This is a genomic window from Microbacterium hanjuni (assembly GCF_043556395.1).
Classification (GTDB): Bacteria; Actinomycetota; Actinomycetes; order Actinomycetales; family Microbacteriaceae; genus Microbacterium.
The window spans coordinates 164,218-612,484 of sequence record NZ_JBIGIK010000001.1; the positions used below are offsets into that span (position 1 = coordinate 164,218).

Consider the following 448,267-nt stretch of genomic DNA (forward strand, 5'->3'; position numbering starts at 1 on the left):
GTCAGGCACCATCGGACTCGGGCAAGTGGCCGAGATGGGTGACCGTCACGACCTCATGATGGTGACCGGCGGCGTGATGGTCGGCGGCATCATCATCAACGACTCGCAAGTGACCCTCGACGACGTCGTACCGATCGCCCGCCTCGCCGACGACTTCAACGTGCTGGTCGTACCGGCCGACTCGCCCTTCCAGACCCTCGATGACTTCGCGACCGCGCTCGCGGCCGATCCCGGGGGCACCGCGATCGCGGGTGGATCCCTCGGCGGTATCGACCACCTGCTCGCGGGGCTGCTCGCCCAGGCGGTCGGGGCTGAGCCTTCCTCGGTCAACTACCTCGCCTACCCGGGCGGCGGCGAGGTCGTCACCTCCGTGCTCTCGCACACCGCGGCGGCGGGGCTCTCCGGGTACAACGAGTTCCGCGATCAGATCGAGTCGGGCAGCATGCGCGCGCTCGGCACCTCGGCTCCCGAGCCGGTCGAGGGCATCGAGCTGCCCACCTTCCGGGAGCAGGGGGTCGACGTGTCGATGTCCAACTGGCGCGGCTACATCGCCCCGCCCGGCATCGATGACGCGACGCGCGACGAACTCATCGCGATGGTCACCGAGCTGCGCGACACCGACGCCTGGGCCGAGGTGCTCGACCGCAACGGCTGGGTCGACAGCTTCATGACCGGAGATGAATTCGGCGCATTCATCACCGAGGAATCGCGCCGAACCGAGCTGATCGTGGAGGAGCTGGGACTATGACCATCAACGAACCGCCGCCCGTCACCACCGGGGCGCTGCGCGTGCAGAACATGCCGCGCTGGTACACCGGGCGCAGCGAGCTCATCGTGGTCGCCGGCGTCCTGGTGCTGGCCACCGTCATGCTCGTGGGCACGGTGACGATGCAGGTGCCCAGCGGCGCCGCCTTCCCCGGTCCGCAGTTCTTCCCCTCACTCGTCGTCGCCTTCCTCTACGCCGTCGGTTTCGCGCTCGCGATCGCGGTGTGGCGTTCGCCGCAGCGCCAGCACGTGGGCGATGACCCCACCGAGATCTCGGACGAGATGCTGCGCGACCTCGGCCGGCTCGACGAGACCAGCGAGATCCGTGTCGTCTCGCCCGAGGATTACGAGAGCCGGGGGTCGGATGCTGTCGAGGCGACAGCATCCGGATCCGACCGCAAGACGGTGCTCATCACGATCGCCGCCTTCGCCGGGTTCATCGTGATCCTGCCCTTCGTCGGCTGGCTGATCTCTGCCGCCGCACTGTTCTACGCGATCGCGTGGGCGTTCGGCAGCAAGCGGCCGCTGCTCGACATCGGGGTGGCCGTGATCATCTCCTCGGTCGTGCAGCTCGCGTTCGGCGCCGGCCTCGGCCTGTCGCTGCCGGCCGGATTCCTGGGAGGACTGTTCTGATGGATCAGCTCACACACCTGATGGAGGGGTTCGCGGTCGCGTTCACCCCGCAGAACCTGCTCTTCCTCGTCATCGGCGCGGTGCTCGGCACCGCGGTCGGTGTGCTCCCCGGACTCGGTTCGTCGATGGCCGTCGCGCTGCTGTTGCCGGTGACCTTCAGCCTCGACCCGACCGGCGCGTTCATCATGTTCGCGAGCATCTACTTCGGCGGGCTCTTCGGAGACTCCACCTCGGGCATCCTGTTGAACACGCCAGGTAATTCTTCGGCGATCGCCACGACCTTCGAGGGTCACCGCATGGCGAAGGACGGTCGAGCGGCCAAAGCGCTCGGCACCTCCGCCATCGGCGCGTTCATCGGCGGCACGATCGCCTGCGTGCTCGTCGTCTTCTTCGCCCCCGCGATCGTGCAGCTCGCGACGATCTTCGGTCCGGCCGAGTACTTCGCCCTCGCCGTGTTCGCGTTCGTCGCGATCTCGGCGGTCGTCGCCGACTCCATCGTGCGGGGCCTCGTGTCTCTCGGCCTCGGCTTCGCGCTCGCGCTGGTCGGCATCGACGGCATGACCGGCACCGAGCGTTTCACCGCCGGCAGCCCGGTGCTGTTCGACGGCATCTCGATCATCGTCATCACGGTCGGCTTGCTCGCGATCGGTGAAGTGCTGCACGTGGGTTCGTACATCCGCCGCTCCGGCGGTCCGGGCGCGATCGTGGCGCCCACGGGCTCACCGCTGCTCAGCGCGAAGGAATGGCGCCAGGCGCTGCCGGCGTTCCTGCGCGGCACCGCGTTCGGCGTGCCGTTCGGGGCGATCCCGGTCGGCGGCGCGGAGGTGCCCACCTTCCTCGCCTACGGCACCGAGAAGCGGCTCGCGAAGCGGCGTCACGACCCCGACTTCGGCACGCGCGGCGCCATCCAGGGCGTCGCAGGCCCGGAAGCCGCCAGCAACGCGACCGCGGGTTCCGCCATGGGCGCCCTGCTCGGACTCGGCATCCCCACCTCGGCGACCGCGGCGATGATGATCGCCGCGTTCCAGCAGTACGGGATGCAGCCGGGTCCGCTGCTGTTCGAGCGCAGCGGCGATCTCGTCTGGCCGCTGCTGGCGAGCCTCTTCCTCGGTCTCATCATCCTGCTCATCATCAACCTGCCGTTCGCGGCGGTGTGGGCGAAGCTCCTGCTGATCCCGCGCCACTACCTCTACGCCGGCATCTCGGTCGTCGCGATGCTCGGCATCTACGCGATCGCGTCGCGCACCGTCGATCTGTGGATGGCCCTCGGCATCGGCGTCGTCGGCCTGGTGATGCGACGGTTCGCCCTGCCGCTCGCGCCGGTGCTGATCGCCGCGATCCTCGGCCCGCTCGCCGAGACCCAGCTGCGCCGAGCGCTGGCCGTATCGGAGGGGGATCCCAGCATCCTGGTCTCCTCGCCCATCACGGTCGTGCTCTACCTCGCCCTGGCGGTCACGGTCGCCATCAGCGTGATGCAGCACGCCCGCCACACGGTGAAACGGCGCGCGGACAAGAAGGCCGACGTGCTCGTGCCCTGACGGGCGCTCAGCGGTGGGCCGGGTGGCCGGCTAGGCCGGGTAGGCGGGTCGGCCGACGAGGTGGGCGGCCGGGCCGACGTGGATCGAGGAGATATCGAAGTTCGAGGATGCTTTCGCCGGATTTCGTCCTCGATCCTCGGTATCTCCTCGAATTCCGACGCCCGGCCGGGTGCATCGACTCGGTACCGGCCGAAATGGGAGGATCGACCACTGTGACTGTTCGTCCCCTCTCTCTCCTCGCCCTCGCGGGAGCCATCACCCTCGGCCTCGCCGGGTGTGCGGGAGCACCGGGCGACAGCGACTCCGTGACGATCGACTTCGAGATCGACGGAGCTCAGCAGAGCGTGACGTTCACCCCGGGCAACCTCGTCTGTCACGACTTCGGAGTGCGGGGACTCAGCTACCCGGCTGAGCCCTTCAACAGCGTCGCGATCGTGCGGGGAAGTTCCGACGAGGTCTCGGCGTGGGTCTACGACGAGCAGCTGATCTACTTCGAGGGCGACGACGCCACGGTCACCGAGAACAGCACCGACGACGGCGCGACCGAGTACCTGGTGTCGGCAGCCTCGGGCCGGGTGGCAGTCACCTCCCTCGGTGAGGCGTCGGCAGACGCCGAGCCCGATGTCGCGGCGGCCATCGAGGACGCGGAGTGGGTCACGGGCGCGATCGATGTGCGTCTCCACTGCCCCGCCACGCCCTAGCCGCGGGACGAGGCCGGGCCGACGAAAATCGAGGAGATACCGAAGTTCGAGGATGCTTTCGCCGCAATTCGTCCTCAATCCTCGGCATCTCCTCGAATTCCGACGCGCCGCGCGGCGCCCCGACGAAGAACGAACCCGGCAGCGCAACGGCTGCCGGGTTCGTTCTTCGTTAGATCAGCGGAGGATCAGGCCCATTCCCACGTGGCGAAGACGGACTGCGCGATCTCGTCGCGGTCGGCCTCGCTCACCGTCTCGTTGAACGACAGCGTGACGACGTACGTCTGGCCGTCGTGGTTCGGGTAGTACTGGTCGATGCGGTAGGTGGCGCCCCCGGATTCGAGCAGCGCGGTGATCTGCGCGGTTTCGGCTCCGGCGATCTCGGTGCGCTCGCCGACCTCGACCTCGGTGGCGCCGCTGCCTTCGAGTTGCTGGGCAGCGGCGGTCTCGATGTCCTCCGGGCTGATGTCGCCCTCGGGATTGATCACGACGTTGATGTTGTCGGCGAAGCCGTCGGTGTCGTTCACGTCGGCGGCCGCGGTGTCGACGCCGGTCGGGATCTCGGTGCCTTCCGGGATGCCCCAGCCCTCGGGCACGTTGTAGCTGTAGCCATCGCCGTCGAGACGGTCGCCGGTGGCGGCGGGCACGGACGAGCTTGATCCGTCGTCAGTGGTGGATTCAGTCTGGGCGGGAGAGGAGCAGCCCGCGAGCACGAGTGCGAGGGCGACAGTGGCAAGGATCGGTGTACGGCGCATAGCTACACCATAGGTGCGGAAAGAGACGCGACGCGTCAAGGCCCCCGCCGGGTCCGTCAACCCTCGCCGGGCTGCTCCGATCGTCGCTAGCGTGGAGGTATGAGCGCACCTGTCGACCCCACGTCCACGTCCGCATGGGGCGAGCTGACCGCCGCCCGCGAGAACTTCACCCCCGACCTGCGTGGCTGGTTCGCCGAGGACGCTGATCGCGTCGACAAACTGACGCACACCGTCGGTGACCTGCACGTGGACCTGTCGAAGAACCTCGTGACCGACGAGATCGTCGCCTCGCTCGTGAAGCTCGCCCAGGAGAGCGGCGTCGCGGAGCGGTTCGCCGAGATGCTCGAGGGCGTTCACCTCAACACGAGCGAGAATCGTGCGGTGCTGCACACGGCGCTGCGTCGTCCGGGCGGCATCGTGCCCGAGCTGGTCGTGGACGGCCAGCACATCGACACCGACGTGCACGCGGTGCTCGACAACCTGTCGGAGTTCGCCGAGCGCGTGCGTTCGGGGGAGTGGCGCGGGGTCACCGGCAAGCAGGTCACCCACGTGGTGAACATCGGCATCGGCGGATCCGACCTCGGTCCGGTGATGGTCTACGAGGCGCTCAAGCCCTACGCCGACGCCGGCATCCACGCGATCTTTATCTCCAACATCGACCCCACCGACGTCGCTCAGAAGACGGCGGGACTCGACCCCGAGACCACCTTGTTCGTCGTCGCCTCCAAGACCTTCACGACGCTCGAGACGCTGACCAACGCGCGGCTCGCCCGTGACTGGCTCTGGGCGAACCTGAGCGCGTCGGGCGCGATCGACGATTCCGAAGCATCCAGGACGGATGCTGTCGCCCACCACTTCGTCGCGGTGTCGACCGCGCTCGACAAGGTCGCCGAGTTCGGCATCGACCCGGCGAACGCGTTCGGTTTCTGGGACTGGGTCGGCGGCCGCTACTCGGTCGACTCCGCGATCGGGCTGTCGCTGGCGATCGCCCTCGGCCCCGACACGTTCCGCGAGCTGCTCGCGGGTTTCCACACGGTCGACGTGCACATGGCCACCACGCCGCTCGAGCGCAACGTGCCGGTTCTGATGGGCCTGTTGAACGTCTGGTACACGAACTTCCTCGGCGCACAGTCGCACGCGGTGCTGCCCTACGCGCAGCAGCTGAACCGCTTCCCCGCCTACCTGCAGCAGCTGACGATGGAATCCAACGGAAAGTCCGTGCGGTGGGACGGCACCCCCGTGGTGACCGACACCGGCGAGATCTTCTGGGGTGAGCCGGGCACCAACGGGCAGCACGCTTTCTACCAGCTCATCCACCAGGGCACGCGCCTGATCCCGGCAGACTTCGTCGGCTTCGCCAACCCGGCCTACCCCCTCGAGGACGGCGGGCGCGACGTGCACGGGCTGTTCCTGGCGAACTTCCTCGCCCAGACGAAGGCGCTGGCCTTCGGCAAGACGGCGGCCGAGGTCGAGGCCGAGGGCACGACCGGCGCGCTCGTGGCGGCGCGCACCTTCCCGGGCAACCGGCCGACGACGTCGATCTTCGCTCCGGCGTTGACGCCCGCGGTGCTCGGTCAGCTCATCGCGCTTTACGAGCACATCACCTTCACGCAGGGCACGATCTGGGGCATCAACTCCTTCGACCAGTGGGGTGTCGAGCTCGGCAAGCAGCTGGCGCTGCAGATCGCTCCGGCGATCGAGGGTGATGAGGCCGCTCTCGAGGCTCAGGATGCTTCGACGAAGGCGCTGCTGGCGTACTACAACGCGCAGCGTCCCTGACCCGGCTCGGGCGTCGGCGGACGGGTCAGTCCGTGACGTTGGTGTAGGTCGCTCGCCAGAACAGGGCTTCGACGTCTTCGGCCGAAACCCGGAATTCACCGCCGCCGTCGGCGCTGTTTCCCGGCCCCCAGGGATTTCGCACCCATACGCTGCCGTCGTCTTCGATGCGCGTCACGGCATATGAGTGCGTGCTGACGATGTCGACCTCCCGCGTGGTGCCGTCGGCACCCTCCACGGTGATGGAGTGATCGCCCTCGCGGGGCGAGGACAGCACGACCTGCCCGCCGTCGGCGAGATTCTCCCGCAACGGGTCGAGCTGCTCGTTGCTGAGACCCGCGTGGGACTCGTTCTTCACCACCTGCACCTCTTCGCCGGTGATGATCTCCATCGCGTCGGCCGGCACTCCGCCATCGAGGAATCCGTAGCCGTACTCCTCCGCGATGGCGGCTTCGTAGAGCGCGGCGATCGAGGCTTTGTCGCCCGAGAGGATCAACCATTCCCAGTCGTCCTGCCGCGCTCCCTGGCCGTACACGTTGTCGACGAAGACGTCTTTCGCTTCCCCGTTGACATAGATCGTCACCACGTAACCGTTGCGCTCCGCGTCCCACGTGACGTGGTCGCGCAAGAACTCGTCACCCCCGTCGGTGCCGAGCAACGACACGATGCTGGACAGCATGAAGCAGTCCCCGATGGATCCCTGGGAGACATCGTCGGCGTCGAACGCGTCGTCGTCGAGGATCGATTCGGTGACCGGCTGGTCGGGTTCGCTCTCGTCGCCGGTGAACCACCCGAACGGATCCCACCACTCGTTGCCCTCGGTTTCGCTCGACACGGCTGCCTGCAGCTCCGCGGCAGCACGGGCCGCCGCGGCCTGGATCTCGCCGACGGCCGCGATCGCCTCGACGCGCGAGCCGATCGCGCTGACGTAGGCCCCGACGTCGAGCGGATCGGCCTCGACGCTGCGACGCGCGGTCTCGAAGGTCGCGGCAGCCGCTTCGTATCGGCCGCGCCCTGCGCGAAGCTCCACCGCGTATCGGGCGAGCGTCGCCTGCCCCAAACGATAGGCCTTCGCCAGCTCGTCGGCGGCGGTCTGCGTCTCGGTCTGAGCCGAGCGGAAGGCGTCGGCCGCCTCGCCTTCCCACTCGTCGAGATCGACGTCATGGATGCTGTCCGACACCCCCTCCAACGCCGTCGCCGCGGTACTCAGTCGCCCCGCCGCGGCCTCGACGGCGTTCGGATCTCCCGTCACACTCACCACAACCTCCCGCGCAGCGTCACGTCGGCCCCGCCCCCGTCGGCTTCGGCATCGGGGGCGCCCGACACCGCGACCACCTCCACGGCGCAGGCGGGGGAGATGCGCGTGCGGTCCCCGATGGCGAGCGTCGCAGCGCCGTCGCTCCAGGTGAGCCGCACGACCTCGCCGTCGGCGGCGGTGACCCCGACCCGCACCCCGCAGATGTTCGTTTCGGTGCCGGCGCGTGCGGTGGTCTCGAACCCGACGAAGCTCAAGTACGCGACGACCCCGAGCCCGACTACGACGATCGCGGCGACGACCACCCACAGGCGTCGGCGCGCGCGAGAGGTGGCCGGCGGCACCGCCGTCATGCTCCCGATCCCGCGGAGTCGGTGATCTCGAGCGATGCGGCGCTGCTCGTGCCGTCCGGCGAGATGGCGAGGGCGGCGAGGCGCAGCGATCCGCCGGTCGGCAGCTCGGCGGAGTCGCCTTCGGCGAGCCGCACGGAGGTGCGCCCGCCCGCGCCGCTGATGCCGATGCGCGCGGTCAGTCCACCGCCTTCCGCCTCGGGCCGCACGTCGAGGGAGACGAAGCCGAGGCTGTACCCCTTGCCGCGATGTTGTGTGCCCTGTTTCAAGATGAGGCGCTGCACGTCGCTCACGCGGCCGGCTCGCTCACGCGCAGCTCGTCGATGACACCCTGCTCGTAGGTTCCGACGTCGGAGCGGGCTCCCGAGACGCCCGCGCTCAGTTTGCGGGCACTCTCGGCGACTCCGCGGCGCAACCGTCCGGTGGATTGCTCGAACGCCGCCGCCGCGGTGGCGAGCACCTCGGCGCCGTACACACCGGCGCCGAGGTCGAGCGCTGTTTCGCCCTCGATCGCCCGCGCCGCAGCGTCTTGCAGGCGCGGCGCCGCAGCATCCATCTGATCGAACGACATCGCTATGCGCATGCACGGCCCCCTGGTCTCGGGGTCCAGTGTGGCACTGCTGAAGCCTGCCGCGCGAGACGAAATGCCGAGCCATCGGCCATTCCTATAAGCGCCGCGCTCACGGTTTTGCCAGCCTCTGCTGGGGTTTCGTCCAGAACGGCCGTGCACACTCTGGTCTCGCGTCCGACCCGAGGACGCACAGCGCCTCCCCCCGCGCTGATCTCACCCGAAGGAACGCACGTTCGTCATGCGATCAGAACAGAAGATCTCCCGCGCCCGAAAACGGCGCAACACCCGCACCCTCGTGGCCGTCGGCACCGCCGCGGGCCTCACCCTCGGCCTCTTCACCACCGCCGCGACGGCCTCCGCCGACCCGGTCGCCGCATCTGCCTCGACCTTCGCCGCCCTCGCGCCGTTCGCCACGCTCGCCTCCACGGGCCTCGCTGCTCCCGCCGTCGGATCGATCACGACCAGCACGGCCGACGCCGATGCCGCGCTGACCGACGCCCGCACCGTGCTGAACGACGCCTCGGCCCTGACCGTCGAGGTGTCGGAGTCGGGTCTCGACCTCGGCACCGACGGCGCCACGATCGACACCGCTGCGCTGCGCTCCGCGATCCTCGACCTCACCAAGGCCGATGTCGTTCCGGTGCTGCTGTTCCCCGATCTGGCCGACAACGCCTCCGAGCAGGCCGACGTGGTGCGCTCCGAGATCGGCGAGCAGCGTGCTGCCCTCGACGCAGCCGCGGCTGCGAAGGCGGCGGCGGATGCTGCGGCCCAGGCGCAGGCCGAAGCCGAGGCGGCTGCGGCCGCCCAGGCGCAGGCGGCTGCCGACGCTCTCGCCGCGGCGAACACGCCCGACGGCGCGCGCGCAACGGCACGGCAGATGGCCGCGGACCGTTACGGCTGGGGCGGGGACCAGTTCTCGTGCCTCGCGTCGCTGTGGCAGAAGGAATCGGGCTGGAACTACCGGGCGTACAACGCCTCGGGCGGTGCCACCGGCATTCCGCAGGCGCTTCCCGGCAGCAAGATGGCGAGCGCAGGATCCGACTGGCAGACCAACGCGGCGACCCAGATCTCGTGGGGGCTGGACTACATCTCGCGGGGGTACGGCACTCCCTGCAGCGCGTGGAGCCACTCGCAGGCCATGAACTGGTACTGACGAGCGGTCCCCGAAGGGGGCACTGGGGTTACCGGTATCGAGCCGTCCTCCCGGCTCACCCCCGTGGTGGAGTTGACTGATCGAACGGGCGGAGTCGGCCACCCGTCGATTTAAGGAAGCTGCAGATGTCTGAAGAGAACGTGTGCTTCGTCACGGGCGCCGGTCGAGGCCTCGGCATCGACATCGCCCGGGCGGCGCTGGCCGCCGGGCACTCGGTGGTCGCGACCGGTCGTGACCCTGAGCGCGTGAAGGCCGCCGTCGGAGAGCACGACAACCTGCTCGCCGTCGCTCTCGACGTGACCGACCCGGCAGCAGCCGAGGCCGCCGTGCAGATCGCGCTCGATCGGTTCGGCCGCATCGACGTGCTGGTCAACAACGCCGGCTCCTTCGTGGCGGGGTTCTTCGAGAACCTCAGCCCCGATCAGTTCCGCGCCCAGATGGAGACGAACTTCTTCGGTCCGCTCACCGTCACGCGTGCCGTGCTGCCGGTCATGCGCGGGCAGCGCTCCGGCCAGGTCATCACGATCACCTCGACGGCCGCGTTCGTCGGCGCGGAGTTCACCTCGGCCTACGCGGCGTCGAAGTTCGCGCTCGAGGGATGGATGGAATCGATCCGCGATGAGCTGAAGCCGTTCGGCATCAGCACCATGGCGGTCGAGCCCGGATTCTTCCGCACCGAGCTGCTCGTCGAGGGTGCGTCGACGACGTGGCCCGAACTCGACGTTGCCGACTATGCCGAGCGCACGGCCGCGACGATCGAGACGTGGCAGAAGATGAACGGCCAGCAGGGCGGCGACCCGCGCAAGCTCGCCGAGGCGATCGTCACCCTGTCGGATGCCGGGACCCTGCCGCTGCGTTTCATCGCGGGAGCGGATGCGATGCGGGCGGTCGAGCGGACGCTCGCCACCATCCAGGGTCAGATCGACGCGAACCGCGACCTGTCAGCATCCCTCTCGTACGACGACTGAGCGGCGTCGCCGGCGGGCTACGGCCAGAACGGCTGCGCCTGCTGCGCGAGCTCGCGGAACGACGTCGCGTCGAGGAACGCGTGGGTCTCGCCGATTCCCATCGCGGGCCACTGCAGCACCAGCTCGAGCGTGCCGGCTGGCGGGATCGGCCAGAGCCACAGTTGGTCGTTCGCGGCGTAGGAATGATTGTCGCCTCCGCCCCCGCCGCCGCGGCGGACCAGGGAGAAGTCGGCTGGCGGTGTGGTGGCGTCTCCGCCCGGGCCGAACGGTGGACCGTCGAGGATCTTCTCGGCGTTGCCGAGCACCACGCCGTACCGGAGCCGCGCCGCCGGGGACGCGCCGCTGTGCCAGTGCTCCATGAACGGACCGGCCAGCTTCTGCCATTCCTCGGCGTCGAGGTCGCCGCGGCGCAGGCGCCGTTCGATCTGCAGCTCGACGCCGTCCGAGTACACGGCGGCGCCGACGAGAGCGATTGAGACGTGCTCGGTGGAGGCGAGACGCTCGACGGCCGGGTAGAACGCCGGAATCTCATCGCTCGGCGGATTCCACCACGGGGTGCGATCCCGCGGGGACTCGTCGTACTGCGGCGGATCGGCATCGGGTGGGAAGAACGACATGGCCCCCAGCCGAGCACATCGCGGTGTCCCAGCGCAATGATTCGGGGGGTCCCTCCCGGGGTACGCCACAATCGAAGGGTGCCTCCGACGCCCCTCGCCCTGACCGAGATGCCCGACCCGCAGTTCATCATGAGCGGCGACGGGCTGCGGCTCGCGACCTACACGTGGGGCGAGCCCGATGCCCCGACCGTGCTCGCGGTGCACGGCTTCGGCTCGAGCGCGCGCGACAACTGGGTCAACACGGGCTGGGTGCGCGACCTGCAGAAGGCGGGGTTCCGCGTTCTCGCGGTCGATCAGCGCGGGCACGGGGCGAGCGAGAAGCCGCACGATTCCGGCGCGTACGCGATGGGCACCCTCGCGGCCGACCTCATCACGGTGCTCGACACCTACCTGCTCGACTCGGTGCGCTACCTCGGATACTCCCTCGGCGCGCGCGTCGGGTGGGAGCTCGCCGTCGCCCACCCCGAGTTCGTCGAGCGCGCGGTGCTCGGCGGCATCCCCGACGGCGCTCCGTTGCGGCGGCTCATCGTGCCGCAGGCTCGCGCCTTCATCGACGAGGGCGTTCCGGTCGAGGATGCGGCCACGCAACGCTACGTCGGACTCGCCCAGCGCGTGCCCGGCAACGACCTGCGCGCGCTGATTGCGATCGCCGAGGGGATGACCGCGAACGGCGGCGACCCCGACCCGGCGTCGCCGCCGGAGCAGCCCGTGCTGTTCGCCACGGGCAGCGAGGATCCGATCCTCGAACAGTCGCGCCAGCTCGCCGGCTACGCCCCGCAGGGGGAGTTCCTCGAGATCGAGGGCCGCAACCACGTCAACGCGCCCGGCGCGCGCGCCTTCCGCGCCGCCGGGGTCGAGTTCTTCGAGCGCCCCGCCTGACCGCGCCCGGTGTCAGGTCCGTCCTGGCGCGGTGCGGCGCCGCGTGTGCCGCCCGACCGTTGTCTTGCTCACCGGTGGTGTCGCCTGCTCTGCCGCCCACCCATGTACCGAACGCAGGAAGAACGGCGCCGGGCAGCGCAGGATCCCGGCGTGTCGGCCTTTCGTGCGCGCTTTTCCTGCGTTCGGCACGCGCGGCCGCGGGGACCGCGCCGAGGCCTCGGGGTTCGGTGCGGGAGCGCCCCCCGCGGGTGCCGCGCAGCCCGTGTACCGAACTCAGGAAGAACGGCGCCGGGCAGCCCAGCATCCCGGCGTGTCGGGGCTTCCGGGCGCGTTTTTCCTGAGTTCGGTACGCGCGGTGGTGGGCACGACGCCGAAGGGGACGGATGCCGGCGGGCGAACGCTCGTGGTGTCCGAAGCCCCGCGTACGGTGCCGTCATGGCGGAGCGGGTTGAGTTGTGGTGGGCGCGTCGGCAGTTCTCCCGGGGAGCCGACGTGCCCTATGCCGTCGGCACCTACCGCGAGACGTGGGCGCCGTTTCCGATGCTGATCCGCCAGTACCACCCCGAGCTCAACGCGGGCATCACGCTCTCGCAGATCCCGCCGGCCGCCGACGTGCTGCTGCTGTGGGAGTGCGACGCCGGGCACCGTTTCGTCGCCACGCCCGAGGAGCAGCGCTCCCGCCCCGGCCGCGAGCGCCGCCGTTCGGCGTGGTGCCCCGACTGCTCCGAACTGGCGAAGCCGACGCGCATCCGTACCGCCGACCAGCCGCGCATCCGACCCGCGCCGACGCGGCTGTGCACCAAGACGCCCGACCTGCCGGTGGGTCAGGCGTTCACGAGCGTCTGTGCTCCGAAACCCGCCTCGGCGGTGGAAGCGCGGCTGCGCGCCGACCTCGCCGCGGCGCTCACGGTCACCGAGGGCTACAACGCCGTGCGGGTGCAGCGGCCGTTCTTCGAGCACCTCGAGGTGTGGCCCGACATCCTGCTGCCCGAGCTGCGGGTCGCGATCGAATACGACAGCACCGGTCGCCACGGCCTCGAACACGTCGGCAAGCGCGAAGCCGTGGACCGGCGGAAAGATCGCGCGCTGCGTTCCGCCGGCTGGGAGGTCATCCGCATCCGCACCGGCAAGATGCTCCCGCTCGGACCGTTCGATCTGCAGCTGGCCTCCTGGACGCGCGCCAGAACGCCGTTGCTGTTGGGCGCGCTCGCGAGGATCCGCGGCGAGCTGCTCGTCGACTCCTACCGGCGCTGAGAGCCGGCGGATCGGGCGTCGCGGATCGCGAGCTGCGCGAAGGCCTCGGCCAGTTCGGGCGGCTCGACGACGTCGACGTCGGTGTCGAAGCGGCCCAGCGACGCGGCGAGCGCGATCCACGACCACGACCCGGTGTGCAGGCTGCACCGGCCCTCACCCAGGTCTTCGACCTCCCCGTCGCCGGCGAAGGGGAGCACCTCGGACGCCGATCGGTGCAGGATCACCGTGCCCGTGCACGGCCACCGGTTGCCGCGATTCGAGCCTTTGAAGCGCGCTGACACGAACTCGGTCACGTCGCCGCCCGGCACCGCGCGCGGCGCGAAGCGCGGGCCGGTCGGCGTGCGCGGGGTGATGCGGTCGGCGCGGAAGATGCGCCAGTCCTCGAGCGTGAGATCCCATGCCACGAGATACCAGCGGCCATTGGCGGTGACGAGGTGGTGGGGTTCGACCCGTCGCGGCGCCGGGGTCTCAGCATCCGTCCTCGACCGCGGGCTCGCGTAGTCGAAGCGCAGCACTTCCCGAGCGCGTACGGCCGCGGACAGCGCGAGGAGGACGTCGGAGGCCACCGCCGCGCTCCCGGACGGCATCGCGGTGAACTCCAGCGCGTCGAGACGGTGCCGGAGGCGCGACGGCATGACCTGGCGCACGGTCGTCAGGGCGCGCACCGCGGCCTCCTCGATGCCGGCGCCCGAGAGGGTGGCCGCGCGCAGCGCGACCGCGAGCGCGATGACCTGGTCGTCGTCGAAGAGCAGCGGCGGCAACTCGCTGCCGGCGTCGAGGCGGTAGCCGCCGTCAGGACCCATGGTCGAGTGGATGCTGTAGCCCATCTCGCGCAATCGATCCACATCGCGGCGCACCGTGCGGTGGCTGATCTCGAGTCGGTCGGCCAGCACCGCCCCCGGCCAGTCCCGTCGCGTCTGCAGGAGAGACAGCAGCGCGAGCAGTCGCGAGGTGGTCGTCGTCATTCCTCGAGACTATTCGAGGTCGAGGACCGACCCTGTCCTACTCGGCTGAGAGAGTCAGGGGTGTCCGGGAGAAGCCCGGGCGACGTTCACAGGAGCAGACATGAGCATCATCACGACGACCCACCTCAACTTCCGCGGCGACGCCCGGGCCGCGCTCGAGTTCTACCAGTTGGTCTTCGGCGGCCGACTCACGATCGCCACCTATGGGGACTTCGGCATGCCGCAGGACGCTCCCGGCGCCGACAAGGTGGTCTTCGGCCAGGTCGAGGCCGAAGACGGCTTCCGGGTGATGGGCTACGACATCCCGGGCGCCTCCGGCGGCGCTGCGGCGAGCACGACCCGTCGCGAGAACGGAGTGACCATCACCGATCAGCCGTTCTTCGTGTCGGTCCGCGGCGAGAACCTCGACGAGGTGCAGGCGTACTGGGACAAGCTCTCGGCCGGCTCCGCGGTCGTCGAGCCGCTCGCAGCATCCGCCTGGAGTGCCGGATTCGGCATGCTCACCGACCGTTTCGGGGTGACCTGGATCCTCGACGTCGCAAGCTGAGGGCGCCAGAGCCCGGGGATGCGCGACGTTTGCACGTCCGTTGGGGCGGGAGTCACCTGGTGGGGGCCCTGCGGGCCCGCCGGCCCGGTCGGTCGTGCAATCGTCGCGCCAGCCGGCAGGGGCCCGGACCCGACCCGCCCGTCGGGTCCGGGCTCAGGCCTCGTCGGCGCGGATCGGGCGCACGCGCCACTCCATGCGCACGAGCGCGGCGGCCAGCCGCTCGGCCTCGCGCTCCGCGGTTTCGAGGGAAGCATCCGAACACACGTCGATCGCGATCGGCGGTGGGTCGGCGAACCGCGGGATCTGCACCTCGGCCCAGGCGTTCGGGGCGAGGGGCACGCGCGGCCACGCGGTTCCGGCGTTCTCGACGGCTGCGTCGGCAGCGAAGGCGATGACGTCGAGGGCATCGATCTTCGTGACCGGCATGTCGACGACGAGCGTCACGACGAACGGTCCGCTCGCGGTATCGCGCATTGCCACCTCCGGGCGATCATCCTCGCACGCGGCCGCTCAGAGCGCGTACGACAGCACGAGCACCACGACCGAGAGCGCGAGCATTCCCAGGCAGTTGATCCAGAACGTCTGACCGGTGAAGCGCGCGCGGATGTGGGCCACGGCCGCACAGATGAAGTACGCGACGACCCCGACGTTCGCTGCGAAGCCGACGCCGGGCAGCCAGATGCCCGCGATGAGCCCCGCGACCGCGAGCAGCTTGATCACGATGAGGATCCACCACCACTCCCGAGGAAAGCGAACGCCGTCGAGGCAGTCCCGGATGAACTTCGGCGGGCGCAGCGACATGACCGCATCCGCGAACACCACGACGGCCAGCAGCACGGACGGCCACCACACGTCCGGTGTGAGCGTCATCAGAGGCCTCCTCGCGCCGGCGACGTCGATGCGGATGCTGAGGGCGACCGCCGTGCCAGTATGCCGCCGTCCGTGCCGCCGGGTAAAGGAGCCCGCGACCGCATTTGTCAACACCTCGCCGACGGAGCGCGACTGCGGTTGGCTGAGACCACACCCCGCTGGCAGGAAGGCCTTCTCATGACTGCTTCGACCACTGAACTGAAAAAGCTGAACGAGCTGCTCAAGAAGTTCCGTTTCGCGATGCTCACCACGCACACCACCGACGACAAGCTGACGGCCGTTCCGCTCACCGTTCAGGAGACCGAGTTCGACGGTGACCTCTGGTTCATCATCGGCAAGAACGCGCTGACGGTGCAGCACATCGCCGCCAACCCGAGCGTCGGCGTCTCGTTCAGCTCCAACGACTCGTGGTTGTCGCTCGCCGGCAACGCCCTCGTGGTCGAAGACCTGGCGAAGCTCAAGGAACTGTGGAACCCCGCCGTCGGCGCCTGGTTCCCCGAGGGTCCCGAAGACCCCAACGTCACCCTGCTCAAGGTCGACGCGATCAGCGGTGAGTACTGGGATAGCCCGGGCGGACGCGTCGCGACGCTGGTCTCGCTCGTGAAGAGCAAGGTCACCGGCGACGCCTTCGAGGCCGACAACGAGAAGTTCGACCTCTAAGCCGTGCCCACGATCGCACTCGTCGGCGCCGGCCGCGGCCTCGGTGCCGCGGTCGCGCGCCGCTTCGGCTCGGAGGGTTTCGACCTCGCCCTCATCTCCCGCAACCTCGAGCGGGTGACGAGCCTCGCGGCTGATCTCACGACCGAGGGGTACCCGGCTCGGGGCTACGCCGCGAACGTTCGCGACCCGCGGAGCCTCGCCGCGACGCTCGACCAGGTCACGCATGACATGGGGGCCATCGAGACGCTCGTCTACGCCCCGCTCCCGCAGAAGGAGTTCCTCCGTCCCGTCCTGGAAACGACCGTGCAGGATCTGCAGGGCGCGATCGAGTTCTCGGTGTTCGGACCGGTCGCGGCGGTGCACCAGGTGCTGCAGGGCATGCGCACGATCGGGCACGGCACGATCCTGTTCATCAACGGCGGCAGCGCCGTGCGCCCCACAGCTCTATTCGCGGGCACGTCGATCGCGTTCGCCGGAGAAAGTGCGTATGCGCGGATGCTGCACGACGCCCTCGCGCCTGAGCACATCTACGTCGGGCAACTCATCATCCCCGGCGCGATTTCGGAGGGGCACCCGGAGAAGGATCCCGGCACCCTCGCCGACAAGCTGTGGGGCATGCACGTCGAGCGCAAGCAGTTCCGCGTTTTCGCGGAGCCGATGGATCTCGACTAGCCCGCCAGCCCGACCAGCAGGTTGACGGTGGCAGCAACCACGATGCCGCCGAGCACGAACGACAGCACGGCGTGCCGCAGTGCCTCACGTCTCAGGGGAGCGCTCGTCAGGCTGGTATCGGAGACCTGGTACGTCATCCCGATGGTGAACGCGAGGTAGGCGAAGTCGCGGTACTCGGGCGGCGCCGTCTGGTTGAAGTCGATCCCGGTGCCGCCCGCGCCGTAGTACAGGCCCGCATAGCGCAAGGTGAACAGGATCTGCACCGTAGCCCACGACACGGCGACCGTCGCGAGCGCCGTCGCGGCGAGCCCGAATCGGGCGGCGCCTTCCACGCTCCCCGACTCGAGCAGCAGCAGCACCACGGCGCCGACGCTCGCGATGCTGGCCAGGATGAGCAAGCTCTGCGAGACCGGCTGGGTGGGGTCGTCACGCGTTGCGTGGCGGGCGGTGTCCTTGGGTCCGAGCGTGATGTCGGCCATCCAGATCCAGATGGAGAGAAATCCGGCGGCGACGATCCACCCCACCGCGGGGGCGAAGATCCAGGATCCGAGCAGTCCCGTCGTCAGGGCGACAACGACGAAGATGATGAAAGCCGTGCCGGAGCGCACGCCGGCGCGTCGCCAGTATCCGGAGAACGGCGGGGAGTCGTCCGCTCCGCGAGCCTTCCGGTGCGCCGTGGCCTTCGGCGAGTGCTTGTCCGAGCTTTCCGCATGGGGACTCATCAGATTCGACCTTCTGCAGCGGAGGCAAGCCTCGCGATTCACGAACCCCCAGAATATCGGGCCGGACTCCCGTCGCCGCCTGAATCGAGACTCCGCTCACGCCTCCGGGATCACCCGCGCGAACATCTCCGGGCGGGGCGCATCGGGGTCAGGGCCGCTGCGCACCCCCGTGTCGAGGTCGTCGATGCGTGCCATCTCCTCGCCCGTGAGCTCGAAGTCGAACACGGCGAAGTTCTCGGCGATGCGTGCGGGATTGGTCGATTTGGGGATGACCGACCGGCCCTCCTGGATGCCCCAGCGCAGCATCACCTGAGCCGGGCTCTTGTCGTGCGCGCGGGCGATCTCGGCGATCGTGGGGTCCTGCATGACGTTGCGTCGTTCCTCGCCCCAGGGCCCGGGGTAGAAGGTGATCCCGCCGATCGGCGACCAGGCCTGCGTGAGGACGCCGCGCTCGGCGTCCGCGCGCTGCACGTCGGGCTGCGAGAAGTAGGGGTGCAGCTCCACCTGGTTCACCGCGGGCACGACGGTGGCCTCCTGCATGAGCGAATCGAGGTGGTGCGGCAGGAAGTTGCTCACACCGATCGCGCGCACTTTGCCGTCGGCGAGCAGGGTCTCCAGAGCCCGGTACGACGCGATCGTGGCGTCGAAACGGGCGGGGGCGGGCGCGTGCAGGATCAGAAGATCGAGTGTGTCGACGCCGAGCTTGCCCGTCGCCTTCTCGAACGCGTGCAGGGTCTGGTCGTAGCCGTAGTCGCTGACCCACACCTTGGTCTCGATGAAGATCTCGCCACGGTCGATACCGGATCGTCGGATGCCTTCACCGACCTGCTTCTCGTTGAAGTACGCGGCGGCCGTGTCGATGTGGCGGTACCCGACCTGCAGAGCGGTCTCGACGGCGGCGGCGGTCTCTTCGGGTGAGCTCTGGAACACTCCGAGCCCGAGGGCGGGTATGGTCACGCCGTTGTTGAGGGTGAAGTCGATCATGGGGTCTTCTTTCCGGGTTGCCTGACGTCGTCAACGTTAGAACGGTTGTCGCGCCCGAGGGAGGTGCTGACAGAACCCCGGTGTGGATGCCCTGACACACCCGGGCGCGCCTGTCGAGCGGCTAGGTCCGGGGGGCGAGGAGGGCGAAGGTGGGGGAGTCGAAAGGATCCCGATGAGCGAGAACGACAGCACCCCCGACCGCGCAGCCCACGATGAGGGCCTGAGCCTCGAGGACCAGGAGCGCGTGATCGGGGGCGAGCTCGACGAGCTTCCCCCCGCGCCCGAGGGTGCACCCGACGAGCCGGGAGCCCCCGATCCCGAGGAGATCTTCGTGGCTCCCGAGACGACGGGCCCCTACGCCGATCGCGAGATCGTGCCCGACCGGCGGCTGACCTCCGACTGAGCTCTACCGTTCGGGGGCTTCGTCGCGCAGGTTGACGATCATGCTGCGCAGCGCGCGGCGCGCGCCCGCCTGCTCCGCCGGTGAGAGACCCGCCAGCATCCTGATCTCCACCGACCGCACGGCGGCGGTGGCTTCGGCGAGACTCCGGCGCCCGCGCGTGGTCAGTTCGGTCGGCAGCACCTTGCCGACGCGCGCCTCCGCGGGTCGAGCGACGTAGCCGTCGCGTTCCAGGGCCTGCAGCAGCACGTTCATCGACTGGCGGGTGACGAAGGCCCCGCGGGCGAGCTCGGAGTTGGACAGGCCGGGCCGTTGGGCGAGCAACTCGAGGCAGGAGTAGTGCGTGATGGTCATGCCGAGCGGGCGAAGGACAGCCTCCATCGCCGTGCGCAGAGCGCTCGACGCCTCTTTCAGCAGGTAGCCCAGGGAGGTCTCGAGGTCGATGCCGGCATCGTCTTGACTCATGTCAGTATTCTGACATACGCTTCAATGTGTCAGATAACTGACACTCCGAGCGAAAGAAGCATCCTCATGCCCGTCACCGGCCCCGACTTCATCTCCCTGCAGGTGCGCGATCTCGACGCGTCGCGGGCGTTCTACGAGCGCTACCTCGGTCTCGTCCGGTCGCCGGCGGGCCCGCCGCACGCCGTGGTCTTCGCAACGACCCCGATCGCCTTCGCATTGCGCGATGTGGTCGCCGGCACGGATCTGGCTTCCGTGTCGCAGCCCGGCATCGGCGCGGCGATCTGGCTGCACGGCACCGAGGTGCAGGCGATGCACGACGCTCTCGCCGCCGATGGCCACACGATCGTGGCGGCGCCGATCGACGGACCGTTCGGCCGCACGTTCACGTTCGCCGACCCCGACGGGTACCACCTCACCCTTCACGACCGCGCCTGAGGCTGCGTCTGACCCCGGCCGCGTTGCGACGGGTTCCGTCCGTGGGCCGTACTCAGGAAGAACGGGGGCTCAGGCGCCGGAAAGCCCGTTCCCGGCGTCCTCGGCACCGAGCGTCCTGAGTACGGTACGCCCGGCGGCGGGTGCCACCCGGGCGCCAGACCTGCAGCGCCCGGCCCACCGGCAGCCCGCCCCTCTCGGAGCGCGGCAGGATGGATGGGTGACCGACAACGCGAACTACGAATCCGAAGGCCGCATCGTTCTCGTGCGCCACGGCGAGACCGAGTGGAGCCGCACCGGTCGCCACACCGGCCTCACCGATATCCCGCTGACCGACACGGGTGCGTACAAGGCTGAACTCGCCGGCACGCTGCTCGCTGGTCGGCACTTCGATCTCGTGCTCACCAGTCCCTTGGAGCGGGCGACGGAGACCGCCCGGCTCGCGGGGTTCCCGAATGCTCAACACGATGCGCGACTCGTGGAGTGGGATTACGGCGCCTACGAAGGCCTGACCACGCCCGAGATCGTCGCGAACCTCGGGCACCGGTGGACGGTCTGGGACGACGGGGCACCGGCCGGGGAGACCCCGGGCGAGAGCGTCGCGCAGGTCACCGCTCGTGCGGAGTCACTGCTCGCCACCATCGGCCCGCGCGCTCTCGCGGGCGAGCAGGTGCTGCTGTTCTCCCACTCGCATTTCCTCCGGGCGATGGCGGGGGTGTGGATCGGTCTGACCGCGGCCGGCGGCCGCTACTTCGTGCTGGGCACCTCGGCGGTCAGCGAGCTGGGCTACGAGCACGGCACGCAGGTCATCGAGCAGTGGAACCACGTGCGCGGTCGTTGAGCGGCGTCAGTCGCTGAGGTGATCCTCGAGCACGACGCCCATCAGCACCGAGTCGTGGAACGCCCCCCGGTGGAAGGCCGCGGCCCGCCGCACGCCCTCGCGCACGAATCCGGCTTTCTCGTACGCCCGGATCGCCCGCGTGTTGTAAGCCCACGCTTCGAGCTCGACCTTGTGCACGCCGAGTTCCTCGAACGCGTACCGCAGCATGACCCGGGTGGCGTCCGTGCCGTAGCCGCGGCCGATGAAGTCGGGTCCGATCACGATGGCGAAGCGCGCGATCCGCGTCGGCAGGGCGGCGCCCCACAGGGTCGCGTGCCCGATGAAGGTGCCGTCTGCGTTGTCGATGCTCAGCCCGACGCCGGCCGGCGAATCATTGGTGCTCCACCGGGTGAACATCTCCCGGATGGCCGGGCGCGACTCGGGTCGCACCATGTTCTGCTGCAGCACGGCCCAGTCCGGAAGCATCCGCCAGTCCGTCAGCGTCTCGATGTCGCTGTCGGTCGTCGCGCGCAGGGCCACCTGCTCGCCCCGTAGAAGCGTCGCGCCGTAACGCAGGGCGGAATCGGGGGAGTCGAACACCGGTTCAGTCACACCGGAACGCTATCGAACGGGCTCGTTCTTCTCGTCGTAGCGGTCCCAGGATGCTGCGACCTGCCCGAAGTGCTCGATCGACCACTGTTCGAGTGCCTTGAGCGGTTCGCGCAGTGTCTCCCCGGCAGGGGTGAGGGCGTACTCGACGCGAGGAGGAACCTCCGCGTAGACGGTGCGGGTGACGAGGCCGTCGCGCTCGAGGCCGCGAACGGTCTGCGTGAGCATCTTCTGCGAGATGCCCTCGACCGAGCGCCGGATGTCGGAGAAACGCCGCGGCCCCTCGCTGAGGGTGCCGATGATGAGCACCGTCCAGCGGTCGCCGATCCGATCCAGCAGGCGCCGACTCGGGCACCCCTCGGCGTAGGGATTGAGTTCGAAATCGGCCGTCGTGGAGTCGGCAGCGGATGCATGAGTTACCAAAAAGTGCCTACTTCCCGAAAGTGACTATCGGACCTAGCGTAGCCAATGCACAACGAAACACCACCCCTGAAGGAGCACGTCATGACCCGAATCACCGTCATCGGAGGCACCGGCTACGCCGGCAGCAACATCGTCCGCGAGGCCGCCTCGCGCGGTAACGAGGTGACGGTCTACAGCCGCACCGAGCCCACCGGCGACGCCCGCATCGCCGGTGTCACCTACAAGGCCGGCTCGATGCTCGACGCCGCGGTCCGCGAACAGGCCGTCGCCGGTGCTGACGTCGTCGTGTCGACCCTCTCGCCCCGCGGTGAGCTCGACGGCAAGATCATCGAGGTCGACCGCGAACTCGCACGGCTCGCGGCGGCGAACGGCGCTCGTTTCGTGATCGTCGGCGGGTTCAGCTCGCTGCGCCCCGCCGAGGGTGCACCGCGCTTCGCCGAGGGCGACGACATCCCGCCGCAGTTCGCCAGCGAGGCGAAGCAGATGAACTCGATCCTGACTGAGCTGCTCGACGCGCCCGAGTCGCTCGATTGGGTGTTCTTCTCCCCGGCTCAGCAGTTCGGCTCGTACGTTCCCGGCGAGGCGCTCGGTCGTTACCGCCTCGGGGGAGACGTGGCGTTCTTCGACGAGAACGGTGTCTCCGCCGTCAGCGGCCCCGACTTCGCGCTCGCGATCGTCGACGAGATCGACCGTCAAGAGCACAAGCGCCAGCAGGTGAGCGTCGCCTACTGACCTTCGCTCCCGGGGCGCGGGCCGCCCGCCGGCCCCACCTCCCGCGGCGGCAAAACCTCCCGCGGCGGCGCCACTTCCCGCGGTGGCACAACTTCGGAGGTTTGGGACGACACGCCGGGTAGACCCCCGGTCGCGCCCGCGTGTCGCCCAGTTTCTCCGAAGTTGTGCGCCGCCGCGGCCAGCGCCTCCGGCGGTTCCTCCCACCGGCGAATGTGCCCGGGTTCGAACCGGGCCCCCACTAGCCTCGAAGGGTGGCGCATCGAGGCATCTTCGTGGGGATCGAGATCGACGCCCCTCTCGAGCAGGTCTGGGCACTGACCCAGGATGCTGAGGAGCACGGCCGGTGGGATCTGCGTTTCTCCACCATCGAGCCCGCCGGCGTCAGCGAGGACGGCGCGATGAGCTTCACCTACACCCGGCGCGTGCCCTTCCACACAGTGGCCGGCGTCGGGGTCAGCCTGGGGGAGCGGTCGCGGCCGGATGGCACCCGCACTTCGGCGCTGCGGTTCTCCACCTCCGACCCGCTGTCGCCGATCCGTGCCGGCCGCGGATACTGGCGGTATGCGCCCGTCGACAGCGGCGCCACGCGCTTCATCACGGGGTACGACTACACCCCGGGGTGGGGCCGCCTCCTCGACCGAATCGTCCGGCCGCTGCTGGGCTGGGCGACCGCGTGGAGTTTCGATCGCCTGCGCATTTGGATCGAACGCGGAGAGGAACCCGAGAGGTGGCCGCTGCAGAGCGTGCTGTGGTTCTGGAACCCGCATCGGCCCCGAGCATCCCGCTGTCTCCGCGCCCCGGCAGGCGGGTCCCGAGGCGACGACCATCTCCGCGACGCGCCCGCCACCCTCGCGACGCTCCGCGACCCGGCGGCGACCCGATGAGCTCCATCTTCGAGCGGGCCATGGGTGCCGATTTCGAGCGCCTGCACCCGATGCTGCAACGCCGTTTCGGTGTCGGACTGAAGAGCGGCGAGGCGTGCATCGGCCGCGGCGTCATGACCCAGATCCGACGCGGGCCGTGGTGGACGGTGCCCTTCTTGCAGATCGGGCGGCTGCGCAACATCCTGATCCCCGACACGGGAACCGACATCCCGTTCGTCGTGGAGAACTATCCCTACCGCGACCCGTCCGGCCGCGAGACCGTCACGTTCGTCCGGGAGTACACGATCGGCCGGCATTGCAGCCGCTTCGACGCCACCATGGTGCTCGCGAACGGACGCATCCTCGACTACCTCGGCACGCACCAACACCTCGCCGTCGACCTCGATCTGACGGTCGACGACACGGGGGCGCTCGTGCTCACCTCCAACGCGCAGCGCTTCTATGAGGGACCGATCGCGTTCCGGTTCCCCATGCTGTTCAGCGGCCGCGCGCGCCTCCGGGAATCGTTCGACGACGAAACCGGCACCTTCCACGTCGACCTTGAAGTGCACAACGACCGACTCGGATTCCTCTTCGGATACCGGGGGTCCTTCGTCTGCGACTGGGTCCCCGCGATGGACGCGCCCGACCGCTTGAAGCCGAAACGTCACGAGAACCGCATCTAGCCCGAGGCTCCGGGATGATGAGGGGATGCTTGCGTCGGTCTCTCTCCCTGTCGATCTGCCGGTCCGCGATGGGGTGGTCACCGTCCGGCATGCCGGTCCGCATCACCTCGACGACATCATGCGTCTGCTCTCCGACGACCCGATCAGCGCCGGACGAGGGGATGCTGGCGACCCGGCCGACCGAGGACTGTACGGTCGAGCCTTGGCCCGGATCATCGACAAACCGGCGAACGAGATCGTGGTCGCCGTCGATTCCGACGAACGCGTGGTCGGTACGCTGCAGCTCACGGTGATCCCGGGGATGGCGCGTCGCGGAAGCACGCGCGTGCTCGTCGAAGCGGTGCGGGTCGCCAGCGACGAGCGCTCGCGCGGAATCGGCGCTGCGATGATGCGCTGGGTCACCGAGAGTGCAGCGCCCGCCGTCGGCGCCGGCCTGGTGCAGCTCACCTCCGACGCGGCGCGCGTCGACGCACATCGGTTCTACCTACGACTGGGATTCACCGACTCGCACATCGGCTTCAAGTACGGCATCCCGGACTGACCTGCGCGCCCCGGCAGAGGAGCTGAAGCGTCAGCGACTCACTGGTCCGGGCCGGACGGTTCCGCCGGTTGCCGCCGGCCAAGACGGCTGCCGGCCAAGAACGACAGCACGAGAAGTCCGAGCGTGAACACCGCCACCCCGGCCGCCGTGGTGCGGGACAGGAAGAACGAGTCTCCACCCGCCGCGTAGGTCGTGTTCGACAGCGGCTGGTAGGCGAACCACCCGAAAGAGACGGGAGTCATCACGCCCACGATGATCGTGACGGCCCCGGCTAGAAGGAGTGCGCCAGCGATCACCCACCCCAGGATCCCGCGCGCGCTCGGTGCCAGCATCCTCTGACCCTATCCATCGCCCCGGCCGGCCCTTCCCGACCATCCCTGACTCGAGTCCATCCGCCGCACAACTTCGGAGATCCAGGCCGACACGCCCGGCCGGGGCTCCGCCCTCCCGGCGTGTCGCGCCAAGTCTCCGAAGTTGTGCGCCGCTGGCAGGTGATGAACTGCGGCGGACGGCCACACCACCGCCGGTCCTCGACCCGCGCTCCTCGACCGTCCCCGGTCCGCAACCCCGCCCGCCGCCGCACGACTTCGGAGATTCATCCCGACACGCCCGGCCGGGGCGCCGCCGCCTCGGCGTGTCGCCCAAAACTTCCGAAGTTGTGCGCCGCCGGGGGAGATGAGCGACCGCGGAAGGTGCGACCTCGCGCCCCTTTCCGCCCTCCAGGACCACCCCCGGTCCGCAACCCCGCCGCACAACTTCGGAGATTCAGCCCGACACGCCCGGCCGGGGCCCCGCCGCCTCGGCGCGTCGCCCAAAACCTCCGAAGTTGTGCGCCTCCCGGCGCCTGATGAACGGCGCCGCCGGGGCGAAAGGGACAGAGGCAGGAGGAACGCATGCGCGGCAACGGCCGTACCGTGGGCGGATGGACGAACTGACGTATACGGAGGTCGGTGCCACGGCGGGTGAGTTGCCGCCCGGCTATTACCACGTGCGCGCCCAGCGCATCGTCGGTCACGGCGAGGAGGACTTCGCGCGAGCGGCGGACGATCTCTTCGCCGGTCTCGTGCAACGTCGGGCGGGAGCGAGTATCCGGCTTTCGGAAGTGCCGCTTCGCACGGGCTCGCACGTCGAGATGCGGCTGCGTCTCGGGCCGTTCGCGTTCACGATCCCGTGCCTCGTCGTCTGGGCGGAGCGCACCGCCGAGTTCTGCGGCTTCGCCTACGGCACGCTGCCCGGTCACCCCGAACGGGGCGAAGAGCGGTTCGAGCTGCGACTCCTCGCCTCCGGCGACGTGCTCTTCTCGATCGTGGCCTTTTCTGCGCCCGGCCGCTGGTTCACCCGGCTCGGCGGGCCCATCGCGCGCAACGTCCAAGCGCGATGGACACGCCGTTATCTGGCCGCGCTCGGGCCCCGCCGTCCGTGACGTCGAGCGGTGTGCGCCTGGCCGCTAGCCGGCACTCCGCCGGACGGCTTGCATCGCGGCCGACGGATAAGGCTGGCCGACGTAGGCGGTGAGCAGCACCATGAGCTGCGTCAGCCCGTCATCGTCGAGCCCGTTGCGGCGGGCGAGACCGAGATAGACGTCGAGTCGTGAATCGCTGACATCGCTTGCCACCAGGGCGCTGATGACGGCGATGCTTCGGTCGCGATCGGTGAGCTCATCGCCGTGCCAGCCCGGCCCGCCTGCCGCTTCGTAAGCTTCCGCCGTGTAGTCGGCGCCGGCGCGTTCGGTCATGAGGCGCTCGGCGGTCTCCTCATCGACGTCGAAGTTGCGGGCGTAGACGGCTCGTCCTCTTTCCGCCCGTGGGGTGCGTACCGCGCCGCTCATGCGACGCTCGCTGCAGAGGTCGCGAGGAGGGGAATGCCGGCGTATCCGCGGGCATCGTGGGCGGGGACGACCTGAACACGGTCCTGGATCGAGATGATGCGACCCATGTCGCGACGGATCTGCTTCGAATCGCTATCGGCGAGGATGCGCATCATCAGCGGCTTCTCGAGCCGGCCGGTGATGCCGTCGAGCTGCCAGGTCAGGTCGCCGATGAACGCATAACGCTGTCCCAAGGGCAGGGTGACGAAGACGATGACCGATCCGGTCGTGTGACCGGCCGCGGGAACGATGACAACCGATCCGTCGCCGTAGACATCGAAGCTCGCCGGGAACCCGAGGTAGGCCGGTCCGTCGAAGGCGTATTCGTGAAACTCGTGGCCCTCGGACACGGCCTGAAAGACCCTGTCGCTCTGGGAGTCCGCGGCGTATTTCCTCTCCGCGGCCGTCACCCAGATCGGAACGTCGAGCGAGTCGAGCCCGCTGACGTGATCCCAGTGCGAGTGCGTGAGCAGCACTCCTCGCAGCTTCTTCTGGTCGTAGCCGATCGCGCGCAACTGCGCGTCTGCGGTCTCGGCGAGATCGTGCGGCGCGCGGCGGAACGAGGGCAGCGTATCGATGTGCGCGTCAGCGTTCGCTCCGAATCCGGCGTCGATGAGCAGGTCGCCGTGCGGATGCTGGATGAGAACGGCGGTGGATGCGAAGGGGCGCTGCTGGCTGAAGGAGCCGCCGGCGACGGCGAAGGCGGCTCGCGTGAGGTAGCTGCCGGTGGGGATCTGGAAGATCTTCATCTCGGCGGGTGGCGTCGCAGCCGGAAGCGGGCCGGTCATCCGCGGCGGTTCGGGCAGTTGCGAGGTGATGGGCGCGAGCCGCCAGCGCCCCCATGCCACGACACCCGCCGCGGCTGCCAGGACGAGATTGCCGACGATCTCGGACGCCTCACCGCGAAGCAGGTAGAAGACGACGGCGGAGAGCATCAGGAGAACGACGGAGATCGCCGCGACCACCGTCGTTCGCGGAGCGATGCGCGTGAGTGAGGGGAGAATCACGCCGATCCCGCCGAGCACATCGAGCACCGAGGTGATCGTGTACAGCAGGGGAGCGTCGGCGGCCCACGGGAACATCGCAACCGCCTGATCGAAGGGGAGTGAGAGCTTGAGCGCGCCCGCAGCGACGAGCGAGATCCCCAGCATCCATTGAATGACCCACAGCGTGTAGTGAACGCCCCGGTGTCGGGGAGTGGAGGGAGCGGACATGGCATCCTTTCGAGGGAGCAAGTGCTGGTCAGAATGACCAGTGTTGGACACAATGTACAACACTGGTGCAGCCGTCCAGAACACATACACTGGATCCGTGACAGGTGAAGCCTCAGATCCCCGCGTCGCTCGTACCCGGCGTGATGTCGTGGACGCGACTGCGACGCTTCTGCTCGAACGCGGGTGGGACGGCGTCACGCACGCCGAGGTGGCCCGACAGTCGGGCTACTCGAAGGCCACGATCTACACGCACTGGCCCGCGCGGTTGGACCTCATCCGTTCTGCGATCGAGCAGATCTGCGACACGGATCACCACCCCCGCTCGACGGGGGACCTGAAAGCAGACCTGCGAGCCTCGCTGCTCGACTTCGCGACCGACCTCACCGAAGGCCACCTCGACCGCCTCCTCGCGGGTGTCGTCGAGCGGGCCAATACCAGCGAGGTCGTGCGCGACCTCCGCGGCCGTCTCTACGACACCGGCACTCGGGGCATGCGGTCGATCCTCGAATCGCACCTCGACGCGGCGGACATCGAACCGACGCTCGCCCTCCTGACGGGCGCCGTGCTCGTGCGCGTCACCTTCGAGGGTCAGCCGGCCACCGAGAGCTTTATCGACGACCTCGTCACTCGGGTCTTGGGCTCCGTCGTGACGCAGGACGGCGGCTCCCGCGCTGACTGACCCCGCCCTCCGGTGGTAAGACGGTCGCATGACCGAACCCAACAGTCTCGACCTCATCGAACTCCCCGCCGGCGACGCCGCCGCCGTCGAGTCGGCCCGCGCCTTCTACTCCGCCGTCTTCGGATGGAGCTTCACCTCCTACGGACCCGGTTACGTCGACACGGCGGATGCTGGCACAGCACTCGCCGTCAACGGCACGGGCGGCGACCGCCAACAGCGAGCCCCGCTACCGGTGCTCTACGTCGCAGACCTGGATGCGGCGAAGGATGCCGTGCTCGCCGCCGGGGGAACCCTCGTCCACGACACCTACGACTTCCCCGGTGGCCGCAGGTTCCACTTCGTCGACCCGGCCGGCAACGAGCTCGCCGCCTGGTCGGAGTGACGCGCCGCCCCCTCTCCGCAGGGTAAGCCTCCCCGCCGGCTAAGCCTCCCCGCCGGGTAAGCCGCCCCGTCGGCTAAGCCGAGCAGCATCCGCTCGTCATCGTCCCTGTCTCTCGCGATACCGGCCCCGTCGCGCGCACAACTTCGGAGGTCTTGGGCGACACGCCGGGGATGGCCACCACGGCCAAGGCGTGTCGCGGAGAACCTCCGAAGTTGTGCGCCCGCGGGCGAGGGAGGCAGGCGCCCGCCCTCTCCCCGCTGGGTAAGCCGAGCAGCATCCGCTCGTCATCGTCCGTGTCCTCTCGCGATAGCGGCCCCGCCGCGCGCACAACTTCGGAGGTCTCAGGCGGCACGCCCAGGACGGCAGCCAGGCCACGGCATGTCGCGCACAACTTCGGAGATCTTGGGCGACGCGCCGAGGACGGCCACCACGGCAACGGCGTGTCGCGGAAAACCTCCGAAGTTGTGCGCCCGCGGGCGAGGGAGGCAGGCGCCCGCCGGCAAAGCCGGTGTGGATGCGCTCCGGCGAACCCGGCGCCCGTCGCGCGCACAACTTCGGAGGTCTTGGGCGACACGCCGGGGAGGGCCGCCGAGGCGACGGCGTGTCGCGAAGAACCTCCGAAGTTGTGCGCACGCCCGGCACACACTCCGGCGCGCCGGCCCGCTCACGCCGACGCGCCCATGCACCCGCCCCCGCCCCACACCCACCCGCCCCGCGGAACCCCGACCCGCCCCACCCGCCCACCCGCCCCGCGCCCGCCCGACCCGCACCCGCACGCCGCACCAGCCCGCCCACCCGCCAGGCCGAGGGTTCCGCATACGCTCTCGCAACACCCCAGCGCGTCGACTGATCCTGTCGGCCATTCCCGAGGCCGGCGGGAAGGCGCCCCATGCCGACGACCACCACCCGCAGCATCCGCATCCTGGCCGCCCTGATGGCGGCGGCCGCCGTCGCCGCGCTGACCCTCGCGCCGCGCCGGATCGTCGCGCCCGCCCGCGGCGGATTCATGCGGCTGATGGATGCTGTCGCCCAACCGCTCCTCGCCTGGATGCCCTCCGGTGAGGCCGAGCGCGTGCTCAACACCCTGATGTTCCTCCCGCTCGGCGCCACGATCGCCCTGCTGTTGAGCCGACGCCTATGGCCGCTCGCCGTCCTCGCCGGATTCGCCCTGTCGGCCACCGTCGAGTACGCCCAGGCCTCGATCCCCGGCCGCGTGCCCGACCCGAACGACGTCTTCTACAACACCGTCGGCGCCGCGATCGGCGTCGTCGTGGTCACCCTGGTCCGCTGGCTCGCGGTGGCCGTCCGCCGCACAACCCGTCAGATCCAGCCGCGCTCCTGAGCGACGACGGTCGCCTGCTGCCGGGTCGGCACCGCGAGTTTGCCGAGCGCCGACGAGACGTGGTTGCGCACGGTGCCGGGTGACAGGTGCAGGGTCGCGGCGATCTGCGCGATGGTCTCGCCCCGCCGGCCCGCGCGCAGCACGTCGAGCTCCCGGTCGGTGAGCGGGCTGCGCTCGTCGGCCAGCGCGTCGGCCGCGATCTCCGGGTCGACATAGCGTCGGCCCGAGGCGACGCGGCGGATGATCTCGGCGACCTCCTCGGCGCGGCGTGATTTCGGCACGAAGCCGTCGACGCCCGCCTGCAGCGCGCGTCGCAGCACCCCCGGTCGAGCGTGGCGGGTCACGACGATGCAGCGCGCGCTGCTGCGCCCGCGCAGCCGCTCGGCGACCTCGACCCCGTCGAGCCCGGGCATCTCGAGGTCGAGGAGACACACGTCGGGCGCGAGCAACAGCGCTTGCTCCACGGCTTCCGTGCCGGTGCGGCATTCGGCCACGACGTCGAGGTCGTCTTCGAGGCGCAGCAGTGATGCCAGAGCGGTGCGGATCATGTCTTCGTCGTCGGCGATCAGCACGCGGATCATGCGGGCACTCCCTCCGTCGGCAGCGACACGGTCAACGCGAACGAGGTGCCCTCGCGCAGCACGGTCACCTCGCCGCCGACAGCTTCCGCCCGCTCGGCCATCCCCTCGAGCCCCGAACCCCGCTCGATCTCGTCGCCGGCGGGGTCATCGTTCGCGATCCGGTACACCCACCGGTCGGCCACGCGTCCGAGAGAAAGGTCGACCCGCTTTCCGCCGCCGTGCTTCAACACGTTCGTGACGCTTTCGCGCACGATGGGCCCCAGCACGTCGACCGGCGCGTCGGCGATGCCCGGGTCGACCCGGGCGTGCACCTCGAGGCCGGCCGAGCGCAGCAGGTCGGCCGCGTTGTCGAGTTCATCGGGCAGCGGAACTCCGCGGAATCGGGTAGCCAGGTCGCGGGTGCCCTGACGGGCGTCATCGACAGCCGCGCGGGCGCGGGTGAGTTCGCGGGCCGCGCCCTCGGAGTCGTCGCGTTGCAACAGGCGCTCGGCGAGTTCGAGCTGCAGGGCGATCACCTGCAGATGGTGGCCCTGCAGGTCGTGCACGTCGTTGGCGAGGCGCAGCCGTTCGCGGGTGGCGCTCAGGGCGCTCTCGGCGTCCCTCGCCCGGTCGAGTTCGACGACGATGTCCCACCACCACAGCGACGAGGCGCACGTCAGCGGAAGCAGCACCGCGAACACCGCAGGAACGAGGACGACGTCGCGAGTGTCGGTGACGCCCGCCCACGCGGGAGCCTCGACGATCCACAGCGCGACGATGACCGCGGTGAGCGCGACGATGACGCGCCAGCGGATGCCGTGCGGCCACGCCCGCACGCTGAGGGCATACGACAGGATGCTGGCGGCCGCCAGCCAGGAAGAGGTGGCGACGCCCAGCAGCACCGCAGCCGCGATCATCGCGCCGAACCCCACCAGGTCGCCGGGTTGCCAGCGTCGAGGTTCTCCCTCGCGCGCCGCGAGGACGTTCGCCCGGTAGTCGCGCAGCAATGCCGCGACCCCGACCAGAGCGAGCACGACACCAGCCAGCCCGGCGGGCACACGCCAGGCGGTGCCTTCGCTGTCGGAGAAGCGGGCGAGCAGCCAGGCGATCCAGGGGAGGAACGACACCGCGCCGAAGACCACCACGCCCGAGAAGGTGTACCACCACGTGGCGGTCACGCCACGGGCGAGAGCCCGGTTGCCGACGCTCGCGCTCACGGCGTTCGCATCTGCGGCAGGCGGGGTCATGCCCCCACGCTAGGTCAGCGCACCGGCGGGCGCACCGTCGCGGGAGACGGTCGTGACATTCGTCATGGGTGGGCGATCGCATCCTCCCGTGAAGACGTGACACGGCAACACTGCCGCCGCCGGAGCGACTCGAGTGGGATGGAATCACCGCCGCATCCCGTGGCCCGATGCCGGAAAGGCTCACCATGAACCCCGTCGCCGACCTCATCCTCGGTTTTCAGAACCTCATCGCTCAACTGCCCGAATGGGTGCAACCCCTGATCGTGTTCCTCGCCGGCGCCGTGCCGTTCATCGAGGGGGAGGGTGCAGCGGTCATCGGCATCGTGGGCGGTATCAACCCGGTCGTATCCGCTGTAGCCGGTGCCCTCGGAAACTTCGCGGCGGTCGCCATCGTGATCTTCGCCGGGGCCGGCATCCGGGCCTTGATGACACGCTCCAAGCCCGTGAAGCCCCGCTCCGCGCGGATGGAGAAGTTTCAGCGGGCGTTCAACCGGTATGGCGTCGTCGGGGTGAGCCTGCTCGGCCCCCTGCTGCTCCCGACCCATTTCACGGCCGCCGCGCTCGTGGGTGTCGGCGTTCCCAAGGGCCGGGTGCTGCTCTGGCAGGGTGTCGCGATCGTGCTGTGGACGACCACCGTCACCCTGTTCCTCACGGGAGTGATCGCGGTCACGCTCTGACGGCGGCGAGCTGCTCGACGCGAGACTTGAGGCCCCGGTTGAACGCGGCGTAACCACCTTCGCTGTTACCGGAGAAGAGACGCTGGAACGGCACCACCGATGCGCCGGAGAACTCCTCGGAGTTCGTCACGCGGGTGGTGCCGTCGGGGTTCACGGTGAGGGTGAAGGTGTGCTGGCCGAGGAAGAACCGGTCGCTGAAGAGATGGGCCGACCACTGCAGCTGCTCGTTCGGCGTCACGACCGTGACCTTGGAGCGGAAGTTGAAGCCGGGCATGCGCATGGCGAGGGTGGTGCCCAACTCGGCGACGCCGTCGATCCGGGAGAAGTTGCTCCACTGGCCGTAGGCGGGAAAGTCGGTCAGCACCGCCCAGACCTCTTCGGGGGTGGCGTCGATGTCGATCGTGGTGGTGAGTAGAACGCTCATGGTGGGCTCCTCGGTAGCGGTGGACGATCTCGCTTCCGAGGCCGTGTAGCTATCGTCACTCTTCCGCTAGCTATTGTCAATAGCTGCATTGAGGGGTAGCGTTAGCTTCATGCACACCACCACCGCGGCACAACAGCCGACCGGCACGCCCCACGAACAGTCGACGCATGCCTAGGGCCGGCCTCACCCGCGATCGTGTCGGCGAGGAGGCGGCCGTGTTGGCCGACGAGGTGGGCCTCGGCAAGCTCACCCTCGCCGCGCTCGCCGCGCGCCTGGGTGTTCGCCAGCCCTCGCTGTACAAACACATCGACTCCCTCGCCGACCTCCACCGCGAGATCGCCGTCCACGCCAAGCGGGATCTCGGCGAGGTGCTCGCCCGCGCATCGGCCGGTCGGTCGGGAGCGGGGGCGATCTCGGCGATGTCGTTCGCTTATCGCGCGTGGGCTCTCGAGCATCCGGCCCGGTACGCAGCATCCAATCAGATGCCTGCCGCTGGCGACGTCGAAGACGAGGCCGTCTCGCTCGCGGCGATCCAGGTCATCGCCGACGTCCTGAGCGCCTACCACCTCGAGGGCGACGACGCGATCGACGCCATCCGCGCGTTCCGCTCGACCCTGCACGGATTCGTCTCGTACGAGACCGCTGGAGCCTTCGCCTGGAGCGCGGATGTCGACCGCAGTTTCGAACGCCTCGTGCAAGGCTTCATCGTCGCGCTCACCCAGTGGACCGACACGACCACTCCGAACGACCCCGCTCCGCACGCCGCACCCTGACCCACCCAACCTGAAGGAGAACACCATGACTGACACCACCACCCGTGAGGCCGCCGGCACGCTCGTCGACTCCTGGCTCCAGCTCTGGAACGGCGACTACGCCGTGGCCGAGGCGATCATCTCGGAAGACAACCGCGTGCACGTCGCGATGTTCGACGGCGGCGACGGAAGCGCCGTGAAGGGCGTCGCCGGGATGGTCGACTTCGTTCAGCAGATGCGATCGCTGATGTCCGACCTGGCTTTCACCGTGGAGGTCGGACCCCTCGTCGACGGCGACCACGTCGTCGTGCGCTGGTCGGCCACCGGACACTACGGCGGCGGTCTGCCGGGTGCCGGTGCTCCCGTGGGCACCGAGGTGACGTTCCACGGCACCGATATCCTGCGCATCGCCGACGGCAAGGTCGTCGAGTACTGGTTGAACGCCGACACGCTCGACCTCATGACCAAGCTGCAGGTCAGCGCCGGCTGACGCGCCGCACAACGCGAACGGCGCACCCAGGTTTTGCCCGGGTGCGCCGTTCGGTCGTTCAGACCGAAGCTTTACTTCTGGATGAAAGCGAGCAGGTCGGGGTTGATGACGTCGGCGTGGACCGTCAGCATGCCGTGGGGGTAGCCCGGGTAGATCTTCAGCTCGGAGTTGACCAGCAGCTCGTGCTGCTTGATCGACGCGTCCTTGTAGGGCACGATCTGGTCGTCGTCGCCCTGGGTGACGAGAACGGGAACCGTGATGGCCTTGAGGTCGTCGGTCTGGTCGGTCTCGGAGAACGCCGCGATGCCGGTGTAGTGGGCCTGGGCGCTGCCCATCATGCCCTGGCGCCACCAGTTGTTGACGACCGGCTCGGACACCGTCGCGTCGGGGCGGTTGAAGCCGTAGAACGGGCCCGAGGCGACAGCCTGGTAGAACTCGGCGCGGTTCGCGGCAAGAGCGGCGCGGAAGCCGTCGAAGACCGAGATGGGCGTGCCGTCGGGGTTGCCGGGGGTCTGCACCATCAGCGGGGGAACGGAGGAGACGAGGATGGCCTTGGCCACGCGGCCCTGGGGCTCGCCGAACTTGGCGACGTAGCGGGCGACCTGGCCGCCGCCGGTGGAGTGGCCGATGTGGACGGCGTTGCGCAGGTCGAGGAACTCGACGACAGCGTTCACGTCGCTGGCGTAGTGGTCCATGTCGTTGCCGACGCTCGTCTGCGTGGAGCGGCCGTGGCCGCGGCGGTCGCTCGCGATGACGCGGTAGCCCTTCGCGAGGAAGAAGAGCATCTGTGCGTCCCAGTCATCGGCCGACAGCGGCCAACCGTGGTGGAAGTAGATGGGCTGGGCGTCTTTGTCGCCCCAGTCCTTGAAGTAGATCTCGGTACCGTCTTCGGTGGTCACAAATGGCATGATCAACCTTCCAGTTTCACGTCGTGCCCCGCCGAACTCGGGCCGACTCAGGGGCGTTCCCAACCCTCGGTCAAGGGGGGAATGGCCTCACGGTACCGCGATGAGCGCCCCCGTTTCATGGGTCGAAGGAAGGTTCCGACACCTGTCTTACGGGCCTCCTACCGGGGGTCGGAATCAGCGCGAGTCGACGCCCGCATGAGCGATATCAGGGGTGCTCGCGCAGTGGCCGAAAGAAGTCTCGAAGGCTGCGCACGAGTCGATCAGGGTTCTCGAGACCCAGAAAATGGCCGCCGGGGCCAGTGCCTTCCCAGAGTCTGATGTCGGTGTAGGTGCGCGCGGCGAACTCGCGAGGATAGAGGCGGTCTTCCGGGGTCAGCAGAATGCCGGCGGGCACCGTGACCGGAGGCAGTGCCGGCGTGGCCGGATCGTCGCGGTAGGGGAGGAAGGACGTCGAAATCGTGTTCGTCGTCCAGTAGAGGGTGAGGATGCTGCGCAGAGCCTCTGAGTCGATGGTGCTCGCGAGATCGCCGTCCGCCCAGGCGTGGTACTTGTCGAGCAGCCAGGCTGCCAGCCCGGCGGGGGAATCCGCGAGTGCGGCCGCGAGGGTCGCCGGCCGGCCCGCCTGCACCTCGGCGTAGCTGCCGTCGGCTGCGCCGTCGGGGTGGGTTCTGCTCTCGAGGTAAGTTCGCTCGGGCGCCGACAGCGGCACGCCGGGGTGGATCTCGGGATGAAGCTCAGGATGGTGCGTGACGACCCCGATCACGTGCTCGGGGTATTCAGCGCCGAGGAAATTCGTGACGTGCGCACCGATATCGCCGCCGTAGGCTCCGAACCGCGTGTAGCCGAGCGCGTGCATCACCTCGACCCACAGCGCAGCGATCCGCGGCGGGGTTGTGGCGCCCGAAGTGAAAGTCGTCGAGTAGCCGAACCCCGGCAGGCTCGGAATCACGATGTCGAACGCATCGGCCGGATCACCTCCGACGGATGACGGGTCAGTCAACGCCGTCATGAGCGGGAGGAACTCGAAGAACGAGCTCGGCCACCCGTGGGTCAACACCAGGGGCAGCGGATCACCTGATCGGCCGCGGATGTGGAAGACGTGGACGTCCGCGTCCGCCAGGCGGACGAGCTTCTGGGGGAGGCGATTGAGCGCTTCGACGGTGGCCACCCAGTCGAAGTGCTCGGACCACGAGCGAACGAACGACGCCAGGTAGTCAGCATCCATCCCATCCGACCAGCCCTCGCCGAGCGGGCGCGCGGCGCGTGTGCCGCGGAGCCTCGACCGGAGATCCTCGAGCTCTGAGGGGTCCACCGGGATGGTGAACGAAGCTACGTCTGCCATGCACGGAGGCTATCCCTGGCCACCGACTCCGATCCCCGTCAGCGGGAGGGACGACCAGCACCCGCAGTCCGCTCTCGACCCGCGGGCTGAATGGAACGCTCAGCGAGGGTTCAGCGCGTGAACGTGACGTGAACGACGCCGCTCTCCGAGACTTCGGACGTCACGGCGCGCGTGAGCTCGTACCCTCGGAGCCCCTCCCACATGAGGTTCCCGCGGCCGAGCACGATAGGCGCGAGAGCGATGTGCAGGTCGTCGACGAGGTCCGCGCGGAGAAACTCGTGCGCCGTGCGGATTCCACCCCCGATGCGCACATCCAGACCGTTCGCAGCGGCGGTCGCCTCGCCGAGGACGTCCTCGATCGAGCCCGTGCGGAAATGAAAGGTGGTGCCGCCCGCCATCGTGATCGAGGGTCGCGGTGCGGAGTGCGTGAGCACGTAGACCGGGCACCCGAACGGCGGTTCCTCGCCCCACCACCCCTTCCAGTCGGGGTCATCCGGGTTCGCGTGCAGTCCGAACATGGCGGCGCCCATGATCTCGGCTCCGACACCCGTGAAGAACGCCGACGCGTAGGCGTCGTCCAGGCCGGTCGTCCCTGCCCCGGTGGTGTCGCCGAAGACCTTTTCGCGGAACGTGCGGGTGGCCGCATACGCCGCCGTGAGGGCCTCCCAGTCGTCGCCCATCGGGTTGTCCGAGCCGGCTTCGGGTGCCGCGGTGAAGCCGTCGAGCGAGGAGAAGAGGTCGGCACGAACGCGGCTCATCGCTCCATAGTGGCGCACCGCCACTCGCCTGTCAGCGGGGGAGTACGACCCGAACGCGCAGTCCGCCGTCGTCGCGGGCGGTGACGTCGAGCGCTCCGTCGTGCGCGCGCACGATCGATGCGACGATCGCGAGCCCGAGACCGGCGCCCTGATGGCCTCTGTCGCTGCGCGTACGCCCGGCGCCGCGCACGAACGGCTCGGTCAGGGTCGCGGCGAGGGCGCCGTCGATCACCGCTCCGCTGTTCTCCACCACCAGCGCCGTCCAGGCACCACCCGGGGTGACGGCGACGCGCACCCATCCGCCCACCTCGTTGTGCACGATCGCGTTGTGCAGCAGGTTGCCGGCCAGCTGTGCCAGCAGCGCCCGGTTGCCCGTCACCGAGGCGGGAACCAGCGACACCTGACCCCGGATGCTGCGGGCCGCAGCATCCGCCTGCACCTCCGCGAGCGCTGTCGAGACCAGCTCGGACAGGTCGAGCGACTCGGTCTGGACCCGGTCGCCGCGGCCCACGCGTGCGAGGGCGAGGAGGGCCTCGGTGGTCGCGATCGCGCGATCGTTCGTGGTGCCGATGCGCTGCAGCAGCACGTCGACGTCGCGCCCGTCGGGGTCGGCCTGGGCGACTTCGACCATCGTGCGGATGATCGCGTGCGGGGTGCGCAGCTCGTGGGAGGCGTTCGCGGCGAACCGGCGCTCTTCGGCGAGGGTGTGCTCGACCCGGTCGAGCATCGCGTCGAGGGTGTCGGCGAGGTCGGTGAGCTCGTCGCCGGCGCCGGGGAGGGCGACGCGCTGGCCGAGGTTTCCGTCGCGGGCGCGGGCGGCAGCATCCGTGATCCGACGCAGCGGTCGCAGGACGATGCCGGCGAGGATCCACCCGCCGACGAGGCCGAAGACGACGAAGCCGCCCAGTGTCCACCACGCGTACTTCACGAACACGTCGATCAGGTCGGCGCGGGTGGGGATCGGTGTGCCGTCCTCCAGCCAGAGGTTGCCCTCGGGGATGTAGCGCAGGAGGAAGAACCCGACGGCGAACAGCGCGATGCCCGCCAGCACGAGGAACCCCGCATAACTCAGCGCGAGGCGGGCGCGCACAGACAGCCCGCGCGGGCGGGGTCGCCGGGCCGTGACGTCAGGCATTCACGGGGTCGCTCTCGAACTCCTCGTCGGTGACGAGCCCGCGGATGAACGTGGCGAAATCGGGGGCGAGCACGACGACGCTGTAGTCGTCTTCCTGGTCGACGTAGACGACCCGGGGTTCGCCGTTCGGGCCGCACTCCCGGTAGTCGAGCATGACCTGCTCGTGGCCCGCGGTCGGGGTGTCGGCGATGCCGATGCCCCAGTCGGGATAACCCCACTCGTCGCGCATGAAGGTCGCGCCCAACTCGCCCGCAAGTGAGTACCGGCTCGTGCGACCGATGGCGTAGATCCCGGTGACCGCCACGTGGTCGTCGGCCCAGCCGGTGGGAACCGTGGTCGGGAAGACGCCGCGCGCCAGAAGACCGCCGTTGCGGTTGTGGGAAAGCTCGATGAAGGCGTCGGGCAGCCGAAACCCGATCTCGGCCTCGACCGACGCGATGAGCTGATCGGATGCTGCCGGCTCGCCGTAATTGTTGTCGTCCCGCGACGTGTTCCACAGGCCGTCGAGGTCGATGCCGTCGAACGCGCCCGTCGATCCGCGGCGGTAGGTACGGGCCTCGAAGGTCGCGCCCGAGCGCTTGCCGAAGTCGACGGACGACTGCGCGAGTGTCTCCGTGAGACCGCTCGCCAGCTGCGCGGGCAGGTTTGCACGCAGTCGCAGCAGCTCGGAACGCTCGTACGTCGGGAAGAGCGGCCAGTTCGAGAGGGAGATCAGTGTCTTGAGCGGCGACGGACCCAGATCGACGGCCCACACCGACCAGGAGAAGAGCGATTCGTCGAAGGGCGGTGGGCCTGGCAGGTCATCGACGCGTTCCAGCTGGGCGATGAACGCGGCGAGAGTCGGCGCGGCGGGTTGGGGCTCCCACCGGCCGCGCCCGTGCTCGTCCTGGAGCACCGGCACCTCGGGGGCCGAGATGTCGGCGATGAGGGGATCGGCGCTGAGGGAATCGAGCACGATCCAGCTCTCGCGCCACTCGCCCCGCTCGACGGTGTCGACCCACTTGTCGTTCTCGAAGACGAAGCGGTACCCGATGAGTGCGCGTCGAGCTGCCTCCGCGTCGACCACGCCGAGGTTGTCGAGCACGACGCCGTCGAAGACCAGCTCCGAGTCCGTCGGCAGCTCGGCGATCAGCGTGAACCACGCGTCGAGCGCCGCCGGGAGGGGAGGAAGAACGGAGGAGACCGGCAGATCTTCGTCGGGATACTGCGGCATCCGCTCATTCTTCCTGGTTCGCACTGTGGCCCGCGGTCATCCGGTAGCCGACGCCGGGCACCGTGTCGATGACCCACGGTTCGCCGAGGCGTTTGCGCAGCGTCGAGATCGTGATGCGGACGGCGTTGGTGAAGGGGTCGGCGTTCTCATCCCACGCGCGCTCGAGCAGATCCTCCGCGCTGACCACACCGCCGCCCGCGGTCATCAGCACGTCGAGCACGGCGAACTGCTTGCGCGTGAGGTTGATGTAGCGCCCGTCGCGGTACACCTCGCGACGGAAGCGGTCGAGCCGCACGCCCGACATCTCCACCACCGGGGGAGTGGATGCTGCGGGCCGGCGCCCGAGTGCCCGCAGCCGCAGCACCAGCTCGCGCAGGGCGAAGGGCTTGGTGAGGTAGTCGTCGGCTCCGCTTTCGAAGCCGCTGGCTTTGTCATCGAGGCGGTCGGCGGCGGTGAGCATGAGCACGCGGGGGGATGCCGGCGCCCCGGCCAACTGACGGGCGATCTCGTCGCCGTTGGGTCCGGGGATGTCACGGTCGAGCACGACCACGTCGTAGGTGTTGATCGCGAGTTGCTCGAGCGCGGTATCGCCGTCGCCGGCGATGTCGGCCGCGATCGCCTCGAGGCGCAGGCCGTCGCGGATCGCTTCGGCGAGATAGAGCTCGTCCTCGACGATCAGCACGCGCATGGCATCAGCCTAGGTCGGGGCATGTATCGCGGGCGTATGGTCACTCGCCCGGGGCGGACGCGCTGGAGCTGTAGACGAAGACATCGCCGCTGGCCCGGTCGAAGACGAACTCGAGCGCCGATCCTTCGGGGAATTCCTCGCGCAGCTCTCTCGGCAGCTCGACGGTGACGTTGAAGGCGACCCGGGCCGGGAAGGCGTCGGCCGCGCAGCCCGAGTAGATGTTGCCCGAGAAGTTGTCGACGGTAGCGGTGACAGCATCCGTTGCTTCGATCACCGACAGGCACTCGTCGACCTGTGACGACTCGCGGCGCTCGCCGTAGGTGCCGAGGATCACGCGCAGGCCGTAGAAGTCCTGGTACCCCTTCACGTTGAGCGAGCCGTCGGAGCCGAAGAACCGGGGCACGTCCCAGGTGACGTCTTCGCTCAGTCGCGTGACCGGCGTCGCCCCAGTCTCGGCGGGCGGGGGAGCGGGTGGAGTGACCGCTGCGGTGATGGTGATCGCGATGGCCGCCGTTGCGACGAGCGATCCCGCCCAGAGGGCCGGCACGAGCCACCGGCGTCGAGCTGCGCGGGGGGCCTCGGGGGAAGACACGGGCACGGCGACGTCCGTGGGCGGAGGCTCGGTCTCGCTGGCGATGACGCCCTGACCTTCGAGCTGCGACAACCGCTGGGCATCGGCGTCGGAGAGCAGGACGGCATCCGGCCCGTACGCCCGGGCACGCAGCATCCGCAGCTCGTCATCGCCGCGCGAGAACGCGGCGTCGCGAGTGCGGTCGTCGTCGCCCATGGGGCAAATCTACGGCCGGGCCAGCGGATCGGGGCCGTGGTGTCAGTGTGCGGATGCCCGCGCGTCCGTGCGCATGGATAGAGTGAGCGACGCGCGCCATGAAGCGGTGGACTCGCACGTCGGTGGAGAGCGAAGACGCTCCTCGATCGAACGCGTGGGGCTCATCGCAGCGACTCGGGTCGGTGGCCGTTGCAACAGGGGGGCCAGACCAATCGGGGTGGCTTGTATTCGAGGGGGGATATTCGTCATGACTACGTCCAATGGAAGCGGAAACACGCACGACGCCGGGTGGTATCCGGACGCCGGCAATCAGAGCGCCGAACGGTACTGGGACGGCGCGGCGTGGACCGATCAGACGCGGCCGCTCGCGGCTGCCGAGCCGGTCGCACCGACGGCGACGTACGCCGCTGCGTGGTACCCGGATGAGAAGAACCCCGGAACCGAGCGGTACTACGACGGTGCCGGCTGGACCCAGCAGACGCGGATCCTGCCGGCGGCAGCGCCCGTCGCTGAGCCGGCGGCGCCGGTCGCGGAGCCTGTGGCGCCGGTCGCGGCGCCGGTAACGGCACCTTTCGTCGAGGCGCAGCCCACGGAGGTGCTGGCATCGGGCTCGCACCCGGGGGGCTGGTATCCGGATGCGGCGGATGCCGGAGTCGAGCGCTACTTCGACGGGACGGCGTGGACGCAGCAGACCCGTCCGGTCGCCGCAGCTCCCGCCCAGGCGTCGAGCAAGAAGACGTGGATCATCGGCGGCTCCATTGCCGCAGCCGTCATCATCGTGGGCGCGGTCGGCGCCGCCGCGCTGACGGGTGGCGGCGGGGACCGACCGGCTGTGGCCGCTCCCTCCAACGCTGCGACGGCCGACGAAGAAGAGGCCGCCGTCGAAGAACCGGCCGAAGAGCCCGAACCGGCGATGGTCGCCGTCCCGTCGTCGCTCGTCGGGATGACGGCACTCGAGGCGGCCACCGAGCTGATCGTCCTCGGCCTGAATCCCGTCTACACGGGCCTTCCCGACGCGATCGTCACCGCGGTGTCTCCCGCGGGCGCGACCGAAGTGCCGGAAGGCAGCGATGTCACCCTCACCCTGGAGGAGAAGCCGGCCCAGTCGATGGGTCAGCAGAACGCCGTGAGCGATGGTGAGAACTACCTCGCTTACACGGGCTTTTCGCGCACCGGCCTGATCGCCCAGCTCGAGTTCGAGGGTTATTCGAACGAGGACGCCACGTTCGCGGTCGATTCCATCGCGCCCGACTGGAACCAGGAAGCCGCCGAGAAGGCGCAGTCGTACATCGACTACACCTCGTTCTCCCGGCAGGGGCTGATCGATCAGCTGCTGTTCGAGGGGTTCACCCAGGCCGAGGCCGAGTTCGGCGTCGCGGCCGTCGGGTACTGACGCACTGCGGCGGGGCGGGCTTCGACCCGCCTCGCCGCAGGCAGCACCGGACGGAGAGTCGGCAGAGGCAATGAACGGACGCACCAAGGAACCGAGGGAACCCGATGTGGGACACATTCTGGCCTGACGTGCTGGTCGCCGTCATCGGCGCGCTCGTGACTGTGCTGCTGGGGTTCTTGACCTACCTCGGGCGCGTGCGGCTCAACGAGAAGAGGTCCTTGCGCTCCCTTGTCGAGTCGGTGCATCGAAACCGGGCGTTCGCGGGAGAAGGCGTCGACATGTCGGGCGCCGGGGATCTCGACGATTACCGGTCGGCCGTCGCAAGCGTCGCCGCTCTGCGTGAGGACATCCTCCTGGCGAGGGAGCACTCGAGACAGCTGCCGAAGATCGAGCAGCCGCTGTCGGAGATGACCCGGGCATGTGACAGGTTCCTGGAGAACAGCGAAACGTCGCCTGACGATTACGCGGTAGACCTCGAGAGTCTCGAGGAGGAGCTCTCCCTTCAGTTACTCAAGATCGAGCGTGCGGTTCGGGGCGTCAAGGCGAAGGAGCCGGGTGGTGGGGCCTCCTGATCTCCGACGCTCCCCTCCATGGCCCCGGAATGAACGCGCCTACGATGTGAAGGTCGCCGACCGAAGGGTGCGCCATGTCTTCCTCCCACCACATCCCGGCTGCTGACGAGCCGAGCGTCCCCGAGCTTGAGGTCGACGAGAACGTCGCGCCGCGTCCGGAAGAAGAGATCGCCGACATCGCGCGGGCCGAGCCCGACGTCGACGACCACTCCGCCTAGATCGTCTCCGCCGGCCCGAGCCGGCTGAGAAGCTCGGCCAACGTCGCGCGCTCGCGCGCTGACAGAGGCGCGAGCACCTCTTCCTCCGTTGCGAGATGGTGGGGGAGTACCTCGTCGACGAGGCGGCGACCGGCGTCCGTCAGCCGGACGAACTTCCCGCGCTTGTCAGCGGGATTCGGCTCGCGGGCGACGAGCCCGAGGGCTTCGAGGCGGTTCAGGCGCTGCGCGACCGCGCTCGACGTGATCATGCTTTCGGCGGCGAGCGCAGCGGGAGTGGCTTGGTAGGGCGCGCCCTGACGAAGAAGAGTCGCGAGCACGTCGAAGGTCGCGGCGTCGATGCCGTGTTGAGAGAACGTCGCTGCGAGTCGCGCTTCGACCGCCGCCGCGGCGCGACTCAATCGGCCGATGACCGCCATGGGCGAGACATCGAGCTCCGGTCTCTCCGACTCCCACTGGCTCAGGATGCGATCGACGTGGTCCATGACCCCAGCATATTGCTAAGCACTGAGATACAATGACTAAGTGCTTAGCAATCGAATGGGGCTTGTCTTCGCGACCGCGCTCGCGCCGATGCTGTGGGGAACGACCTACTTCACGTCCACGGCGTTCCTCATCGGCGGTCATCCCTTGTTGACCGCGACCGTGCGCGCTCTGCCGGCGGGCATCATCTTGCTGCTCGTTGCTCGACGACGGCCGCGGGGAGAGTGGTGGTGGAAGGCCGCCGTTCTCGGCACGCTCAACATCGGCGCGTTCTTCGCCTTCCTCTTCATTGCGGCTGATCGCCTTCCCGGCGGCGTTGCGGCCGTCATCGGCGCGATCCAGCCGCTGCTCGTCGCCACGCTCGCGTCCCGGTTCCTGTCCGAGCGTCTCACCGGCGTCGTCATCGTTGCCGGTGGTGCGGGGCTCTTCGGCGTGGCCCTCATCGTGCTGCAGGCACCGAGCGCACTCGACCCGCTCGGAGTCACCGCGGCCGCCGCCGGCGCCGTGTCGATGGCGGTCGGGGTGGTGCTGACGAAGCGGTGGGCGGGCGGTCCGTCAGCACTTGCGCTCACCTCCTGGCAGCTCATCGCGGGCGGACTCTTCCTCGCCCTGCTGACCGCCATCATCGAACCGCTGCCCGCACAGGCACCCTCGCTCGTCAACCTCGTCGGGTACGCCTACCTCACGGTGGCGGGCACGGCCGTGGCCTACCTGCTGTGGTTCCGCGGCATCGCTCGCCTGCCCACGCGGGTTCCCGCGTTCTTGGGTCTGCTCAGCCCGCTCGTCGCCCTCAGCATCGGTGCCGTCGCCGCGGGCGAGTCACTCACGCTGGCGCAAGGGGCCGGCGTGGTCTCGTTCTGGCGTCGGTCCTCGCGGTGGTCGCCGGGTCGCGCCGACCGGCACGATGACAGCCGACGGAGCGGCTGGCTTCTGTCCGGAGATCAGCCGACCGTCAGGATGAGCTTGCCGCGGACGGCGCCGGACTCGCCGACCCGGTGCGCCTCGGCGACATCTTCCAGAGGAAACGTCTGCCCCACCGGGATGCGGAACGTTCCCTCGCCGACCCGCTGCATCGCCTCGGCGATCGCGTACTCCGCGCGTCCTTCGTTGCCGCGACTGAACCGCACGCCGTACTGCTTCGCGCCCGGGAAATCGGCGATCGTGACCACGTTGTCCGCGCTGCCGGCGAGGTCGATGAGTTCCGGCAGCACACCGCTGCCGGCGACGTCGAGAGCGAGGTCCACCCCGTCGGGGGCGAGTGCCCGCACTCGGGCGCTCATCCCTGCGCCGTAGGCGACGGGCTCCGCACCGAGGCTCCGCAGATAGTCGTGGGTCGCCGGGCTTCCGGTGCCGATGACACGAGCACCGCGCTCCACGGCGAACTGCACGGCGGCGCTGCCGATGCTCCCGGACGCGCCGTTGATCAGCACGGTGCTTCCGGCCGTGACGCCGAGTTGATCAAGGGCGCGGGCGGCGGTCTCGACCGTCGAGGGCAGTGCGGCCGCCTCGACGAAGTTCACTGACGCGGGAATGGGAGCCCACGTCGACAGGACGGCGAACTCCGCTTGCGCCGCCCCAACACCTCCGACGCCGACGACCCGGTCACCAAGACCCACCCCCGCGACGCCTGCACCGATCTCATCGACGACACCCGCGGCTTCGTAGCCCATCGTCTGCGGCAGCTCCTGATCCATCTCCCCGGAGCGCTTCTTCCAATCGCTCGCGTTGACTCCCGCCGCGTGTACCTGGATGCGCACCTCGCCAGGGCCCGCGTGCGGCTCGGGAAGATCGACGATCTCGAGAACCTCGGGACCGCCGAACCGACCGAACTGTGCTGCCTTCATCTCGCTGTTCCATCCCTCGGGAGGTCGGGCGTGGGCTCACGCCATGCCGATTCTGCCGCGCGTCGCCGAACGCGGTCGAGAAGATTCTCCGGCACCGGCGCCGACTGTGTCACGGTTCGCCCCGCAGGCGAGGCGGCGGCGGTGGTCGCCACCTCCCGCCCTTGCTCGGCGATGTATCGCCGCCATATCGAGATCCCCAAACGCCCCGGCAACACGCGCCCGCGTGAACTGGGCAGCATGTTCCACGTCGCAACCCCCGTCCCCGCCGTTCGCCCATCCATCCGCAAGCGTCGCGTCGCCTTCATCGTGGTCGGAGCGGTCGTCGCAGCTCTGCTCGCGATCGTCGTCACGCTGCTCGTGACCGGCACCTTCGCTGCGGCCGTGCGCCCGATCGCGCCGCTCGCGCCGCTTCTACCGTTCGAACCGACCGCCGACGACGGACTCATCTCCGGAGACACCGAGGTCACCCTCGCCGACCACGACCTGCCCGCGATCGCGCGACTCGACCCCGCCCTGGCGGACGCGATGAGAGAGGCCGAGACGGATGCTGCCGCCGACGGCATCGAGTTCGAGGTGACGAGCGGGTGGCGCGACGATGACTATCAGCGGTGGCTGTTCGACGACGCGGTCGACTTCTACGGGAGCGAAGAAACCGCTCGGCAGTACGTCGCGACCCCGGAACGCTCGAGCCACGTCACCGGCCACGCCGTCGACATCGGCCCGCTGGACGCGCAGCTCTGGCTCATCCAGTACGGCTCGGCGTACGGCATCTGCCAGACCTACGCGAACGAGCGCTGGCACTTCGAGCGCGCGACGGAGCCCGGGGGAGCGTGCCCCGAGATGAAGCTGGATGCTGAGGGGTAGCACGCCCCTGATCCGCCGCACCGTTCTGCGGGTGGGAGGGGCGGCACCCGTGATCCGGCGCGGGGGAGCGTGGGGTTGGATGCCTCCGCCGCACCGTCCTGCGGGAACGGGCCGAAGCATCCGCGAAACGGTGCGGGCGAGGCTCGACGCCATGCAGCTTGCCGCCGGTCAGCCGTCCCCGCCGTCCGTGGGGCCGAGCTCGTCGAGCTGCCACGCGGTGACCTTGACGGTCGAACCCTCGATGATGTCGAGCGAGACCGTAGAGCCGCTACGCGGGTCGCCGGGCACCTGGGCGGTGAGCACGGTGGAGGCGACGAGCGCACCCGCCGTCGCGTTCGCATCCCACCCGATGTAGGCAATGGCGTAACCACCCGCCGGAACCTCGATCGGCTGGGGTCCGAAATCCGACGTCATGAACGAGCTGCCACGCTCGACCGTCACGTTCAGCGCGTGGCCGTTCTGGTCGCCGAACGCCACGTCGGGGTAGCCCTCGACGACGCAGGGTGCGTCGGAGAAGTTCATGAGCCGGATGCTGAGGCCACGGTGACCAGTCGCGCCATCGTCGGTGCCGGGAAACACCGAGGCTTGCTCGGGCGTGCACCACGACGGGTCGCGGGGTACCGCGGTGGGCGCGGTGAGCAGCGTAGCGGTGCCGACGGCATCGGGGTTAGGGACCGCACCCATCCCGAGGTACTGGTCGGCGGCGGCCTGCGTCTCGGCGTCGGCCTGCGCCTGCGCCTCGACGGCGGCAGCCTGCGTGACGCTCGATCCGACTGTGCCCGTGACCGCGAAGGCGACGAGGGCGGCCACCGCGACCGCCCACGGCCAGCGCGGTGCGGTCGGCGCCGGGGCTGGGGTGGGGTTCGCGGACCGGCGGGAGGCGACGATCGCCGGGATCCAGCCTTGAATGAGGCCCCAGTATGCCCCCACGACGGCGTAGTCGACCGTTGTGTAGAGCACGGCACGCCAGCCCACGACCTCGACGGAGCCCAAGACGCCGATGCCGTCGATGAAGAGCCCGACGACTGCGCCCCCAGCGACCGAGGCGAACCACGCCGCCGCGAAGCCCGGTGCACCACGGCGCGAGACCCAGCCGAGCACGACGAAGACCACCGTGGCAACACAGGCCCCCGCCAGGAGCAGCGCGAGGAATGCCCACGGCTGCGCCCATGACCAGAACTGCGCATCGGTCGGCGTTGGCACCAGCACCTGCAGCGCCCGCGTGACGTAGACGTTCGACGCCGCTGCCACCTGCAGGTATCCGCTGAGGAGCCAAAGTGCCCCTGCCAAGGCAGCCGCGATCAAGATCCGTTTCGTGTTAGCCCCCATGCTTCGACCCTATGGCGAGGTCGCCGCGGTGCCGGGGAGGGGTGGCTCCTGGAGTGTCCGGCGGGGCCTCAGGGGACGAATGTGATGGGGGTTGGCCCGTTGAGGATGGGTGCCGCGGGGTGAGGACGCCTGCCAGCCCCCACCCCGGCTTGCTCACATATCGCGACAGTGCTTACACAAGGGCCAGCCGTTCGTCCCGGACCGCTTGTTGAACGACAGGATCTGCTGCCCGGACGGGCAGGTGCTCTGGTCGTGGTGGACGTCCGGGTCGCTCTGCTCGACCGAGAAATACGGCGATACCTTCATGTCGTCTCCTTTGACTCAAGCCAGCAAACGCTGGCGTCGATCAAGGTAACGGGAGACCCAGACATCGCCGTCGTGGTGCAAGCTGGCGGCGCTAGTCCCGACGCACCCGCAGAACCGAGTCGGTCAGCGTGACCGTCCCCTGATCGCGCCACTCGACCTCCCGCGCCACGAACGCGCTTGTCTCGACAACCCACCCTTCGGGCAGCTCGAGCGCGGCGAGCACCTCATCGGGTGAGGGCAGCGGAGGAGCGTCCTCTTGGTCGTGATGGCTGGCTCCGGGCGGGAACGCCCCGTGCCCGACGACGAGCAACCGCCCGCCGGGTGCCACTGCCGTCACCGCGCGCCTCAGGATCTCCTCGCGCGGCAGCTCGACGGGGGAGTGCAGGAACGCCGACGTCACGAGGTCGTACTCCGCCGACGGATGCCACGTCGCCAGATCCGCCTGCACCCACGTGATGCGGTCGGCGAGTCCGAGCTCGGCCGCCTTCGCCGCTCCGACCGCGAGCGCATTCGAGGAGATATCGACGGCGGTCACGGTCCAGCCCTGGGCGGCCAACCACAGGGCATCCCCGCCTTCGCCGCTGCCGAGCTCGAGCGCGGTGCCAGGAGTAAGACCCAAGACTTCGCGCTCGACCGCCGCGTTCACGTGCCCGGTCCACATCGACCCGTTCTCGCCCCGGTGGGTGAGGTAGCGGGCTTCCCAGAACTCCGCCGGGTCGGTGCGTGCGTCGTCGGGTGAGTGAGCCATGCCCTCAGTCTCCCGCCCGCTCGGCGACGCGCGCGGTCGCCGCAGCAACATCTTCGGCGACGAGTTCGCCGTTGATGGCGAGCGCCGCGGTCGCTCCCGACCCCATCGCGATCGGAACCAGCGCATTCGGACTCCCGGCGTTCCCTACCGCCCAGACGCCCTCGATGCTCGTCCGCCCGAACGGGTCGACGGCGGTCCACGGTCCGACGGGTGTCTCGGTCTGCTCCACGCCGAGCTGTCGCAACGGTTCGTCCAGCGCGACCGGAGTCGATTGCGCGAACACCACGTCCACCGCCGCGACGGTTCCATCGGCGAGACCAAGCCCCGTGAGCGCGCCGGCATCCGAGACCACGTGCGTGACGAAGCGATCCTCGATTCGGATGCCCCGCTCCTCGAGCACCCGCCGCTCGTCGTCGCCGATCGTTCCCGCGAGCCCGGTGAAGACGGTGATGTCGCTGGAGTACGCCCGCAGCATGTGCGCCACGTGCACTCCCATCGGTGACCCGAGCAACACCCCGATGGTGCGACCGGATGCTTCGTACCCGTCGCAGTACGGGCACGCCACGACCCCGCGCCCCCACTGCTCCACGAGACCCGGAATGTCGGGCAGCTGGTCCCGCGTCCCCGTCGCGACGATGAGCCGACGCCCCGTCGCACGGGCTCCGGTCTCGGTGACCACCTCGAACCCCTCTGCTATCGCGCGCGTCTCCACGACCCGCGCGTTCTCGATGACGCCGTCGACGGCCCGCACCTCGCGGTAGCCGTCGGCGACGAGGTCGAGCGGCGAGTACCCGTCGCGGCTCAGCACGCCGTGCATGTGGGGCGCGAACCTGTTGCGCGGCTCCTGCGCGTCGAGCACAAGCACGCGGCGCCGGGCGCGGGCGAGGATCAGCGCGGCGCTCAGCCCGGCAGCACCACCGCCGATTGTGATGACGTCCCAGAGCTCGCTCGAGATGTTCGAGGTCTGGGTGGGGGAGTGAGGGGCGGATGCTGCGGTCAACCGTTCGTCGTGCGTCATACCCCTCACGATGCGCGCCTGGTACGGTGTCAGCAACTATCGGTGCCGAATCGGCAAGATTGGATCGCGATGCCCGACGACTCTCTGGCTCTCATCGGGCCGCGCCTGAAGAGCTGGCGCGAGAAGCGCAGTATGACCCTCGCCGAGCTGTCCGAGACCACAGGCATTTCATCGAGCACGTTGTCGCGCCTTGAGGCCGGCAAGCGCGCGCCGAACCTGGAGCTGGTTGTTCCGATCGCACGAGCACTGCGCCTGGAGCTCGACGACATCGTGCCGCGTGCCGTGCCGGACCCGCGCGTCAAGCGCACGACGAAGAGCATCGGCGGCACGCAGTACGAGACGCTCTCACCCGAGTCGAGCCCGGTGCAGACGTACAAGGTAACGTTCCCCGCGAACCCGCCCGGGGTCGTCGCGGTTCCCGAGCCGAAGGTGCACGACGGGCAGGAGTGGCTGTACGTGCTGTCGGGCCACCTTCGGCTGGTGATCGGCGAGCAGGACGTGACGCTCGGCCCGGGCGAGGCGGCGGAGTTCGACACCCGCATCCCTCACTGGCTCGCGGCGACCGGGGCCGGTCCGGCCGAGGTGTTGTCGATCTTCAGCAAGGAAGGCAAGCGGATTCACTTGCGGGCACGCACAACGCGGGTGTAGAGCGTCACTGCGCGAGCTACGGATAAGGCTTCGACGTTGACGCTGTCCGGGGCCGAGGCTGTTCGGTCAAGCTCCACCGAAGCGCTCTACGCCCGCGTCGACTTTCAATGGGTGTCGAGTGCATCTTTGAATGGCTCTCCGCCGTTTTGATGTGCCGAGTAACCAACCGCGGTGCCATCGAGTACACGAGGATGGGCTCAAGGAAGTACATTCAGCGCGAGTCGCTGATGAGCTTCATCGCCATGAACACGCATCGCCGCTACCACGCGCGCTGACTGCTATCGGCCGCGGCTCAGACGTGGGCCGAGATCCACCAAGGCGTCGCCCTCACCCGGATATTCAGCCTCGGGGATCGCTTCCACGTACCCGCATGCGGGGCATGCGTAGCTATCAGGTGCATCACGCATCAGAACGCCGCACGTGAGGCACCGCGGCTGCGCGGCGTCGGCGAGACCGTCCCTGTCATCGTGCCTCCGCGTCTTCTCCACGCGGCGACCGTATGCCGAACCACGACAGGCCGCGCGGATTTATCCACAAGGCTCGCGCCCCGGTCGCGGTCTGGGGCAGCCGAGCGGGTGTCGAGCATTCAGTCGCCGATTGCCGTCTCACTCTCAACGACGGAGATTGCATCAGACACCGCGACCACCCCCACCCGTCCCACGGCGTGATCAACCATGGTCCGAACGATCGCGATCAAATCCGGCATCTCACCCGGCGTAATCGACAAGCTCCCGTCGCCGTATCGTGCCGCAGCGCGCTCCTCCCGAAGTCGCAGGAGCGTCGCGTAGAAACCTTCGGGGGCGTTCCCGAGCCGCTCATTGTCACGCAGCCACTTGTCGCGCACATTGTGAAACTTAGTTTCCTGGGATTGGGACAGCATCTGCGCCTGCACGCTGAGTTCCGCGGCGGAAAGGAGGTTATCCACTGCCGGTCGAAGGGCACGTTCGTATGTAGCCTCGACGGTATCAAGGTAGTCGTCGGCGAGGCCAAGAAGTTCGGCGTTGCGCTGCTTGTTGTACCGAAAGTCGAACGCGATGTATGCCTTAGTCCCGATCACGAGGTAGGCGAACCAGCCGCTATTGGCGTGAACGTCGACAGGCCAGAACGACTCGAGGCCGCTGATGTTCTCTGCTGTGACCGATTCGCCCTTCTTGATCGGGGTTGACGCGATCGCCCTAGCCTGCAGAGAGACCTCGTCGTTGATGCGCACGATTGGGGGTGCACCGAACGGGGGAAGCTCGATCACGGCTCTGAAGACGTCTTCGCGGACGAGCCGGTCCCCGCGCTGCTCAAGGTCGTCGTCAACCCATGTCGCGAACATCGTCTCGACAAGATTCTCCCCGAGGTTGTGGGCGGGTTCGGTAACGTCGCTCATCTCAACGAAGCACTGTCACTGGGATGTCGACCTGCTCATCGCGACCCTCGATGTGCGCGTAGGCCGCGATGGTGCCGATGGCTTGCAGGCCCGAGCTGGCATCGCCGAAGTGGACAACCACGCGGTCATCGGCGACTGTGGCGCTGCCTGGCCCGTAGTTCGCCTGAGTGGCGCTCGCGGTGTCGAACACCCACGCGCTGGTCGACTCGGTGAAGCGGGTACCACCGTTGCCGCTCGGGTTGTAGTAGTACAGCCCGTACCCGAAATATTCGGGGGCATCAGTTATAACGGGGTCGCCTGGTCCCCATGTCACCGTGACTGCCTGCGAGGCCTCTTCTACGAGCACTGAAGTCACGGCTCTGGGAAGGGTGACAGACATGCGTTCCCCTACCGCGTGACGTGATCAGAACGAAAACTGAAGCATCGTGACGGCCGTTCCCACGATCGTCGCGAGCCCGACGATCGCCCCGCCGATGACCCGGGCCCGCGTCCAAAAGCGCGGGGCGTCTTTCTCGAGGGGGGTGGTAACCGTGCTGCCGTCGCTAGCTTGGGCGATGCTCACCCGGTTGCCTCGCCCGTTGATCACGAGGTTGACCGCATTTGCTGCCTGGGCAGGAGTCGGCAGCGCCTGCCCGTGCGGCGTGCTAGACCGAAGCTCCGAGATGAGTTCCGCCAGCCGAGTGCGGATCTGGTCAAGTACACCTTCCAGCGCGATGATGCTGACGCTCCAGTACAGCGAAACAATGTGGCCATTCATCTCGCCCGTGTCATTGATATAGCCGACGAGGTCCGCGGCTCCTGGTGGCTGCAATTTCACCATGCGGTCGCTGCGGTGCTGGTCCACCATGCTGTGGATCTCGCTCACTCCCATGCGGAGGGGCACCAGTTCGTTGATCTCCTCTCGCGCGAAATCGGGGATGTCCATAGCTCCGATCGTCTGGTGCCGCACGATTCCGCCTGACACCGCGCCGTCGATCTGCAACGGCGCAGGGACCGTGCGGTACGTAGGTAACTCATCCTCTCGTGCGTAGCCGCGCAGTTCCAACGAAGCCCAGGCGCGGAGCTCGGGGGAGCCAGCATTCCCTCCGAGCAAAATGAGCTTGCGGAGGAGCGTGTCCAGCGGCTTCTCAGCGAGAAGATCCTGCTCGATCTGACCCATCAGGTCGGCGCGCTTCTTGATGCTCACAGGCACAGTATTACGGCGACCAGCGACATGCCGTGCTCGACGCACCGCCATCAACAAGGCAGAACAGAATGCGGGCGGCCAAATCAGACCACTTTCCGATACATGCCCTTCAATCCGAACAGGCCGACGGCCTGACGGACAGTCAGGCCTTCGTGGTCGGTCATGTAGCTCCGGATCAGTGCGGTTTCCGAATCGCCCTGATCCGGTTCGCCCACGTGAACGATAGGCGAGTCGAAGTCATCTGCCGTTACCACAGCGACATCGACCGTTGGCGCATCAACATCGAACGGGTCGCCGTCTAGCGCAATTACAAACTGAGCCATACCCCGATCATATGGGCGGAGTTGGACGTGCACCCAGGCGCAGGTGCGCCGTCTGAAGTGCTGACTTTCTGAGAATCAAACGCGCCAGTCGACGTCCTTCTCGCAGCCGATCAGCCTACGGCGCGCGGGCCGTAGGTGGGTGAGAGCGCGAAGTACACTCGAGAATTATGCATGTCACTCAGCAACGCGCCGCTCTGCAACGCCAGATCTGGCAGATCGCCAACGAGGTGCGCGGTGCGGTCGATGGCTGGGATTTCAAGCAGTATGTGCTCGGCACCCTGTTCTACCGCTTCATCAGCGAGAACTTCTCCAGTTACATCGAGGGTGGGGATGACAGCATCCGCTATTCGCGACTGTCCGACGATGCAATCCCCGATGACATCAGGGACGATGCCATCAAGACAAAGGGCTACTTCATCTACCCTAGCCAGTTGTTCGCCAACGTGACCGCCGCTTCCCCAGCCAACGAAGCCCTAAATACTGATCTGGCTAAGATTTTCACTGCCATCGAGGGTTCCGCCAGCGGCTACCCGTCCGAGCTGGACATCAAGGGCCTGTTCGCTGACTTTGACACCACTAGCAACCGCCTCGGCAACACCGTCAAAGAGAAGAATGCCCGCCTGGCTGCGGTGCTTAAAGGCGTTGCCGAGCTTGACTTCGGCGACTTCGAGGGCAACCACATCGACCTTTTCGGTGACGCCTACGAATTTCTCATCTCCAATTATGCCGCCAACGCCGGAAAATCTGGCGGCGAGTTCTTCACCCCGCAGCACGTTTCCAAACTCATCGCGCAACTGGCCATGCACGGGCAAGCCCAGGTCAACAAGATTTACGACCCAGCCTGCGGATCTGGATCTCTGCTACTGCAAGCCAAGAAGCACTTCGACTCCCACATCATCGAAGACGGATTCTTTGGCCAGGAAATCAACCACACCACGTACAACCTGGCGCGGATGAACATGTTCCTGCACAACATCAACTACGACAAATTCAACATTCAGCTCGGCGACACGCTGCGCACACCACACTTTGGCGACGAGAAGCCGTTCGATGCCATTGTCTCGAACCCCCCGTACTCAGTGAAGTGGATCGGCTCGGACGACCCCACTCTCATCAACGACGATCGCTTCGCGCCCGCAGGAGTACTGGCACCGAAATCTAAAGCGGACTTCGCTTTCGTGCTGCACGCCCTGCACTATCTCTCCGGCAAAGGGCGTGCCGCAATTGTCTGCTTCCCTGGCATATTCTATCGGGGCGGCGCGGAGCAGAAAATACGCCAATACCTCGTGGACAACAACTACGTAGAGTCCGTGATTGCGTTGGCGCCGAATCTATTTTTCGGCACTACCATAGCGGTCCACATTCTGGTGCTCTCTAAGCACAAGACCGATACTGCGATCCAGTTCATCGACGCGAGCGGGCTGTTCAAGAAGGCAGTGAATTACAACGTACTCACGGATAACGAGGAGCGAGAGAACCCCGGACACATCCAGCAGATCATGCAGGCATTTGGCGACAAAGCTAATGTCGCGCATTTCGCCATCTCGGTAGACGAAAAGACGATAGCTGATCGCGACTACAACTTGTCGGTGAGCCGATATGTGGAAGCCAAGGACACCCGTGAGGTTGTCGACGTTGCCGAGTTGAACGCGCGACTCGAGCGAATGGTTGCCCGGCAGGCTGAGTTGCGCACCTTGATCAATGAGATCGTTACTGACCTGGAGAGCTCCAGTTGAGCCGCATCGATCGATTGGTTGCCGAACACTGTCCCGACGGTGTTCCGTATCTGCCCTTTAGCGCCGTGGGCAGTTTCGCGCGCGGCGGCGGACCGCAGAAGAAGGATTTTCAGAGTTCCGGCGTGGGGTGTATCCATTACGGGCAGATCTACACCTATTACGGTACTGCAACAAAGGTCGCAAATGCGTTTGTCAGCGAAGCAGTGGCGGCCAGGTCTCGGCTGGCCAAGCCCGGCGACGTAATCATTGCGGTGACGGGTGAGAACGATGTCGATCTTGCGCGTGGGGTCGCTTGGCTGGGTTCAGATCCTGTCGCGGTGAGCAACCACACGTTGATCTTCACCTCGGATCTGGATCCGAAGTACGTCTCGTATTTTCTGCGTTCTTCGCAGTTCGACAAGGAAAAGCGTCGACACATTACTGGGACGAAAGTTCGATCCATGTCCATCGGCGCGTTCGACAAGATCCGTATTCCGGTTCCGCCGATTGAAGTGCAGCATGCGGTCGTAGAAATGCTTGATAATTTCACCGAGCTGGCATCAGAGCTGGCATCAGAGCTGGCATCAGAGCTGGAGGCTCGGCAAGAGCAGTATGCCTATTATCGCCGCGCGATTCTGGCGAGCGCAGACGCCCCGTTTGTGTCGCTGGCGAGCCTTGGCAAATGGCAGGGCGGCATAACCCCCTCAACGAATGACACTCGCTATTGGTCCGGAGGGACTATACCTTGGCTCGCGTCAATGGATATCAGCAACGAATCCACGAATGAGATTCGCGGGCGGGTTACGGTAACTGCCTTGCGAGAGACAGCGCTCAAGATTGTTCCTGCTCCGTCCGTTGCCGTCGTCATGCGATCGAATATCCTGCGCCGCCGTCTTCCGATCGGGCTAGTCACAGTGGACACCACGGTCAACCAGGACATTCGTTTGCTTTCACCGCGCGAGGATGTCGATGCTGAGTACGTATATCAGGCGCTTAGAGCTGGCAGTGAAGAGATCCGTAGCCGGTGCGTGCGTATGGATGGATCGATGGCGGCTGTGAATTCGCAGGACTTTTTCGCATGGAAAATTCCGCTGCCTTCGATAGAGGAACAGCGGTCCACCGCCGCCCAACTTCGGTCGTTCGAAGTTCTCGTCAACGACCTCCGTGCTAGCCTCCCCGCCGAGCTAGCTGCGCGGCGGACGCAGTACGAGTACCACCGTGACAGGTTGCTCGCCTTCAAGCAATCGGAGGAGGACGCGATCTGATATGGGCCAGACGCTCACAGAAATTGCTAGCCAACTAAGAGACACCGACAAAAAGGTGCAGTTGGTCTATGCCTTCAACGGCACCGGCAAGACGCGTCTTTCCCGTGAGTTCAAGCAGCTTGTTGCTCCTAAGGACTGGGGTAGCGAGGAACGATCCGCGGACAAGCCCGCCCCGCCCCGCACGAAGATTCTGTACTACAGTGCGTTCACCGAGGACCTGTTCTATTGGGACAATGACCTCGAGATGGACACCGCTCCGAAGCTGGTGATTCAGCCCAACTCGTTCACCGAGTGGTTACTCGCGCTACTCAGAGAGCTTGGGCAAGATGGAAACATCGTCAGATATTTTCAGCGCTACGCCAACGACAAATTGACCCCACATTTCAATCAGGACTTCACTGAAATTACCTTCTCGCTAGAGCGCGGCGACGATGAAAGCACTGGCAGCCTGAAGATTTCAAAGGGTGAAGAAAGCAACTTCATTTGGAGTGTCTTCTACACACTGTTGGACCAGGCCATAAGCACGCTCAATGTCGCCGAACCGGAAGATCGCGAGACCCGCCAGTTTGATCAGCTTGAGTATGTGTTCATTGACGACCCAGTGAGTTCGTTGGATGACAACCATCTGATCGAGCTGGCCGTCAATCTGGCGGGCTTGATCAAGGGAAGCCCCCCTGGCCTGAACTTTGTCATCACTACCCATAGCCCGTTGTTTCACAACGTACTGTTCAACGAACTCAACTCGAAGACGTGTTACTTACTCGAGCGTCTCGAGGATGGTACTTTCGCTCTCGAGACCAAGAACGGGGACTCGAACAGTAGCTTCTCCTACCATCTGCATCTCCGGAGAACGCTTGAGCAGGCGATTTCTTCGAATCAGATCGAGCGATATCACTTTACTCTCTTGCGCAACATCTATGAGAAGACGGCGAGCTTCCTGGGCCACCCGAAATGGTCGGAGCTTCTACCCGACGACAAGCAAGCCTACCTGAATCGCATCATCCAGTTCACGAGTCATAGCACTTTATCGAATGAAGCGGTTGCGGAACCAACACCTCAAGAGAAACAGACGGTCAAGTTCCTGCTGGAAAATCTGATTGACAACTACGGCTATTGGCAGGAGTAACAGAGTGGTTGAGCAGACCAAGCCCATCGCCGAATCCAGCAACTTCATCGTTCTTGACAGGTATGTCAAGGAGTGGGTGGCGGCGGAAAGCTACCAAAGTGAGTCTGATCTAGAGCGCGATTTGGTTCATGACCTTGTCGGCCTCGGGTACGAGTACTTGCCAGATCTCAGAACGCCACAATCGTTGCTGGTCAATGTCCGTGAGCAGCTTCAAGCACTGAACGGTGCGCGGTTTTCAGACAGCGAATGGACGCGTTTTGTAGAAGTTTGGCTGGATAAGCCGAGCGATGGAATCATCGAGAAGACTCGCAAGATTCACGATGACTACGTCCATGACTTTGTGTTCGACGATGGTCGCATCCAGAACATCTATCTGCTTGACAAGAAGAACATTGCCCGCAACAAGATCCAGGTGATCAAGCAGTTCCAACAAGCCGGCAGTCATGCTAACCGCTACGACGTGACCGTTTTGGTCAACGGACTCCCTCTTGTCCAGGTTGAGCTGAAGAAGCGGGGCGTGGCAATCCGCGAGGCCTTCAATCAAGTGCACCGCTACAGCAAGGAGAGCTTCAACCGCGAAAACTCCCTGTTCAGATATTTGCAGCTGTTTGTGATATCCAACGGTACTGACACGCGCTACTTCGCCAACACAACCCAGCGCGACAAGAACAGCTTCGACTTCACCATGAACTGGGCGAAGGCAGATAACGGCCCGATCAAGGACCTGAAGGATTTCACCGCCACCTTCTTTCAGAAGCACACCCTGCTTAACGTGCTACTGAACTTCTCGGTGTTCGACGTTGGCAACACGCTGCTAATCATGCGGCCGTACCAGATCGCCGCGACCGAGCGAATCTTGTGGAAGATCAAGAGTGCGTATCAGGCCAAACGCTGGAACAGCACCGAAGGCGGAGGCTACGTCTGGCACACGACTGGTTCGGGGAAGACACTGACCAGCTTCAAGGCCGCGCGTCTTGCGACTGAGCTTGACTTCATCGACAAGGTCTTCTTCGTCGTGGACCGCAAGGATCTGGACTACCAGACCATGAAGGAATACCAGCGGTTCTCGCCCGATAGTGTGAACGGTTCGGACAGCACGGCAGGGCTGAAGCGCAACCTGGACAAGGACGACAGCAAGATCATCGTCACAACCATCCAGAAGCTCAACAACCTGATGAAGAGCGAAATCGATCTGCCGATCTACGGACGGCAAGTGGTCTTCATCTTCGACGAATGCCATCGAAGTCAGTTCGGCGAGGCGCAGAGGAACCTGACCAAGAGGTTCAAGATGTTCTACCAGTTCGGTTTTACCGGTACACCAATCTTCCCGCAGAATGCTCAGGGCGCGGACACCACAGCAAGCGTATTCGGCCGAGAACTGCATTCGTACGTCATCACCGATGCCATTCGCGACGACAAGGTTCTGAAGTTCAAGGTGGACTACAGCGATGTTCGTCCGCAGTTCAAGGTCATCGAGAGCGAGCAGGACGAGAAGAAGCTCAGCGCCGCGGAGAATCGGCAGGCATTGCTGCACCCAGATCGCATCCGTGAAATTACTGAGTACATCCTCTCCAGCTTCCGCAAGAAGACTCACCGCCTCCAAGCGGGCGCGACCGGCTTCAATGCCATGTTTGCCGTGAGTAGTGTTGACGCGGCGAAGCTCTACTACGAAGCTTTCAGGACCTTGCAGAAGGACAGCGATAAGCCTCTGCGAGTTGCGACAATCTTCTCCTACGCTGCCAATGAGGAGCAGGATGCGTTAGGTGAGATCGCAGATGAAGGTTTCGAAGTGTCAGCCCTGGACACGAGCGCCAAAGAGTTCCTGAACGCGGTCGTTGCCAACTACAACGCACAGTTCAAGACCAGCTTCTCTGTGGACAGTAAAGGCTTCCAGAACTACTACCGGGACCTGGCAAAGCGCGTCAAAGACCGGGATGTGGACCTGCTTATCGTGGTAGGGATGTTCCTTACGGGCTTTGATGCGCCAACGCTGAACACCCTGTTCGTGGATAAGAACCTGCGGTACCACGGTTTGATTCAGGCCTACTCGCGCACCAACCGCATCTTCGACTCCACCAAGACCTTCGGCAATATCGTGACCTTCCGTGACTTGGAAGATGCAACCATCGACGCCATCACGCTGTTTGGCGACAAGAACACCCGCAATGTGGTGCTGGAGAAGAGCTTCACTGAGTACATGGAGGGCTTCACCGACGTAGCCACGGGCGAAGCCCGACGTGGATTCGTCGACGTAGTGAGCGAGCTTGAGCAGAGATTTCCCGAGCCCGCGGACATTGTGAAAGAATCCGACAAGAAGGCTTTTGCAAAGCTGTTCGGTGAGTACCTGCGGGTGGAGAACGTGCTGCAGAACTACGATGAATTCACCAGCCTCAAGGAGTTGAAAGGCGTCGACACAAGCGACCCGCAGACTCTCGAAAGCTTCAAGGCTACGCACTACCTGAGCGACGACGACCTAGCGGTACTGCAGAAGATCCGAGTTCCCGCCGATCGGACAATTCAGGATTACCGCTCCACCTACAATGACATCCGCGACTGGCTGCGCCGCGAGAAGGCCTCGGAGGAGAAAGTACATTCCAGCATCGACTGGGATGATGTGGTGTTCGAAGTGGATCTGCTTAGATCCCAGGAGATAAACCTTGACTACATCCTTGAGTTGATCTTTGAGAAGAACAAGAAGACCAAGGACAAGGTGTCTCTGGTCGAGGACGTGCGCCGCATGATTCGCGCTAGCCTCGGCAACAGGGCGAAGGAGAGCCTTGTGGTGGACTTCATCAATCAGACCGACTTGGACACACTGGCAGACAAGGCAAGCGCAATCGAAGCGTTCTTTATTTTTGCCCAGTCAGAACAGCAGCGCGAAGCTCGGGAGCTGATCGAGGATGAAGCGCTGAATGCTGAAGCGGCCAGACGGTATATCAGCGCTTCGCTAAGGCGTGAATTCGCCAGCGAGAACGGCACTGAACTCAACGCGATTCTTCCCAGAATGAGCCCACTCAATCCTGAGTATCTATCAAGAAAGCAGAGTGTGTTCCAGAAGCTGGCCGAGTTCGTCGAAAAGTTCAAAGGTGTTGGCGGCGAGATCTGAGCTGAGTTTCTTTCTGTCGCGAGAGCTTCACAAGCAGCTCGAATCAGTTCTTAGCATTCGGTATGGTCCGCCCCTAGGAGTCAAGTGATTGGCGTTCCGACGATCCGACCCGGCGCCCAGCAGAAGCCCACACGCCAGGAGAGGCGTGGCAATTCTAAGGTGGCATAGTGAAGTCGCCAGGCCAGCACATCGACGGTAGCGGAGTCGTCCATCAGCCGAGGCCCATATATGTGATCGTCTGCCACATTGATGGCAGTGTTGACGACACCTATGAGCCAGTCCTGCGGGATGTTTCTCCCGGGATCGATGATCCTGAGACCACGTTCGACCCTGACCTCGTGCCGATCCTCCCAGCGATCTGGTATGCGCTCCACCTTCCAGCGACACGCTTTGATGTCGTTGATCTACCGCTGGTAGGTATTCGGGAATCCCTTCAGGAGAAGCGACGACACCTGGTCCTCCCCGTGCCGGCCTACGCGCTTCAGCACCCGCTCATGCTTGCAGCGCTCGCTCAACTGGGCGAGCTCACGCTGATGATCAGCGACGACAAAAGCTTCGATGCCGCATCTTCAGCCTCCGAAAAAGCCCACTTCGTACTTCCCGCAACTCGCGTGAGTGATCTGAATGAAGGAACGCTCCAACGACATTGGAAGATGCTTAGCGAGAGCTGGAGCGCCAGTTGGCCGGCAGGCGTTGAAGTCGATCGACAGCCTCCACCTTGGTCTCCGATCATCGCGGCAAACGGCTCGGCTCTACCCCTCGGCCGTCTTCTCAAGAGCTTGGGTCGATCCGACGTGACTGTACGTACCGAAGACCAGGCTCCGCTTGATGGGGCCTTGAAGCTGCTGTGGTGGCGCTCGTTTCTAGACGCGCTGTCCGGTTTGGAGGAACGAGGTCTCACGACCACAGAGGCGGAACCTCTGTTGGATGCCGAGATCTCAAAGGCGGCGCGCCGACTCAAGGTGCCGCTGACGGTGTCGCTTCCAGGTGTTGCCCCTCGCTATCGGCGCCTCGTGAGCCAGCGGGCACGGGACGCGATGAAGCCGAGTCTCGACAGCATGAATTCGAGTGATGCCGCTTCGGCAGCACCGCCCACTAGCCGTAGAGGCGACCCGCCTGACGTGCTGCGCCTCATGGTCGCTCACAACGCGTCAGGCGACAATTCTGCGGGGTATGTGTCCGACGAGCCCGTCCCCGATGAAGCATTCGTCGCGCTGGCGAACCTCGAACGCTACTGGGTCGACAGCTCGCGGTCGGCCAAAGGCATCCAACCCGAGAAGGAGGCGCGCTTTCGAGCGCGCCTCGATGACGCGATGCAGCCGTTTTGGTCGGATCAGATGATCACTGCGATTCAGTCCGCCTCTCAAATCGATGCGTTCACGAACTTTCCAATCGGTCTACTCCGCATGCCAGGCCATTCAACTCCTCTGGCAGCCCTGCTCCCTATCGCTTACCGACCCCTTAACCCGCTTACGAGGGCTTTTCAGCTCGATTTTGCTCCGGACGGTGTGACGGATATCAGCGGAGGGATGCGCGTTCTTGTCATCGAGTGCATTCCCGAGACGGATCCTGTCGGCAAAATCTCGAGAAGCGCTTGGTCCTTCGCTGCCCGTGAACTCACACAACCCGACCGGTCTGTCTTTGTAGATCTCGTAGATGCCTCGGACGTAGGCGAGGTGTCGCAGGCTATTGCCACCCATCGACCTGACGTGCTGATTCTGAGTGCTCACGGTGTATATGACGCCGACTCGAACATGGCCGGGCTCGCCATCGGCGACGGAGTCAGCATGGGCGATGACCTTGGTCCGATGCCCCCAGTTGTCATTCTGAGCGCGTGTCATTCGGGGCCCCGCGGCGCAGGTCCGGTCGCTGTCGCAGACCTGCTAGTCCGAGCTGGAGCTCATGCTGTGCTGAGTACTTTGGTCCCGGTTGACGTACGCCACAATTCAACGTTCATGACGCGACTTCTCCTGTATATGAGCGAGTCAATCGGCGGCTCGGAGTCGCACACGACGCTCATGGATCTGTGGCATCGAGTACAGACCAATACCGTGATATTGGATGTCCTATACGGGAACGCCAAGCTTCTCGAATGGGGTCATTCGGAGGCCAAGGGAACCCCCCCAGTCGTGGAGTTCATGAGCAACCGGTCGGTCGGGCGGCTCCGAACGTCACATCTGTACGAAGACACAGAGGCGATACTCCTCGAGATCGCGGAAGATCGAGGGGAGAAGGATGCGGTACAACGGTGGCTTCGAACGCCGGGGTATGTCCCGGAGTCGATGATGTATACGGTCGTCGGGGATCCGTCCAGTATCCGGTTTAGGGCCTCTAGCCTCACATCTGGGCGTGGCGCAAAGATTGAGCCACGCCCACTCCCACCTTCGGCGCGGCGCGCCACCAAGCGACTCAATCCTGGCCGGAAGAAGCGGAAGTGACGGCAAGTATCTCTCGTGGATGGTCCGGGGCTCGCCCAATAGCCCTCGTCGCTCACGGGACGGCTGCACGACCTATTGAGGCCTTGACTACTTCGAGGGGAACGCTTCATCTGTGTCTTCAAGGAGGCGTTCGGCGAGATTCGAAGCACGCGCATCTGGACCGGAGGTCTGTTCAGGGGCACCTCTGGTATAGGTTTGGAATTTCGCACCGCGGCAACCGGCTCGTATGCCAGAGCGCAGCGTTCGCGGTCGGCAGCTAGTTGAACCAGACTGAGACGCGTCCCCCTGTGGGTCCGGAGCGCTCGGGACTGCACGGCACGAACCGCCTGTCAACAATTCGGGGCGGACCCTCGCTACGGACAGCTCGTCACACCGAGGGTCAGGTAGGTCTACGCCCAGCGGGGGTCTAGACAGAATCCGCGGCCTCCTAAGCTGAACGGATGCCCTCCACGACGCCGAGCCCCCTCGCGTCGTGGCACTTCACCGGCACCCTCCGCGACTACCAGGCCGACGTGCTCGACCGTGTCGACGTCGACAGCAGAGGCCCGCTCCACATCGTCGCGCCGCCCGGCTCGGGCAAGACCCTGCTCGGCCTGCTCCTGGTGCAGCGACGCGGCGGCCGAACGGTCGTGCTCGCGCCGACCACGACGATTCGCGCGCAGTGGGTGCGGCAGGCAGCATCCCTCGCACCCGACCCGAGCGCCTTTTCCGAAGACCCGGAGCATCCCGGCGACCTCACCGCGCTGACGTACCAAGTGCTGAGTGTGCTCGACACCGCCAACCCGTTCGCCGGGCTCGCGCGCACCCGGTGGCTCGGCGAGCTCGAGCACGACGGACGCTCGCCCGACTCCGCCGCGCAGTGGCTCGACGCGCTGAGCGAGAGCAACGCGGCCGCCTATAAGAGAGGTGTCGCGAGCCGCTCGCGCACCGCACGCCGCCAGCTGACCAAAGAAGACCCGGCGCTGCTTGCGACCGCGTTGCATCCGAACGCGCTCGCCCTGATCGACCGACTCGTCGCGCACGGGGTCGAGACGATCGTGCTCGACGAGTGTCACCACCTGCTCGATCACTGGGCGCTCGTCGTCGCGACGCTGGTCGCGCGCATCCGGGCGGCGGGGCGCGAGCCGCTGCTCATCGGACTCACCGCCACGCTGCCGAGCCCCGACGACGCCGACGAGTACGACAATTACACCTCGCTGCTCGGCGACGTCGACTACGAGGTGCCGGTGCCCGCGGTCGTGCGCGAAGGCAATCTCGCGCCCTACCGCGATCTCGTGCGCTTCGCCGAGCCCACCCGCGACGAGCTCGCCTTCCTCGCCGCACACGCCGAGGGGCTCGCGGTGCTGCTGCGCGCGACCTTCGCGCACGAGACCGGCATGCGGTTCCTGCTCGACAAGCTGCAGCCGGTGCCCGAGCCCGAAGAGAGGACCGAGCTCGAGCCGCCGAAGCCTCCCGAGGACGACGCAGACGTGCGCCTGGCTGCGGCGTTCGCCGACGACTTCGCCGGATCCGAAGCGGCCGCAGCGATGCTCGCGACGGTGGACCCGCAGCATCCACTCGTTTCGCTGCTGCCCGACGTCGCGCGCCGCCCGCCGACCACCGACGAGTCGCTGCGCCTGCTCGCCCGCTTCGCGTTGGATCGGCTTCTGCAGCGTCCGGAGGAAGAACCGCGGTGGCAGCGCATCCGCCGCACGCTCGCCGACTTCGGCTACGCGCTCACCGACCGGGGCGTGCGCCGCACCCGCGACCCCGTCGACACCATGCTCGCCTCGTCGCTCGCGAAGGACTACGCCGCCTGCGACATCCTGCGCCTCGAACGCGAAGCGCTGGGCGATGACCGCCTGCGCGCGCTCGTCGTCACCGACTTCGCCGAGCACGGCAACAAGCACGGCGGGCTCGTCGGCACGGCCGGCGCGCTGCGCACCTTCGGCATGATGGTGGCGGATCCTGCCACCGCGACCCTGCACCCGATGCTCGTCACCGGCAGCCACACCCGCATCGCCACCCGCGATGCCGCCGCGCTCGTGCCCGCGCTCGAGGAGGTGCTGGGGGTGCCGGTCGCGGCGGCTCCGCTGCTCGAGGCTCCGCAGGTGTCGGAGGTGCATGCCCCGGGTGTCGGATCTTCGGCGCTGGTGCGCGCAGCATCCATTCTGCTGACGCGCGGCACGGTGCAGGTCGTCGTCGGCACGCGGGGCCTGTTCGGCGAGGGCTGGGATTGCCCCGCCGTCAACACGCTCATCGACCTGACCGCGGTCGCGACGGCGTCGGCGACGCAGCAGCTGCGCGGACGCACCCTGCGCCTCGACCCGGCGTGGCCGGAGAAGGTCGCCCACAACTGGACGGTCACCACCCTGCTGCCGCCGGCGTTCCCGCTCGACGCGCAGCCCGACGCGGCGCGGCTGCGGCGCAAGCACGCGCGGCTGTGGGGACTTGACACCGACGAGCCCTCGCGCGTGGTGCGCGGGGTGTCGATCGCGTTGTCGTCGTCACAGCAGGCTGCGCTGCGCGCGGTGGTGACCAAGGATGCCGGCGCTTCGATCGACGGGCTGAACGACCTGCTCGCGCTGCCCGCGCGAGCTGTGACGCGGTCGGTGTGGCGCATTGGCTCGGATTATGTGGATCGCGAGGGTGTGAGCGCGCTGGTGCCGCGGCGTTCTCGGGCGCCCGTGTTCCGCACGAGCCGGCCGGCGTCGACGGCCCTCGGTCTGTCGCTGCTGGGCACCGCCGGCCTGGGTGGGCTGGGCCTCGCGCTGACCCCCGAGGTCGGTGTCGGCGTGACGGCGGTGGTGGTCGCCGTGGCTCTGTGGCTAGGGATTCCGCTCGGGCGGGAGTGGCGCCGGGCGCGCGCGCAGACCTCACGTGCGACCGACACCTACCGGCGGATCGGCACGGTCGTGTGGCAAAGCCTTGCCCGGGCGGGTCGCGTGGGTGCCGGGGGCGCGGTGGTGGTGACGACGCGCGGGGGTTCGACCGTGGGCATCGAGATGGCGGATGCTTCCGCCACCGACCAGCGCACCTTCGCCGACGCGCTGGCCGAGCTGTTCGGGCCCGTGCGCACACCGCGCTTCCTGCTGCAGACCGGGCGCGGCGGACGTTCCTGGGTCGTGCGTGCGGTGCTTCGTCTGGGCAGCGACGAGCACTACCTGCCGGTGCCGACGGCGATCGGGCGTCGGCGCGAGGACGCCGAGGCGTTCGCGGCGTTGTGGCAGCGCGAGGTGGGTGCGTGCGTGCTGCACGCGATGGACAATCCGGGCGCGCTCGCGCTGATGGCGCAGGCGCGACGCGGGCGCTCCGAGCTGCCGGCGCCGGTGGTTCGTGAGGAGTGGCGGTAGCGGCTCAGTGTGCCTGAAGCACGGCCCAGGCGATCAGGCTGTCGATGCGCCGCACGTCGGCGCCCTTCGCGAGCTTGATCTTGATGTGGCCGGCGCGGGTCCAGAGCTCCACCTCGGAGTTCCAATCGAGCGTGCCCGCGTTCTCCGACGACCACATGTTGATCGCGCTGTACGGCAGCGAGTAGATCTCCACCTTCTTGCCCGAGATCCCTTGAGCGTCGCGGACGATGAGTCGCTTCGTCGTGAAGGTCGCGGAGTCACGGAACGTCTTGAAGGACGCGACGGGTTGTTCCCCCTCCACGAGGAGCGGGTGAACATCGGCGGGAATGGGGATCTCGGTCTGGAGAGTCCAGGTCATGAGCAGCGCTGCTTCCATGCTCCCGACTCTGGCGTAGCGGGCGGCCGATCGGCTGTCGCGTCGGCGGCGGGTTGGCGATTTCCGCACATACGGGCTCTCGCTCGCGTGCACACTGGTGTCGTGGCCGGATTTCATCATGTCGAGGTGTGGGTGGCTGATCTCGGCGAGGCGGCGGCGCCGTGGGGGTGGCTGCTGACACGCGTCGGTTTCGACCTCGACGCGGAGTGGACCGGCGGGCAGTCGTGGGCTGCCGGCGGCGCGTACCTCACGCTCACGACCTCCCCGAACCTCACCGACGCCGTTCACGACCGCCGGCGTGCCGGGGTGAACCACCTCGCGTTCTCGGCGGGGTCGCCGTCAGCGATCGACGCGATCATGGCGGATGCTGCGGTCCACGGCTGGTCTCCGCTGTACCAGGATCGCTATCCGCACGCCGGCGGCGCAGCGCACTACGCCGGCTGGCTGGAGAACGCCGCGGGCTTCAAGGTGGAGCTTGTCGCTGACGAACGGGTGGCTCGCTCATGAAGATCGCTCGCCGTCTCTTCGCGCTCGGGCTGTGCGTGGTCGTCTTGGCCGGATGCGCCCCACAGGACAAGCTCTGCACCGAGATCGGCTTCACGAATACGGTCATCGTGAACGTGGTCGGGGACGCTCCGGTCGACGGCCTCACCTGGTGCGTCGCGGGGGAGTGCTCGGCCGAGACGACATTCGAGGCGCGCCCACTGGGCGACGGGGCATGGGTCGTCGAGACGCCGATGTCGACACCGCCGGTGATCACCGTCGCCGCGCTCGATGCCTCGGGTGCCGTCACCGCCACGGAAGACGTCTCGGTCGAGTGGGTTGGAACGGACGAGCCGAACGGACCCGGCTGCGACAACGTCTCCGAGGCCGAGCCGGTCACGGTGACCCTGCCCTGATACCGCGGTCCGTCGGGCGTCGGCGTCGGGGTCGGGGTCGTGCGTCGGAGTCGTGCTCAGGCTGAGAAACCACGTTTGGTCTGAGACGCAGCACCGGGCGTGATGTCTCAGCCGATCGCGACGTTTCGGCGTGCGGTCAGTGGTCTGCCGTATCCAGCCCCGGGGATACGGCGTCCTGAGCCGCCTTGTCCCAGGCAGCTCCGGCGGCGCTCACCTGCGCCATATTGCTCTCGGCCCAGTCGCGGAGGGCCGCGATCGGCTCGGTCAACGAAACGCCGAGCGCGGTGAGGCGGTAGTGCACCCGCGGCGGGGAGGTCGCTTCAACGCGTCGGGCAACGAGCGCGTCGCGCTCGAGATTGCGCAAGGTCTGCGCGAGCATTTTCGGCGAGACACCGGGCATCCGCCGCTTCAGCTCCGCGAAGCGCACCTCGCCGGGCTGTTCATCACCGAGCACTTTCACCGCCATCGATGTCCACTTCCCACCGATCCGATCCAGCAGTTGTCTGGTCGCGCAGCGCGGGTCGAACAGGTCACCGCGCCGATCCGCCTCGGGAGGGGTTACCTCCGGGTGACCTGGTGGCGCAAAAGTGCTGTCTTCCCCAACCAATCCGGGTCTCCTAGCGTGATGTGGTAACCGATAGTAACCGAGGGACATTGTGAAGACAGCAGAGATCACGCAGCAATCCATCACCACGAACGGCACCACCCTCAACGTCGCGATCAGCGGCGAAGGGCCGGCCGTTCTGCTCATGCACGGCTTTCCCCACACGTGGGAGGTGTGGAGCCAGGTCATCGATGATCTTGCAATGAATCACCGGGTCATCGCGCCCGACCTGCGCGGACTGGGCAAGAGCAGTCACGCGACCGATGGCTATGACGCCCGCAATCTCGCGGCAGACATGCTCGGTGTCCTCGATCACCTCGGCGAGCAGTCGGCGGTGGTGGTGGGCCTGGATGCGGGTGCTCCGCCGGCCTTTCTGCTCGCCCTGGAGCACGCCGACCGGGTTGACCGCCTGGTGCTGATCGAGTCGACCATCGGGCGCCTGCCCGGCGCCGAAGACTTCTTCCGCGCGGGTGCGCCATGGTGGTTCGGCTTCCACGCGGTACCGGGTCTCGCCGAGACGGTGCTCGAGGGAAACGCAGCGGCGTACATCGACTTCTTCCTCCGGAACGGCACCGCAGACGGGGCGGGGATCGACCGCCGCGTGCGCGACGCGTTCGTGGCGGCTTACGCGGCGCCGGGCGCTCTGCGCTGCGCGTTCGAGTACTACCGAGCCATGCCCCGCAATGCGCAACAGATCGACGAAGCCGTTATGCGCCGGCGCCTGACGGTTCCGACCCTCACGGTCGGCGGGCAGGTCGTCGGAGACGCCACCGCCCGTCAGCTGACCCCGATAACCGACGACCTGACCAGTCGTCTCATCCCCACGAGTGGACACATCGTGCCGCTCGACCGACCGGCGGAGCTGTCGAGCCTCATCCGCGACTTCCTGGGGGAGCTCGCCTGACGCGGTGAGGCCCGAGATGGATCCTCACGCACCGTGGCCTACGCGCTCTTGCCGCGAGCCCGGCGAGCCCCGGAAGTCGCTCAGCGCATGAAGCGTTCGACGGTTGCTTCGTAGGCGGTGATCGCCGCCTCGGGCGGCATCGCGCCGGCATCCACGGCCGCGGCGATCGCCATCATGTCGATCCGGTGCTGCGCGAACGCTCGGCTCGATGCGGGCAGAGCGGCCTCGAGCAGGCTCGCGGTTCTCAACCGCGCGCGCAGCGCATCCGCGGTCCATTTCGACGACATAACCCGAGTGTGCGTCACGCATCCGCGTCTGTGGATGGCCCTCTGAGGGCCCCGGACTCACCGGTGCGCGCGCGGCGCGCCTACTTGCCGTCGACGATCGACATGAAGCCGGCGAAGCCGAAGATCGCCGGGATCGCGTAGAGGAACACTAGGAACGCGAAGTAGCCGACCGCGGCGAGCGCCATGACCACGCGGTTGCGCTGGCGACGGTCGCGGATGTCGAGACGGCGCCCGTCGGCTCCGATGCGCGAGCGTGGCTCGACCCACGGCTTGCCGCCGCTTTCCAGACCGAAGCGCAGCGCGGTGATCACCCTCGGCTCCGCCTGACCGGGCACTCGTTCGTCGCGGTATTCGCGGGCGCGCCGGGCGATCCGTGGCGCGACGCCGGTGAGCACGGCGCCGACCTTCTCCCAATGCTCGGGTGCCGTGAAGTCCACCGTCGCGGCGGTGAAGAACACGAGCACGTCGTCGACGATCTCGACGTTGTACGCGCTCGCGTCATCGATGAGCGCGGCCATCACGTCGGGGGTCAGCACGGAGTAGGCATCGGTCCCGTAGGCGGCGGGGGAGTAGAGGTGGAACCACCGGTCGAAATCACCCTCGAGCGACAGCCGCTGTCCCCGTCCGACGCCGACCGGCAAGTCGCTGCGCACGCGATTGTTCGCGGTCGCGTCGAGAATCAGGTGCGGCAGCGGCGCGGGCAGCTTGACCGCGATGTACTGCCACGTGTCACCGCGTCGGCGACGCTCGGTCAGGGTGCCGAACTCGACGCCGGGCGCGGCGAAGCGGGGGTAGTGGAAGACGCCGCGCGGAGCGGCCGTGATCAGCGCGGCGAAGGTGGCGGTGCGGCTGGCCTCGGGTTCGAAACCGTTGGCGAGCGCCGTCAGCATCCGTCGCCACTCCTTCATGCGAGCACGCGGTGACGGGGGCAGCTTCGCCCACTTCTCCAGTCGCCAGGTGCCGACGATCCAGACGGCCAGGATCACCAGCACGATCGTGAACGCGGTGATGTCGCCCGGGGTGGCGACGCCGTCTTGCGTGCCGTCGATCTTGATGCCGATCGGGAGGCACGCGAGGCACAGGTACCAGAGGATCAGCGCGCGGTTGACGTGCACGAGCATCTCGCGCTTCGTCGGCACCCAGCGCGGTCGCGACTCGCGGCGCTGCGCTTCGACCGCCGCGGCGACCTCGCGATCGGGCGCGGTGAGCCAGTACAGGTTCATCCTGGTCGTCCCCCTCGGCTCCAGCTTTTCACGAGTCGACACGGATGCCCGCGATAGCCCCGCAGCGTGAACCCCCGCGCGCTCGATTCCTCCGCCGTCCTCCGTGCCGCTCAGCCGGGCGATGAAGCGGGGATCCTCGCCTGCATCCAAGCGCTCGCTGACTACGAGCGTGAACCGGATGCTGTCGACAACACCGCCGAAGCCCTCACCGCGACGCTTTTCGGGGCCGACCCGAAGGCCTTCGCCCACGTCGTCGAGCGTGACGGGGCGATCGTGGGGATCGCGATCTGGTTCCTCACCTACTCGACGTGGACCGGCCGGCACGGCATCTGGCTGGAAGACCTCTACGTCGACGACGCGCAGCGCGGGCGGGGCTACGGCAAGGCGTTGATCGCCTCGCTCGCCCAGGTGTGCGTGGAGCGCGACTTCTCGCGGTTGGAGTGGACCGTGCTCGACTGGAACGCCCCCGCGATCGCGTTCTACCGCTCGCTCGGCGCGGCGCCGATGGCGGAGTGGACGACCCAGCGCCTCGTGGGTGACGAGCTGGCCGCCCTCGCCGCGGTGCGATGAATGACACGCGGCTGCGCCTGCGCCGCGCCGACGAGACGCCGCCCGAGCGGCCCGCGACACGGGTTATTAGCCTGGGGCAATGATGCGATACCGCCGACCGGAGATTGCGCCCGTCTCGTTCGTCGACCGCTCCGGCACCGAGATCCCCTACGGATCTCGGTGGTCCGGCGAGAGCCCGCCTGAAGACACATATTCCGTCACGAGCAATCTCGAGCGATTCCGTCCGTTACAGACCATCGCCGACGCTCTCGTTGTCGGGCTGGTGAACTCGTACGACGTCGATGTGGACGAATCCCTGTCCTACGCCGGCGACCTGATGACCCAGCGCGACGACGTGGTGCGAGCTGTCCGGGTCACCCCACGATGCGACGAGGCAGCGGCAATCACCTTCGCGTACACCGCCTTCCCGTCGGTCATCGTGCACGCCGGCGCTCTGCACGACTTCCTGTTTCCAGTCTGCGGCTGCGATGCGTGCGACGAGAGTTGGCAGAGTGCCGCCGACGCCCTCGAGTGGACTGTGGCCACCATCGCCGGCGGCGGCTACTACGAGCGAATAGACCACAGGCGTGAGCTCGGAGTCGAGTTCTCACTGACGGAACCAGGTGTCGGATCGCGGTCGGGGACCAGTCGCGCTGTCGACTACTCGCCGGACCGGCTTGCGTCGTTACCCCGCGGGCCGTGGGAGGCATGGCCGGTACGCGTTGACGGCTGAGGACGGTTCTGATCGCGGGACGAACCGGCCGGTCGAATGTCGGAGGTATGTTCTAAAGTCGGGGTATGTTCACCGAGGACGGCGATCCGGCAGAGGGCGTTCACGAAGCCCCCGATCTGATCGATCGCGTGCTCGAAATCGCGGGCATGGAGTCGACGTTCGCGGCTCAGCGTTTCCAGCGCGTCGACGAAATGCGTCGCGAGGCCCTCGTGCAGACCACGACGTTCCGTGGTGCCATCCCCGAGATCATCGAGCGTTCGCTGCGACTCGAATTGGCAACGGCCCTGCGCATCACGGAGAGCGCCGCCGACCGCATGTTCCTCGAGGCCGACGCCCTTGTTCACCGCTACCCGGCCGTGCTCGATTCGCTGGCGAACGCGCGCACGACCGAGCGGCACGCGCAGGCGTTCGTCGAGCTGGTCGACCCGGTCGAGCCCGAACTGCTCGACCGCGTGGTGCCCAAGGGAGTACAGCTGGCCGAGACGCTGCCGCTGGGTTCGTTCCGCCGAGAGCTGCGCAAGCTGGTCGAGATTGTGCGGGTCGCCACCTTGGACGAGCGGTACCGCGAGGCGCTCAAGCTCCGACGCGTCGTCGTTGAGCCGTCGGTCGAGGGCATGGCGTGGGTCTCCATCTATATGCCGGCCATCGAGGCGCGCGCGTCGATGAACCGCCTCACCGCGCTGGCGAAAGCGGTGCGCGAGCGCGAGGGTGAAACCCGCACGCTCGACGAGCTGCGTGCCGACATCGTGGGCGACCTGCTCGTCGAGGGGCGAACCGACGGAGTTCCCGAGGCCGATCGCGGTATTCACGCGATCGTGACGGTGACCGTACCCGCCCTGTCGCTCCTGGAGAACGGTGCGGCTGCTTCGGGCGAGCCCGCGGTGGTCGAGGGCATCGGGCCGATCCCCATCTGGCGGGCTCGCGAGTTGTGCGGAGGCGATCCGGGGTGGATGCGAGTGCTCACGCACCCCGAATCCGGCACCGTCCTCTCGGTCGGACGCAAGAAGTACAAGCCACCGAAGTCGATGCAACGGTTCGTGCGCTGGCGAGCGGGCCGATGTATGGGGCCGGGATGTCCGGCCTCCTCCGAGAGATGCGAGATCGATCACACCGTGGCGTGGGAGGACGGCGGGCGCACCGAGGTGTCCAATCTGGGTCCGCTCTGCGTCGGTCACCACACGATCAAGCATCACGGCGGGTGGCAGGTGGCGCAGGTGGAGGGGAGCGGGGGAGCGATCGAGTGGACCTCACCCTCGGGCCGCCGCTACGTGGTGGAGCCGGAGCGGCGACTACCGGTGTTCATCGAAGAACCGTCGGCCGCCGATCGGGCGGAGCAGGAGTCGAGTCTGGAGACCGCCGAGATTGACCCGCCGGCGGAAGGTGTGGAGCTCGCCGAGATGGATGGGCCGGATGAGGATTGCCTGCCGTTCTGAGGGGCGCGGTGCCGCCGGCAAGAGCGATTGGGCGGGCGATGGTTCGCCCTGATGGAGGTGCGAACGGGGAACGAGACGAGCCAGACCGATGGGACCAGAGTCCGGCACGCCGACGTCCAACCAGCTCCACATGCCGGGGCCGGTATGTATTCCGGGCACGGGGAGGGAGGCGGGCGTAGCCTGGGCGGGTGCCGCACACTGTCGCTCCCCAGGATGCTCGAGCGCAGCTGGCCGCGCTCGTTCGCGAAGCGGCTCCCGGATACCGGTCGTCGAGGCCGCTCTCCGACTCCGGGTCGCGCGACCCGAAGGCACCCGACCTGGAGGCACCCGACCCGGAGGCGCCCGACCCGGAGGCACGCGACTCGAGGGCACCCGACCTGGACAAGCCGAACACGGAGGCGCCCGACCCGAGGTCACGCGACTCGAACGCGGCCAACCCGGAGGCACGCGACGCGGAGGCATCCGACCCGCAGACGCCCGGCGCCGACATCCGCCCCGCGGCGGTGCTCATCCTGTTCGGTGTGCTCGACGCTCTTCCGAGCGATCACGGAGCACGTTCCTCGGCGGTCTCGCGCGACCTCGACGTGCTGCTGCTCGCCCGCGCGACGACGCTGCGCTCGCACCCCGGGCAGGTCGCCTTCCCCGGTGGCCGCCTCGACCCGGGCGACACGGGAGCGGTCTCCGCCGCTCTCCGCGAAGCGCAGGAGGAAACCGGCCTCGATCCGGCCGGAGTCGACGTGCTCGGCACCCTCGACGCGATTCCGCTGCCCTACTCGAACCACCTGGTCACTCCGGTGCTCGGGTGGTGGCAGCATCCGTCCCCCGTCGACGTCGTCGATGAAGCGGAGTCCGCCGACGTGTTCCGCGCCCCGGTCGCCGACCTGCTCAACGCCGCGAACCGGGGCGTGACGGTCATCCGCCGCGGCGGGCGCGAGTGGCGCGGGCCGGGCTTCCTGATTCCCGCCGCCAACGGAGAGCACCTCGTCTGGGGGTTCACGGGGATGCTGCTGGACGGACTCTTCGAGCGCCTCGGCTGGACCGAGCCGTGGGATCGCGAACGCGAGCTCGAGCTTCCCCCGATGCCGACGTCCTGAGGAGCGCCCCCCAGGAAACAGCGAACCGCCGCCGACCGGAACGAATCCGATCGACGGCGGTGTGGATGCTGCGGGTCAGTACCAGCCGACCGACTGCGAGTGCGACCAAGCGACGCACGGGCTGCCGTAGCGGCTGGAGATGTATCCGAAGCCCCAAGCGATCTGGGTTCCGGCGTTCGTCGCCCAGTCGGCGCCGGCCGAAGCCATCTTGCTGCCGGGAAGGGCCTGGGGGATGCCGTAGGCACCGCTCGAACGGTTCGAGGCCTTGTAGTTCCAGCCCGACTCCTTCTGCCACAGCGATTGCAGGCATCCGAACTGGTCGTCGCCCCATCCGTAGCTGCCGAGCATGCCGCGAGCCGTGGCCTGCGCGCCACCGGGGCTGTTGTCTCCACTGCCGCCGCCGGTCGCGACAGGCGCGGGGGCGGGAGCAGGCGCGGAGGAGGTCGAGCGAGCCTGGGTGACCGGGGCGGGCGCCGCGGCGCGAGCCTTCTCGGCGGCGGCCTTGGCAGCAGCGGCTTCCTCGGCGGCGACGCGAGCCGCTTCAGCGGCAGCTTCCTGTTCCGCCTTGAGCGCGATCGCACCGTCGAGGCTGCCGCGCAGCTGGTTGACGCGCACGTCGACGGTCGAGGCCAGCTCAGTGACGTCGTCGGCGATGTCGGGAACGAGAGGCGCGGGAAGGGTGTCGGCAGCCTGCAGCTGCTCGACCGCGTCCTGCAGTTCGGCCGTGTCGACCGTGGGGTCGGGGTCGCCCACATCGAGACCGGAGGAGGCGATGTCGGAGGTGACCGATCCGGCCGAGGCGATGACGGCGGTAGCGGCGGCGACAGCCTGATCGGCTTCGGAGGCGACATCCTGCTTCGGGGCAGCTGCGACGATCGTGGCCGAGGTGAGCGGCGTCCTGTCGGAAGCGAGGGTGTAGGTCGGTGCGGCGACACTCGGCGCGGAGGCGACCGTGTCGGCCTGGGCCGCGGGAATCGCGGCGGTGAAAGCGGTGGCCGTGATGAGGCCGAAGGCCAGCCCGGAAGCGAGGATCGCGGGGCGGCGGCGAGTGCGGCGGTCGGCAGCGCGACGGTCACGGCGGGCAGAGAAATTGGACGTGTTCGAATGCATAAAACCGGTTCCGTCAGAGGAAGCTGCGTCGACGGGAACGACGCGAAGTGCGCGCGGGTACGGGCACAAAACGCCGAGTCTGCACGGGGTTTCTGGGTGGTTCCTGGACGCGCGGTGAAAAACATGGCCGGTTCGGCGGCAAAATCCCCCGCTGAGCATGCCCTGGGAACCGATGCGCTGAGCCCGTCAGCGATATATCGTTATATATCGCTGACTCACCTCGGGCCGGCACACAGGAGGTCATCATGAGCGGTTCATTCATGGGAGACGCATTCGGCGGACGCGGCCGTGGCGGCGCAGGACAGGGCTGGCCCACCGGCGGCATCTGGGACGCGATGGAGCAGTTGCGCACCACCTTCGAGCAGAAGGTCGGCAGCGGCGCTGGCACCACCAGCCCGAACACCCGCATGGGACGCGGCGACGTTCGCGCGGCCGTGCTCGCCCTGCTCGCCGAGACGCCGATGCACGGCTACCAGATCATTCAGCAGATCGAAGAGCGCAGCGGCGGCACCTGGAAGCCGAGCCCCGGCTCGGTGTACCCCACCCTGCAGCTCCTCGCGGACGAAGGCCTGATCCAGGCCGAAGAGTCCAACGGACGCAAGACCTACTCGCTCACCGAGGAAGGTCGCCAGGTCGCGAACGCCGAAACCGATCGCACCGCACCCTGGGAGAACTCGGGTCGCGAGAACCCCCGCGCCGGCGCTCTGCCCAAGGCCGGCATCGACCTCGCCCAGGCAGTCGCTCAGGTCGGTCGCTCCGGAAACCCCGAGCAGGTCAAGAAGGCGATCGACGTCCTCGACGAGGCACGCCGGAAGATCTTCGCCATCCTCGCCCAGGACTGACGCTGTCTTCGCAGGGCCCCGTGCCCGCGGCACGTCGGCGTCCCGGTGACGGGACGACCGACGCCGGCGTCATGCGCGCCCGATATCGCCGGATCACGCGCTTCGCCGCCCGCTATCTGATCCAGTCGTGGTGGTTCGAACTGTTCCTGCCCCGATGGGGGTTCGAACGGTTCTCGGCGCGCGGCCGCACCAAGCGGTTCCAGCGCATCGCGCAGAACTTCCACGTGCTCGCCGTCGACCTCGGCGGACTCATGATCAAGGTCGGGCAGTTCATGTCCTCGCGCCTCGACGTGCTGCCGCCCGAGATCACGAAAGAGCTCGAGGGACTGCAGGACGAGGTTCCGCCCGTCGCGTTCCCCGCGATCCGCGCTCTCGCCGAAGCCGAGCTCGGAGTCTCGCTCGAGCAGGCGTACGCGTACGTGGATCCGACGCCCCTCGCGGCAGCATCCCTCGGTCAAGCGCATCGAGCGCGGTTGTCGGAGATGGATGCTGCGCAGACCGGCATGACGGATGTCGTCATCAAGATCCAGCGACCCGGCATCGATGAGATCGTCGACGTCGACCTGCGAGCCCTCCGCCGCGTCGGCCAGTGGCTGAGTCGCGTGCGCATCGTGTCGGATCGCGTCGACATGCCCGCCCTCGTCGAGGAGTTCGCGAACACCAGCTTCGAGGAGATCGACTACCTCCACGAGGCCGAGAACTCCGAGCGGTTCGCCGCGGACTTCGACGGCGATGCGCGCGTCGGTGTGCCCGCGGTCGTGTGGGAACGCACCACCCGGCGCGTGCTCACCCTCGAAGACGTCACCGCGATCAAGATCACCGACGTCGCCGGCCTCCGCGCCGCCGGCATCGACCCGAACGAGGTCGCCGCGGTGTTCGCGGCGGTCATGTTCGACCAGCTGTTCGCGGACGGCTTCTTCCACGCCGACCCGCACCCGGGCAACATCTTCGTCACCCCGAACCCCGAAGCCACCGGTCGTCCGTGGAAGCTCACCTTCATCGACTTCGGGATGATGGGCGAAGTGCCCGAGGGGCTGCGACGCGGCCTCCGACGCCTGCTCATCGCGGCAGCATCCCGAGACGGTAAAGGCCTCGTCGACGGCATCCGTGACGTCGGCGTGCTGCTGCCCTCCGCCGATACGGCGGAGCTCGAACGCGCGATGACCCAGCTCTTCGCCCGCTTCGGCGGAATGGGCTTCGCCGAACTGCAGGAGGTCGACCCGCGCGAGTTCCGCGACTTCGCCGTCGAGTTCGGCGACGTGGTGCGGTCGCTGCCGTTCCAGTTGCCGGAGAACTTCCTCCTCATCATTCGCGCGATGTCGCTCGTGTCCGGCAACGCGAGCGCCCTCGATCCGGCGTTCAACATCTGGGACGCTGTCGAGCCCTACGCGAACCGACTGATCCGCGAAGAGAGCGGAAACGTCGTGCAGGGCTTCGCGAAGCAGGCGGTCTCCACCCTGGGGCTCGCCGCGCGCCTCCCGCAGCGCTTCGACGACCTCGCATCGCGCATCGAAGACGGACGCATCGTGGTGCAGACCCCGAAGGTCGACCGCCGCCTGCGTGACCTGGAACGGATGGGACGCCGCGTCCTGTCGGCCGTGCTCTTCATGGCGCTCTTCCTGGGCGGCATCCTGCTGCGCGCCGACGACGCGGTGTTCGCCACGGTGCTGATGATCGGATCCGTGCTGCCCCTGGCGTACGCCCTGTTCGCGGGTTTCGCCGCCCGACGCGGCCCCGGATGACCGACCTCTCTGGGAGAGTCTGAGCATGCCTGACAACGGAACGATCCTCGTCCTGCCCGGCGGCGGTTACCACCTGCACGCGGCGCATGAGGCCGAGCCGGTCGCCGAGTGGCTCGAGAGCCTCGGCTGGCGCGCGCGGGTCGTGCGCTACCCGGTGCTGGCACAGCATCCGATTCCCCTCGCCGCGGCGCGCGCCGAGATCCGGGCCGAGCGCGCGGCGGGAGCAGGCCTCGTCGGGCTGCTCGGCTTCTCAGCCGGCGGGCATCTCGCCGGTCACGCCGCCCTCGCCCCCGACTCGAGCCCGGAGGAGCGAGCCGATTTCGCAGTCCTCGGCTACCCGGTGACGAGCATGGTCGTCGATCCGCACCTCGGATCGCGAGCCGCCCTGCTCGGCCCGGAACATCGTCACGCGGATGCTGTCGCCGTCTCCCTCGAGACCCTCGTCACGCCGGCGTCGCCGCCCCTGTTCCTGTGGCACACCGCCGAGGATGCGTCGGTGCCGGTGTCGCACACCTACCGGCTGGGGGAGCGGCTCGCAGCATCCGGAGTGCCGCATGAGGTGCATGTCTTCGCCGGTGACGTGCACGGCATCGGCCTCGGCGAAGGCACCGCAGCATCCGCCTGGACGACCCTCTGCGCGAACTGGCTCGAACGCGTCCGGAACATCGCGGGGCCCCGGGGCGTTCTGGTACCGTAGAACGTCACTCGCGTGGCTCATTCTTCGCGCCTGTGCATCGCACCACAATCAATCCGCTCTGCTTCGCTTCGTCGAGGCCCGATACCCAACCCTTATAGGACAACCCACTACATGACTACCGCAACGACCGCCCCGGCCACCAAGCAGGTCGCGATCAACGACATCGGATCTGCTGAAGACTTCTTGGCCGCGGTCGAACTGACCCTGAAGTTCTTCAACGACGGCGACCTCATCGAGGGCACCGTGGTGAAGATCGACCGCGACGAGGTTCTCCTCGACGTCGGTTACAAGACCGAGGGTGTCATCCCCTCGCGCGAACTTTCCATCAAGCACGACGTCGACCCCAACGAGGTCGTCAAGGTCGGTGACCACGTCGAGGCTCTCGTTCTCCAGAAGGAGGACAAGGAAGGCCGCCTCATCCTGTCCAAGAAGCGCGCTCAGTACGAGCGTGCCTGGGGCGATGTGGAGAAGATCAAGGAGACCGACGGTGTTGTCACCGGTTCCGTGATCGAGGTCGTCAAGGGTGGACTCATCGTCGACATCGGCCTGCGCGGGTTCCTCCCGGCGTCGCTCATCGAGCTTCGTCGTGTGCGTGACCTGACGCCGTACCTCGGCCAGGAGATCGAGGCGAAGATCCTCGAGCTCGACAAGAACCGCAACAACGTCGTGCTGTCTCGCCGCGCCCTGCTCGAGCAGACGCAGTCCGAGTCGCGCACCACGTTCCTCAACAACCTGCACAAGGGCCAGGTGCGCAAGGGCACGGTCTCCTCGATCGTCAACTTCGGTGCGTTCGTCGACCTGGGTGGCGTGGACGGCCTCGTGCACGTCTCCGAGCTCTCGTGGAAGCACATCGAGCACGCGTCCGAGGTCGTCGAGGTCGGTCAGGAAGTCACCGTCGAGATCCTCGAGGTCGACCTCGACCGTGAGCGCGTGTCGCTCTCGCTCAAGGCGACGCAGGAAGACCCGTGGCAGGTGTTCGCGCGTACCCACGCGATCGGTCAGATCGCTCCGGGTAAGGTCACCAAGCTCGTTCCGTTCGGTGCGTTCGTTCGCGTCGCAGACGGCATCGAGGGCCTCGTGCACATCTCGGAGCTTTCCGGGAAGCACGTCGAGCTCGCCGAGCAGGTCGTCTCCGTCGGCGAAGAGGTGTTCGTCAAGGTCATCGACATCGACCTCGAGCGTCGCCGCATCTCGCTGTCGCTCAAGCAGGCCAACGAGTCCGTCGACCCGTTCGGCACCGAGTTCGACCCGGCCCTCTACGGCATGGTCACCGAGTACGACGAGAACGGGGAGTACAAGTACCCCGAGGGATTCGACTCGGAGTCGGGCGTCTGGAAGGACGGCTTCGACGAGCAGCGCGAGAAGTGGGAGCAGGAGTACGCCGCTGCCCAGGCTCGCTGGGAGTCGCACAAGGCTGCGGTCATCAAGGCCGCCGAGGCCGAGGCGAACGCTCCGGCCGTGGCACCCACGGACTTCGGCGCCGGCACCGGTTCGACGTTCTCGTCCGACTCGAGCTCGGCCGGAACCCTGGCCGACGACGAGGCCCTCGCCGCACTGCGCGAGCGTCTCTCGAGCCGCTGAGCTTGATTCGCTGAGCTAGCACGCTGAAGCGGGCCGGGACCTTCGGGTCTCGGCCCGCTTTCGCGTTTCCGGGTGGCGGGCGGATGCTGCGTGTTCGGGCGTGCGTTTGGGAGGAGATGTGCGTTAAGGAGGGCCGATTCGCCGAATTCGCCCTCCCGAGTGCACATCCCCTCCCGGGTGCACGAGGCGAGAGGCGGCCGGGCGCATTTGACCCCGGGCGCTCGGGCAGGAAGGGTGGAGGCATGACCTACCCGCGCCTTCCCGTCCTGATCAGCTTGATCGGAGCGGCGATCCTCTTCTTGACGACGGCCGCCGTCTTCGCCCTGGTGATCTACAGCATCGTCACGGGCAACGCGGTCAACTTCACCGACGGGCACGACATCGCCGACGCCGCTGCCCGCGCCCTTCCCTAGTTCTGGAAGAGCACCGCGTCGATCTTCTTGCGCATCTGCTGCGTGACCACCTGGTAGTCCGCGGCGGTGTACAGCGCGACAGCGCGGCGGTTGTGCGCGAACACGTTCAGCTCGAGCTCGGGGAGCCCGGCGCGGAACACCGCTCCCTCCACGGCCGTGAGGAAGTGCCGGCCGAGACCTCGCCCGCGATGCTCGGCCACGATCTCGAAGTCGAACAGGTAGGCGCAGTCCGGCGTCTTGCGCGGGTTGTCCAGAGCGACCCAGGCGCGGCCGACCGTTTCGCCCGACTCGTTCACTCCGGTTAGCAGCAGCATCCGTTCGGTCTGCAGCCCGTCGGGAAGGAGCTCGGCCTTCTCCCGCTCCGCGCGCTCCACCGCCCCCTCGGCGGCCCAGCGGCCCACCGCGACCTGCTCCTCGGCATACTCCCGGGACAGCGACGACTGCCAGTCGTCGTACTCGTCGTCGGTCATCGGGCGCACGGTGATGTCCATGCTCCTGATCGTGGCATGAGCGCCCGCCCGTTTCGAGGTCCTGTCCGTACCCCCACGTAGGCTCGCGCCGTGCCCCGCTGTCTCGTCGATGGATGCTGTCTCCCGGCTGAACCGGAAGCCCCGGTCGCGCTGTGCGACCGGCACGCGGCGGCGGCGTCGGACTGGTCGACCCGCGAGCACGGCGTCACCGACGTGCTCCCCTCGCCGTGCCGCGTGTGCGGCTCCCGCCTGGGCGCGCACTGGCCAAGCGGATGGCTCTGCGCGGTGTGCGAGTGGCGCCACGGCGAGCTCGTCGACGGCGAACTGCCGCCGCCCCGCATCGACGTCGTGTACTACCTGCGCTACGACGACCGCATCAAGATCGGCACCAGCGCGAATCCGCGCCAGCGCCTCGGCGCCATCCGCCACGACGAACTGCTCGCCTTCGAACGCGGCGACCGCGCACTCGAGCAGGTGCGGCACGCGCAGTTCGGCGCCGACCGATTCGCGCGCACCGAGTGGTTCCGCCTCACCGACGGGCTGCGCGCCCACGTCGACGTCGTGCGCGGGGGAGTCGACCCGTGGGCACGCTACCGGCGGTGGACCAGCGAAGCGCTCGCCTTGCGCGGCTGAGCGGTGCGCGAGGAGAGTGGATGCTGCGGCCTCAGCGCATTCCAAGGCCCCGTCGCTAGCGTGGCGACCCCCACGACCTCGGAGGGCATCATGGGCTTCTTCAATCGACTGTTCGGCGGCGGCGACGACGATCGCGCGGCCGCGAACGTTCCGCAGAACCCGGCATCAGGACAACGCGTCTCGGCCTCGGCCTATCGCACCGCCGACGGGCAATACACGCCCCCGGCCCCGGGGGACGCCCCCGCAGCGGCGGGCCAGGGTTCGTCGGAGGACCAGGCCGCGATCGAGCGCTACCGTTACCTGCTGCGCACCGCCCCGCCCGAGACGATCGAGCAGGTGCACGCCGAGGCGTTCTCGAAGCTCACCGACGCGCAGCGCCAGCAGGTGCTCGCCGATCTCTCGGCCACCCTGCCGCCGTCGGAGCGACCCCGCAGCGACGACCCGCAGGCGATGGCCCGCGCGGCCACCCGCGCCGAGTACAGCCAGCCCGGATTCATGGAGCGCACCTTCGGCAACCGGTCGTTCGCCGGCCAGGGACCGGGCTTCGGTTCGATGTTCGGGGCGTCCGTGCTCGGCACGATCGGCGGTTACGTGATCGGCTCGGCCCTCGTCAGCTCGTTCATGGGACCCGGCTTCTCCGGCGACGGCGGTAATGGCGAAGGCGGCGAAGCCTCGGCCGACGGCGGATCCGGCGACGGGTCCGACGGCTCGGGCGACTTCGGCGGCGAAGCCGCGAGCGGCGAGGACAGCGGCGACGGGGGCAGCTACGCGGACGGCGGCGGCTTCGGTGATTTCGGCGACGGCGACTTCGGAGGCGGCGACTTCGGCGGGTTCTGAAACCCGCCGCCCGCACGCCCCGCCCGACCCACCCGCCTGAGGTGTCCGCGGTGAGGCTCCGCAGACCGATACCCTCGGGCTCATGGCTTGGCTGTCCGAGAATGAGCGTCGCGCGCGAGCCGAGGACGTCACCCGTGATCGCGCGGTCCTGCTGAACCAGACGTTGCTGACGGCCGTCGCCCTCATCGCGATGGCGCTCGCTCTCGCCTTCAACCAGGTGCGCGTCGCCACCCCGTTCATCACCGGCGCGACGATCCTCTTCACCGCCACCGGTCTGGCCGTGTTGGTGCCGTGGAAGCGGCTGCCGTTCTGGGCCGTCGGCGTGCTGCCGCTCGCCGACATCGCGGCGATCACCGAGCTGCGCGCCGCCGCCCCCGACGCCGGCCTCGGACTGCTGTGGTCGTTCCCGGCGATGTGGGTCGGGGCCCTGTTCGGTATGGCGGGAGTCATCGGAGCCACCGCCCTCGTCGCGGGCTCGTACTGGTTCCTCCTCGCGATGGACCCTGATCAGACGGTGTCGACCTCCACCGTGCTGCTGCCCCTGGTGGTGGCGGCCCTCGCGACCATCTCCTACCTCGGCGCCCGCCGCGCGCACGCGCAGCGCGATCTGCTCGAGAATCAGTCGCGTCACCTGCAGCACTCCGTCGACCGCGCCCGCCGCCAGGAAGACCTCGTGACCGAGGTGCTGGATGCTGTCGACTTCGGCGTCATCCGCATCACGACCGAGGGTGACCTCGTCGTCACGAACGAGGCGCACGCGCAACTGCAGGGCACGGTCGAAGGGGCGGGTGTCGATCTCCCCGCCTACGCCGCGGACGGCACCACGCTGCTCGAGGTCGAGGACGCACCCATCGCGCGCGCCCGCGCCGGCGACGCCTTCGAGAACGAGGTCGTCTGGTACGGCGCTGCGGGGGAGGGGCGCCGCGCCCTGAACGTCACCGCGCGTCGCCTCCGCGAGATCGACGGCGCCGACGCCGGCACGATCGTGGTGACCCGCGATGTGACGGCGGAGGAGCAGGCGCTGCGTGCGCGCGACGACCTCGTCGCCTCCGTCTCGCACGAGCTGCGCACGCCCCTCACCTCGATCATCGGCTACCTCGATCTCGCCCTCGATCGCGGCGACCTGCCCGAAGCCGCGCGCCGAGACGTGGAGGTCGCCGAGCGCAACGCCGAGCGGCTGCTCGAGCTGGTCTCCGACATCCTGGCGGTCTCGACGATCTCCCGCCGCGGGGTGGACTTCAGCGTCCACCGATCCACGGTGGACCTGTCCGAGATCGTGTTCGCCGCCGTCGAGGCGAAGATGCCGAAAGCGCGCGACCGCCGCATCACGATCGACACCACCCGCGTGCGCTCGGCGACAGCATCCGCCGATGCCCACCGCCTCCGTCAGGTCGTCGACAACCTCCTCGACAACGCCGTCAAGTACCACCGCGACGGCGGACACGTGATCGTCGACGTCGGCTCCGACGGCGCGCGCGTGCACATCACCGTGAGCGACGACGGTCCCGGTGTCTCGGAGGAGGAGACGCCGCGCCTGTTCGAGCGCTTCTTCCGCTCCGATGCGGTGCGCAACTCCACGACGCACGGCAGTGGGCTCGGCCTCGCGATCTCGAGCGAGATCGTGCAGGCCCACGGCGGCGAGATCGTCGTCGACACCCGCCTGGGCAGTGGCGCGAGCTTCAGCGTGCTGCTCCCCGCCGTCGAGGAGGGCGCCTCGTGATGCTCGACCAGTTCACGCTGTCGCTCGTCACCGCCCTCGTCGTGGTGGTGTCGGCCGTGCTGTACCTCTTCGAGACGCTGGTGCGCAGAGACGGGCTGTCCGGGCGGCTGTGGGCGGCGGCCTTCCTCGCCGGCGTCTTCACCGTGCTGAGCTACCTGGTCTGGGCCCTCGAGCCCGGGGCCTACGTCGCGATCGGGGTCGGTAACGCGGCATTCGTCGCGAGCGCCGGCTTCACCTGGCTCGGCTGCCGGGCGTTCAACCGCCGACCGCTGCGGGTCGCGGGGATCCTCATGAGCCTGCTCATCGTCGTGGCCGGGGTGTCGGTGCTCGTGGCGGGCCCCGGAGGAGGCGACTGGGCGGGCGCGATCCCCTTGTTCGTCGGAACCGGGATCTGCGCGCTGCTCGGTGCGATCGAGACACGCCGCGGTGCGATGGGGCGGCGCTGGAGCTCGGTCGGGCTGACCATCGTGCTCGGCTTCGAGGCACTGTGGTTGGCGGGACGCAGCGTGGTGTTCGCCGTCGCAGGCCCCGACAGCGACATCTTCGTGACGTGGTTCAACACGCAACTGTCGTCGCTGCTCACCGTGACCTTCACGATCGTCACCGTTGTGACGACCTCGGTGCTGCGTGCGAGCGAATCGAACCTGCGCGGCCAGCGCGACGTGTACAACCTGAGCATCTCACTCGACGGGGTCATGCTCTCGGAGTCGTTCGAATCAGCCGTGTCGACCATGCTGCAGCGAGCCGAACGCAGCCGAGACACCGTGTGCGTCGTGGCGATGCGCATCGACGACCTGCGCCGCATGGCGACCGCGTTCGGACCCGACGAGGCCGAGCAGGTCGCGGCCGCGTGGCGCGGCGGCGTGCGTCGCTACGCGCCGACCGCCTCGATGGTGGGGGAGAGTGCCTCGGACACCCTGTTCATCGCCTTCGTCACGACCTCGTTCGCCGACGTCCGTCGGATGGCGAGCATCATGCACCGCCGGTTGCTCGACGACTTCACCGCCCTCGGCGTCTCGGTCATGCCCGTGGTGGGCGTGGGCATCGCGCTGACCGATGCTCTGGGTTACGACTTCCGGACGCTCGCGGAAGCGGCGGATGCGGCAGCCGAACGCTCGGCGACCAGCTCCGACGCCTCGGTCATCGTCGCCGGCTGAGCGGTTCGCTCACGCTTCGCGCGACGTCTCGAGCATCGCCTGCACGCGCGCACGCAGGTCGCGCGGACGGAACGGCTTGGTGAGGTATTCGTCGGCCCCGGCGTCGCGGCCGCGCTGAGCGTGCTCCTCGTCGGCGCGCGCGGTCACCATCACGATGTGGGTGTCGCTGAACGTGCGGATCCGGCGAGCGGTCTCGAAACCGTCGATCCCGGGCATGCTCACATCGAGGGTCGTGACGATCGGATGCTGCGCCCGCACGGTCTCGATCCCCTCGAGGCCGTCGGGGGCCGTGTGCACGGCGAACCCCGTCTGTTCGAGCACCGTGGCGATCAGCAGCCGGATGTCGGCGTCGTCTTCGATGACAACGGCCACGGGGGGTTGTGTCAACGGACGACCTCTGCTGCGCGCGCGTCGCGTGACGGGCGGTTCTGTTCGGATCGTACTGCACCAACCCGGCGCGCGGGGGATCGTGGCATCCTCGGAGGGTGCCTTTGATCGCGCTCACCGGTGGCATCGCCTCGGGCAAATCGACCATCGCCGCCCTCCTCGCCGAGCGGGGCGCCGTCGTCATCGACGCCGACGCCATCGTGCGCGACGTGCAGGCGCCCGGCTCTCCCGTCCTCGCGGAGATCGCGGAGACCTTCGGTGACGGGATGCTGCGGCCCGACGGCTCGCTCGACCGTCCCGCGTTGGGCGCGGTCGTCTTCGGCGACCCCGAACGCCTCGCCAGGCTGAACGCGATCGTTCATCCGGCCGTGCGCGTGGAGTCCGAGCGACGTTTCGCGGCGGCCGCGGCGGCGGACCCCGACGGCGTGGTCGTCTACGACGTGCCCCTGCTCGCCGAGGCGCGCGCGCACGATCCGTGGCATCTCGTCGTGGTCGCCGACGCGCCCGCCGAGGTACGCGTCCAACGCCTGATGGAGCACCGCGGTATGAGCGAGGCCGATGCCCGCGCCCGCATCGCGGCGCAGGTGTCCGACGAGGAGCGCCGGAGGCTGGCGGATGTCGTCATCGACACGAACGGCACGCTCGCCCGCACCCAGGAGCAGGTCGACGACCTCTGGCGGCGACTGACGACGGGCTGAGGCGCGTTCCGCTCGCGGAGGGCGAACGGCCTCGCCGCCCCGGTGTCGGTGGCCCCGCCTACGCTGGAATCATGCAGGCTACGCGATCCGTCCGCCCCTTCGAGGTCATCAGCGAGTACGTCCCCTCCGGCGACCAGCCGGGGGCCATCGCCGACCTCGCCGCGCGCATCAACGCGGGCGAGACCGACGTGGTGCTGCTGGGTGCGACCGGTACCGGAAAATCGGCGACGACGGCCTGGCTCGTCGAAGCCGTGCAGCGGCCCACCCTCGTGCTCGCGCACAACAAGACCCTGGCGGCACAGTTGGCGAACGAGTTCCGCGAGCTCATGCCCAATAACGCGGTCGAGTACTTCGTCTCGTACTACGACTACTACCAGCCTGAGGCCTACGTCCCGCAGACCGACACCTTCATCGAGAAGGACTCCTCGGTCAACGCCGAGGTCGAACGCCTCCGTCACTCCACGACGAACTCGCTGCTGTCGCGTCGCGACGTCATCGTGGTCTCTACGGTGTCGTGCATCTACGGTCTCGGTGCGCCCGAGGAGTACCTCCGCGCGATGGTCGCCCTCCAGACGGGGGAGCGGTACGACCGCGACCAGCTCATCCGCAAGTTCATCGCGATGCAGTACAACCGCAACGACGTCGACTTCTCCCGAGGGAACTTCCGCGTTCGTGGCGACACGATCGAGATCATCCCCGTCTACGAGGAGTTCGCGATCCGCATCGAGATGTTCGGCGACGAGATCGAAGCGCTCTACATGCTGCACCCGCTCACCGGCGACATCGTGCAGAAGATGGAATCGGTGCCGATCTTCCCCGCCTCGCACTACGTCGCCGGCACCGACACCGTGCAGCGCGCGATCGGAACCATCGAGCACGAGCTCGAAGAGCGCCTGAAAGAACTCGAGTCGCAGGGCAAGCTGCTCGAGGCCCAGCGGCTGCGCATGCGCACGACCTTCGACCTCGAGATGCTGCAGCAGCTCGGCTTCTGCTCGGGCATCGAGAACTACTCGCGTCACATGGACGGCCGCCAGCCCGGCGATCCGCCGCACACGCTGCTCGACTTCTTCCCCGACGACTTCCTGATCGTCATCGACGAGTCGCACGCCACGGTGCCGCAGATCGGTGCGATGTACGAGGGAGACGCATCGCGCAAGCGCACCCTCGTCGAGCACGGCTTCCGTCTGCCGAGCGCGATGGACAACCGGCCGCTGCGGTGGGACGAGTTCAAGGACCGCGTCGGTCAGGCCGTCTACCTCTCCGCGACACCCGGTCGTTATGAGATGGGCATCGCCGACGGCGTGGTCGAGCAGATCATCCGCCCGACCGGCCTCGTCGACCCGCAGATCGTGGTGAAGCCCTCCAAGGGGCAGATCGACGACCTGCTCGAGCAGATCCGCCTGCGCGTCGAGCGCGACGAGCGCGTGCTCGTCACCACCTTGACGAAGAAGATGGCGGAGGAGCTCACCGACTTCCTCGGTGAGCACGGCGTGCGGGTGCGCTACCTGCACTCCGACGTCGACACGCTTCGCCGCGTCGAACTGCTCACCGAGCTGCGCGCGGGCGTTTACGACGTGCTCGTCGGCATCAACCTGCTGCGCGAAGGCCTCGACCTGCCCGAGGTGTCGCTCGTCGCGATCCTCGACGCCGACAAGGAGGGGTTCCTGCGCAGCGGCACCTCGCTCATCCAGACGATCGGTCGCGCCGCTCGCAACGTGTCGGGCGAGGTGCACATGTACGCCGACCGGATGACCGACTCGATGACCAAGGCCATCGAAGAGACCGAGCGTCGACGCGACAAGCAGATCGCCTACAACCTCGAGCGGGGCATAGACCCGCAGCCGCTGCGCAAGAAGATCGCCGACATCACCGACGTGCTCGCCCGCGAGGCGTCCGACACGAAGGAGCTGCTGTCGAGCCGCGCTTCCTCGCGCAACAAGTCGGGCAAGGGCAAGGCGCCGACACCGTCGCTCCGGCGCACCGGCATCGCCGCCGACGGGGCGAATCAGCTCGAAGCGACGATCGAAGACCTGTCGAATCAGATGTTGGCGGCCGCCGGTGAGCTGAAGTTCGAGCTCGCCGCCCGGCTGCGCGACGAGCTGCAGGACCTGAAGAAAGACCTCCGGGCGATGGAGCGGGCCGGCCACGCCTGAGCCCGCCGGCAGGTCACGGGCACTGCATGAGCGGTTTCGCCCCGCTGCGGTCGAAGGTGTGCTCCGACATCGGATGACCGCAGATCGGGCACGGGCGTTCGGTGCGCACCGGCTCGGGGGTGGTCTCGTAGGGTCCGACCGAGGCCGGCCCCGCCACGCGGATGAGCTTCGCGTTCAGGTAGTTGTACCAGCCGCCGGCAGCGCGGACGCGATCGCGCCTCGACCCCTCAGCATCCATTCGTGCCATGATGTTTAGTGTACTAACGAACTGGAGAGGACGGCTCATGAATGCGGACGAACTGCTGAAGCTCGACAACCAGCTGTGCTTCGCGATCGTGACCGCGGCTCGCAACGTCGTGGGCATCTACCGGCCGGTGCTCGAACCGCTCGGACTCACGCATCCGCAGTACCTCGTCATGCTCGCCCTCTGGGAGCAGTCGCCACGCACCCTCGGTGACCTCGCCGCCGAGCTGGCGATGGAAGCCGCGACCCTTTCGCCCCTCGTCAAGCGTCTCGAGGCCCAGGGGCGCCTCGCGCGCACCCGTCGAGCCAGCGACGAGCGCGTGCTCGAACTCGCCCTCACCGACGAGGGTCGCGCACTGCGCGAGCGGGCACTCGAGGTGCCCGGGAAGATCATGGCCCTCACCGGTATGGACCCCGAGCAACTCGCCGCGGTGCGCGACGGCTTGGCTCCGTTCTCCGGACGTCGCTGAGCGGGTTCCCCTTACCAGCACGGTCCGCCCCGGGCGAAACCCGAAGCCGGTGTCGGAGGCCGCACCTAAACTTGTGGGGTGCCCATCGTTCCCGTTGCCCTGCCCGGAAACACCAGCGGACAGCTCAGCGTCCGCGGTGCCCGCGTCCACAATCTGAAGAACGTCGACCTGGACATCCCGCGGGATGCCCTGGTCGTCTTCACCGGACTCTCGGGGTCGGGAAAGTCGAGCCTCGCGTTCGACACGATCTTCGCCGAAGGTCAGCGTCGCTATGTCGAATCGCTGAGCTCGTACGCGCGCCAGTTCCTCGGTCAGGTCGACCGGCCCGACGTCGACTTCATCGAGGGTCTGAGCCCGGCGGTCTCGATCGACCAGAAGTCGACCAACCGCAACCCGCGCTCGACCGTGGGCACGATCACCGAGATCCACGACTACATGCGCCTGCTGTGGGCACGCATCGGTGTGCCGCACTGTCCGGTCTGCGGCGCGCAGATCCAGCGTCAGACCGTGCAGCAGATCGCCGACCAGCTGCTCGAACTGCCCGAGGGAACGCGCTACCAGATCGTGGCTCCGGTCGTCACGCAGAAGAAGGGCGAGTTCGTCGACCTCTTCAAGGAGCTCGGCGCGAAGGGCTACGCCCGCGCGGTCGTCGACGGCGACCTCATCCAGCTCGCCGAGCCCCCCACCCTGAAGAAGAGCTACAAGCACGACATCGCCGTGGTCGTCGACCGCCTCGTCGCGAGCCCCGACATCCTGAGCCGGATCACCGACTCGGTCGAGACGGCGCTGGGTCTTGCCGGCGGCGTCATGCAGGTGAACTTCGTCGACGAAGAGGGCGAGGCCGCCTGGCAGTCGTTCTCCGAGAAGCTCGCGTGCCCCAACGGCCACCCGCTGCAGCTCACCGAGATCGAGCCGCGCACCTTCTCCTTCAACGCGCCGTTCGGCGCCTGCCCGACCTGCTCGGGACTCGGCACGCGCATGTCGGTCGACGTCGACCTCATGCTCGGCGACGAAGAGCTGTCGATCCGCGAGGGCGTCATCATCCCGTGGACCACGCAGGGCAAGGGACTCTTCCAGTACTACGAGCGCCTCCTCGAGGGCCTTGCTCGTGACTTGAAGTTCTCGCTCGACACTCCGTGGCGCAAGCTCCCGCAGGAGGTGCGCGACGCGGTGCTGCGCGGCGAGGGCTACAACGTCACCGTCAAGTGGAAGAACCGCTACGGCCGCGAGGTGCGGTACGCCTCCGGCTTCGAGGGCGTCGTGCCCTACATCGAGCGGCAGTACCTGCAGGCGGAGTCCGACAACCAGCGCCAGCGCTGGTCGGAGTTCCTGCGCGAGGTGCCGTGCCCGGTGTGCAACGGTGCTCGTCTCAAGCCCGAGGTGCTGGCCGTCACGGTGCACGGCATGTCGATCGCGGATGCTTCGTGGCTCAGCCTCGCGGAGGCGCAGGTCTTCTTCGCCGACCTCGAACTCACCGCCCGTGAGGCGCAGATCGCCGCTCAGGTGCTGCGCGAGATCCGCGCGCGTCTCGACTTCCTGCTGCAGGTCGGTCTGACCTACCTCAGCCTCAGCCGCTCGGCGGGCTCGCTCTCGGGCGGCGAAGCGCAGCGCATCCGTCTCGCGACGCAGATCGGCTCGGGTCTGACAGGCGTGCTCTACGTGCTCGACGAGCCCTCGATCGGTCTGCACCAGCGCGACAACCGGCGCCTCATCGAGACGCTGATCACCCTGCGCGACCTCGGCAACACCCTGATCGTGGTCGAGCACGACGAAGAGACCGTGCACGCGGCCGACTGGGTCGTCGACATCGGCCCCCGCGCGGGCGTCGACGGCGGTCACGTCGTGCACTCGGGGCCGCTGGCCGAACTGCTCGAAGACCGCAACTCGTTGACCGGCGACTACCTCTCGGGTCGCCGCTCGATCCCGGTGCCCAAGAAGCGGCGCAAGATCGACAAGAAGCGCCAGATCACCGTCGTCGGTGCGCGTGAGAACAACCTCCGCAACGTCACCGCCGACTTCCCGATCGGTGTTCTGACCGCCGTCACCGGCGTCAGCGGTTCGGGCAAGTCCACCCTGGTGAACGGCATCCTGTACGAAGTCCTCGCCACGAAGCTCAACGGCGCGCGCCGGGTTCCCGGCAAGCACACCCGCGTGACGGGTCTCGACGACCTCGACAAGGTCGTGCACGTCGACCAGGCGCCCATCGGGCGCACGCCCCGCTCGAACCCGGCGACGTACACGGGGGTGTTCGATCGCATCCGCAATCTCTTCGCCGAGACCCCCGAGGCGAAGGTGCGCGGTTACCAGGCCGGGCGGTTCAGCTTCAACGTCAAGGGCGGGCGCTGCGAGGCGTGCTCGGGCGACGGCACGATCAAGATCGAGATGAACTTCCTGCCCGACGTGTACGTCGACTGCGAGGTCTGCCACGGCAAGCGGTACAACCGCGACACCCTGGCCGTGCACTACAAGGGCCGCAACATCGCCGAGGTGCTCGAGATGCCGATCTCGGAGGCCGCCGAGTTCTTCGAACCCATCCAGGCGATCCACCGCTACCTCAAGACCCTCGTCGACGTCGGCCTCGGCTACGTGCGACTCGGCCAGTCGGCGACGACCCTCTCCGGCGGCGAGGCGCAGCGCGTGAAGCTCGCGACCGAACTGCAGCGGCGCACGAACGGCCGCTCGGTGTACGTGCTCGACGAGCCGACCACCGGTCTGCACTTCGAAGACGTTCGCAAGCTCCTCGAGGTGCTGAACGGGCTCGTCGAGAAGGGCAACACCGTCATCGTGATCGAGCACAACCTCGACGTGATCAAGTCGTCGGACTGGGTCATCGATCTCGGCCCTGAGGGCGGATCGGGCGGCGGCACGATCGTGGCGACCGGTACGCCCGAGCAGGTCGCCCGCGTCGAGGCGAGCCACACCGGCCGCTTCCTCGCCGAGGCCCTCGGGATCACCTCGGTCGAAGAGCGCAAGGCGGGCTGATGGCGGCATCCCGCGAACGGATGTCGCAGCTGCCCTACCGGCCGAAACCCGGCGAGATCCCCACCAACCCCGGGGTGTACCGGTTCCGCGACGCGGACGGGCGGGTGCTGTACGTCGGCAAGGCGAAGAACCTGCGTGCCCGGCTATCGAACTACTTCGCCCCGCTGCGCTCGCTCCACGAGCGCACGCGGCGCATGGTCACCACGGCCGCCTCGGTCGAATGGACCGTCGTCGACAGCGACGTGGATTCGCTGCAGCTGGAGTACATGTGGATCAAGGAGTTCGATCCGCCCTTCAACGTGCGCTACCGCGACGACAAGTCGTACCCGTTCATGGCGATCACCCTCGCCGACGAGGCGCCCCGGGTGATCGTGACCCGCAACCGCCGCATCCCGGGCGCCAAGTACTTCGGCCCGTACCCGAAGGTCTGGGCGGTCCACGACACCATCGACCTGATGATCAAGGTCTTCCCGATCCGCACGTGCAGCGACGCCTCGTACAAGAAGGCGATGCAGAGCGGCCGGCCCTGCTTCCCCGGTCAGATCGGGCGCTGCGGCGGCCCGTGCTCGGGGCGGGTCACGATCGAGGAGCACCGTGCGATCGTCGACGACTTCGTCGCCTTCATGGCCGGCGGCGACGAGCGGTTCGCCCGCGCCCTGACGGCACGGATGCGGGAGGCCGCGGCGGCGATGGATTACGAAGCCGCCGCGGTGTACCGCGACCGGCTCGGCGCGATCGAGGCCGTGCTGAAGAAGAGCGCCCTCGTGCTCTCGGAAGACACCGACGCCGACCTCTTCGGCATCGCCGAGGACGAACTCGCCGCCACGGTGCAGCAGTTCGTGATCCGCGGCGGCCGCATCCGCGGAGTGCGCGCGACCACGATCGAGAAAGAGCTCGACATCTCGGGCGCCGATCTCGTCGATCAGGTGCTGCAGCGCACCTACGGCGACGCGCCGGCCGCCGACATCCCGCGCCACGTGCTCGTGCCCTCCCTTCCCGACGATGCCCCCGACCTCGAGGAGTGGCTGCGGGAGCGTCGAGGCAAGCAGGTGGGCATCCAGGTCGCGCAGCGCGGGCAGAAGGCCGACTTGATGCGCACGGCCACGCTCAACGCTTCGCAGGCCCTCATGCTCTACAAGACCCGCCGCACGAGCGACTACGTCGCGCGCACGCAGGCGTTGACCGACCTGCAGGAGGCCCTGGGGCTGGCCGAAGCGCCGCTGCGCATCGAGTGCTACGACGTCTCCCATCTCGCCGGCACGAACGTCGTGGCCTCGATGGTCGTGTTCGAAGACGGCCTGCCGCGCAAAGACCAGTACCGGTCTTTCGGGGTTCCCGAGACGACCGACGACACCGATTCGCTCTACCAGGTGCTCACCCGGCGCCTCGCGTACCTCGACCGCCCCGAGGAATCCGACGACGAGCCCGCCGCCGCCGAAGCACCCGCCGTGCTGGCCGACGGCTCCGAGCCCGTGGTGACCACGCCGCCGAAGCGCAAGCGTTTCGCCTACCCGCCGCAGCTGCTCGTCGTCGACGGCGGTCAGCCGCAGGTGGCCGCGGCGGCGCGCGCCCTGAAAGACGCCGGTCACGAAGAGATCGCCCTGTGCGGCATCGCGAAGCGACTCGAAGAGGTGTGGCTGCCGGGGGAGGAGTACCCGGTGATCCTGCCCCGCACGAGCGAGGCGCTGTACCTGCTGCAACGCCTGCGCGACGAGGCCCACCGCTTCGCGATCACCCACCAGCGCAAGCGCCGCAAGCGCGACATCTCCAGCATCCTGTCCGAGATCCCGGGCCTCGGGGATGCGCGGATCAAAGCGTTGCTGCGTCATTTCGGCTCGGTCGCCTCGCTGAAGGAGGCCTCGCCCGACGAGATCGCGCAACTGCCGGGCATCGGTCCGAAGCTCGCCGAGTCCATCCACTCCCACCTCGCTCGATAGGCTGATGCAAACGGGAGAAGTGATGACGGATCCGACGCGCAGCGAGACCGGTGAGGTGCTCATCGTCACCGGTATGTCGGGCGCGGGCCGCTCGACCGTCGCGAACGCCCTGGAAGACCTCGACTGGTACGTCGTCGACAATCTCCCGCCGCAGATGCTGCGCCCGCTCCTCGAGCTGAGCCAGCTCGCCGGGGGAGCGGTGCCCCGGGTCGCCGTCGTGGTCGACGTCCGCGGTCGCGGGCTCTTCGCCGATCTGCCCGAGGTCATGCGCAGCCTCCGCACCGGTCGCCAGGTGCGCGTGGTGTTCCTCGATGCTTCCGACGACGTGCTCGTTCGACGCTTCGAGGCCGTTCGCCGCCCGCACCCGCTGCAGCGCGACGGCACGATCCTCGACGGCATCCGCCGCGAGCGCGAACGCCTCGCCCCGGTGCGGGAGTCGGCCGACGTGATCATCGACACGTCCTCGAACAACATCCACCAGTTGACGACCCGCGTGGTGGAGATCTTCGGCGAGCAGGCCGCCGCCCGACACACGGTCAACCTCATGAGCTTCGGGTTCAAGTACGGCCTCCCGACCGACGTCGACATGGTGGCCGATATGCGGTTCCTGCCGAATCCGTATTGGAACGACGAGCTGCGCGGCAAGACCGGCGAAGACGACGCCGTGCGCGAATACGTGCTCGACCAGCCGGGCGCCCGGGAGTTCCTCGACGCCTATGCCGCAGCGCTGCGGCCGGTGCTGGCGGGGTATCAGAGCGAGAACAAACGGCAGTCGGTCGTCGCGATCGGCTGCACGGGCGGCAAGCACCGTTCGGTGGCGATGACCCGGGAACTGGCTGAGAGACTGCGCGATGTGCCGGGGGTGGCCGTTCGCATCTCTCATCGCGACCTCGGTCGCGAGTAGGCTGTAACGTCGTCCCCCCGCCCTTGACCCGAGGAGTCCCGTGCCCCTGACTGCCGATGTGAAGGCCGAACTGATCGCCGTCCGAGACCCTCGCCCCTCGGCCAGGGTCGCCGAGCTGACGGCCCTTCTGCGCTTCTCCGGTGGTCTGCACTCCATCGCCAACCGCGTCGCGGTGGAGGCGCAGCTCGACTCCGAGCAGCTCGCCCGCCGCGCGGCGCGCGACCTGCTCGAGATCTACGGGGTACGCCCGGAGCTGCACCACGTGCAGGGTTCCGGCGGCCGCGCGGGCGGGCACTTCGCCGTCCGCGTGATCGAGGGCGGCGAGACCCTCGCGCGACAGACCGGACTGCTCGACCAGCGCCGCCGCCCGGTGCGGGGGCTGCCCAACAAGCTCACCACCGGCTCCCGCGACGACCTCGCTGCCATCTGGCGCGGCGCGTTCCTCGCGGGCGGCTCGCTCACCGACCCCGGCCGTTCGGCGTCGCTCGAGATCGCCTGCCCCTCGCCCGAGGCGGCGATGGCACTCGTCGGTGCCGGCCACCGCATCGGCATCCCCGCCAAGGCCCGCGAAGTGCGTGGCGTGCCGCGGGTCGTCGTGCGCGACGGCGACGCGATCCGCACGGCGCTCACCGAGATGGGTGCGCAGCGCACCGCCGCCGAATGGGATCAGCTGCGCCAGCGTCGTGAGGTGCGTGCGGGCGTCAACCGCCTCGTGAACTTCGACGACGCCAACCTGCGCCGCTCGGCGCAGGCCGCCGTGGCCGCCTGCGCCCGGGTCGAGCGTGCGCTCGAGATCCTCGGCGACACGGTGCCCGAACACCTCAAGGAAGCGGGCGATCTGCGCCTCGCCCACCGCGACGCGAGCCTCGACGAACTGGGTCACCACGCCGATCCGCCCCTGACGAAGGACGCGGTGGCCGGTCGCATCCGCCGCCTCCTGGCCATGGCCGACAAGAAGGCCGAGATCGACGGCATCCCTGGTACCGAATCGGCCGTTCCGGCCGGCGCCGAATAACGCGTCAGACTCCCGCCGCGGGAAGCAACCCCCGCCCTTCCGCGTTGCCGCTCGATAGGATGAAGACGTCACCCTCGCGGCGCCGAGGAGCCTCGGCGCAGCGCCGATCGGAAGTAGAGAACATGGCGAACTACACGTTGCCCGAACTGCCCTACGACTACGCAGCACTGGAGCCGCACATCAGCGCGGCGATCATGCAGCTGCACCACGACAAGCACCACCAGGCCTATGTCACCGGAGCGAACACCGCTCTCGAGCAGCTCGCCGAGGCCCGCGAAACGGGCAACCTCGCGAACATCAACAAGCTGTCGAAGGACCTCGCCTTCAACCTCGGCGGCCACACCAACCACTCCATCTTCTGGACGAACCTGTCCCCGAACGGCGGCGACAAGCCCACCGGCGAACTCGCCGCGGCGATCGACGACTTCTTCGGTTCGTTCGACAAGTTCCAGGCGCACTTCACCGCCGCAGCTCTGGGCGTCCAGGGCTCCGGCTGGGCCGGGCTCTTCTGGGACTCGATCGGTCAGAACCTGATCATCGACCAGTTCTTCGACCAGCAGGGCCAGATCGTGGCCGGCACCGTGCCGCTGCTGCTGCTCGACGTCTGGGAGCACGCGTACTACCTCGACTACAAGAACGTGCGCGCCGACTACGTCAAGGCGTTCTGGAACATCGTCAATTGGGACGACGTTCAGCAGCGCTTCGCCGGAGCCCGCGAGAAGACGAACGGCCTGCTGGTACTGTCATAAACGGCTGGGCGTCCCGGTGGGATCGCCCGCCGGGACGCCGTCGTCACTCCTGTGAACCGCACCAATCCGCGCATCGCGCATGACACCTCTGGAGACACCCGTGACCGTCAAGATCGGGATCAACGGCTTCGGCCGCATCGGACGCAACTTCCTTCGCGCGGCTCTCGCGCAGGGGGCTGACCTCGACATCGTCGCGGTCAACGACCTCACCGACAACAAGACCCTCGCCCACCTGCTGAAGTACGACTCCGTCGGCGGCCCGCTGGCCGAGGACGTCACCTACGACGACGACACCATCACCGTCGGCGGCAACACCATCAAGGTCTTCGCGGAGCGCGACCCCGCGAACCTCCCCTGGGGCGAGCTCGGCGTCGACGTCGTCATCGAGTCGACCGGTCGCTTCACCAAGGCCGAGGACGCCCGCAAGCACGTCGAAGGCGGCGCCAAGAAGGTGCTCATCTCCGCTCCCGCGACCGGCGACGACGTCACGATCGTCATGGGCGTCAACGAGGGCGACTACAACCCCGAGACCGACGTCATCATCTCGAACGCGTCGTGCACCACGAACTGCCTCGCGCCGCTGGCGAAGGTCTTCAACGACGCGTTCGGCATCGAGCGCGGCTTCATGATGACCGCTCACGCCTACACGGCCGACCAGAACCTGCAGGACGGACCCCACAGCGACCTCCGCCGTGCCCGTGCCGCCGCGATCAACATCGTGCCCGCGTCGACGGGTGCCGCGAAGGCCATCGGTCACGTGCTGCCCGAACTGAACGGCAAGCTCAGCGGCTCCTCGTACCGCGTGCCGGTTCCGACCGGATCGATCGTCGACCTCACGGTCGTCACGCCGACCGAGAACCTCACCGTCGACCAGGTCAACGCCGCCTACAAGGCTGCCGCCGCTGACGGCCGTCTCGCCGGCTACCTGCAGTACACCGAGGACCAGATCGTCTCGAGCGACATCCAGCTCAACCCGCACTCCTCGATCTTCGACTCGGGGCTGACCAACGTCAGCGGCAACCTGGTGAAGGTCTCGGCCTGGTACGACAACGAGTGGGGCTACTCCAACCGTCTCGTCGACCTGACCGAGTACGTCGCCGAGCGTCTCTGAGATTCAGATCATGGCTCTGCGCACCCTCGATTCGCTGGGGTCGCTCGCAGGCAAGCGCGTCATCGTCCGTTGTGATCTCAACGTCCCCCTGAAGGACGGGATCATCACGGACGATGGCCGCGTGCGCGCGTCGCTGCCCACGCTGAACGCCCTCATCAACGCCGGTGCGCGCCTCGTCGTCGCGTCGCACCTCGGCCGCCCCGACGGGGCTCCCGACCCGAAGTACAGCCTCGCCCCGGTCGCTCAGCGACTGTCGGAGCTGCTGGGCTCCCCGGTCGCGTTCGCCCTCGACACGGTGGGCGAGTCCGCCACCGACGCCGTCGCCGCTCTCGAAGACGGCGAGGTGGCGGTGATCGAGAACCTCCGCTTCTCGCCCGGTGAGACGTCGAAGGATGCCGACGAGCGTCGGGCCTTCGCCCAGCAGCTCGCCCAGCTCGGCGACGCGCTGGTCTCGGACGGCTTCGGTGTCGTTCACCGCAAGCAGGCCAGCGTCTACGAGCTCGCCGAGATCCTGCCCTCCGCCGCCGGTCTGCTGATCGAGAAGGAGGTCGAGGTCCTCGACCGCCTGACCGAGAACCCCGAGCGGCCGTACACGATCGTGCTCGGCGGCTCGAAGGTCAGCGACAAGCTCGGCGTCATCAAGCACCTGCTGCCGCGGGTCAACCGCATCCTGGTCGGTGGGGGCATGATGTTCACCTTCCTCGCCGCTCAGGGCTACAAGGTGGGCGCGAGCCTCCTCGAGAGCGACCAGATCGACACCGTGAAGGCCTACCTCGAGACGGCGCAGCAGTCGGGCGTCGAGATCGTGCTTCCCGTCGACGCCGTCGTCGCAGCATCCTTCTCGGCGACCGCCGACCACGTGGTCGCCGACGCCGATGCACTCGAGGACACCCCCTTCGGTGCCTCGGGTCTCGGCCTCGACATCGGTCCGCGCACCGCCGACATCTTCGCCGACGCGATCCGCAGCTCGCGCACCGTGTTCTGGAACGGCCCCATGGGCGTTTTCGAGATGCCGGCGTTCGAAGCGGGCACGCGTGCGGTCGCGAAGGCGTTGACCGAGGTCGACGGACTCAGCGTCGTCGGTGGCGGAGACTCGGCCGCGGCCGTCCGTCAGCTCGGCTTCGCTGACAGCGACTTCGGGCACATCTCCACCGGTGGCGGTGCCAGCCTCGAGTTCCTCGAGGGTAAGAAGCTTCCCGGACTGGAGGTCCTCGGATGGCCGTGAACACTCGCACCCCGCTCATCGCCGGCAACTGGAAGATGAACCTCGACCACATGCAGGCGGTCGCGTTCGTGCAGAAGTTGTACTGGACGCTGAAAGAGGCCGGTCACGACCCGCAGACGGTCGAGACGGCGATCTTCCCGCCGTTCACCGACCTGCGCACCGTGCAGACCCTCATCGACGCCGACAAGATCCCCTTCGCTCTCGGAGCGCAGGACCTGTCCGAGCACGACTCGGGCGCGTACACCGGCGAGATCTCGGGGCAGTTCCTCGCGAAGCTCGCCTGCGGCTACGTGATCATCGGGCACTCCGAGCGTCGTCAGTACCACAACGAGACCGACGAGATCGTGGCGGGCAAGGTGCAGGCCGCCCTCCGTCACGGACTGTCGCCGGTGATCTGCGTGGGCGAGACGAGCGAAGACCTCGAACGTTTCGGCGCGAGCGCTGTGCCCGTGGGTCAGCTCGAGGTGGCGTTGGAGAACGTCGCCGCCGATGCCGACATCGTCGTGGCGTACGAGCCGGTCTGGGCCATCGGCTCGGGCCAGGCCGCAACTCCCGACCAGGCACAGGAAGTCTGCGCGAAGCTCCGCGAGGTCGTCGCCGCCAAGCTGGGTGAGGACGCGGCATCGCGCACCCGCGTGCTCTACGGCGGATCGGTCAAGTCGAGCAACATCGCGAGCTTCATGCGCGAGCCCGACGTGGACGGCGCCCTCGTCGGCGGTGCGAGCCTGCTGGTCGACGAGTTCGCGGCGATCATCCGTTACCAGAAGCACGTCGGCGTCTGAGAAGCGCACCCGTATACTTGACGATTGGGCGGCCGGACACGGCTGCAGCGAAAGGCGAATTCCGTGCAGATCCTCGAGTTCGGGCTGCTGGTGGTGCTGGGTATCACCAGCCTCCTGCTGACACTTCTCATCCTGCTCCATAAAGGGCGTGGCGGCGGCTTGTCCGACATGTTCGGCGGCGGCATGACGTCGGCGCTCGGTTCCTCTGGGCTCGCCGAGCGCAACCTCAACCGGTTCACGGTCGTGCTCGCCCTCACGTGGTTCGTCGCCATCGTGGGCCTCGGGCTGATCACGAAGTTCTCCGTCGTCTGATGGCGACCGGGGGCAATGCCATTCGGGGCACGCGCGTCGGCGCGGGTCCGATGGGTGAACAGGATCACGGCTACCACGCCGACCGCGTCGCGATCTCGTACTGGGACGCCCTCGGCAACGAGACGGTGCGCTACTTCGCGGCCGGCATCGCCGAGGAGGAGATTCCCGAGACGATCGACTCCCCGCACTCCGGCCTTCCCGCCGGGCGCGACAAGGAGAACCCGCCGGCGATCGCCAAGAACGAGCCTTACAAGACGCACCTCGCGTACGTGAAGGAGCGTCGCACCGACGAAGAGGCCGAAACGCTTCTCGACGACGCGCTGCAGCAGCTGCGCGAGCGGCGCGGCCAGTAACGCGAGCCGAACGACAAGAAGAGCGGATGCTGACAGCATCCGCTCTTCTTCGTTCCCGGGCGTGTGTGTCCTTGGGCTCGGCCGAAACTCCTGCACGAGCGAACTCGGCGAATCGGCGCAACTCGGTGCGGTTCACGCCGGATTCGCACCGAGTCCGGCCGATTGTCCGAGGTGGGTGAAGCGGATGCCAGCGCAGCGCGCGCTGGCTGGAGGAGTTTCGGCTGAGCGGAGGAGATTCCGGCCGGGGGAGTCCTCCGCTCGGCCGATTGTCCTGCGCGAGCGAACTCGGCGAATCGGCGCAACTCGGTGCGGTTCACACCGCAGAAGCACCGAGTTCAGCCGATTGTCCGAGTTGAGTGAGGCGGATGCCAGCGCTGGCCGGAGGAGTTTCGGCCGAGCGGAGGAGATTTCGGCCGGGGGAGTCCTTCGCCCGGCCGATTCTCCGAGGTGGGTGATGCGGATGCCGGCGCGAACGCGAAGGCTCAGTACTCCTGGTCGATCAGCTGTGGCGGAACCTGGTCAGCGGCCGCCTCGTCGACGAAGAGCACCGTGCGACGGCGACCCTTCGCACCCGCAGCCGGGACGCTGACGTAGCTCGCACCCGCGAGAGCGAGGCCGAGGGCCGAAGCCTTATCGGCGCCCGCCAGCACCATCCACACGCGCTTGGACGTGTTGATGACGGGGCGGGTGAGGGTGACGCGGTCCGGCGGCGGCTTGGGGGAGTCGCGCACGGGCACGACGGCCCGGTCGGTCACCTGGATCTCGGGGCGGTCGGGGAACAGCGACGCGATGTGCCCGTCGGGACCGACACCCAGGAAGCAGATGTCGAACTCCGGCCACGGCCCGTTCTCGCCCCGATCGGCGGGGGCGTACTGCGCGAGTTCCGCGGCATAGGCGGTGGCGGCAGCATCCAGATCGAGACTCCCGTCGCTCGCGGCGACGGCGTGGATGTTCTCATCCGGCAGCACGAGCTGGTCGAGAAGGGCTTCGCGAGCCTGCTTCTCGTTGCGATCGTCGGAGTCGCGCGGCACGAACCGCTCGTCGCCGAACCAGAAGTGCACCCCGCCCCACTCGATGTCCGTGATGCGGGGATCCTTCGCGGCCGCGGCGAGCACCGCTCCGCCCATCGAGCCACCCGTCAGGCAGATGTGCACGATCTTGTTGTTGGCGACCTGCGTCGCGACGCGCGACACGAACCGCTTGGCCACGGACTCGGCGAGTTCGACCTTGTCCGCGCTGATGACGACGCGCTTCTCGGTGGTCTCAGCCACGACGCTCCCGACTCGGTGCGTCGCCGAGGAGGGCGAGACCCTCGGTGATGACCCGGCCGTACAGCACGTCGGGGTCGAGGCGCCGCAGTTCCTCGGCGAGGCACTCGCGCAGCGTGCGGCGCGGGAAGGCCAGGTCGTGCGAGGGCTGGTCGGGCTGGGTCAGGATCGCGACATTGGGCTCGGGACGCTCCAGCAGGATGTCGCCGCTCGCCCGCGTAAGGCGCACCGACTTGATGCCGCTGGCCCACTCGGTGTCGGGGAGATACGCGTAGTCGACCGGCACCTGCAGCATGAGGCGCAGCCAGGCGGCGAGCAGCACGGTCGACGGCGAATCGGCCGCGCCCCGCACCTCGACCGCGGTGACCGGCTCGTACGGCGGCTGATCCAGCACGGCGGCGAGCTGCTCGCGCCAGCGGGTCAGTCGGGTCCACGCGAAGTCTGTGTCACCCGGCGCGTAATGGCTGCCGAGCTGGTCGATCCACGCGGTCGGATCGGGCTGGCTCGACGCGTCGGTGATCCGGCGCTGGGCGATCTTGCCGATCGCCGAGTGCGACGGGGTCTTGGGCGTCTCGCTCGGCCACCACGCGACCACGGGGGCGTCGGGCAGCAGCAGCCCGGTGACGAGGCTCTCCGCGTTGGAGCCCGCGGCGCCGTGCGCACGCAGCACCACGACCTCGCTCGCTCCGGCGTCGCCGCCGACGCGGATCTGGCCGTCGAGACGGGGGTCGTCGTCGCCGCCGCCGATCATCACGACGATCACCCGCATGGGGTGCTCGCGCGAAGCGTCGTTGGCGGCTTCGATGACCTCTTCTTCAGCACCGTGGCGGGTGACGATGATGAGGGTCAGCACACGACCGAGGGCGACAGCGCCGCCCTCTTCGCGCACGTTGACGAGCGCCTTCGAGATCTTGCTGACGGTCGTATCGGGCAGGTCGATGATCACGGGCGCCTCCAAGTGCGGCCGTCGCGGGCGAGGAGTTCGTCCGCGGAAGGCGGCCCCCAGGAACCGGGGGAGTACTGCTCGAGCGGGCCGCTCTGTTCGGCCCAGAAGTCCTCGATCGGGTCGAGGATCTTCCAGCTGAGCTCGACCTCTTCGTGGCGGGGGAACAGCGGCGGGTCGCCCAGCAGCACGTCGAGGATCAGGCGCTCGTAGGCCTCGGGGCTCGCCTCGGTGAAGGCGTGGCCGTAGCCGAAGTCCATCGTGACGTCGCGCACCTGGGTGCCGTCGCCGGGCACCTTGGAACCGAAGCGGATCGTCACGCCCTCGTCGGGCTGCACACGGATGACCAGGGCGTTCTGGCCGAGCTCCTCCGTCTGCGAGCGCGAGAACAGCAGCTGCGGCGCACGCTTGAACACCACGGCGACCTCGGTCACACGTCGGCCGAGGCGCTTGCCGGTGCGGAGGTAGAACGGCACATCCGCCCACCGCCGCGTGTTGACCTCGAGCTTGATGGCGGCATAGGTCTCGGTCGTGGAGTCGGGATCCATCCCGTCCTCCTCGAGGAAGCCGAGCACCTCCTCACCGCCCTGCCAGCCGCCCGCGTACTGACCGCGGGCGGTCGCGTGAGCGAGATCCTCGGGCACGCGCACCGCGGCGAGCACCTTCTCCTTCTCAGCGCGCAGGTCGCGCGCCTTGAAGCTGATGGGCTCCTCCATCGCCGTGAGGGCGAGCAGCTGCAGAAGGTGGTTCTGGATGACGTCGCGCGCCGCGCCGATGCCGTCGTAGTACCCGGCCCGACCGCCCACGCCGATGTCCTCGGCCATGGTGATCTGCACGTGATCGACGTAGTTGCGGTTCCAGATCGGCTCATACAGCTCGTTCGCGAAGCGCAGCGCGAGGATGTTCTGCACCGTCTCCTTACCGAGGTAGTGGTCGATGCGGAAGATCGAATCGGCGGGGAACGCGCTCTCGAGGTCGGCGTTCAGCGCCCGGGCCGAAGCCAGGTCGTGTCCGAACGGCTTCTCGACGACGACGCGGCGCCAGCCGTTGCCGTCCTTCGACGCCTTACCGACGAGCCCGGAGTCCTTCAACTGCTGGGTGACGAGGGGGAAGGCCTTCGGGGGGATCGAGAGGTAGTAGGCGTGGTTGCCCATCGTGCCGCGCTCGATGTCGAGCAGGTCGACCGTCTCACGGAGGGTACGGAAGGCCTCCGGGTCGTCGAACTCGCCCGGAACGAAACGGATGCCCTGCAGCAGCTGCTGCCAGGTCTCCTCGCGGAACTCGGTGCGGGCGTGCTGCTTGACGGCCTCGTAGACGACCTGGGCGAAGTCCTGGTCCTCCCAGTCGCGGCGGGCGAAGCCGACGAGAGCGAATCCCGGGGGCAGCAGGCCGCGGTTGGCCAGGTCGTACACGGCCGGCATGAGCTTCTTGCGGGAGAGGTCTCCGGTGACACCGAAGATCACCAGCGCACTGGGACCTGCGATACGACTCAGACGGCGATCCTCGGGATCGCGCAGGGGGTTGTGACCCTTGGAGATGTCGACGCTCATCAGTTCCTCACTGAGCTGCTTCGAACAGCGCGACGACGTCGAGCTGTGGATCGGTCAAGGTCAGGGTGACCACGGGGCGACCGTGGTCGGCGAGCACCGCGGCGTCACCGGCGGCTTGCGCCGAGATCAGCTGACCGAAGGTGAACGGTCGGCCGGGGATCTCGACGTCCACGTCGGTGCGCTCGGTGATCTGCAGGAAGACGCCGGTGGCCGGGCCGCCCTTCTGGTACTGACCTGTGGAGTGCAGGAACCGCGGCCCCCAGCCGAACGTCGTCGGACGCCCGGCATCGGCGGCGACGAGCTCGCGAAGCCCGGCGAGCTGCGGCAGCTCCAGGCGGTTCACGTAGGCCTGGATGGCCACGTACCCGTCGGGGGGCAGCTGCGCCCAGAGCGCATCGAGCACCCCGGCGAGGGTGCCGCTGGCCGTGAGCGCCGGATCCGACGCTCGCACCTCGACACCGTCGAGTACGAACGCGGGCGGCGTCGGCTCGGGACGCGCGTCCAGCAGACCGCGGGTGGCGGTCTTAGCGGACTCGACGTCGGGCTGATCGAAGGGATCGATCCCCAGCATCCGTCCCGCGATGGCGGTGGCGTACTCCCACACGATGAACTGTGCACCCAGCGAGCCGCTGATGAGGATCTCGCCCGGGTGGTGCTCGAAGAGATGGAAGTTCGCGAGGGAGTCGACGAAACGCACGATCTGCAGGTCGGCGGGCGCCGACTCGAGCTCGGGCGAGACCGGCAGCAGGACGACGGGCAGGATGCCGGTGCCGTCCTTGCCGGTGGATTCGGCGACGAGCTGCTCGATCCAATCGGGAAGCCCGACGATGTAGCTGCCGTCGGTGATCAGGCCCAGCTTGTCACGGCGGGGGTCGCCGCCCGCGATGGCCGCCGCGAGGACGAGCGCGGGGTTGTTCGGGCTGTCGATGGCCACCTCGAGCAGCGTCGCCTCCGCTTCGTCGAGCAGTTCGCCGATGTCGACACCGGCGAGGCCCGCGGGCACGAGTCCGAACGCGGTGAGCGCGGAATAGCGCCCGCCTACGGTCGGGTCGGCGGTGAAGACGCGGTAGCCGTCGGCGCGAGCGGACTGCTCGAGCGGCGAGCCCGGGTCGGTCACCACGACGATACGTTCGGCCGGGTCGATGCCGAGGTCGCGGTAGGCGGCCTCGAAGGCCCGCTTGGCCGAATCGGTCTCGACGGTGGAGCCCGACTTCGACGACACCACGAGTACCGTCTGTTCGAGACCGCCGGCTTCGGCGTCACCGTCGATCGCGGCGAGCACCTGACCGGGCGAAGTCGAATCGAGGATCACGAGCGGCACACCCTCGGTCTGGGTGATCACCTCGGGGGCGAGGGAGGAGCCGCCCATGCCCGCGAGGACGAAGCGGGTCAGGCCGCGGGAGACGAACTCCGCGCGGAGCGCCTCGATCTCGGGAACGAGCGGGCGCGAGACCGAAACGGCCTGCACCCAACCGAGACGGTGGGATGCTTCCGCCTCAGCGGCCGGGCCCCACAGCGACGCGTCGCCGGCCGTGATGCCCGACGCGATGAGGGAGGCGGCCAGCCCCGGGACCGTCGTTTCGACGAGTTCCCGGGGGTGACCGGTGACGTGGATTTCGAAGCTCATCCAGCGGCCTCGGCGCTGCCGGCTTCGAGAGCCTTCGCGACCGTGCCCTGCAGCTCCTGCCACGAAGCGACGAACTTCTCGACGCCTTCGTCCTCGAGCACCTGGGTGACGTCGTCGAAGTCGATGCCGACCGCGGCGAGGCGGTCGAAGACGTCGTGCGCCTCGGCGTAGTTGCCGGTGATCGTGTCACCCGTGATGACGCCGTGGTCGTAGGTGGCCTCGAGCGTCTTCTCCGGCATCGTGTTGACGGTGCCGGGGGCGACGAGCTCGGTCACGTACAGGGTGTCGGGCAGCGACGGGTCCTTGACGCCGGTGGACGCCCAGAGCGGACGCTGCACGGTGGCGCCGGCGGCGAGCAGCGCGGTGGCGCGCTCGGTCGCGAACTCCTTCTGGTACAGCTCGTACGCCAGGCGCGCGTTGGCGATGCCGGCCTTGCCCTTGAGGGCGAGCGCTTCCTCGGTGCCGATCTCGTCGAGACGCTTGTTGACCTCGGAGTCGACGCGCGACACGAAGAACGACGCGACGGACTGCAGGGTGGCGATCTCGTGCCCGGCGGCCTGGGCCTTCTCGACACCGGAGAGGTAGGCGTCGATGACGGCCGCGTAGCGGTCGAGGCTGAAGATCAGCGTCACGTTCACCGAGATGCCCGCACCGATGACCTCGGTGATCGCGGGGAGACCGGCCTTGGTGGCGGGGATCTTGATCAGCACGTTGGGGCGGTCCACGCGCGCGGCGAGGTCCTTCGCCTGCGCGATCGTGCCCTCGGTGTCGTTGGCCAGCTCAGGGGAGACCTCGATCGACACGCGACCGTCGACCCCGCCCGTGGCTTCGAAAACCGGCGTGAAGACGTCGGACGCGGCGCGCACGTCGTCGGTGGTGATCTGGAAGATCGCGTCGTCGGTGCCCACGCCCATCTCGGCGAGGGTCGCAACCTGGGCCTCGTAGGCCTCGCCCTTCGAGAGGGCTCCCGCGAAGATCGTGGGGTTGGTGGTCACGCCGGTGACGTTGCGCGTGGCGATCAGGTCGGCCAGGTTGCCGGTCATGATGCGCTGGCGCGACAGGTCGTCGAGCCAGATGCTGACGCCTGCGGCGGCGAGCTCTGCGGTGGGGGTGCTCATGCGTTCTCCTCGATGCTTTCGCGGGCCGCCGCGACGACGGCCTCGGCAGTCATGCCGAACTTCTGGTAGAGGGTCTTGTAGTCGGCGGAGGCGCCGAAGTGCTCGATCGAGATCGACCGGCCCTTATCGCCGACGATGCCGCGCCACGGCAGCGCGATTCCGGCCTCGACCGATACGCGGGCGGTGACGGCGGCGGGCAGTACCGACTCGCGGTACGCCTCGTCCTGCTCGGCGAACCACTCGAGCGACGGCGCCGACACGACACGCGCGTGGATGCCGTCAGCGGCGAGGGTGTCACGCGCAGCGAGCGCGATCTGCACCTCGGAGCCGGTGCCGATGAGGATCACGTCGGGGGTGCCGTTCGCGGCCTCCGCGAGCACGTAGGCGCCCTTGACCGCGAGGTGCGCGCTGGCGAGGACGTCACCGGATGCTTCGCCGTCGCCGCGTTCGACGACGGGAAGGTTCTGGCGCGAGAGCGCGAGACCCGCGGGGCCCGCGTGGCGGCGCAGCAGTTCGAGCCACACGACCGAGGTCTCGTTCGCGTCGGCCGGGCGCACCACCGTGAAGTTCGGGATGGCGCGCAGGGTGGCGAGCTGCTCGATCGGCTGGTGGGTCGGACCGTCCTCACCGAGGGCGACCGAGTCGTGGGTCCACACGAACAGCGAGGGGATGTCCATCAGCGCGCCGAGACGCAGCGGCGGACGCATGTAGTCGCTGAAGATCAGGAACGTTCCGCCGTAGGGGCGGGTCGGACCGTGCAGCACGATGCCGTTGATGATCGAGCCCATGGCGTGCTCGCGGATGCCGAAGTGCAGCACGCGGCCGTAGGGGTTGCCCGACCACTCGTGGGTGGACCACTCGGTCGGGATGAACGACGCCGCGTTCTTGATGGTCGTCAGGTTCGACTCGGCGAGGTCGGCCGATCCGCCCCAGAGCTCGGGGAGCTCGGCAGCGAGGGCGTTGATCACGGTGCCGGAAGCGGCGCGCGTCGAGACCTCTTTACCGGCTTCGAAGACCGGCAGCGCGTCGGCGATGTTCTCCGGCAGCTCGCGCGCCTGGAGGCGGTCCCACAGCGCCTTGCGCTCGGGGTTCGCAGCAGCCCAGGCGTCGAACTTCTTCTGCCAGGCGGCCTTCTCGGCCTCGCCGCGGCTGACGAGCTCGCGCGTGTGGCTGAGCACCTCGTCGGAGACGACGAAGTTCTTGTCGGGGTCGAAGTCGAGGACCTTCTTCGTGGCGCGCAGCTCGTCCTCACCCAGGGCGGAGCCGTGAATCTTGCCGGAGTTCTGCTTGCCGGGGGAGGGCCAGCCGATGATCGTCTTGAGCACGATGATCGAGGGCTTGGACACCTCGGCCTTCGCCGCCTCGATGGCGTCGTACAGCTCGGCCGGGTCTTCGATGTACTGACCGGTCTTCTTCCAGTCGACCGTCTGCACGTGCCAGCCGTACGCCTCGTAGCGCTGGGCAACGTCCTCGGTGAAGGCGATGTCGGTGTCGTCCTCGATCGAGATCTGGTTGGCGTCGTAGATGACGACGAGGCTGCCGAGCTCCTGGTGACCGGCGAGCGAGGAGGCTTCGCTGGTCACACCCTCTTCGAGGTCGCCGTCCGAGGCGATGACGAAGATGTTGTGGTCGAAGGGGCTCTCACCGAGCTGAGTGTCGGGGTCGAACAGGCCGCGCTCGAAGCGCTGCGCGTAGGCGAAACCGACGGAGGAGGCGAGTCCCTGGCCGAGCGGGCCGGTGGTGATCTCCACGCCGGCGGTGTGACCGTACTCGGGGTGACCGGGCGTCTTGGAGCCCCACGTCCGGTAGGCCTCGAGGTCGCTCAGTTCGAGACCGAAGCCGCCGAGGTAGAGCTGCACGTACTGTGTGAGCGAGGAGTGCCCCGCCGACAGGATGAAGCGATCGCGACCGGGCCAGTGCGGGTCGGCGGGGTCGGACCGCATGACCTTCTGGTAGAGGACGTAGGCGGCGGGCGCCAGGCTCATCGCCGTCCCTGGGTGGCCGTTGCCCACCTTCTCCACGGCGTCTGCCGCGAGGATGCGTGCGGTGTCCACCGCGCGCCGATCGATTTCATCCCATTGCAAGTCCGACACTCGGTTGCCTCTCTCGATTCGGCGCCCTCTGGTCGTGCCGCAGCCCCGTGTCCGTTCAGGAGTGGGGGGAGTCGGCGCCGGGCGCGCGTTCGGTTTTCAGCATAGCGAAGCGGAACAGGGGCGAGGGGGCCCTTGACGCACCCCTCACGCCGAAGCGGAAATGCGATGCCCTAGACTTGCCGATGACCGAATTCATGCTGTAAACGGGGGACGATGGACATCTCGACGACGTCGCACACGACGGTCGCACTCCCTCCGAAATCGCTCGGCCGCACGATCCGCGCCTACGTCGCGTTGACGAAGCCGCGTGTGCTCGAACTGCTGCTCGTGACGACCGTGCCGGTGATGATCCTGGCCCAGAACGGTCTGCCGAACCTTTGGCTGATCTTCGCCACGGTCATCGGCGGCTCACTGAGCGCCGGGTCGGCGGCGGCGTTCAACATGTACCTCGACCGCGACATCGATGCGCACATGCAGCGCACCGAGAAGCGGCCCCTGGTGACCGGCGAGGTTTCGCCCCGCAACGCCCTGATCTTCGCGTGGACCTTGGCGGCAGCATCCACGGTCTGGCTCGTCGCGACGACCAACCTGCTCGCGGCATCCCTGTCGGCCGGCGCGATCTTCTTCTACGTCGTGATCTACACGATGATCCTCAAGCGCCGGACCGAGCAGAACATCGTCTGGGGCGGTATCGCCGGGTGCTTCCCCGTGCTCATCGGCTGGTCGGCCGTGACCGGTTCGCTGTCGTGGACGCCGTTCATCCTCTTCGCGCTCGTGTTCCTGTGGACCCCGCCGCACTACTGGCCGCTGTCGATGAAGTACAAGGCGCAGTACGAGAGCGTCGACGTGCCCATGCTGGGCGCGACGCGCAGCGGATCCCAGGTGGGCCTGCAGGTCATCCTGTACGGCTGGGCGACGGTAGCGTGCTCGCTGCTGCTGATTCCGGTGGCTCCGATGGGGCTCGTGTACAGCGTCTCGGCGGTCGTGCTGGGCGGCTGGTTCCTCTACGAATCCCACCGCTTGTACTCCCGGGCCGTGCGCGGCACGGAGCCGCGGCCGATGCGCGTGTTCCACGCCTCGATCACGTATCTCACGCTGCTCTTCGTCGCGATCGCGATCGACCCGCTGCTGCCCTTCTGAACCCGGGGTCCTCGACCCCGCCCGCAAACGAGAAACGGCCCGGCGGCCGGGAATCCGTGCTTCGCACAGTCTCTCGGCCGCCGGACCGATACTCGGCGGGGGCGGTGCGGCTCAGCGCCGGGTGTCGTCCTCGGGAGCGGATGCTGCGGGGCCCGAGCCGGTGTCGATGAGCGGCGCGTCGTGGGTAGCGGCGGCCGGGGCGGTCGCGGTGCTGGGCACCTCGACGTCGGGGTCTTCCGCGATCACGGGAGCGGCGGTCGTGGCGGGGGTGACGGGCTGTCCGGCGAAGAGGGCGTCACTCGCCGACGGGGCGAGGCTCTCCTCGACCGTGCCGTCATCGGCGGTCCAGTCGATCGCCTCGACGGCGACCGCATCGGTACGTGCGACGAGGCTGCGGGCCGCGGCGAGGGTCAGCGCGAGAGCGACACCGACGATGCCGGCGCCGAGCAGGATCGCGCCGACGACGGCCCACGACTGGCCGCCGTAGACCTGGGCGGTGGTGGCGGTGCCGTCTTCGAGGCCGCGTTCCATGACACCGAGTCGATCGAACACGGTCCACAGGCCCAGGACGCCGACCACGACGGATCCGATGAGAAGGATCCAGAACGGGATGCTGGTGATCAGGCGGGGACGAGAGGTCATACGAGGTCAACTCCTAGATGTCTCCGGGCGCGAACGCGCGCCACGGCAACGTCCAGTCTGCCCTGCTCGGAGCCCCGCGCCTGGTGTACGGCCGATGAGTTGGCTATGAACGCGCTGTCTGCGCCATCAATCGCGCGGGCGCTGCGACGGGCGTCTTCTGCTTCAGGACGACCACGACCATGGTGGCGGCGGCGAGCGCGGCGAGCACCATGTGGGTGCCGACGGCCCACTCGGGCAGGCCGTTGCGTGCCTGGTACAGCCCCACGGCGATCTGCACGACCTCGACCGCGAGCAGGGCGGTGACCCAGCGCTTGACGGGCAGGTCGCGACTCCACGCCACGACGGCGAGCACGAGGGTGAGCGCGAAGAGCGTGTAGCCGGGCCATGAGTGCACGTGCTCGAGCACCTGTGCGTCGAAACCGCTGCGCACGGCGTCATCGTCGCCGGAGTGCGGGCCGGCGCCGGTCGTGAGCACGCCGAACACGATCGTGACCGCGAGCACGAGCGTGGTGACGTGCGTCGCGATGCGGTACCACCGCGGCACGGCGAGGGTTCGCGCACCCGGGGCCGTGTTCATGCGCACGAGGAAGGCGGCGCTCACGCTCACCAGCACGACCGAGGCGATGTAGTGGAAGCCGACGATGAAGGGGTTGAGACCGGTCAGCACGGTGATGCCGCCGACGACCGCTTGCGCCACGACGCCGCCGAGCACGATGAGGGCGAGCACGAACAGGTCGCGACGCTCGCGACGCATCCGCCAGACCAGCACGACCACGGCGAGGGCGAGGATGCCGACGAGACCCGTCAGGGTGCGGTTGCCGAACTCGATGACCCCGTGGATGCCCATCTCCTGGGTGTTGACGAGGGAGTCGGCCGTGCAGGTCGGCCACGTCGGGCAGCCCAGCCCCGAACCGGTGAGGCGCACCGCACCGCCGGTGGCGATGATCAGCACCTCCGCGAGGAACGACAACCACGCCACGATGCGGACGCGACGGTCGATGCGATCGGGCAACCACGCGAGGAACCGCACGAGCGGGAGCGGGAGCGCGCTGTTGCGGCGGTCGGTGGTGGGGTGCGCGGACATGCGGGTCGCCTCCAGCCAGGTTCCTCGGGAGCGAACTATCCCAGTGTGGGGGCACCCACGCGAGGAGGCGGAACCTGTAGAATCAAGGGGTTCGGGATGCCCCGCTCACGCGGACGGCATTACCGACAGTCTAGGCGCGATGACTCCCTATCAGAGGGCATCGTGCCTCAAGCGGGCCCACGAGCCAACCCCCTTCCTCGGAACACCGTGAGAAGGGGAATGTCTGGACGGATGACACCGTTGCGGCCCGAGAGGAGAGGAACGTCATGACCGATGTACTGATCGACCGGCCCGAGCTCGAGGGGCTTGGGGTGTACGAGTTCGGCTGGCACGATGCGGATGCTGCAGGCGCCAGCGCGCGCCGTGGCCTCACCGAAGCCGTCGTGCGCGACATCTCCGCGCTGAAGAGCGAGCCCGAGTGGATGCTGAAGAACCGGCTCAAGGCCTTGCAGCTCTTCGAGCGCAAGCCGATGCCCACGTGGGGCGCCGACCTCAGCGAGATCGACTTCGACAACATCAAATACTTCGTCCGCTCCACGGAGAAGCAGGCCGGCTCCTGGGAGGAGCTGCCCGAAGACATCCGCAACACCTACGAGCGTCTGGGCATCCCGGAGGCGGAGCGTCAGCGCCTGGTCTCCGGTGTCGCCGCCCAGTACGAGTCGGAGGTCGTCTACCACCAGATCCGCGAGGACCTGGAGGAGCAGGGTGTCATCTTCATGGACACCGACACCGCTCTGCGCGAGCACCCCGAATTCTTCGACGAGTACTTCGGCACGGTCATCCCGTCGGGTGACAACAAGTTCTCTGCGCTCAACTCGGCCGTCTGGTCGGGTGGGTCGTTCGTCTACGTGCCCCCGGGCGTGCACGTCGACATTCCGCTGCAGGCCTACTTCCGTATCAACACGGAGAACATGGGCCAGTTCGAGCGCACGCTGATCATCGCCGACGAGGGCTCGTACGTGCACTACATCGAGGGCTGCACGGCGCCGATCTACAAGAGCGACTCGCTGCACTCGGCCGTCGTCGAGATCATCGTGAAGAAGAACGCCCGCGTTCGCTACACGACGATCCAGAACTGGTCGAACAACGTCTACAACCTCGTCACCAAGCGTGCGATCGCCCACGAGGGCGCGACCATGGAGTGGGTCGACGGCAACATCGGCTCCAAGGTGACGATGAAGTACCCGTCCATCTTCCTGGTGGGCGAGCACGCCAAGGGTGAGACCCTCTCCGTCGCGTTCGCGGGCCCCGGCCAGCACCAGGACGCCGGCGCGAAGATGATCCACATGGCGCCGTACACGCAGTCCTCGATCGTCTCCAAGTCGATCGCCCGAGGCGGCGGTCGCGCCGGCTACCGCGGTGAGGTGCGCGTCGATGCCAACGCCCACCACTCCGCGAACACCGTGCGCTGCGACGCTCTGCTCGTCGACACCAAGTCGCGCTCCGACACCTACCCGGCGATCGACATCCGTGTCGACGACGTGCAGCTCGGTCATGAGGCGACGGTGTCGAAGGTCAGCGAGGAGCAGCTCTTCTACCTGCAGTCGCGCGGCCTCCCCGAGGACGAGGCGATGGCCATGATCGTGCGCGGGTTCATCGAGCCGATCGCTCGCGAACTGCCGATGGAGTACGCGCTCGAGCTCAACAAGCTCATCGAGATGGGCATGGAAGGATCGGTCGGCTAGATGACGACGACCACCACCCCTCTCCCGGGGAGCACCGCACACACCGACGGGGGATGGGGCGATAAGGCCGTGCGCGCCCGCCCGATCCAGACCCGGTCCGAGCGACCCCATTCGTTCGAGCCCGCCGATTTCGGTGCCCCGACCGGGCGCGAGGTCAACTGGAAGCACACCCCCATCAACCGGCTCGGTCTGCTGCTGGACGACCCGGCGCCCCTCGACGAGGGCGCCGAGCCTGCCCTGCGCATCGACACCGCGACCACCGCGCACCTCGTCGCGTCCTCTGGTCTGGACGCACCCGTCCGCGGTGAGTTCTTCCGGCCGGAAGACATCGTCGCCGCCCTCGCCTGGCAGCGCTCGACCGACGCCGTGCACGTGCGCTTCAACCAGAACGAAGAGGTCGACGAGCCCGTGCGCCTCGACCTGGTGGGCCTCGGCGCCGACCGTCGCGCCGACTCGCACATCGTGATCGAGGCGATGCCGAACTCGCGCGGCACCGTGGTGCTCTACCACTCGGGATCCGCCGCCTACGCGCAGAACGTCGAGATCATCGTGCGCGACGGCGCCCAGCTCACGGTCATCACCGTGCAGCGCTGGAGCGACGACGCGGTGCACGCCGCCACCCACCAGGCACGCGTCGATCGTGACGCGAGCCTCACGCACGTCGTCGCCAGTCTCGGCGGAGGCGTCGTGCGCGTGAACCCCTCGGTCGAGCTGTCGGGCGCGGGCTCGCAGGCCCGTCTGTTCGGCCTGTCGTTCTCCGACGCCGGTCAGCACCTCGAATCGCAGGTCTACCTGCACCACAAGGGTGCGCACACCACCGGCGACGTGCTCTACAAGGGAGCCCTGCAGGGCGAGAATGCACGCAGCGTCTGGATCGGCGACGTCCTCATCGGACCGGATGCCGCCGGCACGGACTCCTACGAGGCGAACCGCAACCTCGTGCTGACCGACGGCGCACGCGCCGACAGCATCCCGAACCTCGAGATCGAGACCGGCGACATCGTCGGCGCCGGTCACGCCAGCGCGACCGGTCGCTTCGACGACGAGCAGCTCTTCTACCTGCAGGCGCGCGGGATCTCCGAGGACGAGGCACGCCGCCTCGTCGTAGTGGGCTTCCTCAACGAGATCGTGCAGCGCATCACGGTGCCCGAACTCGTGGTCGAACTGACCGCGGCCATCGAGCGCGAGCTCGCGGAAGGACTCCCCGCATGAGCGCGACACGGGTCTGCGCCCTCAGCGAGCTCGAGCAGGATGCTGCCGTCCGCTTCGAGGTCGACGGCGTCGCGATGGCCGTCGTGCTCGACGCCGAGGGCGAAGTGCACGCGATCGGCGACAACTGCACCCACGGCGACGTCTCGCTCGCCGAGGGGTTCGTCGACGGCGACACGCTGGAGTGCTGGGCGCACGGCTCGGCGTTCTCGCTGCGCACCGGTCACCCCCTCAACCTCCCGGCCTACGAGCCGGTACCCGTGTACGCCGTGACGATCGAAGGGGACGACGTTCTGATCGACCCGACGGTCCTGCGCGCGACGAACTGACGAAAGAAGCGACATGACTGTTCTCGAGATCCGCGACCTGTACGTCACCGTGCAGACGGAAGCCGGAGCCAGCCCGATCCTCAACGGCATCAACCTGACGATCCGCACCGGTGAGACGCACGCCATCATGGGCCCCAACGGCTCGGGCAAGTCCACCTTGGCCTACACGATCGCCGGGCACCCCAAGTACACCGTCACGAGCGGTTCCATCACCCTCGACGGCGCCGACGTGCTGATGATGACGGTGGACGAGCGTGCACGCGCCGGGCTCTTCCTCGCGATGCAGTACCCGGTCGAGATCCCCGGGATCACCGTGACCAACTTCCTGCGGACCGCGAAGACCGCGGTCGACGGCGAGGCACCCAGCATCCGTTCCTGGACCAAGGACGTCAAGGCGTCGATGAAGAACCTGCGGATGGATGAGAAGTTCGCCCAGCGCAACGTCAACGAGGGCTTCTCGGGCGGCGAGAAGAAGCGTCACGAGATCCTGCAGCTCGAGCTGCTCAAGCCGAAGATCGCCGTCCTCGATGAGACCGACTCCGGCCTCGACGTCGACGCGCTGAAGATCGTGTCCGAGGGTGTCAACCGCGCCAAGCAGGCCAATGACCTCGGCGTGCTGCTGATCACCCACTACACGCGCATCCTGCGCTACATCCGCCCCGACTTCGTGCACGTCGTCGTCGCGGGTCGCATCGTGGAAGAGGGCGGCCCCGAGCTCGCCGACCGTCTCGAAGCCGAAGGTTACGACCGGTTCATCCCGGCCGACGGCCCGGTGGAAGCGTAGAATCGTTACATGACCGCAACGATCACCGCCGAGAAGTACGACGAGGTCACCGAGGCGCTCAAGGACGTGATGGATCCCGAGTTGGGGATCAACGTCGTCGACCTCGGCCTCATCTACGACCTCGCGTGGGACGACGAGAACGACGCGCTGGTCATCCACATGACGCTGACCTCCGCCGGCTGCCCGCTCACCGATGTGCTCGAGGAGCAGACCGCGCAGGCGCTGGACTCGGTGGTGGACCGCTTCCGCATCAACTGGGTGTGGATGCCGCCGTGGGGCCCCGAGCGCATCACCGACGACGGGCGCGACATGATGCGCGCCCTCGGTTTCGCCATCTGACGACGTCTTCGCGCGCCGCGCGGCGGCGTGAGTAGGCTCGATGGATGAGTGCGACACCCCTGCGTGCCCTCCCGCTCGACGAGCTGAGGCAACGCTCCAGTTCGAAGTGGCGCACCTACCCGCCGGAGGTGCTGCCGCTCTTCGTCGCCGAGACCGACTTCGCTCTCGCCCCCGAGGTCACCCGGGTGCTGGAGCGGGCGGTGCGCCTCGGTGACACCGGCTACACGCCACCCGACACCGGGATCGCGCGCGCCTACGCCGGGTTCGCCGCCCGACGCTTCGGCTGGCAGGTCGACCCCGCACGCGTGCGCACGACGGGCGATGTCATGGTCGGCGTCGTGGAGCTGCTGCGCGCGGTGACGAACCCCGGCGACGCCGTCGTGATCACCCCGCCCGTGTATCCGCCGTTCTTCGACACGGTCGTCGAGGCGGGAGCCGAGGTGGTGCGCGTACCGCTCACCGACACGGGGGAGCGGTGGCGACTCGATCTGCCCGGTATCGACCGTGCTCTCGCCGAGGGTGCTCGCGCGGTGCTGCTGTGCAACCCGCACAACCCGACGGGCACCGTGCACTCGCGGGCCGACCTCGCCGAGCTCGCGGCCATCGCCTCCCGGCACGGGGCCGCCGTCATCAGCGACGAGATCCACGCACCGCTCGTGCAGCCGGATGTGGCCTTCACGCCGTTCTTGGATGCTTCGGCCGATGCCGCGCGCGTCGGCTATGCGGTGACCAGCGCGAGCAAGGCCTTCAACCTCGCGGGACTCAAATGCGCGTTGATGGTGTCGGCCGACGAGCGTACGGCCGCCGTGGTGAAGGCGCTCCCCTCGGAAGTCGAGTGGCGGACGGGGATCCTCGGGGCGCTGGCCGGCGTCGCCGCCTTCTCGCCCGAGAGCGATCCCTGGCTCGACTCCCTGCTGGCGGCCCTCGACGAGAACCGGCGGCTCCTGGCCGAACTGCTCGCCGAGCACGTTCCGGGCGCGCGGTACCGCATTCCGGATGCGGGGTTCCTGGCGTGGGTGGATCTCTCCGCGCTCGGGTGGGGGGACAACCCCGCCGCGAAGATCCGCAGAGAGGCCGACGTCGCCTTCCACCTCGGGCCCCTGTTCGGCGCCGAGGGGGCCGGGCACATCCGCATCAATTTCGGATGCTCGCCCGAGGTGCTGACCGAGGCCGTCACCCGGATGGGAGAACTCGCCGCGCCGCGGTGACAGCGCATCCCGGTCGTTTGACGTCGAAGCATCCGACTCGGCCCGGTTGGACGGCAAGGACAGGTAAGGCTAACCTTACAGAGTGCCTCCCGCCCCCACCCTGCTGAGTCGACCGTCGTACCGGCCGTACCGCGCTGAAGTGCGCGCGGTCCGGTCGCTGACCCCCTCGTTCGTGCGGATCACCTTCGGGTGCGAGGCCTTCGAGCACTTCGGCACCGCCGGTCACGACCAACGGGTGAAGCTGATCCTGCCGCTCCCGGACGGCACGTTCAGCGACATCGGCGCGGACGACGAAGAGGCGATGGCCTCGGGACTGTGGTTCCAGCGGTGGCGCGAGACACCCACCGACCAGCGCAGTCCGCTCCGCACCTACACGATCCGCCGTGTCGACCCGGTTGCGTGCGAGGTCGACATTGATTTCGTGGTTCACCACGATCCCGGCCCCGCCGGAGCCTGGGCGATGAAGGCCCAGGTGGGCCAGGAGCTCCTCCTCGTCGGGCCCGACGCGCGCAGCGAGCAGTCCCACCTCGGCCTCGACTGGCACCCCGGCACCGCACGACGCATCCTGCTCGCGGGCGACGAGACGGCGGTACCCGCCGTGGGTGCGATCCTCGAAGCACTCGGCGAGGACCACGAGGTCGACGCCTTCCTCGAGGTGCCGACCGCCGACGACGTCGTGCCGTTCGATCTTCCGCCGCGCTTCCGCGTCACCTGGCTGGCGCGGGACGGCGCCGAGCACGGCGCACAGCTGCGGGCAGCTCTCGAGCAGTGGTGCCGGGATTCCCCGGCGGTGCTCGCTCAGGCAGCATCCCCGCGTCCTCAGCTCGTCGCCGACCTCGACGTCGACCTCGAGCTGCTGTGGGACAGCCCCGAGGACAGCGAGGGGGAGTTCTACGCCTGGATGGCAGGGGAAGCGGCGACGGTGAAGAGCCTCCGGCGCCTCCTCGTCTCCACGCACGGCGTCGATCGCCGCCGCGTGGCCTTCATGGGGTACTGGCGTCTCGGCCAGTCTGAACGCCAAGAATGAACCGCACCGCACGGTCCCGGCGTATCCGGGTGACGGCTGTCTGCGCCTTCGCACTGCTCGCGGTGACGGTGATCGTCAGCCTGCTGGTCGGTGCGCGCCCCATCGCCCCCTCGGTGGTGTGGGAGGCGATCGTCGCCCCGAACCCGCAGCTCGCCGACCACGTCGTCGTGCTCGGTCAGCGCATCCCGCGCACCCTCGTCGGGATCTGCGCGGGTGGCGCCCTGGCCCTCGCCGGCACCGTCATGCAGGGCCTCACGCGCAATCCGCTCGCCGACCCCGGTCTGCTCGGAATCAACGCCGGCGCCTCGGTGGCGGTACTGCTCGCGATCACCCTGTTCGGCATCACGCAGCCGTCCGGCTTCGTCTGGTTCGCCTTCGCGGGAGCTGCGATCGCGGCCGTCGTGGTCGCCGTGATCGGCACCCGAGGGCCCGATGGCGACAACCCCGCCAAACTCGCCCTCACGGGAGCAGCCGTGACGGCGGGTCTCCTCGCGGTCACCTCGCTGATCCTCACCACCTCGATCACCGCCCTCGACGTGTACCGCTACTGGGCGGTCGGCGGACTGACGGTGCGGGGGATCGACACGGTCGCCGTCGTCGCGCTCCCGCTGCTCATCGGCGGCGTGCTCGCCCTCGCCTGTGCGCGGGGCCTCGATCTCATCGCGCTGGGAACCGACACCGCCGCCGGTCTCGGGCAGAACGTCACCCGCACCCGCACCCTCGGCATCATCGCAACCGTGCTGCTGTGCGGCGGCGCCACCTCGCTCGCCGGGCCCATCGTGTTCGTCGGGCTGCTGGTGCCGCACGCCCTGCGGGCGCTCGTCGGCGACGATCACCGCCGCCTGCTGCTCATCGGCGCCCCGGTGGGCGCGTCGTTGCTGCTCATCGCCGACATCCTCGGCCGCGTCATCGCCCCGCCCGGCGAGGTGCAGGCCGGTGTGCTCGTCGCCTTCGTCGGTGCCCCCGTGCTGATCGCGCTCGTGTTGCGCCGCAAGCAGGTGGCGCTGTGATCAATCGCGAGATCAGCGCCGGGGTGGCGACCCCCCTCCGCCCGCCGCGGCCGTCCTCCTTCGAGGCGGTGCGCGCCCACGTCCGCCGCCGACGCACGCTCATCTACGCCGGCCTCGCCGTGCTGCTCGCCGTCGTCGCCGTGGTCGGGATGTCCACCGGCGATTACCCGCTCGCGCCCGACCAGCTCTGGCGCACCCTCTGGGGCGGTGGGGAACGGGTGGAGCAGTACGTGCTCTTCCAGGTGCGGTTGCCTCGCGTGCTCATGGGGATCGTCGTGGGCGGATGCCTCGGCATCGCCGGAGCGCTGCTGCAGAGCCTGCTGCGCAACCCGCTCGCCAGTCCCGACCTGCTCGGCATCAGCGGGGGAGCGAGCGTCGCCGCGGTGTTCGTGCTGCTCATCGTGGGAACGACCGGCCCCGTGCTGGCCGCCGCCGCCTTCGGCGGCGGGCTCGTGGTCGCGGCGCTGCTGCTCGTCGCCGGTCACCGCCAGGGCGAGACCGGGTTCCGCGTCATCCTGGCCGGCATCGGGGCGTCCTTCCTGTGCGTCGCCGTCACCAACTACCTGCTGGTGCGCGCCCAGGTCGAACTCGCCCAGTCGGCGCTGCTCTGGATGACGGGGTCGCTGTCGGCCACCGCGTGGTGGCAGGTCGGCGTGGTCGCGGCCGTCGCGCTGGTGGCGCTTCCGGGTGTCGTGCTGTCCGCGCGGTGGCTGCCCATCACGCAGCTCGGTGCGCAGACCGCCTCCGGCCTGGGCGTGCGCCTCAGCACCGTCCGCCTCCTCGCCGTCATCAGCGCGGTGCTGCTCACCGCCGTCACCTGCGCGTTCGCCGGCCCGATCGCGTTCGTCGCCCTGTGCGCTCCCGCGATCGCACGGTCCCTGCTCGGGCACGGCGCGCTCGGCATCGCCGCGAGCGCTCTCACGGGTGCGGTGCTGCTGGTCAGCGCCGACCTCGTCGCCCAGTTCGCCCTCCCCGGCCTCTCGCTCCCCGTCGGGGTCGTCACCGGCGCGCTCGGCGCCGTGTTCCTCCTCTGGCTGTTGGCCTCCACGAAAGGACGGCAGCTGTGAACGCCGTACCCGCGCCCCGGTTGTCCGCTCGAGGGCTCGACGCCGGGTACCCCGGCCGTCGGGTGATCGAGGGTCTCGACCTCGACATCGCCCCCGGTCGGGTGACGATGATCATCGGGGCGAACGCCTGCGGAAAGTCCACCCTTCTCGGCGCCCTCTCCCGTGCGCACGCCCCCCTGGGCGGGAGCGTGCTGCTCGACGACGTCGACGTGACCGAGATCCCCCGGCGCCGGTTCGCACAGACCGTCGGGCTGCTGCCTCAGCAGCCGACCGCCCCCGACGGCCTCACCGTCGCCGAACTCGTCGCGCGGGGGAGGCACCCGCACCGCGGGGTCTTCCAGCGTTGGGGGCAGGCCGACACCCGCCACGTCGACGAGGCGATGGAGCGCACGGGGGTCGCGGCCCTCGCCGACCGACCGGTGGGAGATCTCTCGGGCGGTCAGCGCCAGCGCGTGTGGATCGCCATGGCGCTCGCGCAGAACCCGCAGATCCTGCTGCTCGACGAGCCGACCACGTTCCTCGACCTCAGCCACCAGCTCGAGGTGCTCGAGCTGCTCGTGGACCTCAACCGCACGGAGGGCACCACGATCGTGGTCGTGCTGCACGAACTGAACCTCGCCGCCCGCTACGCCGACGACCTCATCGTCATGTGCGAGGGGCGCGTCGTCGCCCACGGCTCGCCCACCGAGACCCTCACCCGCGACGTGATCGCCGAGGCATTCGCCCTCGACGCTCTCGTCATCCCCGACCCCCTCACCGGCACCCCTCTCATCGTCCCGGTTCCCGGCGGCGCCCACACGGGCGCTGACCGCGACTGAGTCGCCGAGAGGCTCACGAAAGGAAACCCATGTCCCGTACCCTCCGACCTGCCGTCCTGCTTGCCGCGGCCGCCGTCACAGCACTCACCCTGTCCGCCTGCTCCTCGGGAACCACCCCGGAGGCCGACGCTTCGGCGCCCGCCGCGAGCGACGGTTTCCCCGTCACCTTCGAGCACATCTACGGCGAGACCGTGCTGGACACCGCGCCCGAGCGCGTCGCGACCTGGGGCTGGGGCGCCGCCGACGCGGTGCTGTCGCTCGGCATCGTGCCCGTCGCGATCTCGTCGATGGACTACGGCGGGGGCGAGGACCGCATCGCTCCCTGGGTGTCGGACGCGATCGACGAGCTCGGCGGCGAGCCGCCCGTGATCCTCGACAGCGCGACCTACGAGCTGTCGGTGGAGGAACTGCTCGCAACCGACCCCGACGTGCTGATCGCGTCGTACTCGGGTCTCACGCAGGAGGAGTACGACGCGGTGACCGCCGCCGGCATCCCCGTGCTCGCCCCCGAGAAGGCCCTGTGGTCGACGCCGTGGCGCGACGTGATCACCGATGCCGGCACCGCCCTCGGTCTCGAGGACAAGGCGCAGACCGTGCTGGCCGACCTCGACCAGACCATCGCCGATGCCGCCGCCGAGCACCCCGAGTTCGAGGGCACGAGCATCGCCTACGCCGCCGACGACGTCGACACGTTCTACCTCTACCTGCCGGCCGACCCGCGCGTGGAGATCCTCGAGGACCTCGGCTTCGTCAGCGCCCCGGCCGTCACCGCCCTCGATACCGGCGAGTCGACGTTCTACACGACCGTCTCGAGCGAGAACCTCGACCAGATCGACGCCGAGGTCGTCTTCACGCAGACCGAGACCGAAGACGCCCTGCAGACGTTCCTGACCTCCGACCGCACGAAGCTGATCCCGGCCGTCGCGAAGGGCGCCGTCGGCGCGATCGTCGGCGAGGAGAACGTCGCGGCCATCACGCCGACCGCGCTCTCGGTCGACTTCATCCTGCCGAGCATGGTCGAGCAGCTCGCGAAGGCCACGGCCGTCGCCAAGGGCTGACCGACGCGGCGCAGAGCCTGACGACGAAGACCCCGGATGCTGTCGGCATCCGGGGTCTTCGTCGTTCGAGCGGGGCTCAGCGGGAGCGATCGACCCGGCGCACGAGCACCCACGCGGCGGGGACGGCCGCGGCGGCGATCGCCGCCTTGACGAGGCCGCCGAGGAGGAAGGGGGTGACGCCGGCGGCGAGGATCTGCTCGGGCGACTGCTGCATCCCCAGCACGCCGTTCAGGATGAACGCCATGTAGGGCACGCCGATGAGGAACGGCACGATGCTCGCCAGGGCGAAGCCCACGAAGGCGAGGAGCGGGCGGCGGTCCCACGCGCGCTCGGCGAACCAGCCGGCGACGAAGGCGGCGACGACGAAGCCGAGGATGAAGCCGAAGCTGGGCTTGGCGACCGCGGCGATCGTGCCGGTGAGACCGGCGAACACCGGCAGGCCGGCGAGGCCGGCGAGGAGGTAGGCGGTCAGGGCCGCAGCGCCGCGTCGCGCTCCGAGAGCTGCGCCGACGACGATCACGCCGAGCGTCTGCCCGGTGATCGGTACCGGCCAGAGGGGCACCGAGACCTGGGCGAGCACGGCGACGAACGCCGCTCCCGCGGTGACGAGTGCAGCATCCACCGCGAACGCTCGCGCGCGGGAGGACGGACGGCCGAAGACATCGGCGAGGACGGGGCGGCGCTGGCCGAGAGCAAGTGAGGTCACGGGGCTTATACTAGGAGGCTGGTCATCGCCGCCCTGTGTTCTTTTCCCACCGACAGATCGGACGATCGCTGTGCTCGCCGTGCATGACCTAGAAATCCGGGTCGGAGCGCGCGTCCTCATGTCGGACGTGTCGTTCCGTGTGAGCGACGGCGACAAGGTCGGACTCGTCGGCCGCAACGGCGCCGGCAAGACCACCCTCACCAAGGTTCTCGCCGGCGACCTGCTGTCCGCCGCCGGCTCCGTGGAGCGCTCGGGCGAGCTGGGCTACCTCCCGCAGGATCCGCGCACCGGTGACCCCGAGATGCTGGCCCGCACGCGCATCCTCGATGCCCGTGGCCTCGGTTCCCTCGCGATCGGCATGCACGAGACCTCGCTCCTCATGGGCGACGACGATCCCGCCGTCGCCGAGAAGGCCATGCGCCGCTACGGCAACCTCACCGAGCGTTTCGAGGCCCAGGGCGGCTACGCGGCCGAAGCCGAGGCGGCCTCGATCGCGCACAACCTCTCCCTGCCCGACCGCATCCTCGATCAGCCGCTGAAGACCCTCTCGGGCGGACAGCGTCGCCGTATCGAGCTCGCGCGCATCCTCTTCTCGGACGCGCAGACCATGATCCTCGACGAGCCGACGAACCACCTCGACGCCGACAGCGTCGTGTGGTTGCGCGAGTTCCTGAAGGGGTACAAGGGCGGCCTCATCGTGATCAGTCACGACGTGGAACTGGTCGGCGAGACGGTGAACCGGGTGTTCTACCTCGACGCGAACCGTCAGATCATCGACGTCTACAACATGAACTGGAAGAACTACCTCCGCCAGCGCGTCGCCGACGAAGAGCGTCGCAAGAAGGAACGCGCGGGCGTGGAGAAGAAGGCCACCCAGCTGCAGATGCAGGCGGCGCGTTTCGGCGCGAAGGCCTCGAAAGCGGCCGCGGCGCACCAGATGGTCGCTCGCGCCGAGAAGATGCTGTCCGGTCTCGACGAGGTGCGCCAGGAGGAGCGGGTCGCGAAACTCCGCTTCCCCAAGCCCGCGCCCTGCGGCAAGACGCCGCTGATGGCGACGGGCCTGTCGAAGTCCTACGGTTCACTGGAGATCTTCACCGACGTCGACCTCGCGATCGACCGCGGATCGAAGGTCGTGATCCTGGGTCTCAACGGCGCGGGCAAGACCACGCTGCTGCGGATCCTCGCCGGCGTCGACCGCGCCGACACCGGGGTGATCGAGCCCGGTCACGGTCTGAAGATCGGCTATTACGCGCAGGAGCACGAGAACCTCGACGTCAACCGCTCGGTGCTCGAGAACATGATGTCCTCCGCCCCCGATATCACCGCCACCGATGCCCGCAAGGTGCTGGGTTCGTTCCTCTTCGTCGGGGACGACGTGCTCAAGCCCGCGGGAGTGCTCTCGGGCGGCGAGAAGACCCGACTGTCGCTCGCGACGCTCGTGGTGTCGAGCGCGAACATGCTGCTGCTCGATGAGCCCACGAACAACCTCGACCCCGCGTCCCGCGAGGAGATCCTCGGTGCCCTCGCGCACTACGAGGGCGCCGTGGTGCTCGTCTCGCACGACTCCGGAGCCGTCGAGGCGCTCAACCCCGAGCGCGTCCTCATCCTGCCCGACGGGGTCGAAGACATCTGGGGTCGCGACTACGCCGACCTGATCACGCTCGCCTGATCCGGCCGTTCGGCCGGCTCGGGGGAGTCGATGAGGGCATCCTCCGCGTCGGCGTCGCGGTCGCGGCGCTTGCGCTTCGGGCGCTTCCGGGTGATTCCGGATGCTGCGTCCTCCGCGTCCTCGCGACGGATGCGCCGTTCGCTCACGATGACGTACCCGATGAACGCGAAGCCCATCACCGCGAACAGGATCCACTGCACCGCGTACGACAGGTGAGGCCCTGGGTCATCGGTCGGGGGATCGATCGCGCTCGGTGAGGCGGCCGGCGTGGGGTCCTCCGACACCATCAGGCCGTAGGCGCCGGTCTCCACCGCGGAACCGGAGGCGACCATCCCGCTGATGAGTGGAAGGTTGATCGTGGGCACCTGGCCCTCGTCGGCGGTGCGGCCCGAGGTCGGCAGCGCCTCGCCCGGGCGCAGGCGCACGATCACGGTGACCTCTCCCGCGGGGGGAGAAGGAACGCTCTCGGGCACGGGCTCGGGGTCCCCAGGGGGCACCCACCCGCGGTCGATGATGAGCACCCGGCCGTCGTCGAGGCGGAACGGCACGAGGACCTCGAACGCCGAGGTCCCCCCGCGCGGGCGATTGCGCACCAGCACCTGCTCCTCGGGCAGGTAGGTGCCGGTGACTTCGACCGGGGTCCACTCGGCCGCGGGGTCGAGTTCGGCGCCCGTCGCGAGAGCGGTGCCGAGGGCGACCGGTTCGCGGTTGTAGTTGTTCTCCACGAGCGCCAACTGTCGGGCACGCTCTTCGTTGCGGCTGAACTGCCAGTGCGAGAGGAAGCCGCAGGCGATGGCGAAGACGATCGCCACGGCGACGTATCCGCTCCACCGCACGAGAGCGGGGGTCTCGCGAGCGCTCACCGAGCCAGACCCGCCGAATCGAGCGGCGAGACCTCGACCGGGAAGTCACGCGCCGAGAGATAGTCGCGGAGATAGCCGACGTGGTCGTCGCAGGCCGACCAGAGTTTCTTGCGGTCGGCGGTGTGGATGCGCGGGTTCCGCCACGCGATCACCCACCGGGCGTCATCGCGGCAGCCCGCGCGCGAGCACTGCGCGCTGCTCACGCGGCGTCCTTCGGCGGCGCGATCACAGCCGGGGTCTCGCTGATACGGATGACGGTGGGACCGGCGGCGGGCGCCGTGGAGGCGACGGGGGCCGGGGCCTCCAGCATCCGTTCCGGATTCTCGGCCACCGGCGTCTGAATCTCCTCGCCGACGTTGGCGACGACGACGGCGATCCAGGGCAGGAAGATGGCTGCCGCGCCCAGCACCCAGGTGTACCAGCCGTACGGGGTGATCGCGACCATCGCGATGAAGCAGACGATGCGCACACCCATGGTGATGGCGTATTTGGCGAAGCGTGCTTCGGCCTCATCCCGCGGCGCGCGCGGGAGAGATGTGGCAGAGGGCGGTGTCGTTTTCACGGTCCCCTCAGCGTACGCCGCACCGGCCCCGGGCAGGCGAGGAGTAGTTCGTCGGTGCGGGTAGTTCAGGAGTAGTCGTAGGTCGACGAATCGGCGACCGTGCCGAAGATCAGACCGAACCACAGGATGACCAGCAGCACGCCGAGCGCGGCGAGGGCGACACCGACCCAGCCGATGATCGTTCCGGCCAGCGCCATGCCGCGCCCCGATTCGCCGCTCGTCTTGAGCTGGCGCAAGGAGATGTGGCCGGTGATGACGGCGACGATCGATCCGAGCACGGGCACGACCACGAACGCCGCGATGGCGGCGACCAACGATGTCACCGCGAGCGCGTTCGTCCGCTGCGCGGCGGGGTAGCCGTATCCCGCTGCCGACCCGTAGCCGTAGGGCTGTGCGGTGTAGGGCGGCTGGGAATACGCGGCCGGCGTCGCCGGCGGGGTGTACGAGCCGGGCGCCGGAGGCGGCGTGGGAGCCCCGGGGTAGGAGGCGGGGGTGCTGTACGGGTCGTTGTTGCTCACGGGGAGCCTCTCTATCGCTGACCCTCAGAATTTCAGCGCGCCCCCGCCCTGTCAAACGTTCCCGCGCTTCCGCGGGGGTGCGTGGGCGTCGCCTAGGCTGGATCAGTTCCGTCCACCGGCCCGGGAGTGTGCCATGTCCAACGATCGCGTCGTTCTCGTCACGGGAGGAAACCGCGGCATCGGCCGCGCCATCGCCGAGAGGTTCGTGGCCGAGGGGTACCGCGTCGCCGTCACCGCCCGATCGGGGGAGGGTCCGCAGGGCACCCTCACCGTGCGTGCCGACGTGACCGATGCCGCTGCGGTGGATGCCGCCTTCACCGAGGTCGAGGCGCAGCTCGGCCCCGTCGAGATCGTGGTCGCCAACGCCGGCGTCACCAAGGACACCCTGCTGATGCGGATGAGCGAGGACGACTTCGACTCCGTCGTCGCCACCAACCTCGGGGGTGCGTTCCGCGTCGTCAAGCGGGCGTCCAAGGGGATGCTGAAGGCCCGGTGGGGGCGTGTGATCCTCATCTCCAGCGTGGTCGGGCTGATGGGTTCGGCCGGGCAAGTGAATTACGCGGCCTCCAAGAGCGGCCTCGTCGGTTTCGCCCGTTCGCTCACGCGCGAGCTCGGGGCCCGCGGCATCACGACGAACGTGGTGGCCCCCGGTTTCATCGAGACCGACATGACCGCCGAGCTTCCCGAGGCGACCCAGGCCGAGTACAAGCGCAGCATCCCCGCCGCACGCTTCGCGACCGCCGACGAGGTGGCCGGCGTCGTGACGTGGGTCGCCTCCGATGCCGCGGCCTACATCTCGGGCGCCGTCATCCCCGTCGACGGTGGCCTCGGGATGGGCCACTGAGCCGCACGCGACTCTCCGTGCGACGCGGCTTCAGCGCGCGAGCGCCTCGACCAGTGCGGTCGCGAGTGCGTCGGGCACCGTGAACTGCGGCCAGTGACCGGAGTGGACCTCGACGATCTCGAGGTTCGTGAGCGCCCCGAGTTCGGCCGCCCACGGGGGAGCATCGGCGATGACGTCGCCGATCGCCGCCGCCGGGAAGGTGCCCGTCACCATCGTGACGGGCAGATCGACGCGGCGGGGATCGTGCAGGGCGATCGGGTCGGTGGGCACCCGGGCGGGTACGGCGGCCATCCGTGGCCGCCACAGCTCCCGGGTCGCGGCGTCGAGGTCGGCCACGTCGGCGTCGTCGAAGAACTCCCACCCGGGGAAGGGCACGACGTCGTCGACGACCGGGAAGGCGCTGATGTCGCCGCCGTCCGCGGGTGGGAACGTGTCGACGAACACGACGCGCTCGATCCGCTCGACGCGCGCGTCGGCGGCGCCCCAGACGACATTGCCTCCGCCACTGTGACCGACGAGGGCGACGCGACCCTCGACAGCGTCGATCGCCGTGACGGTGGCGGCGATCCAGTCGGCCAGGCCGATCCCGCTCGACGCGGCGGCAGGTTCGCCGAGACCCGGCATCGTCAGGGCGTGCACCGTGTGTCCGGCGGCCTCGAGGGGTGCGCGCTGCGCGTCCCACGATGAGGAGTCGAGCCAGAGTCCGGGAACGAGGATGACATCCATGGCCGCGAGGGTACTCGCGGGCGACGACATCGGCCAGAGGTCGGCTGTCAGGGCAGGAGCGGGATGACCTGGGAGAGATCCACCGAACCGATGACGAGGTCCGCCCGCTGACGCACGGCGGGCTTGGCGTTGAACGCCAGTCCGAGACCCGCTGCTGCCAGCATCGGCAGGTCGTTCGCACCGTCGCCGATCGCGACGGTGAGCGCGCGGGGCACCGCAGCATCCTGCGCCCATTCGCGCAGAGTCGTGACCTTGCCCGCGCCGTCGACGATCGCCCCGGCCACACGCCCCGTCAGAGCGCCGTCGGCGACGTCGAGCCGGTTGGCCCGCCAGACGTCGACACCGAGCGCCGGGGCGATGGTGTCGAGGATCTCGTGGAATCCGCCCGACACCACGCCGATGCGGCCGCCGCGCTCGTGCACCGCGTCGATGAGTTCGCGAACCCCGGGCGTGGGCTCGATCCGGTCGATCACGCGGGCGAAGGCCGCGACGGGAACGCCGGCGAGCGCGGCGACCCGCGAACGCAGGCTCTCCGCGAAGTCGACCTCGCCGCGCATGGCAGCCTCGGTGGCTGCGGCGACCTCCGCTCCACGCCCGGCTTCGTCGGCCAGCAGTTCGATGACCTCGTTGCGGATCAGCGTGGAATCGGCGTCCAGGACGACGAGGAATCGGGCGGCAGGCACGGGCTCGAGCGTAGCGTGACGGTCGATGACGGCCCGGCGCTCCCGCGCCGGATCGGCGGGGGAGAATGGGGAGTCACCCGAGGAAGGGGCCCCCATGGCCGACGTCGAGAGCTTCACCCTGGACCACACCGCCGTCAAGGCGCCGTACATCCGCCTGATCGGCACCGAGCAGGGTCCGCGCGGTGATGTCATCTCCAATTTCGACGTGCGCTTCGTGCAGCCCAACGAAGGCGAGATCCCCACCGCCGGCCTGCACACGATCGAGCACACCCTCGCGAGCGTCGTGCGCGACCACCTCGACGGTGTGATCGACATCTCGCCCTTCGGGTGCCGCACCGGCTTCCACATGATCACCTGGGGCGAGCCGGCGATCGCCGACGTCGTCACCGCGATCCGCGAGGGGCTGCGCTTCATTGCCGAGACGGCCACCTGGGACGACGTGCCGGGGGTGGATGCCTTCAGCTGCGGCAACTACCGCGACCACAGCCTGCACAGCGCCCGCGAGTGGTCGGCCGAGGTGCTGCGCCGCGGCATCAGCCACGACGCCTTCGAACGGGTCGGCGTCTGACGACCGCCCGGGCTGAGAACCAACGAAGAAGCGCCCCGCGATGCGGGGCGCTTCTTCGTTGGTTGCTCGAGCTCGTCAGTCGACGCGCATGTTCTTGCCGACGATCGTGATGCCGCTGTCGGTGACGGTGAAACCGCGGGCGATGTCGTGCTCCCGGTCCACCCCGACCGTCGCGCCGTCCGCGAGGATCACGTTCTTGTCGAGGATGGCGCGGTTGATGCGCGCCCCCGCCCCCACGCGCACGTAGTCGAAGAGGATCGAGTCGGTGATGGTGGAGCCACCGCCGGCGAGCGCCCACGGGCCGACGACGCTGCGTTCGAGGTGCGTGCCCGAGAGCACGGAGCCGAGCGACACGATGGAGTCGATCGCGTTGCCGATGCGGCCGTCCGAGTCGCGCACGAACTTCGCCGGCGGCGAGTTGAACGTCTGGGCGAAGATCGGCCAGTCGGTGTTGTAGAGGTTGAACACCGGCAGCGTGGAGATGAGGTCCATGTGCGCGTCGTAGAACGAGTCGATCGTCCCCACGTCGCGCCAGTAGGTGCGGTCGCGATCCGTGGCGCCGGGCACCTCGTTGCGCTTGAAGTCGTAGACGGCCGCTTCACCGCGTCCGACGAAGTACGGGATGATGTCGCCGCCCATGTCGTGGTTCGAGGTGGACAGCTCGCCGTCGTACTCGACGGCTTCGATCAGCGCGTCGGTGTCGAAGATGTAGTTGCCCATCGAGGCGAGCACCTCGTGGGGAGCGTCGGCGAGGCCGTCGGGGTTCTGCGGCTTCTCGAGGAAGTCGCGGATGCGGATCGGGTCGTCGGGGTCGACGTCGATCACGCCGAACTGGTTCGCCAGCCCGATGGGCTGGCGGATCCCGGCCACCGTGGCGCGCGCGCCGGAGGCGATGTGCGCGTCGAGCATCTGCGCGAAGTCCATCCGGTACACGTGGTCTGCGCCGATCACCGCGACGATGTCGGGCTTCTCGTCGAGCAGCAGGTTCATGCTCTGCAGGATCGCGTCGGCCGAGCCGGAGAACCAGCGCTTGCCGAGGCGTTGCTGAGCGGGCACCGACGCGACGTAGGCGCCGAGCATCGGTGACATGCGCCACGTCTGCGAGATGTGCCGATCGAGGCTGTGCGACTTGTACTGCGTCAACACGACCAGTTGGCGGAGTCCGGAATTGATGAGGTTCGAGATCGCGAAATCGATCAGGCGGTACTGGCCCCCGAACGGGACGGCGGGCTTGGCACGATCGGCAGTGAGGGGCATGAGCCGCTTGCCCTCACCCCCGGCAAGAATGATTCCGAAGACCTTCGGCGCTGCAGGCATGACCCCACCCTAGGCCCGCCTCCACCACCCGGCCAGACGGTGACTCACCCTTGACAGCTGTACTAGCGTTCGGTTCATGCGCGTCGACGTGATCACCAAGGAGTATCCACCGGAAATCTACGGGGGAGCGGGGGTGCACGTGACCGAACTGGTGCGCGCCCTTCGACGATCGATCGAGGTCGAGGTGCGCGCCTTCGGCGCCGCCCGTGACGAATCCGGCACCACCTCGTACACGGTTCCGACCGAACTCGCCGATGCCAACGGGGCGATCCAGACGCTCGGCACCGACCTGGAGATCGTCTCGGACGTCACCGGGGCCGACATCGTGCACAGCCACACCTGGTACGCCAACTTCGCCGGTCATCTCGCCTCGCTGCTGTTCGGTATCCCCCACGTGGTCACCGCGCACAGCCTCGAGCCGTTGCGGCCCTGGAAGGCCGAGCAGCTCGGCGGGGGATACGCCGTGTCGAGCTTCATCGAGAAGACGGCCTACGAGGGCGCCGCGGCGATCGTGGCCGTCAGCGACGGGATGCGGCGCGACATCCTGCGCAGCTACCCGGACCTTGACCCCGCGAAGGTGCGGGTCATCTACAACGGCATCGACGTCGAGGCATGGCACCCGGTTCAGGATGCTGAGTTCCTCACCGCGAACGGCATCGATCCCGCCCGCCCCTCCGTCGTCTTCGTCGGCCGCATCACCCGGCAGAAGGGCCTGCCCTACCTGCTGCGCGCCGCCGAGCAGCTGCCGCCGGACGTGCAACTGGTGCTCTGCGCGGGTGCTCCCGACACCCCCGAGATCATGGCGGAGGTGCAGGAACTCGTGCGCGGACTGCAGCAGACCCGCGAAGGGGTGGTCTGGATCGACCGCCACCTGGCACGCCACGAGCTGTGCGCCGTCCTCACCGCGGCGACCACCTTCGTCTGCCCTTCGGTCTACGAACCCCTCGGGATCGTCAACCTCGAGGCGATGGCGTGCGGAGCGGCCGTGGTGGGCACCGCGACCGGCGGCATCCCCGAGGTCGTCGCCGACGGAGTGACCGGGCGCTTGGTGCCGATCGACCAGGTGCAGGACGGCACCGGAACCCCCGTCGACCCCGAGCGCTTCGTCGACGACCTCGCGCGCGTGCTGACCGAGGTCGTGACCGATCCCGCCCGCGCAGCCGAGTACGGCCGCGCGGGTCGCGAGCGTGCCGCCGCGGACTTCAGCTGGGAGCGCATCGCCGAGATGACGGAGGAGCTCTACGCAGAGCTGATCGCCCGCGGCCGATAGGCTGGGCCCATGCCGCAGGTCCTGGAGTTCTCCGACGTCGTCGTCCGCCGGAACGGCCGCGAAATCCTTTCGCACGTGGACTGGACGGTGACCGATGAGCAACGCTGGGTCGTGCTCGGGCCCAACGGCGCCGGCAAGACCACGCTGCTGCAACTCGCCGACGCGGTGATGCATCCGACCTCCGGGACCGTGTCGATCCTGGGGGAGCAGCTCGGTCGCACCGACGTGTTCGAACTGCGCCCGCGGCTCGGGTTCGCCTCCTCCGCGACCGCCCGTCAGGTGCCTCCGCAGGAGACGGTGCTCAACGTCGTGCTGACCGCCGCGTTCGCGGTCTACGGACGCTGGCGCGAGGACTACGAAGACATCGACGAGCGTCGCGCGCTGCGCGTGCTCGCGGAGTGGAAGCTCGACCACCTGGCTGATCGCACCTTCGGCACGCTCTCCGACGGGGAGCAGAAGCGCGTGCAGATCGCCCGGGCCGTGATGACCGACCCCGAGCTGCTGCTGCTGGACGAGCCGACCGCGAGCCTCGATCTCGGGGCGCGTGAAGAGCTGCTGTCGTTGCTCGGCGGGTACGCACAGGCGCCGACCACGCCTGCCATGGTCATGGTGACGCACCACGTGGAGGAGATCCCCGTCGGATTCACCCACGTGCTGCTGTTGCGCGACGGCGCCGTGACGGCCGCCGGTCCGCTCGAGACCGCCCTGACGGCCGAGACCCTCACCGAGACCTTCGGCGTGCCGATCACGCTGAGCTCGGACGGCGGACGATACGCCGCCCGCGCATCCTGAGCGCGTTTCGCAGGACCGCTCGCTGCTGGTAGACTCGGTCGCTGGTGCACTCGCACCGCAGACTTTGACGGTCCTGGCCAAATCCAGGACGCCACCTCTCAAAGGGAACCCCATGAAGACTGATACCCACCCGGACTACCGCGCCGTCGTGTTCCGCGACCTCGGCTCCGGCGAGACCTTCCTCACGCGCTCGACCGTCTCGAGCAGCAAGACCATCGAGCTGGACGGTGTCGAATACCCCGTCATCGACGTCGAGATCTCCTCGGCCTCGCACCCGTTCTACACGGGTAAGCAGCGCATCATGGACTCGGCCGGTCGCGTCGAGAAGTTCAACCAGCGCTTCAAGAACTTCGGCGCCAAGTAAGCCTCATCGGCTGCTTCGCCCGACCTCAGGCATCACAAGAAAGGCCCCGCTCCGGCGGGGCCTTTCGTCATCCATGCCGAATGGGCCAGCCGCCGTCGAGCGTCTCGTCGGGATCGATCCGCCCGATGCTGATGAAGTACTCCGTCAGGCTCGACGCCTGCGCCCGTGCCCACGCGATCTGCCGGGTGTGCAGCTCTTCCGCGGTCGGCGGCAGCCACGGGGCGAAGCGCTCGGCGAGAGCCTGCGCCACCCGGCCCGCGGCCACGGCGTCGGCGGAGGCCTGATGGGCGTCGTCGAGGCGCACGGCGTAGTGGGCGGCGACCACCGACAGGGTGCGTTTGCCTCGTCGCCAGCGGTCGTAGGCCTTGTCGACCACGAGCGGGTCGATCACCGGTGAGGGCCGCTCGATCGGTTCGACACCGTGGCGGAGCGCCTCGTATCGGAGCAGGGAGAAGTCGTAGGGCGCGTTGTAGGCGACGACCGGGATGCCTGCGGCGAAGAGCGCGCGGAGGGCCTCGACGACTTCGGCCACAACTTCGGGAGCCGCGCGTCCTGCCGCTCGCGCATGCTCGGTGGAGATGCCGTGGATCGCGCTCGCTCCTTCGGGGATGGCCACGCCAGGATCGGCCAGCCAGTCGCGCGCGTGCAGCACGCCGCCGTCGCCGTCGAGCAGACCGACGTGGGCGGTGACGGTCCGGTCGCTCGCGACGTCGATACCGGTCGTCTCGAGGTCGAAGACGCCCACGACGTGAGACCAGCGGGGGGCCTCGAACATCTCGAGCGGTTCGGGGGACATGCTCACACGGTAGGGGCGGCCGCCGACATCGCTTCGCAGGCGCTCCGCCGCCGCCCTCGTAGACTCGACGGGTGCCGAATCCCTACGCCGCCCTGCTCGATCGAGTGCCCGTGATCCGGCGGGAGATCGAGCTGCTCGGGTCGACGACCGTGTACTGGGAGTACGGCGCCGCAGACGCGCCGTCGACGCTGATCGCCGTGCACGGCTTCCGCGGCGAGCACCACGGCCTCGAGCCCGTCGTGGCCCATCTCGACGGGGTGCGAGTGCTCTCGCCCGATCTCCCGGGCTTCGGCGAGACGCCCCCGATCCCCGGGAGACAGCACGATCTCGACCTCTTCGTGGAGTGGCTGACCGCGTTCGCGGCGGCCACGGCGCCCGGAGCCACGGTGCTCGGGCACTCCTTCGGTTCGATCGTCGCCGCAGCCGCCGTCGCCGGCGGTCTGGACACCCCTTCGCTGGTGCTGGTGAATCCGATCGGGGCTCCGGCACTGGAGGGACCCCGCGGCATCCTGACCCGTCTCGCCGTGCTCTATTACGCCGCCGGCGCCCGCTTGCCGCAGGCCCTCGGCGATGCGCTGCTGCGCAATCGCATCATCGTGCGGGGGATGAGCGTCGCGATGGCGAAGACCCGCGACCCCGAGCTCCGCCAATTCGTCCACGAACAGCACGACGCGTACTTCTCACGCTTCGCCGACCGCGAGGTGCTGCACGACGCGTTCGTGACGTCGGTGTCGAACGACGTGCGGGCCTTCGCCCCCCGGATCGCGCAGCCCACGCTGCTGGTCGCGGCTCAGAAGGACGACATCACCCCGATCGAGGCCGAGCGCGAGCTCGCAACGCTGTTCCCGCGGGCCGAACTGGTCGAGATCGCCGACGTCGGCCACCTCATCCACTACGAGACCCCCGCGGTCGCGGCGGCCGCGATCACGCGGTTTCTGTCGCCTTCCGGCGCCGGTACGCGTTGACGTTCATGCGATTGCCGCAGTTGCCGGTGTCGCAGTAGCGCTTCGACTTGTTGCGCGAGAAATCCACGTAGACCGAGAGGCAGTCCTCCGCGTCGCACGTGCGCAGCCGGTCGTACTCGTCGGCGCGGATGACGTCGATCATGGCCATCGCCGTCTCGACGAGGATGCGCGTGTGCAGCGGCGCATCATCGCCGGTGGCGTGGATGTGCCACTGCTCGGAGCCGGCGTGGGAGACGAGCTGCGGCAGCGCCGAGCCGTCGCGCAGCATCGCGTTGACGAGGGGGACGGCGCCGTCGCGGTCCGCCGCCCAGAAGGCGTGGATGCGGTCGCGGATGCTGCGGACGGCGGCGAGCTCGTCGGTGTCGCGGTCGAGGCGACCGGTGTAGGGACGCGCATCGAGGAAGCGGTCGAGTTCGGCCACCGTCTGGAGGGTGTCGATGTCGTCGGTGGAGGTGCCGCGCAGCGTGTTCACGAGGGCGGCGGCGGCCTCGAGGGATACTTCGGTGTCATGGTTGAAAACCATGTTGACTCCTGACATCGTTCCCGGCTAGTGTCACCAGTGTACCCACCCCACACTCCTGACAGTCGGGACCGCCATGGCCACCACCCTGAACACCGCGACGCTGCCGGCAGTGCGACCCGCCGCGGCGGGCGGGCTCACCCTGGGGCTGCTGTCAGCACTCGCCTTCGCCTCGAGCGGGCCGGTGGTCAAGCCCCTGCTGGAGGGCGGCTGGTCGCTCGGAGCCGCCCTGCTGCTGCGGATGGCGGGGGCTGCCATCGTGCTGCTGCCGGCCGTGGTGAGCGCGGTCGTCCGCGACCGCTCGTTCCTGCTTCACTGGCGACTCATCGTCGGGTTCGGCTTCGCGGGCGTGGCGGGGTGTCAGCTGTTCTACTTCGCCGCGATGCAGCGGATCCCGGTCGGAGTCGCTCTGCTCATCGAGTACACCGCACCGATCCTGCTCGTCGGACTCGCCTGGGCGCGCACCCGCCGCACGCCCTCGCGGGTGGTGCTGCTGGGCTCGGCCGCGGCGATCACGGGACTCGTGCTGATGGTCGATGTGACGGGCGGGAGCTTCGACCTGCTCGGCACTCTCTTCGCTCTCGGCTCGGCGATCTGCCTCGCGAGCTACTTCGTGCTGTCCGCCCGCACCGGTGACACGATGCCGCCGCTCGCCTTCGCCGGGAGCGGCCTCATCATCGGCGCTGTGATCATGGCGATCCTGTGCGTCACCGGCGTGCTGCCGTTCGCCGCCCCCGCCGTCGACGTCGTGCTCGCCGGGGTCAGCCTGCCGTGGTTCGTGCCGATCACGTGGGTCATCCTCGTGGCCACCGTCTGCGGCTACGGCTTGGGCGTCATCGCCGCCTCGCGCATCGGTGCCCGCCTCGCGTCGTTCGTCGGTCTCACCGAGGCGCTGTTCGCCGTCGGTGTGGCCTGGCTGCTCATCGGCGAGGCGCCCGCCCCGGTTCAGCTGGTGGGTGGTGCGCTGATCCTCGGCGGCGTCGTGCTCGTTCGGCTCGACCCCGCGGGCACCGCTTCCCCGCGCGGGGAAGCGGCTATCGTGCCGGTCGTACCAGCTCCATGAGGGGCCGCACGCGGTAGCCGATCACCTCGCCCATGGCGAGCGAGGTCTCGGTGCGTTCCACACCGTCGATCGCGAGGATGCGGGCATCCGTGTCGAACAGGTGCTCCGCGTCGCGGCAGGCCACCCGCACGAGCAGGTCGACCTGGCCGCTGAGCCCGTGCGCCTGCACGACCTCCGGCACGAGGGACAGGGCCTCTTTGATCCGCGGCAGCTCGGCCTGACGCACCATCACGTTGATGAAGGCCTCGATCGGGAATCCGAGCGCATCGGGGGAGAGCACGCGCTCATAGGAGAGGAAGACGTTCTCCCGCTCGAGACGGGCCATGCGCGCCTGCACCGTGTTGCGGGACAGCCCGAGACGCTCGGCGAGCGCGACCACGGTCGCGCGGGGATCATCGGACAGGGCGCGCAACAGATCGAGGTCGACGGTGTCGAGAGCGGTCATGTCGCGAAACGCTAGCAGGATGCGCGACTAGGAGATCGCCGCGCCCTCGTACGAGACGAGCCGCAGACGATCGCCGTCGATGAGGAACGTGTGGGCCGATCCGTTCGGCAGGCGCTCCCCGGGGCGGGGATGGTCGCCGTCCGTGGCGGCGCGGATGACCTCGCGGATGAGGGCGCCGTGCGACACGACCACCAGCGCGGGCTCGGCGGGGGCAGTCGCGGTGCGGGCGTGCTCAATGATCTCGCGCAGGCTCTCCAGCGCGCGATCGCGCACCTCGTCGCCGGTCTCAGCGCCCGGGACGACCGAGGTGGTGCCGTCGCCCCAGCGCTTGCGGAAATCCACGACGCTCATGCCCTCGGCCTCGCCGTAGGCCTTCTCGCGCACGCCCGGGTAGCGGGCCGGCGTGGCGGCGCCGAGTTCGGCGGCGATGAGGTCGGCGGTCTCGGCAGCGCGCGAGAGGTCGCTCGAGACGACCACCACCGGGGCGTCGGCGTCGAGCGTCGAGCGCAAGGCGGCGCCGGCGGCACGGGCCTGGCGGCGACCGGTGTCGTTGAGGGGGATGTCGGTCGAGCCCTGGATGCGCCCGTCGAGGTTCCAGTCGGTCTCGCCGTGGCGTACGAGGGTCAGGATCGTCACGCCTCGAGCCTACCGAGCCGTTCCGGTGCCCTCGGCCGCGTCCGCCGCATCCCGCGACGGCGTCAGGACGTCGGCGAACGCCGTGAGCACCTCGCTCGTGCCCGCGTCGATCTTGACCGTGGCACGCGCGTCGACCTTCGTCGCCCCGCGGTTCACGATCACGACCGGGAGTCGCCGACGACGGGCGCGCTCGACGAGACGGATGCCGGAGTTGACGACCAGCGACGAGCCGGCGACGAGAAGCGCATCGCTGGAGGCGATCAGCTGTTCGGCCTCGCGGAACTTCTCGGTCGGGATGTACTCGCCGAAGAAGACCACGTCGGGCTTCAGCATGCCGCCGCACACCGTGCAGTCGGGGATGCGGAAACCATCGACGCTCTCGGGCCGCACGTCGCCGTCCGGACCGAGGATGACGTCGGCGCCGACGCTGAGCCAGGGGTTGTCGGCCTCGACCCGCGCCGCGAGGTCGCGACGGTCGAACACCTGTCCGCAGTGCAGACAGAACACGCGGCGCATCGTGCCGTGCAGTTCCACCACGCGGTGACTTCCCGCGCGCAGGTGCAGGCCGTCGACGTTCTGCGTGATGACGCCGCGGGCCACCCCGCCTTCCTCGAGGCGGGCGAGGGCGCGGTGACCGTCATTGGGCTGGGCGGCAGCGAAGGTGTACCAGCCCAGATGGCTGCCCACCCAGTAGCGGCGGCGCGCATCGTCGCTGGAGAGGAACTGCTGCACGGTCATCGGGGTGCGCACCGGAGCGCCCTGCCCTCGGTAGTCGGGGATGCCGGAATCGGTGGAGACCCCAGCGCCGGTGACCACCGCGACGGAGCGGCCGGCGAGGGCTTCGAGCGCTCGATCGAAGGCGCTGCGCGCGACAGCATCCAACTCTTCGATCGTCGACATCCGTTCACCCCCTTCGCCGTTTCGAGTGTAGGCGTGCACGCGAGCGGGCCGGACGGATGACAGAGTGGGAGGCAGAGACGGGGGACCCCCACCCATGCGCACCATCCGCATCGACGAGGCCGACGACGCGCGTCTGGCCGACTACCGCCACCTCACCGACGTGGCCCTGCGCCGCATCTCGGAACCGGCCGGTGGGCTGTACATCGCCGAGTCGGCGAAGGTGATCCGCCGCGCATTACGTGCCGGGCACCGACCGCGATCGGTCCTGGTGCAGGAGAAGTGGCTCGAGGATGCCGAGGACATCCTGGCCGCTGTCGACGGCGAGGTCGACGTGTACGTGGTGCCGGCCGCCGTCGCCGAGGACGTCACCGGCTACGCCGTGCACCGCGGCGTGCTCGCGGCGATGCACCGGCCGCCCGAGCTCTCCGTGGCCGAGGTCGTGCGCGATGCCCGCCTGGTCGTCGTGCTCGAGGACATCGTCGATCACACCAACGTGGGGGCGGCTTTCCGCAGCGCCGCTGCCCTCGGCGCCGACGCCGTGCTGGTGTCGGCACGCTGCGCCGATCCGCTGTATCGCCGCAGCGTGCGCGTCAGCATGGGCACCGTCTTCCAGGTCCCATGGACGCGACTGCCGGAGGGCGACGCCGCAATCACCGCTCTGCACGAGGCCGGGCTGCACGTCGCGGCCCTCGCCCTCGCCGACGGCGCCGTACCGCTCGACGAGTTCGCGGCCGACCCGCCGGAGCGCATCGCGCTGATGCTGGGCGCCGAGGGCGACGGCCTGAGCCGACGTGCCCTCGCCGCGGCCGACACGGTCGTGACCATCCCGATGGGCGGCGACGTCGACTCGCTCAACGTGGCGGCCGCCTCCGCCGTGGCGCTCTGGGCGCTGCGCCGACCCTAGGTGCGGGGCTCGGCGCTGTCCGAGTCTTCGGCGGCATCCGGCGAGAGGAACAGCACGGGCGTCGGCTCGGGGCGCTTGGCGTGCACGAAATCGCCCGAGGACTTGTGGCGCAGGCGCCGCGACACCCAGGGCATGAGGTAGGCCCGAGCCCAGACGAGGTCCTTCTCCCGCGCGGCGCGCCAGGTGGTCAGCGGCAGCGGGTCGGGCTGCATCGGCTGCAGGTCGTTCGGCACGTTCAGCGTGCGCAGCACCATGCGCGCCACCTCGTGATGTCCGAGCGGGTTCATGTGCAGGCGGTCGTCGTCGAAGAACCGCATGTCCTGGATCTGCTTGAGCCCCCACTGATCGGCGACGATCGCGTCGTACTTCGCGGCGATCGCGCGGATGTTCTCGTTGAAGATCGCCACCTTGCCGCGGATGCCCCGGAAGACGGGCGTGAAGTTGGTGTCGATCCCGGTGAACACCACGACGCTCGCACCGCCGGAGGACAGGCGCACCACCGCGTCCTCGAGCTTCTCGGCGACCACGTCGGGATCGGTGCCGGGGCGGATCACGTCGTTGCCGCCGGCGGAGATGCTGATGAGGTCGGGCTGGAGGGCCAGGGCGGGGTCGATCTGGTCGGCGGCGATCTGGGCGATCAACTTGCCGCGGACGGCGAGGTTGGCGTACGCGAAGTCGTCCACCTGCGAGGCGAGCACTTCGGCGACACGGTCGGCCCAGCCGCGGTGGCCGTCGGGTGAACCGGGCTCGGGGTCGCCGATGCCCTCGGTGAACGAGTCGCCCAGGGCGACGTAGCGACGCCACGGGTGGGCCGCGGGCACGGTTCTGCCGGACTCGGGGCTCGGCGGATCGGGTTCGAATGTCATCGCTTCCTCCACAGCCAGGCTAGCGGGGGTGGGGTCGCCTATCGTGGATGTTCGCGCCAAAGCGACCGGAAGGAGGAACGTGGACGACGACACCCTCACGGACCTCCCCGACACGAGCGAGAGCGACGCGCACTTCGGCAGCTTCGCCGCCGAGCACCTCTCCCCGACGTACCCGCAGCGGGCTCCGTGGGGAACCGCGCAGCGGCTGCGCGCCTGGCAGGCCGAGGCGCTCGACGTGTACTTCGGCGCCGACGGCCCCGACGGGGTGGGCAAAGGCCCCCGCGACTTCCTCGCCGCGGCGACCCCGGGGGCCGGAAAGACGACCTTCGCGCTGCGCCTGGCGAGCGAACTGCTGCGTCGCAACGTGATCGACCGCATCGTGGTCGTCGCCCCGACGGAGCACCTCAAGACGCAGTGGGCGGATGCTGCCGCGCGGGCGTCCATCCGACTCGATCCCGCCTTCAGCAACCGCCACTCGGTTCCCTCGCGGCAGTATCAAGGCGTGGCGGTGACCTACGCGCAGGTCGCCACGAAAGCATCCGTCCACCACGACCTGATCATGAACGCGCGCACCCTCGTGATCCTCGACGAGGTGCACCACGGCGGCGACGCGCTCAGCTGGGGCGACGCGCTGCGCGAGGCCTACGGCCGGGCGACGCGCCGCCTGCTGCTGTCGGGCACGCCGTTCCGCAGCGATACCGCCCCGATCCCGTTCGTGGAGTACCACCCCGACGAGCACGGCATCCGCATCTCCCGCAGCGACTACGCCTACGGCTACCGGCGGGCGCTCGAGGACGGGGTCGTGCGCCCCGTGCTGTTCCTCGTCTACGCGGGGCAGATGCGCTGGCGCACCAAGGCCGGCGAGGAGATGGAAGCCCAGCTCGGCCAGGACAACACGAAGGACATCACCTCCCAGGCGTGGCGGACGGCGCTGGATCCGAACGGGGAGTGGATCCCCGCGGTGTTGCGCTCGGCCGACCGCCGCCTCACTGAGGTGCGGGAGCAGGTGCCCGACGCCGGCGGACTCGTGATCGCGACCGACCAGACCGCCGCGCGTGCCTATGCCGCGATCCTCGAGGGCCTCACCGGCGAGACCCCGACCGTGGTGCTCTCCGACGAAGTGGAGGCCTCGTCGCGCATCGAGACCTTCTCGCAGGGCGATAGCCGATGGATGGTCGCCGTCCGCATGGTGTCGGAGGGGGTCGACGTGCCGCGCCTCGCGGTGGGCGTGTACGCGACCTCGGCGTCGACCCCGCTCTTCTTCGCCCAGGCGATCGGCCGTTTCGTGCGTGCCCGCCGGCGCGGTGAGACCGCGAGCGTCTTCCTGCCCCACGTCCCCTCCCTGCTCGCCCTCGCCGGTGAGATGGAGCGCCAACGCGACCACGCCCTCGATCGCGACAGCGAGGGCGACGAGTGGAACGCCGAAGAAGACCTGATGGACGCTGCGGAGCGCGAGGACAAGGCCTCCGACGCCCTCGAGCAGGAGTTCACGTTCCAGGCCATCGGCTCGCTCGCGCACTTCGACCGGGTGCTCTTCGACGGTCAGGAGTTCGGTCAGCTCGCCACCCCCGGCACCCCGGAGGAGGAGGAGTTCCTCGGCATTCCGGGCCTGCTCGAGCCCGAGCACGTGCACGAGGTGCTCATGGCGCGCCAGGCCAAGCAGGGCAGGCACCGCTCGGCGAGGGAGACCCGCGAGCGCGACACCGCAGCATCCACCGACGCGCCTGCCGAACCCGAGTTGCCGCAGGCCCTGCACCGCACGCTGAAGGAGCAGCGACAGCTGCTCAACAGCCTCGTCGGGCTCTACGCGCGCCAGAGCGGCGAACCGCACGGCATGGTCCACGCCGAACTGCGACGCATCTGCGGCGGCCCTGCCGTCTCGCACGCCACCGTCGCGCAACTGCAGGCGCGCATCGAGGTGCTGCGCCGCCGGGTGCACGCGTGACCGGTCGGCTCGTTTCCGCTCGCTGATTCGGAGGCCCGAAATGCTGTCAATCGGGGCTTTTCGGGCAGGGGCGCTCACGCTCGTCGTTAGCGTGGAGTGAACCCCGATGAAGGAACGAACCGTGACCACGCCCCCCACTTCGCGTGACCGCCGGCGCTGGACGAGATACCTCGTCGAGGAACGCGCCGAGGCGCGCGTGTACCGCGAACTCGCCGCACGACGCACCGGCGAGGAGCGCAGCATCCTGCTGGCCCTGGCCGACGCCGAAGGCCGACACGAGGCGCACTGGGTGGAGCTGCTCGGCGGCGAGCCGGACCGACTCCCCGCCCCGGCGCTCGGACAGCGCCTGCTCGGCTGGATGGCGAGCCGCTTCGGCTCGATCTTCGTGCTCGCCCTCGCCCAGAACGCCGAAGCCCGCTCGCCGTACGACGACGAGCCCAACGCGACGGCGGCTATGGCGGCGGACGAGAAGGTGCATCACGAGGTCGTTCGGGGCCTCGCCGCCCGCGGTCGCCGCCGACTCTCGGGCACGTTCCGCGCCGCCGTGTTCGGGGCGAACGACGGCCTGGTATCGAACCTGGCACTGGTCATGGGCATCGGTGCCACGGGTGTGGCACCGGGATTCGTGCTCTTCAGCGGAATCGCTGGCCTGCTCGCAGGCGCCCTGTCGATGGGGGCGGGCGAGTTCGTGTCGGTGCGATCGCAGCGCGAGATGCTCGATGCCACCGAACCGAGCGACTTCGCCGACGACGCCATCCCGCACCTCGACATCGACGCCAACGAGCTCGCGCTCGTCTATCGCACCCGGGGGATGCCCGAGGCGGAGGCACAGGAACGCGCCCGCAGCGCGGTCGAAGCATCCCGCCTTCCGGACAACGCCAACCCGCGCGCGCACGAACCCACCGGCGACCACGAGATCGTGGGCGGGGCGTGGGGCGCGTCGATCTCGAGCTTCCTCTTCTTCGCCTCCGGCGCCATCATCCCGGTGCTCCCGTGGCTGTTCGGACTCTCGGGCGTGGCGGCCGTCGTGCTCGCCCTCGCGCTCGTGGGGCTCGCGCTCCTCGGCACCGGCGCGATGGTCGGGCTGCTGTCGGGCGCGCCGCCGCTGCGCCGCGCCCTGCGCCAGCTGCTGATCGGCTACGGCGCCGCCGCGGTGACCTACGTGCTCGGCCTGCTCTTCGGCGTCTCCGCCGCCTGAACGCCCCGAGAAACCACTTCTGGGCTCAGACGCACCGCCTGGCGGCGTTTCCCAGCCAGATGTGAGTTTCTCGGTCGGCGCACCGGCGCCCCGCCTGAGCCAGGCACGTGCCGAGCGCACGAAAAAGGGCCCCTTTCGGGACCCTGTTTCGTTCTGTGCGCGAGGGGGGACTTGAACCCCCACGCCCTATCCGGGCACTAGCACCTCAAGCTAGCGCGTCTACCTATTCCGCCACCCGCGCATTGGGTGTTTCTCGGCTTTGCAACCGAGGATCGACATTACCACGTCCGCCGACCCGCCACGAAACCGGCCCCCGAACGACGGCACGAGGAGTCCTCCGACGCCCGGTAGCGTAGGCGCATGCCCACGCCCGTCGACGGCCTCCCCGAGGTCGCCCTCATCGCCGCGGACCTCATCCGTTTCGACACGTCGAACTTCGGCGGCGGCCGCGCGAACGGCGAGCGCGAGGCGGCGGAATACGTCGGCGCCTACCTCGAGAGCCTCGGCCTCGCACCCGAGTACTACGAGCCGATCCCGCGGCGCACGAACGTCTGGGCGCGCGTGGCGGGCAAGAACCCCGACAAGCCCGCGCTGATCCTGCACGGCCACCTCGACGTCGTCCCCGCCATCGCGGAGGACTGGAGCGTCGATCCGTTCGCCGGTGAGATCCGGGACGGGATGCTGTGGGGCCGCGGCGCCGTGGACATGAAGAACATGGATGCGATGATCCTCACTTCGGTCGCGGAACTGCTGCGGGCGGGGGAGCAGCCAGAACGCGACCTCATCCTCGTCTTCTTCGCCGACGAGGAGAACGGGGGCGTCGAGGGGTCGGCCCTCGTCGTGCGGGACCGCCCGGAGTGGTTCGCGGGAGCGACCGAGGCCATCAGCGAGGTCGGCGGCTACTCGATCGAAGTCTCGGACCGCCGGGCGTACCTGCTGCAGGTGGGCGAGAAAGCTCTCATCTGGATGAAGCTCATTGCACGCGGCCGGGCCGGCCACGGCAGCCGCCTGCACGAGGACAACGCGATCATCACCCTCGCCGAGGCCGTGGCGCGCCTCGGCCGCACCGCCTGGCCGGTGAGTCTCACCGACACCACCACCCGCTTCCTCGAAGAACTCGAGGCGCTGAGCGGTGTGGCGGGCGAAGACCCCGACGAACTCACGGCGCGCGCCGGCGCAGCATCCGCCTTCCTCCGCTCCACCCTCCGCACGACGACCAATCCCACCGGGCTCACGGCGGGCTACAAGCACAACGTGATCCCCGATCGCGCCGAGGCGCTCATCGACGTGCGCGTGCTGCCCGGCACCGAAGACGCCGCGATCGCGCAGATCCAGGCGATCGTGGGCGACGAGGTGTCGATCGAGATCGTGCACCAGGACGTCGGCCTCGAGGTGCCCTTCGCGGGCGACCTCGTCGACGCGATGGTGGCGAGCCTCGGCCGCCACGACCCGGGCGTTCCCGTCATCCCGTACCTCCTCGGGGCGGGCACCGACAACAAGGCGCTGGCCGCCCTCGACATCCGGGGGTACGGGTTCGCGCCGTTGCGTCTGCCCGCCGGTCTGGACTTCACCGGCATGTTCCACGGGGTCGACGAGCGTGTGCCCGTCGATGCGCTCGTGTTCGGACAGCGGGTGTTGACCGATCTCATCCGGACGTACTGAGAGGCGCACATGCAGATCATCGAGGCGATCATCCTGGGGCTGGTCCAGGGACTGACGGAATTCCTGCCGATCTCCTCCTCCGCGCACCTGCGCATCGTGGGGGAGTTCCTGCCGTCGGCCACGGATCCGGGAGCGACCTTCACCGCGATCACGCAGCTGGGCACCGAGCTTGCCGTGCTGCTGTACTTCCGCAAGAAGATCGTGCGCATCATCTCGCGGTGGGCGCAGTCGCTCGCCGGCAGAGTGCCGCGCAACGACCCCGACGCGCGCATGGGGTGGCTCGTGATCATCGGGACCCTGCCGATCGGCATCCTGGGTTACGCGTTCCAGGACGTCATCCGTGACACGTTCCGCAACCTCTGGCTCGTGGCGATCGTGCTCATCGTCTTCGGTCTGCTGCTGGGCGCGGCCGACCGGTGGGGCTCCCGCACCCGGGAGATGGACGACATGACCTTCCCGAGCGGTATCGCGATCGGTTTCGCGCAAGCACTCGCCCTGATACCGGGCGTCTCGCGCTCGGGAGCAACCACGACCCTCGCCCTTGCGCTCGGGTACACCCGCACCGCCGCGGCGGAGTACGCGTTCCTGCTCGCCGTGCCCGCCGTGTTCGGCAGCGGGCTCTACGAGCTGCAGCAGAGCTTCCAAGAGCCGGGCGGACCCTACGGGGGAGTGGAGACCGCCATCGCGACGGTCGTCGCGTTCGGCGTCGGACTCGCGGTGATCGCGTTCCTCATGCAGTACCTCAAGCGCGGCAGCTTCCTGCCGTTCGTGATCTACCGCGTGCTGCTCGGCATCGCGCTCATCGTCCTGCTCGCCACGGGCGTGCTGCAGGCGACCTGAGTCTCAGCGGCGCGGCTCAGCGGCGCGGTGCGGGCGGGTCGTCGCGCCCGGGCTTGGTGGGCCCGTCGCCGCCGCGGCGGAGGTAGCGCTCGAACTCCTGCGCGATCGCGTCGCCCGAGGCCTCGGGGGAGTCCCAGGTGTCGCGGGTCTGCTCCAGCTGACGGATGTACTCCGTCATCTCCTCATCGTCGGCCGCGGCCGCGTCGATGGATGCTTCCCACGCGGCGGCTTCGACCGACAGGCCCGCGCGCGGCACTTCGGCGCCGCTGACATCCTCCAGCCGGTCGAGGAGGGCGAGGGTGGCTTTCGGGGAGGGCGTGTGGCCGGCGACGTAGTGCGGCACGTTCGCCCAGAGGGACGCGGTGGGGATGCCCGCGGTTTCGGCGGCGTCGGTGAGCACGGACAGGATGCCGACGGGCCCCTCGTACGAGCTGCGCTCGAGGCCGAGCTGCAGGCGCACGTTCTCGTTCTCACTGCCGGAGAAGACGGAGATCGGGCGGGTGTGCGGCACGTCCGACATCATCGAGCCGAGGGTGACGAAGCCGGTGATGTCCTCGCGCAGCGCGACGTCGACGAATTCGCTCGCGAAGGCCTGCCACGCCCGGGCGGGCTCCACCCCGGTCAGCAGCCACAGCTGCGTGCCGGAACGAGTGGTCTTGCGCGGACGCAGCAAGGTGGCCTCGGGCCACTTCAGCGACCGGCCGCCCTCACCGTCGGCGACGACCTGCGGGCGCGTGTACTGGTAGTCGAAGTAGAGCTCCGGATCGGCGGAGAACACAGGCTCGTATTCGCCCTGCTCACGGAGCAGTGCGATCGCGGCCGAGGCAGCTTCTCCCGCATCGTTCCATCCGTCGAATGCGGATACGAGAACTCGGCGACCCAGTGCTTCCACGCAACCTCCTCAGCCCCCAGCGGGGTCACTCAAGGATAGGTGCATCCGGCCTCCGCGAGGTCGCTCCCCACGGTGGCGTCCCAGCCGCCCGGATAGGATCGAGGGATGACCCGATCCCTTCCCGCGGCCGTCCTGTGGGACATGGACGGCACTCTCGTGGACACCGAGCCCTATTGGATGGCGGCGGAAACGCCCCTCGTCGAGAGCTTCGGGGGCACCTGGTCGCACGAGCAGGCACTGGGTCTCGTGGGCCTGGGACTCGAGGATTCCGCGCGCATCTTCCAGAACGCGGGGGTGCGTCTCGCGGTGCACGAGATCATCGACCACCTGACCGACGAGGTGATGCGGCGGTTGGCCGAGACCGGGGTGCCGTTCCGTCCGGGAGCGCGGGAACTGCTCGCCGAGCTGAAGGCGGCCGGTGTGCCGACGGCGCTCGTGACCATGTCGATGCGGCGGATGGCCGATCATGTGGTGAACCTGATGGGGTTCGACGCGTTCGACCTCGTCGTCGCCGGTGACGACGTCGAGCGCCCCAAGCCGTTCCCCGATCCGTACCTGCAGGCCTGCGCCGCACTCGGCGTCGACCCGCTCGACACCATTGCGATCGAGGATTCGCCGAACGGTCTGCGCTCTGCGGTCGCGAGCGGAGCCGTGAGCCTCGGGGTGCCGCTCATGCTTCCCCTCGAAGGAGTCGGCGCGCACGCGCTCTGGCCGACGCTCGAGGGCCGCACGCTCGACGACCTCATCGCCCTGCACCGCACCCACCGCAGCAGCGAGAACGTGACGGCGGTGAGCGCACCGTGAGCGAGATCCCCCACCTCAGCGGTCCGTTCCGCGTCGGCGACCGCGTGCAGCTGACGGGCCCGAAGGGGCGCATGCATACGATCACCCTGCGCGACGGCGGCGAGCTGCACACCCACAACGGGGTGCTGCGGCACGAGACTCTCGTCGGCCAGCCCGACGGTACGGTCGCCGTCAACAGCGCCGGACACGAATATCTCGCCCTGCGGCCGCTCCTGCGCGACTTCGTCATGTCGATGCCGCGGGGCGCGGCGATCGTCTACCCCAAGGATGCCGCGCAGATCCTCGCCCAGGCCGACGTCTTCCCGGGCGCGGTCGTGGTGGAAGCGGGCGTCGGTTCGGGTGCCCTGTCGCTCTGGCTGCTGCGCGCCATCGGACCCGCGGGCCGCCTGATCTCGTTCGAACGCCGCGAGGAGTTCGCCGAGGTCGCCCGAGCCAATGTCGACACCTACCTCGGCGCGCCGCCGCCGACGTGGGAGGTCGTCGTCGGCGACCTCGTCGAGCAGCTCCCCGAGGCGGTCGCTCCCGGATCGGTCGACCGCGTCATCCTCGACATGCTCGCGCCGTGGGAATGCATCGACGTCGCAGCCGACGCCCTCACCCCCGGCGGCGTGGTGCTCTGCTACGTGGCGACCGCCACCCAGCTCTCCCGGGTGGCGGAGTACCTCCGCGCGACCGGATTGTTCACCGAGCCCGACGCGAACGAGACGATGGTGCGCGGGTGGCATGTCGAAGGCCTCGCCGTTCGTCCTGATCACCGGATGATCGCTCACACCGGCTTCCTCATCACCGCCCGTCGCCTGGCCCCCGGCGCTGTCGCGCCCGAGCAGAAGCGCCGCGCGTCGAAGTCGAGCTACGGCGACGAGGACGTGGAGCTGTGGACGCCGGGTGCCGTGGGCGACCGGCAGATCACCGACAAGAACCTCCGCAAACGCGTGCGCGAGGCGCAGAAGGCGGCCGACGGCGTGCGCCAGGCGACGCAGGATGCTTCGGACACGAACCCATAGACTGATCCGGTGCGCAGAATCCCCGTTCTCCTGGCTGTGACCGCTCTCGTCGGTGTCGGTCTCGTCGGTTGCTCGTCCGCTGCTCCCGCGTCCTCGTGCGACGCCCTCCCGAGCGACGCTCCCGGGGTGTCCGACCTCATCGATGTCTCCGGCGAGAGCGACGTGCGTCCTGCCGTGACCGTGCGCACCCCGTTCTACGTGTCCGACACCACGGCGTACGCCCTCACCCCGGGTGACGGCGCACGGATCACCGACGACAGCCAGATGGTCGCTCTCGACATCTCGCTGTTCAGCGGTGAGACCGGCGAGTCGCTCGTGTCGACCTCCTACGACGACGGCGCCATCGAACCGATCGCGCTGTCGCAGTGGTCGCAGACGTTCCCGACCCTCCCCACGGCGCTGGACTGCGCCGCCGAGGGCTCCCGGGTCGTCGTCGCCCTCCCCGCGTCGGCCATCGCGCCCGAAGCCCTCGCCGGGCTCGGACTCGAAGAGGGCGATTCCGCGGTCGCCGTCGTCGATGTGCGCCGCGCCTACCTGCCCCGCGCCGACGGTGCCGACCAGTTCACCGACGCGCACGGCCTGCCCACGGTCGTTCGGGCACCCGACGGGCGTCCCGGCATCATCATCCCCGACACCGAGGCTCCGACCGACCCCGTGGTCGAGGAGCTCAAGAAGGGTGATGGCGCGGCCGTCGCCGAGGACTCCACCGCGCTGATCCACTTCACCTCCGTCAGCTGGGACGACCCCCAGGGCACGGTCGAATCGACGTGGGACGCCGAGCCGATCGCCGCCACGCTCGATGCCGTGCCGCCCGTGATCGCCGACGCCCTCAACGGCGCGACGGTGGGATCCCAGCTGCTCGTCGTGCAGCCGGCCTCCGACGGTTCGGACGGTGCCACGGCATCCGATACCGCTCTCGTCTACGTCATCGACATCCTCGGCGTCGAATAAGCGTTCGAACGCTCCCGCCCCTAGGATGGGCAGGTGTCCTCGCCCGCTTCGAAGAACGCGCCCGAAGAGCGGCTCGTCAATCTCGTCGTCGCGCTCATGGCCACCGAGCAGGGTCTGACGAAAGACACGATCCTCTCGTCCGTGGCGGGATACCGCGAGCAATCCGAAGCGGGTGCGTCCAAGGACGCCCTGGAGAAGATGTTCGAGCGCGATAAAGAGAGCCTGCGCGGTCTCGGCGTGCCGATCGAGACGATCGGCGATCACGCCGACCCCGACGACCTGCGTGAGGCGCGCTATCGCGTGCCGACGGCGGAGTACGAGCTCCCCGCCGACATCTCCTTCACCCCGGCCGAGGTGGCCTTGCTCAACCTGGCGGGCGGGGTGTGGGGGTCGGAGTCCCTGTCGACCGACGCCCGCAGCGGCCTCCGCAAGATCCGCGCCCTCGGCATCGCCGTGGACGAGCCGATCATCGGTTACGCGCCTCGCATCAGCCTGCGCGAGGCCTCGTTCGCGCCGCTGCAGCGAGCGATCGAGACCGGCCGCGTCGTGGAGTTCCCGTACCTCCGACCGGGGGAGGAGCGCCCGCGCTCACGTCGCATCCGCCCCCTGGCCTTGGTGGAGTACGAAGCGCGCTGGCACGTCTACGGCCACGACCTCGGCCTCGATGCGGAACGCACGTTCCTGCTGTCGCGCATCGTCGGCGATGTCGTGGTGACCCGCGAATCCTTCGACGCGGCGCTGCGCCGAGGCGCCGGCGCGAAGGCGCTGAGCGGCCTGCGCGAGGTGGCTGCCCGCAACACCGCGCTGCTCGAGGTGCATCCGGGCACGGAGGCCGCGCTGCGCCTCGCCCGTCGCGGCGAAGCCGCGGAGCAGGGGATCCGCGTTCCCTACGTCGACGTCCACGTCTTCGCTGACGAGATCGCCTCCTACGGGCCGGAGGTGCGCGTGGTCGAACCCGCGCAACTCCGCGAGCAGGTCATTGCGCGGCTCGAGGCCACGGCGCGCCTGCACGGAGCCGCCTCATGAACGCCCGCGCCCTGCTCGCCACCGACCGCGCAGCCCTCATGCTGCAGCTCGTGCCCTATCTCGTGGGCAAGGGTGAGGTGTCGATCGCCGAAGCCGCCGACGAGTTCGACGTCACGCCCGACCAGATGCGCGCGATGGTCGAGAAGCTCACCGTCATCGGTCGACCCGGAGACGGCGGATTCTGGCAATTGCCGCACGATCTGTTCGACATCGACTGGGATCTGCTCGATGAGCGCGACCTGATCGTCATCACCAACACGGTCGGCCTGGAACGTGCTCCCCGGTTGACCGCGCGGGAGGCGGCGGCCCTGCTTGCCGGCCTGCAGCTGGCACGCACCGTGCCGGGGGTCGGCGACAGCCAGCTCGTCACGGGGCTTCTGGCGAAGCTCGCTCGGGGGGCCTCGGCCGCGCCCGCCGACGTGATCGTCGCCCCCGGTCCGGTCGACGGCGTGCGCGATGTCGTCGACCATGCCCTGCGGCGCGGCGTCGCGGTGTCGTTCACCTATCAGGCACCGGATGCGGCTCCCACGACGCGTACTGTCGACCCGGTCAAGGTGCACATCGCCAGCGGGCAGTGGTACCTGCAGGGTTGGTGCCATCTGCGCGAAGCGATGCGCACCTTCCACCTCGAGCGGGTGAGCGACGTCGCTCTCACCGAGATCCCCATCAGCCACGCGACGGAACCCGTTCCCGAGCTGTTCGCCCCGGGGGAGAACGATTCCGACTCCCGGGTGCGCTTCACCGCCACCCTTGCGCCGCTCCTCGGCGACTACCTCGATCGCGCCGCGGTCGAGACGGAGGGCGCCCTGTCGGTGGCCACCCTGCGCGTGGCCGACGAGCACAGCCTCAAGCGTCTCGCCGCCCGCCGGGGCGGCCAGTTGGAGATCCTCGACCCGCCGGCCGCCCGCCGCGCTGCCGCGTCGTGGGCCCTTGCCGGTCTCGCCCAGTATCGCGACGCGCCGCGACCGTAGCGTCTTGACCGCCGCGTCACCGGCCGTCCACAGCTACGGCACGTAGACTGTGAGCACTTACCCCACGTTGGGAGACGGACATGGGCATCTTCGGCAATGCGTTCAGCGGGTGGCACCTGCTGCTCATCCTCGCGGTAGTTCTGCTTCTGTTCGGCGCGGCCAAACTTCCGGCCCTTGCCAAGAGCATGGGTCAGTCCGCCCGCGTCTTCCGGCGCGAGATCAAGGACATGAAGAAGGACGACCCCGACCCGGTCGTGGTCGACGTCGCTGAAACCCGTGACGTGCCTCGAGACGTGTCCAACGTCTCGGCGGACGCCGCACGCGGGACCACCGAACCCAAGGCGTAACGGGGTCGTGGTCGCGACCCAACCCCCGCGCGTGGGAGATCCCGCGCCCCGGCGTGATCGTCGGATGTCGCTGGGGCAGCACCTCGTCGAGCTGCGCAAGCGCCTGATGATCGCCGTCCTCGGTCTGATCATCGGCATGGTGATCGCGTTCATCATCACCGACCCGGTCATCACCGTCCTCACCGAGCCGATCCGCATCGTCGCGGAAGCGCGCGGCGAAGACCTCGTCGCCCTCAACTTCGCCGGCGTCACCTCGGGCTTCGACCTGCGCATGCGCATCGCGTTCGCCCTGGGACTGTTGCTGTCGGCACCGATCTGGCTCTGGCAGCTCTGGGCCTTCGTCGTGCCCGGTCTCACCCGCTCCGAGGTGCGGTACACGATCGGCTTCGTCGCGGCGGCCATCCCGCTCTTCTTCGGCGGCTGCGCCGTCGGCGTCGTGATCATGCCGCACATCATCGAGCTCATGGCGACGTTCGTGCCCCAGCAGGGCGCGCAATTGTTCGATGCGGCCACCTACTACGACTTCGTCTTCAAGCTCCTCATCGTGATCGGGGTGGCCTTCGTCCTGCCCGTCTTCCTCGTCGCCTTGAACCTCGCCGGCGTGATGAGCGGTCGAGGCATCCTCCGGGGCTGGCGGGTCGCGATCCTCGTCGCGACCGTCTTCGCCGCTCTCGCCACCCCCGCCGCCGACGTGATCAGCATGGTGATGCTCGCCGGCATTCTGATCGTGCTGTTCTTCGCTGCGGCCGGCCTTTCAATGCTCTTCGATCGCCGTCGACGCAAGCGCGAGGCCACTCTCCTTCCGCCCGAGGAGCTCGCTTGAGCGCGCTGAGTCCCGCCGAGCGCTTCGCTCAAGCGGCGCAGCGGTCGCAGCATCCGCTCACCACGGAGTTCGCCGCCTCGCAGCGCTTCGAACTCGACGACTTCCAGATCGCCGGGTGCCAGGCCCTCGAAGACGGTCGGAGCGTGCTGGTCGCCGCCCCCACCGGGGCCGGCAAGACGATCGTGGGGGAGTTCGCGATCCACCTCGCGATGCTCGAGCCCGGGGACAAGGCCTTCTACACGACGCCCATCAAGGCGCTGTCGAACCAGAAGTTCCGCGAGCTCGTCGAGGTCTACGGGCCCGACGACGTCGGACTGCTCACGGGTGACACGAACATCAACGGTTCCGCCCGCATCGTCGTGATGACCACCGAGGTCCTGCGCAACATGCTGTACGCGGACTCGGGCGCCCTCCGAGGTCTCCGCTACGTCGTCATGGACGAGGTGCACTACCTCGCCGACCGGTTCCGCGGGGCGGTATGGGAGGAAGTGATCATCCACCTCCCGCCGAGCGTGCGGCTCGTGTCGCTGTCGGCGACGGTCTCCAACGCCGAGGAGTTCGGCGACTGGCTCGACACGGTGCGCGGTGACACCGCGGTGATCGTGTCCGAGATCCGGCCCGTCCCCCTCGAGCAACACGTGCTGGTGCGGGGCGACCTGCTGCCGCTCTTCGACGACCGCGCGGGCGTCGCGACGGCAGCGGTGAACCAGGAGCTCATGCGCATCCGTTCCGGAAGCGCCACGACCTTCGAGAACAACCGCCGCGCACAGTCGACGCGCAGTGCCCGCCAGGCCGGCCACGAGGCGCCCCGCCGCGGAGCGCACCGCGGGGGACAGCGACAGGTGAGCCCCGCGCAGGCCCAGCGCATCGAGCGCCTCGATCGGCCCGACGTGATCAAGCTGCTGGAGCGGGCCAACCTGCTGCCCGCGATCTTCTTCATCTTCAGTCGCGTCGGATGCGAGGCGGCGGTGCAGCAAGTGCGCCGTTCGGGGCTGCGCCTGACGACGCCCGAGGAGCGCACCGAGATCCGCCGGGTCGTGCAGGAGCGCACGCGCAACCTGCTCGAGGAAGACCTCGCCGTCCTGGGGTTCTGGGAGTGGCGCGAGAACCTCGAACGCGGCGTCGCCGCCCACCACGCCGGCATGCTCCCCGCGTTCAAAGAGGTCGTCGAGGAGCTGTTCAAGCGCAAGCTCGTCAAAGCGGTGTTCGCCACCGAGACGCTCGCCCTCGGCATCAACATGCCCGCGCGCACCGTGGTGCTGGAAAAGCTCGAGAAGTTCAACGGTGAGGCGCGTGTCGCGATCACCTCGGGGGAGTACACCCAGCTGACCGGCCGCGCCGGTCGACGGGGCATCGATGTCGAGGGCCACGCGGTGATCCAGTGGACCGCGGCGCTCGACCCGCAGGCGGTCGCCGCGCTCGCCTCCCGGCGCACCTACCCGCTGAACTCGAGTTTCCGCCCGACCTACAACATGGCCGTGAACCTCATCGACCAGTTCGGGCGCGCGCGTTCGCGCGAGATCCTCGAGTCCTCGTTCGCGCAATTCCAGGCCGATCGCGCCGTCGTGGGTCTCGCCCGCCAGGTGCGCGAGGCCGAGGAGTCCCTCGCCGGGTACGAAGCGTCGATGACCTGCGACCGGGGCGACTTCCGCGAGTACTCCTCGATCCGACGCGAGCTGTCGGACCTCGAGAAGATCCAGCGTCGAGACGCGACCGCCTCCCGTGCCACGCGCGATGAGCGACTGAAGCAGATCGACACGCTCCGCAAGCGCATGCAGCGCCATCCCGCCCACGCGTGCCCCGATCGGGAGAATCACGCCCGATGGGCCGAGCGGTACTGGAAGCTGCGCAAGAGCACGGACAAGATCCGTCGCCAGATCGAGCAGCGCACCGGCACGGTCGCGCGCATCTTCGACCGGGTCGTCGACGTCCTCACGGCGCTCGACTACATCGCGGTGGTCGACGGTCAAGAGGTGCTGACGCCGGCGGGCCGCACGATGCGCCGCATCTACGGCGAACGCGACCTCCTGGTCGCCGAATCGATCCGTCGTGAGCTGTGGAAGGGCCTCGACGCGCCCGCTCTCGCGGCCCTCGCCTGCAGCCTCGTGTACGAGCCGCGCCGCGACGACGCCGGCCCGGGGGAGCATGGACTGCCGCGCGGAGCCTTCCGTCAGGCGTTGAGCGAGACCGAGACTCTCTGGCAGCAGCTCGACGACCTCGAACGCGACCACCACCTGCCCGGCACCGAACCGATCGCCACCGGACTCGCCTCGGCGATGTACCAGTGGGCGCGCGGAGTGCCGCTCGATCGGGTGCTGGTCGACGCCGACATGGCGGCGGGCGACTTCGTGCGGTGGGCGAAGCAGACGATCGACCTGCTCGACCAGATCTCGCTCGTGGCGCCGGCCGCTCTCGGTGGGACGGCGCGCAAAGCGCTGGACGCGGTGCGCCGCGGCATCGTCGCGTACGGCGCATCCTGAACGCGCGCGGCTCAGCCCGCCCCCAGGCGGGCGATCGTAGGGTGGAATCCGTGCACCGAACCGCGTCCCCGCGTCCTCTGCTTCCGCTCTGGGCGGCGTCGATCACCGCGGTCGTCGCCGGGTTCGCCCTCGACCTGGCTTTCCCCGACGTCGGCTGGTGGCCGCTCGCGTTCGTCGGGGTCGGGTTCTCCCTCGTCTCCCTGATCGGACGCAGCGTCCGCGGTGCCCTGCTCGTCGGACTGCTGTTCGCCGGAGCTTTCTGGTTCGTGCACGTGGACTGGACATCGCGCTACCTCGGGGTCGTGCCGTGGTTCGCCCTGGCGGGCCTGGAGACCCTCCTGATGGGGCTCGGCGCCATCCCGATCGCGCTGGCGTATCGCTGGGTTCCCCGGCTGCTTCCGGCGCGCTGGGTGCAGCTGACGGTGCTTCCGGCCTTCGTAGCGGGCCTTTGGACGATGCGCGAACTCGTGCTCGGCTCGTGGCCGTACACCGGTTTCCCGTGGGGTCGGCTCGGTATGAGCCAGTCAGAGAGCCCGCTCGCGAATCTCGCGTCGTGGGTGGGGGTGAGCGGGCTGACCTTCCTGATGGTCGCGTTCGTCGCGGCCTTGGTGCAGTACACGCGCGAGCGTCGGCTCCGCGACCTCCGCGCGGCCATCCCGGCCGCCGTTCTCGCGGTGCTGCTGGTGGCCGTTCCGGCCTTTCCGACGACGGATGCCGGAACGATGCGGGTAGGCAGCGTGCAGGGCAACGGGCCGAGCGGCTACTTCGACCGGCGCGAGCGCGGCGACATCCTGGCGGCCCAGCTCGCAGCATCCTCCCCCCTGCTCGACGAAGACCTGGACGTGCTGTTGTGGCCGGAGGGCGGCATCGACTCCGACCCGCTGTCCAATGCCAGCACGGCGTCGACCCTCGACGCCCTCTCGCGGCGCATCGACGCCCCGCTCATCGTGAACGCCGCCACCGAGCGCGGAGCCGATGTCTTCAACACCTCGATGCTGTGGCGCGCGGGCGAGGGCGCGGTCGCGCTGCACGACAAGGCCTACCCGGTGCCCTTCGGCGAGTACGTGCCCGATCGGTGGTTCTTCCAGATGCTGGCACCCGACCTGATCGGACTGATCGGGCGCGAGTACACCCCGGGAACGAACGCCCCGATGTTCGACGTCGACGGCGTCAAGGTCGGCCTGGCGATCTGCTTCGACGTGATCTACGACGACGTGATCCGCCAGGGCGCCCGCGACGGCGCCGAGGTGTACATGTTCCAGACCAACAACGCCGACTTCCGCGCGACGGACGAGAACCTGCAGCAATTGGCGTTCGCGCGGATGCGGGCGATCGAGACCGGACGCAGCGCCGTGAACATCTCCACCGTCGGAACCAGCCAGGTGATCGCGCCGGACGGATCGGTGATCGACGAACTACCGGCCGACGTCGCGGGGGCGATGCTCACCGAGGTGCCGTTGCGGACGGGGATCACCCCCGCGGTCGTCATCGGATCAGGGGTGCAGGCCGTGCTGGGGTGGGGGAGTGCGGCGGCGATCGCACTGCTGGGCGTCGTGGTGTTCACCCGCCGTGCACGCACGAAGAAGACGCCGACCCCCTGAGGGACCGGCGTCTTGGAATCGTGTTCTCAGGCGCTGAGCTTCGTCACGTTCTCGCCCGATCCGCGGCGTGCGCGGATGAAGGCCAGGCGCTCTTCGAGCAGCTCTTCGAGCTCGGGAAGCGAGCGACGCTCGAGCAGCATGTCCCAGTGGGTACGGGGAGCCTTGTCGTCGCTGTGGTCGACCGTCGCGGTCGTGTCGCCGATGCGGCGGAGCGCTTCGGCGCCGCACGTGCGGCATTCCCAGCTGTCGGGAACCTCTGCGTCGGCAGCGAACGTCAGGGTGCTGTCACGCCCGCAGACGGTGCAGGTGTAGGTGTGCTGTGCACGGTCATGAAAAACGACGCCCTCTTCGCTCTGTAAGCTCTGGGCGCCGAGTCGGATGCCGCGGAGACTGCGGTCTGCCATTTTGTGGGGTCCTCTCGTCGCGTTTCAGGTATAACGCTCAGACCTGGGCGATCCATCCGAAGGACGGCGCGGCCCGGGCCTTTCACAGTCGATGCTCAGCGTGCGCCGTGCAGCACCTCGAGGGCGAGGTCGGCGCGATCGGTCACGATCCCGTCGCAGCCCAACTCGATGAGGCGCTGCATCTCGGGCGCTTCGTTGATCGTCCAGACGTGCACTTCGACCTCGGCCAGGTGTGCGGCGGCCAGCAGTCGTGGACTCAGGACGCGGATCGGGCCCTGCCGTTCGGGGATCTGGAGCGCGTCGACGTCGCGCAACATCCGCACCGCGAGACGGTTGGAGCGCAGCGTGAGCGCGGTCAGGAACTCGAGCATCCCGCGGCGTCCCGCCGAGGTGGCGGGGCGGATCGCCGCACCCGCGTCGGCGGCCGCCTGCAATGCCGTCAGGCGGCGTTCGTCGGAGAAGCTCGTGACGAGGACGCGTCCGGCGTGCGGAGCGACGACACGTCCCACCGGGACGGCGGCGGCCTCGGCCTTGACGTCGAGGTTGAACCGCACGTCGGGGAAGGAGTCGAGCGCCTGGGCGAGGGTGATGAGCCCACCGCGATCGGCCATGAGGTCATCCAACTCCGCCGCGGACACGTCGGCGATCTTGCGAGGGTCGCCCGTCACCCGGGAAAGATCGTCGTCGTGGAAGAGCACCACCACGCCGTCCCGCGTGAGGTGGCAGTCCGATTCGACGAAGACCGCGCCGGCCGCGTGCGCGGCGGCGACGGCCGCGAAGGAATTCTCCACGACCCCGTGCTGGGCAGCATCCGCCGTCACCAGTCCCCGATGAGCGAACACCCGGGGCAGCGGTGTGCCGGCGAAGAAGGGATGCGTCATCTCGGACGCCCCTCTCCGGTCACGCCGGGTCCGCCGGACCGGGGGAGGGGCGAACCTCGCCCGCGCCCGAAGGGAGGGAGGAGCGCGCTTGAGCGGCGATGTCGTCGGCGGCGCTGGCGGCCTCGCGGGCGGCGGCGAGGGCCGCCTCGACGCCGGCCGCGTCGATCTGCGGCGCGGGGCGCTGCCCCGGCGGTCGAGGCGGTGACGGGGGAGCGGTGTCGCGTCCGCCGAACGCTTCGCCGATGCCCTTCAGCGCCTCCGTCAATTCGCTCGGGATGATCCAGAGCTTGTTGGAGGCGCCCTCGCTGATCTTCGGCAGCATCTGCAGGTACTGGTAGGCGAGGAGCTTGTCGTCGGGCTCGCCGAGGTGGATGGCGTTGAACACCATCTGGATCGCCTCGGACTCACCCTGCGCGCGCAGCACGGCCGCTTGCTTGTCGCCTTCTGCGCTGAGGATCTCAGCCTGTCGGCGTCCTTCGGCCATGAGGATCTGGGACTGCTTGGATCCCTCGGCGGTGAGGATCGCGGCGCGGCGATCGCGCTCGGCGCGCATCTGCTTCTCCATCGAGTCCTGGATGGAGAGAGGCGGGTCGATCGCCTTGAGCTCCACCCGCGACACGCGCAGACCCCATTTGCCGGTCGCCTCATCGAGGACGACCCGCAACTGGCCGTTGATGTTGTCGCGGCTGGTGAGGGCCTGCTCTAGATTCAGTCCACCGACCACGTTGCGCAGCGTCGTGGTGGTGAGCTGCTCGACCGCGCTGAGGTAGTTGGCGATCTCATAGGTCGCGGCGCGCGCGTCGGTCACCTGGAAGTAGACGACGGTGTCGATCGAGACGACCAGGTTGTCTTCGGTGATCACGGGCTGCGGCGGGAAGGAGACGACCTGCTCGCGCATGTCGACGAGCGGGCGCACCCGGTCGACGAACGGGATGAGGATGTTCAGACCCGGGCTGAGGGTGCGCTGGTACCGGCCCAGTCGCTCCACGACACCCGCGTACGCCTGCGGGATGATGCGGATCGAGCGGACGATGACCACGATCGCGAAGATCGCGATGACGATGAGAAGGACGATCACGAAGATCTGTCCGATGAAAGCTCCGACGTCAACCATTGTGTGAGCTCTCCTCTCCGGCTGCTGCCGGTTTCGGTGGTGCCGGCGAGACTTCGACCGTGGCTCCGTGCACGGAGTCGACGATGACGCGATCTCCCACGCCCGGGGCGGGGGAGGAGAGGGTCTCGGGCAGGCGAGCCGTCCAAGTCTCACCGTTGTCGAGCCTCACCGATCCCGACCCGGTGAGGAAGGGGGTGACGACGCGGCCGCTGATGCCGTATAGGGCATCCACATTGGTGCGCGCCGGTGGTGCGCCGCGATTGAGCAGCCGCAACAGAAGGGGCCGGATCGTGAACAGCAGGAGCCCCGCCAAGGCCGCGGCCGCGGCGACCTGCAGCCACCAGGGGCCGCCGAGCAGGTTCACACCGAGTCCGCCGATCAGCGAACCGGCGGCGAGCATGAGGAACGTGAACTCGAGCGTCAGCAATTCGATGATCACGAAGACCAGCGCGAACACCAACCACACGATCCAGATGTACTGCGTGAGATCCGGCATCGTTGCACGTCCTTCCGGGGCCCGTCTTCCGACCATAACAGCCGGGGGTCGCCGGGCCCGAGGGCAACGGCGGCGGTTGATAAGGTCGAACGGTTCCAGCGCATCCCGCGGGGTTCGATCCGATCAGGAGTCCGTATGTCCCAGCCTCTCGAAGCCGATTCGCTCCGCGGCAAGACGGTGCTCGTCACCGGTTCATCGCGCGGTATCGGTGCCGATACGGTGCGGTACTTCGCCCAGGCCGGCGCGGACGTCGTCATCAACTACCGCAACAAGGCGCCGCGCGCGGAGAAGCTCGCCACCGAGATGCGGGAGCTCGGGGTACAAGCCCTCGTCGTGGGCGCCGACCTCACCGATTCGCTGTCGATCGACGCGATGCTCTCCGAGGTGGAGCGCACCTTCGGCGGCATCGACGTGCTCGTCCTCAACGCCTCGGGTGGCATGGAGGCCGGGATGGCGGAGGATTACGCGCTGCAGCTCAATCGCGACGCGCAGGTCAACCTGTTGGCGAAGGCGTTGCCGCTGCTCGGTCGCGGATCGCGGGTCGTGTTCGTCACGAGCCACCAAGCCCACTTCATCCGCACCACCCCGACGATGCCCGAGTACGAGCCGGTGGCGCTGTCCAAGCGGGCGGGCGAAGATGCTCTGCGCGCGGCGATCCCCGATCTCGACGAGCGGGGGATCGGCTTCGTCGTCGTCTCGGGGGACATGATCGAGGGCACCATCACGGCGACCCTGCTGGAGCGGGCCAATCCCGGCGCCATCTCGTCGCGGCGCGAGTCTGCCGGCAAGCTCTACAACGTGTCGGAGTTCGCCGCCGAAGTGGCGCGCGCCGCGGTCGATCCGATCCCTGCGGATCACACCCGACTCGTCGGCGACACGGCCGGCTTCGGCGGCGAGTCGACCGACTAGACGGCGCTGCGCGCGAACGTGAAGGCGCGCACCACCTGGACGATGCCCAGGACGATCAGTCCGATGCCGAGGAACAACCAGAGCAGCGCGACATACAGCGGGGAGAACAGCAGGGTCACGCCGGCGATCACGCTGATGATGGCGTAGAAGATGGTCCATCCCTTCGACGCGGAGCCCGAGATGGTCGACAGCGACACGACGCCCTCGACGATCCACAGGATGCCGACGAAGACGCCGAGGAAGAGCGCGAAGCTCACCGTGGCGACGGGGATGTTGGCGAGGGCGATGATGCCGGCGATCACGAACAGCACGCCGAGCACGATGTGCCCGATACGCGACCACCCGCCCGAAGCGCGGGTGAAGAAGCCGAGACCGACGTAGACGAGACCGACGACGATGGCCCAGATCGCGATGATCGCGGTGGCGACCTCGGCGGTGCGGCCGGGCCAGACGAGGATGAGGATGCCGACGATGATCGACAACGCTCCTCCGACGCCGAGCGCCGTCCGGATGGTGGACGACGCGGATCGGTCGAACATAGTGGATGAGGTCATGGCTAAGCCTTCCTGAAAGAACCCTGTGAACCCGAGTGTAGGGACGCGCGGGGGACAGGGGGAGGCCCTGACAGGAACCCCGACCGCTCAGCCCAGCAGGAGGGCGGCCAGGAAGAGAACGGGGATGCACCCGATCGTGGTCAGGAAGATCGTGTCGCGCGAGATGATCTCGCCGATGTCGTAGCGCTGCGCGTAGTTGAAGACGTTCTGGGCGGTGGGTAGCGCTGCGAGAACGACGACCACGAGTCGCTGCTCGGGCGGCAGCGAAAAGGCCATCGCCAGCAGCAGGGCGATCACCGGCATGACGACGAGTTTGAGCGCCGTGGCGATGAGCACGTCGGTGCGGCGGCCGCGCGCGGTGAGCACACGCTGGCCGTGCAGCGAGATGCCGAACGAGATCAGCATGATCGGCACGCACGCGTTCGCGACGAGCACGAGCGGATCGAGAACGATCGTGGGGAGCTCGATCCCCGAGAGCGCGACCAGCACCCCGAGGGCGGAACCGATCAGCATCGGGTTGCGGGCGGTCTGGCGGAGGATGCGGCGCGCCGACCGGGTGCCCGTGGTCGCAGCATCCAACATCGCCAAGGCGATCGGCATGACGATGAGGAGCTGGAAAAGGATCACCGGGGCGGAGAACGCCGCGTTCCCGAGCATGTACAGCGAGATCGGGATGCCGATGTTGTTCGAGTTGACCAGCCCGCCCGACAGCGCGCCGATCACGGTCTCGCCGAGGCCCCGCCGCAGTACGAAACGAGCAAGTAGCGCGTAGACGGCGAAGATGATCGCGGCGGTGAGCATCGACACCGGGAGGAGCGCGGAGAACAGCGTGGCGACATCGGCGTCGGACAGCACGACGAACAACAGGAACGGCGACAGCACGAAGAACGTGAGCCGGCTCAGCACATAGCGGGCGTGTTCGCCCAGCAGATCGATGCGCCCGATGAGATAGCCGACGACGATGGCCACCCCGACGACGACGAAGCCGGTCAGGACGCCGAGCACGCGCTCATCCGCCGTCGTCCGTGGTCACCTGTCCACTGTAGACAACCGGGCGTGCGCTTCGACGGTGGGGCGTTGGCCCGGCGCGGTGGACGCCGCCAGGGCTGCCGGTCGCGAGTCACCCAGTCTCTCCAGTGTGAGCGTGGGAGCGAGGCCGCCGAAGGAACGGAAATCATGGACCAGGTGCATCTGATCGAAGTACCCGGCTTCGGCTGCGATGTCGGTCCAGGAGCGGTGCGGCATTCGGACCCGGGTGTCGAGGGCTGATTGAAACCGTGCCACCCGCGCGAACCGCTTCGGCGTGATGCCCAGGTCTCTCCCGAAATCCCGTTCCAGTTGTCGGACGCTGAGGTGTAGTCGCGAGGCGAGCTCGACGATGCCTACTCTGCCGCCGCGACGTGTCAGCAGTTCGGCGGCCGCAGTGCTGGGGGAGTCGTCCGCGTCCGGACTCGCGTGACGGATCAGGAACGCTTCTGCGAGCCGGACCCGACGGGTGAAGTCCGTGGTCTCGGCAAGGGCGTCCCACAGCTCGGCCACGGGGGCCTGCAACACGTCGGCGGCCTCGGCATGCGTCTCCATCACCGCACTGACGGGCACGCGGAACAGTGACCGCAGCGCCGCCGGCTGGAGGAAGATCGCGAAGGAGTCGATGCTGCCGGCCAAGTGAAGGCCGGTGCCGGCGAAGGTGTGTGGGCCGACCACGCTCATGGCATGTGCAGATTCCCAGTGCCCGCCCCGCGAGCGCACCGTGGGGACGGCGCCGAAGTCGAGCTGGATGACCGTCTCCAAGAAGGCAGGCATCGGTTGCTCCCCGACGATGCCGCTGATGCGGCGCTGCGCGAAAGCTCGCACGTAGCGGCGGAGCCGGGGCGACGCCGGAGCCGAATGCACGGTGCGCATCGAGTGCGAATCCCTCCCGCCGGCGGCATACCTGTCGCGTTTTTACTAGGCGGCCGGCAGCTCGCGCTCCGAGGATGAGCGTGCGCACAGCCTGACAGAGGCGACCCCGACCCGCGAGGAGAGATTTCATGTCCGCAGTGTTCTACAGCGCCTGGTTGGTGCGTCGAGGGAGCCTGGGCTGGGCCACCCACGAGGCGAAGTTTCCGAACATGTCGGTGCTGGCCCACATCCAACTCAGCGCCTTCGCGCTCCACGACGGCGAACGGTTCGAGCAGTTCGGCCGTCACTACGCCCTGGCCTACATCGAGACCGTCAACACACCCACACCGGGGTGGGGCGGCTACCGCTGGCCGAAACCCAACAAGGAGACCGATAATCACGTGTGGTTGGAGACCGACCATCTCACCTTCCGGCTGCAGGCGGAGGGCGTCTCGACCTGTTCGGCGCTCGGTCTCATCCACGACGTCGGGGAGGCCGGCTCGTCGGGCCTGAGGAAGATGACCGACAGCGTCGACTTCGCCATTTTCGACGACGACGGCGTGGTTGTCGGAACCCACCGGGCGGTCCAGCTGGAGGGAGGCGAACGACTGGACCGGGATGCTATCCAGGAGGGCGTTGTCGAGCGTGCCGCCGCGGAGTCGGATCGCCCCGTGGACATCACCCCGGTGGATCTGAGTCGCATTCCGTCGGCGGCGGACTTCCGGATCGACCTGAGGACGCGCCGCCCGATTCCGCCGCGCTCAGCGGCAGCATCCGATCGTCAGTGACTCGCTGTTCCCGGTGGCGGGGCGGCGAGCGTGTCGAGGATCCGGAGTCGTTCTGCGCTCGGGCTGTTCTCCTCGGCGTAGTAGACGACGAGGACGAAGTCCTCGACCTGCATCTTGTCTCGATGCAGCTGCAACTCACCGATGATCGGGTGACGGATCTGGACGGCGCCTCCGACGAAGTTCCGGACCCCCTGGCGCGCCCATTCTTCTCGGAAGCGTGCACTGGCGAGAGAGAGCTCACCGACGAGCTCGATGGCTCTGGCGTCGTCGATGTTGTCCGCTATCGAATGCCGGAACAGCGCGACGAAGGTGCTCACCGAGCCCTCCCAGTCCTGGTGGAACTCGCGTTCCTCGGGATCCAGGAGGAGCGAACGCAGTCGGTTGTTGCCCGGAGCAAGCCGTGGTGAGAACGCCAGCGCCGATGCGTTCGCGGCGAGGACGTCGAAATATCGTCCTTCGATGAACGCTGGTGCAGCGATGGAGGCGAGCAAGTGGTGCAGCCGCGCCGGAACCCGCTCCTCACGCGGACGTCGCCGGGCGCGTGGATGCGGACTGCCCAGACTCATCAGGTACGCCGTTTCGGTCTCGTCCAGCTGCAGCACCCGCGCGAGCGCCTCGAGGACCTGCATCGACGGGTTGCTGTCCCGGCCGCGCTCCAGGCGCAGGTAGTAGTCCGCGCTGATTCCCGCCAGAAGCGCGACTTCTTCACGCCTCAGCCCCGGGACTCGTCTGTTCGCCCCGACGGTGAGGCCGACGCGCTCAGGTCTCAGGAGCGCGCGGCGGGCCTGCAGGTAACCGCCCAGTCTGTTCGCTCCGCCCTCGTCGTCCACAACCGCCACCGTAGTTGCGATGGCGCCGCTGGGGGAGGCCCTGCGAATCCCCGGACCAGCAGGGATCTCCCTCATCGACAGCAGCCTGGCGACCATGGGATAGACGCCGCGCGAACAGCGACGAGTCACCAACGGAAGAAGACGCCATGAACATCACCGGACGAACGGTACTCATCGTCGGAGGCACCTCCGGCATCGGGCTCGGACTCGCTCGCCGATTCGAGCGAGCAGGAAGCACCGTCGTCGTCGGCGGACGCAACGTCGATCGCGTCCCTGACCTCGAGACCGTCCAGATCGACGTCACCGACCCCGACTCGGTGAACCGAGCCCGAGACGAGGTCCTCCAGCGCCATCCGGGGCTCGACGTCGTCGTGACCATGTCCGGTGTCATGATCCCCGAGGACCTTCGTGATCCCGCGCACTTCGCCGCGGCCGAGACGACCATCGCCGTGAACCTCACCGGCACCATCAGAGTCATCGATGCCTTCACCCCGCACCTCATCGCGCAGGGCGGCGGGGACATCGTGACCGTGACTTCCGGTATCGCCTTTCTGCCGTTCCCGCTCATGCCGACGTACGGTGCCTCGAAGGCGGCCGTGCACGCGTACACGGAGGCGCTCCGTCCGCAGTTGGCGGACGTCGGGATCCATGTCACAGAGCTCGTTCCCCCGGCGGTCGCCACTGAGGCGCAAGCCGGGATGAACCCCGCGGCGCTTCCTGTCGACGACTACCTCGACGAGGTCATGAAGCTCCTGACGGCGCCGGACGCCCCGAACGAGATCGTCGTCGACGCCGCCCAGCACCTCCGCTGGGCGGAACGCGACGGCACCTACGACGAGCTGCTCGCTCAGCGCTCGAAGGCGCTCGCCATGCTCCCCGGCCACTGACCGGCACTCGGTCCCCACATCACCCCCCGACTGCTACACCGGCACCGCGAAAGTGGTGCGCAAGAGAAGGAGAACCATCATGACTGGACTGGCTGTCGTCACCGGAGCATCGTCCGGGATCGGGCGCGAATACGCCCGACGCCTGGCGGCGCAGGGCACCGACCTGATCGCCGTGGGACGCCGTCAGGAGCGCCTCGACGACTTCACGAGCGAGTTCCCGGAGGTACGCGTGCAGACCGTGGTCGCGGACCTGTCGACGCCCGAGGGGATCCACGAGGTGATCGCCGCCGTCGGAGACCAGGAGGTGTCCCTGCTGGTCAACAACGCCGGCGTCGCCCACTACAAAGCCTTCATCGAGCTGCCCGAGGAGCAGGCCGCCGAGCTCGTCGGCGTGAAGGTGCTCGCCCCGACGCTCCTGACCCGCGCGATCGCGCCGGGCATGGTTCGACGCGGTACCGGGCAGATCGTCAACGTCGCGGGGATGATCGCGTTCAGCGGACCCGCGAGCCTCGAGCAGGTCGGGCTCCGGCGGGCTGTCTACGCGTCGACGCTCGCGTACACGCTTGCCCTGTCCCAGACCCTCCACGCGGAGCTCTCCCCGAACGGTGTCCGAGTCCAGGCGCTGCTTCCCGGCGTCGTGGCGACGGAGTTCCACGAGCGTCAGGGCATGGACCTGTCCGCGGCGCCCCGCATGAGCGCCGCCGACGTCGTGACGGCGAGCCTCCGGGGGTTCGATCTCGGCGAAACAGTCACCGCGCCTGGTGTCGAGCGGGCTGACCTTCTCCAGGAGGTGTTCACCGCGGACCTGGCCGCCTTCGGTGGGCAGTCGCCCGAGCTCGCCTCCCGCTACCGTTCCTGACTCCCAAGCCGGCCGGGTCCTCTCAGGAACGACCCGACCGTCGACATCGCCGCCAGCGCCGCCATCGCGGCGGTCTGGATCGGTGGGGTCGTGTCCGACGATCGCCGGACCGGCGCGTGAGTCGTTCGTCGGAGCTCGCTTCTCCGTGTCGTGCATAACGGAGGAGTCGTGCATAACGGAGGAGATGTGCACTCGGGAGGGCGTTCTCGGGCCATCAGCCCTCCGGAGTGCACATCTCCTCCCGAGCGCACCGGGCTAGGAATGCGCTTGCCGATAATGCACATTATGTCAGTCCCGATGTGAAACGTCCTACTCCTGTCGAAGGGAATGCCTCTCATCGCGCGAGCGGCGCGGGTGCCGAGCTGCCTACGCTGGCGTCGTGGTGGATGACTCGGGATTTCTCGATATAGCGGGACTCGACCGGCTGAGCGAACGCGTCTACCTCGACGTCCTTCGTCACGGCAGCTCGAACGCCGAGCGCACGGCTGAGCGATTCGGGCTCGGACTGGCTACGGCGACGGCCGTGCTCGAAGGTCTGCGCAGCCTCGGTCTCACCTCTCGCCTGAACGGCGACGACCACGATTATGTGGCGGTGAACCCCGGGTATTCCCTCGGCGGCATCGCCGACCGCATGGGCGACCAGGTCGTTCGGATCCGGACGTCTCTCCCGAAGCTCGTCGAGTTGTTCGAGCGGGTGCCGCCGGGAGGCGACGACCAGACGCAGACCCTCGTCCTCACCGAGGCGGATGCGGTGGCTGCCTGGTACACCCGCCTGCAGCACGAGGCCCGGAGCGACTTCCTCGCCTTCGACCGCTCCCCCTATGTGTCGGCATCCCTGGACCCGGTGGAGGCGAGCACCCTCGATCGTGGTGTTCGGTGGCGGGTGATCTACACGATCTCGAGCTTCGACGACGACGGCACCACCTGGGATGAGGTGGCCGAACTCGCGCAGCAGGGGGAAGAGGGCCGAATCGTCCCCGAGCTCCCCGTGAAGCTCGCGATCGCCGACGGCAGGGCGGCCCTGGTGTCCCTCACGCTCGAGCCCGGGAACGTCTCCGCGCTCGTGACCTTCTCGCCGGCCCTCATCGAGGCGCTGCGCCAGTTGTTCGAGTTTCATTGGGCACGCTCTGTGCCCATCGAGCAGGACCGCCTCGATTCGGAACGGCCACTGCCGTCCGTGCGTGATTCCACGATGGAAGAACGGGCCATCTTGTCCCTCATGGCCGTCGGGATGAAGGACGACGCCATTGCTCGCCAACTGCAGATCTCCGCGCGCACCCTGCGACGACGCAGTCAGGACCTGATGTCCGAGCTCGGCGCGAGCACGCGGTTCCAAGCCGGCATCGAGGCCGCTCGCCGGGGATGGGTGTGACGGCTCCGCGACCGTGAGGTAACGATCGCGTTTCGCGAGCTGGCCGGTTGCGGTTGTTGGCCGATCTCGGCCACGACCGCGGCCGGGAGCGACCAGAGAATGAGGTCACCTCCGGGCGGAACCGCCGCTGCTGGTGCGCTTCTCCCCCACGTCTCCCCCGAGCTAGGACCCCGTGAACACGAACAGACTCCGCCAGCTGCTCCGCCGGTCGGGTGCGGCCGCGACCGCCCTCGTGCTGACCACCGCCATCGGCGTCGTCGCCGCTCCAGGCGCCTTCGCGGCCGCGACGGTGACCCCGGCGGCAGCCTCGGCGGCAGCATCCGCCTTCACGGACGGCCGCTACATCGTCACTCTGCGTGACGACGCGGTGGCCGCGTACACCGGTGGCGTTTCCGCGTTCGACGCCACACAGCCGGCGGAGGGAGACGAGCTCGACATGTCGTCGCGCCGTGTCGCCGACTACTCCGACTACCTCACCGAGCGGCAGCGGAGCGTCGCCGGATCGGTGAACGCCTCGATCACTTCGAGCTACACGGTCACCACCAACGGCTTCGCGAGTGTGCTGACGGCGAGCCAGGCCAAGGCACTCTCCCGCGATCCGCGCGTCGCGGCCGTCGTGCCCGACGAGCTGCTGCACCTGCAGGCTACCCCGTCGACCGAGTTCCTCGGCCTCACCGGCGACGACGGCGTCTGGGCCGCCACCGGCGGCGTCGAATCTGCGGGCGAGGGAATCGTCGTCGGCATCATCGACAGTGGCATCAGCCCCGAGAACGCCTCTTTCGCGGGCGCGCCGCTCGGCACCACTGCCGGCGACCAGCCCTACCTCGACGGCGACACCGTGGTGTTCCACAAGGCCGACGGCACCGCTTTCCACGGCGAGTGCATCACCGGCCCCGGTTTCACCGCGGCCGACTGCTCCACCAAGCTCATCACCGCCCGCTATTTCGTCGACAGTTACACCCCCGGGGCGGTGGGTGAGCACGACTACCTCTCCCCGCGCGACGGCAGCGGGCACGGCTCCCACACCTCGAGCACCGCGGCCGGCGATACCGGCGTCGCCGCAGAGGTGGCGGGTCGCGATTTCGGGCGGATCTCGGGCGTCGTGCCCGGCGCGAAGCTGGCGATGTACAAGGCGTGCTGGTCGGGCGCCACGCACGACGACGACGGCTGCCAGACAGGTGACTTGCTCGCCGCGATCGACGCGGCTGTGGCCGACGGCGTGGACGTCATCAACTACTCCATCGGCGGCGGCGCGGCCCAGACCACCGTTTCGCTGACCGGTGAGGCGTTCCTCAACGCGGCCGCCGTGGGGATCTTCGTGTCCGCTTCCGCCGGCAACGACGGCGCGGGTGCATCCACTGCCGACAACGCCGCTCCCTGGATCACCACCGTTGCCGCGACCACCATCCCCTCCTACGAGGCGACCGTGCGCCTGGGTGACGGCCGCACCTTCCTCGGTGGGTCGATCACCGTGCCGCAGGGCGCGCCGGTCACGGGCACCCTCGTCGACGCCGCTGCCGTGGCCGCAGCCGATGCCGATGACCCTGCCCTCTGCGCACCCGGATCTCTCGACCCGGCCAAGACCGCCGGCCGCATCGTGCTGTGCGACCGAGGGGTCGTTGACCGCACGCTGAAGACCGAGGAGGTGAAGCGCGCCGGCGGTATCGGCGTCGTCATGGTGAACCCCACGTCGAGCTCGGTCGACCTCGACGCCCACGTGCTGCCCACGGTGCACGTCGATTCCTTCGCGTACGACGCCCTGCACGCGTACGCCGCGACTTCCGGCGCGACGGTGAGCCTCGAAGACGGAAACCCCGACGGCCTGCCCTCGGCCCAGACCCCGCAGGTCGCCGGCTTCTCGTCGCGCGGGCCGATCCTGGCCGACGGCGGCGACGTGCTCAAACCCGACATTTCCGCACCCGGCGTCGCCATCCTCGCCGCCTACGCCAGCGAGCCCGGAGCGCCCGGCAACTACGCCCTGCTCTCGGGCACCTCGATGGCCTCGCCCCACGTGGCGGGTCTCGCCGCCCTCTACCTGGGCGAGCACCCGGACGCCTCCCCCAGCGAGATCAAATCCGCCATGATGACCACGGCCTACGACACCGTCGACGCGGACGGTGATCCGGCGACGGACCCCTTCGCGCAGGGCGCCGGTCACGTCGACCCCACCCGCTACTTCGATCCCGGGATGCTCTACCTCAACGGCACCGAGGACTGGTACGGCTACATCGAGTCGGTGGAGGGTGTCGACCTCGGTGTCGATGCCGTCGACCCCTCGCAACTGAACCTCGCCTCGATCAGCGTCGGCGGTCTTGCCGGCACGGAGACCATCACGCGCACGGTCACCGCCACCCGGGCCGGCACCTGGACGGCCGAAGCGCCCACACTCGACGGCGTCACAGCCGTGGTCTCCCCCTCGACGTTGACCTTCGCCGCCGCGGGCGAGCAGCAGCAGTACACCGTCACCTTCACCCGAACCGATGCCCCGGTGGACATCTTCGTCACCGGCCAGCTGATCTGGCACGACGGTTCCGACCGTGCGGTCACCCCGATCGCCGTACGCCCGGTGTCACTGGATGTTCCGGATGCTGTTGCCGGCGTCGGCGCGAACGGCTCGCTCGATATTCCCGTCTCCGTCGGCGCGACCTCCGACTTCGCCATCGCGAAGACCGGATTGGTCAAGGGCCAGGTGATGCGGGGGTCGGGTACGGCCGGCCCGGTCACCGAGCCGGTGCGCTCGGATCGCTGGGTGATCGACGTGCCCGACGGCACCACGCTCGCGCACTTCGTGCTCGAGGGCGTTGATCCGAAGGCCGACCTCGACCTGCATCTGTCCTCGTTCGACAGCGCGCAGCAGCTCATCCCCTGGGCCGATTCCGCCACGTCGAGCTCGCACGAAGTGATCGACTACGCCGGCCTCCCCACCAACCGCTACGTGCTCGACGTCGACTTCTTCTCCGGTGTCGGCCCACTCGACTACACGCTGACCAGCTATGTGCTGGGCAGCAGCACGAACGACGGCGCCCTCACGGTGACGCCCGAGACGCTGCACACCACGCTCGGTGAGCCGGCATCGGTTGCCGTCTCGTGGTCGGACCTCGCGCCGGGCAGCTACTACGGCACCGTCGGGTTCGGCGACACCGGGCACCGCACGGCTCTGGAGATCGCCGTGCCCGGTGAGGTCGTTGCGCCGACGGCACCCCTGTCGCTCGGTTTCGACCGGGACTGGGCTCGGCCGGGTACCTGGATCGAAACAGATGTCGCGGGGCTGGCTCCTGGCGCGGCCTATACGGTCTCGCTCGACGGCGTCGCCCCGTTGACAGGAACCGTGGGCCCCGACGGCACCGCCGAGCGCGGTCTGTCGCTGCCCGAGGAGCTTCCGGAAGGCGACTACCCGGTGACCCTCGCATCGGGATCGGCCACCGTGGTGCGCACTCTGCACGTTTCGCAGCTGGTGGTGTTCCGGGCTTTGGAGAACATCGCGTTCGACGACGCCGGGAGGGCGACTGTGGCGATCGACATGGATTACGCGGGCACGGGCGAGCTGGGACTCACCGTCCATGGCCCAGCCGGGGTGGCCTTCACGGGCAGCTTCCCGGTCGACCTCGCCGATGACATGTACACCGACACGAAGCGCACCGACTGGCTCTCGCTGGCACCCGGCGTCTACACGGCCGAGCTGACGGGGACGACCAGCGGCGGGCCCGCCGGGCAGGTGGTCGAGCACGAGTTCGTCGTCCCCTCGTCCGAGGCCAGTGATGTCTCCATCGTGCAGAATCCGGTGGACCCGAATCTGGCCGACCTCAGCTACGTCAACCGCTCGAGCACCTCGGCTTCCCTGGTGTTGCGGTACAAGCTCTGTGCGGGCCCGATCGTGGACGCCGGCCTGCTCGTCAAGGTGATCAACGGCGAGACCTTCACGCACACCTTCGACATGAACGGCAAAGCCTCCGTCGAACTCGTGCGGGACGACGGCACCGTGGTGGCCGGCTACATCAACCACGCCGCCGACCGGTGCGCAGCCGACCCGGTGATCACAGAGGACTACTGGGTGACCTTCAGTGACCAGCCCTCCGCCACGCCGGGTGAGGAGCCCGTGTCGATGGTGTTCAGCAATCGCTACCCCGCCTACAGCGGCGGCTTCGAGTTCCGCGCCGGCTTCGGCAGCGACATCGAGGGGCCCTACTTCGACCTGCAGAAGATCGGCCACGAGGTCGTCACCGAGGTAGGGCCCGTCGTCGACGTGCCGCTGCGCGTACCGGAGGGGGCGGCGATCTGGACCCGCGCCACGTACGAGTCGTACGACGGGGATGTGCTGAAGCTCGGTATCCGCTGGGTGAAGGCGCAAGGCGTGACGCTCGACATGCTGCAGCCGGTCGCCGACGCGGGGCCGCCCGCAGACCCCGGCACCCCGGACGGCCCGGGCACCCCGGGTGACCCCGGCGACGGATCCTCCGGAGTGGGCGGTGGTCCCGGAGACGGCGGTACGGATGCCGGCTCTGGAGGCGACCTCGCCGCCACGGGCTGGGAGCCGCTCCCCCTCGCGGGTGCCGCCCTGTTGATGCTCGTCCTCGGTGGCGCATTCCGGCTGCTCCGCCGCCGGGCCCACCAGAACGGCGCCTGACCGGCCGCGTTGCGGCCGCGGGCCCGGCAAGACCGCCCCTTCGCCTCCTCAGGGCGAGGGGGCGGTCGCCGGTGCTGGCTCCCCCACCGCTCGGTCGCGAGACGCCGTAGGTTCTCAATCGGATGGGCACAACCAGCCCTGCAGTCCTCTTCTAGACTGCGGCGATGACCCGATCTGAGTACGTCAAGTCCATTCGCTCGCGGATCGGGCACGATCTGCTCCAGCTCCCCGGCGTGACCGCTGTGATCCGTGACGGCGAGCAGTTCCTCCTCGCTCGGCATGCCCACTCGGGGCTCTGGAGTCTGATCGGCGGCGCGGTCGAGCCGGGCGAAGAACCGTCGGATGCTGTCATCCGTGAAGTGCGTGAGGAAACCGGCGCACGCGTGCGCATCACGGCCATCGTCGGCGCGTACGGCGGCGAGCCGATGATGGTGCAGTACCCCAACGGTGACCGTGTCGCTTACGTCACCGTCGCTTACGAGTGCGAACTCCTCAGTCCCGCGGTGGCGGATCTCGACGAGCTCTTCGAGGTGGGGTGGTTCTCGCGCCACGAGATCGCGGATCTCCCTCGCCGTGAATGGATCGATCGCGTCCTCGCCGACACACCGGAGGCGCCGCCCCGCTGACGGAGCTACGGCTTGCCTGGTCCGCGTCGGGATCCGTCGACACGGTCGGCCGTGGACGCGAGACGGCCGGGCTCGGACTCGCCGGGGAGGACCCCGTCGGAGACGACCCGGCCGGGCCGGGCGAACGGGAGGCCGATCCACATCGGTACATAGCGGATGAAGCCGATCACGAAGAAGAGCACTACACCGAGGGCGATCGTCGCGTAGCCCCAGGGCTGCAGCCACGCTTGGTCGACGGCGGGCGAGATGGCCACGACCGCGATCCCGCTCACGAGGGTGAGGCCGACGAGGAAGCCACCGCGCACGAGCGCCTCTCCCCCGAGACCCGCAGCGATGGCCAGCGGGAGGATGATGGCCCCCATCATGATCCAGAATCCGATGGTCGGTCCGAGGGCCTCACCGGGGTCTCCCCCGGCATCCTGCACCGCGGTGTAGGTGATGACGGAGACAGCCAACCCGATGAGGAACAGGACGGGGATCGACACGAGCAGCGTGATGGTGGTCCGTTTGATGAACCGGTCGCTGAAGCGGAAGACGCGTTCGCCGGGCTGGCGTCGCCCCGGGCTGATCGGTGGTGTTACGGTCGCCGTGCGCGGGGGCTGCGTCACCGCACTCTTGCGACGCCGCTGGCGCTTCTTGCCGCGCGTTGATGCCATCACGAGCCCCCCCTCATGCCGCGGATACGACCCGCCGCCTTGCACCTTACCAACACCTCTCCCCGGCACCCGTAAGGCTCGAGCGGGTGCCGATTGGGTCCCGCGCAGCCGCGGGACGAGGATGATCTGGTGCTCACCGTCCCGGACGCCCTCGTGCCCGTCATCTTGCGAGCGATGCGGGCCAACCGCACCTTCGTGACCGCCGACGGGGCCCGCCGGCGGATCCGCGAGCGGCAACTGCGCCCGCAACCGTTCGGACCCCCACCGCGGCTGAGCCGCACGGTGCGCATCGAGGTCGCGCACGATCCGTGGCCGGTGTACACGCTCACTCCGCGGTCGATCGAACCGGCCGGCGGTGTCGTCTACGTGCACGGCGGCGGCTGGGTCAACCAGATCGTCGGGCTGCAATGGCGGTTCGCAGCGCAACTCGCGGTCGAGGCGCGCACGACCGTGAGCGTGCCGATCTACCCCCTCGTGCCCTTCGGGACGGCGGCGGATGCTGTGGACGGGGTCGCGCGACTCGTCCGATCGAGCATCGCCCGCTTCGGACGGACCGCGCTGGTCGGCGACTCCGCCGGCGGGCAGATCGCGCTGTCCACGGCCCTCGCGCTCCGCGATGAGGGGATCGCACTCCCCCGCACGGTACTCATCTCGCCGGCGCTGGATCTGACGTGGAGCAATCCCCGCATCCCTATCGTGCAGCCCACCGACCCGTGGCTCGCGACGCCCGGCGGTGTCGTGCTGGCCGAGGCCTGGCGCGGCGGACTCTCCCTCCGCGACCCCGCGGTCAGCCCGCTGTTCGCCGATCTCCGCGGACTCGGTCCGATCTCGCTGTACACCGGCACGCGGGACGTGCTCAATCCCGACGCGCATCTCCTCGCGACGAGGGCACAGGAGGCCGGAGTCGACCTCGAGATCCTCGAGGCGCCCGGACAGGTTCACGTCTACCCGATCCTGCCGACGCGCACGGGTGACCGCGCGCGTCACAGGATCGCAGCGAGCCTGCGGGTCTAGCGAGCCCCGGTTTCTGGGAGCCTCAGGTCCTTGCGGGTCAGACGACGTCGTCGCGACGCGTGGTCTGACGCGTGACCTGCTCGCCGGCGGCCGGGTCGACGGCCGTGCGGGTGACCGTGTCGGTCTGACGACGGCGCAGCATGAGGATCAGTCCGATGACGAACACCACCGCGCCCGCGCCCATGAGGATATAGCCGATCAGGCTGAGTTCGATACCCGGCACTTCGACGTTCACCGCGAACGCGAGGATCGCGCCGATGACGAACAGGGCGATTCCCGCTCCGATACTCATGAATGCACTCCTTTTCGGGCGGCACGCGCCGCGCTCACTTACCTTGCCATCGTCGCCGCGAGGCGGGGAGGGCTTGACAGGAGAACGGATGCTGCGGCAAAGTCACGCGGACGTCGGAGGCGGGCGCTACCGTTCCCGCATGACGCGCTTCGTGTACAACACCGCTTCGACCCTGAACGGCTTCCTCGCCGATGACGAGGATTCGTTGTCGTGGCTCTTCTCCGTGCCCGGCGCCGCCGAAGCGGAAGACGGCATGGCGCACTTCCTGGCCGGCGTCGGAGCCTTCGTCATGGGGGCGACGACGTACCGATGGGTGCTCGACAACGACGAGCGGGAGAACGAGGGGTCGTGGGCCGCCGCCTATGGTGAGCTCCCCTGTTTCGTGGTCACCCATCGCGCGCTGCCGACCCCCGCCGGAGGCAAGGTGCGCTTCGTGTCGGGTGCGGTGGACACCTGGGTGGCGGACGTCGAGCGGGAGGCGGGGGAAAAGGACGTCTGGCTCGTCGGCGGGGGCGATCTCGTCGGGCAGTTCGACGACGTCGGACGCCTCGACGAGATCAGGGTGTCGCTGGCGCCCGCGCTGCTGGCCTCGGGGCGCCCCCTCCTCCCCCGCACCATCGGCTCCGACCGTCTCCGCCTCACCACGGTGAAGCAGGAGGGACAGTTCGCCGAACTGAGCTACCGGGTCAGCCGCCCGGTGTGAGTTCGACCCACTCCGGGAACTTCGCCGTGCGGCCGTCGCCCGAGGAGCGACCGGTCAATCGTCGCCGCACCCACGGAGCGACGTGCTCGCGGTAGTACGCCGCGCCCTGCGGAACGATGACGCCGTGGTCTTCGGGAAGCGACCACCAGGTCGAGGGCGGTGTATGGCCGAGAGCGTCGAGCACGCGCGCGGCCACCCGGTGGTGACCGCGGGCGTTCATGTGCAGGCGGTCCGCGGCCCAGAACGGCCGCTCCGACAGCTCGCGATCCGGCCAGTTCAGCGCCCGGATGACGTCGGGGTGATCGGCGATCCGCTCGAGAACGGCCACGGACAGCCCATCCCCGCGTCGCTGCACCATGCGCCCGAGCGGGAGGTGCGGCGAGGGATTGGCGCCGGAGAGGAAGATCACCCGCACGCCCTCTTCCTCGCAACGCGCCATCACCCGGGAGAACGAGTCGGCGATGTGCGCCATGTCGGCGCGCGGTCGCAGCATGTCGTTGCCCCCGCCGTTGAAGGACAGGTGCGTGGGCTTCAGAGCGAGGGCAGGCTCGAGTTGTTCCTCGACGATCGGCCAGGCCAGCTTGCCGCGGATGGCGAGGTTGGCATACGACAGCGGAGCGCCCACAGCATCCGCCCACCCCTGCGCCGCGAGATCAGCCCAGCCCCGCACCGCTCCCCCGGGCAGATCGTCTCCGACGCCTTCGGTGAAGGAGTCGCCGATGGCGACGAAACGAATGGCGGTCATCGGACCAGCCTACGCAGGCCTCACCGGTCGTCGAGCGCCTGGCCCCGGCGATCGACGACACCGAGAGAGGCGACGACGGCGATCGCGAAGAAGACGGCGAACACCACGAACAGCAGGGGTGCCCCGCCCCAGGCCAGGAGGGGCGGCACCGACAGCGGCGCGATGATCGAGGCGATCCGCCCGACACCGGCGGCCCACCCCGAACCGGTCGCGCGCATCGAAGTCGGATAGGTCTCCGGCGAGACCGCGTACAGGGCGCCCCAGGCACCGAGGTTGAAGAACGACAGCAGCATCCCGGAGGCGATGACCCACCCGGCCCCCGTCGCCGTGCCGAACAGGACGGCAGACACCGCGGAGCCCGCGAGGAAGACCGCGAGGGTGCCGCGGCGCCCCCACACTTCGATGAGCCAAGCGGCGACCGCGTAACCGGGAAGCTGGGCCAGCGTGATGATCAGGGTGAAGCCGAACGAGCGCACCAGGTCGTAGCCCTGCGAGACCAGGATGGTTGGGATCCAGATGAAGGCGCCGTAATACGAGAAGTTGACGCAGAACCACAGCACCCAGAGGCTGAGCGTGCGGCGGCGGAATTCCGCACTCCACAGCGTGGCCAGACGGCTCCCCCCGGTCGCTGCGGCGAGCGGGGGCGCGGTCGTGTCGACGGGGGTGGGGGTGCGGCCCGCCGCGACTTCGAACTCGGCGACGATGGCCGCAGCCTCGGCGTGGCGACCGCGGCGGACGAGCCACCGGGGCGATTCCGGCAGGCCCCAGCGCACGGCGAGGGCGTAGGCGGCGGGGATCGCGCCGAGCGCGAACGCCCACCGCCAGCCGTCCGGCGACGACGGGATCACCAGGAAGCCGATGAGGGCGGCAGCCGTCCACCCGATCGCCCAGAATGCCTCGAGGATGACGATGAGCCGGCCGCGGATGCGTGCGGGCGCGAATTCGCTCACGTAGGTCGACGCGACCGGCAGTTCGGCTCCGAGACCGAGGCCGACGAAGAAGCGCAGCACGAGCAGGGCCGCGAGGCCGCCGACGAGGGCGCTCGCGCCGGTGGCGACACCGTAGACGAGGAGGGTCAGGGCGAACACCTGCCGGCGACCGAAGCGGTCGGCCAAGAGCCCCCCGACGCTCGCACCGATGGCCATGCCCGCGAAGCCGATCGAGGCGATCCACGCCGTCTCGGTGGGGGCGAGCTGCCATTGCACGGCGAGTGCGGCGATGATGAACGAGATCAAACCGACGTCCATCGCATCCAGCGCCCACCCGAGGCCCGACCCGGTCAGGATGCGCAGGTGTCGGCGCGTGAACGGCAGGGCGTCGAGCTGCTCGGAAACGGTGAGAGCGGCGGCCGGAGCGTCTTTCGTCATGACGCCATCGTAAGGATGCTGGCGCTCACTCGGACGCGAGCATCTCGCGTACGAGCGGCAGCACGCGCGTGCCGTACAGTTCGATGCTCGACATGAGCTTCGCGTGGGCCAGCGAGCCGCTGGCGAACTTCATCTGGAAGCGGGACGCCCCGAGGGTGCGAACCGTGTCGGCGATCTTGCGAGCGACGGTCTCGGGAGAGCCGACGTACAGCGAACCCTCCGGGCCGACGTCGTGCTGGAAGCGCAGCCGGTTGTAGCTCGGCCATCCCCGTTCGCGCCCGATCGTGTTGTTGAGTTCGGCGACACCGGGGTACGCCTCTTCCCACGCCTCCTGGTCGGTGGCCCCTACGTGTCCGGGCGAGTGGACGGAGATCGGCAGGGCCGGGCTCCCGAAGGACTCGAGCGAACGACGGTACAGATCGGCGAACGGTGCGAAGCGCGCCGAGGGGCCGCCGATGATCGCGAGCACCAGCCCGAAGCCGTAGCGGGCGGCCCGGACGACCGACTCGGGAGAACCGCCCACCCCCACCCAGGCGGTGATGCCGTTCTCGGTCTTCGGGTAGACATCGGCGTTCGTCAGCGATGCCCGGGTGGTGCCCGACCAGGTGACCGGCTGCTCCCGCAGCAGGGTGGAGAAGAGCTCGAGCTTCTCATCGAAGAGCACTTCGTAGTCGGCGAGGTCGTAGCCGAAGAGCGGGAACGACTCGGTGAACGAGTCACGGCCGAGGATCACTTCGGCGCGGCCGTTCGAGACGGCGTCGAGGGTGGCGAAGCGCTCGTACACGCGCACCGGGTCGTCGGAGGACAGCACGGTCACGGCGGTGCCGAGATGGATCGAATCCGTGCGGGAGGCGGCCGCGGCGAGCACGATCTCGGGACTCGTGACGGCGAAGTCCTTCCGGTGGTGCTCCCCCACGCCGAAGAACGACAACCCCACCCCGTCGGCGAGTACCGCCTGGTCGACGACGTTGCGGATCGTCTGCGCGTCGCTCAGCAGAGCACCATCGGTGCCCCGCGAGATGTCGCCGAAGGTGTCGAGCCCCAGCTCGAGCGCAGCCATCGTCAGCCGTTGTTCAGCGCATTGCGCAGCGTGTCGAGGCCGACCCCGCCGATGTCGAGGGCACGCTTGTGGAAGTCCTTGATGTCGAAGTCCGCACCCAGGCGGGCCTGCTCCTCGTCGCGCGCCTGCTCCCAGATGCGCTGGCCGACCTTGTAGCTGGGCGCCTGGCCGGGCCAGCCGAGGTAGCGGTTGACCTCGAACCGCACGAACTCCTCGGACATGTTCACGTTGCGCAGCATGAACTCGAGGGCGTAATCATGGTCCCAGACGCCGGTGCCGTCGAGGCGCGGCTTCTGCAGGTGCACACCGATGTCGAGCACCACCCGGGCCGCCCGCATGCGCTGACCGTCCAGCATCCCGAGACGATCGGCGGGGTCATCGAGGAAGCCGAGCTGCTCCATGAGCCGTTCCGCGTACAGCGCCCAGCCCTCGGCGTGGCCGGAGGTGCCCGCCAGGAGGCGACGCCACGAGTTCAGCTGCGCGCGGTTGTACACCGCTTGCGCGATCTGCAGGTGGTGGCCCGGAACCCCCTCGTGGTACACCGTGGTGAGTTCGCGCCACGTGTCGAATTCGGTGACGCCCTCGGGCACCGACCACCACATCCGCCCCGGTCGGGAGAAGTCGTCGGTCGGACCGGTGTAGTAGATCCCGCCCTCCTGGGTGGGCGCGATCAGGCACTCGAGCTGACGGATCGGCTCGGGAATGTCGAAATGGGTCGCACCGAGCTCGACGACCGCCCGGTCGCTGGTCTCCTGCATCCAACGACGCAGCTCTTCGGTGCCGTGGAGCTTGCGCGCGGGATCGCTCTCGAGAAAGGCGACGGCTTCTTCGACCGTGGCCCCGGGGAGGATCTCGTTCGCGATCGCCTCCTGCTCGGCGACCATGCGCGCGAGTTCCTGCACGCCCCACTCGTAGGTCTCGTCGAGATCCACCGTGGCGCCCAGGAAGCGGCGCGAGTGCAGTTCATAGACCTCCCGCCCGACGGCGTCGGTCTCCCCCGCCGCCGGCACGAGCTCGGTGGAGAGGAACGACCCGAGGCCGTCATAGGCCAGCCGCGCGAGGTTGGCGTTGTCGGCGAGTTCGCGAGCCAGCGAGGCGGGGAGCGAACCGGTCGCGGGGCTCGCATTCGCGGCGAACTCGGCGAAGAAGCCGGTGTCGGCGGTGTAGCGCTCGATCTGCTTGATCACCTCGCGCACCTGCCTGCGGGCGGGCACCACGCCGCGGGCGATGCCCTCCCGCAGGGTGGCGATGTAGCCGTCGAGCGCACCGGGGACCGCCTTGAGTCGACGGGAGATGACCGACCAGTCCTCGACCGTCTCGGTGGGCATCAGATCGAACACGGCCCGGATGTCCTGGGCCGGCGATGCGATCACGTTCAGGTCGCGCAGGTACCACTGCGCGTCGTTCAGCTCACGGTCGAGGGTGAGCTCGCGCAGGAGGTCTTCCTTGGTGACCGCGTCGATGGCGTCGACCGGCGTCGCCGCCGTCAGCTCGGCCGCGGTGGCCTCGACGGCCCCGATGTAGCGCGCCTGACCGGCCGGCGAGTAGTCACCGAAGCGGTCGTTGTACTCGAAGCGGCCGATGTACGTCGCCGCGGTGGGCGAGAGCTCTGCCAGGGTGTCGACCCACTCATCGGCGATCGAGTCGATCCGCGTGGAGGGGCGAGGTGCGTCGGTCATGTTTCGAGCCTAGTGACCGGCCTCGTTCCAGTCGCCCCCGCGCCCGATCTGCACATCGAGGGGAACGGTGAGCTGTGCCGCGTCGCCCATCCGGGCACGCACGATCGACTCCGCAGCATCCCACTCCCCCGGCGCGACCTCGACGACGAGCTCATCATGGATCTGTAGCAGCACCCGGGAGCGCAGGTCGGCTTCGGCGAGATCGGCGTGGATGTGGAACAGCGCGATCTTCATGATGTCCGCGGCACTGCCCTGGATCGGGGCGTTGAGCGCCGCGCGCTCCGCGTTCTCGCGCAGGACACGGTTGGGACTCGTCAGATCGGGGAACGGCCGGCGGCGCCCGAAGATCGTTTGGGTGTAGCCGTCGATGCGGGCCTGCTCGACGGAGGAGCGCAGGTAGTCGCGCACCGCGCCGAAGCGCGCGAAGTACTCCATCATCAGCTGCTTGGCCTCGGACTGCTCGATCCGCAGTTGCTTCGACAACCCGAAGGCCGACAGGCCGTAGACGAGTCCGTACGACATCGCCTTGACCTTCGAGCGCATGGGCGAGGTCACCTCCGCGGGCGTCACGCCGAAGACCCGTGCCCCCACGAAGCGGTGCAGGTCTTCGCCGCTGTTGAACGCCTCGACCAGGCCGGGGTCGCCCGACAGGTGCGCCATGATCCGCATCTCGATCTGCGAATAATCCGCGGTCAGGAGCGTCTCGTACCCCGCGCCGACCTCGAAAGCGGCGCGGACGCGGTGGCTCTCCTCGTTGCGGATCGGGATGTTCTGCAGGTTGGGGTCGGTGCTCGAGAGACGCCCGGTCTGGCTGCCGGTCTGCACATACGTGGTGTGGATGCGACCGCTCTCGTCGATCGCCGCCGCGAGAGCGTCGATGATCTGGCGCAGCTTGGTCGCGTCGCGGTGCTGGAGAAGCAGGTCGAGGAACGGGTGCGGATGCGAATCCTGCAGATCGGCGAGGACGGCGGCGTCGGTGGAGTAGCCGGTCTTGGTCTTGCGGGTCTTGGGGAGCTCCAGTTCCTCGAACAGCACCTCCTGCAGTTGTTTCGGCGACCCGAGGTTGACCTCGCGCCCGATCGCGGCGTACGCCTGCTGGGCGAGGCCCTCGGCGCGCACCCCGAGTTCGGCCGAGAACGCTGTCAGTCGTTCGTGCGAGACGGCGACCCCGGCCAACTCCATGTCGGCCAGCGTCTGCAGTGTCGGCAGCTCGATGGTCTCGAGTACCTCTCGCACGCTGTCGGGCAGCTCCGCGCGTTCGGCTTCGGCGACGCGCAGCACGAACCACGCGAGCTGCGCGGGAGTCGCGCCCTCGGTCTCGGGGACGAGTTGCGACGGGTCGGCCTCGGGCAGCTTCTCCCCCAAGTAGCGGTCGACCAGGTCGGCGAAGGTCTTGTCGGGGAGGCTCGGACGCAGCAGCCAACCGGCGAGGAGCACGTCGAAGGCGAGGCCCCGCAGGGTGACACCCTCGCGGGCGAGGGCTTTCACCTGCGGCTTGGCGTCGAAGAACGCCTTGGGCGCGTCCGAAGCGAACCACGGGCCCAGCGCGGCGGCGAGCTCGGCGCTCCAGTCCGCTTCGGCGGCAGCATCCGTCGTCGCGAGTCCGAGCCGGGTCGGCAGCCCGCCGGAGACGACCACCGTGACGCCCACTTCTCCCGCGGCAGCATCGGCCCACGCCGCGAACGCGGTCGGATCGAGCTCGGCGGCCTTCGGGGCCTCGGCGGCAGGTGCTGCGGTGGAGGCGTTCGCCTCGACTCCCGCGGCCTCGAAGACCCGCGGGAGGAGCGTGCGGAACTCGAGGCGGGCGAAGATGTCCCGCACCGCCTGGGCGTCGAGCGGGCGGACGGCGAGATCGGCGGGCCCGAGCGGCAGCTCGACGTCGGTCAGCAGCCGGTTGAGACGTCGGTTTCGGCGCACGTCGTCGAGGTGCTCGCGCAGGTTGTTGCCCACCACGCCGGTGATCTTGTCGGCGTTGTCGAGCAGGGCGTCGAGCGAGCCGTACTGCGTCAGCCACTTGACCGCCGTCTTCTCCCCCACCTTGGGCACACCGGGGAGGTTGTCGCTCGTCTCGCCGACGAGGGCGGCGATCTCGGGGTACTGCTGCGGGGGCAGACCGTACTTCTCGATCACGGCGGCGGGGTCGTAACGCTTGAGTTGCGACACCCCCTGCACGTTCGGATACAACAGGGTGACGTCGTCGCTCACGAGCTGGATCGTGTCGCGGTCACCGGAGCACACCAGCACGTGGAAGCCCTGTTCTGCGCCTTCCGTGGCGAGGGTCGCGAGGATGTCGTCGGCTTCGAAGTCCTCCTTCTCGAGCACCGGGATGCTCATCGCGGCGAGGACGTCCTTCAGGATCGGAATCTGTCCCTTGAATTCGGACGGCGTCTCGGAGCGGTTCGCCTTGTACTCCGTGTACTCGCGGGTGCGGAACGACTGACGGGAGGTGTCGAACGCCACGACGAGGTGGGTGGGCTTCTCGGCCTTGATGAGATTCACCAGCATCGACAGGAAGCCGTAGATGCCGTTCGTGTGTTGGCCGTCTTTGGTCGAGAAGTTATCGACCGGGAGCGCGTAGAACGCCCGGTAGGCCAGCGAATGGCCGTCGACGACGAGAAGGGTAGGCTTTCCGGGGTCCGTCACCCGTCAAGCCTAACGAGGGGCGCGGACACCGCATCCCTCCCCCGACGAAGGCGGCCATGAGCACGACGACCCCCGATTCCTCAGCCGGCCTCGACTGGGTGCGAAGCCGAGGCGCGGGCGCCCTCGCCGAGAAGATGGGCATCGAGTGGCTCGAGTTCTCCATCGAGCGGTGCGTCGCGACGATGCCCGTCGAGGGCAACACCCAGCCGGTGGGTCTGCTGCACGGCGGGGCGTACGTGGTGCTGGGCGAGTCGCTCGGATCGATGGCGGCCAACCTGCACGCGGGCCCCGGGCGACTGGCGGTCGGTGTCGACATCAACGCGACGCACACCCGCTCGGCGTCGTCCGGGATCGTCACGGGCGTCTGCACGCCGCTTCATCTCGGCCGCTCGTTGACCGTCCACGAGATCGTCGTCAGCGACGAGGAGGGGCGCCGTTGTTCGACGGTGCGCATCACGAACCACATCAAGGACGCGCCGCGTTCGTGAGCCCGGCGCTCAGCCCTTCTTCGGGGCGAGCTGCTCGATGATCGCCTTGGCGACATCCTGCATGGTGAGTCGGCGGTCCATCGAGGCCTTCTGGATCCAACGGAACGCCTCGGGCTCGGTGAGCCCCATCTTCTCGTTCAGCAGGCCCTTGGCCCGGTCGACGAGCTTGCGCGTCTCGAACCGCTCGACCATGTCGGCGACCTCGGCTTCGAGCGTGATGATCTGGTCGTAGCGGGCCAGAGCGATCTCGATGGCCGGCAGCAGGTCGTTCGGGGTGAAGGGCTTCACGACGTAGGCGAGGGCGCCCGCTTCGCTCGCCCGTTCGACGAGCTCCTTCTGGCTGAAGGCGGTGAGCAGCACGACCGGCGCGATGTGGTCCTTGCTCAGCCGCTCGGCCGCGCTGATGCCGTCGAGCTGGGGCATCTTGACGTCCATGATCACGAGGTCGGGACGCAGCTCGGTCGCAAGCTGGACGGCCGTTTCGCCATCGCCCGCTTCGCCGACGACGTCGAAGCCGTTGTCGCGCAGGATCTCGACGATGTCGAGGCGGATGAGCGACTCATCCTCCGCAACCACGACGCGGCGGGGGGCGGATGCGATGGGCGCAGCGCCCGGATCTTGCTCAGTCACGTATTCATCCTAGAACAGGGGGCTCGGGCTACTGCCGAAAACCCGTGGGGGGAAGCTGGTTCGCGTGCCGGTGGTGGGATTCGAACCCACACGTCCTTTCGGACAGAGCATTTTGAGTGCCCCGCGTCTGCCGTTCCGCCACACCGGCCAGCACGCCAGCATCCGACCCTATCGCACGCCGCGACGACAGCGCGGCGTGCGACTCGGCAGGTCAGCCTTCGCGCTGGTAGATCGGCGCGGCGCCGTGCACCGCGTCGCCCACCTTGTGCACGCGGAGGTCGTTCGTGGAGCCCGCGATTCCGGGAGGGGAACCGGAGATCACGATGACCTTGTCGCCGACCTTGGCCAGGCCGTTGGCGAGCAGGTGATCGTCGACCTGCATGAACATGAGGTCGGTGTGCTCGACGTAGTCCACCAGCGTCGAACTGACGCCCCAGGTGAGGGCCAGCCGGCGACGGATGGCGGGATCGGGAGTGAACGCGATCATGGGGATCGCCGAGCGCAAGCGCGACATCCGGCGCGCGGAGTCACCCGACTCGGTGAAGATGCAGAGGAACTTGGCCTCGACGAACTCGGCGACCTCGATCGCGGCCAGGGTGATCGCGCCGCCCTGGGTGCGCGGCTTGTTGGTCAGCTTCGCGATGCGGTCCAGGCCGTGGTCCTCGGTGGAGGCCACGATGCGAGCCATGGTCTCGACGACCCCGACCGGGTACTGCCCGACGCTGGTCTCGCCCGAGAGCATGACCGCGTCGGCGCCGTCGAGGACGGCGTTGGCGACGTCGCTCACTTCGGCGCGCGTGGGGACGGGGTTGGTGATCATCGACTCGAGCATCTGCGTGGCCACGATGACGGGCTTCGCCATCCGGCGGGCGAGCTCGACGGCCTGCTTCTGCACGATCGGAACCGCCTCGAGCGGCAGCTCGACGCCCAGGTCACCACGGGCGACCATGATGCCGTCGAACGCGTCGACGATGGCCTCGAGGTTGTCGACGGCCTGCGGCTTCTCGATCTTGGCGATGACGGGGACATAGCGGCCCTCTTCGCCCATGATGACGTGCACGCGGTCGATGTCGGAGGCATCACGCACGAACGACAGGGCGATGAGGTCGGCGCCGGTGCGCAGGCCCCAGCGGAGGTCGGCCTCGTCCTTCTCGGACAGCGCGGGCACGTTGACCGCGACGCCGGGGAGGTTGATGCCCTTGTTGTTCGACACGGGGCCGCCGACGATGACGCGGGTGGTCACGGTGCGCTCGTCCGAGTCGATGACCTCGACGCGCACCTTGCCGTCGTCGATGAGGAGGAAGTCGCCGGGGCGCACGTCGTCGGGCAGGCCCTTGAACGTCGTGGAGACGAGTTCCTTGGTGCCGGGGACGTCGTCGATCGTGATGGTGAAGATGTCGCCCGCGGCGAGCTCGTGCGGACCGTCGGCGAAGCGACCGAGACGGATCTTCGGACCCTGCAGGTCGACGAGGATCGCGACCGCGCGGCCGGAATCCTCGGCCGCCCGACGGACGTTGGCGTAGTTGCCCTCGTGCACGGAGTAGTCCCCGTGGCTGAGGTTGAGTCGTGCAACGTCGACACCCGCGTCGATGATCGCGCGGACCATCTCGTACGAGGATGTGGCGGGGCCGAGCGTAGCTACGATCTTGGCGCGTCTCATCGGTGATGTTCTCCGGAGGTGGTGGTTTCGAGGGGTGGAAGGCCGTCGCCAGCCTACGCGGGCAGCAGTCCGATCGCGACATCGTTCGGGCGCACCGGAGCCGGCAGCGCGGTCTCGCCCATGAGGTAGCGATCGACCTCGGCGGCCGCGGCGCGTCCTTCGGCGATCGCCCACACGATGAGCGACTGTCCGCGCCCGGCGTCGCCCGCGGCGAAGACGCCGGGGGTCACCGTCGCGTACGAGGTGTCGCGGTCGATGGCGCCCCGGTTGGTGAAGCGGGTACCGAGCTGGTCTTCGAGCTCGGTGCGCTCGGGACCGGTGAATCCCATCGCCAGCAGGATGAGGTCGGCGGGGATCTCGCGTTCCGTTCCGCTCTTGGGGATGCGGCGACCGTCGATGTATTCGGTCTCGGCGACGCGCAGTGCCCGCACCTCACCCGAACCGTTGGAGAGGAACTCCACCGTGGAGGCGAGGAAGGTGCGCTCCCCGCCCTCCTCGTGGGCTGTGGACACCTCGAGCAGTGTCGGCGTCATCGGCCACGGCTGGGTCTCGGGACGCTCCTCGGGCGGGCGCTGGCCGATCGCGAGGTTCGTCACGCTGAGGGCGCCCTGTCGGTGGGCGGTACCGATGCAGTCCGCACCGGTGTCGCCGCCGCCGATGACGACGACGTGCTTGCCCTCGGCGCTGATCTGGTGGGCGACTTCGTCGCCGGCGACCGCCTTGTTGGATTCGACCAGGTACTCCATCGCGAAGTGCACTCCGGCGAGGTCCCGGCCGGGGATCGCGAGGTCACGGGGCAGCGTCGAGCCGATCGCGACCACGACCGCGTCGTAGCGGGCCCGCAGGGCGTCCCACGTGATGTCCTTGCCGATCTCCACACCGGCACGGAAACGGGTTCCCTCGTCCTGCATCTGACGCAGGCGCGACTCGAGGTGGCGCTTCTCCATCTTGAAATCGGGGATGCCGTAGCGCAGCAGCCCGCCGATGCGGTCATCGCGTTCGTAGACGGCGACCGTGTGACCCGCTCGGGTGAGCTGTTGGGCTGCGGCGAGACCGGCGGGTCCCGAGCCGACCACGGCGACGGTCTTGCCCGTGAGCCGCTCGGGCGGCTCCGGCTCGACCCAACCGCGGGTGAACGCCTCTTCGATGATCGACGCCTCGACCTGCTTGATCGTGACAGCGGGCTGATTGATGCCGAGCACGCACGAGCTCTCGCACGGTGCAGGGCAGAGCTTGCCGGTGAACTCGGGGAAGTTGTTCGTGGCGTGCAGGCGCTCGATCGCAGCGCGACCCTCGCCGCGCCACATCAGGTCGTTCCACTCGGGGATCAGGTTTCCGAGCGGGCAGCCCTTGTGACAGAACGGGATGCCGCAGTCCATGCACCGCCCGGCTTGACGTCGGAGGACGGCGGTGTCACCGGGCTGGTACACCTCTTTCCAGTCCATGATGCGCACGGACACGGGCCGACGCGGCGGCAGCTCGCGCTCCGTGACCTTCAGAAAGCCCTTGGGATCAGCCACCGGTCACCTCCAGGATGCGGTTCCACACGATGTCTCCGTCAGGGTCGAGGCCTTCGGCCAGGGCTTGCTGGCGGGTCTCGAGCACGGCGGCGTAGTCGCGCGGGACGACCCGCACGAAGTTGTCGGCCTCGGCCTCGAAGTCGCTGAGCAGCGAGGCAGCGAGGGCCGAGTCGGTCTCGGCGACGTGCTGCTCGAGGAGGTCGCGGAGGATCTCCGCGTCGCCCGAACCCAGCGGGCCGAGTTCGAGCTCTCCTGCGGCGAGGGCTTCACGGTTCACCAGCGCTTCGTCGAGGCGGTAGATGTAGGCGGTGCCGCCCGACATGCCCGCGCCGAGGTTGCGTCCGGTCGCGCCGAGGATGACGGCGAGCCCTCCGGTCATGTACTCGAGCGCGTGATCGCCGACCCCCTCGACCACCGCGGTCGCGCCGGAGTTGCGCACGAAGAACCGCTCCCCCACCGCGCCGCTGAGGAACATCGTGCCCTGCGTCGCGCCGTAACCGATGACGTTGCCGGCGATGACGTTCTCGGATGCTGCGAACACGGAGTCGCGGGGCGGCCGGATCACGATCTGTCCGCCCGAGAGGCCCTTGCCGACGTAGTCGTTGGAGTCGCCCTCGAGGCGCAGGGTGATGCCCGCCGGCATGAAGGCGCCGAACGACTGTCCGGCGGAGCCGGTGAGGCGCACCACGATCGAATCCGCCGTGAGGCCGTTCTCGCCGCGCACCTTCGTGACGTGGTGGCCCAGCATCGTGCCGACGGCCCGCTCGGTGTTGCGGATCGGGAGGTCGATCTCGACACGACCACCCGACTCGATCACGTCGCGCGCGCGCTCGATGAGCTGCACGTCGAAGTGCTGGTCGAGTTCGTGCTTCTGGTCGCGACCGTGGCGGCGCGGCTCGTCGTCGGCGAAACGCGGCCCTTCGAGGATGGGAGAGAGGTCGAGCCCGCTGGCCTTCCAGTGGTCGATCGCGCCGTTGACGTCGAGCAGCTCGGCGTGCCCGACGGCCTCGTCCAGCGAGCGGAATCCGAGTTCGGCGAGGTACTCGCGCACTTCCTGGGCGATGAACTCCATGAAGTTGATGATGAACTCGGGCTTGCCGGTGAATCGGGCGCGCAGCGCCGGGTTCTGCGTCGCGACACCGACGGGGCAGGTGTCGAGGTGGCAGACCCGCATCATGATGCAGCCCGACACGACCAGCGGAGCGGTGGCGAAGCCGAACTCCTCGGCCCCGAGCAGGGCGCCGACGATCACGTCCCGGCCGGTCTTGAGTTGACCGTCCACCTGCACGACGACCCGGTCGCGCATGCCGTTCAGCATGAGCGTCTGCTGCGTCTCGGCGAGACCGAGCTCCCAGGGGGTGCCGGCGTGCTTGAGCGAGTTGAGGGGGCTGGCCCCGGTGCCGCCGTCCTGGCCGGACACGAGGATGACGTCGCTGAGGGCCTTGGCGACCCCCGCGGCGACGGCACCGATACCCGACTGGCTGACGAGCTTGGTGTGGATGCGCGCGGAGGGGTTCGCCCGCTTGAGGTCGAAGATCAGCTGCTTCAGGTCTTCGATCGAGTAGATGTCGTGGTGCGGGGGCGGCGAGATGAGGCCGACCCCGGCTGTCGCGTGACGCGTGCGCGCCACCCACGGGTACACCTTCGTCGGCGGCAGCTGACCGCCCTCCCCGGGCTTCGCGCCCTGGGCGAGTTTGATCTGGATGTCCTGGGCCTTCGTGAGGTACAGGCTCGTCACCCCGAACCGGCCGGACGCGACCTGCTTGATGGCGCTGTTGCGCACCGGGTCGAGCAGGCGGTCGACGTCTTCACCGCCCTCGCCGGTGTTCGACTTGCCGCCGATGCGGTTCATCGCGACGGCGAGCACTTCGTGCGCCTCCTGCGAGATCGAGCCGTAGCTCATCGCCCCGGTGGAGAACCGCCTCACGATCGATGACACCGGCTCGACCTCATCGAGCGGCACGGGGGTGCGCGCGCCGCTGCGCAGGCCGAACATGCCGCGGAGCGTCTTCAGCTCCGAGGCCTGGTCGTCGACGAGCCGCGTGTACTCACGGAAGATGTCGTACCGGCGCTCGCGGGTCGCGTGCTGCAGGCGGAACACGGTGTCGGGGTTGAACAGGTGAGGAGCGCCGTCGCGACGCCACTGGTACTCCCCGCCGGTCCACAGGCGCTCGTGGGCGCGTGCCGCCGCGTCTTCGGGGTAGGCGTAGGCGTGGCGGGCGGCGTTCTCCGCCGCGATGACGTCGATGCCGACACCGCCGAGCTTCGTCTCGGTACCGGTGAAGTAGTCGTCGACGAAGTCGTGCGAGAGGCCGATGGCCTCGAAGACCTGCGCGCCCGCGTAGGACGACACCGTCGAGATGCCCATCTTCGACATGATCTTCAGCACGCCCTTGCCGAGGGCGTAGATGAGGTTCTTGACGGCCTTCTCGGGGGTGATCCCGGTGACGTAGCCGGCGCGGACGAGGTATTCGGCCGTCTCCATCGCGAGGTAGGGGTTGACCGCCGATGCGCCGTAGCCGATGAGGGTGGCGACGTGGTGCACTTCGCGAACGTCGCCCGCCTCGACCACGAGCCCGACCTTCATGCGAGTCTCGCGGCGGATGAGGTGGTGGTGCACCGCGGCGACCATCAACAGCGAGGGAATCGGCGCGAGGTCCTTGTTCGAGTCGCGGTCGCTCAGCACGATGAACTCGGCGCCGTCCTCGATCGCGTGGTCGACCTCGCGGCACATCTGGGTGATGCGTTTGCGCATCCCCTCGTGTCCGGCCTCGACGTGGTAGAGCCCCCGGATCGTCACGGACGACCGGCCGGGCAGCGCGGTGTCGATGTGCTGGATCTTGGCGAGCTCGTCGTTGTCGATCACGGGGAAATCGAGCGTGACGGTGCGCGTGTGGTCGGCGCCCCAGTCGAGCAGGTTCCGCTCGGGGCCGAGGCCGAGCGCGAGCGAGGTGACGACCTCCTCGCGGATGGAGTCCAGCGGCGGGTTCGTCACCTGGGCGAACTGCTGGGTGAAGTAGTCGAACAGCAGGCGCGGGCGATCGCTCAGCACCGCGACCGGGGTGTCGCTGCCCATCGCGCCGAGGGGCTCGGCGCCGTTCTGCCCCATCGGGGTCAGCAGGATCCGCACCTCCTCCTCGGTGTAGCCGAAGGTGCGCTGGCGGCGGGTGATGGAGGCGATCGGGTGCACGATGTGCTCACGCTCGGGAAGCTCGGACAGGCGGACGCGGCCGGCGTCCAACCATTCCTGCCAGGGCTGGGATGCTGCCAGCTCCGCCTTGATCTCGGAGTCGGGCACGATGCGGCCGGCCGCGGTGTCGACGAGGAACATCCGGCCGGGGCGGAGGCGCCCGCGGCGCTTGATGCGCTCGGGGGCGAAGTCGAGCACACCGGTCTCGCTGCCGATGACGACCAGCCCGTCGGTGGTCTCGGTCCACCGGCCCGGGCGGAGGCCGTTGCGGTCGAGCGTCGCGCCGACGAGCGTGCCGTCGGTGAAGATCAGCGCGGCGGGGCCGTCCCACGGCTCCATCTGGATCGAGTGGTAGTCGTAGAACGCCCGGAGGTCGGGGGCGATCGTGGCCTGCTTCTCGTAGGCCTCGGGCACCATCATCATGACGGCGTGCGGGAGGCTGCGCCCCGTGAGGGTGAGCAGCTCGAGCACCTCGTCGAACGAGGCGGAGTCGCTCGCGCCGTCGGTGCAGATGGGCAGCAGCGGGCGGATGTCACCGATGAGCTCGGATTCCAACTGCGACTGACGCGCCCGCATCCAGTTGCGGTTTCCCTTGACGGTGTTGATCTCGCCGTTGTGGGCGAGCATCCGCAGGGGCTGCGCGAGCGGCCACGAGGGGAAGGTGTTCGTGGAGTAGCGCGAGTGCACGACAGCGAGCTCGGACGCGAAGCGCTCGTCCTGCAGGTCGGGGTAGAACGGCTCGAGCTGCAGGGTGGTGACCATGCCCTTGTAGCCGAGGGTGCGGCTCGACAGCGATACGAAGTACGCACCGAGTTCGGTGCGGGCGCGCTTGCGCAGTCGGTAGACGCGACGGTCGAGCGCGATGCCCGCCAGGGCCGGGGCCTCGCCGACGGCGGGGTGCGAGACGAACAGCTGCTCGAAGGCGGGTCGTGCGCGGAAGGCCAGGGTGCCGAGGTTCTCGTCTTCGGTGGGCACTTCCCGCCAGCCCAGCACGTGCAGGTTCTCGGCGGCGGCGATGCGCTCGATGCCGTGCTTCTGCTCGTCTCGGGCGGCCTCATCGAGCGGGAGGAAGACCATCCCCGCCGCGTACTCCCCGACCGGGGGCAGGTCGAAGTTCACGACCGCGCGCAGGAACGCGTCGGGCATCTGGGTCAGGATGCCGGCACCGTCGCCCGTTCCGGCATCCGAGCCGATGGCTCCGCGGTGCTCGAGGTTGCGCAGCGCCGTGAGCGCGAGATCGATGATGTCGTGTCCGGCCTCGCCACGGAGGGTCGCGACCATCGCCAGGCCGCAGGCGTCCTTCTCGAAGGCAGGGTTGTAGAGGCCCTGCTTCTCGGGGAAAGTGCCGCCGACGACGTCGGAACGGGGGCTCGAAGACATACCTAGCGTCCTCACATTGATACTCAAGATGGGACGACGTCGGCCCGAGGGTGCTATTTCGTGGCGGGTGTGCTTGTGGCGCTGCCGACAGGATCTTTCGTCGCGGGCGGCTCGCTCACGTCGACGAATTCGTGGGGTTCTGCCGATCCTACAGTCCCCGGGACGTTCGCTTCGCGACCGGGCACGTACGGCGACGGCTCGAGGCCCAGGTGGCGGTGGCGCTGCACGATCATGATCGCAAGTCCGAGCAGAACACCGAGGATCGCCGCCCACACGTTGGTGCGGAGGCCGAAGTAGATCTCGCTCGGGTCGATGCGGATGCTCTCCCAGACGATGCGACCGGCGCTGTACCAGACGAGGTAGAGCCCGAACGCCCGGCCCCACTGCAGGGTGAAGGCGCGCGCGGCGAGGAGGATCACGACGCAGCCGAGCAGGTTCCACAGCACCTCGTAGAGGAAGGTCGGGTGAAACAGCGTGTCGGGGGCGAGACCGGCGGGGAAGGCGGGGTTGTCGCTGTCGATCTCGAGGCCCCAGGGCAGGTCGGTCGGCAGACCGAAGAGCTCCTGGTTGAACCAGTTGCCGAAGCGACCGAACGCCTGGGCGAGGATGAGTCCCGGAGCCAGCGCGTCGGCGAAGGTCCAGAAGCGGATGCCGGTCCAGCGGCAGCCGAGGTACGCGCCGACGGCGCCGCCGAGGAGGGCGCCGTAGATCGCGATGCCCCCCTCCCAGATGGCCCAGACCGACCCGGGCTCGAGCGGGTTCCACGGGTTCGAGCCCTCGCCGAAGTAGAAGCCCGGGTGCGTGAGCACGTGGAAGATACGAGCGCCGACGATGGCCAGCGGAACGGCCAGCAGGCAGATGTCGATCACGACCCACGGCTCGGCTCCGCGCCGCGTGAGGCGGTGGTTGGTGAGGAAGACCGCCGCCACGATGCCCGCGATGATGCACAGCGCGTAGAAGTGGATCGGTACCGGCCCGATGAAGAAGCGGTTGATTTCGGGGCTCGGGATGCTGGCGAGCACGCCGGTGGCCGCGCTCGAGAGGGCGAACGTCATGGGGGAAGTCTAAGCGGGACGCGCGGTGCCCGCAGACAGCGCGCGCGCCGTCTCGGCGAGTCCGGCGACGCCGCCGTCGCGCAGGGCGCGCACGAGCGCCGTGCCCACGATCGCGCCGTCCGCGTAGCCGAGCACGTCCGTCACCTGAGAGGGCGTCGAGATGCCGATCCCCACGCAGGCGTGCTGGGCGCCGAGCGCGCGCAGCCTCGTGACGAGGGCGCGGGCGGCGGCATCCACCTGTCCGCGCTCTCCGGTGATGCCCATCGTCGAGACCGTGTAGACGAAGCCCGTCGAGGCCTCCGCGATGAGGGCGAGGCGCTCGTCGGTGGAGGTGGGGGCGGCGAGGAAGACGCGGTCAAGGCCCGTGCGTTCGCTTGCCGCGATCCACTCGGCGGCGGAGTCCGGGGTGATGTCGGGCGTGATGAGACCGGCGCCGCCCGCGGCGAGCAGATCGTCGGCGTACCGGTCGACGCCGTACTGCAGCACCGGGTTCCAGTAGGTCATCACGAGCACGGGCACATCGACGCGCTTCGTGATCTCGCGGACGACGGTGAACACGTCACGCAGGCGGAAGCCGGCCGCGAGCGCGGTCTGGGTCGCCTCCTGGATGATCGTGCCGTCCATCACAGGATCGCTGTAGGGCGGTCCGATCTCGAGGATGTCGGCCCCCGCCTCGGCCAGCGCGACGGCGGCGTCGATGCTCGTCTGGATGTCGGGGAAGCCGGCGGGGAGGTAGCCGACGAACGCGCCGCGACCCGCGGCGTGCGCGGCGTCGATCGCGGCGGCGGCGCGGGAGCTCACAGCTCGATGCCTTCGCCCTTGGCGGCCTCGTCGGGCTCGGGCTCGATGACCGGGGACTCCTCGGCGTCGTAGAGCTCGAAGTAGCGCGCCGCGGTGTCCATGTCCTTGTCGCCGCGTCCGGAGAGGCAGATCGCGATGACGGAGTCGGGGCTGAACTGCGGGGCAAGGCGCATCGCGCCGGCGAGGGCGTGGGCGGTCTCGATCGCGGGGATGATGCCCTCGGTCGTGGACAGCACCCGCAGGGCCTGCATGGCCTCGTCGTCGGTCGCGGGGATGTACTCGGCGCGACCGATCGAGGCCAACCAGGCGTGCTCGGGTCCGACGCCGGGGTAATCGAGCCCCGCCGAGATCGAGTGCGACTCGAGCGTCTGGCCGTCTTCGTCCTGCAGCACGAAGGTCTTCGCGCCGTGCAGCACTCCGGGGCGGCCGCGCTCGATCGATGCGGCGTTGCGGGGCGTGTCGACGCCGTCGCCCGCCGCCTCGACGCCGTAGAGCTTCACGCCCTCGTCGTCGAGGAACGCGTCGAACATGCCGATCGCGTTCGAGCCGCCGCCGACGCAGGCGAAGACCGCGTCGGGGAGGCGGCCGACCTCGTCGAGCAGCTGAGCGCGGGCCTCTTCGCCGATGACCTTCTGGAAGTCGCGCACCATGGCGGGGAACGGGTGGGGCCCGGCGGCGGTGCCGAAGATGTAGTTCGTGGTCTCGACGCTCGCGACCCAGTCGCGGTAGGCGTCGTTGATCGCGTCCTTCAGGGTGCGCGATCCGGTCGTGACGGGGATGACCTCGGCTCCCAGAAGGCGCATCCGAGCGACGTTGAGTGCCTGACGCTCGGTGTCGACCTCGCCCATGTAGATCGTGCAGTCGAAGCCGAAGAGGGCGGCGGCGGTGGCGGTGGCGACACCGTGCTGACCCGCACCGGTCTCGGCGATGACCCGTGTCTTGCCGAGGCGCTTGGTGAGGAGGGCCTGGCCCAGCACGTTGTTGATCTTGTGCGAGCCGGTGTGGTTCAGGTCCTCCCGCTTGAGGAAGACGCGCGCCCCGCCGACGTGCTCCGCGAAGCGCGGCACCTCGGTGAGCACGGACGGCCGCCCGGCGTAGGAGTGCAGCAGTGCGCGCAGCTCCTCGAGGAACGACTCGTCCGCCATGGCGGATTCGTAGACGGCGGTGAGTTCGTCGATCGCCGCGATCAGCGATTCCGGCATGTACCGGCCGCCGAACTCGCCGAAGAAGGGACCGGTCTCGGTGCGCAGGCTCATGATGTGTCTCCCAGAAAGGTATGAAGGGTCGCGACCGGGTCACCGGTGACCAGAGCCTCCCCGACCAGCACCACGTCGGCGCCGGCTGAACGGTAGTGCGCCACGTCTGCGGGGACGAGCACAGCGGATTCGGCGACCTTGATGGCCGAGGACGGGATGCTGTCGGCCACGCGTCCGAAGAGGTCGCGGTCGAGTTCGAACGTCGTGAGGTCGCGGGCGTTGACGCCGATGATCGCGGCACCGACGTCGACCGCGCGCTGCACCTCTTCGGCGGAGTGCGCCTCGACGAGCACGCCCATCCCGAGTTCGAGCGCGAGCGTGTGCAGCTCGACGAGCGTGGGCTGATCGAGCGCGGCCACGATGAGCAGCACGAAATCGGCGCCGGCCGCGCGGGCTTCGATCACCTGGTAGCGCGTCGCGAGGAAGTCCTTGCGCAGCACCGGCAGGTCGACGCCCGCTTTGACGGCCTCCAGATCGGCGAGCGAGCCCTTGAAACGTCGGCCCTCGGTGAGCACCGAGATCGCCGACGCTCCCCCGCGCTGATACAGCGAGGCCTGCAGCGCCGGATCGGGGATCGACGCGAGATCGCCCCGCGAGGGACTGGCGCGCTTGACCTCGGCGATGATCTTCACCCGGTCGGCCGGCGCGAGCGCGGCGAGCACGTCACGGGCGGGGGTCTGCGCGAGCGCTCGGCGCTCCACCTGGGCCAGGGGCTCGGACTCTGCCCGCGTCTCGGCGTCGTGCACCGCGCCGGCCGTCAGGTCGGCGAGGAGGCTCAATGCTCTTTGACCGTGACCTTGGAGCCGCCGACGCCGTAACCGGCCCGCTTCAGGACCCATCCCGCGATGGCGCCGATGAGCACGATGACCGCGGACGCCCAGACCAGCCAGACGAGTTCGAAGAAGAACGCGGTGGTGCCGATGGCGACCCCCACGAGCATGATGATCACTGCCGCCCACGCGGCCGGGGAGTGTCCGTGACCGGGGTCGCCGATGGGGTTGCTCATGGATCTCCTTCGGGTGCTCGCGCCGACAGACGCGCAGAGCCCAGTCTATCGGGCGGCGCTCACGCGGTGGGATCGTCGCCGCGCGACAGATCGTCCCACGAATCGATCGCGTCGTGCGGGCGGGAGCCGCTCGCGTCGACGGTGGCGTTCGCCGCGGCCGCGCGGTAACGGCGATCGGCGCTGCTGGACCATCGTCGAGCCGTGACGATCGTGAAAACGCCGGCCGCGAGGAGCAGCACGTTCACCACGAGGGTCAGGAAGGGCCAGACGGTCGTCGCAGTGGAGCCGACGAGGGCGGCGACCGATTCCGTACCGGTGATCCCGGTCGCCGCGGTCACCGTGGCGGCGTACGCCGAGACGGGCGTGGCGAACGCGACCTGGGCGGTGAGGGCGACGAGTACGCCGCCGATCGCGAGACCGAGCGCACCGAAGATGTGGCGCACGACGAGACCCGTGATCGAGAGCGCGGCTCCCAGCGCGAGGGCGGCGAGGCTGAGGGGCGTGAGGACGGGAACAGCATCCGCACCGGGAACCAGCAGCCCCTCACCCGCTCCCTGCACGAGGGTCACCACGACCCACGTCTGGGTCGAGCCGATGACCCCGATCGCTCCTGCGAGCAGCATCGTGAGTACGGCGATCAAGCGGGCACGGCGGATCATGGCTGCGAACCGACCGCCGGGTCGAGGTCGTCCGCGTCGAAACAGGTGCGTGTTCCGGTGTGGCAGGCGACACCCACCTGGTCGACCTCCAGCAGCACGGCGTCGCCGTCGCAGTCCAGGCGCGCGCCGCGGACGATCTGGATGTGCCCCGAGGTGTCGCCCTTGCGCCAGTACTCGCGTCGTGAGCGCGACCAGTACGTGGCGCGGCCTTCGGTGAGCGTGCGCCGGAGCGCCTCAGCATCCATCCACGCGAGCATGAGCACCTCGCGGGTGTCCCATTGCTGCACCACGGCGGCAACCAGGCCGTCATCGGTGAAGGTGACGCGCGCGATGCGCTCTTCGATCGTCTCACTCATGCTCGTACCTCGATGCCGTCGGCGCGGAGGGCTTCCTTGACCTGACCCACGGTCATGGCCCCGGAGTGGAAGACGGATGCTGCCAGCACCGCGTCGGCGCCCGCTCGGATCGCGGGGGCGAAATCGCCGATCGCTCCGGCGCCCCCGGAGGCGATGACGGGCACCCGCGACACCTCGCGCATGAGGGCCACCAGTTCGAGGTCGAAGCCCGCCTTGGTGCCGTCGGCGTCGATCGAGTTGACGAGCAGTTCGCCGGCGCCGCGATCGATCGCCTCGCGCGCCCAATCGAGAGCATCGAGGGTCGTCTCGGTGCGTCCGCCGTGCGTGGTCACGACGAAACCCGAGGGTGTCGCAGGGCTCCGCTTGACGTCGAGGGAGAGCACGAGCACCTGTGCGCCGAATCGGTCGGCGATCTCGTCGAGCAGCGGCGGGCGGGCGATGGCCGCGGAATTGACCCCGATCTTGTCGGCGCCCACCGCGAGCAGTCGCGCGACGTCGTCGGACGAGCGCACACCGCCGCCCACGGTGAGGGGGATGAAGACCTGCTCGGCGGTGCGACGGACGACGTCGTACGTCGTCGAACGTTCGTCGACGGTCGCGGTCACGTCGAGGAAGGTGATCTCGTCGGCGCCCTGGTCGAAGTAGAGCCGAGCGAGTTCGACGGGGTCGCCCATGTCGCGGAGGTTTTCGAAGTTGATCCCCTTGACCACGCGTCCGGCGGCGACGTCGAGGCACGGGATGACACGTCGTGCGAGCGTCACGTCACAGCCTCGCGGCGTGGATCTCGGTGACCAGGATCGCCCTGGCACCGATCGCGTAGAGCGCGTCCATGACCTGGTTGACGCCCTTGCGGGGGCTCATGACGCGCACGGCCACCCACTCGGGGTCGCGCAGGGGCGAGATGGTCGGCGATTCGATACCCGGGGCGATCGCGACGGCGTCCTCGATCAGGCGCACCGGGAGGTCGTAGTCGATCAGGACGTAGCGGCGGGCCACCATGACGCCGCGGAGGCGTCGCAGCAGCGTCTCGGCACCGGGGACGTCGTTCGGGCCGCTGATCAGCACCGCGTCCGACTCCAGGATCACCGGTCCGAAGATCTCCAACCCGGCCTGGCGCAGTGTGGTGCCCGTCGACACGACGTCGGCGACAGCATCCGCCACCCCCAACTGCACGGCCGATTCGACGGCCCCGTCCAGCGGTACGAGGTCGACGGCGATGCCGCGATCGTCGAGGAAGGCGTCAACGAGGCCGGGATAGGCCGTGGCGACGCGCAGCCCCTGCAGTTCGGCGAGGTCGGTGAAGCGACCCGGGCGAGCGGCGAAGCGGAACGTCGAGCCGCCGAAACCGAGAGCCTCGACCTCGCGGGCCCCCGGGAGGCGGGCGTCGAGCAGCAGGTCGCGGCCGGTGATGCCCACGTCGAGCGCCCCCGAGCCGACGTACGTGGCGATGTCGCGCGGGCGCAGGTAGAAGAACTCGACCTCGTTGGCGGGGTCGATGGAATGAAGGTCTTTCGGATCGCGGCGGCCGGTGTAACCGGCCTCGGCGAGCATCGCGGCGGAGGTCTCGGCGAGCGAGCCCTTGTTCGGCACGGCGATTCGCAGCATGACAGGGCTTTCGGGTAGGAGGAGGCAGGTGGGGGCGGTGCGCTCAGAGATGTCGGTAGACGTCTTCGAGGCTGAGCCCCTTCGCCACCATGAGCACCTGCAGGTGGTACAGCAGCTGGGAGATCTCCTCGGCGGCGGCCTCGGACGACTCGTACTCCGCCGCCATCCAGACCTCGGCGGCTTCCTCGACGATCTTCTTGCCGATCGCGTGCACGCCCGCGTCGAGCTCGGCGACGGTGCCCGAGCCGGCGGGGCGTTCGACGGCCTTCTCGCTCAGCTCGGCGAACAGGGCGTCGAACGTCTTCACCCTCCCAGGGTATCGAACCCCGGCGAGCGTTCGGGTCAGTGCCGGTGCGATCGGGTGGCGCTGGCGCGCAGCGCCCGGATCGCGGCATCCGGATCCTCGGCCCCGAACACCGCGGAACCGGCGACGAACGTGTCTGCTCCCGCCTCGGCGGCCTGGGCGATCGTCGCCTCCGAGATGCCCCCGTCGACCTGCAGCCAGACCGATGATCCGCGTCGACGGGCCTCGTCGGCGAGCGAGGCGAGCTTGGGCATCGTCTCGGGCATGAACGACTGGCCGCCGAAGCCGGGTTCCACGGTCATCACGAGGATCTGGTCGAACTCGTCGAGGATCTCGAACAGGCCCTCCACGGGGGTCGCGGGCTTCACGGCCACCCCGGCCCTGGCACCGATGGCCCGCAGTCGCCGGGCGAGCGCGACGGGCTCGGCCGCGGCCTCCAGATGGAAGGTCACGGAGGCGGCGCCGAGCTCGGCGTACTCGGGGGCCCAGCGCTCGGGGGAATCGATCATGAGGTGCACGTCCAGTGGCACGGGGCTCGTCTCCTGGATGCGCCCCACCATCTGCGGACCGAAGGTGAGGTTCGGCACGAAGTGGTTGTCCATGACGTCGACGTGGACGAAGTCGGCCCCGTCGATGCGGGCGAGGTCGCGCTGCATGTTGACGAAGTCGGCGGCGAGGATGCTGGGATTGATGCGGGCTACCGCGCGGTCGGGCACGGCTCCATTATGGCCGTCAGCGCTTCTGCAGAAGGGCGATCGACATCGCGTCGGTGCCGTGGCGGTGGGGCCACAGCTGCGCCCGGCCCGAGCCGTCCTGCTGTTCGGGGAGGTCGATCGGATGCTGCGACACGCGCGAGACCACCTCTCGGGCGTCGAGGTCCTCGACCGCGTCGCCCAGTTCCCGGCGCACCTCGGCCACGATTCCGGCCGTCTCGGCCAGGTGGGGCGAGCACGTGACGTAGCCCAGGATCCCGCCCGGCTTGAGGGCGACGAAGGCGGCGAGCACCAGCTCGCGCTGCAGGTCGGCCAGCGCGGGGATATCGGCGGGGGTCTTGCGCCACCGGGCTTCGGGGCGGCGGCGGAGCGCGCCGATGCCCGTGCACGGGGCGTCGACGAGCACCCGGTCGTACGTGTCGGGGGTGCGTCGGGCGCGGGCGCGGCCGTCTTCGACCGAGACCTCGACCTCGAGGGGGACCCCCTCGACCGCTCGGCGCACCAGGCCCGCCCGCGCGGGCACGATCTCGTTCGCGTCCAGCCGTGCGCCGCCGGCGAGGGCTTCCGCGGCGAGCAGGGCGGTCTTTCCGCCGGGGCCGGCGCACAGATCGAGCCACCGCTCCCCCTCGCGCACCGGTACGGCCCGCGAGAGCGCGAGAGCCGCGAGCTGCGAGCCTTCATCCTGCACGCGCAGGCGACCGTCGCTGTCGGTGACGAGATGTTCGGGATCGCCGCCCGCGAGCACGAAGCCGTCCGGTGCGAACCGGGTCGGCTGGGCGCCCTCGGGGCGTTCCGCCAGGCCCGGGAGGGCCAGCATCCCGACCCGGGGAGCATCGTTGTCCGCGGCGAGCAGGGCGTCCAGTTCGTCTGCCCGACCCTCCGCGCCGAGGGCACGTCGCAGCGCCCGGATGATCCAGACCGGGTGGGCGCTCAGCACCCCGCGTCGTTCGTCGTCCGAGCGTGCCGACTGCTCGAGGCGTTCGTACCACTCCCCCGGGGTGTCGCGGGAGATGCGCCGCAGCACCGCGTTGGCGAATCCCGCGGCGCCGCGCGATCCGGCCGAACGGGCGAGCTCGACCGACTCGTGCACCGCCGCGTGCGAGGCGACGCGGGTGGAGAGCAGCTGGTGCGCGCCGAGGCGCAGCGCATCGAGCACCGCGGGGTCGATCTGGTCGGTCGGCCGATCGGCGGCGAGGGCGATGAGAGCGTCGTAGGTGCCGCGGCGCCGGAGTGTGCCGTACGTCAGTTCGGTGGCGAGGCCCGCGTCCTGGGTGGACAGCGCCGCCCGCCGGATCGAGTGCGGCAGCAGCAGGTTGGCGTAGGCATCGTCGGCCGAGACGGCGCGGAGCACCTCGAAGGCGACCCGGCGGGCGGCTTGAGCGGTCATGAGCCCACCACCGGATTCTCCGAGCGGAGCCCCCGCCACCAGTCGGCGGCGGCCATCGGGGGTTTGCCGGCGGGCTGCACGCTCACCAGCTCGACGGGTTCGGACGCCGTGCCGACGAGGATCGCCCGCTCACGCGCGGCCAGCGCCCCGGGCGCGAGGCGGGGCTCGTCGGCGGGGCCGGTTTCGTCGGCCGCACGGACGACGAGGATCTTGAGCCGGGCGCCGTCGATCGTGGTGTGGGCGCCGGGTTCGGGGGTCACGCCGCGGATGCGGGCCAGCACCGCCGGGGCGTCCTTGGTCCAGTCCACCGCGCCGTCGATCAGGCTGAGCTTGGGCGCGAAGGTCGGCTCGCCGCTCTGGGCCACGGCGGTCGCGGTGCCATCGGCGATCTCGTCCACCACGCGGTGGAGCAGCGCCGCTCCCCGCTCGGCGAGGGCCGACAGCACGTCGCCGGCGGTCGCTCCGGTCGGAACCTCGTACGGCTCCTCGGCGAAGACGTCGCCGGCATCGAGCTCGGCCACGAGCTGGAAGACGCTGGCGCCGGTCACCGCGTCGCCGGCCATGAGGGCGCGCTGCACGGGGGCTGCTCCCCGCCAGCGGGGCAGCAGCGAGAAGTGCAGGTTGATCCATCCCTGGCGGGGCGTCGACAGCAGCGGTTCGCGCACGAGTCCGCCGTACGCGACGATCACGCCCAGGTCGGGTGCTTCGGCGGCGACCTCGGCGGTGAGGGCATCGTCGAGGCGGGATGCTTTGTGCACGGGCAGGGCGAGGTCGCTCGCCGCGTTGGCCACGGGCGACGGTGTCAGCACGCGTCGGCGGCCGAGGGGGGCGTCGAGGCGGGTGATCACGGAAGTGATCTCATGGGGGCCGTCGGCCAGGGCACGCAGAGAAGGGACCGCGACCTCCGGGGTCCCCGCGAAGACGAGGCGCATGGATCTCCTCACAGGTCGGGCTCCGCGACGTCGAGTCGCACTCTGAGTGTATTGCGGGGGCGAGGACCGCGATCCTTCGCGGAGCGTCGGGCGCGGAGGGCGTCGGCGATGACGGAGGCACGGAGGCTCTCCGCGACCGCGCGCCCGGAGGGGTAGTCGAAGCGCACGAGGGCGCGAGACGCGGGCAGGGCGCCGGGTTCGGTCACGTCGACCGGTCCGACGACGGCGGCGGGATCGAGCGTCACGTCCTCACGGAGGTTCGCCAGCGCGGTCTCCACGGCAGCCGTCGCCCCCTCGACGGTGGCGAGGCGCACCGCGGGCGGCATGTGCAGGGGCGCGCGTTCGCTCAACTCGCTCCGCGCGTAGGCGGGCTGGGTCCACGTCGCGAGGGCTCGAGCCACCGGGCCGGTGACGCCGACGAGGTGCACCGGGGCGCCGGGAGCCGCCAGCGCGGCCGCATTCGACCACCAGCGCAGACAGTGCTCGCCGATCCGCAGTTCCTCGGCCTGCAGCATCCGTTCTCCGTCGAGCAGCACGACAGCCCGGTAGCCGCCGGGCACGAGCGGTTCCGCGCCCCGGGTGGCGACGACGAGCGCCGGGCGGGCCTCGACCTCGGCGACGGGGTGCTGGCCGTCGGACACGATCACCCGCGTGCCGGCGAAGGCGCGGCCGAGTTCTTCCGCGGTGCGTTCGGTGCCCGAGGAGGCCATGCGCAGCGTCTCGCCTTGGCAGTGGGGGCAGGCCCAAGTGTGCGCCGCGCGGCCGCACCAGGCACAGACCGGAGTGGCACCGGGGCGGGAGGCGCGGAGCGGGCCGCTGCAGTGGGCGCAGCGCGCGGGGCGTCGGCATTCGCCGCACACCAGCGACGGCGCGTAGCCGGGGCGGGAGACCTGCACGAGCACGGGTCCTTGGGTCAGGGCCTCGCGGGCGGCGGCGAAGGCGGCCGAGGGCACTCGGGAGGTGCGGTGCTCGCCCTCACGGGTCGCGCTGAGCACGACCCGTGGAGTCGTGCGGCGCGTCGCCGTCGCCTCCTTCACCCACCCGATGTCGACGAGGCGTTGCACGTCGGTCGTCCGGGTGTGCCCGGCGAAGATCAGCGCGGACCCTTCCAGTTCCTGGCGCACGAGCGCCGCGTCGCGCGCGTGCACGCTCGGTGAGAGGGGTTCGCCGAGCAGCGGGTCGCCGTCGTCCCAGATCGCGACCAGGCCGACGTCGTGGGCGGTGGCGTAGACGGCGGATCGACGGCCGACGACGACACAGGGCACCGCCGTCAGCGTGCGCAGGAACTGTCCGTACCGAGCGGGGCCCGATTGATCGGCGTCGTGGCGGACGATGGCCTCGGGGGGGACCACCTGCTCGAGCGCCGCCGTGAGCTGCGCCTGGTCCCGGTAGTCGGGCACGACCAGCACCGCGCTCTTTCCCCGGGCCAGAACGCGAGCGGCCGCCGCCGCCAGCAGCGTCCCCCACTCCCCCGCCAGCACGCCCTGGGCCGGCCGGGGTGGGGCTTCCAGCGCTACGCGGTGGTGCTGGTCGAGGGCTGCGATGAGGGCGGGATACCCGGCGAGCAGGATCGCGGACCGCTCCTTCACGTCTTCGTCGATCACAGGCGCGTCGGGGGCGGGGGCGGCGAGCCAGGTCTTCTCGGCGCGCACCATGCGTTTGGGGATCGCGAGCCGCAGCACGTCGCTCGCCGAGCCGGCAGCGCGGTCGGCCACCCGGCGGGCGAGGGTGTAGAGCCCGGGGGTCAGGACCGGGACGGGCGAGACCACCGCGTCGAGCTCGGAGAGCGGCCGCTCGCCGGCGTCGTCGTCGATCTCGACGATGTAGGCGTCGACCGTGCGCCCGGCCGAGCGGAGCGGCACGCGCGCGCGGACGCCCGGCACGGCGTCGGCCAGCAGCGCCGGCGGGATGGCGTAATCGAACAGGCGGTCCAGCTGCGGGAGGGGCGAGTCGAGCAGCACGCGCGCGATACGGCGCGGGGTGTCGGAGACGCCGGCCGGGGAGGCAGCATCCGCCCCCGACGGGGTCAGATCAGCGCTGGGCTCCCCCACGTCACAGACCGGCGGCCGCGCGCAGCTCCTCGACCCGGTCGGTGCGTTCCCACGTGAAGTCGGGGAGCTCGCGGCCGAAGTGCCCGTACGCGGCGGTCTGCGCGTAGATCGGGCGCAGCAGGTCGAGTTGTTCGATGATCGCGCGGGGGCGGAGGTCGAACACGTCGAGGATCGCGCGGGTGATGACGTCGTCGGAGACGTGACCTGTGCCGAAGCTCTCGACGTAGAGTCCGACGGGCTGCGCCTTGCCGATCGCGTAGGCGATCTGCAGCTCGAGTCGGTCGGCGAGACCGGCGGCGACGGCGTTCTTGGCCACCCACCGCATCGCGTACGCGGCGGAGCGGTCGACCTTCGAGGGGTCTTTGCCGCTGAACGCCCCGCCACCGTGGCGGGAGGCGCCACCGTAGGTGTCGATGATGATCTTGCGGCCGGTGAGGCCGGCGTCGCCCTTCGGGCCGCCGACGACGAAGGGGCCGGCGGGGTTGATGTAGTACTTCACGTCGGGCAGGTCGAGGCCGGTCTGCGCGAGCACGGGGTCGATGATCTCGGCCTGGACCCGGGCGCGCAGTTCTTCCTGCGAGATGTCGGGGTGGTGCTGCGTGGAGAGCACGACGGATTCGACCGTCTTCGGCACCTGACCGTCGTAGCCGAGTGTCACCTGCGTCTTGCCGTCGGGACGCAGGAACGGCAGCCGACCGTCGCGGCGCACGGCGGCGAGGCGCTCGGCCATGCGGTGCGCGGTCCAGCTGGCCATCGGCATGAGCTGGGGGGTCTCCGTCGTGGCGTAGCCGAACATGATGCCCTGGTCGCCCGCACCCTGTTCGTCGCGGGGGTCGATCGAGCCGCGCTCGCGCTGCTCGAAGGCGCGGTTGACGCCCGAGGCGATGTCGGAGGACTGTGCGCCGATCGACACGCTGACCCCGCACGACTCACCGTCGAAGCCGGTGTCGCTCGAGGTGTACCCGATGCGGTTGACGACCTCGCGCACGATCGCGGGGATCTCGACGTAGGCGCTGGTGGACACCTCGCCCGCGACGTGCACGAGCCCGGTGGTGACGAGCGTTTCGACGGCGACGCGGCCGTACGGGTCTTCGCTCAGGATCGCGTCGAGGATGCTGTCCGAGATCTGGTCGCAGATCTTGTCGGGGTGCCCCTCGGTCACGGATTCGGAGGTGAAGAGCCTCAGCTCGGTCATCGGTACTCCTGCTCGGGTCTGCGGGTGGCATAAGTATGCCCCGGACGGCGGACACGCCGGCCGGGGCCTGTCATCTCCCGCCGCGAGGCGGGAGATGACCTCGATCACTCGAGGGGACGAAGGCGCAGCTTGTCCTCGTGGATCTCGTGAAGCGCGATGGTCAGCGGCTTGTCCTCGACGGTGGAGTCGACCAGCGGGCCGACGTTGTCGAAGAGGTTGCCCTCGTGCAGGTCGGAGTAGTAGTCGTTGATCTGACGCGCACGCTTGGATGCGTAGATGACGAGCTGGTACTTCGAGTCGACCTTCTCGAGGAGGCTGTCGATGGGCGGGTCGATGATGCCCTTGTTACGAGTCGGCATAGGAACCTCCTGGTTGGGTGGACGAAAGCGGTCTGCCGGGCACGCGAAAGCGGCGGCATCCTTCTAGTGTACGACGTCCACGGCGAGAGCGCTGAACGCGGGCGTTCCGCAGCATCCGTCCCCTCTCTTTGGTCCCTGCACAACTTCGGAACTCTTGGGCGACACGCCCACGCCAGCAGGGCCATCCCGGCCGGTGAGGGTGGAACCTCCGAAGTTGTGCGGTCCGGGGAGGCGGGGCGGCAGCATCCGCTCCCCTCTCCTCGCCCCTGCACAACTTCGGAACTCTTGCGCGCCACGCCGGTGCTGGCAGGGCCATCCCGGCCGGGCGGGGTGGAACCTCCGAAGTTGTGCCGTCCGGGAGGCGGGGTGGCAGCATCCGCCTGCCCCTCGACGCCCGGCACAACTTCGGAACTCTGGGGCGACACGCCGACGCCGGCGGGGCCATTCCGGCCGGGCGGGGTGGAACCTCCGAAGTTGTGCGGTCCGGGGGCGGCCGGGTGGCCGCATCCGCTCCCCTCTCCTCGCCCCTGCACAACTTCGGAACTCTGGGGCGACACGCCGACGCCGGCGGGGCGATCGCGGCAGGGGCGGGGAAAACCTCCGAAGTTGTGCGGTCACGGAGGGGCTGGCCGGGTGGGTTTAGCGTGGGCCGCATGACGCGCGTGTGGCTGACGAGATGGGAATGGGCGTGCTGCGGCGGCGGCTTCGAGGTCGGCGACGACGTCGAGTTCACCATCCGGACCCGGGAACAGGATGCTGTGGTCGCATCGCTCCTGGGACCGACTCTCGCGGCGACGGTCGACGCGATCGAGTCCCACCACGACCACGAGTCGTCCGACCGGCTGCGGGGCCGCGTGGTCGCGGTGCACGAGGTCGCCCACGACGTCGTCGAGCGGACGTCGCTGCGGCGTCCCGGCCACGGCGCGCCGCCCGATGCCGTCCTGCCTCCCGAGGGTGAGGAGTGGCCTTTCGTCGGGCGCAAGCTCGGCAACGGTGCCTTCGTCGGCTCACGACCCTCGCGCTACGTGATGGAGGAGGTGCCGGTGCCCGGATCGACCGTGCTGCTGCCGGCGAAGGGCGTGCGGCTTGCCACCGCCGATGCCGAGGCCACTCCGGCCGCGCGGCAGGCCGCCGACGAGCATCCGCCCGAGAGGCGGTCCCGCAGGGTCGAGGGGTGGCTCGTCGACGTCGACGAGGCCTGAGAAATCACGATCGGGCTGAGAAACCCGGCCAGGCGGCGTTTCTCGGCCGATCGCGGTTTCTCGAGCCGCCGCGAGAGCCCGCGAGGCCGACGAAGGCTCAGCGGGCGGCGGCGGCGACCACGTCGCGCGCGGCGGTCGCGACGTCTTCGTTCACCACGCGGTAGTCGAACTCGTGCTGCGCGGCGAGCTCGGCTCGAGCTGTGCGCAAGCGGCGGGCGCGCTCCTCGGCATCCTCGGTTCCGCGTCCGATGAGGCGGTGCACGAGCTCGTCCCAGCTCGGCGGCAGCAGGAACACGAGCGTGGCGCTCGGCTCGGCGCGCCGCACCTGGCGGGCGCCCTGCAGGTCGATCTCCAGCAGCGCCGTGCCGCCCTCACCGAGAACACGGTCGATGGGCTCGCGCGGGGTGCCGTAGCGGTATTTGTTGTGCACGGTCGCGTGCTCGAGCAGCGCGTCCGTCGCGATGAGCCGGTCGAACTCGGCGTCGTCCACGAAGTAGTAGTGCTCGCCGTCGACCTCACCGGGGCGCGGCGGCCGGGTCGTCGCCGACACCGACAGGTGGATATCGGGGTAGTTCGCCTTGATCTCCGCGGCGACCGTGCCCTTGCCGACGGCTGTGGGCCCTGCGAGCACGACCAGGCGGGATCGCCCCGACCGCGGCCCGGGCTCCGGCCACCGTTCGTCGAGGAACCCCGCAAGGGCGCGCCGCTGCCGGGCGCCGAGGCCGCCGAGTCGCTTCACGGGCGAGATGGCGAGCTGCGCGAGGATGCGGTCGCGCTTGCCCTCCCCGATCGCGGGGATCGCGGTCAGGAAGTCGGTCACTCGCATCGCGCCGGCCGCCGATTCGGGGTCGGCGAGGGCGCGACGCAGCAGCTCCTGCGGGCTGATGACACGCATCGCCACGTCGCGCTTGAGGGCCGCGCGTGCGCGGCGTGCCGCGACGGCGCGACGGGATGCTGCGACCCGGTCGACCTCGGGAGGTCGCTGTCCTTCAGCCACGGTCGGCCTCGCGAAGCTCCGCCTGGCGGGAGTCGATACGGGCGACGAGCTCTTTCGCCCCGCCGAGCACGATGCCGCGGCTCTCGTTCGCCAGGACGGCGGGAGCAAGGGGGCCGAAGAGGGAACGGTAGTCGGCGAGGCGCGCGCCCTGGGCCCCGAACCCCGGGGCGAGGATGGGGGCCGTCGGCAGCATCCGCTCGTCGATCCCTGCGCGTTCGAGGTCGACGGTCGCACCGACGACGAGCCCGACGCCGGCCCACTCGCCCGGCGCGGTCGTTCGCTCGTTGAAGGCCCGCACGTCCTCGGCGACCACGCCTGCGACGGTGCGCGTCCCGGCCGTGGCGCGCTGGATGACCTCGGCTTCGGAGTTGCTCGTCGCGGCGAGCACGAACACACCCTTGTCGTGTTCGAGGGCGAGCGAGAAGGTGCCGTGGAGAGCGCCGACGCCCAGGTAGGGGTTCACGGTGATCGCATCGACCTCGAGCGGCGCACCGGGGGTGAACCACCCGCGGGCGTAGGCGTCCATCGTCGAGCCGATGTCGCCGCGCTTCGCGTCGGCGATGACGAGCAGTCCCGCCGCCCGCGCTGCGGCGATCACGTCTTCGAGGGCGACGAAACCGGCCGCTCCCCACCGTTCGAAGAAGGCGACCTGCGGCTTGACGACCGCGACGCGTCCCGCGGCCGCGTGCACGACGCGCAGCCCGAACTCGCGTGCACCCGACGCCGAAGCATCCAACTCCCACCCGTCGAGCACGCTCTCGTGGGGGTCGATGCCGACGCACAGGCGACCGCGTTCGGCGATCGCCTGACGCAGACGCTCTCCGAAGGTCATGAGCGCGCCGCTCTGTCCGCGGCGTACTCCTGGAGGCTCCGCACCGAGAAGCCCTGGCCGAGCACCCCGAGCGCGCTGACCGCGGCACCGAGGACGGCCATCGTGGTGAACAGGGCCTTGTCGGCTGCAACCGCGGCCGCGCGGATCTCGTACCCGTCAGCGCGGGCGAGGCCTCCGCTGGGCGTGTTCACGATGATGTCGATCTCCCCCGCGTTGATCAGGTCGACGATGTTCGTCTCCCCCGACTCCTGGGTCGCGGAGTACTTGTTGACCACGCGCACGCGGATGCCGTTGCGGGCCAGGATCTCGGCCGTGCCCTCGGTCGCGACGAGTGTGAAGCCGAGTTCCTGCAGCCGGTGGGCCGGCAGGATCACGGCGCGCTTGTCGGCGTCGGCGACGGAGATGAACACCGTTCCCGACAGCGGCATGCCGCCGTAGGCCGCCTCCTGGCTCTTCGCGAACGCGGTCGGGAAGTCGCGGTCGATGCCCATCACCTCGCCGGTGGAGCGCATCTCGGGGCCGAGGACCGAATCCACGATCTGACCGTCCTTCGTGCGGAACCGCTTGAACGGCAGTACCGCCTCCTTCACGGCCACCGGTGCGTCCAGCGGGATCCGCGAACCGTCGACGGGGGGCAGCAGTCCCTCGGCCTTGAGCTCGGCGATGGTGGTGCCCACCATGATCCGGCTCGCCGCCTTCGCGAGCGGGATGCCGAGGGCTTTCGACACGAACGGCACCGTGCGGCTGGCGCGGGGGTTCGCCTCGATCACGTAGAGCACGCCGGCCGAGATGGCGAACTGCACGTTCAGCAGACCGCGCACCCCGACGCCCCGGGCGATCTCGAGCGTCGCGTCGCGCACCCGGTCGATGTCCGTCCGGCCGAGCGAGATCGGCGGGAGGGTGCAGCTGGAGTCGCCGGAGTGGATGCCGGCTTCCTCGAGGTGCTCCATGACGCCGCCGATGTAGAGCTCCTCGCCGTCGAACAACGCGTCGACGTCGATCTCGATCGCGTCGTCGAGGAAGCGGTCCACCAGCAGCGGCAGCCCGGGCCCGATGATCGCCTGGTCGGCGACGCGCACGAAGTAGTCGCGCAGGCTGTCGGTGTCGTAGACGATCTCCATGCCGCGACCGCCGAGCACGAAGCTGGGGCGGACGAGCACCGGGTAGCCGATGTCCTCGGCCACCGTCACCGCGCCGTCGACGTCGATCGCCGTGCCGTGGCGGGGGGCGATGAGACCGGCGGTGTCGAGGATGCCGCTGAACAGCCCGCGCTCCTCGGCGAGGTCGATCGCCTCGGGCGAGGTGCCGAGCACCCGGTACCCCGCCGCTTCGATCCCCTTCGCGAGTCCGAGCGGCGTCTGACCGCCGAGCTGGCAGACGACCCCGAGGATCTCCCCCGAGGCCGACTCGGCGTGGAGGATCTCCAGCACGTCCTCGAGCGTGAGCGGCTCGAAGTAGAGCCGATCGGACGTGTCGTAGTCGGTCGAGACGGTCTCGGGATTGCAGTTGACCATGATCGTCTCGTAGCCGGCGGCCGACAGGGCGAACGAGGCGTGCACGCACGAGTAGTCGAACTCGACGCCCTGGCCGATGCGGTTCGGACCCGAGCCGATGATGACGACCTTCGTGCGGTCCGACGGCGTGATCTCGGTCTCGAAGTCGTAGCTCGAGTAGTGGTAGGGCGTCAGCGCCGGGAATTCCCCCGCGCACGTGTCCACCGTCTTGTAGACGGGGCGGATGCCGAGACCGTGGCGCACTCCGCGCACTTCGGCCTCGTCGAGCCCGCGCAGCTGGGCGATCTGCGCGTCGCTGAAGCCGTGCTCCTTCGCGAGACGCAGGATGCTGGCATCGAGCTCGCGGGCGGAACGGACCGAGTCGGCGACCTCCTCGATGAGCAGCATCTGGTCGAGGAACCACGGGTCGATGCCGGTCGATTCGAACAGCTGCGCGACGGTGGCTCCCTTGCGAAGCGCCTGCTGCACGACGACGATCCGGCCGTCGGTGGGCACGGCGGCGACGGCGAGCAGCTCGTCGAGCGTGCGCGACTCCTCGCCCCAGTGGAAGCTCGACCCGCGCTTCTCGAGCGATCGCAGGGCCTTCTGCAGCGCCGTCGTGTAGTTGCGCCCGATCGCCATCGCCTCGCCGACCGATTTCATCGTGGTCGTGAGCGTCGTGTCGGCGGCGGGGAACTTCTCGAAGTTGAACCGCGGCACCTTGACCACGACGTAGTCGAGGGTCGGCTCGAAGCTCGCCGGCGTCACCTTCGTGATGTCGTTGGGGATCTCGTCGAGGCGGTAGCCGATGGCCAGCTTCGCGGCGATCTTCGCGATCGGGAAGCCGGTGGCCTTGGACGCCAGGGCGGAGGAGCGGGAAACGCGGGGGTTCATCTCGATCACGATGATGCGCCCGGTCGCGGGGTCGACCGCGAACTGGATGTTGCAGCCACCGGTGTCGACGCCCACCGCGCGGATGATGTCGATGCTGATGTCGCGCAGCTTCTGGTACTCGCGGTCGGTGAGGGTGAGCGCCGGGGCGACGGTGATGGAATCACCGGTGTGCACCCCGACCGGATCGACGTTCTCGATCGAGCACACGACCACGGTGTTGTCGGCCGTGTCGCGCATCAGCTCGAGCTCGTACTCCTTCCACCCGAGGATCGATTCCTCGAGCAGCACCTCGTTCGTCGGGGAGTCGTGAAGACCCGCACCGGCGATGCGACGCAAATCGTTCTCGTCGTACGCGAAGCCCGAACCGAGCCCGCCCATCGTGAAGGAGGGGCGCACCACGAGGGGGTAGCCGAGCTCCTCGGCGGCGGCGAGCACCTCGTCCATGGAGCGGGTGATCCGGCTGGCGGCCACGTCGGCGCCGCACTCGAGCACGAGCTCCTTGAAGACCTGGCGGTCCTCGCCCTTGCGGATCGCGTCGACCTTCGCGCCGATCAGCTCGACGTTGTACTTCTCGAGGATGCCGCGGTCGTGCAGCGCCATCGCGGCATTGAGCGCCGTCTGCCCGCCCAGGGTCGGGAGGATCGCGTCCGGCCGCTCCTTCAGCAGGATCGTTTCGATCACCTCGGGGGTGATGGGCTCGATGTACGTCGCGTCGGCGAAATCGGGGTCGGTCATGATCGTGGCGGGGTTGGGGTTCACGAGGATGACTCGCACCCCTTCCTCGCGCAGTACACGGCAGGCCTGGGTGCCGGAGTAGTCGAACTCGGCAGCCTGGCCGATGACGATCGGGCCCGAGCCGATGACGAGGACGGAGTTGATGTCTTGGCGCTTGGGCATCAGTTGTTTTCCAGATCGTCGGTCGCGGGGTTGTCGGTCGCCGAGGTGTCGGTCGCTGAGCGAGCGCTCACCCCGGTCGCTGAGCGAGCGGAGCGAGACGAAGCGTCCGCCAGCACCATGTCTCGGAACCGGTCGAAGAGATAGTTGGCATCGTGGGGGCCGGCGGCGGCTTCGGGGTGGTACTGCACGCTGAAGGCGGGGATGTCGAGCGCGCGGAGGCCCTCGACGACCTGGTCGTTGAGGCCGACGTGGCTGACTTCGACCCGGCCGTAGCCCTGCGGGCTGTCGAAGCTGCCCTCGAGCGGGGCATCGACGGCGAAGCCGTGGTTGTGAGCGGTGATCTCGACCCGACCCGTGGTCTTGTCGAGCACGGGCTGGTTGATGCCGCGATGCCCGAAGGGCAGCTTGTAGGTGCCGAGGCCGAGGGCGCGTCCGAGCAGCTGGTTTCCGAAGCAGATCCCGAAGAACGGCAGACGGTCATCGAGCACCGCGCGCAGCAGCTCGACGTGATCGCCGGATGCTGCGGGGTCGCCCGGACCGTTCGAGTAGAACACCGCGACCGGGTCGATCGCGCGGATGTCCTCGATCGAGGCGTCCTGCGGGAGGACGTGCACGTCGAAGCCGCGAGCGGCGAGGTTGATGATCGTGGCCTGCTTGACGCCCAGGTCGAGCACCGCGAGGGCACCGATGCGCTCCCCCGTCGCCGGGGTCACTTCCTGGCGGGCGACCGAGACCTCGGCGGAGAGGTTGCGGCCCGACATCTCGGGCGCCTCGCGCACGATCCGCTCCTGCTCCTCGGGGTCGATGCCCGCGGCCTCCCCGGAGAAGATGCCGCCGCGCATCGAGCCGACGGAGCGGATGCGACGGGTCAGGGCGCGCGTGTCGACACCGCTGATTCCCACCACCCCGTCGTTCTCGAGGGCGTCGTCGAGCGATTCTTCGGAGCGCCAGTTCGACACGATGCGGGCGGGGTCGCGCACCACGTAGCCGGAGACCCAGATGCGCCGCGATTCGCGGTCTTCGGAGTTCATGCCGGTGTTGCCGATGTGCGGCGCGGTCTGCAGCACGATCTGGCCGGCGTAGGAGGGATCGGTCAGCGTCTCCTGATAGCCGGTCATGCCGGTGGCGAAGACGACTTCACCGAGGGTCGTGCCGAGCGCACCGTAAGCGCGCCCGACGTGGCGGGTGCCGTCTTCGAGCACCAGGACGGCGGGCTCGGCGGCGATCAGAGGGTTCATGCGTTCTCTCCTGTCGGGAGAAGGGGGCGGACGGCGTCGGCAAGGGCGAGAGCCGACGCTTCCTGCGGACGGAAGTAACTGTCGACGACGGTGTCGTCATCGATCTGCCAGGTGAGACGTGCCATCCCGTCGCGCTCGACCACGCGATCGATCGCGACGGTCGCCTGTGCGGCGTCGATGAGGCGGTCGCGCCCGATCACGAGGCGGGGCTGGCCGGGAAGGTCGAGCGCGACGCCCGCGTCGGTGACGATCACCTCGACCCGGGAGCGGAAACCCAGGCCGCGGATGGCGAGGCGCTCGAGCGGTGCGTCGTGCTTCGTGGTGGCGACGTAGAGGCCGGGGAACGTCGAGAGCACGCGGGCGCCGGCCGGCAGCTCTCCCACCGGAGCGGCCAGGCCCGCGTCACGGCGACGACGACGCCACCACGACAGGGCGAGCAGTCCGAGGCACACGACGGCGACGGCCACCAGGATGGCGAGCACCTCATCGCGGCTCACAGTGCTGCTCCCGGGTCATCGCGCAGCATCCCGTCGGCGACGCTCACCCGACCGCGCGAGACGGTCCAGCGCACCTCACCGGGCAGCTCGCGACCGAGGTAGGGCGAGTTCGTGCTGCGACCGTGGAGGTCGGCCTTCGTGAACGGCCGGGCCGGTCGCGGGTCGTACAGCGTGAGGCTCGCGGGGTGACCCACCGTGAGGGGCGTGCCCGCCCCGGCGAGCCGCCCGATCCGCGCCGGGGTGCGCGAGAGCACCCGTGCGACGTCGGCGAAGGTCAACAGCCCGGTGTCGATCATGGCCTGCTGTACGACGCGCAGCGCGCTTTCCAGCCCGACCATGCCGTTGGCGGCCGCCTGCCATTCGCTCGCCTTGGCCTCGATGGGGTGCGGGGCGTGGTCGGTGGCGACGATGTCGATCGTGCCGTCGGCGAGGCCCTCGCGCACCGCCTGCACGTCTTCCTCACGGCGCAGCGGCGGGTTCACCTTGAAGCGCGCGTCGTAACCGCGGGCGAGCTCATCGGTGAGCAGCAGGTGGTGCGGGGTGACCTCGGCGGTGACCGCGATCCCCCGCTTCTTGGCCCACCGGATGATGTCGACCGAGCCGGCGGTGGACAGGTGGCAGACGTGCAGGCGCGAACCGACGTGTTCGGCCAGCAGCACGTCGCGAGCGATGATCGACTCCTCCGCGACCGCCGGCCAGCCGGCGAGGCCGAGTTCGGCCGACACGGCACCCTCGTTCATCTGGGCGCCCTCGGTCAGGCGCGGGTCCTGCGCGTGCTGCGCGATCACTCCGTCGAACGCCTTCACGTATTCGAGAGCGCGGCGCATGATCAGCGGATCCCAGACGCAGAAGCCGTCGTCGCTGAAGACCCGCACGCGAGCCCGCGAATCGGCCATCGCGCCGAGTTCGGCGAGACGCTCGCCCTTCTGACCCACCGTCACCGCGCCGATCGGCTGCACCGTGACGTAGCCCGCGGCCTCGCCGAGGGCGAGTTCCTGCTCGACGACGCCGGCGGTGTCTGCGACCGGTGAGGTGTTGGGCATCGCGAACACGGTGGTGAAGCCACCGGCGGCGGCAGCGCGGGAGCCGGTGAGGATCGTCTCGGAGGCTTCGAAGCCGGGCTCGCGAAGATGGGTGTGCAGATCGACGAGGCCGGGGAGGGCGATCAGGCCGTCCGCGTCGATCACCGTGGCGCCGGCACGGGACAGACCCGTACCCACCTCGACGATCGTGTCGCCCTCGATGACGAGGTCGGCGACGGAGCCGCCTTCGATGCGGGCTCCCCGGATGAGGAGGGCTCGAGTCTGCTCGCCCGAGGGGGTATCGCGAAGAGTCATCGTGCGTCTTCCCTCTCGCTCTCGGTGCGCTCGCCCGCCAGCAGCAGGTACAGCACGGCCATCCGCACCGACACGCCGTTCGCCACCTGCTCGAGCACGGTCGAGCGCGGCGAATCGGCGGCTTCGGCGGAGATTTCCAGACCCCGGTTCATCGGGCCCGGGTGTAGAACGATGCTACCGTCCGCGAGGGCCGCCGCACGCCGCGCATCCAGCCCCCACCGCCGGGAATACTCCCGTTCAGTCGGGAAATACGCGGCATTCATGCGTTCCAGCTGGATGCGCAGCATCATCAGAGCATCGGGACGGGCGGCGATCGCCGCGTCGAGGTCGTACTCGATGGTCGCGGGCCACCCCGAAACGTCGTTCGGCACCAGGGTGGGGGGCGCCACCAGCGTCACCGAAGCGCCGAGCGTGGTGAGCAGCCAGACGTTCGAACGGGCGACCCGGGAGTGCAGCACGTCCCCGACGATCGTGACCGACACCCCGGCGAGGTCGCGCCCGCGGCTGTCGTCCCCGAAGCGCCGCTTGCGGATGGTGAAGGCGTCCAGGAGGGCCTGAGTCGGATGCTCGTGCGTACCGTCTCCGGCGTTGATCACGCCCGCGGTGATCCACCCGCTCGTGGCGAGCGTGCGCGGCGCGCCGGAGGCACCGTGGCGGATGACGACAGCATCCGCCCCCATGGCCTGCAGCGTCTGGGCGGTGTCCTGCAGGGATTCGCCCTTGGAGACGCTGGAGCCCTTCGCCGAGAAGTTGATGACGTCGGCCGAGAGCCGCTTCGCCGCTGCTTCGAACGAGATGCGCGTGCGCGTGGAGTCCTCGAAGAACAGGTTCACGACGGTCTTGCCGCGCAGGGTCGGCAGCTTCTTGACCTCGCGGCGCTGGGTGTCGGCCATGTCCTCGGCGACATCGAGGATGCGGAGAGCCTCTTCGCGGCTCAGGGTCTGAGTGTCCAGCAGGTTCCTCATGCGCCGATCGTCACTTCCTCGAGACCGTCGGTCTCGGCGAGGCGCACATTGACGCGCTCATCGCGCGCGCTGGGCAGGTTCTTGCCGACGAAGTCCGGCCGGATCGGCAGCTCGCGGTGGCCGCGGTCGACGAGGATCGCGAGGCGCACCGCCGAGGGCCGACCGATCGCCTGCAGGGCATCGAGGGCGGCGCGGATGCTGCGACCGGAGAACAGCACGTCGTCCACGAGCACGACGACCTTGCCGTCGATGCCCCCGGGCGGAATCTGCGTCGGCTGCGGCGTGCGCGTGGGGTTGCGGTGCAGGTCGTCGCGGTACATCGTCACGTCGATCGCCCCGACGGGGATCTCGGTGCCGCTGAATTCGCCGACGAGCGCCGCGATGCGATGCGCGAGAGTCACGCCCCGGGTCGGGATGCCCAGCACCACGAGAGAATCGGGGCCCTTGTTCGACTCGAGGATCTCGTGGGAGATCCGAGTGAGGGCTCGGGCGATGTCGGCCTCGTGAAGCACAGTGCGCATGCTCATCCGCCGCTCCCTTCTCCGCCTCTCTGGACGGGGTTAAAGGTTGCTCTGGTTCTTCCTCAGTCTAGTCGACCTGGGCTACGGCTCCGCGATGCGCCGGTCGGTGACGCATGCCCGGCGGCGGCCTGCGGCCGTCGCCCCGCCAGTCCCGATGCCAGCGTCGCCGACCGGCGCATCGCTGCGCTCGTGCACATCCGCGCGAAATCGGAGAATCGGCCGAACTCGGTGCCTGTGATCGTCAACACGCACCGAGTTCGACCGATTTGCCGAATTCGATGCGAGCGTCGCCGACCGGCACATCGCAGCGCGGTCGATGAAGAACGCCTCGGGGTCAGGCGGCGGTCGTCGCCGGTTCGGCCTCGGTGGCGCGGATCGGGTGACCCTGCGTGGTCAGGCACTTACCGCTCGTGAGGTCCCACTTCCAGTCGTGCAGGCTGCACGTGAGCACGCCGTCCTCGATCTTGCCGGTCTTCGACAGATCGGCGCGCAGGTGCGGGCAACGCCGCTGCACGACCCAATCGTCCAGACGGATGTCCTCGGACACGTCGGCCTGCTCGGCGTACCAGTTCTCGACGTATTCGATCCGGTCGCGCGAGAGGCACTTCATGAAGGTGTAGATGAACTCGTTGAACTTGCCCTTGCGCCCGGTGGCGAACTGCATGGACAGGAAGATCGAGTTCGACCAGTCGATCTCGTGGTCGCGGATGTTCGTCGACACCAGATCCGCCGGGATCGTGTACCAGAACTCGACCTCTTCGCCGGCGTACTCGCGCAACTTGGCCTTCGGGAAATCGACCACCATGTCGAGCTCGCCGATCGTGTAGCGCACCGGACCGCCGACGCCCTCGCGGAAGATGCGACCACGCCGCAGCAACGGCTCCCACCAGGCCTTGAGCTCGGCGAGCATCACATCCGGCGGCAGCACCTCGGCGCGCGAGGCCTCTTCGGCTGCGATCTCGTCCTGACGGGTGTCGCGCTGCTCGGCGAGGTAGTTCCACTTGTCGCCGAAGATCCGCTCGATCTCGTCCTCGTCGAACAGGGTCTGGGTCACGCTCAGCGCGCCGTCGGTGATGTCCACCTCGGTGCCCGGGAGGAACAGGTAGCCGTTCTGCTCGGGACGCACCTCGGCCATGTGCTCGAGGAACTGACGCTGGTCGGTGAAGATCGCGTCGTTCTCGAGCCCCATGCCGTTGTAGCGGAACAGCTCTTCGCGCAAGAACATCGGCGGTCCCGCCATCGGGAACACGTGCGGCGCGTCGACCTTCTCGATGTAGTACATCGCGCGCTTGTTCTGCGCGTCGCGCTTCAGCTGGGCGAAGTTCTGCTTCGCCTCGTGCGGCAGGTCGTAGACCATCGGCCACCAGATCGCGCCGGATACCTGCGTGAAGTACGCCTCGGGCTTGCTGAAGGACAGCAACGTCTCGAGATCGAGCGGGTGCGAATCGTTCTGGTTCAGGATGCTGGCGGTGCCGTCGTCGACGCTGAGCGAGGAGTCGCCGATCGGACCGTCGCTGGGCGCCCGCAGCGGGGTGACCATGAGCTTGAGGTCCCCGTACTGCAGGGGAACGCCCGCCTGCGTGTAGACGATGTTCGCGTAGCCCGCCGCACGGAGGTCGCGCTCGAGGTCGTCGGTGGGGTAATCCGGCAGCAGCACGGTGATGTCCTGCGGCACGTACCGCTGCAGCAGGGCGATGTCGAGGTGGTCGCGGTGGCGGTGGGAGATGTAGAGGAAATCGGCTTTGCCGAAGCGCTCCCAGTCCAGTCCGCGGTTGTCGGGGAAGGGAAACCACGATCCGAAGAAACTCGGACCGATGACGGGGTCGCAGAGGATGCTGCCGCCCGCCGTCTCGATGAACATTCCCGCGTGTCCGAGCCCCGTGATCCGCATGTGTCGCCCTTCGTTCGAACCTCGACGATTCTACGCGAGGGCGCTCGACCGACCGCTGGGAGCGCCGGGTCGGATCAGATCTCCAGGATTCCCCGGATGTCGTCGGCAGTGAGCGTCTGGGCGAACAGGTCGCCGTCATCGACCACGGAGTCGAACAACCGGGCTTTGCGCTCCTGCAGCGCCCGCACCTTCTGCTCGATGGTCCCCGCCGCGAGAAGGCGGTACACGAAGACCGGCTTGTCCTGCCCGATCCGGTGGGCGCGGTCGATCGCCTGCGACTCCGCGGCGGGGTTCCACCACGGGTCGAGCACGAAGACGTAGTCGGCCTCCGTGAGCGTGAGCCCGAAGCCACCCGCTTTCAGGCTGACGAGGAACACCGGGGCGTCCCCCGAGCGGAACCCCTCGATGACCTCTCCCCTGCGGGCGGTCGAGCCGTCGAGCGAGGCGTAGGCGATGCCGGCCGCGTCGAGGCGGGCGGCCGCCAACGCGAGGAAGGAGGTGAACTGGCTGAACACCAGTGCGCGATGGCCCTCCGCGATGACCTCACTGAGCCGCGCGAGCAGAGCATCGAGTTTGCTCGAACCGAGCGACGCATGGCGGGAGTCGACGAGCTCGGGAGCGAGGCTCAACAGCCGCAGCAGGGTGAGAGAACGGAACACGATGAGCCGGTTGCGATCGAGATCATCGATCAGGCCGAGTACTTTCTGCCGCTCGCGCTGCAGCACCGTGTCGTAGAGCGCACGGTGGTCGGGACTCAGCTCGATGTGGATGTCCTGCTCCTGCTTGGGCGGCAGTTCCGATGCGACGAGTTCTTTCGTGCGCCGCAGCAGGAAGGGGCGGATGCGATCGCGCAGGCGGGCGAGCCGTGCGGCCCGGTAGGGACCGCCCTCCTGGTTCTCCGGGACGCGCCCCTTCTCGATCGGACCGACGTACTCGTCGCGGAAGCGGCGGGCGGACGGGAAGAGTCCGGGCGCCGTGAGGCTGAACAGTGCCCACAGATCGGCCAGTCCGTTCTCCAGTGGTGTGCCCGTGAGGGCGAAGGTGACGTCGCTGCGCAGGTTCTTGACCGCCCGGTGCAGCTTCGTCCGGGGGTTCTTGACGAACTGCGCCTCGTCGAGGATCACCCCGGCCCACTCCCCCGCGACGAACGCGGCTTCATCGAGGCGGAGGACCGCATAACTCGTGACGACCAGATCGGCGCCGGCAGCAGCATCCGTGACGTTCGTCCCCGAGGTGGCCGACGTCGCGCCGAGGGTACGCACGACGAGTCCGGGCGTGAACCGCGCGGCCTCATCGGCCCACGTGGGCAGGACCGAGGTGGGCGCCACGACCAGGAAGGGGCGCTGCTCGCCCTCCTCCCGGGCGTGCGCCACCAGGGTGAGCACCTGCAGCGTCTTGCCGAGGCCCATGTCATCGGCCAGGATGCCGCCCAGGCGGTGACGCCAATGGAAGGTCAGCCAGTCGAACCCGCTGCGCTGGTAGGGCCGGAGATCGGCTCGGAGGCCTGCCGGGAGCGGTCCGCCCTCGACGGCGCCCGACAAGCCGGCGACGGTCTCCCGCCAGGCTCGGGCGGGTTGCGCCTGATCGGCGAGGTCCTCGAAGTCGGCCCACAGTGCGCTCTGGTAGCGCCCGATCCGCGCGTCGGTCGTCCACTCGTCGAGCCCAGCAGCCTCGTCGAGGAGTTCCTTCAACCGCACGAGCGAGGGGTGCCCGAGAGCGAAGTAGGCACCGTCGGACAGCTTCATCCGTCGAGCGCCGCGCGTGAGGGCGCGCAGCAGGGGGCCGAGCGGAATGGTTCTGCCGTCGATCGAGACGATGACGCCGAGGTCGAACCAGTCCGGATCGTGGGTCTCGACCGCGGTGACGGTGACGTCGGGCGCGCCGGTCAGTTCGCGGTAGGCGGGTCGATCCCCGGTGATCTCGACCCGTACGTCCGGGATCAGCTGCAGCGCCGGCAGGACCTTGGCCGAGAACTCCGCGGCGTCGGCGTCGCGGAACACGCCGCTCACGGCGTAGGGCAGATCGCTGGCCTCCGCCCACGCGTCCGAGACCCGGGCGCTCAGGCGGCCTTCGGCGGATGCGTCACGGTCGGGGTGCCTCGTGTCGTCGGCGAAGGGGGCGAGACCCGGATAACTCCATGCCTGCGCGACGGTGACCGCATCTCCGCGGAAGGCCACCGTCAGGCGGAGCGTGGGGTGAAGCGCCGTCGGCGGACGGAGCCCACCCAGGGTCGTGACGTTCGCGCGCCGTGCGAGGCGCGGATAGGCCTCGCGGAGGAAGGCCGCCACGTCGCTCGAAGGAACGACGATTCCGTCGGGGGTCTCCAGCAGAGTCACGACGGCGTCATCGAGCGTGGCAGCGGCGATCGTCATCCGCACCGGGTCGCCGTCGACGGTGAAGGCGAACAGACCGGAGCGGCCGAGCGGGCGAACGTGGGCGGGGTCGATGTCGACACCGTCCACGCGCACGCGCGCGGCCACGCGCAGCGCGTCGTGGCTCGCCGGGGCGACGACGATGCCGACGTCGGCCTGCGCCGCCACGGCCACGGACTGCTGAGGATGGGGGGCGACGAGCGGGATGCCGAGCCGGTCCGCGGCGCGCAGGTGAGCCCAGAGGTGGGAGGAGGCGCTCGCCGCGTCCAGGGTGATCCACTCCGAGACGGAGGAGAAGACGCCGACGGTGGCCGACGGCCGCACGATCGCGAACAGCTCGGCGAACCAGCGGGTGGGGTGCACCCCGAACCGCCCAGGCGATCGGCGAACGGCATCCCACGAGACGTCGCCCTTGATCCACTCACCCCGCGCCCCGCGGATCAGCGGGCGCACCGCGAGCTGAAGATCGTGCTGACCGGCCGCGAGCATCCTCGGAGTGACGGCCTCGACCTTGCGCGGATCCCACCGGCGAGGATCGTGGGCCTCCCGTTGCCGGAGCTCGATGCCGAGCGCGAGCGGCGTCTGCTCGGCGCTGTCCTCGCTCGGCAGCAGTGCCCGCCAGGCGGCGGGTGCGTCGTCGGGCTCGGACGAGAGATTCACCCGCACCTCAGCCTCGGGTCGGGCGCCATTGCGGCGATCAGCCGGAGCGGGAGATTCGACCCAGCACCCCGTGCACGAACGGTCCCGATTCGTCGGTGGAGAATTCCTTCGCCAGCTCCACGGCCTCGTCGATCGCCACCGCGGCGGGCACCTCGTCGTTGAAGAGGATCTCCCAGGTGCCGATCCGCAGCAGCGCCCGGTCGACGGCGGGCATCCGCGCCAGCGTCCAGTCCTTCGCGTACGTCACGATCTGCTCGTCGATCTCGTCACCGTGATCGATGATGCCGTCGACGATGTCGCGGGCGTACAACCACGAAGCCTCGCGGGCGGGCTCGTTCACCGCGCGCTGCGCTTCGGCGGCGAGGGTGACGGGCAGCTGCTCGCCACGGACGTCGGAGGAGAAGAGGATGTCGAGGGCGCGCTTGCGGGCCTTCGTGCGTGCGCTCATCGGCGGTCCGCGTCAGCTGATGCGGCCGAGGTAGTCGCCCGTGCGGGTGTCGACCTTGACCTTCGTGCCGGTCTCGACGAACAGGGGAACCTGCATCTCGTACCCGGTCTCAACGGTGGCCGGCTTCGTGCCCGCCGAGGAGCGGTCGCCCTGCAGGCCCGGCTCGGTGTAGGTGATCTCGAGCACGACGGAGGCGGGCAGCTCGACGTACAGCGGGTTGCCGTTGTTCGTCGCGAGGGTCACGACCTGGTTCTCGAGGAGGTAGTTGGCGGCGTCGCCGACGACGGTCGCGGGAACGGTGATCTGGTCGTAATCGTCGGTGTTCATGAAGACGTAGCTGTCACCGTCGGCGTAGAGGTAGGTGAAGTCCTGGCGATCGACGTTCTCGATCTCGATCTTGGCGCCGGCGTTGTAGGTGCGGTCCACGACCTTGCCGGTCATGATGCTCTTCATCTTGGTACGGACGAACGCGCCGCCCTTGCCCGGCTTGACGTGCTGGAACTCCACGACGCTCCACAGCTGTCCGTCGATGTTGAGGACGACGCCGTTCTTGATGTCTGCGGTGGATGCCATGGCTGGAGGGTGTCCGTTCGTGAGGAGATGATGGACCCGCGAAAGGCCCGACGCTCGATTCTACGGGACAGCACACTTCGGCGTGCGTCACCAGCCCCTCGCGAGGGTTCGGGCGCGCACGATTTTCTGTCTTCGTGCCCCATCACACTGCTTCCGATCGTCCCGCCGTCCTCTTCGACATCGACGGCACCCTCGTCGATTCCAACTACCTCCACGTCGAGGCGTGGGATCGGGCCTTCGCCTCGGTGGGGCATCCGGTCGACGTCTGGCGGATCCACCGCTCGATCGGCATGGACTCCTCGAAACTGCTCGAACAGGCGTTGGGGGACGACGCCGACGAGCTCGGTGAGGCGGCGAAGGACGAGCACAGCCGGATCTACGCCGACATGGCCGAGCGCCTCCGTCCGATCAGCGGGGCCCGCGCCCTGCTCGACGCGCTGCACGAGCGCGGCCAGACGGTCGTGCTCGCCACGTCCGCTCCTCAGGCCGAACTCGATCAGCTGCTGGCGGTGCTGGACGTCGACGGTTCGCTCGACGCGGTCACCTCTGCGGAGGATGTCGGCAGCGCGAAGCCCGACCCCGACATCGTCGAGACCGCCCTGGCTCGCGCCGACTCCCCCGCGGAGGACGCGGTCATGGTGGGCGATTCGGTGTGGGACGTGGAGGCCGCGAAGCGTGCGGGCGTCGCGAGCATCGGTGTGCTTAGCGGCGGCTACGGGCGGGAAGAGCTTCTCGCCGCGGGTGCATCAGCCGTCTACGAGGACGTCGCCGAACTGCTCGCCGACCTCGACGAGAGCATCCTCAGCCGTCGACCGTCCCGGTGAGGATGTCGATCAGCAGGGTCACCGCGCGCGCGTAGCCGGGCACGCCCTCGCCGATCACGTGCACCGCGGCCACGTCCGCGATGTAGGAATGCTGGCGGAAGGGCTCGCGGTCGGTGATGTCGGTGATGTGCACCTCCGCGACAGGGAGGTCCACCGCGCTGAGGGCGTCGCGGAGCGCGACGGAGGTGTGGGTGAACCCGCCGGCGTTGATGACGATCCCGGCGCAGTCCTCGCGCGCCGCGTGGACGGCGTCGATCAGCACCCCCTCGTGGTTGCTCTGCACCGCCCGCACCTCGAAGCCGCGGGCGGCCGCAGCATCCGCCGTGACCCGCTCGACGTCGGCGAGCGTCTCGGTGCCGTACAGGTGGGGCTGGCGTGTGCCCAGCAGGTTGAGGTTCGGTCCGTTGACGAGCAGCAGACGGCGATCGGTCATTCGGCGACCTCCTGGTAGGCGGCGAACAGCAGGGATTCGTCAGGCGCTTGCAGCACGGTCGGGCGCGCGATGTCATCCAGCACGATGAAGCGCAGCATCCCGCCCCGGCTCTTCTTGTCGCGCTGCATGGTCGCCAGCAGCGTCCGCCACGCCCCGCCGCGGTAGGTGGTCGGCAGTCCGAGCGAGGCGAGCACGTCGCGGTGGCGCTGCACGACGGCATCCGGGAGCCGGCCCGCCAGGCGGGACAGTTCGGCGGCGAAGACCATGCCGATCGACACCGCCGCCCCGTGACGCCACCGGTACCGCTCGGCGTGCTCGATCGCGTGCCCGAGGGTGTGGCCGTAGTTCAAGACTTCGCGCAGGCCTGCTTCGCGCAGGTCCTCACCGACGACGCGGGCCTTCATGTCGATCGCGAGCTCGATCGAGCGACGGAAGGCCTCGCTGCGGGGGTCGACCACGTTCTCGGGATCGGCCTCGATGACGTCCAAGATCTCGGGATGCCAGATGAAACCCGCCTTCACGACCTCGGCGAAGCCGGCGACGGCCTCGTTGCGGGACAGCGAATCCAGCAGGTCGAGATCGCAGATCACCGCGTGCGGGGGCCAGAACGCACCCACGAGGTTCTTGCCTTCGGCCGTGTTGATGCCGGTCTTGCCGCCCACGGCCGCGTCGACCATCGCGAGCACGGTGGTCGGCACCTGGACGAGAGCGACTCCGCGCAACCAGGTCGCGGCGACGAAACCGGCGAGATCGGTCACCGCTCCCCCGCCGAAGCCGACGACCACGTCGGTGCGGGTGAAATCGGACTGGCCCATGATCTGCCAGCAGAACGCCGCCACCTCGACCCGCTTGCCCTGCTCGGCGTCGGGGATCTCGGCGAGCAGCACTTCCCGGTCGCCGACGAGTTGGGCGCGCAGGCGCTCCGCCCGCTCACCGAGGGTCGGCGGGTGCACGATGAGCACCTTGCGCGCGGCGGCGGGCAGCAGCGCCCCCAGATCCGCGAGGATCCCGTGCCCCACGGTCACGTCGTAGGGGGAATCGCCGGCGACGGTGATGATGGTCGAGTCGGTCATGAGTCCTCTTTCGGCGCTGCTTCGCGGGTGCGCGCCCAGGCGGTGATCGCGTCGACGGCGACCTGCAACGGCCCGGAGCTGGTGTCGAAGGTCACGTCGGCGACCTCCTCGTACAGGGGGCGGCGCGCTTCGTAGATCTCGCGCCAGCGGGTGATCGCGTCGGTTCCGCTCAGGAGCGGTCGCGATTCGTCGCGCATCCGGCCGGCCACCACGCGGGGGTGGACGGTGAGCAGCACGACGCGGTGCGCGGTGAGTTCCGCGCGCGTGTCGGGGTCGAGCACGGCGCCTCCGCCGAGGGAGACCACGCCACCGGCCGCGAGGGCCTCACGGACGGCCTCGCGCTCGAGGCGGCGGAAGTGCGGCTCGCCGTAGGTGGCGAACAGCTGGGGAATGGCCCCGTGCTCCCGGGCGATGCGCGCGTCGGTGTCCGAGAAGGTCACACCGAGGGCCTTCGCGACCCGCCGACCGACGCTCGTCTTGCCGGCCCCCATCGGACCGACCAGAACGAGGGCTTCAGCGCTCATGCGCGGCGAGCGTGGCGTCGCTGTCGGCGGTGGTGCGCAGCGTCGCCGGCAGGTGCGCCAGGTACGACTCGAGGTTGCGGCGGGTCTCGCCCACGCTGTCGCCGCCGAACTTCTCCAGCACGACGTCGGCGAGGACGATCGCGGTCATGGCTTCGGCCACGACACCGGCCGCAGGCACGGCGCAGACGTCGGAGCGCTGGTGGTGGGCGGCCGCGGTCTCCCCGCTCGCCACGTCCACCGTGCGGAGGGCATGCGGGACGGTGGCGATCGGCTTCATCGCGGCGCGCACGCGCAGCACGGTGCCCGTCGACATGCCGCCCTCGGTGCCTCCGGCTCGATCGCTCGAACGGGTGATCCCGTCGTCGGTCACGAAGAGCTCGTCGTGCGCAGCGGAGCCGCGGCGGGTCGCCGTGACGAAACCGTCGCCCACTTCGACGCCCTTGATGGCTTGGATGCTCATCAGGGCCTGGGCGAGCTTGCCGTCGAGCCGGCGGTCCCAGTGCACGTGCGAACCGAGCCCGGGAGGCAGTCCGTAGGCGAGCACCTCGACCACGCCGCCGAGGGTGTCGCCGTCCTTCTTCGCCGCGTCGACCTCGGCGACCATGAGCGCGCTCGTGGCGACGTCGAAGCACCGCAGCGGATCGGCGTCGAGCGTCGACACATCATCGGGATGCGGGAAGGCCGAGCCCTCCGGCACCGACACGGGCCCGATGGCGACCGTGTGACTGACGAGACGGATGCCCAACTCGGCGAGGAAGGCACGCGCCACCGCGCCGAGCGCCACGCGCGCCGCGGTCTCGCGGGCGCTCGCCCGCTCGAGGATCGGACGGGCCTCGTCGAAGTCGTACTTCTGCATGCCGACCAGGTCGGCGTGGCCGGGACGCGGACGGGTGAGCGGGGCGCCGCGGCCGCGGGACTTCTCCGTCAGCTCCGCCGGCTCGGGGCTCATCACCTCGACCCACTTGGGCCACTCGGTGTTGGCGATGCGCAGCGCGATGGGGCTGCCGAGGCTGTAGCCGTGCACGACGCCCGACGAGATCGAGAGTTCGTCCTCCTCGAACTTCATCCGCGAACCGCGCCCGTAGCCGAGCTTGCGGCGGGCGAGGTCGGCGCGGATGGCCGCCGACGAGATGGGCACGCCCGAGGGGAGGCCCTCCATGATGGCGACCAGTTCGGGGCCGTGGGATTCACCGGCCGTGAGCACGCGAAGCATGTCCCTAGTCTCCCATGGCGGCCTGACGCATCGCCGCCAGCACGTCCGCCTCCCGCTCAACGGGTTCGTCGGGCGAGCCGTTGACGAAGATGCGCACCTGGCGCAGGGCCTGGTGCGCCAGCATCCCCAGTCCCGACCGCGCTCGTCCTCCCGCCAGCTGCCACGTCTCGGCCAGCGGCGTCGGCCATGATCCGTAGACGACGTCGACGAGCAGTCCGCCGTCGGCGGCGAGCGACGTCGCGCGCTCCCCGAGATCGGCACCGCCGGGCAGGGTGGAGATGGTCACGGTGGCGCGGCCGGCGCCCTCGGACGGCGCTCCCGACACCGCGACCCCGAGCTCGTCGCCCAACCGGATCAGCGGCGGGAGGGCCTCGGGCCGGCGGGCGACGATCTCGACGTGGCGAGCGCCCAATCGGGTGAACGCCACCAGGGCGGACGCGGCGGTCGCGCCGGCGCCCACGATGCGGCCGCGGGCGACCTCGTCGACGCCGTCGTCGTGAAGGGCGGCCACCAGTCCGTCCACGTCGGTGTTGAAGCCGCGTGGGCCGTCAGCGGCGAGCAGCAGGGTGTTCACCGCGCCGGTGCGTCGCGCGGAGTCGTCGATCGTCGACGCGGATGCTGCCGCCACCCGCTTGAGCGGCATCGTCAGCGACAGTCCGCGCCAGGAGGATCCGAGGCCGGCGAGCGCACCGGCGAACTCGGCCTCGCCCACGCGGCGGCGCTCGTACTCCCACGGCAGATCGAGCACCGCATAGGCGGCGGCGTGCAGGCGAGGCGAGATACTGTGCTCGATCGGATCGCCCCACACCGCCAGCCGGGTGGCGGTCAGCATCCCGAGTCGGGGTGGTCCTGACACCACGAGATCCACTGGTCGACGGCGGCCTGGTGGTCAGCGGAGTTGTTGGTGAACACGGTCTCGCCGGTGTCGAGATTCACCGTGACGAAGTACAGCCAATCGCCGTCGGCGGGGTGCAGAGCCGCGTCGATCGCGAGGTCGCCCGGGTTGGAGATCGGTCCGATCGGCAACCCTGGGTGACGATACGTGTTCCAGGGGTTGTCGTCGTCGAGGGCTTCTTGCGAGGAGCTCGCCGTCCCATCGTGGTTCTCGCCGTACCCGTACTGCGCTGTCGAGTCCATCTGCAGCAGACCGAAGGTCTCTTGGTTGCCCGGGTCGAGGCGGTTCGCGATGACCCGCGAGACCTTGTAGAAGTCTGCTTCGAAGCGGGCCTCTCGCTGGATGATCGACGCGATCGTCAGCACCCGCTCCCGATCGCCCTCCGCAACCCCGGCGGTGTCGAGCGACTCGACCGTTCGCGCGACCATGCGCGTGATCACGTCTTTCGCTGTCACACCCGGATCGAACGTGTAGGTCGCCGGGAACAGCCATCCCTCGAGGCTGTCGGCAGCAACACCGTAGGCGGCGGGATCGCTGACGGCGGCCTGGAAGTCTTCGATCGGCATCGCGAGCTGGGCGGAAAGCAGCTCGACACTGTCCTCCACCGTGAGGCCTTCGCGCAGCTGAGCGGTGAACTCCATCTTGTTCGCCGGGTTCCCGATAGCGGCAAGAGCGTCGGCGGCGGTCATCTGCTTCTGCAGCGTGTAGACCCCCGGCTGGAAGACGAAGGACGTGCTCGTCTCGATCATGTAGTCGTACAGCGAGGTCGGCGCCTTCAGAACCCCGGCGTCGTACAGCTTCTGCGAGACCTGCGGGCCCGCGTCGCCGCCCACGATCGAGATCGACGCCTCGCCGTTCGCGAGTCCGGGTTCGAAGTCTTCTCGCTCTTTCGGGGAGAGCACCCCTTGGATCTGGGTGCCGAAGGTGTTCCACGCCCAGATACCGCCGGCGGCGACACCGCCGACCAGCACCAGCACCAGGATCAATGCGATCCAGCCGCCGATCCGTCGTCGCCGCCGCTCGGCAGGAGGCGCCACCGTGGCCAGATCGTCGACGCTGCGCCGGCCGGTGAACAGATCGTCGAGGGTGCCGGTCGCCGCCGGTCGGGTCGCGCCGTTCGCCCTCGCGCCGTTCGCCCTCGCGCCAGCCGCAGGACGCTCGCGCGTCGCCACCGGACGCTGGGGCGCGGATCGCTCCGGGGCAGTGGTCCGCTCGGGTGCTGCGGATCCTCGCTCGGGCGGCGAAGCGGTTGCCGGGCGCTCCGGCGCGGGGGCGGCGGCCGGCCGGGTGATCGGCGGTTGCACGTCGGAGGGGCCGGTCTGACCTCGGGAAGCGCGGGCTGCGCGTCGCGACGACGGCACTGCCTCCGAACGGGCGGCATCGCCCGAGGTGCGCGCCGGGTCGGGCAGCTGACCGTACAGATCCGCCAGTGGATCATCGAACGGCGACGGGGTGTCGGGCATGTCAGGCGGGCTCCTGTCCCGGAGGTACGACCCATCCGGCCGGGTTGCCGGAGTGTCTTTCGACGTCGAGCGCCTGCTGCAGCAAGACGACGGCGGCGACCTGGTCGACAATGCTACGAGACTTTTTCTGAGAACGCCCGGACTGACGCAGCGCAGCATGGGCGCTGACAGTACTCAGCCGCTCGTCGACGAGGCGCACGGGGAGCCCGGATGCTGTCGCCAGTTCGCCCGCGAACGTTCGCGCGTCGGCGGTGGAGGCCGTGTCGGCGCCGCTCAGACTGATGGGCAGACCCACGAGGATCTCCATCGCGCAGTACTCTTCGGCGATCGCGACGATGCGCGTCACCGACTGCGCGTCGCGAGCGACGGTCTCGATCGGCACCGCGAGGAGACCGTCGGGATCGGTGCGAGCGACGCCCACCCGGGCCTTGCCCACATCGATGCCGAGCCGCACCCCGCGGCGGAGCACCGTCACGCCGCGGTCGTCCGAACGGCCGCGAGCACCTCGTCCAGCGCCGCCGGGAGGGCCGCAGCATCGGTTCCGCCGCCCTGGGCCACGTCGTCGCGTCCGCCTCCGCCGCCGCCGAGCGCGGCGGCCGCTACCTTCGCGAGAGCGCCGGCCTTCACGCCGCGCTCCCGCGCGGCGTCGTTGGTGGCGATGACCACGGTGACGCGTTCGCCCACCACCGCACCGAGAGCGGCGACCGCGGGCTCCGCGCCGAGGCGGTCACGCACCTGCAGTACGAGCGAGCGGACGTCGTCGGCGGACGCCGCGGTGCCCAGCGACTGGGCCACCACCTTCACTCCCCCGGCGGCCTGAGCGGTCTCCACCAGCTGCGGCAGCCGGTCGGCGAGTGCGCGGGACTCGAAGGCGGCGATCTTCTTCTCCGCGGCCTTCAGGCTCGCGGCGAGTTCGGCGATGCGCGCCGGCAGCTGCTCACGCGGCGTCTTGAGCGAGGACGACAGTTGCGACACGATCGCGCGCTCGGCGGCGAGGTCGCGGAACGCGTCGAGACCGACGAGCGCTTCCACCCGGCGGTTCGCAGCCCCCACCGACGACTCCCCGACGAGGTTGATCAAGCCGACCTCGGCGCTCGAGGACACATGCGTGCCCGCGCAGAGCTCGCGCGACCACGGGCCGCCGATGTCGACCATCCGCACGGTCTGGCCGTACTTCTCCCCGAACAGCGCCATCGCGCCGGCCTGCTTGGCCTCATCGAGCGACATCACCCGGGTGGTCACCTCGAGGTTGTCCCGTACGGCGTTGTTCGCGATCTCCTCGATCTCGGACCGCGTCTCGGGCGAAAGCGCCTGACCCCAGCTGAAGTCGAAACGCAGGTAACCGGCACGGTTCAGCGAACCCGACTGCGTGGCGCTCTTGCCCAGGGTGTCGCGCAGCGCCGCGTGCACGAGGTGCGTGGCGGAGTGCGCCTGGCGGGCGGCACGGCGGTTCGCGGCGTCCACCACGGTCGTCGCCGGCTGGCCGACGGCGACCTCGCCGATGCTCACCTGGACGGTGTGGCTGACGAGTCCGGGCACCGGCTTCTGCACGTCGAGGACGTCGAGTTCGTACCCGGGGCCGACGATGACGCCCTTGTCGGCCACCTGGCCGCCGGACTCGGCGTACAGGGCGGTCTCGGCGAGGATGACCTCCGCGATCTGGCCTTCGCGGGCGCGGTCCACCGAGACGCCGTCCACCAGCACGCCCAGCACTCGGGACGAGGTCTCGAGGTCGGTGTAGCCGGTGAAGACGGTCTCACCGAGCGAACGGAACTCGCGGTAGACGGTGTGGTCGGCGAGGGCGCGACGGCGCGACTTGGCATCGTCCTTGGCACGCTGACGCTGTTCCTGCATCAGCGTGTCGAACGCGGCGCGATCGACCGTGAGACCTGCTTCTTCGGCGACCTCGAGGGTGAGGTCGATCGGGAAGCCGTACGTGTCGTGCAGCAGGAACGCCTCCGTCCCCGAGAGCGCCTCACCGCCGGCATCCTTCGTCTCCGTCACGGCCAGATCGAGGATCGTCGATCCGGATGCGAGGGTGCGAAGGAACGTCTCCTCTTCCGCGTATGCGTAGGGGGCGATCCGCGACCAGTCCTCTTCGACGACGGGGTAGGCGTCCTTCATCGCGTCGCGCGACGCGGTGAACAGCTCGGGGAAGGTCGGACCGTCGACGCCGAGGAGGCGCATCGAGCGCACGGAACGACGCATCAGGCGCCGCAGGATGTATCCGCGACCCTCGTTCGAGGGGGTGACCCCGTCGGAGAGCAGCATGAGCGAGGAGCGCACGTGGTCGGCGATCACCCGGAACCGCACGTCGTCCTCGTGCACGGCGCCGTAGCGCCGGCCCGACAACTGGACGGCGCGGTCGAGCACGGGGCGCACCTGGTCGGTCTCGTACATGTTCTCGACACCCTGCTTGATGAACGCCACGCGCTCCAGGCCCATGCCGGTGTCGATGTTCTTCTGGGGCAGCTCGCCCACGACGTCGAAGTCGACCTTCGAGCGCACGTTGGTGATCGCGTACTGCATGAAGACGAGGTTCCAGATCTCGGTGAACCGGTTGTCGTCGACGATCGGACCGCCGTCGCGCCCGTACGCCGGGCCCCGGTCGAAATAGATCTCCGAGCAGGGGCCTGCGGGGCCCGGCTGTCCGGTGGTCCAGTAGTTGTCCTCGCGACCCAGACGCTGGATCCGCTCCTCCGGCAGGCCGGCGATCGTTCGCCACAGCTTCGCCGCTTCATCGTCGTCCTCGTAGACGGTGACCCACAGGTCGCGCTCGGCGAATCCGAGCCCCCCGTCGGCCTCGGAGGAGGTCAGCAGCTCCCAGGCGTAGGAGATGGCGCCTTCCTTGAAGTAGTCGCCGAACGACCAGTTGCCGAGCATCTGGAAGAACGTGCCGTGACGCGCGGTCTTGCCGACCTCTTCGATGTCGTTGGTGCGGATGCACTTCTGCACGTCCGTCGCGCGGAGATACGGCGGCGGCACCACACCGGTGAGGTACGGGATGAACGGCACCATCCCCGCGATCGTGAAGAGGATCGAGGGGTCGTCACTGACCAGCGAGGCGGAGGGAACGACGGTGTGGCCGTTCTTCTCGAAGTAGTCGAGGTAACGCTGGGCAATCGCAGCGGTCTTCATGGATCAGATCTCCGGAGGGCAGGATCGCGCGTCACCCGCGACGGCGGGCACAGCGACGGTCGGTCAGTCGGTGGGTGCGGCGGCGTTCTTGGCCGCGGTGGCCGAATCGTTCGCCACCTTCGCGGCGGCATCCTTCACGTCGGAGGCGGCATCGGCGATCGCGGCGACGCTGCCGGCGGCAGCAGTGCGCGTCTCAGCGACGAGATCGGCGAACTGCGCCTCCTGGTCGCGGTAGGCGTCACCGATGCGGTCGGTGAACTCGTTGATGCGGGAGTCGACCTGCGAGAGCATCTCGTGACCGCGCGGGTCTTTGTTGACGAGGTGCGCGACGACGAAGCCGCCGGCGACTCCCAACACGAACCAGCCGAACTTCCTCATGCTCACCATCCTCAGAACCTGCCGCGAACGCGGCTCTTTGACATCGTAGTGCGACCCTCGCCCCGGGGCTCGAAGCGGCCGGGCCGACAGAAAGGGCGCCGGGGAACCCCGACGCCCTTTCCGAACCGACTGAGTCGGTGTCGCGATCAACGCGCGGCGTAGTACTCCACCACGAGCTGCACGTCACCGGTCACGGGGACCTCGGCGCGCTTCGGGCGGCGAACGAGGCGCGAGCGCAGCGTCGAGAGGTCGACTTCGAGGTAGCCCGGAACGTTGGGCAGAACCTCGGCGTGACCACCGGCGGCGGCGACCTGGAAGGGCTCGAGGCCCTCGCTCTTGGCCTTGACGTGGATGAGCTGGCCCGGCTTCACGCGGAAGGACGGGCGGTCGACGGTCTGGCCGTCGACGAGGATGTGGCGGTGCACGACGAGCTGGCGGGCCTGCGCGGTGGTGCGGGCGAAGCCCGAACGAACGACCAGGGCGTCCAGACGCATCTCGAGCAGCTCGACCAGGTTCTCACCGGTCAGGCCATCGGCACGACGGGCCTCGTTGAAGGTGTTGCGCATCTGCTTCTCGCGGATGCCGTACTGCTCGCGAAGACGCTGCTTCTCGCGCAGACGGACAGCGTAGTCGCTGTCCTGCTTGCGCTTGGTGCGGCCGTGCTCGCCCGGAGCGTAGGGACGCTTCTCGAGGTACTTGGCGGCCTTGGGGGTGAGCGCGACGCCGAGCGCGCGCGACAGGCGGACCTTGCGGCGGTCCTGGGACTTCGTAGGCACGAAGATGTCCTTCCGGATACGTGGCCACGCATTTCGCGGCTCACGGACGTATCACCCGCTTCCGCCCTGCCGGTGCGCACGTCGGGGCGCGCCAGGAGGTGAACAAAGGAAGAAGGGGATGCCCGAAAACTCTGTTTCAAGCCGGTTCATGCTATCAGACGCCGCTCTCCGCGCCCCGGGAGCCTCACTCGCCGTCGACGATCCGGCGGATCTTCTCCAGTCGGGCGGTGATGTCGCGCTCCTGACCGTGCGAGGTGGGCGTGTAGTAGCGGCGGCCGCGCAGCTCGTCGGGGAGGTACTGCTGCGTCACGATCCCGATCTCACTGTCGTGCGGGTAGCGATAGCCCTTGCCGTGCCCGAGCCGCTTCGCGCCGGGGTAGTGCGCATCGCGGAGGTGCACCGGCACGCGCCCGAAACCACCGGCCCGGATATCGGCGATGGCGCTGTTGATCGCGTTGTAGGCCGCGTTCGATTTGGCGGTCGTCGCGAGGTACGCCGTGGCCTCGGCGAGTGGGATGCGACCTTCGGGCATGCCGATGAACGCGACGGCGTCGGACGCGGCCACCGCGATCTGCAGGGCCTGCGGGTCGGCGAGCCCGATGTCCTCCGCGGCGGAGATGACCAGACGCCGGGCGATGAAGCGCGGGTCCTCCCCCGCCTCGATCATGCGGGCGAGGTAGTGGATGGCGGCATCGACGTCGGAGCCGCGGATCGATTTGATGAAGGCGCTGATGACGTCGTAGTGCTCGTCGCCCTGCCGGTCGTAGCGCAACAGTGCGCGATCGACCGCCTGGGCGATGTGGTCGGCCGTGATCGTCGGGACCGAAGCATCCTCGCCCTGGTCCTCGTCCTCGTCCTCGTCGTCGTCGTCCCTATCGTCAGCGTCGGCTTCGCCGCCCGTCATCGCGGCGGCGGCCTCGAGAGCGGTGAGTGCGCGGCGCGCGTCGCCCGAGGCGAGGCGCACGAGCGCTGCCCGCGCGTCGTCGTCGAGCCGCACCGCGCCGGCGAGGCCCCGGGGATCGGTCACCGCCCGATCGACGAGCGCGCCGAGGTCGTCGTCGCCGAGCGGGCGCAGGGTGAGCAGCAGCGACCGGGAGAGCAACGGCGAGATGACCGAGAACGAGGGGTTCTCCGTGGTCGCCGCGATGAGCACGACCCAGCCGTTCTCGACGCCCGGCAGCAGGGCGTCCTGCTGCGCCTTGGTGAAGCGGTGGATCTCGTCGAGGAACAGGATCGTGGAGGCGCCGTAGATGTCTCGCTGGTTGAGGGCCTCCTGCATCACCTCGCGCACGTCCTTCACCCCCGCCGTGACGGCCGACAGCTCGACGAAGCGGCGGCCGGAAGAGCGGGCGATGGCCTGCGCGAGTGTGGTCTTGCCGGTGCCGGGCGGCCCCCAGAGGATGACCGACGACCCCGACGCCGTAGGTGCGACCTCGGGCGAGGCGAGCGAGACGAGCGGCGACCCGGGGCGCAGCAGATGCGACTGACCGGCGACCTCGTCGAGGCTCGTGGGGCGCATGCGCACCGCGAGCGGCGTCTGCCCCGGGAACAGGGCGGAGGAAGAGGTCACGCGACCAGGCTAATCGCGCCCACCGACCCCGGGCCGCGCGGTGATTGGTGCGGCCGAGCGGTCCTGCGTAGGATGCTTCGCGCCCGGACGCTCCTGGGCGGAGGAGGTCGGTGTGGCGACAGGTGGCAAGGACCGCGCCGCGCGCGAAGCGCGGGAACGGGCTCGGGTGTACCGCGCCCGTCAGGAGTTCCGCGCCTCCCAGGTGCGCCGGCGGACCCGGGACAACGTGATCGCGGCGATCGTGGGCGGCGTCATCGTGCTCGGCGCCATCGGCGCTCAAGTGGCGTACTTCACCGTCGGTCCGGGCACCCCCGCGCCGACCGAGACTTCGGTGCCCGCCTCTCCGACGCCCGCGCCCACAGCATCCGATCCCGCCTCCCCGTCACCGACGGTGGCCCCCTGACCTGCGGCGGTACACGGCACGTACTAGGCTCGAAGCGTCCATCCAGGCTGACGGCGCGAGCCGCGATGAGGTGCTTTACGTGACTGCTGGCGCAGATTCTCCCGAAACGACCTCGGCCCCATGGGGCCGCGTCGACGATGACGGCACCGTTTCGGTCCGAGAAGGCGACGACTGGCGTGTGGTCGGGCAATACCCCGACGGCTCGCCCGAGGAGGCGCTGGGCTACTTCCAGCGCAAGTTCGCCGATCTCGCCGGCGAGGTGACCCTGCTCGAGGTGCGCACGCGCCGCGGCGGCGCTTCGGCGTCCGATCTGCGCAGCACCGCGAACACGCTGCGCAAGCGCGTGAGCGACGCCGCGGCCGTCGGTGACCTGGGTGCTCTCCGCACCCGCCTCGACGCTCTCACCGAGACGCTCGCCGCGGCGACCGCCACGGAGGCCGCCGCGGCGAAGGAAGCGGTCGACGAAGCGGTGCGCGAGCGCACGGCCCTCGTCGAGCAGGCTGAAGCGATCGCGGCGCGCGACCCCAAGACGGTGCAGTGGAAGCAGGCGTCGGCCGACATGACGTCGCTGTTCGACCAGTGGCAGGCCCACCAGCAGAACGCGCCCCGTCTCCCGAAGGCCCTTGCCCAGCAGCTGTGGCGCCGTTTCCGCGACGCACGCGCCACCGTCGACAAGCACCGCCGCGAGTTCTACGCGGAGCTCGACGAGACGCAGAAGGGCGCCCGCGACGCGAAGACCCGACTGGTCGAGCGTGCCGAGGCCCTCGCCCCTCGTGGCGAGGACGGCATCGGCGCGTACCGCGATCTGCTCGACGAGTGGAAGGCCGCAGGGCGTGCGGGCAAGAAGGCCGACGACGCCCTCTGGACGCGGTTCAAGGCCGCCGGTGATGCGCTCTACTCGGCTCGGACCGAGCGCGAGACGGCCGATGTCGAGGAATCGCGCGGCAAGATCGAGGCCAAGCGTGCTCTCCTCGTGGAGGCGGCCCCGATCGTCGATGAGCGCGACGTGGCGCGGGCGCGCAAGCAGCTCACCGCCATCCAACGCCAGTGGGACGAGATCGGCCGCGTCTTCCCGCGCGACGCGGAACGCGCGCTGGACGACGACCTGCGCAAGATCGAGCAGAGCGTCAGCACGCGTGAAGACGCGGAGTGGAAGAGCAACAACCCCGAGACCAAGGCGCGCGCCAACGACATGACGCGCCAGCTGACCGACGCGATCGACAAGCTCGAAGCCGAGGTCGCCGAGGCCACGGCGCGCGGCGACAAGCGTGCCGCCTCGAAAGCAGCAGAGGCTCTCGAGGCTCGCCGCGCCTGGCTCCGCGCCGTCGGGGGCTGACTCACCCGGCCCCACTCGGACCGGGGTTCTCCACAGGTACGCCCTCTCTCCGTCCGGCGACCCGTCGAGCGGTGAGACTGCTGCCATGCGGTCTCCGTTCGTCTACTTCGCCGGTGACCGACTGGCGACGGCCGAGCTGACGGCCGCGTGCCTCGACGGTCACCTCGTGCCGCTCGGCGAGGCGTTCGTGCCCGCGGACGTCGTCGAGACCTGCGCGCTGCGCGCTGCGACCCTGCACGATCTCCTCGGCGACACGCTCGCCGCCACCCATCAGAGCGCGGCCTGGGTGTGGGGCGTGATCGAGACGGCGCCCCGCCGCCATACGGTGCAGCGAGCGGTGGAGCGCCGCATCCATCACGTCCTCGGTCGGATGCTGGTCTACCGAGACCCGCTCATCCCGGCCGCCGACCTCGTTACGCTCGGCGGGGCGGCGGTGTCCACTCCCCCGCGCACTCTGGCCGACCTCGCCCGGAGCGCCCTCGACAGCGACCACGACGTCGCCCGGGTGTGGGCGCAGCGCGACGCGGCGACCGCCGAGCGGGCGATCGCGTGGCTCGACCGTGCCCGAGGGGCACCACGCAAGGTGCCCGCAGCCCGTCTCCTCCGCCAGGCGTGCACCGCCGCGACGGAGGGCGGGTCTCAGGACGAGGTGACGCGGTAGACGTCGTAGACGGCGTCGATGCGGCGCACCGCGTTGAGCACCCGATCGAGGTGCACGGTGTCGCCCATCTCGAACACGAAACGGCTGATGGCCAGCCGGTCGTTGGAGGTCGAGACGGTGGCCGAGAGGATGTTGACGTGATGCTCGCTGAGCACTCGGGTCACATCCGACAGCAATCCGGAGCGATCCAAGGCTTCGACCTGGATCTGAACGAGGAACACGCTCTTCGAGGTGGGCGCCCACTCCACGTCGATCATGCGCTCTTCCTGCGCCTTGAGCGAGGCCACGTTCGTGCAGTCGGAGCGGTGCACCGAGACGCCGCTGCCGCGGGTGACGAAACCGACGATGTCGTCGCCGGGCACCGGCGTGCAGCACTTCGCGAGCTTCACGAGGATGTCGGGGGCGCCGCGCACCAGGATGCCCGAGTCGCCGCCGCGCGGGGCTCGACTGCGCCCGACGTGGGGGATGTCGATCGAACCGGTCGGGGTGTCGCCGGCACTGATCAGCGCCGTGACCTTCTCGATCACCGACTGCGTGGAGACGTTGCCCTCGCCCACAGCGGCGTACAGGGCGGAGACATCCTCGTAGCGCAACTGCTGGGCGACCTCGGCGAGGGAGTCCTGGTTCATCAGGCGCTGCAGCGGCAGGTTCTGTCGACGCATCGCACGCGCGATGGACTCCTTGCCCTGCTCGATGGCCTCTTCGCGCCGTTCCTTCGTGAACCAGCCGCGGATCTTGTTGCGCGCGCGGGTGCTGCGGACGAATCCCAGCCAATCCTGACTGGGCCCCGCGTCCGGGTTCTTCGAGGTGAAGACCTCGACGACGTCACCGCTCTTGAGCTCGGACTCCAACGGCACCAGACGCCCGTTGACCTTGGCCCCCATCGTGCGGTGGCCGATCTCGGTGTGCACCGCGTAGGCGAAGTCGACCGGGGTCGCACCCGCGGGAAGGCCGATGACGCGCCCCTTCGGGGTGAAGACGTAGACCTCCTTCGCACCGATCTCGAAACGGAGCGAATCGAGGAACTCCCCGGGATCGGCCGTCTCCGCCTGCCAGTCGGAGATGTGGGCGAGCCACGCCATGTCGTTGTCGAGCGACTTGGGGTCGGCCTTGCCGCCCGCCATCCGCTCCTTGTACTTCCAGTGCGCCGCCACGCCGTACTCGGCCTGGTGGTGCATCTCGTTCGTACGGATCTGGATCTCGACCGTTCGCCCCGCCGGTCCGATGACCGTCGTGTGCAGCGACTGGTAGAGGTTGAACTTGGGTGTTGCGATGTAGTCCTTGAATCGACCGGGCAGCGGGGTCCAGCGGGCGTGGATCGAGCCGAGCACCGCATAGCAGTCGCGGACCGTGCCGACGAGGATGCGGATGCCGATCAGGTCGTAGATGTCGTCGAACTCGCGACCGCGCACGATCATCTTCTGGTACACCGAGTACAGCTGCTTCGGGCGTCCCATCACCCGGCCGCGGATGCGCAGTTCGCGCAGATCGGCGTCGACCGCGTCGATGACGGACTGCACGTACTGTTCCCGCTGCGGGGTGCGCTGCTTCACGAGACTGTCGATCTCGGCGTAGATCTTCGGGTGCAGCACCGCGAACGAGAGATCCTCGAGCTCGGATTTGATCGCCTGGATACCGAGGCGATTGGCGAGCGGCGCGTAGATCTCGAGCGTCTCGGTCGCCTTCTTGGCCGCCTTCTCCGGCGGCACGAAGCCCCAGGTGCGGGCGTTGTGCAACCGATCGGCGAGTTTGATCAGAAGCACGCGGATGTCGCGCGACATCGCGACGATCATCTTGCGGACGGTCTCGGCCTGTGCGCTCTCGCCGTACTTGACCTTGTCGAGCTTCGTGACGCCGTCGACGAGCATCGCCACTTCGTCACCGAAGTCGGCGGCGAGTTCGTCGAGCGGATATCCCGTGTCCTCGACGGTGTCGTGCAAGAGCGCGGCGGCGATCGCGCGAGGTCCGAGCCCGAGGTCGGCGAGGATCTGCGCGACGGCCAGCGGATGCGTGATGTACGGCTCGCCGCTCTGGCGCTTCTGATCGGCGTGGGCACGATCCGCGACCGCGTAGGCCCGCTCGATGATCGCCAGATCACCCTTCGGGTGATGGGTGCGCACGGAGCGCAACAGCTTCTCGACGTCGTCGCGGCGTGCCGCGCGGGAGAAGATGCGCGGAACCAGCCGACGGAGGCTCGAGGTGGGCGCAGCGGGGGCCGTCTCGGTCACCCGATCACCCCCGCCCGCTCGTCGAATCTCACAATTCTACGCTCGCCCCGGTGCGTGGTTCGCGCTCAGGCGTCCACGATGGCGCGCTCGCGCGCCGCCAGGATGCGCTTGTCGCGTTCCTTGATGGCGGGCTCGTTCTCCCGCAGCAGGGAGAACAGCGGAGCAGCCACGAAGAGGGTCGAATACGCCGCCACGATCGTGCCGACGAAGATCGACAACGAGATGTCGCTCAGGGTGCGAGCGCCCAACCAGATCGCGCCGATGAAGAGGATCGCCCCGACCGGGAGGATGGCGACGATCGTCGTGTTGATCGAACGGATCAGCGTCTGATTCACGGCGAGGTTCACCGACTCGCCGAAGGTGCGCCCGGAGATCTCGCCGTCCTCGCGGGTGTTCTCGCGCACCTTGTCGAACACGACCGTGGTGTCGTAGAGCGAATACGACAGGATCGTCAGGAACCCGATGACGGCCGCCGGTGAGATCTCGAAACCGGCGAGGGCGTACACGCCGATCGTGATGACCAGCACGTCGACCAGGCCGATGATCGCGGCGACCGACATCTTCCACGTGCGGAAGTACAGCGCGAGGATGATGAAGGTCAGGGCGAGGAAGATCCCCAATCCCCACAGGGACTGCCGGGTGACGTCCGCTCCCCAGCTCGGGCCGATGAACGAGGACGTGACCTCGGACGCGGGCACGTCGTACGCGTCGGCGAGGGCCTGGGACACCGCTTCGATCTCGTTGGCGTCGGAGATCTGCTCGGTCTGCACCCGCACCGCGGAGTCACCGATGGTCGTGACCTTCGTCGTCGCCTCCGGTACGGCCGAGATGACGGCATCGGTCGCGAGCGACTGATCGGGAGAGGAGAGTCCCGAGACGGTGAACTGCGAACCGCCCGTGAACTCGATCGAGAACTGCACGGGGCGGATCAACGGCACCAGGCACGACGCGATCACGAAGACGGCGGCGATGATGAACCACAACCGACGACGCCCGACGAAGGGGAAGGACGTCTTACCGGTGTAGAGGTCGTTTCCGAGCTGACTCATGGAACGCATCAGTCGTCGTCCTCCTTGGCGGCGGCGCGCTTGCCGCCACCCTTCTCGGCGGAGAGTTCCGCCTGTTTGCGTTCGGCGATGGTCTGTCTGCGTTGCGCCTCACCACGGGCACGGGCGTTGCGCCCGCCCGTCGACTCGACGGGGGCGCGGAATTCGGCGCGGCCGCGGTAGACCGCCCCCAGGGCGGTGGGGTCCATCCCCGATAGGGGGTGACCCGAACCGAAGAACCGGGTGCGAGCGAGCAGCTGCATGACCGGGTGGGTGAAGAGGATGAAGATCAGGATGTCGATCGCGGTGGTGAGCCCGAGCGTGAACGCGAAGCCCTTCACCGTGGCGTCGGCGAGGATGTACAGCACCACGGCGGCGAGGATGTTGATCGACTTCGAGATGTAGATCGTTCGCTTCGCGCGGCTCCAGCCGTCCTCGACGGCGCCGGTGATCGACTTGCCGTCTCGGAGTTCGTCACGGATGCGCTCGAAGTAGACGATGAACGAGTCGGCCGTGAAGCCGATCGTCACGATGAGGCCCGCGACGCCGGCGAGCGACAGGCGGAAGCCCATCCGCCAGGCGAGGATGCACAGCGCGATGTAGGTCAGGACGCCCATCACCGCGAGCGAGGCGATGATCACGAAGCCGAGCGCGCGATAGACGATGAGCGAGTAGATCGCCACGAGGGCCAGGCCGATGAGCCCGGCGATCAGGCCGATCTGCAGCTGCTGCGAGCCGAGCGTCGCCGAGATCGTGTCGGAGCTGACGGTCTGGAAGCTCAGTGGCAGCGCGCCGTACTTCAGCTGGTCGGCGAGGGTCTTGGACGACTCCTGCGTGAAACTGCCCGAGATGCTCGGATTGCCGTCGAGGATCAGACCGTTCATCGAGGGTGCCGACAGCACCGAACCGTCGAGCACGAACGCGAACTGGTTGAGCGGCGCGGTCGCGCCGTAGAGCCGCTGGCTGATCTGGCCGAAGATCGTCGTGCCCTCGTCGTCCAGGTTCAGGTTGACCGTCCACTGGCCGTTCTGCGAGTTGATGCCGTTCGTCGCATCGTCGATCGCCGAGCCGTCGAGTTCGACCGGGCCGAGGATGTACTTCACCGAGGTGTTCACATCGCACGTGATCAGCGGCTGGTCCGTCGGCGCGTTGGCTGGGTCGTTCGCCGGGTTGGCGCAGTCGTACGCGAGGAACTCGGCCTGCAGGGCGGGCGTGATCCACGCGGTGTCGCTGCCGTTGGTGGGTGACGCCGTCGGCGTCGCCTCGAGGGAGGGATCGGGCGTCGGGTACGGGGTCTCGACGTTGTCGTCACCCACGAAGGTGTTGGCCGGGGCGCCCGCGTACAGCACGGCACGCAACTGCAACTGGGCCGAGGCCTGGATGCGGTCGCGCGTCTCCTGGTCGGCGTCGCCCGGCAGCTGGATGACGAGGTTGCGGCCACCCTCGGTGGTGACGTCCGCTTCTGCGACACCGGAAGCATCCACTCGCTGGCGGATGATCGACACCGCCTGCTGCATCTGCTCGGCAGACGGATTCGCCCCGTCGGCGGTCTGCGCCTCGAGGATGATCTGCGTGCCGCCCTGCAGGTCGAGGGCGAGTTCGGGAACCCACGAGCTCTGCTTGAAGACGAAGACGCCGAGAGCATTGACGCCGAACAGGACGGCCGTGATCGCGATGAGTCCGATCAGCGCACGCCAGGCGTGCCGGACGGGGGTGGAAGTGGCCACGACGGGTCGACTTTCTTCTGGAGCAGGAGAGGCGGGTCAGGCCAGGGGCTTGTTGCGGTTCTCCGGGTCTTCGTCGGTCGCTTCAGCACGCGACCGCTTCTGGTCGTCGCTGATGGAGGTGATGTCGCCGTCGGCGACGCCGGCGATGTACTCGGCCTCGCTCTCCTCGGCCTCGATGAACTCGTCCTCGGTCACGAAGCCCTCGACGGGGTTCACGATGCGCAGGATCGCCTGGCTGTGCACGCGGATCTCGACACCGGGGGCGATGGAGACGACAGCGGGCTTGTCCAGGTCCTCGGCGTCGTACTCGACGATGGTGCCGTAGAGACCGCCCTGGAGGAGGACCTCGGAGCCGGGGACCGTCTGACGGGCCTTCTGCTCCTGCTCGGTCTTCTGCTTCTGCATCCGGCGGCGCGAGCTGAAAAACATGAAGACCAGCAGCAGGACCAGCAGGATGATGATGCCGTAATTGGCGAAGAAGTCAGCCATGAAGAAGGGTGCCTTTCGGGATCAGGCGCACCGAGGGGCACAACCTAAAGAGATGTCGGCGAAAGCCTCCGCCGATTATAGGTCATTCAGATGCCGTCGAATCTGAGGACGCCGTCGGGGTGGGCGAGACCGAGATGCGCATAAGCGGGTGGAGTGGCCACGCGTCCGCGAGGCGTGCGCCCCATGAAACCGATCCGCACGAGGTAGGGCTCGACGACCGATTCGATCGTCTCCGCCTCCTCGCCGACGGCGACCGAGAGGGTACCGAGACCGACGGGACCGCCCTGGAAACGCCGGACGAGGGCGTCGAGCACCGCTCGGTCGAGGCGGTCGAGCCCGATCTCGTCGACGTCGTACAGGTCGAGCGCGGCCCCGACGGCCGAGCCGTCGGCCTGGGTGCCGTAGACGACCTGGTAGTCGCGAACCCGGCGCAGCAGCCGGTTCGCGATGCGCGGCGTGCCGCGCGAGCGCCGCGCGATCTCGGCGCGACCGGCTGCGGGGAGCGTCACGTCCAGCATCACCGCCGAGCGCTCGACGACCCGCTCGAGCTCGTCGGGTTCGTAGTACTCGAGATGCGCGGTGAAGCCGAAGCGATCGCGCAGCGGATTGGGCAGCAACCCTGAGCGGGTCGTCGCACCCACGAGGGTGAAGGGCGCGAGATCGAGCGGGATGCTGGTGGCCCCGGCGCCCTTGCCGACCATGATGTCGATGCGGAAGTCCTCCATCGCGAGGTAGAGCATCTCCTCCGCGGAGCGGGCCATGCGGTGCACCTCGTCGATGAAGAGCACCTCGCCCGGCGTCAACGACGACAGCAGGGCCGCCAGGTCGCCCGCGTGCTGGATGGCCGGGCCGCTCGACATCCGCAGGGGCCGACCGATCTCGTGCGCCACGATCATCGCGAGCGTCGTCTTGCCCAGACCCGGAGGGCCGGACAGCAGGATGTGATCGGCGGGGCGCTGTTGGATGCGAGCGGCGTCGAGCAGCAGTTGCAGCTGACCCCGCACCTTGTGCTGACCGACGAACTCGGCGAGCGAAACAGGACGCAGCGCTCCCTCGATCGCCAGTTCGACGTCGTCGACGGGCGCATCGGCGTCGTGGACGTCATCCACCGGCGTGCTCCTTCCGTGCGGGACCGAGGGCGGCAAGCGTCAGGCGCAGCAGCGCCTGGACGGACGTGCGGTCGGCGTCGCTCGCGTCTTCCGCAACCGCGGCGACGGCTTCGAGGGCGATGCGTTCCGACCATCCGAGCCCGATGAGCGCCTGGGTCACCCGCGACGGCACGGTCGCGTCGGCGGGGGCGGCCGTGCTGCCGGCCGCCCGCGGGGGCGCCAGCTTGCCGGCCAGTTGCACGACGATCAGCTTCGCGGTCTTGGGGCCGATGCCCGACACGCGACGGAACGGGGCGTCGTCATCGCCGGTGACCGCCTCGGCGATCTGGCCGACGGTCAACGACGACATCACGCCGAGGGCCGACTTGGGTCCGACGCCGGTGACTCCGATGAGCTGGGTGAAGACGATCAGCTCCTCCCGGGTCTCGAAACCGAACAGCGAGAAGGCGTCTTCGCGCACCACGAGGTGGGTGTGCAGGTGCACATCGGAGCCCAGCGAGACCGAGCGCGCGACGTGGGGCGTCACGGCGACGGCGAAGCCGATGCCGCCCACGACGACCACCAGAGCGTCGTCGAGGATCGAGGCGACGGCTCCGTGCAGGGAGGAGATCATCCCGCGAGCCTACGCGCCCGTTCGGATCTTTGTTCGACCGACACGCGTCGGTGCCTGCGAGCGACGCTCGGCATCTGCCCACGCCTGCTGCGCGGGGGTGAGCGCTGCGCCGGTACCTTCTGAGCGCCCCGCCGGGGTGCGCCACGCGTGACAGAGCGCCAGCGCAAGGGCGTCGGCGGCATCCGCCGGCTGCGGCAGGACGTCGAGTCTCAGGATGCGGGCGACCATCGTCTGCACCTGCCGCTTGTCGGCGGCGCCGTATCCGGTGACGGCGGCTTTCACTTCGCTCGGGGTGTGCGTGGCCGCCCGGAGGCCGTGCTCGGCGGCGACGAGGAGCGCGATGCCGCTCGCCTGCGCGGTGCCCATCACGGTGCTGCGGTTGTGCTGCGCGAACACCCGCTCGACCGCGACGACCGCCGGGCCGTGTGCCAGGACGACGGCGCGGATCCCCGCGGCGATGGTCGCGAGGCGCTGTTCGATCGGGGCGTCCGGTGCCGAACGGATGACACCCACGTGCACCAGGGTCGCCGATCGATCGGGCGCGACATCGACGACGCCGACACCGCAGCGGGTCAGACCCGGGTCGACGCCCAGCACGCGCAGAGTACGGGGAGGCACTCCCCCACGCTATGTCGCGAGCGCCGGCGGGCGCTCGAGGCGCGCCCGGGCCTTACTCCTCGTTCTCGGCCTCGAGCTCGGCCTGCACCTCGGGGGTGAGGTCGAAGTTCGTGAAGACGCTCTGCACGTCGTCGCTGTCTTCGAGCGCGTCGATCAGACGGAAGATCTTGCGGGCGGTGTCGGCGTCGACTTCCACCTTCAGCGAGGGGACGAACTCGACGTCCGCCGATTCGTAGTCGATGCCGGCGTCCTGCAGCGCCGAGCGGACGCTCACGAGATCGGACGCCTCGGTGATCACCTCGTAGCCCTGCGAGTGCGGCTCGATCTCCTCGGCACCAGCCTCGAGCGCGGCCAGCATCACGTCGTCCTCGGTCGTCGACTCGCCCGAAACGACGATGACGCCCTTGCGGGAGAAGTTGTAGGCGACGCTGCCCGGATCGGCGAGGTTGCCGCCGTTGCGGCTGAGGGCGGTGCGCACCTCGGCCGCCGCCCGGTTCTTGTTGTCGGTCAGACACTCGATCATGAGAGCGACACCGTTGGGGCCGTAGCCCTCGTAAAGGATCGTCTGATAATCGACGGCTTCGCCGCCGACACCGGCGCCGCGCTTGACCGCGCGGTCGATGTTGTCGTTGGGGACCGAGGTCTTCTTCGCCTTCTGGATGGCGTCGTAGAGGGTCGGGTTTCCCGAGAGGTCGGCGCCGCCCATCTTGGCAGCGACCTCGATGTTCTTGATGAGCTTGGCGAACGACTTCGCGCGACGGCCGTCGATGACAGCCTTCTTGTGCTTCGTCGTCGCCCACTTGGAGTGGCCGGACATGCCGACCATTCTACGTCGAGCCGCTCGCTGCCCCGTGGTGGCGGTGCTGCGACGTTTGCACGAGCCGTGGTGCGGGGGTCGCCCGGTGGGGCGGGTGCGGCGGTACAACGGCGTTCGGCCGTGCATTCGTGGCGACCCGGAGGTCAGGAGAGGATGCGCTGCAGCGTGCGCAGATTGCGGTTCGTCGTGCGAGCGCGGAAGGTGGCACGTGCGATCGTCTTGGCGAACGCCGTGTCCGTGCTCGATCCCGTGACGGGGTTCCAGTAGACGACCCCCGCGCCCGGAGCGACGGGGTCGACGCCCGGGTCGAGCGGCTCAGCGGCAGCGAGCAGCTCCTCGCGGGTGGCCTCGTCGCTGCAGAAGATCACCCAGGGCTGGCGCCCGGCGTCCGCCGCATCGAACGGGAAACCCGCCGCGGCCTCGCCCAGCTCTCCACGGGTGGGCAGCAGAATCCACGCGTCGTATCCGAAACGCTCGCGCAGCGCGGCCTCGATCCGGGCCTTCAGCGCAGCGCGTTCGGACACGTCGGCGTCGGTCTGGAACAGCAGGTTCCCGCTCGCCAGTACCGTCCGCACCTCGGTGAAGCCGAGATCATCGGCGAGGGCGCGCAACTCGGCACTGCGGATCGTGATCCCGCCGACGTTCACCCCGCGAAGAAGAGCCACCCACTCGGTCACCCTCCCGAACGTACGCGCCTCGCCCGCTCAGCGCACCGCGTTCACGGTCGAGAGGAAGCGTTCGTGGAAGCGGGTCTCCCCCGAGACCTCGGGGTGGAAGGCCGTACCGAGCAGGTTCCCCTGCTCCACGGCAACGACGCGCCCATCGGGCAGGGCGGCGAGAGCGCGGGCGCGCTCCCCCACGTGCGTGACCACGGGCGCCCGGATGAACGCCGCGTGCACCGGCGCGTCCCAGCCCTCGACGGCCAGATCCGTCTCGAACGACTCGACCTGACCGCCGAAGGCGTTGCGTTCGACGACGACGTCCAGACCGCCGAAGCTCTCCTGCCCCGCGATCGCCCCCGTGACGCGATCAGCCAACAGGATCAGTCCCGCGCAGGTGCCGTACATCGGCATGCCCGCAGCCCGTGCCTCCCGAATCGGATGCTGCAGACCGAACGCGCGCGCCAGCTTGTCGATCACGCTCGACTCCCCGCCGGGAAGGACCAGCCCGTCGATGGCGTCGAGATCGCTCGGCCGGCGCACCCGCGAGACGCGGGCGCCCAGGCGCGTGAGCACCGCCGTATGTTCGCGGACGTCGCCCTGCAGGGCGAGCACTCCGATGCGGGGGGCAGCGCCCACCCGTTACCAGCCGCGCTCGGAGAGGCGGTGGGGAGCGGCGAGGTCGGACACGTTGATGCCGACCATGGCCTCGCCCAGGCCGCGGGAGGCTTCGGTGACGACGGCCGGGTCGTCGAAGAAGGTGGTCGCCTTCACGATCGCGGCCGCACGCTGGGCGGGGTTGCCCGACTTGAAGATGCCCGAGCCGACGAAGACGCCGTCCGCGCCGAGCTGCATCATCATGGCCGCGTCGGCGGGGGTCGCGACGCCGCCGGCGGTGAACAGCACGACGGGGAGGCTGCCGGTCGCGGCGATCTCCGCGACGAGTTCGTACGGCGCCTGCAGTTCCTTCGCGGCGACGTACAGCTCGTCCTTCGTGCGCGAGCGCAGGGCGTTGATCTCGCTGGTGATGGTGCGGATGTGGCGGGTGGCCTCGGACACGTCGCCGGTGCCGGCCTCGCCCTTCGAGCGGATCATCGCCGCACCCTCGGTGATGCGCCGCAGCGCCTCACCCAGGTTGGTCGCACCGCAGACGAACGGCACCGTGAAGCCCCACTTGTCGATGTGGTGCACGTAGTCGGCCGGCGAGAGCACCTCGGACTCGTCGATGTAGTCGACGCCGAGCTCCTGCAGCACCTGCGCCTCGACGAAGTGCCCGATCCGCGCCTTGGCCATCACCGGGATCGAGACGGAAGCGATGATGTCGTCGATGAGGTCGGGGTCGCTCATCCGGGCGACACCGCCCTGAGCGCGGATGTCGGCGGGCACCCGCTCGAGCGCCATGACGGCGACGGCTCCGGCGTCCTCGGCGATCTTCGCCTGGTCGGCCGTGACCACGTCCATGATTACGCCGCCCTTGAGCATCTCGGCGAGGCCGCGCTTCACCCGGCTCGAGCCGGTGAAGGCGAGGGGTTCGACGTCGGAGGTGAATGCACTATCGGTCATGAGTGCTGATTCTATGCGGCGCAGAACGGCCGGGAGGCGCGAGGGGACCCGTCCGCGGTGGGACAATTGGACCGTGAAGATCCTCTCGATCCAGTCCGCCGTCGCGTACGGCCATGTCGGCAACTCCGCGGCCGTGTTCCCGCTCCAGCGGATCGGGGTCGAGGTGCTGCCCGTCTACACCGTGAACTTCTCCAACCACACCGGATACGGACAGTGGCGCGGCCCCCTGATCAGCCCCGACGACGTCCGTGACGTCATCACCGGCATCGAGGAGCGAGGGGTCTTCCCCGAGATCGACGTCGTCCTCTCCGGCTATCAGGGCGGCGAAGGCATCGGCGATGTCATCATCGACGCGGTCGCCCGGGTGAAGGCGGCCAACCCCGCCGCGATCTACGCGTGCGATCCGGTCATGGGCAATGCGAAGTCCGGATGCTTCGTCGCACCCGCGATCCCCGATCTGCTGCGCGATCGGGTGGTCCCGGTGGCCGACATCATCACGCCGAACCAGTTCGAGCTCGGTTTCCTCACCGGCACCGACCCGCACACGTGGGAGGAGACCCTCGCCTCCGCCGACGCGGTGCGGGCGACCGGACCCGACACCGTGCTCGTGACGAGCGTCGAGCGTCCTGACCGCGATCCCGACACGATCGAGATGCTCGTGGTCGACGACACCGGCGCCTGGGTTGTGCAGACCCCGCTCCTGCCCATGAAGGCCAACGGCTCGGGGGACGTGACGGCGGCGTTGTTCACCGCGCACTACCGGGCGACGGGGGATGCTGCCGACGCGCTCGCGCGCACCACGTCGAGCGTCTTCGACCTGCTCGAGCGCACCCACGTCTCGGGGCAGCGCGAACTGCAGCTCGTCGAGTCGCAGCAGGCCTACGCCCACCCGCGCATGCAGTTCGCCACTCAGCAGTTGCGCTGACGGCGGCTCGCGGCGCCAGAACAGGAAGATCGCCGAGAACAGGCCGTTCCGGCGGATATCGGCCTGTCCTCGGCGTTTCTCCTGCTTTCGGCGGGCGTCAGGCGGGCCAGGCGTCGGCGACGGCGCGGCGTACGTCGCCGAGCAACTGCGGCAGGGCCTTGGTCCTGGCGATGATCGGGAAGAAGTTCGAATCCGTCGCCCAGCGCGGCACGACGTGCTGGTGCAGGTGGCCCTCGACTCCGGCCCCGGCGACCTGACCCTGGTTCATGCCGATGTTGAAACCGTCGCAGTGCGACACCTCGCGCAGCACGCGCATCGCCGTCTGGGTCAGCGCGCCGATCTCGGCGACCTCTTCCGGCGTCGCGAGGTCGTAGGTCGAGATGTGACGGTAGGGGCACACCAGCAGATGGCCCGAGTTGTAGGGGAACAGGTTGAGCAGCACATAGGCCGTCTCACCGCGCGCGACGATCAGCCCGTCCTCGTCGGACTTGAGCGGCGCAGCATCGAAGGGGCACTCATCGCGCAACGGCTGGGGACCCGCCTGGATGTAGGCCATCCGGTGCGGGGTCCACAACCGCTGGAACTCGTCGGGCACGCCCGCGAGCTCCGACGCCGCGACCAGTCCGTCGATCTGCTCGCCCGAGGCGGGTTCGGTCACGGCAGGTCTTCCGCGGTGTCGACGAGGGTCTTGGCCTCGATCGACGACACGATCCGATCGATGGCCTCGTCGACGGGGATGCTGTTGAGCTGGGTGCCGTCACGGAAACGGAACGAGACGGTCGCGCCCTCCCGGTCCTGAGCGCCGGCGATCAACTGCAGCGGGACCTTCTGCGTGGTGTGGGTGCGGATCTTCTTCTGCATCCGGTCGGAGCTGTCGTCGAGCTCCGCCCGCACGCCCTTCGCGCGGAGGCGCACGATGATCTCCGAGAGGTAATCGGCGAACTCGTCGGCGACGGGGATGCCCATGACCTGCACGGGCGCCAGCCAGACGGGGAACGCGCCCGCGTAGTGCTCGAGCAGGATGGCGAAGAACCGCTCGATGGATCCGAACAGGGCGCGGTGGATCATGATCGGGCGCTTCTTCTGCCCGTCGCGATCGGTGTACTCGAGTTCGAACCGCTCGGGCAGGTTCACGTCGACCTGCACCGTGGACAGCTGCCAGGTGCGACCGATCGCGTCCTTCGTCTTCAGGTCGATCTTCGGCCCGTAGAAGGCGGCCTCACCGGGCACCTCGGTCACCTTGAGACCGCTCGCGTGCGCGACGTTTCGCAGGGCGTTGGTGGAGTACTCCCAGAACTCGTCGCTGCCGATCCACTTCGACTTCTCGTTGTCGCGCATCGACAGCTCGAGCTCGAAGTCGTCGAGACCGAAGTCCCGCAGCATCGAGATGACGAACTCCAGTACCCGGGTGGTCTCCTCCTCGAGCTGCTCGGGGGTGACGAAGAGGTGGGAGTCGTCCTGGGTGAAGCCGCGGACGCGGGTGAGGCCGTGGAGGGCCCCCGACAGCTCGTTACGGTAGACCGTGCCGTTCTCGGCCAGCCGCATCGGCAGGTCGCGGTAGCTGCGCGCACGTTCCTTGAAGATCAGGATGTGCATCGGGCAGTTCATGGGCTTGAGGTAGTAGTCGGTACCCGCGCGGGTGATCTCGCCCTCGGCGTCGCGCTCCTCGTCGAGCGGGATCGGGGGGAACATCCCCTCCTTGTACGTGACGAGGTGGTTCGACTGCAGGAACAGATCCTGCTTGGCGATGTGCGGGGTGTACACGTAGGTGTATCCGGCAGCGCGGTGGCGGTGCAGCGCGTGCTGCTCCATCTCCTGGCGGATCACGCCACCCTTCGGGTGCCAGACGGACAGCCCCGACCCGATCTCCTCGGGGAAGGAGAAGAGGTCCAACTCCTTGCCGAGCTTGCGGTGGTCGCGCTTCGCGGCCTCCTCCTGGCGCTGCTGATACGCGCGCAGTTCGTCTTTGCTCGGCCAGGCGGTGCCGTAGATGCGCTGCAGCTGAGGGTTCTTCTCACTCCCCCGCCAGTACGCACCGGCGATGCGGGTGAGGTCCCACCCGTTCCCGAGCGTGCGGGTGCTGGGCACGTGGGGTCCGCGGCAGAGGTCCTTCCACACGGTCCGGCCGGTGCGCGGGTCGACGTTGTCGTAGATCGTGAGCTCACCCGAACCGCCGACCTCCACCGACTCGTCGCTGCCCGACGCGGTCGAGGGGCCCTTGAGGTCGATCAGCTCGAGCTTGAACGGCTCGCCGGCCATCTCGGCGCGGGCCTCCTCGTCGGAGACGACCCGGCGGACGAAACGCTGCCCCTCGCGGACGATGCGCTCCATCTCCTTCTTGATCGCCTTGATGTCCTCCGGGGTGAAGGGCTCGGCGACGCTGAAGTCGTAATAGAAACCGTCCGTTATGGGCGGGCCGATGCCGAGGTTCGCCTGCGGGTTGATCCGCTGCACCGCCTGGGCGAGCACGTGGGCGGCGGAATGGCGCAGGATCGACAGTCCCTCGGGGCTCTCGATCGTGACCGGCTCGACAGCATCCGTCGATTCGACCAGCGAGGCGAGGTCGCGCAACTCTCCGTTGACGCGGAGTGCGACGACGGAGCGGTCGGGGAAGAGGGTGAATCCGTCGACGGGGTAGGACACGTCGGAAGGAAGGGCAGCGTCGGTCACGAGAATCTCCAAGGTGGCTCGGCATCCAGGCTATCTCGCGCGGGATGCCACCCCGGCGCGCGGGAGGCAGGATAGGTCCGTGAAACTCGCGATCGTCGGACTCGGCCTGCTCGTCCTCGGTGGGCTGGCCGTCGTGACGGGCGTGCTCCCCGCCGATGAGGCGGCGGCGATCGCCGATCGCGTGTGGCCCATCCTGCTGTTCGTCATCGCCGTCACGGTGGTCGCCGAGCTCGCGTCGACCGCCGGACTCTTCGACGTCGTCGGCGGATGGCTCGCGCGTCTCGCCCGCGGGCGCACCCGGGTGCTGTGGTCGCTCATCGTGGTGCTGGCCGTCGTCGCGACGGCCTTCCTCTCCCTCGACACCACCGCGGTGCTGCTGACCCCGGTGGTCATCGCGATCGCGCGGGCGCACCGTCTCGACCCGGTGCCGTTCGTGTTCGTCACCGTCGTGCTGGCCAACACCGCGTCGCTCTTCCTGCCGGTGTCCAACCTCACCAACCTGCTGGCCGCCGACGCCCTCGGCGGTCACGCGCCCCTGCCCTTCCTCGCCCTCATCGGTCCCTCCGCTCTGATCGCGGTCGCCGCCTCCGTGATCGTGCTCGCCGTCGTGTTCGTGCCACGCCTGCCCGTGACATACGCGGATGCTGCGCCCCCGAGCGTGCAGGATCGTCCCCTGCTCGTGACGGCCGGGGTCGTGGTGGCGCTCCTTCTTCCCGCCCTCGTCTCCGGCATGCCGCCCTGGATCCCGGCACTGGCGGCAGCGGTCGTGCTCGCTGTGGTGTTCGCCCGGCGCGCTCCCCGCAGCATCCGCTTCGCTCTCATTCCCTGGCAGCTCGTGCTCTTCGCCGGAGGGCTGTTCCTCGTCGTGGGAGCGGCGGAGGCGCTCGGCTCCGGGGCGTTCCTCGCCGCCCTCACCGGCGAGGGCGACGATCTGTGGTCGCTCTGGCAGGTGGCCGGGGTCGGCGCGGTCGCGGCGAACGTCGCCAACAACCTCCCCGCCTACCTCGCGCTCGAATCCACCGCCACAGACCCGCACCGTCTCGCCGCACTGCTGGTCGGGGTAAACGCCGGACCCCTCATCACGCCGTGGGCGTCGCTCGCGACGCTGCTGTGGCACGACCGGCTGCGTTCGAACGGCGTGGAGATCTCCTGGCGCACCTTCGTGCTGCTCGGTTGCGTGCTCGTGCCGGTCGTCGTGCTCGCCGCCGTCGTGCCACTCGCCCTCTGAGAGCGGGCGCGGTGGCGCCGGCATCCGTGGAATAAACCCCTGACCTGGGATGTTTCATCCAAGGACAGAGGAGAAACACATGAGAGGTGACCGAGTAGAGGTCGTCATCGATGCCGGGGGCGGGGCCGTGCGCACCTACGACATCGAAGCCACACGCGCCGGGCGGCGCATCGACATCACGAACGGCCGCGGTCTGGTCGAGGTGACCGAGGTCACCCGCGGCGGTACGCCCGTGCGCACAGCGCGCTTCATGGCCAGCCGCGTGATCGCGCTGGTCGAGCACCCGGCCGAGAGTTCCGCCGGTTCCGAAGAGATCGTGACGCTGCGCCGAGCCGCGTAGGTCGCCGTGGGATAAGCCGCGCCGCGTGAATCCATCCCTCGGCGCCCGAATCCCTGCCCGGATGCCGCCGCAGAGTGTGGACTCGGGCATCGGAGGCTGGATTCACGGAACGACGCCGCCCTGAAACACGAAAACCCCCGGTAATCCGGGGGTTTTCTCGTGGTGGGCGATACTGGGATCGAACCAGTGACCTCTTCCGTGTCAGGGAAGCGCGCTACCGCTGCGCCAATCGCCCGAGTGCTGCTGCCGGTCGGGACCGGGAGTGGAGGTGGCGACGGGATTCGAACCCGTGTAAACGGCTTTGCAGGCCGGTGCCTAGCCGCTCGGCCACGCCACCGTGTGTGGTTCGACCCACGTGTCGTGATCACCCCCCGGATTCCTCCGGAAGATGATCCTCGCACTCGAGCGGATGACGAGACTCGAACTCGCGACCCCAACCTTGGCAAGGTTGTGCGCTACCAACTGCGCTACATCCGCGTGTCCCGGGCTGCCCCGGGCACTCGTACGACTTTAGCCCATCCCGAGCCCTGCTTCAAACTCATCCGGGCTCCCGCGTGTCACGCCTCCCCCGGTGCATCCGGGCACGCAGGATCCGCTACGATCGATGAAGCCCTCCGGGGCATTTGGGCGATTGGCGCAGTTGGTAGCGCGCTTCCTTCACACGGAAGAGGTCGTCGGTTCGAGTCCGGCATCGCCCACCCTGAATTCCGCTCCGTCATCCCGAGTTTCGACCCGGTGAGCACGAGGATGCGTCAAATCGTGCAGTACGGGCACCGCCGACGCGTGTTGCAGTGCGCATGACCGACCAACGCCCCATCCTGCCGTCCGACCTGACGCTGCCACCGACCGAGCCGATCGAGATCCCGATGGATTGGGCCTCCTAGATGGCGCGCCAGCCGTAGCGCGCGTGCAGAGCATCGGCGACGCGGGAGAACTGCCGCCGATCGAGAGCGGATGCTTCTCGCCGAAGCCCCCGGACATGCACGCTGTACAGCTGCCCCACGTCGACCCACGACGGTCGCCGTTGGCTGTCCCACTCCCCCGTGCCGACGGCGACGAACTCGCGGTCGGCGTCGTGGGCGGTGCTCGTCAGGCGCACGGCGTAGACGTGCTCGGCATCCTGCGTTCCGATGACGAGCACGGGCCGATCCTTGCCGCGGCCGTCGTTCTCCTCGTACGGCACCCACGTCCAGACGATCTCCCCCGCGTCCGGGGCGCCGTCCCGATCCGGGGCGTAGGAGATGACCACGTCGCGTGCGGCGGGCGCTGAGATGCGCACGGTGCCCGTGTCATCGGTCCGGGTGACCGTGGTGCGTGTCACGGGACGGATGCTGGGGCGCACAGCACGCAGGAGTGCCGAGCCGAGCCGGCGGAGAACGCTCATGCTGTCACGCTACCCGGGCGCCCGATGTCCCCCGGCGAACGAAAGCGCCGCGGGTCGAAACCCGCGGCGCCTCCGGTGGACCTGGTGCTGAATCAGGCCTTGGAATCTGCGAGGACGTAGCCCTCTTCACCGTGCACGATGGTGTCGATGCCGGCGATCTCGTCTTCGTTCTTCACGCGGAAGCCGATCGTCTTCTCGATCGCGAAGCCGATGATGTAGGCCAGCACGAACGAGTAAATGAGGACCGCGAAGGCCGCGATGGCCTGAGCCGCGAGCTGCGTGGCGCCGCCACCCATGAACAGTCCGACGTCGGTTCCGAGGAAGCCGATGTAGAGCGTTCCGATGAGGCCACCGACGAGGTGGATGCCCACCACGTCGAGCGAGTCGTCGAAGCCGAGCTTGAACTTGAGCTCGATCGCGAGGGCGCAGACGGCACCGGCGATGAGACCGAGCACGATGGCCCAGAACGGCGTGAGCGAGGCGCAGGCCGGGGTGATCGCGACGAGACCCGCGACGGCACCGGAAGCGGCGCCGACCGAGGTGGGCTTGCCGTCCTTGATCTTCTCGACGATCAACCAGGCGAGCAGGGCTGCCGCGGGAGCGGCGATGGTGTTGACGAACGCGAGCGCGGCGACGCCGTCGGCGGCGAGCTCGGAGCCCGCGTTGAAGCCGAACCAACCGAACCACAGCAGTCCCGCACCGAGCAGGACGAACGGCGGGTTGTGGGGGACGTGCACGCCCTTCTGGAAACCGACGCGCTTGCCGAGGACGAGCGCGAGGGCCAGAGCTGCGGCACCGGCGTTGATGTGCACCGCGGTACCACCCGCGAAGTCGATCGCACCGGCGCCGATCCACTCCTGGAGGCCGTGGGTGATCCACCCGCCGTACGAGAACGAACCGTCTTCGGCGAGGCCGAAGTTGAAGACCCAGCTGGCGACCGGGAAGTAGACGATCGTGGCCCAGAGGGTCGCGAAGATCATCCACGAACCAAACTTGGCGCGGTCGGCGATCGCGCCCGAGACGAGCGCGACGGTGATGATGGCGAACGTGGCCTGGAAGGCGACGAAGGCGAGCGGCGGGTATGCGGCGCCCTCGGGCACCTCGAGCAGGCTGGCGAGGCCGAGCTCACCGGTGTCGATCGCCCAGGGAGCCTGAGTGGTGCCGACCTCGGTCGTGGGGAAGGCGACGGCGAAGCCGTACAGCACCCACAGGACGCCGATCAGGCCCATCGCGCCGAAGCTGAGCATCATCATGCTGATGACGCTCTTCGCCTTGACGAGACCGCCGTAGAAGAATGCGAGCCCAGGCGTCATCAACAGGACGAGTGCTGCGCATATCAAGAGGAATGCGGTGTTGCCTTGATCCATCTCGAAGTGACCTCTCTGCAGGGACGCAGGTGTAGCGTCGGGTTCCCCCAGTGTCGTCACCGTCGGTTACCGACGTACCCCGGAACGTGTTTCGTCGAGGTTACGTGCGCCGCTGCCCGGTAAACATCGTGTTTCGCGATGCCGCCAGATCGCACTCAAAACGACCGCGACGACGCCGTCAGGCTTGCGTCAGTGCAACCAGGCGCGACATGGCGCGCAGGTACTTCTTGCGGTAGCCGCCGCCGAGCATCTCGTCGCCGAACACCGAACTGAGCGCCGTGCCCGTGGCCAGGATGGGGATCTGCGCGTCGTAGGCCCGGTCGACGAACGCGACGAACCGCAGTGCCGCCGACTGGTCCACGAGCGTGTGCACGTCGCGCAGCCCGATCGCGGTGACGCCGTCGATCATGCGGATGTAGCGCGACGGATGCACCTGAGCCAGATGGGCGATCACGTCGTCGAAACCGTCGTCGGACGCGACACCGGCGGCGGAAGCCGTCTCGATCGCGGCCGCGTACGCAGCATCCGTCAACGTCTTCGCCTCGCCGTCGATCGCCCGCTGGCGGTAGTCGGTGCCGTCGATGCGCAACGTCTCGAAACTCGCCGACATGGCCTGGATCTCACGCAGGAAGTCCTGAGCGGCGAAGCGCCCCTCCCCGAGGGCGTTCGGCGGGGTGTTCGAGGTCGCGGCGAGGCGCGTGCCGGAGGCGACGAGCTCGCCCAGCAGCCGGGTCATCACCATGGTGTCGCCCGGGTCGTCCAGCTCGAACTCGTCGATCGCGAGCAGGTCGGAACCGCGGAACAACTCGACCGTCTTCTGGTACCCGAGGGCGCCGACGAGGGCGGTGTATTCGATGAACGACCCGAAATACTTCCGACGGGCGGGCATCGCGTGGTAGATCGCGGCGAGGAGGTGGGTCTTGCCGACGCCGAACCCGCCGTCGAGGTAGACGCCCGGTTTGGTCTCGGGCTCTTTCTTCGCGCGCCGGAACAGTCCGCCGCGAGGAGCGGATGCTGCGGGAGCGGCGAACGCCATCAAGCGGTCCTTCGCCTCCTGCTGGGAGGGGAACGCGGGATCCGAGCGATACGAGTCGAAGGTGGCGCCGTCGAACTGCGGCGGCGGCACGAGGAACGCGACCATTTCCGCACCGGTGACGGTCGGGATGCGCTCGACGAGACGCACGATCCCGGTCGTGGCGGGTGCAGCGGTCATTCCGGCCGTCCTGTGTCGCAGTCTTACGGATTCGGGGAAGGTCTGTCGCCGCCCACGTAGGGTCGGAGAGGCGGTAACCACCCTACGCCGTCGCCGCATCGTCCCCATTCGAGGAGCCAGCGTTGAGCATCGAGACCGACACCACATCCCCCAAGTTCGCCGAGTACTCCGAGCCCGGCCGGCTCGTGACGGGCGAGTGGCTCGAAGCGCGCCTCGGCCAGCCCGGCCTCGCCGTCGTCGAATCCGACGAGGACGTGCTGCTGTACGAGACCGGCCACATCCCCGGCTCGGTCAAGATCGACTGGCACACCGAGCTGAACGACCCCGTGGTGCGCGACTACATCGACGGCGCCGGTTTCGCCGAGCTGCTGGGACGCAAGGGCATCTCCCGCGACGACACGATCGTCATCTACGGCGACAAGAACAACTGGTGGGCGGCCTACGCGCTCTGGGTCTTCTCGCTCTTCGGGCACCAAGACGTGCGCCTCCTCGACGGAGGCCGTGACAAGTGGATCGCCGAGGGGCGACCGATCACCACCGATGCTCCCGCGATCGAGGCGGTCGACTACCCCGTGGTCGAGCGCGACGACACCGTGCTGCGCGCGTACAAGGAAGACGTGCTCGCCCACCTCGGCAAGCCCCTCATCGACGTGCGCTCCCCCGAGGAGTACTCGGGTGAGCGCACCACGGCTCCGGCCTACCCCGACGAGGGGGCGCTGCGCGCCGGGCACATCCCGTCCGCGCAGAACGTGCCGTGGGCCAAGGCTGTGGCCGATGACGGCGGGTTCAAGCCGCGCGCCGAACTGGAAGCGATCTACCGCGACGGCGCGGGCCTCAGCGACGGCGACCCGATCGTCGCCTACTGCCGCATCGGCGAGCGCTCCAGCCACACCTGGTTCGTGCTCAAGCACCTGCTCGGATTCGAGGACGTCCGCAACTACGACGGATCGTGGACCGAGTGGGGTAGCGCCGTGCGCGTGCCCATCGTCACGGGCGCCGAACCGGGCGACGCCCCCGCGCGCTGAGCCGGCCGCCTGCCCAGCAGGGCGTGGGAGGATGGCAGGGATGACCGAGACCGTTCTTCCCGCGTCCCTCGCCGAGATCCGCGAGGACTTCCTGGCTCTTCCCGAACCCGAGCGCCTGCAGCTGCTCCTGGAGTTCTCGCAAGAGCTGCCGGCCATGCCCGCCCGCTTCGACGGTCACCCCGAGATGTGCGAGCGGGTCGCCGAGTGCCAGTCGCCGGTGTACATCGTGGTCGAGGTCGATGCGGAAGACCGTGTCGCGATGCACGCGACGGCGCCCGCCGAAGCACCCACGACACGTGGCTTCGCCAGCATCCTGGCTCAGGGCATCACCGGACTCACCGTCGATGAGGTCCTGGCGATCCCCGACGACTTCCCGCAGAGCATCGGTCTCATGCGCGCGGTCAGTCCCCTGCGCATCGCGGGGATGACGGGGATGCTGATGCGCGCCAAGCGTCAGGTGCGCGCCCGCAGCGGAGTCTGAACGTGCGCGTCGTCGAGGTGCTCCCCGCCACGGGGGCGTCCTACGACCTCGCGACCCCGGCGGGCAAGGCGGCGATCGCCGAACTGTACGCCCTCGAGGGCGACTACGTGCGCCTGAACATGATCACGACGCTCACCGGCGCGGCCTCCGGCTCGGACGGAACCAGCGAGACGCTCAGCAGCCGCGTCGACCGAGCCATCCTCGGGGTGATCCGCTCGCTCGCCGATGTCGTCATCGTCGGCGCGCAGACCGTGCGCGTGGAGGGCTACCTGATGCCGCGGGCGACGCGTCTCGCCGTCGTCACCGCCACCGGAGACCTCGGCGGGCACCGCCTGGGCGACGGTGAGGGAGTGCTCCTGGTGTGTCCCGCCGATCACGCCGACGCCGTGCGGGAGCGGGCGGACCTGCCGAAGGCCGAGGTCGTCCCCGTCCCCGGGAGCGGCGACCTGGAACCCGCGGCCATCGTCGCCGCGCTCGGCGAGCGGGGCCTCGGCCGTATCGTCAACGAAGGCGGTCCGCGCCTCGCCGGGCTCTTCGCCACGGCGGGTGCGATCGACGAGTACTGCGTGACGGTCGCCCCGGTGCTCAGCCCAGCGCAGCATCCGTTCCTGACGCTGCCTTCCGGCACCGGCCCGCACACCGCACCGGTGGGCCTGCTCGTCGACGATGCCGCGTTCAGCTACCTGCGGCTGCGTCCTCGTTCGTGAAGCCGTGCCGGCGCAGCCAGTCGGTGATGCTGTTCGTCCAGCGGTCCTGGTCGTAGTTCCACAACTTCGTGTGCCGCGCCACGGCGAAGGTCTCGAGCTGCACGAGATCCGGACGCGCGGCGGCGAGTTCGTGCGAGGCGTCGGAGGGGACGAAGCCGTCGTCGTCGCTGTGGAGGATGAGGATCGGATGCTGCAACTCGGCCGCGCGGGCGACACCGTCGAGCCGGTCGAAGGGGATGCCGTGCCCGGTGCGCGCCATCGACGACGCCCACTCGGATTCCAGCGTGCCGATCGCCAGCTGCGTGACGGGAGCGGGAAGGTGCAGCTGCCGCGCCTGATAGTCGAGCACGACCCGCCAGTCCACCACCGGGGAGTCGAGGATCATGCCGACGAGCACGTCCTGGTGGGGTGAGGACAGTTCGACCTGCAGTGCGATCGCACCGCCCATCGACCAGCCCATGACGAGCACCCGCCGTGCACCGGCGCGCCGGGCGTACCCGATCGCCGCGTCGACGTCCCGCCACTCCGTCGCCCCGAGCGCATAGGTTCCGGTTCGGCTGCGGGGGGCGTCGCCGTCGTTCCGATACGACACGAGGAGCGAGGTGATGCCGAGCGAATGGAAGAGCGCGACGGAGCGGAGCGCCTCGGCGCGGGTGGAGCCGCGCCCGTGCACCTGCACCACCCAGACGTCGGTCTCGCGGGCGGCCGGGAACACCCACGCCGGGCACGGACCGACGGACGCTCCGATGAGCTCGGTACGGAAGGGGACGGCGACCTCTTCGGGTCGATCGAAATACCAGCCGCTGAACGCAGCATCCGGGGCCAACTGCTCGCCCGCGCCGATCTGCGTGAGCAGCTTGCGCTTCACGGTGGTGTCATCGAGCGACATCACCGGACCCAGCTTCACGTAGGCGCGCGTGCCGGTGGTGAACAGGCCGTAGCGTCCAGGCAGCTCGGTGTCGGGCGTGCGCGACAGGGTGATCGTCTGGGCGGCGGTGTCGAGCGAAACGATGCGCGTGTCGGGCACCCGCGAAGACGGAGTCACCACGCGCCGGGCCATGCGCACCGAGATGGCGCCGAGGGCCGTGACCGCAGCGCCCAGAGCGACGCTGCTGAGGGCCAGGGCGGTTCGCAGCGCACCCGCATACGCGGGGGTGACGCCCCTCGGGGCGGCGCGCCTGGAGCCGTTCATGGTGGGCTCACTCTAGTCTGTCGGAGTGACCGACGTTCGTCCTCCCGAAGCGCTGACGCCGTTCGCGCGGGCCGTCGACGAGCTGCGGGCCACCCCCTTCCGAGACGACCTCGTGGTGCGGGAAATCGCCGCACCGAACGGGCTCGCGCCGGAAGCACTCGCGCTGGCCGCCGACGTCCGCCCCGACGAGACAGGGATCGATTCCCCGTACGGCATCGGCCGGTTCATCCTGCTGTACGACCCCGAGGAGCCCGACCCCTGGGGCGCGCCCTGGCGCATCGTCTGCTTCGCGCAGGCCCCTCTCGAGACCGAGATCGGCTCGGATCCTCTCCTGGCCGACGTCGCCTGGTCCTGGCTGGTCGACGCCCTCGCCTCGCGGGGTGCCGCGCACCACTCGGCGTCGGGCACCGCCACCAAGACGCTGTCGAAAGGCTTCGGCTCGCTCGCATCCCAGGGCGACGGGGCCCAGATCGAACTGCGCGCCTCCTGGTCGCCCGAGGGCCCGATCGGACCGCACGTCGAAGCGTGGGCCGAACTCGTCTGCATGCTCGCAGGACTCCCACCGGGCACCGAGGGAATTGCCGTCCTGGGAAGTCGAAGGGCCACGCGTGACTGATCACCCCGCCACCGAATACACCGTGATCGTGGACGACACCGCGCTCGCCGAGGCCGTCGCCACTCTGGCCGCGGCCGAAGGGCCGGTCGCCGTTGACGTGGAACGGGCCTCGGGTTTCCGCTATTCGCAGCGCGCCTACTTGATCCAGGTCTTCCGTCGAGGCGCCGGGGTCTTCCTGTTCGACCCCTCGACCATCAGCGACTTCGCTCCGCTGCAGGAGGCCATCGGCGACGCGGAATGGGTGTTCCACGCCGCGAGCCAGGATCTGCCCTCGCTGCGCGAGCGCTCGCTCGAGCCCCCGCGCATCTTCGACACCGAGTTGGCCGCGCGCCTGCTCGGTCACGAGCGCGTCGGTCTCGGCGCGGTGGTGGAGACGACGCTCGGGATCACCCTGGCGAAGGAGCACTCAGCCTCGGACTGGTCGACGCGTCCGCTCCCCCAGTCCTGGCTGGAGTATGCGGCGCTCGACGTGGAGCATCTCGTGGACGTGCGCGACGCCCTCGCCGCGCAACTCGTCGAGCAGGACAAGGTCGAGATCGCCGCTCAGGAGTTCGCCGCCGTGCTGGAGCGGCTGCCGAAGCCGCCGCGGGAAGACCCCTGGCGCCGGCTCAGCGGGTTGCACACCGTGCGCGGTCGCCGCTCGCTCGCCGTGGCGCGTTCGCTCTGGCAAGCGCGCGAGGACTTCGCCCGCGAGCAGGACATCTCTCCGGGTCGACTGGTGCCCGACCGCTCCCTCGTGGCCGCCGTGATCGCGGACCCGCCCACCAAGCAGGCTCTGGCCGCGGTGAAGGAGTTCAACGGTCGGGCCAGCCGCTCGCAATTGGATCGGTGGTGGAACGCGATCGTCGAAGGTCGCGCCGCAACCGAGCTCCCCAACGATCGGGTTCCCTCCGACACCCTTCCTCCCCCGCGGGCATGGGTCGATCGCAACCCCGCAGCGGACGCGCGACTGAAGGCCGCGAAGCCCGTCGTGGAGGAGCGCGCCGAGGCACTCGGCATGCCGACGGAGAACCTCATGACGCCCGAAACGCTCCGCCGCGTCGCGTGGACGCCCCCCGAGGAGATCAGCGCGGAATCGGTCGGCGAATCCCTCCTCGCGCTCGGCGCACGTCCGTGGCAGATTGAGCAGACCGCACAGCTGATCGCCGATGCCTTTGTGGATTCCGTCAACGCGCCGACCGACGAGGTCGTCGAGGAGTCGTAGGTTCGATCCAAGCGATTCGGGTCGCCGACGGGCCGCTCCTACGCTGGGGACATCCCTAGTTTTGGAGGCAAAGTGGCCGAGCTCTCTGACGTGTATTTCGTCGACGGCATGCGTACCCCGTTCGGACGTGCCGGTGAGAAAGGCGTGTACTGGAACACCCGCGCCGATGACCTCGTGGTCAAGGCGATCATCGGGTTGATGGACCGCAATCCCGACGTGCCGAAGGATCGCATCGACGACGTCGCGATCGCCGCGACCTCGCAGACCGGCGATCAGGGACTCACTTTGGGCCGGACGGCCGCGATCCTCGCGGGCCTGCCGATGACGGTGCCGGGCTTTGCGATCGACCGCATGTGCGCGGGCGCGTTGACCAGCGTCACCACGATGGGCGCATCCATCGGATTCGGCATGTACGACCTTGCCCTCGCCGGGGGCGTCGAGCACATGGGCCACCACCCCATCGGGGCGAACAGCGACCCGAACCCGCGCTTCGTCGCCGAGAAGCTCGTCGACCCGGGCGCCCTCAACATGGGCGTCACCGCGGAGCGCATCCACGACCGCTTCCCCCACCTCACGAAGGAACGGGCCGACCGGTTCGGCATGCTGAGCCAGCAGAAGGTGCAGGCCGCCTACGACGCCGGCAAGATCCAGCCCGACCTGGTGTCGGTCGCCGTCAAGGACGGGGAGGGCGCCTGGTCGCTCGCCACGGAGGACGAGGGGCGCCGACCGCAGACCACGATGGAGGGCCTCGCCGAGCTGAAGACACCGTTCCGCCCGCACGGCCGCGTGACGGCCGGCACCTCCTCGCCCCTCACCGACGGCGCGACCGTGAGCCTCCTCGCGGGAGCATCGGCGGTGAAGGAGCTCGGGCTCACCCCGAAGATGCGGATGGTGTCGTTCGCCTTCGCCGGCGTCGAGCCCGAGATCATGGGCATCGGCCCGATCCCGGCGACCGAGAAGGCCCTGCGCAAAGCCGGCCTCTCGATCGAGGACATCGGCCTGTTCGAACTGAACGAGGCTTTCGCCATCCAGGTGCTCTCTCTGCTCGATCACTTCGGCATCGCCGATGACGACCCGCGCGTGAACCCCTGGGGCGGCGCTATCGCCCTCGGCCACCCCCTCGCGGCATCGGGAGTCCGCCTGATGATCCAGCTCGCCGCGCAGTTCGCCGAGCGGCCCGACGTGCGTTACGGCCTCACCGCGATGTGCGTGGGCCTCGGCCAGGGCGGCAGCGTCATCTGGGAGAACCCCCACTACACCGGCAAGCGCAAGAAGTGAGCGGCGACGACATGACGAACTACGACGAGATCGATTTCACCCCGCTCGAGGCCTTCACCTCGGACGAGGTCGTCACGCACTCGCGCGTCCGCGACGTGCGCCTCCCCTCCGGCAACGTGCTCGCTCTCATCACGCTCGACAACGGTCGCGACCACACGCGACCGAACACCGTGGGGCCTGGCACCCTGACCGAGCTCGCCGACACCCTCGCGACGCTCAAGACGCGAGCCGCGGCGGGTGAGATCCACGCGATCGGCATCACCGGCAAGCAGTACATCATGGCCGCCGGGGCCGACCTCTCCCAGGTCGCGCAGCTGCCCTCGAAGGAGATCGCCCTCCTCATCGTGCAGCGGGGTCACCAGGTGCTCGGGTCGCTGTCCGAGCTGGGTGTCCCCTCGTTCGCCTTCGTGAACGGACTCGCGCTGGGCGGCGGACTCGAGATCGCCCTCAACTCGACCTACCGCACGGTCGACGCCTCGGCCGCGGCCGTCGCTCTGCCCGAGGTCTTCCTCGGGCTCATCCCCGGGTGGGGAGGCGCCTACCTGCTGCCGAACCTCATCGGCATCGAGAACGCGCTCGAAGTCGTCATCTCCAACCCGCTGAAACAGAACCGCACGCTCAAGCCCCGCCAGGCTTACGAGTTCGGGATGGTCGACGCGATCTTCCCGGCGGCCAACTACCTCGAAGACTCGCTGTCTTGGGCGGACGCTGTGCTCACCGGCCGGGTGAAGGTCGAACGCAAGCACGCGCCCGGCAAGATCGAACGGCTCACGAAGTGGCCGATCGCGATCCGGATGGCGCGCGGGATGCTCGAGAGCCGCATTGGCACCGTGCCCCGCTCGCCGTACGTCGCCCTCGACCTGCTCGACAAGGCCAAGAGCGGTACCCGGGCCGAGGGCTTCGCCCGCGAAGACGAAGCGCTGGCCGAGCTCATCAGCGGAGACCAGTTCGCAGCATCCATGTACGCCTTCGACCTGGTGCAGAAGCGGGCCAAACGTCCCGTCGGCGCTCCCGACAAGTCGCTGGCGAAGAAGGTGCAGAAGGTCGGCATCATCGGCGCAGGGCTCATGGCCAGCCAGTTCGCCCTGCTGTTCGTGCGCAAGCTGCAGGTACCCGTGCTGATCACCGACCTCGACCAGGCCCGCGTCGACAAGGGCGTGGCCTCCGTCCGCGAAGAGATCGGCAAGCTCGAGGCGAAGGGACGCCTCGACGGCGACACCGCGAACCGACTGCGGGCGCTCGTTCACGGCACGACCGACAAGACCGAGTTCGCCGATTGCGACTTCGTCATCGAGGCGGTGTTCGAAGAGGTGGGCGTGAAGCAGCAGGTGTTCGCCGAGATCGAGCCGCTGATCGCCGACGACGCGATCCTCGCGACCAACACGTCGTCGCTGTCGGTGGAGGAGATCGGCGCGAAGCTCGCGCACCCCGAGCGCCTGGTCGGTTTCCACTTCTTCAACCCGGTGGCCGTCATGCCGCTCATCGAGATCGTGCGCACGCCGCTGACGACGGATGCTGCGCTCTCGACCGCCTTCGTGGTCTCGAGGAACCTCGGCAAGAACGCGGTGCTCACCGCCGACGCGCCGGGCTTCGTCGTCAACCGGCTGCTCGCGAAGGTCATGGGCGAGGCCGCCCGCGCCGTCTACGAGGGCACGCCGCTGCTCACGGTCGAGAAGGCGTTCGGGCCCCTCGGTCTGCCGATGACGCCGTTCCAGCTCATCGACCTGGTGGGCTGGAAGGTCGCCGCCCACGTGCAGGACACGATGGCGGCGGCGTTCCCCGACCGCTTCTTCGCCTCGGAGAACTTCCACGCTCTCGCTGAGCTGCCGGAGGTCGTGGAGAAGGACAAGACCGGCCGCGTCACGGGCTGGACCAAGGCTGCGCAGAAGGTGTTGGTCACCGGCTCCTCCCCCGCGTCGGAAGCGGCGATCCTGCAGCGGGTCCAGGACGGGCTGGCGCAGGAGATCCGGATCATGCTCGACGAGGGCGTGGTGCCCGAGGTCGAGGACATCGACCTCTGCCTCATCCTGGGCGCCGGGTGGCCGTTCATCGACGGCGGAGCATCGCCGTACCTCGATCGCGAGGGCGCTTCGGAGCGCGCCTTCGGCGACACGTTCCACCACCCGACCGTGCGCGGCGTCGGCAGCGCCGCCTGAGAACAGGAAGATCGCCCGGATCAGGACGTTTTCATCATGAAACGTCCTGATCCGGGCGATCTTCCTGTATCCGGGCCCGACCGTGCCTGTTCAGCCGCCGGGGCTCAGTCGCGCGCGTCGCCCCGGTGCGCGTCTTCGGGCACCCAGAGCGTGGCCTGGTCGTTCGGACGGGCGACCGGGATGCGGGTACCCAGCACCTGCGCGACGACATCGTGGGCGATCTTGGCCGCGGTGAGGCCGGCGTCTTCGAAGATCTGCTCCCGCGTGGCGTGCGGGATGAAGGCGTCGGGAAGGCCGAGCTCGTCGACCGCCGTGTCCACTCCGGCTTCGCGCAGCACCTGACGCACCCGGGTGCCCACCCCGCCGACGCGGATGCCGTCCTCGATCGTGATGACGAGGCGGTGCTCCCGGGCGAGCGCGACGATCGACGGCTGCACGGGAATGGCCCAGCGCGGGTCGACCACCGTGGCGCCGATGCCCTGCGCCTGGAGGCGTTCGGCGACCTCGAGAGCGAGATGCACCATCGGCCCGATGCCGACGAGCAGCACGTCTTGCGCGTCGGCGCGGGAGATGACGTCCACGCCGTCGGCGAGACGCTCGAGCGCGGTCAGCTCGGCGGCCGCGGTGCCCTTCGGATAGCGCACGACCGTGGGTGCGTCGGCGATCTCGAGCGCCTCGCGCAGCTCCTCCTGCAGCCGCTTCGCGTCGCGGGGGGCGGCGATGCGGATCTCGGGCACGAGTTGCAGCATCGCGAGGTCCCAGATCCCGTGATGGCTCGGCCCGTCGGGGCCGGTGACGCCGGCCCGGTCGAGCACGAAGGTGACGCCGGCGCGGTGCAGCGCGACGTCCATCATGATCTGGTCGAAGGCACGGTTCATGAAGGTCGCGTAGAGGGCGACGACGGGGTGAAGGCCCCCGAAGGCCATACCGGCGGCCGAGGCCACGGCGTGCTGCTCGGCGATGCCCACGTCGTACGTGCGGTCGGGGAAGCGCTCGGCGAACAGCTGGAGACCCGTCGGGCGGAGCATCGCGGCCGTGACGGCGATCACGTCGTCGCGCTCGGCACCGATGGCCAGCAGCTCACGAGCGAAGACGTCGGTCCAGCCGTCGCCGGTGGCGCTGGAGAGCGGTTCGCCGGTGATGGGGTCGATCTTGCCGACGGCGTGGAACTGATCGGCCTCGTCGCTGCGCGCGGGCGCGTAACCGCGGCCCTTGTCGGTGATCGCGTGGACGATGACGGGCGCGCCGTACGACTTGGCCAGGGCGAGCGTCTCGAGCAGCGTCTCGAGGTCGTGACCGTCGACGGGGCCGAGGTATTTGATGTCGAGGTTGGAGTAGAGGGCTTCGTTGTTCGTGAATCGCGAGAGGAACCCGTGGGTCGCCCCCCGCACACCGCGGTAGACGGCCCGGGCGGCAGGGCCCAGGCTCCGGAACAGCGTGTCCGACCCCCGGTGCAGGTGGCGGTAGGTCTCGGCGGTGCGAACGCGGTTGAGGTAACGCGCCATGCCGCCGATGGTCGGGGCGTACGAGCGGCCGTTGTCGTTGACGACGATCACGAGGTTGCGGTCGTTGTCGTCGGAGATGTTGTTGAGCGCTTCCCAGGTCATGCCCCCGGTCAAGGCGCCGTCACCGACGACGGCGATGACGTGGCGGTCGCGGCGACCGGTGCGCGTGAACGCACGGGAGATGCCGTCGGCCCAGCTGAGCGAGCTCGAGGCGTGCGAGGACTCGACGACGTCGTGCTCGCTCTCGGAGCGCTGCGGGTAGCCGGCCAGCCCCCCGCGGGAGCGGAGCGCATCGAAGTCCTGCCGCCCCGTCAGGAGCTTGTGCACGTAGGACTGGTGCCCGGTGTCGAAGATGATCGGGTCGTCCGGAGAATCGAAGACCTTGTGGAGGGCGATGGTCAGCTCGACGACCCCGAGATTGGGACCGAGGTGCCCACCCGTCCGTGACACGTTCTCGACCAGGAATTCGCGCACTTCGGCAGCCAGCTGCTCGAGTTGTGCGACGTCCAGCTCATCGAGGTCACGCGGACCAGTGATCGTCGGCAGAATAGCCATCGAACTCCTCTCGTCGCCGAGCGGGAACGAATCCGTTACGGCTGCCAGCCAGTCTAAAGGGGCCTCCCTGAGACCGCCCCGGTGGCTCGCCCGGTTGACTTCCCCGTCGAGATGACGTCGAACCAACCCGAAAGGCCCCCGCCGGAGCGGGGGCCTTTCGGGTGGATGGTCAGACGAGCGAACGCAGCACGTACTGCAGGATGCCGCCGTTGCGGTAGTAGTCGGCCTCACCGGGGGTGTCGATGCGAACGACGGCGTCGAAGACGACCGTCTCCTTGCCGTCCGCGGAGAACTCGCTCGGTTCGGCGGTGACGCGCACCGTCTTGGGCGTGACGCCCTCGTTGAGCTGGTCGAGGCCGTCGATCGAGACGATCTCCGTGCCGTCGAGCCCGAGCGACGCCCAGCTCTCACCCGCGGGGAACTGCAGCGGAACGACGCCCATGCCGATGAGGTTCGAGCGGTGGATGCGCTCGAAGCTCTCTGTGATGACCGCCTTCACGCCCAGCAGGCTCGTGCCCTTGGCCGCCCAGTCGCGCGACGAGCCCGAACCGTACTCCTTGCCGCCGAACACGACGAGCGGGGTCTCGCTGGCCGCGTAGTTCTCGCACGCGTCGTAGATGAACGCCTGCGGCCCACCCGGCTGGGTGAAGTCGCGGGTGTAGCCGCCCTCGACCACTGCGCCATCGTTGACGGCGCTGACGAGCTGGTTCTTGAGACGGATGTTGGCGAAGGTGCCGCGGATCATGATCTCGTGGTTGCCGCGACGCGAGCCGTAGGAGTTGAAGTCCTTGCGCTCGACACCGTGCTCGGCGAGGTAGCGACCCGCCGGGCTGTCGACCTTGATGTTTCCCGCCGGGCTGATGTGGTCGGTCGTGACCGAGTCGGCCAACGTCGCCATGACCCGTGCGCCGCTGATGTTGCGCACCGGGGTGAGCTCCATCGTCATGCCCTCGAAGTACGGGGGCTTACGCACGTAGGTCGACTGCTCGTCCCACTCGAAGACGTCACCGGTCGGGGTGGGGAGGTTCTGCCAGCGCTCGTCGCCCGCGAACACGGTGGCGTACTGCCGGGTGAACATCTCCTCGTTGATGGACGAGTCGATCGTGGACTGCACCTCGGCCGCGTCGGGCCAGATGTCCTTCAAGAACACGTCGTTGCCGTCCGTGTCCTTGCCGAGCGGGTCGGTCTCGAAGTCGAAGTTCATCGACCCGGCGAGGGAGTACGCGATCACCAGCGGCGGGCTCGCGAGGTAGTTCATCTTCACGTCGGGGTTGATGCGCCCCTCGAAGTTGCGGTTACCCGAGAGCACCGCGGTGACGGCGAGGTCGTTGTCGTTGATCGCCGTCGAGACCTCTTCGATGAGCGGGCCCGAGTTGCCGATGCACGTGGTGCAGCCGTAGCCCACGGTGTAGAACCCGAGGTCTTCGAGATCCTGCGTGAGGCCGGCCTTCTCGTAGTAGTCGGTGACCACCTTGGAACCGGGAGCCAGGGTCGTCTTGACCCACGGCTTGGCCTTCAGGCCCTTCTTCACGGCGTTGCGCGCGAGCAGACCTGCCGCGAGCATGACCGAGGGGTTCGAGGTGTTCGTGCACGACGTGATCGCCGCGATGGTCACCGCGCCGTGGTCGAGCGTGAACGTCTCTCCTCCGTTGATCGTCACCTGGGTCGGGCGGGACGCACTGCTGGGCGCGTGGTTGTGGCTGATTTCGACCGGGGCCTGCTCGTTGTCCGCACCCTGGTCCTCGTCCTCGGCGGTGAAGCCGATGGGGTCGGATGCGGGGAACGTGCCCTCGACGGCAGCATCCACCCGCGTGTGCGAGCCGGCGTCGGCGTAGTCGAGCAGGTCCACCTCGAACTGCTGCTTCGAGTGGGTGAGCTCGATGCGGTCCTGCGGCCGCTTCGGGCCGGCGATGGAGGGGACGACCGTGGAGAGGTCGAGTTCCATGTACTCGCTGAAGACCGGCTCGACGGACGGGTCGTGCCACAGGTGCTGCTGCTTGGCGTACGCCTCGACGAGCGCAAGGGACTGCTCGCTGCGGCCGGTGAGGCGCAGGTAGTCGATCGTGACGCTGTCGATGGGGAAGATGGCCGCGGTCGAACCGAACTCGGGGCTCATGTTGCCGATCGTGGCGCGGTTGGCGAGCGGCACGGAAGCGACGCCCTCGCCGTAGAACTCGACGAACTTGCCGACGACGCCGTGCTTGCGCAGGAGCTCGGTGATCGTCAGCACGACGTCGGTGGCCGTGACGCCGGTGGGAATGGTGCCGACGAGTTTGAAGCCGACGACGCGCGGGATGAGCATCGACACGGGCTGGCCCAGCATCGCGGCCTCGGCCTCGATGCCGCCGACGCCCCAGCCCAGCACGCCGAGACCGTTCACCATCGTGGTGTGCGAGTCGGTGCCGACGCAGGTGTCGGGGTAGGCGCGAAGCACGCCGTCGAAGGTGCGGTCGTAGACCACCTTCGCGAGGTGCTCGATGTTGACCTGGTGAACGATGCCGGTGCCCGGGGGAACGACCTTGAAGTCGTCGAAGGCCGTCTGGCCCCAGCGCAGGAACTGGTAGCGCTCACCGTTGCGCTCGTACTCGATCTCGACGTTGCGCTCGAGGGCGTTCTCGCTGCCGAACAGGTCGGCGATGACCGAGTGGTCGATGACCATCTCGGCGGGCGAGAGCGGGTTGATGCGGGAGGGGTCGCCGCCGAGGGCGGCCATCGCCTCGCGCATCGTGGCGAGGTCGACGATGCAGGGCACGCCGGTGAAGTCCTGCATCACCACGCGGGCGGGCGAGAACTGGATCTCGGTGTCGGGCTCGGCCGCGGGATCCCACGACCCGAGGGCCTGGATCTGCTCTTTCGTCACGTTCGCGCCGTCTTCGGTGCGCAGGAGGTTTTCGAGCAGCACCTTGAGGCTGAAGGGGAGCTTCTCGTATCCGGCGACCGTGTCGATGCGGAAGATCTCGTAGTCGGTGCTGCCGACCGTCAGGGTGCTCTTCGCACCGAAGCTGTCAACCGCGCTCTTCGAGTCACTGGACACGTTCGTCTCCTTCGTCGGCGAAAGCGGACGTTGCCGCTTCTCCATCTTCCTCACCGCGCCGCTGAGCGGCTAGCAAGGCGGACCTAACAGCGGCGGAGGAAATTTATCTCGATGTCGAGATAAATATATCAGGCGCGACGGGTGGGGTAGAGCGTTCGGACGGCGAGCCAGGTGACAGCGACGAGAGGTGCGAAGAGGGGAATGCCCATCACGAGCTTCAGGGTGCCGAGGGCGGTGACGTTGTCGGCGAAGTACAGGGGCAGCTGCACGATGAGGCGGGCCGCGAACAGCCCGGCCCACGCGATCGCCAGCCAGAAGAACACCCGACGCTTTCGCTTGTCGGCGCGCCAGCGCGTGCCCTCCCCCATCAGGAACCCCACCGCCAGACCGACGAGCGACCAGCCGGTCAGCGCGGAGATCAGGAACGCGGCCCCGTACGCGACGTTGGTGACGAATCCGGGGATGAAGTTGTTGCTCGCCTCCCCCGTGAACACCGCGAAGCCGGCTGCCACCGCGGCCGCGACCAGTCCGCCGACGGCGGCACTCACGGGCTGACGGGCGATCAGGCGAGCGGCGGTGAAGACGACCGCGATACCGAGCGACAGCCCCAGCGACAACCACAGGTTGCCGTCGCCGGTGACCGGGTCGATTGTGACGGTGTAGACGACGATGAAGACCAGACCGGGCAGCACCGATTCGAGGATGCCGCGCCAACCGCCCATGGCGGCCCACACGGCAGCACCGGTAGAGGTCTGTTTGGCCGGATCGAGACCGGCGCGGCGCGCGGCCTGACCGAGCGCTGCGCTCAGCGCATCGGATGCCGACGGGGGCGTGAGCTCGTCGGCCCGCTCGGCGTCGGGCCGTTCCGGATCGGGGCGTGCCGGGTCGGGGTGTGCGGGATCGCTCACGGCGTTCCGGGCGTCGCGGGCATGCGCAGCGGGATCAGATCGCGCGGCGGCATGGGTGCGGTGCCGCGCACGACCACGATGGAGCGGAACAGGTCTTCGACCTGAGCGGCCGCTGCGACATCCCCGGTCGCCGCGCCCCCGATGACGCCCCGCAGGAACCAGCGCGGGCCGTCGACGCCCACGAAGCGGGCGAGTCGCTTGCTGGCACCGTCGGCCCCGGCGACGACGGGGACCTCGGCGAGCAGCTCGGGGCCCAGCGGACCCTCGCGCTCCTCGACACGCCCGCCCTGCTGGCGCACCTGCTCGCGGATCTGATCGCGCGTCTCCTGCCACAGACCGCTCGAGCGCGGCGCAGCGAACGGCTGCACCTGCAGGGTGGAGTCGGCGTAGTCGAGCCCGACCGCGACGATGCGCTTGGTCTGCTCCTCCACTTCGAGGCGGAGGTTCAGGCCTTCGCGCGGGAGGATCTTGATCCCGCCGAGGTCGATGTACGGCCGGACGGGATTCGCCTCGGTCTCATCGAACGGGCCGTCGGTCGCCCGATCGAGAGCACCGGTGGGTTCGGGGGTGGTGTCCGGGGAGACGTCGCTCATGAGGATCCCTCTTCTCGCGTCTGGTAGCCGGTGGAGCCGAAGCCCCCCTGGCCGCGTGCACTGTCGGGTAGTTCGTCGACGGGGAGGAACTGTACGCGGGGCACCGGCATGACGATCAGCTGGGCAATACGGTCGCCCACCGCCACGTCGTAGGCCTCGCGCAGGTCGGTGTTGAGCAGCGAAACCTTGATCTCACCGCGGTAGCCCGCATCCACGGTGCCGGGGGCGTTCACCACGGTGATGCCGTGCTTGGCAGCGAGGCCGCTGCGCGGCACCACGAACGCGACATAGCCGTCGGGCAGCGCGATTCGCACGCCGGTCGCGACGAGCGCGCGTTCGCCGGGGGCCAGGTGCACCGCCTCGGACGCCGTCAGATCGGCGCCGGCGTCGCCGGGGTGGGCGTAGATCGGGAGCGCGGCCGCGATAATGGGAACGTCCACGGTTTCGGTCACCCCCTGAGGGTAATGCAGACGGAAGGCCAGCAGCATCCGCCAAGAACCTGCCTATCGCGAACGCCTCAGCCCCTCTCTGTGGGTGCTGGTGGCGGCGGCCGTGTGCGCGCCGATGGCCGCGCTCGTTTTCGCCCCCGTCGACGCGACCCTGTCTCTGGTGGCGGGCCTCGTCGTCGGACTCGGCATCGTCACCGCCCTGATCGCCTCCTCCCCCGTGGTGGAGGTGCGGGGCGAGGTGCTTCATGCCGGCCGCGCACACATCGACGTCGGCCTGCTCGGCACACCCGTGCCCGCGCAGGGTGAAGACGCACGCGCGGCTCGCGGTGCGTCGCTGGACGCGCGGGCGTGGCTGTTGATCCGCGGCGGAATCGACGGAATCGTCACCTTCCCGGTGACCGACCTCGACGATCCGACTCCGGCGTGGGTGATCTCCTCACGCACGCCGGATCGGCTGGCTGCGGCGGTGCGCCGTGCTCAGGTCAGGCCGCGCACTCCACGCAGATGAAGCCGGGGCCGTCTTCGTGATCGATCTGTGAGCGGTGCTTGACGAGGAAGCAGTTCATGCAGGTGAACTCGTCTTCCTGCGGGGGGAGTACGACGACGTCGAGTTCGAGGTCGGAGAGGTCGGCTCCGGGAAGCTCGAAACCTGAGGGGTTGTCAGAGTCTTCGACGTCGACCGACCCGGACATCTTGTCGGGTACGCGCTCCTTGAGGGCCTCGATCGACTCGCTGTCGTCCTCGGTCTTGCGGGGTGCGTCGTAATCGGTGGCCATGCGTGAACGTCTCTACTTCCGGTGTTTCGGGATGCGTCGCCCGACTGGGCGGGCATAGTTTGCATGACCGATCGCTCGAAAGCAAATGCTCTTGATGACCGGCCGGGCAAAGCCGTGAAACTCACGGCGCGCCCCGGATATTCCCGCCGCCGGCGCTGTCGCGTGCGAGCATGGCCATCAACCGCAGAACGAAGGGGTGTTTCCGCATGGAACAGCTCAAAGTCATCGGAACCGAGGACGACGTCCTGGTGCTCGCGACTGAGTCCGGGGAGCGATTCACGCTGCCCGTCGATGAGGTGTTGCGCGCCGAATTGCGGCGCACGCGCCGTGATCAGGGCGACAAGGGTCCGCGGCCGAGTCCGCGTGAGATCCAGGCACACATCCGCTCCGGTCTCTCCGCTCCCGAGGTCGCCACGCTCCTCGGCGCCCGCCTCGAGGATGTGGTGCGCTTCGAGCGCCCGGTGCTCGCCGAACGCGAGCACGTCGTGGGGCAGGCGCTCTCCGTGCCGGTGCTGCTCGGGGGCGACCTCGAGCACGACGCGCCCGTCACCTTCGGTGCTGCCGTGCGCGCCAAGCTTTCCGAAGCCGGCGCCACGAGCGAACGGTGGACGAGCTGGAAAGAGCAGAACGGCTGGATCGTGAAGCTCGAGTTCACCGCGAACGACGTCGATCACGACGCCCGGTGGGGTTTCGAGCCGCGCCGCAGCACGCTCTCGCCGCAGAACTCCGACGCGATCCAGTTGTCGCGACAGGGTTCCCTGCCGGAGGGCCTCATCCCCCGGCTGCGCGCCCTGGACACCCCGCTCGCCAAGGACGACTCGCGTTTCGACAGCGGCTCGTTCGGACCCCGCAAGGTGGAGGCCGAGCCGCAGCACGCGCCGGTCGCCGAGACCACACCTGCCCTGAGCGCTCACGACGCAGCGGCCAAGCGCGCTCCCGAGCCCCCGGTGACGTCGCACGAGACGGCCGACCTGCTCGACGCGCTGCGCCGCCGTCGCGGTCAGCGCGAGCCCTTGCCGGGAATGGATGCTGCGGAACCGACGCGTTCGCCGGCCCCGGTCGCGCTCTTCGACGCCCTCGAGCCCGGGTACGACGCGTCCGCCGAGGAATCGGCGCCGTCGCCCGACACGTCGGAGTCGTCGAACGACTCGTCGGGTCGACGACGTGGGCGCACCGCACTGCCCTCGTGGGACGAGATCGTCTTCGGCGCGCGCACCGACGAGAACTAGGGCTCCTCAGCCCGCGAAGGCTCCGAGGCGCAGCAACGGCACGATCCGCTCCTCCGGGGTGAGCGAGCCGTGCTGGCCGACCATGTTCTGCGCGCCCTTGTCGCTCGGACGATCGTCGTAGTACGCGACGGCGCTGCGGGCGGCGACCAGGACGTCGCCGATCCGTGGCATCACGTCGGCATCGACGGCGCCGAACAATCGCGCGTCGACCGCTTCGGCTCGCGACATCACCCACGCTCGAGACGACTCGGATTCCCGCCACGCCTCGAGCACCGCGGCCTCGTTGCCCGGCTCGGCATAGACGTGCAGCATCCGAGGTTCTCCGCCGATCGCCGCGACCCCCGCCACGAGGGGGCTGTCGTCCCCCAACAGGATGTGGCGATGGCGCGGTACGTCGACCATCCCGTGGTCGGCGGTGATCACCGCCCCGGTCGAGGGGGCGAGCTGCCCCGCGAGCGTGCGGAGTGCAGCATCCACCGTCTCCAGCCCCGCGCTCCACGCGTCGGACTCCCACCCCAGGCGGTGCCCGATCGTGTCGAGGTCGGGGGCGTAGAGGTACACGAGCGCCCCGGGGTGGCGGGCGGCGAGGTCCGCGGCGATCTGCACGCGTTCTTCGAGGTCGCCGGCGCTGTGGAACTCCGCCCCGCGCAAGGTGGCCGCGGTGAAGCCCGTGCCCTCGTACTCGGGTCGTGAGACGACGAAGAACGGTCGGCCGGACGCTGCGGCCAGCGCCGAGTACGGCTGCGCCTGCTGCCAGGAGAGCGGATCGAGGCCGTGCGTCTCCCACCCTTTGAGCTGGTCAGGCAGCTCCCCCGTCTCGGGCACGCGCACGCGGTAGCCGACGATGCCGTGCTGGCCGGGATCGGTGCCCGTCAGCAGGCTGGTGAGCGATGCCGCCGTCGTCGAGGGGAAGACGCTGCGCGCCACGTCGCGCTTGCCCCCGGCGGCGGAGAGGAATCGGGCGTGTCCGCGCCGCGCCGCGAGGTTGAGCGCACCGAGTCCGTCGACGACGCAGACGATCGCACTGCGGGCGGGACGGAACCACGACGAACCGCCGTCGAGAGCGGCGAGGGACTCGGTGACCACACCGGTGAGGCTCCGGGCGTGCGGGGGGTCGGCCGGTAAGCTGAGGGACATCCGGGTCAGTCTCGCACACGAGCGAACGGCTCCGTCGGCCCCCGACATCTTCCGCTTCCCGAGGCACGAGGTCCATGCCCGCATCCCGACCCTCCCCCGCCGCCACGAGCACGGTCGAGCGCATCGAAGAGGTCGATGTCTCCACCGAGATGCAGGGGTCTTTCCTCGAGTACGCCTATTCGGTCATCTATTCGCGCGCCCTCCCCGACGCCCGTGACGGCCTCAAGCCGGTGCAGCGCCGCATCCTGTACCAGATGGCGGAGATGGGCCTGCGGCCCGACCGCGGCCACGTGAAGAGCGCCCGCGTCGTGGGCGAGGTGATGGGAAAGCTGCACCCCCACGGCGACTCCCCCATCTACGACGCGCTCGTGCGCCTCGCCCAGCCGTTCACCCTGCGCCTTCCCCTCGTCGACGGGCACGGCAACTTCGGCTCCCTCGACGACGGTCCGGCCGCCTCCCGCTACACCGAGGCACGCCTGGGCCCCGCCGCCCTCGCCCTGACGGAGAACCTCGACGAGGACGTCGTGGACTTCATCCCGAACTACGACGGCCAGTTCCAGCAGCCGGAGGTGCTTCCGGCGGCGTTTCCGAACCTGCTCGTGAACGGCGCGACCGGGATCGCGGTCGGCATGGCGACCAACATGGCGCCGCACAACCTCATCGAGGTCGCCGCCGCCGCCATCCACCTGCTCGCCCACCCCGAGGCGACGATCGAAGAGCTCATGGAGTTCGTGCCGGGCCCCGACCTGCCCACGGGCGGGATCATCGTGGGTCTCGACGGGATCAAAGACGCCTACACGAGCGGCCGCGGCAGCTTCCGCACCCGCGCGAAGGTATCCATCGAGTCGCTCGGCCCCCGGCGCACCGGGCTGGTCGTGACCGAGCTGCCCTACCTGGTCGGCCCCGAGCGGCTCATCGAGAAGATCAAGGATGCCGTCACCGCCAAGAAGCTGACCGGCATCTCCGACGTGACCGACCTGACCGACCGCAACCACGGGCTGCGGCTGGTCATCGGCATCAAGACCGGATTCGACCCGCAGGCGGTGCTGGATCAGCTCTATCGGCTGACCCCGCTGGAGGACTCGTTCGGCATCAACAACGTGGCGCTCGTCGACGGCCAGCCCCAGACCCTGGGCCTGCGCGATCTGCTGCGGGTGTACCTCGACCACCGCATCAGCGTCGTCACCCGCCGCAGCCGCTACCGACTCGCGCGCAAGCAGGAACGCCTCCACCTTGTCGAGGGACTCCTCATCGCGATCCTCGACATCGACGAGGTCATCCAGGTCATCCGCGCCTCCGACGACGGCGAACAGGCACGCGCTCGCCTGATGGACGTGTTCGATCTGTCGGAGGCGCAGTCCGAGTACATCCTCGAGTTGCGGCTGCGTCGACTCACGAAGTTCTCCCGCATCGAGCTCGAGAGCGAGCGCGACGCCTTGAAGGCCGACATCGCCGCGCTGATCGAGCTGCTCGGCAGCGAGGCACTCCTCCACGCCCAGGTGGCGCGGGAATTGGATGCTGCCGCCGAAGCGTACGGAACACCTCGGCGCACTCTGCTGATGAACGGCGGACCGGTCACGCCCCGCTCGAAGTCGGCCGCGCTGGCCGACCTGCAGATCGCGGACGCCCCCTGCCGGGTGTACCTCTCCGCGACCGGCCGGATGGTGCGTGCCGAGCTCGTCGCCGATGCCCCCAACGGCGGCATCGTGTCGCCGAGCCGACGCTCGAAGCACGACGCCATCCGCTCGGCCGTCGACACGACCACCCGCGCCGACCTCGGCGCGGTCACCTCGGCGGGGCGCCTCGTGCGCTTCTCACCGGTCGACCTGCCGTCGGTGCCGGCCAATTCCGTGGGCCTCGCCGCGGGCACCCGGGCCGATCAGTACCTCGGGCTGTCGGGCAGCGAGCACGTCGTCGCGATCGTGCCGCTCGTCGAGGATCCGCCGATCGCTCTGGGGACGGCTCAGGGCATCGTCAAGCGCGTGTCGGCCACCGAGCTCGGCCCGAAGCACGACATCGAGATCATCGCGCTCAAGCCGGGAGACCGCGTTGTCGGTGCAGCCGTCGCCCCCGACGACGCCGAGCTGGTGTTCGTCGCGGCCGACGCGCAGCTGCTGCGCTTCGGTGCGGCCTCGGTGCGCCCGCAGGGGCGCTCCGCCGGCGGCATGGCCGGCATCCGCCTCGCCGACGGCACCGAGGCCGTGAGCTTCACCGTGGTGCCGCCGGACGCCGCGGACGTGGTGGTCGTGACGATCGCGGGAACGGCCGGCGCCCTCCCGGGCACCGATCCGGGTTCGGCGAAGGTCTCGGCCTTCGAGGAGTTCCCGCCCAAGGGGCGTGCCACCGGCGGGGTGCGCGCGCAGCGCTTCCTCCGCGGCGAAGACATACTGCTGCTCGCCTGGGTGGGTGCGGAGCCTCGCGCCGTCGGCACCGACGGCGCGACGCCCGCCCTTCCGGCCGCGGGTGCCAAGCGCGACGCCTCGGGCGTCGCGCTGGATGGCGTCATCGGCGCGGTGGGTACGGTCGTCCGCTAGCCCACGCCCCAGCATCCGCCCCGCCCCGCCTGGCCCATGGCCCCTGGCGCACCCGCAGGCCTCGCCGAATACGTACGTACTCGTCGAAACCGCACGTCGTCGGAACCCCTTACCGTGCGTTCTCGACGAGAACGTACGTACTGGGCGCTCTGGGTATGCCAACGCGTGAGCGAGGGCTAGCGCCCGCGCTCCAGCATCCGCCCCGCCCCGCCTGCCCCACCCGCCCGCGGGTTTCGCCGAATACGTACGTACTCGTCGAAACCGCACGTCGTCGGAACCCGCTATCGTGCGTTCTCGACGAGAACGTACGTACTGGGCGCTCAGGGTATGCAAACGCGAGTGCGAGCGCGAGCGCTAGCGCCCGCGCTCCAGCATCCGCCCCCCGGCGCCTGCCCCACCCGCCCGCGGGCTTCGCCGAATACGTACGTACTCGTCGAAACCGCACGTCGTCGGATCCCGCTATCGTGCGTTCTCGACGAGAACGTACGTACTGGGTGCTCTGGGGAGGGAGGCGCGAGCGCGAGTGCGAGCGCGAGAGCGGGCGCGAGCGATCAGACGTCGATGCGCTCGCGCGCCAGCCGATCGCTTGAGTCGATGATGAACTCCTTGCGCGGGGCGACGTCGTTGCCCATGAGCAGTTCGAAGACGGATGCTGCCGCCTCGGCGTCGTTCATGAGTACGCGGCGGAGCGTGCGGCCCTCGCGGTCCATGGTCGTCGTGGCGAGCTGGTCGGCATCCATCTCACCGAGGCCCTTGTAGCGCTGGATGGGCTCCTGCCACCGCTTGCCGGCCTTGGTGAGTTTGGCGAGCAGGGCGTGGAGCTCCTGCTCGCTGTAGGTGTAGATGGTCTCGTTGGGCTTCGTTCCGGGGTTCATCACGATCACGCGGTGAAGCGGCGGCACGGCGGCGTAGACCCGGCCTTCGTCGATGAGTGGACGCATGTAGCGGAAGAACAGCGTGAGCAGCAGGGTGCGGATGTGGGCGCCGTCGACATCGGCATCGCTCATCAGGATGATCTTGCCGTAGCGGGCGGCCGACATGTCGAACGAGCGACCGGAGCCGGCGCCGATGACCTGGATGATCGACGCGCACTCCGCGTTCGAGAGCATGTCGCTGATCGACGCCTTCTGCACGTTGAGGATCTTGCCGCGGATGGGCAGCAGCGCCTGGTACTCGCTGTTGCGCGCGAGCTTGGCGGTGCCGAGGGCGGAGTCGCCCTCGACGATGAACAGCTCGGAGGCGGCGACGTCGTTCGTGCGGCAGTCGGCGAGCTTGGCCGGGAGCGAGGAGGACTCCAGGGCGTTCTTGCGTCGCTGGGTCTCTTTGTGCTGGCGGGCGGAGATGCGCGCCTTCATCTCGGAGACGACCTTGTCGAGCAGCAGGGACGTCTGCGCCTTGTCGTCGCGCTTGGGCGACGCGAACCTGGCGGCGAGCTCAGCGCTCACCACGTTCGACACGATCTGGCGCACCGCCGGTGTGCCGAGGATCTCTTTCGTCTGACCCTCGAACTGCGGCTCGGGAAGACGAACGGTCAGCACCGCGGTCAGCCCCGCGAGGATGTCGTCCTTGTCGATCTTGTCGTTGCCGACCTTGAGGCGGCGGGCGTTCTGCTCGACCTGGCTGCGCACCACCTTCATCAGGCCCTGCTCGAAGCCCTGCTGGTGCGTTCCGCCCTTGGGGGTCGCGATGATGTTCACGAACGACCGCATCTGCGTCTCGTAGCCGATGCCCCACCGCAGCGCCACGTCGACCTCGCACTCGCGTTTCACCTCGGTCGGCACCATCGCGCCGGTCGGCTGCAGCACCGGCACGGTCTCGGTGAACGTGCCCGAGCCCGTGAGGCGCCAGGTGTCCGTGATGCCGGTGTCGGGCGCGAGGAAATCCGCGAACTCCGAGATGCCGCCATCGAAGCGGTAGGCGGTCTCGACGGGTTCGGGCCCCCGCTCGTCGCTGATGACGATCTCGAGCCCCGGGATGAGGAATGCGGTCTGTCGAGCGCGCTGCACGAGCTCGTCGAGGTGGAACGTCGCATCCTTCGTGAAGATCTGCGGGTCGGCCCAGTAGCGGATGCGAGTACCGGTGACCCCCTTGGGGGCCTTGCCGGCCACGCGCAATTCGCTGCGGTTGTCGTAGGGGGTGAACGGTGCGTCGGGGGCGGAGCCGGCGAACTGACCGGGCTCGCCGCGGTGGAACGACATCGCCCACGTCTTGCCGCCGCGATCGACCTCGACGTCGAGACGCTCGGAGAGGGCGTTGACGACCGAAGCTCCGACACCGTGCAAGCCGCCGGAAGCCGCATACGAGCCGCCGCCGAACTTCCCGCCGGCGTGCAGCTTGGTGAAGACCACCTCGACACCGGACAGGCCGGTGCGCGGTTCGATGTCGACCGGGATGCCACGGGCGCGATCGCGCACCTCGACGCTGCCGTCGGCGTGCAGAACGATGTCGATGCGGTCGCCGTGGCCGCCGAGGGCCTCATCGACGGAGTTGTCGATGATCTCCCAGAGACAGTGCATCAAGCCGCGCGAGTCGGTCGAACCGATGTACATCCCGGGGCGTTTGCGCACCGCCTCGAGCCCTTCCAGAACCTGGAGATGATGGGCGGAGTACTCGGAGGTCACAATCTCCCACGATAACCGCGGGGTGCGACACCGGCTCGAAGACACACGGCACGGCGGGGCCGCGTACGCGCTGAGCGAAATGTCGGTGCACCCGGGCATAGCCCCCAGACCGCCGTGGTTACATGTGATGCACCCACCCGAACATGCAGTACCCCGAGGAGGCACGAAGATGAGCACTTCGACACCGATTGAGAACACCGCCGTCCTCGACTACCGTCTCAGCGCAGCCGACCGCTGCGACTCGTGCGGAGCCCAGGCCTACATCGCGGCCGAGGTCAACGGCAGCGAGCTTCTGTTCTGCGCCCACCACGGTCGCAAGTACGAGGCGAAGCTCCGCAGCATCGCGTCGTCCTGGCACGATGAGACCGCTCGCCTGAACGAATCGGTCTGACCCCGACCGCTCCGGCGACCAGAGACTTCAGCGGCACCTCCCTCACCGGGAGGTGCCGCTTCTCTTTCCCGTGCGCAGCACGATCTCTTCGCCGATCGTCCCGATCAGTTCGGCGAGGTCGGTCGCCGAGCGGCCGGCGCCCGCGCCGCCGTAGACCGTGACGACATCGCCGGCAGCGGCGCCCGGCCAGGCTTCGACGCGGGTCTCGAGGGCGTCGATCGCGAGGATCCGTGCGCGGTGCACACCGGCGTCGACAGCGGCCCGTCCCGCGAGCAGCGAGGGCAGCCCGTCGAGCGCTCCGACAGCGAGCCGCGCCACGGCGCCGTCGACACCGGTCACCCGCGCCCGCACGGTCAGGACCGGCGCGATCCCAAGTTCGCGGTCGTCGGGCCCGCCGGCCGGGCGGATGCCGTACGCGAAAGCGCCGACCCGCACCATCTCGTAGCGGAACTCGGCCCGCGCGAACGAGGCCGCGCTGGCCGCCAGATGGCGGTAGCGGGGCGTGAGACCGGCGGATGCTGCCGTCGTCACCGCGTCATCGAAGACGGCGCGGGCGTCGTCGTCGTCCCGGTCGGATGCTTCGGCGATATGGCTCCACACCCCCTCGACCCGGATGGCGCCGCGCTGTTCCCAGGCGCGCGCCGAGCGGACCGCCGCGTCCCACTCCTCCGGCCGGAAACCATTGCGGTGAAGCCCCGTGTCGATCTTGAGATGCACGCGCACGGCCGTCTGCTCGGCGAGGCCCGCCGCGGCGACGAGGTCGAGCTGCACCGCATCGCCGATGCCGACGTCGAACCTGCCACGGGCGGCCCGTGCCGCGTCGGACCCGGGGGTGTCGTCGCCGCCGATGGTCCAGATGAAGACGCGCACGTCCGCTCCGGCGTCTTCGGCGAGGCGGGCGACGTGCTCGCCGGTCTCCACGTCGAAAGCGCCGAACCAGCTCACCCCTTCGGCGAAGGCGCGCGGGAGGATCGCGTCGAGCCCGTGACGGTAGGCGTCGTCCTTCACCACCAGCATGAACTCCGCGGGAGCGACCGCTGCGCGAACGGTATGGATGTTCGCGGCGAAGGCGTCGAGATCGAGCTCGTGGATCGGGCCGCTCACGGAATCTCCTGCACGATCGCCGCTCGCCGCCCGACGGTGGCGGCGATCTCTGCGACGGTGAGACCGGATGCTTCCGACCACGCCGCGATGCTCGGTGCCCCGGCGGCGGGGTCGCCGAAGAACACCACGTCATCACCGCGCGCGATCTCCGCGGTGCCCACCTCGACAACGCTCACGTCCATCGCCACCCGGCCGGCGACGGCGAACCGGCCCTCGCCGATGGCCACGGAGATGCGGTTGCCGAGGGAGCGCACGACCCCCTGGGCGTAGCCGCCGGTGACGAGCGCCACGCGGGTGTCGTGCTTCGCGCGGTAGGTGTAGCCGTACGAGACACCCTCCCCCGCGCGCAGCTCCTTCAAGGACAGCACGCGTCCGCGCAGACCCATGACCGCCTGCGGGTGCCGCGCGCGGTGCTCACCCGAAAGCCCGAGCACCCACCCCGGGTCGATCACCCCGGACGCGAGGGGCGCAGCATCCTGATCCGTGAGCACGCCGTCCGCCCCGGCCGCCACCGCGCCGCGGGTCACGAAATCCTCGCCGTACCCCCAGCCGTCGCGGCGGACATCGACGAGGCGCCCGGCGCCCTCGATCGTCAAAGCAGCGCGGATGTTGGAGACCAGAGCCCCCCGGCTCAACAGCACGACGGGGGCGAAGGCGGGAGGGGGGAACCGGCGATCGCGCGCTCCAGGAATCGCCTCGTTCACCCACTTAGACTAACGGGATCCCCTTCACCGACCCCGGAGTTCGCATGCCAGAAAAGGGCTTCGCCCTCTCGTCCCGCCTTCGCTACCTTGCCGGACGGGCCCGTCGTATCGACGTCGGCTCGGTGGTGGAGCGGGCCAAGGAGGCCTCACGCGACCACGGCAAGTGGACGCCGGCGATCGTGGCCGACATGCTCTGGCAGGCGGGAATGCGCAACGTGGGGTTCCAGGACTACATCGACTACGACTTCGCGATCCTCACGCCGGCGGAGCGGGCCACGTTCATGACCCACCCGGTGTCGAACCAGATCTCGCAGAAGTACGACCACCCCGACTATCGGCACATCTTCCAGGACAAGGTCGAGTTCGACGGCGTGTTCAGCGAGCACCTGCACCGCGAGTGGATGGTCGTCGGCGCGGACAACGCCGAGGAAGTACGCGCCTTCACCGAGCGCCACGGCACGATCGTGACGAAAGAGCCCGTCGGTCAGGCCGGCACGGGGGTGCATCGCTATCACTCGGCCACGATCGAGGACTGGGACGATTTCCACCGTGGTCTGCTCAAGCGCGGGGAATTGCTCATCGAGCAGCTCATCGTGCAGCACGCCGACCTCGCTGCGGTCTGCCCGGGCACGGTCAACACCACCCGTGTCACGGCGTTCTTCGACGGCGAACGCACGCACATCCTGGCGATGGCGCAGAAGTTCGGCCGTGGGGCCGTGAGCGATCAGATGACCTTCGGCGGCTTCTACACGATGCTCGACGAGAACGGCCACGCCGTCGGACCCGGGTACGACTCCCACGGGCACGTGCACGAGACCCACCCCGATTCCGGATTCCGGATCGCCGACTTCCAGCTGCCGTTCATCGCCGAGGTCAAGGAATTCGTCGACCGCGTCGCTCGGGTCGTGCCCCAGGTGCAGTACGTCGGTTGGGACATCGTGGTGACCCCCGACGGGCCCGTGCTCGTCGAAGGCAACTGGGGCGCCGGCGTCTACGAGAACAAGCCGAGCGTCACCGGAATCCGCACCGGTCACAAGCCGCGCTACCAGGCCGCCATCGGGTTTTGAGCCGAATCGTATCAATGCCGCGCAGCGGCGTTGATACGAGTGCGGCTCAACGCTGAGCGAGCGAAGCGAGTCGAAGCGTCAGCCTCTCATGCCGCGCAGCGGCGTTGACGCGAGCTGACTCAACGCTGAGCGAGCGAAGCGGTCGAGCCGTCAGACCGGGCGCACCACGCCGAGCGGCGTCGACTGGTGCCCCTGTCCGAGGGGGTTGTCCTTGAGGATCGCCACGAGTCGGCGCTCCCCCGCACGGTCGAGGGTGGATCCGAGGATGTTGCCCCCCAGATCGTTGATGTCGACGACGGCGACGTCGGCCTCCACGCCGAGCAGGGCACGGATGTGTTCCGCTACGGCGGCCGGACGGTCGGGTCCGAGCACGACGGCCTTGTTGTACGGCGGGATGGTGCCGCTGGTCGGACCGTCGATGGCCCGGGCCTTGTCACCGGCGATGCGGTAGAAGTCGCCCTTGCGCCCGAGTGCCTTCGTCACGGCCGAGACGGCCGCGGCGAACAGGATGCGAGGAGTGCCGCACTCGCGCAGGGCCATCTCCATCGTCTCCGGCATGCCGAGACCGATGCCGTACGGCGTGCGCGTGACGTACTTCGACAGGAACAGAGCGAGACGGCGGGGCTGGATGTCCTCGACGAGGTACGAACGCCCCTGCGTGATGGCGACGATCTTCTCCGTGACGAAGAAGATGTCGCCGCCCTGCACGACACCCGGCGCGTATTCGAGGATGAACGCGTCGAGATCGTCGCCCGGCATGACGACCCGCGTGCGGATCGGAATGCGGGCGTACGAGACACCGTCGACCTGCGCCGTGAGAGCCTTACCGGCGTTGGCCTCGCCGCTCACTCGAGGTAGTCCCGCAGTGACTGCGAGCGGCTCGGGTGACGAAGCTTGGCCATCGTCTTGGACTCGATCTGGCGGATCCGCTCGCGCGTGACCCCGAACGTGTCGCCGATCTGGTCGAGCGTCTTGGGCTGACCGTCGCCGAGACCGAAGCGCATGCGGATGACGCCCGCTTCGCGCTCGGAGAGCGAATCGAGGAGCGATTCGAGCTGACGCTGAAGCATGGTGAACCCGACAGCATCCGCCGGCACGACCGCTTCGGTGTCCTCGATGAGGTCACCGAACTCGCTGTCACCGTCTTCACCGAGCGGGGTGTGCAGCGAGATGGGCTCGCGCCCGTACTTCTGCACCTCGATGACCTTCTCGGGGGTCATGTCGAGTTCGCGCGACAGCTCTTCCGGGGTGGGTTCGCGACCGAGGTCCTGCAGCATCTGACGCTGCACGCGGGCGAGCTTGTTGATCACTTCGACCATGTGCACCGGGATGCGGATGGTCCGAGCCTGGTCCGCCATGGCGCGCGTGATCGCCTGACGGATCCACCACGTCGCGTAGGTCGAGAACTTGAAGCCCTTGGTGTAGTCGAACTTCTCGACGGCACGGATGAGTCCCAGGTTGCCCTCCTGGATGAGATCCAGGAACTGCATGCCGCGACCGGTGTACCGCTTGGCGAGGGAGACGACGAGGCGGAGGTTCGCGCCGAGCAGGTGGCTCTTCGCGCGCTGGCCGTCGCGGGCGACCCACTGCAGGTCGAGTCCGAGCTGATTCGACTTCTCGGCGGCCGACATGTGCGACAGCTTCTCTTCGGCGAACAGGCCCGCCTCGATGCGCATCGCGAGCTCGACCTCTTCAGCCGCGTTCAGCAGCGGGACTTTACCGATCTGCTTCAGGTAGTCCTTGACGGGGTCGGCGGTGGCTCCGGTGATCTGAGCCGAGTAGACCGGTACGTCGTCTTCATCGCTGGAGGAGATGACGATCGCGCCGGTGGGCAGCGGCTCGGTGAAAGCAGGCTTGGTGGCCTCTTCCTCCTCGTCGTCGGCATCGGCGGTCTTCTTCGGAGCGGCGCTGTCGGCAACCTCTTCCGTGGCGTCGTCGGTATCGACGACGACGACTTCGATCTCGTCGTCTTCGACCTCGGCATCGACGTCGATGTCCTCGTCGTCCGCACCCTTGGCGGGGGCCTTCGCCTTGGCCGGGGCCTTCGCTTTCGCGGGGGCCTTGGCTTTGGCGGGAGCCTTCGCCTTGGCGGGAGCCTTCTTCGCGGGCGCCTTCGCCGGCTCGGTCGTGGGCTCGACGGTGTCGAGGTCTGCGTCGTCTTGCGTGCGGGTCTTGGTGTTCGTGCCTGCCACGTTTTGCCTTTCACCGGGGTGTCCGTCGGACGTCCGCCGGGCACTAGTAAGACCCTTGTCAAGCTCGGAAGCGACGTACAGCTCTCGCTCACCGGATGACAACGGGTCAGGTTCTTTATTGTCGCACACCTTGGTCCCGGCCAGAAACGGCGCGGAAGCGTACACCGGAACGAACGCTCCGGTCCAGTGTCTTATTCCGTCAGGAGAGGCCGCCGCCGCGCTTGTCGTCGTCGCCACGGGTGGCGAGGAACCGTTCGAGCTCGGCCGCCAACTCATCGGCACTCGGCAGATCTCCGGTGTGGATGATCGGCGTCGCCTGCGTCGAGCCGGCCATGTAGGAGTCGTATCGCTCTTCCAGCCCCTGCACCATGCGGGTGAGCTCATCGCTGTTCGCGACCTGCTCCTCGACCTTCACGAGGTAGTCGCGGTTCTCATCCCGCAGCTTGTCTCCGGAGAAGACCAATCCCGTCGCCACGGTGAGGCTGTCGAGTCCGGCCAGCGCGGCCGCCGGGTACTCGGTGTCGCCCAGGTAGTGCGGGATCAGCAGGACGAAACCGGCAACGCTGGCACCGATCTGGGCGAAACGGTATTCGAGCAGGTGGCCGGCCGTAGCGGGCACCTGGGTGTGCGGGCGCCAGACGGAGTGCGCCTCGGCGAGGTCGGACCGGGTGCCGCTGACGGTGGTTCCAATCGGACGGGTGTGCGGCACGGGCATCGGAATGGCGTGCACCCAGGTCACGGACGACACCTCGAGTCCCTCCGCCAGATCGAGCACCGCCTCGGCGAACGCCTCCCACGCGAAGTCGGGTTCGTACCCGGCGAGCAGCACGAACGGCTGCCCCAGCGAGTCGTGGGCGAGAGACAGCTCGAGACGGGGCGGCCGGAAGTCGGTGAGGTGATCCTCGTCGAAGGAGATGATCGGACGACGGGCGCGGTAGTCCAGCAGCACGTCGTTCGAGAACGCGAACAGCGGTGAGGGATCGAGATCATCGCGGAAGTACTCGACTACCCGCGCCACGGCTCCGCCGGCATCGGTGAATCCGGTGAGGGCGATGACGAGCGGCAGCCCCGGTGGCACCGGCGGTGCCGAGGCGGCACGGTCGTAAAGCGGCGCAAAGGAGGGCATGCGACCACTCTATGAGTCGCTCCGGACGTCGAGCCCGCCGTGCGTCCCGCTGACAGCGAACAGGCGTCCGTAGGATGGAGACATGTCTTTCCCCCGTCTCGCGCACAGCAACTCGCCGGTCCGTGAGGCCGACGCCGATGCGCTGCTGCTGGTTCTGCCCACTCTCGACGACACGACCGAGATCGACGGTTGGCCGGGTCTGGTCCCCGTTCTTTCGCGCCTGGGCTTCACCGGTGCGCCGGGATCGTTCCAACGCGTCACCCTCCCCGACCTGGACCTCCCGCTCGCCGTCGTCGGGCGCGGCGGGAGCGATGACGCCGCAGCTCTCCGCGACGCGGCCGGCGCCGGCATCCGCCTCCTGACCGGCTTCGAGCGCGTGTCGCTCGCCGCGCCGGGGACCGACGGACCCGTATGGCGCCCGCTCGCCGAGGGAGCGGCTCTCGGCGGTTATCGCTTCGCGGGGTACGCCGCCAAGGCTCCCGCTGCGCGCGCGAGCGTCGTGACGGTGCACACCGCCGAAGCGCCGACCTCGGCCGACGTCGCTGCCGTGTCGGCCGTCGCCGACGCGGTCGCGCTGGTCAAGGACCTCGTCACCACCCCCGCCGAATGGCTCGGTCCGCAGGACCTCGCCGACCGCGCGACGGAGTCCGTCGCCGACCTCCCCGTGGAGGTGCGGGTCTGGGATGAGACCGAACTGCGCGAGCAGGGATTCGGCGGCATCATCGGCGTCGGTCAGGGCTCCGACCGGCCGCCGCGCCTGGTGCGGCTCGACTACTCCCCCGCTGACGCCCGCCGCTCGGTCGCGCTCGTCGGGAAGGGCATCACCTTCGACACCGGCGGATTGTCGCTCAAGCCCGCCGCTTCCATGGTCGGCATGAAGTACGACATGTGCGGCGCCGCCACGGTGCTCGCCGTCGTCCGAGCGGCAGCCCAACTGCAGCTGCCCGTGCGCGTGACCGCATGGATGTGCGTGGCCGACAACATGCCGTCCGGCCGCGCGACACGCCCGGGAGACGTACTCCGACTCGCCGACGGCACGACGGTCGAAGTGACCAACACCGACGCCGAGGGCCGCCTGGTCCTGGGTGACGGCCTGGTCGCCGCGAGCCGCGAGCACCCCGATCTCATCGTCGACGTCGCCACCCTGACGGGCGCGGTCACCACCGCCCTCGGAACGCGCCACACCGGCGTGATGGGCTCCGATGACGCGGTCGACGACTACCTCGCCGCCGCCGAGGATGTCTCCGAACTGGCGTGGCGCCTCCCGCTCCCGGTGCACATGCGCGAAGAGCTGGACTCCCCGATCGCCGACCTGCAGAACGCGAAGATGGGCGACCCCGCCGGCGGAACGATGTTCGCCGGTCTCTTCCTCCAGCACTTCGTCGGGCGCACCTCCGACGCTGCGGACGCCCCGCGCATCCCGTGGGTGCACCTGGACATCGCCGGTACGGGCATGAACAAGGGCGGCGCTTTCGGCTTCACCGACAAGGGCGTGACCGGGGCGAGCACCCGTTCGCTGATCGAGCTGCTCACCCAGCAGGCCGCCCGATGACGGACCACTCCGCCGACCTCGTGATCCTGGGCGGCGGCAGCGGCGGGTACGCCGCAGCGCTCCGCGCGGCGGAGCTGGGCAAGACCGTCGTGATCGTCGAGAAGGACAAGCTCGGTGGCACGTGCCTGCACCGAGGCTGCATCCCCACGAAAGCGCTGCTCCACTCCGGCGAAGTGGCCGACACCGTGCGCGATGCGGCGAGCGTCGGCGTGCACGTCACCCTGGATCACATCGACCCGGTGGCCGCACGCACGTACCGCGAGGGCATCGTCGCCAAGAAGTACAAAGGTCTGCAAGGGCTCATCGCCAGCCGCAAGATCACCGTGGTGGCCGGTGACGGCGTGCTCGAGTCGGGCCCGGCAGTGCGTGTCGGCGACGATGTCTACCGCGGCACCGACGTCGTCGTGGCGACCGGCTCGTTCCCCCGAACCCTGCCCGGCGTCGAGATCGGCGGGAGGATCCTGACCAGCGAGCAGGCACTCGATCTCGCCGAGGTGCCGGGTTCGGTCATCGTTCTGGGCGGCGGCGTCATCGGCGTGGAGTTCGCGAGCGCCTGGCGTTCGCTGGGCGCTGAGGTCACGATCGTCGAAGCCCTCGATCGCCTTCTCCCCACCGACGACGCGACCGTGAGCAAGGCGCTCGAGCGCGCCTACCGCAAGCGAGGGATCGCCTTCACGCTCGGTTCGCGGGTGGAGACCGTCGCCCAGACCGCCGACGCGGTCACCGTGACCCTCGACAACGGCACCGTCCTGAGCGCGGACTACCTTCTCGTCGCGATCGGCCGCGGCCCGTCCACCTCGGGAATCGGCCTCGAAGAAGTCGGCGTCGCGCTCGAGCGGGGATTCGTGCACACCGATGACCACCTCCGCACCGATGCTCCGCACGTCTGGGCGGTGGGCGACATCGTCCCCGGTCCGCAGCTCGCCCATCGTGGCTTCCAGCAGGGCATCTTCGTCGCCGAGGAGATCGCGGGACTCCGGCCGGTGCTCGTGCCCGACGCGCACCTCCCCCGGGTGACGTACTCGCGTCCCGAGGTCGCATCCGTCGGGCTCACCGAAGCCCAGGCGATCGATGCGCACGGCGCTGACGCGGTGATCACCTACGAATACAACCTGGCGGGCAACGCCAAGAGCGAGATCCTGCACACCAGCGGGCTCGCGAAGATCATCCGCCTCAAGGACGGACCCGTGATCGGCACCCATCTCGTCGGTGACCGGGTCGGCGAACTGATCACCGAGGCCCAGTTGGCCGTCGGCTGGGAAGCGCATCCCGAAGACATCGCGCCCTACGTGCACGCACATCCCACGCAGAGCGAGGCGCTGGGCGAAGCCTTCCTCGCGATGGCGGGGAAACCGCTCCACACTCTCTGACGCATCCGGCGTCACTAAGCTAGAACCACATAAAGGTCATGAAGGAGACAAACTCATGAGCACTTCCGTCGTCCTCCCCGCGCTCGGTGAGAGCGTAACCGAGGGAACGGTCACCCGCTGGCTCAAGAACGTCGGGGACACCGTCCAGGAAGACGAGGGGCTGCTGGAGATCTCCACTGACAAGGTGGACACCGAAATCCCCTCGCCTGTCAGCGGTGTGATCGAGGAGATCCTCGTCGCCGAAGATGAGACAGTCGAGGTCGGCGCGATCCTCGCGAAGATCGGCGACGGCTCGTCCGCACCCGATTCGTCCGCTCCCGCTGCGGAGTCGGATTCTGAGGATGCTGCCCCCGCCGCGCCCGCAGATTCCGCCGCACCCGCCGAAGCCGCACCCGCCGAACCGGCGCCCGCGCAGCCCGAGGCCCCCGCGGAAGAAGCAGCGCCTGCCGCCGCCCCCGCCGGCGACGCGACGGAGATCGTGTTGCCCGAACTGGGCGAGAGCGTCACCGAGGGCACCATCACGCGTTGGCTGAAGGCGGTCGGCGACGACGTCGCCGTCGACGAGCCGCTGCTGGAGATCTCGACCGACAAGGTCGACACCGAGATCCCCTCGCCGGTAGCCGGCGTGCTGCAGGAGATCCTCGTCGCGGAAGACGAGACGGTCGCCGTCGGCGCCGCGCTCGCCCGTGTCGGTAGCGGAGCGGCTCCCGCCGCAGCACCGGCCGCAGCTCCCGCACCCGCGGCAGAGTCCGCTCCGGCGGCGCCTGCTCCGGCAGCGCCCGCTCCGGCAGCCGAGGCCGCGCCCGAGGCGCCGTCGGTCGACAAGCCGGTCGAGGCCGACAAGCCCGCTGCGCCCGCGCCCGCGGCGGCACCCGCCGCAGCACCGGCACCGGCCGCCGCACCGCAGAGCGCTCCCGCCCCCGCGGCGGAGGCGGCTTCGGTCACCGCGACGAACGACGAGGTCACCTACGTGACCCCGCTCGTGCGCCGGCTCGCTCAGCAGCAGGGTGTCGACCTCAGCACGCTGACCGGCAGCGGTGTCGGCGGACGCATCCGCAAGGAGGACGTCCTCAAGGCCGCCGAGGCTGCGAAGGCGCCTGCCGCATCCCCCGCCGCAGCACCGGCAGCATCCGCCCCCGCCCCGGCCGCCGTCGAGGTGTCGCCGCTGCGTGGCACCACGCAGAAGATGTCGCGACTGCGCAAGGTCATCGCCGAGCGCGCCGTGGCGTCCATGCAGGCGACCGCGCAGTTGACGACGGTCGTCGAGGTCGACGTCACGAAGGTCTCGGCCTTCCGCGACGCCGTGAAGGCGCAGTTCCAGGAGAAGACGGGCGACAAGCTCTCGTTCCTGCCGTTCTTCGCTCTCGCCGCGATCGAGGCGCTGCAGGCCTACCCGATCATCAACGCCACCGTGGACGGCGACCAGATCGTCTACCCCGATTCCGAGAACGTGTCGATCGCGGTCGACACCGAGCGCGGCCTGCTGACCCCCGTCATCCGTGACGCGGGCGGCAAGAACCTCGCTCAGCTCGCTCGGGAGATCGCCGACCTCGCGGCACGCACGCGGGACAACAAGCTGAAGCCCGACGAGCTCGCCGGCGGCACCTTCACGCTGACCAACACCGGTTCGCGCGGCGCGCTGTTCGACACGCCGATCGTGTTCCTGCCGCAGTCGGCGATCCTCGGCCTCGGTGCCGTGGTGAAGAAGCCGGGCGTGGTCGCGGTCGACGGGAAGGATGCCATCTCGGTGCGCTCCTACGTCTACCTCGCCCTCTCGTACGATCACCGCATCATCGACGGCGCGGACGCCGCGCGCTTCCTCGGCGCGGTCAAGGCCCGCCTCGAGGGTGCACAGTTCGAGGCTCAGCTCGGTATGTGACACGCCGCCCGGGTGACTCCGGGTACGTGCCTCAGGATGGCGCGTCCGCCACGTCGTGAACGTCGCGGATGCGCCATCCTTGTGTCGTCTCCACGATCGTGACGAGTTGCATCGCGGCTGATCCGTCGATCGCATCGACCCGCAACACGACCACGCCACCGAAATCGTCGAGCAGGGTCACTGTTCGGGCGTCGGCGGCAGCATCCACCACTCCCGGCGGTAGCTCCCGCGCGGGATCCTCCATCACCGACGCCTGGCACGCAGCATCCGTGCACTCGGTCCTCCGCGTCAGGAGCTGAGCGGTGACAGCGGCCAGGTCGGTTGAGGTCTCCGCGGGCGGTGCGGGCGCCTCCGTTGCGGAGGGCGTGGCGGGCGGCGCGTGCGCAGCCGCGTCGGTCGGCACCGGCGACCGCTCGGCGGTGACGATCGTGTCGTCGTGGGTCTCACCGTCAGCCGAGGGCCACAGCAGTCCGCCGACCACCACCACGAGGGCGAGTCCCGCCGCCCAGAGCAGGGGCCGGACGCGACCCGCACGCAGGCCACGCACTGCGCGCAGCACACGTGTCACGGCATCGGATGCTGCGTCCGCGAGGTCGACGTCGACGTGGGCGGCGAGCTTCTGCCACCCGCGCCGGGGGCCGGGTTCTCGGACCGCGTCGACATCGTCGGGGATCGCCGCCACCGCGCGGGCACGCAACGGCCCCAGCACCTGGGTGAGCAGTGCCTCGGGAGGGGCGAGCTCGAACAGTCGTTCCTCCCACTCGATCGCGTCGCGGGCGAAGCCGCGCTCGGTCATCGCCTCACCGAGTTCGAGCAGGGTCGCCGCGACCCGGGTGCGCGGCGCGCTCTCGGCCACCGTCTGCAGCACCTCGGCGGACGCCCGCCGAGCCGTCTGATCGCCGACTCCTTCGACGAGGAGGGGTTTTCCGTCCTCGGCCAGCCACCACTCCCCCGTCTCCTCGGCCGTTCGCACCACGGACGCAGCAAGCCCACGGATGACGCTCACCGTGAGCGTGACCACTTCCCCGCCCGACAGGGGCGCGCCGGCATCCCCGCGGCGGGCCAGGAAGCGGTCGAGGCGCTCGCTCAGCGCGGACACGACGACGTCGTGACCGTCGCTGCGCCGCACGACGTCGAGCGGCGACAGCACATGGGCGTCCTCGTGCGCTCCCCAGCCCGACCAGGAAAGCACCGCGTCACGGTCGACCAGCATGACGGTGCGCCCGTCGGGCCCGCGCGCGAGCGTGCCCGGCAGCGGGCTGTCGGGAGGCTCCACGGTGCGGATCGGCTGGTAGACGGTGAAAGCGGCGGGCGTGGAGGAGGTGAGCACGGATCGATGCTCCTCGCCCCGACGGCCGCCCTTCCGGGGCATGTTCGCGCTGGGGATAACCGGTCGGGCAGGCAGGGCTGGGGAGGAACGGATGCTGCAAAGCTAGAATCGACTCATGGCAGCACGTAGTACCGCCCCCGAGAAGCGCCCCGGCTTCTTCTCCCAGCTCCGCACGCTCTTCACCTTCACCCGCGACGCGTATCGCTGGTTGCCGTGGGTGCTGGCGGCCATCGTCATCGCCGGTATCGGCATCGGTGTGCTCATCGGCTTCCTGATCCCGCCGGTCGCGGTGTGGAGCATCATCCTCTGGGGCGTCACCGGCCTCCTCGCCGGTGTGCTCGGGGCCATGATCACGATGACCCGTCTGTCGACCACGGCCATGTACGTGAAGATCGACGGCATGCCCGGCGCGGCCGGTCAGGTCCTGTCGACTTCTCTCGGGCGCAACTGGCAGGCCTCCGAGATCCCCGTCGGGGTGAACCCCCGTACCCAGGAAGCGGTCTACCGTGCGATCGGCCGCGGCGGCGTCGTCATCATCGGCGAAGGCGCCCGAGGCCGTCTCACCCGTCTCGTGAATGAGGAGCGCTCGAAGGTGCAGCGGGTCGCCTCGGGTGTGCCCATCACCGTGCTCTACGTCGGACACGGCGAGGACGAGGTGCCCATCAAGAACCTGGCCTCGCGCATCAAGGCACTTCCGAAGAAGGTCGACCGCACCACGATGGCCGCGGTCATCAAGCGCGTCGACTCGGTGTCCCAGTCGCTCGCCTCGCTGCCCATTCCCAAGGGCATCGACCCCTCGAAGGCCCGCGCGCCGCGGCCTCGCTGATCGCGCGAGTCGCAGCATCCGCCCCTCAGGAGCGGACCAGAACCGTACCGGCGGCCTTGTCGTGGAGCCCCCGCTGGTCGGCGTCCCAGATGACGGCCGGCAGTATCAGGGCGAGCAGGGCGGTGCGCACCAGCGGCCGCCACAGTCCCACCCAGCCGCCGCCCAGCAGGGCGACACGCATACCGGTCAGGCGGTGGCCTGGGCTGCCGCCGATCGTGGGGATGAACACGATCTGGATCGCGATGAAGATCAGGTTGGTCGCGATCGGGTTGGCGAACGGCACCCCGGTGACAGGGTCGGGCGTCGAGAAGAACGCGAACCCGATGATGGTCGCCGCAGCGAGGTCGATCGCGAGAGCGGCGATCCGGCGGCCCAGCCGACCGATCGATCCGGGGCCTTCCTTCGGGAGTCCGAGGCGTTCTCCGGGATATTCGGGTGCAGGGCTGGTCACTTCTCCAGCGTAACCAGGCACGCGTAACACGCCGGAAACATAGGAGATACTGCCGGGCAATGCCGTCGAGATAGGTTCGAGGAGTCAGCCCTGGCGGCCGGCGATCCCGATGCCCTACCTCTGGAGTCTTCATGTTCAAAGATTCGTCCGAGGTTCTGCGGTTCATCCAGGACGAGGACGTCAAGTTCCTCGACATCCGTTTCACGGATCTCCCGGGTGTGCAGCAGCACTTCAACATTCCCGCAGCCACTGTCGACGAGGAGTTCTTCACCGTCGGCCAGCTGTTCGACGGCTCGTCCATCCGTGGATTCGCGAACATCCACGAGTCCGACATGCAGCTCATCCCCGACGTGACGACGGCGTACGTCGACCCGTTCCGCGAGGCGAAGACGCTCGTCATGATCTTCGACATCTACAACCCGCGCAACGGTGAGATCTACGGCAAGGACCCGCGCCAGGTCGCCAAGAAGGCCGAGAAGTACCTCGCCTCCACCGGCATCGCCGACACGGCGTTCTTCGCCCCCGAGGCGGAGTTCTACATCTTCGACGACGTGCGCTACGAAGTGAAGCAGAACACGAGCTTCTACTCCGTCGACTCCGAAGAAGGAGCGTGGAACACCGGCCGTGAAGAAGAGGGCGGCAACCTCGCCAACAAGACCCCGTACAAGGGTGGCTACTTCCCCGTTTCCCCGGTCGACAAGACGGCCGACCTGCGTGACGACATCACCCTCAAGCTGATCGACTCGGGCTTCGAGCTCGAGCGCTCGCACCACGAGGTGGGCACGGGCGGTCAGCAGGAGATCAACTACCGCTTCGACACGATGCTGCACTCGGCCGACGACATCTTGAAGTTCAAGTACATCGTCAAGAACACCGCCGAGCAGTGGGGCAAGGTCGCGACCTTCATGCCGAAGCCGCTCTTCGGTGACAACGGTTCGGGCATGCACACCCACCAGTCGCTCTGGCAGGACGGCAAGCCGCTCTTCTACGACGAGACCGGCTACGGCGGGCTCTCCGACATCGCCCGCTGGTACATCGGCGGCCTGCTGGCCCACGCGCCCGCGGTGCTGGCCTTCACCAACCCGACGCTCAACAGCTACCACCGTCTGGTGAAGGGCTTCGAGGCTCCGGTCAACCTGGTCTACTCGGCCGGTAACCGTTCGGCCGCGATCCGCATCCCGATCACCGGCTCCAACCCGAAGGCGAAGCGCATCGAGTTCCGCGCTCCGGATGCTTCGGGCAACCCGTACCTCGCTTTCGCGGCGCAGCTCATGGCGGGCATCGACGGCATCAAGAACCGCATCGAGCCGCACGAGCCCGTCGACAAGGACCTCTACGAGCTCCCGGCCGAAGAGGCGAAGAACATCCCGCAGGTTCCGAACTCGCTGCTCGACTCGCTCGAGGCGCTGCGCGCCGACCACGAGTTCCTGCTCGCGGGCGGGGTCTTCACGCCCGAGCTCATCGAGACCTGGATCGACTACAAGATCGAGAACGAGATCCAGCCGATGGCCCAGCGTCCGCACCCCTTCGAGTACGAGCTGTACTTCGGCGTCTGACCCGCGCGCAAACAGGTGAGCCCCGGCTCCTCCTGGTCCCTCAAGGGGCTAGAGAGGGCCGGGGCTCGTTGTTTCCCCGTCGGGGATCAGGCGCGCGTGCGCTGTTGACGTGCGCTGTGCAAGCGGTTGTAGATCATCAAGAGGCGGGGCACGGCGACGTACACGGCGGTCGGGACGACGACGGCCGTGAGAACCAGGGCACGAAGCACGGGGTGCCAGTCCTGGGCGAAAAGTCCCATCACCATCATGCCGATCGCCACCATCGGGAAGATCGCGAACCACGTGATGAGCGCGCGTACATGCACCGAGGCGATGGCCGGGGGCCGGTGATGGTGAGCGTCGATCTCGTCGGCTGCGAGAGGTTTGCCCTCTTCTTCCACGGTGCACCAGCTTTCGTTCCTAGAGAACGCTATCCGGTCCCGGGAGTGAAGCCGCCGCAACGAGACGAAACCCCCCGAGTCACCTCGGGGGGTTTCGTCGTTCGCCGTCGGGCGTCAGTTCTCGACGGCGTCTTCGGCGGCGTCCATGGCCGCCGCGCCCTCTTCGGGCGACTCGGAGCCCGCTCCGGTGCTGCCGCTGCCGGCGGCGTCCGGCTGGTGGGTGCCGTCGGTGGACTTGTCGTCAGGGGTGTTTTCAGCCACGGGTGCCTCCTCGAGAGTGGATGCCTCCAGCAAACGCCTTTCGAGCGCTCGAGGTGAGGGGCTGGCGTCGAGCACGCGAGTGTGCCAGGCGCTCCTCAGCCGTAGAAGAGCCGCTCGAACACCCGGCGGGACCGACGTGTCGTGCCGAGGTATTCCTCCTCGATGCGCGTCGCCGAGTGCGGTGGGTACTCGAGGATCCGCCCGATCCCGTCGAGGCGCCAGCGGTCGGTGGGCAGCACGTCGCTCGTCTGCCCCGACAGCAGCGTGTTCGCGGAGCGCAGCCGGCTCGACAGTCGCCACGCCTCGACGAGCCGTTCGGCTTCGGTGTCGCCGATCAGGCCGGCCGCGCGCGCGGCCTCGAGAGCGCCGAGGGTCGACGTCGTCCGCAGCCCCGGAACGTCGTGCGCGTGCTGCAGCTGGATCATCTGCACCAGCCACTCGACGTCGCTGAGCGAGCCCGGCCCGAGCTTGAGGTGGCGCGCCGGATCGACCCCCTGCGGCAGCCGCTCGCTCTCCACGCGCGCTTTGATGCGCTTGATCTCGCGCACGCCCTGCGTGTCGATCGCGCGCGGGTAGCGCACAGCATCCGCCATCTCGAAGAACGCCTTCTGCAGCTTGACGCTGCCGGCGATGCCCCGCGCGCGGAGCAGGGCCTGCGCCTCCCACGAGAGCGACCAGCGCCGGTAGTACTCGGTGTACGCCTCCAGCGAGCGGGCGATCGGGCCGTTCCGCCCCTCGGGGCGCAAGCCCGCGTCGAGATCGAGCGGCAGGCGGTGATCCTCGGAGTGCTGACGGAGGGCGGCGACGAGCTTCACCGAGAGCTCGTGCGCCCGCTGGGCGGGCACGCCGTTGGCCCGGTAGACGTACATGACGTCGGCGTCCGATCCGAAGCCGAGTTCCGCGCCGCCGAAGCGCCCCATCGCGATCACCGCGAAGTCGAGGTCGTCGTCTTCCGGGGGCACGATGTCGGGCCAGACCGCCCGGAGGGTCGCTTGGATCGACACCTCGGTGATCGTGGTCAGCGCCTGGGCGAGGTCTTCGATCGTGATGACGCCGAGCACGCCGGCCATGGCCGTGCGCAGCATCTCGCGCCGCCGCAGCGCCCGCACCGCTCGCATCGCGTCTTCGACGGAGGCGTGACGGGTGCGGATCGCCCGAGCCTCCTCCTGCAGGGCGATGCCGCTGCGCGGTCGAAGCAGCGCGTCGTCGTCGAGCCACGCGGCCGACTCCGGGATCCACTCCATGAGCTCGCCGATGTACCGCGACCCCGAGAGCACGCGGGTGAGACTTTCCGCGGCTGCCGAGGAATCGCGCAGCATCCGCAGGAACCACGGGGTGTTGCCCAGTCGCTCGCTGATCCGGCGGAACGCGAGCAGACCGTAATCGGGGTCGACACCGTCGGCGAACCAGCGCAGCATCACGGGCATGAGGTGACGTTGAATGGATGCTTTGCGGCTCAGCCCCGTGGTGAGGGCGGCGATGTGGCGCAGCGCGCCCTTCGCGTCGCGGAACCCGATCGCCGCCAGTCGGTCGTACGCCTGCTCGGGAGACAGCAGCCGCTCGGCCTCGGGAAGCGCCGCCACGGCAGACAGCAGCGGCCGGTAGAACAAGCGAACGTGGATGTCGCGGACTTCGCGCTTCGTCGCTTCCCACCGCTCCTGCACGCCCGCTCCGGTTTCAGCGAGCCGGGTCGCCCGCGCGAGCACGCGCAGCTCGTCGGGCTTCACGGGCATGAGGTGGGTGCGCCTCAAAGCGCGCAACTGCAAGCGGTGCTCGAGCAGGCGCAGCACCCGGTAGTCGCGCGCGAACGCGGTCGCGTCGGTGCGCCCGATGTAGCCCTCGGCGACGAGGGCGTCGAGGGCCGCGAGCGTGCCGCGCTGGCGGATGCGGTCGTCGCTCAGACCGTGCACGAGCTGCAGCAGCTGCACCGTGAACTCGATGTCGCGGAGTCCCCCGGGCCCGAGCTTCACCTGGCGGGCGATCTCGTCGGAGGGGATGTGGTCGGTGACGCGCTCGCGCATCCGCTGCACGCTGTCAACGAAGTTCTCCCGCGCCGCGCTCGTCCACACCTTGGCCTGCACGGCCGTGACGTAGCGGGCGCCGAGATCCTCGTCGCCGGCGAGAGGTCGCGCTTTCAACAGCGCCTGGAACTCCCAGCTCTTCGCCCAGCGCTCGTAGTACGACAGGTGGGAATCGAGGGTGCGCACGAGAGCGCCTTGCTTGCCCTCGGGGCGCAGGTTCGGATCCACTTCCCAGAGCCCCGGCTCGATCTCAGCGCCCGAGACCCCTCGCATGGTCTGGATGGCGAGCCGGGTCGCGATGTCGACCGCGCGGGTCTCGGACACGACCGTTTCGTCGCGTGTGCCGCCGACGAAGATGACGTCGACGTCGCTCACGTAGTTGAGCTCGCGCGCGCCCGCCTTGCCCATCCCGATGATGGCGAGCGAGGTCGCCGCGACCTCGGCGCGCGGAAAGCTGCCCGCGCCGGTACCGTTCGACACGCCCGTGCGGGCGACGGCCAAGGAGGCCTCCAGCGCCGCGCCGGCGGCGTCCGCGAGTCGCGCCGATACCTGGTCGACGACGTCGGCAGGCTCGCTCTGCGCGAGGTCGTACGCCGCGATGCGGGCCAGGATGCTGCGGTAGGCGGCGCGCAGCGCGACCCACCCGTCCTCTCCCGCGACCTCGGCGAAGCCGTCCACGGCAGCGACGGCCGCGAGCAGGCGTTCCCGCATCTCCTCGGCGGAGGGCAGGGATCTGCCGGCACCGACCAGCTGCGCGAGTTCACCGGGACGCCGGAGGTAGAACTCGCCGAACCCGGAGGAGGCGCCGACGAGGTTCCACAGCGCGCCCCACCCGGCAGCATCCGGCGACATCTGCCGCACCGCGTCGGCGTCGCGCCGGGCGATGCGCACGAGGGCCGACAGGGCCTCATCGGGGTCGGCGACTCCCGAGGCGGCATCGGCCAACGCCTCCTGCGGTATGCCGATCAGGGCGGTGAGTTCGTCGAGAAGAGCGTCGGCCTCGGCGAGCCGGGCGAATCCGTTCCGCGCCAGCGTGGTGAGGCGCGTGGACCGGTCGCTCGAGATCATGGCCGGTGCAAAGTCAGAGCATCTCGAGGTTGCTCTTCAACTCGAACGGCGTCACCTGCGCACGGTATTCCTGCCACTCCCGGCGCTTGTTGAGCAGCACGTAGTTGAAGACCTGCTCGCCCAGCGTCTCCGCGACGAGCTCGGAGTCCTCCATGTACTCGAGAGCCTGATCGAGGCTCGCGGGAAGCGGCGCGTACCCGAGCGCGCGGCGCTCCGCGTCGCTCAGCGACCACACGTTGTCCTCGGCCTCGGCGGGCAGCTCGTACTCCTCTTCGATGCCCTTGAGGCCGGCGGCCAGCATGAGCGCGTAGGAGAGGTAGGGGTTGGCGGCCGAGTCGAGCGCGCGGTATTCGATGCGCGAGGAGTTGCTCTTGTTGGGCTTGTACATCGGCACCCGCACGAGGGCGGAGCGGTTGTTGTGACCCCAGCAGATGAAGCTCGGGGCTTCGTCTCCGCCCCAGAGGCGCTTGTACGAGTTGACGAACTGGTTGGTCACGGCCGAGATCTCGTTGGCGTGTCGCAGCAGTCCGGCGATGAAGTGCCGGCCGACCTTCGAGAGCGAATACTCGGCGCCCTCTTCGAAGAATGCGTTCGAGTCCCCCTCGAACAGCGACATGTGCGTGTGCATGCCGCTACCGGGCTGACCGCTGAGCGGCTTCGGCATGAACGTGGCGTACACGCCCTGCTCGATCGCCACCTCTTTGATGACCGTGCGGAAGGTCATGATGTTGTCGGCCATCGTCAGGGCGTCCGCGTAACGCAGATCGATCTCGTTCTGACCGGGGCCGCCCTCGTGGTGGCTGAATTCCACGGAGATACCGAGGTCTTCCAGCATCCGCACTGAACGACGACGGAAGTCGTGCGCCGTGCCGCCTGGCACGTTGTCGAAGTACCCCGCCGAATCGACCGGCTCGGGTCGCCCGTCCGGGCCGAGGGCCGACGACTTGAGCAGGTAGAACTCGATCTCGGGGTGCGTGTAGAACGTGAAGCCCGCATCCGCCGCCTTCGCGAGGGTGCGCTTGAGCACGTGCCGCGGGTCGGCGACCGCCGCCTGACCGTCGGGCGTGGTGATGTCGCAGAACATGCGCGCGGTCGGGTCGATCTCACCCCGCCACGGGAGCACCTGGAAGGTGGTGGGGTCGGGGTGTGCGAGCAGGTCCGACTCGTAGGAGCGGGTGAGGCCCTCGATCGCGGAACCGTCGAATCCGAGGCCCTCCGCGAAAGCGCCCTCGACCTCGGCCGGCGCGATCGCGACCGACTTCAGGGTGCCGATCACATCGGTGAACCACAGGCGCACGAACTTGACGCCGCGCTCCTCGATCGTGCGCAGTACGAAGTCTCTCTGCTTGTCCATGGTTTCCCTCGCTCGCGGTCCGAAATCAGCTCTGGGCGCCGTCGGCGCCCCAGTTCTTCTCGCGCTTGTCCTCGTCGTCCCACTCGCGGTTGCGCTCGCGCATGAGGGCTGGAGCGTTCGCCGCCTCTTCCGCGGTGTCGAAGGGACCCGCGCGATTCGCCATCGGCGACACGAGACCGTGCTCCACCTGCCCGGTGTTCAGGTTGTACCAGTACTTCGGGTCGTCTTCGGTCACGGGGGCTCCTCCTCGCGGGTGACACACGGTGGCCGCTCAACTGGTGAAGGCCACTGTCGATCCTACTGATCGGGCGCTGCGCGCTGGGTAGGGTGTGACTATGGCATCAACGAAGTCGGCATCAGCGAAGTCGCGCGCAGTCGGAGTGGACATCGGCGGAACGGGCATCAAGGCCGGCATCGTCGATCTGGAAGCCGGAGAGCTCCTCAGCGACCGCATCAAGGTTCCCACCCCTCCGGGTGCCGAACCGAAGGACGTGCTGACCGCGGTCATGACCGTGCTCGAGAAGCTCGGCGTCGCCGATGACGACGATGTTCCCCTCGGCGTCGCCTTCCCCGCGATCGTGAAGAACGGGCGCACGCTGTCGGCGGCGAACGTCTCGCAGTCGTGGATCGGGTTCGAAGCGGAGAAGTTCTTCGAGGACGGCCTCGGCCGCAGCATCCACTTCGCCAACGACGCCGACGTCGCCGGTATCGCCGAGGTGCGCTACGGCGCGGCGAAGGGTGTCGACGGCCTCGTGATCCTCACGACCCTCGGAACCGGAATCGGTTCCGCCATGATCTACGACGGTGTGTTGATTCCCAACAGCGAGCTCGGCCACCTGCAGCGCGCCGAGCACAAGCGCGACGCCGAGGGCTACGCCGCGTACTCCGCGATGGAACGCGAAGAGCTGAGCTGGGAGAAGTGGGCCAAGCGCCTGCAGTGGTACTACGACTACGTCGAGTTCCTCTTCAGCCCCGACCTGTTCGTGGTCGGCGGCGGCGTGTCGAAGCACGCCGACGAGTTCTTGGGCTTCCTGTCGCTGAAGACCCCCATCGTGCCGGCCGTGCACCGCAACAACGCGGGCATCATCGGCGCGGCCTCGCTCGCGGTCTCGGTGCCCGAAGCGGTCTCCGCCGTCACCGCTTAGGCGGTCGAGCGGGGCGAATGGGCCGGCCTGTACGCCGGGTTCTGTTCCGGGGCGTGAGCCCCTTCGACGGTCATCTCTCTCGGCGACACGTTGCCGTGCCACTCCAGCGGTCTACCCGGGGACTCGGCGGGCCGCGTCAACATCCCCTGTCTGACCTTGCTCCGGACGAGGTTTACCTTGCAGGTCGCGTCACCGCGACCCCGGTGGTCTCTTACACCACCCTTTCACCCTTACCGGAACTCGCGTCCCGGCGGTCTGCTCTCTGTGGCACTGTCTCGCGGATCACTCCGGGTGGGTGTTACCCACCATCCTGCCCTGTGGAGCCCGGACGTTCCTCGGTGCGGTTACCCGCCACGCGACCGTCCGGCCGACCCATTCGCCTCCCCACTCTACCGAGGCGGTTCAGGCCTTTCCCGCGCTGTCGGTGATGCGCACGTCGAGACGGAAGTCCACCGGGAAGCTGCCGAACAGCAGTGCGCCGGCGGATGCTGCAGCCAGAGCGATCGCTTCGGCCACCGCCGGCGCCTGCTCGGCGGGTGCGTGGACGATGACCTCGTCGTGGAGGAAGAACGCGAGGTGGGCGCGGCGCCCGAAGACCGGCCCGGACGCGGCGGCGGCCTGCGCGGGGGCGACCTCGGGCAGCGCGATCAGGCGGTTGCGCAGATCGGCGAGCCACGCGAGGGCCCATTCCGCGGCCGTCCCCTGCACGACGAAGTTGCGAGTGAAGCGGCCGCGGTCGCGCGCGGAGCGGCGAGCCTGAGCCGTCTCGGCCTCCGTGGTCCCGATACCGCTGGCCTCCGACTGAGCGCGTCGCCAGGCCTCCGACGGCGGCGGTGAGGTGCGCCCCAGCCAGGTCGAGACCACGCCGCCGTCCTCCCCCACCCGCGCGGCGTCGTCGACGAGGCCCATCGCCCGCGGGTAGGCGCGGCGCAGCCGCGGCACCAGCCGGCCGCTTTCGCCGGAGGTGGCCCCGTACATCGCCCCGAGGAGGGCGAGCTTGGCCTTCTCGCGGCCCTCGAGCCCGCCACGCTCGGCGATCGCGCCGTAGAGGTCGGCTCCGCGCGCGGCGTCGGCGAGGGCCTCGTCGCGCGACATCGCGGCGAGCACCCGCGGCTCCAGCTGGGCGACGTCGGCGACCACCAGGGTCCAGCCCTCGTCGGCGCGCACCGCCGCACGCAGCTGCCGCGGAATCTGCAGGGCGCCCCCGCCCGACGAGGCCCACCGACCGGTGACGACGCCTGCGGGCACGTACACCGGCCGGAAGCGGTCGTCGTGGATCCATTCGTCGAGCCAGTGCCACCCGTTGGCCGTGAGCAGTCGCATCATGCGCTTGTACTCGATCAAGGGCGCGACCACCGGATGTTCGTGACGCGCGAGCTCCCAGCGGCTCGTGCTCTCCACCACGACCCCCACCCGGTGCAGAGCTCGCAGCAGCTTGGGCTGGGAATCGAGGCTCGCGGTCGGATCACCGAGCGCGGCACGGACCTCGGATGCTTTCGACGCGACATGTGAGGGCAGGGCACCCGACGTGGGCCGGGCGCCGAGGGTCTCCGCGAGGATGCGATCGTGCGCGTCGGCGTCCCAGGGCAGCCCTGCCGCCCGCAGTTCGGCGGCGACGAGGGCACCGGCCGATTCCGCCGCGGCGAGCAGACGCATCCGGGCCGGGTCGCTCGACGCGGCGATGGCGCCGCGCTGCCGCTCGAACTCCACCAGCACTTCGTCGGAAGTACTGGGCGGGCCGCCACGCTCGCCCTCGAGGTCGAACAGGGCGGGCGCAGCATCCGGTCCCTCGCTCCCGGGCGCCTCCCAGGCGGTCACCGTTCGCAGGCCGTGGTCATCGCCGACAGAGACGGCATCGCGGAGCACGGTGTGCACGAGGCGCAGGTCGTGACAGCGCTCGACGCGTACGCCCGCCGCCAGGAGCGCCGGGTACCAGGCAGGGGTGTCGTTCCACACCCACCGCACCGCCCCCGCCGCTTCGAGAGCGGCGACGTGCGCGGGCAGGCCGGCGTCGCTCACGCCCCGCGTCGAGAGCACGGTTCCTGCCGCGTCCAGCGCGGTCAGAACCACCGCGCCCGGGGCGCGACCGACAACGACCCAGTGCGGGGCGACCTCAGACAGCGGTCACCAGATGCCCGACTCGTCGGTGCGCACGAGGATCGCGCCGCACTCGGGGCAGAAGATCACGTCGTCGTCGGGGGCCGAACGCACACTGTTCATGTCGGTGCCCGAAAGGACCATGTGGCAGGCCTCGCACGTGCCGCGGCGCAGCAACCCGGCGGCGTTTCCCCGCGTGCCGAGCCGGTCGTAGAGCGCGACCAGGGCGGGAGCGATGTCGCCGGCCACCGCCGCGCGGTCACGCTGCGCGTTCGAGAGGTCGTGCTGAGCAGCCGTGACGGCTTCCTTCGCTTCGGCACTCAGGCGCGTGCCCTCCTCGTTCGTCGCCGCGACGATGGCTTCCTGCTCAGTGACGGCGGCCTCGGCCGCCTCCAGCCGCTCCATGACGACCAACTCGGCGTCTTCCAGGTCGGAGGTGCGGCGCGCCAAGGAAGCCAGCTCGCTCTCGAGCCCCTGCGCCTCCTTCGAGTTGGAGGATGCTGCGAGGCGCTGCGCGTCTCGGGCGCTGCGCGCCTCGACCACGGCCACGTCGGATTCGATCCGGGAGAGTTCGAGCTTGAGGTCGTCGCGTGCACCGGCTCGTCGGGAGAGTTCCTGCGAGAGGGTGACGCGCTGGGACAGCAGCTCTTTCACACGGAGGGCCTGAGGCGGGTGGGACTGAGCGTGCTCAGCCCGCCGGATGCGGGCATCGAGCTCGGCGAGATCGAGCAGGCGGCGCTGGTCGGCAGGGGCGGCTTTCACGTTCCCAACCTACCCGTCGCCTGCGCGGCGGGCAGGTGCGCTGGTGTCGGTGCGTGAGTAGCCTTCTCCCATGACGCGATACAACGACGACCCGGCCCCGGTTTCCGAGGACGAAGACCCCAACGATGATGAAGCCACCGATGGGTTGGCGCCGATCGAACTCGAGGCTGATCTCGACAACCTCATGAAGGGGTCCTGACCCTTCTCGGGGCAGGACCGGATCACCGGCGATGAGGCCGACATGATCGTCATCACTCCCGTGCCCGGTGAGGTCACGGGGCACGCCGCCCAGATGTATGCCGACGACGTCGCCGAGGACGGGTTCGTCTTCGCGCACACCGCGGCTCTGGCCATCAACCCGGAGGCGCACGCGGCCTTCGAGAATCTCCTGCGGGCGATCGTGCCCTCCATCGGGCTCCGTACCTACGAACTGGCGACGCTCGGCGCCGCACGCGCCATCCCCTCGCCGCACTGTCTGCTCGCCCACGGCCGGAACGTGCTCCGAGCCGACGTGCTCGACGAGCAGACCCTCGCTCAGGTCGCACGCGGGGACGATTCCTCGCTGCCCGCTCAGGACGCCGCCGTCGTGCGCTACGCCGAGAGCCTCTCGACCCGCCCCGAGACGATGACCGACGCGGACACGCAGGAGCTGCGCGACAACGGCTTCGACGACCGGCAGATCGTCGACATCACCCTCGCCGCTGCAGCACGCAACTATCTGAGCCGGGCGCTGCGCGCCCTCGCTGTGCCCATCGATGAGGTGCCGGGGATCAGTCCCGCACTCCGTGAAGCGCTGATCGGTTCACGACCGCGCACGTGATGTGGGCCCTGCCGGGATCGAACCGACGACATCCACGGTGTAAACGTGGCGCTCTACCAGCTGAGCTAAAGGCCCTCGCCGATCATTCTAGAAGGCAACGTCGCCACGATCGATGAGCGGGCCTGCTCGCGATGTCTCGATCCCGAGCGATCGGCGTGGCAGCATCCGTCGTGATCGTCCGGCGAGCCGCCGACTCGCTAGGCTGGTGGACGGTGTGTTGTGCGGAGCGAACAAAGCGATCCGCGCCCCCATGGTGATTGTCTGGCATGATCTGCCAGCCGAAGAAAGGTCTTCTGTGACTGTTCACGACCAGGATCCGTACTCGCAGGGCCCGCAGGACAGCGATCCCGACGAGACGTCCGAGTGGCAGGAGTCGCTCCAGCAGCTCGTGCAGGCCAAGGGCCCGCAGCGCGGGCGCGAGATCATGCTCAGCCTGCTGCGCGAGTCGAAGGACCTCCACCTCGGCGTGCCGATGGTGCCGACCACCGACTACATCAACACGATCGCTCCCGAGAACGAGCCCGAGTTCCCCGGCGACGAAGAAGTCGAACGACGCTACCGGGCGTGGATCCGGTGGAACGCCGCCGTGACCGTGCACCGCGCGCAGCGGCCCGGTATCGGCGTCGGCGGTCACATCTCGACCTATGCCTCCTCGGCCTCGCTCTACGAAGTCGGGTTCAACCACTTCTTCCGCGGTCAGGACGCGCCCAACGGCGGCGACCAGATCTTCATCCAGGGGCACGCGTCGCCCGGCACCTACGCCCGCGCGTTCCTCGAGGGTCGGCTCACCGAGGCGCAGCTCGACGGCTTCCGCCAGGAGAAGTCCGCTGCACCCAACGGCATCCCCTCCTACCCCCACCCGCGCCTCATGCCGGAGTTCTGGCAGTTCCCGACGGTGTCGATGGGTCTCGGCCCGATCAACGCCATCTACCAGGCGATGAGCAACAAGTACCTGACCAACCGCGGCATCAAGGACGTCGCCGACTCCCACGTCTGGGCCTTCCTCGGCGACGGTGAGATGGACGAGGTCGAAAGCCGCGGACAGCTGCAGGTCGCCGCGAACGAGGGTCTCGACAACCTGACGTTCGTCATCAACGCGAACCTCCAGCGCCTCGATGGCCCGGTGCGCGGCAACGGCAAGATCATCCAGGAGCTCGAGAGCTTCTTCCGTGGCGCCGGCTGGAACGTCATCAAGGTCGTGTGGGGCCGCGAGTGGGACGAACTGCTCAAGCGCGACACCGACGGTGCTCTGCTCAACCTCATGAACGTCACCCCCGATGGCGACTACCAGACGTACAAGGCCGAGAACGGCGCCTACGTCCGGGAGAACTTCTTCGGCCGCGACGAGCGCGCCGCAGCGCTCGTGAAGGACTACAGCGACGACCAGATCTGGAACCTCAAGCGCGGCGGTCACGACTACCGCAAGGTCTACGCGGCGTTCAAGGCCGCGCAGGAGCACAAGGGCCAGCCGACGGTCATCATCGCCAAGACCATCAAGGGCTACGGCCTGGGGTCGCACTTCGAGGGCCGCAACGCGACCCACCAGATGAAGAAGATGACGCTGGACGACCTCAAGGCGTTCCGCGATGTCATGCACATCCCGATCAGCAACGCGCAGCTCGAAGAGAACCCGTACCTGCCGCCGTACTACAACCCCGGCCCCCAGGACGAGACCATCCAGTACCTGCTCGAGCGCCGTCGGGCGCTCGGAGGTTTCCTCCCCGAGCGTCGCACGACCCACGTGGGCCTCGAACTCCCCGGCGACGCGGCCTACGCGCTGCCGAAGAAGGGATCGGGCACGCAGGAGGTCGCCACGACCATGGCGTTCGTGCGTCTGCTGAAGGACCTGCTGCGGGTGAAGGACTTCGGCCACCGCATCGTGCCGATCATCCCCGACGAGGCACGCACCTTCGGTATGGATGCTTATTTCCCCACCGCGAAGATCTACAACCCGAACGGGCAGCACTACACCTCCGTCGACCGCGAGCTGCTGCTGGCCTACAAGGAGAGCCCGCAGGGGCAGATCATCCACGTGGGCATCAACGAGGCGGGCGCCGTGGCGGCGTTCACCGCGGCCGGCACGTCGTACTCCACGCACGGCGAGCCGCTCATCCCGGTCTACGTCTTCTACTCGATGTTCGGCTTCCAGCGCACCGGCGACGCCCAGTGGGCGGCGGGCGACCAGATGTCGCGCGGTTTCGTCATCGGCGCGACCGCCGGCCGCACCACGCTCACGGGCGAGGGCCTGCAGCACGCCGACGGACACTCGCCGTTGCTGGCGTCGACCAACCCCGCGACGGTGTCGTACGACCCCGCCTTCGGGTACGAGATCGCGCACATCGTGCGCTCCGGCATCGAGCGCATGTACGGCGGGAACCACCCCGACCCGAACGTCATGTACTACATCACGGTCTACAACGAGCCGTACGTGCAGCCCGCCGAGCCGGCGGATGTCGACGTCGACGGTATCGTCCGAGGCATCCACCGCATCTCCACCGGCGAGGGCGACGCGCCGCGCGCCCAGCTGCTCGCGTCGGGAGTGGGAGTGCCGTGGGCGCTGGAGGCCCAGCGTCTGCTCAAGGACGACTGGGGCGTCGCATCCGATGTCTGGTCGGTCACGTCGTGGAGCGAGTTGCGTCGTGACGGCCTGGCCGTCGACGAGCACAACTTCCTGCACCCCGACGAGGAGCCGCGCGAGGCCTACATCACCAAGAAGCTGGCCGGTGCGCCCGGTCCGGTCATCGCGGTGAGCGACTTCATGCACGCCGTGCAGGACCAGATCCGTCCGTGGGTGCAGCACAACTTCAGCACTCTCGGTGCGGACGGCTTCGGCTTCTCCGACACCCGCGCCGCCGCGCGACGCTTCTTCAAGATCGACGGACCGTCGGTCGTGGTACGGGCGCTGCAGGCGCTCGCGCAAGAGGGTGCGGTCGATCGCGGCCTCGCCGCTCAGGCGATCGAGAAGTACCGCCTGAACGATGTGACCGCCGGCACGACCGGCAACGCGGGCGGCGAGAGCTGATCGGGCTGTGACCCGAGGCAGCACCGACCCGGCCGCGAAGGCCGAGACCCTCGCTTGGTTGCGGCGGATCTCGGGCGACTTGGCGACGGCGACCCTCAACCGGCTCGAGGAATCGCTGCCGTGGTACGCCGAGATGCCGCCGGCGCGACGCTCGGCCGTGGGCCTGGTCGCGCAGGCGGGCATCACGTCGTTCATCTCCTGGTACGAAGACCCGACCTCGACCCCGTGGATCGCCGCCGACGTCTTCGCCGCCGCTCCCCGCGAGCTGCTGCGCAGTGTGAGCCTGCAGCAGACGCTGCAGCTCGTGCGGGTCACGGTCGAGGTGACCGAGGAGCGCGTGGCGGGGCGCGACGAAAGCATCCGCGACGCGATCCTGCTCTACTCGCGTGAGGTGGCCTTCGCCGCAGCCGACGTCTACGCCCGGGCTGCGGAGGCCCGCGGGCTGTGGGATGCCCGACTCGAGGCGCTCGTGGTCGATTCGATCCTCACGGGCGAGACCGACGAGGAACTCCCCAGCCGGATCGCCGCGCTGGGGTGGCACGGTCACGGCGAGGTCGCCGTGCTGGTGGGAACGACTCCCCCGCAGCTCGACGTCGATCAGGTGCGCCGCACCGCCCGCAAACTGGGGATCGACGTGCTCATCGGCGTGCAGGGTTCGCGCCTGGTGCTGGTGATCGGACGCGCGCAGCTGCCCGGTCGCGGCGAGGAGCCGATGGTCGAGCTGCCTTTCGGCGAGATCGCCCGCCGGCTCGAGCCGGGCTTCGGCGACGGACACCTCGTGCTCGGTCCGACCGTGCCCGCGCTGGTCGACGCGAGCCAGAGCGCTCGGGCGGCCTTGGCCGGATTCGCCGTGGCCCGCGCCTGGCGGCACGCACCGCGCCCCGTCGAAGCCGACGACCTACTGCCCGAGCGGGCACTCGCGGGCGACGCCGTGGCGAAGCAGACGCTGGTGGAGCGCATCTATCGCCCGCTGCAGGCGCACAGCCCCGACCTCGTCGCGACGCTCTGGAGCTACCTCGACAACGGCCGCTCCCTCGAGGCGACCGCGCGCGAGCTGTTCGTGCACCCCAACACCGTGCGTTACCGCCTCAAGCGCGTATCCGAGGTCATCGGGTGGGATGCGACCGGTCCCCGCGAAGCTCTCATCCTGCAGACCGCTCTGATCCTCGGCTCGATCGGCACCGACGCAACGCGGCGTCGGCCGACCACGTTACGGCGACACACCCCGTGACCTGTCGGGATGCGACAAAGCATCCCGGCATTCTTGTGTGAGTCTCCTCCCAACTCCCCCCATGCTGATTGACAGGATTGACCAGTGATCATCGCCGCCTTCCCCGGGCAGGGTTCTCAGACACCCGGGTTCCTCGCCCCGTGGCTCGAGCTCGACGGCGTCCGAGAGCGCCTCGCGGCCTACTCCGACGACGCCCAGGTCGACCTCATCGCCGCGGGCACCGAGTGGGACGCCGACCGCATCCGTGACACCCGCGTCGCCCAACCGCTGATCGTGGCGGCGAGTCTGATCTCGTGGTCGGCGCTGCTGGAGCTGGCAGCGACCCGCCCGGCCGGTGTCGCCGGTCATTCCGTCGGCGAGGTCGCTGCTCTCGTCGCCGCAGGCGTGCTCACCCCCACGGAGGGGATGCGGCTGGTCGGCGTTCGCGGACGGGCCATGGCGGATGCTGCCGCTCTGACGCAGACCGGGATGAACGCCGTGATCGGCGGAGACGAAACCGCGGTGCTGGAGCGGCTCGCGACACTGGATCTCACTCCCGCCAACTACAACGGAGCCGGACAGATCGTCGCGGCCGGTACGCTCCCCGCCCTCGCCGAGCTCGCCGACACCCCCGTCGCCGGAACCCGGGTCATCCCGCTTCCCGTCGCGGGTGCCTTCCACACGCGTTTCATGGAACCCGCGGTCGAAGCCCTGCGCGACGCCGCGGCCGAGCTGTCTCCGGCCGATCCCGAGCTGACGCTGTGGACGAACTCGGACGGCTCCACGATCACCTCCGGACGCAACGCGCTCGACCTGCTCGTGGAGCAGGTGGCGTCGCCCGTCCGGTGGGACCGCACGATGGCCTCCTTCGCCGAGCACGGGGTGACGGGCATCATCGAATTCGCGCCCGCCGGCACCCTCACGGGGCTCGCGAAGCGCGGGCTGCGCGGCACGCCCGCCGTGGCCGTCAAGACCCCCGATGACCTGGCCGCTGCCGCGGCCCTGCTGAAAGAAGCTGCCGCGTGACCGCCACTCTCCGCCAACCCCAGGGCGTGGCTCACACGCGCATCTACGCGTACGGAGCCGCCCGCGGCGAGCGGGTCGTTCCCAACGACGACCTCGTCGGCCCGATCGACTCGAGCGACGAGTGGATCCGCCAGCGCACCGGTATCGTCACCCGCGTTCGCGCGGAAGCTGCGACCACGGCCATCGATCTCGCGACGACGGCCGCCGCCGAGGCGATCGAGCGTTCGGGCGTCGATCCAGCCGAGATCGGGGCGGTCATCGTCGCCACTGTGAGCAACCCCCGCCAAACGCCCTCCGTGTCTGCGATCGTCGCCGACCGGGTGGGTGCGAACCCTGCAGCGGCGTACGACGTGAACGCGGCCTGCGCCGGCTTCGCGTACGGGGTCGCCCAGGCCGACGCCCTCATCCGGGGCGGGCTCGCCCGCTACGCGGTGGTCATTGGCGCCGAGAAGCTCAGCGACATCGTCGATCCCACCGACCGCAGCATCTCTTTCCTCCTCGGTGACGGCGCAGGTGCCGTCGTCATCGGACCGAGCGACACTCCCGGCATCGGACCCACCATCTGGGGCTCTGATGGCTCGAAGGCCGACGCGGTGGGTATGAACCACACCCTGGTGGAGTTCCGCGACGGTGTCGCGCCGTGGCCGACCCTGCGTCAGGAGGGTCCGACCGTCTTCCGGTGGGCCGTGTGGGAGATGGTCAAGGTCGCCCGCCAGGCGCTCGAAGCGGCCGGGGTCGAAGCATCCGATCTCGCCGCCTTCGTGCCCCACCAGGCCAACATGCGCATCATCGACGAGTTCGCCAAGCAGCTCGGTCTGCCCGACACCGTCGTGATCGGCCGCGACATCGAGACGACCGGCAACACCTCGGCCGCCTCGATCCCCCTCGCCACCCACCGCCTGCTCGAAGAACACCCCGAGATCAGCGGCGGCCTCGTGCTGCAGATCGGCTTCGGCGCCGGTCTGGTCTTCGGCGCGCAGGTCGTGGTGCTCCCGTAGCCGGGGCGCCGCGAACTCTAGACTGAACGAGGCCCGCCGGGCCCCGTACCCCCAGAACAGGAGACACCATGGCATTCACCACCGACGAGGTCCTCGCAGGACTCGCCGAGCTCATCACGGACGAGACCGGGATCTCGGCCGACGAGGTGGCTATGGAGAAGTCGTTCACCGACGACCTCGACATCGATTCCATCTCGATGATGACGATCGTCGTCAACGCCGAGGAGAAGTTCGGCGTCACCATTCCCGACGACGAGGTCAAGAACCTGAAGACCGTCGGCGACGCCGTCACCTACATCACGTCCAACCAGGCGTAGTAGCCGCGGTGGGGGCCTGTGGGCCCCCACCAACACCCTGAGGATCCACAACGCATGAGCACCCCACGCATCGTCGTCACCGGTATCGGTGCGTCGTCGCCCATCGGCGGCACCGCCCCGGACAGCTGGTCCGCCCTCCTCGGCGGCGCCTCCGGTGCGCGCACGTTGGAGCACGACTGGGTCGAGAAGTACCAGCTTCCCGTCACGTTCGCGGCGGAGGCGCTGGTGCGACCCGAGACGGTGCTCGATCGCCCGATCGCGAAGCGGCTCGACCCCTCATCCCAGTTCGCTCTCGTCGCGGCCCTCGAGGCGTGGGCCGACGCCGGTAGCCCCGACGTCGACCCCGATCGGCTCGGCGTCGATTTCGCCACCGGCATCGGTGGCGTCTGGACCCTGCTCGACGCGTGGGACACGCTCCGCGAGAAGGGCCCTCGGCGCGTCATGCCCATGACCGTGCCGATGCTCATGCCCAATGCCGCAGCGGGCAACCTCTCGCTGCACTTCGGGGCGCGCGCCTTCGCCCGCACGGTCGCCTCGGCGTGCGCGTCGAGCACCGAGTCGATCGTCAACGCCGTCGAGCACCTGCAGGACGGGCTCGCCGACGTCGTGATCGCGGGCGGCACCGAGTCCGCCGTGCACCCGATCACGATCGCCTCGTTCGCCTCGATGCAGGCCCTCTCCCGGCGCAACGACTCCCCCGGCACTGCTTCACGCCCGGCCAGCATCGACCGCGACGGCTTCGTCATGGGCGAGGGCGCGGCCGTGCTCATCCTCGAGACCGAAGAGCACGCCAAGGCGCGCGGGGCGAAGATCTACGCCACGGTCGTCGGAGGCGCCGTGACCGCGGATTCGTACCACATCACCGCGAACGACCCCGAGGGCACGGGGGCTGCTCGCGCGGTGCGCGCCACGCTGGAGATGGCGGATGCTTCTCCCGATGACGTGACGCACATCAACGCCCACGCCACCTCGACCCCGGTCGGCGACCCGAACGAGTACACCGCGCTGCGCACCGTCTTCGGTGAGCGCGTGGATGAGATCCCGGTGTCTGCGACGAAGGCCTCCACCGGGCACCTTCTCGGCGGCACCGGAGCGCTCGAGGCGATCTTCACGATCCTGGCGCTCCGCGACCGCGTCGCGCCCCCCACGATCAACCTGACGGAGCAAGACCCGGCGGTGCCGTTCCGCCTCTCCGGCGAAGCCACCCCGCTCGGTGACGGCGCGCAGCTGGCGATCAGCAACTCCTTCGGCTTCGGCGGCCACAACGCCGTCGTCGCTTTCGCCGTGGATTGACCCCGCTCGTGAAGATGCCCCGACGGCGACCGTCGGGGCATCTTTTCGTATCAGGGGTGCGATTCGCTTTCGCAGCACCAGGACCTGTCACCGGCGTCCGGTAGTCGCGCCTCGCATCGCCTGAGTTCTGACAAGGTGGGCGCGTCAGCCCACCTTGTGCAGCCAGACGACCGTGGTCTCGTCACTCGCGTGACGGAACGGCTCCAGCTCCTCGTCCCACGCGGCGCCCAACGCGACTTCGAGTTCGCGCTGCAGCTCCTGCGCATCGCCGGCGGCGATGTCCATGGCGTAACGCAACCGGTCCTCGCCGATGACGACATTGCCGGCAGCATCCGTCTGCGCATAGTGGATGCCGAGACCGGGTGTGTGCATCCACCGGCCACCGTCGCTGCGCGGCGTGGGGTCTTCGCTCACTTCGAAACGCAGGTGTTCCCAGCCGCGGATCGCGCTGGCGAGGGCGGCGCCCGAACCGACGGGGCCTTCCCAGTAGAACTCCGCGCGGCGGGCACCGGCAAGGACCGGTTGCTCCACCCACTCGAAGTTCACCGCACGGCCGAGAGCTCGACCGACGGCCCACTCGAGGTGGGGGCACAACGCACGGGGCGCGGAGTGGATGTAGATCACTCCGCGCGAGGACGCAGTCGCCATGGTTTCTCCTTTGTCAGGTACGTCTTCCCCTACGACCTGACCGGAAACCGGCATATTCGGTTGTTCTCCCGCCATTATCGCCTGACGGCGTCGGTAATCACAAGCGTGTGATTCCGGACGCGACGATGGCCCCGGCCGATCCCGACCGGGGCCATCGTGAGAGCAGGTGTTACGCCTCGCTCATGACCGCCTGCTCGGCCTGGCCGCGAGCGGCGAGGGCGGCCGCGCGAGCGGCGAGGCGACGGGTCTGCTCGGCTTGCCCTGCGTCGAGCTGATCCTGCGGAACGGGGTAGCTCTCGACCCGGTTCACGCCGTTGTACTTCGCGATGTACGCGTCGAGTTCGGGGCCCGAGGTCCACGACGTGATGAGGCAGTAGCGCGGGTCATTGCCCGGGTGGGTGGCGGCGTGCCACAGGCGCTGCGTGTCCACGATCAGCTGCGCGCCGGCAGGCAGCGCGATGCGCGTCTCCATGCTCGGGTCGGTGCGGTTCTCACGCAGGACGAAGTAGCTGTCCTTGTCGTCGGTGAGGTTGAAGAAGCCGCGGACGACCCAGCCGGTGCCGTCCGGGTTCAGACGGTTGTTGTCGTCCTGGTGCAGGTTGTACAGGCAGTCGGCGTACGTGTTGGGCTGCAGCTCGATGATGCGGCAGCGACCGACGTTGGCGCCGGGCTCCATGGCGCGCTCCGTCAGGGTGGGAGCGATCGCGGTCTGCGAGTCGATCCAGATGCCGTCCTTGTCGGTGCGGGGGTTCTTGCCGCTCCAGAACCCGGCGCACTCGATCTCTCCGTCGCGCGAGGCGAGGGGGGCGAAGCGCGTGTCACCCGAGGATTTCCAGTCGACATATTCGATGTCGAGGTACTCCTTGGGGTCGATCTCTTTGTTGTATCGATCCAGGACGACGTAGCCGGTCTCTTCGAGCGCGGCGGATTTGATGTAACCCATGAGGTGAGTCATGCCTTCCGTAGGGGGCCAGTACGTTTTTCCTGGCCCTGGTAAGGCAAGCCTATCCCGGGGTCCGGGCTGATCCTGGGAGGCTCGAATAGACTCGATGATCATGGGTAGTGCCACCAACGTCGACGCGACCGCAGTCAATACGATCGGATGGCTCTCCTCCCCGGAGACGAGCATCGTCGTCCCCGTCTACCAGCGCCAGTACCGGTGGGACATCGGCGGCTGCGAGCAGCTTCTCGCGGATATCCGAGCCGTCGCCGACTCCGACGACCGCACCATGCACTTCATCGGGTCGATCCTCTCCGCCGAGAACACCGAGGACGCAACGGGCGAGCTCGTGCTGATCGACGGTCAGCAGCGCATCACGACGCTGATGCTGCTCGTCGCCGCTCTCCACCACACCGTGCGCGAGACGGATGCTGTGATGGCGGGCGAACTCGAACGGGTGCTCGTGCGGGCCGCCGACCCAGCGCGGACGAAGCTTCGTCCGCACCGCGCGTGGGCCGACGCCTTCCGCGCCGTCGTGCTCGACGCCCACGGCGACGATGCAGCGCGAGACACCCGCTTCGACGACAACTATTCGTTCTTCCGCAGCCAGGTGAGTCTCGACGAGGCGCCGAGTATCTGGCGAGGACTGCAGAAGCTCGAGCACGTGTCGATCACGCTGGGAGCGGGAGCGAACGCCCAGCAGATCTTCGAGAGTCTGAACTCGACCGGTGAGCCGCTACGCGACCACGAACTGATCCACAACTACGTGCTGATGGGTCTGTCTCACGACGAACAGATCGAGATCGAAGACGGGTTCTGGCTGCCCATCGAGCAGAACACCGGTGAGACCATCGCTGCGTTCTGGCGGCACTACCTCGTGATGCGCACCGGCCGGGAGATGACGACGGTCGGTGAGCGCGGCGTCTATGACGCTTTCCGTGCGGAATTCCCGCGGCTCGACCTCGACCAGCTGCGAACGGACGCCGCGCAGTGGAAGGCGTACTCGGAGATCTACCGCGTGCTGCTCGACCCCGCCCATGAGCCGGATGGCGAGATCGCTCGCCAGATCGGGTTCCTCAACACCTTCGGTCGGGGGATGTATCCCCTCGTCATGCGCGCGTACGGCGACTACCTGAACGACGCCGCGCAGAAGCCGCAGCTGATCAGGACCCTCGAGTACGTGCAGGCGCTGCAACTGCGTCGGAGTGCTGTGGGGCTCGGCAACGAGCGTCTGGTGGCGCGCCTCTGCCGCTCGAGGGCGCTCGGCCAGGACGAGCTCGAACGGGCGATCTCGCGCATCACGCCGTCGGACGAGCGCGTTCGGGTGGGCCTCAAATACAGCGAACTCCCCCATCCCGCCTATGTGCTGCGCCGACTGGCCGACGCGCACTCCCCCGACCTCGAGGTGGAGTGGATCTTCCCACCGGCGCCGTCGGAGACGTGGAGCGGCGATGGCATCCGCGAGTGGTCGGAGTATTCCGAAGACGAGCAGAACAGTCACCGTGCCCTCGCGAAGACGCTGGGAAACCTCGCCCTCCTCGAGGAGGGACTCGCCGAACGCGCGGCGGACCGTTCGTATCCGGTGAAGCGCGAGACGGTGTACCCGCGCAGCACGGTCGGGCTGACGGCCGCGCTGGCCGGGGTGCCGGCGTGGAACACCGCGGCGATCTCGGCCCGCTCGGCCGAGCTCGGCGAGCAGTTCCTCGCGTTGTGGGCGAAGCCGCCCGTCGTCTCGATCGACGACGACGGGCTCACCCCCATCCTCGACGCCAAGCGGCGCCGAGGATGGCCCCGGGGCTGGCAGCGGGAGTGGGACTACGTCGAGTACCGGGGCGAGCACTGGGAGGTCTACGACGTCAAGTACCTCTTCAACCGCGTCTTCAAGCGGTTGTGGGCGGACTCCCGCGAATCTGTCGTGGCCTTCAGCGCCCGCCGCGGCGGGCCCGTGTACGAGGCGCAAGCCTGGAACGGGCAGTGGGACGCACTCGATGACGAGCACTTCCTCTACATGGGGTGGGACTCCCGCTACATGCTCACCGCCGTGCAGGGCGTGCTGGACGAAGCCGGCCTCGCGGCCGAGGTGTTCGTCAAGTACTCCTACATCGGCAACGCCATGCCCTGAGCCGACCCTGCTCGCTCAGTTGCGGTGGCCGGCCGCCTCGATGATGACCGCGGCGACCTCGCGGTGGTGGGAGACGAGGCCGAGAGGGGACGGTAGGAAGCAAGCGGCGCCCGGTCGCGGCATGATGTGCACATGACGAGCGCCCGAGATGTCAGAGACGCCGAGCGTGGGGCGGAACGGCTGGCCTACTTCACCGATGCGGTGTGCGCCTTTGCTCTCACCCTCGTGATTCTGCCGCTCGTCGACACCGCGCGCGAACTCTCCGGCGCAACCGCAGCGTCCTTCTTCGCGGACAACGGGGCGGCGTTGGTGGCCGCCGCGATCAGTTTCGTCGTCATCTCGCTCTTCTGGAGCAACCATCACCGGCTGTTCACCCGGGTGATCTCATGGAACCGGACGATCGTCAACGTGAACCTCCTCTGGCTGGCCGGCATCTGTTTCCTCCCCCTGGCGACGGTCATCGAGGTGGGGGCGAGTCCGCAGGACGCCCTGGCGAAGGGAATCTACGTCGGGGCGATTCTCGCGACGATGATCACCGGCAGGGTCGAAGAGCTGTTGCTTGTTCGGATGGGCGGCATCGAACCACAGCACGTGCGCTCCCGAGTCGACCAGTCGCTCACCTGGACGCCGGTCGCGCTGGTCGCCGTCGCGCTCGTCGTGTCCGTGACGGTTCCGGCCATCGGGCTGTGGTCGATGCTGCTCGCTGCGTTCGCACGCCCCATCGGAGCCCTCGTGCGCCGGTATGCCGCACACCGAAGCGAGGCGGGCACCTGACCGACTCAGTTGCGGTGGCCGGCCGCCTCGATGATGACCGCGGCGACCTCGCGGTGGTGGGAGACGAGGCCGAGGTGTCCAGCATCCACTTCGCTCGTCGTCGCCTCCATGCGCGCTGCCATGAAGCGCTCGAGGTCGGGGTTGATCGTGCGGTCCTGGGCCGACACGACGTACCAGCTCGGGCGCGACCGCCAGGCCGCGACCGTGGTCGAGGAGGCGAAGAGGGTGTCGGCGATCGGGCCCTGCGCGGCGAGCAGGGTTCGCGCTCGCGAAGGCTCCACGCCGTTCGCGAAGTCCGTGAGGAACGCGTCGTCGCTCAGCCGGCCGTAGCCGTCCTGCCAGATCAACCCCGCCGACGCGGGAGGAGCGGCGTACTGCTGGGCGAGGGCGGTGTAGTCCTCCCCCGCGTCGGGCGCCCGGGCCGCGACGTAGACGAGTGCCGACACGTTCGGTGCGAGGCCCGCCTGGGTGATGATCATGCCCGCGTAGGAGTGGGCGACCAGCACCGTGGTCTCGGAGCTGCGCGCCAGGGCGCGCTGCGTGGCCTGGACCCCAGCATCCAGCGTCGTCAAGGGATGCTGGACGGCCACCGCATCGAGGCCGGCCTCGGTCAGCAGCGGGATGACTTCAGACCACGAGGATCCGTCGGCGTAGGCGCCGTGCACGAGCACGACCCGGGTAGCAGGATGCGCCATGAGGCCTCCTCAGAACGGGTGATGACCGCAAAATAGCACCGACGCCCTGCCGCCGGAAGAGCGCCTCCGCCCCTAACGTGAGAGGTTTGCACGACCGGTGGTGTGGGAGTCGTTCCCTGGGGCGGATGCGACGCCCCGGACGCAATCGATCGTGCATTCGTCGCACCCCGGGCGTCGAAGTGCCGTGCTCCGTTATCCCAATCGGTAGCAGTCGGGGGCTCCGGGATGTGCCCCAAGGACAGCCGCTTCGACGCGACGGACAAACCTGCCGTCGCCGAGCGGCTCAGCGGGCCGGCGTCGTAGGCCGCCTGAGATACCCGCCGCTGGCTACAGTGCTTCCATGCTCCCCGATCCCACACCGCGGCTCCGCTTCCGCGAAATGGCCCTCGGCGATCTCGACGATATGGCTGACCTACTTGGGGACTCCCGAGTCATGGCCTTCTATCCGGCGCCCAAGACCCGGCACGAAGCAGCGCGGTGGATCGTATGGAACCAGGACAACTACCGCGATCACGGCTTCGGGCTCTGGGTGATCGAGACGCTCACCGGAGAGTTCGTCGGCGACTGCGGGCTGACCTGGCAGGAGGTCAACGGCGAACGAAAACTCGAGGTCGGCTACCACGTGCGCACCGCGTTCCAAGGGGGAGGTCTCGCAACCGAAGCCGCCGCTGCGTGCCGAGACTTCGCGCGCGACACGGTCGGTGCGCGCGACCTGGTCGCCATCATCCACCCCGATAACCGGGCGTCGGAGCGGGTCGCCGGGAAGATCGGCATGACGCGACTCGACGACGATCACGGGGGCGGCATTCCGGTGCGCACCGTGCTCGGGATGACCTTCTCGGGGTCGCGCTTGTGACGTTTGCACGACCGGGTGGTGCGGAGGTCACGCTCCGGGGCGGATGCGACGACCCGGGCGAGATTGACCGGGCACCCGTCGCGCTACCGGACCAGCGGCTCTCGCGTTGCACTCACCGCCGGAGCAGGCCCACTGCGTCACTGTTCGATGAACCGCACCGGAAGATCGGCGATGTGCAGACGCGATGAGCGGATCAGGTCTTCGATCGCCTCTTCGTGGCCGGGAGGGGCGACGACCTGCACCTTCTCGATCCCGTCGATCGGAGTCCCGCCGCTGTCAGCCCAGTAACTGCTCACCTCGTGGCGCTCGGCGAGTTCCGTGAGCAGGGCCACGTATCGATCGCTCTCATCCGACTGCAGGACGAAACCGAGATTCATCGTGTTGATCTCGACGTCGGTGTCCGAAGGGAGCCCGGCGGCGACGATCAGGTCACCCGCATGCTCGACGAGAGGGAGGACCTCGGTGAACCCCGCCGGCATCACCTCGTCGAGGACGACAAGGGCGAACCTGTCGTTCTCCCACTTCGCCGGTTGGACGGAAAGACCGGGCGCGACGCGGTCGAGCGCCGCCGCGAGCCGCACCGCGTCGAAGCCGAAGTCAGGACACCGGCCCTCGCGCTCGGAGGCGTTCGGATCGGTCGGGTCCGCGTGTACCGATACCTCGGCGCCCATGGACGTCTCGATGTGGACCGACCACGAGACGGGATCGCGATAGGCGGTCGAGCAAGCGGCTTCCAGCAGGGCCGGCGCTCCCGCCTCGGTCACCGTGACCGACATCCACGACGTGGGACGGGAGAACGCGGGCGCCTCCACCCACCGCTCCTTGTCGACGTTGCCCACGCCGGTGAGGCTCTTGATCTCCGTCTCGAGGATGTCGAACTCGGCGCTCGGTCGATCGAAGTGCGTCTCGTCGATCATCCAACCGAAGACGAGAAGGGCGCCTGACACGCCCCCGATGACCACGAGGATCAGCGAACCCAACGCCACGCGCTTGAGCATCTTCGGGCGTCCGCGGCCAGAGTCTTCCCCGGATGGAGGACTCATCCGCGGGGAATCCGTCGACGCCATCGGATCCTCTTCCCCGTGCGTGTGTGACGGCCCGTCTCGACGAACATATCGCGCGCGTTCCCGGCTGATCCGAAGAGACCATGAACGCATTGCGAACGGAAGCGGTTGCGCACACGGCTCGTCCGCTTCTGACGTTCAGTCCGCTGCGTCCTCAGCGTCGCGAGCGGGGTGAGGTCGGGAAGGTGCCCCGCCCTTGACGAGCTTGAGTCCGATCACAGCCCCGACGATCCCCGCCAAGAAGACGACACGGAGAGCCGTGACCGCCTCTTCACCCGTGGCCATCGCGAAAGCGACGGTCAGGGCTGCCCCCGCGCCCGTCCAGACGGCATAGGCGGTGCTGATAGGAATCGTCTTGGCCGCGAACCCCAGCCCGAGCATGCTGAGCGTCAGCGCCACGATGAACACGACGGACGGCCCCAGCACGCTGAACCCGTCACTCTGCCCGAGGGCGGTCGCCCATACGGCCTCGAGCACGGCGCTGATGAGAAGCACTGTCCACGGCATCAACTGACCACCTTGAGACCGATGACGCTTCCGACGAGGACGAGCAGGAGCAGGCTCCGCGCAAGAGTGAGGCGTTCTTGCTTCCGCGCGACGGCGATGACCACCGTCACCACCGCCCCGATACCCACCCACACCGCGTAAGCGGTGCCGGTCGGAAGGGTCGTCATCGCGTAAGCGAGCCCGGCCATGCTGGCGACCAGCGCAAGGAGGAAGACGACGGTGGGCTTCTTCTTCTTGAATCCCTCCGACGCACTCAATGCGGTGGCCCACACCGCCTCGAGCAATCCCGACGCGGCCAGCACGATCCAGTCCATGACTCTCCCTCGTCGTGGGGGCGCGTCAGCAGGATTCCGGAGGCGGCCGCCATGGTGTTCGTAGGGCGGGTGGGACTTGAACCCACGATCGTCGGGTTATGAGCCCGCTGCCTTGACCAGCTTGGCCACCGCCCCCTGCGACGAAAAGACTACCGGGCGAGGCTCACGCCGGCGGTCCGCCGTCACTGCCCCGCGGGATGCCGAGGTCTTGGCTGTCGCTGATGACCTGCGGGTGGTATCGGGTGAGCAGGAACACGCCCACGATGGCGACGGCGCCCGCGATGGCGAAACCGATGAGGGCCCAGAGCGGCGCGCTCGACGCCTCACCCAGCACGACGAGCCCGATCAGCACGGCGACGATGGGGTCGATGACCGTGAGTCCCGCGATGACGAGGTCGGGCGGGCCGACCGAGTAGGACGTCTGCACGAAGTACGAACCGACGCCCGCCGCGATGAGCAGCCCGACGATGCACAGCACGGTGAGCCAGTCGAAGTCGCCGGCCTTGATCCGGCTGATGACCACCTTGGCGAGCGTCGCCACGAAGCCGTAGACCACGCCACCGGCCGCGATGTAGAACAGCGCCTTCAGGGTGCGGCGCTTCCACAGCCAGAGCCCGCAGAACACCACGAGCACCACGGCGAGGATCGCCAGGATGATCCAGAGTTCCTTCGCGGTCACCTCGTGCTCGGTGGCGAAGAAAGCGGCGATCGTGACGAAGGTGAAGATGCCGCCGAGGCACAGCACGATGGCCGTGACCGACTGGCGGGTGGGTTTGTGCCCGGAGAACTTCGAGTTGAGCAGCGTCGTGATGACCAGGGCGATCGCGCCGATCGGCTGCACCAGGATGAGCGGCGCGACGGTCAATGCGCCCAGCTGCGAGATGATCGCGAGGGCCAGCAGCACGGTGCCGAGCACCCACGACGGCCGCCTGAACAGAGCGAGCAACTGGCGCCCGGTGAGCCCTGACTGGGTCTGGCCGGTCGTCGATTCGACCTTGGCGACCCCGCGGTGCTGGTACTGAGCGCCGAACGACATGAACACCGCGCCGAGGAGCGCCAGCGGGATACCGAGGAGGATGCCGGGATCGCGGAAGATGCCGACCAACTCGTCGGTGACGTCCGTCAGCGACACCTCAGCACCCATCACCCCTCGACACTAACCGCCGCGCCCGCTCGATAGGCTCAAGGCGTGGCCGTTCTTCCGATCCGCATCATCGGCGACCCCGTGCTTCACGCCGTCGCCGCCCCCGTCGATGAGATCACCGATGAGATCCGCACCCTCATCGCCGACATGTTCGAGACGATGGATGCTGCGCCCGGCGTGGGTCTTGCGGCGCCCCAGGTGGGTGTGGGCCTGCGCATCTACACGTACAACTACCACGACGACGACGAGACGCCCTGGCGCGGAGTCCTCATCAACCCGCAGCTCTGGATGCGCCCCCTCGTGCCCGGCGACCCCGACGAGGACGACGAGTCGGAGGGGTGCCTGTCGTTCCCCGGCGAGCGATTCGCGCTGCGGCGGTCGGAGGAGGTTCTCGTGACCGGCACCGACCTCGACGGTCATCCGGTGCGGATCGAGGTCGACGGCTGGCGCGCACGCATCATGCAGCACGAGTTCGATCACCTCGACGGCGTGCTGTACGTCGATCGCTTGGACGACGGTGACTGGAAGACCGTGCAGAAAATCGTCAAGAAGCGCGGCTGGAATCGCGGGGACCAATCGTGGACTCCGGGCATCGACGACATCGAGGCGTGAGTTTCCGAGCACCCCATTCGCTTTGCTAGTATCGAGGGGTTGTCCTGATTCCAGGTCACGTATTCCTCGGTAGCTCAATTGGCAGAGCAATCGGCTGTTAACCGATAGGTTCTTGGTTCGAGTCCAAGCCGGGGAGCCAACGAAAGCACCTTCTCGCCCACGCGAGAAGGTGCTTTCTCTTTACCCCCACAAACGCCAGGCCCCCTCGGCTAGAGGGGGTGAGCCAGAGACACCCTCGAGCCGCCCGTCACGGGTAGATTTCCTGATGGTCAATGGGGTTCCCGGGGAGCCTTCGCCCTCGGCGACACCGAGGAGGAAGACATCAGACGGCTCGGGGAGTATCTCGCGGCGCGGCGCGCGCTCGTACGTCCGGAAGAGGTGGGGCTCAGCAGCGACCCCTCGCGGCGGGTCGCCGGACTCCGCCGGGAAGAGGTCGCCGCCCTGGCCGCGATCAGCCCGGAGTATTACCGACGGCTGGAGCGGGGCGCCGGCGCGCAACCCTCCGATGCGGTGCTGGAGTCGCTCGCTCGTACGCTGCTGCTCACCGACCACGCCCGGCTGCACATGTACCGTCTGGCGCACAAGCGCATCGAGTTGGGGACGCCCTCCCCCGTCGTCGATCTGCAGACGCGTCGGATGCTGGAGTCCTGGAAAGACATGGTCGTCGTCGTGCATGACCGCAACCAGGACGTCGTCGCGTCCACTCCGATCGCGCGCGAGGCGCTGGGCGTGTACGCGAGAGTAGGGTCCAACATCCTGCTCCAGGTCGCGGACTCCGCCTCCAACGGGCCTACCCGCTTGCAGCCCCTTTACTACTGGCGCGTCGCGCAGCTCGCCGCCTCGCTGCGCTACTACGGCGATCCTGACGATGCCCGCTACCGCGAGATCGTCCGAGCGATGTCAGACGACGTGGAGTTCGAAGGCATCTGGGCTCGTCAGGACGCGGAGCCCCTCAGCCTCGATCCGGCCCGCTTCTGGCTGGACGGAGAGGGCTGGGTCGAGTTCGACTGCGAGATCCTCGAACTGCCCCGCTCTCCGGGAACCGTGATCGTGTCCTGGTATCCCGCCGGCCGAATCTCTCTCGCCGCGTTCGAACGATTCTCCCGACGGCGCGCACGCGTCGCATGGCGGGCGGCGTCGCCGCCCCCGATCTCCCGTGACGACGCGGAGTACGACCGACGCCGCGCGTGAGCCGGCCTCGCATTCCTTGATCCCTGCCCGCCCCACTCACGCCGAGTATCGTCTGGGGCAAAGAACCGAAAGGTGCAACCATGACCGAGCACACCCCCCTCGACCTCACCGGCACGGCGGATGACCGCATCGCCCAGCTCACGCAGCTGGACGCCGGCGACCTCTCCGCCGACTGGCTCCGCCGCCAGCTCGACGCTGCGCTTCAGGCCTGGGCCGACGACGAGACGACCCTCGATATCGACGAAGAGGCGCGCGTCGACTACTGACCCTGGCCTGCGCCGTCGGTGTGGCGCGGGTAGTCGGTGTAGCCCTCGCGGCCTCCCCCGTAGAACGTCGCCGGGTCGGGCTCGTTCTCGGGGTGGCCACCCTGCCAGCGCTCCACGAGATCGGGGTTCGCGATCGCCAGGCGCCCGACGGCGACAGCATCCGCCTGCCCCGCGGCCACGTAGGCAACGGCCTCATCTTTCGTGGTGGGCCGATCGAAGCCGCTGTTGGCGATGAGCACCCCGCCGAAACGGGCGCGGAGGTCCTGCACCAGGGCACCCGTCGGGTCGGGGTGCACCACGCTCAGGTAAGCGAGCCCGAGCGGGGCCAGCCCGTCGACGACGGTCTCATACGTCTCGCGCAGGTCGGCCTCATCGGTCTCGGCGATGTCCTGCACCTTGTGTCCCGGGGACAGTCGGATGCCCACGCGGCCCGGGCCCACGGCGTCGGCCACCGCCTGGGCCACCTCGATCACGAACGCCGCCCGCGCGGCGGGTGAACCGCCGTACTCGTCGGTGCGGACGTTCGACGACGGTGACAGGAACTGGTGCAGCAAGTAGCCGTTGGCGCCGTGGATCTCCACCCCGTCCATGCCCGCATCGATCGCGCGGCGGGCAGCGACGACGAACTCGTCCTTGACCGCGGCGAGTTCGGCGGTCGTCAGCGCGTGGGGCACGGGGAAGGCGGCCTTGCCCTTCGGGGTGTGCACCTCGCTCTGGATCGCGATCGCACTCGGGGCCACGATCCGTTCGGTCCCGGTGATGTCGGTGTGCGACACGCGGCCGCCGTTCATGAGCTGCATGACGATGCGTCCGCCCGCGGCGTGCACGGCATCGGCGACGGCACGCCAACCGGCGGCCTGCTCGTCGGTCACGATCCCCGGCTGGCCCGGGTAGGCGCGCGACTCGGCGCTCGGGTACGTGCCCTCGGTCACCAGGAGGCCGAGCCCAGCGCGCTGCGCGTAGTGCTCGGCGACGATCGGGCCCGGTACCCCGGCTTCTCCCGAACGCATGCGGGTGAGCGGCGCCATCACGACGCGGTTCGGAAGATCGAGGTCGCCGACGGTGAGCGGGGAGAACAAATCCAAGGGGAGGCCTTTCCAGAGATCGCCCGGCACCGGTCGGTGTCCGACCCGAGCGATAACGGGGCGCGCGACGACGGTATTCCGCCTCGTCGCCGTGGGGGGCGGTTCAGCGCACGACGGAGCGCTGCTCGCTCGCCTCGTCCGGCGTCCACAGCATCGCGTCCGCGCTCGCGCCGTAAGCCACGACGTGACCGGAACGCAACACGAGCACGTCGGCGTCGAGCTCCCGTGCAGCATCCGGATCGTTCGTCACGATGAACGCCGACATGCCGTACGAGGCGCGGCGGCGCAGGATCGCTTCGCGCACCGCTCCACGCACCTCGATGTCGAGATTGGCGTAGACGTCGTCGGCGACGAGCAGCCGCGGATCGAGCACGAGCGCCCGTGCCATCGCGACGCGCTGACGCATACCGGCGCTGAGTTCGTACGGGTACTTCTGCGCCGCCCCGAGCGGCAGCTGCAGTTCATCGAGCAGGGTGGCTACACGCACCGCGAGGGCGCGACCGTTGACGCGACGATCGCGGCTCGTGATGGGTTCGCCGATGACCTCGGCCACGGTGAGGCGGGAAGGCAGAGTGGCCCCTGCCCCCTGCGGCAGGTAACCCGCGAGGTAGGTCAGCGTGCGCACCGCCCGGCCGGGGCGTCGAGCCGAGATCCCCTGAACGATCGCCTCTCCCCCGACCACCGCCAGGTCGCCGTCGGGGCGGCCGGCGAGCACGGCGGCGAGGCTCGACTTGCCTGATCCGGTCGGGCCCATCACCGTCAGTGTCGCGCCATGCGCGAGCGTGAACGAGACGCCGTCGACGATGCGCTGCCCCGAACGGGCGAGGGAGAGATCGGTGGCCTGAACGGCGACATCGGCGGTCTGAGCGCGGGGCATGCTCTTCATCCTGCCTGCGCTCAGCGCACCGCGCTACTGCACGTCGAGGAGGCGCTGCCGGTCGAGGTCGAGATCACGCAGCTTCAGGCGCAGCTCTCGCCCCTCGACCGAGTCGGGGGGAACCCGCTGAATGGCCCCCAGCAGCCCCGTCTTCTCGCGTTCGAGGGCGCGGCGCACGAGGCCGCGTGCCAGGTCGTTCGCGGAGGCCACAGCGTGCGCTTCGTCGCGAGCGGGGAAGTTCGAGGTCAGCAGTTCCGCGGCGAGCGAGCGGTAGGGCTCGCGCACCGCTCCGACGGCTTCGGCGGCCCAGCCCGCACGCGTGAGCTCGCCGGCCTCGGCGATCACCGCGCGCACCGCCTCGAGAGCAGGGTGGGTGAAGGGCGACGCCACGGCGCGCGCGACCAGGACCGGGTCGACCCGATGCCCGTATTGCAGCAGCGCCATCAGCGCGTCGCGCTCGATCGCGACGTCGCGGGTGTGGGGCAGGGAAGCGACCGTCACCCGCAGCACGGGGGGCTCGGATGCTGCGGCCTCGGGCGAGGTCGGCGAGGTCGGGCGATCCTCTGACCGCGGTGCGCGGGCCGCGCGGTCGACGGCCGCCTTCACTTCGGAGAGGTCGAGGCCCAGGCGCCGTGCGAGCACGCGGGTGTATCCCGGACGCAGGGACGGATCACGGATCTCGGCGACGATCGGGGCGGCGGTGCGCAACCCGCCGGCGCGCCCCTCGACCGTGCCGAGGTCGAAGCCCTTCAGACGCTGATCGATGACGAACTCGAACATCGGCACCTTCGCGTCCATCAGGGCACGCACGGCACCGTCGCCGCGCTGGAGCCGCAGGTCGCACGGATCGAGGTTCTCCGGGGCGACGGCGACGTAGGTCTGCGCGGAGAACCGCTTCTCTTCGCCGAACGCGCGGAGGGCCGCCTTCTGACCGGCCGCGTCGGGGTCGAAGGTGAAGACCACTTCGCCCGACGCGGAGTCGTCGCCCATGACCCGCCGCAGCACGGTGATGTGGTCGGTGCCGAAGGCGGTACCGCACGTGGCTATCGCGGTGGTGACACCGGCGAGATGGCACGCCATCACGTCGGTGTAGCCCTCGACGACGACGACCCGGTGCCCGCGGGAGATGTCTTTCTTGGCGAGGTCGAGCCCGTAGAGCACCTGCGACTTGTGGTAGATCGGGGTGTCGGGGGTGTTGAGGTACTTCGGCCCTTGGTCGTCATCGAACAGCTTGCGAGCACCGAACCCGATGACCTGACCGGTGATGTCGCGGATGGGCCAGACGAGGCGCCCACGGAACCGGTCGTACACCCCCCGCTGCCCCTGCGACACGAGACCGGCCTGCAGCAGCTCGTCGCGCGTGAACTTCTGCGCGAGCAGGTGGTCCATCAGCGTCGACCACCCCTGAGGTGCGTAGCCGACTCCGAAGTGCGCGGCCGCGCCCGCATCGAAACCGCGCTCCCCCAGGAAACGTCGCGCCGTATCGGCATCCGGCAAGAGCAGACGGCTGCGGTAGAAGTCGGCGGCGGCGGCGTTCGCTGCGTACAGGCGGGAACGCCCGGAGGTCTCGGGGGCCGCCCCGCCATCCTCGTAGTGCAGGCTGAACCCGATGCGCCCTGCGAGACGTTCGACCGACTCGGTGAACGACAGGTGGTCCATCGCGCGGAGGAACGAGTAGACGTCGCCGGATTCGCCGCAGCCGAAGCAGTGGTAGAAACCCACCTGCGGACGCACGTGGAAGCTGGGGCTGCGCTCGTCATGGAAGGGGCAGAGGCCCTTCATCGAACCGACACCCGCCGGCTTGAGCGCAACGCGCTCTCCCACGATGTCGGCGATGTTCGTGCGGGCCTTCACCTCGTCGATGTCCGCCTGACGGATGCGGCCGGCCATCAGCGGTCCCCGGCGCTCGGTGCGGGTGCGGTCGGGGCCCAGATCCCGAGGGAGGCCGCGTCGACCTCACCGATGAGACGGGTATGCCAAGCGATCGCGAGCTGGTCGGTGAGGCTGGCGACCTGGTCGACGATCACTCGGCGGCGCGCGGTGTCGTCGGTCGCGAGGGCGAAGTCCTCGGCGTGGATCGCGTCGAGGGCGTCGGGCCGTTCCCACAGGGCGGTGGCGAGGCGCTTGAGCACGCCGCGCTGCTCCTTGTAGAGGGCTTTCCGGCCGTCGATCGAGACGACGGTGGCCCCGATGATGCCCTTCAGCACGGCCATTTCGGCTTCGACGACCCGCGGCACCACGACGTGCGCCCGGTAGCGCGTGAGCGTGTCGGCCGGGTACGCCTCACGGGTCGCCGTCGTCGCTGCGCGGGCGAAGCGCCCGATGAGGTCAGAGGTCAGGTTCTTGAGGCGCGCCAGATCGGGGCGCGTTCCGTCGAAGGACGGCAGCCATTCCGGCAACCGCATCAGCCGGTACAGCGCATCCTCGAGTTCGTCGCGCGGGAAGTCGAACCCCACCCACGACTGGATCGCCGTCAGCAGGGCACCGTGCTCGCCGGTGTCGGACAGGCGAGCCGGATCGAGGTAGAGGTTGACGACGGCGTCTTCGAAGTCGTGCACCGAATAGGCGATGTCGTCGGAGAGGTCCATGACCTCGGCTTCGATACAGCGGACACGCCCCGGCGCCCCCTCTCGCATCCACCGGAAGACGTCTTCGTCGTCGGGATAGACGCCGTATTTGAGCCGTCCGCCGGGGTCGGGCAGGGGGTGTTCCGAGGTCCACGGGTACTTGCAGGTGGCGTCGAGGCTCGCCCGGGTGAGGTTGAGTCCGTAGCTGCGCCCGTCCGTTCCGATGACCTTCGGCTCGAGGCGCGTGAGGATGCGCAGAGTCTGCGCATTGCCCTCGAACCCGCCGATGCCTTCGGCCCAGTCGTTGAGGGCTCGTTCACCGTTGTGACCGAACGGCGGGTGCCCGAGGTCGTGACTGAGGCACGCGGTGTCGACGACATCGGGCGACAGTTGCAGCGCGGTGGCGAGCTCGCGCCCGACCTGTGCCACCTCGAGCGAGTGCGTCAGCCGGTTGCGGGCGAAGTCGGCGGGGCTGGCGGGGCTCAGCACCTGCGTCTTGGCGGCCAGGCGACGAAGTGCCGCCGAGTGCAGCACGCGGGCCCGGTCGCGAGCGAACCCGTCGCGGCGCGATCGGTGGTGCTCGATCTCGAAGCGGGCGGCGTCGGCGTCGTCGTAACCGAGCGGGCGGGCGGCACCGGTGACCACCGCGCCGGACTCAGCCACCACTGGTGTCGAGTTCCGCATCGGCGAGAGCGGTGGATGCTTCGTGCCCGAGCTCGCGCGAGGAGAGCCAGCCATCGGGAAGCGCCGGGCGCTTGGGTGTTCCGGCACGCCCGCGCTGGCCCTCGGCGGCGGCCCCGGGATAGGGCGCGTCGAGGTCCATCGTGGCGATCAACGCGTCGATCTCCGCCAGCGTCGACACGGATGCGAGTTGCGCCCGAAGCTCCCCACCGACGGGGTATCCCTTGAAGTACCAGGCGACGTGCTTGCGGATGTCGCGGCAGCCGCGTCCCTCATCGTCGAAGAAGTCCACGAGCAACTCGGCGTGGCGACGGAAGGCCTGCGCGACGAAATCCAGGGTCGCATCGACGGGCTCGGCGCGCGCCGCGTCCGGACCGCCGAGGGCGCGGGCGAGGTCGCCGAACAACCACGGACGTCCGAGGCATCCACGCCCCACGACGACCCCATCGCATCCGGTCTCCGCCATCATGCGCACAGCGTCGTCGGCCGACCAGATGTCGCCGTTGCCGAGCACGGGCACGCTCGTCACCGCCTCCTTCAAGGCGGTGATCGCTGACCAGTCGGCGGTGCCGGAGTAGAACTCCGAGGCGGTGCGCGCGTGCAGCGCCATCGCGGCGACACCCGCGTCTTCAGCGATGCGACCCGCGTCGAGGTAGGTGAGGTGGTCGACGTCGATGCCCTTGCGCATCTTCACGGTCAGCGGGATGTCGCCGGCCGCACGGACGGCACGCGTCACGATGTCGCGGAAAAGGCCCAGCTTCCACGGCAACGCCGCTCCACCGCCCTTGCGTGTGACCTTCGGCACGGGGCAGCCGAAGTTCAGGTCGATGTGGTCGGCGTGGTCCTCTTCGACGATGATGCGCACCGCACTCTCGACGGTCGCGGGATCGACTCCGTAGAGCTGGATCGACCGCGGCGTCTCGGACTCGTGGTGACGGATCAGACGCATCGTCGCCGCGTTGCGTTCGACCAGCGCGCGGGTGGTGATCATCTCGCTGACGTAAAGACCCGCCCCGTATTCGCGGCACAGCCGACGGAACGCGGTGTTCGTGATGCCCGCCATCGGCGCGAGCACGACGGGCGCGTCCAAAGTGATGGGCCCGATGCGCAGAGAGCGCGCCGGGGCGAGGGTCGGAGTCACAACAACATTCTCCCACTCGTTCAGCCCGCCCAGCCGCGCACGCCTTTAGCCTGGGGATATGACCGCCGATTCCACACCCCTGCGCGACATCGAGTTCCATACCGCCGAAGGCGAGACCACGACGCTCGGCGCCTACGGGAAGGACGTGCTGCTCATCGTGAACGTGGCTTCGAAGTGCGGGCTCGCACCGCAGTACGAGCAGCTCGAGGAGTTGCAGCGCACGTACGCCGACCGCGGCTTCACGGTTCTCGGGTTCCCTTGCAACCAGTTTCTGCAGGAGTTGGGCTCGATGGACGAGATCCTCGACTACTGCGCCACCACCTGGGGGATCAGCTTCCCCATCCTCGACAAGGTGAAGGTCAACGGGCCCGGTGCGGCGCCCCTGTACAAAGCGCTGAAGAAGGCCGACGACGTCGAGGGCAAGCACGGCCCGATCATCTGGAACTTCGAGAAGTTCGTGCTGACCCCCGACGGCGACGTGCACCGTTTCCGTCCGACGACCAAGCCGAACGACCCGGCGATCGTCTCGGTCATCGAAAAGGCTCTAGGCGACTGATTCGCGCTCGACGCTCGGTTCGGCAGCGGTGTTCTCCGCTTCCCGGTGCTCGCCCCAGACCTGACGGGCGATCTGGGCGAACGCGTCGGCCGGCTGGGCGCCGCTGACGCCGTACTTGCCGTCGATCACGAAGAACGGCACACCCGAGATGCCGTATTCGGCTGCCTGAGCCTGGTCGGCGCGAACGTCGTCGAGGTAGCGCTCGGAGGTGAGGGCCTCGCGGGCCTGCTCCTCGTCGAGTCCCACTTCGGCGGCCAGCGCGACGAGCTCGTCGTCCTGGCCGAGGTGGCGCCCCTCGGTGAAGTAGGCCGACATGAGGCGCTCGGCGAGTTCTTGCTGCTTGCCGTTGGCCTTCGCGAAGTGCAGCAACTGGTGCGCCTTCACCGTGTTGGTGTGCTTGAGCAGATCGAATCGGTACTGCAGCCCGGCATCGGCGGCGACGCCGGTGACACGGTCGAGCATCTGACGCGCCTCGTCGGCGGGGATGCCCTTGTGGTGGGAGAGGTAGTCGGTCTCGCCACCGTCGAAGTCCACCGGTGTGTCGGGTGCCAGCTCGAAGGAGTGGAATACCACATCGACCACGGGGGCGTCGTCGTCGGCGGATGCTTCCGCCAGCCCCTTCTCCAGGTTTCGCTTGCCGATGTAGCACCAGGGGCAGGCGATGTCGCTCCACACGTCGATCTTGATGGCGTCCGTCATGCCGTTCGAAACCGCTCGACGGTGCCGCGCATTCCCGACTACGCCGAATCCGGGGCGTCTTTCGCACCGCCGAACCGACGGTCCCGTGAGAGGTAGCGGTTGATCGCATCCCAGAGGTCGGTGCGGCGGAAATCCGGCCAGAGCCGGTCGAGGAACACGAACTCCGCGTACGCCGATTCCCACAGCAGGAAGTTGGACGTGCGCTGCTCGCCACTGGAGCGGACGAACAGGTCGACGTCGGGCATGTCGGGCTGGTACAGGTGACGGCGGATCAACTTCTCGGTGACGGCGGAGGGGCGCAGCCGCCCGTCCGCGATCTGGTCGCCGATCGCGCGCATCGCGTCGACCAGCTCGACGCGTCCGCCGTAGTTGACGCACATCGTGAGCGTGAGCACGTCGTTGCCGGCGGTGAGCTGCTCCGCGTACTGCAGCTCCTTGATCACCGATCCCCAGAGGCGCGGCTTGCGTCCTGCCCAGCGCACCCGCACGCCCCACTCGTTGAGCTGGTCGCGCCGACGGTGCAGCACGTCGCGGTTGAAGCCCATGAGGAAGCGCACCTCGTCGGGCGAGCGCGACCAGTTCTCGGTCGAGAACGCGTACACCGAGAGGTGTTTGACCCCGGCCTGCACGGCCCCGGCGACCACGTCGAGCAGTGCCGCTTCGCCGGCGCGGTGACCCTCCACGCGCGTCAGCCCCTGCCGGTTGGCCCATCGTCCGTTGCCGTCCATCACGATGGCCACGTGTTCGGGAACCGCACCCTTGGGGTAGGTCGGGGGGTACTCCCCCGTCCAGTCCAGCGGGCGGAAGGGCACCGCGTCACGGTGCGTGTAGGGCTTGGGTGTCATGGATGGTGTGCTTCTGCTCGGGAGGTCTCCACGTGGGCGAGCGAGCGGATGCCGCGCTCGAGGTGCCACTGCGCATACGCGGCCACGAGCCCGGATGCCGCGGACGTGGAGGAATCCGGGGCATCGGCGACAGCATCCCACTCCCCCGCCATCAGCGATCGGAGGAGCGACGTGGTCGCGGGCGCGACGCGGGCGGCCCCCGCCGGCGCGCAGTCGGAGCAGACCAGCCCGCCCAGCTGGGCGACGAAAGCAGTGTGCTCACCCGTCCTGCCGCAGCGGGCGCACTCCGTCAGCCCCGGTGCCCAGCCCGACAGGGCCATGGCGCGCAGCAGGTAGGAGTCCAAGACGCTGCGCGGAGTGTGCTCGCCTCGCGCGAGGGCGCGCAGTCCGCCCACGAGCAGCAGGTACTGCTGCGGGGTCGCCTCGGCCTCGTTCAGCCGGTCGGCGGTTTCGACCATCGCGTTCGCCGAGGTGTAGCGCTCGTAGACCGTGACGATTTCAGCGCCATACGATCCGATCGATTCGGCCTGCTGCACGATGTCGAGCGAGCGGCCCTGGTACAGCTGCACGTCGGCCACCATGAAGGGCTCGAGGCGGGAGCCGAAGCGCGAGGACGTGCGCCGTACGCCTTTCGCGACCGCGCGCACCTTGCCGTGACGGCGGCTGAGCATGGTGACGATGCGGTCCGCTTCACCCAGCTTGTGGGTGCGCAAGACCACGACTTCGTCGCGGTAGGTGGGCACAGTCCATTATCCGTCGCCCCGCCGCCCGGGCGGCGGTCACACACCGCGGCGCGCGGGACAATGGTGGGGTGGAACCCCCCGTCTTCATCATCCCGCTCTGGGCCGACCTCACCGCCGTCGCACTCGGCGGGGTGCAGGGCGCCCTGTTCGCCTCGGGGTTCCGCGGTCAGCGACGCCTCGATCTGCTGGGCGTGGCCATCATCGGCATCATGGTCGGCATGGGCGGCGGACTCATCCGCGACCTACTCCTCGGCGTCGCGCCCGCAACACTGCAGAGCAACTGGTACCTCCTGACGGCGACGGCAGCGTCCCTCGTCGGGATGCTGCTGGCGGGCCTGTTCCAGCGGGTGAACCGGCTGATCGTCGTGTTGGATGCTGTGGTCATCGGCATGTTCGGCGCTTTCGGCACGAGTAAGGCCCTCGCCCTGGGTCTGCCGGTGATCCCCTCCGTCTTCGTCGGCGTCGTCTCGGCGGTCGGCGGCAGCGTGCTGCGCGACGTGCTCATGGGCCTACCCGTTGCGATCATGCACGTGGGCTCGCTCTACGCCGTCGCAGCCGCGGCGGGATGCTTCACGCTCGCCGGCGCATCGGCGCTGGGGCTGCCGCTCGTCGGCGCGGCGATCGCCGGCATCATCGTCACGGCGATCATCCGCATCCTGGCCGTGATCTTCGACGTGTCGCTGCCGGAACAGCGGATGCTTCACCGGCGGAAGGTCGCCGCGGAGACCTCGGCGATCCCCGTCATCCGCCCCGACGCCTCCTGAGAGGCCCGGGGCGGACGGGGATCAGACGGAGGCGAGCGCGTCGACGGAGCGGTTGGCCCGGATCGCCCGGTTAACGCCCGAGACGATCGCCTTCAGCGAAGCGGTCGAGATGTCGCCATCGATGCCGATGCCCCACAGGCGCACGCCGTCGACCTGCAGCTCGACGTAAGCGGCCGCCTGCGCGTCGCCCCCCGCGCTGAGGGTGTGCTCGACGTAGTCGTAGAGCGCGATGTCGAAGCCGCGTTCGCGCACGATCGCGAGGAATGCGTCGATCGGGCCGTTGCCGTGCGACGTGGCGTCCTCCGCCTCGTCGCCGTCGCGCAGGCGGACGTGCAGTTCGACGTCGCCCGACATGTCGCTGGCCGTCCGGGTACCCAGCAGCTCGAAGCGGCCCCAGCGGGCTTCTTCAGCATCCGTCGGCAAGTACTCATCGGTGAAGATGTCCCAGATCTGGTCGCTGGTCACCTCGCCGCCCTCGGCGTCGGTCTTGGCCTGCACGACGCCCGAGAATTCGATCTGCAGCTTCCGCGGCAGGTCGATGGCATGGTCGGCCTTGAGCAGGTAGGCGACCCCGCCCTTACCGGACTGCGAGTTGACGCGGATGACGGCCTCGTAGGAGCGCCCGAGGTCTTTCGGGTCGATGGGCAGGTACGGCACGGCCCATTCGATGTCGTCCACGGTGACGCCGGCGGCGTTGGCCGCGGTCTCCATGGCCTCGAAGCCCTTCTTGATCGCGTCCTGGTGGGAGCCGCTGAAGGCGGTGAAGACGAGGTCACCCGCCCACGGGCTGCGCTCGTGCACCGGCAGCTGGTTGCAGTACTCGACCGTGCGCTTGACCTGATCGATGTCGCTGAAGTCGATCTGCGGGTCGATGCCCTGCGTCAGGAGGTTCACGCCCAGGGCGACCAGGTCGACGTTTCCGGTGCGCTCGCCGTTGCCGAAGAGGCATCCTTCGATGCGATCGGCGCCCGCCATGTAGCCGAGCTCGGCCGCAGCGATCGCGGTGCCGCGGTCGTTGTGCGGGTGCAGCGACACGATGACGTTCTCGCGGTGGTTGAGGCGGCGCGACATCCACTCGATCGAGTCGGCGTACACGTTCGGGGTGGCCATCTCGACGGTGGCGGGCAGGTTGATGATGACCTTGCGCTCAGCGGTCGGCTCGAACACCTCGAGCACCTGGTTGCAGATGTCGACGGCGAAGTCGAGCTCGGTGCCGGTGTAGCTCTCGGGTGAGTATTCGTAGAAGACCGAGGTTTCGGGCACCGTCTTCTCGTACTCGCGGCAGAGGCGCGCTCCGGCGAGGGCGATGTCGATGATGCCCTGGCGGTCGGTGCGGAACACGACGTCCCGCTGCAGCATGCTGGTCGAGTTGTAGAGGTGCACGATCGCCTGGCGCGCGCCGGCGATCGACTCGTAGGTGCGGGCGATCAGGTGCTCACGCGCCTGCGTCAGCACCTGGATCGTGACGTCCTCGGGGATGCGGTCCTCGTCGATGAGCTTGCGCACGAAGTCGAAGTCGGTCTGGCTCGCACTCGGGAACCCGACCTCGATCTCCTTGTAGCCCATCTGCACGAGCAGCTCGAACATGACGAGCTTGCGCTCGGGGCTCATCGGGTCGATGAGGGCCTGATTGCCGTCGCGGAGGTCGACCGCGCACCAGCGCGGGGCCTGCGTGATGCGGGCGTCGGGCCACGTGCGATCGGGCATCTCGACGCGGATCTGCTCGTGGAACGGACGGTACTTATGGATCGGGGCACCCGAGGGCTGCTGCGTGTTCTTCATCTTCTTGTCGCTTCCGTCGTGTCGTGAATTACGGGCCGACGACGAACTCCGCGACGAGGAAGGCCCTAGATCGAGGCCCCGCCGCGGCGGCTAAGAAGGAGGAGGGTGCCTGCGCGCATGTGCCGATGCTAGCAGGGTTGACGTCCGGCGCCGAGAAACCACATCCGGCTGACACACCCTGCCTGGCGGTGATTCTCGGCGCGATCGTGGTTTCTCAGCGGGGGTGAGATCCCCTCCCCGTGTGGCGGGCGGAGGGGGGAAACCCCCGCTGCGGGCGAGGGGTGCGGCTCGTTACCCTGCACCTGCGGGGGACATCGGCGCGGGAGGCGGAGTCGGATGGGCGGGACGAAGTGGCGCTCCGGGAGACCGACGCGACGCGCGGTCGCATCCCTCCTCCTCGTGATGCTGGTCGGCGTCGCGCTGCCCGCGTGCTCGAGTGGCGGGAAGATCGGGCAGCTCCTTCGCCCCGGCCTGTCCAGTGCCGATGGCACCTTCAGCAGCTATGTCGACGATGTGGGAAGGCTCGCACGGCAGAGCGAGGTGACGGTGCCCGCTGAGCTTGACGACGCGATGCGGGCGGCGAAGGCGGAGGCCGCCGCGGGTGCTCGGCTCACCGATGAGGAAGCGGCACTCCTGGCCCGGGGCGAGGAGTGGGTGCAGACCTTCCACCGCCTCGACGAGTTCCTGGCGTTCGCCATCGACTGGCAGCTCGCGCTACCCGATGATGCCGTGCGGCTGGTGAACGGGAGCCTCCTGCCCGATCACACCCTCGCGTTCCGCGAACGGCTCTACCTGTGGGAACACCAGGCGTTGAAGGCGCTCATGTGCACGTCGGCGCGGGACGGCCTCGACGCGGCCGCCGAGGCGCAGGCGCAGGCGGCGAGCCCGAGCTACGAGGTCACGCTCGACAGCGTCGAAGACATCGAGCAGTACGTGCGGTCGGGGTTGTCTCTGGAATTCACCGGGGTCGACGCGGCCGTCGATCTGGTCGAGCTCGCGGACGAGACGTTCGGTCTGCACAATGACTACGTCGACGGGATCGTTGCCGTGGCGGAATCGCCCAGCGGCGCCATGGCCGCGGCGAACATCGTCTACTTCCGCGCCTGCGTCGCGCGATAGCGGGCGTCCCGCGCCTCCTCGCTACGCTCGGGGCATGACGCAAGGTTTCGCCGGATGGCACGTGCTGTTGTTCTTCTACCCGGTCATGTTCGCCATCGCCGCGGTTGCGCTCTACTTCGTGATCCGCTTCGCGGTGCTTCACGCCCTCAAGTCGCACACGAGGTGGCTCGATCAGGGCAAACCCTGAGGCGCCAGCATCCTCGCGTCGTCGATCGAGGAAACGAAGCGGATCGAGGAGCGGATGCTGCGGGCGCGCCCTCGTTCCGCGTCATCTCCTCGATCCGCTACGGGTGATTCGGGGCCGCGCGATAGCGGGCGTTGCCGCTGTGTTCTCGGACGGCCGTGACGATTGCCGCAACCGTGTCATCGAGATCGGATTCGTCCCCCGGGCGGGCGGAGAGCTCGGCGATGAGGGCCCGCTTCACGTCGGCACGCTCGATCCCGGCTGGGATCGCGAACGCCAGCACGTCGAAGTCCCGCTCCTCGTAGTGCGGCACCGAGGCACGCACCCTGCCGTGATCGGGATCGTCGCTCGTCAGGTGGAGGTGGGTGCGCAGCTGCGGATCCAGCCGGGTCGCGCCGACGTACGCCACGGTTCCGTCTGAAGCATCCACCCAGACGTACACCCACGACTCGGCTGACTCGATCCCGCCCCGGCGGACCGGAATGATGCGCGCAGCTGTCATGGGCGTAACCGTAGCGAGCTCGCGCGCCATGGATCGAGGAGATGAAGCGGATCGAGGAGCGGATGCTGCGGGCACGCCCTCGATTCGCGTCATATCCTCGATCCGCTACGAAGCTTCTATATCTCGTCAACCCCGGTTTGAGCGCGATTGCGGCTTTGCCGTGGAGACCGATCGGTCAACGGGCAGCCTCGTTCGAAACCTCGGGAAGGTCAGCGCCCTCAGTGCCACGACGAACTCGAGTGGGTCCTGATCTCGTCGCCGACGGTGAAGTGCCCCAACTATTGCTGGAGACGCCGTCGGACGCCTCCGGACGGGCTACTCCGGTGCGCTGAGCTCGACAGAGACGATGCGGTCATCGTCTGCGCCTGCTGACCCGGGGCCGTCGGTGTTGCTGGTGACGAGCCAGAGGGTTCCATCTGGAGCTGGAGCAACCGCACGCAGGCGGCCATATTCGCCGGCGAAGTAGTCGACGAACGTGTCGGGTTCCGAGACCGGCACCGCCCGCAGGACTTCTCCGCGGAGGTTGGCGATGAAGACGGTGTCATCGACGATTGCGATTCCGCTGGGGCTGGCGTTGGCGGGTGCCCAGACCTGCGCGGGGTTGATGAAGTCGTTGTTCTCCCCGGTGCCTTCCACGGCGGGCCAACCGTAGTTGCCGCCGGGAACGATGATGTTGAGTTCGTCCCAGGTGTCTTCGCCGAATTCGCTGGCGAACATGGTGCCGTCGGCGGCCCACCCCAGGCCTTGCACGTTGCGGTGGCCGTAGCTGTAGACCGGTGAGTCGGGGAAGGGGTTATCCGAGGGGATTGTGCCGTCCGGCGCGACGCGGAGGATCTTGCCGGAGAGGGCGGTGACGTCTTGGGCGCTGCTGCGGTCGCCAGTGTCGCCGATGGAGGCGTAGAGCATGCCGTCCGACCCGAAGGCTAGGCGGCCCCCGTTGTGATAAGACGAGGACGGCAGGTCGTCGATGATTGTTTCGGGTGGCCCGAGGGAGAACGATCCAGCTGTTCCCTGAAGGTCATACCGCTCCACCCGGTTTCCTCGCTGTCCGGACGAGTATGCGAAGAGGGCGTTCCCGTCTTGGATTGCGAGCCCGAGGAGGCCGCCTTCACCGCGGGGCTGGACGCCCGCGACCTGCCCCACTTCTCGGGACTGGCCCGCGTCATCTAGCTCCAGGATGCGACCGGAGTCGCGCTCACTGATGAGAGGTGTGGTTCCGGCGAAGACGACTGACCAGGGAACGTCCAGCCCGCTCGTCACTTCGGTGGGGGTTCCCACTGGGACGCGCATGCCAGACGAAGGTTCCGGTGACTCAGACACGGCGGTCGCGGTGGGGGTGACCGCTGGCGTTTGGGTGGCGGTGCACCCGGCGAGGGCGCTGATAAACGCTACTGCGACCACGATGGCTGGCAGGGTGCGCGGAGATGTCACGGGTGTTCCTTTCGTCGAGGGCGCCGGGGTTCGCCGGAGCGGTCGCGGATCAGCTGTCGGTGAATGTCTGCTTCGCGGTGGTGATCGCGGACATGGCTTTCGGCCAGCCGCTGTAGAACGCGAGGTGAGTGATGGCTTCGACGATCTCGTCTTCGGTGAGCCCGTTCTCGGTGCCGAGCTTCAGGTGGAACGGCAGCTGCTCGACGTTGCCGCCGGCGACGAGGGCCGTGATCGTGATCAGACTCCGGTCGCGTGGCGATAGCCCGTCTCTTCTCCAGATGTCTCCGAAAAGGACACCGTCGGTGAGATCGACAAGCTTCGGAGCGAAGTCTCCGATGAGTTGCTGGGCCGATGACGGCTGGGCGTCGCTCATGTCTGGTTCTCCTGACTGGTGCCGCGGTAGTCGGCGTCGGTGATGTGCTCGAGCCACGTGGTGGTGGTTGCGGGGACGTCCGCGTTTTCGGTCATGGCGATGTGCTCCATGAAGGTGTCCTCGCCGGCTGCGTGCCAGTGTTCCTGGCCCGGCTGGGTGTAGATGGTCTGACCGGGGCGTGCTTCGATGATCTGGCCGTCGCGAGTGCCGAACCGACCGACGCCCTGTGTGACGCGGAGGTACTGACCGCGGGCATGGCAGTGCCAGGCGGTGCGAGCGCCTGGCGCAAACCGGACGGTGGCGACCGTCATGTGCTGGGTGTCCTCGTGGGGGACGGCGATCATGTCCAGCCACACGTCTCCGGCGAACTGCTCCGGCGGATTTTTCGTGGTGGGTGCCGTCGGTTCGATCCTCATACGGGTTTCCCTTCTGTGAGCATGATCACGTCAGAGCGCGATCATGACTTTGAGGGCTTCACGCTCGTCCATGGCGCGGTAGGCGTCGGGGACGGCGTCGAGGCTCACGGTGCGGTCGAAGACCTTGCCGGGGTTGACAGTGCCGTCGAGGATGGCGGGCATGAGCTGTTCAATGTAACCGCGAACGGGTGCGGGGCCGCCGGTGAGGGTGACGTTGCCGCCGAAGAGGCTGCCGAATCCGATCGGTGCGTCTTCGTACTGGGGAACGCCGACGCGGCTGATGACACCACCGGGACGGACGATCTTGTAGGCCTGCTCGTAGGCGGGCACGTGGCCGACGGCCTCGAGCACCTTCCGTGCGCCGTGCCCACCGGTGAGCTCGCGGACTCTCTCGATACCTTCCTCGCCACGTGCTGCGACGACATCGGTCGCACCGAACTCGACACCGAGATCGGTGCGGTCTTTGTGGCGGCCCATCAGGATGATCTGTTCAGCGCCGAGCTGCTTGGCGGAAAGCACCGCCATGAGACCGACCGCGCCGTCGCCGATCACCGCGACCGTGTCACCGGCCGTGACACCAGCCCGGTGCGCGGCGTGCCAGCCGGTGCCGTAGACGTCGGACAGTGTCAGCAGTGAGGCCAGCAACGGGGAGTACTCGGCTACGCCGGGGACTTTCACGAGGGTCCCGTCGGCGAGGGGAACGCGGATGGCTTCGGCCTGGCCGCCGCCCATACCCGGGGCGTCCCAGAATCCGCCGTGGAGGCAGGAGGTGTAGAGGCCTTCTTTGCAGAACTCGCATGTGCCGTCGGAGTACGCGAAGGGGGCGATGACGAGGTCGCCAGCCGTGAGGGTGCGCACGTCGCGGCCGACTTCCTCGATGACACCGAGGAACTCGTGCCCCATCGAGACGCCCTCGGGAGTGGCTTCCATGCCGTGGTAAGGGTGCAGGTCTGAGCCGCAGACGCACGCACGCACGATGCGGACGAGGGCGTCGGTGCTGTCTTTCAGAGTCGGGTCCGGCGCATCGATGATGCGAACGTCGCCGGGGCCGAACATGTACGTAGCTTTCATGGTGATCTCCAAATAAGTGTCGAGCTTTGCCAGGCGGTTTCGGCCTGGTGGGGTAATTCAGTCCGCCGCGCGGAGGGTGACGGCGACCTCGCCAGTGGCGTTCGTGATGGCCGCCCTTTCGCCGTAGCTGCCGATGGGGACGATGCCGGGGAATGGTCCAACGTGGTCGTAGTAGAGAACGAGGCTTTGATCCGGTGAGTAGTACCCGATCGTCAACGGCGATGCCTCGCCCGATGTTGGCGCGCCATCGAGGTCCAGAGGAGTGGGGAGTTCCGCGATCAGCTCTTGGCCGCCGTAGTCGCGAAACGACAGCGTCAGCGGAAGCTGTGCCACCAGTGACTCGGAGGTGGGGCTGGCATTGAGTTCACCCGAGATCTCCTGCCCGTCGATCTCCAACACGATTCGGGTGGTCGCGGTGGATGGTGCCGGGGTGGCGTCGGGTGCGCTGGAAGGAGCGCTGGTGGGGGTGCCCGCCGGTGAGGGCTTGGTCGCGGGCTCGTCCGCGCTACTGGCGCAGGAGGTGAGAGCGGCCGTCAGCGCGATGGCGGCTGAGAGTATTCCGGTGAGGCGGAGGGCTTTGCGCGGGGTGCGGGTGTGCATCAGCCGACCGTCTGTCCGCCGTCGACGACGAGGGTGTGCCCGACCGTGAAAGCGCCGGCGTCTGAGGAGAGCCACAGGACTGCGGAGGCGATTTCTTCGGGTCGTCCGAGCCGCCCGATCGGTTCCTGGGACTCCATTTCTTTACGTCCCTCTTCGGTGCCTCCGGAGACCCGTTCGATCATCTGGGTGTCGACGACCCCGGGCGCGATGACGTTGACGCGTACGCCGTCACCGATGTACTCGAGCGCGGCGGACTTGCTGAGGCCGATGACGGCGTGCTTCGCGGCCGCGTAGGCCGCTTGACCGGTGATGCCGATCACCCCGGCGCCGGAGGAGGTGTTCACGATCGTTCCGCCGCCGGACGCGATCATCAGGGGAATCTCGTGCTTCATGCACAGGAACACCCCGCGGAGGTCGACATCCGTGATGCGGTCCCACTCTTTGTCTTCCAGATCGGTGAGGCGCTTCTGCGACTGTTCGATCCCGGCGTTGTTGAACGCTGCGTCGAGGCGACCGAAGGTGGAGACAGTGAAGTCGAGAGCGGCAATTACGTCGTCGGGGCGGCTCACATCGCAGTCGATAGCAGCGGCGGTGCCGCCGGCCGCGAGGATCTGTTCGAGGGTGTCGTTCTGGCCGGCGCCGGGGAGATCTGCGAGGACGACGCTGGCGCCCTCGGCGGCAAATGCCAGTGCGGTGGCGCGTCCGATACCGGATCCGGCACCGGTGACAAAGGCCACTTTTTGGGTGAAGCGGTCGAGAGTGTTCATGGGGAATGGATCCTTTCTACGTGTTAGGGAGGGGGCGTGGAGGTCAGAGCCGGGAGGGGAAGGCGTGTCGGCGTCCGTAGATGGTCAGGAGCAGAGCGGCGATTCCGGAGGTGATCATCACGACGGTGAGGAAGAGCCCGTCGAAGTGGTTCAGCAGAGCAGCTCCGAGGATCCCGGCGGTGAAGATCGCGAGGTTGAAGGCCACCGGCAGGAAGGAGTTGGCGACGTCCGAGTCGGATCCGCCGGTGGTCGTGAGGGCGCCTTGGAGTTGGGCGGAGGCTCCGCCGAAGGTGATGCCCCACAGGGCGGTTGCGACGATTATCGCGGGGGTCCAGGCGTGGCCGACCAGGAGGATCACCGCGGCGATGACGAAGACGATGACGCTGCCGTGCAGCAGAGGCCGAGGGTAGCGGTCCAGTAGTGCACCGACGATGACGATGCCGACCACGGAGGCGACGCCGAAAATGAGTAGCTCGACATCGACGGTGAGGGCGCTCCCTGTCGCCCGCAGGTATGGGGAGATGTACGTGTAGATGGTGTTGTGCGCGAGCATCCAGGTGAAGATCACCGCGAGGATGACGGCGATCCCGGGAATGCGGAACACTCTTGCCAGGGGCAACCGTGAGGTGCTCGGCTGCCCCGCGGACTGAGGGGCGATGACGGCGATCACGACCCCTGCCGCCACGGCGACGGCGGTCAATCCGAGGAAAGCCCACCGCCAATCGAACGTCATGCCCAGCCACGACCCAAGCGGGGTGCCGAGGGCGAACCCGACAGGTGCCCCGACGGAGACGATTGCCAAGGACAGGCCCGCCCGGGACGGGGGGCTGATCTTCCGGCCGTACGCGGCGAGCATGCCCCAGATCACTCCCGAGAACGCGCCGGCGATGAACCGTGTGATCAGCGAGACGATCACGTCGCTGGAAACGGCGGTGAGGGTGTTTGCGACGATGAGGCCGATCACCGCTCCCAGCAGGAGGGGTTTGCGGCTCATTCCGCGGGTAAGGGTGATCGCCGGGATCGTGACGACCACGGTGCCGAGCGCGTAGGCGCTGATGAATAGCCCAACGGTTCCTTCGCTGGTGTGCACCCCTGCGGCGATCTCGGGCAACAGACCGGCAGGCATGGTTTCCATCGCGACCAGTACGAAGCCGATCACGGCCAGCGCGATGAGGGTGCCAAGTGGAAGCCGGCCGGTCACCGCGGCGACCGGCGAGGGCGAGATGGGCTGCGGGGGGATCTTTGATGCAGACTTCATGCTGTTCATTTCTCCGCAGTGAGGGGTTCGGCGAACGCGCGGAACTCGCCGCGCACAGCGTGCTGTTGCCACAACCGCTCCGCGAGCACGTCGGGGTCGTTGTTCGGGTGCCCCGCTTCGATGGCGCCCGGGATGATCAGTTGGCCGACGTTAATGTTCTCCGCGGCGAGAGAGTCGTGCAGCATGCTCGCCAATGCGCTCTCAGCTGCGAAAGCGGCAGAGGTTCCCGCATAGGAAGCGTTGGGTTGCACGGCGGACCCACCGTTGACGAACAACACGGTCCCCCGGCCCAGTTCGCGCATGCCGTCCAGCACTTGGTGCACCGCGGTAACGGGCCCGTACACGGAGAACTCCATCGCCGCAGTCAGGTCATCCACCGTCGTGTCTAGGACGGGGCGGAGGAACTCCTTCTGCGGGAGAGGGCTGTACTCCAGAATCTCAATCGGCCCGAGCTCTTCCGCAGCTCTGCTCAGCGCCGCGGTCAAAGCTTGGGGGTCGCGGACGCTCGCAGCAAAGCCGCGCGCCGTGAGGCCCTCCTGAACAAGGTCCACCGCGAGTCGGTCCAGCTTCTCCTGGTCGCGAGAGATCAGCGCGACGCCGAACCCCTCTGCGCCGAAGCGGCGCGCGATTGCCGCGCCGAGTCCGGCGCCGGCTCCCACAATTGCGATAGCGGTCATGATGACCCTCCTTGATGAAGATGACGGTGAACCCGAGTGGGCGAGCTCGAACCCGATCCGGTCGAACAATCAGGTGAGCTGCGCCCAAGTCAACGCCTCACCGTGGTGGTGAGGGAGTCTCTGGTGAGGGGTGTACCAAGAGAGGACCCCACATTCGTGAGAGGCGACGTACTGTCGACGGCATGGACAACCAAGCAGAGGTACGCGAGTTCCTCATGTCCCGTCGCGCCAAACTCACCCCCGAACAAGCGGGGCTCCCGGCCGGCCCCAACCGGAGGGTAGAAGGGCTTCGCCGCACCGAGGTCGCCGTTCTGGCCGGTGTCAGCGTCGAGTACTACGCCAAGCTCGAACGTGGCGCGATCGGCGGAGCATCGTCTTCAGTTCTCGACTCGATCGCCCGGGCGCTCAACCTAGATGAGACCGAACGAACTCACTTGTTCGACCTGGCGCGCACCGCTGACGGTGTCCCCACCTCTGGGCGGCCCCGTCGGCGCGCCTCGAAGACTCCGGGCGGTCGCCCCAGCCTGCACTGGGCACTGAACACCATCACCACCGGAGTCGCATTCGTCCGCGACCAACACCAGGACCTCCTCGCGACGAACGAACTTGGCCGCGCGTTCTACTCACCCGTTATCGGTGACGGAGGCCGAATCCCCAACCTGGCCCGGTTCCAGTTCCTCGACCCCGCATCCCGCGACTTCTACCCAGACTGGGACGCATTCGCGCAGATGTGCGTCGCAATCATGCGAACAGAGGCCGGCCGGGACCCCCACGACAAGGGCCTCCAGGACCTCGTCGGTGAGCTGTCGACCCGCAGCGACACCTTCCGGAAGCTATGGGGATCTCACGACGTACGAACCCATGGCTCCGGCACCAAACGCTTCAATCACCCCGTCGTCGGCGAACTCACCCTCGCCTACGAGGAACTCACCATCACCGCAGACCCAGGCTGCATCCTAATGATCTACACCGCCGAACCAGGCTCACCCAGCGCCGAACGCCTCAACCTTCTCGCCAGCTGGTCCGCCAAGCAGCCACTCGCCACTGACCTCCACTGACGCCGCCCCCTCCGGCGAACGCCGGGTTGGCACCCGGTTTAATTGGCGCTGCAGAGCTCGCCCCATTGCGCGGCGAACTCCGCTTTGTGGCTGCCGATGTCGGCTGTCCCGTTAGTGCCCCGGGTTCCGCTTTCGACGCACTGTTTAGGTGTCTGAATATGCTGCGCGCGAGGTAGCGCTTGAGAATGCGACGAATTTCGCGGTTGGTCTTACCCCCGGCACGGCGCCGCTCGGCATACGCCCGGGTCTGCGGGTCGTGGACCATACGCACCATCGCAGTGACGGTGAGCGCTCGGTTGAGCTGTCTGTCTCCTCCGCGATTCAGTCGATGCCGCGTTGTGTTACCGGAGGATGCGGGGATGGGGTTCACTCCCGCGATAAAGGCGAAGGCGGCCTCCGTAGCGACTCGGCCGGGGTGAGACCACGCCACGAAGGTGCGCGCCGCCGTGACAGGCCCTATGCCTGTTTGAAGGAGCAGCTCGGAAGCCGGACTGGCTTTGACGAACTCGCGGAGACGGGCCATATTCGCATCGAGTTCGGCCTCAAGCTCGACGATGCGCTTGGCGCGCCGGATCGCTTCGGCCCGAGCCGTTGCAGCCGCAATGTTCTCATCTCGCGTCCGCCAGCGTGCCACCTCGGCAATCTGGCGCGAGACCAGGGCTCGTCGAGCGTCCACGCCAAGGTCCGTGACGCGCAGCAGCGCCGTGAGTGCGTTGATCGCTCGCGTGCGCTCACCGGCCAGTTCGTCGCGGACGGTCAGCAGGATCTGAGTGGCAGCACGAACCCCATCATCTCGGCGGGGGTTGCGCAACTGGTCGGTCGGCACTGCGAGAACCGCGGCCGCGATGCGACGGGCATCAATCGGATCGGACTTGCCTACTCCGCGCCTCCCGCGTTTGTCCCCGGCGGCTTCAACCACGCGGTAACCCGCATCCGTGACGTTGCGTGCGAGCTGCGCGCCGTAGCTACCGGCGCCCTCGATCACCCACAGCGCGTCGGCGAGGCCGCTAGCACGTCGACCCGCCCAGGTAATAGCTCGGGAGCGGCCAGCTCCCGTGTTCGGGAACGTCTCAGTTCCGAGATGCTCGCCTGCCGCGGTGAGCACGGCATACGTGTGCGTTCTGGCGTGAGTGTCCACGCCGATGACGAATGGATGAGTGCGCGAAACTGTGATGCTCACAGCCTTCGATTCCTTCTTGAGATGGGCGATGACTCGGCCACTACCGACCGGCGCCAGCCCGGGTAGGAACACTTCGGGGCATACCTGTGATGAGCCACAACCCACGGGGTCGGGCATGCTTCTGATCAAGCCACTGAGGTGGACCGAGAGAGCGCCGGTCACTCCGCCGCAGCCGGACAATTCATAGCTAAGGCACCCCTCGGAGGGGGCCAGGCTGGTCATGAGTCACGACCCCAGTGGAGAGACCAACGCCCACCCTGTCAGCTAGTCCCGGACCAGCCGACTGCAGACTCACAGGCTGGTCAGGGGCCGCGCCGGAGCGGGCGTCACCGCTGCAGCGAGCTAGCGCGTCGTCGATCGAGGAAACGAAGCGGATCGAGGAGCGGATGCTGCGGGCGCACCCTCGTTCCGCGTCATCTCCTCGATCCGCTACGGGTGATCAGGGCAGGAGAGCCAGCTTGCCGCCGGGGTGCCCCTCGGCCAGCAGGTGCATGGCTGCGGGAGCCTCGTCGAGCGGGAAGGTACGCGCCATCGGCACCTGCAGGAGGCCCTGCTCGGCCAGGTCGACGAGATGTGGGCGCACGGTGTCGCGGTACGCGGCGCTCGCCGGCATCGCGCCCGCGATGATGCGGAACCCGTCGTGAGCTGCACGGGCGGGAGCCGCCACCGTGACGATCCGCTGCCGGTCGGCGACGAGCTCCAGCGACACATCGACGGCTTCGTCGGTGCCGACCGCGTCGAGGGCGGCGGCGATCGGAGCGTCGGCAGCCGCACGGATGCGGTCGATGAGGCCAGGACCGTAAGCGACGGGGATGCCGCCGAAGCGGCGAACACGGTCGAAACTGCCTTCGCTGGCGGTGCCGATCACGCGAATGCCCAACACCGCGGCTTGCTGCAGGACACTGACACCGACGGCGCCCGACGCGCCGTGCAGCACGATCGTGTCTCCGGCTTTCACGTCGGTCACCGCGAGCATCTCCGATGCCGTGGTTCCCACGAGGAGAAGGTTCGCGGCCTCGGGATGCGAGAGGGTCGTCGGCTTGGCGAGCACCTTCTGCGCGGGAACCGTGAGCTCGCTGGCGTAGCCCCCCTCGACGCGGAACGCGATGACCTCGTCGCCGACGCTGCCACCGCCGGTCACGATCTCGGTGTCGGGGCCGATGGCACTGATCACCCCGGAGATCTCGTAACCGATCGGGGCGGGAAGGGTTGCGCCCGCTCGAGCAGTCGCGACGTGCTTGTAGTCGGCGGGGTTGACGCCGCAGGCATGAATCGTGATCGTGACTTCACCCGGTGCGGGTGCGGCCACGACGGCCTCGACGAGCTGCCACTTGTCGGGGCTTCCCCACGATGTTGCCACCCACTGCTTCGCCACGATCAGAACCCCAATCTTCCGAGCTGCTTCGGATCACGTTGCCACTCCTTCGCCACGCGCACGCGCAGCGAGAGGAAGACCCGCGTTCCCACCAACGGTTCGATGCCCGCACGGGCGCGCGTTCCGACATCGGCCAGGCGCGAGCCCTTGTGCCCGATGATGATGGCCTTCTGGCTGTCGCGCTCGACGATGATGTTCGCGAAGATGTCGGTCAGGTCGGTGCCTTCCCGTGCGGCGATGTCTTCGATCGTCACCGCGATCGAGTGGGGCAGTTCGTCACGGACCCCCTCGAGGGCGGCCTCCCGGATGATCTCGGCAATGCGGTCTTCCGTGGATTCGTCGGTGACGACGCCCTCCTCGTACAGCGGCGGGCCGTCCGGCAGCAACAGGAGGAGTTCGCGCGTCAGCACGTCGAGCTGCTCATCGGTGACGGCGGACAGCGGGATCACCGCGTCCCAGTCGTCGCGCAGGGCGTCGACCTCGAGCAGGCGTGCGGTGATCTGCTCCCGAGAGGCCGCATCGGTCTTCGTGACGATCGCCACCTTCTTCGCCCGCGGGTAGCCGCCGAGCGACTCGGCGATCCGCCGGTCTCCCGGCCCGACCTTCTCCGTCGCGGGCACGCAGAATCCGATCACATCGACATCGCCGAGCACCTGGTCGACCAGATCGTTCAGACGCTGACCGAGGAGGGTGCGGGGACGGTGGATGCCTGGGGTGTCGACGATCACGAGCTGCCCGTCGGGACGGTTCACGATGCCCCGGATCGCACGCCGCGTGGTCTGCGGCTTCTCGCTCGTGATGGCGACCTTCTCGCCGACCAGCGCATTGGTGAGGGTCGACTTCCCCACGTTCGGACGCCCCACGAACGTCACGAAACCGGAATGGAAATCAGTCATCTCACTCAGCCTTCTTCGGGAGGCGGATCTCCCCGGTTTGCGTGCCCGCGAATGCGGTCTCCGCGATGTCGGGCGCATCCGAGCGTTCGACGAAGACCGTGGAGATGCCACGGCCCCGACCGCGCGACGCGCCGCCCGTCATGGTGAGACCCTCGTACTGCGCGGTCGCGCCGGGTTGCGGCACCCGCCCGAGCGCCTTGGCGAGCAAGCCGCCGATCGAGTCGACGTCGTCGTCGTCGACCTCGATGTTGAAGAGGTCGCCGATCTCATCGAGCCCGACGCGCGCGCTCACTCGGTAGCGCCCCGGCTCGAGTTCGACGATCTCGGTGGAGCGGGGATCGTACTCGTCGGAGATGTCGCCGACGAGCTCTTCGATGAGGTCCTCCAGGGTGACGAGCCCGGCGACGCCGCCGTACTCATCGACGGCGAGGCACACGTGAACCGCGTCGCGACGCATCTGCTGGAGGAGGGTCTCGGCCTTCATCGATTCGGGAACGAAGACGGCGGGCCGGGCGATGCGCCGGATGGGCGCGTCGCGCCACGAGCCCTGGCCGGCGAAGCCGAACTGCACGAGGTCTTTGAGGTACAGCATCCCGACGATGTCGTCGGCCTCATCGTCGACGAGCGGGAGCCGTGAGTGGCCGGTGTCGAGGAACAGCGTCATCGCCTCGCGCGTCGAGGCGGCAGCATCCACGGTCGTCATGTCGGTGCGGGGCACCATGACCTCGCGCACGTACCGATCGGTGAACTCGAACACCGAGTGGATGAGCTGGCGGTCGTCCTGCTCGATGAGTTCGTTCTCGGCCGCTTCGTCGATGATGCTGAGCAGCTGCTCCTCCGACGCGAACGACGAGCTGCCGGCGACACCGGGGGTGACCCGGTTGCCCAGCGCGACGAGGCCGTAGGCGAGCGGACCGAGCACGATGCGGGCGGCCCGCACCACGGGTGCAGCCGCGCGCAGCAGGGCACGAGCGTGTTGACGGCCGACCGAGCGGGGGCTCGCACCGACGAGCACGAACGAGATGCCCGTCATGAGGAGGGCTGCAGCCACCATGGCCCACCAGATGTTGTCGAACAGCAGGGTGAACGCGACGGTCACGAGCACCGCGGCGGTGGTCTCGGTCAGCACGCGGATGAAGACCACCGCGTTCGTGTGCGCGTCGGGGTCTTCGGAGATCTTCACCAGCGCGGCCGAGTTACGACCCTCCGCCGCGAGGTCGACGAGGTCACCGCGGGAGGTGACTCCGAGAGCCGCGTCGAGGGCGGCCATCAGGCCGCCGAGAGCCACCAGGACGAGCGCTGCGAGGAGCAGCAGGACCTCGGTCATGCGCGACGGCGTCGGCGTTCGGCGGCTTGGAAACCGACGATGAGGTCTTTCTGCAGTCCGAACATCTCGCGCTCATCGTCGGGCTCGGCGTGGTCGAAGCCCAGGAGGTGCAGAAGCCCGTGCGTGGTCAACATGACGAGTTCGTCCTGCGTGGAGTGCTTGGCCGCGACCGCCTGGGTCTCTGCCACCTGCGGGCACAGCACGATGTCACCGAGCAGCCCCGCGGGGGTCGGTGCGTCGTCGGTGCCGGGGCGCAGCTCGTCCATCGGGAAGCTCAGCACGTCGGTCGGGCCGGGCTCGTCCATCCACTGCACGTGCAGCGCCTCCATGGCGCCCTCGTCCACGAGCACGATCGCGAGGTCGGCATCGGGGCTCACGTGCAGCTCGGCGAGGTCGAACTCCACGAGTCGGAGCAGCACCTGCTCGTCGATCTCGACACCCGACTCGTTGTTGATCTCGATCGTCATGCGCGTCCTCGTCTGGGCAGGTGGTCCCGCGGTGTGCTGGAGCGCGGTGTCCGTCGTTCGGTGCGGTTGGCGAGCTCCGCGGCCTCATCGCGCTCGCGTCGCGCGGAGAGCCGTTGCTCGTCGTACTCCGTGTAAGCGTCGACGATCCGCCCGACCAGGGTGTGGCGCACGACGTCGGCACTCGTCAGTCGGGCGAAGTGGATGTCGTCGATGTCGTCGAGCACTCGGGTGACGAGGCGCAGCCCGGAGGATCCCTGCGGGAGGTCGACCTGGGTGATGTCGCCGGTCACGACCATGCGCGTGCCGAATCCGAGGCGGGTGAGGAACATCTTCATCTGCTCGGGCGTGGTGTTCTGCGCCTCGTCGAGGACGACGAACGAATCGTTGAGGGTGCGCCCGCGCATGTACGCGAGCGGGGCGACCTCGATCGTGCCGCTCGCCATCAGCTTGGGCACGAGCTCGGGGTCCATCATCTCGTTGAGCGCGTCGTACAACGGCCGCAGGTAGGGGTCGATCTTGTCGGTGAGCGACCCCGGCAGGAAGCCCAGCCGCTCCCCCGCCTCGACCGCGGGCCGGGTGAGGATGATGCGGCTGACTTCTTTGCGCTGCAACGCCTGCACGGCCTTCGCCATCGCCAGGTAGGTCTTTCCGGTACCGGCCGGACCGATGCCGAAGACGATCGTGTTCTCGTTGATCGCGTCGACGTAGGCCTTCTGCCCCATCGTCTTCGGACGGATGATCTTGCCACGCGTGGTCAGGATCGCTTCGCCGAGCACCTCCGACGGACGAGGACCACCTTCCGTGCGCAGGATGGTGTTGGAGCGGGCGACGTCGGAGGGTTCGAGCCCGTGGCCGGCCTTCGTCATGGTGACGAGCTCGTCGACGAGTTCGCGGGCACCGGCCACCGCCGCCGCCTCACCGGTGAGGGTGATCTCGTTGCCGCGGACGAGCACCTCGACCTCGGGATGCTCCTTCTCGACCACGCGCAGAAGTCGATCGTGGGGACCCAGGAGCTGCACCATGGCAACCCCATCGACGAGGACGCGCTCCACAGCGACGTCATCGTGGTTCTGTTCAGGCACGGAGGCTCTCTTCGTCGAGTTCGCCGGCCAACACGTGCGCGTGCACGTGGAAGACGGTCTGTCCGGCGCCTGGTCCGGTGTTGAAGACGAGGCGGAAATCGGTGCTGCCCTGCTCGGCCGCGACGGAGCTGGCGAGCCCCACCATCTCGGCGAGGAGCGCGGGATCGCCCGCCGCCAGCTCGACCACGTTGCGGTAGGCAGCGGTCTTGGGGATGACGAGCAGGTGGAGGGGAGCACGGGGCGCGATGTCGCGGATCGCGAAGACGTTCTCGGTCTCCGCGACGATCTCCGAGGGGATCTCGCCCTCGAGGATGCGGGTGAAGATCGACGGCTCGCTCATGCCGCCAGTCTACCGGCGGCGGAAGCCGCGCAGCCGGGCGTCACCAGCGGTCGAGGCGCACGCTGGCGACGGCGAGGGCGGCCGCCCCTGCCGTGGAGGTGCGGAGCACCGTGTCGCCGAGACGCACCGACTGCGCGCCGGCCGCGGTCAACGCCGCCGACTCGGCCGGCGAGATTCCCCCCTCGGGCCCGACGATCAGCACCACGTCCTGGCCATCTCCCCCGAGGGCCGCGCCGCTCAGGGGTTCGGGGGCCCCGGGCTCGAGCACCAGCATCCGCGTTCCCGATGCGAGGCGCACCAGATCTGGCGTGCGCGCCAGGTCGGCGACCTCGGGCACCCAGGCCCGGTGCGCCTGCTTGGCCGCCTCGCGGACGATCGCGCTCCATCGAGCCACGCCCTTGGCTGCCTTCGCATCCCAACGGGACACGCTGCGCTCCGCCTGCCACGGCACGATCGCGTCGACGCCGAGTTCGGTCGCCGCCTGCACGGCGAGCTCATCGCGATCGCCCTTGGCGAGAGCCTGCACGAGCACGAGTCGGCGCACGGGCGGGTCGATCTCGGTTCGCTCGTCGACGCGCACCACGACCTCGCGGGGCGAGACCGCGACGCAGTGCCCCGTGAGCCAGGCTCCGCGACCGTCTCCCACCGTCACCTGCTCGTCGACGCGGATGCGACGCACCGCCGCCGCGTGATGCGCCTCGGCGCCGTCGAGGACGACGTCATCACCGGGGCGCGCATCCGACGCGGAATCGGCGAGGAAGTGCAGCGCCACGATCAGCCGTTGCGGAAGCGGTCGCGCAGCTTGCTGAAGACGCCCTGGTGGAACTGGGCGAGCTGGGGCGCGGGCGACTTGGTGCGCTTGGCGAAGTCCTCGATGAGAGCCCGCTCCTTGCCATCGAGGCGCGTGGGCGTCACGACCTGCACACCGACCTTGAGGTCGCCGCGCTGGGTTCCGCGCAGGGGCGTGATGCCCCGGCCCTTGATCGTCAGGATGTCGCCCGATTGCACTCCGGCGCGCACCTCCAGCTCGACCGAACCGTCGAGGGCGTCGATCGCGGTGGTCGTTCCGAGGATCGCATCGGGCATCGACACCTCGAGCGTGGCGAGCAGGTCGTCGCCGTCGCGACTGAAGACCTCGTGCGGGGCGACGGTGACCTCGAGATACAGATCGCCGTGCGGTCCGCCCGCGGGTCCGACTTCGCCCGAGCCCGGCAGCTGCAACCGCAGGCCCGTCTCGACGCCGGCGGGGATGTCGACCGAGACGGTGCGGCGTGCGCGCACGCGGCCCTGTCCCTGGCAGGTGGCGCAGGGGTACGGGATCGTCGTGCCGTGGCCCTGGCAGGTGCCGCACGGCTGGCTGGTCACGACGTTGCCCAGCAGGCTGCGCACGGTGCGCTGCACGTGACCGCTGCCGTGGCAGATGTCGCAGGTCACTTCCGAGGTGCCCGGCTGCGTGCAGGCGCCCTGGCAGGTCTCGCAGATGACGGCCGTGTCGACCTCCATCTCGCGATGCACCCCGAAGACCACTTCATCGAGCGTGAGGGTCACCCGCACCAGCGCGTCCTGCCCGCGCTCGCGGCGCGAGCGGGGTCGGGGCCCGCGGGCACCGCCGCCGCCGCCTCCCCCGCCGAAGAAGGTCTCGAAGATGTCGTTGAAGCCGCCGAAACCGGCCGCACCGCCACCGCCACCGAACGCGTTGCCGTCGCCGCCCAGGTCGTAACGGCGGCGCTGCTCGGGGTCACTGAGAACGTCGTAGGCGTGCGTGACGAGCTTGAACTTCTCGGACGCATCCTCCCCGGGGTTCACGTCGGGGTGCAACTGGCGCGCCAAACGGCGGTACGCCTTCTTGATGTCATCGGAGCTCGCGTCGCGCTCGACACCGAGGACTTCGTAGTGGTCAGCCACAATCGCCTTCCTGCCCGCGGGTACGCGGGGATGATCGGGTTACAGATGCCGCGTCAGCGGGAAGAGTCGTCGTCTTCGAGCATCCGGGTCAAATAGTGCGCGACGGCACGAACCGCCGCGAGGTGTGAGGGGTAATCCATGCGCGTCGGCCCAAGCAGGCCGACCCGCGCGCCGCCGCGTGAGGCGTCGTAGTCGCTCGCCAATACCGAGGCCTCGCCGAGACCGAACTGCTCGTTCTCGCGGCCGATGCTGGCAGCAAGGCCCTGGTCGTCCACCACCATGTCGGTCATGAGCTTCAGCAGGGTCACCTGCTCCTCGATGGCTTCCAGAAGCGGATAGATGCTGCCGCGGAAGTCGGATTCGCGCTTCGCGAGCGTTGCCGCTCCCGCCATGACCAGCCGGTCCTGACGGAATTCCTCGAGCTCCTCCGCGAGCACGCGCAGGACGGGTTGCACCTCGGCATCCGCTCCCGCCGGTGCCGAGGCGGCGGTCGCCAGAACGGTGTGCACGCGCTGCGAGGCGTCGCCCACCGATGACCCGACCACGAGGGCCGAAACACGCTGGCGCAGCTGGATCAGATCCGCTTCGCTCGGCTCGGGTCGGACGAGCGCGATCCGCTGCGACACCCGGCCGGTGTCGGTGACGACCACGATCAACAGGCGCCCGCTGCCGAGATCGACGAGCTCGACGTGCGAGACGTTCGCCCGGGCGAAGGAGGGGTACTGCACGATCGCGACCTGGCCGGTCAGCTGGGTGAGCGCTCGAACGGTGCGTCCGAGCAGGTCGTCCAGATCACCGGAGGCATCGAGGAACGAGGTGATCGCGGTGCGCTGCGGCGAAGAGAGGGGACGCAGTTCGGCGAGGTGGTCGACGAACACCCGATAGCCCTTGTCGGTCGGCACGCGGCCCGACGACGTGTGGGGTGCGGCGATGAGCTCTTCGTCCTCCAGCAGCGCCATGTCGTTGCGGATCGTCGCGGCCGACACACCGAAGGCGTGGCGCTCCACGATGGCCTTGCTTCCGACGGGCTCACGCGTGTCGACGTAGTCCTGCACGATCGCACGGAGCACCTGGAGTCCGCGTTCCGAAACCATGGCTCCTCCTCCGCGATTGGCACTCATCAGACCTGAGTGCCAATTCTAGCTGATCACACCCGCCAGGGCTGGGAGCGTCGCCAGGCTCCTCACGCGGTCAGCGTGCGCACGACGCGGTCGGCGAGCAAGCGGCCGCGGCGGGTGAGCACCACGCGACCGCGCACGGCGGATCCGCCCTCGATGAGTCCGTCGGCGATCAGTCCGGCGACGGCATGACGTCCCTCGCCGAGCAGCTCCGACACCTCGAGCCCCTCGCTGATCCGCGAACGCAGCAGCACGGTCTCCAGGTGGCGCGCAGCAGCATCCGGACGCTCGCGCGCCGCGGCGGGAGATTCTGCGGCCGCGAGCCTCTGGCCGTAGGCGGCAGGATGCTTCACGTTCCACCAGCGAAGACCGGCGACGTGGCTGTGTGCCCCTGGGCCGAACCCCCACCAATCGGTGCCCCGCCAGTAGGCGAGATTGTGACGGGAGCGGAAGCGGGGCTCGCGCGCCCAGTTGGAGACCTCGTACCACCCGAAGCCGGCCGCCTGGAGGAGGTCGTCGGCCAGCTCGTACATGTCCGCCTCGAGGTCGTCGTCGGGAGTGGGTACCTCTCCGCGGCGGATCTGGCGGGCGAGCTTCGTACCCTCCTCCACGATCAGCGCGTAGGCCGACAGATGGTCGGGGCCGAGTGCGATCGCCGTCTCGAGCGAGATCCGCCAATCGTCGAGGCTCTCCCCCGGCGTGCCGTAGATGAGGTCGAGACTGACGGCGAGTCCGGCGTCGCGCGCGGCTGCGACCGCACCCGCCACGTTGGCGGGATCGTGGGTGCGGTCGAGCACGGCGAGCACGTGCGGCTGAGCAGACTGCATGCCGATCGACAAGCGGGTGACACCCGCCGCAGCGAGCTCACGGACGACGGCCGGGGTGACCGTGTCGGGGTTCGCCTCGACGGTCACCTCCGCAGCATCCGACACACCCAGGTGATCGCGCACTCCCTGCAGCATCCGGGCGAGGTCTCCGGCCGGTAGCAGCGTCGGCGTTCCCCCACCGAAGAACACCGTCTCGGCGGGACGGCGGGCGCCCGCCCGCTCCAGGACCGTGCGGGCGAGGGCGATCTCGTGCAGCACCGTGTCGGCGTACTGGTCTTGACGCGCACCGCGCAGTTCGCCCGCGGTGTAGGTGTTGAAGTCGCAGTAGCCGCAGCGCACGCGGCAGAACGGCACGTGGACGTACACCCCGAACGGCGTCGCCGGGTCGTGCACCAGGTCGGCGGGCAGGGCGCCGTCGGGCGGCGCGGGATCGCCGAGAGGTAAGGCGGATCCCATCAGGCGGGGGTCGTGTACAGCGGCGAGATCGCGCGCAGGTAACGCGTGAAGAGCTCGCGCCGACGTTGGCGCACCATCGCGGGGAACACCCGATACAGGAACGCGACCGGGCGATCGAACGCCCGCACGGTGAACCAGACCTCGTCGTTGTCGCGCCATTCGAGCAGGAACAGTTCCTCGCCGCTGACGACGGAGCCTCCGACGGTGCCGAGCGCGAAACCGACGCGGCGGGGCTCTTCGATGACCGAGATCACCCGGGCCTCGGCGTCGGCACGGTAGCGGCCCGCGTGCCCGCGCACGTGCAGGGTGGTACCCGGCCCGACGAACGGCGTTCCATCCGCATCGAAACGCTGGTCGGTCTCCATGCGGCTGGGCGCGACCGGATGCCCCTCGCTGTCGTAGGCGACGCCCGTGTAGGAAGGCCCGGCCGCCGGACGGACGTCGGCGATCGTCAGACCGCCTTCGCGCTGCGCCGACCACGACAGCAGCGCCTCACCCGCGGAGGCGAAACGCTCCTCGCCGCTCCCGATCCGCCACGACTGCTCGGCGGGCACGGAACGCTCGGGCGGATACTGCATCAGGTCAGCCGCTTGCGTGCCCCCCACTGCTGCGTAGTCGACCGTCTCGTCTTGGAAGGTCCCGCGGCGCATGACGTTCAGCCTTACTTCTTTTCCTCGACGTCACCCGAGAGGGCAGCGATGAACGCACCCTGGGGGACCTCGACACGACCGATGGTCTTCATGCGCTTCTTGCCCTCCTTCTGCTTCTCGAGCAGCTTGCGCTTGCGGCTGATGTCACCGCCGTAGCACTTCGCCAGAACGTCCTTACGGATCGCGCGGATGCTTTCGCGCGCGATGATCCGCGCACCGATGGCGGCCTGGATCGGGATCTCGAACTGCTGGCGCGGGATGAGTTTGCGCAAGCGCTCGGTCATGAGCGTGCCGTAGGCGTAGGCCTTCTCCCGGTGCACGATCGCGGAGAACGCGTCGACCTTTTCGCCCTGCAGGAGTATGTCGACCTTGACGAGGTCGGCCTCCTGCTGGCCGGTCGGCTCGTAGTCGAGACTCGCGTAGCCCTGGGTGCGGCTCTTGAGCTGATCGAAGAAGTCGAAGACGATCTCGCCCAACGGCATGTTGTAGCGGATCTCGACGCGATCCTCGCTGAGGTAGTCCATGCCGAGAAGCGCACCGCGCCGCTGCTGGCACAGCTCCATCACGGTTCCGACGTAGTCCTTCGGAAGCAGGATCGCCGCCTTCACCATCGGCTCCGAAACGGAAGCGACCCGGCCATCGGGGTATTCGCTCGGGTTGGTGACGGTGACGGTGCTGCCGGTGTCGGTCAGCACCTCGTAGATGACGCTGGGAGCTGTGGCGATCAGCTCGAGGCCGAACTCGCGCTCGAGTCGCTCGGTGATGATCTCGAGGTGCAGCAGACCGAGGAAACCGCAGCGGAACCCGAAGCCGAGCGCGACCGAGGTCTCGGGCTCGTACACGAGCGAGGCGTCGGAGAGCTTCAGCTTGTCGAGCGCTTCACGGAGGTCGGCGTAGTCGCTTCCCTCGAGCGGGTAGAGACCCGAATAGACCATGGGCTTCGGATCGGTGTAGCCCGGGAGCGCCTCGGTCGCCGGCTTGCGGTGCGTCGTGATCGTGTCGCCGACCTTCGACTGGCGCACGTCCTTCACGCCGGTGATCAGGTAACCGACCTCGCCGACGCCGAGACCACGCGTGGGAGTGGGCTCGGGGCTCGACACACCGATCTCGAGGAGTTCGTGCGTCGCCCGCGTCGACATCATCTGGATCTTCTCGCGCGACTCGAGACTTCCGTCGATCATTCGCACGTAGGTGATGACGCCCCGGTAGGCGTCGTAGACCGAGTCGAAGATCATCGCTCGTGCCGGAGCATCCGGATCACCCTTCGGCGCGGGAATGTCACGCACGATGCGGTCGAGGAGTTCCTCGACCCCTTGACCCGTCTTGCCGCTGACACGGAGGACGTCTTCCGCCCGACCGCCGATCAGACCTGCGAGCTCGGCCGCGAACTTCTCGGGGTCGGCAGCCGGGAGGTCGATCTTGTTCAGCACCGGGATGATCGTCAGATCGTTCTCGAGAGCGAGGTACAGGTTGGCGAGCGTCTGCGCTTCGATTCCCTGCGCAGCATCCACCAGCAGGACGGCGCCCTCGCACGCGGCGAGAGAACGACTCACCTCGTAGGTGAAGTCGACGTGGCCGGGCGTGTCGATCATATTGAGCGCGTGGTTCTGAGTCGCGGATGCCCACGGCATCCGCACGGCCTGGCTCTTGATCGTGATGCCGCGCTCGCGCTCGATATCCATGCGGTCGAGATACTGCGCGCGCATGTCGCGGTCGGCGACGACGCCGGTGATCTGCAGCATCCGATCCGCCAACGTCGACTTTCCGTGGTCGATGTGGGCGATGATGCAGAAGTTGCGGATCAACTCAGGCGGGGTCGCGGAGGGCTCGAGAGACTGGGAGGCGCGCGGTGACATGTTCCGTCGATTCTACGGGCGCGCGGGCGATGGCAGACGTCGCAGGCCCTCGAGGAGGGGTTCGCGGGCGCTGGCGAGGCAGATGCGGATCCATCCCTCGCCCTCCGCACCGAACGCCGACCCGGGCGCGACGGCGACCCCTTGGTCGTCGAGGAACCGTCGGCACCAGGCTTCGACGTCCCCCTCGGACACGTGCGACATGTCGACCCAGAGGTAGAAGGCGCCCGTCGGGGGAAGGTAGCGGAACCCGCGGGCGGTGAGCACTTCCTCGGCAGCACGCAGGTTCGCCGCGTAGTGCGCGCCCGCTTCGACGACGGCGTCCTGCGGCCCGTCGATCGCGGCCAGCGCCGCGTACTGCGCCGGGGTGTCGACGCAGCTGATCGCCGCTTCCTGCACGCGCAGCATGACATCGCGCCAGCCGGGCGGGGTGACGAGCCAGCCCACACGCGCGCCCGTCATCGAATACGTCTTGCTCGTGGAAAACACCGACAGCACGCGTCCATCGACGTCGAAGGTCGCGGGGCTCACGTGCGGCGCGCCCCAGGTGAACCTCTCGTAGACCTCGTCGCTGATGAGCCACAGGTCGTGCCGGCGGGCGAACAGCACGAGTTCTTCGATGACGGATGCCGGGTACGTCACCCCGAGGGGATTGGACGGGCTGTTGATGACGATGGCTCGGGTGCGCGGGCCGACCTGCGCTTCGAGAGCAGCGATATCCGGTGCGAAGCCGTTCTCGGCTCGAAGGACGTACCCGACCGCCGTCGCCTGGATCATGGCCGCGTTCATGCGGAAGGTCGTGTAGCCCGGGTCGGGGACGAGCACCTCATCGCCCGCTGAGAGCGCGAGGGTCATGGCCTGGTGCAGGGCCTGCGTGCCACCCACCGTCACCCACACCTGCTCGACGTCGACCTCGAGACCGTTCTCCCGCGACAGCTTGCGCACGATCGCTTCACGGAGCGGGCGGATCCCGCCGTTCGGGGTGTAGCGGGCATCCCCGCGGGTCCACGCCTCAGCCGCGGCGAGACGGACGGGCGGCGCCACGGCCAGGTCGGGCTCGCCGACGGCCAGCACGATCGTGCCCGGCCGCTGCAGGGCGACCTCGAGGATGCGCCGCACGCCCGATCCGGGCATCTCGGCGATGTGGGAGGGAAGGGCGGGCATGGCGAAATCCTATTTCGCTGCTCCGCGCGGTCATCGCCCACGACCGCCGACACACACTGTTCATCTTCGGGAAACGCCGATGTCCGACCTATCCCGCAAGATCGAACCAGGTCCCCCTGACCTTCATGACCCCCGCGTGGGGCGCAACGTGTGCGCCCGAGCCAGGAGACAAGACTGTGACGTCGCATCCCCCGACCACCGACCGCATCGAGAGCACCCGTGGCGGGAGGGGTCGGGCGGCAGCCGCCTCGGCCCTCGTCGCTGCGCTGGCCCTCGGGTCGTTCGCCGCCGCGCTGCCCGCCCAGGCCGCTGTCAGCCCCACGGCCGCTGTCGTGATCAACGAGGTGTACGGCGGCGGCGGCAACTCCGGCGCCGCCTTCAAGAACGACTTCGTCGAGCTCACGAACGTCAGCGATGCAGCGGTCAGCCTGCAGGGCTGGAGCCTGCAGTACGCGAGCGCCAGCGGCACCTCGTGGAACAACAAGCTCGACCTGACGGGGCTGATCGCGGCGGACGGCACCCTGCTGGTCTCTCTCTCGGGGGGAAGCGTCGGGGCCGACCTGCCGACGCCTGACCTCACCGGCGGCATCAACATGTCGGGCGCCAACGGCAAGATCGCGCTGGTCAACTCGACCACGCAGCTCACCGGGTCGGGCAACCCCATGACCGAGCCGACCGTTGTGGACTTCGTCGGTTACGGCTCCGCTGACGTCTTCGCCGGCGCCGGCGCGGCGCCGGCCCCCAGCAATGGCACCAGCGTTTCGCGCAACGCTGCGCACACGAACACAGCGAACAACGGCGCCGACTTCGCCGCCGGCGTTCCGACCCCCACGAACTCCGGTGCGGGTGAGGAGCCGGATCCGGACCCCACCGACCCGCCCGCGGAGCCGACCGTCGCGGCGATCGATGAGATCCAGGGAACCACCGACACGTCTCCGTTGGCCGGACAGACGGTCACGACCGAGGGCGTGGTGACTGCGCGCTACCCCACGGGTGGCCTGAACGGTTACATCATTCAGACGGCCGGAAGCGGGGGCGCGCTCGACTGGGCCAGCCACACTGCCTCGGACGCCGTCTTCGTCTACTCCCCCGCCGGCGTGAACGCCGTCGCACTCGGCGACACCGTGCGCGTCACGGGAGCTGTGAGCGAGTTCAACGGAACCACGCAGATCACCGCTGCCGCGAATGGCGCAACGGTCATCGCGGATGCACCCGCGGTCGTGCCTGCCGCCGTGGCGTGGCCCCGCGAGTCCGACCGCCGCGAAGCGCTCGAGTCGATGCTCGTGCAGCCTCAGGGTGACTACACGGTGAGCAACACCTACTCGACCGGCAACTACGGCGAGATCGGTCTCGCGACAGGCACCGAGCCGCTCCGCCAGCCCACCGACGTCGCCCGCCCGGGCACGCCGGAGGCCGCCGCGGTCACCGCCGACAACGCCGCCCGGGCAATCGTGCTCGACGACGCCTCGACGACCAACTTCGACACCGCTGCGGGCTCCGCCCTCACGCCGCCCTACATCTCCCTGACCGAGCCGATCTCCGTCGGCGGGAGCGTCACGTTCGACGAGCCCGTCGTCGTCGCCTGGAGCTTCGGGGCATGGAAGTTCAACCCCACCGAGCACCTCGTCGGCGACGGCACCGGTGCGAACGACGGAGTGACCTTCACCACCCCGCGCACCCCCGCTCCGGCTCCGGTCGGGGGCGACGTGAGCGTCGCGTCGTTCAACGTGCTCAACTACTTCACGACCCTGGGCACTGACACCTCGACCTGCACCGCTTACGAGAGCCGCGATGGCACGGAGCGCAACAACGTCAGCGGCGGCTGCGACCAGCGCGGCGCGTGGGATGCCGAAGACTTCGACCGCCAGCAGACGAAGATCGTCGAAGCGATCAACGCCCTCGACGCCTCGGTGGTCGGTCTCATGGAGATCGAGAATTCGGCGGCGCTCGGCGAGACCACCGACGAGGCCGTGGCTTCGCTGGTCGCTGCGTTGAACGCCGACGCCGGGTCGGACGTCTGGGACTTCATTCCGTCGTCCAGCGAGCTGCCCGCAGCATCCACCCGCGACGTCATCACGAACGCGATCATCTACCAGACGGCAGCGGTCGAGCCGGTCGGAGCTTCCCGCGCACTCGGAGACCAGTCGGACGACAACGAGGCCTTCGGCAACGCCCGCGAGCCCATCGCCCAGGTCTTCGAACCCGCCGACGGCGGCGAGGAATTCCTGTTCGTCGTCAACCACTTCAAGTCGAAGGGTTCGGCCGGCCCGTGGCCGGGTGACGCTGATACCGGTGACCTGCAGGGTGCATCGAACGAGTCGCGTGTCCGTCAGGCCACCGCGCTCACCGCGTGGGTCGAGCAGATCCAGGGCGACACCGAATCGGTGCTGCTCGTCGGTGACTTCAACTCCTACGGCCAGGAAGACCCGATGCAGGTCTTCTACGGCGCAGGCTACGAAGACGCTGAGGCCGTTCTCGAACTCGACGAGTCGAGCTACTCCTTCAGCGGCCTGTCGGGGTCGCTCGACCACATCCTCATGAACGAGGCTGCACGCGAGCGGAACACCGGCGGCGACATCTGGAACATCAACTCGGGCGAAGCGCTCGCGTTGGAATACAGCCGTTACAACTACTTCGCCACGTCGTTCCACGAGGACAGCCCCTACCGCTCGTCCGACCACGACCCGATCAAGGTCGGCCTCGCTGCCGACCCGAACGCGCCGGTCGAGCTCACCCTGCTCGGAATCAACGACTTCCACGGTCGGATCACGGGTGTCACCCCCGCGGTTCCGGCGGTTCCCGCATCCGGCACGACGCCGGCCGTTCCCGCTAAGGCCGAGGTTCCCGGAACAGTGGGCTTCGCCGGCACGATCGAGGAACAGCGCGCACAGGCCGAGGGCCCGACGCTCTTCGTGTCGTCCGGTGACAACATCGGCGCTTCCCTTCCGGTTTCGTCGCTCGCCGGCGACATTCCGACGATCGACGTGCTGAATGCGCTCGAACTGCAGACCACCGCGGTCGGCAACCACGAATTCGATCAGGGCTTCGCAGACTTGACCGGACGCGTCCAGGATGCCGCCGACTTCTCGCACCTCGGCGCGAACGTCTACCAGAAGGGCACGAAGACCCCGGCCCTCCAGGAGTACGAGGTGCTCGATGCGGACGGCTTGACCGTCGCCTTCATCGGCGCCGTGACGGAAGAGACCCCGTCGCTCGTTTCCGGCACCGGAATCGCCACTCTCGATTTCGGTGACCCTGTCGAAGCCGTGAACCGCGTGAGCGCCCAGCTCAGCGACGGTATCGAGACCAACGGCGAAGCCGACGTGATCGTGGCTCTGTACCACGAGGGCGCGGGCGCGGGAACACCCGACCAAGCGACCCTCGAGCAGGAAGTCGCCGCGGGCGGCGCCTTCGCCGACATCGTCACCGGCACCGCGCCCGAGGTGGACGCGATCTTCAACGGACACACGCACAAGCAGTACGCGTGGTCCGCGGAGATCCCCGGCACCGACCGCACGCGTCCCGTCGTGCAAACCGGCTCGTACGGAGAGAACATCGGCAAGATCACGCTCTCCGTCGATCCCGAGACCGGTGAGGTCCTCGCGCACACGCAGGAGAACATCCCGCAGACGAAGACACCGGCCGCCGACCTCATCGCCGACTACCCGCGAGTCGCTGAAGTGGACGAGATCGTTCGCGCCGCGATCGCGGAGTTCGCCGAGGTCGCCAACGAGCCCGTCGCTCAGGTGGGTTCCGACATCACGACGGCGTTCGGCGGCGGCTCGTTCATCGACGGCGTGTGGACCGGGGGCACCCGCGACAACCGCGCAGCGGAATCGTCGCTCGGCAACCTGGTCGCTGAGTCGATCCGCTCGAACCTCGCGGAACTCCCCGACGGTGCGCAGATCGGCGTGACGAACTCGGGCGGACTTCGCGCCGACCTGTACGACACGCAGGCCGAGTTCGGGTCCACGGCCGTGGCCGGGGTTCCGGACGGCACGATCACGTGGGGCCAGGCATACGCCGTCCTGCCGTTCAACAACACGATGGCGCTCATCACCCTCACCGGTGCCGAGTTCACCGACGTGCTCGAACAGCAGTGGCAGCGCAGCCCGGACGGTACGGTTCCTTCCCGTCCCTACCTGCAGCTCGGCCTCTCGGACAACGTGACGTACACGTTCGACGAAACCCGCCCCGAAGGCGACCGGATCACGTCGGTCACGGTCGACGGTGTTGCGCTCGACCCGGCAGCCGAATATCGCGTCGGCACGCTCTCGTTCCTGGCAACGGGCAGCGGAGACAACTTCCGCGCCTTCGCGCAAGGAAGCGACTACGTCGACACCGGCCTGCTCGACCACGTCGCGTGGATCGATTACCTCAGCACCATGAGCGCGACCGCGCCGGTCGAGCCGTCGTTCGAGAAGCACGCAGTGTCGGTACAGGGGGCTCCCGAGACGGTTGCTCCCGGCGCCGAGGTCTCGTTGACCGTCTCGAACCTCAACATGACGAGCCTGGGCAGCCCCGAGGTCACCGAGATCACGGCGACGCTCGGTGGGCGGGAACTCGATTCCTTCCCCGTCGTGGGCGGGTCTGCGGAGGTCACCGTCACCGTTCCCGCCGACCAGCAGGACGGCTCGGCATCTCTCGTGCTGACGACGGACGTCGCGGGCACCGAGGTCACGGTGCCGCTCTCGGTCCTCGCATCCGTGTCACCCGGTACGGGCAACCCCGGCGCCGAGGCACCGAACGGCAGCTGGGCCACCGTCACGGTGAACCCACAGCCCGTCGAGCAGGGCGGCACCTTGACCGTCACGGTCACCGGTCTGGAGCCGGGACAGCAGATCGGCGCGACGCTGTTCAGCGATCCGATCGTCGCGACGGGGATTCCCGCCGCTGACGCCTCGGGACGCACGAGCTTCCTCATGGCGATCCCGGCCGACTTCGCACTGGGCGCCCACGAGCTCGTGGTCACGGCCGAGGGCGAACTGCCGATCCGCGTAGACGTGACGGTCGTTGCGAACGGCATGCTCGCGGTCACGGGCTCGGAACTGCCCCTCGGAATGGCGCTGGCAGCGGGAATGCTGCTGGTCGCCGGCGGATTGATCTACGCCACCCGGCGGCGTTCACCCCTCGCGCGCTAGTCCGAGACGCACGCGCCCCCCGCTCGGCTTCGGTCGAGCGGGGGGCGCGTCGTAGGTTGGGAGCATGTCGGTCGGGGTGGTGTTCGTTCATGGCATCCGCACGTCGGCCAGCATGTGGCGCCCCCAGCTGGAGTACCTGTCCCAACGAGGAAACCGCGCGGTCGCGGTCGACCTCCCTGGTCACGGCACCCGGCGTGCCGAGGAGTTCACCCTCGACGAAGCGTTCGCCACGATCGACCGTGCCGTTCGGGATGCTGCGGAGCAGGGGCCGGTGCTTCTGGTGGGGCACTCGATGGGCGGCCTGTTGTCGCTCGAGTACGCCGGATCCGAGGTCGCTCCCCCGCTCGCCGGGATGATCGGCGCCGGTTGCACGGCCATCCCGCGCGGCGCAGGACTGCGCGCCTACCGCGCGCTCATCCGCGGCTTCGATTCCCTGCCCGGTCGCGGCGCGGCGCTGACCGAGTACGTCCTCGCTCGAACACTTCCGGTAGACACGCGTGACGACTTCGGCGCCGGTGGTTACGCCTTCGACGCTCAGCACACCGCGCTGGCCAGCCTCTCGATCCTCGATCTCATGACGGCGTTGCGCAGCATCCGCGTGCCGTTGTGGTTCGTGAACGGTCAGTACGATCAGATGCGCATCAACGAGGCCCTCTTCACCCGTACGGTGCCGCACGCCGAGTTGATCGTCGTCCCGCGCACCACGCATCTCGTCACGGCGATGCGCCCGGCCGTCTTCAACGCCGTTATCAACCTCGCCATCACGTCGATCGAGCAGACCTGATAGACTCGGTCCTTGGCTTGCGTGTGGGCTTCCCAACCCTCACGATCGCCGATGCGACAGCCCTCTTCTGTCTCTCGGCAACTGACCGAAATCCTCCGAACGAAAGACCGTCGAACGTGGCGAATATCAAGTCGCAGATCAAGCGCAACAAGACCAACGAGAAGGCGCGCGAGCGCAACAAGGCCGTCAAGAGCGGGCTTCGCACCGAGGTGCGTCGCACCCGCGAGGCCATCGCCGCCGGTGACAAGGCCGCTGCAGAGCGCGCGCTTGTGCTGGCGTCCAAGAAGCTCGACAAGGCCGTGAGCAAGGGCGTCATCCACGAGAACCAGGCAGCGAACCGCAAGTCGGCCATCGCCAAGCAGGTCGCCGCTCTCTGAGCAGCATCCCTTCGAGAAAGCCCGTCCCGTTCGCGGGGCGGGCTTCTTCGTGCGCCCGGTGAATGGTCCCCGGGGGCTCGCGCGCCCCGACCAGCTGAGCGGTCAGCTGCCGTAGGGGGCGCGCGTGGCGATCACCGTGATCATGCGCTCGAGGGCGAAGACGGGGTCGCGCGACGCGCCCTTCACCTCGGAGTCGGCGCGAGCGGTGGCGTGGATCGCCATCCCGAGCGTGGTCTGCGACCATCCCATCAGGTCGCGCCGCGCTCGATCGACCTGCCAGTCCTTCATCCCGAGCCGTGCCGCCAGAGCGGATGACGGTTCGCGATTGCCGGCGACACGCGCCATCGTGCGCAGCTTCATCGCGACGGCGGCGACCAGCGGCACCGGGTCGGCGCCCGACGCGAGGGCGTGGCGCAACGCCAGCAATGCGTCTCCGTAGCGCCCCGCGATGGCGGTGTCGGCGACGGCGAAGGCGGAGGTTTCGACCCGCCCGCCGTAATAGCGCTCGACGATCCGGTCGTCGATGTCACCCGGCACGTCGGAGATGAGCTGCTGGCACGCCGCGCCGAGCTCGGTGAGGTCGTCGGCGAACGCCGAGACGAGGGTGCGCAGCGCGGAGGGGGCGATCCGCTTCCGCGCGGTGGAGAACTCCCCCGCGGCGAAGTCGTACCGGTCGCTGTCCCGCTTGACGGCGGCGCACGCGATCTCGATGCCGCCGCCCTGGCCGGCCCGCACCGCGTCGAGCAGCTTCTTGCCGCGGACGCTCGCACCGGTATGGCGCAGCACGACCGTGGCGCCTTCCTGCGGCTGAGCGAGGTAGGAGATCGCTTCGGCGAGGAACGTGTCGGATGCTTTCTCGACGCCCGCGATGCGCACCAGCCGCGGCTCCCCGAACAGCGACGGAGAACTCACCGTGAGCAGGGTGCCGGCGGTGTAATCGTCGGCACGGACGTCGGCGATCTCGAGGCTGGGGTCTTCGGCGCGCAGGTAGTCGCGGAGCCCGGCGATCGCCCTCTCGGCACAGACCTCTTCGGGGCCGGAGATCAAGACGATCGGCGCCGGCCTGGGCTCGCGCCACGACACCTGCGGGATCGCCGACCGTGCCTTCGCGGGGGCGCCTCGGCGCGGAGCGGGTGTCATGACTCCAGCCTAATGATCGGCTGCGACCTCGCGTTCGCGCCAGAGGTGCACGTACCCCGCCTGGTCCTTCCAGGCGGCGACGACGCCGTTCTCGTCGGTGCGGGCCACCGCGGTGCCCAAGGACGTGAGTGTCGACAGCAGCGAGTCCCGCGGGTGGCCGTAATCGTTGTCCTGCCCGACCGGGATCAGCCCCACCACGGGATGCGTCACGGCGTAGAGGCGCGCATCCTGGTCGGCGCTGCCGTGATGGGCGACCTTGACCACGTCGTAGCGGCCCAACGGGTTCGCGCGCTGCAGACCCCGTTGGGCTTCGGCCGACAGGTCACCGAGGAAGAGCATCGTCGGCAGCGCTCCCCCGCGCACGTCCACCACGACGCTCGCGTCGTTGCCGGGCGCCGCCTCCGACGGCGGCCACAACACCCGCCAGCGCGCGTCGCCGAGCAGACCCTGCATCGACGGCTCGGCGAGATGCAGCTCGGCGCCGGCGGCCGCGAGGCTATCGAGCTCGCGCTGCGCGTCGCCGCCGTCCGGCGGACCGTGCACGACTCGGGAGACTCGTCCGATGACGGCAGCGAGACCACCGACGTGGTCGAGGTCGAAATGGGTCAGCACCAGCAGGTCGAGCTGCGACACCCCGAACCGATCGAGGCATGCCCTCAGCAAGGCCGGGTCGGGCCCGGTGTCGATGAGCGCGACCGCGGCGCGCGAGCGAACGAGCACCGCATCGCCCTGCCCGATCTCGCACGCCGCCACCGCCCATTCCGCGGGCAGGGTGAGCGGCCCGGCGACCGTCCGCAGCACCGACTGTCCGCCGCCGACCCCCACCACCACGGCCAGCACCAGCCCGGCGATTGCGCGGAACACCCGCCTCCCCGGGTGCTCCGTTCCTCCCGCCACCACCACGACCACGCCTGCGGATACGGCCGCCAGCGCTGCCACTCCCATCATCCCGTCGAGCCACGGCATCCGCTGCCCGGGGAAGGAGGCAACCGTCTGCGCGATGCCGGCGATCCACGACGCGGGAAGCCACGCGATCCCGGCGAGGCCGTCCTGCACCCACGGCAACGGGGCGAACAGGCACGCGGCGAACCCTGCCAAGGTCGCGAGGGGCGCCGCGGGTGCTGCCAAGAGGTTCGCGACGACGCCGAGGAGCGGGACGTGCGGGTCGACGAGCACCAACAGGGGCCCGCAAGCGAGCTGGGCGGCAAGAGGCACGGACAGTCCGAGGGCGAGGGGTCGCGGCATCCAGCGAGACAGTCCTGCCGCGAGCGGACGGGCGACGACGAGAAGAGATGCTGTCGCCACGGTCGAGAGGGCGAAGCCCAGCGACACCGACAGCCACGGATCGACGGCCAAGAGGGTGACGACAGCGAGACACAGCACGCTGAGGCCCGCCCCTGCACGACCCAGCGCGAGAGCCAGCATGGCGATGGCGGCCATGGCTCCCGCGCGTACGACGCTCGGCTCGGGGGTGACGAGCAGCACGAAGCCGCCCAGGGTGACGAGGGCCACCGCGACGCGCATCCCGCGACGCGCGCCGCACAACGCCGCGGCACCGTAGGCGATTCCGACCACGAGAGCGCAGTTCGCGCCCGACACCGCCGTGAGATGCGAGAGCGACGACGCTTTCATCTGCGCGTCGAGGGCGGCATCGACGGCCGAGGTGTCGCCGACCGCGAGCCCCGGCACGAGGGCGGCGCCGGGAGCGGGCAGCGTCGAGGCGGAGGAGACGAGGCTGCGCCGCAGCGACGACGCGAGAGCCAGCGGAGCCGCCGCGGCATCGCCCGCGACCTCGACCCGGTGGGCACGCAGCACGAGTACCGCGCGCTCCCCGACATCGTGCGGGATCGTCGAGGCGTGCACGGAGACCGACGTCCCGATGTCCACCTCAGCCAGGGCGGGTACCTCCGCCGCGCTGACCCCCACGCGCACCGGGTGCGCGCCCTCGAGCGTGCGCTCCCCCGCCGCGACCCGCTGGGCGAGGGCATCGAACCAGACGTCTCCCCCGCTCGTCGCCTCCAGCTTGCCCGCGACGACAGCATCCACCACGACCGCCCGTCCGCTGCCAGGAACGAGCTGGCCGACGGCGTCGCGCCCGGGTTGCGCGATGACCACGTGAGCTGCGACCACCGCCACCGCCAGCCCCGCGACCGCGAAGACGGCTGCTCCCGCCTGCCTCGTGCGCGCGACGAGCACGATGCCGACCGCCGTGGCCCCGACACCGCAGGCCGCGACCCACCCACTCGCGTCCGGAAGGCAGACGCACAGCGCTGCGGCGGCCCAGGCGGAGGCTGCTGCCGGCACCAGACGCAGCCGTCGGGTGCGGCGCTCGGGCGTCACACGCGCACCAGCTCGCGGAGGCCGTCGACGATCTTCTCCCCGATGCCGGGCACACTCAGCAGATCGTCCACGCTCGTGAACCTGCCGTTGTCCGTGCGCCAGGCGACGATCCGCTCAGCGAGGGCCGGCCCGATGCGCGGCAGCGTGTCGAGCGCGGCGACGTCGGCGGCGTTGAGATCGATCACCCCGCCGGCTGCTCCAGGCGCCCCGGCACCGCCCGGAGCGGGCGCAGCGGGCGGTGCGGCCCCCACGACCGGCACCACGATCTGCTCGCCGTCATCGACGGTGCGGGCCAGGTTCACCGCGGAGGCATCGGCGTCGGCAGCGAAGCCCCCGGCCGCGGCGACCGCATCGACCACGCGGGCACCGCTCGTCAGGCGGTACAGCCCCGGCGAGGCGACCGCCCCGGCGACGTGCACGTACGCGGCACCCGCGACGACGCCGTCGCTGCTCGCCGTCGCCGACGGTGTGACGATCGCAGCGCCTCCCCCACCGGCGCCGCGCACGATGCCGATCCCGACCGTGACGGCGAAGCCGACCAGCACGAGCACCACGATCGCCCCGACACCGAGACGACGGGACGCAGGGGTGTCGCGGTCGCGTGCCACCCGAGCGAGGCTACGGAGTCGTGGATCCCCCGACGGGCGACTCCGCAGCTCTCGGGGACGGGAGCGTCAGATGAGGCGCTGGGGAGGAGCGGATGCTGCTGCCGCCCGCGCTCGGTTCACTTGGTCGAGAAGCTGACGACCTTCGGCGGGCGCACGACGGCGCGAATGATCTCGCGATCGCCCAGCGCGCGCTGCACCTTCTCGTCCGCTCGTGCTCGCGCCTCGAGCTCCGCCGCCTCGATTCGAGCCGGGACCTCGAGGGTGCTGCGCACCTTGCCGTCGATCTGCACGACCGCCGTCACGGAGTCTTCGACGAGGAGCGTCGGGTCGGCCTGACGCCACCCCACGAGCCCGACGAAGGGCGGATAGCCCAGGATCTCCCACATCTCCTCGGCCGTGTGGGGCGCGAAGAGGTCGAGAACCATCGTGAGCGCCTCGGCCGCCTCCCGCACGGCGGGATCGGTCGCACCCGCCCCCGTGTCGATCACCTTGCGGGTGGCGTTGACGAGCTCCATGAGTCGAGCGACCACGACGTTGAACTTCGTGTGCTCGATCAGGCCCGGCGCATCGGCCCAGAGGCGATGCGTGACCCGACGCAAGGCGGGGTCGCCCTCCGCCCAGACCACATCGCGCGAGCTGTCCACGTCGTGCGCGATCCGCAGGGCGCGGGAGAGGAACTTGGTAGCACCGGTGGTCGAGACGTCAGCCCAGTCCTTGTCGTCCTCCACGGGCCCGGCGAATGCCAGCGCCACGCGCAGGGCATCGGCGCCGTGGGCGTCGAGCTCCTCCTGGAAGAGCACGAGATTGCCCTTGCTCTTGGACATCTTGGCGCCGTCGAGGATCACCATGCCCTGATTGATCAGGTTGCTGAACGGCTCGGTGAACTCCACCATCCCCATGTCGAACATGGCCTTCGTGACGAAGCGCGCGTACAGCAGGTGCAGGATCGCGTGCTCGACCCCGCCGATGTAGAAGTCGACCGGCCCCCACTTGTCGGCCTCGCGCGAGGAGAACGGCTGCGTCGTGTCGCCCGGCGACAGGAAGCGCATGTAGTACCAGGAGCTGTCGACGAAGGTGTCCATCGTGTCGGGATCGCGCCGCGCGAGCTCACCCGTCACGGGATCGGCCACTTCCACCCACTCCTTCGCCGCTCCCAGCGGCGACGCACCCTTGGGGGTGAGGTCCAGACCCTCCACTGCCGGCAACCGCACGGGCAGCTGGTCGTCGGGCACGGGCACGATGCGGCCGTCCTCGGTGTGGATCATCGGGATCGGGGTACCCCAGAACCGCTGGCGCGAAATGAGCCAGTCGCGCAGCCGGTACGTCTTGGCCGCACGTCCCCGACCGGATGCTTCGAGCTGCTCGATGATGCGCGTGATCGCGGTGCGCTTGGACAGCCCGTCGAGGGCGCCGGAGTTGATCAGACGCCCCTCGCCCGCCAGAGCGATTCCCGTCCGGGCGGGGTTCAGGTCATCGAGCGAGTCTCCGCCCGGATCGATCGGCACACCGTCGTCATCGAGCTCGATCACGGGGATCGCGCCGGTGATGGGAGCCGTCGTGTCGACGACGACCTTGATCGGCAGGTCGAAGGCGCGGGCGAAGTCGAGATCGCGCTGGTCGTGCGCGGGCACGGCCATGACCGCGCCGTGGCCATAGTCGGCCAGCACGTAATCGGCCGCCCAGACCGGCATCCGCTCGCCGTTCACCGGGTTGATCGCCCAGCGCTCGAGGAAGACACCCGTCTTGGGACGGTCGCTGGACTGGCGTTCGATGTCGGTCGCTTTGCGCACACCGTCGAGGTAGTCGCGGAAGCGCTCCTGCGCGGCCGCCGATGCGCCCGCCACGAGGTCTTGCGCGAGGTCGGAGTCGGGGGCCACGACGAAGAAGGTCGCGCCGTAGAGCGTGTCGGGGCGCGTGGTGAAGACGGTGACCTTCTCGGCCCGGCCCTCGATCTCGAAGTCGACGTCCGCGCCCACGGAGCGGCCGATCCAGTTGCGCTGCATCTGGATGACCTTCTGCGGCCAGAAGCCTTCGAGCTGGTTCAGATCGTCGAGCAGGCGGTCGGCGTAATCGGTGATGCGCAGGTACCACTGCGTGAGCTTCTTCTTGATCACCTCGTGGCCGCACCGCTCGCACCGCCCGTCGATGACCTGCTCGTTGGCGAGCACCGTCTGATCGAAGGGGCACCAGTTGACGGCGCCGTCCTTGCGGTACGCGAGACCCCGCTCATAGAGCCGCTGGAACAACCACTGGTTCCAGCGGTAGTACTCCGGGTCGCTCGTGTGCAGCACGCGGCTCCAGTCGAAGGACACCCCGTAGTTCTTCATGCTGCTCTTCTGCTGCGCGATGTTGGCCGAGGTCCACTGCACCGGGTCGGCCTTGCGCTGGATCGCCGCGTTCTCCGCCGGCAGACCGAAGCTGTCCCACCCGATGGGGTGCAGAACGTTGTACCCGCGGTGCCGCCAGAACCGCGCGACGATGTCCGAGTAGAGGTAGTTCTCGGCGTGCCCCATGTGCAGGTCGCCCGAGGGGTAGGGGAACATCGCGAGCACGTACTTGCGGGGGCGGGTGTCACCGTCGCTCCCGGCGCGGAACGGATCGGCGTGTTCCCACCGCTGCTGCCACTTCTGCTGGATGCCGTGTACGTCGAAACCGCCGGCATCTGCGGGAGTGGGGGGCGTGGAGAGCTGGGACAAAGGAAGAGCCAATCGTGGGGGTCGGATCACGCGCAGGGCGCGCCGTCCAGGCTACCGGAATCGCATCTGCGCCAGCCGGGTCACCAGCCTGGCGGGAGGCGGGCGTTCAGAGCCGCGAGCGGGGCCCGCGCCTTCCACCCGACCTCGCGCACTTCGGCGGCCGGATCCGAGAGCCAGGTGATGCCGCCGCCCGCCCCGACGCTCGCGCCGCCCGGGTGCACCACGATGCTGCGGATGACCATCGCGAGATCGGTTCGCCCGTCGTCGCCGACCCATCCGAAGCATCCGGAATACACCCCGCGGGGTTCCGCTTCGAGCTCGCGCAGGATCGTCATGGCCGAGAGCTTCGGCGCACCCGTCATGCTGCCGGCCGGGAAGGTCGCGGCCAACAGCTCCCCGAGCGTCGTCGCGGGTCGGAGGACTCCCGCGATCGTGCTCACGAGTTGGTGCACCGCCGGGTAGCTCTCCACCTCGAGCAGGCGCTCCACCCGCACGGTCGCCGGAGCACAGACGCGCGCGAGGTCGTTGCGCATCAGGTCGACGATCATCGTGTTCTCGGCGCGTTCCTTCGGATCGGCGAGCAGCTGGTCGGCCAGCGCGCGGTCGACCGCCGGGTCGGCGTCGCGCGGACGCGTTCCCTTGATGGGATGCGTGCGCACGACCCCGTCGACGACATCGAGGAAGCGCTCGGGGCTCGCGCTCACCAGCGCCGTCGGGCCGCCGCGGACGAGCCCGCCGTGGTGGGAGCCCGACGCCTGACGAAGGCGGCGATGCACCCGGCGCGCGTCCACCTCGCCCGTCACGTCGAAGCGCGTGGTCAAGCAGAGCAGGTAGGCGTCCCCCTCGCGAATGCGTGCCCTGCACTCCTCCACCAGGTACCCGTAGGCGGCGGGACTGTGCGGGGAGGTGGCGAGGGATGCTGCGGGCGCGTCCGCCGTCGAAGCATCCATCTGGTTCCTCTCGAGCGCGTCGCGCGCCACTCGCTCGGCGGCGTCGGCCGACGGGGCCCACGCCCAGGCCTCCCGGCGCTCGTGGTCGAAGGCGAGGAAGGCATCGACCCGCAGCCACAGCTCGCCCGGATACGGGGAGGGCAGAGCCGGTGCACCGGCACGCTCGGCGGCGTCGTCGTAGCCCGCCCACCCGACCCAGCCGCCACGGAATGGACCACCTCGGGTCTCACCCTCGGCGCTCGCAGTGAGATCGACCGCTCGCACGCGCGAGCCGTCGTGCTCGGGCACCCCGATGCCCAGCCAACTCCACCCCGACGACGCCCCCGGGCCGGCGTCGAGCCAGAACCCGTGCGGGTCGTCGGCGACGAGCGCGTCGTAGGCGTCCTGCGGATCGACCCACCGTGCGAGCGGGGTGACCGAGAGGGAGGGCGACACGTTCCCAGGCTAGACGGGCCCTGCGCACTTAGGCTGACCCCGTGAACGAGGTTCTCACCTGGCTGCTCGACACCGTTCAGGGTGTCGACCCCGCGGTGCGCACCGTGCTCGCCGGTCTCGCCATCCTGTTGGAGACGAGCGTGCTCGTCGGCCTCGTCCTCCCGGGCGACACCGTCGTGATCGTCGCGGCCACAGCGGTGTCCTCCCCGCTCGAAGGCGTGCTGCTCGGTGTCTCGGTGATCGTGGGCGCGATCGTCGGGGAGAGCATCGGTTTCGCCCTCGGGCGCTATCTCGGCCCTCGCATCCGCGCCTCGCGGCTCGGGAGGCGCATCGGCGAAGCGAACTGGCAACGTTCCGAGCGGTACCTCCGACGGCGCGGCGGCGTGGCCATCTTCCTGTCGCGCTTCCTCCCGGTGCTGCACTCCCTGGTACCGCTCACGGTCGGCATGAGCGGGTACTCGTACCGCCGCTTCCTGGCCTGGACCGTGCCCGCCTGCGTCGTCTGGACGACGCTTTACATCACCGTCGCGGCAGCGGCGGCGGGAACCTACCGCGAACTCGCCGACACCCTGCACTTCGCGGGGTACATCTTCGTGGGCGTCATCGCGCTGTTCCTCGTGCTCGTCCTCGTCGGCAAGAAGGTCATCGAACGGGTCGAGCGCAAGCATCTCGATGCCGATCCGGTCGCCGCGTCCCTGGACGACGACGCAGACGTGGAAGACTGACCCCGATGCCTTCCGCCGCTTCCCCGCGTCCACAAGTGATGTGGCTCGCCCGCCTCGAACGTCGTTTCCACTCGTGGCGAGAACGTCGCGCCCGCGGGCGGGGCTACGTGCCCACCGTGACCGGGTTCCCCGGCTACGGCAGCGAGCAGTGGGTGCGCGTCCTCGGACGCGCGCTGATCGTGCCGCCCTCCAAGAAGGGCCTCAACGGCGACTACGCGAGCGTGCGCGGATGGCGCAGCTTCGCCGCCGTCCCGGTGGGCTTCGCGCAGATCACGGTGACCATCGACGGCGAGCGGCACGAGGTGGTGGCCGACCGCGGTGGTGTGCTCGACACCGTTCTGCCCGCCCACCTCGAGCCCGGATGGCAGACGATCACCGTCGCCGTCGAGGGCGGGGAACCGATCGAGACCCGCGTGTTCATCGTGGGGTCGGACGTGCGCTTCGGCGTCGTGTCTGATGTCGATGACACCGTCATGGTCACGGCCCTTCCCCGGCCCCTCCTCGCCGCGTGGAACTCGTTCGTCGTCGACGAGCACGCCCGCCAACCCGTGCCGGGGATGGCCGTACTGCTCGAGCGTCTCGCTCGTGAGCACCAGGGCGCCCCTGTCATCTATCTCTCGACCGGGGCCTGGAATGTCGCCCCCACCCTGATCCGATTCCTGCGCCGTCACCTCTACCCTTCGGGCGCGATCCTGCTCACCGACTGGGGTCCGACGCACGACCGTTGGTTCCGCAGCGGCCAGGACCACAAGCGCTCCAACCTTCGGCGCCTCGCCGAGGAGTTCCCGAACGTGCGCTGGCTGCTCGTCGGTGATGACGGCCAGCACGACGACGCCATCTACACGGGTTTCGCGATCGAGCATCCCGAAGCCGTTGCTGCCGTCGCGATCCGACGCCTGTCACCCGCTGAGGCCGTCCTGGCGGGTGGACGCACCGTGGTCGACGATCACTCCGCGGCCGAAGTGCCGTGGGTGTCGGGCAGCGACGGCGCCGGGCTCCTCGACCGCCTGTCCAGTGTCGGCATCTTCCCCAAGGATGCGCCCGAGCGCTGACGGGTGTCCGCGGCCCCGCGTACGGTGGGAGCATGTGCGGGCGATTCGTGGTGGCCAATGTCGGATCCGAGCTCGTCGGCGTGCTGCGCGTCGACGTCGAGAGCGACGATCTCCCGGCGCCGTCGTACAACATCGCGCCGACAGACCCGGTCGCGATCGTGTTGGATTCCGCGAAGACCGACCCGCCCACCCGTCGGCTGGCCACCGCTCGGTGGGGGCTCGTGCCGTCCTGGGCGAAGGACACGAAGATCGGCGCTCGCGCCTTCAACGCCCGCGCTGAGGAGCTCGAAGACAAGCCGATGTTCCGAGGAGCCCTCGAGAAGCGGCGCGCCGTCGTCCCCGCGTCCGGCTACTACGAGTGGAAGCAGGTGGGCGATGCGAAGGTGCCGCATTACATCCACCCGGCCGACGACACTCCGCTGTTCTTCGCCGGACTCTACGAGTGGTGGAAGAACCCCGCTCTCCCCGACGACGATCCGGCTCGGTGGACGCTGAGCTTCACCATCCTCACGCGGGACTCGATCGGGCGCCTCGGTTCGATCCACGACCGGATGCCGCTGTTCATGGACCCCGACTTCGCCGACGCGTGGCTCGATCCGTCGACCGACAACGTCGGCGATGTGCTTGACGCCGCCATCGACGCGGCCCCGGACGTCGCCGAGACGCTCGACAACCACGTCGTGTCCAAGGCGGTGGGCAACGTGCGCAACGACTCCCCCGAGCTCATCGAACCGGTCACCGGGTGACGCTGCTCGACACCGACGCCGCCGCCGAACAGGTTGTCGCCGAAGATGTCTGGCGCTCCGATGCCGACGCCCACGCCGCTCGCGCGCAGGAGCTGACGGCGGCGCATCGTTGGCGCGCCGGCCGCGGTGAGAAGCATCCGGTCGACGACTTCCTCTTCACCTACTACTCCTACAAGCCCGCGATCCTGCGCCGTTGGCATCCCGGGGCCGGTGTGGTGCTGGGCGGGGCGGATGAGCGCGTCGAGTGGCGCTGGTATCGCCCGCTCGCGGGGGGCGCCTCGGTCGACACCGCTGCCTTCCTCGCCGATCGCGGACAGCTGGTCGACGCCGTCGGCCGGCTGCTGCGTGCGACGATCTCGCGACCGGCGGTGTTCGGATGCTTCGGACTCCACGAATGGGCGATGGTCTACCGCGATGCGGAGCTCCGTCATGACGTGCCGCTGCGCCTCAGCCCGGCGGAGACCGACGCGGTGGTCGAAGCATCCGATCTCCGGTGCACGCATTTCGACGCGTTCCGCTTCTTCACTCCCGATGCCGTCGGACGCAATCGCGAAGCGCTGACCCGCGAGTCGCAGGTGGCGCGCGAGCAACCCGGGTGCCTGCACGCCGGTATGGACCTGTACAAGTGGTCGGTGAAGCTCGGGCCGCTCGTGCCGGGCGAGCTGTTGCTCGACGCGTTCGTACTCGCCCGCGACATCCGCACCCTCGATATGCGCGCCTCGCCGTATGACCTCACGGCGTGGGGATACGAGCCGGTCGCCATCGAAACCGCCGAGGGCAAGGCCGAGTACGTGCGGCACCAGCGGCAGTTCACCGCCCGTGCCGACGCGGTGCGGGTGCGCCTGCTCGACGCCCTCGCGATCGCCGCCTGAGCGCACACCGCCGCGCTTCGTCTCGCTACGCTCGCTCAGCGTCCGCAGGCAGCCCGGCGCCCGCTGTTCGCCCGCTGAGCGAGGAGCGCAGCGACGAGACGAAGCGCACCTCCCACCGCCGCGCTTCGTCTCGCTACGCTCGCTCAGCGTCCGGAGGCAGCCCTGCACGCAGCATCCTCCCCACCGCCGTGCACCGGGGAGGAGATGTGCCTTCGGGAGGGTGTTCTCGCCCGAAACCCCCTCCCGAGCGCACATCCCCTCCCCCGTGCACGGGCCGGACGGGGCTCACCCCGCGGGGCGCCGCGCATCTCCCACGCGCTGCGCGAGCGCGAGGGCGTCGTGGGGCGCGAAGCCTCGGGCGTCGTTGTCGAAGTAGGCGTACACGTCTCGAGCCCGCCCGTCCGGGGAGCCGGAGGCCCAACCGTTGATGCGATCCGCCCACCCGTCGAGCTGTTCGGCGGAGTACCCGCTCGCGTAGAGGTCTTCCGCTCCGTGCAGGCGCACGTACACGAAGTCGGCGGTGACCTCGCCGAACTGCGGCCAGCGCCCCGCGGTGTCGGCGACGGTGAGGGCGACATCCTGTCGGCGCAGCAGGTCGATCAGCTCGGGATCTTCGAACGTGTCGGAGCGCGGCTCGAGCGCGTAGCGCAGCGGACGATCAGCGTCGATACTCAGCCAGGAACGGTCTGTCAGTCGCCCGTCGTGATGTTTCGCGAGCTCCAGGGCCGCGGCGGTCGTGCGGGGCAGCTTCGCCAGGAAGTCCTCGATGAGCTGCGGCTCGAATTGCTGACGCTCCGGCAGTTGCCACAGGATCGGGCCGAGTTGATCCCCGAGTGCGAGCACGCCCGAGGCGAAGAAGTTCGCGAGGGCGGTGTCGATGTTCTTCAGGCGCAGCATGTGCGTGATGTAGCGCGACCCCTTCACCGCGAAGACGAAGTCGCGCGGGACGGCCTCCCGCCACTGCTGGTAGCTGGTGGGGCGCTGGAGGGAGTAGAACGACCCGTTCAGCTCCAACGTCGACATGCGCTCGCCGACGAACTCGAGCTCGCGCCGCTGCGGAAGACCCTTCGGGTAGAAGTCACCCCGCCACCGGGGGTAACGCCAGCCGGAGATACCGACCCGCACCCGTCCCCCGCTCTCCACCGAGATGTCGCTCATCGCTCCAGCAATATCAGATGCAAGCCCCGGCCACAGGGTCATTGCCCGATGGCTGAGCGGCGGCTCGTCGGCTCAGAGGCCGAGGAAGAGCCGGGTCGCCTGAGACAGACCGTCCTTCGTCAATCCCCGCTCCAGGGCGTGAGTGAGTGCATCCGTGTCGGCCATGTCGAACGGGTAGTCGCTCCCGAGCACGATGTGATCGTCCGGCGCCTTCCGACGCAGCAGATCCAGCGCGTCGGTGTCATGGGTCACGGTGTCGAAGAAGAGCCGGCGGAACGTCTCGCTCGGGCGCCGGGTCGAGTCCGCCGAGACGTCAGCCCGGAGGGACCACGCGTGATCCCACCGGCCGAGAAGATCGGGGGCGCATCCGCCGCCGTGAACGAAACAGATGCGCAGTTCCGGCAGACGCTCCATCGTTCCCCCGAGCAGAACGGATGCGATCGCCGTGGCGGTCTCGACAGGGTTGCCGATGAGGTTCGTCAGGTAGTGCCGCGACCACGCGGGTCCCGGCAGCTGCATCGGGTGCACGAGCACGGCGAGCTCGAGCTCGTCGGCGAGGGTCAGGATGCGTTCCAGGTTGCCCGTGTCGAGGGACGTGTCGCCCATCACGGGGGGAAGCGCGACTCCGAAGATACCCTCGGCCAGGGAGAGCTGTTCCATCTGCCGCCGCGCGGCCTGCACGTCTCCGAGGCTCACACACCCGAATCCCGCGAACGCACCGTCGGAGTCGCCGACGACGGAAAGCAGCGCAGCGTTGAAGGCATCGACGTATGCGCTCGCCTCGGGGTGATCCTCGCGGGCGAAGGCGAACGGCGGGGCCGACAGCACACGGGCGGCGATTCCCGTTCGCTGCATGTCGGCGCGGATGGCGTCGACATCGCTCATGAGGCGGCTCTCGATCGACAGGGGGATGTCACCGATGTAGAGCTGCCCGTCGCGGTCGGCGAGCGGACTGTACGGCGCGCCAGGAGGGAGGCCGAAGAGCGACTCCGGAAGCCAATGGGCGTGAACATCGACGGCGCCGGGCCGCAAGGAGAACGGCATCGATCACGACTCCAGGTCGAGCGGGGCGTTGTCGCTGTCGAGATGCTCCACGGTGGTGAAGATGAGTTCGGTCTCGCCCACGTTCTCGATGTCGTGCAACAGGTACTCCCCCTTGCCGAAGTGGAAGTAGCGGGTCTCGCCCGCGCCATAGGACACGTCCCGGGTCGTACCGTCGAAGGTGTGCTGCCGGCTCGTGCCCGCATTGATCGCGGTCCAGAAGTAGTCCAGCACGTGCCGATGGGCGTGCCACCGCTCCCCGGGCTGCAGGCGGATCTCCCAGATGCGGGCCCGCGGGGTCTCGCTGAGCAGACGTGAGCCGACCGCGCCGTCGAACGCGTGGGTGTCGAATTCGGCTTTCACCTCGTCCGACCATCCCTCGAAGTCCGTTGCGATGAGAACGCCGGCGAGAGGCAGGTCGGTCAGGAAGTTGTTCATGGTCATCTCCGGTGTCGTTTCATTCACAGTGTTGCCGCGAGCGCGGACGAGTAGTCCGGCGGTGACGGGTGGGTCGTGATCCCCGACCCGTAGAGACCGAAGCGGAGCTCGGGGTCCCCGGGGATCCAGGTGCCGTGCTGCTGAGAGCGCTCGCCCATCTCGACCACCCTCTCGAGCAGCGCTTCGCTGAGAGCGAGTTGGGCGGGCTCCCAGCGGTGCAGCGCCTCCACGATGTCGCCGGGGGTGGCGAGGAGGGCATCACGCAAGGCCCACGCATCCGCAGCCGCCTTCGCGGTGCCGGCCGCCGCATGCGGACGGGCTGCGCAGGCGGCGTCTCCGATGAGGGCCGAGCGACCCAGCGCCATCCGCGCGGAGCGTGAGTCGTGCACCACCTGCAGGTAGGGCTGCTCGGTCTTGAGCACCACCTCGCGCGGGCCGGCAGCGAGGTCGCGGTCGGCGACCTCCCTGAGCTCGGCCACGTGCTCCTCGCGCATCAGCCCCGGCGGCACGGTCAGGGTGCCGACGTAGCCGTTCTGCCCCGTCAGCAGGTCGGTGAGGGCGCCGCCCGCGGGCACGTTGCGGTACCACACGTAGTTCATCAGCTGGTGATCCGCGTCCACCCCCTCCTCGCCCGGGATCGGGTAGAGGGTGATGTGGGAGCGATCCATGACGTCGTACGTGATGGCGTCGCTCATCGCCGCACGGGTTTCGGCCGACAGTGCACTCACCGGAACCGTTCCGCGCCAGCCCACGTATCCCGAGTAGCGGCTGAGCGCATCCGGATCGAAGACCGGACGGGCGATGGACCCCACCCCGTCGGCGAACACCACCAGGTCGGCCTCGCTCGTCGTTCCGTCGGAGAACTCGACCCACGCCTTCTCACCGGTCGAGCCCGGGGAAAAGCGCACGGCCTGCGAACCGAGGTGGTAATGCTCCTCACCGAAGTCCGCGAGCAGCGCTCGGTAGAACGTCCCCCAGGAGGTGTAACGCCACTCTCGCTCTTCCTCGTAGACCACGCCGTCCTGCCGGTCGACGTACTGCACGCGGGACGTCGAGGTGAACAGGGCAGCGGGGTCCTGGTCGCTCCGCTCGTCGAACCAGCGCATGGTGTCCGGCTGGAGCACGATGCCGCCCCCGCGCCCGTGCAACGGGACCGGGGTCCGTTCGTACACGTCGACGTCGAAGCCGATGTCACGGAGGAGGAGGGCGGCGGTCAGGCCGCCGATCGATCCGCCGACGACGATCGCCGTGGATCCACGATAGGTGTCGCTTGCGGGGTGCATGAGGTCTCCTGGGGGTCGGCTCGACCGCGGTCAGCGGGCGGGCTCCGTGGGCGTATCTGTGGGGAGAGGGCGGCCGCGCGTCTCGGCCGCGAAAGCGACGCCGACGAGGCCGATGACGCCGAAGGCGGCGATCACCGTGGTCGCGATCCCGAGATTGCCGGCGAACCACGACGTGGCGATCACACCGGCGATCAGGGGGCCCGCTGCTGTCACGATGCGTCCGACGCTGTTGCAGAACGCGATCGCCGTCGCCCGCACGCTCGTGGGGAACAGTTCGGGGCCGTAGATGAACGATCCCGACAGCGAGCCGAACAGCGCGAACCCGAGGATCGGCATCGTGAGCAGGTACACCACCATCGGGTGCGAGAACGGGAAGACGGCTGCGATGGTGACGAAGGCCACCCCGAACGTCAGCACGAAGGTGAGTTTCCGACCTATCGCGTCCGCGATGAACCCCCAGGAGGCGTATCCGATCACCCCGCCCGCATTGAACAGCATGGAGGCGAAGGCGACGTCCTGAGCGATCTGAGCGGGGGCGACACCGGATGCTGCGCCCATCTCCCGAATGATCTGCGGGTACCAGGTGCTCACGCTCCAGAAGGCGATCAGCGCACCGGTGGCGATCGCCGTCGCCACGAGCGTCGGCCGGAGGAGCGGCTTCATGAACAGCCGTTTCAGGACGAAAGCATCCTGCGCGCCGGTCTCGCCCGACTTCTTCCGTTGCCGTCGGACGCGGATGGCTTCGGTGGACTCTGCCGGCTCTTTCACGAACCGACGGATGAACCACACGAGGATGGCGGGAAGCACGGCGAGGGCCAGCATGAACCGCCACCCGAGTCCACCGAGGAAGGCGTAGGCGAGAGCTGCGGCGAAGAAGCCCATCGCGTACCCCGACATCATGACGCCGCCGGCACGGGCGCGATACCTGTTGCGCCACGATTCCGCGATGAGGGCCGCGCCGACCGGGGCTTCCACCCCTGAGCCGATACCGGCGATGAAGCGCAGGACGCCCAGCAACCACCAGTTGTCGACGAACGCAGCAGCAGCGGTGAAGACCGCGTAGGTCAGCACACCGATCGCCAGGATGCGGGTGCGTCCCACGTAGTCGGCGAGGATGCCGAACACGAGTCCGCCGACCGCCCACCCCGCCAGGAAGAGGGCCACCGTCAGACCGCCATAGAGGCCGATGGCGGCGGGGGTGGCCTCGATACCGCTGTTGGGAAGCAGTTCGGTCATCGTCGGCCCCAGGACGAGGATGTACAGGCTTCCGGCGAAGCCGTCCAATCCCCAGCCCAGCATCGTTCCTGCCAGGACGAGCCACTGAGCTCGTGTGATCTCTGTCCGCCACCCTGTCTTGGGTGGGGTCTTCGTCTGCGTCATCGTCGACGTCCTTTCTTCCTTTTCGGCGCGATCGCGTCGAAGCTCAGTTCAAGCGTTCGTTCATGCCGCCGTACCAATCGGCATAGCCGGGCGCGATACGGGTGACCACCGTTTTCAGCCAAGAGAAGTCGTCGAAGGACTCCACCCCCGCGTCCTTGCCGATGCCCGACTCCTTGATGCCGCCCCACGGCAGCGACGGCTCGAGTCGGTGGTGGTCATTGATCCACACCATCCCGGCCTTGATCGCGTCGGCGACGCGGTGGCCGCGGGCCAGGTCGGTCGTCCAGACGCCCGCGCCCAGCCCGTACGGGTTGTCGTTGGCCATGGCGACCGCCTCGGCCTCGTCGTCGAAGGGGATCACGACCGCGACGGGTCCGAAGATCTCCTCGCGCGCCACCCGCATCGCCATCGTCGCGTCGGAGATGACCGTGGGCGTGTAGAAGAATCCGCCGTTCAGGTCACCAGGCAGGTCGGGCACCTCTCCCCCGGCGGCGATCGTGGCGCCCTCTTCGCGGGCGGAGTCGACGAGTGACAGCACCTTCTCACGCTGCCGGGCGCTGATGAGGGGGCCCATCTGCGTGGCAGGGTCGGCGGGGTCGCCCAGTCGGATCTGCTCGGCGCGGTGCGCGAGGTGCTGAACGAAGCCGTCGTAGATCGCCCGCTGCACCAAGAACCGCGACCCGGCCACACACGACTGCCCGGCCGCGATGAACGCGGCGAAGGAAGCACCTTCGGCGGCGGCCTTCGCATCCGAGTCGTCGAAGACCACGATGGGGGTCTTGCCACCGAGTTCGGCCGTCATGCGGGCGAAGCGGCGGGCAGCAGCGACGGCGGCCGACCTCCCGGTCTCCGTACCGCCGGTGAGGGTGACCTTGGCGACGTCAGGGTGTTCCGTGAGGCGCTTGCCCGCCGGGGCGGCGCCTGTGACGACGTTCACCACCCCGTCGGGCAGACCAGCGCGCTTGAGGATGGGCAGCAATGCCAGGGTCGTCAGCGGCGTCAGTTCAGAGGGCTTGATGACGACGGTGTTGCCGTTAGCGAGAGCGGCGGAGAGGCTGCGGGCGAGGATGAGCATCGGGTGGTTGAACGGGGTGATGATGGCGCAGACCCCGAGGGGCGCACGGCGTTGATACGTCAGGTACGGCCCGTCGCTCGGGAGGACGGCGGTGCGCTGAGCGGCAAGCAGCCCCGCGTTGTAGCGGAACCACTCGGGTACCCGCGAGAGCTGCGCGCGGGTCTCGGTGACGGGGCGTCCGTTGTTGACGGCCTCGAGCTGGTACAGCTCTTCGCTTCCGGCTTCGATCTCGTCAGCGATCTGCAGCAGCATCTTGGCGCGCTGCGTGGGCGTCAGCGCGGGCCACGCCCCGGACTCGAACGCCGCCTTCGCGGCAGCGACAGCCGCGTCGACGTCCGAGGGGCCGTGCTCCGGCACGCTCTCGATGACGAAGCCGTTGGACGGGTTCACGACGTCGCGCACCAGTGCCCCGTCCGACTCGTACGGCTGTACGGGGTGGGGGGCGGTTGTCGCGTTTTCGAGAAGGCTCATCTCAACTCACTCCTTCGTGATCGTGTGCCGGTGCGCCGGGGGTAGCGCTTGTCGACCTGGCTCATTCGACCAGCTACGACCGTCCCCTTCAATGTTTGCAAACACACACTTGACGTCGTTCGTTGTTCCTGGTGACATACCGAGGTGTCCTCCGATCTCGTCGTCTGGCTCGCCCACCTGCGCAAGCTGAGCGAGGTCGCCGTGAGCGGAGCGCCGATGACCGAGGCGTTGAACCTCGTGGCGAAGACCGCGCAGGAACTTATTCCGCTGGACTTCTGCGGCGTTCTGATCCCGAACCAGGCCGCCTCGGTCCTTGTGATCGCGGGGTGGAGCGGCCTGTCCGACGAGTACGTCGACGGCGTCAACCGCCGCAATCCGGTGGGGCTCGGAAGCACCGCTCCTTCGAGCCGCGCCTACTACGGCGGCGCCCCCGTCGTGGTGGCGGACATCGCCGCGGAGAGCGGCTTCAAGCCGTGGGGCGGCGTCGCCCACGAGCAGGGATACTCCTCCATGATCAGCGTGCCGCTGCTGGGTGACAGTGGTGTGCTCGGCACACTGAACGGCTATCACGCGCAGAAGCACGAGTACACGCACGACGAGATCGAACGCATGACCCTGCTGGCCAATCATGCGGCCGCGGCGATCGCATCCGCCGGCCTCCTCGACGAGCTGCGCCGCACGAACGAAACTCTCGTCGATCAACGCGACCTCCTGACCCGCAGTCAGGCGATCCGGGAAGAGCTGCTGCAGGCGTCGTTGGAGTCGCGCGGCTCGTCGGCCGTCGTGCGCAGTCTCGAGCGGATCGTCCGCAGACCCGTTCTCTTCTCGGATGATCCTCAGCGCCCGCTGCCTGCTCCGCCCGACGGGGCGTTGGTGCGACACCCGATTCACGTGGAGGGCGAGCAGGCCGGTGAGCTGATCATCGGTGTCCGTGCGGGCACGCCTGCGGGTGCCGACCATCTGGACAAGCTCGAGGAGGTGGCGATCGGACACGCCGCCGCGGTGCTGACCCTCGAACTGCTGCGTCAGCGCACCGCTCGTGAGACGGAGTACCGCATCGCCGGCGAACTTCTGCAGGACGTGCTCAGTGTGGGGATCACCGAATCCTCGCTGCAACGAGCGCGAGCGATGGGGTTCGATCTAACTCAGCTCGGCGTCGCGATGGTGATCACCCTGCGTCCCACCACCGAGCCGCCGGCATCGGCTCGCCTGCGAACGGGGATCCTGTCGCGGCTGGCTCGGATGCAGCTGGCGACCTCTGACGGGTCTGCTTTTCCGCTCGTCACGGAGTACCGCGGCAAGGTCGTCGCGCTCTGGCCCAGCACCCTCCTCAGCTCTGCGGCCGCCGACGTTTCGACGGCACTAGCCACGGCTTTCCCCTCGACGGCCGTGTTGGTGGCCTCATCGGGCGCCGCGAAGCGCACCCTCGCCGAAGCCGTGCGTGTCGCGAGAGGCGTTCACGATGTGGCCGAATCGTTCGGCAGGACGGGCGCCGTTGACCCGGCCGAACTGGGGTTCGTGGGTGTGATGTTGCAGATGGAGGAGACGAAGATCCTGACGGACTTCGTGGAGCTCCACCTCGGCCCGGTCATCTCTTACGATCGGCGTAAGGGGACCGAGCTCATCCGTACCCTGCGCACGTACATCCGCAACGACGTCGACCGCGCTGCCACCGCAAGCGAACTCCGGGTGCATCCGAACACGGTTCAACAGCGACTGCGGAGGATCGAGTCGCTCACCGGGTCGTCCTTCGATACGCCGCGGTCCCTGCTGGATCTGACGGCGGCGTCGACGATGTACGGCCTCGGGTCGGAGTCCGGAAGCCGCTGAGTGGAACGGTTCGCGTCACACCGGTCGGCGGACGAGGGTGAACCATTCGTGCTCCTCGACCGGGGTGAACTCCCGACCCTCGAACATCGACCGGGGTCCACAGAACGACGTCGAATCCTTGCCGTCGGGGGTGCGTCGCGGGTATCCCTCCACGTATCGCGCGCCCCGGGTCGCGCCATCTGCAACGACGTGGTCGAGAAGCGCGGATGACACCCCGTGGCGCCGGTAGGGCGGAGCGATGACGAAGCAGGACACGCCCACCACGGTGTCAGGCGCCGGCCCCTCGGGATCGATGCCGTCGTATTTCGCATAAGACGATCGGAAGGAGGCGTTGACCCACCCGACGACCCGACCGCCGGCGTAAGCGAGGTAGCCGACCGTCGCGCCCGCGCGCAACCTCTCGATCATCTCGGCGCGGACGTCACGCCATGGTCGCTCTGGCGCGTCGCCCGTGTGGGGGTGCAGGCAGTAGCACGAGCCCCAGTCCGGGTTGTCGGGGAAGGCGTCGCGGTCGAACAGCATCAGCCAATCGTCGATGCGGTCTTCAGTGACGGGGTGCACTTCCACCGGGCCGATGGAGGGCAGCCACTCGACCGCGCCGTCCTCGCGAAGGGACGCGTCCGCGAAATTGCGCGCCCACGTCCGCACTTCATCGTCGGAGTAGGACACGTTGTGGCTCGCGCGCACGTGACTCAGCAGTTGCTCGACGAGTACCTCGACATCGGCACCGTCGAATCGTGCGTCGTTCTCGAAGCACTCGACCCACATGAACTCGCTCCGTTCAGCTCGGTGAGTCGACACTGGCAGAACGGACGAGCGTTGACCACCCGTTGTGGATGCGGAAGGGACGCGAAGCCCTGACGCCGGCCCGGTCCGGCCCGGTCACGGGCGCACGAGTGCGGGAGCCGCGCGTCGACGCTACTGGCGGGCGAAAGGCGAGTATCCGTGCACCCTCTTGTACGCGCGAGCCCATCGCGCTCTCGCGATGGCGATCACGAAGATCCACGCGGCCGTGCCGCCGAAGAGGACGCACATCAGGATGCCGGTCGCCATCGCTTCGGCGCTTCCGCGCTGCACGGCGATGGCCAGAACGCCCACGGCCGCGATGAGGATGAACAACCCGAGGGCAGCCTCCGCGAGGGGAGTCTTCACCGTCATCCTGAATCGTCCGCTGGGGCGGTTCGTGCTCATGAACCGGAACGGCTCCGGCGGAACCGTGACGGGCTGGTCGTCGTCCATCGATGCTCCCTTGCGCGCCGCGCGGCCCGCGCTGTGAACCGTACATCAACCGAAAAAAGAACCCCCGACCTCTCAGTCGGGGGTTCTTTTCGCGATTCGGTGGACCTCCTGCACGCTTACTCCAACCAACCGCTGGGCAGCGCCTCCGCCGAGCTAGTAGCTGCCGCTGCCCGAAAGTCAGCACGGAGAGCATCGGAAGCTCCCGTCGTCCGACGAGCGCGACAGCTTGGCGAGGAAGAGGTCATTGCGCTCGTCACCCACTACCAAGGGCACGGCAGCGTTGCGGCCTCGGCAAAGGTATTCGGGATCACTAGGCAGACGGTTGGGCAGCACCTGGCACGAGCGGGCGTTGTCACGGCGCCGCGCATGAGCGCTGAGCAGATCACCCTCGCAATCCACCGCTATGAGGATGGTGCGTCCGCAACGGCGATTGGGCGAGAAATCGGCTTCAGCACTCACACGATATTGAACTCGTTAAGACTGCGTGGCATCGCCATCCGCCGGTGAGGCGATCGGGAGTTAGAGCTATCGCCACGTCACGAGCTCACGCCGGTAGCCTTTCGGCATGATCAGCTCGCATCGCCTCGAGGGAGGCCCCCGCGGTGGCGAGATAACCGAATCTGTTCCGCCTGAGTACGTCATCGTCAACACCGAGGTTTTCGAAGAGGTCTCCCCCGACCACGCTGACATCGTGTTCGAGAAACATAGGTTCGTTGCGCGCTGGCGGGGTGACGAGTTGGTGTATCTGACGGTCGGCCCCGAGTACGACGATGGCGAGCTTGTTCGGCGTGCGTGTAAATTCCCGGTGAAGACGCCGCTCTCCCAGTGAACTTGTCCAGAGATGACATTCTTGACCTGTGCCACCGCACACGCGCTCAGGTTGCGGAGGGCGTTCCAATTCGCGGCGATTCTTGCGAACTGCAACTTATCGCGATGGGCGACACGATCCTCGCGTAGCTCAGCACGGATGCGGCCTTTTGGCGGGCGAGACCGGCAGCGGGCCGGCAACGACTGGGATCTCGCGGATCGATCCAGTCTTTAGCCGTATCGGGAGCACATAGCCCACTCGACGCGATGACCCTCACGGACTGGGGTCGCCGCCACCGCGTTGGAGAACAAGGCGCCGCCATCGAGGGGGTGTAACTCTCTCAGCCGGTCGGAGCGGTGGATGTTGTTGGCGTGTCGCTGTCTTGAGCGGCCGTGGCTGCATTCCATCGCTGTGACCAGCTGACAAGCGGGTGAAGCAGGTGGATGAGTTCGTTACCAGCTGCGGTGAGGGTGTAGCGGACCTGCACAGGTGTAGTCGGCGTAACTGTGCGGGCGACCAGTCCAGCCATGATGAGCTCGTGAAGTCGCGAAGTCAGGAGCCGATCGGAGATCCCGGCGACGTGTTGCTTGAGTGTGGAAAAACGGTCGAAGCCCAACGCCATGCCTAACAGGATCGCCGCGTTCCACTTGCGGCCGGCAAATTCAGCGGCTCGCTGGAACTGACGACACGTGGCGTCGTCAAGGTACGGCCCACTCACAGAAATAGTCACTTACAAATAGTAAGTCTCACACCTCGATGTTGGCAAGTTCCTCGAGTGCAGGAAGAGTTTCCTAGAACACCTCGAAGGGACAAACTATGCAACTGGGCGTGTACAGCTTTGGAGCGATCGCGCGCGATCCCGACACGGGACAATTGGCGACAACAGCGCAGGCAACCCGGAACCTTCTCGAGGCGGTGCGCCTCGCGGATGAAGTCGGGTTGGACTACTTCGGCATCGGTGAGCACCATACCCATCTGATGCCGGCATCTGCGGCGTCGACGATCTTGGCTGCGGCTGCTTCCGTGACATCACGAATACTTCTTGGCTCTTCGGTCACGGTGCTCAGCACAGAAGATCCGGTGCGCGTCTACGAGCAGTTCGCGACCCTGGATGCGTTGTCGCATGGTCGAGCGGAGATCACCGCAGGCAGGGGGTCATCGACGGAGTCGTTCCCATTATTCGGCTTTGATTTGCGCGACTACGACCAGCTTTACGCGGAGAAACTCGAGCTGCTGCTGAAGATCAACGAGTCCGAGCGGGTGACTTGGTCAGGCACGACCCGACCAGCGCTCGATAACGCACTCGTCGTACCCCGCCCCGATGCGGGACATCTTCCGATCTGGCTCGGCACTGGCGGCAGCCCAAGATCAAGTGTCCGCGCAGGGCAACTTGGCCTGCCGGTCGCGTATGGGGTCATCGGTGGACAGCCGGAGCGGTTCAGCGGGCTGGCCGACCTTTACCGCAAAGCGTGGGCGCAGTCGGGGCACCACCCGGCACAGGCTCGGGTGTCGGTAGGCAACTTCGGATTCATCGCCGATACGACCCAAAGTGCGAAAGACATCTTCTTCGAGGGGTGGGAAGAGACGATGACTGATGCCGCATCGCGTAAAGGCTTCAGCGTTCCTAACCGCCGTCGTTACGAGGCTGAGACTGAGATCGGTGCGATCTTCGCCGGTTCGCCACAACGGATCGCGGAACGCATCATCGCCCTACACAGCTCGCTGGGCCACATGCGCCAGTTCCTTCAGATGGATTTCGGCCCCATCTCGCAGCGTGACTTCCTGCACTCGATCGAACTGCTCGGCACAAAGGTGAAGCCGCTCGTCGATGCTGATCTAGGTGCGGAGCCCGCCGATCTGCGCGGCAGCATCACCGGGGTGATGGCATGAACATCGCGATCCTCGGCGCAGGAAAGGTTGGTGCCGCGATCGCGCGCGTCGCGCTGGGCGCTGGGCACCACGTGATGATCGCCGGCTCCGGTGGACCGGCCGACATCGAGCTGCTCGTCTCGGTCGTCGCTCCGGGCGCCGTCGTCGCCTCGGTCGCGGACGCGGTTCAGGGGGCGGACGTCGTGATTCTGTCGATCCCTTCGCCGAAGTTCCAGACCCTAGATCCGGGTCTGTTAGCGGGGAAGGTCGTGGTCGACGCGATGAACTACTGGCCGGAAACTGACGGAGTCGTCCCCGAGCTGCTGCATGAGGGCGGGTCCAGCCGCGTGGTCGCAACCCACCTGGCTGGATCTCGGGTGGTGAAGACGCTGAACCATGTTGGATACCACGAGCTCGAGGACTACCGCGCCGCCGCTGACACCCCGGGACGCCGGGCGCTAGCCGTTGTCTCCGATGACGCGGACGCCGCCGCGACGGTAGCCACCCTCATCGAATCGATCGGGTACGAGCCTGTGGCCGCAACCCCCCTGGCTGCGGGCTTGGCGCTGCAACCAGGTGCAGCACTCTTTGGCGGGCCGTTCGGAAAAGACGAAGTAATACAAGAGCTGGTTGCCGTGTCCGCGACGATTATTCCGGCGGATGCCGCCGGGGCCCAGTCGGCTCGGGGTGTCGACTCCGTCGTCATCGCCGCCTGATGGAAGGATTGCTGGGAGGGCCAAGCAATCCATTGCGGGACTTCTTGGTGTCCCGTCGCGAGGAGATCGACCCCGCTTCAGTGGGGCTGGCACGATCGTCTGTGCCGCGCCGGGGTCGCGGACTGCGGCGCGATGATGTTGCCACCCTCGCCGGGATGAGCGTGGACTACTACGCCCGGCTAGAGCAGGGCAGGATCGGAAACATTTCCGACCAGGTCTTATCCGCCGTCGAACGTGCGCTGCGCCTAACCGCCGTCGAGCGTGACCACTTCCGCGTCCTCGTCGGCGCACAGTGCGGGACCGCGTCTCCGCGCCCGATTGATCCATCCGACCCGCGACCTGCCCTGGTGGAATTGGTCAGAGCCATGGATCCCATTCCGGCGGTGCTACAGGGCCCGCGGATGGAAGTGCTGGCCTGGAACCGCGCCGCAACGATTCTCCTCACCGACTTCGAGGCGATGAGGATAGCGGAGCGCAACATTGCACGGTGGTTGTTTTTGGACCCAGCCGCCCGAACCCGCTACCCAGACTGGGAAGACATGGCAATCCCGACCGTCGCCGCGCTGCGAGCCGCTCAAGATCCGCGCATTCACGATGAGATCCTGGATCGTCTGGTCAGCGAACTGACCCTCGCTTCTAAGGAGTTCGCCCGATATTGGGCTGAGTATCGCGTCTCCCGCCACGGGTCCACCCGCAAGCGCATTTTCCATGATGCCGTGGGGATCATGACTCTGAACTTCGAGGTGCTTCACCTCCTAGGCGACGACGGTCAGTTCATCACCGCGTACCAAGCGGACGTCGGTAGCGCCGACGAGAAGAAGTTGCGTGTGCTGATGAGCTGAGACGCTCCCATCGCGCCGCCCGGCCCCGCGCTCCACGAGATGGCGCCAGGCTCGCGATGACGCCTGACCTTGCTTGCTCAGAGGAGTTCCCGCTAACGCGTACTTCCGTTACCCGCTAACTCGGATTGCAGTCCACCGGCCTTCGGTTGGCAAGTACGGGCGAAACCTACTGGTCGCCCTAACGACAAAGAAAGAGAAAAATCATGACTATCGGACTGATCGGAGTCGGCCACATTGGCACCGCCCTCGCCGCCGACCTCGTCGATGGCGGTGCAACTGTCGCTCTCGCCTCTCACACCCTCGGCAGCGCGGAGACCGTCGTCGAAACGCTCTCCGCCCAGGCATCCGCCGAGACGATAGACGAGCTACTTTTGGGCAGCGACGTAATCCTGCTCGCCGTGCCCTACGGTTCGATTCACGAGCTCATCACCAGGCACGCCGATGCACTGGTGGGAAAGATCGTCGTCGACCCATCGAACGCCGTCGCGCCTGACGCTGACGGGAACCTCCATCCAATACTCCCGACCGGTCAGACTGCCGGCGGAAACATTGCCGGGTGGCTTCCTGCGGGCGCGCGCTACGTGAAGGCGTTCGGCACCCTTGGCGCCGATTCTCTTCGCGATGGGGCGCACCAGAGCCCTCCCACTGCCTTGTTCTACGCCACTGACACCGATGAGGCGGTACCGCGCGTCGAAGAAGTGATCCGCTTGGCTGGTTTCGCCCCGGTACTGATTGGTGGCGTGGACCAAGTGAAGCGGATCGAAATGGGCCCCGCGGGCGACCTACACCAGTACGGCGGCCTGCAGGGACGCCTGCTCACCGAAGCGCAAGCCCGCGCGCTCCTCTAACCAGGTCGTTGCCAGAAACCACACCACCTAAAAGCGAGCAATCAACCTCGCCTCGCGACAGTCCCCACGACTCATGGCAGGAGATCAAGTGAATATTCATATCGTTGGCGGCACCGGGTATGTCGGTAGCGCTCTCGTCGTCGAGGCCGCGCGCCGAGGCCACGACGTGACCTCGTTCAGCCGAAACACACCCGACCAGCCTTTGGCGGGGGTGAATTACCAGCAGGGAAGCGTCCTTGACCCCGCGCTGCACCAGCGGATCGGTACCGACGCGGACGTAGTCGTATCCGCGCTCGCTCCACGCGGTGACCTAATCGGTCACGCCGCGGACGTTCTGCGCGCCCTGGCAACCATCGCCGCAGAACGCGGACTACGGTTCGGAGTGGTCGGCGGCGCCGGATCTCTTACCCTCGGCGCCGACGGTCCGAAAGTGGCCGACGCCGAATGGTTCCCCGCCGAGTTCCGACCCGAGGCGGCGGAGATGGAAGTCGTACTCGAAGAGTTGCGCGCCCGCGAGGACAATCTGGACTGGTTCTACGTGAGCCCTCCGAGCGGTTTCGGCTCATGGAACCCCGGCTCTCGCACCGGCTTCTATCGGGTCGGCGGGGAAGTGCTGCTGACCGACCAGGACGGCAACGCGAACCTGTCTGCGGACGACCTCGCCGTCGCCGTCCTGGATGAGCTCGAGACGCCCCGGCGTCGTCGAGTTCGGTTTTCCGTCGCCTACTAGACCCAGGGCACGAGCATCATCATGCGGATAGGTACTTACTCGTTCGGCGATCTCCACCTTGACCCACATACGGGCGTCGCCACCTCCGCGACAGAGCGGCTTGGGCAGCTGTTGGAGCGAGCAGTCCTCGCCGAGCAAGTTGGACTCGACTACTTCGGCGTGGGTGAGCACCACCGACGCGAATATTCTGTTTCCAACCCGGGGACAGTACTCGCGGCGATCGCAGCCCGTACTTCGAGGATCTCTCTAGGTACAGGTGTCACGGTGCTCAGCACCGAGGACCCGGTCCGACTATTTCAGCAATTCGCGACACTCGATCTGCTCTCCAGAGGACGTGCGGAATTGACCGTCGGACGCGGGTCGTTCACAGAGTCATTCCGGCTGTTCGGGGCGAGCCTGACTGACTACGACGAGTTGTTTGCGGAGAAACTCGATCTATTGGTGCGACTGAATCGGTCCGAACGAGTCACCTGGTCGGGCCGATTCCGAGCCCCCCTCGAAGAGGCACTCGTCATGCCCCGCCCGGCCCGACCGGAGGGACTGACGATTCGCGTCGGCACTGGTGGGAATCCTCAGTCCTCCCTTCGCACCGGGATGCTCGGACTCCCCATTGCCTACGGTGTGCTCGGCGGGTCCCTCGCCCGCTTTGCGCCACTCGCAGACTTGTATTGGCGGGGAGTTGAGGAATCTCCCCACCTGTGGGGGGCGCCCAGCGTGACCGTGAGCACGCCCGGTTTCATAACCGACCGCAGCCAAGACGCTGCCGAAACGTTCTACCCGTACTGGCGCGCGATGATCGCGTCCGTCGCGGCGGAACGGGGCTTCGCCCCGCCTAGCCGAGAACAGTTTGACCACGCCATACAGCCCGGTGGCCCACTTCTGGTCGGATCACCGAACGAGGTCGCCGACCGCATCCTTGCCGCCCATTCCATCCTCGGGCATGCCCAACACCTGGTGCACATGGACTTCGGCGGTGTTCCTCACGACGTATCCATGCATGCCATCGAACTGCTCGGTACAAAGGTTCTTCCACAGATCGCTGACGCATAGATCCGCGGCGTCAGAACGAAACGACTAGGGCACCCAGGATGACGCTCGCGCGGTCGCGGGACGTCGTGACGCGGCTATTAGGCAGATGCCGCATCCCGGATGGGATGCTCGCCGTTCCAATTGCGTCCCGAAGCGATCACCCGCTCGAAAAGATCGCCTCGCTCATTTCCAGACACCAAGAGTTCGGTCATGAGCCCACCGGTGGTGGAGCGAGTGTCGAAGTAGATAAGCGGATCCGAGTCGTGAACGATCATCGCCGGTTCGACGCCGGCGGAGCGGAAGTGCTCGATAGCGCCGTCGAGGGTCGGAACGATATACCCAAGGTGGTGAACCCCACCGGTGCCTGGCGCGAACGTGTCGCGGTAGACGCTGGGCTCGTCGCTGTGTTGCTCGATGAGTTCGAGCATGACGTCGCCCAGTCCGGCGAACGCGGCGCTGTACTCCAATGGTGCGCCAAGTGTCCCGCGGTAAGTGATGTTTGGCCTCACGTGCCGATCTATATAGAACGGGCCGGCGTTTGTCGAGCGGTGCCAGCCGACGGTTGCCTCGTCGAGGTCGGGGACGACGAACGCGATCTGGCGCATGCGCCCCATGTCAATTTCCGACATCGTGCTTCCTTTCGTTAATGGTGATTTCTGCCGACGGCTGGCTTCGCTCAGTCCCACCTGAGAAGAGGCTCTCGGGTGGCGGTTGTCACGGCGGGCGTGAGGGGCAACCACTCGGGTTGCCACCAACTCGGGTCAGGGGTGTAACACTGCCTTCGCGGTCGCTCCGGAGCGGGAATCTTCGAGCGCCCGTTCGATGTCGTCGAGGGGGTAGTGCGTCTCGATCTTGTCGATGGGGAACAAGCCCTGCTGATAGAGGTTGACGAGCCGGGGGAGCAATACGGATGGTGCCGAGTCGCCGAGTGTCGAACCGCTGACGGTGCGACCGGCTAGAAGCGTCCAGGGGTCCAGTTCGAGGGTCTGCCCGGCAGCGACTCCGGTGAGTACGGCGTGGCCCATTTCTGCGAGAACGTCGACGGCTACGCGCATGACGCCGGGGTTCCCGGTGGCTTCCAGGCTGAACTGCACCCCCGGGCCGCCGACGATCTCGCGGACTGCTTCGGGGACGTCGGGTGTCTCAGTCGTATCGATGGTGTGTGTCGCGCCGACCTCGACTGCGCGGTCCAGCTGTGCCTTCTTGCGCGCCACTGCGATGATGGTGCCCGCCCCGGCGACTTTCGCGGCCATGATCCCTACGAGACCAACGGCACCGAGTCCGAAGACCGCGATGGATGATCCTGGCGTCACTTTCAGAACGTCGAGCACCGCTCCGGCGCCGGTGCGGACGCCGCAACCGAAGGGGCCGAGCGCGGCTGGGTCGACGTCTCGGGGGACCTTTATGGTGCTTGAGACATGGCTGACCGCGTAGGTCGACCATGATGATTGGTAGAAGAAGTGGCTGTGGACCGGGTTGCCGTTCTCGTCGGTGAGCGAGGTCGACCCGTCTGCTCTGCCGCCTGAGAAGTTCAGGGCGTAGTGCTGCTCGCAGTATGCGGACTTGCCGCTCGCGCACGCTGCACACCGTCCACAGTGCGCACTGGTCAGGAGCACCGTATCCCCGGGCGCGAGGTTCGTGACCTGCGTTCCGACCCGCTCGACAGTACCGGCGCCTTCGTGACCGAGCACGACGGGCGGAATCGCGAGCTCCTCCATACCCTCATCGACTACTTCGATGTCGGTAGCGCAGATGCCTGCCGACTGGATTCTGACGAGCACTTCATCGGGACGCAGCTCGCCGACTTCGAGGTCCTCCAGGGTGACGTTCTTCGTGCCGCGGAGGACAGCGGCGTGGGTGGTGGTCATGGTCTTTCCCTCGGCTCTTCACGTCACGGTTGGTCGGTGGGTCGGATCACTATTTCGTTGACCGCAACGCGGCGTGGGTTGGTCACGATGTACGCGATGGCGTCGGCGATGTCTTCAGCATGGAGTTGCTCGACCTCTCCGAATGCGGCGGTGAAGTCAGCATCAGAATTGGCCTTCTGGTCGAAAAGCTCGGTTTGAGTGCGGCCGGGCTCAATCACGGAGAAACGCAAGTTCCGCGTGGTGAACTCCTGTCGCCAGGCCTCGGTAGCACCAGTCACCGCGAATTTTGTGGCGTTGTAGATCGCGACCGTCGGCGCAGCGAATCGACCCGCGACCGAAGAGATGTTGACGACGTCGGCGACGGAGCGAGGGCTCGTGTCTGCTGCCTCCAGGAGGTGCGGGAGTGCGGCTTTCGTGACGTACATCAGACCACGCAGGTTGATATCGACCATGCGGTCCCACTCCTCGAGCGGCGACTCTTCCGATGCCCCATTGAGCATGACGCCTGCGGCATTGATGAGCGTGTCGAGTCGACCAAACTCGGCGATGGTCTTGTCTACGGCACCCTGCGCATTTGCAGCGCCGGTGAGGTCCGCGGCGACGACGAGCGCCTCGTGGCCGTCGGCGCGAAGCTTGTCGGCGAGCTCCTCGAGCTTGTCGACACGTCGCGCCGCGAGGGCGACTTTGGCGCCTGCTGCGGCGAGGCGTTCCGCGGTAGCCCGACCCATACCGCTGGAAGCGCCGCTGATCAGTACGACGGTGCCGTTGAGAGTTTCGGTGGTCATTTCATCTCCAGTTCCTAGTGATGTGAAGCACATCTCGTCTGTTGACGGTTGAAGCTATGCCCCAAATGGAAGTAAAGTCAACACATGACTTAATCCCTGTTTCGCCATTGTGAGGAGGTGCTATGGATCTATGCCAGCACTAAACAGTGGGCAAGTGATGGGATTAGCGAGCACCCTGATACCTGGTACTCCGGGTACCAGCTAACGCGGCTAGCGAAGCCCGCTTGATTGGAGAATGAGACGATGACCTCGCCAGGAGAGCTCCGCGACTTCCTAAAGTTGCGGCGGGCGGCCATCGACCCCGAGTCGGTCGGCTTGCCCCTCGGGCCGACGGCGCGCCGCGGCAAGGGTCTTCGCCGCGAAGAGGTTGCCGCATTGGCTGGGGTGAGCGTGGACTATTACGCCCGGCTGGAGCAGGGGCGCGTCGGGAACGTGTCCGATCAGGTTCTCAAGGCGATCGAGAACGCATTGGGGCTCGACAGCCTCGAGCGCGCCCATCTCCGAGCGTTGGTCGGAACCAGCAGGTCATCGAAGTCTGCGAAGACCCGTCCCCGCAAGGTGAGTGCGCGACCGGGTCTGCATACGCTGATCTCTGCGATCGACCCGCTCCCCGCGATCCTTCAAGGTCCGCGCATGGAGGTACTCGCGTGGAATCGTGCGGCGTCAATCCTTCTCACCGACTTCGACGCGATGCCCTCTTCCGAGCGCAATATCGCTCGCTGGCTCTTTCTCGACCCGAGCACGCGAACCCGTTACCCCGACTGGGAAGAAGTCGCTTCATCGACCGTCGCGGCTTTACGAGCCGCACGGGACCCTTATGCACCAGACGAGATACTTGAGCGCCTCGTCGGCGAGTTGTCGGTCGCATCCGAAGAGTTCGCCCGCTACTGGGCCGACTACCGGCTCTTTAAGCACGGACACGGCAAGAAGAAGATCTTCCACGAGGCGGTCGGAGTGATGGAGCTCAACTATGAAACGCTCGACGTCGCAGGCTCTGACGGCCAGTTCGTGTCGATGTACGCCGCCGATGTCGGATCCGCATCGGAAGAGAGGCTTCAGCTACTCATGAGTTGGGAGACCACCAGAGCGAGTGATTCGGCGAGTAGCAACACATGATGTCTGACCCAGACCCCCTCGGCGAAGCGCGGTCCTGGCTCGCGTCGAAAGACCCACAGATGGCAGCCTTGATCGCCCACCGCCCGCATTATGACCCGCACGCGGCGCTGAGCGAACTACCTCCCATGAAACCGTTCGGCGTGCTTCTCTTCCAGATAATCGGCCAGCAAATATCTGTACCCGCAACACGGGCGATCCTTCACCGGGTGATCAGCTTGTTCGACGGTGAACTTCCCTCTCCCGACCGACTGCTCGCCAAACCGCTCGAAGCCCTCACGGCCGTCGGCGTATCGACCCGCAAAGCTCTGACCATGCGGGCGGCAGCCCAGGTTCTCATAGAAAAAGGCTTGGAGGATTCTCTCAAGGTCCTCAGTGACGCCGAGATTGAGGCGATTCTTACCGCGATCCCCGGCATCGGCACATGGACCGTTCAAGGATTTTTGGTTATCGGTTTGGATCGACCAGACGCGTTTCCGGCAGCGGATCTCGCAATCCGGCGCGCTGTGCGTGATTTGTCGAAAACGGACTCGCTGCCCAGCGAGGCGAGCGTGCTGGAGCGAGCAGAGGTATGGCGGCCCTATCGCGCACTGGCGGCCGGGTACCTGATCAGCGCGGACGCTGAGCGGGTCGCGGCAAGGCGACGAAAGTGATACCACGCGCAGGTCAAGCTGAAGAGAAGATGGGCTTGAGATCGATAGCACCCGCAAGCCCTGCTGACCTGGCCCGCCAGAATGTTTCAACGGTGCTCCGCCTCATTGCCGAACGCGGACCCTGCGCCCGCGCGGATCTCCGCACGTGGTCGGGGCTGTCCAATGCCAGCGTGCTGAGCATGGTTGACGAGCTACTCGCGCGTGGACTCGTCCACGAAGTCGGGGTGTCCCAGGGCGAGCGTGGCAGGCCTAGACGGCTGCTTCAGATCACCGCGGACCGCATCCGCACGGTTGCCGTCCGACTTTTTCCCACGACGATGGCCGGCGAGGTTCGGGACTTCGCCGGCGATGTGGTTTGGTTCCGATCGCGACCGCACGAGGTGGAAGTAGGAGACGCGGTCGGATACCGAGACGCGATCACCGCCATGATCACGGACGCGCGCAAAGAAGCCGGCACGATGATGGCTACCTGGACGGCGCCGGTGGTCATGGTGCCTGGCCTCGTGCGATCAGACTCGACCGTGGCTGCAGCCCTGACTCTCGGCTTGCGGGACGCGAACCTCGTGCCGAAGCTGACAAACGATCTCATAGGACCAGCACGACTGATCAACGGTGGAAAGCTCGGCGCTGTCGCGGAGTATTCAGCAGTCGTCGACACAGTGCGACCTAGCGCGATGGCGTACATCGTCAGTGCGGAAAGCGGCATCGGCGGAGGTTTGATGGTCGGGGGCGAACTCTATGAGGGAGCACACGGGATGGCCGGGGAAATGGGTCATATCTGCGTGACGATGGACGGTCCATCCTGCCCCTGCGGAGGACGAGGTTGCTTGGAGCTCTACCTCGGGGTAGAAGCCCTCCGGAGTCGTCTCGCGTTGAACGAAACGAGCCACGACGCGTTCATCGCGGAAGTGATCGCGCGCCTAGAACTCGGCGAGCCCACGGCGCGAGCGGCGCTGGAAACTGGCGCACAGGCCCTCGCGGCCGCAGTCGCCACCATGTCCAACTACACCGACGTAGATTCGGTTGTGCTCGGCGGGGACTTGGCGCGACTCTACCCCTGGCTGAAACCTCGCGTTTCCGAATTGCTCAGCTCGCGAGCGAGCGTTGTGCCAGAGTTCGGACCTCAGATCACTCTCGCTCAGCTCGAGGAAGACGGGCCGTTCCGAGGGGCCTGGCTCCAAGCCGCGGCAGCAGTAATCCAGAACCCCACGATCATCCCACCGCTGTAGCGGAATCCCCGGGATCAGCCCGACCATGCGGACAGCGAGTGTGCCCGCATGGTCGGAGCCAGCAAATGGTACGTGAGCGGTCGAGCTAGGCGTGAGACCGAGGTGTCAGCCGGCGCGTACGAGCTTCCAGTTCACGAACTCCCCAATGCCGAGGTCGGAAAGCTCCCGCCCGTAGCCGGAGCGCTTGATGCCACCCCAGGGCTGATTTGGTGCGGTGTCAGGCAAGTGGTTGATGAACACCATCCCACTTTCGATCTCGGCGCCAACCCGCTCAGCATGGGCGAGGTCACGCGAAACGACCGAGCTCCCAAGTCCGTAAGGGGAGTCATTGGCCACCCGAACCGCTTCCTCATCATCGTCGACCCGAAACAGCATGCCGACCGGAGCAAACAGCTCTTGGTAGTAAACCGGATTGTCTGGGGCTATGTCCGCCAGCAAGGTCGGCTCGATGAAGAAGCCAGATCGATCGATCCGGTGACCGCCGGTGACAATGGTGGCCCCGTTGCTGGTCGCATCGGCGATCTGGGCCTCGATCTGCTCGAGGGCTGCCTTGCTCACGATCGGGCCGACACCGGTGCTGTCCAGCAGAGGGTCGCCCGGTGTGAGCGCAGCAAGTCGATCAGCGAACCGCCGAGCGAACTCGTCGTACACCGAGCCGACGGCAATGAAGCGCTTGGAACCGCCGCAAGCCTGACCGGTATTCATCATGCGGCTCCCGACCGCAAGGTCAACGGCGAGGCCGAGGTCGGCGTCGGCGAGAACGATGAATGCGTCACTGCCACCCAGCTCCAGAGTCACCCTCTTCATAGCCCGGCCGGCGGCGGCACCTACAGAAGCCCCAGCCCGCTCGCTACCGGTAAGAGATACGGCCTGTACGCGCGGATCCTCAATCACAGCAGCGGACTGGTCAGCGGTCAAGAAGACGTTCGTATAGAGCCCAACCGGCGCACCGGCGTCGAAGAACAGCTGCTCGAACGCAAGGGCGCACTGCGGCACGCTACTGGAGTGCTTCATCACGACCGTATTGCCCGCCATCATGATGGGGGCGGCGACGCGAGCCAGCTGGATGTAGGGAAAGTTCCACGGTTCGATGCAGAATACGACGCCGAGCGGTCGCGCCTCGATCCGAGAAGTGCCCTCCGCGACCTCCAGCTCGCGGGTTGCGAGAATCGATTCTGCCCGCTCCGCGAAGTAGTGGAGGATGCTCACGCATGCATCAACCTCGAAGAGTGCTTCGGAATAGCGTTTGCCCATTTCCTCCGTCGCAAGGCGCGCAAAGCTATCGCGACGTTCCTGCAGCAGATCACCCGCACGGCCCACGATGCGTCCGCGCTCCGCGAAGGGCACGGTCGACCATGCGGTCCGGTAGGTCTGGTCGGCACCGGCGAGGATCGCATCCACCTGCTCAGGGGTGTGCTCCTCGAACTCGGCCAGGACCTCCTCGGTGAAGGGATTGATAGATCGGTACGTCATTTGGTGCTCCTGAGGTGAGGTTGACTTGCGAACGTCACCACCCTCGCTCGACCGATCAGAGCGAGGCAGAGTCGGGGTTGCCTAGTACTCGCAGAACCACCCTTTCTTGCGGCCGTCGATCCATACTGATGCGATGTCGGATAACGAACTCGGTGATTTCCTCACAAACCGCCGCGCCACGATCCTCCCCGCAGACGTCGGTTTGCCCGGCCAGGGCAGACGAAGGGTGCCTGGCCTGCGACGCGAAGAAGTAGCAATCCTCGCGGGCGTGAGCCCCGACTACTACGCGAAACTTGAGCAGGGGCATGGTGCGGGCGCCTCGCCCACCGTGCTTGACGCCATCAGCGATGTCCTTGGCCTCAATCAGACCGAACGAGAGCACCTGTACCACCTCGCCAAACCGCCACCGGCACGCAACGAAAGCCCGCGCCTTTCACGGCTAAGCACGGTGCGTTCTGGGTTGATACAGCTTCTCGACGCGATTCCCGATGTCCCCGCCGTCCTCATGGGGCCAGCTTTTGAGCAACTCGCGTGGAACAAGTTGGCCGATGCTCTGTTCGACATCCAAAGCATGGAGGATGCGGGGCTCAGCGCCGCTCAACAGATCTTCCTCGACCCGGCAGCCCGCACCTTCTACCCCAAATGGGACGCGATCGCGAGTGAGGTAGTTGGGTACCTACGCTTCAACGCTGGTCGAACCCCGGACGCGCCCGCTTTGCTCGCCACCGTCGGAGAGTTGTCAGTAAAAAGTCCCGACTTTCGAGCCATGTGGAGCCGTCATACCGTGCGAGAGAAGACGAGTGGGTCCAAGCAGATCGAGCATCCCCTCCTTGGCTCGCTTGAACTTAGCTATGAGACGTTCCGACTGCCTGAAAATGAGCGAATGGCGCTGATCACGTACACAGCAGAGCCGGGATCGGCGTCGGCAGAAAAACTCAAACTGCTTGGCAGCTGGTCCGTAAAAAGCGCCGTTCACGACAGGAAGCCAACGAACACCCCCACCTCCTCGAAACGCACAGACAATGCCTGACTACGGCCATCCGTTGACGTTCGGAACTTTCATCACACCGATCAACAGACCGCCCGAGCAACCCGTGCTCCTCGCTCAACTCACCGAGAGTCTTGGCTATGACCTTGTTACATTCCAAGATCACCCCTATCAGCCTTCGTTCCTTGACACCTGGACGCTGATCAGCTGGGTCGCCTCCCGCACCGAGCGGATCCACATCGCTGGCAACGTACTGAACACACAATTGCGCCCGCCTGCAGTGCTAGCCCGTGCTGTCGCTAGCCTCGACCTGCTCAGCCACGGGAGGATCGAACTCGCCCTCGGTGCCGGAGCGTTTGGTCAAGCGATCGCGTCGATGGGCGCTCCCGCCCTCACCCCACCTCAAGCCGTGAGTGCACTCGCTGAAGCGGTCGACATCATCCGCGGCATCTGGGACGTGAACGACCTCTCGCCGCTGCGCGTCGACGGAGAATTCAACCAAGTCAACGGCGCGAGGCGAGGACCAGAACCAGCCCATCCAGTGCCCATCTGGATAGGCGCATACAAGCCCCGTATGCTCCGTCTCACCGGGACCAAAGGTGACGGATGGATCCCGACTCTGAGCTATCTGCAGGACGGAGACCTGCGTCGTGGAAACCAGGTCATCGATGACGCTGCCGCGGCGGCAGGTCGCGATCCACGCTTGATACGACGGCTTCTGAACATCAGTGGCGAGTTCATTACTCAACGTCGAGGCCTACTTCAAGGGCCACCCGAGTCCTGGGTTGAGGATCTCCTCCCGATGGTGCTCGCTGACGGAGTGAGTACCATCATCCTCGCTGGCGACCAACCGGCCACCATCCAAGTGTTCGCTCAACAGGTCATCCCTACACTCAGCCAGCTGGTGAGTACCGCTCGGGAAGACGCCTAGCCTGCTCAGCCTTCGGACCACCAGATGCAACGGCGCTCGCGGCGACGATTTAACTGGACAGCGTCCGCAACCCGTCGTGCGACGGCGTGTCCGGCGTCGCCGAGAAGATCAGCATCTGGAGGCCCGGCTCGCCCGCCGGGTCGAAGATCTCGTACGTCAGATCGATCTCACCTGCAACCGGATGATGGAAGAACTTCACTCCTGGGCGATGCTCGCCCACATCATGCGCAGTCCACAGGTCCTGAAACGTGTCGTCCTGAATGGATAGCTGACCGATAAGGTCGGTCAGCCGCCGATCATCGGGGTCTCGCACGGTTTCCCGACGGAGAATCGCAACGATCTGCCGGCTTTCGTTCTCCCAGTCTCGATAGAACGTCCGTGCAGAAGGCTCCAAGAACAGGAATCGTGCCGCGTTCCCGGCAGACCGATCTCCCGTCAACATTCCGCAGAACAAGGCACGACCTAGATCATTGGCTGCAACGGCATCAAGTCTGTTGTTTTGAATCAGGATCGGAACCGTCGACATGGCGTCGATTGTCTGCTGCAGACGCGCACTCACGTGATGCCGAACGGGAGCGTGCGGGTAAGACCGATGGTCCCTATCGTCTGCAACTGCTCGAACCAAATCGAGGAAGTGCGCCCGCTCGACCTCATCGAGCTCTAGAGCGCGCGCGACGCCTCGCAAGACGCCCTCAGAGAAACCCACTGCGGCTCCCCGCTCAAGCCGGATGTAATACTCCGTGCTCATCCCGGCGAGCTGCGCTACTTCCTCTCTGCGCAAACCCGGAACACGCCTCCGTCCCCCGAAATAGGGAAGGGAGGCATTGGCTGGGTTCAGGCGCGCCCTCCTCGTGGAGAGGAACTGTCGCATGTCCTCAGAGGCACTCATGAGTCGAGAGTAAATCGCGCGATCAACGTTATGGGCGCTCTCTCAACACCACCATATGCAGTGACTCCCTAACTCTGATCTAAGTCGATGAACTGGTGCTAATTCCCGGTACCCCGGGCCATCCGGCACTTGAGCCACGACGAGAGAGATAGGCACATCATGGATAAGAGACTCAGCGGGACTGTCGCGATCATCACGGGAGCGAGCAGCGGCATCGGTGCGGCAACTGCGCAGGCCCTCGCTGCACAAGGCTCCACGGTGGTCGCACTCGCGCGCAGGAAAGACCGTCTCGATGAGCTCGTTCAGACCATCACTACCGCTGGTGGAAATGCAATCGCCATCGAGGCGGACATCACCGACCCCGCTCAGGCCGAACGAGCGGTCGAGTCGGTCATAGATCAGTTCGGGCGTCTCGACATCCTGATCAACAACGCCGGTCTCATGCTCATCGGGCCGGTGCTCGGCGCCGATGTCGACGAATGGGAGCGGATGATCGCGATCAACCAAAAGGGCCTGCTGTATACGACCCATGCCGCCCTACCCCATCTGCTTGCTGCCGCGGATGATGAACTACGCGGTGTTGCCGACATCATCAACATCTCCTCACTGGCGGCACGAAAGGCCTGGGCAAACTTCGGGGTCTACAACATGACCAAGTACGGCGTGAACGGCTTCACCGACGCGCTCCGACAGGAAGTGTCAAAGAGCCACGTCAGGGTCGCTGTTCTGGAACCGGGTGCCGTCGCCACCGAACTCGAGTCGCACAACAGCCAAGAGATCCAGGCAGAGCTCGCGACCTCCGCGGTGACAGAGCGACCCGAGCCTCTTCACCCCGAGGACATCGCCGAAAACATCGTGTTCATGGTTACCCGTCCTCGCCGCTCCTTTGTCGCTGAACTGTGGGCGATGCCCACCTCCCAAGTGTGAGAAGGCCCGCACGCGACGGTGCGGCGCTCTCAGTGCGAGCGTCGCCCGTCGAATTGCTGTTCGACCTTGTCTTCGTATTCACGATGACGCAACTCACTGAGGTCATCGTCGATGACCCAGGTGTCATCAGTGTGGTGCGGGCCTTCTTGACGCTTGCGGTGATCTGGTGGATGTTCCATGCCTTCGTCTGGCTAGGAAACCAGACACCGACCGATCACATCGCAGTGCGCCTCGGATTCATATGCGCAATGGTCGGTTTCCTGCTAGTCGCAATATCTATCCCGGACGCATTTGGCGACTCAGGACTGCTGTTCGGAGTTGCACTGCTCGCGGTCGTGATCATTCACTTCATTGCTTTTACGATGCTCGGCCGCGAGGGATCAATGCGACCCATGCTGCGCGTATTCCCGACGAATCTCGCGGGAGCGTCACTCGTCCTGATCGCAGGATGCGTCACTGGACCGGCAGACTGGATCTTGTTCGCAGCGGCAGTGTCCGCGTTCCTATCGAACTCCCTCACGACAGGGCCAACACTGATCGACCTCAGCGCGTCACACTTCGTAGAGCGCCATGGGCTATTCATGATCATCGCCTTCGGAGAGACCATCGTTTCGGTAGGGGTCGGTGCGACCTTGCACCCAGCGGGGCTTCCGGTAGTGACGGGCGTAGTACTTTGCGTAGGGATCGTCGCCTCACTCTGGTGGTACTACTTCGCCGGAGACGGTGACGACGCAGAGGCACGCTTCACATCGACTGACGGGGGACGTCGAGAGCGATTAGCACTCAGCGCTTTCGGCCTTGACCACTATCTGATGATCTTCGGGGTTGTTCTGTTCTCTTCTGGAGTCAGCCTCACCATCGAGAATGTCTTTGCGCGACCCAGCCCAGTGGCTGCCTGGCTCCTCGCGTCGGGTATCGCACTCTATTTACTGGCCGACGCTCGCTATCGACAGGAGCTTGCGTTGGGGCCAACGGCATTCCGTTACTGCGGGAGTCTCATTGCTCTGCCGACCGCGTTCATAGGGCTGGCAGCGCCCGCAGCTATCGAGCTCGTAGCGCAGTTGGCAGTGCTCGTTGCCGTGATTGTGATCGAATCACGCAAGCCTGCCCTCAACGACGTCGAAACTCATTGATGGCTACCGCCGCCGTCTGAGGACCGTCCAACATCCACCAATGACCCGCATCGGGAAGGTCGACCACCGTCGCGCCAGCCCGATGCGCGGCGCGTCGAACCATCTGTTCCGTACCGGTGGTCCGGTCGAGCATCGGACGAAGAACCAAACCCGGCCGAGTCGCCGCCTTCTCCAACTCTTGCCCGATCACGCGTAGAGCCGGCTGGGCCCCCGATCGGTACAAATCGAAAGCAGCGCCGCTCAACTCAGCTCCCATCCCTGCGGCAATCCGCTCCGCGACCTCCCCTGACATGCCGAGCGAGGTTGCGTGCCCCAAACGCTGATCGAACGTCCCCTCGAATCGGTCTCGCAAAGCAGCACGCCCAGAGACGGAGTCCTGCCACTCCTTCGCCACAGGGTGCCAGTCGTACTCAGGATCGAACAGGCCGATGTCATCGACGATCCATGAGTTGACCAAGTCAGGACGGGCTAGAACCAAATTGATTACATGTACGCCGCCCCAATCATGACCCAGAAGATCCACCGGCTCCCTGAACTCCTCCAGGAGTTGGATAAGCCAATCGCGGTAGTCACCCATCTCTGCCTTGAATCCATTCGGACGGACCGAGCCGAACCCCGGCGGACTAACTGGAATAAGAGGAGATCGGTTGAGGTAAGGCATAAGAGGTCCCCAAATCGCACTGGTCTCGGGGTGACCATGAACTAGAACGAGAGCGGGCATGCGGCCACGCTAGCTTCCGGTTCCGTTATAGACATCGACCTACCAGGTCCTGCTTGCCTGGTACCACGCGAACCACCCTGGTGAGCCGATGCCCCATCGGGGGCGATGGGACATGTTACGCACCCCATCCCGCGCGTCGTCCGCTGGGCCCCGCTCGCGTTGCTCGGATACCGCCTCCAACCGATCGATCTGATCCCCGACGTAATCCCGGGCCTTGGGATCACAGACGGCCTCATCATCGCTGCCCTCGTACTCAGGTTGATGATCCACCGCGCCAGAGTCGAGCGATCAGCCGACACTGGCCAGCAACCAGTTAGCGATGGGGACATGTCTTGCGGGAATTCGGGTGCTGTTCGTGGGACATCTGTCCCTGGAAATCAGCCTGATTCGGACATCTGCGCCTGGAATTTACAGTGCGGACGCCCCGAACGACGCTTTCCGAGCGGCAATCAATATGGATGGCGCGGAAGTAGGGGGCAACCCCCGGGGTGAGCTACGAGGCCTGGGCCGTCGAACGGTAATCAGGCACATTGGTGCCGCGTGCAAGACCTACTGACTACCGAACGAGCAGGCCAACGAGATTCTTTGTCGGCCTGCCGTAGACATCATGGCTAACGAGTGCTTGGAGACACCAACGCCTCGATTCGGCCTCGGCGTCGAAATCGTGAAGCAGCGCGGCTCCAGATGACAACCGTTCAGCGAGCTCCGGAAGAATCATGAGTCCAATTCGTCCGCGCACATCGGCGACCAGACTGTCCAATTCATCGAGTTCGCCGAACGGCGAGGGCGGACTCTCCAACCAACCATCAGGCAAACCTCCGGCCGCCTCGACGCATCGCTGTATCGAGCTAAACATCTCATCCACTTCCCCCGGAGAAAACTCTCCGCTGAGGCCAAAGTTGCCAGGAACACTCGCAAGCATGTTGGCGAGCCAAACGCCCGCTATCAGCCGATAATCGGGCAATACGCCTTGCTGTCCTTCCGCGACAAACAGACGATGCAGGTCGCGAATCACCCAGGCGGCGGAACGTGGCTTCTGGCGTAGCGTCGCAGTTGCGAGAGCGCACTGATACGGGGCCACCCCGAGGACAAAGCCGTCGTAGTCGCGGGACAAGCCGAAAGCAGCGTCGATCATCCGCGGATACTGTCCTGGGCTGATCGCCCAAGCCTCCAGCAGACTGGCTCCATCTTCATCTGAGATCTCGCCGGCAGTGATCGCTAACGACAATTCGAGCATTCCGCCTACGTAGTCACCCGGCCCTCCCGCATACCCTTCCCTGGACGGAACTACATCAGCGGTCCGTAGCGCGCTGACACGCTGCGCGTAGTGATGCAGCAACGAGAGATCATCGATGGCGAGCGACGCAAAGCTGCGCAAATAGGGCGTGTCGAACCTCAGCTCAACCAGCAGCTCCAGAATCTGCTCGATGGAGTCGGCATCACCCCAGCGCGCCCCGTCGAGTGCCCCGACGACCGCAGGGATATCGATGCGATTGCTAACTCGACGATGCTGACGAAGTATTTCGGGAACGATCGCCGACCGTTGGACCGCGTCGGAAAGACGAAAGACGCGATAGTTGTGGCTTCCCCACATCCTCTGCGCGCTCAGGATTCGTTCGTTTGTGGAACCGGCTGCCACAACGAGATGGAAGAAGAAGAGCGGCTTTGCGAGCTCGGCAGAGGGCTTACCAAACACTTTCAGGGCATTGTTCGCCAGCCCGGCCGATGCCGTGCTCTCCACCTCGAAGACAAACAGCGGAACGTCGTTGTAGTCCGCTGCTGTCCACGAAATGTCAACTGCCGCAGTCTTCCCTACAGAATGTTCGCGGATAGTCGCATACCCCAGCGCTTCGCCTAACCGTTCCAGAGCGTCGATCACGGACCGCCCGTCTGAAAGGGTGTGTCTCACGGCCTTGGCAGCGATCGCCCAGGATCACACGACCTACGCATCCCGGCCGTCAAACCATCTGATGGGAAGGTTGGAGAACCCACTCACTCGCTGCTCCAACAGCTCGGCGCGCGCGCGAAGGAACTCATCTGGGTTCGCTAACGCCTCTAGCAGCGGTCCTTCCGGCAACAACTGCGATGCGAGACCGTTAGCTCGGGTCGCGCTGAGAAAGCTCCCTCGATCGCGTCGCATCTGACGTGCGGATTCGCGGGACATCAGCACCATACCTAGCACGCGTAGGTGCAAATCACCCTCGCCTCTAGGGAACAAGCTGACAACTGCGGCGCTTCCTGCCGGGTCTTCGATCACCTCACCCGTACGCAGATCGCGGGGGTCTTCGGAAGCGAGCATTGAGATGAAGGCTGACCAAGGATTACGACCCCGAAGGCCTCTCAATCCCTGCACAGCGCATCGCCTGCGTGCGAAAGGCGGACCAGCTCGGGTTGAATATCGTCGGCGAATACCTGGAGCCTGGACGAAGCGCTACCGAAATGAGCAAGCGCCTCGCCTTCCAGGAGATGCTCGAACGCATCCGCCGGGATCGCGATGTCGACTTCGTGATCGTCTACAAACTCAGCCGCTTCGCCCGCAACCGCATCGATGATGCCTTGGTGATGGCCGACCTGCAGAAGCGCGGCGTCGTCCTCATCTCCGCAACCGAGCAGATCGACGACTCCCCCGTCGGCCAACTCATGCACGGCATCCTCGCGGCCTTCAACGAGTACCGCTCGAAGGAGGACGGTGCCGACATCGCCTACAAGATGGGCCAGAAAGCCAAGAGCGGCGGCACACTCGGAAAGGCACCGCTCGGCTACCTCAACGTCACCGACACCGTCGACGGACGCAAGATCAACACTGTTGCCGTCGATCCCGAGCGCGCTCCGTTCGTCAAACTCGCTTTCGACCTTTTCGCCACCGGCGAGTACACGATGGACGACATCGCCGGAGAGCTCAGCCTGCGAGGTCTCACTACCCGGCCAACAATCTCGCGGACTGCCGGAGATGTCTCGTCCTCGAAACTCAGCCGCATGCTCCGTGACCGGTACTACCTCGGGGAGATCAGTTACAAGGACGAGACCTTCGACGGACGCCACGAAGCCATCGTCGACCAAGACACCTTCGATACCGTTCAGGGCCTGCTCGAGAGCAGCGGCAAAGCCGGCGAACGCAAGCGGATCTACGAGCACTACCTCAAGGGCAGCGTCTTCTGCGGTGAGTGCCACCTCCAGCGCGGAACAGCAAATCACCGCATGCTCATCCAGCGCGCGGTCGGGCGCAACAAGTCCGAGTACTTCTACTTCTTCTGCGCGGGACGTCAGCACGGACTGTGTACATCGCGCCACCTGCCCATCCACGCCGTCGAGGACGCCATCGAGAACCACTACCGAACAGTGCGACTGCAACCCGACTTCATCCAGTGGGTTCGCGACGCCATCGACACCACACTCCGCGACCAAGTACGCGCACAGCGGCTCCTTCGCAACCAGCTGACCACCCGACTCACCCAGCTCTCGGTCAAAGCCGACAACCTCGTCGAACTCGTCGCGGACGGCGGAATGGCGTCAGCGAAAGCCGTTGCGCGTATCCGAGAGATCGAGACCGAGAAGCGTCAGGTCGAGGCCGAGCTGACGAACGTCTCAGACGATCTCACGGAGGGAGCGACCTGCATTCGCGGCTGGCTTGAACTCCTTGACGACCCCTACCAGCTCTACCTCTCGGCGAGCGACGAGATGCGGCGACGTCTGAACCAAGCCATCTTCAACCGCCTGTGGGTTGTCGACCTCGACCGAGTCGACGCCGAGTTATCAGACCCCGCGCGCGAGCTCGTCGAGGCGCAGATGCGGTGGCAGGCACTTCGTGCAGAGACGACGCCACCAAACGACAACGCCCGCCCGCCTACAAAGACGAAGCGGGCGTTGACTACTTATCCGGCCGTTGACGATGTCAATGTTTGGAGTAAGCGTTCTTTGGTGGACCTGAGGGGACTCGAACCCCTGACCCCCTGCATGCCATGCAGGTGCGCTACCAGCTGCGCCACAGGCCCTGACGTTGCCTCAGAAGGCAACCCCCCTAGATTACTACATCCGATCCCCCGGCACGAACCAGGGCGGGGGTGGCGGCCGTCAGTCTCGCGGAGCGGGGGCCGGCAGCTCGATCGGAACGACGGGGCAGTCCTTCCACAGGCGCTCCAGTCCGTAGAACTGGCGCTCCTCCTCGTGGAAGACGTGCACGACGAGGTCGCCGAAGTCGAGCAAGATCCAGCGGGACTCCTGGCGGCCTTCACGCCGCAGACGTTTGTGTCCTGCTTCGAGCAGTTCTTCTTCGATGGCGTCGGCGATCGCCGCGACGTTGCGCTCGTTGCGCCCCGTGATGATCAAGAAGATGTCGACGAGGGGAAGGGGTTCGGACACGTCGAGCGCGACGAAATCGTCGCCGCTCTTCGCGTCGGCAGCGCGAGCTGCGATCTGCAGCATCTCGCGCGAGTTGTCGGTTGCGACCATTTATAAAGCTCCGGTGGTGAATGCGAGCACGAGCAAGCCCGCGACGGTGACGAGAAGGGCGCCGGCGGTGATGGCGAGCGCCACCACCAACCTGCTGCCCTTCTCCGGGGCCGGCGGCCGGATGATCTCATCGTTCGTGCGAACGGTGCTGATCGCGGCGCTGGCGGCGATGGGGGTGGGGGAAGAGGCGGCAGGAAGCTCGCCGTCGACGAGGACAGCGTCGACGTCCTTGCCGTCGTGCACTCCGGGAGCGTGGCCCATGGAGCCGAGCCCCTCGGGGAGATCGAAGCTGCCGGTGATCAGAACCTCACCGGTGGCGGTGACGGGCGCGACCAGCGGAGCCGCTGACGGCGTCTGCGACAGGATCAGGGCGTTCGGGGTCGAGGTCGACCCGCTGGCCGAAGCGTTGCGCGCGATGAGCTGGTCGAAGGACGGGGGCAGCTGCACGATCGGGGGCTCGGCCTCGAGGAGACCCGCACCCAGGTGCGGATTGACCACGACTCGCGGCTGCTCGACCTCGTCGGCCGTCGTGTCAGCCGTCGCCGCACCCGGCACGTCGACGATGATCGCCGGTGCGCTCTCGGGAGCTTTGCTCGGCGCCGCCGCGACCGGCTCCGCGACGTCGTCGTGCTGCTCGGGAGCCGCCGACACGTGATCGGGGGCGATGATCGGCACGGATGCTGTGCGGATGCGCTCGTGCTCGCGCGCCTGCCTGCGGGTCAAGGGCGTGACGCCCAGATCTTGTCCCGCTTCGGGGGCGAGCGCCTGTGCGACGGCGGGGACCGGCTCCGCCTCTGCGGGCTCTTCGGCGTCGGCGTTCTCGTCGGCGGGGACATTCTCGGGCTCTGAGGATTCGGGCTCCGACGCCTCGGCGGGGACGTCCTCACCGGCGGCCTCGGGAGCCGGCCCCGACTCCGACTCCGCCTTGGCAGCCGGCTCCGACTCCGATGGCTCGTCGACGACCGGCTCGGACTCCGACGGCTCAGCTGCCCCGGAGGTCTCGGGAGCGACGGGGATGGACCCAGATGCCTGACGCGCCAGCGCGTCTTCCTCGGCTGCCTCGGCGCTGACCACGGGGGTTGCGCCGGTGTGACGGATCTCGCGCAGTCGACGGCGCGTCAAAGGAGGAGTTGCGGGCTGATCTGAAGTGCTCATGCCTTGCTCCGATAGAGGTGATGCTTCGCGATGTACTGGACGACGCCGTCGGGCACGAGGTACCAGACCGGATTGCCCTCGCGAACGCGGTTGCGGCAGTCCGTGGACGAGATCGAGAGTGCGGGGATCTCGAGCTGGCTCACGTTCTCACTCGGCAGACCGTCGGTGCTCAGCACATGGCCGGGCCGCGAGACGGCGACGAAGTGGGCGAGGTTCCATAACTCATCATGGTCCCTCCAACTGAGAATCTGCGCCACCGCGTCGGCTCCGGTGATGAAGAAGAGCTCGGCGTCGGGTCTTTCCGCTTTGAGGTCGCGGAGCGTGTCGATCGTGTAGGTCAGGCCGCCGCGGTCGATATCGACGCGGCTCACCGTGAACTGGGGGTTGGATGCTGTCGCGATCACCGTCATCAGATAGCGGTGCTCGCTGGGCGTGACCTTCTCCTTCTGCCACGGGCGACCCGTGGGAACGAAGATGACCTCGTCGAGGTCGAAGGACTGCGCGACTTCGCTCGCCGCGACCAAGTGGCCGTGGTGGATCGGGTCGAAGGTTCCACCCATGACTCCGATCCGCGGAGCGCGCGTCGTCGTCATGCAGTGGGCCTCAGTGGCCGTGCCCCTCGCGCGTCGGAGCGGGGTGCGTGCGGGCGTAGGCCTCCGCCTTGTGCGCGTGACGGTTGGCGACGTTGCGGTAGGACAGCGTCACGAGACCGAGAGCGGCGAACACGGCCAGGGCGATGAGTCCGAAACCGACGGTCTCCAGGGCGACGTTGCCGTGTTCGGCTTCTTCGGCGGCGAACGCGATCAGCGTGGCGGTGGTCATCGGAGCTCCTGTTCGGGGTCGCGCGGAGGAGTGCGCGAGGTCAAGTTTAGGCGGTCAGGCGCGGGTCTGCCCGTTACCGCGCGCCAGCCACTTGCTCGTCGTGAGCTCCGCGAGACCCATGGGGCCCCGCGCGTGCAGCTTCTGCGTGGAGATACCGACCTCCGCGCCGAAGCCGAACTCGCCTCCGTCGGTGAACCGGGTCGAGGCGTTGACCATGACCACGGCCGAATCGACTTCAGCAAGGAAGCGTTCAGCGCTGTGCGCATCTTCGGTGATGATCGACTCGGTGTGCTGCGTGGAGTACTGGCGGATGTGCGAAAGCGCCTCGTCGAGGTCGTCCACGACCCGGACGGCGAGGTCGAGGCTCAGGTACTCCGTCGCCCAGTCCGCCTCGGTCGCCGGCACGACGGCAGCGTCGAAAGCGGCGACGCGTTCGTCTCCGTGCACGGTGACACCGGCGTCGGTGAGAGCGCTGAGCACGGCCGGCAGGACCCGCTCGGCCGCTTCCTGGTGCACGAGCACCGTCTCGACGGCGTTGCAGACGCTCGGACGCTGCGCCTTCGCGTTGACGATGATCTCGCTCGCCCAGTCGGCCCGTGCGGTGGCGTCCAACACGATGTGCACGATTCCCGCCCCGGTCTCGATGACGGGCACGAGCGATTCGGTGACGACGGTCTCGATGAGCTGGGCACTCCCCCGCGGAACGAGCACGTCCACGAGCCCGCGGGCCTGCATGAGCGCCTTCGCGCCCTCTCGCCCGAGGTCGTCGACCGTCTGGATGGCCTCGGGGTCGACGCCGTTCGCTGCGAGGGCGGCCCGCATCGAACGCACCAGCGCCGCGTTGGTCCGCTCGGCGGCCGTACCCCCGCGCAGCACGACCGCGTTTCCCGAGCGCAGAGCGAGTGCGGCGATGTCGACCGTGACGTTGGGGCGGGCCTCGTAGATCGCGCCGACGACCCCGAACGGCACCGAGAGCTTCGTCAGCATCAGCCCGTTGCCCAGAACACGCTCGTCGAGCACGCGTCCGACCGGATCGGGCAGCTCGGCCACCTCGCGCACGGCTGCGGCGAGAGCGGCGACACGGGCTGTGTCCAGGCGCAGCCGATCGAGCAGGGCGTCGCCGATGTCGGCTATGCGGCCTCGCTCGAGATCCTCCGCGTTCGCCGCCACGATGTCGGCGGTATCACTCGTGATCCGCTCGGCGATGGCTTCGAGCACGGACGTCTTCTCGGCGTTGCTCAACAGCCCGATCGACCGCGATGCGTCCTTGGCGTGCAGCATCCGCTCTCTGGCGAGATCTGTCGTTGCGCTCATCGGGTCAGTGTATCGACGGCTCGGATCGTACCCGTGTCCGGACGCGCCTCCGGGTTGGGCGAGAACCAGGTGCCGATCTCCGCTCCTCGCAGAGCGTCGCCCACCCGATCGGCGCTCGTCACGAGCACGCCGACTCCGGATGCTGCGGCCACCCGGGCGGCGGACACCTTGGTCGCCGCTCCCCCGGTGCCGACACTGTTGACGACGACGGTGCCGAACTCGTACCCGCCGAGATCGTCGCCGTAGTCGACGGTCTCGATCGGACGCGCGCCGGGCTCACCCGGGGGTCGGGTGTACAGGCACTCGATGTCGCTCAAGAGGATCAGCGCGTCGGCGCCCACGAGCTGCGCGACAAGGGCGGCGAGTCGGTCGTTGTCACCGAAACGGATCTCGTGGGTGGCGACCGTGTCGTTCTCGTTGACGATGGGGAGGATGCGAAGACCCAGCAGCCGTTCCATCGCGCGGCGTGCATTCGAGCGCGGCGTCGGGTTCTCCAGGTCGCCCGCGGTGAGCAGCACCTGTCCCGCGAGCAGCCCGTGGCGATCGAGCGCGGTTTGATAGCGCCACATCAGCACAGCCTGACCCACGGCAGCTGCCGCCTGCTGCGTCGCGAGATCATTGGGGCGACCGCCGAGGTCGAGCAGCGGCAGCGCCGTGGCGATCGCTCCGGAGGAGACGAGGACGATCTCCGTCCCCGCTGCTGTGGCATCGGCCAGAGCATCCACGATGGTGTCGATGCGATGCGCGCCGTCACCGCTGATCGATGACGAGCCCACCTTCACCACGACGCGGCCGGCCCCGGGAAGGTCGGCGCGACTCAGGGCGGTCATGCCCCCTCGTCCTCCGTCTCGCGGAGAGCGCGGCGTTCGGCCTCGTTCTGCGCGCGGGCGTCGGCCCGGGCGTCCATCCGCTCGTGGTAGCGCTCGCGACGCTGATCCGTGGTGCGACGCGGGTTGAGATCGAGCCGCGGGTCGGTACCGCGAGGCGCGGTCATCAACTCGGCCGCCGATGTCATGGTGGGGTGCCAGTCGAAGATGATCCCGTCGCCCTCGCCGATGACGACCGTCGCGCCGGCGGTCGCGCCGGCGCGGTACAGCGCGGTCTCCACGCCGAGGCGCTCGAGACGGTCCGCGAGGTAGCCGACGGCCTCTTCGTTCTGGAAGTCGGTCTGCTGCACCCAACGCACCGGCTTCTCGCCGATGACCCGATAGACGTCGCCGTAGGTGCCGCCCTCGACACGCACGGTGAACTCCTTCTCGGAACCGCGCGGTCGGATGACGATGCGCTCCTGCACGGGGGCCGCGGCGAGGGCGATGCGATGCTGCTCGACGATGTCGCCGAGCGCGAAGGTCAGTTCTCGCAGTCCCGCCCGACTCACGGTCGAGATCTCGAAGACCGGGTATCCCCGCGCTTCGAGTTCGGGGCGCACGAGGTCGGCCAGCTCCTTCGCCTCCGGCACGTCGATCTTGTTCAGCGCGATGACCTGCGGGCGATCGAGCAGCGGGATCTGGCCCTCGGGCACCGGGTAGGCCGCGAGCTCGGCCAGGATCACGTCGAGGTCGGAGATCGGATCGCGACCAGGATCGAGCGTGGCGCAATCGAGCACGTGCACGAGCGCCGTGCAGCGCTCGACGTGACGCAGGAACTCCAGGCCGAGACCGCGGCCCTCGCTCGCACCCTCGACGAGACCGGGAACGTCGGCGATCGTGTAGCGCACCTCGCCCGACTGCACGACGCCGAGGTTGGGGTGCAGGGTCGTGAAGGGGTAATCCGCGATCTTGGGCCGAGCAGCCGAGACGGCGGCGATGAGGCTCGATTTCCCCGCAGACGGGAAGCCGACCAGGGCGATGTCGGCGACGGTCTTCAGTTCGAGAACGAGATCGCCCGCCCACCCGGGGGTCCCGAGGAGAGCGAAGCCGGGGGCCTTGCGCTTCGGCGACGCCAGAGTGGCGTTGCCGAGTCCGCCGAGGCCGCCCTGCGCGGCGACGAACCGCATGCCCGGGGTGATCATGTCCACGATGGTCTCGCCGTCGACGTCTTTGACGACGGTGCCGACGGGCACCGGCAGCTCCACAGCCTCGCCGGCAGCGCCGGAACGGTGATCTCCCATACCGAAGCCGCCGTTCTGCGCGGTGCGGTGCGGTGAATGGTGGTACGACAGCAGGGTGGTGACCTGAGGATCGGCGATCAGCACGACGTCGCCGCCGTGCCCGCCGTTACCCCCGTCGGGGCCCGCGAGGGGCTTGAACTTCTCGCGCTTGACCGAGACGCAGCCGTTGCCGCCCTTGCCGGCACTCAGGTGCAGGGTGACGCGATCGACGAACGTGACCATGAGCTGCGTTCCTTTCGTGCTGGATGAAAACAAGGGAGGGGGCGGGCATATGCCCGCCCCCTCCGAAAACCGTGTCGGGACTCGGATTACTCCGCAGCCGCGACGATGTTGACGACCTTGCGGCCACCCTTGCGGCCGAACTCGACCGCTCCGGCCGAGAGGGCGAACAGCGTGTCGTCGCCACCGCGGCCGACGTTCGCGCCCGGGTGGAAGTGCGTTCCGCGCTGGCGGACGATGATCTCGCCGGCGAGGACGACCTGACCGCCGAAGCGCTTCACGCCGAGGCGCTGGGCGTTGGAGTCGCGACCGTTACGAGTGGAGCTTGCGCCCTTTTTATGTGCCATCTCTGCGTCTCCCTGGCTTTACTTGATGCCGGTGACCTTGACGCGCGTGAGGTCCTGACGGTGTCCCTGGCGCTTCTTGTAGCCGGTCTTGTTCTTGAACTTCTGGATCACGATCTTCGGACCGCGCAGCTCACCGAGAACCTCAGCGGTGACGCTGACGCTCGCGAGCTTTTCGGCGTCGGTCGTGACAGCGTCGCCGTCGACGAGGAGCACGGCGGGAAGCTGCACCTGGTCGCCCACGGACGCGGCGAGACGGTCGAGGACGACGATCGTGCCGACCTCCACCTTTTCCTGGCGGCCACCGGCGCGCACTACTGCGTAAACCACTTCACACCTGTTTCGTTCGGGAGCATGCTGCTCCGGTTTGTCTGATGACGGAAATCGTGGTGACTCTGTCCGTGTTCCGCTTAGCCCGGCGCTGGCCGTTTCCGGCTTCATCGGGGGGCTTGGGCACGAACGCACCAAAGGGAAATGCTACCTGATGCCGGGCCACCTGGCAAAAGGACACCACGGGCGTGTCGCGGGCGGGTCTCCCCCGCCCGGCGTCGGGCGCTTTCCCGGCCGTGATCGCGTCCTAGGATCGCGACATGGCCGTACTGATCGACGACCCCCGGTGGCCGGCACACGGACGGCTCTGGGCGCACCTCGTCAGTGACAGCGACCTGCTCGAACTTCATGCCTTCGCGCAGGCCAACGGCATCCCTCGTCGCGCTTTCGACCTCGACCATTACGACGTGCCCGATGAGGCGCACGCGAGGCTGGTGGCGGCGGGCGCAGAGTCGGTCGACGGCCACGAGCTCGTCCGCAGACTCCTCGCGTCGGGACTCCGTGTCACGGCGCGAGAGAGACGCGAACGAACCTGAGCGCTCAGGCGTCGTCGACCGGCGACGCCGATATCGGCGTGCCGCTCAACGCAGCCGTCGACACGCGCCGACGAGAGCGCCCCTGTCCGGGGGCCTTCGGCTCCGGCAGGGCGCTCAGCACGGAGTCCAACAGCGATTCCTTGTCGTTGCGCGGCGCGGTCTTGGCAGCCGGCTCGGCACGCTTCCTGCGGGGCTTCTTCGCGGGTTCGGCGACGGCCACCGGTTCCACCGGCGCCTCGACGACAGGGGCCGCAGCCTCGTCGCCGGACGGCTGGATGGTGGAGGCGGCGATCTGCGCGAGGGCCGACTTCACACCCTCCGTGATGACATGCGTGCCACCGTTGGCGGTGGGCGGCGAGGAGTTGCCGTTCGCGTTGCCGCCACGGGAGCGGCGGCCGCTCTGCGCGCTGCTGCCGCTGCTGGTGCTTCCCGAGGAGCGGTGCTTGACGACGGGATCGTGGTGCACCACGACGCCCCGACCGGCGCATACCTCGCAGGCCTCGCTGAAGGTCTCCAGCAGACCGAGACCCAGCTTCTTACGCGTCATCTGCACGAGGCCGAGCGAGGTGACTTCGGCGACCTGGTGCTTGGTCCGGTCGCGGCTGAGGCACTCGATCAGCCGACGCAGGACCAGATCGCGGTTGGACTCGAGCACCATGTCGATGAAGTCGACGACGATGATGCCGCCGATGTCGCGCAGACGCAGCTGGCGCACGATCTCTTCGGCCGCCTCGAGGTTGTTCTTGGTGACGGTCTCTTCGAGGTTTCCCCCCGAGCCGACGAACTTCCCCGTGTTGACGTCGACGACCGTCATGGCCTCGGTGCGGTCGATGACCAGAGATCCGCCCGAGGGCAACCAGACCTTGCGGTCGAGCGCCTTCTCGATCTGCTCGGTGATGCGGTAGTCGTCGAAGGGGTCGCCGTCGCCCTCGTAGGACTGCACCCGCTCCTGCAGGTCCGGAGCGACGCTGGCGAGGTACGTCGAGATCGTCTGCAGCGCGTCCTCACCCTGGATGAGCATCTTGGTGAAGTCCTCGTTGAAGACGTCACGCACGATCTTGACGAGCAGGTCGGGCTCGGAGTGCAGCAGCGCGGGCGCCTGGATCGACTCGACCTGGCGGCTGACGTGCTCCCACTGCGCGGTGAGTCGCTGCACGTCGCGGGTCAGCTGATCCTCGGTGGCGCCCTCCGCCGCGGTGCGGACGATGACACCCGAGGATTCGGGCAGCACCTCCTTCAGGATCTTCTTCAGACGCGCCCGCTCGGTGTCGGGGAGCTTGCGGGAGATGCCGTTCATGGCGCCACCCGGAACGTAGACGAGGTAGCGGCCGGGCAGGGAGATCTGGCTCGTCAGACGAGCACCCTTGTGGCCGATCGGATCCTTGGTGACCTGCACGAGAACCTTGTCGCCCGACTTGAGGGCGAGCTCGATGCGCCGGGGCTGGTTTCCGGTCTCGGCGGCGTCCCAATCGACCTCGCCGGAGTAGAGCACCGCGTTGCGGCCGCGGCCGATGTCGACGAAGGCGGCTTCCATGCTGGGCAGCACGTTCTGAACGCGGCCGAGGTAGACGTTGCCGATCAGCGAGGCGTCCTGGTTGCGAGCGACGTAGTGCTCGACGAGCACGTTGTCCTCGAGAACGGCGATCTGCACGCGGCCGTTCTTGGAGCGCACGATCATCTCGCGGTCGACCGCCTCGCGGCGGGCGAGGAATTCCGCTTCGGTGACCACGGGGCGACGACGTCCGGCTTCGCGCCCGTCACGGCGACGCTGCTTCTTCGCCTCGAGACGGGTGGAACCCTTGATGCGCTGCGGCTCCGTGATGAACTCGACTGCGCGTTGCCGAACCGGCGGCGCGGCCGGCTCTGCCGCGGGCTCGTCCGCGTCCGAACCTCCACGACGACGGTTGCGACGACGCACCGTCGAGACGCTCTCGCGGGGGGACTCCTCCACCTCGGCGGCGTCGTCCTCCTCGGCGGCGACCGGAATCACGGCGGGCGCGTAGAAGTGCAGCTGAGTGCTCACGGCCGAGACGAACACCTCGGGAAGGAGCCCGAGCGAGACGGCGGTGAGGGGGCCGGAATCAGCATCCGCTGTCGGCTCGTCCTCGATCACGGCGTCCACGATGCTCTCGACCGCCTCGGCCGCTTCCGCGTCACCCTCAGCCGCGGTTTCGGCCGCAGCGTCGACCGCGGACTCGAGCGTCAGCGCCACGGCGCGTTCCTCGTCGACCTCGGCGAGATCCTCGGCATCGAGCGCGGCGACGGTATCGACGTCAGCCGATTCGCCCCCGATCTCGGCGTCGACGGCGGCTGTCGTCTCAGCCGTCAGCCGCTCGGGCGTTCCCCCCTCGAACTCGCCGGGGAAAACTTGCGTGTTGTCATCTGTCGCGTCGGCCATCACTGGCTTACTCCCTGCGGGCGATACCGCGCGTCACCCGACGAAATCTCGTGCGGCAACACACCCGGCGTGCCGCGAACTCAATACGGTCTGCAGCCGGCCCGAGGCTCGGGCTGCAAGGGCGTCCATCGCCCGAAGTCTGTCGTGATGCGTGTGCGGCGCGGCCGCGGCGCATCACCGACCATTATCGCACTCTCCGGCTGCGCGTGTGCACAGGCTCCCCGATCGCGGCCGTCACGCAGATTTTCCCCCAAGGCTCCGGTGCCATAATCCGAGGCATGAGCACTCCTTCCCGATCGCCGCGCCCGACCGCGCTGGCCGTCTGGCTCGTGATCGCCGGCGTCGTCGGATGGTGGGCGGCGTTCTCCCTCCTGACGGAGCGCATCCACCTGCTGGAGGACCCCGGGGCCTCCGCGTCCTGCGACTTCAGTCTGCTCATCCAATGCGGCGCGAACCTGCGGTCCTGGCAGGGCAGCCTGCTCGGCTTCCCCAACCCGGTCATCGGCCTGGCGGCGTGGATCGCGCCGATCGTGGTCGGCGTCGCCCTGCTCGCGGGCGCCCGCTTCGCGCGCTGGTTCTGGTGGCTGTTCGCGCTGGGCACCGCGGGCGCGTTCGGGTTCGTCGTCTGGCTGATCGGTCAGAGCATCTTCGTGCTCGGCACCCTTTGCCCGTGGTGCATGGTGACGTGGGTCGTGACGATCCCCACGTTCTACGCGGTCGTGCTGCATGTCCTGCGCACGGGCATCGTGCCCGTCGGCGCCGGAGTCCGCCGCGCCGCCGAAGCGCTCATGGGCTGGTTGCCCCTGCTCGCGGTCGGCAGTTACGTCGTGATCGCCGTCATCGCGCAGCTGCGCCTCGACGTGATCGGTTCTCTCGGATAGAGCGGATGCTGCCGCTCAGGCGAACCAGATCGCCAACTCGCGGTCGGCCGACTCGGGGCTGTCGCTGCCGTGCACGAGGTTCTGCTGGACGGCCAGTCCCCAGTCGCGCCCGAAATCGCCCCGGATCGTGCCGGGTGCCGCCGTCGTGGGGTCGGTCGTGCCCGCCAGGGAGCGGAAGCCTTCGATGACGCGGTTTCCCGCGAGACGGATCGCGACCGAGGGGCCGGAGAGCATGAAATCGAGCAGCGGCTCGTAGAACGGCTTGCCCTCGTGCTCGGCGTAGTGCTCCTCGAGGGTCGCACGGTCGGGCTCGGCGAGGCGGATGTCGACGAGGGCGTATCCCTTGGCCTCGATGCGGGCGAGGATCGCTCCGGTGAGGCCGCGAGCGACACCGTCGGGCTTCACGAGGACAAGGGTTTCTTCGGTCGCCATGGGTCAGTCTCCGTTCGATGGGCCGGGGTCGGCCAGTGCAGCGTTCCGGCGGTCCAGTGCCGCCCCCTTGATCGTGGCATACGCCCACATGCCTCCGAAGACGAGGGCGACGAACGCGAGCGCGGTCACGAGGAACGCGCCGAGCGCGAGGATGATCTGCAGCGCCCACCCCAGGCCGATCGCCCACCGGTGGCGCAGCAGTCCTGACGTGACGATCATGGCCAGGGCGAGCGCCGTTCCCCCGACGATCCCCCACCACGGGGCGATTCCGGCGGGCAGCACCCGCAGGCCGTAGACGACGAGTCCGCCCAGGAACACCACGATCGACTCGAAGCCCAGCACGATCGATCCGAGCGACTCGGCGGCCCCCCGGGCGCGCCTCGGGCGCGACGGACGTCGCCCAGGGCGCTCGGCGGTGGTCACTGCTGCCACCCGGATTTCCAGTCCTCGAGGTCGGACAGGCGCATGGCCTCTCCGGCGAGCACGACGGAACCGGCGATCACCACGGCACGACGGTCGGATGCTGTCGCCCACTCGCGGGCGGCGTCCGCTGCCTCTTCCAGATTGGGGTACACCGTGACCGTCATGTCGCGCTCCTCGGCGAGGTCGGCGATCACGTTGGGGTCGCCCGCGCGGTCGCTGTTGGGAGCAGTCGCGAAGATGCGCGCGGCGACCGGTGCGATCGCCTCGACGATGCCGGCGGCGTCCTTCTCCTGAAGCACCCCCAGCACGACACCCCACTCGTCGAACTCGAACGATTCGCGGAGGCCCGCCGCGAGCGCCCGAGCGCCGTGCGGGTTGTGCGCCGCGTCGACGAGCACCGTCGGTTCGATACCGATCAGCTGCAATCGGCCGGGTGAGGTCACACCGCCGAGTCCGTCGGTCACCACCTCTCCCGACAGGCTGCCGAAGAGCGACTCCACGGCGGCGATCGCGAGGGCGGCGTTCGCGCCCTGGTGGAATCCGTACAGCGGGAGGTACTCCTCGTCGAACATGCCCGACAGTCCGCGCACGGCGATCAGCTGACCGCCGACGGCCAGTCGCTGCGCCGTCAGCGCGAAGTCCTCACCCTCGAAGGCGATCGTGGCGGAGTGCTCGCCGGCCGCCGCTCGCAGGACGGCGGCGACTTCGGGCTCCTGCCGGGCCGAGACGACGGCGGCGCCGTCCTTGATGATGCCCGCCTTCACCCCCGCGATCTTCACGACCGTGTCGCCGAGGCGATCGGCGTGGTCCATCGCGACGGGGGTGAACACCGCCACGTCGCCGTCGGCGGTGTTCGTCGAATCCCACGATCCGCCCATCCCGACTTCGAGCACCAGCACATCCACGGGCGCGTCGGCGCACACCACGAAGGCCAGTACCGTCAGCAGCTCGAAGAACGTCAGGGGCGCGTCGTCCTCCGCGGCGAGTTCCGCGTCCACGAGGTCGACGAACGGCGCGATCTCCTCCCACGCCTCTGCGACGGCGGCATCCGCCACGGGTTCGCCGTCGATGAGGATGCGTTCGGTGAAGCGCGTGAGGTGAGGACTCGTGAACAGTCCGGTCCGGAGCCCCAGTGCGCGCACGAGACTCTCGATGATGCGGGCGGTCGAGGTCTTCCCGTTCGTCCCCGTCACGTGGATCACGCGATAGGTGCGCTGCGGGTCGTCGAGCAGCTCGAGCACGCGGCGGGTGCGCTCCACCCGCGGCTGCACCCACTGCTCACCCTGACGGGTCAGCAGAGCGCTGTAGACAGCATCCGCTCGTTCACGGTCGTTCATTCGCCGCTCCTCTCGGTCAAACGCGTCACGGCCACGGTGAAGGGGGCGACGTTGGCGAAGGCGCCGGCGGAGTACTCCGCCTCGTGCTCGGAGGCTGTGCCCGGAGTGGCACGCAGAGTGCCGCGGGCGAGCGAGGTGCTGCCGTCGGAAGTGACGACCGAGACCTCTCTCGCGAGGGTCTCGCCGGCGACATCGGCCACATCGAAGGCCGACACGACGGCCGCCGCATCGTCGTCCGAGCGGAACGAGAGCACCAGACGGATGCGATCGCTGACGTCGAACGCCGCCGCCTTGCGCGTCTCCTGGACCGCGCGGATGACGTCGCGCGCCAGCCCTTCGGCCTCCAGAGCCTCGTTCGTCGTGGTGTCCAGCAGCACGAACCCGCCCGATGCCAGCACCTCGAGGGCCTCCCCTTCGGGGCGTCCGGAGGTCTCGACGACCAGGTCGTACTCCCCCTCCTGCAGGGCGACACCGCCGGAGACCACGGAACCGTCGACCTCCGACCAGTCGCCCGCGCGGGCTGCCTGGATGACCTGCTGCACCTGCTTGCCCAGACGCGGTCCGGCGGCACGGGCGTTCACGGTGAGGCGGTGCGAGATGCCGTAGGCGGCCGGAGTGTCGTCGGCGAGCTCGACGAGCTCGAGCTCCTTGATGTTCAGTTCGTCCTTCACGATGTCTTCGAACTGGGCCAGGCCTGCTGCTCCGGCAGTCACGACGGTGAGGCGCGGCAGGGGAAGACGCACGCGCTTGCCCTGCTTCTTGCGCAGCGCGTTGGCGACGCTCGAGACCTCGCGCACAGCGTCCATCGCGGTTCGGATGTCGGCGGACGCGTCGAAAGCGGCGGCGTCCGGCCAGTCGGTCAGGTGAACGCTGCGCCCGCCTGTCAGTCCCTGCCAGACGCGCTCGGACACCAGCGGGATGAGCGGCGCGGCCACCCGCGTGACCGTTTCGAGCACCGTGTAGAGGGTGTCGAACGCCTCGGTGGTGGTCGGGTCGTCGCTGACGCCCAGCCAAAACCGGTCGCGCGAACGGCGGATGTACCAGTTGGTCAGCACCTCGGCGAAGTCCCGCAGGCGCTCGGCGGCCGTGGTCGAATCCAGACCCTCGAGGTCGGCGGCGACGTCGCGGACGAGGTCGCCGGTCAGGGCGAGGATGTAGCGGTCGAGCACGTCGGTGGAATCGGTTCGCCAGGTCGCGTCGTACCCCGAGCTGTCCGCGGCGTTCGCGTAGGTCGAGAAGAAGTACCACGCGTTCCACAGCGGCAGGAGGAACTCCCGCACCCCCGCCCGGATGCCCTCTTCCGTCACGACGAGGTTGCCCCCGCGCAGAACCGAACTCGACATGAGGAACCAGCGCATCGCGTCCGAGCCGTCGCGGTCGAACACCTCGCTCACGTCGGGATAGTTGCGCAGCGACTTCGACATCTTCTGCCCGTCGCTGCCCAGCACGATCCCGTGTGCGGACACCGCCCGGAACGCGGCGCGGTCGAACAGGGCGGTGGAGAGCACGTGCATGACGTAGAACCAGCCGCGGGTCTGACCGATGTACTCGACGATGAAGTCCGCCGGCGCGTGATCGTCGAACCACTCGCTGTTCTCGAACGGATAGTGCACCTGCGCGAACGGCATCGAGCCCGAGTCGAACCAGACGTCGAGCACGTCCTCGACACGACGCATCGTGCTGCGTCCGCTCGGGTCGTCGGGGTTCGGACGCGTCAGCTCGTCGATGAACGGACGGTGCAGGTCGACCTCACCCTCCGTGTTGCGCGGCAAGCGGCCGAAGTCTGCCTCCATGTCGGCGAGCGACCCGTAGACGTCGAGGCGCGGGAACGCCGGGTCGTCGCTCTTCCACACCGGGATCGGCGAGCCCCAGAAGCGGTTGCGGCTGATCGACCAGTCCCGCGCACCCTCGAGCCACTTGCCGAACTGGCCGTCCTTGACGTTCTCGGGCACCCAGGCGATCTCGGCGTTGTTCTCCAGCATCCGCTCCTTCACGTCGGTGACGCGGATGAACCAGCTGGAGACCGCCTTGTAGATCAGCGGATTGCGGCAGCGCCAGCAGTGCGGGTAGGAGTGCTCGTAGCTGGCGGTGCGCAGGAGGCGCCCGGCCTGGCGCAGCAGGCGGATGAGCGGGGTGTTCGCGTCGAGCCACAACTCCCCCGCCACCTCGGTGACGTCGGGGAGGAAGCGGCCGCCGTCGTCGAGCGAGAGGATCGTCGGGAGGCCCGCCGCATCGGCGAGGCGCTTGTCGTCCTCACCGTAGGCGGGTGCCTGGTGCACGATGCCGGTGCCGTCGGTGGTGGTGACGTAGTCGTCGGCGAGGATGTGCCAGGCGTCCTGGGTGCCCCACTTCTCGGCATCGGCGTAGTAGTCGAAGAGGCGGTCGTAGGCAACGCCCGTGAGGTCATCTCCGGTGACCGTCTGCACGACGGCCTCGCGCGCAGCATCGGCCGATTCGTATCCGAGGTCTTTCGCGTAGCCGCCGAGCAGATCCTCGGCGAGGAGGTAGCGGTGCGCGGCGGATTCGACCAGGTCGTGCTGCTCTCCGACGGCGTGATCGCCGTCCGTCGGATCGTGGTGCACGTCGGCCGCGCCGGCAGGACCGGCGGGAACGACGACATAACGGATGCTCGGGCCGACGGCGAGCGCGAGGTTCGTCGGCAGCGTCCACGGCGTGGTGGTCCACGCGAGCGCCCGCACGCCGGTGAGGCCGAGGGCCTCGGCCTTGGCTCCGACCAGCGGGAAGGTGACGGTGACCGAGGGGTCCTGGCGGGTCTTGTAGACGTCGTCGTCCATGCGCAGCTCGTGGCTGGACAGGGGCGTCTCGTCGCGCCAGCAGTAGGGCAGCACCCGGTAGCCCTCGTACGCGAGTCCCTTCTCGTGCAGCGTCTTGAACGCCCAGAGCACCGACTCCATGTACGTGGTGTCGAGCGTCTTGTAGCCGTTGTCGAAGTCGACCCAGCGCGCCTGGCGCGTGACGTAGTCCTGCCAGTCGCGGGTGTACTCGAGCACCGACTCGCGCGCCTTCGCGTTGAAGGTCGCGACTCCCATCCGCTCGATGTCGACCTTCTCGGTGATGCCGAGCTGCTTCATCGCCTCGAGCTCGGCGGGCAGGCCGTGGGTGTCCCAGCCGAACACGCGCTCGACCTTCTTGCCCCGCATGGTCTGGAAGCGGGGGAAGAGGTCCTTGGCATAGCCGGTCAGCAAGTGTCCGTAGTGCGGCAGGCCGTTGGCGAACGGCGGGCCGTCGTAGAACACCCACTCCTCGGAACCGTCGCGCTGGTCGATCGATGCCTGGAACGTGCCGTCGGCGTCCCAGAAAGCGAGGGTCTGCTCTTCGATGGCGGGAAAGCGCGGGCTCGGCGCGACGGGCGCCGTCGGGCTTGAGGCATCGGCGGCGGAGCCGAACGCGGACTTGGGATAGGTCATGTCACTCCAGCAGGTTGGGAAGATCAGCCTGCGAGGACGACCCGAGCGGGCCGCGGTACCACCCCGCGTGCCTCCCCCGGTTGCACTGGCGGAGACCTCTTTCACTGCGGCGGTGACGGGCCTGCCCCGCCCGGTTCTACTGACCCCGAGGGGCGTTCTTCCGGGAGCTCCCCGGTGATGGCCGGATCGATGCTGCTCCCTCGATTCTACGCACCCGCGCCATGGCGGCGCCATGCTCCGCTACCGACGGCTTTTCTGGCCCGCGTCCAACAACCCGGCGACGGTGGCAGGATGGATCCTTGTGACTACCGCCCCCGCACTCGCCCCGACCCGCCCCACCTCCGTCCGACGGGTATCGATCGCATCGGCCGTGGGGACGTCGCTGGAGTCCTTCGACTTCTACGTCTTCGCCTACTTCTCGGCCTACTTCGTCGGTCCACTGTTCTTCGAACCCCTCGGCCCGGTCGCAGCTCAGCTGACGGCCTTCCTCACCATCGCGATCGCCTTCGTGATCCGCCCCGTCGGCGCCGTCATCTTCGGCTACATGGGCGACCGGCTCGGCCGTCGGACGACCCTGCTGTGGACCGTCGGGCTGATGGGCGTCGCGACCGCGCTGATCGGAGTGCTGCCCACCTACGCCCAGGCCGGATGGTTCGGCGCCGTCCTGCTCGTGCTGCTGCGTCTCGTGCAGGGCATCTCGCTCGGCGGCGAGTGGGGCGGGGCGATCCTGCTGGCCACCGAGCACTCCAGCCGGGTGAAGCGTGCGTTCTACGCGGCGATCCCCCAACTCGGCTCTCCGATCGGCTCGATCCTCTCGGCGGCCGTGTTCATCGTCATGACCATCGTGCTGCCGGCCGATCAGCTGGCCGCGTGGGGCTGGCGCATCCCGTTCCTGCTCGCTCTGCCCCTGTTGCTCGTCTCGCTGTACCTGCGCTGGTCGATCGATGAGACACCGGTGTTCCGCGAGGTCGTCGCCGAGGGCCGCCGCGAGCGCGTGCCGTTCGTCGCGATGTTCCGCGAGCGCCCGACCGCCATGGTCATCGCCGTGGGCGCCGCGCTGCTCGGGATCGGCTCGTACTCGCTGATGAACACGTACACGATCACGTACGGCACGACCCAGCTCGGCTTCGCCTACCAGGACCTGCTGGTCGCGACCACGATCGGCGGCCTGCTGCAGCTCGTGACCATCCCGTTGTTCGGCGTCCTCGCGGCGCGCGTCGGGTCGGCGAAGGTCGTGGCGTGGGGCGCCATCGGCACCCTGCTCATCTCGTTCCCGATCTACTTCATCCTGCAGGAGGCGAACTTCGGCGTCCTCGTGGCGCTGATGATCGTCGGCGGCATCCTGCCCACCATGTCGTGGGCCGCGCTCGGCGGGTTGATGAACGACTTGTTCCCCGACAACTTCCGCTACTCCGCACTGTCCTTCGCCTACGCCCTCGCGGCGACGGTGAGCGGATTCGTGCCCGCGCTGACCCTGGGACTCGGCAACGCGACGGGTTTCGCGTGGTGGCACCCGGGGGTCGTGCTCGCTGCGATGTCGGCGATCACCCTCGTCTCCGCCTGGGCAGCCGTGCGCTACACCGCGGCGCACGCCGCCGACCAGCCCGCCTCCCGCGTCGACGCGTAGCCCAGGCGGGCCGGCCGTCACGGGCTAAGCGTCGGGCGCCGGGCGTCGGGGGGCGTCGTAGATCGAGGAGATGGCGCGGATCGAGGACGGTTTCCGCCTCCAGCATCCTCGATCGACCGCATCTCCTCGATCCACATCGCGACGTGCAGGTACGCAAGGGCGCCATCCCGTCCTCCCCAGGGCGGGAGATCGGATGCTTGTGCACCGAGCTTCGTGCGCAAGCTCACCCGTCCGTCACGGGTGGCGAAGATCTTCCCCATGGATCTCCTGCCCTGGATCATGACCCGCGGCGGTGTCGTCCGCAGCGCGGCGCTCGCCGCATCCGGCTTCCGCCAGCGCGAGATTCAGCGCGCGGTCGACGCCGGCTGGCTCCTCCGTCCCCGCGGCGGTTGGGTGGCGGCGCACAATGCCGACCCGGTGCGCGTCGCCGCTGCGCGCGCCGGAGTGCTGCTGACCTGCGTCACCGGCGCACAACAGCTCGGCCTCTGGGCCGTCGCGGATGAGGTCGCCCACGTGGCGGCTCCCCCGCATTCCGGTTCGGTGAAGGTCGTGAATGCGCGCGTGCACTGGTGCCGACCGCTGGTCCCGCGCCCACCGGGAGCTTTGGTGGACCCCATCGAGAACGTGCTCACGACGCTCGCCGCGTGTCGGCCGTTCGAAGCGGCCTTGGCGACATGGGAGTCCGCTGAGCGGCAGGGACTCATCGATCGGGCCACCCTCGCGCGCCTGCCGATCTCCGCGATCGCCCAAGAGGTGCTCGATGCGATGGCTTCGTTCTCGGATTCCGGTTTGGAGTCCTTCGTCGTTCCCCGACTCACCTGGTTGCGATTGCCGATCTTTCCCCAGACGTGGATCGCCGGGCATCGGGTGGATTTCCTCATCGGCGACCGGCTCGTCCTGCAGATCGACGGCGCGCATCACACCGGGCGCCAGCGCGAGCAGGACATCGCACACGACGCCCAGCTCATGTTGCTCGGCTACCACGTCGTGCGGGTGGGCTACGGCCAGGTGGTCGACCGCTGGCACGAGGTCCAGGACATGATCATGCGCGCCGTCGCGCAGGGGTTGCACCTCGCGGCGTCACACCCTCGGCCCGTCAGGGCGTGATCGATCGAGGAGATGGAGCGGATCGAGGGCGGTTCCGCCCCGCAGCATCCTCGATCCCCGTCATCTCCTCGATCCGCAACGGCCGGGCCTGGCGTGAGGCGCTCCCTGCGGGGGCGGCCGGGCGCTCGGTAGACTGAGAACGACCCCACACTCAGGCACGCTCACACAGTGCCGCACATAGCTCGAGGAGCCCCGATGTCCGACGCGCAGATTCCCGACAAGCCCGTATTGGAAGGCCTCGAGCAGAAGTGGGATGCTGCGTGGACCGCGGCCGGAACGTACCTGTTCGATCGTGCCCGGGCGGCCGAGGGCGGCCGTTCCACCGTCTACTCCGTCGACACTCCGCCGCCGACCGCGTCGGGCAGCCTGCACATCGGGCACGTGTTCAGCTACACCCACACCGACGTGAAGGTGCGCTTCGAGCGCATGCGCGGCAAGACCGTCTTCTACCCCATGGGGTGGGACGACAACGGCCTGCCCACCGAGCGTCGTGTGCAGAACTACTACGGCGTGCGCTGCGACCCCTCGCTGCCCTTCGACCCCGACTTCGCCCCGCCCTTCGAGGGCGGCGACAACAAGAGCACGAAGGCCGCGGATCAGCTGCCCATCAGTCGCCGCAACTTCATCGAGCTGTGCGAGCGGCTGACGCTCGAAGACGAGAAGGCCTTCGAAACGCTGTGGCGCGAGCTGGGCCTCAGCGTCGATTGGACCCAGACCTACCGCACGATCTCGACCGAGACCATGCGCACGAGCCAGTTGGCCTTCCTGCGCAACATCGACCGCGGCGAGGCCTACCAGGCCCTCGCGCCGACCCTGTGGGACGTCGACTTCCGCTCGGCCATCGCCCAGGCCGAGCTCGAAGACCGCGAGCAGCAGGCCTCGTACCACCGGCTCGCTTTCCACCGCACCGACGGCGAGGGTGACGTGCTCATCGAGACCACGCGCCCCGAGCTGCTCGCCGCGTGCGTGGCTCTCGTCGCGCACCCCGACGACACGCGCTATCAGCCGCTCTTCGGCACCACCGTCACCACGCCCCTGTTCGGCGTCGAGGTGCCGGTGCTCGCCCACCCCCTCGCTCAGCCCGACAAGGGTTCGGGCATCGCCATGATCTGCACGTTCGGCGATGTGACCGACATCATCTGGTGGCGCGAGCTCGACCTGCCGAACCGCACCATCCTCGGCAAGGACGGCCGGATCATCGCGGAGGCGCCGGAGGCGATCCAGTCGGATGCGGGCAAGGCGGCCTACTCGGAGATCGCGGGCAAGACGGTCTTCAGCGCCAAGAAGCGCATCGCCGAGCTGCTGCAGGAATCGGGCGAGCTCCTCGAGGTGTCCAAGCCCTTCTCGCACGCGGTGAAGTTCTTCGAGAAGGGCGACCGCCCTCTCGAGATCGTCTCGACCCGCCAGTGGTACATCCGAAACGGTGCCCGCGACTCCTCGCTGCGCGAGCGCCTGATCGGGCTCGGCCGCGAGATCGCCTGGCACCCCGACTTCATGCGCGTGCGCTTCGAGAACTGGACCAACGGACTCACCGGCGACTGGCTGGTCTCGCGTCAGCGCTTCTTCGGGGTGCCGATCCCGGTCTGGTACGCCCTCGACGCCGACGGCCAGCGCGACTACGGCCGCGTCATCCTGCCCGACACGGCGTCCCTGCCGGTCGACCCGACCAGCGACGTTCCCCCCGGATACACGGAAGACCAGCGCGGCGTGCCCGGGGGCTTCGACGCCGAGCGCGACATCTTCGACACGTGGGCGACGTCGTCCTTGACGCCTCAGCTCGCCGGTGGATGGCAGCGCGACGAGGAGCTGTGGAACCTCGTCGCCCCGTTCGACCTGCGCCCGCAGGGCCAGGACATCATCCGCACGTGGTTGTTCTCGACACTGCTGCGCAGCGCTCTCGACGACAACCGTGCTCCGTGGTCGGATGCTGCCATCTCGGGCTTCATCGTCGACCCGGACCGCAAGAAGATGTCCAAGTCGAAGGGCAACGTCGTCACCCCCGCCGACGTCCTGCATCAGCACGGCTCCGACGCGGTGCGGTACTGGGCAGCATCCAGTCGTCTCGGCACGGACGCCGCCTTCGATCCGCAGAACCCGACCCAGATCAAGATCGGCCGACGCCTCGCGATCAAGGTGCTGAACGCGGCGAAGTTCGTGCTGTCGTTCCCCGTTCCGGGTGACGCAGCCATCACCGATCCGCTCGACTCGTCGATGCTCGCGACCCTCGACGATGTGGTCCGCGACGCCACGCGCGCCTTGGAGGCCTACGACCACGCTCGGGCGCTGGAGATCACGGAATCGTTCTTCTGGACCTTCTGCGACGACTACCTCGAGCTGGTCAAGGAGCGCGCCTACGACCCGACCGCCGCGGGGCAGGCCTCTGCGGCGCTGGCACTGCGAACGGCCCTGTCGACCTTGCTGCGCTTGTTCGCTCCGGTGCTCTCCTTCGCGACGGAGGAGGCGTGGTCGTGGTTCAACGACGGTTCGGTGCACACGGCGCCCTGGCCCGAGCCGCTCGAGTTCGCCGGTGATCCCGCCGTGCTCCGCGCCGTGGGCGAGGCGTTGATCGGCATCCGACGGGCGAAGACCGAAGCCAAGGTGTCGCAGAAGACGCAGGTCGCGGTCGCCACGATCACTTCTCCGCACATCGAGCTGCTCCGCCTGGCGGAGGGCGACCTGAAAGCGGTCGGACGTATCGAGCGCATCCTGTACGAACCGGGCGAGACGACGGCCGTGACCGGCATCGAGCTCGCACCCGAGGAAGGCTGATCATGCAACTGGGCACCCGTTGGAACGCGAAGACCCCTCCCCCCGCCACCGTCCCCGAGGCGCTGCACGCGCAGATCGCCGCCGTGGAGGAGTCCCTCCCCGAGGATCAGTTCGGCCAGCCCGCGCCGCGGTGGACGCTGACCTGGCTCGAACGGCGCCCCGTCGCCGAGCTGGACACCGGCGTCATCGTCACGATCGACCGCAACGGGGAGGTCGTGGTGACGCACGACACCGACGACGAATTCTCCAATCGGGACTATTCCGGCCAGGACTGATCATTCGGCGGATCTGGCACGATGACCGTCATGAGCAGCATCCCCGCACAGAGACTCGATGAGCTGGCCCGACTCCGTCGGGTGCGCGACCGCATCGATCGGGAGCACGCCCAGCCCCTCGACGTGGCTGCGCTCGCTCGCGGTGTTCACATGTCGGCCGGGCACTTGAGCCGGCAGTTCCGCCTCGCGTACGGAGAATCGCCGTACGCGTATCTCATGACCCGGCGCATCGAGCGGGCGCAGGCTCTGCTGCGCCGCGGTGACCTCAGCGTCACCGACGTGTGTTTGACCGTGGGCTTCTCCTCGCTCGGCACCTTCAGCACGCGGTTCAGCGAGCTCGTGGGGATGGCGCCCTCGGTGTACCGCCAATGGGCGGCGCACGACATGGAGGGCGTGCCCGCGTGCCTCACCAAGATGGTCACCAGACCCGTCAGGAATCGAGAAGCCCCGCGCCCGGCCACGCAGCTAGTTTGACGTCATGGACATCACCATTCACGAGAGCTATCTGCCCCACACCGACCCCGAAGCCTCCCTGCAGTTCTACCGGGACCTGCTCGGGTTCGAGGTGCGCAACGACGTCGGCTACGAAGGCATGCGGTGGATCACGGTCGCACCGAAGGGCCAGCCCGACACCGCGATCGTTCTGCATCCCCCGACCGCGAGTCCGGACCTCACCGATGATGAGCGGCGAGTACTGCTCGAGGTCGTCGCCAAGGGCAGCTATTTCGGGATCAACCTCGCGACCCCCGACCTCGCGGCGACCTTCGAAGCCCTCGAGGCCGGCGGTGTCGAGATCGTGCAGGAGCCGACCGAGCAGCCCTACGGGGTGTTCGACTGCGCGGTACGCGATCCCGCCGGGAACATGATCCGCATCCAGCAACCGCGGTGAAACACGCTCCCGCTCCTTCGTAGAGTGAGGGGATGGGACAAACGAATCCACTCCTCTCCCCGAGCGCGCTCCCCTACGGTCTGCCGGCCTACGCCGAAATCGAACCGGAGCACTACCTGCCGGCTTTCGAGGAAGGGTTCGCGCGCCAGCGCGCAGAGATCGCTGCGATCACCGCGAACCCCGAAACGCCGACGTTCGCGAACACGATCGTCGCCCTCGAGCGGAGCGGGGAGCTGCTCGGGCAGGTGAGTCGCACTTTCTACACCGTCTCGTCCGCCGACGCCTCGGCGGCGATCCAGGAGATCGACGAGACTCTGGCGCCGTTGATGTCGAGCCACCACGATGCGATCGAGTTGGATGCTGCGCTCTTCGCGCGCGTGCAGGCCGTGCACGATGCCCTTTCGCGGCTGGAGCTGACCGCCGAGGAACGTTACCTCGTCGAGCGGCGTCACCGCGAGATGGCCCGCGCCGGAGCGGGGCTCGACCCCGCGGCGAAGAGCGACCTCACCGCCATCAACCAACGCCTGGCCGTCCTCACCACCACCTTCGAGAAGAACCTGCTCGCCGACACGAACGAGCTGGCCGTGGTCTTCGACGACGTCTCGGAGCTCGAGGGATTGTCCGAGGGCGAGGTGTCGGCGGCTGCTCGCGCCGCGGCCGAGCGCGGACTCGACGGCCGGTTCGTGGTCACCCTCACTCTCTTCACCGGCCACCCCCTGCTGGCGTCGCTCACCCGGCGCGAGAGCCGCCGCCGCATCCTCGAGGCGTCTCGCGCCCGCGGCTCGCGCGGCAACGCGAACGACAACCGCGCGGTGCTGCGCGAGATCGTGCGCCTTCGCGCGGAACGCGCCGCGCTGCTGGGCTACCCCAGCCACGCGGCCTTCGTCACCGATGACCAGACCGCGGGTTCGCCCGAGGCGGTGCGCGACATGCTGCACCGGCTGGCTCCCGCCGCGGCGGCCAATGCCCGCGCTGAACTGTCGGCCCTCCAGCGGATCGCGGATGCGGCCGAGCCGCCGTTCACCGTCGAAGCCCACGATTGGGCATTCCTCACCGAACGGGTGCGGGAGCAGCAATACGACCTCGACCGGGCCGCCCTTCGCCCCTGGTTCGAGGCGGAGCGGGTGCTGCAGGACGGCGTCTTCTTCGCGGCCGAACAGCTGTACGGGATCCGCATCGTCGAACGCCCCGACCTCGTCGCGTACCACCCCCAGGCGCGCGTCTTCGAGGTGAGCGAGCAGGACGGCGCGCCCCTCGGCCTCTTCCTCCTCGATCTCTACACGCGTGACACCAAACGCGGTGGCGCCTGGATGAACTCGATCGTCACGCAGTCCGAGCTGCGCGGCACCTCACCGGTGGTCGTCAACAACCTCAACGTGCCCCAGCCCGCTCCGGGCCAGCCCACGCTGCTGACCCTCGACGAGGTGACGACCCTGTTCCACGAGTTCGGCCACGCCCTGCACGGACTCTTCGCCCAGGTCACCTACCCGCACTTCGCCGGCACCGCCGTGTTCCGCGACTTCGTCGAGTTCCCGAGCCAGGTGAATGAGATGTGGATCCTGTGGCCGGAGGTGTTGGATCACTACGCCCGCCACATCGACACCGGAGAACCGCTCCCGCGAGACGTCGTCGAGCGCCTGCAGGCCACCGAGAGCTTCAACCAGGGCTTCGGCACGAGCGAGTACCTCGCCGCCTCCTGGATCGATCAGGCGTGGCACATTCTGGGCCTCGCCGAAGCGGAGAACGTGGCCGACGTCGCCGCGTTCGAAGCGGAGGCCCTCGCATCGATCGGCCTCGACGCGCCGACGGTTCCGCCGCGGTACTCCTCGACCTACTTCGCGCACGTGTTCTCGGGCGGCTACAGCGCCGGGTACTACTCCTACATCTGGAGCGAGGTGCTGGACGCGGACACCGTCGAGTGGTTCGGGGAGAACGGCGGGCTCACCCGGCACAACGGCGAGCGGTTCCGCCGCCGACTGCTGGGGGTCGGCGGATCGAAAGACCCGCTCGAGGCCTACCGCGACTTCCGGGGACGCGACGCCGAGATCGCCCCGCTGCTGAAGCGCCGCGGCCTGGACGTCTGAGGCGGGTCAGGCGCTCTTGCGCTTGCGCTCCAGGACCACGGTCGGCGCCGCGCCGTCCTCGACGCATGCCCGCGTGATGACGACCTTCGCCACGTCCTCCGACGAGGGCACGTCGAACATGATCGGCCCGAGCACGTCTTCGAGGATCGCCCGCAGCCCGCGGGCTCCGGTCTTGCGCCCGACCGCGAGTTTGGCGATGGCCAGGAGCGCCTCACGCTCGAACTCGAGCTCGACACCGTCGAGTTCGAACATGCGCTGATACTGCTTCACGAGCGCGTTCTTCGGCTCGGTGAGGATCTCCATCAGCGCCTCCTCGTCGAGGGGCGTGACGGAGGCGACGACGGGAAGGCGCCCGATGAACTCGGGGATCAGTCCGAACTTGTGGAGGTCTTCGGGCAGCACTTCGCTGAACAGGCTGAGGTCTTCGCCCTTCGTGTGCAAGGGAGCCCCGAACCCGACGCCGTGCTTGCCGACGCGAGCCGAGATGATGTCTTCGAGCCCGGCGAAAGCGCCCGCCACGATGAACAGCACGTTCGTCGTATCGATCTGGATGAACTCCTGATGCGGATGCTTGCGACCACCCTGCGGCGGTACCGAGGCGACCGTGCCCTCGAGGATCTTCAGGAGGGCCTGCTGCACGCCCTCACCCGAAACATCGCGCGTGATCGAGGGGTTCTCCGCCTTGCGGGCGATCTTGTCGACCTCGTCGATGTAGATGATGCCGGTCTCGGCGCGCTTCGTGTCGAAGTCGGCCGCCTGCAGCAGCTTGAGCAGGATGTTCTCGACGTCTTCGCCGACGTAGCCGGCCTCGGTCAGGGCCGTGGCGTCGGCGACCGCGAACGGAACGTTGAGGCGCTTGGCGAGCGTCTGCGCGAGATAGGTCTTACCCGTACCGGTGGGGCCGAGGATCAGGATGTTGCTCTTGGCGATCTCGACCTCGTCGGCCCGCTGCTCGGCGGACTGCAGGGTGCCGTGCGCGCGGATGCGCTTGTAGTGGTTGTACACCGCGACGGAGAGCGACCGCTTGGCCTGCTCCTGTCCGACGACGTACTCCTCGAGGAAGGCGAAGATCTCGCGCGGCTTCGGCAGGTCGAAATCGGAGACCACGCCGGAGGCGGACTCCGCCATGCGCTCTTCGATGATCTCGTTGCACAGCTCGACGCATTCGTCGCAGATGTACACGCCGGGACCGGCGATGAGTTGCTGCACCTGCTTCTGGCTCTTGCCGCAGAAGGAGCACTTGAACAAGTCGGCGCTTTCACCGATGCGTGCCATTCCAGCTCCTCCTGATCGCTGCGCAGGGGCACTCCCCCGCGTGCACTCCGAGCCTAACCTCTGCCCGCGACATCGGTGCGCATTGCGTCCGTCCGGAAACACGACGAAGCCCCGCCGCGAGAACGCGGCGGGGCTTCGAGGGCCGTTCTAGGACGTGAGGGCGGCAGGCGTGCGCTTGCGCGTCGTCAGCACCTGGTCCACGAGACCGTAGGCGACGGCCTCGGTCCCGCTCAGGATCTTGTCGCGGTCGATGTCCTTGTTGACCTCTTCGGGCGTCTTGTTCGAGTGCTTCGCCAGGGTCGCTTCGAGCCACGTACGCATACGCAGGATCTCGGCCGCCTGGATCTCGATGTCGGACGCCTGTCCGTGACCCGCTTCGCCCACCGCCGGCTGGTGGATGAGGATGCGGGCGTTCGGCAGGGCGAGGCGCTTGCCGGGAGCGCCGGCGGCCAACAGCACCGCGGCGGCCGAGGCGGCCTGGCCGAGCACGACGGTCTGGATCTGCGGCGACACGTACTGCATGGTGTCGTAGATCGCCGTCATCGCGGTGAACGAGCCACCGGGCGAGTTGATGTACATGATGATGTCGCGGTCGGGATCCTGGCTCTCGAGCACCAGCAGCTGAGCCATGACGTCATCGGCCGAGGCGTCGTCGACCTGTACACCGAGGAAGATCACGCGATCTTCGAACAGCTTGTTGTAGGGGTCCTGACGCTTGTAGCCGTAGGCCGTGCGCTCTTCGAACTGGGGCAGGATGTAGCGGCTGCCGGGCATCTGCATGCCCTGAGGGGCCGCCGCGCCGAAGGTGGGGGTGTGCATTCGTGTTCTCTCTCTTTCGCCTTCGGTCGCGTTACTCGGCCGCAGCGGTGGTGCCGCCGCCGCCGGTGACGTCGAGGGCGCTGGAACGGATGTGGTCGACGAAGCCGTACGCGAGGGCCTCCTCGGCGGAGAACCAGCGGTCACGGTCACCGTCGGCGTTGATCTGCTCGACCGGCTTGCCGGTCTGGCCAGCCGTGATCTCGGCGAGACGACGCTTCATGTCGAGGATGAGCTGCGCCTGCGTCTGGATGTCGCTGGAGGTACCACCGAAACCACCGTGCGGCTGGTGGAGCAGCACGCGGGCGTTCGGGGTGATGTAGCGCTTGCCCTTGGTGCCGCTGGTCAGCAGCAGCTGACCCATCGATGCGGCCATGCCGATACCGACGGTGACGATGTCGTTCGGCACGAACTGCATCGTGTCGTAGATCGCCATACCGGCAGTGATCGACCCACCGGGTGAGTTGATGTAGAGGAAGATGTCCTTCTCCTGGTCCTCGGCGGCCAGCAGCAGGATCTTCGCGCAGATTTCGTTCGCGTTGTCGTCTCGAACCTCAGAACCGAGCCAGATGATGCGGTCCTTGAGGAGCCTGTCGAAGACGCTTGTAGCGAGTAGTGGTTCGGCCATGGGTGCTCCTGATTCCTCGGGGTCGGCTTCGAATCTACCGGCGTGGTTTCAGGCCGAAGGTCGTGTTCGCCGTGGGCAGATCAGGCGGGTCGCTCCCGGCCCCGCACGCGCTGCTGATAGCTCGCGTGCAACGAAAGAAGGGGCGGATGCCTCAGCATCCGCCCCCTCTCCTGATCAGGGTTGTTACTCCTTGGCCGCGGCCTTCTTCTTGGCGGGAGCCTTCTTCTTCGGCTTCTCGGGCTCGACGGCCTCTTCGGCTTCGATGATGTCGTCCGCGTCGGCGGCGGAGTCCGCGATGTCCTCGGCCTCTTCGACGACCTCGGTCTCGGCTACGGCCTCGTCGCCCACCGCGATGAAGCCGGTGAGGTCGACGGGGGCACCGTTGGTGTCCACGACGTTGACCTGGCCGAGGGCGACCGCGAGCGCCTTGTTGCGGGCGACTTCGCCGACGAGAGCGGGCAGCTGATTGCCCTGCTGCAGCGCGTCGACGAACTCCTGCGGTGCCATGCCGTACTGGGCGGCCGACTGGATGAGGTACTGGGTCAGCTCATCCTGCGACACCTGAACGTTGGCGGCCTCGGCGACCTTGTCCAACAGCATCTGCGTGCGGAACTGCTTCTCGCTGGCTTCGGTGACCTCGGCGCGGTGCACGTCGTCCTCGAGACGGTTCTCGCCTTCGAGGTGGGTGTGCACCTCGTCCTCGATGAGCTGCGGCGGAACGGGGATGTCGACCTGGGCGAGCAGCTCCTCGATCAGCTTGTCGCGCGCGGCCGAACCCTGCGAGAAGGTCGACTGCTGAGCGACGCGCTCGGTCAGGCTCTCGCGCAGCTCGGCGAGGGTGTCGAACTCACTCGCGATCTGGGCGAAGTCGTCGTCGGCCTCGGGCAGTTCGCGCTCCTTGACGGCGGTGATCGTGACCGATACCTCGGCCTCTTCACCGGCGTGGTCGCCACCGACGAGCTTGGAGCGGAACGTGGTGTCCTCGCCGGCCGTCAGCGACTCGATGGCCTCGTCGATGCCCTCGAGCAGCTCGCCGGAACCGACCTCGTACGACACGCCCTGGGCGCGGTCGATCTCGGCGTCGTCGATCGTGGCGACGAGGTCGAGCTCGACGAAGTCGCCGGTCTTGGCGGGACGATCGACCGTGACGAGCGTGCCGAAGCGCGCACGCAGGCGGTCGAGCTCTTCGTCGATCGCGGCCTCGTCGACCTCGGCGGCGTCGACCGTGACGGTGATGCCCTCGTAGGCCGGCAGATCGAACTCGGGACGAACGTCGACCTCGACATCGATGACGAGGTCACCGGTGAAGTCCTTCAGTTCGGGGAGCTCCACGATCTCGGCGTTGGGACGACCGATGACGCGCACGTTCTCCTGCTCCACCGCTGCGCGGTAGAAGCCGTCGAGGCCCTCGTTGACCGCGTGCTCGATGACCGCACCGCGACCGACGCGCTGGTCGATGATCGGCGCGGGCACCTTGCCCTTGCGGAAGCCGGGGATCTGGATGTCCTGCGCGATGTGCTCGTACGCGTGGGCGATGCTCGGCTTGAGCTCCTCCGGCGAGACGGTGATGTGCAGCTTCACCCGTGTCGGGGTGAGCTTCTCGACGGTGCTGTTGACCATGCCTGTTCGTTCTCCTCATGATGGACCGCACGACAGCGCGGCGTTCGAAGGTATCTGTCTCGGGGGCTCGTTCGTCGGGGCGACAGGATTTGAACCTGCGGCCTCCCGCTCCCAAAGCGGGCGCTCTACCAAGCTGAGCTACGCCCCGGGCGGTGCACAAGCGCGTGCGACGATACGACCCCGAGGAGTCTAGTCGATCGGGCCGGAAGTGCCGTCGAACGTGTCGCACGTCGGGGACGGCGACGGGATGCGCTTACACTGGAGGGGTACGCATTTCCGGCGGGAACCCGCGGGAAATGGGGCTGTAGCTTAGTGGTAAAGCCTCTGTCTTCCAAACAGATGATGCGAGTTCGATTCTCGTCAGCCCCTCCATATTCGGCCCGAGCGCATGGCTCCGGAGGCTGTCCCGGGGTTCGGGGCGTAGGCTCCGGCTGTGAGCGATACGAAGACCATGGTCCGAACGTCCATCGCTCTGGGCGACACCAGCTTCCTCCTCGCGCAGGATCAGGACTACGAAGACCTGAAGCGGCGCATCGAAGAAGCCCTCCACGAGGGTGGTGCGTTCGTGGAGTTCGTCGTCGTCGGCAATCGCACGGTCAGCGCTCTGATCACCGGGCGTGACCGGGTGCTGCTGACGATCGAGACGGTCGCGTACGACGAGCGCGACGACGGTGACATCGACGAGCCGTTCGGAAGCTTCTTCGACATCGTCTGACCTGTCTCGCCCGACCGCCTCAGCTTCGCGCGAGTTCCGCCTCGAAGCTCTCGGGCAGTCGGACGTTCGCGGGCGCGCCGGTGAAGAAGCGCGCCACCTGCTTCGGGGTGTATCCCGCGATGCCGCATCCGACCTCGGTCACGAGGAAGGTGAGTTCCGGATGCCGGCGCGCGAACTCGAGGAAGCGTGCGGCCTGCTCTTCGAAGGTCTGCAGACCCGACATCGTGTCGATGCCGTAGGACTGACCCTGCAGCCCCTCGGACTGCCCCCAGACGGCACCGAACCGGTCGGCGGCGAAGCGGGCGGCTCCCCCACCGTGGGCACCGGACGCGTTCGAGCCGAAGACGAAGATCTCGCCGTCCGCCAGCTTGTCGATGTGCACGATCAGGTCCGCATCCGGGGAGGGTTCGTCGGCGCCAGCAGGACGCGCCCCTGCCGGGAGGTCAGCACCCACAGCAGCGCTCCGACACCGGCGAAGAGCACGCCCCCGACGGTGGTCAGCACGCCGATCGCGATAGCGACGGCGTCGCCGCCCGGGTGGGCGGCCGTCGCCCAGACGATGCCGCCCACGGTGCCGACGAGCACGCCCGCACCGGCGAGCACGGCGGAGGTCACCACCAGCACACGGTAGGTGCGCGCACCATGGAACATCGGGCGCATGCCGAGTTTCGTGTTCACGTACGACGACCACCGCACGCCGGTCCACCACCGCGAGGCCTGGGGAGCGACCGGATACCAGCCCGCACCGGGCCCCTCCTGGTCGCCCGGGAGCGGCCGTACGACGGCGAGATCGAGTGGCGAACCGGACGGGGCGGGGACGCGCCTGATCGCCGCAGTGGAGGCCGCCATGCTGAACCACAGCGCGGAGAGCGCCAGCATCGTGATGGCCGAGTAGGGGAAGGTGCGCCCCAGGAGCGCCACCGCGATCTGCACGACCGCGAGCGTGGCGAAGACGGCCCCGAACGTCCATGCCAGGCCGGGTTGCTCCGTACCGGTCGCGTCGACACCCGGAACGCCGTTCTTCACGCGCATGTTCGTCCAGAGCTTGCCGTCCCACCACCGCACCGTCCCGCTCGGGGTGGCATACCAGCCGGGCGCGGGTGTCGTCTGGACGTCCGTCTCATGCGTCGTCCACTGCGCGCCGTCCCACCACCGCAATCGGCCTGGTGTCTCGGCCGTGTACCACCCCGCCGCTGCAGTCATGTCTTCCCCCCGGACGAACGCGTATCGCGAGGCCAACCTACCCAATCGACCGCCGGTCGAGGCGAAATCATCCGATCGGATGATGTGCCGTCGGCACGCGCTGGGTTGGATGAAGTCATGGATGTGTTCGCCTTGTTCCAGCCCTCGGCCGCCGACGCGCGCGCCGACTGGCAGTCACGGCAAGAACTGCCAGCGCCCTCCCCGACGCCGGGCGATGGTCCCGGCGTGATCGATGGTGGTCGCATCGTGATCCTGCTGGGCTGACCCCGCCGGTCCCCGGCGTCGGGTCAGTCCTGGGGGCGCATGTCGGTCGCCGTCCGGTGCGCGCCCAGGCGCTCACGGTAGCTCGCCGCGTTGCGCAACAGTCCCGCCCGTTCTTCGGCGGTGAGCTCGCGCCGCACCTTCGCGGGCACCCCCGCAACCAGTGAGCCGTCGGGGATGACGGACCCCTCGAGCACGACCGCTCCCCCGGCCACGAGGCAACCCGCGCCCACGACCGCCCCGGACAGGACGACGCTTCCCATCCCGATGAGCGAACCGTCGCCGATGCGGCAGCCGTGCACGACGGCGTTGTGGCCGACCGACACGTTCTCCCCGATCACGACCGGGTGACCAGCATCCACGTGCACCGAAACGTTGTCCTGCAGGTTGCTCCCCCGACCGACCATGATCGCGTCGCTGTCGCCGCGCAGCACCGCGTTGTACCAGACGCTCGCCTGCTCACCGAGGTGCACGTCGCCCACGATGCGCGCGCCGGCGGCGACGAACGCCGAGTCTGCGATGCGGGGAATCGCATCACCGAGGGCCAGCACACTGGCATCCGACGCGATCGTCATGTCTCGATCCTCGCCCATCACCCGCGCCCCGCCATGGCCGCTGAGAGGGCCGCGGTGAACTGCGGGGCGAGGGTGTCGGCGAACGTCACGGTGAGGTGATCCTGGTCGCGGTAGATGTTCGCCCCCCCCACGACCGGGCGACAGGTGTCGTCGTCGCAGTAGACGTCGGTGAAGTCGAGCAGGGTGACACCGTCCATCGACTCGGCTGCGCCGCGCAACGGATCGTCCTCGACGAGCAGGTCGGAGCGCGGACCGTCGCAGTCGGCCGCGTCTTTCGTGCGCAGACACTTGTTGGGGTCGGTCTCCCACACGGGGTTGTCGACGACCGTGATCACCGGGATACCGCGGTCGGTCATCGTCGACCAGGCCGCCTGGTAACCGGCCACGGCCGCCGCGTACGAGGAGTCGAAACCGGTCGCAGCGTACGGGGTGGTCGCGATGGCGGCGGTGAAGACGGCGTCGAACTGCTGGCCGTCGAGAGCCTGCTGCACGCCGTCACGCCACTGCGTGCACGCGTCACCGAACGCTCCCGGCGTCGACAACGGGGTGGCGTTCCAGGGGCAGGCCCCCTTGAAGTACGTCGTCAGGTGCCACCCCTCGGTCTCAGCGATGCGTTGGAAGGTCGACAGCAGCTGGAAGGCGTGGCTGTCGCCGATCAGGGCGACGCGCCGCGCGTCGGGCGCGTCGGAGCCGAACTCGCAGGACTGCGCCCGAGCATCGTTCAGCTGGATGAAGCACTGCTCGTCGGAGGGTCGATCGACCCCTGCGAACCCGGGAGCCGGCAGGATCTCGGTGCTCGGTTCGACGTCGGCGCAGGCGGCCTCGAGCACGACGGCCGCTCCGAAGCAGTCGGGTGGGTCGTCGCGCAGCTGCTGGATGGCCTGCACCCCGTCGCGGTAGGCACCGGCGTTCGCGACCCAGGCCCCGCCCGCGGTGAGGGCGACGACGACCATCGCCGCAAGGGCGGCGAGCAGGGTCACCTTCGCGGGTCGCCGGACAAGGAAGCGCCACCGCCGCGCGGGGTCCTCGACGAACCGTTTGGTGAGCCAGGCCAGCACGAAGCAGATGACGAGCAGCGCGACGCGGTGGTAGATCGTCAGCCCCCAGAAGGGCACCGAGGGCGCGATGATGATGAGAGGCCAGTGCCACAGGTACAGCGAGTACGAGATGTCACCGACGAACTGGGCCGGCCGCAGCGACAGCACCCGCGTGGGGTACCACCACCGTTCGGTGTTCGACGCGGCGATGACCGCCGCCGCCCCGAGCGTCGGGAGCGCCGCGGCATAACCCGGGAACGGCGTCTGCCCGTCGAAGCGGAACGCCACGAACAGCAGCACCGCGATTCCGCCCCAGCCCAGCACGAAACTCACCGCGGCGTTGCGTACCCGAAGCAGGGGGACGAGGGCGATCATCGCCCCCACCCCGAACTGCCACATGCGTGCGAAGGTCACGAAGTATGCCGGCGCCGGATCGGTCAGGGTGAACACGATGCAGAAGACGAAGGATGCTGCCGACACGACGCCGAGGGTGATCAGCACCGCACGGCGGGTCGACCCGCGGAACCAGGTCACTCCGATCCACGCCGCCAGCAGCATGAGGAGGGGCCAGATGACGTAGAACTGCTCTTCGAGCGACAGCGACCAGTAGTGCTGCACCGTGGTCGGCTCGCCGCCGTGGTTCAGGTAGTCGGCCGAGTTGAACGCCAGGAACCAGTTCTCGACGTAGAACGTGGATGCCACGATCTCGCGGATCTCGTTCGGCAAGGCCGAGGTGGGGGTGAGGTACGGGGTCATGGCTGCGAGGGCGCAGACGAGCAGCACGAGCAGCGAGGCCGGCAGCAATCGCCGGGCGCGCCGCGCCCAGAACTGTCCGAGTTTCACCGTGCCGGTGGCGGTCAGCTCGCGCATCAGGTGACCGGTGATGAGGAAGCCGGAGATCACGAAGAAGATGTCGACCCCGACGTAGCCGCCCGGGAGGCGCGCCGGCCAGAAGTGGTAGAGCACGACGAGCAGCACGGCGATCGCACGGAGTCCCTGCACGTGCGGCAGGAAGCGCGAGGGCTCGGCGTGCTCGGGTGAGCGGTCGGCACGCAGAGCGGTCCGGGTGACGGCCGGGTCGCCGAGGTCCTGGGGACCGGCGGCGGAATCGGGCCCGTGACGGGAATCGGAGGCGTGCACCCCTCGACGGTAATCGACGCTGCCCGATCCGCCCGGATTCACTCACCGCGACGAGGTGTAAGCCGAGCCTCAGCTTGCTTGCGGAATGCGATGCGCTGAGTAGCGTTGAGATCTATACGGGCATCATCTGCCCAGTACGGAGGCGACATGACCGATATCCAGACCACCACCCCGACCGCGACCGACCCGACGATGGCGGCTTCCACCGCGCAGTTCCTGTCGCCCGTCGTGATGGGCCTCGAGGCCCTCGTCGTGAACGGCAAGCAGGCGCACTGGCACGTTCGCGGCTCCAACTTCATCGGCGTGCACGAGCTGCTCGACATGATCGTGACGAACGCTCAGGCATGGGCCGACCTCGCCGCTGAGCGCATCGTCGCTCTCGGCCTGCCGGTGGACTCCCGCTTGCAGACCGTGGCAGCGAAGGCCAAGCCCACCAGCGTTCCCGCCGCGTTCGCGCCCTCGGATGTCATCATCCGCGCCGTGATCTCCGACATCGACGCCGTCCTCATCGACC

434 protein-coding genes, 12 tRNA genes, 1 other RNA gene and 4 pseudogenes (2 of these 451 running past the window's edge) are annotated in these 448,267 nt (G+C 68.4%); 195 read left to right on the plus strand and 256 right to left on the minus strand.

The features are described 5' to 3' along the window. From ACFXP5_RS00885 to ACFXP5_RS00900, 4 genes are all read left to right on the plus strand, one after another. Window positions 1–748, plus strand: the 3' portion of a protein-coding gene (locus ACFXP5_RS00885) for a Bug family tripartite tricarboxylate transporter substrate binding protein (RefSeq protein ID WP_394526194.1). The gene continues 236 nt to the left of window position 1, outside the view; 748 of the gene's 984 nt are visible here — the last part of the coding sequence; the start codon falls outside the window, past its left edge; the stop codon is at window positions 746–748. Then, window positions 745–1,398, plus strand: coding sequence for a tripartite tricarboxylate transporter TctB family protein (locus tag ACFXP5_RS00890; protein WP_394543125.1), 654 nt, complete (start codon window positions 745–747; stop codon window positions 1,396–1,398). Before ACFXP5_RS00885 ends, ACFXP5_RS00890 begins: the two co-directional genes overlap by 4 nt. Beyond that, window positions 1,398–2,936 (plus strand): tripartite tricarboxylate transporter permease, encoded by a 1,539-nt coding sequence (locus ACFXP5_RS00895; protein ID WP_394543126.1) that lies wholly within the window; start codon window positions 1,398–1,400, stop codon window positions 2,934–2,936. The genes ACFXP5_RS00890 and ACFXP5_RS00895 overlap by 1 nt, the downstream gene beginning before the upstream one ends. A 212-nt stretch (window positions 2,937–3,148) precedes the next feature. Then, a complete protein-coding gene (locus ACFXP5_RS00900; protein WP_394543127.1) occupies window positions 3,149–3,637 on the plus strand; it encodes a hypothetical protein in 489 nt (162 codons plus the stop codon). Window positions 3,638–3,822: 185 nt separating this feature from the next. On the opposite strand, the gene ACFXP5_RS00905 is transcribed toward ACFXP5_RS00900, so the two are convergent. Then, a complete protein-coding gene (locus ACFXP5_RS00905; protein WP_394543128.1) occupies window positions 3,823–4,389 on the minus strand; it encodes a hypothetical protein in 567 nt (188 codons plus the stop codon). 99 nt (window positions 4,390–4,488) lie between these two features. On the opposite strand from ACFXP5_RS00905, the gene pgi reads away from it, so the two are divergent. Continuing rightward, window positions 4,489–6,168, plus strand: a complete 1,680-nt coding sequence (pgi, locus tag ACFXP5_RS00910) for a glucose-6-phosphate isomerase (RefSeq protein ID WP_394543130.1) — start codon at window positions 4,489–4,491, stop codon at window positions 6,166–6,168. 25 nt (window positions 6,169–6,193) lie between these two features. On the opposite strand, the gene ACFXP5_RS00915 is transcribed toward pgi, so the two are convergent. From ACFXP5_RS00915 to ACFXP5_RS00930, 4 genes are read right to left on the minus strand one after another with little or no spacing between them, the layout of a single operon-like run. Further along, entirely contained in the window at window positions 6,194–7,423 is a 1,230-nt protein-coding gene (locus ACFXP5_RS00915; RefSeq protein ID WP_394543131.1) for a C2 family cysteine protease, read from the minus strand. Continuing rightward, on the minus strand, window positions 7,420–7,773 hold the full coding sequence (locus ACFXP5_RS00920) for a hypothetical protein (RefSeq protein WP_394543133.1): 354 nt from the start codon (window positions 7,771–7,773) through the stop codon (window positions 7,420–7,422). The genes ACFXP5_RS00915 and ACFXP5_RS00920 overlap by 4 nt, the downstream gene beginning before the upstream one ends. Continuing rightward, window positions 7,770–8,063 carry a hypothetical protein gene (locus tag ACFXP5_RS00925; RefSeq protein ID WP_394543136.1) on the minus strand — a complete coding sequence of 98 codons (294 nt, stop codon included), beginning with the start codon at window positions 8,061–8,063 and terminating at the stop codon, window positions 7,770–7,772. The genes ACFXP5_RS00920 and ACFXP5_RS00925 overlap by 4 nt, the downstream gene beginning before the upstream one ends. Continuing rightward, window positions 8,060–8,353 (minus strand): hypothetical protein, encoded by a 294-nt coding sequence (locus ACFXP5_RS00930; protein ID WP_394543138.1) that lies wholly within the window; start codon window positions 8,351–8,353, stop codon window positions 8,060–8,062. The genes ACFXP5_RS00925 and ACFXP5_RS00930 overlap by 4 nt, the downstream gene beginning before the upstream one ends. Window positions 8,354–8,579: 226 nt before the next feature. Here ACFXP5_RS00930 and ACFXP5_RS00935 point away from each other — a divergent pair, with 226 nt between their 5' ends. Next, the gene (locus tag ACFXP5_RS00935; protein WP_394543140.1) at window positions 8,580–9,494 is read left to right on the plus strand and encodes an aggregation-promoting factor C-terminal-like domain-containing protein; all 915 of its coding nucleotides are present in this window, start codon (window positions 8,580–8,582) and stop codon (window positions 9,492–9,494) included. A 125-nt stretch (window positions 9,495–9,619) separates the two neighbouring features. Next, window positions 9,620–10,462, plus strand: a complete 843-nt coding sequence (locus ACFXP5_RS00940) for an SDR family oxidoreductase (protein ID WP_394543141.1) — start codon at window positions 9,620–9,622, stop codon at window positions 10,460–10,462. Window positions 10,463–10,479: 17 nt separating this feature from the next. Here the strand turns inward: ACFXP5_RS00940 and ACFXP5_RS00945 are convergent, their stop codons facing one another. Further along, window positions 10,480–11,079, minus strand: a complete 600-nt coding sequence (locus ACFXP5_RS00945) for a hypothetical protein (protein ID WP_394543143.1) — start codon at window positions 11,077–11,079, stop codon at window positions 10,480–10,482. Between the two features lie 108 nt (window positions 11,080–11,187). Between ACFXP5_RS00945 and ACFXP5_RS00950 the strand changes: the two genes are divergently transcribed. Next, window positions 11,188–11,958, plus strand: coding sequence for an alpha/beta fold hydrolase (locus ACFXP5_RS00950; protein WP_394527543.1), 771 nt, complete (start codon window positions 11,188–11,190; stop codon window positions 11,956–11,958). A 435-nt stretch (window positions 11,959–12,393) separates the two neighbouring features. After that, a complete protein-coding gene (locus ACFXP5_RS00955; RefSeq protein ID WP_394543145.1) occupies window positions 12,394–13,212 on the plus strand; it encodes a zinc-ribbon domain-containing protein in 819 nt (272 codons plus the stop codon). Here the strand turns inward: ACFXP5_RS00955 and ACFXP5_RS00960 are convergent. Continuing rightward, window positions 13,200–14,177 carry a helix-turn-helix transcriptional regulator gene (locus ACFXP5_RS00960; RefSeq protein ID WP_394543146.1) on the minus strand — a complete coding sequence of 326 codons (978 nt, stop codon included), beginning with the start codon at window positions 14,175–14,177 and terminating at the stop codon, window positions 13,200–13,202. The two genes, ACFXP5_RS00955 and ACFXP5_RS00960, sit on opposite strands and share 13 nt — an antisense overlap. 100 nt (window positions 14,178–14,277) lie before the next feature. Between ACFXP5_RS00960 and ACFXP5_RS00965 the strand changes: the two genes are divergently transcribed. Then, window positions 14,278–14,724, plus strand: coding sequence for a VOC family protein (locus ACFXP5_RS00965; protein ID WP_394543147.1), 447 nt, complete (start codon window positions 14,278–14,280; stop codon window positions 14,722–14,724). A 153-nt stretch (window positions 14,725–14,877) separates the two neighbouring features. Here ACFXP5_RS00965 and ACFXP5_RS00970 read toward each other — a convergent pair whose 3' ends face one another. Together ACFXP5_RS00970 and ACFXP5_RS00975 are read right to left on the minus strand one after the other, a co-directional pair. After that, on the minus strand, window positions 14,878–15,198 hold the full coding sequence (locus ACFXP5_RS00970) for a hypothetical protein (RefSeq protein ID WP_394544158.1): 321 nt from the start codon (window positions 15,196–15,198) through the stop codon (window positions 14,878–14,880). A 36-nt stretch (window positions 15,199–15,234) separates the two neighbouring features. Beyond that, window positions 15,235–15,594, minus strand: coding sequence for a DoxX family protein (locus ACFXP5_RS00975; protein ID WP_394543149.1), 360 nt, complete (start codon window positions 15,592–15,594; stop codon window positions 15,235–15,237). A 177-nt stretch (window positions 15,595–15,771) separates the two neighbouring features. Between ACFXP5_RS00975 and ACFXP5_RS00980 the strand changes: the two genes are divergently transcribed. Both ACFXP5_RS00980 and ACFXP5_RS00985 read left to right on the plus strand, forming a co-directional pair. Then, window positions 15,772–16,254, plus strand: coding sequence for a pyridoxamine 5'-phosphate oxidase family protein (locus ACFXP5_RS00980; protein WP_394543150.1), 483 nt, complete (start codon window positions 15,772–15,774; stop codon window positions 16,252–16,254). Window positions 16,255–16,257: 3 nt separating this feature from the next. After that, complete coding sequence (locus ACFXP5_RS00985) at window positions 16,258–16,926, plus strand: SDR family NAD(P)-dependent oxidoreductase (RefSeq protein ID WP_394543151.1); 669 nt, start codon at window positions 16,258–16,260, stop codon at window positions 16,924–16,926. On the opposite strand, the gene ACFXP5_RS00990 is transcribed toward ACFXP5_RS00985, so the two are convergent. Further along, on the minus strand, window positions 16,923–17,648 hold the full coding sequence (locus tag ACFXP5_RS00990; RefSeq protein ID WP_394543152.1) for a DUF1345 domain-containing protein: 726 nt from the start codon (window positions 17,646–17,648) through the stop codon (window positions 16,923–16,925). The genes ACFXP5_RS00985 and ACFXP5_RS00990 overlap by 4 nt on opposite strands. 96 nt (window positions 17,649–17,744) lie before the next feature. Continuing rightward, window positions 17,745–18,632, minus strand: coding sequence for an aldo/keto reductase (locus tag ACFXP5_RS00995; protein ID WP_394543153.1), 888 nt, complete (start codon window positions 18,630–18,632; stop codon window positions 17,745–17,747). 172 nt (window positions 18,633–18,804) lie between these two features. Here ACFXP5_RS00995 and ACFXP5_RS01000 point away from each other — a divergent pair, with 172 nt between their 5' ends. Next, complete coding sequence (locus tag ACFXP5_RS01000) at window positions 18,805–19,035, plus strand: hypothetical protein (RefSeq protein WP_394526227.1); 231 nt, start codon at window positions 18,805–18,807, stop codon at window positions 19,033–19,035. A gap of 3 nt (window positions 19,036–19,038) precedes the next feature. Here the strand turns inward: ACFXP5_RS01000 and ACFXP5_RS01005 are convergent, their stop codons facing one another. After that, the gene (locus tag ACFXP5_RS01005; protein ID WP_394543154.1) at window positions 19,039–19,497 is read right to left on the minus strand and encodes a MarR family winged helix-turn-helix transcriptional regulator; all 459 of its coding nucleotides are present in this window, start codon (window positions 19,495–19,497) and stop codon (window positions 19,039–19,041) included. A 66-nt stretch (window positions 19,498–19,563) separates the two neighbouring features. On the opposite strand from ACFXP5_RS01005, the gene ACFXP5_RS01010 reads away from it, so the two are divergent. Together ACFXP5_RS01010 and ACFXP5_RS01015 are read left to right on the plus strand one after the other, a co-directional pair. Beyond that, window positions 19,564–19,932, plus strand: coding sequence for a VOC family protein (locus ACFXP5_RS01010; RefSeq protein WP_394543156.1), 369 nt, complete (start codon window positions 19,564–19,566; stop codon window positions 19,930–19,932). Window positions 19,933–20,149: 217 nt separating this feature from the next. After that, a complete protein-coding gene (locus ACFXP5_RS01015; protein WP_394543157.1) occupies window positions 20,150–20,770 on the plus strand; it encodes a histidine phosphatase family protein in 621 nt (206 codons plus the stop codon). A gap of 6 nt (window positions 20,771–20,776) precedes the next feature. Here the strand turns inward: ACFXP5_RS01015 and ACFXP5_RS01020 are convergent, their stop codons facing one another. Together ACFXP5_RS01020 and ACFXP5_RS01025 are read right to left on the minus strand one after the other, a co-directional pair. Beyond that, window positions 20,777–21,361, minus strand: a complete 585-nt coding sequence (locus ACFXP5_RS01020) for a GNAT family N-acetyltransferase (RefSeq protein WP_394543158.1) — start codon at window positions 21,359–21,361, stop codon at window positions 20,777–20,779. 9 nt (window positions 21,362–21,370) lie between these two features. After that, entirely contained in the window at window positions 21,371–21,781 is a 411-nt protein-coding gene (locus ACFXP5_RS01025) for a winged helix-turn-helix transcriptional regulator (protein ID WP_394543159.1), read from the minus strand. A gap of 81 nt (window positions 21,782–21,862) precedes the next feature. On the opposite strand from ACFXP5_RS01025, the gene ACFXP5_RS01030 reads away from it, so the two are divergent. The 4 genes from ACFXP5_RS01030 to ACFXP5_RS01045 all read left to right on the plus strand — a co-directional run bounded on the left by ACFXP5_RS01030 (window position 21,863) and on the right by ACFXP5_RS01045 (window position 24,603). Beyond that, window positions 21,863–22,513 (plus strand): NAD(P)-dependent oxidoreductase, encoded by a 651-nt coding sequence (locus tag ACFXP5_RS01030; protein WP_394543161.1) that lies wholly within the window; start codon window positions 21,863–21,865, stop codon window positions 22,511–22,513. Window positions 22,514–22,764: 251 nt separating this feature from the next. After that, the gene (locus tag ACFXP5_RS01035; protein WP_394543162.1) at window positions 22,765–23,397 is read left to right on the plus strand and encodes an SRPBCC family protein; all 633 of its coding nucleotides are present in this window, start codon (window positions 22,765–22,767) and stop codon (window positions 23,395–23,397) included. Further along, complete coding sequence (locus tag ACFXP5_RS01040; protein ID WP_394543163.1) at window positions 23,394–24,062, plus strand: DUF4166 domain-containing protein; 669 nt, start codon at window positions 23,394–23,396, stop codon at window positions 24,060–24,062. Before ACFXP5_RS01035 ends, ACFXP5_RS01040 begins: the two co-directional genes overlap by 4 nt. 25 nt (window positions 24,063–24,087) lie before the next feature. Continuing rightward, complete coding sequence (locus ACFXP5_RS01045) at window positions 24,088–24,603, plus strand: GNAT family N-acetyltransferase (protein WP_394543164.1); 516 nt, start codon at window positions 24,088–24,090, stop codon at window positions 24,601–24,603. Window positions 24,604–24,641: 38 nt separating this feature from the next. Here ACFXP5_RS01045 and ACFXP5_RS01050 read toward each other — a convergent pair whose 3' ends face one another. Continuing rightward, on the minus strand, window positions 24,642–24,935 hold the full coding sequence (locus tag ACFXP5_RS01050) for a hypothetical protein (protein WP_394543165.1): 294 nt from the start codon (window positions 24,933–24,935) through the stop codon (window positions 24,642–24,644). Between the two features lie 590 nt (window positions 24,936–25,525). Between ACFXP5_RS01050 and ACFXP5_RS01055 the strand changes: the two genes are divergently transcribed. Continuing rightward, window positions 25,526–26,026, plus strand: coding sequence for a DUF1990 family protein (locus ACFXP5_RS01055; protein WP_394543167.1), 501 nt, complete (start codon window positions 25,526–25,528; stop codon window positions 26,024–26,026). Between the two features lie 24 nt (window positions 26,027–26,050). On the opposite strand, the gene ACFXP5_RS01060 is transcribed toward ACFXP5_RS01055, so the two are convergent. Next, a complete protein-coding gene (locus tag ACFXP5_RS01060) occupies window positions 26,051–26,431 on the minus strand; it encodes a carboxymuconolactone decarboxylase family protein (RefSeq protein WP_394543168.1) in 381 nt (126 codons plus the stop codon). Further along, window positions 26,428–27,684 (minus strand): MBL fold metallo-hydrolase, encoded by a 1,257-nt coding sequence (locus ACFXP5_RS01065; RefSeq protein ID WP_394543169.1) that lies wholly within the window; start codon window positions 27,682–27,684, stop codon window positions 26,428–26,430. Before ACFXP5_RS01065 ends, ACFXP5_RS01060 begins: the two co-directional genes overlap by 4 nt. Before the next feature lie 97 nt (window positions 27,685–27,781). Between ACFXP5_RS01065 and ACFXP5_RS01070 the strand changes: the two genes are divergently transcribed. The 3 genes from ACFXP5_RS01070 (at window position 27,782) to ACFXP5_RS01080 (ending at window position 30,087) form a co-directional block, all read left to right on the plus strand. After that, window positions 27,782–28,363: a TetR/AcrR family transcriptional regulator gene (locus ACFXP5_RS01070; RefSeq protein WP_394543170.1), complete on the plus strand. Its 582-nt coding sequence runs from the start codon at window positions 27,782–27,784 to the stop codon at window positions 28,361–28,363. Window positions 28,364–28,391: 28 nt separating this feature from the next. Continuing rightward, a complete protein-coding gene (locus ACFXP5_RS01075; protein ID WP_394543172.1) occupies window positions 28,392–28,745 on the plus strand; it encodes a VOC family protein in 354 nt (117 codons plus the stop codon). 889 nt (window positions 28,746–29,634) lie between these two features. Further along, entirely contained in the window at window positions 29,635–30,087 is a 453-nt protein-coding gene (locus ACFXP5_RS01080) for a VanZ family protein (RefSeq protein ID WP_394543173.1), read from the plus strand. Here the strand turns inward: ACFXP5_RS01080 and ACFXP5_RS01085 are convergent. Both ACFXP5_RS01085 and ACFXP5_RS01090 read right to left on the minus strand, forming a co-directional pair. Continuing rightward, on the minus strand, window positions 30,066–30,668 hold the full coding sequence (locus ACFXP5_RS01085; RefSeq protein ID WP_394543174.1) for a response regulator transcription factor: 603 nt from the start codon (window positions 30,666–30,668) through the stop codon (window positions 30,066–30,068). The genes ACFXP5_RS01080 and ACFXP5_RS01085 overlap by 22 nt on opposite strands. Beyond that, window positions 30,665–31,894, minus strand: coding sequence for a sensor histidine kinase (locus tag ACFXP5_RS01090; RefSeq protein WP_394543175.1), 1,230 nt, complete (start codon window positions 31,892–31,894; stop codon window positions 30,665–30,667). The genes ACFXP5_RS01085 and ACFXP5_RS01090 overlap by 4 nt, the downstream gene beginning before the upstream one ends. A gap of 185 nt (window positions 31,895–32,079) precedes the next feature. Between ACFXP5_RS01090 and ACFXP5_RS01095 the strand changes: the two genes are divergently transcribed. After that, window positions 32,080–32,571 carry a small multidrug efflux protein gene (locus ACFXP5_RS01095; RefSeq protein WP_394543176.1) on the plus strand — a complete coding sequence of 164 codons (492 nt, stop codon included), beginning with the start codon at window positions 32,080–32,082 and terminating at the stop codon, window positions 32,569–32,571. Here ACFXP5_RS01095 and ACFXP5_RS01100 read toward each other — a convergent pair. Next, window positions 32,561–32,995, minus strand: a complete 435-nt coding sequence (locus tag ACFXP5_RS01100; protein WP_394526257.1) for an SRPBCC family protein — start codon at window positions 32,993–32,995, stop codon at window positions 32,561–32,563. The genes ACFXP5_RS01095 and ACFXP5_RS01100 overlap by 11 nt on opposite strands. Before the next feature lie 167 nt (window positions 32,996–33,162). Here ACFXP5_RS01100 and ACFXP5_RS01105 point away from each other — a divergent pair, with 167 nt between their 5' ends. After that, entirely contained in the window at window positions 33,163–33,768 is a 606-nt protein-coding gene (locus ACFXP5_RS01105; protein ID WP_394526258.1) for a TetR/AcrR family transcriptional regulator, read from the plus strand. Window positions 33,769–33,793: 25 nt separating this feature from the next. Continuing rightward, window positions 33,794–34,237: an ester cyclase gene (locus ACFXP5_RS01110; RefSeq protein WP_394526259.1), complete on the plus strand. Its 444-nt coding sequence runs from the start codon at window positions 33,794–33,796 to the stop codon at window positions 34,235–34,237. Window positions 34,238–34,308: 71 nt separating this feature from the next. Here the strand turns inward: ACFXP5_RS01110 and ACFXP5_RS01115 are convergent, their stop codons facing one another. The 7 genes from ACFXP5_RS01115 to ACFXP5_RS01145 form a co-directional block, all read right to left on the minus strand. Then, window positions 34,309–35,145 carry an alpha/beta fold hydrolase gene (locus ACFXP5_RS01115; RefSeq protein ID WP_394543177.1) on the minus strand — a complete coding sequence of 279 codons (837 nt, stop codon included), beginning with the start codon at window positions 35,143–35,145 and terminating at the stop codon, window positions 34,309–34,311. Window positions 35,146–35,350: 205 nt separating this feature from the next. After that, complete coding sequence (locus ACFXP5_RS01120) at window positions 35,351–36,487, minus strand: epoxide hydrolase family protein (protein WP_394543178.1); 1,137 nt, start codon at window positions 36,485–36,487, stop codon at window positions 35,351–35,353. A 110-nt stretch (window positions 36,488–36,597) separates the two neighbouring features. Further along, window positions 36,598–37,245 (minus strand): dihydrofolate reductase family protein, encoded by a 648-nt coding sequence (locus ACFXP5_RS01125; RefSeq protein WP_394543179.1) that lies wholly within the window; start codon window positions 37,243–37,245, stop codon window positions 36,598–36,600. 31 nt (window positions 37,246–37,276) lie between these two features. Beyond that, the gene (locus ACFXP5_RS01130; protein ID WP_394543180.1) at window positions 37,277–38,380 is read right to left on the minus strand and encodes a sensor histidine kinase; all 1,104 of its coding nucleotides are present in this window, start codon (window positions 38,378–38,380) and stop codon (window positions 37,277–37,279) included. Continuing rightward, window positions 38,373–39,593, minus strand: coding sequence for an SMI1/KNR4 family protein (locus ACFXP5_RS01135; RefSeq protein ID WP_394543181.1), 1,221 nt, complete (start codon window positions 39,591–39,593; stop codon window positions 38,373–38,375). The genes ACFXP5_RS01130 and ACFXP5_RS01135 overlap by 8 nt, the downstream gene beginning before the upstream one ends. A gap of 4 nt (window positions 39,594–39,597) precedes the next feature. Then, window positions 39,598–40,281 (minus strand): response regulator transcription factor, encoded by a 684-nt coding sequence (locus tag ACFXP5_RS01140; protein ID WP_394526267.1) that lies wholly within the window; start codon window positions 40,279–40,281, stop codon window positions 39,598–39,600. A 40-nt stretch (window positions 40,282–40,321) separates the two neighbouring features. Then, the gene (locus ACFXP5_RS01145) at window positions 40,322–41,068 is read right to left on the minus strand and encodes a hypothetical protein (RefSeq protein ID WP_394543182.1); all 747 of its coding nucleotides are present in this window, start codon (window positions 41,066–41,068) and stop codon (window positions 40,322–40,324) included. 247 nt (window positions 41,069–41,315) lie between these two features. On the opposite strand from ACFXP5_RS01145, the gene ACFXP5_RS01150 reads away from it, so the two are divergent. The 3 genes from ACFXP5_RS01150 (at window position 41,316) to ACFXP5_RS01160 (ending at window position 43,251) form a co-directional block, all read left to right on the plus strand. Next, window positions 41,316–42,461, plus strand: a complete 1,146-nt coding sequence (locus tag ACFXP5_RS01150; protein WP_394543183.1) for a DUF2510 domain-containing protein — start codon at window positions 41,316–41,318, stop codon at window positions 42,459–42,461. A 104-nt stretch (window positions 42,462–42,565) separates the two neighbouring features. Continuing rightward, the gene (locus tag ACFXP5_RS01155; protein WP_394543184.1) at window positions 42,566–43,033 is read left to right on the plus strand and encodes a hypothetical protein; all 468 of its coding nucleotides are present in this window, start codon (window positions 42,566–42,568) and stop codon (window positions 43,031–43,033) included. 74 nt (window positions 43,034–43,107) lie between these two features. Beyond that, the gene (locus ACFXP5_RS01160) at window positions 43,108–43,251 is read left to right on the plus strand and encodes a hypothetical protein (protein WP_394543185.1); all 144 of its coding nucleotides are present in this window, start codon (window positions 43,108–43,110) and stop codon (window positions 43,249–43,251) included. Here the strand turns inward: ACFXP5_RS01160 and ACFXP5_RS01165 are convergent. Beyond that, window positions 43,248–43,733 carry a MarR family winged helix-turn-helix transcriptional regulator gene (locus ACFXP5_RS01165; protein WP_394543186.1) on the minus strand — a complete coding sequence of 162 codons (486 nt, stop codon included), beginning with the start codon at window positions 43,731–43,733 and terminating at the stop codon, window positions 43,248–43,250. The genes ACFXP5_RS01160 and ACFXP5_RS01165 overlap by 4 nt on opposite strands. 88 nt (window positions 43,734–43,821) lie before the next feature. Here ACFXP5_RS01165 and ACFXP5_RS01170 point away from each other — a divergent pair. After that, window positions 43,822–44,523, plus strand: a pseudogene (locus tag ACFXP5_RS01170) (EamA family transporter); the annotation flags it as partial. Window positions 44,524–44,672: 149 nt separating this feature from the next. Here the strand turns inward: ACFXP5_RS01170 and ACFXP5_RS01175 are convergent. Continuing rightward, window positions 44,673–45,575, minus strand: coding sequence for an NADP-dependent oxidoreductase (locus ACFXP5_RS01175; RefSeq protein WP_394543187.1), 903 nt, complete (start codon window positions 45,573–45,575; stop codon window positions 44,673–44,675). A gap of 237 nt (window positions 45,576–45,812) precedes the next feature. Here ACFXP5_RS01175 and ACFXP5_RS01180 point away from each other — a divergent pair, with 237 nt between their 5' ends. Then, window positions 45,813–46,439, plus strand: coding sequence for a M15 family metallopeptidase (locus tag ACFXP5_RS01180; protein ID WP_394543188.1), 627 nt, complete (start codon window positions 45,813–45,815; stop codon window positions 46,437–46,439). A 168-nt stretch (window positions 46,440–46,607) separates the two neighbouring features. Here ACFXP5_RS01180 and ACFXP5_RS01185 read toward each other — a convergent pair whose 3' ends face one another. From ACFXP5_RS01185 to ACFXP5_RS01195, 3 genes are all read right to left on the minus strand, one after another. After that, on the minus strand, window positions 46,608–47,768 hold the full coding sequence (locus tag ACFXP5_RS01185; RefSeq protein ID WP_394543189.1) for a DUF4232 domain-containing protein: 1,161 nt from the start codon (window positions 47,766–47,768) through the stop codon (window positions 46,608–46,610). Between the two features lie 397 nt (window positions 47,769–48,165). Next, window positions 48,166–48,822 carry an SAM-dependent methyltransferase gene (locus tag ACFXP5_RS01190; protein WP_394543190.1) on the minus strand — a complete coding sequence of 219 codons (657 nt, stop codon included), beginning with the start codon at window positions 48,820–48,822 and terminating at the stop codon, window positions 48,166–48,168. 4 nt (window positions 48,823–48,826) lie between these two features. Continuing rightward, complete coding sequence (locus tag ACFXP5_RS01195; RefSeq protein ID WP_394543192.1) at window positions 48,827–49,840, minus strand: NAD(P)/FAD-dependent oxidoreductase; 1,014 nt, start codon at window positions 49,838–49,840, stop codon at window positions 48,827–48,829. Between the two features lie 69 nt (window positions 49,841–49,909). Between ACFXP5_RS01195 and ACFXP5_RS01200 the strand changes: the two genes are divergently transcribed. Further along, a complete protein-coding gene (locus ACFXP5_RS01200; RefSeq protein ID WP_394544159.1) occupies window positions 49,910–50,488 on the plus strand; it encodes a helix-turn-helix domain-containing protein in 579 nt (192 codons plus the stop codon). A 586-nt stretch (window positions 50,489–51,074) separates the two neighbouring features. Here the strand turns inward: ACFXP5_RS01200 and ACFXP5_RS01205 are convergent. The 4 genes from ACFXP5_RS01205 to ACFXP5_RS01220 all read right to left on the minus strand — a co-directional run bounded on the left by ACFXP5_RS01205 (window position 51,075) and on the right by ACFXP5_RS01220 (window position 53,372). Continuing rightward, the gene (locus ACFXP5_RS01205; protein WP_394543193.1) at window positions 51,075–51,863 is read right to left on the minus strand and encodes a hypothetical protein; all 789 of its coding nucleotides are present in this window, start codon (window positions 51,861–51,863) and stop codon (window positions 51,075–51,077) included. A gap of 1 nt (window position 51,864) precedes the next feature. After that, a complete protein-coding gene (locus ACFXP5_RS01210; RefSeq protein ID WP_394543194.1) occupies window positions 51,865–52,218 on the minus strand; it encodes a hypothetical protein in 354 nt (117 codons plus the stop codon). A 48-nt stretch (window positions 52,219–52,266) separates the two neighbouring features. Further along, complete coding sequence (locus ACFXP5_RS01215) at window positions 52,267–53,049, minus strand: AbiTii domain-containing protein (protein ID WP_394543195.1); 783 nt, start codon at window positions 53,047–53,049, stop codon at window positions 52,267–52,269. A gap of 83 nt (window positions 53,050–53,132) precedes the next feature. Beyond that, window positions 53,133–53,372 (minus strand): hypothetical protein, encoded by a 240-nt coding sequence (locus ACFXP5_RS01220; protein ID WP_394543196.1) that lies wholly within the window; start codon window positions 53,370–53,372, stop codon window positions 53,133–53,135. Window positions 53,373–53,539: 167 nt separating this feature from the next. Here ACFXP5_RS01220 and ACFXP5_RS01225 point away from each other — a divergent pair, with 167 nt between their 5' ends. The 6 genes from ACFXP5_RS01225 to ACFXP5_RS01250 all read left to right on the plus strand — a co-directional run bounded on the left by ACFXP5_RS01225 (window position 53,540) and on the right by ACFXP5_RS01250 (window position 66,354). Then, the gene (locus tag ACFXP5_RS01225) at window positions 53,540–55,108 is read left to right on the plus strand and encodes a type I restriction-modification system subunit M (RefSeq protein ID WP_394543197.1); all 1,569 of its coding nucleotides are present in this window, start codon (window positions 53,540–53,542) and stop codon (window positions 55,106–55,108) included. Then, complete coding sequence (locus ACFXP5_RS01230) at window positions 55,105–56,352, plus strand: restriction endonuclease subunit S (protein ID WP_394543199.1); 1,248 nt, start codon at window positions 55,105–55,107, stop codon at window positions 56,350–56,352. Before ACFXP5_RS01225 ends, ACFXP5_RS01230 begins: the two co-directional genes overlap by 4 nt. A 1-nt stretch (window position 56,353) precedes the next feature. Beyond that, window positions 56,354–57,478 (plus strand): hypothetical protein, encoded by a 1,125-nt coding sequence (locus tag ACFXP5_RS01235; protein ID WP_394543200.1) that lies wholly within the window; start codon window positions 56,354–56,356, stop codon window positions 57,476–57,478. A gap of 4 nt (window positions 57,479–57,482) precedes the next feature. Next, window positions 57,483–60,584 carry a type I restriction endonuclease subunit R gene (locus ACFXP5_RS01240; protein ID WP_394543202.1) on the plus strand — a complete coding sequence of 1,034 codons (3,102 nt, stop codon included), beginning with the start codon at window positions 57,483–57,485 and terminating at the stop codon, window positions 60,582–60,584. Between the two features lie 167 nt (window positions 60,585–60,751). Further along, window positions 60,752–63,022: a CHAT domain-containing protein gene (locus tag ACFXP5_RS01245; protein ID WP_394543203.1), complete on the plus strand. Its 2,271-nt coding sequence runs from the start codon at window positions 60,752–60,754 to the stop codon at window positions 63,020–63,022. Window positions 63,023–63,462: 440 nt separating this feature from the next. Beyond that, entirely contained in the window at window positions 63,463–66,354 is a 2,892-nt protein-coding gene (locus tag ACFXP5_RS01250) for a DEAD/DEAH box helicase family protein (RefSeq protein ID WP_394543204.1), read from the plus strand. Between the two features lie 4 nt (window positions 66,355–66,358). Here ACFXP5_RS01250 and ACFXP5_RS01255 read toward each other — a convergent pair whose 3' ends face one another. Continuing rightward, a complete protein-coding gene (locus tag ACFXP5_RS01255; RefSeq protein WP_394526305.1) occupies window positions 66,359–66,730 on the minus strand; it encodes a PH domain-containing protein in 372 nt (123 codons plus the stop codon). Window positions 66,731–66,832: 102 nt separating this feature from the next. On the opposite strand from ACFXP5_RS01255, the gene ACFXP5_RS01260 reads away from it, so the two are divergent. Both ACFXP5_RS01260 and ACFXP5_RS01265 read left to right on the plus strand, forming a co-directional pair. Further along, window positions 66,833–67,237, plus strand: a complete 405-nt coding sequence (locus ACFXP5_RS01260) for a VOC family protein (protein WP_394543205.1) — start codon at window positions 66,833–66,835, stop codon at window positions 67,235–67,237. Beyond that, window positions 67,234–67,629, plus strand: coding sequence for a hypothetical protein (locus tag ACFXP5_RS01265; RefSeq protein ID WP_394543206.1), 396 nt, complete (start codon window positions 67,234–67,236; stop codon window positions 67,627–67,629). The genes ACFXP5_RS01260 and ACFXP5_RS01265 overlap by 4 nt, the downstream gene beginning before the upstream one ends. Before the next feature lie 136 nt (window positions 67,630–67,765). On the opposite strand, the gene ACFXP5_RS01270 is transcribed toward ACFXP5_RS01265, so the two are convergent. Continuing rightward, window positions 67,766–68,236, minus strand: coding sequence for a winged helix-turn-helix transcriptional regulator (locus ACFXP5_RS01270; protein ID WP_394543207.1), 471 nt, complete (start codon window positions 68,234–68,236; stop codon window positions 67,766–67,768). 49 nt (window positions 68,237–68,285) lie between these two features. On the opposite strand from ACFXP5_RS01270, the gene ACFXP5_RS01275 reads away from it, so the two are divergent. Further along, a complete protein-coding gene (locus tag ACFXP5_RS01275; RefSeq protein ID WP_394543208.1) occupies window positions 68,286–69,137 on the plus strand; it encodes an alpha/beta fold hydrolase in 852 nt (283 codons plus the stop codon). An 80-nt stretch (window positions 69,138–69,217) separates the two neighbouring features. On the opposite strand, the gene ACFXP5_RS01280 is transcribed toward ACFXP5_RS01275, so the two are convergent. Continuing rightward, window positions 69,218–69,424: a hypothetical protein gene (locus tag ACFXP5_RS01280; RefSeq protein ID WP_394543209.1), complete on the minus strand. Its 207-nt coding sequence runs from the start codon at window positions 69,422–69,424 to the stop codon at window positions 69,218–69,220. 80 nt (window positions 69,425–69,504) lie between these two features. Further along, a complete protein-coding gene (locus tag ACFXP5_RS01285) occupies window positions 69,505–70,647 on the minus strand; it encodes a hypothetical protein (protein WP_394543210.1) in 1,143 nt (380 codons plus the stop codon). A gap of 66 nt (window positions 70,648–70,713) precedes the next feature. On the opposite strand from ACFXP5_RS01285, the gene ACFXP5_RS01290 reads away from it, so the two are divergent. The 4 genes from ACFXP5_RS01290 to ACFXP5_RS01305 all read left to right on the plus strand — a co-directional run bounded on the left by ACFXP5_RS01290 (window position 70,714) and on the right by ACFXP5_RS01305 (window position 74,456). Continuing rightward, window positions 70,714–71,217 (plus strand): GNAT family N-acetyltransferase, encoded by a 504-nt coding sequence (locus tag ACFXP5_RS01290; RefSeq protein ID WP_394543211.1) that lies wholly within the window; start codon window positions 70,714–70,716, stop codon window positions 71,215–71,217. Between the two features lie 79 nt (window positions 71,218–71,296). Then, window positions 71,297–71,929, plus strand: a complete 633-nt coding sequence (locus ACFXP5_RS01295) for a DUF6226 family protein (protein ID WP_394543212.1) — start codon at window positions 71,297–71,299, stop codon at window positions 71,927–71,929. A 65-nt stretch (window positions 71,930–71,994) separates the two neighbouring features. Beyond that, window positions 71,995–73,362, plus strand: coding sequence for an HNH endonuclease signature motif containing protein (locus ACFXP5_RS01300; RefSeq protein WP_394543213.1), 1,368 nt, complete (start codon window positions 71,995–71,997; stop codon window positions 73,360–73,362). A 377-nt stretch (window positions 73,363–73,739) separates the two neighbouring features. Beyond that, a complete protein-coding gene (locus tag ACFXP5_RS01305; RefSeq protein ID WP_394544160.1) occupies window positions 73,740–74,456 on the plus strand; it encodes an NUDIX hydrolase in 717 nt (238 codons plus the stop codon). A gap of 75 nt (window positions 74,457–74,531) precedes the next feature. Here ACFXP5_RS01305 and ACFXP5_RS01310 read toward each other — a convergent pair whose 3' ends face one another. Next, window positions 74,532–75,566, minus strand: a complete 1,035-nt coding sequence (locus tag ACFXP5_RS01310; RefSeq protein ID WP_394543214.1) for an aggregation-promoting factor C-terminal-like domain-containing protein — start codon at window positions 75,564–75,566, stop codon at window positions 74,532–74,534. Window positions 75,567–75,811: 245 nt separating this feature from the next. Between ACFXP5_RS01310 and ACFXP5_RS01315 the strand changes: the two genes are divergently transcribed. The 5 genes from ACFXP5_RS01315 (at window position 75,812) to ACFXP5_RS01335 (ending at window position 80,841) form a co-directional block, all read left to right on the plus strand. Beyond that, window positions 75,812–76,408 carry a PadR family transcriptional regulator gene (locus ACFXP5_RS01315; protein WP_394526324.1) on the plus strand — a complete coding sequence of 199 codons (597 nt, stop codon included), beginning with the start codon at window positions 75,812–75,814 and terminating at the stop codon, window positions 76,406–76,408. Between the two features lie 71 nt (window positions 76,409–76,479). Next, window positions 76,480–78,150 (plus strand): ABC1 kinase family protein, encoded by a 1,671-nt coding sequence (locus ACFXP5_RS01320; RefSeq protein ID WP_394526326.1) that lies wholly within the window; start codon window positions 76,480–76,482, stop codon window positions 78,148–78,150. A gap of 25 nt (window positions 78,151–78,175) precedes the next feature. Further along, window positions 78,176–78,847: an alpha/beta hydrolase gene (locus ACFXP5_RS01325; protein WP_394543215.1), complete on the plus strand. Its 672-nt coding sequence runs from the start codon at window positions 78,176–78,178 to the stop codon at window positions 78,845–78,847. 111 nt (window positions 78,848–78,958) lie between these two features. Continuing rightward, entirely contained in the window at window positions 78,959–80,428 is a 1,470-nt protein-coding gene (gene rpsA, locus ACFXP5_RS01330; RefSeq protein ID WP_394526328.1) for a 30S ribosomal protein S1, read from the plus strand. Window positions 80,429–80,670: 242 nt separating this feature from the next. Continuing rightward, window positions 80,671–80,841 carry a hypothetical protein gene (locus tag ACFXP5_RS01335; protein ID WP_394526330.1) on the plus strand — a complete coding sequence of 57 codons (171 nt, stop codon included), beginning with the start codon at window positions 80,671–80,673 and terminating at the stop codon, window positions 80,839–80,841. Here ACFXP5_RS01335 and ACFXP5_RS01340 read toward each other — a convergent pair. Further along, window positions 80,838–81,332, minus strand: a complete 495-nt coding sequence (locus ACFXP5_RS01340; protein ID WP_394526331.1) for a GNAT family N-acetyltransferase — start codon at window positions 81,330–81,332, stop codon at window positions 80,838–80,840. The genes ACFXP5_RS01335 and ACFXP5_RS01340 overlap by 4 nt on opposite strands. A 69-nt stretch (window positions 81,333–81,401) precedes the next feature. Here ACFXP5_RS01340 and ACFXP5_RS01345 point away from each other — a divergent pair, with 69 nt between their 5' ends. The 4 genes from ACFXP5_RS01345 to ACFXP5_RS01360 all read left to right on the plus strand — a co-directional run bounded on the left by ACFXP5_RS01345 (window position 81,402) and on the right by ACFXP5_RS01360 (window position 85,658). After that, complete coding sequence (locus ACFXP5_RS01345; protein ID WP_394543216.1) at window positions 81,402–81,944, plus strand: GIY-YIG nuclease family protein; 543 nt, start codon at window positions 81,402–81,404, stop codon at window positions 81,942–81,944. 60 nt (window positions 81,945–82,004) lie between these two features. Continuing rightward, the gene (locus tag ACFXP5_RS01350) at window positions 82,005–82,781 is read left to right on the plus strand and encodes a hypothetical protein (protein WP_394543217.1); all 777 of its coding nucleotides are present in this window, start codon (window positions 82,005–82,007) and stop codon (window positions 82,779–82,781) included. 82 nt (window positions 82,782–82,863) lie between these two features. Then, window positions 82,864–84,501 carry a sensor histidine kinase gene (locus ACFXP5_RS01355; protein WP_394543218.1) on the plus strand — a complete coding sequence of 546 codons (1,638 nt, stop codon included), beginning with the start codon at window positions 82,864–82,866 and terminating at the stop codon, window positions 84,499–84,501. Further along, on the plus strand, window positions 84,498–85,658 hold the full coding sequence (locus ACFXP5_RS01360; protein WP_394543219.1) for a diguanylate cyclase domain-containing protein: 1,161 nt from the start codon (window positions 84,498–84,500) through the stop codon (window positions 85,656–85,658). The genes ACFXP5_RS01355 and ACFXP5_RS01360 overlap by 4 nt, the downstream gene beginning before the upstream one ends. 9 nt (window positions 85,659–85,667) lie before the next feature. On the opposite strand, the gene ACFXP5_RS01365 is transcribed toward ACFXP5_RS01360, so the two are convergent. Next, window positions 85,668–86,030: a response regulator transcription factor gene (locus ACFXP5_RS01365; protein ID WP_394526340.1), complete on the minus strand. Its 363-nt coding sequence runs from the start codon at window positions 86,028–86,030 to the stop codon at window positions 85,668–85,670. 113 nt (window positions 86,031–86,143) lie between these two features. Here ACFXP5_RS01365 and coaE point away from each other — a divergent pair, with 113 nt between their 5' ends. Together coaE and uvrB are read left to right on the plus strand one after the other, a co-directional pair. Then, entirely contained in the window at window positions 86,144–86,743 is a 600-nt protein-coding gene (gene coaE / locus ACFXP5_RS01370; protein ID WP_394543220.1) for a dephospho-CoA kinase, read from the plus strand. 71 nt (window positions 86,744–86,814) lie between these two features. Further along, window positions 86,815–88,896, plus strand: a complete 2,082-nt coding sequence (gene uvrB / locus ACFXP5_RS01375) for an excinuclease ABC subunit UvrB (protein ID WP_394543221.1) — start codon at window positions 86,815–86,817, stop codon at window positions 88,894–88,896. Between the two features lie 13 nt (window positions 88,897–88,909). Here uvrB and ACFXP5_RS01380 read toward each other — a convergent pair whose 3' ends face one another. Then, window positions 88,910–89,143 (minus strand): DNA gyrase inhibitor YacG, encoded by a 234-nt coding sequence (locus tag ACFXP5_RS01380; RefSeq protein WP_394543222.1) that lies wholly within the window; start codon window positions 89,141–89,143, stop codon window positions 88,910–88,912. Between the two features lie 37 nt (window positions 89,144–89,180). Here ACFXP5_RS01380 and ACFXP5_RS01385 point away from each other — a divergent pair, with 37 nt between their 5' ends. From ACFXP5_RS01385 to ACFXP5_RS01435, 11 genes are all read left to right on the plus strand, one after another. Then, window positions 89,181–89,609: a MarR family winged helix-turn-helix transcriptional regulator gene (locus ACFXP5_RS01385; protein ID WP_394543224.1), complete on the plus strand. Its 429-nt coding sequence runs from the start codon at window positions 89,181–89,183 to the stop codon at window positions 89,607–89,609. Between the two features lie 78 nt (window positions 89,610–89,687). Continuing rightward, a complete protein-coding gene (gene uvrA / locus ACFXP5_RS01390) occupies window positions 89,688–92,591 on the plus strand; it encodes an excinuclease ABC subunit UvrA (RefSeq protein WP_394543225.1) in 2,904 nt (967 codons plus the stop codon). After that, window positions 92,591–94,528 carry an excinuclease ABC subunit UvrC gene (gene uvrC / locus ACFXP5_RS01395; RefSeq protein WP_394526350.1) on the plus strand — a complete coding sequence of 646 codons (1,938 nt, stop codon included), beginning with the start codon at window positions 92,591–92,593 and terminating at the stop codon, window positions 94,526–94,528. The genes uvrA and uvrC overlap by 1 nt, the downstream gene beginning before the upstream one ends. 22 nt (window positions 94,529–94,550) lie before the next feature. After that, window positions 94,551–95,432: an RNase adapter RapZ gene (gene rapZ, locus ACFXP5_RS01400; RefSeq protein WP_394526351.1), complete on the plus strand. Its 882-nt coding sequence runs from the start codon at window positions 94,551–94,553 to the stop codon at window positions 95,430–95,432. 40 nt (window positions 95,433–95,472) lie between these two features. Further along, entirely contained in the window at window positions 95,473–96,447 is a 975-nt protein-coding gene (whiA, locus tag ACFXP5_RS01405; RefSeq protein WP_394526353.1) for a DNA-binding protein WhiA, read from the plus strand. 122 nt (window positions 96,448–96,569) lie between these two features. Beyond that, complete coding sequence (locus ACFXP5_RS01410; RefSeq protein ID WP_394526354.1) at window positions 96,570–97,196, plus strand: superoxide dismutase; 627 nt, start codon at window positions 96,570–96,572, stop codon at window positions 97,194–97,196. A 100-nt stretch (window positions 97,197–97,296) separates the two neighbouring features. Continuing rightward, window positions 97,297–98,307, plus strand: coding sequence for a type I glyceraldehyde-3-phosphate dehydrogenase (gap, locus tag ACFXP5_RS01415; RefSeq protein WP_394526356.1), 1,011 nt, complete (start codon window positions 97,297–97,299; stop codon window positions 98,305–98,307). Between the two features lie 10 nt (window positions 98,308–98,317). Then, the gene (locus ACFXP5_RS01420; protein WP_394543226.1) at window positions 98,318–99,532 is read left to right on the plus strand and encodes a phosphoglycerate kinase; all 1,215 of its coding nucleotides are present in this window, start codon (window positions 98,318–98,320) and stop codon (window positions 99,530–99,532) included. Then, window positions 99,523–100,314: a triose-phosphate isomerase gene (gene tpiA, locus ACFXP5_RS01425; protein WP_394526360.1), complete on the plus strand. Its 792-nt coding sequence runs from the start codon at window positions 99,523–99,525 to the stop codon at window positions 100,312–100,314. Before ACFXP5_RS01420 ends, tpiA begins: the two co-directional genes overlap by 10 nt. A gap of 63 nt (window positions 100,315–100,377) precedes the next feature. Beyond that, a complete protein-coding gene (gene secG, locus ACFXP5_RS01430; RefSeq protein ID WP_394526361.1) occupies window positions 100,378–100,626 on the plus strand; it encodes a preprotein translocase subunit SecG in 249 nt (82 codons plus the stop codon). Continuing rightward, complete coding sequence (locus ACFXP5_RS01435) at window positions 100,626–100,979, plus strand: RNA polymerase-binding protein RbpA (RefSeq protein WP_394526363.1); 354 nt, start codon at window positions 100,626–100,628, stop codon at window positions 100,977–100,979. The genes secG and ACFXP5_RS01435 overlap by 1 nt, the downstream gene beginning before the upstream one ends. 482 nt (window positions 100,980–101,461) lie before the next feature. Here the strand turns inward: ACFXP5_RS01435 and pgl are convergent, their stop codons facing one another. From pgl to tkt, 6 genes are read right to left on the minus strand one after another with little or no spacing between them, the layout of a single operon-like run. Beyond that, entirely contained in the window at window positions 101,462–102,250 is a 789-nt protein-coding gene (pgl, locus tag ACFXP5_RS01440) for a 6-phosphogluconolactonase (RefSeq protein WP_394526365.1), read from the minus strand. Further along, window positions 102,243–103,193, minus strand: coding sequence for a glucose-6-phosphate dehydrogenase assembly protein OpcA (locus tag ACFXP5_RS01445; protein WP_394526367.1), 951 nt, complete (start codon window positions 103,191–103,193; stop codon window positions 102,243–102,245). Before ACFXP5_RS01445 ends, pgl begins: the two co-directional genes overlap by 8 nt. Further along, window positions 103,190–104,740, minus strand: coding sequence for a glucose-6-phosphate dehydrogenase (gene zwf, locus ACFXP5_RS01450; RefSeq protein WP_394526369.1), 1,551 nt, complete (start codon window positions 104,738–104,740; stop codon window positions 103,190–103,192). The genes ACFXP5_RS01445 and zwf overlap by 4 nt, the downstream gene beginning before the upstream one ends. 7 nt (window positions 104,741–104,747) lie before the next feature. Then, window positions 104,748–106,367: a glucose-6-phosphate isomerase gene (locus tag ACFXP5_RS01455; protein ID WP_394543228.1), complete on the minus strand. Its 1,620-nt coding sequence runs from the start codon at window positions 106,365–106,367 to the stop codon at window positions 104,748–104,750. Next, entirely contained in the window at window positions 106,364–107,485 is a 1,122-nt protein-coding gene (gene tal, locus ACFXP5_RS01460) for a transaldolase (protein ID WP_394526372.1), read from the minus strand. Before tal ends, ACFXP5_RS01455 begins: the two co-directional genes overlap by 4 nt. After that, window positions 107,482–109,578: a transketolase gene (gene tkt / locus ACFXP5_RS01465; RefSeq protein WP_394526374.1), complete on the minus strand. Its 2,097-nt coding sequence runs from the start codon at window positions 109,576–109,578 to the stop codon at window positions 107,482–107,484. The genes tal and tkt overlap by 4 nt, the downstream gene beginning before the upstream one ends. Before the next feature lie 213 nt (window positions 109,579–109,791). Between tkt and ACFXP5_RS01470 the strand changes: the two genes are divergently transcribed. Beyond that, window positions 109,792–110,718 (plus strand): heme o synthase, encoded by a 927-nt coding sequence (locus ACFXP5_RS01470; RefSeq protein WP_394543229.1) that lies wholly within the window; start codon window positions 109,792–109,794, stop codon window positions 110,716–110,718. 111 nt (window positions 110,719–110,829) lie between these two features. On the opposite strand, the gene ACFXP5_RS01475 is transcribed toward ACFXP5_RS01470, so the two are convergent. Next, window positions 110,830–111,360, minus strand: a complete 531-nt coding sequence (locus ACFXP5_RS01475; RefSeq protein WP_394526377.1) for a dinucleotide-utilizing enzyme — start codon at window positions 111,358–111,360, stop codon at window positions 110,830–110,832. Window positions 111,361–111,463: 103 nt separating this feature from the next. Next, complete coding sequence (locus ACFXP5_RS01480) at window positions 111,464–112,444, minus strand: COX15/CtaA family protein (RefSeq protein WP_394543230.1); 981 nt, start codon at window positions 112,442–112,444, stop codon at window positions 111,464–111,466. Between the two features lie 266 nt (window positions 112,445–112,710). On the opposite strand from ACFXP5_RS01480, the gene sufB reads away from it, so the two are divergent. From sufB to ACFXP5_RS01535, 11 genes are all read left to right on the plus strand, one after another. Then, window positions 112,711–114,129, plus strand: coding sequence for a Fe-S cluster assembly protein SufB (gene sufB, locus ACFXP5_RS01485; protein ID WP_394526381.1), 1,419 nt, complete (start codon window positions 112,711–112,713; stop codon window positions 114,127–114,129). After that, window positions 114,130–115,341: a Fe-S cluster assembly protein SufD gene (gene sufD / locus ACFXP5_RS01490; RefSeq protein WP_394543231.1), complete on the plus strand. Its 1,212-nt coding sequence runs from the start codon at window positions 114,130–114,132 to the stop codon at window positions 115,339–115,341. After that, window positions 115,338–115,667, plus strand: a complete 330-nt coding sequence (locus ACFXP5_RS01495; protein ID WP_394526385.1) for a non-heme iron oxygenase ferredoxin subunit — start codon at window positions 115,338–115,340, stop codon at window positions 115,665–115,667. The genes sufD and ACFXP5_RS01495 overlap by 4 nt, the downstream gene beginning before the upstream one ends. A gap of 13 nt (window positions 115,668–115,680) precedes the next feature. Beyond that, window positions 115,681–116,451 (plus strand): Fe-S cluster assembly ATPase SufC, encoded by a 771-nt coding sequence (gene sufC, locus ACFXP5_RS01500; protein WP_394526386.1) that lies wholly within the window; start codon window positions 115,681–115,683, stop codon window positions 116,449–116,451. 9 nt (window positions 116,452–116,460) lie between these two features. Beyond that, entirely contained in the window at window positions 116,461–116,790 is a 330-nt protein-coding gene (locus ACFXP5_RS01505) for a metal-sulfur cluster assembly factor (protein WP_394526387.1), read from the plus strand. Window positions 116,791–116,834: 44 nt separating this feature from the next. After that, window positions 116,835–117,998 (plus strand): MalY/PatB family protein, encoded by a 1,164-nt coding sequence (locus ACFXP5_RS01510; protein ID WP_394543233.1) that lies wholly within the window; start codon window positions 116,835–116,837, stop codon window positions 117,996–117,998. A gap of 82 nt (window positions 117,999–118,080) precedes the next feature. After that, window positions 118,081–119,025, plus strand: coding sequence for a siderophore-interacting protein (locus ACFXP5_RS01515; protein WP_394543234.1), 945 nt, complete (start codon window positions 118,081–118,083; stop codon window positions 119,023–119,025). Between the two features lie 29 nt (window positions 119,026–119,054). After that, on the plus strand, window positions 119,055–120,035 hold the full coding sequence (locus ACFXP5_RS01520) for a FecCD family ABC transporter permease (RefSeq protein ID WP_394526392.1): 981 nt from the start codon (window positions 119,055–119,057) through the stop codon (window positions 120,033–120,035). Continuing rightward, the gene (locus ACFXP5_RS01525; protein WP_394543236.1) at window positions 120,032–121,102 is read left to right on the plus strand and encodes a FecCD family ABC transporter permease; all 1,071 of its coding nucleotides are present in this window, start codon (window positions 120,032–120,034) and stop codon (window positions 121,100–121,102) included. Before ACFXP5_RS01520 ends, ACFXP5_RS01525 begins: the two co-directional genes overlap by 4 nt. Continuing rightward, the gene (locus tag ACFXP5_RS01530) at window positions 121,099–121,920 is read left to right on the plus strand and encodes an ABC transporter ATP-binding protein (protein WP_394526395.1); all 822 of its coding nucleotides are present in this window, start codon (window positions 121,099–121,101) and stop codon (window positions 121,918–121,920) included. The genes ACFXP5_RS01525 and ACFXP5_RS01530 overlap by 4 nt, the downstream gene beginning before the upstream one ends. A 29-nt stretch (window positions 121,921–121,949) precedes the next feature. Further along, window positions 121,950–122,978 (plus strand): ABC transporter substrate-binding protein, encoded by a 1,029-nt coding sequence (locus ACFXP5_RS01535; protein ID WP_394543237.1) that lies wholly within the window; start codon window positions 121,950–121,952, stop codon window positions 122,976–122,978. Window positions 122,979–123,054: 76 nt separating this feature from the next. On the opposite strand, the gene ACFXP5_RS01540 is transcribed toward ACFXP5_RS01535, so the two are convergent. Next, the gene (locus ACFXP5_RS01540) at window positions 123,055–123,684 is read right to left on the minus strand and encodes a biotin transporter BioY (protein WP_394543238.1); all 630 of its coding nucleotides are present in this window, start codon (window positions 123,682–123,684) and stop codon (window positions 123,055–123,057) included. Window positions 123,685–123,754: 70 nt separating this feature from the next. On the opposite strand from ACFXP5_RS01540, the gene ACFXP5_RS01545 reads away from it, so the two are divergent. Beyond that, the gene (locus ACFXP5_RS01545) at window positions 123,755–125,353 is read left to right on the plus strand and encodes an ABC-F family ATP-binding cassette domain-containing protein (RefSeq protein ID WP_394526401.1); all 1,599 of its coding nucleotides are present in this window, start codon (window positions 123,755–123,757) and stop codon (window positions 125,351–125,353) included. On the opposite strand, the gene ACFXP5_RS01550 is transcribed toward ACFXP5_RS01545, so the two are convergent. The 4 genes from ACFXP5_RS01550 to ACFXP5_RS01565 all read right to left on the minus strand — a co-directional run bounded on the left by ACFXP5_RS01550 (window position 125,326) and on the right by ACFXP5_RS01565 (window position 127,296). After that, window positions 125,326–126,216 carry an SURF1 family cytochrome oxidase biogenesis protein gene (locus ACFXP5_RS01550; RefSeq protein WP_394543239.1) on the minus strand — a complete coding sequence of 297 codons (891 nt, stop codon included), beginning with the start codon at window positions 126,214–126,216 and terminating at the stop codon, window positions 125,326–125,328. The two genes, ACFXP5_RS01545 and ACFXP5_RS01550, sit on opposite strands and share 28 nt — an antisense overlap. Continuing rightward, on the minus strand, window positions 126,213–126,419 hold the full coding sequence (locus ACFXP5_RS01555) for a hypothetical protein (RefSeq protein WP_394526404.1): 207 nt from the start codon (window positions 126,417–126,419) through the stop codon (window positions 126,213–126,215). Before ACFXP5_RS01555 ends, ACFXP5_RS01550 begins: the two co-directional genes overlap by 4 nt. Continuing rightward, entirely contained in the window at window positions 126,416–126,778 is a 363-nt protein-coding gene (locus tag ACFXP5_RS01560) for a DUF3099 domain-containing protein (RefSeq protein WP_394543240.1), read from the minus strand. The genes ACFXP5_RS01555 and ACFXP5_RS01560 overlap by 4 nt, the downstream gene beginning before the upstream one ends. Window positions 126,779–126,843: 65 nt before the next feature. Beyond that, complete coding sequence (locus ACFXP5_RS01565; protein WP_394526408.1) at window positions 126,844–127,296, minus strand: DUF4190 domain-containing protein; 453 nt, start codon at window positions 127,294–127,296, stop codon at window positions 126,844–126,846. Between the two features lie 133 nt (window positions 127,297–127,429). Here ACFXP5_RS01565 and fabG point away from each other — a divergent pair, with 133 nt between their 5' ends. Next, the gene (gene fabG, locus ACFXP5_RS01570) at window positions 127,430–128,140 is read left to right on the plus strand and encodes a 3-oxoacyl-ACP reductase FabG (protein ID WP_394526409.1); all 711 of its coding nucleotides are present in this window, start codon (window positions 127,430–127,432) and stop codon (window positions 128,138–128,140) included. Window positions 128,141–128,170: 30 nt separating this feature from the next. Here the strand turns inward: fabG and ACFXP5_RS01575 are convergent, their stop codons facing one another. After that, window positions 128,171–128,866 carry an alpha/beta fold hydrolase gene (locus ACFXP5_RS01575; RefSeq protein ID WP_394543241.1) on the minus strand — a complete coding sequence of 232 codons (696 nt, stop codon included), beginning with the start codon at window positions 128,864–128,866 and terminating at the stop codon, window positions 128,171–128,173. Window positions 128,867–128,913: 47 nt separating this feature from the next. Beyond that, a complete protein-coding gene (gene serB / locus ACFXP5_RS01580) occupies window positions 128,914–129,549 on the minus strand; it encodes a phosphoserine phosphatase SerB (protein WP_394543242.1) in 636 nt (211 codons plus the stop codon). Window positions 129,550–129,643: 94 nt separating this feature from the next. On the opposite strand from serB, the gene ACFXP5_RS01585 reads away from it, so the two are divergent. Beyond that, on the plus strand, window positions 129,644–130,117 hold the full coding sequence (locus ACFXP5_RS01585) for an S-ribosylhomocysteine lyase (protein ID WP_394543244.1): 474 nt from the start codon (window positions 129,644–129,646) through the stop codon (window positions 130,115–130,117). Window positions 130,118–130,192: 75 nt separating this feature from the next. Here the strand turns inward: ACFXP5_RS01585 and glgC are convergent, their stop codons facing one another. Further along, complete coding sequence (gene glgC / locus ACFXP5_RS01590; RefSeq protein ID WP_394526416.1) at window positions 130,193–131,434, minus strand: glucose-1-phosphate adenylyltransferase; 1,242 nt, start codon at window positions 131,432–131,434, stop codon at window positions 130,193–130,195. A 76-nt stretch (window positions 131,435–131,510) separates the two neighbouring features. On the opposite strand from glgC, the gene glgA reads away from it, so the two are divergent. The 3 genes from glgA (at window position 131,511) to ACFXP5_RS01605 (ending at window position 133,860) form a co-directional block, all read left to right on the plus strand. Continuing rightward, window positions 131,511–132,704, plus strand: coding sequence for a glycogen synthase (gene glgA / locus ACFXP5_RS01595; RefSeq protein ID WP_394526418.1), 1,194 nt, complete (start codon window positions 131,511–131,513; stop codon window positions 132,702–132,704). Window positions 132,705–132,713: 9 nt separating this feature from the next. Continuing rightward, on the plus strand, window positions 132,714–133,496 hold the full coding sequence (locus ACFXP5_RS01600) for an ABC transporter ATP-binding protein (RefSeq protein ID WP_394526420.1): 783 nt from the start codon (window positions 132,714–132,716) through the stop codon (window positions 133,494–133,496). A gap of 112 nt (window positions 133,497–133,608) precedes the next feature. Next, window positions 133,609–133,860, plus strand: coding sequence for a type B 50S ribosomal protein L31 (locus ACFXP5_RS01605; protein ID WP_394526421.1), 252 nt, complete (start codon window positions 133,609–133,611; stop codon window positions 133,858–133,860). A 67-nt stretch (window positions 133,861–133,927) separates the two neighbouring features. Here the strand turns inward: ACFXP5_RS01605 and ACFXP5_RS01610 are convergent, their stop codons facing one another. Further along, window positions 133,928–134,656 (minus strand): 3'-5' exonuclease, encoded by a 729-nt coding sequence (locus ACFXP5_RS01610; RefSeq protein WP_394543245.1) that lies wholly within the window; start codon window positions 134,654–134,656, stop codon window positions 133,928–133,930. Between the two features lie 71 nt (window positions 134,657–134,727). On the opposite strand from ACFXP5_RS01610, the gene ACFXP5_RS01615 reads away from it, so the two are divergent. Then, window positions 134,728–135,621 carry an alpha/beta fold hydrolase gene (locus ACFXP5_RS01615; RefSeq protein WP_394543246.1) on the plus strand — a complete coding sequence of 298 codons (894 nt, stop codon included), beginning with the start codon at window positions 134,728–134,730 and terminating at the stop codon, window positions 135,619–135,621. Here ACFXP5_RS01615 and ACFXP5_RS01620 read toward each other — a convergent pair. Continuing rightward, entirely contained in the window at window positions 135,581–136,144 is a 564-nt protein-coding gene (locus tag ACFXP5_RS01620) for a CGNR zinc finger domain-containing protein (protein ID WP_394526426.1), read from the minus strand. The two genes, ACFXP5_RS01615 and ACFXP5_RS01620, sit on opposite strands and share 41 nt — an antisense overlap. 73 nt (window positions 136,145–136,217) lie before the next feature. On the opposite strand from ACFXP5_RS01620, the gene ACFXP5_RS01625 reads away from it, so the two are divergent. Next, complete coding sequence (locus ACFXP5_RS01625; RefSeq protein ID WP_394526427.1) at window positions 136,218–137,204, plus strand: EamA family transporter; 987 nt, start codon at window positions 136,218–136,220, stop codon at window positions 137,202–137,204. Here ACFXP5_RS01625 and ACFXP5_RS01630 read toward each other — a convergent pair. From ACFXP5_RS01630 to ACFXP5_RS01640, 3 genes are read right to left on the minus strand one after another with little or no spacing between them, the layout of a single operon-like run. After that, window positions 137,176–137,649, minus strand: coding sequence for an Lrp/AsnC family transcriptional regulator (locus tag ACFXP5_RS01630; RefSeq protein ID WP_394526429.1), 474 nt, complete (start codon window positions 137,647–137,649; stop codon window positions 137,176–137,178). The two genes, ACFXP5_RS01625 and ACFXP5_RS01630, sit on opposite strands and share 29 nt — an antisense overlap. Window positions 137,650–137,676: 27 nt before the next feature. Beyond that, the gene (locus ACFXP5_RS01635; RefSeq protein WP_394543247.1) at window positions 137,677–138,285 is read right to left on the minus strand and encodes a histidine phosphatase family protein; all 609 of its coding nucleotides are present in this window, start codon (window positions 138,283–138,285) and stop codon (window positions 137,677–137,679) included. Between the two features lie 9 nt (window positions 138,286–138,294). Continuing rightward, the gene (locus ACFXP5_RS01640; protein WP_394526432.1) at window positions 138,295–139,185 is read right to left on the minus strand and encodes a Sir2 family NAD-dependent protein deacetylase; all 891 of its coding nucleotides are present in this window, start codon (window positions 139,183–139,185) and stop codon (window positions 138,295–138,297) included. A 94-nt stretch (window positions 139,186–139,279) separates the two neighbouring features. On the opposite strand from ACFXP5_RS01640, the gene ACFXP5_RS01645 reads away from it, so the two are divergent. Beyond that, the gene (locus ACFXP5_RS01645; RefSeq protein ID WP_394543248.1) at window positions 139,280–140,089 is read left to right on the plus strand and encodes a TrmH family RNA methyltransferase; all 810 of its coding nucleotides are present in this window, start codon (window positions 139,280–139,282) and stop codon (window positions 140,087–140,089) included. On the opposite strand, the gene ACFXP5_RS01650 is transcribed toward ACFXP5_RS01645, so the two are convergent. After that, window positions 140,086–140,955 carry an SGNH/GDSL hydrolase family protein gene (locus ACFXP5_RS01650; protein ID WP_394543249.1) on the minus strand — a complete coding sequence of 290 codons (870 nt, stop codon included), beginning with the start codon at window positions 140,953–140,955 and terminating at the stop codon, window positions 140,086–140,088. The genes ACFXP5_RS01645 and ACFXP5_RS01650 overlap by 4 nt on opposite strands. Before the next feature lie 79 nt (window positions 140,956–141,034). On the opposite strand from ACFXP5_RS01650, the gene ACFXP5_RS01655 reads away from it, so the two are divergent. Then, the gene (locus ACFXP5_RS01655) at window positions 141,035–142,900 is read left to right on the plus strand and encodes a DEAD/DEAH box helicase (RefSeq protein ID WP_394543251.1); all 1,866 of its coding nucleotides are present in this window, start codon (window positions 141,035–141,037) and stop codon (window positions 142,898–142,900) included. A 121-nt stretch (window positions 142,901–143,021) separates the two neighbouring features. Next, complete coding sequence (locus ACFXP5_RS01660) at window positions 143,022–144,098, plus strand: VIT1/CCC1 transporter family protein (protein WP_394543253.1); 1,077 nt, start codon at window positions 143,022–143,024, stop codon at window positions 144,096–144,098. Window positions 144,099–144,254: 156 nt separating this feature from the next. On the opposite strand, the gene ACFXP5_RS01665 is transcribed toward ACFXP5_RS01660, so the two are convergent. Beyond that, a tRNA-Leu gene (locus ACFXP5_RS01665) sits at window positions 144,255–144,339 on the minus strand. A gap of 119 nt (window positions 144,340–144,458) precedes the next feature. On the opposite strand from ACFXP5_RS01665, the gene ACFXP5_RS01670 reads away from it, so the two are divergent. Together ACFXP5_RS01670 and ACFXP5_RS01675 are read left to right on the plus strand one after the other, a co-directional pair. Next, the gene (locus tag ACFXP5_RS01670; protein ID WP_394543254.1) at window positions 144,459–145,760 is read left to right on the plus strand and encodes a M20/M25/M40 family metallo-hydrolase; all 1,302 of its coding nucleotides are present in this window, start codon (window positions 144,459–144,461) and stop codon (window positions 145,758–145,760) included. Window positions 145,761–145,769: 9 nt separating this feature from the next. Beyond that, entirely contained in the window at window positions 145,770–146,600 is an 831-nt protein-coding gene (locus ACFXP5_RS01675; RefSeq protein WP_394543255.1) for an undecaprenyl-diphosphate phosphatase, read from the plus strand. Between the two features lie 16 nt (window positions 146,601–146,616). On the opposite strand, the gene ACFXP5_RS01680 is transcribed toward ACFXP5_RS01675, so the two are convergent. After that, on the minus strand, window positions 146,617–147,492 hold the full coding sequence (locus tag ACFXP5_RS01680) for a PAC2 family protein (protein WP_394543256.1): 876 nt from the start codon (window positions 147,490–147,492) through the stop codon (window positions 146,617–146,619). 105 nt (window positions 147,493–147,597) lie between these two features. Between ACFXP5_RS01680 and ACFXP5_RS01685 the strand changes: the two genes are divergently transcribed. The 9 genes from ACFXP5_RS01685 to lnt all read left to right on the plus strand — a co-directional run bounded on the left by ACFXP5_RS01685 (window position 147,598) and on the right by lnt (window position 157,499). After that, complete coding sequence (locus ACFXP5_RS01685) at window positions 147,598–148,296, plus strand: HAD family hydrolase (RefSeq protein WP_394543257.1); 699 nt, start codon at window positions 147,598–147,600, stop codon at window positions 148,294–148,296. Beyond that, window positions 148,293–149,300 (plus strand): tRNA (adenine-N1)-methyltransferase, encoded by a 1,008-nt coding sequence (locus ACFXP5_RS01690; protein ID WP_394543258.1) that lies wholly within the window; start codon window positions 148,293–148,295, stop codon window positions 149,298–149,300. The genes ACFXP5_RS01685 and ACFXP5_RS01690 overlap by 4 nt, the downstream gene beginning before the upstream one ends. A gap of 9 nt (window positions 149,301–149,309) precedes the next feature. Beyond that, window positions 149,310–150,251 (plus strand): FKBP-type peptidyl-prolyl cis-trans isomerase, encoded by a 942-nt coding sequence (locus ACFXP5_RS01695; RefSeq protein ID WP_394526449.1) that lies wholly within the window; start codon window positions 149,310–149,312, stop codon window positions 150,249–150,251. Between the two features lie 33 nt (window positions 150,252–150,284). Further along, window positions 150,285–151,277: a helix-turn-helix transcriptional regulator gene (locus ACFXP5_RS01700; protein WP_394526451.1), complete on the plus strand. Its 993-nt coding sequence runs from the start codon at window positions 150,285–150,287 to the stop codon at window positions 151,275–151,277. Beyond that, entirely contained in the window at window positions 151,274–152,248 is a 975-nt protein-coding gene (locus tag ACFXP5_RS01705; RefSeq protein WP_394543259.1) for a helix-turn-helix transcriptional regulator, read from the plus strand. Before ACFXP5_RS01700 ends, ACFXP5_RS01705 begins: the two co-directional genes overlap by 4 nt. An 80-nt stretch (window positions 152,249–152,328) precedes the next feature. Then, window positions 152,329–152,595 (plus strand): twin-arginine translocase TatA/TatE family subunit, encoded by a 267-nt coding sequence (tatA, locus tag ACFXP5_RS01710; protein ID WP_394526454.1) that lies wholly within the window; start codon window positions 152,329–152,331, stop codon window positions 152,593–152,595. A gap of 64 nt (window positions 152,596–152,659) precedes the next feature. Further along, window positions 152,660–153,418 carry a twin-arginine translocase subunit TatC gene (tatC, locus tag ACFXP5_RS01715; RefSeq protein WP_394543260.1) on the plus strand — a complete coding sequence of 253 codons (759 nt, stop codon included), beginning with the start codon at window positions 152,660–152,662 and terminating at the stop codon, window positions 153,416–153,418. Beyond that, entirely contained in the window at window positions 153,415–155,898 is a 2,484-nt protein-coding gene (locus ACFXP5_RS01720) for a DEAD/DEAH box helicase (protein WP_394543261.1), read from the plus strand. The genes tatC and ACFXP5_RS01720 overlap by 4 nt, the downstream gene beginning before the upstream one ends. A gap of 50 nt (window positions 155,899–155,948) precedes the next feature. After that, on the plus strand, window positions 155,949–157,499 hold the full coding sequence (gene lnt / locus ACFXP5_RS01725; protein ID WP_394543263.1) for an apolipoprotein N-acyltransferase: 1,551 nt from the start codon (window positions 155,949–155,951) through the stop codon (window positions 157,497–157,499). Between the two features lie 26 nt (window positions 157,500–157,525). Here lnt and ACFXP5_RS01730 read toward each other — a convergent pair whose 3' ends face one another. The 4 genes from ACFXP5_RS01730 to ACFXP5_RS01745 all read right to left on the minus strand — a co-directional run bounded on the left by ACFXP5_RS01730 (window position 157,526) and on the right by ACFXP5_RS01745 (window position 160,394). Further along, complete coding sequence (locus ACFXP5_RS01730) at window positions 157,526–157,903, minus strand: RNA polymerase-binding protein RbpA (RefSeq protein ID WP_394526462.1); 378 nt, start codon at window positions 157,901–157,903, stop codon at window positions 157,526–157,528. A gap of 95 nt (window positions 157,904–157,998) precedes the next feature. After that, window positions 157,999–158,784: a glycerophosphodiester phosphodiesterase family protein gene (locus tag ACFXP5_RS01735; protein WP_394543264.1), complete on the minus strand. Its 786-nt coding sequence runs from the start codon at window positions 158,782–158,784 to the stop codon at window positions 157,999–158,001. Between the two features lie 19 nt (window positions 158,785–158,803). Further along, window positions 158,804–159,898: an SPFH domain-containing protein gene (locus ACFXP5_RS01740; RefSeq protein ID WP_394543265.1), complete on the minus strand. Its 1,095-nt coding sequence runs from the start codon at window positions 159,896–159,898 to the stop codon at window positions 158,804–158,806. Continuing rightward, window positions 159,891–160,394: an NfeD family protein gene (locus ACFXP5_RS01745; RefSeq protein ID WP_394526468.1), complete on the minus strand. Its 504-nt coding sequence runs from the start codon at window positions 160,392–160,394 to the stop codon at window positions 159,891–159,893. The genes ACFXP5_RS01740 and ACFXP5_RS01745 overlap by 8 nt, the downstream gene beginning before the upstream one ends. Before the next feature lie 135 nt (window positions 160,395–160,529). Between ACFXP5_RS01745 and ACFXP5_RS01750 the strand changes: the two genes are divergently transcribed. Then, a complete protein-coding gene (locus tag ACFXP5_RS01750; protein WP_394543266.1) occupies window positions 160,530–161,303 on the plus strand; it encodes an SDR family oxidoreductase in 774 nt (257 codons plus the stop codon). On the opposite strand, the gene ACFXP5_RS01755 is transcribed toward ACFXP5_RS01750, so the two are convergent. The 3 genes from ACFXP5_RS01755 to ACFXP5_RS01765 form a co-directional block, all read right to left on the minus strand. Beyond that, complete coding sequence (locus ACFXP5_RS01755; RefSeq protein ID WP_394543267.1) at window positions 161,300–161,857, minus strand: HdeD family acid-resistance protein; 558 nt, start codon at window positions 161,855–161,857, stop codon at window positions 161,300–161,302. The two genes, ACFXP5_RS01750 and ACFXP5_RS01755, sit on opposite strands and share 4 nt — an antisense overlap. 87 nt (window positions 161,858–161,944) lie before the next feature. Further along, window positions 161,945–162,862, minus strand: a complete 918-nt coding sequence (locus ACFXP5_RS01760) for an AEC family transporter (RefSeq protein WP_394543268.1) — start codon at window positions 162,860–162,862, stop codon at window positions 161,945–161,947. Between the two features lie 24 nt (window positions 162,863–162,886). Continuing rightward, entirely contained in the window at window positions 162,887–163,660 is a 774-nt protein-coding gene (locus tag ACFXP5_RS01765; RefSeq protein ID WP_394543269.1) for an AraC family transcriptional regulator, read from the minus strand. A gap of 227 nt (window positions 163,661–163,887) precedes the next feature. Between ACFXP5_RS01765 and ACFXP5_RS01770 the strand changes: the two genes are divergently transcribed. Beyond that, window positions 163,888–164,526, plus strand: a complete 639-nt coding sequence (locus ACFXP5_RS01770; RefSeq protein ID WP_394543270.1) for a hypothetical protein — start codon at window positions 163,888–163,890, stop codon at window positions 164,524–164,526. On the opposite strand, the gene ACFXP5_RS01775 is transcribed toward ACFXP5_RS01770, so the two are convergent. Continuing rightward, entirely contained in the window at window positions 164,520–165,356 is an 837-nt protein-coding gene (locus ACFXP5_RS01775) for a helix-turn-helix domain-containing protein (protein WP_394543272.1), read from the minus strand. The two genes, ACFXP5_RS01770 and ACFXP5_RS01775, sit on opposite strands and share 7 nt — an antisense overlap. A 146-nt stretch (window positions 165,357–165,502) precedes the next feature. Here ACFXP5_RS01775 and ACFXP5_RS01780 point away from each other — a divergent pair, with 146 nt between their 5' ends. The 5 genes from ACFXP5_RS01780 to ACFXP5_RS01800 all read left to right on the plus strand — a co-directional run bounded on the left by ACFXP5_RS01780 (window position 165,503) and on the right by ACFXP5_RS01800 (window position 173,724). Beyond that, window positions 165,503–166,243: an SDR family oxidoreductase gene (locus tag ACFXP5_RS01780; protein ID WP_394543273.1), complete on the plus strand. Its 741-nt coding sequence runs from the start codon at window positions 165,503–165,505 to the stop codon at window positions 166,241–166,243. Between the two features lie 79 nt (window positions 166,244–166,322). Then, window positions 166,323–167,102, plus strand: coding sequence for an SDR family NAD(P)-dependent oxidoreductase (locus tag ACFXP5_RS01785; RefSeq protein WP_394543275.1), 780 nt, complete (start codon window positions 166,323–166,325; stop codon window positions 167,100–167,102). Window positions 167,103–167,481: 379 nt separating this feature from the next. Continuing rightward, window positions 167,482–168,474, plus strand: coding sequence for a helix-turn-helix domain-containing protein (locus ACFXP5_RS01790; RefSeq protein WP_394543276.1), 993 nt, complete (start codon window positions 167,482–167,484; stop codon window positions 168,472–168,474). A gap of 172 nt (window positions 168,475–168,646) precedes the next feature. After that, entirely contained in the window at window positions 168,647–173,098 is a 4,452-nt protein-coding gene (locus ACFXP5_RS01795; protein ID WP_394543277.1) for a S8 family serine peptidase, read from the plus strand. A gap of 164 nt (window positions 173,099–173,262) precedes the next feature. Then, a complete protein-coding gene (locus ACFXP5_RS01800; protein WP_394543278.1) occupies window positions 173,263–173,724 on the plus strand; it encodes an NUDIX domain-containing protein in 462 nt (153 codons plus the stop codon). A gap of 5 nt (window positions 173,725–173,729) precedes the next feature. Here the strand turns inward: ACFXP5_RS01800 and ACFXP5_RS01805 are convergent, their stop codons facing one another. Beyond that, entirely contained in the window at window positions 173,730–174,380 is a 651-nt protein-coding gene (locus ACFXP5_RS01805) for a hypothetical protein (RefSeq protein WP_394543279.1), read from the minus strand. A 129-nt stretch (window positions 174,381–174,509) separates the two neighbouring features. Here ACFXP5_RS01805 and ACFXP5_RS01810 point away from each other — a divergent pair, with 129 nt between their 5' ends. Beyond that, on the plus strand, window positions 174,510–175,394 hold the full coding sequence (locus ACFXP5_RS01810; RefSeq protein WP_394543280.1) for an alpha/beta hydrolase fold domain-containing protein: 885 nt from the start codon (window positions 174,510–174,512) through the stop codon (window positions 175,392–175,394). A gap of 37 nt (window positions 175,395–175,431) precedes the next feature. Here the strand turns inward: ACFXP5_RS01810 and ACFXP5_RS01815 are convergent, their stop codons facing one another. Then, window positions 175,432–175,686 carry a DUF6458 family protein gene (locus ACFXP5_RS01815; RefSeq protein ID WP_394526492.1) on the minus strand — a complete coding sequence of 85 codons (255 nt, stop codon included), beginning with the start codon at window positions 175,684–175,686 and terminating at the stop codon, window positions 175,432–175,434. Between the two features lie 139 nt (window positions 175,687–175,825). Between ACFXP5_RS01815 and ACFXP5_RS01820 the strand changes: the two genes are divergently transcribed. Then, entirely contained in the window at window positions 175,826–176,389 is a 564-nt protein-coding gene (locus ACFXP5_RS01820) for a dihydrofolate reductase family protein (RefSeq protein ID WP_394543281.1), read from the plus strand. Here ACFXP5_RS01820 and ACFXP5_RS01825 read toward each other — a convergent pair. The 5 genes from ACFXP5_RS01825 to polA are packed head-to-tail and all read right to left on the minus strand — an operon-like array spanning window position 176,373 to window position 183,883. After that, window positions 176,373–177,134 (minus strand): SGNH/GDSL hydrolase family protein, encoded by a 762-nt coding sequence (locus ACFXP5_RS01825; protein WP_394526496.1) that lies wholly within the window; start codon window positions 177,132–177,134, stop codon window positions 176,373–176,375. The two genes, ACFXP5_RS01820 and ACFXP5_RS01825, sit on opposite strands and share 17 nt — an antisense overlap. Window positions 177,135–177,154: 20 nt before the next feature. Continuing rightward, window positions 177,155–178,501, minus strand: a complete 1,347-nt coding sequence (locus tag ACFXP5_RS01830; protein WP_394543283.1) for an MFS transporter — start codon at window positions 178,499–178,501, stop codon at window positions 177,155–177,157. 25 nt (window positions 178,502–178,526) lie between these two features. Further along, window positions 178,527–179,561 (minus strand): LLM class flavin-dependent oxidoreductase, encoded by a 1,035-nt coding sequence (locus ACFXP5_RS01835; protein WP_394543284.1) that lies wholly within the window; start codon window positions 179,559–179,561, stop codon window positions 178,527–178,529. 2 nt (window positions 179,562–179,563) lie between these two features. Beyond that, a complete protein-coding gene (locus tag ACFXP5_RS01840) occupies window positions 179,564–181,240 on the minus strand; it encodes a DUF885 domain-containing protein (protein WP_394543286.1) in 1,677 nt (558 codons plus the stop codon). Window positions 181,241–181,249: 9 nt separating this feature from the next. Next, entirely contained in the window at window positions 181,250–183,883 is a 2,634-nt protein-coding gene (gene polA, locus ACFXP5_RS01845) for a DNA polymerase I (RefSeq protein ID WP_394543288.1), read from the minus strand. A 56-nt stretch (window positions 183,884–183,939) separates the two neighbouring features. Between polA and ACFXP5_RS01850 the strand changes: the two genes are divergently transcribed. Next, window positions 183,940–184,371: a hotdog fold thioesterase gene (locus tag ACFXP5_RS01850; RefSeq protein WP_394526504.1), complete on the plus strand. Its 432-nt coding sequence runs from the start codon at window positions 183,940–183,942 to the stop codon at window positions 184,369–184,371. A gap of 9 nt (window positions 184,372–184,380) precedes the next feature. Here the strand turns inward: ACFXP5_RS01850 and ACFXP5_RS01855 are convergent, their stop codons facing one another. From ACFXP5_RS01855 to rpoZ, 21 genes are all read right to left on the minus strand, one after another. Next, entirely contained in the window at window positions 184,381–185,001 is a 621-nt protein-coding gene (locus ACFXP5_RS01855) for an ANTAR domain-containing response regulator (RefSeq protein ID WP_394526506.1), read from the minus strand. A 65-nt stretch (window positions 185,002–185,066) separates the two neighbouring features. Beyond that, window positions 185,067–185,149: transfer RNA gene (locus ACFXP5_RS01860), tRNA-Leu, on the minus strand. 63 nt (window positions 185,150–185,212) lie between these two features. Beyond that, window positions 185,213–186,661: a pyruvate kinase gene (gene pyk, locus ACFXP5_RS01865; protein WP_394526508.1), complete on the minus strand. Its 1,449-nt coding sequence runs from the start codon at window positions 186,659–186,661 to the stop codon at window positions 185,213–185,215. 53 nt (window positions 186,662–186,714) lie between these two features. Then, complete coding sequence (locus ACFXP5_RS01870; protein WP_394526510.1) at window positions 186,715–188,181, minus strand: glutamate synthase subunit beta; 1,467 nt, start codon at window positions 188,179–188,181, stop codon at window positions 186,715–186,717. After that, on the minus strand, window positions 188,174–192,751 hold the full coding sequence (gene gltB / locus ACFXP5_RS01875; protein WP_394543289.1) for a glutamate synthase large subunit: 4,578 nt from the start codon (window positions 192,749–192,751) through the stop codon (window positions 188,174–188,176). Before gltB ends, ACFXP5_RS01870 begins: the two co-directional genes overlap by 8 nt. A 53-nt stretch (window positions 192,752–192,804) precedes the next feature. Next, window positions 192,805–193,806 (minus strand): prolipoprotein diacylglyceryl transferase, encoded by a 1,002-nt coding sequence (gene lgt, locus ACFXP5_RS01880; RefSeq protein ID WP_394543290.1) that lies wholly within the window; start codon window positions 193,804–193,806, stop codon window positions 192,805–192,807. Window positions 193,807–193,815: 9 nt separating this feature from the next. Next, a complete protein-coding gene (gene trpA, locus ACFXP5_RS01885; RefSeq protein WP_394543291.1) occupies window positions 193,816–194,607 on the minus strand; it encodes a tryptophan synthase subunit alpha in 792 nt (263 codons plus the stop codon). Further along, window positions 194,604–195,863: a tryptophan synthase subunit beta gene (gene trpB / locus ACFXP5_RS01890; RefSeq protein ID WP_394526518.1), complete on the minus strand. Its 1,260-nt coding sequence runs from the start codon at window positions 195,861–195,863 to the stop codon at window positions 194,604–194,606. Before trpB ends, trpA begins: the two co-directional genes overlap by 4 nt. Then, complete coding sequence (gene trpC / locus ACFXP5_RS01895; RefSeq protein WP_394543292.1) at window positions 195,860–196,642, minus strand: indole-3-glycerol phosphate synthase TrpC; 783 nt, start codon at window positions 196,640–196,642, stop codon at window positions 195,860–195,862. Before trpC ends, trpB begins: the two co-directional genes overlap by 4 nt. After that, window positions 196,639–196,869 (minus strand): DUF6704 family protein, encoded by a 231-nt coding sequence (locus ACFXP5_RS01900; RefSeq protein ID WP_394526521.1) that lies wholly within the window; start codon window positions 196,867–196,869, stop codon window positions 196,639–196,641. The genes trpC and ACFXP5_RS01900 overlap by 4 nt, the downstream gene beginning before the upstream one ends. Before the next feature lie 59 nt (window positions 196,870–196,928). Beyond that, window positions 196,929–197,528: a Trp biosynthesis-associated membrane protein gene (locus ACFXP5_RS01905; protein ID WP_394543293.1), complete on the minus strand. Its 600-nt coding sequence runs from the start codon at window positions 197,526–197,528 to the stop codon at window positions 196,929–196,931. After that, a complete protein-coding gene (hisI, locus tag ACFXP5_RS01910; RefSeq protein ID WP_394543294.1) occupies window positions 197,525–197,884 on the minus strand; it encodes a phosphoribosyl-AMP cyclohydrolase in 360 nt (119 codons plus the stop codon). The genes ACFXP5_RS01905 and hisI overlap by 4 nt, the downstream gene beginning before the upstream one ends. After that, window positions 197,881–198,645: an imidazole glycerol phosphate synthase subunit HisF gene (hisF, locus tag ACFXP5_RS01915; RefSeq protein ID WP_394526525.1), complete on the minus strand. Its 765-nt coding sequence runs from the start codon at window positions 198,643–198,645 to the stop codon at window positions 197,881–197,883. The genes hisI and hisF overlap by 4 nt, the downstream gene beginning before the upstream one ends. A gap of 1 nt (window position 198,646) precedes the next feature. Next, window positions 198,647–199,489 carry an ATP phosphoribosyltransferase gene (gene hisG, locus ACFXP5_RS01920; RefSeq protein ID WP_394543295.1) on the minus strand — a complete coding sequence of 281 codons (843 nt, stop codon included), beginning with the start codon at window positions 199,487–199,489 and terminating at the stop codon, window positions 198,647–198,649. A 43-nt stretch (window positions 199,490–199,532) separates the two neighbouring features. Beyond that, window positions 199,533–199,796, minus strand: a complete 264-nt coding sequence (locus ACFXP5_RS01925; RefSeq protein ID WP_394526527.1) for a phosphoribosyl-ATP diphosphatase — start codon at window positions 199,794–199,796, stop codon at window positions 199,533–199,535. 35 nt (window positions 199,797–199,831) lie between these two features. Then, the gene (rpe, locus tag ACFXP5_RS01930) at window positions 199,832–200,509 is read right to left on the minus strand and encodes a ribulose-phosphate 3-epimerase (RefSeq protein WP_394526528.1); all 678 of its coding nucleotides are present in this window, start codon (window positions 200,507–200,509) and stop codon (window positions 199,832–199,834) included. 16 nt (window positions 200,510–200,525) lie between these two features. Next, window positions 200,526–201,893 carry an RsmB/NOP family class I SAM-dependent RNA methyltransferase gene (locus ACFXP5_RS01935; protein ID WP_394543296.1) on the minus strand — a complete coding sequence of 456 codons (1,368 nt, stop codon included), beginning with the start codon at window positions 201,891–201,893 and terminating at the stop codon, window positions 200,526–200,528. Beyond that, window positions 201,890–202,825: a methionyl-tRNA formyltransferase gene (fmt, locus tag ACFXP5_RS01940; protein ID WP_394543297.1), complete on the minus strand. Its 936-nt coding sequence runs from the start codon at window positions 202,823–202,825 to the stop codon at window positions 201,890–201,892. The genes ACFXP5_RS01935 and fmt overlap by 4 nt, the downstream gene beginning before the upstream one ends. 8 nt (window positions 202,826–202,833) lie before the next feature. Then, entirely contained in the window at window positions 202,834–204,855 is a 2,022-nt protein-coding gene (locus ACFXP5_RS01945) for a primosomal protein N' family DNA-binding protein (protein ID WP_394544161.1), read from the minus strand. A 22-nt stretch (window positions 204,856–204,877) separates the two neighbouring features. Continuing rightward, on the minus strand, window positions 204,878–206,071 hold the full coding sequence (gene metK / locus ACFXP5_RS01950; protein WP_394526533.1) for a methionine adenosyltransferase: 1,194 nt from the start codon (window positions 206,069–206,071) through the stop codon (window positions 204,878–204,880). 104 nt (window positions 206,072–206,175) lie between these two features. Next, window positions 206,176–206,430, minus strand: a complete 255-nt coding sequence (rpoZ, locus tag ACFXP5_RS01955) for a DNA-directed RNA polymerase subunit omega (protein ID WP_394526535.1) — start codon at window positions 206,428–206,430, stop codon at window positions 206,176–206,178. Window positions 206,431–207,083: 653 nt separating this feature from the next. Here rpoZ and ACFXP5_RS01960 point away from each other — a divergent pair. Next, complete coding sequence (locus tag ACFXP5_RS01960; RefSeq protein ID WP_394543298.1) at window positions 207,084–207,632, plus strand: DUF6578 domain-containing protein; 549 nt, start codon at window positions 207,084–207,086, stop codon at window positions 207,630–207,632. A gap of 97 nt (window positions 207,633–207,729) precedes the next feature. Here ACFXP5_RS01960 and gmk read toward each other — a convergent pair whose 3' ends face one another. From gmk to efp, 12 genes and pseudogenes are all read right to left on the minus strand, one after another. After that, window positions 207,730–208,629 (minus strand): guanylate kinase, encoded by a 900-nt coding sequence (gmk, locus tag ACFXP5_RS01965; RefSeq protein WP_394543299.1) that lies wholly within the window; start codon window positions 208,627–208,629, stop codon window positions 207,730–207,732. Beyond that, a complete protein-coding gene (gene pyrF / locus ACFXP5_RS01970; RefSeq protein ID WP_394543300.1) occupies window positions 208,622–209,461 on the minus strand; it encodes an orotidine-5'-phosphate decarboxylase in 840 nt (279 codons plus the stop codon). Before pyrF ends, gmk begins: the two co-directional genes overlap by 8 nt. Beyond that, entirely contained in the window at window positions 209,458–212,745 is a 3,288-nt protein-coding gene (carB, locus tag ACFXP5_RS01975; RefSeq protein ID WP_394526542.1) for a carbamoyl-phosphate synthase large subunit, read from the minus strand. The genes pyrF and carB overlap by 4 nt, the downstream gene beginning before the upstream one ends. Further along, window positions 212,745–213,983 carry a glutamine-hydrolyzing carbamoyl-phosphate synthase small subunit gene (gene carA / locus ACFXP5_RS01980; protein ID WP_394543302.1) on the minus strand — a complete coding sequence of 413 codons (1,239 nt, stop codon included), beginning with the start codon at window positions 213,981–213,983 and terminating at the stop codon, window positions 212,745–212,747. Before carA ends, carB begins: the two co-directional genes overlap by 1 nt. Continuing rightward, window positions 213,980–214,480 (minus strand): PH-like domain-containing protein, encoded by a 501-nt coding sequence (locus tag ACFXP5_RS01985; protein WP_394543303.1) that lies wholly within the window; start codon window positions 214,478–214,480, stop codon window positions 213,980–213,982. The genes carA and ACFXP5_RS01985 overlap by 4 nt, the downstream gene beginning before the upstream one ends. Beyond that, complete coding sequence (locus ACFXP5_RS01990) at window positions 214,477–215,817, minus strand: dihydroorotase (RefSeq protein ID WP_394543304.1); 1,341 nt, start codon at window positions 215,815–215,817, stop codon at window positions 214,477–214,479. The genes ACFXP5_RS01985 and ACFXP5_RS01990 overlap by 4 nt, the downstream gene beginning before the upstream one ends. Beyond that, on the minus strand, window positions 215,814–216,782 hold the full coding sequence (locus ACFXP5_RS01995; protein WP_394543306.1) for an aspartate carbamoyltransferase catalytic subunit: 969 nt from the start codon (window positions 216,780–216,782) through the stop codon (window positions 215,814–215,816). The genes ACFXP5_RS01990 and ACFXP5_RS01995 overlap by 4 nt, the downstream gene beginning before the upstream one ends. Then, a pseudogene (pyrR, locus tag ACFXP5_RS02000) lies at window positions 216,779–217,312 on the minus strand (bifunctional pyr operon transcriptional regulator/uracil phosphoribosyltransferase PyrR); the annotation flags it as partial. The gene ACFXP5_RS01995 and the pseudogene pyrR, both read right to left, overlap by 4 nt. Before the next feature lie 325 nt (window positions 217,313–217,637). Continuing rightward, entirely contained in the window at window positions 217,638–219,194 is a 1,557-nt protein-coding gene (locus ACFXP5_RS02005; RefSeq protein ID WP_394543307.1) for a Rieske 2Fe-2S domain-containing protein, read from the minus strand. Window positions 219,195–219,268: 74 nt separating this feature from the next. Then, window positions 219,269–222,226 carry a DEAD/DEAH box helicase gene (locus ACFXP5_RS02010; protein ID WP_394543308.1) on the minus strand — a complete coding sequence of 986 codons (2,958 nt, stop codon included), beginning with the start codon at window positions 222,224–222,226 and terminating at the stop codon, window positions 219,269–219,271. 37 nt (window positions 222,227–222,263) lie between these two features. Then, complete coding sequence (nusB, locus tag ACFXP5_RS02015) at window positions 222,264–222,674, minus strand: transcription antitermination factor NusB (RefSeq protein WP_394543309.1); 411 nt, start codon at window positions 222,672–222,674, stop codon at window positions 222,264–222,266. Window positions 222,675–222,686: 12 nt separating this feature from the next. Then, window positions 222,687–223,247 (minus strand): elongation factor P, encoded by a 561-nt coding sequence (gene efp, locus ACFXP5_RS02020; protein ID WP_394526556.1) that lies wholly within the window; start codon window positions 223,245–223,247, stop codon window positions 222,687–222,689. A 134-nt stretch (window positions 223,248–223,381) separates the two neighbouring features. On the opposite strand from efp, the gene ACFXP5_RS02025 reads away from it, so the two are divergent. Then, window positions 223,382–224,071 (plus strand): HAD family hydrolase, encoded by a 690-nt coding sequence (locus ACFXP5_RS02025; protein ID WP_394543310.1) that lies wholly within the window; start codon window positions 223,382–223,384, stop codon window positions 224,069–224,071. On the opposite strand, the gene ACFXP5_RS02030 is transcribed toward ACFXP5_RS02025, so the two are convergent. The 11 genes from ACFXP5_RS02030 to ACFXP5_RS02080 all read right to left on the minus strand — a co-directional run bounded on the left by ACFXP5_RS02030 (window position 224,049) and on the right by ACFXP5_RS02080 (window position 235,534). Then, the gene (locus ACFXP5_RS02030) at window positions 224,049–224,504 is read right to left on the minus strand and encodes a type II 3-dehydroquinate dehydratase (RefSeq protein ID WP_394526559.1); all 456 of its coding nucleotides are present in this window, start codon (window positions 224,502–224,504) and stop codon (window positions 224,049–224,051) included. The genes ACFXP5_RS02025 and ACFXP5_RS02030 overlap by 23 nt on opposite strands. Further along, entirely contained in the window at window positions 224,501–225,577 is a 1,077-nt protein-coding gene (aroB, locus tag ACFXP5_RS02035; protein WP_394543311.1) for a 3-dehydroquinate synthase, read from the minus strand. The genes ACFXP5_RS02030 and aroB overlap by 4 nt, the downstream gene beginning before the upstream one ends. Beyond that, complete coding sequence (locus ACFXP5_RS02040) at window positions 225,574–226,101, minus strand: shikimate kinase (RefSeq protein ID WP_394526563.1); 528 nt, start codon at window positions 226,099–226,101, stop codon at window positions 225,574–225,576. Before ACFXP5_RS02040 ends, aroB begins: the two co-directional genes overlap by 4 nt. Then, entirely contained in the window at window positions 226,091–227,314 is a 1,224-nt protein-coding gene (aroC, locus tag ACFXP5_RS02045; RefSeq protein WP_394543312.1) for a chorismate synthase, read from the minus strand. The genes ACFXP5_RS02040 and aroC overlap by 11 nt, the downstream gene beginning before the upstream one ends. A 4-nt stretch (window positions 227,315–227,318) precedes the next feature. After that, window positions 227,319–228,146 (minus strand): shikimate dehydrogenase family protein, encoded by an 828-nt coding sequence (locus tag ACFXP5_RS02050; protein ID WP_394544162.1) that lies wholly within the window; start codon window positions 228,144–228,146, stop codon window positions 227,319–227,321. Then, window positions 228,140–229,672 carry an endolytic transglycosylase MltG gene (gene mltG, locus ACFXP5_RS02055; protein ID WP_394543314.1) on the minus strand — a complete coding sequence of 511 codons (1,533 nt, stop codon included), beginning with the start codon at window positions 229,670–229,672 and terminating at the stop codon, window positions 228,140–228,142. The genes ACFXP5_RS02050 and mltG overlap by 7 nt, the downstream gene beginning before the upstream one ends. A gap of 1 nt (window position 229,673) precedes the next feature. Continuing rightward, window positions 229,674–230,147, minus strand: coding sequence for a Holliday junction resolvase RuvX (gene ruvX, locus ACFXP5_RS02060; RefSeq protein WP_394543315.1), 474 nt, complete (start codon window positions 230,145–230,147; stop codon window positions 229,674–229,676). Then, on the minus strand, window positions 230,144–232,810 hold the full coding sequence (gene alaS, locus ACFXP5_RS02065) for an alanine--tRNA ligase (protein ID WP_394543317.1): 2,667 nt from the start codon (window positions 232,808–232,810) through the stop codon (window positions 230,144–230,146). The genes ruvX and alaS overlap by 4 nt, the downstream gene beginning before the upstream one ends. A 63-nt stretch (window positions 232,811–232,873) precedes the next feature. Further along, window positions 232,874–233,188 (minus strand): ATPase, encoded by a 315-nt coding sequence (locus ACFXP5_RS02070; RefSeq protein WP_394526572.1) that lies wholly within the window; start codon window positions 233,186–233,188, stop codon window positions 232,874–232,876. A gap of 146 nt (window positions 233,189–233,334) precedes the next feature. After that, on the minus strand, window positions 233,335–233,964 hold the full coding sequence (gene rpsD / locus ACFXP5_RS02075) for a 30S ribosomal protein S4 (protein WP_394526574.1): 630 nt from the start codon (window positions 233,962–233,964) through the stop codon (window positions 233,335–233,337). A 184-nt stretch (window positions 233,965–234,148) separates the two neighbouring features. Then, window positions 234,149–235,534, minus strand: coding sequence for a replication-associated recombination protein A (locus ACFXP5_RS02080; RefSeq protein WP_394543318.1), 1,386 nt, complete (start codon window positions 235,532–235,534; stop codon window positions 234,149–234,151). A gap of 112 nt (window positions 235,535–235,646) precedes the next feature. On the opposite strand from ACFXP5_RS02080, the gene ACFXP5_RS02085 reads away from it, so the two are divergent. The 3 genes from ACFXP5_RS02085 (at window position 235,647) to ACFXP5_RS02095 (ending at window position 237,934) form a co-directional block, all read left to right on the plus strand. Continuing rightward, window positions 235,647–235,937 (plus strand): dioxygenase, encoded by a 291-nt coding sequence (locus ACFXP5_RS02085; protein ID WP_394543319.1) that lies wholly within the window; start codon window positions 235,647–235,649, stop codon window positions 235,935–235,937. A gap of 79 nt (window positions 235,938–236,016) precedes the next feature. Beyond that, complete coding sequence (locus ACFXP5_RS02090; RefSeq protein WP_394526580.1) at window positions 236,017–237,273, plus strand: DUF349 domain-containing protein; 1,257 nt, start codon at window positions 236,017–236,019, stop codon at window positions 237,271–237,273. Between the two features lie 85 nt (window positions 237,274–237,358). Beyond that, entirely contained in the window at window positions 237,359–237,934 is a 576-nt protein-coding gene (locus tag ACFXP5_RS02095) for a hypothetical protein (RefSeq protein WP_394543320.1), read from the plus strand. On the opposite strand, the gene ACFXP5_RS02100 is transcribed toward ACFXP5_RS02095, so the two are convergent. The 11 genes from ACFXP5_RS02100 to pdxS form a co-directional block, all read right to left on the minus strand. After that, window positions 237,913–240,162, minus strand: coding sequence for a RelA/SpoT family protein (locus tag ACFXP5_RS02100; RefSeq protein WP_394526584.1), 2,250 nt, complete (start codon window positions 240,160–240,162; stop codon window positions 237,913–237,915). The genes ACFXP5_RS02095 and ACFXP5_RS02100 overlap by 22 nt on opposite strands. A gap of 65 nt (window positions 240,163–240,227) precedes the next feature. Beyond that, window positions 240,228–241,220, minus strand: coding sequence for a protein translocase subunit SecF (gene secF / locus ACFXP5_RS02105; RefSeq protein WP_394526586.1), 993 nt, complete (start codon window positions 241,218–241,220; stop codon window positions 240,228–240,230). After that, window positions 241,220–242,935 (minus strand): protein translocase subunit SecD, encoded by a 1,716-nt coding sequence (gene secD / locus ACFXP5_RS02110; RefSeq protein WP_394543321.1) that lies wholly within the window; start codon window positions 242,933–242,935, stop codon window positions 241,220–241,222. The genes secF and secD overlap by 1 nt, the downstream gene beginning before the upstream one ends. A gap of 36 nt (window positions 242,936–242,971) precedes the next feature. Further along, entirely contained in the window at window positions 242,972–243,424 is a 453-nt protein-coding gene (locus ACFXP5_RS02115; RefSeq protein ID WP_394543322.1) for a preprotein translocase subunit YajC, read from the minus strand. Between the two features lie 86 nt (window positions 243,425–243,510). Beyond that, the gene (gene ruvB, locus ACFXP5_RS02120) at window positions 243,511–244,533 is read right to left on the minus strand and encodes a Holliday junction branch migration DNA helicase RuvB (RefSeq protein ID WP_394526591.1); all 1,023 of its coding nucleotides are present in this window, start codon (window positions 244,531–244,533) and stop codon (window positions 243,511–243,513) included. Further along, window positions 244,526–245,146, minus strand: a complete 621-nt coding sequence (ruvA, locus tag ACFXP5_RS02125; protein ID WP_394543323.1) for a Holliday junction branch migration protein RuvA — start codon at window positions 245,144–245,146, stop codon at window positions 244,526–244,528. The genes ruvB and ruvA overlap by 8 nt, the downstream gene beginning before the upstream one ends. A gap of 9 nt (window positions 245,147–245,155) precedes the next feature. Further along, window positions 245,156–245,764, minus strand: coding sequence for a crossover junction endodeoxyribonuclease RuvC (gene ruvC, locus ACFXP5_RS02130; RefSeq protein ID WP_394543324.1), 609 nt, complete (start codon window positions 245,762–245,764; stop codon window positions 245,156–245,158). Window positions 245,765–245,816: 52 nt separating this feature from the next. After that, complete coding sequence (locus ACFXP5_RS02135) at window positions 245,817–246,581, minus strand: YebC/PmpR family DNA-binding transcriptional regulator (RefSeq protein WP_394526596.1); 765 nt, start codon at window positions 246,579–246,581, stop codon at window positions 245,817–245,819. Between the two features lie 143 nt (window positions 246,582–246,724). Continuing rightward, complete coding sequence (locus ACFXP5_RS02140) at window positions 246,725–247,258, minus strand: DUF1697 domain-containing protein (protein ID WP_394543325.1); 534 nt, start codon at window positions 247,256–247,258, stop codon at window positions 246,725–246,727. Between the two features lie 27 nt (window positions 247,259–247,285). After that, complete coding sequence (gene pdxT / locus ACFXP5_RS02145; protein WP_394543326.1) at window positions 247,286–247,879, minus strand: pyridoxal 5'-phosphate synthase glutaminase subunit PdxT; 594 nt, start codon at window positions 247,877–247,879, stop codon at window positions 247,286–247,288. 3 nt (window positions 247,880–247,882) lie between these two features. Next, window positions 247,883–248,803 carry a pyridoxal 5'-phosphate synthase lyase subunit PdxS gene (pdxS, locus tag ACFXP5_RS02150; protein WP_394543327.1) on the minus strand — a complete coding sequence of 307 codons (921 nt, stop codon included), beginning with the start codon at window positions 248,801–248,803 and terminating at the stop codon, window positions 247,883–247,885. A gap of 73 nt (window positions 248,804–248,876) precedes the next feature. Here pdxS and pdxY point away from each other — a divergent pair, with 73 nt between their 5' ends. Beyond that, the gene (pdxY, locus tag ACFXP5_RS02155) at window positions 248,877–249,728 is read left to right on the plus strand and encodes a pyridoxal kinase PdxY (protein WP_394543329.1); all 852 of its coding nucleotides are present in this window, start codon (window positions 248,877–248,879) and stop codon (window positions 249,726–249,728) included. 97 nt (window positions 249,729–249,825) lie between these two features. On the opposite strand, the gene ACFXP5_RS02160 is transcribed toward pdxY, so the two are convergent. Next, window positions 249,826–250,386 (minus strand): HIT family protein, encoded by a 561-nt coding sequence (locus ACFXP5_RS02160; protein ID WP_394543330.1) that lies wholly within the window; start codon window positions 250,384–250,386, stop codon window positions 249,826–249,828. Beyond that, window positions 250,383–252,398, minus strand: coding sequence for a threonine--tRNA ligase (gene thrS / locus ACFXP5_RS02165; protein WP_394543331.1), 2,016 nt, complete (start codon window positions 252,396–252,398; stop codon window positions 250,383–250,385). Before thrS ends, ACFXP5_RS02160 begins: the two co-directional genes overlap by 4 nt. Window positions 252,399–252,477: 79 nt before the next feature. On the opposite strand from thrS, the gene ACFXP5_RS02170 reads away from it, so the two are divergent. Continuing rightward, window positions 252,478–253,626 carry an SLC13 family permease gene (locus ACFXP5_RS02170; protein WP_394543332.1) on the plus strand — a complete coding sequence of 383 codons (1,149 nt, stop codon included), beginning with the start codon at window positions 252,478–252,480 and terminating at the stop codon, window positions 253,624–253,626. A gap of 79 nt (window positions 253,627–253,705) precedes the next feature. Further along, window positions 253,706–253,966 carry a hypothetical protein gene (locus tag ACFXP5_RS02175; protein ID WP_394526609.1) on the plus strand — a complete coding sequence of 87 codons (261 nt, stop codon included), beginning with the start codon at window positions 253,706–253,708 and terminating at the stop codon, window positions 253,964–253,966. 160 nt (window positions 253,967–254,126) lie between these two features. Here the strand turns inward: ACFXP5_RS02175 and ACFXP5_RS02180 are convergent. The 3 genes from ACFXP5_RS02180 to ACFXP5_RS02190 form a co-directional block, all read right to left on the minus strand. Continuing rightward, window positions 254,127–254,201: transfer RNA gene (locus ACFXP5_RS02180), tRNA-Val, on the minus strand. Window positions 254,202–254,229: 28 nt separating this feature from the next. After that, a tRNA-Cys gene (locus ACFXP5_RS02185) sits at window positions 254,230–254,303 on the minus strand. A gap of 67 nt (window positions 254,304–254,370) precedes the next feature. Further along, a tRNA-Gly gene (locus ACFXP5_RS02190) sits at window positions 254,371–254,443 on the minus strand. 148 nt (window positions 254,444–254,591) lie between these two features. On the opposite strand from ACFXP5_RS02190, the gene ACFXP5_RS02195 reads away from it, so the two are divergent. After that, window positions 254,592–254,664, plus strand: a tRNA-Val gene (locus ACFXP5_RS02195). 182 nt (window positions 254,665–254,846) lie between these two features. Here ACFXP5_RS02195 and ACFXP5_RS02200 read toward each other — a convergent pair. From ACFXP5_RS02200 to zapE, 3 genes are all read right to left on the minus strand, one after another. Continuing rightward, window positions 254,847–255,350: a type II toxin-antitoxin system PemK/MazF family toxin gene (locus ACFXP5_RS02200; RefSeq protein WP_394543333.1), complete on the minus strand. Its 504-nt coding sequence runs from the start codon at window positions 255,348–255,350 to the stop codon at window positions 254,847–254,849. Window positions 255,351–255,442: 92 nt separating this feature from the next. Next, window positions 255,443–256,717 (minus strand): ammonium transporter, encoded by a 1,275-nt coding sequence (locus ACFXP5_RS02205; RefSeq protein ID WP_394526612.1) that lies wholly within the window; start codon window positions 256,715–256,717, stop codon window positions 255,443–255,445. 178 nt (window positions 256,718–256,895) lie between these two features. Further along, window positions 256,896–257,930, minus strand: coding sequence for a cell division protein ZapE (gene zapE, locus ACFXP5_RS02210; protein ID WP_394543334.1), 1,035 nt, complete (start codon window positions 257,928–257,930; stop codon window positions 256,896–256,898). A gap of 122 nt (window positions 257,931–258,052) precedes the next feature. Here zapE and ACFXP5_RS02215 point away from each other — a divergent pair, with 122 nt between their 5' ends. Genes ACFXP5_RS02215 through ACFXP5_RS02225 form a run of 3 tightly spaced genes read left to right on the plus strand, consistent with a single transcriptional unit; the run spans window position 258,053 to window position 260,143 of the window. Next, complete coding sequence (locus ACFXP5_RS02215) at window positions 258,053–258,955, plus strand: sulfurtransferase (RefSeq protein WP_394543335.1); 903 nt, start codon at window positions 258,053–258,055, stop codon at window positions 258,953–258,955. 40 nt (window positions 258,956–258,995) lie between these two features. Next, on the plus strand, window positions 258,996–259,436 hold the full coding sequence (locus ACFXP5_RS02220) for a SufE family protein (protein ID WP_394526616.1): 441 nt from the start codon (window positions 258,996–258,998) through the stop codon (window positions 259,434–259,436). A 2-nt stretch (window positions 259,437–259,438) separates the two neighbouring features. Continuing rightward, entirely contained in the window at window positions 259,439–260,143 is a 705-nt protein-coding gene (locus ACFXP5_RS02225; protein WP_394543336.1) for a dihydrofolate reductase family protein, read from the plus strand. Here the strand turns inward: ACFXP5_RS02225 and ACFXP5_RS02230 are convergent. After that, window positions 260,112–261,335, minus strand: a complete 1,224-nt coding sequence (locus tag ACFXP5_RS02230; protein ID WP_394543337.1) for an alpha/beta hydrolase family protein — start codon at window positions 261,333–261,335, stop codon at window positions 260,112–260,114. The genes ACFXP5_RS02225 and ACFXP5_RS02230 overlap by 32 nt on opposite strands. 25 nt (window positions 261,336–261,360) lie before the next feature. Between ACFXP5_RS02230 and ACFXP5_RS02235 the strand changes: the two genes are divergently transcribed. From ACFXP5_RS02235 to ACFXP5_RS02250, 4 genes are all read left to right on the plus strand, one after another. Then, on the plus strand, window positions 261,361–261,951 hold the full coding sequence (locus ACFXP5_RS02235; protein WP_394543338.1) for a DUF3000 family protein: 591 nt from the start codon (window positions 261,361–261,363) through the stop codon (window positions 261,949–261,951). Then, window positions 261,944–263,155 (plus strand): ribonuclease D, encoded by a 1,212-nt coding sequence (locus ACFXP5_RS02240; protein WP_394526620.1) that lies wholly within the window; start codon window positions 261,944–261,946, stop codon window positions 263,153–263,155. The genes ACFXP5_RS02235 and ACFXP5_RS02240 overlap by 8 nt, the downstream gene beginning before the upstream one ends. A gap of 72 nt (window positions 263,156–263,227) precedes the next feature. After that, window positions 263,228–264,433: a thiolase family protein gene (locus ACFXP5_RS02245; protein ID WP_394543339.1), complete on the plus strand. Its 1,206-nt coding sequence runs from the start codon at window positions 263,228–263,230 to the stop codon at window positions 264,431–264,433. Between the two features lie 11 nt (window positions 264,434–264,444). Continuing rightward, window positions 264,445–266,589 carry a 3-hydroxyacyl-CoA dehydrogenase NAD-binding domain-containing protein gene (locus ACFXP5_RS02250; RefSeq protein WP_394544163.1) on the plus strand — a complete coding sequence of 715 codons (2,145 nt, stop codon included), beginning with the start codon at window positions 264,445–264,447 and terminating at the stop codon, window positions 266,587–266,589. A 104-nt stretch (window positions 266,590–266,693) separates the two neighbouring features. Here the strand turns inward: ACFXP5_RS02250 and dxs are convergent, their stop codons facing one another. The 5 genes from dxs to dut all read right to left on the minus strand — a co-directional run bounded on the left by dxs (window position 266,694) and on the right by dut (window position 273,636). Then, complete coding sequence (gene dxs / locus ACFXP5_RS02255) at window positions 266,694–268,649, minus strand: 1-deoxy-D-xylulose-5-phosphate synthase (RefSeq protein WP_394526623.1); 1,956 nt, start codon at window positions 268,647–268,649, stop codon at window positions 266,694–266,696. A gap of 169 nt (window positions 268,650–268,818) precedes the next feature. Beyond that, window positions 268,819–271,728 carry an aconitate hydratase gene (locus ACFXP5_RS02260; RefSeq protein WP_394543340.1) on the minus strand — a complete coding sequence of 970 codons (2,910 nt, stop codon included), beginning with the start codon at window positions 271,726–271,728 and terminating at the stop codon, window positions 268,819–268,821. A gap of 83 nt (window positions 271,729–271,811) precedes the next feature. Beyond that, entirely contained in the window at window positions 271,812–272,591 is a 780-nt protein-coding gene (locus tag ACFXP5_RS02265) for a DUF3159 domain-containing protein (RefSeq protein WP_394543341.1), read from the minus strand. After that, window positions 272,588–273,184, minus strand: a complete 597-nt coding sequence (locus ACFXP5_RS02270; protein WP_394526627.1) for a DUF3710 domain-containing protein — start codon at window positions 273,182–273,184, stop codon at window positions 272,588–272,590. The genes ACFXP5_RS02265 and ACFXP5_RS02270 overlap by 4 nt, the downstream gene beginning before the upstream one ends. Further along, on the minus strand, window positions 273,181–273,636 hold the full coding sequence (gene dut, locus ACFXP5_RS02275; protein WP_394526628.1) for a dUTP diphosphatase: 456 nt from the start codon (window positions 273,634–273,636) through the stop codon (window positions 273,181–273,183). Before dut ends, ACFXP5_RS02270 begins: the two co-directional genes overlap by 4 nt. A gap of 34 nt (window positions 273,637–273,670) precedes the next feature. On the opposite strand from dut, the gene ACFXP5_RS02280 reads away from it, so the two are divergent. Next, window positions 273,671–274,141, plus strand: a complete 471-nt coding sequence (locus ACFXP5_RS02280) for a DUF3093 domain-containing protein (RefSeq protein WP_394544164.1) — start codon at window positions 273,671–273,673, stop codon at window positions 274,139–274,141. Here ACFXP5_RS02280 and ACFXP5_RS02285 read toward each other — a convergent pair. Further along, a complete protein-coding gene (locus tag ACFXP5_RS02285; protein ID WP_116646549.1) occupies window positions 274,116–274,409 on the minus strand; it encodes a DUF4193 domain-containing protein in 294 nt (97 codons plus the stop codon). The two genes, ACFXP5_RS02280 and ACFXP5_RS02285, sit on opposite strands and share 26 nt — an antisense overlap. Before the next feature lie 206 nt (window positions 274,410–274,615). On the opposite strand from ACFXP5_RS02285, the gene sepH reads away from it, so the two are divergent. Beyond that, on the plus strand, window positions 274,616–275,638 hold the full coding sequence (gene sepH / locus ACFXP5_RS02290; RefSeq protein ID WP_394543343.1) for a septation protein SepH: 1,023 nt from the start codon (window positions 274,616–274,618) through the stop codon (window positions 275,636–275,638). 6 nt (window positions 275,639–275,644) lie between these two features. On the opposite strand, the gene ACFXP5_RS02295 is transcribed toward sepH, so the two are convergent. Then, window positions 275,645–276,775, minus strand: coding sequence for an alkaline phosphatase family protein (locus ACFXP5_RS02295; RefSeq protein WP_394543344.1), 1,131 nt, complete (start codon window positions 276,773–276,775; stop codon window positions 275,645–275,647). Window positions 276,776–276,849: 74 nt separating this feature from the next. Between ACFXP5_RS02295 and ACFXP5_RS02300 the strand changes: the two genes are divergently transcribed. Then, a complete protein-coding gene (locus ACFXP5_RS02300; RefSeq protein ID WP_394543345.1) occupies window positions 276,850–279,309 on the plus strand; it encodes a DNA gyrase/topoisomerase IV subunit A in 2,460 nt (819 codons plus the stop codon). A gap of 551 nt (window positions 279,310–279,860) precedes the next feature. Here the strand turns inward: ACFXP5_RS02300 and ACFXP5_RS02305 are convergent. After that, complete coding sequence (locus tag ACFXP5_RS02305; protein ID WP_394544165.1) at window positions 279,861–281,933, minus strand: DNA gyrase/topoisomerase IV subunit B; 2,073 nt, start codon at window positions 281,931–281,933, stop codon at window positions 279,861–279,863. A 166-nt stretch (window positions 281,934–282,099) separates the two neighbouring features. Here ACFXP5_RS02305 and ACFXP5_RS02310 point away from each other — a divergent pair, with 166 nt between their 5' ends. Continuing rightward, window positions 282,100–282,321, plus strand: coding sequence for a DUF7455 domain-containing protein (locus ACFXP5_RS02310; RefSeq protein ID WP_394526634.1), 222 nt, complete (start codon window positions 282,100–282,102; stop codon window positions 282,319–282,321). Window positions 282,322–282,363: 42 nt separating this feature from the next. Here the strand turns inward: ACFXP5_RS02310 and ACFXP5_RS02315 are convergent, their stop codons facing one another. Both ACFXP5_RS02315 and ACFXP5_RS02320 read right to left on the minus strand, forming a co-directional pair. Further along, a complete protein-coding gene (locus ACFXP5_RS02315) occupies window positions 282,364–283,425 on the minus strand; it encodes an alanine racemase (protein ID WP_394543347.1) in 1,062 nt (353 codons plus the stop codon). Then, window positions 283,422–284,129 carry an alanine racemase C-terminal domain-containing protein gene (locus ACFXP5_RS02320; protein WP_394543348.1) on the minus strand — a complete coding sequence of 236 codons (708 nt, stop codon included), beginning with the start codon at window positions 284,127–284,129 and terminating at the stop codon, window positions 283,422–283,424. Before ACFXP5_RS02320 ends, ACFXP5_RS02315 begins: the two co-directional genes overlap by 4 nt. Window positions 284,130–284,173: 44 nt before the next feature. Between ACFXP5_RS02320 and ACFXP5_RS02325 the strand changes: the two genes are divergently transcribed. Continuing rightward, window positions 284,174–285,196, plus strand: coding sequence for a sugar-transfer associated ATP-grasp domain-containing protein (locus ACFXP5_RS02325; protein WP_394543350.1), 1,023 nt, complete (start codon window positions 284,174–284,176; stop codon window positions 285,194–285,196). Between the two features lie 150 nt (window positions 285,197–285,346). Here the strand turns inward: ACFXP5_RS02325 and ACFXP5_RS02330 are convergent, their stop codons facing one another. The 3 genes from ACFXP5_RS02330 to ACFXP5_RS02340 all read right to left on the minus strand — a co-directional run bounded on the left by ACFXP5_RS02330 (window position 285,347) and on the right by ACFXP5_RS02340 (window position 288,514). Continuing rightward, the gene (locus ACFXP5_RS02330; RefSeq protein WP_394526640.1) at window positions 285,347–286,045 is read right to left on the minus strand and encodes a coenzyme F420-0:L-glutamate ligase; all 699 of its coding nucleotides are present in this window, start codon (window positions 286,043–286,045) and stop codon (window positions 285,347–285,349) included. Continuing rightward, window positions 286,042–287,388, minus strand: a complete 1,347-nt coding sequence (locus ACFXP5_RS02335) for an RNA polymerase sigma factor (protein WP_394543351.1) — start codon at window positions 287,386–287,388, stop codon at window positions 286,042–286,044. Before ACFXP5_RS02335 ends, ACFXP5_RS02330 begins: the two co-directional genes overlap by 4 nt. 199 nt (window positions 287,389–287,587) lie before the next feature. Next, window positions 287,588–288,514: a proteasome assembly chaperone family protein gene (locus ACFXP5_RS02340; protein ID WP_394543353.1), complete on the minus strand. Its 927-nt coding sequence runs from the start codon at window positions 288,512–288,514 to the stop codon at window positions 287,588–287,590. Between the two features lie 82 nt (window positions 288,515–288,596). On the opposite strand from ACFXP5_RS02340, the gene ACFXP5_RS02345 reads away from it, so the two are divergent. The 3 genes from ACFXP5_RS02345 to sucB are packed head-to-tail and all read left to right on the plus strand — an operon-like array spanning window position 288,597 to window position 293,315. Beyond that, window positions 288,597–290,066 (plus strand): leucyl aminopeptidase, encoded by a 1,470-nt coding sequence (locus tag ACFXP5_RS02345; protein ID WP_394543354.1) that lies wholly within the window; start codon window positions 288,597–288,599, stop codon window positions 290,064–290,066. Continuing rightward, window positions 290,063–291,436, plus strand: a complete 1,374-nt coding sequence (gene lpdA, locus ACFXP5_RS02350) for a dihydrolipoyl dehydrogenase (RefSeq protein ID WP_394543355.1) — start codon at window positions 290,063–290,065, stop codon at window positions 291,434–291,436. The genes ACFXP5_RS02345 and lpdA overlap by 4 nt, the downstream gene beginning before the upstream one ends. Window positions 291,437–291,491: 55 nt before the next feature. After that, a complete protein-coding gene (gene sucB, locus ACFXP5_RS02355) occupies window positions 291,492–293,315 on the plus strand; it encodes a 2-oxoglutarate dehydrogenase, E2 component, dihydrolipoamide succinyltransferase (protein WP_394543356.1) in 1,824 nt (607 codons plus the stop codon). A 31-nt stretch (window positions 293,316–293,346) separates the two neighbouring features. On the opposite strand, the gene ACFXP5_RS02360 is transcribed toward sucB, so the two are convergent. Continuing rightward, complete coding sequence (locus ACFXP5_RS02360; RefSeq protein ID WP_394543358.1) at window positions 293,347–294,645, minus strand: hypothetical protein; 1,299 nt, start codon at window positions 294,643–294,645, stop codon at window positions 293,347–293,349. A 115-nt stretch (window positions 294,646–294,760) separates the two neighbouring features. On the opposite strand from ACFXP5_RS02360, the gene ACFXP5_RS02365 reads away from it, so the two are divergent. After that, window positions 294,761–295,471 carry a DUF4191 domain-containing protein gene (locus ACFXP5_RS02365; RefSeq protein ID WP_394526653.1) on the plus strand — a complete coding sequence of 237 codons (711 nt, stop codon included), beginning with the start codon at window positions 294,761–294,763 and terminating at the stop codon, window positions 295,469–295,471. Between the two features lie 25 nt (window positions 295,472–295,496). Here ACFXP5_RS02365 and ACFXP5_RS02370 read toward each other — a convergent pair whose 3' ends face one another. Further along, window positions 295,497–295,922 carry an RDD family protein gene (locus tag ACFXP5_RS02370; protein WP_394526654.1) on the minus strand — a complete coding sequence of 142 codons (426 nt, stop codon included), beginning with the start codon at window positions 295,920–295,922 and terminating at the stop codon, window positions 295,497–295,499. Window positions 295,923–296,053: 131 nt separating this feature from the next. Here ACFXP5_RS02370 and glnA (ACFXP5_RS02375) point away from each other — a divergent pair, with 131 nt between their 5' ends. Then, on the plus strand, window positions 296,054–297,478 hold the full coding sequence (gene glnA / locus ACFXP5_RS02375) for a type I glutamate--ammonia ligase (protein WP_394526656.1): 1,425 nt from the start codon (window positions 296,054–296,056) through the stop codon (window positions 297,476–297,478). An 86-nt stretch (window positions 297,479–297,564) separates the two neighbouring features. Here the strand turns inward: glnA (ACFXP5_RS02375) and ACFXP5_RS02380 are convergent, their stop codons facing one another. From ACFXP5_RS02380 to ACFXP5_RS02400, 5 genes are all read right to left on the minus strand, one after another. Beyond that, a complete protein-coding gene (locus tag ACFXP5_RS02380) occupies window positions 297,565–297,858 on the minus strand; it encodes a putative antibiotic biosynthesis monooxygenase (protein WP_394543359.1) in 294 nt (97 codons plus the stop codon). 114 nt (window positions 297,859–297,972) lie between these two features. After that, window positions 297,973–298,119, minus strand: coding sequence for a hypothetical protein (locus ACFXP5_RS02385; RefSeq protein WP_394526675.1), 147 nt, complete (start codon window positions 298,117–298,119; stop codon window positions 297,973–297,975). 95 nt (window positions 298,120–298,214) lie between these two features. After that, window positions 298,215–301,208, minus strand: coding sequence for a bifunctional [glutamine synthetase] adenylyltransferase/[glutamine synthetase]-adenylyl-L-tyrosine phosphorylase (locus ACFXP5_RS02390; protein WP_394543360.1), 2,994 nt, complete (start codon window positions 301,206–301,208; stop codon window positions 298,215–298,217). A 13-nt stretch (window positions 301,209–301,221) separates the two neighbouring features. Next, window positions 301,222–302,562, minus strand: coding sequence for a type I glutamate--ammonia ligase (gene glnA / locus ACFXP5_RS02395; protein ID WP_394526678.1), 1,341 nt, complete (start codon window positions 302,560–302,562; stop codon window positions 301,222–301,224). Between the two features lie 25 nt (window positions 302,563–302,587). Continuing rightward, window positions 302,588–302,797 carry an SPOR domain-containing protein gene (locus tag ACFXP5_RS02400; RefSeq protein WP_394526680.1) on the minus strand — a complete coding sequence of 70 codons (210 nt, stop codon included), beginning with the start codon at window positions 302,795–302,797 and terminating at the stop codon, window positions 302,588–302,590. A 100-nt stretch (window positions 302,798–302,897) separates the two neighbouring features. Here ACFXP5_RS02400 and ppgK point away from each other — a divergent pair, with 100 nt between their 5' ends. Then, window positions 302,898–303,707 carry a polyphosphate--glucose phosphotransferase gene (gene ppgK / locus ACFXP5_RS02405; RefSeq protein ID WP_394543361.1) on the plus strand — a complete coding sequence of 270 codons (810 nt, stop codon included), beginning with the start codon at window positions 302,898–302,900 and terminating at the stop codon, window positions 303,705–303,707. A gap of 14 nt (window positions 303,708–303,721) precedes the next feature. On the opposite strand, the gene rnpB is transcribed toward ppgK, so the two are convergent. The 3 genes from rnpB to ACFXP5_RS02420 all read right to left on the minus strand — a co-directional run bounded on the left by rnpB (window position 303,722) and on the right by ACFXP5_RS02420 (window position 306,566). Next, window positions 303,722–304,082, minus strand: an RNA gene (rnpB, locus tag ACFXP5_RS02410) — RNase P RNA component class A. Window positions 304,083–304,109: 27 nt separating this feature from the next. Beyond that, the gene (locus tag ACFXP5_RS02415; RefSeq protein ID WP_394544166.1) at window positions 304,110–305,828 is read right to left on the minus strand and encodes a bifunctional 3'-5' exonuclease/DNA polymerase; all 1,719 of its coding nucleotides are present in this window, start codon (window positions 305,826–305,828) and stop codon (window positions 304,110–304,112) included. Between the two features lie 3 nt (window positions 305,829–305,831). After that, a complete protein-coding gene (locus ACFXP5_RS02420; protein WP_394543362.1) occupies window positions 305,832–306,566 on the minus strand; it encodes a zinc ribbon domain-containing protein in 735 nt (244 codons plus the stop codon). Between the two features lie 70 nt (window positions 306,567–306,636). Between ACFXP5_RS02420 and ACFXP5_RS02425 the strand changes: the two genes are divergently transcribed. Further along, on the plus strand, window positions 306,637–306,765 hold the full coding sequence (locus ACFXP5_RS02425; protein ID WP_394526692.1) for a hypothetical protein: 129 nt from the start codon (window positions 306,637–306,639) through the stop codon (window positions 306,763–306,765). Window positions 306,766–306,807: 42 nt separating this feature from the next. Next, window positions 306,808–307,386: a carboxymuconolactone decarboxylase family protein gene (locus tag ACFXP5_RS02430; RefSeq protein WP_394543363.1), complete on the plus strand. Its 579-nt coding sequence runs from the start codon at window positions 306,808–306,810 to the stop codon at window positions 307,384–307,386. 2 nt (window positions 307,387–307,388) lie between these two features. Here ACFXP5_RS02430 and ACFXP5_RS02435 read toward each other — a convergent pair. Then, window positions 307,389–307,461, minus strand: a tRNA-Val gene (locus ACFXP5_RS02435). Between the two features lie 220 nt (window positions 307,462–307,681). Here ACFXP5_RS02435 and aceE point away from each other — a divergent pair. The 6 genes from aceE (at window position 307,682) to ACFXP5_RS02465 (ending at window position 315,252) form a co-directional block, all read left to right on the plus strand. Continuing rightward, a complete protein-coding gene (gene aceE, locus ACFXP5_RS02440; protein WP_394543364.1) occupies window positions 307,682–310,408 on the plus strand; it encodes a pyruvate dehydrogenase (acetyl-transferring), homodimeric type in 2,727 nt (908 codons plus the stop codon). A 7-nt stretch (window positions 310,409–310,415) separates the two neighbouring features. Beyond that, window positions 310,416–311,639, plus strand: coding sequence for a PucR family transcriptional regulator (locus ACFXP5_RS02445; protein ID WP_394526696.1), 1,224 nt, complete (start codon window positions 310,416–310,418; stop codon window positions 311,637–311,639). An 84-nt stretch (window positions 311,640–311,723) separates the two neighbouring features. Further along, window positions 311,724–312,644: an ACP S-malonyltransferase gene (locus tag ACFXP5_RS02450; RefSeq protein WP_394543366.1), complete on the plus strand. Its 921-nt coding sequence runs from the start codon at window positions 311,724–311,726 to the stop codon at window positions 312,642–312,644. Further along, window positions 312,641–313,642: a beta-ketoacyl-ACP synthase III gene (locus tag ACFXP5_RS02455; RefSeq protein ID WP_394526700.1), complete on the plus strand. Its 1,002-nt coding sequence runs from the start codon at window positions 312,641–312,643 to the stop codon at window positions 313,640–313,642. Before ACFXP5_RS02450 ends, ACFXP5_RS02455 begins: the two co-directional genes overlap by 4 nt. Before the next feature lie 68 nt (window positions 313,643–313,710). After that, window positions 313,711–313,959: an acyl carrier protein gene (locus ACFXP5_RS02460; protein WP_394526702.1), complete on the plus strand. Its 249-nt coding sequence runs from the start codon at window positions 313,711–313,713 to the stop codon at window positions 313,957–313,959. 54 nt (window positions 313,960–314,013) lie between these two features. After that, the gene (locus ACFXP5_RS02465) at window positions 314,014–315,252 is read left to right on the plus strand and encodes a beta-ketoacyl-[acyl-carrier-protein] synthase family protein (protein WP_394543368.1); all 1,239 of its coding nucleotides are present in this window, start codon (window positions 314,014–314,016) and stop codon (window positions 315,250–315,252) included. Between the two features lie 144 nt (window positions 315,253–315,396). On the opposite strand, the gene ACFXP5_RS02470 is transcribed toward ACFXP5_RS02465, so the two are convergent. Together ACFXP5_RS02470 and ACFXP5_RS02475 are read right to left on the minus strand one after the other, a co-directional pair. Continuing rightward, entirely contained in the window at window positions 315,397–315,900 is a 504-nt protein-coding gene (locus tag ACFXP5_RS02470) for a DUF3145 domain-containing protein (protein ID WP_394543369.1), read from the minus strand. A gap of 169 nt (window positions 315,901–316,069) precedes the next feature. Then, entirely contained in the window at window positions 316,070–316,843 is a 774-nt protein-coding gene (locus ACFXP5_RS02475) for a hypothetical protein (protein ID WP_394526707.1), read from the minus strand. 112 nt (window positions 316,844–316,955) lie between these two features. Here ACFXP5_RS02475 and ACFXP5_RS02480 point away from each other — a divergent pair, with 112 nt between their 5' ends. Together ACFXP5_RS02480 and ACFXP5_RS02485 are read left to right on the plus strand one after the other, a co-directional pair. Beyond that, window positions 316,956–318,962: a DUF262 domain-containing protein gene (locus ACFXP5_RS02480; RefSeq protein WP_394543370.1), complete on the plus strand. Its 2,007-nt coding sequence runs from the start codon at window positions 316,956–316,958 to the stop codon at window positions 318,960–318,962. 132 nt (window positions 318,963–319,094) lie between these two features. Next, complete coding sequence (locus ACFXP5_RS02485; RefSeq protein ID WP_394543371.1) at window positions 319,095–319,736, plus strand: TMEM175 family protein; 642 nt, start codon at window positions 319,095–319,097, stop codon at window positions 319,734–319,736. Between the two features lie 5 nt (window positions 319,737–319,741). On the opposite strand, the gene ACFXP5_RS02490 is transcribed toward ACFXP5_RS02485, so the two are convergent. After that, a complete protein-coding gene (locus tag ACFXP5_RS02490) occupies window positions 319,742–320,431 on the minus strand; it encodes an alpha/beta fold hydrolase (RefSeq protein ID WP_394543372.1) in 690 nt (229 codons plus the stop codon). Window positions 320,432–320,771: 340 nt separating this feature from the next. Between ACFXP5_RS02490 and ACFXP5_RS02495 the strand changes: the two genes are divergently transcribed. Then, window positions 320,772–321,287 (plus strand): GNAT family N-acetyltransferase, encoded by a 516-nt coding sequence (locus ACFXP5_RS02495; protein ID WP_394543373.1) that lies wholly within the window; start codon window positions 320,772–320,774, stop codon window positions 321,285–321,287. A gap of 137 nt (window positions 321,288–321,424) precedes the next feature. Here the strand turns inward: ACFXP5_RS02495 and ACFXP5_RS02500 are convergent, their stop codons facing one another. The 5 genes from ACFXP5_RS02500 to ACFXP5_RS02520 all read right to left on the minus strand — a co-directional run bounded on the left by ACFXP5_RS02500 (window position 321,425) and on the right by ACFXP5_RS02520 (window position 324,316). Continuing rightward, window positions 321,425–322,273, minus strand: coding sequence for a hypothetical protein (locus tag ACFXP5_RS02500; protein ID WP_394543374.1), 849 nt, complete (start codon window positions 322,271–322,273; stop codon window positions 321,425–321,427). A 216-nt stretch (window positions 322,274–322,489) separates the two neighbouring features. Continuing rightward, entirely contained in the window at window positions 322,490–322,858 is a 369-nt protein-coding gene (locus tag ACFXP5_RS02505) for a DMT family transporter (protein WP_394543375.1), read from the minus strand. Next, window positions 322,858–323,172, minus strand: a complete 315-nt coding sequence (locus ACFXP5_RS02510; RefSeq protein ID WP_394543376.1) for a DMT family transporter — start codon at window positions 323,170–323,172, stop codon at window positions 322,858–322,860. The genes ACFXP5_RS02505 and ACFXP5_RS02510 overlap by 1 nt, the downstream gene beginning before the upstream one ends. Window positions 323,173–323,233: 61 nt before the next feature. Then, window positions 323,234–323,307: transfer RNA gene (locus ACFXP5_RS02515), tRNA-Ile, on the minus strand. 28 nt (window positions 323,308–323,335) lie between these two features. Then, window positions 323,336–324,316 (minus strand): DMT family transporter, encoded by a 981-nt coding sequence (locus tag ACFXP5_RS02520; RefSeq protein ID WP_394527558.1) that lies wholly within the window; start codon window positions 324,314–324,316, stop codon window positions 323,336–323,338. A gap of 45 nt (window positions 324,317–324,361) precedes the next feature. On the opposite strand from ACFXP5_RS02520, the gene def reads away from it, so the two are divergent. The 4 genes from def (at window position 324,362) to ACFXP5_RS02540 (ending at window position 326,385) form a co-directional block, all read left to right on the plus strand. Next, the gene (def, locus tag ACFXP5_RS02525; protein WP_394543377.1) at window positions 324,362–324,928 is read left to right on the plus strand and encodes a peptide deformylase; all 567 of its coding nucleotides are present in this window, start codon (window positions 324,362–324,364) and stop codon (window positions 324,926–324,928) included. Window positions 324,929–324,991: 63 nt separating this feature from the next. Then, a tRNA-Asn gene (locus tag ACFXP5_RS02530) sits at window positions 324,992–325,067 on the plus strand. A 182-nt stretch (window positions 325,068–325,249) separates the two neighbouring features. After that, on the plus strand, window positions 325,250–326,119 hold the full coding sequence (locus ACFXP5_RS02535; RefSeq protein ID WP_394544167.1) for an MmyB family transcriptional regulator: 870 nt from the start codon (window positions 325,250–325,252) through the stop codon (window positions 326,117–326,119). Window positions 326,120–326,199: 80 nt separating this feature from the next. After that, window positions 326,200–326,385: a hypothetical protein gene (locus ACFXP5_RS02540; RefSeq protein WP_394543378.1), complete on the plus strand. Its 186-nt coding sequence runs from the start codon at window positions 326,200–326,202 to the stop codon at window positions 326,383–326,385. On the opposite strand, the gene ACFXP5_RS02545 is transcribed toward ACFXP5_RS02540, so the two are convergent. The 5 genes from ACFXP5_RS02545 to dusB form a co-directional block, all read right to left on the minus strand. Beyond that, entirely contained in the window at window positions 326,379–327,470 is a 1,092-nt protein-coding gene (locus ACFXP5_RS02545) for an alkene reductase (RefSeq protein ID WP_394543379.1), read from the minus strand. The genes ACFXP5_RS02540 and ACFXP5_RS02545 overlap by 7 nt on opposite strands. A gap of 103 nt (window positions 327,471–327,573) precedes the next feature. After that, complete coding sequence (locus tag ACFXP5_RS02550) at window positions 327,574–328,347, minus strand: ATP-binding cassette domain-containing protein (RefSeq protein WP_394543380.1); 774 nt, start codon at window positions 328,345–328,347, stop codon at window positions 327,574–327,576. 33 nt (window positions 328,348–328,380) lie between these two features. Then, complete coding sequence (dnaG, locus tag ACFXP5_RS02555) at window positions 328,381–330,237, minus strand: DNA primase (RefSeq protein ID WP_394543381.1); 1,857 nt, start codon at window positions 330,235–330,237, stop codon at window positions 328,381–328,383. After that, window positions 330,237–331,598: a deoxyguanosinetriphosphate triphosphohydrolase gene (locus tag ACFXP5_RS02560; protein WP_394543382.1), complete on the minus strand. Its 1,362-nt coding sequence runs from the start codon at window positions 331,596–331,598 to the stop codon at window positions 330,237–330,239. Before ACFXP5_RS02560 ends, dnaG begins: the two co-directional genes overlap by 1 nt. Continuing rightward, on the minus strand, window positions 331,570–332,736 hold the full coding sequence (gene dusB, locus ACFXP5_RS02565) for a tRNA dihydrouridine synthase DusB (RefSeq protein ID WP_394526745.1): 1,167 nt from the start codon (window positions 332,734–332,736) through the stop codon (window positions 331,570–331,572). Before dusB ends, ACFXP5_RS02560 begins: the two co-directional genes overlap by 29 nt. Before the next feature lie 58 nt (window positions 332,737–332,794). Between dusB and ACFXP5_RS02570 the strand changes: the two genes are divergently transcribed. After that, window positions 332,795–333,292, plus strand: a complete 498-nt coding sequence (locus ACFXP5_RS02570; protein WP_394526747.1) for a glutathione peroxidase — start codon at window positions 332,795–332,797, stop codon at window positions 333,290–333,292. Here the strand turns inward: ACFXP5_RS02570 and ACFXP5_RS02575 are convergent. The 3 genes from ACFXP5_RS02575 to recO are packed head-to-tail and all read right to left on the minus strand — an operon-like array spanning window position 333,281 to window position 335,579. Continuing rightward, entirely contained in the window at window positions 333,281–333,991 is a 711-nt protein-coding gene (locus ACFXP5_RS02575) for a DsbA family oxidoreductase (protein ID WP_394543383.1), read from the minus strand. The two genes, ACFXP5_RS02570 and ACFXP5_RS02575, sit on opposite strands and share 12 nt — an antisense overlap. A 38-nt stretch (window positions 333,992–334,029) precedes the next feature. Further along, on the minus strand, window positions 334,030–334,836 hold the full coding sequence (locus tag ACFXP5_RS02580; protein WP_394543385.1) for an isoprenyl transferase: 807 nt from the start codon (window positions 334,834–334,836) through the stop codon (window positions 334,030–334,032). Next, window positions 334,833–335,579 (minus strand): DNA repair protein RecO, encoded by a 747-nt coding sequence (recO, locus tag ACFXP5_RS02585; RefSeq protein WP_394526751.1) that lies wholly within the window; start codon window positions 335,577–335,579, stop codon window positions 334,833–334,835. Before recO ends, ACFXP5_RS02580 begins: the two co-directional genes overlap by 4 nt. A gap of 68 nt (window positions 335,580–335,647) precedes the next feature. On the opposite strand from recO, the gene ACFXP5_RS02590 reads away from it, so the two are divergent. After that, a complete protein-coding gene (locus ACFXP5_RS02590) occupies window positions 335,648–336,343 on the plus strand; it encodes a trimeric intracellular cation channel family protein (protein WP_394543386.1) in 696 nt (231 codons plus the stop codon). Window positions 336,344–336,364: 21 nt separating this feature from the next. On the opposite strand, the gene leuA is transcribed toward ACFXP5_RS02590, so the two are convergent. Further along, window positions 336,365–338,125, minus strand: a complete 1,761-nt coding sequence (gene leuA / locus ACFXP5_RS02595) for a 2-isopropylmalate synthase (RefSeq protein WP_394543387.1) — start codon at window positions 338,123–338,125, stop codon at window positions 336,365–336,367. Between the two features lie 336 nt (window positions 338,126–338,461). Here leuA and ACFXP5_RS02600 point away from each other — a divergent pair, with 336 nt between their 5' ends. Continuing rightward, window positions 338,462–339,244 (plus strand): hypothetical protein, encoded by a 783-nt coding sequence (locus tag ACFXP5_RS02600; RefSeq protein ID WP_394543388.1) that lies wholly within the window; start codon window positions 338,462–338,464, stop codon window positions 339,242–339,244. Between the two features lie 34 nt (window positions 339,245–339,278). Then, the gene (locus ACFXP5_RS02605) at window positions 339,279–339,431 is read left to right on the plus strand and encodes a hypothetical protein (RefSeq protein ID WP_394526757.1); all 153 of its coding nucleotides are present in this window, start codon (window positions 339,279–339,281) and stop codon (window positions 339,429–339,431) included. Window positions 339,432–339,528: 97 nt separating this feature from the next. On the opposite strand, the gene ACFXP5_RS02610 is transcribed toward ACFXP5_RS02605, so the two are convergent. From ACFXP5_RS02610 to ACFXP5_RS02650, 9 genes are all read right to left on the minus strand, one after another. Then, the gene (locus ACFXP5_RS02610; protein ID WP_394543389.1) at window positions 339,529–339,930 is read right to left on the minus strand and encodes a hypothetical protein; all 402 of its coding nucleotides are present in this window, start codon (window positions 339,928–339,930) and stop codon (window positions 339,529–339,531) included. A gap of 315 nt (window positions 339,931–340,245) precedes the next feature. Then, window positions 340,246–341,361 (minus strand): PQQ-dependent sugar dehydrogenase, encoded by a 1,116-nt coding sequence (locus ACFXP5_RS02615; RefSeq protein WP_394543390.1) that lies wholly within the window; start codon window positions 341,359–341,361, stop codon window positions 340,246–340,248. Between the two features lie 49 nt (window positions 341,362–341,410). Continuing rightward, the gene (locus tag ACFXP5_RS02620; protein ID WP_394543391.1) at window positions 341,411–341,734 is read right to left on the minus strand and encodes a carboxymuconolactone decarboxylase family protein; all 324 of its coding nucleotides are present in this window, start codon (window positions 341,732–341,734) and stop codon (window positions 341,411–341,413) included. After that, window positions 341,731–342,150: a (R)-mandelonitrile lyase gene (locus ACFXP5_RS02625; RefSeq protein ID WP_394543392.1), complete on the minus strand. Its 420-nt coding sequence runs from the start codon at window positions 342,148–342,150 to the stop codon at window positions 341,731–341,733. The genes ACFXP5_RS02620 and ACFXP5_RS02625 overlap by 4 nt, the downstream gene beginning before the upstream one ends. A 30-nt stretch (window positions 342,151–342,180) precedes the next feature. Continuing rightward, entirely contained in the window at window positions 342,181–343,221 is a 1,041-nt protein-coding gene (locus ACFXP5_RS02630) for a zinc-binding dehydrogenase (RefSeq protein WP_394543393.1), read from the minus strand. Window positions 343,222–343,278: 57 nt separating this feature from the next. After that, a complete protein-coding gene (locus ACFXP5_RS02635) occupies window positions 343,279–343,821 on the minus strand; it encodes a cyclophilin-like fold protein (RefSeq protein WP_394543395.1) in 543 nt (180 codons plus the stop codon). Further along, a complete protein-coding gene (locus ACFXP5_RS02640) occupies window positions 343,821–344,588 on the minus strand; it encodes a glucose 1-dehydrogenase (RefSeq protein ID WP_394543396.1) in 768 nt (255 codons plus the stop codon). Before ACFXP5_RS02640 ends, ACFXP5_RS02635 begins: the two co-directional genes overlap by 1 nt. A 43-nt stretch (window positions 344,589–344,631) precedes the next feature. Continuing rightward, window positions 344,632–345,846, minus strand: coding sequence for an MFS transporter (locus ACFXP5_RS02645; protein WP_394543397.1), 1,215 nt, complete (start codon window positions 345,844–345,846; stop codon window positions 344,632–344,634). A gap of 5 nt (window positions 345,847–345,851) precedes the next feature. Continuing rightward, window positions 345,852–346,523 (minus strand): SDR family NAD(P)-dependent oxidoreductase, encoded by a 672-nt coding sequence (locus ACFXP5_RS02650; protein ID WP_394543398.1) that lies wholly within the window; start codon window positions 346,521–346,523, stop codon window positions 345,852–345,854. Window positions 346,524–346,705: 182 nt separating this feature from the next. Here ACFXP5_RS02650 and ACFXP5_RS02655 point away from each other — a divergent pair, with 182 nt between their 5' ends. Next, complete coding sequence (locus ACFXP5_RS02655; RefSeq protein WP_394543399.1) at window positions 346,706–347,581, plus strand: helix-turn-helix transcriptional regulator; 876 nt, start codon at window positions 346,706–346,708, stop codon at window positions 347,579–347,581. Window positions 347,582–347,717: 136 nt separating this feature from the next. Here ACFXP5_RS02655 and ACFXP5_RS02660 read toward each other — a convergent pair. The 14 genes and pseudogenes from ACFXP5_RS02660 to ACFXP5_RS02725 all read right to left on the minus strand — a co-directional run. Continuing rightward, window positions 347,718–348,761 (minus strand): annotated as a pseudogene (locus ACFXP5_RS02660) (IS110 family RNA-guided transposase); the annotation flags it as partial. Window positions 348,762–349,200: 439 nt separating this feature from the next. Further along, complete coding sequence (locus ACFXP5_RS02665; RefSeq protein WP_394543400.1) at window positions 349,201–350,136, minus strand: NADP-dependent oxidoreductase; 936 nt, start codon at window positions 350,134–350,136, stop codon at window positions 349,201–349,203. Window positions 350,137–350,138: 2 nt separating this feature from the next. After that, window positions 350,139–351,032, minus strand: a complete 894-nt coding sequence (gene era / locus ACFXP5_RS02670) for a GTPase Era (protein WP_394543401.1) — start codon at window positions 351,030–351,032, stop codon at window positions 350,139–350,141. A gap of 1 nt (window position 351,033) precedes the next feature. Beyond that, window positions 351,034–352,359, minus strand: coding sequence for a hemolysin family protein (locus tag ACFXP5_RS02675; RefSeq protein WP_394526762.1), 1,326 nt, complete (start codon window positions 352,357–352,359; stop codon window positions 351,034–351,036). Next, window positions 352,356–352,826: an rRNA maturation RNase YbeY gene (ybeY, locus tag ACFXP5_RS02680; protein WP_394526764.1), complete on the minus strand. Its 471-nt coding sequence runs from the start codon at window positions 352,824–352,826 to the stop codon at window positions 352,356–352,358. Before ybeY ends, ACFXP5_RS02675 begins: the two co-directional genes overlap by 4 nt. After that, complete coding sequence (locus ACFXP5_RS02685) at window positions 352,823–353,848, minus strand: PhoH family protein (protein WP_394544168.1); 1,026 nt, start codon at window positions 353,846–353,848, stop codon at window positions 352,823–352,825. Before ACFXP5_RS02685 ends, ybeY begins: the two co-directional genes overlap by 4 nt. Before the next feature lie 52 nt (window positions 353,849–353,900). Further along, complete coding sequence (locus tag ACFXP5_RS02690; RefSeq protein ID WP_394543402.1) at window positions 353,901–354,248, minus strand: HIT domain-containing protein; 348 nt, start codon at window positions 354,246–354,248, stop codon at window positions 353,901–353,903. Between the two features lie 40 nt (window positions 354,249–354,288). Further along, window positions 354,289–355,020, minus strand: coding sequence for a 16S rRNA (uracil(1498)-N(3))-methyltransferase (locus ACFXP5_RS02695; RefSeq protein ID WP_394543403.1), 732 nt, complete (start codon window positions 355,018–355,020; stop codon window positions 354,289–354,291). Window positions 355,021–355,022: 2 nt separating this feature from the next. Continuing rightward, entirely contained in the window at window positions 355,023–356,153 is a 1,131-nt protein-coding gene (gene dnaJ, locus ACFXP5_RS02700; RefSeq protein ID WP_394543404.1) for a molecular chaperone DnaJ, read from the minus strand. 53 nt (window positions 356,154–356,206) lie between these two features. Beyond that, window positions 356,207–357,247: a heat-inducible transcriptional repressor HrcA gene (gene hrcA, locus ACFXP5_RS02705; RefSeq protein WP_394543405.1), complete on the minus strand. Its 1,041-nt coding sequence runs from the start codon at window positions 357,245–357,247 to the stop codon at window positions 356,207–356,209. Between the two features lie 89 nt (window positions 357,248–357,336). After that, window positions 357,337–358,554: a radical SAM family heme chaperone HemW gene (gene hemW, locus ACFXP5_RS02710; protein WP_394543406.1), complete on the minus strand. Its 1,218-nt coding sequence runs from the start codon at window positions 358,552–358,554 to the stop codon at window positions 357,337–357,339. Next, window positions 358,554–359,204: a DUF1990 family protein gene (locus ACFXP5_RS02715; RefSeq protein ID WP_394526773.1), complete on the minus strand. Its 651-nt coding sequence runs from the start codon at window positions 359,202–359,204 to the stop codon at window positions 358,554–358,556. Before ACFXP5_RS02715 ends, hemW begins: the two co-directional genes overlap by 1 nt. A gap of 11 nt (window positions 359,205–359,215) precedes the next feature. After that, window positions 359,216–361,060, minus strand: a complete 1,845-nt coding sequence (lepA, locus tag ACFXP5_RS02720; protein WP_394526774.1) for a translation elongation factor 4 — start codon at window positions 361,058–361,060, stop codon at window positions 359,216–359,218. Between the two features lie 12 nt (window positions 361,061–361,072). Further along, the gene (locus tag ACFXP5_RS02725; protein ID WP_394543407.1) at window positions 361,073–362,221 is read right to left on the minus strand and encodes a pyridoxal phosphate-dependent aminotransferase; all 1,149 of its coding nucleotides are present in this window, start codon (window positions 362,219–362,221) and stop codon (window positions 361,073–361,075) included. A gap of 176 nt (window positions 362,222–362,397) precedes the next feature. Here ACFXP5_RS02725 and ACFXP5_RS02730 point away from each other — a divergent pair, with 176 nt between their 5' ends. The 3 genes from ACFXP5_RS02730 to rpsT all read left to right on the plus strand — a co-directional run bounded on the left by ACFXP5_RS02730 (window position 362,398) and on the right by rpsT (window position 368,523). Further along, the gene (locus ACFXP5_RS02730; protein ID WP_394543408.1) at window positions 362,398–367,362 is read left to right on the plus strand and encodes an ExeM/NucH family extracellular endonuclease; all 4,965 of its coding nucleotides are present in this window, start codon (window positions 362,398–362,400) and stop codon (window positions 367,360–367,362) included. A gap of 64 nt (window positions 367,363–367,426) precedes the next feature. After that, window positions 367,427–368,146, plus strand: a complete 720-nt coding sequence (locus ACFXP5_RS02735; RefSeq protein WP_394543409.1) for an alpha/beta fold hydrolase — start codon at window positions 367,427–367,429, stop codon at window positions 368,144–368,146. Between the two features lie 116 nt (window positions 368,147–368,262). After that, window positions 368,263–368,523, plus strand: coding sequence for a 30S ribosomal protein S20 (rpsT, locus tag ACFXP5_RS02740; RefSeq protein ID WP_394526780.1), 261 nt, complete (start codon window positions 368,263–368,265; stop codon window positions 368,521–368,523). 102 nt (window positions 368,524–368,625) lie between these two features. On the opposite strand, the gene holA is transcribed toward rpsT, so the two are convergent. The 5 genes from holA to ACFXP5_RS02765 form a co-directional block, all read right to left on the minus strand. Continuing rightward, a complete protein-coding gene (gene holA, locus ACFXP5_RS02745; protein WP_394543410.1) occupies window positions 368,626–369,663 on the minus strand; it encodes a DNA polymerase III subunit delta in 1,038 nt (345 codons plus the stop codon). 9 nt (window positions 369,664–369,672) lie between these two features. After that, complete coding sequence (locus tag ACFXP5_RS02750; protein ID WP_394543411.1) at window positions 369,673–372,003, minus strand: ComEC/Rec2 family competence protein; 2,331 nt, start codon at window positions 372,001–372,003, stop codon at window positions 369,673–369,675. Then, complete coding sequence (locus tag ACFXP5_RS02755) at window positions 372,000–372,611, minus strand: ComEA family DNA-binding protein (RefSeq protein WP_394543412.1); 612 nt, start codon at window positions 372,609–372,611, stop codon at window positions 372,000–372,002. The genes ACFXP5_RS02750 and ACFXP5_RS02755 overlap by 4 nt, the downstream gene beginning before the upstream one ends. A 116-nt stretch (window positions 372,612–372,727) precedes the next feature. Next, window positions 372,728–375,307 (minus strand): leucine--tRNA ligase, encoded by a 2,580-nt coding sequence (leuS, locus tag ACFXP5_RS02760; RefSeq protein ID WP_394543413.1) that lies wholly within the window; start codon window positions 375,305–375,307, stop codon window positions 372,728–372,730. An 80-nt stretch (window positions 375,308–375,387) separates the two neighbouring features. Then, on the minus strand, window positions 375,388–376,692 hold the full coding sequence (locus ACFXP5_RS02765; RefSeq protein ID WP_394543414.1) for an anthranilate synthase component I family protein: 1,305 nt from the start codon (window positions 376,690–376,692) through the stop codon (window positions 375,388–375,390). 41 nt (window positions 376,693–376,733) lie between these two features. Between ACFXP5_RS02765 and ACFXP5_RS02770 the strand changes: the two genes are divergently transcribed. Genes ACFXP5_RS02770 through ACFXP5_RS02785 form a run of 4 tightly spaced genes read left to right on the plus strand, consistent with a single transcriptional unit; the run spans window position 376,734 to window position 380,087 of the window. Continuing rightward, entirely contained in the window at window positions 376,734–377,417 is a 684-nt protein-coding gene (locus ACFXP5_RS02770) for a DedA family protein (protein ID WP_394543415.1), read from the plus strand. 5 nt (window positions 377,418–377,422) lie between these two features. Next, the gene (locus ACFXP5_RS02775; protein WP_394543416.1) at window positions 377,423–378,469 is read left to right on the plus strand and encodes an App1 family protein; all 1,047 of its coding nucleotides are present in this window, start codon (window positions 377,423–377,425) and stop codon (window positions 378,467–378,469) included. A gap of 32 nt (window positions 378,470–378,501) precedes the next feature. Then, on the plus strand, window positions 378,502–379,215 hold the full coding sequence (locus ACFXP5_RS02780) for an SOS response-associated peptidase (protein WP_394543417.1): 714 nt from the start codon (window positions 378,502–378,504) through the stop codon (window positions 379,213–379,215). Then, window positions 379,212–380,087, plus strand: coding sequence for a 3-methyladenine DNA glycosylase (locus tag ACFXP5_RS02785; protein ID WP_394543418.1), 876 nt, complete (start codon window positions 379,212–379,214; stop codon window positions 380,085–380,087). Before ACFXP5_RS02780 ends, ACFXP5_RS02785 begins: the two co-directional genes overlap by 4 nt. Window positions 380,088–380,372: 285 nt before the next feature. On the opposite strand, the gene ACFXP5_RS02790 is transcribed toward ACFXP5_RS02785, so the two are convergent. From ACFXP5_RS02790 to ACFXP5_RS02815, 6 genes are all read right to left on the minus strand, one after another. After that, window positions 380,373–381,245, minus strand: a complete 873-nt coding sequence (locus ACFXP5_RS02790) for a DUF72 domain-containing protein (protein ID WP_394526797.1) — start codon at window positions 381,243–381,245, stop codon at window positions 380,373–380,375. Between the two features lie 72 nt (window positions 381,246–381,317). Then, complete coding sequence (locus tag ACFXP5_RS02795; RefSeq protein ID WP_394543419.1) at window positions 381,318–382,289, minus strand: amidohydrolase family protein; 972 nt, start codon at window positions 382,287–382,289, stop codon at window positions 381,318–381,320. Between the two features lie 3 nt (window positions 382,290–382,292). Further along, on the minus strand, window positions 382,293–382,730 hold the full coding sequence (locus tag ACFXP5_RS02800) for a cupin domain-containing protein (RefSeq protein WP_394543420.1): 438 nt from the start codon (window positions 382,728–382,730) through the stop codon (window positions 382,293–382,295). Window positions 382,731–382,747: 17 nt separating this feature from the next. After that, window positions 382,748–384,007: an FAD binding domain-containing protein gene (locus ACFXP5_RS02805; RefSeq protein WP_394543421.1), complete on the minus strand. Its 1,260-nt coding sequence runs from the start codon at window positions 384,005–384,007 to the stop codon at window positions 382,748–382,750. A 30-nt stretch (window positions 384,008–384,037) separates the two neighbouring features. Continuing rightward, entirely contained in the window at window positions 384,038–385,387 is a 1,350-nt protein-coding gene (locus ACFXP5_RS02810) for an MFS transporter (RefSeq protein ID WP_394526803.1), read from the minus strand. A 43-nt stretch (window positions 385,388–385,430) separates the two neighbouring features. Further along, entirely contained in the window at window positions 385,431–386,933 is a 1,503-nt protein-coding gene (locus ACFXP5_RS02815; RefSeq protein WP_394543423.1) for an aldehyde dehydrogenase family protein, read from the minus strand. A gap of 144 nt (window positions 386,934–387,077) precedes the next feature. Here ACFXP5_RS02815 and ACFXP5_RS02820 point away from each other — a divergent pair, with 144 nt between their 5' ends. Continuing rightward, complete coding sequence (locus ACFXP5_RS02820) at window positions 387,078–388,763, plus strand: helix-turn-helix domain-containing protein (RefSeq protein WP_394543425.1); 1,686 nt, start codon at window positions 387,078–387,080, stop codon at window positions 388,761–388,763. A 15-nt stretch (window positions 388,764–388,778) separates the two neighbouring features. Here ACFXP5_RS02820 and ACFXP5_RS02825 read toward each other — a convergent pair whose 3' ends face one another. Beyond that, window positions 388,779–389,531: a GNAT family N-acetyltransferase gene (locus ACFXP5_RS02825; RefSeq protein WP_394543426.1), complete on the minus strand. Its 753-nt coding sequence runs from the start codon at window positions 389,529–389,531 to the stop codon at window positions 388,779–388,781. 150 nt (window positions 389,532–389,681) lie between these two features. Next, on the minus strand, window positions 389,682–390,002 hold the full coding sequence (locus ACFXP5_RS02830) for a hypothetical protein (RefSeq protein ID WP_394543427.1): 321 nt from the start codon (window positions 390,000–390,002) through the stop codon (window positions 389,682–389,684). Window positions 390,003–390,567: 565 nt separating this feature from the next. Between ACFXP5_RS02830 and ACFXP5_RS02835 the strand changes: the two genes are divergently transcribed. Beyond that, window positions 390,568–390,831, plus strand: coding sequence for a hypothetical protein (locus ACFXP5_RS02835; protein ID WP_394543428.1), 264 nt, complete (start codon window positions 390,568–390,570; stop codon window positions 390,829–390,831). A 319-nt stretch (window positions 390,832–391,150) separates the two neighbouring features. Here ACFXP5_RS02835 and ACFXP5_RS02840 read toward each other — a convergent pair whose 3' ends face one another. Beyond that, window positions 391,151–391,540: a winged helix-turn-helix transcriptional regulator gene (locus tag ACFXP5_RS02840; protein ID WP_394543429.1), complete on the minus strand. Its 390-nt coding sequence runs from the start codon at window positions 391,538–391,540 to the stop codon at window positions 391,151–391,153. An 86-nt stretch (window positions 391,541–391,626) separates the two neighbouring features. Between ACFXP5_RS02840 and ACFXP5_RS02845 the strand changes: the two genes are divergently transcribed. The 6 genes from ACFXP5_RS02845 (at window position 391,627) to ACFXP5_RS02870 (ending at window position 396,865) form a co-directional block, all read left to right on the plus strand. Further along, entirely contained in the window at window positions 391,627–392,700 is a 1,074-nt protein-coding gene (locus tag ACFXP5_RS02845; RefSeq protein WP_394543430.1) for an LLM class flavin-dependent oxidoreductase, read from the plus strand. Beyond that, complete coding sequence (locus ACFXP5_RS02850) at window positions 392,697–393,395, plus strand: NADPH-dependent F420 reductase (protein ID WP_394543431.1); 699 nt, start codon at window positions 392,697–392,699, stop codon at window positions 393,393–393,395. Before ACFXP5_RS02845 ends, ACFXP5_RS02850 begins: the two co-directional genes overlap by 4 nt. Beyond that, window positions 393,395–394,237 carry a helix-turn-helix transcriptional regulator gene (locus tag ACFXP5_RS02855; RefSeq protein ID WP_394543432.1) on the plus strand — a complete coding sequence of 281 codons (843 nt, stop codon included), beginning with the start codon at window positions 393,395–393,397 and terminating at the stop codon, window positions 394,235–394,237. Before ACFXP5_RS02850 ends, ACFXP5_RS02855 begins: the two co-directional genes overlap by 1 nt. A gap of 203 nt (window positions 394,238–394,440) precedes the next feature. Next, complete coding sequence (locus tag ACFXP5_RS02860; protein WP_394543433.1) at window positions 394,441–395,085, plus strand: NADPH-dependent F420 reductase; 645 nt, start codon at window positions 394,441–394,443, stop codon at window positions 395,083–395,085. 73 nt (window positions 395,086–395,158) lie between these two features. After that, window positions 395,159–395,815: an NAD(P)-dependent oxidoreductase gene (locus ACFXP5_RS02865; protein WP_394543434.1), complete on the plus strand. Its 657-nt coding sequence runs from the start codon at window positions 395,159–395,161 to the stop codon at window positions 395,813–395,815. Between the two features lie 21 nt (window positions 395,816–395,836). Further along, on the plus strand, window positions 395,837–396,865 hold the full coding sequence (locus ACFXP5_RS02870) for an LLM class flavin-dependent oxidoreductase (RefSeq protein ID WP_394543435.1): 1,029 nt from the start codon (window positions 395,837–395,839) through the stop codon (window positions 396,863–396,865). 77 nt (window positions 396,866–396,942) lie between these two features. On the opposite strand, the gene ACFXP5_RS02875 is transcribed toward ACFXP5_RS02870, so the two are convergent. From ACFXP5_RS02875 to ACFXP5_RS02885, 3 genes are all read right to left on the minus strand, one after another. After that, the gene (locus ACFXP5_RS02875; protein ID WP_394543436.1) at window positions 396,943–397,473 is read right to left on the minus strand and encodes a VOC family protein; all 531 of its coding nucleotides are present in this window, start codon (window positions 397,471–397,473) and stop codon (window positions 396,943–396,945) included. 132 nt (window positions 397,474–397,605) lie between these two features. Continuing rightward, a complete protein-coding gene (locus tag ACFXP5_RS02880; RefSeq protein ID WP_394543437.1) occupies window positions 397,606–398,712 on the minus strand; it encodes an NAD(P)-dependent alcohol dehydrogenase in 1,107 nt (368 codons plus the stop codon). A gap of 23 nt (window positions 398,713–398,735) precedes the next feature. Next, window positions 398,736–399,497: an SDR family NAD(P)-dependent oxidoreductase gene (locus ACFXP5_RS02885; RefSeq protein WP_394543438.1), complete on the minus strand. Its 762-nt coding sequence runs from the start codon at window positions 399,495–399,497 to the stop codon at window positions 398,736–398,738. A gap of 243 nt (window positions 399,498–399,740) precedes the next feature. Here ACFXP5_RS02885 and ACFXP5_RS02890 point away from each other — a divergent pair, with 243 nt between their 5' ends. From ACFXP5_RS02890 to ACFXP5_RS02900, 3 genes are all read left to right on the plus strand, one after another. Then, on the plus strand, window positions 399,741–400,613 hold the full coding sequence (locus tag ACFXP5_RS02890) for a helix-turn-helix transcriptional regulator (RefSeq protein WP_394543439.1): 873 nt from the start codon (window positions 399,741–399,743) through the stop codon (window positions 400,611–400,613). Window positions 400,614–400,672: 59 nt separating this feature from the next. Next, window positions 400,673–401,263, plus strand: coding sequence for a DNA-3-methyladenine glycosylase family protein (locus ACFXP5_RS02895; protein ID WP_394543440.1), 591 nt, complete (start codon window positions 400,673–400,675; stop codon window positions 401,261–401,263). Between the two features lie 179 nt (window positions 401,264–401,442). Then, window positions 401,443–402,492, plus strand: a complete 1,050-nt coding sequence (locus ACFXP5_RS02900; RefSeq protein ID WP_394543441.1) for an ROK family protein — start codon at window positions 401,443–401,445, stop codon at window positions 402,490–402,492. A 105-nt stretch (window positions 402,493–402,597) separates the two neighbouring features. Here the strand turns inward: ACFXP5_RS02900 and ACFXP5_RS02905 are convergent, their stop codons facing one another. After that, window positions 402,598–403,965 (minus strand): NAD-dependent succinate-semialdehyde dehydrogenase, encoded by a 1,368-nt coding sequence (locus tag ACFXP5_RS02905; protein ID WP_394543442.1) that lies wholly within the window; start codon window positions 403,963–403,965, stop codon window positions 402,598–402,600. A 133-nt stretch (window positions 403,966–404,098) separates the two neighbouring features. On the opposite strand from ACFXP5_RS02905, the gene ACFXP5_RS02910 reads away from it, so the two are divergent. After that, on the plus strand, window positions 404,099–404,995 hold the full coding sequence (locus ACFXP5_RS02910) for a helix-turn-helix transcriptional regulator (protein ID WP_394543443.1): 897 nt from the start codon (window positions 404,099–404,101) through the stop codon (window positions 404,993–404,995). Further along, window positions 404,988–405,884, plus strand: a complete 897-nt coding sequence (locus ACFXP5_RS02915; RefSeq protein WP_394543444.1) for an LLM class flavin-dependent oxidoreductase — start codon at window positions 404,988–404,990, stop codon at window positions 405,882–405,884. Before ACFXP5_RS02910 ends, ACFXP5_RS02915 begins: the two co-directional genes overlap by 8 nt. A 49-nt stretch (window positions 405,885–405,933) precedes the next feature. Here ACFXP5_RS02915 and ACFXP5_RS02920 read toward each other — a convergent pair whose 3' ends face one another. Continuing rightward, window positions 405,934–406,773, minus strand: a complete 840-nt coding sequence (locus ACFXP5_RS02920; protein ID WP_394543445.1) for a helix-turn-helix transcriptional regulator — start codon at window positions 406,771–406,773, stop codon at window positions 405,934–405,936. A 159-nt stretch (window positions 406,774–406,932) separates the two neighbouring features. Between ACFXP5_RS02920 and ACFXP5_RS02925 the strand changes: the two genes are divergently transcribed. Together ACFXP5_RS02925 and ACFXP5_RS02930 are read left to right on the plus strand one after the other, a co-directional pair. After that, window positions 406,933–407,700, plus strand: a complete 768-nt coding sequence (locus tag ACFXP5_RS02925; protein WP_394543446.1) for an SDR family oxidoreductase — start codon at window positions 406,933–406,935, stop codon at window positions 407,698–407,700. A gap of 32 nt (window positions 407,701–407,732) precedes the next feature. Further along, window positions 407,733–408,833 carry a low temperature requirement protein A gene (locus ACFXP5_RS02930; RefSeq protein WP_394543448.1) on the plus strand — a complete coding sequence of 367 codons (1,101 nt, stop codon included), beginning with the start codon at window positions 407,733–407,735 and terminating at the stop codon, window positions 408,831–408,833. On the opposite strand, the gene ACFXP5_RS02935 is transcribed toward ACFXP5_RS02930, so the two are convergent. Further along, window positions 408,811–409,554, minus strand: a complete 744-nt coding sequence (locus ACFXP5_RS02935; protein WP_394543449.1) for an alpha/beta fold hydrolase — start codon at window positions 409,552–409,554, stop codon at window positions 408,811–408,813. The two genes, ACFXP5_RS02930 and ACFXP5_RS02935, sit on opposite strands and share 23 nt — an antisense overlap. A gap of 105 nt (window positions 409,555–409,659) precedes the next feature. Between ACFXP5_RS02935 and ACFXP5_RS02940 the strand changes: the two genes are divergently transcribed. After that, on the plus strand, window positions 409,660–410,046 hold the full coding sequence (locus tag ACFXP5_RS02940; protein ID WP_394543451.1) for a YkvA family protein: 387 nt from the start codon (window positions 409,660–409,662) through the stop codon (window positions 410,044–410,046). Window positions 410,047–410,110: 64 nt separating this feature from the next. On the opposite strand, the gene ACFXP5_RS02945 is transcribed toward ACFXP5_RS02940, so the two are convergent. Beyond that, a complete protein-coding gene (locus ACFXP5_RS02945; RefSeq protein ID WP_394543452.1) occupies window positions 410,111–411,433 on the minus strand; it encodes a hypothetical protein in 1,323 nt (440 codons plus the stop codon). 488 nt (window positions 411,434–411,921) lie between these two features. Between ACFXP5_RS02945 and ACFXP5_RS02950 the strand changes: the two are divergent. After that, window positions 411,922–412,587: pseudogene (locus ACFXP5_RS02950) on the plus strand (recombinase family protein); the annotation flags it as partial. A gap of 883 nt (window positions 412,588–413,470) precedes the next feature. Here ACFXP5_RS02950 and ACFXP5_RS02955 read toward each other — a convergent pair. The 10 genes from ACFXP5_RS02955 to rplU form a co-directional block, all read right to left on the minus strand. Continuing rightward, window positions 413,471–413,546, minus strand: a tRNA-Ala gene (locus ACFXP5_RS02955). Window positions 413,547–413,625: 79 nt separating this feature from the next. Next, on the minus strand, window positions 413,626–414,003 hold the full coding sequence (gene rsfS / locus ACFXP5_RS02960) for a ribosome silencing factor (protein ID WP_394526812.1): 378 nt from the start codon (window positions 414,001–414,003) through the stop codon (window positions 413,626–413,628). Continuing rightward, window positions 414,004–415,158, minus strand: coding sequence for a hypothetical protein (locus tag ACFXP5_RS02965; RefSeq protein ID WP_394526814.1), 1,155 nt, complete (start codon window positions 415,156–415,158; stop codon window positions 414,004–414,006). Next, on the minus strand, window positions 415,155–415,751 hold the full coding sequence (nadD, locus tag ACFXP5_RS02970) for a nicotinate-nucleotide adenylyltransferase (RefSeq protein ID WP_394526816.1): 597 nt from the start codon (window positions 415,749–415,751) through the stop codon (window positions 415,155–415,157). The genes ACFXP5_RS02965 and nadD overlap by 4 nt, the downstream gene beginning before the upstream one ends. Window positions 415,752–415,761: 10 nt before the next feature. After that, on the minus strand, window positions 415,762–415,980 hold the full coding sequence (locus tag ACFXP5_RS02975; RefSeq protein WP_394526818.1) for a hypothetical protein: 219 nt from the start codon (window positions 415,978–415,980) through the stop codon (window positions 415,762–415,764). Between the two features lie 54 nt (window positions 415,981–416,034). Beyond that, window positions 416,035–417,294 carry a glutamate-5-semialdehyde dehydrogenase gene (locus ACFXP5_RS02980; RefSeq protein ID WP_394543454.1) on the minus strand — a complete coding sequence of 420 codons (1,260 nt, stop codon included), beginning with the start codon at window positions 417,292–417,294 and terminating at the stop codon, window positions 416,035–416,037. Continuing rightward, window positions 417,291–418,124, minus strand: a complete 834-nt coding sequence (proB, locus tag ACFXP5_RS02985; RefSeq protein WP_394543455.1) for a glutamate 5-kinase — start codon at window positions 418,122–418,124, stop codon at window positions 417,291–417,293. Before proB ends, ACFXP5_RS02980 begins: the two co-directional genes overlap by 4 nt. Further along, window positions 418,121–419,626 carry a GTPase ObgE gene (gene obgE, locus ACFXP5_RS02990; RefSeq protein ID WP_394526823.1) on the minus strand — a complete coding sequence of 502 codons (1,506 nt, stop codon included), beginning with the start codon at window positions 419,624–419,626 and terminating at the stop codon, window positions 418,121–418,123. The genes proB and obgE overlap by 4 nt, the downstream gene beginning before the upstream one ends. Before the next feature lie 86 nt (window positions 419,627–419,712). Continuing rightward, window positions 419,713–419,970 carry a 50S ribosomal protein L27 gene (rpmA, locus tag ACFXP5_RS02995; protein ID WP_394526824.1) on the minus strand — a complete coding sequence of 86 codons (258 nt, stop codon included), beginning with the start codon at window positions 419,968–419,970 and terminating at the stop codon, window positions 419,713–419,715. A gap of 18 nt (window positions 419,971–419,988) precedes the next feature. Further along, window positions 419,989–420,297 carry a 50S ribosomal protein L21 gene (gene rplU, locus ACFXP5_RS03000; RefSeq protein WP_394526825.1) on the minus strand — a complete coding sequence of 103 codons (309 nt, stop codon included), beginning with the start codon at window positions 420,295–420,297 and terminating at the stop codon, window positions 419,989–419,991. A gap of 260 nt (window positions 420,298–420,557) precedes the next feature. Here rplU and ACFXP5_RS03005 point away from each other — a divergent pair, with 260 nt between their 5' ends. Beyond that, window positions 420,558–420,833, plus strand: coding sequence for a DUF4031 domain-containing protein (locus tag ACFXP5_RS03005; RefSeq protein ID WP_394526827.1), 276 nt, complete (start codon window positions 420,558–420,560; stop codon window positions 420,831–420,833). Window positions 420,834–420,837: 4 nt separating this feature from the next. Here ACFXP5_RS03005 and ACFXP5_RS03010 read toward each other — a convergent pair whose 3' ends face one another. Then, window positions 420,838–423,231 (minus strand): Rne/Rng family ribonuclease, encoded by a 2,394-nt coding sequence (locus ACFXP5_RS03010; RefSeq protein ID WP_394543456.1) that lies wholly within the window; start codon window positions 423,229–423,231, stop codon window positions 420,838–420,840. A gap of 278 nt (window positions 423,232–423,509) precedes the next feature. Between ACFXP5_RS03010 and ACFXP5_RS03015 the strand changes: the two genes are divergently transcribed. After that, window positions 423,510–424,112 (plus strand): vitamin K epoxide reductase family protein, encoded by a 603-nt coding sequence (locus ACFXP5_RS03015; RefSeq protein ID WP_394543457.1) that lies wholly within the window; start codon window positions 423,510–423,512, stop codon window positions 424,110–424,112. Between the two features lie 15 nt (window positions 424,113–424,127). On the opposite strand, the gene ndk is transcribed toward ACFXP5_RS03015, so the two are convergent. From ndk to ileS, 4 genes are all read right to left on the minus strand, one after another. Further along, window positions 424,128–424,544 carry a nucleoside-diphosphate kinase gene (ndk, locus tag ACFXP5_RS03020; protein WP_394543458.1) on the minus strand — a complete coding sequence of 139 codons (417 nt, stop codon included), beginning with the start codon at window positions 424,542–424,544 and terminating at the stop codon, window positions 424,128–424,130. A gap of 3 nt (window positions 424,545–424,547) precedes the next feature. Next, entirely contained in the window at window positions 424,548–424,886 is a 339-nt protein-coding gene (locus tag ACFXP5_RS03025; protein ID WP_394543459.1) for a DUF4233 domain-containing protein, read from the minus strand. Between the two features lie 77 nt (window positions 424,887–424,963). Continuing rightward, window positions 424,964–426,304 (minus strand): bifunctional folylpolyglutamate synthase/dihydrofolate synthase, encoded by a 1,341-nt coding sequence (locus ACFXP5_RS03030; protein WP_394543460.1) that lies wholly within the window; start codon window positions 426,302–426,304, stop codon window positions 424,964–424,966. After that, window positions 426,301–429,732, minus strand: a complete 3,432-nt coding sequence (gene ileS, locus ACFXP5_RS03035; RefSeq protein WP_394543461.1) for an isoleucine--tRNA ligase — start codon at window positions 429,730–429,732, stop codon at window positions 426,301–426,303. The genes ACFXP5_RS03030 and ileS overlap by 4 nt, the downstream gene beginning before the upstream one ends. A 301-nt stretch (window positions 429,733–430,033) precedes the next feature. On the opposite strand from ileS, the gene ACFXP5_RS03040 reads away from it, so the two are divergent. The 7 genes from ACFXP5_RS03040 (at window position 430,034) to ACFXP5_RS03070 (ending at window position 438,483) form a co-directional block, all read left to right on the plus strand. After that, the gene (locus tag ACFXP5_RS03040) at window positions 430,034–431,359 is read left to right on the plus strand and encodes an MFS transporter (protein WP_394543463.1); all 1,326 of its coding nucleotides are present in this window, start codon (window positions 430,034–430,036) and stop codon (window positions 431,357–431,359) included. A gap of 258 nt (window positions 431,360–431,617) precedes the next feature. Next, window positions 431,618–432,466, plus strand: coding sequence for an endonuclease domain-containing protein (locus ACFXP5_RS03045; RefSeq protein WP_394543464.1), 849 nt, complete (start codon window positions 431,618–431,620; stop codon window positions 432,464–432,466). A 195-nt stretch (window positions 432,467–432,661) separates the two neighbouring features. After that, on the plus strand, window positions 432,662–435,235 hold the full coding sequence (gene valS, locus ACFXP5_RS03050) for a valine--tRNA ligase (RefSeq protein ID WP_394543465.1): 2,574 nt from the start codon (window positions 432,662–432,664) through the stop codon (window positions 435,233–435,235). Between the two features lie 2 nt (window positions 435,236–435,237). Next, entirely contained in the window at window positions 435,238–435,510 is a 273-nt protein-coding gene (locus ACFXP5_RS03055) for a hypothetical protein (protein ID WP_394526843.1), read from the plus strand. A gap of 30 nt (window positions 435,511–435,540) precedes the next feature. Then, on the plus strand, window positions 435,541–435,984 hold the full coding sequence (locus ACFXP5_RS03060) for a helix-turn-helix transcriptional regulator (RefSeq protein WP_394543467.1): 444 nt from the start codon (window positions 435,541–435,543) through the stop codon (window positions 435,982–435,984). 4 nt (window positions 435,985–435,988) lie between these two features. Beyond that, complete coding sequence (locus ACFXP5_RS03065; protein WP_394543468.1) at window positions 435,989–436,399, plus strand: VOC family protein; 411 nt, start codon at window positions 435,989–435,991, stop codon at window positions 436,397–436,399. Between the two features lie 32 nt (window positions 436,400–436,431). Beyond that, complete coding sequence (locus ACFXP5_RS03070; protein WP_394543470.1) at window positions 436,432–438,483, plus strand: M3 family metallopeptidase; 2,052 nt, start codon at window positions 436,432–436,434, stop codon at window positions 438,481–438,483. Between the two features lie 6 nt (window positions 438,484–438,489). Here ACFXP5_RS03070 and clpX read toward each other — a convergent pair whose 3' ends face one another. The 5 genes from clpX to ACFXP5_RS03095 all read right to left on the minus strand — a co-directional run bounded on the left by clpX (window position 438,490) and on the right by ACFXP5_RS03095 (window position 442,970). After that, the gene (gene clpX, locus ACFXP5_RS03075) at window positions 438,490–439,758 is read right to left on the minus strand and encodes an ATP-dependent Clp protease ATP-binding subunit ClpX (protein ID WP_394543471.1); all 1,269 of its coding nucleotides are present in this window, start codon (window positions 439,756–439,758) and stop codon (window positions 438,490–438,492) included. A gap of 147 nt (window positions 439,759–439,905) precedes the next feature. Beyond that, the gene (locus tag ACFXP5_RS03080; RefSeq protein ID WP_394526851.1) at window positions 439,906–440,577 is read right to left on the minus strand and encodes an ATP-dependent Clp protease proteolytic subunit; all 672 of its coding nucleotides are present in this window, start codon (window positions 440,575–440,577) and stop codon (window positions 439,906–439,908) included. A 31-nt stretch (window positions 440,578–440,608) separates the two neighbouring features. After that, complete coding sequence (locus ACFXP5_RS03085) at window positions 440,609–441,202, minus strand: ATP-dependent Clp protease proteolytic subunit (protein ID WP_394526852.1); 594 nt, start codon at window positions 441,200–441,202, stop codon at window positions 440,609–440,611. A 183-nt stretch (window positions 441,203–441,385) separates the two neighbouring features. Next, window positions 441,386–442,822: a trigger factor gene (gene tig / locus ACFXP5_RS03090; protein ID WP_394526853.1), complete on the minus strand. Its 1,437-nt coding sequence runs from the start codon at window positions 442,820–442,822 to the stop codon at window positions 441,386–441,388. 74 nt (window positions 442,823–442,896) lie between these two features. Next, window positions 442,897–442,970, minus strand: a tRNA-Pro gene (locus ACFXP5_RS03095). Window positions 442,971–443,120: 150 nt separating this feature from the next. Between ACFXP5_RS03095 and ACFXP5_RS03100 the strand changes: the two genes are divergently transcribed. Together ACFXP5_RS03100 and ACFXP5_RS03105 are read left to right on the plus strand one after the other, a co-directional pair. Then, window positions 443,121–443,194: transfer RNA gene (locus ACFXP5_RS03100), tRNA-Gly, on the plus strand. Between the two features lie 61 nt (window positions 443,195–443,255). Continuing rightward, window positions 443,256–443,537: a hypothetical protein gene (locus ACFXP5_RS03105; RefSeq protein WP_394526855.1), complete on the plus strand. Its 282-nt coding sequence runs from the start codon at window positions 443,256–443,258 to the stop codon at window positions 443,535–443,537. A 19-nt stretch (window positions 443,538–443,556) separates the two neighbouring features. Here ACFXP5_RS03105 and ACFXP5_RS03110 read toward each other — a convergent pair whose 3' ends face one another. Together ACFXP5_RS03110 and ACFXP5_RS03115 are read right to left on the minus strand one after the other, a co-directional pair. Next, window positions 443,557–443,919, minus strand: coding sequence for an A1S_2505 family phage non-structural protein (locus ACFXP5_RS03110; protein WP_394526856.1), 363 nt, complete (start codon window positions 443,917–443,919; stop codon window positions 443,557–443,559). A 2-nt stretch (window positions 443,920–443,921) separates the two neighbouring features. Next, complete coding sequence (locus ACFXP5_RS03115; protein ID WP_394543473.1) at window positions 443,922–444,740, minus strand: DUF2510 domain-containing protein; 819 nt, start codon at window positions 444,738–444,740, stop codon at window positions 443,922–443,924. A 117-nt stretch (window positions 444,741–444,857) separates the two neighbouring features. Here ACFXP5_RS03115 and ACFXP5_RS03120 point away from each other — a divergent pair, with 117 nt between their 5' ends. Next, a complete protein-coding gene (locus tag ACFXP5_RS03120) occupies window positions 444,858–445,004 on the plus strand; it encodes a hypothetical protein (protein ID WP_394526859.1) in 147 nt (48 codons plus the stop codon). Between the two features lie 23 nt (window positions 445,005–445,027). Here ACFXP5_RS03120 and ACFXP5_RS03125 read toward each other — a convergent pair whose 3' ends face one another. After that, on the minus strand, window positions 445,028–445,576 hold the full coding sequence (locus ACFXP5_RS03125; RefSeq protein WP_394543474.1) for a gamma carbonic anhydrase family protein: 549 nt from the start codon (window positions 445,574–445,576) through the stop codon (window positions 445,028–445,030). 17 nt (window positions 445,577–445,593) lie between these two features. Beyond that, window positions 445,594–447,753 carry an acyltransferase family protein gene (locus ACFXP5_RS03130; protein WP_394543475.1) on the minus strand — a complete coding sequence of 720 codons (2,160 nt, stop codon included), beginning with the start codon at window positions 447,751–447,753 and terminating at the stop codon, window positions 445,594–445,596. 147 nt (window positions 447,754–447,900) lie between these two features. Here ACFXP5_RS03130 and ACFXP5_RS03135 point away from each other — a divergent pair, with 147 nt between their 5' ends. After that, window positions 447,901–448,267: the 5' portion of a Dps family protein gene (locus ACFXP5_RS03135; RefSeq protein WP_394526863.1), read on the plus strand. Its footprint extends 119 nt past the window's final position; only the first 367 of its 486 coding nucleotides appear in the window; its start codon is at window positions 447,901–447,903; its stop codon lies beyond the right edge, outside the window.

What these genes read in the sequence shown, in the direction of transcription:
- ACFXP5_RS01125 (WP_394543179.1), bottom strand. Translation starts at nt 37,245, where the DNA reads ATGAGCCGCGTTCGTGCCGACCTCTTCTCCTCGCTCGACGGCTTCACC.
- ACFXP5_RS00945 (WP_394543143.1), bottom strand. Translation starts at nt 11,079, where the DNA reads ATGTCGTTCTTCCCACCCGATGCCGATCCGCCGCAGTACGACGAGTCC.
- ACFXP5_RS01105 (WP_394526258.1), top strand. Translation starts at nt 33,163, where the DNA reads ATGCCTAGGGCCGGCCTCACCCGCGATCGTGTCGGCGAGGAGGCGGCC.
- ACFXP5_RS01770 (WP_394543270.1), top strand. Translation starts at nt 163,888, where the DNA reads ATGTCCGCAGTGTTCTACAGCGCCTGGTTGGTGCGTCGAGGGAGCCTG.
- leuA (WP_394543387.1), bottom strand. Translation starts at nt 338,125, where the DNA reads ATGAAGAACACGCAGCAGCCCTCGGGTGCCCCGATCCATAAGTACCGT.
- ACFXP5_RS01295 (WP_394543212.1), top strand. Translation starts at nt 71,297, where the DNA reads ATGATGCGATACCGCCGACCGGAGATTGCGCCCGTCTCGTTCGTCGAC.
- ACFXP5_RS01100 (WP_394526257.1), bottom strand. Translation starts at nt 32,995, where the DNA reads ATGAGCGTTCTACTCACCACCACGATCGACATCGACGCCACCCCCGAA.
- alaS (WP_394543317.1), bottom strand. Translation starts at nt 232,810, where the DNA reads ATGAAGACCGCTGCGATTGCCCAGCGTTACCTCGACTACTTCGAGAAG.
- ACFXP5_RS02470 (WP_394543369.1), bottom strand. Translation starts at nt 315,900, where the DNA reads ATGGCGACTGCGTCCTCGCGCGGAGTGATCTACATCCACTCCGCGCCC.
- ACFXP5_RS01310 (WP_394543214.1), bottom strand. Translation starts at nt 75,566, where the DNA reads ATGCATTCGAACACGTCCAATTTCTCTGCCCGCCGTGACCGTCGCGCT.
- gltB (WP_394543289.1), bottom strand. Translation starts at nt 192,751, where the DNA reads ATGTCTTCGAGCCCCCGTTCCGACGTCGTCGGCGGCACTTTCCCCGAG.
- ACFXP5_RS01625 (WP_394526427.1), top strand. Translation starts at nt 136,218, where the DNA reads ATGGCCACCACCCTGAACACCGCGACGCTGCCGGCAGTGCGACCCGCC.
- ACFXP5_RS02600 (WP_394543388.1), top strand. Translation starts at nt 338,462, where the DNA reads ATGGGCGGGACGAAGTGGCGCTCCGGGAGACCGACGCGACGCGCGGTC.
- rpoZ (WP_394526535.1), bottom strand. Translation starts at nt 206,430, where the DNA reads ATGCCGACTCGTAACAAGGGCATCATCGACCCGCCCATCGACAGCCTC.
- ACFXP5_RS01670 (WP_394543254.1), top strand. Translation starts at nt 144,459, where the DNA reads ATGCCCACGCCCGTCGACGGCCTCCCCGAGGTCGCCCTCATCGCCGCG.
- ACFXP5_RS01010 (WP_394543156.1), top strand. Translation starts at nt 19,564, where the DNA reads ATGCCCGTCACCGGCCCCGACTTCATCTCCCTGCAGGTGCGCGATCTC.
- ACFXP5_RS01800 (WP_394543278.1), top strand. Translation starts at nt 173,263, where the DNA reads ATGACCCGATCTGAGTACGTCAAGTCCATTCGCTCGCGGATCGGGCAC.
- ACFXP5_RS01510 (WP_394543233.1), top strand. Translation starts at nt 116,835, where the DNA reads ATGAGTGCGACACCCCTGCGTGCCCTCCCGCTCGACGAGCTGAGGCAA.
- carB (WP_394526542.1), bottom strand. Translation starts at nt 212,745, where the DNA reads ATGCCCAAGCGCCAAGACATCAACTCCGTCCTCGTCATCGGCTCGGGC.
- ACFXP5_RS02285 (WP_116646549.1), bottom strand. Translation starts at nt 274,409, where the DNA reads ATGGCCACCGATTACGACGCACCCCGCAAGACCGAGGACGACAGCGAG.
- ACFXP5_RS01850 (WP_394526504.1), top strand. Translation starts at nt 183,940, where the DNA reads ATGAGCACGACGACCCCCGATTCCTCAGCCGGCCTCGACTGGGTGCGA.
- ACFXP5_RS02095 (WP_394543320.1), top strand. Translation starts at nt 237,359, where the DNA reads ATGCGGTCTCCGTTCGTCTACTTCGCCGGTGACCGACTGGCGACGGCC.
- ppgK (WP_394543361.1), top strand. Translation starts at nt 302,898, where the DNA reads ATGGCATCAACGAAGTCGGCATCAGCGAAGTCGCGCGCAGTCGGAGTG.
- ACFXP5_RS01190 (WP_394543190.1), bottom strand. Translation starts at nt 48,822, where the DNA reads ATGGCTCACTCACCCGACGACGCACGCACCGACCCGGCGGAGTTCTGG.
- ACFXP5_RS01420 (WP_394543226.1), top strand. Translation starts at nt 98,318, where the DNA reads ATGGCTCTGCGCACCCTCGATTCGCTGGGGTCGCTCGCAGGCAAGCGC.
- ACFXP5_RS02735 (WP_394543409.1), top strand. Translation starts at nt 367,427, where the DNA reads ATGTCGGTCGGGGTGGTGTTCGTTCATGGCATCCGCACGTCGGCCAGC.
- hisI (WP_394543294.1), bottom strand. Translation starts at nt 197,884, where the DNA reads ATGAGTGAGACGATCGAAGAGCGCATCGCGCGCGTCACCTTCACCGAT.
- ACFXP5_RS02800 (WP_394543420.1), bottom strand. Translation starts at nt 382,730, where the DNA reads ATGACCATGAACAACTTCCTGACCGACCTGCCTCTCGCCGGCGTTCTC.
- ACFXP5_RS02825 (WP_394543426.1), bottom strand. Translation starts at nt 389,531, where the DNA reads ATGTGGGTCGAGTGCTTCGAGAACGACGCACGATTCGACGGTGCCGAT.
- ACFXP5_RS02935 (WP_394543449.1), bottom strand. Translation starts at nt 409,554, where the DNA reads ATGCCCGCTCTCGTTCTAGTTCATGGTCACCCCGAGACCAGTGCGATT.
- ACFXP5_RS02790 (WP_394526797.1), bottom strand. Translation starts at nt 381,245, where the DNA reads ATGAGCGACATCTCGGTGGAGAGCGGGGGACGGGTGCGGGTCGGTATC.
- ACFXP5_RS02605 (WP_394526757.1), top strand. Translation starts at nt 339,279, where the DNA reads ATGACGCAAGGTTTCGCCGGATGGCACGTGCTGTTGTTCTTCTACCCG.
- ACFXP5_RS02465 (WP_394543368.1), top strand. Translation starts at nt 314,014, where the DNA reads ATGAGCACCCCACGCATCGTCGTCACCGGTATCGGTGCGTCGTCGCCC.
- lgt (WP_394543290.1), bottom strand. Translation starts at nt 193,806, where the DNA reads ATGACGTTCGCCCTCTCGAGCGCGGCCACCGGCGTGCTCGCCAGCATC.
- hisG (WP_394543295.1), bottom strand. Translation starts at nt 199,489, where the DNA reads ATGCTGCGAATCGCCGTGCCGAACAAGGGCTCGCTCGCCGAGACCTCC.
- ACFXP5_RS00990 (WP_394543152.1), bottom strand. Translation starts at nt 17,648, where the DNA reads ATGAGTCCCCATGCGGAAAGCTCGGACAAGCACTCGCCGAAGGCCACG.
- ACFXP5_RS02560 (WP_394543382.1), bottom strand. Translation starts at nt 331,598, where the DNA reads ATGCGGAACTCGACACCAGTGGTGGCTGAGTCCGGCGCGGTGGTCACC.
- ACFXP5_RS00995 (WP_394543153.1), bottom strand. Translation starts at nt 18,632, where the DNA reads ATGATCGACTTCACCCTCAACAACGGCGTGACCATACCCGCCCTCGGG.
- ACFXP5_RS02920 (WP_394543445.1), bottom strand. Translation starts at nt 406,773, where the DNA reads ATGAGTGCCTCTGAGGACATGCGACAGTTCCTCTCCACGAGGAGGGCG.
- sufB (WP_394526381.1), top strand. Translation starts at nt 112,711, where the DNA reads ATGACCGATGTACTGATCGACCGGCCCGAGCTCGAGGGGCTTGGGGTG.
- uvrC (WP_394526350.1), top strand. Translation starts at nt 92,591, where the DNA reads ATGGCGGCATCCCGCGAACGGATGTCGCAGCTGCCCTACCGGCCGAAA.
- ACFXP5_RS01475 (WP_394526377.1), bottom strand. Translation starts at nt 111,360, where the DNA reads ATGACCTCTCGTCCCCGCCTGATCACCAGCATCCCGTTCTGGATCCTT.
- ACFXP5_RS01610 (WP_394543245.1), bottom strand. Translation starts at nt 134,656, where the DNA reads ATGTCCCCCGAACCGCTCGAGATGTTCGAGGCCCCCCGCTGGTCTCAC.
- tpiA (WP_394526360.1), top strand. Translation starts at nt 99,523, where the DNA reads ATGGCCGTGAACACTCGCACCCCGCTCATCGCCGGCAACTGGAAGATG.
- ACFXP5_RS02345 (WP_394543354.1), top strand. Translation starts at nt 288,597, where the DNA reads ATGTCTTTCCCCCGTCTCGCGCACAGCAACTCGCCGGTCCGTGAGGCC.
- ACFXP5_RS01495 (WP_394526385.1), top strand. Translation starts at nt 115,338, where the DNA reads ATGAGCGCGACACGGGTCTGCGCCCTCAGCGAGCTCGAGCAGGATGCT.
- nadD (WP_394526816.1), bottom strand. Translation starts at nt 415,751, where the DNA reads ATGACGACGACGCGCGCTCCGCGGATCGGAGTCATGGGTGGAACCTTC.
- rpsA (WP_394526328.1), top strand. Translation starts at nt 78,959, where the DNA reads ATGACTACCGCAACGACCGCCCCGGCCACCAAGCAGGTCGCGATCAAC.
- ACFXP5_RS01055 (WP_394543167.1), top strand. Translation starts at nt 25,526, where the DNA reads ATGGACGAACTGACGTATACGGAGGTCGGTGCCACGGCGGGTGAGTTG.
- ACFXP5_RS01765 (WP_394543269.1), bottom strand. Translation starts at nt 163,660, where the DNA reads ATGCCTGCCTTCTTGGAGACGGTCATCCAGCTCGACTTCGGCGCCGTC.
- ACFXP5_RS01990 (WP_394543304.1), bottom strand. Translation starts at nt 215,817, where the DNA reads ATGACTCTTCGCGATACCCCCTCGGGCGAGCAGACTCGAGCCCTCCTC.
- ACFXP5_RS02885 (WP_394543438.1), bottom strand. Translation starts at nt 399,497, where the DNA reads ATGACCACCGAAACTCTCAACGGCACCGTCGTACTGATCAGCGGCGCT.
- ACFXP5_RS01385 (WP_394543224.1), top strand. Translation starts at nt 89,181, where the DNA reads ATGAATGCGGACGAACTGCTGAAGCTCGACAACCAGCTGTGCTTCGCG.
- ACFXP5_RS02810 (WP_394526803.1), bottom strand. Translation starts at nt 385,387, where the DNA reads ATGACGCAGACGAAGACCCCACCCAAGACAGGGTGGCGGACAGAGATC.
- ACFXP5_RS02390 (WP_394543360.1), bottom strand. Translation starts at nt 301,208, where the DNA reads ATGATCTCGAGCGACCGGTCCACGCGCCTCACCACGCTGGCGCGGAAC.
- ACFXP5_RS02870 (WP_394543435.1), top strand. Translation starts at nt 395,837, where the DNA reads ATGCGGATAGGTACTTACTCGTTCGGCGATCTCCACCTTGACCCACAT.
- ACFXP5_RS01090 (WP_394543175.1), bottom strand. Translation starts at nt 31,894, where the DNA reads ATGACCCCGCCTGCCGCAGATGCGAACGCCGTGAGCGCGAGCGTCGGC.
- ACFXP5_RS02855 (WP_394543432.1), top strand. Translation starts at nt 393,395, where the DNA reads ATGGAAGGATTGCTGGGAGGGCCAAGCAATCCATTGCGGGACTTCTTG.
- ACFXP5_RS01180 (WP_394543188.1), top strand. Translation starts at nt 45,813, where the DNA reads ATGTTCCACGTCGCAACCCCCGTCCCCGCCGTTCGCCCATCCATCCGC.
- ACFXP5_RS02620 (WP_394543391.1), bottom strand. Translation starts at nt 341,734, where the DNA reads ATGAGCGACGCCCAGCCGTCATCGGCCCAGCAACTCATCGGAGACTTC.
- ACFXP5_RS02910 (WP_394543443.1), top strand. Translation starts at nt 404,099, where the DNA reads ATGTCGGATAACGAACTCGGTGATTTCCTCACAAACCGCCGCGCCACG.
- glnA (WP_394526678.1), bottom strand. Translation starts at nt 302,562, where the DNA reads ATGGACAAGCAGAGAGACTTCGTACTGCGCACGATCGAGGAGCGCGGC.
- ACFXP5_RS01640 (WP_394526432.1), bottom strand. Translation starts at nt 139,185, where the DNA reads ATGTCGACGATCGAAGAGTTGGATGCTGTCGCGCGCAGCGCCTTCGAT.
- ACFXP5_RS01205 (WP_394543193.1), bottom strand. Translation starts at nt 51,863, where the DNA reads ATGAGCGACGTTACCGAACCCGCCCACAACCTCGGGGAGAATCTTGTC.
- ACFXP5_RS02220 (WP_394526616.1), top strand. Translation starts at nt 258,996, where the DNA reads ATGACCGAGACCGTTCTTCCCGCGTCCCTCGCCGAGATCCGCGAGGAC.
- ACFXP5_RS03045 (WP_394543464.1), top strand. Translation starts at nt 431,618, where the DNA reads ATGGATCTCCTGCCCTGGATCATGACCCGCGGCGGTGTCGTCCGCAGC.
- dxs (WP_394526623.1), bottom strand. Translation starts at nt 268,649, where the DNA reads ATGGCTATTCTGCCGACGATCACTGGTCCGCGTGACCTCGATGAGCTG.
- tatC (WP_394543260.1), top strand. Translation starts at nt 152,660, where the DNA reads ATGTCGCTGGGGCAGCACCTCGTCGAGCTGCGCAAGCGCCTGATGATC.
- ACFXP5_RS01750 (WP_394543266.1), top strand. Translation starts at nt 160,530, where the DNA reads ATGTCCCAGCCTCTCGAAGCCGATTCGCTCCGCGGCAAGACGGTGCTC.
- ACFXP5_RS03080 (WP_394526851.1), bottom strand. Translation starts at nt 440,577, where the DNA reads ATGCACACCCCCACCTTCGGCGCGGCGGCCCCTCAGGGCATGCAGATG.
- ACFXP5_RS01675 (WP_394543255.1), top strand. Translation starts at nt 145,770, where the DNA reads ATGCAGATCATCGAGGCGATCATCCTGGGGCTGGTCCAGGGACTGACG.
- ACFXP5_RS02965 (WP_394526814.1), bottom strand. Translation starts at nt 415,158, where the DNA reads ATGAGCACTTCAGATCAGCCCGCAACTCCTCCTTTGACGCGCCGTCGA.
- obgE (WP_394526823.1), bottom strand. Translation starts at nt 419,626, where the DNA reads ATGGTCACGTTCGTCGATCGCGTCACCCTGCACCTGAGTGCCGGCAAG.
- ACFXP5_RS02230 (WP_394543337.1), bottom strand. Translation starts at nt 261,335, where the DNA reads ATGAACGGCTCCAGGCGCGCCGCCCCGAGGGGCGTCACCCCCGCGTAT.
- ACFXP5_RS01605 (WP_394526421.1), top strand. Translation starts at nt 133,609, where the DNA reads ATGAAGACTGATACCCACCCGGACTACCGCGCCGTCGTGTTCCGCGAC.
- ACFXP5_RS01160 (WP_394543185.1), top strand. Translation starts at nt 43,108, where the DNA reads ATGTCTTCCTCCCACCACATCCCGGCTGCTGACGAGCCGAGCGTCCCC.
- ACFXP5_RS01285 (WP_394543210.1), bottom strand. Translation starts at nt 70,647, where the DNA reads ATGAACCTGTACTGGCTCACCGCGCCCGATCGCGAGGTCGCCGCGGCG.
- mltG (WP_394543314.1), bottom strand. Translation starts at nt 229,672, where the DNA reads ATGCCCGACACCCCGTCGCCGTTCGATGATCCACTGGCGGATCTGTAC.
- ACFXP5_RS02070 (WP_394526572.1), bottom strand. Translation starts at nt 233,188, where the DNA reads ATGAGGAAGTTCGGCTGGTTCGTGTTGGGAGTCGCCGGCGGCTTCGTC.
- ACFXP5_RS01905 (WP_394543293.1), bottom strand. Translation starts at nt 197,528, where the DNA reads ATGATCCGCCGTGCCCGCTTGATCGCCGTACTCACGATGCTGCTCGCA.
- nusB (WP_394543309.1), bottom strand. Translation starts at nt 222,674, where the DNA reads ATGAGCGCACGCACGAAGGCCCGCAAGCGCGCCCTCGACATCCTCTTC.
- ACFXP5_RS02900 (WP_394543441.1), top strand. Translation starts at nt 401,443, where the DNA reads ATGGTTGACGAGCTACTCGCGCGTGGACTCGTCCACGAAGTCGGGGTG.
- ACFXP5_RS02650 (WP_394543398.1), bottom strand. Translation starts at nt 346,523, where the DNA reads ATGACCGCTATCGCAATTGTGGGAGCCGGCGCCGGACTCGGCGCGGCA.
- ACFXP5_RS01820 (WP_394543281.1), top strand. Translation starts at nt 175,826, where the DNA reads ATGACGCGCTTCGTGTACAACACCGCTTCGACCCTGAACGGCTTCCTC.
- ACFXP5_RS02940 (WP_394543451.1), top strand. Translation starts at nt 409,660, where the DNA reads ATGGGACATGTTACGCACCCCATCCCGCGCGTCGTCCGCTGGGCCCCG.
- ACFXP5_RS01620 (WP_394526426.1), bottom strand. Translation starts at nt 136,144, where the DNA reads ATGGTTTTCAACCATGACACCGAAGTATCCCTCGAGGCCGCCGCCGCC.
- ACFXP5_RS01320 (WP_394526326.1), top strand. Translation starts at nt 76,480, where the DNA reads ATGCGCGCCCGATATCGCCGGATCACGCGCTTCGCCGCCCGCTATCTG.
- ACFXP5_RS01065 (WP_394543169.1), bottom strand. Translation starts at nt 27,684, where the DNA reads ATGTCCGCTCCCTCCACTCCCCGACACCGGGGCGTTCACTACACGCTG.
- ACFXP5_RS02690 (WP_394543402.1), bottom strand. Translation starts at nt 354,248, where the DNA reads ATGAGCGAGCCGTCGATCTTCACCCGCATCCTCGAGGGCGAGATCCCC.
- ACFXP5_RS01815 (WP_394526492.1), bottom strand. Translation starts at nt 175,686, where the DNA reads ATGAGTATCGGAGCGGGAATCGCCCTGTTCGTCATCGGCGCGATCCTC.
- ACFXP5_RS01585 (WP_394543244.1), top strand. Translation starts at nt 129,644, where the DNA reads ATGGCCGACGTCGAGAGCTTCACCCTGGACCACACCGCCGTCAAGGCG.
- ACFXP5_RS01535 (WP_394543237.1), top strand. Translation starts at nt 121,950, where the DNA reads ATGTCCCGTACCCTCCGACCTGCCGTCCTGCTTGCCGCGGCCGCCGTC.
- ACFXP5_RS03085 (WP_394526852.1), bottom strand. Translation starts at nt 441,202, where the DNA reads ATGGCCGAACCACTACTCGCTACAAGCGTCTTCGACAGGCTCCTCAAG.
- aroC (WP_394543312.1), bottom strand. Translation starts at nt 227,314, where the DNA reads ATGCTTCGCGTGCTCACGGCCGGTGAATCCCACGGCCCCGAACTGGTC.
- ACFXP5_RS01225 (WP_394543197.1), top strand. Translation starts at nt 53,540, where the DNA reads ATGCATGTCACTCAGCAACGCGCCGCTCTGCAACGCCAGATCTGGCAG.
- ACFXP5_RS02115 (WP_394543322.1), bottom strand. Translation starts at nt 243,424, where the DNA reads ATGGCTGACTTCTTCGCCAATTACGGCATCATCATCCTGCTGGTCCTG.
- ACFXP5_RS01075 (WP_394543172.1), top strand. Translation starts at nt 28,392, where the DNA reads ATGACCGAACCCAACAGTCTCGACCTCATCGAACTCCCCGCCGGCGAC.
- ACFXP5_RS01840 (WP_394543286.1), bottom strand. Translation starts at nt 181,240, where the DNA reads ATGACCGACGCACCTCGCCCCTCCACGCGGATCGACTCGATCGCCGAT.
- ACFXP5_RS02310 (WP_394526634.1), top strand. Translation starts at nt 282,100, where the DNA reads ATGAGCACTTCGACACCGATTGAGAACACCGCCGTCCTCGACTACCGT.
- ACFXP5_RS02880 (WP_394543437.1), bottom strand. Translation starts at nt 398,712, where the DNA reads ATGACCACCACCCACGCCGCTGTCCTCCGCGGCACGAAGAACGTCACC.
- ACFXP5_RS02295 (WP_394543344.1), bottom strand. Translation starts at nt 276,775, where the DNA reads ATGTCCCTCAGCTTACCGGCCGACCCCCCGCACGCCCGGAGCCTCACC.
- ACFXP5_RS01805 (WP_394543279.1), bottom strand. Translation starts at nt 174,380, where the DNA reads ATGGCATCAACGCGCGGCAAGAAGCGCCAGCGGCGTCGCAAGAGTGCG.
- pyk (WP_394526508.1), bottom strand. Translation starts at nt 186,661, where the DNA reads ATGAGACGCGCCAAGATCGTAGCTACGCTCGGCCCCGCCACATCCTCG.
- ACFXP5_RS03070 (WP_394543470.1), top strand. Translation starts at nt 436,432, where the DNA reads ATGGGACAAACGAATCCACTCCTCTCCCCGAGCGCGCTCCCCTACGGT.
- sucB (WP_394543356.1), top strand. Translation starts at nt 291,492, where the DNA reads ATGAGCACTTCCGTCGTCCTCCCCGCGCTCGGTGAGAGCGTAACCGAG.
- ACFXP5_RS00940 (WP_394543141.1), top strand. Translation starts at nt 9,620, where the DNA reads ATGTCTGAAGAGAACGTGTGCTTCGTCACGGGCGCCGGTCGAGGCCTC.
- ACFXP5_RS02175 (WP_394526609.1), top strand. Translation starts at nt 253,706, where the DNA reads ATGAGAGGTGACCGAGTAGAGGTCGTCATCGATGCCGGGGGCGGGGCC.
- ACFXP5_RS02630 (WP_394543393.1), bottom strand. Translation starts at nt 343,221, where the DNA reads ATGAAAGCTACGTACATGTTCGGCCCCGGCGACGTTCGCATCATCGAT.
- ACFXP5_RS02570 (WP_394526747.1), top strand. Translation starts at nt 332,795, where the DNA reads ATGACCGCCGATTCCACACCCCTGCGCGACATCGAGTTCCATACCGCC.
- ACFXP5_RS01355 (WP_394543218.1), top strand. Translation starts at nt 82,864, where the DNA reads ATGGCTTGGCTGTCCGAGAATGAGCGTCGCGCGCGAGCCGAGGACGTC.
- ACFXP5_RS01995 (WP_394543306.1), bottom strand. Translation starts at nt 216,782, where the DNA reads ATGAGGAACCTGCTGGACACTCAGACCCTGAGCCGCGAAGAGGCTCTC.
- tig (WP_394526853.1), bottom strand. Translation starts at nt 442,822, where the DNA reads ATGGTCAACAGCACCGTCGAGAAGCTCACCCCGACACGGGTGAAGCTG.
- ACFXP5_RS00950 (WP_394527543.1), top strand. Translation starts at nt 11,188, where the DNA reads ATGCCCGACCCGCAGTTCATCATGAGCGGCGACGGGCTGCGGCTCGCG.
- ACFXP5_RS02675 (WP_394526762.1), bottom strand. Translation starts at nt 352,359, where the DNA reads ATGACCGAGGTCCTGCTGCTCCTCGCAGCGCTCGTCCTGGTGGCTCTC.
- ACFXP5_RS01050 (WP_394543165.1), bottom strand. Translation starts at nt 24,935, where the DNA reads ATGCTGGCACCGAGCGCGCGCGGGATCCTGGGGTGGGTGATCGCTGGC.
- ACFXP5_RS02815 (WP_394543423.1), bottom strand. Translation starts at nt 386,933, where the DNA reads ATGAGCCTTCTCGAAAACGCGACAACCGCCCCCCACCCCGTACAGCCG.
- tal (WP_394526372.1), bottom strand. Translation starts at nt 107,485, where the DNA reads ATGAGCACCCCCACCGCAGAGCTCGCCGCCGCAGGCGTCAGCATCTGG.
- ACFXP5_RS01830 (WP_394543283.1), bottom strand. Translation starts at nt 178,501, where the DNA reads ATGACGAAAGACGCTCCGGCCGCCGCTCTCACCGTTTCCGAGCAGCTC.
- ACFXP5_RS02270 (WP_394526627.1), bottom strand. Translation starts at nt 273,184, where the DNA reads ATGAGCGACGTCTCCCCGGACACCACCCCCGAACCCACCGGTGCTCTC.
- sufD (WP_394543231.1), top strand. Translation starts at nt 114,130, where the DNA reads ATGACGACGACCACCACCCCTCTCCCGGGGAGCACCGCACACACCGAC.
- ACFXP5_RS02430 (WP_394543363.1), top strand. Translation starts at nt 306,808, where the DNA reads ATGATCGTCATCACTCCCGTGCCCGGTGAGGTCACGGGGCACGCCGCC.
- ACFXP5_RS03055 (WP_394526843.1), top strand. Translation starts at nt 435,238, where the DNA reads ATGCAACTGGGCACCCGTTGGAACGCGAAGACCCCTCCCCCCGCCACC.
- ACFXP5_RS01220 (WP_394543196.1), bottom strand. Translation starts at nt 53,372, where the DNA reads ATGGCTCAGTTTGTAATTGCGCTAGACGGCGACCCGTTCGATGTTGAT.
- ACFXP5_RS01960 (WP_394543298.1), top strand. Translation starts at nt 207,084, where the DNA reads ATGACGCGCGTGTGGCTGACGAGATGGGAATGGGCGTGCTGCGGCGGC.
- ACFXP5_RS02540 (WP_394543378.1), top strand. Translation starts at nt 326,200, where the DNA reads ATGACCGAGCACACCCCCCTCGACCTCACCGGCACGGCGGATGACCGC.
- ACFXP5_RS01045 (WP_394543164.1), top strand. Translation starts at nt 24,088, where the DNA reads ATGCTTGCGTCGGTCTCTCTCCCTGTCGATCTGCCGGTCCGCGATGGG.
- ACFXP5_RS02850 (WP_394543431.1), top strand. Translation starts at nt 392,697, where the DNA reads ATGAACATCGCGATCCTCGGCGCAGGAAAGGTTGGTGCCGCGATCGCG.
- fmt (WP_394543297.1), bottom strand. Translation starts at nt 202,825, where the DNA reads ATGCGCCTCGTCTTCGCGGGGACCCCGGAGGTCGCGGTCCCTTCTCTG.
- ACFXP5_RS02805 (WP_394543421.1), bottom strand. Translation starts at nt 384,007, where the DNA reads ATGCACCCCGCAAGCGACACCTATCGTGGATCCACGGCGATCGTCGTC.
- ACFXP5_RS01080 (WP_394543173.1), top strand. Translation starts at nt 29,635, where the DNA reads ATGCCGACGACCACCACCCGCAGCATCCGCATCCTGGCCGCCCTGATG.
- ACFXP5_RS01730 (WP_394526462.1), bottom strand. Translation starts at nt 157,903, where the DNA reads ATGGCAGACCGCAGTCTCCGCGGCATCCGACTCGGCGCCCAGAGCTTA.
- ACFXP5_RS00890 (WP_394543125.1), top strand. Translation starts at nt 745, where the DNA reads ATGACCATCAACGAACCGCCGCCCGTCACCACCGGGGCGCTGCGCGTG.
- fabG (WP_394526409.1), top strand. Translation starts at nt 127,430, where the DNA reads ATGTCCAACGATCGCGTCGTTCTCGTCACGGGAGGAAACCGCGGCATC.
- rapZ (WP_394526351.1), top strand. Translation starts at nt 94,551, where the DNA reads ATGACGGATCCGACGCGCAGCGAGACCGGTGAGGTGCTCATCGTCACC.
- ACFXP5_RS02505 (WP_394543375.1), bottom strand. Translation starts at nt 322,858, where the DNA reads ATGCCGTGGACAGTGCTTCTCATCAGCGCCGTGCTCGAGGCCGTATGG.
- ACFXP5_RS02005 (WP_394543307.1), bottom strand. Translation starts at nt 219,194, where the DNA reads ATGCGGATCACGGGGCTCGGACACGCGGGAATGTTCATCGAGACGGCG.
- ACFXP5_RS00980 (WP_394543150.1), top strand. Translation starts at nt 15,772, where the DNA reads ATGACTGCTTCGACCACTGAACTGAAAAAGCTGAACGAGCTGCTCAAG.
- ACFXP5_RS01755 (WP_394543267.1), bottom strand. Translation starts at nt 161,857, where the DNA reads ATGACCTCATCCACTATGTTCGACCGATCCGCGTCGTCCACCATCCGG.
- ACFXP5_RS02365 (WP_394526653.1), top strand. Translation starts at nt 294,761, where the DNA reads ATGGCAGCACGTAGTACCGCCCCCGAGAAGCGCCCCGGCTTCTTCTCC.
- ACFXP5_RS01255 (WP_394526305.1), bottom strand. Translation starts at nt 66,730, where the DNA reads ATGGAAGCAGCGCTGCTCATGACCTGGACTCTCCAGACCGAGATCCCC.
- ACFXP5_RS03005 (WP_394526827.1), top strand. Translation starts at nt 420,558, where the DNA reads ATGGCCGTACTGATCGACGACCCCCGGTGGCCGGCACACGGACGGCTC.
- ACFXP5_RS01785 (WP_394543275.1), top strand. Translation starts at nt 166,323, where the DNA reads ATGACTGGACTGGCTGTCGTCACCGGAGCATCGTCCGGGATCGGGCGC.
- ACFXP5_RS01455 (WP_394543228.1), bottom strand. Translation starts at nt 106,367, where the DNA reads ATGAGCTTCGAAATCCACGTCACCGGTCACCCCCGGGAACTCGTCGAA.
- secF (WP_394526586.1), bottom strand. Translation starts at nt 241,220, where the DNA reads ATGCGTTCCATGAGTCAGCTCGGAAACGACCTCTACACCGGTAAGACG.
- ACFXP5_RS02835 (WP_394543428.1), top strand. Translation starts at nt 390,568, where the DNA reads ATGATCAGCTCGCATCGCCTCGAGGGAGGCCCCCGCGGTGGCGAGATA.
- aroB (WP_394543311.1), bottom strand. Translation starts at nt 225,577, where the DNA reads ATGACCGACTCGACCATCATCACCGTCGCCGGCGATTCCCCCTACGAC.
- ACFXP5_RS01935 (WP_394543296.1), bottom strand. Translation starts at nt 201,893, where the DNA reads ATGACCGCTCAAGCCGCCCGCCGGGTCGCCTTCGAGGTGCTCCGCGCC.
- ACFXP5_RS01185 (WP_394543189.1), bottom strand. Translation starts at nt 47,768, where the DNA reads ATGGGGGCTAACACGAAACGGATCTTGATCGCGGCTGCCTTGGCAGGG.
- ACFXP5_RS01195 (WP_394543192.1), bottom strand. Translation starts at nt 49,840, where the DNA reads ATGACGCACGACGAACGGTTGACCGCAGCATCCGCCCCTCACTCCCCC.
- ACFXP5_RS01120 (WP_394543178.1), bottom strand. Translation starts at nt 36,487, where the DNA reads ATGGCAGACGTAGCTTCGTTCACCATCCCGGTGGACCCCTCAGAGCTC.
- carA (WP_394543302.1), bottom strand. Translation starts at nt 213,983, where the DNA reads ATGAACCCTCTGATCGCCGCCGAGCCCGCCGTCCTGGTGCTCGAAGAC.
- ACFXP5_RS02655 (WP_394543399.1), top strand. Translation starts at nt 346,706, where the DNA reads ATGGACAACCAAGCAGAGGTACGCGAGTTCCTCATGTCCCGTCGCGCC.
- pgi (WP_394543130.1), top strand. Translation starts at nt 4,489, where the DNA reads ATGAGCGCACCTGTCGACCCCACGTCCACGTCCGCATGGGGCGAGCTG.
- ACFXP5_RS01645 (WP_394543248.1), top strand. Translation starts at nt 139,280, where the DNA reads ATGCGCACCATCCGCATCGACGAGGCCGACGACGCGCGTCTGGCCGAC.
- ACFXP5_RS01735 (WP_394543264.1), bottom strand. Translation starts at nt 158,784, where the DNA reads ATGACGCATCCCTTCTTCGCCGGCACACCGCTGCCCCGGGTGTTCGCT.
- ACFXP5_RS02925 (WP_394543446.1), top strand. Translation starts at nt 406,933, where the DNA reads ATGGATAAGAGACTCAGCGGGACTGTCGCGATCATCACGGGAGCGAGC.
- ndk (WP_394543458.1), bottom strand. Translation starts at nt 424,544, where the DNA reads ATGGCGACCGAAGAAACCCTTGTCCTCGTGAAGCCCGACGGTGTCGCT.
- ACFXP5_RS02030 (WP_394526559.1), bottom strand. Translation starts at nt 224,504, where the DNA reads ATGACCGATCGCCGTCTGCTGCTCGTCAACGGACCGAACCTCAACCTG.
- glgC (WP_394526416.1), bottom strand. Translation starts at nt 131,434, where the DNA reads ATGCCTGCAGCGCCGAAGGTCTTCGGAATCATTCTTGCCGGGGGTGAG.
- ACFXP5_RS00905 (WP_394543128.1), bottom strand. Translation starts at nt 4,389, where the DNA reads ATGCGCCGTACACCGATCCTTGCCACTGTCGCCCTCGCACTCGTGCTC.
- ACFXP5_RS01030 (WP_394543161.1), top strand. Translation starts at nt 21,863, where the DNA reads ATGACCCGAATCACCGTCATCGGAGGCACCGGCTACGCCGGCAGCAAC.
- ACFXP5_RS01175 (WP_394543187.1), bottom strand. Translation starts at nt 45,575, where the DNA reads ATGAAGGCAGCACAGTTCGGTCGGTTCGGCGGTCCCGAGGTTCTCGAG.
- ACFXP5_RS01300 (WP_394543213.1), top strand. Translation starts at nt 71,995, where the DNA reads ATGTTCACCGAGGACGGCGATCCGGCAGAGGGCGTTCACGAAGCCCCC.
- lepA (WP_394526774.1), bottom strand. Translation starts at nt 361,060, where the DNA reads ATGTCACCGCGCGCCTCCCAGTCTCTCGAGCCCTCCGCGACCCCGCCT.
- ACFXP5_RS00930 (WP_394543138.1), bottom strand. Translation starts at nt 8,353, where the DNA reads ATGCGCATAGCGATGTCGTTCGATCAGATGGATGCTGCGGCGCCGCGC.
- ACFXP5_RS02915 (WP_394543444.1), top strand. Translation starts at nt 404,988, where the DNA reads ATGCCTGACTACGGCCATCCGTTGACGTTCGGAACTTTCATCACACCG.
- ACFXP5_RS03120 (WP_394526859.1), top strand. Translation starts at nt 444,858, where the DNA reads ATGGATGTGTTCGCCTTGTTCCAGCCCTCGGCCGCCGACGCGCGCGCC.
- ACFXP5_RS01335 (WP_394526330.1), top strand. Translation starts at nt 80,671, where the DNA reads ATGACCTACCCGCGCCTTCCCGTCCTGATCAGCTTGATCGGAGCGGCG.
- sepH (WP_394543343.1), top strand. Translation starts at nt 274,616, where the DNA reads ATGGAACAGCTCAAAGTCATCGGAACCGAGGACGACGTCCTGGTGCTC.
- ACFXP5_RS01150 (WP_394543183.1), top strand. Translation starts at nt 41,316, where the DNA reads ATGACTACGTCCAATGGAAGCGGAAACACGCACGACGCCGGGTGGTAT.
- ACFXP5_RS01325 (WP_394543215.1), top strand. Translation starts at nt 78,176, where the DNA reads ATGCCTGACAACGGAACGATCCTCGTCCTGCCCGGCGGCGGTTACCAC.
- ACFXP5_RS02780 (WP_394543417.1), top strand. Translation starts at nt 378,502, where the DNA reads ATGTGCGGGCGATTCGTGGTGGCCAATGTCGGATCCGAGCTCGTCGGC.
- ACFXP5_RS02340 (WP_394543353.1), bottom strand. Translation starts at nt 288,514, where the DNA reads ATGCCCTCCTTTGCGCCGCTTTACGACCGTGCCGCCTCGGCACCGCCG.
- uvrB (WP_394543221.1), top strand. Translation starts at nt 86,815, where the DNA reads ATGCAGGCTACGCGATCCGTCCGCCCCTTCGAGGTCATCAGCGAGTAC.
- dnaG (WP_394543381.1), bottom strand. Translation starts at nt 330,237, where the DNA reads ATGGCCGGCCGCATCCGTCAGGCGGACATCGACGAGGTGAAGGCCCGC.
- ybeY (WP_394526764.1), bottom strand. Translation starts at nt 352,826, where the DNA reads ATGACGATCGAGATCAACAACGAGTCGGGTGTCGAGATCGACGAGCAG.
- ACFXP5_RS02200 (WP_394543333.1), bottom strand. Translation starts at nt 255,350, where the DNA reads ATGAGCGTTCTCCGCCGGCTCGGCTCGGCACTCCTGCGTGCTGTGCGC.
- ACFXP5_RS01060 (WP_394543168.1), bottom strand. Translation starts at nt 26,431, where the DNA reads ATGAGCGGCGCGGTACGCACCCCACGGGCGGAAAGAGGACGAGCCGTC.
- ACFXP5_RS03030 (WP_394543460.1), bottom strand. Translation starts at nt 426,304, where the DNA reads ATGAACGACCGTGAACGAGCGGATGCTGTCTACAGCGCTCTGCTGACC.
- ACFXP5_RS02520 (WP_394527558.1), bottom strand. Translation starts at nt 324,316, where the DNA reads ATGGGTGCTGAGGTGTCGCTGACGGACGTCACCGACGAGTTGGTCGGC.
- ACFXP5_RS01140 (WP_394526267.1), bottom strand. Translation starts at nt 40,281, where the DNA reads ATGCGCGTGCTGATCGTCGAGGACGAGCTCTATCTCGCCGAAGCGATC.
- ACFXP5_RS03065 (WP_394543468.1), top strand. Translation starts at nt 435,989, where the DNA reads ATGGACATCACCATTCACGAGAGCTATCTGCCCCACACCGACCCCGAA.
- ACFXP5_RS03060 (WP_394543467.1), top strand. Translation starts at nt 435,541, where the DNA reads ATGAGCAGCATCCCCGCACAGAGACTCGATGAGCTGGCCCGACTCCGT.
- sufC (WP_394526386.1), top strand. Translation starts at nt 115,681, where the DNA reads ATGACTGTTCTCGAGATCCGCGACCTGTACGTCACCGTGCAGACGGAA.
- ACFXP5_RS01470 (WP_394543229.1), top strand. Translation starts at nt 109,792, where the DNA reads ATGGACATCTCGACGACGTCGCACACGACGGTCGCACTCCCTCCGAAA.
- ACFXP5_RS01135 (WP_394543181.1), bottom strand. Translation starts at nt 39,593, where the DNA reads ATGCCGCAGTATCCCGACGAAGATCTGCCGGTCTCCTCCGTTCTTCCT.
- ACFXP5_RS02980 (WP_394543454.1), bottom strand. Translation starts at nt 417,294, where the DNA reads ATGAGCGCAACGACAGATCTCGCCAGAGAGCGGATGCTGCACGCCAAG.
- ACFXP5_RS02640 (WP_394543396.1), bottom strand. Translation starts at nt 344,588, where the DNA reads ATGAACACTCTCGACCGCTTCACCCAAAAAGTGGCCTTTGTCACCGGT.
- ACFXP5_RS00895 (WP_394543126.1), top strand. Translation starts at nt 1,398, where the DNA reads ATGGATCAGCTCACACACCTGATGGAGGGGTTCGCGGTCGCGTTCACC.
- ACFXP5_RS01705 (WP_394543259.1), top strand. Translation starts at nt 151,274, where the DNA reads ATGAACGCCCGCGCCCTGCTCGCCACCGACCGCGCAGCCCTCATGCTG.
- ACFXP5_RS01040 (WP_394543163.1), top strand. Translation starts at nt 23,394, where the DNA reads ATGAGCTCCATCTTCGAGCGGGCCATGGGTGCCGATTTCGAGCGCCTG.
- ACFXP5_RS01085 (WP_394543174.1), bottom strand. Translation starts at nt 30,668, where the DNA reads ATGATCCGCGTGCTGATCGCCGACGACGAAGACATGATCCGCACCGCT.
- ACFXP5_RS01740 (WP_394543265.1), bottom strand. Translation starts at nt 159,898, where the DNA reads ATGGTTGACGTCGGAGCTTTCATCGGACAGATCTTCGTGATCGTCCTT.
- ACFXP5_RS02975 (WP_394526818.1), bottom strand. Translation starts at nt 415,980, where the DNA reads ATGACCACCGCCACGCTGATCGCGTTCGCCGCCGAAGAAGCCGAACAC.
- ACFXP5_RS01630 (WP_394526429.1), bottom strand. Translation starts at nt 137,649, where the DNA reads ATGACCGCTCTCGACACCGTCGACCTCGATCTGTTGCGCGCCCTGTCC.
- ACFXP5_RS01435 (WP_394526363.1), top strand. Translation starts at nt 100,626, where the DNA reads ATGGCGACCGGGGGCAATGCCATTCGGGGCACGCGCGTCGGCGCGGGT.
- ACFXP5_RS02325 (WP_394543350.1), top strand. Translation starts at nt 284,174, where the DNA reads ATGCCAGAAAAGGGCTTCGCCCTCTCGTCCCGCCTTCGCTACCTTGCC.
- ACFXP5_RS01835 (WP_394543284.1), bottom strand. Translation starts at nt 179,561, where the DNA reads ATGGCTGCGCTCGAGCTGGGGCTCGACACCTTCGGCGACATCTCGCGG.
- ACFXP5_RS01145 (WP_394543182.1), bottom strand. Translation starts at nt 41,068, where the DNA reads ATGGGCGACGACGACCGCACTCGCGACGCCGCGTTCTCGCGCGGCGAT.
- ACFXP5_RS01685 (WP_394543257.1), top strand. Translation starts at nt 147,598, where the DNA reads ATGACCCGATCCCTTCCCGCGGCCGTCCTGTGGGACATGGACGGCACT.
- ACFXP5_RS00970 (WP_394544158.1), bottom strand. Translation starts at nt 15,198, where the DNA reads ATGCGCGATACCGCGAGCGGACCGTTCGTCGTGACGCTCGTCGTCGAC.
- ACFXP5_RS02845 (WP_394543430.1), top strand. Translation starts at nt 391,627, where the DNA reads ATGCAACTGGGCGTGTACAGCTTTGGAGCGATCGCGCGCGATCCCGAC.
- ACFXP5_RS01155 (WP_394543184.1), top strand. Translation starts at nt 42,566, where the DNA reads ATGTGGGACACATTCTGGCCTGACGTGCTGGTCGCCGTCATCGGCGCG.
- ACFXP5_RS00920 (WP_394543133.1), bottom strand. Translation starts at nt 7,773, where the DNA reads ATGACGGCGGTGCCGCCGGCCACCTCTCGCGCGCGCCGACGCCTGTGG.
- ACFXP5_RS02300 (WP_394543345.1), top strand. Translation starts at nt 276,850, where the DNA reads ATGCCCGCATCCCGACCCTCCCCCGCCGCCACGAGCACGGTCGAGCGC.
- ACFXP5_RS01410 (WP_394526354.1), top strand. Translation starts at nt 96,570, where the DNA reads ATGGCGAACTACACGTTGCCCGAACTGCCCTACGACTACGCAGCACTG.
- ACFXP5_RS02250 (WP_394544163.1), top strand. Translation starts at nt 264,445, where the DNA reads ATGACGAACTACGACGAGATCGATTTCACCCCGCTCGAGGCCTTCACC.
- ACFXP5_RS01315 (WP_394526324.1), top strand. Translation starts at nt 75,812, where the DNA reads ATGAGCGGTTCATTCATGGGAGACGCATTCGGCGGACGCGGCCGTGGC.
- valS (WP_394543465.1), top strand. Translation starts at nt 432,662, where the DNA reads ATGTCCGACGCGCAGATTCCCGACAAGCCCGTATTGGAAGGCCTCGAG.
- ACFXP5_RS02895 (WP_394543440.1), top strand. Translation starts at nt 400,673, where the DNA reads ATGGCAGCCTTGATCGCCCACCGCCCGCATTATGACCCGCACGCGGCG.
- ACFXP5_RS02715 (WP_394526773.1), bottom strand. Translation starts at nt 359,204, where the DNA reads ATGCGCCGCGGGACCTTCCAAGACGAGACGGTCGACTACGCAGCAGTG.
- pdxS (WP_394543327.1), bottom strand. Translation starts at nt 248,803, where the DNA reads ATGACCGATAGTGCATTCACCTCCGACGTCGAACCCCTCGCCTTCACC.
- tatA (WP_394526454.1), top strand. Translation starts at nt 152,329, where the DNA reads ATGGGCATCTTCGGCAATGCGTTCAGCGGGTGGCACCTGCTGCTCATC.
- ACFXP5_RS01825 (WP_394526496.1), bottom strand. Translation starts at nt 177,134, where the DNA reads ATGACCGCCATTCGTTTCGTCGCCATCGGCGACTCCTTCACCGAAGGC.
- ACFXP5_RS02685 (WP_394544168.1), bottom strand. Translation starts at nt 353,848, where the DNA reads ATGGTGCAGCTCCTGGGTCCCCACGATCGACTTCTGCGCGTGGTCGAG.
- clpX (WP_394543471.1), bottom strand. Translation starts at nt 439,758, where the DNA reads ATGGCACGCATCGGTGAAAGCGCCGACTTGTTCAAGTGCTCCTTCTGC.
- pyrF (WP_394543300.1), bottom strand. Translation starts at nt 209,461, where the DNA reads ATGACCTTCGGAGAGCGTCTGCGTCAGGCGATCGCCGAACGCGGTCGC.
- zwf (WP_394526369.1), bottom strand. Translation starts at nt 104,740, where the DNA reads ATGAGCGTCGACATCTCCAAGGGTCACAACCCCCTGCGCGATCCCGAG.
- ACFXP5_RS02830 (WP_394543427.1), bottom strand. Translation starts at nt 390,002, where the DNA reads ATGGACGACGACCAGCCCGTCACGGTTCCGCCGGAGCCGTTCCGGTTC.
- ACFXP5_RS02725 (WP_394543407.1), bottom strand. Translation starts at nt 362,221, where the DNA reads ATGCCCGCCCTTCCCTCCCACATCGCCGAGATGCCCGGATCGGGCGTG.
- ACFXP5_RS02890 (WP_394543439.1), top strand. Translation starts at nt 399,741, where the DNA reads ATGACCTCGCCAGGAGAGCTCCGCGACTTCCTAAAGTTGCGGCGGGCG.
- ACFXP5_RS02205 (WP_394526612.1), bottom strand. Translation starts at nt 256,717, where the DNA reads ATGGATCAAGGCAACACCGCATTCCTCTTGATATGCGCAGCACTCGTC.
- ACFXP5_RS02610 (WP_394543389.1), bottom strand. Translation starts at nt 339,930, where the DNA reads ATGACAGCTGCGCGCATCATTCCGGTCCGCCGGGGCGGGATCGAGTCA.
- ACFXP5_RS02050 (WP_394544162.1), bottom strand. Translation starts at nt 228,146, where the DNA reads ATGCTGACCGCCACCCGGCTGGCGGTGTGGGGCGATCCGATCGAGCAC.
- ACFXP5_RS01380 (WP_394543222.1), bottom strand. Translation starts at nt 89,143, where the DNA reads ATGGCACGAATGGATGCTGAGGGGTCGAGGCGCGATCGCGTCCGCGCT.
- ACFXP5_RS03010 (WP_394543456.1), bottom strand. Translation starts at nt 423,231, where the DNA reads ATGGCCGACGCGACAGATGACAACACGCAAGTTTTCCCCGGCGAGTTC.
- ACFXP5_RS02475 (WP_394526707.1), bottom strand. Translation starts at nt 316,843, where the DNA reads ATGGGTTACATCAAATCCGCCGCGCTCGAAGAGACCGGCTACGTCGTC.
- ACFXP5_RS00965 (WP_394543147.1), top strand. Translation starts at nt 14,278, where the DNA reads ATGAGCATCATCACGACGACCCACCTCAACTTCCGCGGCGACGCCCGG.
- holA (WP_394543410.1), bottom strand. Translation starts at nt 369,663, where the DNA reads ATGACACCCGCTCCGCGCCGAGGCGCCCCCGCGAAGGCACGGTCGGCG.
- trpB (WP_394526518.1), bottom strand. Translation starts at nt 195,863, where the DNA reads ATGAGCCTGCGCACCGAGACCGGTCCCTTCTTCGGCGAGTTCGGCGGC.
- ACFXP5_RS01115 (WP_394543177.1), bottom strand. Translation starts at nt 35,145, where the DNA reads ATGCCATTTGTGACCACCGAAGACGGTACCGAGATCTACTTCAAGGAC.
- ACFXP5_RS01745 (WP_394526468.1), bottom strand. Translation starts at nt 160,394, where the DNA reads ATGCCGGATCTCACGCAGTACATCTGGATCGTGTGGTTGGTGTTCGCG.
- ACFXP5_RS02635 (WP_394543395.1), bottom strand. Translation starts at nt 343,821, where the DNA reads ATGCACACCCGCACCCCGCGCAAAGCCCTCCGCCTCACCGGAATACTC.
- ACFXP5_RS02460 (WP_394526702.1), top strand. Translation starts at nt 313,711, where the DNA reads ATGGCATTCACCACCGACGAGGTCCTCGCAGGACTCGCCGAGCTCATC.
- ACFXP5_RS01340 (WP_394526331.1), bottom strand. Translation starts at nt 81,332, where the DNA reads ATGGACATCACCGTGCGCCCGATGACCGACGACGAGTACGACGACTGG.
- ACFXP5_RS01900 (WP_394526521.1), bottom strand. Translation starts at nt 196,869, where the DNA reads ATGAGCAACCCCATCGGCGACCCCGGTCACGGACACTCCCCGGCCGCG.
- ruvA (WP_394543323.1), bottom strand. Translation starts at nt 245,146, where the DNA reads ATGATCTCCTCCCTGCACGGAGCCGTCGCCTCGATCCTCGACGACGCT.
- ACFXP5_RS02795 (WP_394543419.1), bottom strand. Translation starts at nt 382,289, where the DNA reads ATGCCGTTCTCCTTGCGGCCCGGCGCCGTCGATGTTCACGCCCATTGG.
- ACFXP5_RS02580 (WP_394543385.1), bottom strand. Translation starts at nt 334,836, where the DNA reads ATGACACCCAAGCCCTACACGCACCGTGACGCGGTGCCCTTCCGCCCG.
- ACFXP5_RS03115 (WP_394543473.1), bottom strand. Translation starts at nt 444,740, where the DNA reads ATGACTGCAGCGGCGGGGTGGTACACGGCCGAGACACCAGGCCGATTG.
- ACFXP5_RS02775 (WP_394543416.1), top strand. Translation starts at nt 377,423, where the DNA reads ATGCCTTCCGCCGCTTCCCCGCGTCCACAAGTGATGTGGCTCGCCCGC.
- glgA (WP_394526418.1), top strand. Translation starts at nt 131,511, where the DNA reads ATGCGCGTCGACGTGATCACCAAGGAGTATCCACCGGAAATCTACGGG.
- ACFXP5_RS00960 (WP_394543146.1), bottom strand. Translation starts at nt 14,177, where the DNA reads ATGACGACGACCACCTCGCGACTGCTCGCGCTGCTGTCTCTCCTGCAG.
- ACFXP5_RS02575 (WP_394543383.1), bottom strand. Translation starts at nt 333,991, where the DNA reads ATGACGGACGCCATCAAGATCGACGTGTGGAGCGACATCGCCTGCCCC.
- ACFXP5_RS01480 (WP_394543230.1), bottom strand. Translation starts at nt 112,444, where the DNA reads ATGTCCGCGCACCCCACCACCGACCGCCGCAACAGCGCGCTCCCGCTC.
- ACFXP5_RS01505 (WP_394526387.1), top strand. Translation starts at nt 116,461, where the DNA reads ATGACCGCAACGATCACCGCCGAGAAGTACGACGAGGTCACCGAGGCG.
- hrcA (WP_394543405.1), bottom strand. Translation starts at nt 357,247, where the DNA reads ATGGTTTCGGAACGCGGACTCCAGGTGCTCCGTGCGATCGTGCAGGAC.
- ACFXP5_RS01235 (WP_394543200.1), top strand. Translation starts at nt 56,354, where the DNA reads ATGGGCCAGACGCTCACAGAAATTGCTAGCCAACTAAGAGACACCGAC.
- hemW (WP_394543406.1), bottom strand. Translation starts at nt 358,554, where the DNA reads ATGGGATCCGCCTTACCTCTCGGCGATCCCGCGCCGCCCGACGGCGCC.
- ACFXP5_RS01095 (WP_394543176.1), top strand. Translation starts at nt 32,080, where the DNA reads ATGAACCCCGTCGCCGACCTCATCCTCGGTTTTCAGAACCTCATCGCT.
- glnA (WP_394526656.1), top strand. Translation starts at nt 296,054, where the DNA reads ATGTTCAAAGATTCGTCCGAGGTTCTGCGGTTCATCCAGGACGAGGAC.
- rsfS (WP_394526812.1), bottom strand. Translation starts at nt 414,003, where the DNA reads ATGGTCGCAACCGACAACTCGCGCGAGATGCTGCAGATCGCAGCTCGC.
- ACFXP5_RS02040 (WP_394526563.1), bottom strand. Translation starts at nt 226,101, where the DNA reads ATGAGCGCTGAAGCCCTCGTTCTGGTCGGTCCGATGGGGGCCGGCAAG.
- ACFXP5_RS02860 (WP_394543433.1), top strand. Translation starts at nt 394,441, where the DNA reads ATGACTATCGGACTGATCGGAGTCGGCCACATTGGCACCGCCCTCGCC.
- ACFXP5_RS01265 (WP_394543206.1), top strand. Translation starts at nt 67,234, where the DNA reads ATGAAGATCGCTCGCCGTCTCTTCGCGCTCGGGCTGTGCGTGGTCGTC.
- metK (WP_394526533.1), bottom strand. Translation starts at nt 206,071, where the DNA reads ATGACCGAGCTGAGGCTCTTCACCTCCGAATCCGTGACCGAGGGGCAC.
- era (WP_394543401.1), bottom strand. Translation starts at nt 351,032, where the DNA reads ATGACTGATTTCCATTCCGGTTTCGTGACGTTCGTGGGGCGTCCGAAC.
- ACFXP5_RS01130 (WP_394543180.1), bottom strand. Translation starts at nt 38,380, where the DNA reads ATGCCTGACGTCACGGCCCGGCGACCCCGCCCGCGCGGGCTGTCTGTG.
- ACFXP5_RS01280 (WP_394543209.1), bottom strand. Translation starts at nt 69,424, where the DNA reads ATGTCGTCGAAATGGACCGCGGATGCGCTGCGCGCGCGGTTGAGAACC.
- ACFXP5_RS02425 (WP_394526692.1), top strand. Translation starts at nt 306,637, where the DNA reads ATGACGCGATACAACGACGACCCGGCCCCGGTTTCCGAGGACGAAGAC.
- ACFXP5_RS02865 (WP_394543434.1), top strand. Translation starts at nt 395,159, where the DNA reads ATGGCAGGAGATCAAGTGAATATTCATATCGTTGGCGGCACCGGGTAT.
- ACFXP5_RS00935 (WP_394543140.1), top strand. Translation starts at nt 8,580, where the DNA reads ATGCGATCAGAACAGAAGATCTCCCGCGCCCGAAAACGGCGCAACACC.
- ACFXP5_RS03125 (WP_394543474.1), bottom strand. Translation starts at nt 445,576, where the DNA reads ATGACGATCGCGTCGGATGCCAGTGTGCTGGCCCTCGGTGATGCGATT.
- ACFXP5_RS02905 (WP_394543442.1), bottom strand. Translation starts at nt 403,965, where the DNA reads ATGACGTACCGATCTATCAATCCCTTCACCGAGGAGGTCCTGGCCGAG.
- ACFXP5_RS01000 (WP_394526227.1), top strand. Translation starts at nt 18,805, where the DNA reads ATGAGCGAGAACGACAGCACCCCCGACCGCGCAGCCCACGATGAGGGC.
- ACFXP5_RS02485 (WP_394543371.1), top strand. Translation starts at nt 319,095, where the DNA reads ATGACGAGCGCCCGAGATGTCAGAGACGCCGAGCGTGGGGCGGAACGG.
- ACFXP5_RS01165 (WP_394543186.1), bottom strand. Translation starts at nt 43,733, where the DNA reads ATGGACCACGTCGATCGCATCCTGAGCCAGTGGGAGTCGGAGAGACCG.
- ACFXP5_RS00955 (WP_394543145.1), top strand. Translation starts at nt 12,394, where the DNA reads ATGGCGGAGCGGGTTGAGTTGTGGTGGGCGCGTCGGCAGTTCTCCCGG.
- ACFXP5_RS02490 (WP_394543372.1), bottom strand. Translation starts at nt 320,431, where the DNA reads ATGGCGCATCCTGCTACCCGGGTCGTGCTCGTGCACGGCGCCTACGCC.
- ACFXP5_RS00975 (WP_394543149.1), bottom strand. Translation starts at nt 15,594, where the DNA reads ATGACGCTCACACCGGACGTGTGGTGGCCGTCCGTGCTGCTGGCCGTC.
- ACFXP5_RS02510 (WP_394543376.1), bottom strand. Translation starts at nt 323,172, where the DNA reads ATGGACTGGATCGTGCTGGCCGCGTCGGGATTGCTCGAGGCGGTGTGG.
- ACFXP5_RS01005 (WP_394543154.1), bottom strand. Translation starts at nt 19,497, where the DNA reads ATGAGTCAAGACGATGCCGGCATCGACCTCGAGACCTCCCTGGGCTAC.
- rpmA (WP_394526824.1), bottom strand. Translation starts at nt 419,970, where the DNA reads ATGGCACATAAAAAGGGCGCAAGCTCCACTCGTAACGGTCGCGACTCC.
- lpdA (WP_394543355.1), top strand. Translation starts at nt 290,063, where the DNA reads ATGACGGACCACTCCGCCGACCTCGTGATCCTGGGCGGCGGCAGCGGC.
- ACFXP5_RS01250 (WP_394543204.1), top strand. Translation starts at nt 63,463, where the DNA reads ATGCCCTCCACGACGCCGAGCCCCCTCGCGTCGTGGCACTTCACCGGC.
- proB (WP_394543455.1), bottom strand. Translation starts at nt 418,124, where the DNA reads ATGACCGCCCTGAGTCGCGCCGACCTTCCCGGGGCCGGCCGCGTCGTG.
- ACFXP5_RS02550 (WP_394543380.1), bottom strand. Translation starts at nt 328,347, where the DNA reads ATGCCCCGCGCTCAGACCGCCGATGTCGCCGTTCAGGCCACCGATCTC.
- ACFXP5_RS01575 (WP_394543241.1), bottom strand. Translation starts at nt 128,866, where the DNA reads ATGGATGTCATCCTCGTTCCCGGACTCTGGCTCGACTCCTCATCGTGG.
- efp (WP_394526556.1), bottom strand. Translation starts at nt 223,247, where the DNA reads ATGGCATCCACCGCAGACATCAAGAACGGCGTCGTCCTCAACATCGAC.
- ACFXP5_RS02875 (WP_394543436.1), bottom strand. Translation starts at nt 397,473, where the DNA reads ATGTCGGAAATTGACATGGGGCGCATGCGCCAGATCGCGTTCGTCGTC.
- ileS (WP_394543461.1), bottom strand. Translation starts at nt 429,732, where the DNA reads ATGACCTATCCCAAGTCCGCGTTCGGCTCCGCCGCCGATGCCTCAAGC.
- ACFXP5_RS02135 (WP_394526596.1), bottom strand. Translation starts at nt 246,581, where the DNA reads ATGTCCGGCCACTCCAAGTGGGCGACGACGAAGCACAAGAAGGCTGTC.
- ACFXP5_RS01110 (WP_394526259.1), top strand. Translation starts at nt 33,794, where the DNA reads ATGACTGACACCACCACCCGTGAGGCCGCCGGCACGCTCGTCGACTCC.
- ACFXP5_RS01600 (WP_394526420.1), top strand. Translation starts at nt 132,714, where the DNA reads ATGCCGCAGGTCCTGGAGTTCTCCGACGTCGTCGTCCGCCGGAACGGC.
- ACFXP5_RS02495 (WP_394543373.1), top strand. Translation starts at nt 320,772, where the DNA reads ATGCTCCCCGATCCCACACCGCGGCTCCGCTTCCGCGAAATGGCCCTC.
- ACFXP5_RS02625 (WP_394543392.1), bottom strand. Translation starts at nt 342,150, where the DNA reads ATGAGGATCGAACCGACGGCACCCACCACGAAAAATCCGCCGGAGCAG.
- ACFXP5_RS01200 (WP_394544159.1), top strand. Translation starts at nt 49,910, where the DNA reads ATGCCCGACGACTCTCTGGCTCTCATCGGGCCGCGCCTGAAGAGCTGG.
- ACFXP5_RS02260 (WP_394543340.1), bottom strand. Translation starts at nt 271,728, where the DNA reads ATGGAGAAGCGGCAACGTCCGCTTTCGCCGACGAAGGAGACGAACGTG.
- ACFXP5_RS01650 (WP_394543249.1), bottom strand. Translation starts at nt 140,955, where the DNA reads ATGACATTCGAACCCGATCCGCCGAGCCCCGAGTCCGGCAGAACCGTG.
- ACFXP5_RS03015 (WP_394543457.1), top strand. Translation starts at nt 423,510, where the DNA reads ATGAGCACTCCTTCCCGATCGCCGCGCCCGACCGCGCTGGCCGTCTGG.
- zapE (WP_394543334.1), bottom strand. Translation starts at nt 257,930, where the DNA reads ATGACCGCTGCACCCGCCACGACCGGGATCGTGCGTCTCGTCGAGCGC.
- ACFXP5_RS01780 (WP_394543273.1), top strand. Translation starts at nt 165,503, where the DNA reads ATGAACATCACCGGACGAACGGTACTCATCGTCGGAGGCACCTCCGGC.
- ACFXP5_RS02645 (WP_394543397.1), bottom strand. Translation starts at nt 345,846, where the DNA reads ATGAAGTCTGCATCAAAGATCCCCCCGCAGCCCATCTCGCCCTCGCCG.
- ACFXP5_RS02480 (WP_394543370.1), top strand. Translation starts at nt 316,956, where the DNA reads ATGGGTAGTGCCACCAACGTCGACGCGACCGCAGTCAATACGATCGGA.